This window comes from Bacillus sp. FSL K6-6540, assembly GCF_038007545.1.
The window spans coordinates 2,343,458-2,804,830 of sequence record NZ_JBBOXH010000001.1; the positions used below are offsets into that span (position 1 = coordinate 2,343,458).

The following is a 461,373-nucleotide window of genomic DNA, read 5'->3' on the forward strand; positions in this document are numbered from 1 at the left end:
CGCTGGGAGCAGGACAAGAAATGGAACCTGATTCTGGAACGCGAAGACGGGTCGGTCATTGCACCGGCGCTTTCCGTGGAGTCCCAGGGAGCGGAGCGGCAGACGATCCTTTTCCCGTTCTTTGATAACCGGGCCAACGGCACCTTCAAACGCCAAATTCCGGCGAAGAAAATTCAGCTGGCCGACGGAACCGAGCGTCTCGCCGCAACGGTATACGATCTGATGCTGAGCCAATATGGGATAGGGCAAGCGGAGAGCGGGCTTGCGGCTTCAGGGTATGAAGATGCCGAATTCGATTACACCCCGGCCTGGCAGGAGAACATTACCGGCGTGAAGGCTTCGGTCGTCGTTCAAATCGCCCGAGAATTCGCGCAGAATTCGCTGGATACCGGCGGCCGCTCCATGATCATCATGGGTGCGGGCATTAACCACTGGTTCAACAGCGACACGATCTATCGCTCCATTCTGAACCTGGTCATTCTGACGGCCTCCCAGGGCGTGAACGGCGGCGGCTGGGCACATTACGTGGGGCAGGAGAAATGCCGTCCGATCGAGGGCTGGTCCACGGTTGCCTTCGCCAAAGACTGGCAGGGACCGCCGCGGCAGCAAAATGCCACTTCGTTCTTCTATTTTGCGACCGACCAGTGGAAATACGAAGAAATGGGGGCCGATTCCCTGAAATCGCCGACGGGCGGGGAGATCCGGTACCGGCATCCGGCAGATTACAACGTTCTTGCCGCCAGGCTCGGCTGGCTTCCGTCCTATCCGCAGTTCAACAAGAACAGCCTGACGTTTGCGGAGGAAGCGGCGCTGCAGGGGAAAACGAGCAATGAAGACATCGTGAAGCACACGCTTGAACAAATCGTGTCAGGGGATACCAAATTTGCGGCCGAAGATCCGGGTGCGCCGGAAAACTTCCCGCGATCGCTGTTCGTATGGCGCTCGAACCTGATCTCAAGCTCGGCCAAAGGGCAGGAATACTTCATGAAGCATTTGCTTGGCGCTTCGGACAGCCTGCTCTCGACGCCGAACGAAGAGGATAAGCCGGAGGAAATGGTGTGGCGCGAGGACGTGGAAGGTAAGCTGGATCTGCTGGTCGCGCTCGATTTCCGGATGACCTCGACGCCGATGTATGCCGATGTGGTGCTTCCGGCAGCGACCTGGTACGAGAAAACCGATTTATCCTCCACCGACATGCACCCCTTCGTCCATCCGTTCAACCCGGCGGTGGATCCGCTCTGGGAATCGCGTTCGGACTGGGATATTTACAGAACGATCGCTGAAGTCTTCTCGGACATGGCCAAAACGCATCTGCCCGGCGTATACAAGGATCTTGTGACAAGCCCGCTGGCCCATGACTCGGCAAGCGAGATCGCCCAGCCGTACGGTGAGGTGAAGGATTGGCGCAAGGGCGAGATCGAAGCGGTTCCGGGCAAAACGATGCCGAACCTGACGGTGGTCGAACGCGATTATACGAAAATTTACGATAAATATGTGACGCTCGGGCCGAATCTGGCCACAGGCAAAGTCGGGGCGCACGGCGTCAGCTTCTCGGTCGCCGAGGAGTATGAAGAGCTGAAGCGCTTGAACGGAACTTATTATGACGACTCCATCAAAAATGGCCTGCCGAAGCTTCATACCGCAAGACATGCGGCGGATGCCATTCTGAATCTGTCTTCGGCTACGAATGGAAGAGTAGCGCAGCGGGCATGGGAATCGGCGGAGCAGGATACCGGCGTGCAGCTGAAGGATATTTCCGCGGACCGCGCGGCGGAGCGCATCACGTTCCAGAGCATCACGGCCCAGCCGCGGGAAGTCATTCCGACGCCGGTGTTCAGCGGCTCGAACAAAATGGGAAGAAGATACTCCCCGTTCACGACGAACATCGAGCGGCTCGTGCCGTTCCGCACGCTGACCGGCAGGCAGCATTTTTATATCGACCACGAAATCTTCCTGCAGTTCGGCGAAGCGCTGCCGGTGTATAAACCGACGCTTCCGCCGATGGTGTTCGGCCCGCGCGACAAGCAGATTACAGGGGGCAAGGATACGCTGGTGCTCCGCTATTTGACTCCGCACGGCAAATGGAACATTCACAGCACGTATCAGGATAACCTGCACATGCTGACGCTGTTCCGCGGCGGCCCGACGGTATGGATCAACAATGACGACGCGGCGGCAAACGACATCCAGGACAACGACTGGCTGGAAGTATACAACCGCAACGGGGTCGTCACCGCCCGCGCCGTCGTCAGCCACCGGATGCCGAAAGGCACGATGTACATGTATCACGCGCAGGACAAACACATCAACGTGCCGGGCTCGGAAATCACGAAGGATCGCGGTGGCAGCCACAACGCGCCGACGAGAATCCATGTGAAGCCGACCCAGATGGTCGGGGGCTACGCCCAGCTCAGCTATGGATTCAACTACTACGGACCGATCGGCAACCAGCGGGATGTGTACGTGGCTGTCCGCAAAATGAAAGAGGTGGATTGGCTTGAAGATTAAAGCGCAGGTCGCCATGGTCATGAATTTGGATAAATGCATCGGCTGCCATACGTGCAGCGTCACCTGCAAGAGCACCTGGACGAACCGGCCGGGCGCGGAATACATGTGGTTCAACAACGTGGAAACGAAGCCGGGCGTCGGCTACCCGATCCGCTGGGAAGACCAGGAGAAATACAAGGGAGGCTGGACGCTGAAAAAGGGCAAGCTGCAGCTGAAATCCGGCAGCAAGCTGTCCAAAATCGCGCTCGGCAAAATTTTCTACAATCCGGATATGCCGGAAATGAAAGATTACTATGAGCCCTGGACGTATAACTATGAACATCTGACGAATGCCGGGGAGAAGAAACATCAGCCGGTGGCCCGTCCGAAATCGGCCGTGACCGGCGAAACGATGAATCTGGAATGGGGCCCGAACTGGGAAGACGATCTGGCGGGCGCCCACGTGACCGGTCCGAAGGATCCGAATATCGAAAAGATCGAGGAAGAGATCAAATTCAACTTTGAGCAGGCGTTCATGATGTATTTGCCCCGCCTGTGTGAGCACTGCCTGAACCCGAGCTGCGTCGCCTCCTGCCCCTCCGGTGCCATGTATAAGCGGGACGAGGACGGCATCGTGCTGGTGGACCAGGAGGCCTGCCGCGGCTGGCGGTACTGCATGACCGGCTGTCCTTACAAAAAGGTGTACTTCAACTGGAAAACGAACAAGGCCGAGAAATGCACCTTCTGTTTCCCGAGAATCGAAGCAGGGCTGCCAACGGTATGCTCCGAAACCTGCACAGGACGTATCCGTTACTTGGGCGTGCTGCTCTATGACGCGGACCGCGTACAGGAAGCAGCCTCCACGCCGGATGAGAAGGATCTGTATCAGGCGCAGCTCGATCTGTTCCTGGATCCTAACGATCCTGGGGTCATCGAGCAGGCGCGCAAAGACGGCTTGTCGGAAGAATGGATCGAAGCTGCCCAAAACTCGCCGGTCTATAAGCTTGCGATCGAATACAAGCTGGCCTTCCCGCTTCATCCGGAGTACCGGACGCTGCCGATGGTATGGTACGTGCCGCCGCTCAGCCCGATCATGAACTATTTTGAAGGCAGGGATTCCATCGAGAATCCGGACATGATTTTCCCGGCGATCGAGGAGATGCGCACGCCGATCCAGTACCTCGCGAATCTGCTCACGGCAGGCGACACGGTCACGGTGAAGGAAGCCCTGCAAAGAATGGCGATGATGCGTTCTTATATGCGCGCACAATCGTCGGGGGCCGAGTTTGATGAGACGCGTCTGGCACGGGTCGGCCTGACTGCCCATCAAATGAAGCAGATGTACCGGCTGCTTGCCATCGCAAAATACGATGACCGGTTCGTTGTTCCGACTTCCCATAAAGAAAGCCATATGGATGTCTACCGTTCCCAGGGCTCTGAAGGATTCGGCGCAAGCTGCGGCGGCTGCGGTCCGGAAGGTCTGCAGGGCAAAACCGGCAAGGAGCTGTACGAAGAAAATTTCTATGGAGGGATCTGGCGTGATTAATCTCGGAAAGCTGCATGATTGTAAACATGTTTTCGGTTTTTTTGCTCAGCAGCTCACGTATCCGGAAAAGCTGGATTTCCATCCGTCCGTCATGGAGGAGCTGCTTGACCCCGCCGATCCGGCCTATGAATCCGTCAGAACGTATTGGACGATCATGCATGAATACAGCATGGAGGAGATTGAAGAGCTGTATGTCCAGACCTTCGACTTTCAGGCGAAATCCACATTGTATATGACCTATTACAAATTCGAGGACGGCCGGGAACGCGGGCAGATGCTCGCCAGGCTTAAGGAGACGTACGAGATGTTTGGCCTTGGCATCGAAGGCTCGGAATTGTCGGATTATCTTCCGCTGATGTGCGAGTTTTTGTACGCGGCGCCCTGGCAGGGCCGCGAGAAGGAAGCCGCGGAGAGCCTGAATTTGATGATGGCCGTCATGGAAGACGGCACCTATCATCTGCTGAAAGCCTTGGAGAAGTATAACAGCCCGTATGCTTATCTCGTTCAAGGGCTTCGCGACACGTTCAAGGCGTGTCTCAGTCAGGAGGCTGCCGCTCATGAACATGATTGATCAATTTTTGTGGGTCATTTTCCCCTATGTATGCATCGTTGTATTTATCGTCGGTCATATTTACCGTTATCGTACGGACCAGTTTAACTGGACGGCAAAATCCAGCGAGTTTATCGAGAAAAAACATCTCAAGCTGGGCAGCCTCATGTTCCATCTTGGCATCATTCCGGTTACCTTGGGACACGTGGCCGGACTGGCCATCCCCCAATCCTGGATGGAGTCGCTCGGCGTCAGCGACCATATGTACCATATCGGCGCGGTGTATATCGGAAGCGCGTTCGGCTTTTTAACGCTGGGAGGCATGATCTTGTTAACCGCCAGACGGTTTGCCATCCGAAATGTCCGAAAACTCAGCACCGCTTCCGATATGGTGGTCAATGTCCTCCTGCTGTTTATCGTCTTCATGGGGATGTACGGCACGCTGGTCACAAACGCGGTGCAGCCGGAATTCAATTATCGGGAAACGGTCTCGGTCTGGTTCCGCGGACTGTTTATGTTCCGACCGGAGGCTTCGCTGATGGAGGATGTGCCGCTGTCGTTCAAAATTCACATTCTTGCGGGATTTGGTATTTTCGGTTTGTGGCCGTTTACCCGTCTGGTCCATGTGTGGAGTGTTCCGTTGAATTATGTGGGCAGAAGATATATCCTGTATAGAAAGCACCGCAAATTTGAGTCGTAGGACGAGAGAAGGCTTCTTTAGCCTTCTTTTCTACGTCAGAGGAGTAATGGGGATGAAGAATCAGCCGATCTATGATTACCAACGTGAAATGGATAAGCTTCGGACCCGGTTTCATTTCGATTTCGTGTCCATGGCATTGGTGCAGCCGGCTGAAGACCGATTTGTATTGACTTGGCAATATGCCTCGGGAAACATCAACGAGAGGTACAAGCGCATCGTGCTGCATTCCGGCAAGGGCATCGCCGGCATGGTGTTTAAGACCGGGAAACCGATGCTGATCCCGAATGTGAATGCGGATATTGAATCAAGGGACTTGTATAATTATCCGATTATCGTTGCAGAGCAGCTGAAGAGCCTCGGTGCCATACCGCTGTGGGAAGGCACGCGCGTCATGGGGGTTTTGCTTGTGGGATATCGTAAGGAGAACATGCTGGATCACAAGGCCTTTGCGTCTTTTCAGGAAGGTATAGGGACGGAATTTGGCGCTTTTTATGCCAAGGAGGTATCACGGCCGTGATTCAAATGACGGATGAGCATCTGAGCGAATTGCTGAGAAACATGTATCAGAATAGCATGGAAGCCATTTTTTTTATGGACGAGGACGGCAGCGTGGTCGCGATGAATCCGGCTGCGGAGAATATCCTTGACATTGAAGTGATCGAGAGGATGCACTCCGGACTGGACGGGTCCTTCTGCCAGACCTGCGAAGGGTACACCGACGAACAGGATCTCATCTCCTGCTCCAAGTGCTATCTGGATTATCCGGATGGAGAATTCTCGTCGTTCCAAGTCTATCTGAAGACGCGGTCCGAAGGAATTGTTCCTTATGCGGCCAGTTACCATACCATCGATGAAGCCCGCGGCATCCGGGTGATGATGCTCCTCGATCTGACGAAGCAGCAGAAAACGCAGGAAATGCTGCAGCGGACGAATATGCTGAAATACGTCATCAAGGCACAGGAGGACGAGCGCAAGCGGATCTCGCGCGAGCTGCACGATAGCGTGGCTCAGGAGCTCTTAAGCTCGCTGGTCGACCTGCGCGTCGTTAAATATATGAATGTGGGCGAGGATGTGCTCAAGAAGCTGCACCAGACCGAGGCGTCTTTAACGAGGCTGCTGGATGATATCCGGCATTTGTCGGTCGAGCTCCGGCCCGCTTCCCTCGATGATTTGGGGCTGGAGGCTGCCTTCCGCTCCCATTTCAAATGGATCGGGAAGAATTACGGCATGCTGGTTGAATTCTCTGCCGAGTTAGCGGCGGCCCGCTATGGCAGCGAGATTGAAACGGTGGTGTACCGGGTTTGCCAGGAAGCGGTGTTAAATGCCTTGAAATATTCGGGAACGGACGAGGTTCATGTCCGATTATGCGAGGAGAACGGCTGCCTTCAGTTAACCGTCCGGGACGATGGCGTCGGGTTTAACATGATCATTGACGAAGCCAAGGGAACCGGACTCGGGCTGTACGGAATGCGCGAACGCGCAGAGCTCGTCGGTGGCCAGTTTACTTTGGTTTCCGCTCCCGGCGAGGGGACGACGGTTCAACTGAAGATCCCGCTTACGAGCAGCGGCAAGGCGGAGGTGAGGGGAACATGAAAATTGTGATCGCGGATGATCATGCCGTGGTCCGCAGCGGATTTTCCATGATTCTGAATTACCAAGAGGATATGGAGGTCGTCGCGACGGCGGCAGACGGCATCGAGGCATACGCCATGGTGGCCAAGCACCGGCCGAATGTGCTGTTGATGGATTTAAGCATGCCTCCCGGCGAGAGCGGATTGATTGCGACAGGCAAGATCAGCAGCGAATTTCCGGAAACGAAAATTTTGATCCTGACCATGTATGACGATGACGATTACCTGTTCCATGTTTTGAAGAACGGCGCTTCGGGTTACGTGCTCAAAAATGCGCCGGATGATGAATTGATTTCGGCCATCCGCATGGTCCATAAGGGAGGAACCTACATCCACCCCCAGATGGCCACGTCCCTGGTCCGGGAATTTATCAAGAAAGACAGCGAGAGCGCGGAGCAGGATCCGTTCAACAGTCTGTCCCAACGGGAGATTGAAATCCTGCCGCTGATCGCGAAGGGCTATGGCAACAAGGAAATCGCGGAAAAACTATTTGTATCGGTCAAAACGGTGGAAGCGCACAAGGCCAAAATCATGGAAAAGCTGAAATTGAAGAGCCGCCCGGAGTTAGTGGAATATGCGCTGAAGAAAAAACTGCTGGATTTTTAATTGTGACGCATAAGCAGGGTGATTGCGGTAAGGAATAGGGAAGTTCCCCGGAGAGATTCAGGGAACTTCCCTATTCGCATTGTGAATAGGTGCACGTACAATAGGAGCTGGGGATCAATATGCCATTCATTACGCTTTGGAAAAGGTGATGGGAATGATCAAAAAGCTGCAGCTTCCGCTGCAAACAATGAATCTGGTGCTTGGTTTTATGGTATGGGTCATCATCTCCGCGCTCCTGCCGTTCATAAGAGAAGATATCGCCATTCCGGCAGACCGGATCGCCATTCTGACGGCCATTCCGGTGGTCCTGGGCTCGGTTCTGCGGATACCGCTCGGCTATTACGCCAACGTGGTCGGAGCACGAATTGTTTTTATATCCAGCTTCATCCTGCTGCTGTTTCCGGTCTATTTTATCAGCGTGGCTTCATCCTTTACGCATCTGGTCATCGGCGGCTTGTTCCTTGGGATCGGTGGGGCCGTGTTCTCGGTGGGCGTGACCTCATTGCCGAAATACTATGCAAAAGAGAAGCTGGGACTGGTCAATGGGATCTACGGGATGGGCAACATCGGTACAGCCATTACGACGTTTGCGGCACCGGTCATCGCGACGGGGATCGGATGGTCCAAAACCGTCCAGCTGTATTTGATCCTGCTACTGATATTTGCATTATTCAATGTTTTTTTAGGCGACCGCAAAGAAATCAAGGTGAAAACACCGGTCATGGAACAGATCAAGGGTGTATATAAGAATGAAAAACTGTGGTTTTTCTCGCTTTTTTATTTCATTACCTTCGGTTCGTTCGTAGCCTTTACGGTGTACTTGCCGAACTTCCTGGTTTCTCATTTTGAGCTGGCCAAGGTGGATGCCGGGATGCGGACGGCCGGGTTCATCATGATTGCGACTTTTTTGCGTCCCGTCGGCGGCTGGCTTGCAGATCGATTTAAACCGCTGTTCTTATTAATGGGCGTATTCCTGGGGCTGACGGCTGCGGCTATCCTGTTGGCATTCTCCCCGTCCATCGGCTTGTATACGGCCGGCTGCTTAACCATAGCCGTTGGTGCGGGTCTCGGAAACGGGGTCATTTTCAAACTCGTGCCCCTTTATTTCAACAAGCAGGCCGGCATCGTGAATGGCATCGTGTCCATGATGGGCGGTCTTGGCGGTTTCTTTCCGCCGCTGATGCTTTCCTTTATCCATTCGGTTACGGGGCAGTATTCCATCGGCTTCATGGCTTTGTCGCAGGTTGCGCTTGCGAGCTTCGTCGTTGTGGTATGGATGTACTACCAGGACAAACTTGCCGTGCAATCCGAGGTGTTTAACTCCACCGGCCAAGGGATTCTGGTAACGGATCCAAGCGGAAGGATCAGTGCGGTCAATCCCGCATTCACGAAGTTAACGGGATACTCGGAGGAGGAAGTGCTCGGCAAAAATCCGAGCGTGCTGAAGTCCGGAAGGCAATCGCCGGCGTTTTACCGCGCGATGTGGTCTGAAATCATGGAACGCGGAAGCTGGCAGGGGGAGATTTGGAACCGCAGGAAAAACGGGGAGGAATATTTGGAGCTGTTGACCATTAATGCCGTAAGGGACGAATCCGGCGACATCATTCATTATGTGGGTACCTTTAGCGATATTACATACCATTCGTCCGGCAATGCTTCGAGCGGCTGACAAGAGATGAATCGTTGTCGGTGCGAGCTGATGGATGGAGAGGGAGAGAGGCATGAAAAAGACGAGGATTGTGATTCCGCGGGAGCATGGAGGCTGGGCCATGGTCTCTGTACCTTATTTCATCGGAATGGTGGCTGCCAAGCCGGCCCTTATGCACCTTCCGCTGTTTTTGGCGTGGTTGTTTCTATATATGGCGTCCTATCCGTTTCTGCAATCCTTAAAGACCCCGGCCAAACGCAAAATCTGGATATCCTGGGGGACCGTTTATGCCCTTGTTGCCGCTGTGTTTCTGGTTCCCGTACTTGTCTTCAAGCCGTCGATGCTCTGGTTTGCGCCGGTCCTCCTCGTGCTGATCATGGTTAATGTCTGGCATGTCCTCCGCAAAGCGGAGCGTGCGCTGCTGAACGATATTAGTGCGATCCTGCTGTTCTGTACCGGAGGCGCCGCTGCCTACATGCTGGGAGGAGGAGGTTTCGATCAGCCGCTAGCCGCCGTTGTTTCTCTGAATTTCCTATATTTCACGGGAACCGTATTCTTTGTCAAATCCGTATTTCGGGAGCGGAAAAACAGGCGCTGGACGGCATATGCCATCACGTATCATTCGGTGATGCTGATTCTGCCGATACTCTTCGGGCATCCGTGGCTGTGCCTGCCGTTCTTGTTTCCGTTTGTAAAGACACTGCGGTATGCCGGAAAAATAATGAAGCCGATGAAGGTCGGCATGATCGAAGTTGCGGGTTCCATCCAGTTTTTATTGCTGTCATGGATCTTGATGTAATCTGCTTTCGTTATCGTGATGAGTCGAAATATGCACGGCTGCCTTCGGTCGGCTTCCATGCGAATCGACTCTGTCATCCATTCTGTTATAATAAGGGAATGGATACAGAAGGGAAGAATGCAAATATGGCATATACAGCACAGCAGGTGGCCGAATGGATGGTGGAGGAAATCCGGTTTACGGGCAATTTGTATCAGACGGAAGCCATCCGTTATGTACGCGAGAACTTCGGGGAAGAATTTGTTTTCGTGAACGAGAATGGAAATGCTTCGCTGTCCAAGGACGTGAAGAAGGCTTTCCGCAAACTGCATGGCGGCCGGATTGCCTGGGATCGCGACGGATTCATGTGGGCCTGGACGTAATCCCGCTACAACCGAATAATTAAGAGACGGGAGAGGCCGGATCGGCAGGCCGCCTCCTTGTAATAATGAGAACAGCTGCCCTGGTAATCAGGGCAGCTGTTCTTCATCATGAATCAATGGATCCGATGGACCGTGAATTGTCCGGTTGAGGCGTGCAGCGTCTTCGCCGTTTGCTGGGGGTCCAGCTGGCGATGGCGTTCTACCGCATAGCGGAACTCGTAGAAGCCGCCGAGCGTAGCCTTGAAATTAGTCTCCCAGTAGTTCGTCAATATCCAGGCATACGTGGAAGGGCGGCTGTCCGCCGGCTGCATGGTGTGAAGCTGGCGCGGCCCGTGCTCCAGCGTTCCGAGCTGTACGAGCGGCGTGTCTGTCATGGACAGGGTCAGCGCTTCCCGGTCTTTAGCCGAGTGCCAGAATATTCCCTCCTGTACGCTGGTGTAATCGAGGCAGCTTCCAGGAATTTGATCCTTCCAAGGCCGGATATGGCATCCGGCTTTTTCGGCGTATAACTCGGCTTCGGTCCCCAGCGAGAACGGCAGGGCCACATAGACATTTTCCGGCAGCCAAACGCTGTCCTTGTGGAAGCGGACGGACACCTCGACACGAGGCTGGTTGGCAAACATCTTGATGTGGAGGGCATAGTAGCTGAGTCCCTTCACGTCGAACACCAGCTCGACCAGGGCAAACAGCGGTCCGTTGTCCAGCACGGTCGCCCGGGTTAAGCGCCCGGCATTCCGCTGGACGTTGGTGCCCTTCCGGTTGCGTCCCATGCGGCGGCGGGTCGCGCATATTTCGGATGGATTAAACTCATCCTGTGCCGGCGTTACCTCGTAGACAGGGGTGAATGCCCCGTGCTCGCGTTCGCCGTCCAGCAGGTCCGCCGAGCGCGTCTTATCGATCCACGACGTAATGCCGTTGTTCATTTCCCATTCGATCCGGAAGAAGTCGGATTCGAGCGAACTCTTGCCCGCCACGATCGGATAAGGAGTCAAGGGCTGGGTCCAAATGTCGGCGATGCCTTCGCACGCAATCGGTTCGGTATTCCGCGCGGTCGCCATATTCCCGGAAGCGGCGAGAACATCTGACGATTCGGGCGCATGAATAAACAATATCCGGGATTCTCCCGGTTCAAGCGCGAGCTCCGTAACGAGTGCCCCCGTATGTGTCAATTGGTACGGTAGAGGCTTCCCGGTCGTTTCGTCGATGAGCTCGAACCTTTTCTTCAGGATCACGTGTTCCCAGCCATCCAGCGGTATGGCAACCTGCAGCGTAGCTGCGGCCGGTTCCGTGTTGATCACCTCGTAGCGTAAGGAACGATGGGGGGCAAGCAGTGCGCCCTGACGGGCAACGAGCGTTTTATCCAGCGCCCGGTAAGCCAGCTTGCTGGCTTCCGCCGCATAGGCTTGCTTTCGCACCTCCAGCATCTGCACCTGCGGATGCCAAGGCTCATACACGGAGGAATGGTAGCCCCAGGTATGCTCGGCGTACATGGTCAGCGCCTGCGAGGCCTCCTCGATCTCGGCCAGGCTCGCCGCTGCATGGCCCGGATCGAGACGCTTGACTTTGCGAAGCGTGCGTTGGGCATCCCGGTAAATCTGGGTATGCATCGCCGTGGAGGCGACCCCATCGGTCCACCAGTCCGGCCAATCCCCGCGGTGCACCGGAAGCGCAGACAGATCCTCCTGCTTCAAGACGGCAAAAAATTCGGAGAGCGTGGCCATTTTAATGGTGATTTGGTCGCCGTATTGTTCATTCCATGCGCTTATCCACTCCGCAATGTCGGCATTCGGGGACGCATTGTCCGTGCCCAGGCCGGAGACCATGACGGGAACGAAGGAATACGGGTAGGACTCCTGCTCAAGATTCCATAAATACCGGTTAATCCGCAGGGCAGCAATGTCGTTGTGCCGCTCCTCGGGCTCCATCAGATTATGCTGAAGCTCATCCTTGATGATGTATTTGCCGAGTGCGTCAGGGCAGAACCCGAGCTCGTTGCCGAACATGTAATGCTCGCCGTTCCATACGAGCAGCCTGCCGCCGCTGTGGCTTTCCCACCAGAACGGGGTTTGTTTGCGGCCCAGCGGATACATGCCGTGGTGCGTATGGATGCAGGAAAACAGATGCTCGATGTTATTTTGCAGCAGGCTTTCCGCATAACCCCAGCTGTACCCGTTGATGTCGGCGGTCATGGCGCTGTCGATCCGATGTCCGAAAGTGTTTGCATACCTTTGCGCCTTGCCGTGATTGCGCAGAAGGAGGTCGAAGTCCGGAAGCTCCGTCATGTTGAGATAGGTTCCGGACAGTTCGATATCACCGCGGATTACCGCTTGCTGAAAAGCCTCCTTTTCTTCCGTTGTGGCCGATTCGAGGAATTTCTCAACCGCCCAGAATGTTTCGCAAGTCCAGCGGAACGATTTCCATTCCGGACGTTCTCCGCGGTGTGCGGCATTCGTAATGTCCAGAGCCTGGCGGATAAAATCGACATGGTACTGCTCGATCCGCTCCTGGCGCTCGGTGTAACCGATATCCGTGTGAGAATGATGGATGGCATAGATCGTCCAGGGACGGGCGGGTCTATGGCTTCCTTGGCGTGATATGTTCTTGTTCATATGATAGGACCTCCTAATGATAATATGGAGCGGATAGATCGTTCGCCGTATCGTCAAACAGCTTCTCAATGCCGTAAAACACAGCGGACGTACCGTCCTCGAGACAGTCGATTGGAACGCTGTGCGTACCCAAGGCCAGCTGCATATCCCTTTCCCATAAGGGCAAGCTGCCCGAGATCTGTCCGCCCAGCACCAAGCGATCCGGCCGGAATCCGGATAGATAGGGCCGCAGCATGCCTCCCAGATTGCTGCCGAATTCCCGGAATAAATCGCGGGCCTGCCCATTACCTCGCGTTGCCGCTTCGGCCAGATCGGCTACGTCGATTCCGTCCGTCAGGAGTCCCCGCTCCGAGGCCATCCTCAGAATGCCTCTTCTCCCGAAATAGCTGTCCACGATGTGGTCCTGGTAAGGCTCCGCATACAGCATGCCGCTGCCAGGGATACCGTCCTTGCCGGCTACGATCCGGCCATTCTCCACGAAGGCCGAACCGAGGCCCGTACCGAGCGTCAGGCATACGAGACGTTCCGCCCTGAACCGGATGGAGGCGCCCAGCCCGAACATGAAGGCGTCGTTCCCGAATCGGATATCGGCAGCGGTCAAACGATTCATCATGGCACCCGGAAAGGATGGTTTGAGGCTCTGGAACTTCGAACGGAGCAGATCCCGAACCGACAGTTTGTACAGCCCATCATATTTGCCGATGCCTTGAAGAAGGGCAACGCCTTTTGCGTAATCGAAGGGCCCCGGAAAGGCAAAGCCGATCCGGATCGAATCTCGATAGTCCACCGGCCGGAAGGCCGAGGCGTAAAAGCTTAACAAATCATGGCAGGCGCCGGCGAAGCTGGCGATCGCTTCCTCCGCCGTTCCTTGCGATGCCGAAGGCCGGATGAGGAACGAGCCAGGGACAAGCTGCCCGTTCACGAGCAGCGCCCCCTTCAAAGCGGTTCCACCGGCATCAAGCGTTATGGTGATGGGGGCAGGGGGAGACGGGCTTCCCGGATCGTCCCAATCAGGGCGGTTCATGAAAACTCTCCGCTTGCCGCTCTCCGGGAAGGCGGAAGCAGCGGGAGATTCCATTCCGGATTGACCCTGGCCGCAATCAAGGTGCATGGGGATCCGGACAGGTTCTCCAATCGGTATTCGCCTATACATGCCGGAACGATGTAGGATTCCGCATAGCCCCATTCAACGGCCCCACCCTCATCCGCAGCCGGTACAAGGCGGACGCGGTCGCCTTCCACGAGATTGTACATAACGAACTCTCCTTGGGTATCCGCTCTCCACGTATCCTGCAAATTCAGCCTGCTGACCTGGAACAGAAGATCTTCCCGTTGTCCCAGCAGTTCCTCCGTGCTGCCGCCTTGACGGCTTACGACGGATGGCCTAGCGATAAGCCCGTCCTCTACTGCCGGCGTATTCATGGCGTCATTGATATTGTGGCGCGCATGCTCAGGGTTCATCGGGCGTGGCTTGCCATCGGCGTCCAGCCGCAGATAATCATAAATCTTGAATGTAAACCACCAAGTGGTCGAGGAGATTTCCAGCACGAGATTATCCCTTCCGGAGCAGTGGACCGTACCCGGTGGAATAAGGTAGAGATCCCCTGTTTGCGAGTGGTACTCGTTAACGTAGTCGGAAAGCTCCAGCGGATCTTCCTGAAGATGGGCATTCTCGACGGCTTCAAGGAGCCGTCCGCCGGTGATCCCTTCCTTCAGTCCCAAATACACTTTGGCTCCCGGGACATTACGCATGATGTAGTACGACTCTTGCTGTGTCATATGTTCATTGAACTGCGCCTCTACATATTCCTGCAGCGGATGCACCTGAAGCGACAGCTCGCCGCCCTGCATCGTATCCAGATAGTCAAACCGGATCGGAAAATAATCGCCGAACAGCTCGAAATTACGCGTTCCCATAATTTCCTGTGGGGCTGCCTCCATCAACAAAGTGAATGGAACCTCGAAGGTGACATTCTGCACGCGCAGCAGCAGCGTGTTCTCGGGAGCGATGGGTTCAAAGCTCCAGGCGCAGTTCGGCCATTCTTCGGGCAGGCCGCATAATTCCTTAAGGTATTGCCCTCCCCATATCCCCGGGGCAAAAAACGGCTTGACCCGAAACGGCTGCCGGGCCGCTTGCTGCAGCACGCTTGCCAATTTCGCTGCAGGCAGCCAGACGGGAGCTTCCGAACGATTCAAGTCCATATAGTACGCTTGGTTGACCGAATGCTGGACATGATGGTCCAGCCAGTCCCGGCGGTAAGTCTCCCAGACGGGCCATTCGAGAAACAGGCAGTTCTTGTAGGTCTCAACCTTATCGCTCGAGATGCCGAGGCCGAAGCTGCCCATACGCTCGGCATGGCGCCGCTGCTGGTTTTCGCGGGAGTAATCGGCGTAGAAGCGAAGATCGGGGGTTCTGCCTTCCAGCAGCGAGGCACCCGGGCCGTGCAGCACGTGAATGCCGCACATCGCGTCAAATTGCAGCGCGCTTTTTTGCAAGGCAGCCTTTGCGTCCGGCTGAAAATATTGAGTGGGACGGACATCCGAGGCTTTATAGCCGAATGCCCGGTTATCGGTCAGATAAGGAGCCATCTCGGCCCGGAGCTCGGCTTCGGGTTTTACGTAATGGGACGTCGAATCGCTTAAGAAGGCGATGCTCTCTTGTTCGCAGGTTTGCTCAAGCTGGATCAGCAGTTTATCGAAATCGGCACCGTGCGTTCCGTCAAGCGTAATGTAGACGCCGCGCTTTTCGGGGGGATGAAGCTGCGATTTTTGTTTGTGGGTCGACATGATGAACGAGCACCAGGAGTCGATCCCCTGATTCATGAACAAGGGCTCGTGGCGAAAATCCACAGGATTGATCGGATATGATTGAAAGGCAGTTGCAGGTTTCATGGATTGGATATATCCTCCCTTCCGGAATGTCTGTTACGACTTCATTGTAGAAGGCAAGGGAGGATACGTCTTTATAAAAAGAGGAAGTGTTTTTGTACGATCAGGACATCGGCAGCCCTTAACGCTAAACCTCGGAGTCGTAGCGTCCTTCCGAAAACTGCGAGCGCCGGAAGCGGGCCGGGGTTACGCCAAGTTTGGACGTAAATACCCTGGTGAAGTAATGCACGGACTCGAATCCGCAGCAGACGGCAATCTCCTTGATCTGCCGATCCGTATGGAGGAGCATATGCTTTGCCTGCTGCACGCGCTGCTCCTGTACATAATGGACAAAGGATTGATGGCCGTATTTGCGAAACAGCCGGGTTAAATGACGGGTCGTGATGTGGAGATGGCCCGCCACGCGCTCCAGCGAGAGCGGTTCGTTGAGGTTGTCCTTGATAAACAGTTCGGCCTGATGAAACATGGAGGTTCCTTCATCGTTTGCTTCGGCACCGGAAGGCTCATGGTGGAAGCCCGGGCCATGGACGGTCAGAAAGGATACTATCAGTGATGCGGCCAAACTGTTCAGCATTTGCGGCGGGTGCTGTTTGCCGGAACCCGTATGAAACAGCGATAACAGCGAAAGCCACAATAATCCGGACGCCTGCCGGGCACCTTCTGTAACCACCGGATTGCCTTGTTTGGCCAGCAACCGGAACGCGGCCGCATAAAACTCGCCGGTTGCCGTTTCTTCCGGTTCAAAGGCGACATAGCATAAGGCCAAGCCATCCTTGCTTCTTATTTGATGCTGGACGCCCGGCCGTGAGAGAAACAGCGTGCCCGGATAGAGATGAAACTCTCTTTCGCCTTCGATATAGGTTCCGTTGCCTGTTAACACGTAACAAGCTTCAAAAAAAGAATGCTTGTGCTCCGTATTGTCGTAGTGGCGCGGCATGAACCCCCAGTAATGGATCCGGATGCTCAGCTCCTGTTGTTCAATACGGCTCAAGGTACGATTTAATATGGAATTGGCCCGCTTGAATAACGGGATGAAAGCATCGTCATCGATTTGCATGGGAGATGGTTCTCCTTCGTTCATAAGGCAATGTCATCTGCCTTTAATATAGGTTGGATGTATCTTGGATTGTCTCTCTATTATATATCACAAGATAAGATATAAAGAAAAAATGGGTATAGTGATGTAATGCATAGACAGCTACATAAGTTCTTCACAAGTCGCTGTTATGCTATGAATATTCAATATAAGAGAGGAGTTCGTCATATGTCAGCAAAAAAACGATTAAAGCCGCTTATTCTGGTTGCCTTTGCATCCCTCATCCTCGTGCTGGGCGCCTGCGGAAATACCGATGGCGCGAATCCGGATCAAGCGGAGAGCGTGGATACCACCGGCGGCATGGAAGGCATGGATCACGGCAGCATGAACCATTCCGGATCGGGCGAGGTTCCGGAAGGGTTGAAGACTGCGGACAATCCGGCCTATGCGGCCGGGACCCAAGCGATCATCGAATCCGACCACATGCCCGGGATGAAGGGGGCCCAAGCAACGATAGTCGGAGCTTACGATACGACAGTGTACACGATATCGTATACGCCGACGAACGGCGGGCCCGAAGTGAAGGATCATAAATGGGTCATTCATGAAGAGCTGAAGGATGCGGGCAAGGAGCCCCTGGAGCCGGGAGCGAAAGCCGTCGTGAATGCGGATCATATGGAGGGGATGAACGGTGCGACGGCCGTTATCGATTCCGCCGAGCAAACGACGGTCTATATGGTGGACTTCACGTCAACATCCGGAGAGGAAGTCAAGAACCACAAATGGGTCACGGAGAGTGAGTTATCTCCGGTCCAATAACGTTCATCGAATAAAACAATCGCTCCCTTGAGATCAAGAGAGCGATTGTTTTTTTATGCTCAAGGAGGGTGATTCAGCTTCCTTTGATCTGCTGCAAGGCGGCCGTCACTTCCGGATACCGGAACTTGAAGCCGTGGCGCTGAACTTTGGCCGGAAGGATCCGCTGGCCCTTTAACAGAATAAGCGACATTTCGCCCAGGATGGCTTGGAGCATGAATGCAGGCAGGGGCAGCCAATGCGGACGGCGATAGACCTTGGAGACGCTACGGCCAAATTCCTCGTTCGTGACCGCGTGCGGGGAAGCGGCGTTCACGGCTCCGGAAATGTCTTCGTGCCGGATGCAATAATCGATTAATTCCACGATGTCGTCGATATGGATCCAGGAGAGCCATTGCTTGCCGCTGCCGATGTTGCCGCCGACTCCTAATTTATACGGCAGCAGCATTTTGGGGAGGGCACCGCCTTGATCGCCCAGCACGACGCTGATGCGCAGCTTGATTAACCGGTCGACCGGGATGCAATCGGCTGCCTGCTCCCATTGCTGCACAACCTCGGACGGGAAATCCATGATCGTGGCCGGACTGTCCTCATCAAACGCTTCAAACTCGGATGTACCATATATGGCCATTGCCGATGCTTGAAGAATGACCGGAGGTTTGTGCTCCAGGCGCCGCATCAGGTCCGCTACGGCAGTTACGGTTCGTTGCCGGGACTGAAGAATTCTCGTCTTGCCTGCTTGCGTCCAGCGCTGGCTCAGGGAGGAGCCGGCAAGGTTAACGAGTGCGTCCAAGCCCTCGAACCGCTCCGGATGGGATTTCATCTCATCCCAGGTTAAGTAGGATAATGACCCGTTCTGCTGCACAGCGGGGATCTCCGGCTTTGACCTGGTGACGATGATCATGTCATGTCCGTCGCGCAGCCAGCGCTTGCACAATGCTTGGCCAATGAAGCCGGTACCCCCGCAGATGGCTATTCTCATGAGTGAACCTCCTTGTTAAGTTATCATCAACCCTGATAAAACATGGCTGGGAATCATTACCCGTCATACGCTGAAATGAGCCGAGAAGGGAATAACGATACGTTTCTTGTCAGAATCGTAAATCCAATATTATACAACCCATTATACAGGAAATGCGGCATGGCACCGCTATATGATATTTCAGTCAACGCTTCAGCTTCTGCCTGGTTAGGAGCGGAAAGAAACCGAAAAAACAGTTTGCCGCACCCCATGCCTTGGAGCCAGGGGTGAACAAACTGTTTTTTGCGCAGTGCAAACCGGTATCGATTTATCACGCAAACGCCTGCCTTACGATCGCCGCCGCCTGGTCCAGTTCTACTTTGGTGATGATGAGCGGAGGGGCGAAGCGGATAATGGCTTCATGGGTTTCTTTGCATAGCAGGCCGAGATCTTTCAGTTTCTCGCAATAGGATCTGGCCGGGACCTTGAGCTCCATGCCGATGAATAGACCTCTGCCGCGCACCTCCTGGATATCGGGATGCGGGATGGATCGAAGCAGCCGGAGAAAATATTCGCCGAGCTCCAGGGAGCGAACCTCCAGCCCTTCCTCAATGAACACGTCCATGGAGGCGATGGCCACCGCGCACCCGAGCGGATTTCCGCCGAAGGTGGAGCCGTGGGAACCCGGCTCGAATACATCCAGAATATCCGCGTCCGCCGCCACGGCGGAGACGGGAAAGACGCCGCCGCCCAGCGCTTTTCCAAGAATGTACATATCCGGCTCGACGTCCTCCCAGTCGCAGGCAAAGCGTTTGCCCGTCCTGCCGAAGCCGGTCTGGATTTCGTCCGCTAGCATGAGGACGCTGTGCTGCCTGCACAGCTCCAGTGCCCCGCTTAGGTATCCGTCAGGCGGAATGACGATGCCGGATTCGCCTTGGATCGGCTCCACGAGAAAAGCGGCCGTATTCGGCGAAATCGCCTGCTCCAGCGCCTCAAGGTCGCCATAGGGAATGACTTTGAATCCCGGCGTAAACGGACCGAAGTCCTCGCGGTATTCGCGGGACGAGGAGAAGGAGGTAACCGTGATCGTTCGGCCGTGGAAATTGCCCTCGCAGACGATGATTTCGGCCTGATCTGCCGGAATACCTTTCTTCCGGTAAGCATAGCGACGCGCTGCCTTAAGCGCGGTCTCAACCGCCTCGGCTCCCGTATTCATGGGAAGAATCATCCCTTTGCCGGTTAAAGCGGACAGCTTCTCGTAAAAATCGCCCAGCTGATCATGATGAAATGCGCGCGAGGTCAGGGTCACCCGATCCGCCTGTTCCTTTAAGGCCCGGATGATGCGGGGATGACAATGACCTGCGTTTAGCGCCGAGTAGGCGCTTAACATATCGATATACCGTTTGCCATCTGTATCCGTCACATGAATGCCTTCAGCTGAAGCGATGACGATGGGAAGAGGGTGGTAGTTTTTTGCGCCGTACCTTTCGGCTTTCTCGATATGAGGATTGGAAGGGGCCATGGCGTAACCTCCTTGGGAGTCTAAAGAAACCGCAACGCGGAAAATACACATGCCCGCGCAAGAGGCTTCTCATAATCAAGCATGATGCCATGACATTAAAATGTCATAAGATGCTTTCGCCCAGCATGGAGGCGATTAAACCGACAAGCAGCCGGGACGTCTTCTGTCCGCGGTCCAGCAGCGGGTTATTCTCCACGAATTCGGCTGACGTCAGAATACCGGATTCCGACAGCATCTCCATGGCCAGGTGCGCTTCCCGGTAGCTGAGCCCGCCTTGAACCGGCGTTCCTGTTCCCGGCGCGATCTTCGGGTCGACACTGTCGATATCAAAGGAGAGGTGAACGCCATCCGTTCCCGCTGACGATATGCGGATGGCTTCCTCCATGACCCGGAACATGCCCATGCGGTCGATATCCTGCATCGTGAAGCAGGCGATGCCTTCCCGGCGGATGAAGTCCCGCTCGCCCTGATCAAGTGAGCGCGCGCCGATGAGCACGACATGCTCCGGCTTAATGGTTGATTTAACGCCGCCGATCAAGGTTAGCCGCCGGTCGCCTTTTCCCAAGCTGACAGCCAGGGACATGCCATGGATATTGCCGGTCGGGGTAGTATCCGGCGTATTGAGATCGGAATGGGCATCGATCCAGATGACGCCCAAGTTGCGGTAATGCCGGGTAAGTCCGGCGAGCGTGCCGATTGCTATGCTATGGTCGCCGCCGAGCACAAGAGGGAAGGTGCCCGCTACTGCCAGGGCGGATACGCGCGCTGCCAGCTGCTCGTTCATCGTCACGACTTCTGTCAAATGTTTTAATCGGGGATGGTGCGCTTCATCCTTGCGCTCGGGGAGCGCAGCAAAATCATCGACCTGGTAGGTTACACCGAGCGCGTTAAGCTTGCGTTTCAGACCGGCTCCGAATATGGCGTCCGGTCCCTGTCCGGCGCCGCGGCGGGTAGCTCCCCGGTCGAAGGGCACCGGGATGATCGATACGGTGGACGGAAGATTGTTCATCACTTTGCTCACCTCCACTTTGTAACAGTGTATTCCGGAGCCGGGCTGAGTGACTTGGGCAAAGCCCTATACAAGCTGAGCAAATATGGAGGGTTTTGGGTTGAACGAGAAAAAGAAAAACACCCTTTATGCATGATTCATGGAATGACTGCAGAGAGCCCCATGAGACAGCATGAAGGGTGTTAATGATGTGCAATTCGAATTAGGTTTCATCGCATGCTTACGCGGCATGCACGACGTTTATTTTACCGTTTTATTATAGGTCTCGATCTTGGAGCTGATCTCCTGAGCAGCTTTATCCAATGCTTCCTGCGGTGTTTTCTGACCGTTCAGCACTTCCTCGATGGCCGTTTCCGTCAGCTGGCGGGCCTCAGGGAACACGCCCATGACAGCGCCCTGCGTTGCCAGGTTGGCGGTCGTTTGATGCAGTTGATCCACCGCGGTCTGGAATTGAGGATATTTCTCCAGGTTTTCTTTTACCAGGGACTCTTCGTAAGCTTTGGTTGTGACCGGGAAGTAACCCGTGTTGACATGCCAGTAGGCTTGGGTTTGCGGCTCGGCCAAATACTTCATGAATTCCCAGGCGGCCTGCTGCTCTTCTTCCGATTTGTTGTTCATCAGCCACAGGCTTGCACCGCCGATGATAACGCCGCCTTCGCCGCCGTCAGCCGGTTTGGGCAGGAATGCCGTGCCGACTTCGAATTTGCCTTCCGCTGCGCTGACGATACCGCGGAGCGAAGCCGTGGAGTCCAGCGTCATGGCGACTTGGCCGGCTGCAAAGGCTTTTTTGGTGTCATCCGTTTTACGTCCCAGGTTCAGCAGGACTTTATCGTCCAGCATTTGCTTCCACCATTCCAGCGTTTTCACGGCAGCGGCATTGTTGACATGCGAAGCGGTTGCCGGAGAAGTGCGGCCGTTGCCGTTGTTCAGCAGCTCAACGCCTTGGTTCGCAAGGAACTGCTCCATGAACCAGCCGTAAATTGCGAAGGATGCGCCGGTTTGGCCGCCTTTCGTTAGCGCTTTAGCCGCTTCCGCTACCTCTTCGTAGGTTTTTGGAGGATTTTCCGGATCCAGACCTGCCGCTTTAAAGGCATCTTTGTTGTAGTAAAGGATCGGGTTGGAGGAGTTGAACGGCATCGAATACAATTTGTTGTCGAATGTATAATAATTTTTGATATTCGGTTCCAAGGAGGAAATGTCGTATGCTTCAGCATCCATGAAGTCTTGAACCGGACGGATCGCCTTGGTGTCCATCATGAAACGGCTGCCGATTTCGTACACCTGAATCATGGTCGGTCCGCTGTTCGATCCCAATGAAGCCTTCAGCTTGTTCAAGCTTTCATCGTACGTGCCTTGAAACACGCCCTCTACCTGAATATCCTGGTGGGCTGCGTTAAAATCGGAAATCAGCTTGTCCGCAACGGTTCCGAGCTCACCGCTCATGGAATGCCACCAAACGACCTTAACAGGTTCCTTGGCCGGTTCGCTGCCGGCGGCAACGGTCGTTTCTCCGGCGGCTGGCGTATTGCTGCAAGCGGCGCTGATCAGCATGAAGCAGGAAAGCAGGAGCAGCGCGAAGGACCTTTTACCAAAACGTTTCATGATCGGTTAATCTCTCCCTTTTTGAAAATAGTTTTTGAAAATAGTTTTTGAAAATAAAGTATGGTTTGATCTATCAGAAATTGCGTGGGCCCGTTTTATATCGATAACCGGCACGCAAGGCTGATCCAATATGGTCTACTGGGTCGGCATCGTGTCCATTAGCCCTTCAAAGCACCTGCGGTGATGCCGCGTACAAGGGGTTTCAACCCGAGCGCAAGCAGCAGCAGGGAAGGCAGCAGCAGGAGGAGCACGCCGGAGAGTATCAGATTCCATGAGTTCATCTCTTCGAACTGCAGCATGCCGATCCCGATTTGGACGGTTCGCATCTCGACCCGGTTGGTTGTCAGAAGCGGCCACAGGTACATGTTCCAATTGTTCAGGAACGAGTACACGCCCAGCGTGGCGATTCCGGGGATGGATAACGGCAGCACCATGCTCAGGAAAATGCGGACATGTCCGCAGCCGTCCACGCGGGCCGCTTCAAACAGCTCCTTCGGCAGCTGCAGGAAGGTCTGCCTGAGCAGGAAGGTTCCGAAGGCCGTGGCCAGAAATGGAATGATGAGCCCTTGATAGGTGTCCAGCCAGTTCAGGCTTTTGACCGTCAAGTAATTCGGAATCATGATCACCTCCCACGGGATCATCATCGTCGCGAGAAAGAGGCTGAACAGCAGCGTTTTTCCCGGGAATCGCAGGAAGGCGAAAGCGTATGCTGCCAGACTCGCGGTCACGATCTGTCCGAGCATGATGGCAATGGAGACAACCAGGCTGTTTCCGATAAAGGTAAGGACAGGAATCGTATCGATCACCTTGGCGAAGTTGGACAGATTGACGGCTTCGGGAAGCAGAGGCGGCGGATAGACGGCCGATTCGGCCTCGCTCATCAGCGATGTCGACAAGGTATATAGGAACGGGAAAAGAACGACCAACGAACCGAGAAGCAGCGCGGTGTAGATGAAGCTTTTTGGCATGAGACGCATGTTCATTGGTAATGCACCTTCTTCTCGACGAATTTAAATTGAAAGACGGTCAGCAGCAGAATGATGGCAAACAGGATGAGGGCCTGCGCGCTGCCGATGCCGAAGCGAAAATTGACGAAGGCATCCTGGTAGATGTTGAATACCATGACGTTGGTGCTGTTCATCGGACCGCCTTTGGTGAGGATGTTGATTTGCCCGAATGCTTGGAAGGCACCGATAACCGATACGACAGACGTGAAGAATAACGTAGGGGAGATCAGCGGCATCGTAATCCGCAAGAACGTTCTCAGCGGACCGGAGCCGTCAATCTTGGTGCTGTCATAGATATCCTCGGACACGCCCTGCATGCCGCTCAGCATGAGGATGTAATTAAATCCAAGATTCATCCAGACGGTCATGATCGCGATGGAGATCATGGCCCATTTCGGATCGGTCAGCCATTGTATGGGCTGCGTGCCGAACAGCGACAGGAAATAATTCAGCACGCCCAATGTCGGATGATACAGAATCATCCAGATCATCGAGCCGGTGCCGACGGACACGGCCATCGGAAGCGAGAAGATAAAGCGGAATATTTTCATGCCCTTGAGTTTGTTGTGCGTCAGGGCAGCCAGCAGAATCGCAGCCGCCATGCCGGTCGGAACCGTCAGCAAGATGAACAGCAGGGTATTGCCAAAGCTTGTATAGAACATGTCGGAGACCAATATTTCCCTGAAGTTGTCGAATCCTACGAATTCCGCTACCCGGCCTTGCGGATCGGTCAGGAACAGGCTAAGATATACCGACTTGAGCAGCGGGTAGAATAAGAACAGACCGAATATGAGCAGCGAAGGCGCTAAACATGCATAAGCGAGCAGAATTTCTCTGCGCCTTGTTCTCTTGATCGAGACGGGTTTCGCCGCGGTTGATACCTCCGGCTCGTTGACGTTCGGCGATAGAGAGTGCCCCGGAGAAGGAAGCGTGAATTCTTTTTCCATCATCATGTTTTACCTCACTTTCCAGCTTGGCCTTACAGCATTGAGTATAGGAGCCGGATGTAAAATCCAGTAAGGGGTTTTGTAAGAATACCGTAATTTATTGCCGAACATGGCAGTTGCTGAAGGCGAGCTTGCCAGTGCCGGTACAAGAATATTCCATTCCCTAAAAGCTTGCACGTTGAAAAGAGATGTGATATCTTATACCTGTAACCGGTTACACATGAATGAGGTGATGACGGTATGGCAACGATCAAGGATGTGGCGAATCAGGCAGGCGTATCCGTAGCCACGGTTTCGCGGGTTTTAAATGGAAACGGTTACGTGCATGAGGACACCAGGTCCAAGGTGGAACAGAGCATTCGAGAGCTGAATTACACGCCGAATGAAGTGGCGCGTTCTTTATACAAGAGGAAATCCAAATTGATAGGACTTTTGCTTCCCGACATCATGAACCCTTATTTCCCGCAGCTTGCCCGCGGGGTAGAGGACGAGATGCAGGAGAATGATTATCGGCTGATATTCGGAAACAGCGACGAGAGCAAGAAGAAGGAAATGGAGTACATCCAAACCTTTGTCCAGAATAATGTGGTTGGCGTCATCTCATCGACCAACGATCCGGATGCCGACATGTATACGGGACTGAACATTCCCGTAGTGTTTCTGGACCGTACCTCGTCGGACCGCCCTTCCGTGTACGCGGATGGCCGTCAGGGAGGAAGAATAGCGGCCCAGGAAATCGTGCGGCGAGGGAGTAAAGCCATAACGGTAATTCAAGGTCCGGCGGATGTGCGGCCTGCTCAGGAACGTTTTGAAGGAGCCGTCGAGGTTCTGGAACAACAGGCGGCTGCGTATCAAGTGCTGAAGACGACATCGTTTTCTTTAACCGATGCCGAAGAATTCGCCCAGAAAGTGTTCAGCGAATATCCGGACACGGATGGCATAATCGCGAGTAACGATATTATGGCATCCGCCGTGGTGAAGGAAGCGTTTCGGCTGGGGAAAAGGGTGCCGGAAGACGTACAAATTATCGGATTTGACGATATTCTGCTCAGCAGGCTGCTGGCCCCGCCGCTGTCAACGATTCATCAGCCGGCGTACGAAATGGGCCGGGAAGCGGCCAGATTGCTTATCGGGCTTATCGAAGGGCAGCGCATAGAGAAAAGCAATATCGAATTCTCGGTAGAATTCATAGAGCGGCAGACAACGAGAAAGGTGGAATCGTGATGGCAAAAATCGTGGTAATCGGAAGCGCGTCGATGGACTTGGTGGTGACCTCCGCCAAGCGCCCCGGCGCGGGAGAGACAGTGCTAGGCGACAGCTTTAAGACGGTGCCAGGAGGGAAGGGAGCCAACCAGGCCGTCGCGGCGGCAAGGCTGGGTGCAGAGGTGACGATGGTTGGCTGCGTCGGTGATGATTCCTTCGGCGAAACGATTTTGAGCAATTTGCAGTCGAATGGTGTTATTACGGATTATGTGGAACCGGTTACAGGTATGGAAAGCGGCACGGCGCACATCATTTTGGCAGAGGGAGACAACAGCATCGTGGTGGTGAAGGCTGCCAATGATCGGATCACTCCGGAATACGTAGATCAGGCGGAAAAGGTAATCCAGGCGGCGGATATCGTGTTGATTCAGCAGGAGATTCCGGAAGAAACGGTGGTGCACGTGAGTGCGATATGCGCCAAGTATCAGGTGCCATTGATGCTGAACCCCGCTCCTGCCCGTCCGGTGCCGAGCGTCGTTATTGAACGGGCGGCATACATTACGCCAAACGAACATGAAGCCGCTATCCTGTTTCATGACGAGCCGCTCGGCGACGTGCTGCGCCGGTATCCGAATAAACTCATCGTAACGGAAGGGAAAAAGGGCGTTCGTTATTTTGACGGTATGCAAGAGATCGTGGTTCCGGGCTACAAGGTTGAAGCCGTAGATACGACGGGTGCCGGCGATACATTCAACGGCGCATTCGCCGTGGCGCTGGCCGAGGGCATGAGCCTGACCGACAGCCTCAGATTCGCGAACCGCGCCGCTTCCTTGTCGGTCATGAAGTTCGGAGCGCAGGGCGGAATGCCGTCGCGCCTCGAAGTGGAAGGGGGCCTTTGATCATGAAGAAGAACGGCATGCTGAACAGCCACATCGCGAAAGTGCTGGCGGATCTGGGGCACACCGATACCATCGTGGTAGGGGACGTTGGCCTTCCGATTCCTCCAGGCGTTCCGAAGATCGACCTGGCGCTTACGCTGGGGACGCCGAGCTTTATGGAGGTGGTGGAGGCGATCGCCGACGATATGGTCGTTGAAAAAATCGTCATTGCTGAAGAAATGAAGCGGGAGAATAAGGAAACACTGCATGATATACAGGCACATTTTCAGGATTGCGAGATCGAGGCTTGCTCTCACGAGCAGTTCAAGGAACGGACGAAAAACGCCAAGGCGGTTATCCGTACAGGCGAAGCCAAGCCCTATGCGAACTGCATTTTGCAGGCCGGCGTTCATTTCGGTTAAAGAGGAGGAAGCATCATGAACATTCAGATGACGAATATCCATAAATCCTTTGGCACGAACCGGGTGCTGGCGGGCGTGGACTTTGATCTCCGGGAAGGAGAGGTTCATGCCCTGATGGGAGAGAACGGCGCGGGCAAATCGACGCTGATGAATATTTTAACCGGCCTTCACAGCCGGGATGAAGGCAAGATCTTGATCGACGGTCAGGAAACCTATTTCGCGAACCCGAAGGAAGCCGAAGAGAGAGGCGTTGCCTTCATCCACCAGGAGCTTAATATCTGGCCGGAGATGACGGTTCTGGATAACTTGTTTATCGGCAAGGAGATGACATCCGGACTGGGATTCCTCAACATGAAACAAATGAAGGCGCTTGCGAAGGAACAGTTCGACAAATTGGCAGTGACGATACCGTTGACGCAGGAGGCGGGGGAATGCTCCGTCGGCCAGCAGCAGATGATTGAGATCGCCAAAGCGCTCATGACCAAAGCGAAAGTCATCATTATGGACGAGCCCACGGCGGCACTGACCGAAAGGGAAATCGAGAAGCTGTTCGGCGTCATCCGCTCGTTGAAAAAGCAGGGCGTATCCATCGTTTACATTTCCCACCGCATGGAGGAGATCTTCACGATCTGCGACCGGATCACGGTTATGAGGGATGGCAAATCCGTGGACACCAAGCCGATTCCCGAAACCAACTTTGACGAAGTCGTCAAAAAGATGGTCGGCCGGGAGCTGACCGAGCGATATCCCGCACGGCATCCGTCTCCGGGCGAACCGGTGCTGGAAGTTAAAAATATTACCGGCAAGGGCCGGTTCGAGAATGTGAGCTTCTCGGTCCGAGCCGGCGAGATCGTAGGCGTATCCGGTTTGATGGGCGCGGGGCGCACCGAGATGATGCGAGCGATCTTCGGGCTGGACCCGCTGGATAGCGGGGAAATCTGGGTGCGCGGCAAGAAGGTTCATATCAAGAAGCCGGATGATGCCGTGAAACACGGCATTGGATTCATAACGGAGGACCGCAAGGATGAAGGACTGGTGCTGGATTTCTCGGTCCGTGAAAATATGGCGCTGCCCAACCTGTTCAGCTTCTCTTCCAGAGGATTCATCTCCGGGAAGAAGGAGCAGGATTTCGTGGATACCTTGACGAAGCGGCTGCAGATCAAGACCCATTCATCCGAAACGCACGCCCGCAATCTGTCGGGGGGTAACCAGCAGAAGGTGGTTATCGCCAAATGGATCGGCATTGGGCCGAGCGTGCTCATCCTGGACGAGCCGACCCGGGGCGTGGACGTAGGGGCGAAGCGCGAAATTTACCAGCTGATGAATGAGCTGACCGAACGCGGCGTGGCGATTCTGATGGTCTCGTCGGAGCTGCCGGAGGTCCTCGGGATGAGCGACCGGATTCTCGTCGTTCACGAGGGCAGGATTTCCGGTGAACTGGACCGCGAACAAGCCACGCAGGAACACATCATGACTCTAGCTACAGGGGGACAGTAATATGACAACTATTAACGATGCCAAGGCGGGAAAAGGGTTCAAGGTCTCAGGTTTGACGCAAAAGCTCGGTCCGCTGCTCGGACTGATCATTCTGATCGTCATCGTTTCCGTCCTGAATCCAAGCTTCTTGGAACCGCTTAACATTCTGAACCTGCTGCGTCAGGTATCGATTAACGCACTGATTGCCTTTGGTATGACGTTTGTTATCCTGACGGGCGGCATTGACCTGTCGGTCGGTTCGATTCTCGCGCTATCCAGCGCATTTGTCGCCAATATGATGGTGGCCGGGTTTGACCCGATTCTCTCGATCATCATCGGCGTTGCGCTTGGCGGCGTGATGGGCATGATCAACGGTCTCATGATCACCAAGGGGAAAATGGCGCCGTTTATCGCCACCTTGGCTACCATGACGATATTCCGGGGACTTACGCTGGTTTATACGAACGGTAATCCGATTACCGGGCTTGGCGACAGCCTTGTATTCCAATTGTTCGGCCGCGGATACCTGCTGGGCATTCCCGTGCCGGCCATTACGATGATCATCACGTTTGCCGTGCTGTGGGTCATCCTGCATAAAACGTCGTTTGGCCGCAAAACGTATGCCATCGGCGGTAACGAAAAAGCATCGCTTGTATCCGGCATTAAGGTACCGCGCGTGAAGATTATGATCTACTCCTTGGCAGGGATGCTGTCCGCGCTGGCAGGCGCGATTCTGACCTCCCGTTTGAATTCCGCGCAGCCGACAGCGGGTACCTCCTATGAATTGGATGCCATCGCAGCCGTTGTTCTGGGCGGCACAAGCCTGACCGGCGGACGCGGCCGGATTGTCGGCACGCTGATCGGGGTGCTGATCATCGGCATTCTGAACAACGGGCTCAACCTGCTCGGCGTGAACTCATTCTATCAAATGGTTGTCAAAGGTGTCGTGATTGCGATTGCCGTACTGCTCGACCGTAGAAAATCGGCTTAAGGGGGAGAATGAACGATGAAAAAAACAACTTTGCTGCTCGTATCACTCATGCTGATCTTCATCACGGGCTGTTCCTTGGAGCCGCCGGAATGGGCGAAGCCCAAAACCGGCGGAGACGTCAAAGACATCAAGATCGGTCTTTCCATCTCCACCTTGAATAACCCGTTCTTCGTCTCCTTGAAGGATGGCGTCGTCGCCGAAGCGGCGAAGCAGGGAATGGAGGTCGTTGTCGTTGACGCGCAGAACGACTCTGCCAAGCAGAGCAATGACGTCGACGACCTGATTCAGCAGGGCGTCAATGCACTGCTGATTAACCCGACGGATTCGTCCGCGATCTCGACCGTGGTTCAAACGGCAAACAGTTTGGGCATACCGGTCATCACTTTGGACCGTTCGGCGGATCAAGGCGAGGTCGCTGCGCTGGTCGCCTCGGATAACGTGAAGGGCGGACAAATGGCGGCCGAATATATCGTGGAGCAGTTGGGCAAAGATACGAAGGTCATTGAACTCGAAGGCGTTCCGGGCGCTTCCGCGACCCGCGAACGGGGCAAGGGCTTCCATGATATCGCGGATGAGCAGCTGAACGTGGTCGCGAAGCAAGCGGCGGATTTTGACCGGACCAAAGGTCTTACCGTGACGGAAAATCTGCTGCAGGGCAATCCGGACGCCAAAGCGATATTTGCCCATAATGACGAAATGGCCCTGGGCGCAATCGAAGCGATCCAAAGCTCGGGCAAAGACATCATGGTCATCGGCTTTGACGGCAACGACGATGCGCTGAAGTCCATCGAAGCCGGCAATCTGACGGCAACGGTAGCCCAGCAGCCCGAACTGATCGGTCAGCTCGCCGTCGGCGCAGCCAAGGACGTGCTGCAGGGCAAAGAGGTGGAAGCGAATATCGCGGCACCGCTGAAGCTGGTCGTGAAGGAATAACTCGCGAAAACCAAGAAGCGTTACCCTGCGATAGAAGTAGGGTAACGCTTTTTTTTGCCATCCTGCTCATTCCATTCCGGGCTGCGATGTAACTCACAGCCTTGCGATGGCAGCAGGAATACAATATCGTAAAAGAGAACAGTTATTTCGCATATGATATTATAATGGTTGTGTATGCGTTTACTGCTTAGATGTAAAAAAGGAGCTATGTATCTATGACGACGGAAAAAAGAAAACAAGCGATCGTGATCGTGGGCTACGGCGGAATGGGCAGCTACCATGCCAAGCTGATTAAGGACAACGCGTTTCTTGAGGTGACCGGAACCTACGATATTCTGGAAGAGCGCCGGAAGGCGTCCCGGGAGGACGGGTATGCTGCCTACGAGAGCTACGAGCAGGTATTGAATGATGCCGCGGTTGACGTGGTGCTCATTGCCACGCCGAACGACGTGCATAAGGAGCTGGCCCTTCAGGCGTTTGACGCCGGGAAGCATGTCATCTGCGAGAAGCCGGTAACCTTGTCCGTAAGCGACTTTAAGGACATGGTCTCCGCTGCCGATGCGGCCGGTCGGGTGCTGATGGTTCACCAGAACCGCCGCTGGGACGAGGACTTCCTGACGATTAAGCAAATGTACAACGAAAAGACGATTGGCGATTTGTTCCGTATCGAATCCAGGGTGCACGGGGCGAACGGCATTCCGGGCGACTGGCGCCATCTGGAAGCCCACGGCGGCGGCATGCTGCTGGACTGGGGCGTGCATTTGCTGGACCAGATCCTGTTCATGGTGGACAGCCGGATGACCAGCCTGAGCAGCCGCTTGAGCTTTATTTTGGGCGATGAGGTGGATGACGGCTTTGAATCGGTCATCGAATTCGAGAACGGCGTATCGGTACTGATCGAAGTGGGAACGACGAATTTCATTACGCTTCCACGCTGGTACGTCAAAGGAACCGAGGGAACCGGCATTATTGAGGACTGGTCGTTAAACGGAAGAGTCGTTACCCGGAACCAGGATGCCGTGAAAGTGGAGCCGAAGCCGATTCAAGCCGGGGTAGGCTTGACCAAAACGATGGCCCCTCCTTCCGAAGAAGCTACCATTACGGGTGCCCTGCCGGAGCCATACCGTCAATCCAGCAGCTTCTTCGATAACTTTGCGGCCGTGACCCGGGGCGAGGCAGAACCGATCGTCAAGAACGAGGAAGTGCTGCGCGTCCTGAACCTGATCGAAGCGGTGTTTGAATCGGCCAGAACGGGCGAAACGCTGAAGGATTTCGACATTTACCCTGCGTGACCTGACGAAGGACAGCACTTATTGAAAGAATATCGTAAAAAAAGTACCGCGGCCGCCAATCGATTGTGCTTGAGGCTGCGGTACTTTTTATGTTGACGTCGTTGATTCGCCCATTCTTCATGGATTGCCAGTGCATGCTGCGGTTATTTTGCGTGATCCACCTTCCCGCTGCCTCCGCCTTGCAGCACCCGCCTGTAGTCGCTGGGCGCCCAGCCCGTATCCTGCTTGAACAGCTTCGAGAAGTAGGAATAGTTGGCGTATCCGACCTTCGCCGCAATCTGATACACGGACAACGGCGTCGATTCCAACAGATGTTTGGCCGCCCGGATGCGGGCCTGAATGATATAAGTGCCTAAAGATACGCCCGTTTCTTTCTTAAAGACGCGGGCCAAATAATCCGGGTTCAGAAAGACGATTTCCGCCAGGGTCGTTCGCGTCAGCTCCTCCCCGTAATGGCACCCGATATAATGCTTGATTTCCTCCACCACGGTATGGGAATGGCCGGCGTAAGCGTGATATTCGGCTGCCGTGCGGACGAGATACGCCATGTATTTTTCCATGTCTTCAATCGAGTTTAACGACTGCAGAAATAACTGATCATTGGTTTTGCCGGTATATAGCTTATGAGCCTGAATCTCTTTGCCCTTCAGGTAGGAGTATACGAGCTGCACCATATCCAAGCGGAATAAACGCAGTACCGAAGCGCTGTGGACGCCGCTCTTGGCCAAATTCTGCAGGTACCGGCGAGTTTCTTCGAGAAAGGCGGCCGGGTTGTTTTCGGCAAGCAGCGCCTCCCAGTCTTGGAGCGGGGGAGGGGTATACGCGGCTTCTTGCAGCGAATGCCGTTCCAGAAACATGATCTGGTTGCGCTTCTTGATCATGTCCTCGTTCATTTGCAGCAGGTCCCGTATGGATTTGTTGATCCCCTCCAAAGCCGCCGAAACCGATACGTTGCAGCACGCATCGCTCCGAAGGAACCGGTTGGCTTTCTCGATGAAGGACGTGCAGATGGATTCAATGACTGCGGTATCCGGAGGATGATTCCATTTCAGCATGACCATCCATTCGTAATCCCTATACTCCATGACGGTCTCGACCGTAAAGAGCGGATCCTGGAACAATTCGGACAGCACGTTGAGAAACGCGTAATCAAACAGGTCCTTGTCTTCTTTGCCCAAGCTTTGATCATACGGAAAGATCGTGATCAGCAGGGGGAGAAACAGATCCGACAACGCATAGGACAGATTCTGCTCCGCGATATACCCGGCGATGGCCGCCCGGTCCGACGAAGCTTTTTTTTCCTTGATCAGCTTGCTCCAGAAGTGCTCTTGCAGCTTTCTTTGGTTTTTCTTCCACAGCTGCCCGTCCTGTATCGCCTCCTGATCGCTTTGCTGTTCCTTAGCTTTGTACACGGCCTTGGAGATGATGAGGCTGAGCTTATCGAATTCAATCGGCTTCAGGAAATAGTCGAAGCTTTGCAGCTCAATCGCTTTCTGCGCATAGTTGAAATCGGCGTAATTGGTCAGGAAAATCGTCTGTATGCCGTATTGTTCCTCGCGTATCCAGGCGAGAAGCTCCAGTCCGCTGCCCTGCGGCATTTCGATGTCGCAAATGAGGATCTGAACGGAATGACTCTGCAGAATCTCCCTTGCCTGCGCCACGCTGTATGCGGTATGGACTTGTTCGATCAAGAGTGCCTTCCAATCAATCTTCTTCTCCAGCGCGGCCACGACAAAATAATCGTCATCAACCAGCAATACATTCATCGAATGTCTCCTCTCCTTTCCTGCAATGGCTGGGGCAGCGTTAGTGCGACGCTGGCACCGCCGCCTTCCGGGTTCGAAAATTCCACCTGCGCCCGATGATGGTAGAGCAGCTCCAGCCGCTGAAGGGTGTTCATGATCCCGATGTGTTTCCCTTCGCTTTGATCCAGCGGCCTGCCGTTTGCCAGCTTATCCAATACGTCTTCCGGAAAGCCGGGACCGGTATCGGAGATCCGGATGACCGCATAAGGCTTATCGTCCTCCACCCGCAAACTGACGGTCAGGCGAATTTGCAGCACCTGATCTCTGGATACGGCGTATTTCACCGCGTTTTCAATAAAGGTCTGGAGCACCAGGGGGGGAATCGTGAGGCCGGCAAGCTCTTGTTCATACCCGATATGATAAGAAAAGGCATCGCGGTAGCGGTGCTTCTGAATCTCCAGATAAATCCGGACGTGCTCGATTTCGTCCTCAAGCCGCACGAGGTTATCGCCGCTCTGAAAGATGTAACGAAAATATTTGGACGTGGACAGCGACATATATTCGATTTCCTTAAACATTTGCATTTGCGCCATGCTGTAGATGTTCGTCAGGCAATTCAGGAAAAAGTGGGGGTTGATCTGCAGCTTCATATAATCGAGCTGGATTCTTTGCTTCTCGAGCTCCTGCTCGTAAATATCGATTTTAAACTTCTTGATCTGTTCGATCAGGTGTTTGAATTGGGAGTTCACCTGCTCGAGCTCGATGATCTCGCTGCTCATGAAATCCAGATTTTCGCTATCCTCGTGGATGCGCCTTACGTTTTCCGAGAAATTCTGAATCGGCTTCAACACCTTCTTCTTGAAATACAGCATGACCACACTGAGCGTGCAAGTGAGCAGCACGAACAGCAGCATAATGAGCAGCTGGGCGATCATGATGGTCTCGAACACGCCGAACTGGATGACCAGCTGCACGTTGAAGGAGGCATTCGAGAATCCCTCCGTGACCGTAGTCCGCGGCTGTGACAGGCTGAACAAGGAAGCCTTGGCTCCTTCGAGCGGCTTGGCCCCCGCTTCGCCGGCACCTGGGCTCGTAAGGGCGGCTCCTTGGGCATCCACCAGAGAGACGAACCCGTCCTCGCCCAAATCCAGTTCCTGGAGCGGCCGGACCAGGTCATCTGCGGAGATGAGGCAGATCAAGTAACGGTTGTGATAGGGCACGATGTTGATGACGTAGTGCGTGTCCTGCACAAGGATCGGGTTCCAGTTCGAGTAGAACGTTTCGTATACGTTTTTGGAATCCGTGAGGGAGACGATCTGTTCCTTCAGTTCCTGGAACTCCGTATACGACAGGGACATGGGGGCATAGTTCTGGAAGAAATCCTGATCTTTTAAATAGAAGAAGAAGTTGTATTCTTGCCCATAGTTTTTTTGAAGCTCATTAAACCGTTTATGCACTCTTTCGCTCGACTTAATGTAATCCACGTAATCGGTGCCGGGGGTATCCATGATCTTGACGCTTTCGTCGTTCGCGAGCGTCCAGCCCATATAATGGTTGATATACGAGAAGTCATGATTGATCTGCCGGATGTACAGATTCGCCGTATCCTGCAAATAGCGGGTGGATTGCTGCTTCACGATGAAGATGGAGGCGAAGCTGATCACCAGATCCACCACCAGGGCAAAGATCGATATGAAGAGCATGATTTTCACATAGTGACGGATGGGATAAGGCTTGTTATTCAGTGCTTTAACCATAGGGATGCCGTGATTCCTTTCAGTTCGCTTATATTATGAAAGCGTTTTTATATCGGTAAGGATATTATAAATGGAAACGTCGAAAAAAACAGGAGCGAACGCTCGGGCATTTTCCATAAAGTCCGGATAACACATCGGAAAGTCCGAATACCGGCATGTTTGAGCGGAGGACGCGGGGACGGCGGCGAAATGGACAAGGCAAAGGTCCGGATAGCGCATCATGAGGTCCAAATCATGACGCCGGATCGCAGTATACTGAAATTGCTTACGTGACATACCGGATTCACGACGACGCGAACAGAAAGGGGAATCGATTTGAAAGCAGGCCAACTGAATAGAACCACACATCCAACCCTCGGGCGGATCAGAAAGAATTGGGGCCTGTATTTGCTGCTGCTGCCTGCGGTAGTGCTGGTTTTGTTGTTTTCTTACGTGCCGATGTACGGCATTTTGATCGCATTCAAGGACTACAGTCCCGCTCTCGGGATTATGGACAGCCCCTGGGCCGGCCTGAAGTATTTCGAGAAGTTTTTTAACTCCTATCAATTCTCGACCACCATAACGAATACGCTGGTCATCAGCTTATACAGCGTTGCGACGTTCCCGATTCCGATCATGCTGGCCTTGATGGTCAATCAAATGCGCCAGAATTGGTTCAAGCGCTTCTTCCAGACCGTAACCTACATGCCGCATTTTATATCGACGGTCGTGATGGTGGGACTCATGCTGATTCTGTTCTCGCCGGGCTCGGGATTGATCGGGAATATCTTCCGGCTCTTCGGTGCACAAGCGCCGAATCTGATGGGATCGGCCGGCTTGTTCAGCAGCGTGTACGTATGGTCGGATGTGTGGCAGCATACGGGCTGGGACAGCATTATCTATATTGCGGCGTTGTCTGCGGTGAGCCCCAGCTTGTACGAGGCGGCCACCATGGACGGGGCAAGCAGATGGCAAAAAATCCGGTTCATCGACATCCCGATGCTGATGCCAACGGTCGTAACGCTGCTTATTTTGCGGATCGGGAGCTTGCTTGGCGTCGGCTTCGAGAAGGTTTATCTCATGCAAAACAGTCTCAATATAACCTCCAGCGAGGTCATCTCCACGTATGTGTACAAAATCGGGATGCTGAGCAGCCAATACAGCTTCTCGTCGGCCATCAATTTGTTTAATACGGTCATCAATTTTGTTCTGCTGATTCTGGTCAACCAGATTTCGAAAAAATACAGCGAAAACAGTTTGTGGTAACGCAAGAGAGGAAGGGTTCTATGGGCGTAGTGGAAGTAAGAGAGAAGACGGGGGGGCGGCAGAGGAATACCCGATCTTCCGACAGGGTGCTGGAAATCGGCCTGTATGTATTCGCCGTCTTGATGCTGATCGTGCTGATTTATCCGCTGTACTTCATCATCATCGCTTCGTTCAGCGAGCCGGCAGCGGTCGCGAATGGACAGGTATGGCTGTGGCCTAAGGATTTTACGCTGGCAGGCTATCAAGAATTGCTGAAGCACTCTAATATATGGATTGGGTACCGGAATACGATTGTGTATACGATCGTGGGTACAGCCATCGGCCTGGTGGTTAACATATCCGCAGCTTACGCGCTGTCCCGCAAAGACCTCGTGGGCCGCAAGTATATATCGCTGCTCTTTATATTTACGATGTTCTTTAACGGCGGCTTGATTCCGACCTTCATGACGATCCGCGATTTCCAGCTGTACGATACGTTTCTTGTCATGGTGCTGCCGTTCTCGGTTGCCGCCTTCAACATCATCGTGGCGCGGACCTTTTTCCAGAGCAGCATCCCGGAGGATTTATGGGAGGCGGCACAGCTGGATGGCTGCGGAAATCTCCGATATTTCGTGACCATCGTGATTCCGCTTTCGAAAGCGGTCATCTCGGTCATCGCCTTATGGACGGCCGTGGGTCATTGGAATTCTTATTTCAACGCCCTGATCTATTTAAAAGATTCGAATCTGTACCCGCTGCAGCTCATACTGCGCAATATTCTGGTCACCAACCAGATGCAGTCCGCAATGGGTACCGGGGAAGCCGCGGCCATTGCGCTGCGTCTGGCCAATATTATGCGTTATGCGGTCATTATCGTCGCCACGGTGCCGATCATGTGCGTCTACCCGTTTGTGCAAAAGTATTTCAATCAGGGGGTGATGATCGGAGCCGTCAAGTCGTAACACCGCGATGGATTGATGAAAAATAAGTATTGGGGGAATGGTGGAATGGGAACAAACAATGCAAAGAGGAGACATCGCCTCAAGCTGGCTGCCGTCATCATATTGACCGCAATCCTGCTGTTGAACCTGGCGGGCTGCAGCGGCGGCAAGAAGGAGGACGCCAAGTCGGATGCCGAAGCCGCTTTTAACAAAGAAGGCCTGCCGATCGTGAATGAACCGATTACGCTGGACGTGCTGACCGTTCGCTGGGGCAACATGGGGGATACGTTCCTCCAGAACCAGTGGCTCAAGGATTTGGAGAAGGAGACCAACGTCAAAATCAATTGGCAGATCATGTCCTCCAATGATTGGGGCGAGCAAAAATCGATCATGCTGGCGAGCGGTACGCTGCCGGATATCATTTTCGGGGATATCGTATTCAGCGATTCCGATATCGTCAACAACCTGTCGTATTTCCGTCCGCTCGACGACTACATCGATCAATACATGCCGAACCTGAAGGCGGCGCTGGAAGAAACGCCCGAGATGAAAAAGATGAGCACCTTCCCGGACGGGAAAATCTATTCCTTGCCGGCGCGGCTGCCGTCAAGGCCGAAAGCATCGATCCAGCCGATCATCAACAAAGCCTGGCTGGATCAGCTCGGACTGGACGTTCCGGACAACACGGACGAATTGTATAACGTATTCAAAGCGTTCAAAGAAGGGGATCCGAACGGCAACGGCAAGGCCGACGAAATTCCGGTCAGCGGATCGGGGAACATCAGCATCGATTTGCTGAATCCGTTCGGCATCACCGACATCAACGGAAACAGCATGATGGTCATCGATAACGAGCCCGTGTTCTATCCGGTGACGGAGAACTACAAAGAAGCGATCAAGTGGGCCCATAAGCTGTACGCCGAAGGCCTCATAGACCAAGAGATCTTCACGCAGGACAGCACCATGTCCACGGCAAAACATCAGAACCCGGATGCGGCGCTGATCGGTTTCTCCAACCAATGGGTACCGGACGCGGTATTCGGAAAATGGAAGGATCAATACATCGCGATTCCATCCATTGCCGGTCCTGACGGAAAACGGTACCAGGGCGGCGAGCCTGAGGGCATGAGCCTGCGCAGAAACGAGTTTCTCATCACCACGTCGAACAAGCATCCGGAAATTTCGGCCCGCTGGGCGGATCAGTTCTACACCAATGAAGCAAGCATCCAGAACTTCTGGGGAGCCATCGGCACGGTGATTCAGAAGAACGACGACGGCACGTTTACGCTCATGAGTCCGCCGGAGGGAACGAGTGCGGATGCCTGGTACTGGGAGCAATCCGTAAGGGATTTCGGTCCCAAGTACGTAAGCCCGAGCTTCGAGAAAAACATCATATTGGATGAGACCACGGGCGATGGCTTGAAGCTGGTCATCGACAAGCTGGGCAGCGATTACGTGACGACGCCGTTCCCGAACGTCATGTACAGCGCCGAAGAATTCCAGGAGCTGCCTACGCTGACTACGGATATCGATGGCTTTGTCGGCACGACCCGCGCAAAATGGATATCCGAAGGCAATATCGATGCGGAATGGGACGCGTACGTCAAGAAGCTGAACGATATGGGACTGGAGCGGCTGGTACAGATCCGCAAGGAAGCCTATCAGCGGTATATCAGCGTCAAATAAGGATTGACGGCAAGCGTCATGAGCTGCCCCGCAGATCGAAATGCTGCGGGGCAGCGTGATTTTGACATGGGATGAAAAAGGATTGTGATCAGTATTCATGTATCAGACTTCAACGGAGAAGGCGGAATCATATTGGAGAAGCGAAGCGGTCCCCTTTGTCCCCGGATTTTTACCATATAACAAAGCGCAAAAAAATCTGGGGGCAACAGGGATCGTAAGTATGATCCGCATTCGAAGTGATGATTAAGCTTTTATTGAATCGACTTCTAGGGAACTCAGGAGGCAGCAATCATGGGAAACATCAAAGTCACGGTATGGAATGAATACCGGCATGAGAGACATAATGAACAGGTAGCCGGCATATATCCGAATGGGATTCATCGTGCGATAGCGGATCATCTCGAACAGGTGGAAGGTTTGGAAGTAGCCACCGCCGTACTGGATGAGCCGGATCACGGATTGACCGATGAGCGATTGGCGAACACGGATGTACTGCTGTGGTGGGGCCATCTGGCACATGACGAGGTCCGCGACGACATCGTCGAGAAGGTTCGGCAGCGGGTGCTGGACGGCATGGGATTGATCGTTCTGCATTCCGGTCACGGATCCAAAATCTTCTCCAGGCTCCTTGGCACGAACACCGGGATGCTGAAGTGGCGCGACGACGGCGAGATCGAGCGTTTATGGATCGTTGAACCGAGCCATCCGATTGCACGTGGACTGAGTGAATATATCGAGATTCCGCGGGAAGAAATGTATGGAGAGCGGTTCGAAATTCCGGCGCCGGATGAGCTTGTGTTCGTCTCCTGGTTTGAAGGCGGCGAAGTGTTTCGAAGCGGGTGTTGTTACAGGCGCGGCAGAGGGAAGCTGTTTTATTTCCGTCCGGGCCACGAAATGTTTCCGGTCTACCACCAGCCCGAAATTCTGCAGGTGATTACCAATGGCGTGTTCTGGGCCGCTCCAGTTGAAGGAGCTAAAACGGCTTACGGGCGGGTGGCGCCCATCGCTCCTGTCGCACAATCCTAATGAGAGACCTAATATGAGGAGTGTTCTAACGATGAATAAATTTCGAATCGGCTTAATCGGTTTGGGCGGGATGGCGCAGGAGCACATCCGCTGGATGAATGCAGAGAAAGTCTATCAGTTTGTGGCCGTGAGCGACGTCAACGGGGAAGCGGTGGCCAGAGTAGGCGATCAGCTGGGGATCGAGGACGGGAAACGCTATGCGGATTTCAAGGATTTAATTGATGATCCTGACGTCGATGCCGTCATTTCGGTCACGCCCAACAACGTGCACGCTGATATCATCAGCGCATGCTTGCAAGCCGGCAAGCCTTTTTTGGCGGAAAAACCATTCACGCGAGTCTTCGAAGAAGCCATCTCCTTGCTGGAGCTGTATGAGAAACAGCCCGTTCCCGCCATGATCGGATTTACGTACCGATATACGCCCGCTTTTCGTTATGCCAGGGAACTTATCCGTACGGGCAAGCTGGGTACTATCCGTCATTTCTCCATTCAGTATTTGCAGGGGTTTGGCGTGCCGAACCAGCAGGTTCCCTACATGTGGAGATACAACAAAGCCATCACGGGGACGGGAACGCTGGGAGATCTCGGTTCGCATATGATTGATATGGCCCGTTTTCTGTTTGGAGAGTTCGAAGAAATGACGGCCCAGCTACATACCATCATCCCGGAACGCCGGGACCCGGTGACGGGAGCCATGGCCAAGATCGAGGTCGATGATTTTGCCAGCTTCCAGGCCCGGATGGAGGGTGATATTATGGGCGTATTCCAGACGTCACGCAATGCATTCGGTTCAGGCAATCAGCATGAAGTGTCCATTTATGGCGACCACGGCACGGTCCACGCGAGCACATTGGATCCGGAGCGGGTGGTGTGGATTCGCGAAGAAGAGCCCGGGCAGCTCGCCAGAACGGCAATGGAAGTGCCGCAGCATTGCAAAGTCAAGCAGTATGCCGATTTTGCCGCGATATTGCGGGGAGCGCCTGCCGACGGAGTGCCCGGGTTTATGGACGGCTACCGGAATCAAGAAGTGCTGGATGCGGTCGTCAGGTCAAGCGAGACCAGAACGGTGGTTGAGCTGGGCAAATCCATCGGCCGACGGATTCAGAGTTTGTCATAACGTTTTGCCCATCCAAATATAGAGCGCCATCAAACTGAACAGAAACAGGCAGAAGTTAACGCCCACAAACAATCCGCGTTTAACGGGCGAGCGATGGAACTGAAAAGGGGTACGCAGTTCCCCCGTGCCTTCGATCAGGAACAGGATCAGCACCGTGTGAATGATCATATGGCCGATCACTTCTTTGTAACCGAATACAAGGCTTGTCATAATAAAAATGCCGGATACCAGCAGTGCCGTGAACCGGTTCATGATGCCTACGATGAATGCCCATGCCAGTCCGATTTCAACAAAAGCGCTAATCATGACAAAATGCTCAATGGTAAAACCGAAGGTAGGAAGTCCATAGCTGCCCATAACCGTGCAAGCGAGCTCGGGAATGGTCAGCTTTTCCATGGCAAGCCAAGCGAGGGACATGCCTGTGCATATATACAAGACCGGGGCTGCCGATCTTTTGATGGGAGTGCCGCACACAAACAGGTAATAAACAATGCCGAGATAAAGCAAATAATCGATGGAATGAAAAAGACCGTAGGATAAGGACGCCTGAATATAGAGCAGGAATAGGATGGCGCCGCTCACCGGCAAGGTGCGTTTATAGAGAAGGCACGCTGCGGCTGCGGACAGGCCGAGGATGATCCACATGGAATTGGTTCGGAATTCGGGGGCGAGGTAAGAGCCGCTCAGAAGCTGCAGCACAAGCCCGATGGCCAGCCCAATACGCAGAATCACCTCGGTGTGGGGCCCAAGCCTGTGCAGCCATCCGTGGATTCGCACGACGGGCCGCATCTTTCCCAAGGGATCGTGTAATGCGCATGTGAGCAACAAGATCAGCAATGTAAACGCTAACCAAAATAGGAACGTCAGCGTAACGATACGGGGAAAGGGCAGAGGGACCCATTCGAAATTGTCCGTGAACCATTTGACATGAATATAGATGTTGCTAATCTTGGAGAAATGCATTACCATTCAATAAGTTCCTCCCTTAACCAACTCTAGTCACCTAACCAAGATAATACATATTTAACTAAAAAAGTATATTGGTGGATGAATATATCCCTGATAATGATAATATTATCCCTTAGCGAGCATACCTGGGCAGCGTCTGATTTTACAGGCATAACAAACAAGCCGATCCTACCGGATCGGCTTGTTTGTTATGCAACTATTCAATATACAGCTAGCATTTTCAGGCTGATAAAGTTCAAGGGGGTTTATCTGATTTCATGAGGTCGGACTCCTTCATCAAACGGTTTGCTATAATGATGGGAGTAAACGGCTTAAGTAAGGGAAAAGGGTGAAGAAGATGAATGAAACGGAATACATAAGGGAAACACCCGCGAAGATCGGGAAAGGACAAGGAGCGGTGCTCATGCTGCAGGGCACGGCTTCGGATGTAGGCAAGAGCATCGTAACGACCGCGCTGTGCCGTATTTTTCTGCAGGATGGTTATCGCACGGCTCCATATAAGTCGCAAAATATGGCGCTTAACTCCTACGTGACGCTCGATGGCAAGGAGATCGGCAGAGCGCAGGGCGTGCAGGCCGAAGCCTGCGGCATAGCCGCAACAACGGACATGAATCCGATCCTGATCAAGCCGATTAAAGATATGCATTCCCAAATCGTGATCCACGGCGTGCCCGAAATGCAGATGAGCGCAATGGATTACCGGACGAAGTTTCTGCCGAAGGCCAAGGGGATCGTATTGGATGCGCTGGACCGGCTCCGGGAGAAGTACGATATCGTGGTCATGGAAGGCGCGGGAAGTCCGGCAGAGATCAATCTCAAGGATCGGGATATCGTGAACATGAATTTGGCAGGATGGGCGGATTCTCCGGTCATTTTGGTTGCGGATATCGACCGCGGTGGCGTGTTCGCCTCGATTGTAGGAACGCTCGAACTCCTGGAGCCCCATGAGGCGGCCAGGGTCAGAGGGTTTATCATCAACAAATTCCGCGGGGATTTGGCGCTGTTGAAGCCGGGACTGGACTGGCTTGAAGAACGGACAGGCATACCGGTGCTTGGCGTCCTTCCTTACATTCAGGACATGCGAATCGAGGCCGAGGATTCCGTAGTGCTGGATGAGCTTCAATATCAAAGACAGGAAAAACGCGACCTTGATATTGTCGTTATCCGGTATCCGCGCATTTCGAATTTTACGGATTTTGATGCGCTTCGCTGGGAGCGGGATGTCGTCGTTCGCTTCGTCCAATCGGTGGATGAGCTCGGCACGCCGGACGTCATCATTTTGCCCGGTACGAAGGATACGATCAGCGATTTGGGGTTCATTCGGGATCGGGGCCTGGCGGATGCGATATTAAGGTTGACGCAGACGCGGGATGTGCAGCTGGTTGGCATCTGCGGAGGATATCAAATGCTGGGCGAGCGGTTGTCGGATCCGCATGCGGTGGAAGGCAGCGCCCGGGAAGCGGCGGGACTTGGACTGCTGCCGATGCGGACGGCTTTTTCAAAGCAAAAAAAGACCGTTCGCGTAAGAGGGGAATTGTCACAGGAACATCCTCTGAAGCTCGTTTTATCGGATACGAAGGCTATTTCGGCAATAGGGGCCTACGAAATCCATATGGGCGTCACCGAAAGGAGCACGGAGCCTGGCGGATCAGAACACCGAACGTTGTTTTCGATTGAAGCAGATTCGGCGGATTCTTTGGAAGCCGGAGAAGATATTCAAGCACATCCTGAAGGTTTAGCCACCGCCGATGGACGCATCTGGGGGTGTTATCTGCACGGCTTGTTTGACAACGATGCCTTTCGCAGGTCCTGGCTGAACGGCATTCGGGTAAATAAGGGACTGGATGCCATTTGTGAAACGTTCCAAGCGGAAGAACGCAAACTCGCAGAATACGACCGTGTGGCGGACATCGTGCGGAATCATGTGGATATGGAGAAGATTTATGAAATCATCGGCTGTACGCACCGAAAGCCATAAGGAATAGATCCTTTAGTTTGGGCGATAGTGAAGAATAGGAGGATAACACCATGCGGCGGCATGGTGTTATTTGCGTGGAGAGCGCAAATGGATCAGGTGCTATTTTAGAAAAAAGTTGATTAATTATAGGATAGGGGGGTATACTAATTACAGAAACGGATGATAAGTCATCTTACAGCATATCCAATGAATGGAGTGATAGCGCATGTTGAATAAGAAGGGTACTGTGCTAACCTTAACGAGCATACTTGCAATTGGATTAATGACATCATGCGGTAATGCGAAGCAGGCCCCGGATACAGGCGGCCACGGCCACGGCGGGAACCATAATCAGGAAACCGTAAATCCGGAAGAGAACGGGCACAGTGGGCACGGAGGCGGGCATGAGACGGCCTCGAACAACTACCAGGCTGAATTTACATGGAATGAACCGGCAAGCGCAGGCACCGAAACAGAGTTAACGATACAGATTACGGACAACAACGGTGGACCCGTCCAGGAATTTGATGTCAATCATGAGAAGCTGCTGCATCTGATCATCGTGAATCGCGATTTGTCATTTTTCAACCATATCCATCCCGATTACAAGGAGAACGGCGAGTTTACCGTGAACACCACGTTTCCCGCCGGCGGCGAATATAAATTGATTGCGGATTTCGTGCCGAAGGGCGCTGGAGGGAGCACGCTCAGCGAATGGGTTCAGGTGGAGGGAGAAGAAGGAGAACCTTCGGCCATTGAGCCTGACTCCAGCCTGATCAAACAAGTCAACGGCAAGGAAATCGAACTGAGCCTGAACAATGCCTTATCGAATGAAGAGGTCGTGCTCACCTATCATATTCAGGATGCGCAGACGAAGCAGGGAATCAGCAATCTGGAGCCTTACCTAGGCGCGGTCGGTCATGTTGTCATTCTGTCCGCAGACGCCGAGAAGTACATCCATGTGCATCCTCTTGACGAATCGAGCACCGGTCCCAATGCGGAGTTTGCGACTACCTTTCCGCATAGCGGCATCTACAAAATCTGGGGACAATTTCAGCATCAAGGTGAAGTGATGACCGTGCCTTTTGTTGTTGAAATCAAATAATTTTTGTTTGAGGAGTGATCGACATAACAGAGCCATTGAAAATCTACACCATACCCACTTGCAGCGATTGCCATCATGCCAAGCGTTACTTCAAGGAGCAGCAGGTTCCGTACACGGAATATGATTGCACGCAGAATCCCGAATATCCGGAAGAAGTGAGACGTCTGACGGGAAAACAGATCGTGCCTACGATCGTTATCGGCGACAACGTATTTATCGGATTTGCCGATAACTTTCAGGAAATCAGGGAATTGATTAAATAAGCTAGGTTCATGGATATAAAAAAATGAAGCATGGATCGGTCCTCGCCGGATGATCCATGCTTCTTTTTTATGGAGGATAAAGAATCGCTTCGCATGAGTTACCAAAGTTCGACGCAGGTCAGGTCGTACGTCGTCGCCAGTTCCTGCCGATGCCGATAATAGCTCTCTTCTTCCTGTTAAGACGATGGACGCTTACGGATCAGCTCAATCACGCTGGCGAAGTCGTCCCCGCCATAACCTTCCTCTACCCGTCGTTTCATCAGTTCGAAGATCGGCGCGAATGTTTCGGCGCTGACGCCTTGTACCCTGCTGACCTCCCCGATGGTGTCATGAGCGGCTTGCATCGCCAGACTCGCATCCTTGGCGGAATAATCTCCGGTATCGATCTGATTTGCCATCTCCGGCATGGTGAAGATCATGGCTTGCAGAAACGGAATCAGCAGCGTTGTCGTGAAATCCGCTGCCTTCGTGCCCTCGGAGCCCGCAAGCGCCACGGCATGGATGAAGCCGCCGAACATGCCGTACATGCCGCTTAGCAGTGCCAGGTCATTCAGTGGAGCGAGAGCAGGATCGGAGCCTAAATAGTGACTAGTCCCTAAGCGTTCTAAGACCTGTTTATATGTTTCGTAAGCAGTTTGAGAACCGCTGTAGAGTATGACGGCATGAGGCGTGGCGATCAGGGAAGGCACGGCCATGATGCCGCCATCCAGATATTCGGCGCCCTGGGTTCTCATCCAGGTCCCCATCGTGCGGGCCTCTTCGGGAGTGCCGGTTGTCAGATTTACGACAACCTTGCCGGAAAGCTTCTCCCTCATGGGTTCAAGAATATGGCGGGCGGCATCATAATCAAGTACGCATACAATCAAGAGGGGACTGGCGGCGATGGCATCCGCGATGTCCGTAGTGCCGGAGGCACCCAAGCCTACAAGTTCAGCGGCTTTTTCAGGCGTGCGGTTCCAGACGGTGGTGACATATCCGTTGTTCACGAAGGTGCGGGCCAGTTTGGAGCCCATGGCGCCTAATCCGATTACGGTTACCGGACCAAGGATAGAGCCGTCCGCCTGCGCATCGTAAGGATGATTACCATTAGAAAATCTCTTTGGATTTGTATTCATCGGTATAACCCCTTTCTGGGTTTGGGATGATACCCATCCTAAAGTATGACACTAGTGATAATGTCAAGAGAGACGATGATCATGAAAATGGATGCTACACCTTATAAAACGTAAATAATCAGGCATTGCGCGTCTAGAATGTTCGTTTTCAAGAGTTTTTTAATGGTAATTCGAAGGTGTAAATAATCAGTAGCGATGTTATTATATGGATTGTGTCTTTTTGCAGCAAATTTTTCGTCCAAGCGCCGATAGCCCATCATAGATTTTTGAAACGATTCCCAATATAATGCGTAACAATACTCACTGCTTTAAATGGAAGGGGTTGTCATCATGGATTATGGAATGAACGTTATTTTGTTTGAAAAAAGACCGGACGGTGAGCTGGTGCAGATTGAAGAGCGGGCATGGACGATGAACATGGTCGCTGCGCTGGAGCACGTGAATTATATCGTTGCGGGCGGCAGGGAATATGAAACGATCGAAGGCAGATTAAACGTGGACACGGGCAAACTGGAGCTTCTGCTCGTTCCGATGCGGAACGATTAATTCTGTCCGAAAGGAGACATCATCTTGAGTAATGAAAAAGACAAAAAAGACCAGCCCGCTTCCAAATGGCTGACGCCGGAAGGCAAACCGATTCGAGTCTTGTCAAGCTCGCTCGGCATCGCCTTGTTGGCGAATGCGTTTCTGGTGTCGGGCGCGGCAGCGAAGGATCTCGCTTCGGAAGCGGTTACCTCATCCGAAGAGCCGCAGCTGGTATCCTGGTCGACGGAAGAAGTAAAGAAGTATTTTGACAAGAACGTGGACTGGAACATCCCGTTCCCTAGCGCAGAAGAATTCGAGGAAGAGCCGGCGGAAGGAGCATCCGCAGGATCAGGCGGGGGAACGACGGTAATCAATAACTATGGCGGCTACAATTCCGGTTTCGGCTGGGATGATCTGCTGCTCTACCACATGCTGTTCAACAACGGCTCCTACTATTCCTCCAGCGGATGGTACAACAATCATCGCGGATATTACGCGAATAACGGCAAGCCTTACAAACCCCGCACGTATTCGAGCGGTACGTTCCAGAACAAACCGGTGGTGAACTCCAATGTCCGTCCCAAGACCTCAACGTCCTCTTCGGGAACGATAACGCGCCGCTCCACATCGTCCAAGTCCGGCGGCATTGGCGGCAATTCCAGCGGCTTCAGCTCCTCGGGTTCGAAATCCAGCTCCAGATCCGGCGGTTTTGGCGGATGAGCCGCGAAAGCGTGTTTACCGTTTCGGGACTGCCTGACCCCAATCGGAATGGGCGGGTATCGGAGCTCGCAGAGCTTGGCTTTACCTGGGCGAATTTGGAAGGGGAAGCCTACTGGATAGATCAAATCGTCACCATACGTCAAGAGACCTATCGCGAGCTGGAAGAAGCCGCTGCGGTACTGTGGGCGACGCTAGACAAAACCGTACGTTACGTCCATCGCAACCATCATATTTACAGCTTGATCGGCATTCCGCCGGTTCTGTGGCAGATGCTGGACGAATGTCCGCTGCCGGAGGAAGCGGTGATCAGCCGGTATGCCAGATTTGACTTTGCAATTGCCCATGACGGCAGCATCAAGCTGCTGGAGCTGAATGCGGACACACCGACAGGGTATGTTGAGGCTTCCATTGCAACGCCGTGGATGTGCGCTCAGGCCGGCATCTATTCTCCCAATGAGCGGATGCAAGAGCTTGTGGCACAAGCGTGGGCGGCAGAGCGTCCGGATACGGCCGCATGCATTGCTTACGGCGAGCATCTGGAGGACTCCGGCACGATCGAAGCTTTGGTCCGGCACAGCGGGCTGGATATCAAGCTGGTGGATTGTCTGGATCTATGGGTGGACGAAGGCATGTTGAAGGACGGCGAAGGCCGGGAGATTCACCGGATGTTTGCTCTTTATCCGAAGGAATGGATGTCCGTCGATGATGGCGGGGATGCGCTTGCCTATGCCATCGAGACGGGGCGACTCCAGCTGTTCAACTCGCCGCACAGCATTCTGCTGCAGTCCAAAGGCTTGCTGGCCGCCATGTGGGGCATGTATGAGCTGGGCCTATTGTTCGATGAGCAAGAACGTGAAGCGATCGTTAAATATATGCTGCCAACATACAACAAACCGGTGTTCTCCGGCAATTTCGTATCGAAGTCGATGTTCGGCCGAGAGGGTGGTTCTGTCAAACTGTACGACCAGACAGGACAACTCGAGTTAGAGGATCAGGACGGATATGATACTAGCGTCATGTTTCCGACGGTCTATCAGAGGAGGGCCGAGCTGGCTCGCGTCGAGACGGCGGAAGGGGAATTTCATTTGCTGACGGGGTTGTTCGTCCTTAATGGTATGCCATGCGGTTTGCTGGGACGGGCGGGCGGTTTGATTACGGGCAATTCGAGCCATTTTATCGCAATGGGAGTGAAATAAATGCAGTTGAAACAAGAGAAAAGGCAGCAAAGCGGTGCTCCGAAGGGAAAGAGGAAACCTCCGGTCGTCCTGGCGGTGCTTATCTTATCCCTTTTGGTTTTAGCGCTGAGCGCATGCTCCGGCGGCAGCTCCACCGTGTTCCATACCGGATCGGAGGAAGTATCTTCAACCTCTAGCCGCGTGCCTTGGGACTATCGCATCATTGAAGGGACCGTCGGCGATTTGATTGGCGGCGACATGACCGTCCTGCCGGATAACGAGCTCCTGCCTAACGATAACAACTATGCTACAGGCGACAAAATTTGGACGCTGCAATTCATGGACGCCGAGCTGACCACGGATGCGAATCAGCGTAACGATATCCGGTTATCGTCCTGGCAGACCCTTAAGTCGTTCAAGGATAAAAAGACGGCGGAATCGGATTTGGCCAACCTGAAAGTGACCGTCAAAACCGACGTGAAGCTGGTTGGGGTATATAAAACAACGTACAAAAAAGACACCAGGCATTTTGCCGTCGTTGAGCTGCCGACGGGCAACCGGATCAAGCAGCCGATCGACGAGAAGCGTTATGCCGCAATGGAGAAGAAGGACACGGTCGATGTTGTATTGGAGGAAGTGCATGATTTCGCCGATTACGACTTGGCCTATGCAAAATTTCGGGGGTGGGCGGATTGACGGTCGTCATTAATATTGTTATAAGTGTGATCTGTATTATCGTGCTTCAATTGCTGGGCATGCTGATTTTCAGCTGGATGACCCGGTTTAACGACATGGAAGAGCTGAAGAAAGGCAATGTCGCGGTTGGTCTGGCATTCGGCGGCAAGTTTATGGCAACGGCCATTATTTTGGGCATATCGGCATATACGAATTCATCGATATGGCATATGATACTGTGGTTTGCCGTTGGATATGTATGCTTGATCGTTGCCTATTGGGTATTCGAGCTGGCGACGCCGGGTCTTCGAATTTCCGAGCACCTGCAAAAGGGCAACGTAGCGATCGGCATCCTGCTGGCGATGGTGTTCATCGGCACAGCCTTTGCGATCAGCAGCCTGATCATTTAGGCCGATTTGCACCCATGGGGAGAGGAGCAGGAGCGTGCACTTTTTTCTGAGATTATCTTTGAAAATGATGCGTCTGCGTAAAACAACGATCAGCGTGATCGTGGTGCTGTTTGTGGTGCTTTGCTCGACCCTGGCATTCCTGCTGGAGCCGGAAACGTTTCACCATTGGTTTAACGCCCTTTACTGGGTGCTTACCACGATGGCCACCGTAGGTTATGGCGATTATTATGCAGCTACCGTACCGGGCAAGATATTAACGATATTCATCTATATCTTCGGTATCGGGCTGCTCAGTTTAGTGATCGGTAAAGTGATCGAATCGTTTGGAAGCATGCAGCGGCAGAGAGGAGCGGGCAGGTTGAACTTTAAGGGCAGCGGCCATGTCATCATTATCAATTGGAGCAAAAAAGCGATGTCCGCGATCGACGAGATTCTGTCGTATTCGCCGCAGTCCGAGATCGTGGTCATCGACGATTCCAGCCGGCATCCCGTGGAGCATCTCGAACAGGTGCATTTTGTAAGCGGCGATCCTGCATCGGATGACGTGCTGATGAGAGCCAACATTCTGGAGGCCAAATCGGCCATTGTCTTCGCGGACGCCCGGATCGACGAATCGGCGCTGGTGGACGGCAAATCGCTCCTGATTGTCTCGAGCATCGAGCGGATAGCGCCGGACGTACATACCACGGTGGAGATCATGCAGGAGAAGCATGTGCAGAATTTCCGCCACAATCAAGTAAACGAGTTTGTCCTCTCGCACGATGCCGTTTCCCGATTGGCGGTGCGGGCAGCGCTGCAGGAAGGAAACTCGGATGTGCTGATGCAGCTGCTCAGCCGCCAGCACGGCGACGATATTTACGAAGTGGCATTAAACCCCGCATGGAAGACCTACGGGGATGCATTTCAGGATCTGCTGCGGCAAGGAGCGACGCTGATCTCCGATCGCAGTGACCTCAGCATCAACCGCAAGCTCGATTTGCCGATTCCGCGGGATGCGAGGCTGTATGTGGTTTCGGACGAAGCGACCATGAACCGGATTGCCGGTAAGCTTGCTTGAGGGGCTGCGAACATTTCATTAAAAGACCATGCTGTCTCACGTGAACGGGTGAGGCAGCATTTTTTATTGCGAAGCTGCCAATTACGAATTGACGTTTCGAATTCATATGCGTTAATCTGCTTGTTCCAGGTGGTCGGTGTAAATCGACTGCTTGACCTGCTGGATTCTCGGAAATGACACTTGGGTCAGCGGTCGGATGCCGAGGGTAACGGCAGCTGACTCCTCGTTTGAGGGTTGTCGGCAGCCAAAGTATGGGACATCCGTCGCGGATGAATGGATATATTCCAAAGTGAAAACGCCCCTGTTTAAACAGTGGGCGTTTTTTCATATGGGCTTCAGATCATGTCTCTTAGCATGTTCACGCTGCTCTTCTCCAGTGCCATGGGAAACAGCTTCACCTTGCCGGGAGCTAACGATCGAACCTCTTCAAATACGGCATCAGAGGCATACACCTGATCGGATTGCTCGATCCGCTGCAGCAGGTCTTCCCGATGATCCAGACCGGCCAGGCTGGCACGGACCCCATCGATACCGGCTTCTTGAACGCGGCCGGCCATCCACTGCGCACCTGCCTTCCCCAGGCAGACAAAACTGAGATGGCTGCCAGGTGTCAGCCTGGCAATATCAAGCAGGACCGACGTTTCCGCATTCGCGCCAATAACGAAAGCTTTTTTGTCGTATTTGCTGCACAGGGCTTTGACTTCGGAATCATGATTAAGCGTCGTGACAATGAGGCTCGAATAGTCGAAAGCTTCGAGCAGCGCTTGTTCTCCCGCCAACAAATCCTCCAGAAACACCGTTTTGACTTCCGCGCCCGTAATTTCCGCAATCGCTTTCTGATAGAAGGGAAAATCATGCCCTTTACATTCGATGAACAGAATTCGCCGCTCTGCGTTCAGGACAGGCTCCTGCAGCAGCGTATAGGCAAGGGATGCGGCAAAGAACTCGCTCGCCGGGATATGAAGGGAGCCCAGCTCCTCCGTCGTTCGCTCTGCGAGCTCATGCATCAGCTTTCTGCGATTTCGAAGCTCTTCTACCTGAGGGTTGTTCAGAACCTGCGTTCCTTTGCCTTTATGCATGGAGACGATCCCCTCGTCCTTCAGCTGATTGTACACCAGGTTTACGGTGTTGCGGTTCAGCCCGAGGTTGTCCGCGAGCGCGCCCGCCGGCGGCAGCATATCAAATGGTTCGATCTGTCCAATACCAATCAGCCACTTTAGCTGTTCCTTGACTTGCGTGCTGACATTCATGGGAGCGTGCGGGTCGACCCGAAGCATGAGCTTGTGCGCCATATCGAGACCTTCTTTCCTAGTCAACTAGTAATTTAACTTTACACAATAAACTGTAAATGTACAACAAAGGTATTGACATGTATAGTTTTAAATCGTTATTTTATATATAACTAAATAACTAGTTAATTATGAATATGGAGGATTTGTTATGAAGGATCAAGCTGATTCTTATTTGCAGAAAATGAAAGGGGGGGCTAGAAGTCCGTTGACCGTTCGTCCCATGAATCTCGCCGTTGGCTTTATCGGGGGTGCCGTTTCGATCGGCTTACTGGCCCTTCTCTCCGCGCTCGCAGGAAGTCCATGGATCATGGCGCCCTTTGGGGCGAGCTGCGTGCTGGCGTTTGCAGTATGGGATGCGCCGTTATCACAACCAAGAAACCTGGTCGGAGGGCATCTTATTTCCACGCTTACGGGACTTGTCGCGCTGGAGGTCCTGGGTGACGGAATATGGGCCATGGCGATCGGGGTGGGAGCCGCGATCAGCCTGATGGGAATGACCAAGACGACCCATCCTCCCGCCGGCGCAGACCCCTTGGTCGTTATTATGGCTGGCAGCGGCTGGTCATTCCTGTTCACGCCCGTGCTCGTCGGATCGGTCATGATCGTAGTGGTGGCTCTGCTTGTCAATAATGCGGTAAAGGAACGAAGATATCCGACTTTTTGGTGGTGAAGGCAGTTTTTTCTTTGATGAATAAGCGGTAATCATGGCAAGTTCTTCAATCTCATATCGTCAACAACAGACCCGGACCGACAATGGACCGGGTCTGATTTATGTTGTCGCACCGCAGATTTGAACATTAACCAAACTAATTTATATAACGCAATGAGGGGAAATCCAAACCGAAATCCCGAAAAATAGGCGATACTTACCACTTGATCCTGGTTATCAAATCTATAGAATATTACACAATCCCGGTACAGGACTCTATTCTCATTTTGGATAAAAGGTTAATATTGCCAAACCTTTACAGAATGCGGTTCTCAGCCGTTTTTTTATACGACTTTGGTATCAAATTTGTCATAACTATGGATAATGATGTAAAAATGACCGGAACTTTAGCAATTTTTTTGCGTTTAACATTACGATTCGCGAAAATTTTCTGAAAATATTCGTAAATCTCGCTGTATCTCACGGATGGGATGAAGTCGTTCGGTTCCAGCCTTGTCAGGGCAAACGCACATTGGTTTCACACAACTAACATCAGGCTGTGAAGTTGTCAACGAACAGGCAGGAAGGAGCAGCGATTTGATTTATCGGGGGAAAATTATGGAAGAAGTTTGTTTTACTTCTTTTTGACTACTATCGAGATCGGAAAAGTTGGTAAAGAAGGAATATGGTATCGGGAGCGCATCGGCTATAGAATGACGAGTATGGCTCAGTCGTCATATGTCGGTGCAGCAACAAGCATGTCAAAGAAAGGGCAGGTGAGCAACGAAGACGATGAGCAGGCGAAAATGGTGGGTTGTCGCAGCATTTTGCACTATAGTGCTTCTCTGCGGTGCCGCTGTAATCTTAGGATATCTACGGCCGTCATTAAAAACGTATGCGGATGCGGACGGCGTGAAAATGAAATTCAAAACAGAGGGAACCTCCTTTCTGGTATATGAGGATGAAGAGGTTTGGAAAGAGGTTTTTGCCAAGGGCGTGAACCTGGGCGCAACCGTACCCGGGCATTTTCCCGGCGAGCTGCCGGCCACCGAGGAAGATTATCTGCGCTGGTTCAAACAGATCGATGATATGGGAGCAAACGTCATTAGGGTCTACACGGTGCATAATCCGGTCTTTTATTCCGCGCTGGTGAAATACAACCGGGATAAAGGCGATGATCCCCTGTACTTCATGCAGGGCATCTGGTCGCCGGAGGAGCAGCTAATCGAGCGTCGGGATGCGTATGACGAAGAAATCGTCCAAACGTTTAAAGCGGAGATCTCGAAGGCTGTCGCTGCAGTTTACGGGGATATCAACGTTGAGCCCAAGCATGGGCAGTCGAGCGGCAAGTATAAGGTCAATGCGGGCAAGTACCTCATGGCCTGGCATGTGGGTACGGAATGGGACCCAGCCATGGTTGATAACACCAACAAGGTACATAAGGGTGTCCCTCAGTATAAGGGGTCCTATTTCTCGGGGACGAAGGACGCAAGTCCCTTCGAGAATTGGCTGGCATCTTTATTGGACTACACGGCTGCCGAGGAGCAGAAGTACGGGTGGCAGCATCCGATGACATTTACCAATTGGGTCACGACCGATGTGCTTGAGCATCCGGGGGAACCGCTGTTTGAAGAAGACCTGGTGTCCGTCGATGCAAGGCATGTCGAACCGGTGAACTGGGATGCGGGATATTTTGCGGCATACCATGTGTACCCGTACTATCCGGATTTTTTCCGGACGGACAAAACATTGCAGACCCTTCCCGACGGGGACGGTGGCTACAACACGTACAAAGCCTATTTGCGAAAATTGAAGGCAGAGTTCGAGGATATGCCGATCATGGTTACCGAGTACGGCGTGCCTTCCTCCATCGGTATTTCCCACCACGGTCCTGGAGGGAAGGATCAAGGAGGACATGACGAAGCGGAGCAAGGCGAAGTAAATGTCTCTCTGACCCAGGATATTTACGACGAAGGCTATTCCGGAGCGATCTTGTTCATGTGGCAGGACGAATGGTTCAAGAAAACATGGAACACGATGCCTTTTGAAATACCGGCAGACCGCCGGGCATTCTGGTTGAATGTGCTGACCAACGAAAAGATGTTCGGCGTTCTGGCGATGCAGCCGGGTAAAGCGGAACAAATTACGATCGACGGGGATTTGACCGACTGGGATAAGGTTCCTGAAGGGGAAGTCAAAACCTGGTCCGGTACGGCTCCGGGCGTAAAGAACATGAAATTGACGCATGACGAGGCTTATCTGTATATCGGCATGGAGCTGGACGAAGCATTTGATCCGAAACGTTCCAAGCTCTTCATCGGAGCGGACACCATCCCTGGCGGCGATATACCGAAGAAAGAGCTGGCAGGACGAACGCTCACCGGCGGGGCTTTGGAAACGTTGATTCAGGTAGGTCAAGAGGACGAATCCCAGGTAACCATAGCGCCATCTTACGATTTCCACAGCCGGCTGTACGGCAAGGAAGGCTATTGGATGCTGCCGGGAGAGGAAGCCAAGGGAACGAAGGACGATCCCGTCGTACCGGGCGGCTCGTTCCATTCCTGGAAGCTGGCCATCAGCCTGCTGATGAATCCGCCGGACACCCGATTCTCCCATCCGTTTGTGGATGAGACGGTGGGGACGCTGAAACGGGGAACCAGCGATCCGGAATCTCCGGATTTCAACTCCCTTACGGCATGGCAGTATCAAGACCGCTTCGTCGAGATGAGGATTCCGTGGATGCTGCTAGGATTCGGAGATCCGAGCTCCCTGCAGGTGCTGGACTACAGTCCGCTTCAAGACAAGCGCACGTTCAGCACGACCACGGCGGACGGTATCCGGCTGGTTCCATGGATCACGGAAAGATCCGAGAACACCGGCAAACCAGCTTCAGGATCGGGGCAGTCCATTAATCTGCAGGACATCGAGCCTTATACATGGGAGCTGTGGGAAGCAACCCAATACAGCGAACGCTTGAAGCAAAGCTATTACGATATGCAGGAAATATTCACGCGTCTCCCTGAAACGGGGCGGCAGCCAGATGCTAAATAAAAGGAGGAGCCATCGGAGATGTTTTCAAATTTAGAAATGGCATACGTCTTTGTCTATGTATGCCTCGGCCTGATTGCAGCCGGCATTATCCTGTTGTTCCAAATGAAGATCAAGCATAATGCCATACAAAGAGAAACGGAACGATTTACGGAAAAACACCATGATTACTTTGTGTATGTGCAGAGTCATCTGCATGATGATACCACGCTGGAGCTGCCGCCAGGCAAATTGACGTCGGCCGAACGCCGGGTCATCCAAGCCAAGTTTATGGAGTGGATCGAGCAATTCAAAGGCGACGCCAGAGAGAAGCTCCTGCGTTTGTGCCGGGACGCCGGGTTTGTGGAACAGGAAATTCGGGCATTATCCAGCATGAGGAAAGACCGCCGCATTGAAGCGGTCTACCGCCTCGGCGGGATGCGGGCGGAAGAGGCCGTTCCCCAGCTCCAGCAGCTGATGAACCGGACGAAATACGGTCCGATGACCATCATCATTGCGCGGGCAATTGCCAAGAGCGCGGTTTCGTCCCAGCAGATTCGGGAAATGTTGTCCAAGCTGCTGTCTTACGATAAAGCCATTCACCATATGGCTGCCGATATTTTGCTGGAGACCCGGCTGGATTCGGCCAGCCTCATGCGCAAGCTTCTGGACGATCCCGATCCAGGGCTAGTCAAGGTTTCGCTTGTTGCCATGTGGGGACAGGCCATTCCGGCCGTCGTGCCGGCACTCGACCGATTGGTCGGATCCGAGGAGAAGGACGTGCGTGCCGAGGCCGTCAAGCTGTATCTTGGCTCGAACCCGGCCCTGAAGGATGACACTATTGTGGCACTCATGAATGATCATGAGTGGGAAGTGCGGGCGGCAGCGGCGAAAGCGCTAGGACGGCTTCATGCCGCAGGCAGCATTCCGCTCCTGGCTTCAGCCCTGAAGGACGAGAATTGGCATGTGCGGAACAACAGCGCGGAGAGTCTTGCCATGTTGGGAGAACAAGGCTTCGAGACCTTGTGCCAAGCCGCGCTTACAGGAGAAGGTCCAGCCAGGGAAACGGCCCTGTACCGGATCGAACGGATCATGTCCAACGAAGGCGAATACGAGCAAGTGGAGCAAATGGTGGCATTTAATAAAAGAAAACTGGTGTACGATCGTTATTTCGGCGTTCAAACGAACAAACGGATCGGCACGGTTGCAGGAGTAGGAGGAGATTACACTGCTTAGAGATATCCTGCTCACTTACGGAATGGTGGCGATTTATTACGTCATGATCGTTAGCGCGCTTTATTTTGTAATTCTGATGTTTTCTTTCAGAAATATTAAGGATATTTTCAGACGCGCGACGTATTCGAAATACAATACGCTTTCGGGCTCGGAACTGGTACCATCGGTATCCTTGCTGGTCCCGGCCTATAACGAAGAGCTGACGATCGCGGAGAATGTCCGCTGCCTCATGACGCTGAACTATCCAACCTACGAGGTCATCGTCATCAATGACGGATCCTCCGACGAAACGCTGAAGGTGCTGATTGAGGAGTATGGTTTGACACTGCTGCCCAATCCGGAGATCCGCGGCAACATCAGCACGAACAAGGTGCGGGGCATTTATTATAATCCGCAATACCCGCAGCTATACCTCATCGACAAGGAGAACGGCGGTAAGGCGGATTCCTTGAACGCGGGCATCAACCTGTCCCGTTATCCGCTGATTTCTTCCATCGATGCGGATTCATTGCTGGAGAAGGATGCGCTGATCCGGATGGCCCGGATGTACATGGAGAATCCCGAGGAGACGGTGGCGATCGGCGGCGACGTCCGGATTGCCAATGGCTGCGTGATCGAGAACGGTGAGGTTAAGGACGTATCCTTGCCGCGCCGGATGTGGCCGATGTTTCAATCGATCGAATATTTGAAAGCTTTTCTGGGGGGCCGAATCGGGTGGAGCCATTTCAACGGGCTCATCATCGTCTCCGGGGCCTTCGGTTTGTTCCGGAAAGACTATGTCATTGCGGTTGGCGGCTATCGCGGCGGTTACCCCGGCGAAGATATGAACATCATTATCAAGCTGCACCGCTATATGCTGGAAAATAAAATCAAATACCGCGTTTCCTTTTGTCCGGAAGCGGTGTGCTGGACGCAGGCGCCGGACAGCTACAACATTTTGTCCAATCAGCGCAAGCGCTGGGGACGCGGAAACTTGAAGAACATGATCGAGAACCGGGATATGGTGTTCAATCCGAAATATAAAGTCATGGGCTTGTTGACAATGCCCTACAACGTTATTTTCGAAGCGCTAAACCCTTACTTCAGAATTACGGGCCTTCTGGCTCTGCTTGGATATGTTTTGCTGGATATGACAAATTGGCATGTGCTGGTCGTGTTCGGGCTCGTCAATTTTTTAAGCGGGTACCTGCTCAGTGTGGGAGCCCTCATCCTGGAGGAGATGGCCTTCCGCCGGTATACCAAATTGTCCGACCTGGTGAAAATGCTCCTCTTCTCGGCGCTCAAGTTTGTGGGTTACCATCAGCTTGGCGTGCTGTGGAGAGTACAGGGACATATTCAATATTTGCAAAACAACAATTCATGGGGCACCATGACCCGGCAGAGCTGGAAAGATAAGAACGAGGCGGCTTGACTTCAAGGCCCGGTTCAAATGCAGCATCAAAATATAAAGAGAGGTGGGACTTACTGTTATGTCTCAATCGGCAACATTGCAACGCGTGCAGGCCGTCGATTTTTACGGCCGCGTGGAGGAGGAAGTGAGAGAACATCCCAATGGAACAGCATTGCTGTTTCTGTACTGTGCTGGCAATCCGTCCGGGACGGAGGCTGAGCTGGCGGAGGTTCAAAGTTTTGTGGACCAGCTGACCGGCGTAAACGGCGAGGTTCTGCACGACGCCAATACCGGCGTATCGGCTGTTACCCTGCCTGGCTACACGCTGGATGCCGCCCATTATCAGGCACTGCTCCTGAAGCAGCATCTGCAGGGCCGTTTCGAGCAAGCGGACCCGCGTATTACGCTTGCAGCGCTTACGGAAGCGCCGCCTCGGCAGACGTTGAAGCAGATGGCGGAGACCGCCAGGCTCAGCACCTCTTCGGATATTCATATATTTACGCAGGAGGAAGCGGACAGCGGCCAAAACCGCATTCTCATTGTGGACCAAGATGCCACGGTGAGGGAATTTTTACAGATTCGCTTGGCCATGCAGGGTTACGAAACGCTGGAAGCGGTGGATGGTTTGGAGGCACTGGAGCTCATCCCGAAATGGGAGCCGGATCTTGTCCTGACCGAGCTGAATCTGCATGGCATCGACGGCCTGCCGTTCATTCATCATATCCAGCAGCTGGACGTGAAGGAGCCGCCGAAAATTGTCGTGTTAACCGAGAAGCGGGTAGAGCAAACCATCAGCCAATGTTTCCAAAACGGGGTCGATGACTACGTAACCAAACCGTTCTCGCCGGTGGAGCTGGATGCCCGCATCCGACGCTGCCTTCATTAAACACATGGTTATTAAAGCTTTTAGTTAGATGAGATTCAGGATTGATACGTGATTAGTTGAGCTGAAGAGGTTCTTTAATCGCAAGGAAAGAGTTCAACAAACAAGTCTGTCTTTTGGCCGACGAACAAAAGAAATAGACGAATAGACTATACATCCGATGGAGGTTGAATACTTGTGAATGAGGAATATGAAACTTTATTGAGTGCCATTGAAAATAAGAAAGCTGTACTGGGTGTTGTGGGACTAGGTTATGTAGGTTTGCCGCTGGCTGTGGAAATGGTGAAACAAGGATTTACGGTCATCGGCATCGATCTGGATTCCGACAAAATCGACCGCATTTACCGCGGCGAGTCCTACATTACGGACATCTCGTCCGAAGAGCTTGCGGCATGCATGGAGACCGGACGCTTTAAGCCGACAACGGATTACAGCATGATCGCCGTCATTGACGCGGTCAGCATCTGCGTGCCGACGCCGCTCAGCGAGAATCAGGACCCGGATACTTCCTACATTACAATGGTAGTCGATCAGCTCAAACGCTTCATGAAGCCTAATCTGTTAATTACGCTGGAGAGCACGACGTATCCGGGAACCACGGAGGAACTGATTCAACAACCGATCGAGAAGCTCGGTTACAAGGTCGGCCAGAACTTCTATCTGTGCTTCTCGCCGGAGCGCGTCGATCCGTCCAACAGCCGCTTTAATACGCGGAACACGCCGAAGGTGATCGGCGGCACGACGGATGCCTGCCTGAAGCTGGGCGAAGCGCTGTACAAGCAGTACGTGGAGACGGTTGTACCTGTCAGCAATCCGAAAGTTGCGGAAATGTCCAAGCTGCTGGAGAATACGTTCCGCAGCGTGAACATCGCCTTCGTCAACGAGATGGCGATGATGTGCGACCGTATGGGCATCGATGTATGGGAAGTGATCAATGCTGCGGCCACCAAGCCGTTCGGTTTCATGCCGTTCTATCCGGGGCCAGGCATCGGCGGCCACTGCATCCCGCTGGATCCCATGTACTTATCGTGGAAGGCCAAGGGCTTCCGCTTTTACAGCAAATTCATTGAGCTGGCACAATCCACCAATGACAACATGCCTTACTACGTGATCAACAAAACGGCGACGATTCTGAATGAATATGCCAAATCGATCAAACGCTCCAATATCCTGTTGTTAGGCATGGCCTACAAACCGGACATCAGCGATTTGCGCGAATCCCCGGGCCTCGAAGTTTACGAACAGTTCAAGGAGAACGGCGCTTATGTGGATTACTACGATCCGTATGCCAACAGTTTCGTGGATAAGCAAGGCGAAACGATTCGCAGCGTGGAGTATGATCTCGCGAAATTCAGCCGGTACGATTGCATCGTCCTCATTACGAACCACAGCAATCTGGATTATCATTCGATCGCTTCGGCCGGCGTGCCGATCTTGGACACGCGGAATGCATTTAAAGCGTATGCCGAGCCTCATATTTACAAGATCGGCCATTCCGTTCAGCATGTGCCTGAGCCGGGCGAGGCTGTCTTGATCTGATGAAATGGACGAGAAGACGGAGGCATATCGATGCAAAAGCGAAGTGGATCATCTTGGCTGCCGGCATCTGTCTTTTGCTGCTGATCCTTTTTCTTCTTCCGTCAGGCAAGGTGAATCAAAACAAGGCTACCTGGCTGTGGGATGCAAGTCTGATCCGAAGCGAAACGGAGGAGATTGTAGCCTTTAGCGGCAGGGAAGGCATTACAACGATCTTTTTGCAAATTCAACAAGAGGTTACGGACGAGGAGTACCGCCATTTCGTGGCTGCAGCACATCGGCAGGGCATCAGCGTCCATGCTTTGAACGGCCATCCCGACTGGGCTTATGAGGAAGGCCGGCAAAAAGGGATGGACCTGCTGGCCTGGCTGGAAGAGTACAACCAGGCTTCCGCCCCCGAGGAGAAATTCGAGGGCGTGCAGTTCGATGTGGAGCCTTACGTGCTTCGCAGGTGGGATCGCGAACAGGAACGGGTGGTGGAAGAATGGAGCGCCAACACGGAAGTCTGGGTCCAGGAGGCCAAGCGTCAGGGTCTCCCGTTCAGTGCCGCGGTTCCGTTCTGGCTTGATTCGATACCTGGACCGAGCCGAGCGGATACCGATTCGTTCAGCCGCTGGATGATCCAAAATACGGATGCGATTGCCGTTATGGCATACCGCGACAGCGGGGAGCAGATGTATGAATTGTCCAAGGAGGAGCTGGAGCAGGCCGACGAACTCGGCAAATCCGTGTGGATCGGCATGGAGCTCGGGGATACGGACGAAGGCGAGCATTTGACCTTTTATTCCAAGAGCGAGCAGGAGATGGAGGACGAAGCCCTGCGCGCCGCCAAGCTTGGCAGCGACCATTCCTCCTTCGCGGGATTGGCCGTCCATCACTATCAGGCCTGGGTCCACAAACGAACCGCGATGGGCGGGGAAGAGCAGTGATATTGCCATAATGGCCTGTCGCCTCTGCTCCGTGTTACAAGGAAACAACTTCATATCATTCACTCATTCAACGTACCTCCGAAGGTCTCCAAGAGACTTTCGGGGGTATTTTTTTGTCCAAGGAAGGGAAGGGAAATCGGGTCTGCGCGGTATTGTCTAGAAATTGTAGAGAACCGAATTCTATAATGGGTATCATTGAGCGGCAGGCAGAGGAACATGCTTTGAAACAAAGGGCAAATATTGACATAAGATGGACGACGATTTCTAAGCTCTTATATCGCTGATTTTTGAAAAAGGTGGATTTTTATGAATTTTTTCAAAAAAGCATAGCAATTACGTCAGGTTGGTGTTAAATTCTAATGGTTTGTTCAGGAGGGGCTCCACAATAAGCCCTGTTTGAAATGTTAAAGGAGTATTCAAATGAAGAGAGTTTCTAGTAGTAACCGAGTGTTTTGCATGCTTACCCGAATGACCGCTTTGCTGGCGATCCTGGCGTTGATGGGCGGCTGCGGTTTTTTTGGCGGTAAAGCAGCCTCCAGCGATGAAGCGGGAGGTCCGATAGCGCCTGCTCAAAAGGTGGAGCGGTATACAGGGGAGAAGAGCAGGGAAATTCCGTACGTGTATACGGCCAGGAAGGAATTGGCGCTTACCTTTAACGGCATGGGGGATAAAGCCACCATGACGGCACTGATCGATGAACTCGAAACGTACGGAATCAAGGCGACCTTCTTTCTTCCGGGCATCCGAGTGGCGGAGGAGCCGGACATTGCGGGCGCGATCTTGGCCGGAGGCCATGAAATCGAGAACAATACGCTCAATCAGCTGGATATGAACAAGCTGGATTACGATCAGATCTATAAGGAGATCAAGCTGGCAAACGACGTTATTGAACGGGAGACCGGCGCCCAGCCCCGCTATGTCCGGACGCGTTCGGGCGATTACCCGGAAGATGTGCCGCTGGCGGCAGCGCATCTTGGAATGAAGGCGGTTGTCAGCTATAACATCAATCCGAAGGACCGCGATATGCAGAGTGCCGAAGCCATCGGAGAATACGTGGCGAGGTTCGTCTCCAGAGGCGGCATCATCTCCATGAACACTGACGTCAATCCGGAAGTGGTCTCTTCCATAAAATACATTGCCAAGGCCGTGGACGATATCGGATATCGGCTGGTTACGCTGGATGAGCTGGTGCAGAACGGGGGCGAGCGAAAGCCGCTTGAGCAAATTCCGGGATATGACGCTGCCCGCATCAATCCGGATTATCAACGGGCGAAGTATGAGCTGGTTTATCAAGTCGATACCGACAAAAAAGAAGTCGCCCTGACGTTTGACGATTTCGGAAGCGATAAAACGGTGACCCGCATACTCGATATTTTGGCCGAGCATGATGTCAAAGCGACCTTCTTCCTGAGGGCCAAAGGCGTGGAAAGCAATCCGAATTTGGCGCGGGCAATGGTGGAAGGCGGGCATGACGTGGCCAACCATTCCTACAGCCATCCCGTCGTTACATCGCTGACGCCCGAAGAGCTTCAGCAGGATGTCGTCAAGGCGCATCAGGTCATTACCGAAGCCATCCAGCAGCAGCCTGTCATGTTGTTTCGTCCGCCGACCGGCGTGGTCGACGATAAACGGGCCAAAGCGTTGGCGGCAGTCGGTTACCCGGTGATTGCCATGTACGACGTGACGACGCTGGATTGGGATATTTCCAATAGTGCCGACGATATTGTGAACGGGGTTATGACCAAGACGCAGCCGGGAAGCGTCATCTTGCTGCATATGCTGGATGACATTCATACCATTGAGGCGCTGCCGCGCGTGCTGGAAGGCCTCAAGGATAAAGGATACACGTTTGTAAAAATGGCGGACATGATGCAGTTGCAGGAGCAGGCCGCAATGGAGATGGAGTAAAATGGAATTATATGAAAACATGCTGGACCGCGTGAATAAATTGGCGGTCGTCGGACTGGGTTATGTCGGCCTGCCGCTGGCGGTCGCGTTCTCGAAAAGGCTGGATGTCATCGGCTTTGATCTGAGCGAGGCGAAGGTGTCTCAGTATCGCAGCGGATTCGATGCTACCGGTGAGATCGGAGATGACTTGCTTGCGGGCTGTGCGGCCGATTTCACCTCGGATCCGGACAAGCTGAAGGAGGCTCGCTGCTTTATCGTGGCCGTTCCGACACCCGTAAAAAGCGGCAATGTACCGGACCTGAAATTCGTGCGGAATGCCAGCCGTTTGGTCGGCCGCGCCTTGACGCGGGGAGCGGTGGTTGTCTATGAATCAACGGTCTATCCGGGCGTTACGGAGGAAGTCTGCATTCCGATTCTTGAAGAGGAGTCGGGCCTGCGCCTGGGCGAGGATTTCAAGGTGGGGTACTCCCCGGAACGGATTAACCCCGGAGACCAGGTCCACCGGCTGGAGACCATCGTGAAAATCGTGTCCGGCAATGATCCGGAGGCGCTGGAGACGGTTGCCAGACTGTATGAGCTGATTATCGAGGCAGGCGTTCACCGGGCGGAAACCATCCGGGTGGCGGAAGCGGCAAAGGTCATTGAGAATGCCCAGCGCGATATCAACATTGCCTTTATGAACGAGCTTTCCATGCTGTTCAACCAGATGGACATCGATACGAATGCGGTGCTGCGCGCAGCAGAAACGAAATGGAATTTCCTCCCGTTCCGCCCTGGTCTCGTCGGCGGGCATTGCATCGGAATCGACCCGTATTATCTGACGTATAAGGCCGAGGATACGGGGTATCATTCCAAGATTATTTTGGCAGGACGGCATATCAATGACGGAATGGGAAAATACGTTGCCCAGCACGTCATTAAACTTGCGATTCGCCAAGGGATAGATCTGATGAAGGCGAAGGTGGCCGTCATGGGCCTTTCGTTCAAGGAGGACTGCCGGGATATCCGCAATTCCAAGGTCATCGATATTATTCGGGAGCTGCAGGATTACGGGATCCGGCCAATGGTGGCGGACCCGCACGTAGACCCGAAGCAGGCTTACGAGGAATACGGCATCGAGCTGTCGGACATGAGCGAGCTGAACGGAATCCAGATTGCGGTTGTGGCGGTCGCTCACCGGGAGTTCAAGCAGCTCGGGATCGCGGCATTCAAGGACATGTTCAGTTCCGAACAGGCGAAGCTTCTGATCGACGTGAAGGGAGCTTACTCAAAAACCGAATGCGAAGCCCATGGCTTTCATTATTGGAGTTTGTAAGATAACGATGGGAGAAGGCAATGAGGATTATTAAAAGAAAGCAACCGAAGAGCACCAAGGAAGTTCTGACGCTTCCACGCACGGACAGGCGCACTCTTTCCTATGTGCCCGATCCGGAGCAGATCCGGATGAAAGCGGATCGAAGAGGCAACCGGGCGCAGAAGACCGGGGATGATTTGTCCAGCTCTGAATATTTAAACAAGCTGCGGATGCTCAGCTTGCGTTACGAGGCGGATTTTGAAGTTTTGCTTGTCCCGAACGGGAAAAAGAAAAAAGCCGGGATCAAGGGCGTGGCTGCCGACATTTCGGCCACGGGCCTTCTGCTCAGGCTGCCGGACGACGCTTCAAGCCTCGAAGTCGGCGACAAAGTGAAAGCGAGATTCCGCATCCCCCCGGGGGCTATGCCCGAGGGCTTCGAATCGGCCGTCAGGATCGATGCAACCGTTGTCCGCAGGGCCTTGAATTCGACGGAAGCCGGCGAAGAGCATCTGCTTGCCTTGGAGTTCGAGAAACCGCTCACGGATTATTTTCAGCGCAAACGGTGGGGTTATTCCGTATATTCCGCCAGCGCAATGCTGTTCATGGCGGTGCTCTTCATCATGCTGATGCGGGCGGAGAGCATCATTTATTTCAAATACAGCATGGTGCTGTATTTGTACAGCCTGATCGCGGCCCTGTTTCTGCTAACGCGCTACCTGTTCGGAGCGCTGTACCGCGATGTGCCGATCAATCCGGATTATACGCCGGGAGTATCGATTATCATCCCCTGCTTCAATGAAGCGGAATGGATCAAGCGCACGATACTCAGCTGCATGAATCAGGACTACCCCGTAGACAAGCTGGAGGTCATAGTGGTAGACGACCGATCGACGGACCAGTCGGTACAGCAGATCCAGGATATGATCGAGTTGATTCATTCCGAGGCGGAGCGTTACGCTACCCGGGAGCGCTTGTCCTATATGGTGCTGCCCGAGAATGCGGGCAAACGGGCCGCTCTGGTCAAAGGCGTCGAGATGGCCAAGCATGATCTGGTGGTCTTCGTGGATTCGGACAGCTTCCTGGATCCGACGGCGATTCGCCACCTCGTCCAGCCCTTTCAGGATCCCAAGATGGGCGGCGTTGCCGGACGGACGGACGTCGAGAACAAATATACCAATAACATGACGAAGCTGCAGACCGTCCGTTATTATATCGCCTTTCGGATCATGAAAGCGGCAGAGTCCTGGTTTGACAGCGTGACCTGCCTGTCGGGTCCCTTATCCTGCTATCGGAAAGAGCTGATCGTGCAGCATGCGGACGCTTGGCTGAACCAGAAGTTTCTGGGCAGGCCCGCCACCTTCGGAGACGACCGGAGCATGACGAACTTTATTTTGAAAACGCATCGTACCGCTTACCAGGATTCTGCCATTTGCTCGACGATCGTGCCTTCGCAGATGAAGGTGTTTCTGAAGCAGCAGATGCGGTGGAAGCGCTCCTGGCTGCGCGAATCGCTGCGGGCCGGAAGTTTCATATGGCGAAAAGAGCCGTTTATGGCGTTGTTTTTTTACATAGGCCTGATCGTGCCGATTGCCGCGCCTGTCGTGGTTGCCTACAACCTCATGTACGTGCCGATCGTTCACGGCATTTTCCCGGGGACCTTCCTGATGGGATTACTGCTGATGGCGCTGCTGATGAGCCTGGCCCACCTGCTGTTCCGGAAGAGCAGACTTTGGGTGTTCGGCTTCGTATTCTGCCTCTTCTATGAATTCGTCCTGTTATGGCAGATGCCGGTGGCTTGGTTTACCTTCTGGAAATCGACGTGGGGGACCCGGGAAACGCCGCAGGATATCGAAGCCAGGGAGAAGAAGGAAGCCCGCAAGCGCAAAGGCAAAAAATTCGGATTACCGTTCTGATCGTGTCAAAGCGGTTGAAGTGAGGATTGAAGTGAGGATTGAAGTGAGGATGACATATGGCTAAAAAACAAAAAACAGCCCTCAATGTTCGGCGAAAAAATCGCAGGAAAATCATCAAAGTAACGGCACAGGCCATTGTATTGGCCGTTGCAGCCGTCCTATTGGCCAATGCGATTTTCGATTTTCGAACATATAAGGAGCCGGACAGATCCGCCTGGCGTCAGGATCAGGGCTTTATTGCCCTGTCCTATTTCGGGGTCGGCCGCACCGGGACGTCCAAGCTCGTATCCAAGGCCCAGCTGGATGCGCAGCTGAAGGCCTTATACGAACAGGGCTATACGACGATTTCGCAGCAGGATATCATCGATTATTACAGCCATGGCAAGAAGCTGCCCGACAAGGCGCTGTACCTGTCCTTTGAAGACGGGCGGAATGATTCCGCGCTGTTCGCGCAGCCGCTGCTTGAAAAATATAATTATAAGGCTACCTTTCTGTCCTATGCCAATAAAATGGGCAACAGCGAACGGAAATTTCTGCAGCCGAAGGACATGCTGAAGATGACCCGCACCGGTTATTGGGAGCTTGGGACTAACGGCAACCGGCTGACCTATATCAATATTTTCGATGATGAGGGCCGTTATGTCGGCGTTAAAGACGAGAGTGAGCTGACTGTCAAATCCAACGTGGAATATTACAACCACTATTTGATGGATTTCATCCGCGACGAGAACATGATTCCGCTCGAGAACCGCGCCGAGATGGAAGAGCGGATCCGGGCCGACTATGCGGCAATGGACAAGGTTTACACGGAATCGCTCGGTTACGTTCCGCTCACGTATATGATCATGCATGCCAATGCGCTCGGCGGAGGAATGAATCAGCTTGTGGCGAATGCCAATTCGGATCAGATTCAGAAGCTGTTCGGGATGAATTTCAACCGGGAAGGCGTGACCTTCAATTCGAAGGATAGCGATCTGTATAATCTGACCCGGGTCCAGCCCGCGCCGTATTGGTCTACCAATCACCTGTTAATGAAGCTGCGTAAGGACCAAGGGCAGCCTATGCAGTTTGTACGGGGCGACACGGAGCAGGCTGACAAGTGGGAGCTGCTTGGCGGAGCGGCAGAATTTACGGATAACCGGATGGTGGTCACATCGCCCCCGTCCCAGGCAGGAAGCGTGTATTTTAAGGGCAGCGGGGAGCAAGACGTCACCGTCTCGGCCAAAGCGCTCGGCAATGTGGTAGGACGGCAGTCGGTTTATGTCCGTTACGACCGAACGAAGGGTTCGTATCTCAGGCTTCTGCTGGAGAACAACCACGTGGTGGTGGAACAGAAGATAGCGGGCCAAGCTCCCGAGGAGCTGTTCACGTACGCCTTGCCGAAGGTGGCATGGGGCGAAGAGGATCTGCAATTCGATAAGGCTTCGGTCTATACAAAGGAGCAGACGCTGTCCGGAGACCGGGATGATGAGAATGAGTACCCTGTCAACATACTCGGAAATCGGTGGCTGGAGATTTCGGTGAAAGGCGATGCCCTGTCCGTGAGCGTTGATCGGCAGGTGCTTCTGGACCGGCAGCCTGTGGATGCATCGATCGGCGCAGGAGGCGTGGCGCTTGAATCGGAGTATCATGAGCAGAACGAAAAGGATGATATTTACGACGCCGTCTTTGAAGATGTCACGATTGTGTCGGAGCCACCGGGTGCCGAACGTAAGCTGCTGTTTACGAACAAGCCGTCCGGACTTGCCGGTGTCCTGACCGGCGTACAGCGAAGCATGAATCGCGCGGTCGACTGGGCTGTCGAGACTTTCTAAAAATTGGGCGTAGGACGTGAACAACGAATGAAGAATCGCAGGAAGAAATGGGCGGCAGCTGCGGGGGTTGCGGTATTATGTGCTGCCGTCTCCTTCTGGTGGTTGGAGGATCAAAAGAAGGAGCCATCGATGCTGCCCCAGCCGCTGCAGGCACAAGTCAAGCTGTCTGCCTGGATTACGGATTGGCAGTGGGAGACGGGCATGACAGATTGGAAGCAGCTCGGTGATGGGCTTGAAGAAATCAAGCTGTTTGCAGCCTATTTCAATCATAAAGACGAGCTTTACTTGACGTCGGATTTTCGGGAGGCGCTGCCTGCGTTCCTGGAGGCGTCCAAGGAAGGGGAGCCGGCTCGCGGCGTCCTGACGATCGTCAACGATCGTTTCCATCCCGATGGAACGGCCAAACAGAAGGATCCGGAGCTGATATCCCGGCTCGTCGCTACTCCCGAAAGCCGCAGCCAACATATCAGGCGGATTCTGGACATGGCATCCCAGCACGGCTTTGACGGCGTGGAATTGGATTACGAGAAGGTCCGCAAGGAGGATGGGGCAAACCTCTCCGCGCTGTACGAGGAGCTGTATGAGCGTCTCCGGGCGGAAGGCCTCTCGCTTCGAATCGTGCTGGAGCCGGGCGTATCCTTGTCATCGCTTAAGCTGCCGGAGGGGCCTGATTATGTCCTGATGGCATACAACCTGTACGGGGGGCATAGCGGACCCGGACCGAAGGCGGATTATGCCATGATCAAGGAGCTGGGGGGCAAGCTGCGGCAGCTGCCGGGAGACCATGCCATCGCGCTGTCGGTTGGCGGGTTTGACTGGGCGGAGAATGGCAAGGCGGTCTCTTTAACGGAGAAGCGTGCGGTAGAGCTGGCGCGTGCCAGCCCGGACGAACCGAAGCGGGATCCGGACAGCGGGGCCCTATACTTCGAGTACACGGACGACCAAGGCATCGGGCATACCGTATGGTATGCGGACGGAACGACCCTTGCCGGATGGATGGATGCGGCGGGGGAGGCGGGCATTTCGAAGATTGCGATCTGGCGGCTCGGCGAAATGGATGCAAATACGCTGCAGAAGTTGAGCGAAATTCGACAGCAATCCCATCATGAATGATTTCGCATAACCCAAAAGGACACCCCGCGGCTTCAATAAGAAGCCGCTCGGGGTGTCCTTTCACGTATGGGAACATTCGGGAGGCAGAGCGCTCGTCATTCTGTCCGTCCCCGCCGGAGGGGGAATCAATGAATGAGCTTCGAAGCTTTCGCTTTGCGGATCAGCCCGCTGCTGGCCCGGTTGATCGGCTTCTTGAGCGCGATCCCGATCACAAGCGCGATCGCCGCGAAGACCAGCATGAGCAGCATATCGCGGATGACGATATCCCACAGGATGCCGCCGACGGCTTCCCGCATCATGCTGATGGCATAGGTGAACGGCAAATACGGATGCAATGCCTGGAAGAACGGCGGGGTCATCTGGATCGGAAAGGTCCCGCCAGCGCCTGCCAGCTGCAGCACGAGCAGAACGATCGCCATCGCTTTTCCGACATTGCCGAACACGGACACCAGCGTGTAGACGATCAGCATGAAAACGCAGCTGATCAGCAGCGCAAACAGAATGAACCAGCCGGGGTTCACCACATAGGCTCCCAGCAAATAAATATCGCCCAGGGTAACGAACAGCGCCTGGAACAGGGCAATGGTCAGAAAGGTGAGATAGCGTCCGAAGTAAACCTCGATGCTGCGGAAGCTTCTCTCCTCATCATGTACGTCAACGGAGAGCAGGGAAACGAGCAGCAGTGCGCCTACCCACAAGGACAAGGTCGTGAAGAAGGGCGACATCGCGGAGCCGTAGTTCGGGATGGGGTACAGGCGATTCTCTTCCAGCGTAACCGGCTCGGCAAAAAACTGGCTCTCGAGCTCGAAATTGTTTTGGAGAAGATCGATGATCTCTTGAATATCCCCTTCCGCTTCCATCTCGCGCAGCCGGTTGGCCAGCTGCGTAATCCGAAGCTCCGCTTCCGGCAGACGATTTTGGGCGAGCTGCACTTCTTGGCCTCCCACTTTGAGCCCTTTCCGGGCATCTTGAAGCAAACGCTGGATGTCGGGGACGCTGGCAAGCGCCTGGGTCAATTCCTGCTGAACGCGCTTCGCCGTACCTGCGCCCTTGGTGAAGGCCTTGCTTATCGCCGGGCCGATTTCGCTGTCGTACCGGCTTAGCAGCGCGTCGGTCAGCCCGTTAATGTCATCGGTCAGCTTCTTCAGCTTGTCGATGGAATCCGCAGGTGCTTCCTCCCCCCGTTCCACGGCTTGGGCAATGCTTTGGAGCACGGCTTGAGCCGAGGTCCATCGTGCGGCAATGTCCTCGAGCTTAGCGGCCGCGGAAGCCGCCGCCGGGGAGATCGAGCCCAGCCGCTTGAACAATTGCCCCAGCCGGGCCGCGGCTTGCGCTGCAGTCTCAGCGCGCTCCTTCGCAGCGTTCAGGCGGCTGGCCAGCTCCTTCGGGTCGATGCCTTTTTGCCCTAGTGCGTCCAGCACTTGCGAAAGCGCTCCGGTGGCTGCACCCAGCACCTCCAAGTCCTGCCGCAGCGCAGGCTCCAGCGATTTCGAGGCCCCTGCGGCCTGATTCGCGAACTCCGCCAGCGCACCGGCCATTTCCTTGCCGTCCGTGGCAATCCCTTCAAGGCGGGGCAGAGCCGCATCGGCTTGCTCAACCAACCGGTTGGCCAGCTTGATATCCTGCTGGGCCGTGCTCACCGCCTCGTTGAGCTCGGGAAAGCTTTTTTCGAGCCGGAACAGCAAGCTTCGTACTTTGTTGATCGCAGGGAGCTGGTTCTCGATCTCGATCCCGAGCGTGTTGAAAATCTCGAAGATGGTGCCATTGGCGGTTTTGATGAAATTTTTGCTGACTTCCTCCACGACGGCAGATGCCCCCTGGGCCGTCACCTTGGGCGAAATGGCGTTGATTTTCTCGTTCGTGTAATAGAGGATCTGAGCCTTGACGGGCTCATTGGTCAGTACGGTGCCGATCCTGGCGGAGAAGTTCTCCGGAATGACGATAGCGGCATAATCGGTGCCGCGCCGCACCCCCTGTATCGCATTCTCGCTGTCCTCCGTAAACCGCCACCCCAGCTTCTCATTGTGATGCAGGGACTCCACGATTTCTTTGCCCAGGTTAATGGGCTGGTCGCGAAGGGTGGTGCCTTTATCCAGGTTGGCAACGGCAATGGATACACCTGAGGTTTGGCCGTAGGGATCCCAGGAAGCTTCGATGTTAAACCAGGCATATAGAGAAGGAAGGAGGGCAAGACCCCCGATGATAACGGCTGCAGCCCAATTGCGGACGATTCTACGGATATCGGCAGAATATATATGGAAAATATTCTTCATGAGCGCTCCTGTCTTGTACATAGTTGGAGCTAGTATGCCGCCAAATCCGTGCCAAGATACGAAACGAGCCGCTCCTTTATCTCTTCCTTGAGAGAGGGCCGATCGCAGAGCAGGCTGCCTTCATACCCGCGGCACAGATAATGCACCTGCAGCCCTTCCTCGGGGGTACGGCCCTGGCTTTGAATCCGGATGCCGCGCCGCTTCATCTGCTGTTGAATGGACCAGGCGCGTGCCGAAATCCCTTTTTGGATATGCTGCAGATTTAAAATATAGATTTCGGCCATTTTGAGCTTGAGGGTCTTGAGGATTCCAATATCCCGTTCGAGAACAGACTGAAGCAGGTCATGCAGCAGATAATCTTTGATCAGGGCTTCGTCTTCGACCGAAGGCGGAGGAGGAGTGGAAGGTTTCATCATAAGAGACACATCCCCGGACATGAAAAAAATATAAGAACACACGTTCTATTATATACATGGTATGCCATCCTTATTCGGCCTGCAACCATTAATTTCTGGCATTTGTGATCACCCCGGTGGATTCATGGCGGCATATCGTTTACACTCCTGATAACTGCATTTTTTCTGGAGGAGATTAACCATGATACTGCATAAAGGCGAAATATTGTTCCGGCAAGGGGATAGCGGGGATCATTTATATCACATTCGGAGCGGATTGTTTAAGGTGACCCGTCTGCATGCCAACGGCAATATGGTGCTTTTCAATATTTTATATCCCGGCGAAACGGTACCCCATCACTCGCTGATCAGCCCGAAGGAAACGCATGGAACCGCGATCGCGCTGATTCAGAGCGAAGTGGAGGTAATATCGGCTGAAGCTTGGTATGGACAGCTGGAGGAGGATCCGCGAAAACCGCTCGAGGTTGCCAGATTGCTGCAGGAAAAGGTGAGGTTCATGCAGATGAGGCTGGATCACTTAACCGTGGGCGGGCCGGCGGAGCGGCTGGAGCTGCTGATTCAATGGCTGGATGAGTATTCCCAAGGGATACATTTGACCGAATATTTGACTCAGGAAGAGATCGGACAACTGATCGGGGTAAGGAGAGAAACGGTAAACCGGCTGCTGCGGGAGCACGGCAAGCACGTTTAGCCCATATCCCTTTGCCGACGCCTGAACTAGCTTTATACACCGGTTTATAAAACCCTGTACGAGCATGCGCCGGACAAAGCAATGAGTCGATGCACCCTTCGCGGCTGATCGATGCCGCCGGAAGGCACCAAACCCAAAAAGATGCCCCTTTTGCAGAAGAGGGGCATCTTTTTGGGTTTTGAGATACGGTTAACCTAATATTAACTTTCCAGCGTACCGGCCGGACCAAAGAATTCATAGTGGATCCGGTCAGCAGGTACCTCCATCGCTTTCAAATGGCCGTTCACGGCACGCATGAACGGAACCGGCCCGCAGAAATAGAAGTCGGCTTTCGGATCGACCGTTTTGCGAAGGAACTCCAGATCGATGTAGCCTGTTTGGTGGCAAGTGTCTTCCGTTTCCGGCTGTTCATAAATGACGTACGTGCTTAGCTGCGGATGCTTCGAGGCGAGCTCATCGATATGCAGCTTCATTGCATGCTGACTGCCGCATTTGGCCGCATGGATAAAGGTTACTTTCCGTTCAGGCTGATTCAGCAGCACGTATTCCAGCATGGCCACCATCGGAGTCAAACCGACGCCGCCGCTGATCAAGGCAAGCGGAAGATCGGAGTCCGTATCCAGCGTAAAGGTACCGGCCGGAGCCGTGACCTCGAGAACGGTCCCGACCTCTGCATGACGGTGCAGCCAGTTGGAGACGATGCCGGCAGGCTTTCCATCCAGCTCGTCTTCTCGTTTCACTGTAATTCTGTAGTAAGGATGTCCGGGTGCGGACGAGAGGCTGTAATGACGATTATGATAATAGGCTTCGCCCTCAGGTTTTACCCGAAGCGTGATGTATTGGCCGGGCAGATAATCGGAAATTCCCCCGCCATCCTGCGGTACCAAATAAAAGGAAGTAATGACGGAGCTTTCCTCCACCTTCCGGTCAATGACGAAATTACGGTATCCGCTCCAGCCGCCGGCTTTGTTTGCGGCTTCCTGGTACATATCCGCCTCGATGCCGATAAAGACATCGGCAATGACGCCATAAGCTTCGGCCCAAGCCTCGATAATTTCGGGCGTTGCGGCATCGCCAAGCACATCCTTCATGGCGCCGAGCAGCGTTTCGCCGACGATCGGATAGTGCTCCGGCAAAATGTTTAATGCCCGGTGCTTGTGTCCGATTTGTTTAACAACCGGGACGATGGCTTCAAGACGGTCGATATGGGCCGCGGCTGCGTATACGGCATTGGCCAGGGCAAAGGGCTGTTTCCCTTCTCTTTGATTCGCATGGTTGAATATGTTAAGAAGTTCCGGGTGATGATGAAACAATTTTTGGTAAAATGCGCTTGTGATTGCCGTGCCGTGGGTTTCCAGAACCGGCACGGTCGATTTAACGACCTCGATCGTACGTTGGCTTAACATGCAGACTCCCCCTTGATTCATATGATACTTAGTCGAGTTGGTGTTCCCTTTAAGTATAGACAGGCGATGGAGCGGCTCTTGTGATTTAGATCACATCGGATTCAGCGAATATGTGAACAACATTTTTACGCGAAGGAGGTTCTTAAAGCTGGATTTTTTACATATTCCATATAGAGATTCCAATTCATTCTAGCCAGCTGTTTAGCTTGTATGCCAACTGTGTTATAATAATGTTAGCACTCTAACTAAAACGAGAAAGGATCAGGATACCATGTGTCCCCGAAGGACGAATCCCCAAAGGACGATTTGGAAACGTTATGATCTCTCATACACATAGCTTCCTTTGTAGAGCGAAGTCGGACGTCTGAAGACAAGGACGGTCTCTACGAAAGGATGGGAACTATGGTTCGAAGGATGAACTCCTCCAGGTTGCCTCAAGGTAGAGATTGGCCTATGTCTGACCAATCTACTACGACAAGAGGGATCCTGTATGAGGAAAAGACAAAACACATTTATCACCATGTCGGCGATGTTGTTCGGAACGTTTTTAATGGCTTTTACGTATTATCACATTAATTTTCACAATCATTTGACCGAAGGCGGCTTTGTCGGCCTTGCGCTGCTTGGCAAATATGCGCTTGATATTCCGCCAGCATTGAGTATGGTCCTTATGGACATACCGGTACTGCTGATTGCCTTGTTCATCAAGGGCCGGAAATTCATATTCAATACCGTTGTTGCGGCGAGCATGTTTACCTTGTTCTACGCATTGATCGAGCGCTATTCCACGCTGGTTATCGATCTGAATCATAACTTGCTGGCAGCCGCGCTGCTGTCCGGATTATTGACGGGCTTTGGAGCCGGCATCGTGCTCCGCTATGGCGGTGCGACAGGCGGTGACGACGTAATCTCCGTGCTGTTCAGCGAGTGGAGCGGGCTTAAGGTAGGGACGGTGTTTTTCCTGATGGATGCCGTAGTACTGCTATTATCGCTATTCTATATGCCATTGGTTGAAACCTTATATACTATATTAGCCGTATCGATTGCCGGGCAAGTGATCACCATCACAGTGACGTACGGTACCGAGAAAGCGGAAAAGAAACCGGTTCGGAAGGCGGTCCGTGCCCCAAGCACTCCGGTTACTCCGAAAACAGCGCAGCATACCGTTAGCGGCCGTTCGTAAAGCGGTCCCAATAAGAGAAGCTCACCCGCATGTAGGGTGAGCTTCTTTCATGTGCTTTATATCGATTACTTCTCGTCCTTGGGGTGGTTCTCGTCCCACTCCTGTGCCTTGGCGGTGGCGATGGCGATGGCACGTCCCTCATCGTAGTTCTCCTCCAGCAAGGCATTGGCAATTTCCACGGCTTTATTCCTCACCCGGGGCTCCAGATTTTTCATGGATGGCGGATAATCATTTTTGCTCCAAGGCATGGTACGATCCCTCCAATTCAACTGTTCACTGCATGTACTGTATATTACCCCGTGCAACCAAATTGAATAAACGGGTTCAACCGCATAAAAAATGCATTACCCCTGAGGGGCAATGCATTTGGAAAATTGGATTTATTCGAACAGCTGCAAATACTCGCCGTAGCCTTCCCTCTGCATTTCTTCCTTCGGCACAAACCGGAGCGCAGCGGAATTGATGCAGTAACGGAGCCCATTCGGTCCAGGCCCGTCGTCGAACACATGGCCGAGGTGAGAGTCGCCTTTTTTGCTTCGTACCTCGGTGCGGACCATCATGTGGGTAAGATCCATTTTTTCCTTGATGTTGTATTCGCGAATCGGACGGGTGAAGCTCGGCCATCCGCAGCCGGCGTCGTATTTGTCCGTAGAACTGAAGAGCGGCTCGCCGGACACAATATCGACGTAAATGCCTTCCCCATGATGGTCCCAATACTCATTGTGGAACGGGGGTTCGGTAGCGTTGTTCTGCGTCACTTCATATTGGATCGGCGTCAGGCGCTGCTTAAGCTCGGCGGTATCCACAGGCTCCGACCAGTGCTGCTCAATGAAATCCTCCCGTCCGGAGCCTTTGCGATAGCGTTTGTAATGGCTCGGATTTTTCTTGTGGTAATCCTGATGGTATTCCTCGGCTTCATAGAAGGTGCTCGCCGGGATGATCGGCGTCACGATCGGTCCGTCGAAACGTCCGCTGGCTGCCACGGCCAGCTTGGATTGCTCCGCAAGCTCGCGCTGCTCCTCCGTATGGTAAAAAATAGCGGTGCGGTAGGATGTCCCGCGGTCATGGAATTGTCCGCCCTCATCCGTAGGATCGATTTGCTGCCAGAAAAGCTCGAGCAGCTTCTCATATGGGAAGATTTCCGGGTTATAGGTGATTTGAACGGCCTCATAATGGCCTGTGGTATCGGAGCATACCTCTTCATAGGTTGGATTTTCCTTGTGGCCGCCAGTATAACCGGAAACGACCTTCAGAATGCCCGGCAGCTCGTCAAAAGGAGAGACCATACACCAGAAGCAGCCTCCCGCAAAGGTAGCCAATTCACTTGGGGTTGAACGATTATTCATATATTATCCCTCCATCGTTTTATAACAATATAAAATGTAAGTCTTATTGTTATTATAATCATTTTGGTCAAGGAAACCAAAATATTGCTCCGATTATGTCGTTCTCCCCTTATACCACCGGAAAGCGGCCATGAACAAAGCGGTTAGCAGCATAAGTCCTGCCGCAACAGCCGCGAAGATGACCGGATGATCGGCCAATCCGCTGCCAAGCCAGGCGTACAGGAGGATGGCTGGAATTTTGCCGATGGCGGAGGCGGCGGTGTACGTCCAGAATGGGATGGAGGCGACGCCGGCATATAGATTGACGGCCATTTGGGGTATCACGGGCAGCAGGCGGGCGAGCAGGATCGACTGAAAGGGGCGCCGTTCGACCGCGGTCGTAAACCTATGTATAGCCGTGTATTTCCCAAGCAGCCGTCTGCCGGACTCCTGGTATAAAGACCGCACAGCCGCATACAGGATGACGGCTGCGATCGTCGTTCCGAACCACGATATGGCTGCCGCCCAGACAGTGCCGTATGCATACCCGAGAATAGCGATGACCACTTTGTAGGGGGCAACGGGAAATAAGGCAAGCAGGGCTGCCAGCAGGATCATGAGGAAGAGCGGGGGATCGCTCTCCAACCACTCCGTGATATCATGCCTGTATGAAAAAGCAAGTGCCAGTACTGCCGCATATAGGATGGGGATGATCCATCTCTTCATGTAGAATCCTCACTTTGCATCGTTGACCTGAATAGCACCATGATAGCAAAAAAACAGGCATGCTGCCCGTCTTTCGAAGACTCTCGCAATCGATACTATGGAAAAATTTGAATATACAAGCGATTTTTCGTATGTTATAATATGTCCAACCGAATAGTTCCCAAAGGGGAGTAGCTTCATAAGAAAACCTCGGTCGTGGCCTTATCAAGGATGAACAACCGCGACTTCAACGGTAGGTTTTCTTGCGGTATAGAATTTCATGGGCTCTGCCGATGACTTATAAATTCTATATCGTAAGTAAAGTCGTCATTACGGGACTAACCATCCCCGGCTTTATTGGCAACGATGAGTTGTTTAGCGAGACCTTTGCCTGATTGTTTCATGATGAGGTGGAGGTCTATTTTTGCGCCCAAAAAACGCTGTAGACCCTACCGATGAAGGGAACAGCGTTTTTTTTTGGGTGAGGACGTCGGTAGGTGAAAGCCTAATCAGAACATGAAGAAAGGGTGGGGAATCATGGATTTGCTGTCGATGGAATTTTGGACCGCGCTGCTGTCGATTGTCCTCATTGACCTCGTGCTGGCAGGCGATAATGCTATCGTTATCGGTCTTGCCGCTCGCAATGTCCAGAAAGAGGACCAGAAGAAGGTCATCCTGTGGGGAACCGTCGGTGCGATCATCATACGGATCGTAGCCACGCTGCTCGTTGTCCAGCTCTTGATGATCCCCGGCTTGCGCTTGATCGGCGGCATCGCGCTGCTGTGGATTGCCTACAAGCTGCTGGTCGATGAGAAGCAGCATGAAATTTCCGCGGGCAACCAAATGTGGGCGGCTATCCGTACGATCATCATCGCGGACGCCATGATGGGACTGGATAACGTTCTTGCCGTAGCAGGCGCTGCGGGTGAAAGCTTCATGCTGGTTATTGTCGGACTTGCGATTTCCGTTCCGATCATGGTGTGGGGCAGTACCATTATCCTGAAGCTGACGGATCGCTTCCCGATAATCATCACGATCGGAGCTGCGGTGTTAGCCTGGACCGCATCGAAGATGGTGGTGGAAGAGCCGATGATTCACGGCTGGTTCGCAAATGGCGTCGTGAAGTACGGGTTTGAGGTTATCGTCATTGCCATCGTCATCGGCATCGGAACCTGGATGAAGAAGAAGAATGAGCACAAAGCGAAGAGCAACCCGGTACAGGTAAAGATGGTCGACTAGTTTAAGACTTTGTCTGAACGGGAACCAAGCGGTATAATGTCTTCATGAACGAACAGAGCCCATAAAACCCTGTTCGCATGAGGAGGAGTAATGCATGGAATCTGCGGGGAAGTCCGTAGAAGAACGGATAGCGGAATCGTACCGTCAGGATGAGGATATGATGATCCTCGTATTTGCCCAGTGGTGTGTGAATCACGGTCTGGATCCGGCTGAGCTGTACCGTAAAGCCTATCCGGATCAGCCGGACAATGAGCGGTTGACGCGCGTGCTTGAACTGACGGTGCCCAAAGAAGAGGCTGGGGAAATACCGGATCAGACCCTGCTTGGCGTCCTGTCGATGTTCGGTAATGAAGACTTGGCTATCGTTGTTGCCGAGGCAGCGGCCACCCTTGGTCCTGACAAGAAGTAACGGAATCATGGAATATCTTACATCCGATTCAAAGAAGGAGCGGGTCGATCAAGGAAAAACCTTGGTCGGCCCGCTTTTTTACCGTGGAAGTATGACCATTAATTGGAGGTTCGGCTGGACATGCGGAATTGCTTAGGCGAAACGCCGAATCGGGAACGGAAAACGCGGTGAAAATAAGTATAGTTCGCAAAGCCGGAGGTTTCGGCGACATCCTCCAGGGAGAGGGGGCTGAAAACGATCCGTTCCTTTGCCATGCTCAGTCGCACGTCCATGGTGTACTGCATGATGGTGGTGCCGAACGCTTCCTTGAACAGATGGACTGCCCGGGAAACGCTGATGCCGACATGGCCGGCGACATCCTCCAGCTTGAACATGGAGGAGGCATTCTCCTCAATGTAGTTCTTCATGCGGTAGGCGAGATACGTCTTGGGGGTTGTTGACGGCTGCTCCGATAACAGGCGGTCCACCTCTAGGCACAGAATCCGCACGGTATAATCCGAAATCTCGGGATAAGGATCCGATACGCGCCGCTGCTCGAGCAGAATTTGCCGAAACAGACTCAGGTAACGCTCCTCCAGCGGCACCCTGATTTTGGTCGGGCGTTTCTTGGAATTCCACCACGCGTCCGCCCAAAGCCCTTTGAAAAAAATATGATAATCGCCGCTTTCGATGGTCAATTCACCCAATGCGTTGTATTCGTCATCGATTCGAAGTTCATAAGGCTGTCCGGGCGTGAAGATCAACAGATCCCCTGCCTCGACGAGCGACAGCTTGCCGTCGATTTTGGCGCGGCATTTGCCGTCGGTCTGCCAACGCATCAAATAGGTGTCGAAACCGTCCGCCAGGGACATCTTGAAAGGTTTGCGATGAAATGAGAAATCCGCTGCTACGACTTGGTTGGAAAGATTTGAATCCATTGCTAAAGTCCCCTTTGAAGAATAAGAAAATAATGACCAGATTGTTCATGTTTTAATCATATTCTTCATTTTAAACGAAAGCATAAAAGAATACCATTGTACTAGTCCGAGCACATCTATTGGTTCAAGGAGTGACATCGATGAAAAAAATGAGAGCAGGTATAATTGGCTGCGGAACCATCAGCGGCGTATACTTCACGAACTTGAAAAACAGCCCTTGGGTTGAAATCGTGGCATGTGCCGATCTCATTCCGGACAACGCCAAAGCGAAAGCGGAAGAGTTCAACATCCCGAACGTATACACGGTTGAGGAGATGCTCGCACAGACAGATATTGAATTTATTATTAATTTGACCATTCCGGCCAGCCATGCCAATGTCGATATCGCCTCCCTGGAGGCAGGAAAGCATGTCTACAGTGAAAAACCGCTGGCCATAACCCTTGACGAAGCCCGCCGCGTTCTGAATATCGCGGATCAGAAGGGGCTCCGCGTCGGCTGCGCACCGGATACGTTCCTAGGCTCCGGCGTACAGACGGCCAAAGCGGCCATTGAATCCGGGCTGATCGGCAGACCTGTTGCCGCAACGGCGTTTATGATGGGGGCCGGACCGGAAGCATGGCATCCCAATCCCGAATTTTTTTACGCGTCGGGCGGAGGTCCGATGATGGACATGGGACCTTATTATGTGTCGGCCCTGGTAGAGCTGCTGGGTCCCGCAAGCCGGATCAGCGCATCCACAGGCATCCAGATCCCGGACCGTTCCGTCGGCTCCGGCCCGCTTCAAGGAAAGCCGATCACGGTTCAGACGCCGACGCATTTGGCAGGGACGCTGGATTTTGAGAACGGTGCCATTGCAACCATGATTACCAGTTTCGATATCTTTGGCGGGTCCAATCTGCCCTGGATCGAAATCTACGGCACGCAGGGCAGCCTGAGTCTCGGCGATCCGAACTACTTCAACGGGGAAGTAAAGCTGCGCAAGCACGGCTCCGAGGAATGGGAATTGCTTGAGCCCGCCTTCGAATGCGGGAAGAACGAGCGGGGTCTGGGCATCCATGATATGATCCAATCGATTCATGAGCAGAAGGACCACCGCGTAAGCGGGCGCTTGGCTTATCACGTGCTGGAGATCATGCAGTCCTTTCAGCAGTCTTCGCTGGAGGGCAGGCATATCGTTCTGCAAAGCACGTACCGTTATGGCAAACTTCCGGCACCTCAGCAGGCCGAATCGGCAGAATAGGGAACTGGAAGCCTGGTCCATATTCTTGTAAACTGATTATGAACAACAGGCAATCTAGCTTCTGACGGATCTGGCAGGATGATGAGCTCTTGCCCGGCGATCCGCATGAAAGCGTTGCACTAATATTGGGACAGCTCCAATAAGATCAACAGTATGGGGAGGAAATGGACATGTCGAACACGTTGAAAATCGGAATTATCGGCTGCGGGGGAATCGCCAACGGCAAGCATATGCCGAGCTTGAAGAAGCAGGCGCAGGCTGAATTGGTCGCTTTTTGCGACATCGTGGAAGAGCGTGCGCAGAAGGCAGCAGCCGAATATGGGGTTGAAGGCGCAAAAGTGTACACGGATTTCAGGGAATTGCTGAAAGACGGCAGCATTGACGTCATCCATGTATGTACGCCGAACGATTCGCACTCTGAAATCACGGTAGCATCCCTGGAAGCCGGCAAGCACGTGATGTGCGAGAAGCCGATGGCAAAAACGGTTTCCGAAGCACAGGCCATGCTGGACGCCGCAAAGCGCACAGGCAAAAAACTGACCATCGGTTATAACAACCGTTTCCGGGACGACAGCATGTATTTGAAGGGGATCTGCGAGGAAGGCGAGCTGGGCGAGATCTACTACGGTAAAGCCTTGGCCATCCGCCGCCGTGCCGTTCCGACCTGGGGCGTATTCCTTGACGAGGAGAAGCAAGGCGGAGGTCCGTTGATCGATATCGGAACCCATGCGCTGGATTTGACCTTGTGGCTGATGGACAATTACAAGCCGAAAAGCGTGCTGGGATCCACGTTCCATAAATTGGGGCAGCGCGAGAATGCGGCGAATGCGTTCGGTCCGTGGGATCCGAAGGAATTCACGGTAGAGGATTCGGCATTCGGATTTATTACGATGGAGAACGGCGCTACGATCGTTCTGGAATCCAGCTGGGCGCTTAACGTCCTGGAGATCGGCGAAGCGAAAGCCGTTCTGGCGGGAACCGAAGGCGGAGCCGACATGAAAGACGGCTTGCGCATCAACGGCGAGAAAATGAGCAGACTGTATGAAACCAAAGTGGATCTGAACGCCGGCGGCGTAGCTTTCTATTCGGGCTCCAAGGAAAACGACTCGGACCGTGAAGCAAGAATGTGGCTTGAAGCGATTATAGAGGATAAGGATCCGGTCGTTAAGCCGGAGCAGGCGTTTGTGGTGACGCAAATCCTGGAAGCGATCTATGAATCGGCGAAGACGGGTAAAGCGGTTTATTTCGACAACTAAATCTTGCAATCAATATGATGACTAAGCTAAACCAGGAGGTTATACAATGAAATTAGGCGTATTTATGGTATTGCTGAGTGGACGTAAACTGGAGGATGCTTTGGACTACGTGGCATCCAAGGGCCTTAAAGCAGTTGAAATCGGAACAGGCGGTTATCCCGGAAATGCACATTGCAACCCGGTCGAGCTGCTTGAGAATGAAACCGCGCTGAAAAACTTCAAAAACGCGGTGGAATCCCGCGGGCTGATCATTAGCGCACTGAGCTGCCACGGCAATCCGCTTCATCCGCAAAAGGCAATCGCAAAAGAATTCCATGACACATACGTAAAAACGGTGGAGCTTGCCGAAAAGCTTGAAGTACCTGTTGTCAACACATTCTCCGGCTGCCCGGGCGACCACGAGGATGCCAAATACCCGAACTGGCCGGTAGCGCCTTGGCCTAACGACTATCAAGAGATCCTGACTTGGCAGTGGGACAACAAGGTCATTCCTTATTGGACCGAGTGGGGTAAATTTGCGGCAGACCGCAATGTCAAAATCGGTTTGGAACTGCACGGCGGCTTCTCCGTTCACACGCCGGGCACGCTGCTCCGTTTGCGCGAAGCCGCAGGCGAAGTGATCGGTGCCAACCTGGATCCGAGCCACATGTGGTGGCAAGGGATTGATCCTGTTCAAGCGATTCAAATTTTGGGCCGCGAAGGAGCGATCCACCACTTCCACGCGAAGGATACAAGCATTGATCCGATTAACGTGAACAAACACGGTCTCACGGATATGCAGTCGTATGCGAACATGCTGGATCGCGCTTGGCAGTTCCGCAGCGTAGGTTACGGACACGATGTGAAGGAATGGGCGGATATGATGAGTGCTCTTCGCCTGGTTGGATATGACTATGTCGTGAGCATTGAACATGAAGACGGACTGATGTCCGTTGAAGAAGGCTTCTCCAAAGCGGTGCAAAACCTTCAGCAAGTGCTGATCGAAGAGCCGCTCGGAGAAATGTGGTGGGTCTAACAGCGTAGAGAATAACGAATAAGCAATTAGGGGGAACAGCAACATGCTTAACGTAACCATATGGAATGAATTCGTGCACGAGAAAATCCATGATGAGGTTCGGAGCGTTTATCCGACGGGCATTCATACAGCTTTGGCGGAGGGTCTGCAAAATCCGGATTTCATCATTAGAACGGCGACGCTCGACCAGCCGGAGCATGGATTGACGGACGATGTACTGGATTCAACCGATGTGCTGTTGTGGTGGGGGCATATGGCTCATGACCAGGTTAGTGACGAAATTGTAAGCAAGGTCGTAAAACGCGTGCAGGATGGTATGGGACTGATCGTTCTCCATTCCGGACATTTTTCCAAACCGTTCAAAGCTTTGATGGGCACGAGCTGCGATTTGAAGTGGCGCGAAGCAGGAGAACAGGAAATTATTTGGAGCGTGAATCCGACGCATCCGATTGCGGCGGGAATTACGGGACCGATCATCATCGAGCACGAGGAAATGTACGGGGAGTTCTTTGACATTCCGGCCCCTGATGAGCTGGTATTCGTCAGCAATTTCGAGGGCGGGGAAGTGTTCCGCAGCGGATGCACATTCAAACGCGGGCATGGGAACATTTTTTACTTCCGTCCAGGGCATGAGACCTATCCAACCTACTACAACCCCGAAGTGCTGAAAGTGATCTCCAATGCGATTAACTGGGCTCATTCTACGGCAGGCAAGCAAACGTTCGGCAACAGTCAGCCGGTTCGCGCGCTTCCCGTTTTAGTCTAAGCTATAAACAGCGCATTATCTTAATCATCAACGAACGAGCCGTTCAAGGTACAGTCCTTGTTCGGCTCGTTTTTTTGGTATGTTGGAGCTGCTTTTTCGAAATGTTTTTTGCCGGCTGGGGATAGAATATACGTGAATATGGGGTATTGTATGATATAGGAGAGGGGGGCTGTACACATGAACGAAGTACAAAGCGCACCTGTAGATCCCGCAACCATCGCCATATGCCGGGCGAGGCTCGTCCATCAACCCGTTGAGGGCTTCCTGCTCGGAAGGGGAGTCCGCTTTGCGAAAATCATGTTCATCGGGGAAGCGCCCGGGGCTCATGAAGTTTTGGAAGGCAAACCTTTTGTAGGGCAGGCCGGACAAGAGATGAACGCGTACCTGGAACATCTGAAACTGACGAGGGACCAGGTATATATTACCAGTTCCATGCGAAGCAGGCCCTACAAGGATAAAGTGCTCGTGAGGCCTTCGGGCGAGAATGTCATCAGCCGATCGAATCGCACGCCGACCAAGGCGGAAATTTTGGCGCATGCGCCTTTGCTTGATGAAGAGATCCGATGGGTGTGCCCGGACATCCTGGCACCAATGGGAAATACCGCGCTGCACCGGTTAATCGGAAGCCATGAAACGGTGACGTCGCTGCACGGCAAGCTGATGGAGGGACCGGTTCAGCAAGCGGCAGATCCGGAAAATCCCGGAGCAGGCTATGTGTTTTCACCGGAGACCTATAAGATATTCCCTCTGTTCCATCCAGCGGCGGTGCTGTATAATAGGAAATTATCCACTTTGATTGAGGACGATTTGGATATTTTGGCTCGGATATTAGGGGGATAAGCGCTGATTTTCTGGGAAAAAGGGGCTAGGAGGTTTTCAGCTTCTCGAAAATATGCTAAAATGAAACATACTTACAATTCGTAAGTTTTCTAGATTTCTGGGTAAGCTTATGAGTTTCTATAAACAAGGTGACTTCGTAAAGAGGTGAAGGGATATGGAAGTTACAAATGTTACGATGTGTCCCCGTTTCGAATCGGCCTTTTCTTTTCTGGGCAAACGGTGGAACGGCTTGATTATTCAAACGCTGATGAGCGGACCTAAGCGCTTTAAGGATATTTCGAATTTGATTCCGTCCATGAGCGATAAAATGCTCTCCGAGCGGATGAAGGATTTGGAATGCGAAGGCATACTGATTCGTCATGTCTATCCGGAAACTCCGGTACGTATTGAATATGAACTGACTGAAAAAGGCAAAGCACTGCGTCCGGTGATGGAGCAAATTTCATCCTGGGCAGAACAATGGATCGACAGATGAGTCATCTTAAGACTCCCGTTGACGATTAAACCCTGGCATGAGATATCCTCATTTCAGGGTTTTTTTTCTAACCAGAATGGCTGATTTTTCGTTTCGTCCTGCAAAAATATCCGGACATGCACCAAGCTGACGCACCTTCTATATGATGTAATAATCCAGGCGGCATATCAAGGAGGCGAGCCCATGATCAAGCGAACGAATATCTCCCGGTTCCATTATGGACAAGAGGACATCTCAGAGCTTGAAAACGCTTCATTACAAGTGCTTCATATATTTGAGAAAACCAAGCGGGTGCTGAGCCAATATGTACCGGAATCACTGTGGTCGGCCGTGTGTGGAACAAGCCCAGACGCTGTAGCATCCGTTAGCCAAGACGGCACCGCTCGGGTCGACATGTTCCAGAAATGGGTCAAGGCTCCCGGCGGATGGAAGTTCATTGGTTATGAAACCGAAACATTGAATTCGTCTTCCGAGCAGAATAAGGGACGGATGGGAAGATTCCTGCATATGATCATCTGGTCGCTCTACGAGAAAATCGTGATGCTGCATCCCTTCCTTGGCAGCGAAGCGTTCTTCGACGGGGAGGAGCTGGACGTGATCGCCCATTATTTTGTGCCTACGTATATTAGTGCCGTGCCTTTGGTGCAGCAAGGAAAAGCCTATAAGACCATTCAGGCAGGCATCGTACTGTACCAGGAGCATATCGAGGCGCCTGCCGTCATCATGCAGTCGGAAGGAGGCCTTTTGGAGGGGAACTGGATGACCGGGGTGAACCTGGATGCGGGGGGATTTGCCGGAATTCGTCCCTATTTAAAAGTGCCCGGCGGCGAACGAGCCTATATGGAAGCCGAAATCATATAGCAGGCCGTCTTTTTAGGATAACCTTGTTCCAATCGGACAGGGTTATTTGGTATTTTTATTTAAATTTTAAAGATCAATGTGAAATAAATCACAAAAATATATGCCTTTACACGATATAATTTACTTGTAAGCAGTGAAATACACGAGCACCAGATCACGTGTTGGGGAGGAATCAAACGATGTCCAATATAAAGAGAGAAAAGTTGGTTGTCATTGGCAACGGTATCGCAGGCATAAGCACGGTCGAGCAAATCATTAAATTGGGTGGGAAATTTGACATCACCGTCATTGGACAGGAGCCTCACCCGAACTACAATCGCATTATGCTGTCCTATGTGCTGGAAGGCAGTAAAACCTTGGACGACATCGTATTGAATGACTGGAAATGGTACGAGGACAATCAGATCAACCTGCATACGGGTGTGACCGTCACCGCCATCGACGGGGAGCGCAAGGTTGTAACGGCCGATAACGGATTGACGGTTCATTATGACAAAGTGATTATAGCTACAGGTTCGAAGCCTTTTATATTGCCTGTACCGGGCAGTGACAAAGAGGGAGTTATCGGATTTCGAAACATCGCCGACTGCACACAGATGCTTCAAGCCGCCAAGGCATACAAGAAAGCGGCCGTCATCGGAGGAGGGTTGCTGGGTCTGGAAGCCGCGAAGGGATTGGTCAGCCTGGGCATGGAGGTGACGGTGGTTCATCTCATGCAGGATTTGATGGAGAGCCAGCTGGATTCCATGGCATCGGGGATGCTGCAAAGGGAGCTGGAGCGGCAGGGCATCCGGTTCTTATTAGGCAAACAAACCACGGAAATCATGGGCGATGAGAGAGTCACGGGGCTGCGGTTCAAAGATGGAGATGAGCTTGAAGCGGAACTCGTGGTCATGGCCGTGGGTATCAGAGCGAACGTTGCTGCAGCCCAAGCGAGCGGTATCGAAGTGAACCGGGGAATCGTAGTCAACGATTATCTTCAGACCTCCTGGCCGGACGTGTATGCGGTCGGCGAATGCTGCGAGCATCGGGGGGCATGCTACGGCCTGGTTGCGCCGTTGTTCGAGCAGGGACAGGTTCTTGCCAAGCATCTCTGCGGCGTGGACGGCCAGCCTTACGAGGGCAGCATCGTATCGACGAAACTGAAAATCAGCGGCGTTGATGTATTCTCCGCAGGAGAATTCATGGAGCAGGCTGAGCACTCGGTGATCGTGGCGAAGGACGATTGGCGCAAGACTTATAAGAAAATCCTGCTGCGCGACAATATCATCGTCGGCGCGATATTGTTTGGGGATGTCAGCGATTCGGCCAGCCTTCAATCCATGATACGCAAAAAGACGGCCATGACCGAGGAGATCTATCATTCGATCATGGGGACCGAATGTGCAGGGAAAGGAAGCGGCAAGGCCTTCTCGCTGGATAAGATGCCCGACGATGAAATCGTCTGCGGCTGCAACGGCGTAACCAAAAAGGCCATTGTGGATGCCGTGACGCTTCAAGGCCTCACGACGGTGGACGAAATCAAAGCTTGCACGGGAGCGACCCGTTCTTGCGGAGGCTGCAAGCCAGTCGTGGAGCAAATCCTTCAGAGCGTACTGGGCGATGGCTTTAAGACGGCAGGCAAACAAGGCATATGTCCGTGCACCACGCTCGACCGGGACGAAATCGTCGCCGAAATCAGCGCCAAGGGGCTGACTACGACGAAGGAAGTCATGCATGTTCTGAACTTCAGCAACCCTGAGGGCTGCTCGAAATGCCGTCCCGCCATCCATTATTATCTGGCTATGCTGAATCCGGTGACCCATCAGGAGGAGAGGGAGTCCCGCTTCGTCAACGAGCGGATGAACGCCAACATTCAGAAAGACGGCACTTACACGGTAGTGCCAAGAATGTACGGCGGCGTTACCACGCCGGAGGATTTGAAGAAAATTGCGGACGTATCGCTTAAATACAATGTTAAGGTCGTTAAGGTAACCGGCGGACAGCGACTGGATCTGATCGGCGTGAAGAAGGAAGATCTGCCAAGCGTATGGGAAGAGCTGGATATGCCGTCCGGTTATGCTTATGCCAAATCGCTGCGGACCGTCAAGACCTGCGTAGGCTCCCAATTCTGCCGCTTCGGCACGCAGGATTCGATGGGCATGGGTGCATTCCTCGAGGAGAAATTCGAGCGGCTGGATTTTCCGGCGAAGTTTAAAATGGCGGTCAACGGATGTCCGCGAAATTGTGCCGAATCGTGCACGAAGGACATCGGGATCGTCGGCAATGACGGCGGATGGGAGATATTCGTCGGAGGCAACGGCGGAACGAAGGCACGCCTGGCCGATTCGTTCTGTAAAGTGAAGACGGACGAGGAATTGATCGAGATCTGCGGCGCCTTGATGCAGTACTACCGTGAAACCGGCAAGTACCTCGAGAGAACGTCGGAATGGGTAGAGCGTCTGGGACTGGAACAAATCCGTGCGGCGGTCCTTGATGATGCTAAACAGCGTAAGGAGCTGGTGGAAAGAATTGAGCTGGCCCTGCAGCAAGTGGAAGATCCGTGGAAGAAAGTGCTGAACGACGATAAGCTGCGCAATACGCTGTTCCAGGACGCAAGACCGGTCGGCAGCAAGTAATCGAGGGGGAGAACGGTTCCCCCCTTGGCTGCCGGATTACAGAGAGCTTATTGCTTGGATGGGAATCGAACAAGAGAAGTGGAGGCTGCGCATTATGGAAACCGGAACTTATATCACGGTAGGGAATGAACATGAATTTCTGTCGCAACTCGGAAGGGTGGTCCAAATCGGTGACCGGGAGATTGCCGTCTTCCGGACCTCGGATCATCAATGGTTTGCTTTGGAGAATAAAAGCCCGCATCCCAAAGGAGGTCCGTTAGCCGAAGCCATCGTATCCGGGCATTACATTTACGATCCGTTATACGATTGGAAGATCGAGCTTTCGACAGGGCTTGTGCAGGCTCCGGATAAGGGCCAAGTTCGGATATATCCGGTTCGCGCCGTGGACGGAAAGGTTGAGGTAGGTGTATAAGGCCGTAATAAGCAGCTTCAATTTCAGACGAAACCAAGAGGTGGTAACCCATGTTTAACAATGATGTGGAAGCCGTCGTCAATGCCGCGGTCGCGAAAAAAGAGCAGATGAACAACAACTTGCTGCGCTACATGGTATCGGCCATGCTGGCCGGCGCTTATGTCGGCATTGGGATCGTATTGATCTTTAAGCTGGGCGCGCCGCTGGCAGCCGCCGGTTCGCCTTTCCAGTCCCTCGTCATGGGAGCTGCATTCGGGATTGCGCTCACGTTGGTTGTGTTTGCCGGTTCAGAGCTGTTCACCGGAAATCATATGTTTTTTACGATAAGCACGTTATCGAAACGAACGACGATGGGGGACACGCTGAAAAACTGGGGACTTGTGTTTATCGGCAATTTGGCGGGAGCGATCCTGCTCAGCTATCTGGTTTATGCTTCCGGCCTGTTCAAAGGGCTGCCGCCCGATCATCTCATCTTCACGGCAGCAGCCAAGAAAATGAACGATCCGTTCATGGAGCTGTTTTTTAGAGGCATATTATGTAACTGGCTTGTATGTCTGGCCCTGTGGATGGGGATTCGGGCCAAAGGAGAAACCACGAAACTGATTTTAATATGGTGGTGCCTGTTTGCCTTCATTGCGACAGGGTATGAGCATAGCGTAGCGAACATGTCGCTTCTGACGCTGGCGACGATTTTGCCGGGACATCCCGAGACGGTATCCATCAGCGGCTGGATCAGCAACATGGTGCCGGTCACGCTGGGGAATATCATTGGCGGCGGGTTGTTTGTAGGCATGGCTTACTGGTTTATCTCTTCGGGAAAGGGGAGCAAGCAAAAGTAGGCTATGATTGGGGTGTAACGGAGGAATTCCATCCTCCTAGTTCATTGTCAGATGAAGTCCAACCTGATGAATAAACAAAGAAACCGTTCTTGGTTAATGGTCTGTCATTCGTCCATTTGCCAAGCAACGGTTTCTTTTTTTGTATACAAATAGGAGGGCGATAGCATAAATAAGCTGTCCTCCTCAGTCATTGAACTGAAAGGACAGCCGTGAGAATCTTGCCTTCCAAATCGTTTACCGATGTTCCACCAGGTCAATCGCACCAAGCACCATATGAGCCAGTCCGAAGCCTAGAATACCGGTTGCAGCAAATTTATACCTGCTGCAAAGCAGAGCGGCACCCGAAGCAGAAACCACGGTTCCAAGAACAGCAGGAATCAAACCTTCACGCATGCTGAGCACTCCCTTTGATTTGGTTTGGAAAGACAAGGTTTATTGTAAGCAGATGCCCATATATTATGCACCAAAGGGGCTTTAGGCGGATCAAATCCGGCAGATTTCGTTCGGACACAGCTCGCAGTGGCATATTTCCTGCAGCATCGGCAGATCTTTGATAACAATCATGCCGCCGGCATATTCGATGGCGTCCTTTTTGCGAAGGTCGCTCAGCATCCGGTTCACGCTTTCGCGGGTGGCCCCGATCATGTTCGAAAGATCGGTGTGGGTGATCTTTTTGTTGATGAGAATGGTGCCATCCTCTTGATGCTGCCCGTAGGTATTGCCCAGACGAATCAGCGTCGACGTTAATGCGCCGGGCTTGCCGTACATCATGAGATCGCGGAATTTGGTCTGCGTGATGCGGTGGTGTATACCCATCCACTTCATGAAATCAATCGCGAAGTCGCAATGCTGGCAGATCAGCAGCTCCAGATCCTTGTGCTCGATGACCCCGACTACGCTGTCCTCAAGCACCTCTGCCGAAAAACTGTGGTTGTTGCTGAAGAATGGATCGGCTTGCCCGACCATGTCTCCAGGATGGTACATATATAGAATAAGCTCTTTGCCTTCATCCGTCGATTTGGTCAATTTAATTCTTCCTTGTTTAACGAAGTACAGCTTGTCGGCGAAGTCGCCTTCCCAGAACAAATGCGATCCTTCAGGGAGTACCCTTTCCTTCATGGTGACCAGCAGACGGTTGCGGTTTTGTTCCGAGAAGCACTGCGTGTTCCCTAAGTTTTCGATTTCCATTACATGGTCTACAGTTTTCATGGTGGTATCCCCTAACATCCTAAAATTTGATCTGTTTAATCTTTAAATACATTATAACGTGAAAACATTCACTTGTGGGGCGGAACAAGAGGGAAATCATGGCGAATTTTCAAACATTGTGATCTCTTTCACTTGAAAGAGGGAAAAGACAGGTATAAATCACACAGAAAAGATAAATTTTAATATTGTGAAATATTTCACATGATTTAAGAAGCGTCTGTGTTACGATCGAAGCGTAGACAGAAAGAACATGAACCATGGGAGGATGAGAGATATGGCTGTGAGCAAAGGAACAACGGTTGAAGTGAAGGGACAAACGGCAGCAGAGTACATTCAAGGTCTGATCGACAAGGCGAATCGGGCAAAAGAAAAGTTTATGAAACTCGATCAGGAGCAAGTCGACGGAATTGTGCAGGCCATGGCCATGGCCGGGCTTGAGAAGCACATGCAGCTGGCGAAAATGGCGGTTGAAGAAACGGGCCGCGGCGTGTATGAAGACAAAATCATCAAAAACCTGTTTGCCACGGAGTATATCCACAACAGCATCAAGTACGACAAAACGGTAGGTATCATCGAAGACAATGCCTATGACAGCTTCCAAAAAATTGCGGAGCCGATCGGGATCATCATGGGGATCACACCGGTAACCAATCCGACCTCGACCACCATATTCAAGGCGCTGATCTCCATCAAAACAAGAAACCCGATCATCTTCGGTTTCCATCCATCCGCGCAGGCATGCAGCAGGGAGGCCGCGCTCATCCTGCGGGACGCCGCCGTGAAACAAGGCGCTCCGGCCGACTGCATCCAGTGGATCGAGGCTCCTTCCATGGATAAAACCAATACACTCATGAACCATCCGGACGTCGCCTGCATTCTGGCTACGGGCGGATCGGCGATGGTCAAAGCAGCATACAGCTGCGGCAAGCCAGCCCTCGGCGTAGGTCCCGGCAACGTGCCGTGCTTCATCGAGAAGAGCGCGGACCTCGATCAAGCGGTGAACGACTTGATCCTATCCAAGACGTTTGATAACGGCATGATCTGCGCATCCGAGCAAGCGGTCATTATCGAGGAGCCGATCTATCATAACGTGAAGAAAAAAATGATCGCCAGCGGCTGTTATTTCGTGAACAAGGAAGAGCTGGCGAAGCTGACTGCGCATGCCATGGTAGCGGATAAATGCGCCGTTAATCCTACCATCGTCGGACAGCCGGCAGCCAAGATTGCCGAGGCTTGCGGCTTTGAGGTGCCGGAAAGCACCAAGATCCTGGTCGCCGAGCTGGAGGGAGTCGGTCCTGCTTATCCGTTGTCCGCCGAGAAGCTGAGCCCGGTGCTGGCCTGTTATAAAGTGAAAGACGCGGAAGAGGGCATCACGCGCGCCGAAGAGATGGTTGCTTTTGGCGGCATGGGCCACTCGTCGGTCATCCACTCGCACAACGAGGACGTCATCCTGAAATTCTCGGATCGCATGAAGACCTGCCGCATCCTGGTCAACCAGCCTTCCTCGCAAGGCGGCATCGGGGATATCTACAACACGAACCTGCCATCGCTGACGCTCGGCTGCGGTTCGTATGGCCGGAATTCCACGTCGTCGAACGTGACGGCCGTCAATCTCATCAACGTGAAAAGGGTGAACCGCAGAACCGTGAATATGCAGTGGTTTAAAGTGCCGGACAAAATTTACTTTGAAAAAGGCTCGACGCAGTATCTCGCCAAAATGCCTGACATCACCCGCGTCGCGATCGTAACCGACCCCATGATGGTGAAGCTGGGATATGTGGAGCGGGTAGAGCATTACCTGCGTCAGCGCAGACTGCCGGTAGCCATCGAGGTGTTCTCGGAAGTCGAGCCGGATCCTTCGACAACGACCGTTGAACGGGGTACGGAGATGCTGGAACGGTTCCAGCCGGACTGCATCATCGCCCTTGGCGGCGGATCGCCTATGGATGCCGCAAAAGCGATGTGGCTGTTCTATGAATATCCGGATACGGACTTCAACAACCTGAAGCAAAAATTCATGGATATCCGCAAACGGGTCTATAAATATCCGAAGCTCGGACGGAAGGCGAAATTCGTAGCCATTCCGACAACGTCGGGAACGGGCTCGGAAGTAACTTCGTTTGCCGTCATCACGGACAAAGTGCAGGGAAATACCAAATACCCGCTGGCAGACTATGAGCTGACGCCGGACGTGGCGATCATCGATCCGGAATTCGTGTACACCTTGCCTAAAACGGCGGTGGCCGATACCGGCATGGACGTCCTGACGCATGCGATTGAAGCCTACGTATCGGTGATGGCTAGCGATTACACGGATGGGCTTGCCATTAAAGCCATCCAGCTGGTGTTCCAGTATCTTGAGCAATCGGCGCTGACCGGCGACAAACTCGCCCGCGAGAAAATGCATAATGCTTCGACGCTTGCAGGCATGGCCTTTGCGAACGCGTTCCTTGGCATCAATCACAGTCTTGCGCATAAATGGGGGGGACAGTACCATACGGCGCATGGACGGACCAATGCCATACTGATGCCGCACGTCATTCGCTACAATGCCAAGAAGCCAACGAAATTCGCGGCATGGCCGAAGTACACCCACTTTGTGGCCGATGAAAGATATGCCGAGATCGCACGGATTCTTGGACTGCCGGCAAGAACGACGGAGGAGGGCGTAAACAGCCTGATCGCCGCCATCCGCGAGCTGAACAGCAAACTCGGCATCGAGGAATCGTTCCAGCAGCTGGGCATCGATCCACAGGACTTCGAGAGAAACGTCGAGCATTTGGCGGACCGGGCTTTCGAAGATCAGTGCACGACCAGCAATCCGAAGCTGCCGCTGGTGACGGAGCTGGCAGAAGTATACCGCAACGCCTTCTATGGACGTTTCTAAACAGGAAAGGGCAGAAGGTAGATCCTAAATTCCATTATAAATGGTGGTAGAAGCCAGGGGAGCCCGGAATCAGAGTGATAAAAATCACGGATTACCATAACTTTGTGATTTTTATCACAGATGCTGCGGATCAACAGGACTACAATAAAGGTGTAGCAGAAAGCTGAATCTCAGATCTTTGATATAGAAGCTTGAAGGCACATGGCGGGACAGAGATGCCATTGATCGTGAAAATAATCACATTTAAGATCTGAGATAGATCAATGTGTGGCCCCGCCAGTCCCTGCAAGCTGCAGCATAATCTAGGAGGGATTCAATATGTCGGTGATTGAAAAAGAAGTTGGCTGGAAAGGTTTTAAATCAGGTAAATGGACCAAGCGCATTGACGTTAACGATTTTATTGCAGAGAATATTACCCCTTATTATGGCTCTGATGATTTCTTGGCGGGACCTACGGACAACACCAAGGCACTGTGGGATATCGTATCGGATTTAACCAAGAAGGAACGGGATAACGGCGGGGTTTTGGACGTGGATGTCCATACGCCTTCCACCATCACCTCCCACCAGCCTGGCTACTTGGATAAAGATAAAGAACAGGTCGTCGGCGTGCAGACCGATGAGCCGTTCAAACGCTCGATTCAGCCTTTCGGGGGTATCCGGATGATGATTGATGCGTGCAACGCATACGGCTTCGAAATGCCGCAGGCGGTTGTGGATATCTTCAACGGCATCCGCAAAACGCATAACCAGGGCGTATTCGATGCCTATACTCTGGAGATGAGAGCAGCGCGCAAAGCCGGGATTATTACGGGTCTTCCGGATGCATACGGCCGCGGCCGCATCATCGGCGACTATCGCAGAGTATCGTTATACGGCGTGGACGCGCTGATCCAGGACAAACTGAGAGAACTTGGCGAGCTTGAAGTGGACGCTATGGACGAGCCGGTGATCCGTCTGCGGGAAGAGCTGTCCGAACAAATGCGCGCCCTCAAGGAACTGAAAGAAATGGCCGGCATGCACGGCTTTGACATTTCCAAACCTGCGAATACGGCGAAGGAAGCATTCCAATGGCTGTATTTCGGTTATTTGGCCGCGATCAAGGAGCAAAACGGCGCTGCCATGTCGCTTGGCCGGGTATCTTCTTTCCTCGATATTTATATCCAGCGGGATTTGGCTGAAGGCATCCTGACGGAAGAGAAAGCCCAGGAGCTGGTAGACCATTTTGTCATGAAGCTGCGGATCGTGAAGTTCCTGCGCACGCCGGATTACAACGAGCTGTTCAGCGGCGATCCGACATGGGTGACCGAATCCATCGGCGGCATGTCGTTGAACGGTGAAACGAGAGTAACCAAGAACAGCTTCCGTTTCCTGCACACCTTGTACAATCTGGGACCTGCGCCGGAACCGAACTTGACGGTGCTGTGGTCGGAGAAGCTTCCGGAGGCCTTCAAAAAATACTGTTCGAAGGTATCGATCGAAACGAGCTCGATCCAATATGAGAATGACGATCTCATGCGTCCGATCTATGGGGATGATTACGGCATCGCCTGCTGCGTATCCGCCATGCGCATCGGGAAGCAGATGCAGTTCTTCGGAGCCAGAGCGAACCTGGCCAAAGCGCTGCTGTATGCAATCAACGGCGGGAAGGATGAGAAATCCGGCGCCCAGGTCGGACCGGAATATCCGGCGATCACCGCTGAGGTTCTGAGTTATGACGAGGTCATGAAGCGCTTCAAGCCGATGATGGAATGGCTCGCGAAACTCTACATGAATACCCTCAACGTGATTCACTACATGCATGACAAATACAGCTACGAGCGGATTGAAATGGCGCTTCACGACCGCGATATCCTGCGTACGATGGCATGCGGCATAGCGGGCTTGTCCGTAGCAGCGGATTCGCTGAGCGCGATTAAATATGCGAAGGTGAAGCCGGTACGCAATGAGCAAGGGATTGCGGTGGATTTTGAAATCGAAGGCGATTTCCCGTGCTACGGCAACAACGACGACCGCGTGGACGGCATCGCCGTTGAACTGGTCGAGGCCTTCATGAGCATGATCCGCAAGCACAAAGCCTACCGCGATGCCATGCCGACCCAATCGGTGCTCACGATTACGTCGAACGTGGTATACGGCAAGAAGACAGGAACCACGCCGGATGGACGCAAAGCAGGCGAGCCGTTTGCGCCGGGCGCAAACCCGATGCACGGACGCGATAAGAAGGGAGCCCTCGCTTCGCTGACTTCCGTGGCCAAGCTGCCTTATGAGGACAGTCTGGACGGCATCTCGAATACGTTCTCGATCGTGCCGAAAGCCCTGGGCAAAGAAAGCGACATTCGGGTAAACAATCTGGTTGCCATGCTGGACGGCTACTTTGGCAGCAAGGCCCATCATTTGAACGTGAACGTGTTTGACCGTGAGCAGCTGATCGATGCGATGGAGCATCCGGAGAATTATCCGCAGTTAACCATCCGGGTATCCGGCTATGCGGTCAACTTCGTCAAACTGACGCGCGAACAGCAGCTCGATGTCATTAACCGTACCTTCCACGGATCGATGTAAGGATGGAAGACAACCATAGCGGATACAGAAAGGATGACGCACCATGCTAAAAGGTCATGTACACTCCATAGAAACGTTCGGAACGGTGGACGGTCCGGGTATCCGCTTTGTGCTCTTCATGCAGGGCTGCCTTCTGAAGTGTCAATACTGCCACAACCCGGATACCTGGGGACTTCATGAAGGACATGAAATGACGGTGGATGACGTGCTGCGAGAGATAGAGCCCTATCTGAGCTACTACCGGTCATCGGGTGGAGGACTCACCGTTTCGGGCGGTGAGCCGACGCTGCAGTATCCTTTTGTCACGGAGCTGTTCAAGGAAGTGAAGCGCCGCTGGAATTTGCATACGACCCTGGACAGCAACGGGTATAACGAGCCGGATAAAATATCGGAATTGCTGGAGCATACCGACTTGGTCCTCCTTGATCTGAAGCATATCAACGATGAGAAGCACATCAAGCTGACAGGCAAGTCCAATGAAAGGACGCTGAAGACCGCCCGCTGGCTGTCCGACCATGGTCGGAACATGTGGATCCGGCACGTCTACGTGCCGGGCATCCATGACAGCGAGGACGATTTGGTGGGGCTCGGTCAATTCATCCGCACGCTGCGCGGCGTGGAGAAGTTCGAGATCCTGCCATACCATCAGATGGGCGTGTACAAATGGAAGGAGCTCGGCATGGCCTATCCGTTGGAAGGCGTACCTTCACCGTCCGAGGAAGAAGTCGCACGCGCCTACCGGTTGATTGGCGAAATTCCCGAGAAATAGCCGTCGGTTTTGAACTCATTTTAGTTGTATAATATTAAACACAATATGTAATCATTAATAACAATAACCTTTCCTCTTTATGGAAGGGTTATTGTTTTTTGTAGAGGATATTATCCCTTGGATAGAAAAATATCGACCTATCGTAAAGTGGAATCGCTTTCTATAATGAAGATGTAAGGAAAGCGCCTATCAATATACAAACACTTCGGGAGGGTCAAAGACAATGAAGAAAAAGGGTCTGGCATTATTCATGTCGCTTTTGTTCGTCTCATCCACGCTTTTGTCTGCATGCGGCGGCGGTGACAAGGCGGCAGAAAAGCCGTCGGGCGGCTCGGAAGGAACGGTGAGCAATGAGCCGTTTGAAATCACCATTCGCCATACGCAAGTAGGCGAATCCAAGAAGTTCCGTCTCGCATTGCTGAACGATGTGGTCAGCAAAACCGAAGAAGCGGTGCCCGGGCTTAAAATCAAGCTGGACGCTGTAGACTCTGAAGTGAATCGTAAAGAGAAGCTGAGAGGCGAGATGGCTGCCGGCAAGCCGCCGGAAGTATTCGACGTATTCGGAAGCCCCGATGCAGGCGTATATTCCAAAGAAGGCTTGATGCTCGATTTGACCCCGATCCTGGATGAGCTCGGCATAAAGGACAAATTTACGACACTGGACCCGTTCACGCATGACGGCAAGATCTATGGATTGCCGATCGGCGGTTCCATCGAAGGTATTTTCTATAACAAGGATTACTTCGCCCAGAAAGGTCTGAGCGTACCCAAAACGTTGGCGGAACTTGAGCAGATCGCCGAAGCCATCAAGGCCGACGGCAAAATTCCGTTCGCGCAATCTTCCAAGGATGCATGGATTCCGCTCATGACCACGAATAACCTGTGGAGTTATTATGCAGGAGCGGAGGTAACTTACGGCTTCAAGACCGGGGAAACCAAATGGACCGATCCGAAAGTCGTGGAAGGCGTGAAGAAACATCAGGAATGGGTGGAGAAAGGGTACTTCAAAAAAGGCGAGCTCGGCTTTGAATACGCGGACATGAGAAATCAAATCATCACCGGGGAAGCCGTCATGATGATGGACGGATCGTGGGCGAACTCCGTATTTAGAGATCCGGCGCAAGCGGGCGACATGGTCGGCAAGATCGGATATTTCAATTTGCCTCCGGTGAATGAGGGCGACCCTGTCATCGTCATGCAGGACGCTAACAACGGATATGGCTTCTCGGCGGCGGTAGCAGAGGATCCTCGCAAGCTTCAAGCGGTTAAAGAATTCATCAAAAATATGTGGACGGATGAAATGCAGCTGCGCGGGCTTAAGGAAGACGGAGTACTGCCGGCGATGAAGATGGATCTGGAAACGATGAATTCCACGTCGGATGATCCGCTGATGCAGGACATTTTCAAAGGCGTCAGCGAAATCAACAAATCCTTCCCTGCTTTCGATGCGCTTGTTCAAGCCGACGTAAACACGGCGCTGAGCATGGGAATCCAGCAGGTGATCGGCGGCGAGCTCGATGCCGAGAAGATGCTGGAGAATGTTCAAGCAGCACAGGAAGCGGCTAATGCTTCAGAGGAATAACTAAAATTCCAGACGAAAGGGCACCACCCGCTAAAGGCATATGGGGGTGCCCTTTCGCCTAAACAACATCAGACATCAATACGGAGGTTACCATGAACAGAGCGCTGAGAAACCCTCTGATTTACATCGTTTTTGTGCTGCCGGCATTCTTGCTGTTTCTGGCTTTTTTCATATATCCCATCTTCACTGCGTTTGACAACAGCTTTACGAGCTGGAACGGCATCTCCAAAGACGTGAAGTACATCGGGCTCGATAACTATGTGACCGCCCTGAATGACGATGCCTTCTGGAAGGCGGTCCGAAACAATGTATATTTCATACTTTTTTCCTGCTTGATCCAGGTTCCGATCATCGTGGTTTTCTCCCTGCTTATCGCCAACGTCAAACGTTTGAAGGGGCTGTATAAAACAGCGGTTTTCGCACCTTCCATCATGTCGACGGCTGTCATCGGCATTTTGTGGGGATTCATCTACAATCCGGACTTTGGCCTGATGAATGAGATGTTGGGATTGGTTGGCATCGAGCCGATCTACTGGCTGTCGGATCGCAAATGGGCCATGATCGCCATCTTGATTACGAACGCTTGGCAATGGACCGGCTTTTACATTGTGATGGTGCTTGCCGCAATTCTGTCCATTCCCAAGGAGCTTGACGAGGCTGCGGCGATTGACGGAGCGACAGGCGTCCAAAGGGCTACCAAAATCACGCTTCCATTAATAATGCCAATTATCTCCGTTGTGATCATGCTTTCGATTGCGGGAGCCATGAAAGCCGCGGACATTATCCTGGTTATGACCAAGGGCGGGCCGGCCGGCTCCACCGACGTTATGGCAACATATATGATTCGATACGCGATTACGAGTTTCAAGCATGGCTTCGGCAATTCGATCGCCGTGTTGATTTTCCTTTTCACGATTATCGTAACGGTGCTCTACCAGGTGCTGATCGCCAGACGCAACGAAAGGATTGAATACTGATGAGGGCACTAAAGAAACTGATTCCGCACATTTTCCTGATGGCTTATTTGCTCGTCATTCTGTATCCGTTCCTGTTCGTCCTGTTCTCATCCGTGAAGGTGGATAACCAGTCCATTGCAACGAACCCGTTTGGATTGCCAAGCACGTTGGTGTTTGATAACTACGTGAACGCTTGGGTGAGCGCCAAGATCAGCACGTATTTCTGGAACAGCTTATACATCGGCGTTCTGTCGGCCTGCTTATCGATCCTGTTTGCGGCAATGCTGGCTTTTGCCGTGACGCGGATGAGATACAACCGGATCAGCGCGATCATCTTTCAATGTATTTTGATCGGGATGCTGATCCCGAATAACTCTCTCTTGCTGCCGATTTATGGCATCATGAGGCAGCTGGATATTCTGAATACGCATATGGCCCTGATTCTGCCCTATGTTGCCAATGCCATCCCGTTTTCCGTGATTATTCTGGCCGCCTTCATGCGGTCGCTGCCCGGTGAAATCGAGGAAGCCGCGGTCATAGACGGATTGAGGTCCGGAGGCTTGTTTGCTAGAATTATCTTACCTCTGACCGTTCCGGCTATCGTTACCGTGTTTATCATCAATTTCCTGGGTAACTGGAACGAATTCTTGCTTGCTAACTACTTCCTATCGAATGATGAACTGAGAACGCTGCCTGTCGGAATGGTCGGTTTCAGGGACGCTTACAATATGAACTACGCCCAGATGTCGGCGGGGATCGTATTCAGCGTGCTGCCGGTCCTTATCATCTATGCCGTTCTGCAAGAGAAAATCATTGAAGGCGTCACCGCAGGAAGCGTCAAGGGGTAATACGAGGAGCAGGAGCATGCGTATGAATTTGCGGAACAAACTATTCACGGCCTTTTTAGGGCTCATTATTATTCCGTTATTTGTGCTGGGCCTATTTACATTCTTTATTACCTACAACTCGATTGAGGAAAAGTACAGCCAGCAAGCCGAATATTCGCTAAAAGCGATCAGCTACAGCATTTTGAACGTGTTCAAGGAGATGGAGTACGTCACGGATAACGGGATTGCCACCTCCGTCTTCGCAATGGCGCTGAATGCCAAGGATCCCGATGCGCAGAACCTGATTAAGGAATCCAATGCAGACCAGCTGAAATTGAACGACAGGCAGCGAAGCTTTCGCAATCTCCTCTATAATCACCCTGCCATCAGTTATGCGTTTCTATATCATTTCAACAAAGAATCAGCACCCATTCCGATATTCAGCAAAGAGGATTTCAGGACGCTGCCTTATGAGCAGTTTAAGAACAGTCCCTTATATGAAGAGGTTGTGAAGCTGAACGGGATTCCCAAATGGCTGGCTCCGCACGAATTTCCGGAACTGACGGGGGCGGATCCGGTGTTTACCCAGATCAGGCTGATAAAAGACGTCACGACGCTCCGCAAGCTGGGAATTCTCGTCGTCCAGATCAAGAGATGGGAGTTCGAGGAGATTTTCCGCAATCTGACGCTCCCTAACAACCTGCAGAACACCTCCTTCATGCTGGTCAACAATGAAGGCTTCATTCTGTTTGACCCGCAGAACGGCATGGATGGTCAAAATATCAGTCAATACATGAAGCGTGACGTTGAGTTTAAGCAAGGCTATCAAAGCTTCAAAGCCAAGTTTAACGGCAAAGAAAATATCGTTTCCATTTATCATCTGAACGATTATGGCTGGAATATCGTCTCGGTGACCGATTGGAACTCGCTGTCGCAAGAGGTAACTTCCTTTGCCAAATGGTTTTTTGTCATCATGGGGATCTGTCTGGTTACCGCGATTGTGTTCAACCGCCTGTTCATGAACCGGATTACCGGCACGATTGCCGTCATCGTGCGGTTTATGCGCCGCGTGGAGGATGGGGATTTGAATGCCAGAGTGGAAGAGAAGGGCGAGGATGAGCTTCTGCTGCTGTCGAAAGGGTTCAACAATTTGATGAACCGGATCAACAATCTGTTCGCGCAGATCAAGAAGGAGCAAAGGCAGAAGACCGATGCGGAAATGCGCGTGCTGCAAGCACAGATCAAGCCGCACTTCCTGTTTAACACGTTGGAGTCGATCAATGTCCTTGCGGTCCAGAATGAAGGGCGCAAGGTCAGCGAGATGGTGTACCGGCTTGCCAGCATTTTGCGGATCAGCATACAGGACAAGGAAGAAATTACGCTGGATGAAGAAATCAAGCATCTTCAAAGTTATCTTGAAATCCAAAAGTTTCGGTTCGAGGATCTGTTCGAATACGAAATCGACGTGCCGAAAGAGCTTATGCACAGCCGCATCCTGAAGCTGACGCTGCAGCCCCTGGTGGAGAACAGCATCCAGCATGGCTTCGAGGGAATTTCCTATACGGGATGGATACGCATCTCTGCCTGGAAGGAGCTCGGCAATGTCGTGATCCGGGTGGAGGACAACGGACTCGGCATGACGTCTGAGCAGTTGTCCATGTTTGAGTATATGGTGTCCGAGGATGGCGTACCCGATCAGACGACGCTGCAGAATCTGAAAGTAAACCAGGAACGGCGGGGACTTGGACTGCGAAGCGTGGCCGATCGGCTTAGAATTCAGTACGGCCCTTATTATGGGCTGTTCATATGCTCCAGCCGCCCCGGCGGCACCGTTATACAATGCGTCATACCCAATTATGACAGGGGGGAAGGGCAGCATGCTGAAGGCATTATTGGTTGATGATGAGGCTCCCATCCTGAACAATCTCAGCAAGGTTCTGCCTTGGGAAGAGATGGGCATGAAGGTGGTCGGACTTGCCCGCAGCGGGATGGAAGCCCTTGAAGTAGCGGATCAGTATAACCCGGATTTGATTCTGTGCGATATCCGGATGCCCGTCATGGACGGGCTGACCTTCATTACGAAGATCCGGGAGAAAGGAAGCCGGGCAGAAATCTTTTTGCTGACGGGTTATCAGGAATTTGAATACGCCCGTGAAGCGATCAAGCTGGGGGTTAAGGATTATATCAGCAAGCCGATTCATTACGGGGAGCTTGAGATGAAGATTCGGGAGATCGGGGAGGAAATCCGCAAGAAGAGGGCGAAAGAAAAGTATTACAATACCGTTTCGCTGATCGACGAGGCTCCGAACCCCGAAGCCGTAAAGAAAACGCCCGAACAATTGGTATCGTCTGCCCTAGAGTACATCAACACCCACATGGGACAGGACTTGGGGATCGAGGAGCTTTCGGAGCATCTGGGCATCAGCTCCAGTTATTTCTGCTTGCTGTTCAAGAATCATGTCGGTCTTACCTTCGTGGAGTATTTGACGAGACAGCGGATGGAGGCGGCCAAATTCCTGTTAGTGAACAGCGACAAGAACATTGCACAGATCGGTTCCTTTGTCGGTTATCATGAGAGGCGGTATTTTACCAAGGTATTTCAAAAGGCTACCGGCATGACGCCATCCGAATTCCGGGAAATGTCCGGGGAGCCGAGTCTCTGAGTCTTTGATGGGACGAAAGCAGGCAGATAATCATCAGGTCTTCTACTTCCGACTTGCGGCGTCCTCTAAATTGATAGAAAGTAGGTTTGGAATCAATGAAATGGACGGCAGCAGATTTAACGCTAGAGCAAAAGGTAGGACAAATGTTTATATGCGGCTTCAACGCATTGACGCCGAATGAGCATGCCAACATACTGATCGAACAATTTCAGGTGGGGGGCATCTGCTATTTCCGCCGGAATGTGAAGACGCTGCCTCAGCTTGCCGAGCTGTCGGCATCCCTGCAGCAGCTCGCTTCGGGCAGCCAACCGTTTCCGCTTCTGATCTCGATTGATCAGGAGGGCGGCATGGTCGCACGAATCGATCATGAAGGCATCAGCCGCATTCCGGGCAATATGGCGCTTGGAGCAGCGGGCAGCGCAGAGGATGCCTACAGGGTGGCGCAAATCGGGGCGCGCGAATTGCGTTCGCTCGGCGTGAACATGAACTTCGCGCCTTGCCTCGACGTCAACAACAATCCGCGCAACCCGGTTATCGGCGTGCGCTCCTTCGGCGAAGATCCCCATGCCGTTGCCGAGCTCGGGACTGCGGCGATTAAGGGTTATCAGGAAGAAGGGGTGTCCGCTACAGCCAAGCACTTCCCGGGGCATGGCGACACCAGCGTCGATTCCCACCTGGGGCGGGCATCCGTACCGCATGATTTGGAACGGCTCCGCAGCGTTGAACTGTTCCCTTTCGCACAAGCGATCAAGGACGGCGTCGATGCCATCATGACGGCTCACGTCAGTTTCCCGGCCATTGAGCCGAGTGATCTGCCTGCAACGCTTTCTCATGCTGTATTAACGGGGCTGCTGAGGGAGGAAATGGGCTTCGAAGGTTTGATCGTGACGGATTGCCTCGAGATGCATGCGATCTCCAAGGAGCACGGCATTCCGGAAGGTGCGATCCGCGCGATCGAAGCAGGTGCGGACTGCGTGCTGGTCAGCCATACGCTGTCGGAGCAGACGGCAGCGATTACGGCGGTCATCGAGGCCGTCCGCGGCGGGAGACTCCCGGTAGAGCTGATCGACAAAGCCGTTGATCGGATTTTGGCGCTCAAACAACGTAATGCGAAACTCGCTGAAGAGCTTCCCGTCCACCCGATTGGCGAGGTTGCCGAAGAGACCAAACAGCTGCTCGCTCAAATCGCAGGCAGGGGAATCACGCTGGTAAAAGACGAAGGGCAGCTGCCTCTTAAGCCAGAGCAGGCGGTTGCCGTAATCTGGCCGGAGCTGCTTCAGGCGACCCAGGTCGACGAAGCATGGAGCAAGAGCTACACGCTAGGGGATGCCCTGAGAAGTTACGGCGTGCAGGCAGACGATCTGCGCGTCGGGACGGATATGTCCGACGAAGAGGTAGAGCAGGCCGTTAAAGCGGCGGAAGGATATAAGCAGATCGTGGTGGCTACGTACACCTCCGAGAGCCGTCTTCCACAAGGTCAGCAGAAGCTTGTAAGCAGGCTGAGCGAGCTTGAGGATGTAACGCTCGTTATCGTCGCAACCCGCAATCCGTACGATATCAATGATCTTCCGCCAGTTCCCGCGTATTTGTGCAGCTACGAGAATACGCCTTACTACATGAATGCCGCCGCGGGTGTATTGGTTGGCAAAGTTAGGCCTGAGGGTAAGCTTCCGGTAGGGATCAGCAAGACCTATCCTCTCGGCTGGACCGGTAATCAGGACTATGTCAATAATTAAATAATGGTTGCTCAAACCGGAGTCTTCCTGCCTAGGAATGCTCCGGTTTTCCTATTTTCCAGCCATTTCTGAGCAACTTTTCGGGAAAGTCGGCGTCTAATAGTATGTCCAATAGAGGCAGACAGACTATACTGAGAGTTTTAAAGGAGTAGAGAATGAATTTCAAACGAATCTCGATGATTACAGTCCTTGCCGCGGCCCAAGTATCCATGGCATTTCCCGTGGCAGCTGAATCACCGGATGTTACAGCTCCGGCGCTAAACGGGCAACCAGCGCTGCAGTCCCCGGTGGAAGGACAAGGCCAGGCAAACAGAGAACAACAGACGGACTTGCAGCAAGCGGAGGAAACGCCGGCAACGCCAACAGAAACACCTTCCGATTCAATCGAAGGCACGACCAGCGATCCGAATGCCACACCTTCTGAACCCAATGAACAGCAGGAGGACTCGGCAAGCGATCCTTCCGATAATGAAGTATCTGAGAACGAAGAGGGAAGCCCGGCCGAAAGCAAGCCCGAAGTCGGCATTACCAATGCAGCTGCTAACGAACTGGTGCTGCTGATGAACAGCAATGTGATGTACCATAACGGCAAGCAGTACAAAGCGGGACAGCCGATGGCCGTGAAGCAAGGGGTATCCTATGTCGCCATACGCGCCATGGTGGAGCGGGCAGGACTTAAGCTGTCTTACGATAATAAGACGAAGGAAACCATTATCCTTAAGGATGGCAATGAGCTCCGATTCACGACAGGAAGCAGCAATTATAAAGTCAACGGACAGGTGCGTCCGATGAAAGGCCCTGCCTACCAGAGCAACAACGTATTTATGGTACCGCTGACCGCGATAACGCAAGCGCTTGATATTCCATACACGGTGAACCAGCCGGAGAAGAAGGTGATTCTCGATCTGTCCGGAATGGGCAGCGGCAGCAACAGCGGCGAACAGCCGGGAGGCAGCAGCGGCGGCGGATCCGGCAGCGAGGTTCCGAACATACCGAACCTCGGTCCGAATGACCTGATCCTGATGATGAACAGCAACAAGATGTATCAGAACGGAAAAGCGTATACCGCCGGACAGCCTATGGCAGTCAAGAATGGCGTATCCTATGTCGCGATTCGATCCCTCGTCGACCGTGTCGGCCTGAAGCTGACCTATGACGGAAAGACAAAGGAAACGATTATTATCCGAGGTAACGATGAACTGCGCTTTAAGACGAACAGCAGCGTATACACGGTGAACGGCGTTCGAAAATCGATGAAGGGACCGGCTTACCAGTCCAATAATACGTTTATGGTGCCGTTGACCAGCATCACGCAAGCGCTGGACATCACCTACCGGGTCGACCAGCCGAACAAGCGGATCATCCTGAGCCTGAGCTCCAAGCCGGTGGCATCCTTTACGGTGCAGCCTGGTGAAATCTTTGCCGGACAAACCAAGGTAACGTACAAGACGAATGCCTATTCGCCGACAGGCCTGGCTATCGTAGACGAGCATTGGGAAGGCCGGGAAGATGTGTTTGACGAGCCTGGCGTGCATACGGTTTCCTATTCGGTACAGGACGCCAGCGGGGAGTGGAGCGATCCGTATATTTTGAGCATTCATGTATCCGCACCGAATACGCCGCCTGTGGCCATGTTCGACACGGATAAACAGCAATACAAGATCGGCGAGAAAATTACGTACATTAACATGAGTTATGACAGCGATCCCGGCGATGAAATTACGTTTAAGTGGGAAAACAACGATCAGGCTTTCTTTACGGCAGGGCCGCATAAAGTGCTGTTGATCGTGACCGATAAGCATGGGGCGACCAGCTCATACGAGAAAATCATCAACGTAACAAGCGAAGTGTTGTATACGCGCGATCAATTCAATCAATTATTTACGGGCATCGGCGACAAATACACGTTTGACGGATCGGCCGTGCCGACATGGAATCTGATGCCGATTACGAGAAGCTCCGAGCCGTACCTGTTGATTCGCAGCAACTCTCCGGAAACCGTCTATCAGGAAGGTATCGTATATCGCGAGATCGGCAATGCCAGCACGCGCTTCATGATTCACCACTTGAATGCAACCGGGAAGAACATGAAGATGTATGTCGTAGCGACCAACATCAACACGATGACGGCGCGTCTGACCACCGAGTATACCGGTTTGGGCGGTCCGATCAACATTCCGACTGCTACGGGGAAAGCGGCTGTGCAGCGCTATCTCGAGTCCATGCAGTCAGCGGATGCATTCAAGACGATTTCGCTCGCCCCTGGCGAAAGCCGGATCATCCTGCAAGATTTGAGCGCGCAAACCATGAAGAATCAGCAGGTGCTGTCCATGTTTGCCGACCTGTATTCGGATTCGCCGATTCGATATGATGTCATCATGATCGATGAAGCCAAGGATCCGATCCAGAAACTGCCATACCTGAAGCTTCACCCGAGCGATGGCGTTCATAACCGGGGAACCTACCCGGACTCGACGCGAATCATTGAATCCTATGATTTGGTAGGCAACACGCCAACGCGTCTTGCGCTTGGTGATAAGACAAACGATCCGAACCTGGAAGGGTATGACGGCATTAACGGTTCATATCAATCCAACGCCGGCAACTTCGGCGTTCTGTACAAAATCAAGCTGCACCGCGTAGCACCCAATACGCTGATCACGCTGAATCCGCGCGGAGGCAAATACATGGGCGCGATGATGGTGAACGGAAACATCATTCAGACGCCGAACACAAGCGGTGGCGCGGTATCTGCGCCGAATGAAGCCGCCGTTCTCTATCGTACGGGAAATTACGAGCAGACGGTGGAAATTCTGTTTACGGCAGCACCGGGAAGCAGCCTGCCGATCAACATACTGCTCCAGCCTCTGCCGCAAGTGAAGAACTAATCCTATTTATTCATAAACAACAAGCGGACAGCCCATCAGCCGAAACACGGCCCGGGCTGTCCTTTTTGTTGGTTTTTGCCGAGGGAGGGGGCAGGTTTATGCCGTCTGTTAGCCTTTCAAGCTCCTGGCTGCTTGTCAGGCGGTTTGCCTGTTCACAACCGCTTTCATTGACGCTGTCATTTTTTTCAGGCATTATAAGGAGAGAGTATCTTCAAGTAGAGGAGGTTATTGCGTATGCTTACGACGGAACAGATCATCGACGCCATGTCGGAACATGGGCTGCGCATTACCGATCAGCGCAAGACGCTTGCCAAATTGTTTGGGGAACATCCTGGATATTTGACGGCCAAGGATGTATACGAATATATGGGCCGGAAGTACAGCGGTTTGAGCTTTGATACGGTATACCGGAATCTTCGGGTATTGTACGAGCTTGGTGTATTGGAGCAAGTCGTGTTCGAGGAAGGCGTCAAGTTCCGGGGACGCTGCAGCGAAGAACACCATCATCATCACATGATCTGCCTGCAGTGCCAGAAGACATATCCGATTACCTTCTGCCCGATGCAGCTGACCGATGCACCGGACGATTTCCAGGTGGTCCAGCATAAATTCGAAGTGTTCGGATACTGCCGGGACTGCGGCAAGGACAATAACGATAAGGAAACTTCGCAGGCCGGTGGAGGAAATCGGGACAGCCGGGCATGAGCACGGCGCGCAGGGTAGTGAAGGTGCCGATACACTTCTATCGGAAATTCATTTCTCCTCTGAAACCGGCGACTTGCCGCTTCTATCCAACCTGCTCGGCATATGCCCTGGAAGCGATTGAGGTGCATGGTGCGCTGAAGGGCTCCTGGCTGGCTGCTAAGCGGATCGCGAGATGTCATCCCTTTCATCCTGGAGGCATCGATTTGGTCCCGCCGCGCAAGGATAAGATGTCGTCTTCATGGACAGAGGAATAGCGATTTTTTTGGGGTATCATATGGATGATAATCGAAAGCATGCCGCCCGCAGCCAGGGGGATGCCTTGGATCGATGCACACCTTGACACGCTGCGGCTCGTTTGATTAAAATGTAAGAAATTATAGGTATATCCGAGGAAGAGATAAGTACGAAAAGCTTGCCTTGAACAGAGAGCCGGAGGAGCTGGAAACCGGTCTTGGCGAATTTCGGAAAATGGTCTTGGAGGATCCGTTTTTGAGCGCTGCAGCCAGTGGCTGCCGTAAAGAAGCGGCGTGAGCCAGCGTTAATGGACGCCGTATGACGGCAGATGAGCCTGTTGCCCGCAAGGGTACGGGGAATTTGGGTGGTAACACGTGAGAATAACTCTCGTCCCATAGGGGCGGGGGTTTTTTGCTGTTTACTGCTGGTTTTCCTAAGGAATCGCTTGATGCGACAATCAATTTCACGGTAAAGGAAGGTTACAATGGCAGACAAAAAGACGTTTTATATTACGACGCCGATCTATTATCCGAGCGACAAGCTGCATATCGGACATGCTTACACAACGGTGGCCGGCGACGCCATGGCCCGCTACAAACGGCTTCGCGGATACGATGTCCGTTATTTGACGGGGACCGATGAGCACGGGCAGAAGATCGAACGCAAAGCGGCAGAGGCCGGTAAAACCCCGCAGCAGTTCGTTGACGACATCGTGGCAGGCATCAAGGATCTGTGGAAAAAGCTGGACATATCGAACGAAGACTTCATTCGTACCACGGAGAAGCGCCACACCACGGTGGTGCAGGATGTATTTGAACGTCTGCTGAAGCAGGACGACATCTACAAGGGCGAATACGAAGGGTGGTACTGTACGCCTTGCGAGTCGTTCTTCCTGGAACGTCAGCTGGTCAACGGCAATTGTCCGGACTGCGGACGGCCGGTGGAGCTCGTGAAGGAGGAGAGCTACTTCTTCCGCATGAGCAAGTATGTGGACCGCCTGCTTCAGTATTACGAGGAGAATCCGGATTTCATTCAGCCGGTATCCCGCAAGAACGAGATGATCAACAACTTCATTAAACCGGGTCTTGAGGATCTGGCTGTGTCCCGTACAACCTATGAGTGGGGGGTTAAGGTCAAGAGCGATCCGAAACATGTCATCTACGTGTGGATTGATGCACTCCTGAACTACATCACGGCACTCGGTTACGGTACGGAGGACACCAGCCTGTATGACAAATACTGGCCGGCGGACGTTCACCTAATGAGCAAGGAAATCGTGCGTTTCCATACGATCTATTGGCCGATCATCTTGATGGCGCTCGATGTGCCGCTTCCGAAAAAAGTGTTTGCCCACGGCTGGCTGCTCATGAAGGACGGCAAAATGTCCAAATCCAAAGGGAATGTGGTCGACCCGGTCACGATGATCGACCGGTATGGTCTCGACGCGCTTCGTTATTACTTGCTGCGCGAAGTTCCGTTCGGGGCGGACGGCACGTTTACGCCGGAAAGCTTCGTAGAGCGGGTGAACTCCGACCTCGCCAATGATTTGGGCAACCTGCTGAACCGCACCGTGGCCATGGTCGATAAATACTTCGGCGGGGAGGTTCCGGCTTTCTCGGCAGGCGTAACGCCTTTTGATGCCGCAATCGAGGAAGCGGCCAAGTCCGTTTATGACAAAGTCGAAACTGCCATGGAGAATATGGAGTTCTCGGTTGCGCTGACGGCGATCAGCCAGTTTGTCAGCCGCAGCAACAAATACATCGATGAGACCCAGCCGTGGACGCTGGCCAAAGACGAGAGCAAACGGCATGAACTTGCTTCCGTCATGAGCCATTTGGTCGAGACGCTGCGGATTGCATCGATCCTGCTGCAGCCGTTCCTGACCCGCACGCCGAAGAAAATGTGGGAACAGCTCGGCTTGGCGGAAGGGGAATTGACAACTTGGGAAAGCGGACGCCAGCTCGGAGCGATACCGGCTGGAACGAAGCTTCAAAAGGGCGAGCCGATCTTCCCTCGCCTGGATGCGGAGCTGGAAGTGGCCTACATCGCTGAAGCGATGACTGGCGGCAAGAAGGCAGCCGAGGAAGAGCCTACGGGTTCGGCGGCAGCTTCGTCCGCCGATAGCGGAGCGGAGACTGTGGAGCTCAAAGAGGAAATCGGCATCGAGGATTTCGCCAAGGTTGAGCTGCGCGTAGCAAAGGTCATCGCCGCCGAGCCGGTCAAGAAAGCGGACAAGCTGCTGAAGCTGCAGCTGGATCTCGGGTTTGAGCAGCGGCAGGTGGTGTCCGGCATTGCGAAGTTCTATACGCCGGAGGAATTGGTGGGACGCAAAGTGATTTGCGTGACGAACCTGAAGCCGGTGAAGCTTAGAGGCGAAATGTCGCAAGGCATGATTTTGGCCGCTTCCTACGGGGATCAGCTCACGCTGGCAACCGTGCCGGAGGGCATGCCAAACGGCGCCATCGTGAAATAAATGACGCTTGCGTTGAATTAAGTTGGATCAGACGGTGTACCCTGTTAAGGGTACGCCGTTATTTTTTTCCTCTAATACGGGGGACATGAGTTCTATATGAAAAACTAATAGTAAATTTTACGATTTGGTTGACAATCACGTCGAACTGCTCTTATAATCTTTTTAGTAAAGTTTACGATTAGTTGAGCGGAGCGAATGTGGGGGAGATGAACATGAACAAGAGAAAGAGCAAGAACAAACTGAACGGCTGGACCTGGAGCGTAACTTCGATGTTGCTGGCGATGCTCATCCTGTCGGGCTGCGGAAGCAAATCCGGCGGAAGCATTGTAGAAGGCAAGGTTAACGTCATTACGACCTTCTATCCAATATATGAATTTACGAAGGAAATCGGCGGAGACGAGGTCAATGTCGTGAATCTTCTGCCAACGGGCGTGGAACCTCATGATTGGACGCCGCGGAGCCAGGATATCGTCAATACATCCAAGGCTGAGCTGTTTCTTTATAATGGTGCAGGGCTGGAAGGCTGGGCGCCTGGATTCTTAAAGGGTCTCGATAAAGATACGCAAGTGAAACCAGTCATCGTTTCCCAAGGGATCCAACTGATCGACGCCGTGGGGGATGATGGCCACGGGCATGGTGAAGCAGCCCATGAAGAGGAACACGACCACAGTCATGAAGAAGGCGCTGAAGCGCACGACCACAGCCATGAGGAAGGCACCGAAGAAGATCATGCTGGCCATGATCACGAGGAAGAGGCAGCCGAGACGAACACGGATACTCATCATACGGATCCGCATACTTGGGTAAGCCCGAAATCCGCACTGGTCATGGCAGAAAATATCAAGAACAGCCTGGTCGAGGTCGATCCGGAACATAAGGACGGCTATGAACAGCGCTATGAAGCGTTAAAAGAGAAGCTGGTCAAACTGGATAACGACTTTGCGAGCGAGCTGTCCAAACTGCCGAAAAAAGATATCGTCGTATCCCACCAGGCATTCGGTTATCTATGCCGGGACTACGGTTTGACGCAGCATGCGATTATGGGACTGTCGCCAGACGCCGAGCCGAGAGCGCAGGATATCGTGAACCTGACTAAGACGGTGAAAGAGAAGGAAGTGAAATATATTTTCTTCGAAGAACTCGTATCGGATAAACTGGCGAAAACGCTGGCCAATGAAGCGGGCGTGGAAACCTTGGTGCTGAATCCGGTGGAGGGGCTGACCAAGGAGCAGGCTAGCAGCGGCGAGAATTATTTCACGCTGATGGAGAAAAATTTGCAAAATCTAACGAAGGCTTTACAATAAGGAAGAAGGGGGATCATATCCCCCTCTTCTTTCGTGTTATGAACGTATACGGACTCGTATATTTATTATAGAGAGACTACAGAGAGAAAGGCGGCCTGTTTATGGAGCCGGCAGCGCAGGATTGCCACCAACCTATCGTACAAATCAAGGATGTATCCTTTCATTACCGGGATCAACAGGTGATCAAGGATCTTAATTTCACCATAAAAGAGCGGGACTTCGTTGGCATCGTCGGATCTAATGGCGCGGGAAAAACCACCCTGCTCCGCATGATCGTCGGCTTGCTTCCCGCCGTGGAAGGGACCATTGAACTGTTCGGCCAGCCGATCCGTAAATTCCAGGACTGGGAGCGAATAGGTTATGTTCCGCAAAAAAATGCGTTCAACCCGCTGTTCCCTGCCACCGTGCGCGAAGTCGTCATGTCCGGTCTATATAATCGAAAAAAAATGTTTCGCCGTTTGAGCCGCCTGGACCATCAGAAATGCGAAGACGCGCTGGAAGTGATGCGCATTCAGGATATTGCCGATAAGCGGATCGGCGCCCTGTCCGGAGGCCAGCAGCAGCGCGTATTCCTTGCTCGCGCGCTGATCAATCGTCCGGATCTGCTTATACTGGACGAGCCGACAATCGGCATTGATGCGGAGACCCAGGCCGGATTCTTTGAATTGATCACCCATATGCATGCCCATCACCATATGACGTTCCTGATGGTCACCCATGATTTGGACATGGTCAAAGACTACCTGGGCGAATCGCCGGTATCGCAGAACGGGAAGATTCAGTTTTTCGTCCGGCATTCCCATGAAATCGAAAACTGCGCGGAAGTGGACTTGCAGCATTCGCTCGTATAATCATAGAAACAAACTTATGGATGCAGGAGAAGGAGACGTTGTCATTGCTTGATATTTTGCTTAGCGATTTTTTCCAGCGGGCGCTGATCGGTGGGGTTCTGATCGGGATTACGGCCCCGCTTATCGGAATATTCCTCGTGCTGCGCAGGCTGTCGATGATCGGCGATACGTTGTCGCACGTCACGATAGCGGGCGTGGCCCTCGGATTTTTGATCGAAGTCTACCCGCTTGCCGCAGGATTGGTATTTGCGGTCCTGGCCTCTTTTGCGATTGAGAAGCTGAGAAAGGCCTACAAAAGTTATGCCGAGCTGTCAATCGCCATTATTATGTCGGGCGGCGTTGCGCTGGCCTCGCTGTTTTTCACGCTGGGAATGGGCTATAATACGGATGTCATGAGTTATTTGTTCGGAAGCATCTATACGCTGGATTCCACGGATATTTATATGGTAGGCGGCGTAACCGTCGTTGTCATTGCGGTGGTGGTTATGTTCTTCAAGGAATTTTTCCTGCTCAGCTTCGAGGAGGATGCGGCCAGCGTCAGCGGCCTGCCCGTCAAATGGATGAACATGATCATTACGGTGCTGACGGCGCTTGTCGTAAGCACCGCCATCAAGATTGTGGGCGCGCTTCTGGTCTCCGCATTGCTGACCATTCCGGTAGCGATCAGTTTATTGCTGGCGAGAAGCTTCCGAAGCTCCATCGTATTATCGGTGATCATCTCCGAAATTGCCGTTATCGGGGGACTGATGCTTGCCGGCGTATTTAATTTGGCACCCGGCGCCACCATCGTGCTGCTGCTGATCAGCCTGCTCATCATTACGCTTGTCGGCAAAAAGGGCTTTACGACATAAGGGGGTTCTAAAATCAAATGGCTGATATTAATATCGGCATCGCGTTTGCGGCCGGTTTCGCTTCATTTATATCTCCATGCTGCCTGCCGCTGTACCCGTCCTATTTATCCATTATTACAGGCATGTCGGTCAATGACTTAAAGAACGAACAGAACCGCAAGGAGGTCCGTTTCCGGACCATGACGCACACACTCGCGTTCATCCTTGGGTTTTCTGCTGTTTATTACACTCTCGGTTGGGGGGCAGGCCTGTTCGGGGAGTTCTTCACGGAATACCAGGATCTGATTCGCCAGTTATCCGCGCTGCTGATCATCGTGATGGGACTTATGCTTATCGGCATTTTCCAGCCTAAATTTCTCATGAAGGACCGGAAATTCAATTTTAAATCTAAACCGACCGGATACATAGGAACATTTCTATTTGGTATCGGCTTCGCCGCAGGCTGGTCGCCTTGCGTAGGACCGATTTTGACGGCGATCATCGCGCTTGCAGCTTCCGATCCGGGAACGTGGTTCCCGCTGATCACTTCATATTCGCTCGGGTTTGCGGTACCGTTTTTCATCCTGGCCTTTTTCATCGGCTCCACCCGCTGGATTCTTAAATATTCAAGCACGCTGATGAAGGTCGGCGGCGTTTTGATGATTCTGATGGGGGTTCTGCTCTTCACGGATCAAATGTACAAAATCACGATTTGGCTGCAAGGCATTACGCCGGAATGGCTTAAATTCTAATGATGTTGGGTAAGGCTGGTTCAATTCATAGGTCCATATTGACATAGGCCCATATTAACATGAGGATTGGACCAGGACTTGCCAACGGGTCTCAAAAACATGTATCATTACTAATGCAGGTAAAACAGTTTTATGGCACGGGTTATGTAATTATAGAAAAGAGGGAATAAGATGCCGACACCTAGCATGGAGGATTATTTGGAGCGCATCTACAAGTTGATCGACGAAAAAGGATATGCGCGCGTTTCGGATATTGCCGAAGGCTTGGAGGTTCACCCCTCATCCGTCACGAAAATGATTCAAAAGCTGGACAAAGACGAATATTTGATCTATGAAAAATATCGTGGTTTGGTTCTGACCAGCAAAGGCAAAAAAATGGGCAAGCGGCTCATGGAACGTCATCATTTGCTTGAGGAATTCCTTGAGATGATCGGTGTACAGGATGAAAACATTTACAGGGACGTTGAAGGAATCGAGCATCACTTGAGCTGGGATTCCATTACGAGAATTGAGACGCTTGTGGAATATTTCAAGCGTGATGAGAATCGACTTCAGGATTTGCGTGACGTTCATAACGAATTAGTCAACGAATCGTAATGTGGCATCTGTCCGCTTGTGACAGATGCTTTTTTAAACTGAACCGTCATATTTACATGGTTATAGTAATAGGTTAGATTACCTGCAAATTTCATATTTTCGGAGGATTAATAGAAATGAAGCTTCGTAGATGGTTGTTGGTGCTGATCATGCTGTTATTGTGTCTCCCGTCGGTGGTCCCAACCGCGCAAGCGAAGGCGGCTCGTATCAGCATTCAGCTGGACGGTGTAAACCTGAACAGTGACGTATCTCCTTACATATTGCCGAAGGTTAACGTAACCATGGTTCCTACGCGGATCATCAGTGAAGGACTTGGCGCTTCGGTCGCTTGGAATCAGAAGTCGAAGACGGTAACCATCGGAAAGGACGGTTCGAGCCTGCAATTGACATCCGGCAAAAAAACCGCCCTCGTGAATGGATCATCGGTAGCACTGGATGCTTCCGTTGAAATCAAGAACGGCCGGGTCATGGTTCCGCTGCGTTTCATCAGCGAGAATCTGGGCGTTCAAGTGGAGTGGAATCAGGCGGCACAGCGCATCTCGCTGTCCACGGGCTCGGTCGTCGTTCCTCCGCCGGTATCAACCGGGGATGAAGTCAGAGGGGCCTGGATATCCACCGTGTTCAATCTGGACTGGCCGAAAACGAAGACCAGCGCGGAACAGCAGCAAGCCTCTTACATCGCCTTGCTGGATTCGCTCCAGGATGTCGGCATCAATACCGTGTACGTGCAGGTACGTCCGGCCGGTGATGCATTGTATCCTTCCACCATGGTACCGTGGTCGAAAGTGTTGACGGGCATTCAAGGTGCCGATCCGGGTTACGACCCGGTTGCTTTCATGGTAGAGGAAACGCACAAACGGAATATGGAATTTCACGCTTGGTTTAATCCATTCCGGGCGAACACCGATATTTTGACGGCATCGCTCCATCCGTCCCATGTTGCGCTAAGCCATCCGGATTGGATCGTGAATACGGGCAAGCAGCTGTACATCAACCCTGGGATTCCAGAAGCCAGGCAGCATATCATCGATACGATCATGGAGGTCGTTAACGGATACGATATTGACGGCATCCATCTGGACGACTACTTCTATCCGTCCAATACGGTCTTTAACGATGACGCGGCATACCGCGAGTTCAATAATGGGGCCTACGCCAATCTGGCGGATTGGCGCCGCGGAAATATCAATGCCTTTGTCCAATCGCTCGGAGAGAGCATTCATCGCGTGAAACCGGACGTCGAATACGGAATCAGCCCTTTCGGCGTATGGCGTAACCAGTCCGTGGATAAGACGGGATCGGATACGAAGGCCGGTGTAACGGCGTATGACAGCATGTATGCCGATGTGCGGACCTGGATCCAGAACGGCTGGATCGATTACGTTGCACCGCAGATCTACTGGAGCATGAGTAATCCGGCAGCCGACTATGATAAGCTGGTGGACTGGTGGGCAAGCGAAGTACAAGGAACCGGCGTAGATCTTCTGATCGGTCATGCCCCCTACAAGCTGGGAACCAGCGAAATCGGCTGGCAGAGCGCATCGGAAATCATCAATCAATTGAAGTACAATCAGAACCATGCCGAAGTGAAAGGCAGCATTTTCTTTAGAGCAGAGAATATTTTAAGCAATCCGTTAGGCATTAAAGATCAATTGCAATCATATTATAGATAATCTGCACGTCCTATAGGTATGAAACATCCCCCGCGCTCATACATAGTCATTAGACCATGTGAGGCGGGGGATTTTTATATGCAGATCAATGCGGTTTTTGAAGGCGGGGGGGTCAAGGGCATCTCGCTTGCCGGGGCTGTCAAGGCGGCGGAGAATGCCGGCATGGTATTCAGCCGCGTTGCCGGAACGTCCTCGGGCTCCATCGTGGCATCCGTGCTGGCAGCAGGTTACCGTGCCGACGAAATCAAGCGCATTATCGAGGAAACGCCCTTTCATTCGTTTCTCCAGCGGGCACCCATTTTTAATACAAAGTTCATCGGTCCTGCCTTGCGGGTCTTGATTAAGAAAGGGCTCTATTCCGGAGAAGCCCTGGAGAATTGGATAAGGGAAATCCTGCTGGCCAAAGGGATATTTACCTTCTCGGACATCCCGGCAGGCAAGCTTTACATCGTGGCATCGGACATCACCAATGGCAGGCTGCTGGTGCTTCCGGATGATCTCCGCCAATACGGGATCAATCCTGCCACCTTTCCGGTAGCCAAGGCTGTGCGCATGAGCTGCAGCATCCCCTATTTTTTTGATCCCGTCATCCTGCGTTTGTTGGGCAGGGCCGCAAAAGGCAAATCGTTCGGGGAACAATTTGTTTATATTGTGGATGGGGGACTGCTCAGCAACTTCCCCTTATGGCTCTTTGATCGCGAATCGAAGGGTGGGCCTAAGCCCCTGCCGGTTCTGGGCTTTCAGATGGTCGGGAAGAACAGCAACCTGCCTCATCTGATCGAAGGCCCGATCGGCATGTTAACCGCCATGTTCGAGACGATGCTCTCTGCACACGATGAACGTTATATCGAGCAGCAAAACCGAAATCGCACGATCAAAATTCCGACGCTCGGCATCGGCACCACCCATTTTAATCTGACCAAAGAGGAAAGCGAGAATTTATACAATTCCGGTCTGACGGCCGGCACGATGTTTTTCACCCGCTGGAATGCCGAACATTAAAAAAACCGTCCACCCGGCATATGCATGCGCGGGCGGGCGGTTTTTCCGGTTAATGGTATTTAGGAACATCATCGGATGGGTCGGATTTTCCTTTGTGCCCATCGATCACTTGAAACGGATACTGTTTACGTTTAGCCGTTGGGTTGCTTTTGCGTACGGTGCTGTTCTTAGCCGCCGCCAGTTTCGCGGCCGTCCGCTTGGAAGGCTTCACCTTGGGACGTTTGTTAAAACGGCGTGGCGGGAACTTGTAAAGCACATACACGACAGCAACAATAATTAGAGGAATCAATATTCTCATTCTTGATCCAGGGTCTAACAGGAATACCAGTAGCCCTATGGCGGCCAACGTAATCGCCGTCCAAAAAATGATCGCATGCCTTCTCATGGATTATCACCCTTTCGCGGGATCCAGCACACTTCCTGTCACAGATTGGTGAACTGTAACATTCTCGTATTGAGCATCTAACTCACGCATTCTGTTAAAGGATGCGATGGATACTTCAACTTGATCATCAGTAGGTTCCTTCGTCGTCAGAAGCTGCAGCCACAGACCGGGATATCCGAGGAAACGGAGTACCGGCAGGTCCCGCATGGCATTGGTCAATTTCAGGAATTCAAAGGAAACGCCAAGCACGACCGGAAGAAGCGCAATTCTTTGAATGACCCGCTGCGTCATGGTATCCCATGGCACCACCGAGTAGACAACAACGCCGAGCACAATGGTCAGCATCATAAAGCTGCTGCCGCAGCGATAATGCAGCCGCGTATATTTCTGAACGTTCTTCACCGTCAACTCTTCGCCGGCTTCGAATGCGCTGATGACTTTGTGTTCGGCGCCGTGGTACTGAAAGAGCCTTTTTATGACCGGTGTTTGGGAGATTGCCCATAAATACACGAGAAGCAGTATTAATTTAATAACGCCTTCAATCAGGTTATGCACGATATAGTGATCAAATGTATCGCCAAAAAAGAAATCCTCTACAAAAACAGGAACGAGTGTAAACAGCAGCTTGCCGAAAACAAAGGAAAGCACGCTGACGGCGGCCACACCGATAATCATGCTTAAACTCCAGCCGGAGTCTTCTTTCTCTTTCTGCTTCTCGCGTTCTTCGGGCTCCAGCGTATCGTCAGCATAAGCATCGGCAGAGTAATTCAAATGTTTGGAGCCTTTGATAGTAGAATCTATGAGACTGACGATGCCGCGAAGAAGCGGGATCTTCCGCAGCTTCCGAACCCATGCCTTGTCTTCGCGAGGCACCTCGAGAAACTTGATTTCATTATTTTTACGCCGCACGGCCGTCACATTCACATGCTTGCCGCCGAACATAACGCCTTCGATTACAGCTTGGCCTCCATAGCTGATCGGGGTTGACTTATCGGACAACCAGTTCACCCTCCCTGACATGTTATTCGTTCTATGAACTATTGTATCGAATTTTGAAAGTAATTTCTAGTTGGATTAGGGCAGGGGAAGCGGTGCATACTACTTTCAGAGATGAAATGGAGAAACAGCGGGGCTTTTCGATAACCGAAGAAGAGGAGAATCAATCCATGCATGAACATCAATTTCGTAAGCAGAACCAGATAACCAATCCGTTTACGTTTGCCCTGGAGCTAGGCTATTATGCCGGCCTGATCTGGGGAGGCGTGCTTTGGATCTTTTACTGGTTGAGATTCACGAAGGTCGTGCCCGGTTTTTTGCTGGAGCCATTCTTCAAACATGAATTCCTCAAGACCACAGCCGGGCAAATCGCCGGGTGGCTGTCCTTCATTGCCTTTTCCGTCATCGCCTCCCTCATTTATGTTGCCCTGTTCAGGAAGCTGAAGGGCCCATGGCCCGGGATTGCTTACGGAATCGTGTGGTGGGCGGTGCTGTTTGTTGCGCTCAATCCCTGGCTTCGGCTGACGGACCCAGTGAAGAAGCTGTCCTGGGATACAAACATTTCGGAGGTTTGTATTTTTATATTATGGGGCCTCTTTATCGGTTATACGATTGCGCAGGAATTCACCGACGAGAAACTACGTGAACCGAAGAAGCTGACGGGTTAGCCAAGAAAAACTTCTCAACCCGATGCCGCCTATGGTAAAATAGCTTTTGGTTATTTGACGAAAAGGTGGGAAGCCCTATGAAATCCATATGGGTGATAAACGGACCGAACTTAAACCTGCTCGGCTTCCGGGAACCGGGCATTTATGGTTCGCTCAGCCTGCAGGCGATCGAAGATAATTTGCGTAAACAGGCGGATCTCGCCGGTATCGGTATTACCTTCTTTCAGTCTAATCATGAGGGTGCTATCATTGACCGTATTCATGAAGCGATCGGACAGGCTGACGGCATACTCCTTAATCCGGGAGCACTGACTCACTACAGCTACGCTGTGCGTGATGCCATCAGTTCTGCGCGCATTCCGACAGTGGAGGTTCATCTCTCGAACATTCACGCCAGAGAGGAATTTCGTCATACCTCCGTCATAGCGCCTGTGGCTGTCGGACAAATCGCGGGTTTTGGCGCGGCGAGTTACACATTGGGCTTGTCGGCTCTACTGCAAGTCCTGGTCAAGCAAGAAGGGTAGCTCCTATTTCGGGATAAGGGTGAGAGGAGAGTGGTTAGAATGAGTAACAAACGAGTGGTTAAATTGCGCGAACAGCTTCAAGCCAAAGGTTTGACGGCTATGCTGGTTGCAAGCCCGATCAACCGCAGATATTTAACGGGCTTTACCGGTTCTGCCGGATATGTGCTGATCACACGCGATGAGGCCTATCTCTTGACGGATTTCCGCTATATGACGCAAGCACCGCAGCAAGCCGTCGGTTTTAAAGTGGTCGAGCACGGGCCGAAGGTGCTGGAGACGGTCAAGGATCTGTTGTCTTCCGAAAGCATCACATCGCTCGGATTCGAACAGGACCATGTTACATACGGCGTGTTTTCCGCATATTCGGAACAGCTCGCGCCCATCAGCCTGGTGCCGGTTTCGGGCCTTGTAGAAGATTTGCGTATATTCAAGGATGCCGAAGAGTTGAGCATTATGCAGCGGGCAGCGGATTTGGCGGATCAGACGTTCAGCCATGTCCTGACGATTCTGGCTGCCGGCAAAACGGAACGGGAAATCGATCTCGAGATGGAAATGTTCATGCGCAAGCATGGCGCAACCGCGTCTTCCTTCGACACGATCGTTGCTTCCGGCGAGCGTTCGGCGCTTCCTCACGGCGTAGCCAGCGAGCGGGTCATTCAAGGGAACGAATTCGTTACGTTTGATTTCGGCGCGCTGCTGGACGGGTACTGCTCCGATCTCACGAGAACCGTGGCGCTCGGCAGTCCTGATCCGAAGCTGAAGGAGATCTATGATATCGTGCTCGAAGCGCAGCTTCACGCACTGGATCATATTAAACCAGGCATGACGGGACGCGAAGCAGACGCTTTGGCTCGGGATATTATTTCGCGTTACGGATACGGGGAATATTTCGGCCACAGCACGGGTCATGGTTTGGGCATGGAAGTTCATGAATCGCCGCGACTGTCCAAGCTGAGCAATGACGTGCTGCAGCCCGGCATGGTCGTAACGGTGGAGCCGGGCATTTACCTGCCAGGACTTGGCGGTGTCCGCATCGAAGATGATATCGTCATCACGGAAACGGGCATTCGCATACTGACAAGCTCGTCCAAAGATTACACCATACTGTAATAATGGTTCAAAAATCGTCTTTTTGAGCTTGTGCTTTAAGAAAAATGTGTACTATATTAAATAGACCGCATCCTTAGGAGGGAATCTTAGTGATTTCAGTTAACGATTTTAAAACAGGTTTGACCGTAGAAGTTGATGGCGATATTTTCACCGTATTGGATTTTCAGCATGTTAAGCCGGGTAAAGGCGCAGCTTTCGTACGTTCCAAATTGAAAAACCTTCGCAACGGCAACACCGTTGAGAAGACGTTCCGTGCAGGCGAAACGATCGGCCGTGCCATTATCGACAACCGTGGCGTTCAGTATCTCTATGCCAGCGGTCAAGAGCATGTTTTCATGGACAACGAAACTTACGACCAGTTCAGCTTGACCAGCGAGCAGCTGGAGTGGGAACTTAACTTCCTGAAAGAGAACATGAACGTTAACATTATCAGCTACCAAGGCGAAATCCTCGGGATCAACCTGCCTAACAGCGTCGAGCTGAAGGTTGTTGAAACCGAGCCTGGCATCAAAGGCAACACGGCTACCGGCGCTACGAAGAACGCCAAAGTGGAAACCGGCCTGAATGTACAAGTACCGCTGTTCATTAACGAAGACGATGTGCTTCTGATCGATACACGCGAAGGTAAATACATTTCCCGTGCATAACATGCATTAAGCGGGACCCTTCAACGATGGACGGGGTGCCAATATCTTCTAAACCAACGCGACTCCTGTACGAATGTACGGGAGTTTTTTGCGATAAGCGGGCTCGGCGTCCTAAGTCTGTTTTCTTTTTGCCTTGAAAAGCCTTGACGGGGTGACTCACTTTCGTATTATACTGTTTTAAAGTGAGAAACCACCTGAGCACTGTTACATACCGATATTAGTGGGGAGTGAAAGAAGCATTGTCACTGTACGTCATGAAATTCGGAGGCAGCTCTGTAGGGGATACAGAACGCATGAAGCGCGTTGCCAGAAGAATTGTAGAGAAACAAGATGAAGGTCATCAATGTGTGGTCGTGGTGTCTGCCATGGGGGATACGACGGACGATTTGATTGACCAGGCAAAGCTGTTAAACGAGAATCCACCGGCACGGGAAATGGATATGCTGATGACCACGGGGGAGCAGATATCCATCTCGCTGCTATCCATGGCGATTCACGGTCTTGGACGCAAGGCAGTGTCCTTGACCGGCTGGCAGGCGGGATTCCGCACGGAAGCCGTCCATGGTAAAGCCCGCATTACAGATATAAAGCCTGAGCGCGTGCACAAAGCGCTTGGCGAAGGAAATGTCGTCATTGTCGCGGGATTCCAGGGCATGTCCGAAGACGGAGAGATTACAACGCTTGGACGCGGGGGCTCAGATACCACCGCGGTAGCTCTTGCGGCTGCCATTCAAGCGGATGTATGCGAAATATATACGGATGTGGACGGGATATACTCCACGGATCCGCGGGTAGTCAAATGCGCGCGGAAACTGAAGGAGATTTCCTATGACGAGATGCTCGAGCTTGCCAATCTTGGCGCGGCTGTTCTTCACCCGCGTGCGGTCGAGTATGCGAAGCATAATCAAGTCAAGCTTGTCGTCAGATCCAGCTTTAATCATAACGAGGGTACGGTTGTTAAGGAGGAAACAAGCATGGAACAAGGTGTGGTTGTCAGCGGAATTGCATTCGACAAGAATGTAGCGAGAATCAGTATTCTGGGCGTAGCCGATACGCCGGGCGTTCTGGCCCAAGTGTTCGGAGAGCTTGCAAAAGAATCGATTGACGTTGATATCATCGTGCAGAGCGGCGTTCAGAACGGCGAAGCGGACTTTTCCTTTACGGTGTCCCTGGCGGATCGGGAGCGTGCGTTGTCCGTGATCGAACACATTCGCGGCAAGCTGCCGTATCGCGACGTTACCTCGGAAGACCATCTTGTGAAAGTATCGATTGTCGGCGCGGGCATGGTCAGCCATCCCGGCGTGGCGGCACAAATGTTTGACGTGATCTCCCGGCAGGGGGTCAGCATTAAAATGGTCAGCACGTCCGAGATCAAAGTATCCTGCGTCATCGAGGGAAGCAATCTCGAAGGGGTCGTGCAGGCGCTTCATACCGCGTACGGACTGGATACGGATCAGCAGGCTTCCGTAGGCGGACCGCAGGTTCGCCGATAACAGGATTCAACCGTCATCATCGATATTAATAGAGTTAATCCCGGTCATTTATGACCGGGATTTTTTGTGCTGTCCGAAAGATTCGAAGTTCCTTTCTATGAAATTGAAAAAATAGAGATAAAACGAGAGGGCCCCGCATATTTTTAATCATCACACATGTGAAGAAGGTAGAAGGAAGAGGGAGGATATATCGCATGCTGGACAAGTTTGTCGCAAGTATGGCAACGCTTCGGATTTTCTCGGGCAGCCTTGAGATCGTCGCGGCCATCATCATGCTGCGCCTGAACCAAGTCGATAAAGCGCTTGCCGTGAATTCGGCATTGGCGTTTACGGGTCCGCTCATTTTGATTTTGACCACAACCATCGGTCTGGTGGGAATGGCAGATAAATTGTCATGGGGGAAGATCGGCTGGATATTGTGCGGCGTCTCCTGTCTCTTATACGGGGTTTTAAAAAAATGATAGATTCGCTGCATATTTTTCAGGTACAAGCATACACATGGGATATGAAGTTCTCTTATTAGAAGATGATCACAAAGGACAACCTGGGGGAAATTGATATGACATTGAATTGGTTAGACCTGTTTCCCGAAACCGTAAAACGCATGCTGCTGAACCTATCGAAAGAGCTTCTCGAACATGTGGAGGAGGTACGGATCCGGGAAGAGCGTCCGCTGGAGATCAATTCGGCGGGCAAGCATCATTTCCTGGACAGGCGAGGCGGACTCACCTTGCGGCCTGAAGAAGCATATAAGCCGACGCGTGAGGATACCCATAGGCTGCTGGACCTTATCAGCAATCATTCCCTCTACACCATGGAAGAAGAGCTGCGAAAGGGGTTTATCACCATACCAGGGGGCCATCGGGTCGGGCTTACGGGCCGGACGGTGCTGAGCGGCGGCAGGGTGGAGCACATTCGGGATATCAGCGGATTTAATGTCCGGATTGCCAAGGAAATACAGGGAGCGGCGGACGACATCCTTCCTCATCTGCTTGACCGGAAACGGAAAAGGGTGATGCACTCGCTGATCTTATCTCCGCCCCAGCAAGGCAAAACGACGCTGCTCAGAGACCTCGCTAGACAGATCAGCTACGGCAAGTGGGGAAACTCATCCGTGCATTGGCCGGGAATGAAGGTGGGCATCATCGACGAGCGTTCCGAGATCGCTGGTTGTTTGCGCGGCGTACCCGGATTCGATGTCGGCCCTCGCACGGACGTAATGGATGGCTGTCCGAAAGCCGAAGGGATGATGATGATGATCCGTTCGATGTCTCCGGACGTACTCATTGTGGACGAGATCGGCCGGCCGGAGGATGCGGAAGCGGTGATTGAGGCTTTGCATGCCGGCATCAGCGTGATTGCAACGGCGCATGGCTCATCCGTTCAGGACATGCGGGGCCGGCCCGCCCTCTCGGGACTTCTGGAGAACCGGATGTTTGAAATGTATGCGGTTCTTAGCCGAGCGGGCGACCACCGATCATACAAGCTGTATGACGGAGGCCAGCGAACGCTTCAGACGGCTATCAGCGGCCAGCCGGGAGGTGATGCCTATGCTTAAACTGGTCGGGGCCGTGCTCGTGCTGGGTGCAGGAACCTTAGCCGGATTCTACCAAGCCCAGCAATTCGCAGCAAGACCCAGACAGCTGCGAGAACTTATTCTCGCGCTTCAAAGGCTGGAGACGGAAATCAGCTACGGCTTTACGCCGCTGCCCGACGCGCTGGAGCGAATCGGCGTTTCCCTTCGTGAACCGCTCAAATCTTTGTTGGCCTCCGCAGCGCTTTACATGAGACCCGATTACGGGTTATCCGCACAAGACAGCATCCGCAAGGCGCTTGGCGAATATTGGAGACGAACATCGATGAAAAGTGCCGAGCGTGAGGTGTTGGAACAGCTAAGCGGCGTACTTGGCACCAGTGACAGACAGGACCAGATCAAACATATCGCTCTGGCCGTGGGACAGCTCAAGCATGAAGAAGCAGCGGCAAGGGATGACCAGGTCAAATATGAAAAAATGAGCAAAAGTCTGGGACTGCTCATTGGAGCATTGATCGTCATATTGATCTTTTAGCGAGGTGCCAAGGGAAATGAACATTGAAGTGAACGCGATCTTCCAGATTGCCGGTATTGGCATCATCATTGCCATGATTCATACCGTCCTGAAACAGATGGGGAAAGAGGATATGGCGCATTGGGTGACCCTCATCGGGTTCGTGGTTGTATTGTTTATGGTCGTAAGGCTGCTAGACGATTTGCTGAAGGAAATCAAAAGTATTTTTCTATTCCAGTAGGTGGACATTTATGGAAATTATCCAGGTGGTAGGACTCGGCATCATCGCTACCGTGCTGATCTTGATTGTCAAGGAACAGAAACCGCTCTTTGCCTTTCTTCTCGCCGTGGCGACATCGCTCCTCATCTTCCTGTTCCTGATCGGAAAGATCGGTAATGTCATATCCATGCTGGAAGATCTGGCCGAGAATTCCGGCGTTCAGATCATCTATCTGAAGACGGTTCTGAAAATCATCGGAATCGCCTATATCGCGGAGATGGGGGCACAGATCGTTCGAGATGCCGGACAGGAATCGATCGCATCCAAAATAGAACTGGCGGGAAAAGTGCTCATATTGGTGCTCGCTGTACCGATTATCGGGATCATTATCGAGACGGTCCTGAAGCTCCTCCCGGCTTGAAAAAAGGTGGGGGGACATGGTGACAGGAGCAACACTTCGAAGAGGCTTGGCCGTGTTTTGCCTACTGATCCCGATGCTGTTGCTGTCCGGATGGTTCTGCGGGACGATCGATGCGACTGCAGCCGCCAATCCGGCCGATGAGTGGGTCGAGCAGCAGACGCAGCAGCTGCCAACGGATCAGGTCGAGAAATACTGGGATCGGCTCATGAAGGATTACGGCGGGTTTTTCCCGGATGGCAAGACGCCCTCCCTGATGGATATGCTGCTGCCGGGCGGCGACGGGCTGAGCTTCAAAGGGGTTATGTCCGGTATCGGAAAATATCTGTGGCACGAGGTGCTCTATAACGGCAAGCTGCTGGCGACCATCGTCATGCTGAGCATTATGAGCTTGATTCTAGAGAACCTGCAGACGGCCTTCGAAAAAAGCACCGTGAGCCGGGTAGCCTATACGATCTGTTACATGGTTGTCCTGGTCATCGCGGTCAACAGCTTCAGCATCGCGATCGGATATGCGCGGGACGCCATCACCCAAATGATCGATTTCATGATGGCCATGCTTCCTTTGCTCTTTGCGCTGATGGCCTCGATGGGCAATGTCGTCACCGTCTCGGTAGCCCATCCGCTGGTCATATTCATGGTACATACGGTAGGCACGCTGATCAGCACGATTGTGTTTCCGCTTCTGTTCTTCTCGGCACTGCTGCATCTGGTTAGTTCCTTATCCGAAAAGTACAAGCTGACCCAGCTTGGGAATCTGCTGCGAGGGATCTCGATGGGCGTCCTGGGTGTGCTGCTTACCGTGTTCCTGGGAGTTATCTCCGTTCAAGGGCTGACCAGCTCGGTTACGGACGGCGTAACCATCCGGGCAGCCAAATACGTAACCGGCAATTTCGTTCCGGTAGTCGGCAAGATGTTCGCAGATGCGACGGATACCGTAATCTCGGCTTCGCTGCTAGTTAAGAACTCCATCGGGCTGGCGGGAGTCATCATTATTTTGTTCCTTTGCGCATTTCCTGCGATCAAGATCTTGACGCTTGCCTTGATATATAACGTCGCGGCGGCCGTCATGCAGCCGCTCGGCGATACCCCGATCGGCACCTGCCTCCAAACGATCGGTAAGACGATGCTGTACGTTTTCGCGGCCTTGGCCGCGGTGAGCTTGATGTTCTTTCTCGCCATAACGATACTGCTCACGGCTGCCAACATCACCGTCATGATGAGGTGAGGCAGATGATACGCGGCGCCAAAGCTTAGGAGGTATGACGAATGGACTGGCTTGGAGATTGGCTGAAAAGCGTTATCATGGTGGTTCTCTTTGCGGCCTTCGTTGATTTGATCCTGCCCGGGAAGGCGCTTGAACGCTACGCCAGGCTAGTCCTGAGCTTGTTGATACTGCTCACGCTGCTCAGTCCCATCATTACATTAATTGCGGATCCCCCGGAGAACCAGCTGGCGATGGAACTGGAGCGGCAGGAGAAGGGGCTGCCGGAGGAAATTCAGCTGGAGCATATCATGGCCCAGGCCGAAAAGCTCAAGGATACGCAGCAGAGTCAAAGCCTGCAATGGGCTGGCAACGAATTAGCCAAGGTGATGAAAGAAGAGATCGCGGCTGAAACGGGGGAAGCCGTTCAAGAGGTCAAGGTGGTGCTGGCCGCGGTTGCCGGGCAGGGCAAGGAATATGCCGGCGCTGCGATACGCTCCGTTGACGTAAGGCTGGCTGGGGATGAGCCGGCGGATGCAGAAGTAGGGGAAGACGATAGACGTCCCATCGGCGTAACGCCAGTGGATCCCGTTCAGGTGAACGTGGATTCCATGGCAGAGGAGAAGGATGGGAAGGCGGCAGTAAAAGAAAACGCAGAGGCTGTCAGCAAAGCCGAGGAAGCCAGAGCAGAACCGGTTCGGAACTACATTAGCCGCCGGTGGGATTTGGAGCCGGAACTGATCACGATCTATGCACCGGGGCAGGATCAGGATAACAAGCTGTAGCGGAGGTGAGGATGATGGGAAATTGGTTGAAGCGGTTGGAGCAGTGGCTTGGCGGAGGAGCCGGCGGTGCTAGGAAGATGCAGACCTTCAGGTGGCTGATCATTCTTGGCCTGATCGGCGTCGCGATCATGCTGTTCAACTCCTTCGTCAATGTCAAGAAGCTGGATCATGAGAATATCGGCCGCGAACCGCCGCCGGACACCGCCGCGGTCTCAACAACCCAGGGGGCTGCGAGCAGCAGCAGCGGCGGTGAATTCGAAAGCATCGAGCAGGATTTCGAAATGCGCACCAAGACCATGCTGGAACAGATCGTTGGCGTCGGGTCCGTGGATGTCATGGTGACCGTGGAGTCTACGGAAGAACTGGTGGTGCAGCGAAATATGAAGGATACGCAGGAACTCACGGAAGAAACCGATGCCAGCGGAGGGAAACGCCATGTCACGAGTTACCAGCGCGACGGCCAGATCGTCACCTATGACTCTTCGGGCGAAGAGACGCCGATCGTCACCAAGAAGATCAAACCTCAGGTCCGCGGCGTGCTCGTCGTAGCCAAGGGGGCCGAGAATGAAGTCGTAAAGAGCTTGATCGTGGATGCGATCCAGCGGGGTCTGAACGTTCCATCTTATCGTATATCCGTTGTCCCTCGCAAACAGGAATAAACGAAGTCCTGCGGATGATCCGATCATTCGTGCCACAGGTTTTCAATTAAAGGAGGAAAAGTTCAAATGAATAACAAAAGACAAACCATATGGTTAGTATCCATGCTTAGTTTAATGGTCATCCTGTCCGCTTACTACTTGTTCACGGACGATTCGGGAACGAAAGCGCCGCCGGTTGCCGAGAGCACGCAGGTAGACGGTCAGAAGCCCGGCGCAGGACAGGAAGCCAATGGAACCGCAGGCGACGAGCTGGTTGTGAACGAAGTTCTCGAAGAAGGCACGGACGGAGATTCCGGAGCCAACGAGCAAGGGACTGGAACGACGGATACGGGCGTAACCGGCACGGAGGATCCTGCAGAGGCAACGCAAGGTGAGCAGGATGACCAAGGGAAAGCGGCCGGAGAAGCGGATAAGCCGCAAGAACCGGAAGTGAAGGAATCCACGGATGGAGCCGATAAATCCAAAGACGCCAGCAGCACCGGCAAGGACGAAGCAGAGACTTCCAAGGACACCAGCAGCACGAGCGGCGAAAAATCGGATAAAGAAGTGCTGGAGGAAGTGGCAGCCAACGCAACGTCTGCAATCGCACAGCTGGATTCCTATAAACTGGACCGCGCACAAAAAAATAATAAATTATACGATGAATTAATGACAAAAATCGACAACCATGAAAATAAACCGGAGGAAACAGCACAAGCTACCCAGCAGCTGAAAGCGGCGGAAGCGAAAGAGGAAGTCATTCTCAGCATCGAGGAAACCCTGCAGCAGCAATTCGGCAACGCCGTAGTAAAGGAAGAGAGCGAGAAATATAATGTGGTCGTTCTGAGCGAGAAACTCGATGCCAAAGGCGCGGCGGACATCGTCAGTCTTGTGATGAAGGAATTGAAGGTTTCGCCGGATAAAGTAACCGTCCAATATGTTGCGCCATAAGCTTGTCAGCAGATTTCAACATAAACCACGGATATACGATAAACCCGAAAGAGTCTAAGGATTGCCTTGGGCTCTTTCTATTTCGCTCGATTGTGATATAATACTCTAAGCTATTGACTGACTGTCCTAAGCAAGGGCTTCCAAGAAAGTGAAGGAGTGAACGTCGATCATGTTTAAATTAAACGAAATTAAGGAACTTATTAAGCTGGTGGATCAAACTTCCGTGCATGAACTGGAGATTGAGAGCGAAGGTACACGCTTATCCATTAAGAAACCCAATGCAGCCGAGGTCGTTAACAACTATCAGGCCGCGCCGCAAGCGTACATACCGGCTCAGCAAGTGATGGCACCGCAGATCGTACAGCCGAATACGGGGAATCAAGCACCTGCAGCGGCACCTCAGCAGGATTCAGCGGAGGATAGCAACAGCTCATTACATAAAATCGTATCACCGATGGTAGGAACCTTCTACCGTTCCCCATCGCCTGAGGCTGGGCCGTTTGTAAGCCCGGGGGACAAGGTGACGGAGAAATCGACGGTCTGCATCATCGAGGCCATGAAGCTGATGAATGAACTGGAAGCAGAGATCAAGGGCGAAATCGTTGAGGTTCTCGCGCAGAACGGTCAGCTTGTAGAATTCGGGCAGCCTCTGTTCCTGGTGAAGCCGGAGTAATATGGAGGGACTCGCCAAGAACGAGAGTCGTATGAGTCCGAAGGAGGTTACTGCATGACATTTCAAAAAGTGCTTATCGCGAACCGCGGAGAGATAGCCGTCCGTATCATCCGGGCTTGCCGGGAGCTTGGCATCGCAACCGTTGCCGTATACTCGGAGCCGGACCGGGAATCTCTGCATGTTCGCTTGGCGGACGAGGCCTATTGCATCGGCCCTACATTATCGAAAGACAGCTATTTGAATTTCACGAATATCATGAGCGTGGCAACGCTGACCGAGTGTGACGCGATTCACCCCGGTTACGGCTTTTTGGCCGAGAACGCGGATTTCGCGGAGATCTGTGAATCCTGCAACATTACCTTTATCGGCCCTTCCGCCGACGCGATCAACCGCATGGGCGACAAGGCGGTGGCGAAGCAAACGATGAAGGATGCGGGGGTTCCGGTTATTCCCGGGTCCGACGGATTGGTCGAGGATCTGGACGAGGCCGTCATGCTCGCACGCGACATCGGTTATCCGGTCATTATCAAAGCGACCGCAGGCGGCGGAGGTAAGGGGATTCGAATCGCCGAGGATGAGGAATCGCTGATCAAACAGATTACAAACGCGCAGCAGGAAGCCCAGAAGGCTTTCGGCAATGCTGGCGTGTATCTTGAAAAATATCTCACCGGCATGAAGCACGTGGAGATTCAGATTATCGCCGATAAACACGGCAACGCCGTGCATCTCGGGGAGCGTGACTGTTCCGTGCAGCGCCGGAGACAGAAGCTGGTTGAAGAAGCTCCTTGTCCGGTGCTAAGTGAAGAGGTACGCAGCCGAATGGGTGAAGCCGCCGTTCGCGCGGCAAAAGCGGTAAACTACTCCGGTGCCGGCACGCTTGAATTTTTGCTGGGCCAGGACGGACAGTTCTACTTCATGGAGATGAACACGCGGATTCAGGTGGAGCATCCGGTAACGGAGATGGTAACCGGCGTGGACCTGATTCAGGAAATGATCTCCGTAGCTGAAGGCAACACGCTTTCCTTCAGTCAAGAGGATGTCGTCATTAACGGATGGTCTATCGAGTGCCGGATCAATGCCGAGAATCCGGACAAGGGCTTCATGCCTGCACCGGGAACCATTCAATTCTATTTGCCTCCGGGCGGTCCTGGCGTGCGGGTGGACAGCGCGGCATATCCCGGGTACACGATTTCGCCTTATTACGATTCGATGATTGCCAAGCTCATTGTATGGGCGCCGACCCGCGATGAAGCGATCGCGAAGATGAAACGCGCTTTGGCTGAATTCGAGATTGAAGGGATCTATTCGACCATCCCGTTCCATCAGAAACTGCTGAAGCATCCTACCTTCTTGAAGGGCGACTTCGATATTAAGTTTTTGGAAGAAAATGAGATTTAAAACCTTTGGCCAAGTTTGTCATAAACTTGGCCAAATGGTATAGTATGAGTAATAAGAGCGCATGCGTTATGCAGTTCGGGTGCATCCGCTAACTTATTCTGAAAGGTGTGTTGAGACAATGGCGGAAACTTTGCCTACAGAATTTGAACGTACAGATATCGGTGAGATTCAGATTGCACCGGAAGTAATTGAAGTCATCGCCGGACTCGCTACGGTCGAGGTACGCGGTGTTGCGGGGATGAGCGGAGGCTTTGCAGGCGGCATTGCGGAGCTGCTCGGACGCAAGAATTTATCCAAGGGCGTTAAAGTTGAAGTCGGACAACGGGAAGCTGCCGTTGACGTATCCGTCATCGTGGAATATGGCCATCGACTTCCGGAAGTTGCCGGGGAAATCCAGCGCAACGTGAAACGTTCGATTGAGAATATGACAGGGCTTACGGTGATTGAAGTCAATGTACATATTCATGACGTCCATTTCATGAAATCCGTGGAGAAGACGGAAGAATTGGATTTGGCTCAACGCGTCAAATAGAATAGTTTCAGGCTAGCCCTGGGCAGCGATGTCGAGGGTTTAATCTAATTTAAGGAGGCTGTGCTGAATCGTGGCCAAAATCATGGACAGACTTTTGCTGTTTATCTACAGCTTAAGTATCGGTGTTATATCCGTAGTTGCCATCCTCCTGTTGAGTGGCGCTGTTCCTTACGAATTAACGAATGTTCAGGAACAACGCCTTTTCTGGGCTGGAATTATCGTAGCTGCGGTTTTGTTTTTACTGAGCATCCGTTTTTTCTACATCTCCGTCAGGCGCGATCGCTCGAACCTGAACTCCATCGATCAGCGAACGGAATTCGGCGATATCCAAATCTCCGTGGAGACGATCGAGAATCTCTGCTTGAAGGCGGCTTCGCGCGTCCGCGGAGTGAAGGATCTGAAATCGCGGATCAAGGTATCCCAGTCGGGTCTTGATATTGCGATTCGCGCCGTGGTTGATGGCGAGGAATCCATTCCTACGCTGACTACCGAAGTGCAGAAGCAGGTGCACGACTTTGTTGAAGATACAACAGGAATACCCGTATCATCCGTATCCGTATATATTGCTAACGTGGTTCAGGCACCAAGCTTCAAGAGCCGCGTGGAATAGAGGTGAGCTTCCCAAATGCCTTGGAAAGAAATATGGGAGAGTCACAGAGGAAGAATTGCCGGGGTGGCCGGCGGGCTTGTGTGCGGACTGATTTATTTATTATCCGGTTTTTGGGATATGCTGTTCTTTGCATTAGTGGTATTTATCGGCTATATATTTGGCAAGCGCAAGGATCTGAACCAGGGCTCCATCTTCCACTTTCAGGAATGGGGACGCTGGCTTTCCGAGCGCTGGCGGCCGTTTAAATGAACCCTGTGATATGCTTTCTCCGGAAAAAATGCTGAGGACAGGTGTAGTGCGCCTTTTTTGCGGAGAGAGATATTCACAGGTTTTTTTTTTGGCGTTTAATTGTTGTCAAGTCTTGACGGCAAATGGATCATACTAATTAGAAAAATGGATTCGGCAGGGTCCACAGGAGGAACATAATGAAAAGACGTGTAGCTAGAGAGATTGTCGTTCAGAGCCTTTACCAGATGGAGATGAACGAAGTCGACAGCATGGAAGCCGTGTCGATGCTGCTCTCCGAAGCGGCCGAAGAGAATGAGACCGAGCGGGTCATTGGCGATGAGGTTCAAATGAAGGAATATGTGCTGCAGCTGGTCAACGGAACATGGGAATCCAAGGATTCGATTGATGAACTCCTCGCTCATTATTTGAAAGGCTGGCAGGTAAGCCGTCTTTCCCGCGTGGATCGTCAAATCCTGCGACTGGCCGTGTACGAGCTGACTTATCGCGATGACGTGCCCGGGAAAGTGGCGGTTAACGAAGCGATCGAACTGTCCAAGCATTTCGGAACCGAGGAATCGGGCAAGTTCGTCAACGGCGTACTGGGCCGGATGATTCAAGAGCTGGATCAAGTCAAGGTGAAGCTGCGTCAGTCCTAAACCTGCACGCATGTTCATGCCCAGCTTGAAACGTAATGATTCAATCATAATGGAGGAGAGATCAGGATGACAGAAGCAACGATTATTAGCGGAAAACAGATTTCGGAAGAAATTCGCAAGGGGATTGCGTTAGAAGTAGAACAATTGTCCAAGCAGAATGTACGTCCTGGTTTGGCTGTTGTACTTGTAGGAGATGATCCGGCTTCGCATGTCTACGTTCGCAACAAGGAGAAAGCGTGCCACGATCTGGGCTTTTATTCCGAGGTGCATCGTCTGCCCGCGGATTCCAGCCAGAACGAAGTGCTCGCGCTTGTGGACAAGCTCAATGCCCAGGAATCCATCCATGGGATCCTGGTCCAGCTACCTTTGCCTAAACACATCGAGGAAAAGGCCGTCATCGATGCGATTGCGGTGGAGAAGGACGTGGATGGTTTCCACCCGGTTAATGTGGGTAACCTCGTAATAGGCGATGACAGTCTCCTGCCATGCACGCCGGCCGGCGTGATTGAAATGATCAAGCGGACAGGCATTGAGATTGCAGGCAAACATGCGGTCGTGATCGGGAGATCCAATATCGTCGGAAAACCGGTATCTCTTCTTCTTCAGCGCGAGAACGCGACCGTTACGATGTGCCACTCCAAAACGGGGAATATGGCGGAAATCGCGCGTCAAGCGGACATCCTGGTCGTGGCGATCGGCCGAGCGAACATGATTGATGCCAGCTACGTGAAACCCGGTGCCGTCGTTATCGATGTCGGCATGAACCGCCTGGAGAACGGAAAGCTTGCCGGGGACGTTGACTTTGAGAGCGTGAAGGCAGTGTCCGGCCCGATTACTCCGGTTCCCGGAGGTGTGGGACCGATGACCATCACGATGCTCATGCAGAATACACTGATAGCCGCCAAAAGGCTGAATGGGCTGGCCTGACATGAAGACGGTCGATCCAGGACGAGTATTATCCGTTAAGGATTTAAACCGATATATTCGCATGAAGATGGAAGGCGACTCCAGGCTATCCGACGTATGGATCCGTGGCGAGATATCGAATTTTACCCATCATTCCAGCGGACATATGTATTTTACCTTAAAGGATGAAGGCAGCCGGATCCGTGCGATCATGTTTGCGACTCATAACCAGAGGCTGCCTTTTATCCCCAAGGAAGGGTCGCGAGTCATAGCGCGGGGCAATGTGTCGGTTTATGAACGGGATGGTCAGTACCAATTCTATGCCGTCCAAATGCAGCCGGACGGCATCGGCAGCTTGTACCTCGCTTATGAACAGCTGAAGTCGAAGCTGGAGGAAGAGGGCTTGTTTGCTGCCGATCGCAAGCGGCCGCTGCCGCGCTATCCCAAGACGATCGGCGTGATCACGTCGCCAACGGGGGCTGCCGTGCGGGATATCATGATTACGATCCGGAGGCGCTATCCTCAGGCGAATGCCATTTTGTATCCGGTGCTGGTTCAAGGCAAAGGGGCTGCCCCTTCGATCGTCAAGGCCATTCGGACGATGAACGACATGGCAGAGGCTGATGTGCTAATCGTTGGGCGCGGAGGCGGATCACTGGAAGAACTCTGGGCGTTTAATGAAGAGATCGTTGCAAGGGCCATTTATCAATCCCATATTCCAATCGTTTCAGCCGTCGGGCATGAAACGGATTTTACGATCGCCGATTTTGTCGCGGATCTTCGAGCCGCCACGCCAACGGCCGCAGCGGAACTTGCGGTTCCGAGCAGCGCAGAACTGAGAGGGCAGCTTGACCAAAGACAGCGCCAGCTGAATCAGGGGCTACAGCAGCGCCTTCAGCGGAGCCGGGAACGTTTGATATCGCTTCAGCGATCCCCGGTCCTGGTACATCCCCGTCGGTATATGCTTCAGCATGCCGAACGGCTGGACATGCTGTCCCAGCGGCTGCAGGGCCACCTGAAATCCAGGCTTTCCCTGGTCCGCCAGCATCAAAAATCGCTGCACCAGGGCCTGATCCGATATAATCCGCGGACTCAAGCGGAGTTCGCCGCCAAAAGGAAAGAGCAGGCCAACCGGCAGTTAATGAATGCGATGCAGTCGATCATGAAGTCCAAGATGTCGCAGCTGCAAACCGAGATGCGACATCTCGATGCGCTCAGCCCGTTGAAGATCATGTCGAGAGGATACAGTCTCGTGTATGACGAGAAAGAGCAAAAGCTTGTCAAATCGATAGAAGACGTGCAATTAGGTGATTTGGTGAACGTAAGGGTCAACGATGGACAGCTGCAATGTCAAGTGTGGGGAATGAAGGAGGATGAAGAGATTGGCGAATGAAACACTGGAGATCAGCTTCGAAGAAGCGATGGCTCAGCTGGAGACGATCGTTGAGCAGCTGGAAGACGGAGATGTGCCGCTTGAAAAAGCCATCGATTTATTTCAACAAGGCATGAAACTGTCGCAGATGTGCAGCAAAAAGCTGGAGCAGGTCGAGCAGAAAATCGAAATGATCGTGGAAGAAGGCGGAGAATTGAAGCGGAAGCCATTCGGCGGGACGCTGGATGAGACAGGTGAACTGGGTGAATAACAGACTTACGATCCATCAATATATGAATGAAATTTGTGACAGGCTGGACAGCGAGTTCACGAATCTTTTTCCGTCAGGCTGGAAAGTTCCTGAAACCCTTTCGCGGTCCATGTCGTATTCTTTAATGGCAGGCGGCAAGCGAATGCGTCCGCTGCTTGTCATTGCGGCATGCGAGGCGGGCGGCGGCAGCCGTGAAGCAGCCGTTCCGGTTGCCTGCGCGGTGGAAATGGTCCATACATATTCCCTTATCCACGATGATCTGCCGGCGATGGACGATGATGATTACCGCCGCGGCAAGCCGACGAATCATAAGGTGTTTGGCGAGGCCAGCGCCATTTTGGCGGGGGATGCCTTGCTCACGCATGCTTTTTACAGCGTCATCCAGGCTGCCAGAAAGCATGGGGTTCCAGCAGAGCGCGTGCTGTCGATCGTGGAGGATCTTGCGGAGTATGCAGGTCCGCGGGGGATGGTAGGCGGTCAGGTTGCCGACATGGAGGGGGAGCAAGGGATCACGACGTTAGAGCAGCTTGAGTATATTCACCTGCACAAGACCAGTGATCTAATCATGTTCTCGCTGATGGCGGGCGGACATGTTGCCGGGTGCTCCGACTCCCAGATCGAATCCTTGCGTACCTTCGGGCATCATATCGGCCTTGCTTTTCAGATTCAAGATGATATCCTGGATCTCGTCGGGGATGAGTCCAAGCTCGGGAAGCCGGTACAAAGCGATGTGAAGCAGGAAAAGGTGACTTATCCGTACTTCATCGGTTTGGACGCATCGAGGCATGAAGTCGAGCGACTGACAGCAGAAGCCAAGCGGGTCATTTCCGAAGGGAACTTCGCCGACCCTACAAGGCTGCTGGAGATCGCGGATTTCTTGATGGCCCGGGACCACTGAGCGCGCGCTACATGCAAACGGTTTTTTTGTGATATAATGTCTGTTAATGGCTGAATTACTATCGGCTTAGTAACGTAAACTTAATCAAGGAAAGCGGGGAGATTCTTCGTGCTTCTTCCAAATATCAAACAACCAGAACAACTTAAAAATCTATCGGTGGACGAACTCGAGGATTTAGCGGGACAAATCCGTCATTTTCTAATCGAAAAGCTGTCCGTTACCGGTGGCCATCTTGCACCGAATCTGGGAGTGGTTGAACTCACGCTGGCCTTGCACTATTGCTTTGACAGCCCTCGTGACAAGATGATTTTCGATGTGGGCCATCAAGCCTATGTACACAAGATCTTGACCGGACGGATGGATAAATTCGATACGCTCCGCAAATACAAAGGCTTGTGCGGCTTCGTCAAGCGGTCCGAGAGCGAGCATGATGTCTGGGAAGCCGGTCACAGCAGCACCTCGCTGTCTGCCGCAATGGGCATGGCCATGGCCCGGGATCTGAAAGGCGAAGACAATCGGGTTATCGCCATGATCGGAGACGGAGCCCTTACAGGCGGCATGGCGTTTGAAGCGCTAAACCATATCGGCCACGAGCAGAAGAAGCTCATGGTCATCCTGAATGACAATGAAATGTCGATCGCACCGAATGTCGGTGCTATGCATAACTACTTAAGCAAGATTCGTTCGGACCGTTTTTATCTTCGTGCCAAAGACGAAGTGGAGATGGTCTTGAAGAAAATCCCTGCCATCGGCGGCAAACTCGCGAAGACGGCAGAGAAGATGAAGGACAGCCTTAAATATATGATGGTTCCGGGTGTTTTATTCGAGGAACTTGGTTTTACGTATCTCGGGCCTGTGGACGGACATGATCTGAACAAACTGATCGATACATTGAAGCAGGCGGACAATGTGGATGGTCCCGTGCTGATCCATGCCGTAACAACCAAGGGCAAGGGATATCGTCCAGCCGAATCGGATTCGCATAAATGGCACGGAATCACCCCTTATAAGATTGAATCCGGCCAAGTGCTTAAGGCAGTAGGCAATCCGATGTACACGGAAGTGTTCGGACAGACTTTGGTCGAGCTGGGGGAACAGGATAAACGCATCGTCGCCGTTACGCCGGCGATGCCGGGCGGCTCGGGCCTGATCCCGTTCAGCAAGAAATTTCCGGACCGCATGATCGATGTCGGGATTGCCGAGCAGCACGCGGCAACGCTGTGCGCGGCTCTGGCCATGGAAGGCATGAAACCCGTGTTCGCGGTCTATTCCACGTTCATGCAGCGTGCGTACGACCAAATCGTGCATGATATTTGCCGCCATAACGCCAACGTGATGTTTGCGATTGACCGTGCCGGCTTTGTGGGTGCAGACGGCGAAACGCATCAAGGGGTATACGATGTGGCCTTCATGCGTCATATCCCGAATATCGTCATCATGATGCCAAAAGACGAGAATGAGCTTCGTCACATGATGAAGACGGCGCTTGATTATAATGAAGGACCGATTGCTTACCGTTACCCTCGGAACAATGTGCGCGGCGTTCCGATGGACACTGAGCTGGTGCCCATTCCAATCGGAACCTGGGAAGTCGTCCGTCCCGGCGAAGGGTATGCCATCCTGGCTTCTGGTCCGATGGTTCAGCTGGCCGAAGAAGCAGCGGAGCAGCTCAAGCGGGAAGGCATTGCGGTAGAAGTCGTGAATGCCCGTTTCCTTAAACCGCTTGACGGAGATATGCTGGCGAATTTGGCGAAGACGGGAACGTCGATGCTGGTTCTGGAGGAAACCTCGCAAGCAGGCAGTTTGGGGAGCGCGGTTCTGGAATATTTTGCAGAGCAGGGAATCCATGATGCGGTCGTATCCTTGATGGGGATCGAAGACCGGTTCATCGAGCATGGAAGCATTCCGCAGCAGCGGGAGGAAGTAGGTCTCACGCTGGAAGGGGTTTGCCAGGAAATCCGGAGCCTGAAGAATGCCCGGACCGCCGTACTCGGCAAAAGAAGTTTTATGTCTTAGTAACGATCGGGAGTATAATATGGATTCATCTCAGAAGGAACGAATTGATGTCCTGCTCGTGGAGCAGGGTTATTATGAGAGTCGCGAAAAAGCAAAAGCCGCGATTATGGCGGGTCTGGTCTATGCCGGAACCGAACGGATCGAGAAACCCGGCATGAAAATTCCGAGGACGTCCGAATTGAAGGTCAAGGGCTCGATTCATCCTTATGTCAGCCGAGGTGGACTAAAGCTGGAGAAAGCGATTCGTACGTTCGGCCTCGACATGAAGGGACGCACGATGCTGGATATCGGATCATCGACAGGCGGTTTTACGGATTGCGCGCTTCAGCATGGGGCTAGTTATGTGTACGCGATCGACGTTGGTTATAACCAGCTGGATTGGTCGCTGCGTAACGATGAACGCGTATGCGTCATGGAGCGAACGAATTTTCGCTATATGACGCCGGATGACCTGAACGGTCCTCTGCCTGATTTTGCGAGCATCGATGTTTCGTTTATATCGCTTCGCATTATACTGCCGCCTCTCAAGTTGCTGCTGGGTAAACCGGGAGATGTAGCCGCCCTGATCAAACCTCAATTTGAGGCGGGGCGGGAGAAGGTCGGTAAATCCGGGGTGGTTCGGGATCCGAAGGTCCATAAGGACGTTTTAACGCAGGTGCTGACTTTTGCGGACGGCCTTGGATTCAAGCTGAAAAACCTTACGTTCTCTCCGATAACGGGAGGGGAAGGAAATATTGAATTCCTGGCCCACTGGCGATTAGAGCCGGAGGCATCTGAAAGCTCGGAAGAACCGACTCAGGAAGATGGACAAACTTCTGTCCCATTGAGTCAATGGATTGACACCGTCGTCACGCAAGCGGCTCATACATTCACAGGAAACTCATCGAAATGATGGGTTTCTTTTGCTGAAAAAGAGGAATTTATGTTCTCATCCGCGAATACAAAATTCGAGGTGAGAGGATGAATGAGCGTTATGATTGGTTATTAATGATATTGCTTGGTGTCGTCATTGCCTTGCTTATCGGCTATAGGCTGAATCGTTGGCTGATGTCACCATCACCGGACCGGCTGCCGGGCATCCCGATCAATGAGCACATTCCAGATCACCCAGTCATTGGGATGCTTGAACAAGAAGGATATGATGTGGTTGGGGGTAAAGTAAAAATAAACTTGTCGTTTGAAACGGGACATAAGCCCATCTTAAGTCGGTTGTTTATAGATTACGTTGCATCCGACGACAGCGGCGAACTGTACATGGTGAAGCTGGCGCGGGAACGAATGCCGGTGGATTGGACAGGCTCCGGCATTCGCGATCGGTTGATGCCGTTTTTGCTGCTGTATCCCGAGTGTGCGGGCCTCCTCTACATCGACGTGAATGAGGGGACTATTAACCGTTTAAGCATGGATTGGACGGACGAAGAATGGATTGGTCATGATGAATACAACAGTTAATACTCAGGAGGCTCTTTATGAAGGGACAACGCCATATTAAAATCAGGGATATCATTACCCACCAGGATATTGAAACGCAGGATGAGCTTGTGGACGCATTGCGCGCGGAAGGCTTTCAGGTTACTCAGGCTACGATATCACGGGATATCAAAGAATTGCTGCTCATAAAAGTGCCTACAGATGACGGGCGATATAAATACTCCATGCCGACAGATCAGCGGTACAACCCTGTTCAGAAGCTCAAAAGAGCGCTCGTCGACAATTTTGTTTACATTGACCGAACCGGCAATCTTGTGGTCATGAAATGCTTGCCCGGAACAGCCAACTCGGTTGCCGTGCTGCTCGATAACATGGAATGGTCACAGATCATGGGGACCATCTGCGGGGATGACACGATCTTGCTGATTTGCCGTACGGAAGCAGACGGCGAACATGTGGTGTCCCAAATCAAAAATTTCATTTCCTGATCAGGTGTAGAGACATATCGATCATTTTTTTAGCAGTAGCGGAGGTGGTAAACATGTTAAACACGCTATCCATTCGGAACTTGGCTGTTGTAGAAAGCGTGGATGTGCACTTTTATCCCGGATTTCACGTACTGACAGGGGAAACCGGGGCCGGTAAGTCCATCATCATTGATGCGCTGGGTTTAATTGCCGGCGGCCGCGGCTCGGCTGAGCTGATTCGGTACGGGTGCGACAAAGCGGAGATCGAGGCGCTGTTTGAGCTGCCTGCGGAGCATCCGGTATGGAGTACGCTCAAGAAGCTGGGGGTTGAAGCGGATCCGGAAGAGCACTTGCTAATTCGAAGAGAGCTGACGTCTCAAGGTAAAAGCACGTCGCGTATTAACGGACAGCTGCTGAACCTCAGCATGCTGCGTGAAGTCGGGGAAAAGCTGATTAATATCCATGGACAGCATGAGCATCAAAGCCTGCTGCGTTCAGAGCAGCATATGAGCCTGCTGGACACTTACGGAGATAAGACCATAGGGCCTGCCAAGCGCAAATACCAGGAGCTGTACGGCGAATTCAGCAAAGTGGAGAAAGAGCTTAAGGACCTGCAGGAAACCAGCCAGAAAGCATATCAAATGCTGGATATGTACCGTTTCCAGCTCGAGGAAATCGCGGCTGCCGGGCTGAAAACCGGCGAAGACGAGGCATTGTCCGAAGAAAGAACCAAACTCTCCCACAGCGAGAAGATGATGGATTCCGTAGCGGGAGCCTATGACCTGTTGTACGGATCATCGGGCCTTGAGTCCGTCAGCAGGGCTTTGTCCAGACTTGAGGATGTATCCGGATACGATGAGAAGGGATTAAAGCCGCTTGTCGAGCAGCTTCAATCCGCTTATTATCAGCTTGAGGATGCGGTCTTCCAGTTAAGGGATTATCGTGACGGCATCGAATTCAATCCCGAACGGCTCAATGAAATTGAGCTCCGTCTAGATATGATCTCCGGTTTGCGCCGAAAATATGGGGATAATGTGGAGCAAATTCTGGAATACTACGTGAGAATTCAGCAGGAAACCGATATGCTGGAGAATAAGGACGAATTTATTCAAGCGTTGGAACATCGCCGTGACGAGTTGTTAAGCGTGCTGCTCGTAAGCGCGAAAGAGCTGAGTCATGCCCGCAAGCAATGCGCGCAAGACTTGGCTAGGCAAGTCGAGGGGGAACTGAAGGATCTTCAAATGGAACGCACCTCGCTGGAAGTCCGCCTGGAATTGCAGCTGGATCCGAACGGCTACGAGTATGAAGGCCAAAAAGTCCGGTTGACGAGACAAGGCATGGATACGGCGGAATTTCTCATCTCCGCGAATCCGGGCGAGCCACTCCGTCCGCTTGCCAAAATTGCTTCGGGTGGGGAAATGTCCAGAATTATGCTGGCGATGAAGAGTATATTTGCCCGTCATGATCAAATACCGGTCTTAATCTTTGATGAAGTCGACACGGGTGTCAGCGGAAGGGCTGCCCAATCGATTGCTGAGAAGCTGTTTTTGCTGGCCAAAACCTGTCAGGTATTCTCCATTACGCATTTGCCGCAGGTGGCTTGCATGGCGGATCATCAATATTTAATCGAGAAGAAGCTTGAAGCCTCCAGAACGATGACGCAAGTAGAAAACCTGAATGAAGAAGGGCGTGTAAAAGAGCTTGCCCGGATGCTTGGCGGAGTCGAAATTACCGAAAAGACGCTTCATCATGCCCAAGAAATGCTCAATCTGGCGGCAGCGCAAAAGGCTTCCAGAAAGGCTTTGGGTCAATGATTGACAGTTATAAAACCATAAGGGCAGGGTAACTTAAAGGTACGCAATTGGCGACCACCTTTTCGTCAAGCGAAAGAAGAAAAAGGGAGCGTGACAGCCATTGAAGCCCAACCTCAGGAGAAAACTGCTCGGTTTCGTTCTTGCTTTCCTTCTTTGTTTCATTGGAACTGCTGATCCTGTCCAATCTTTTGCCTCATTGCCCGATGAACTGAGATTGATTACCGGTCAGCAGTCCCGACTTGATGTTGCCATGCCTGTGCAAGCCCTCGCTTCAGTTGATCGACCGGATGTCCTGCAGCTAAACGGCTCCCGGGAATCGAAACTTCAAGTATCGTTGAAACAGCCGCTGCAGCTCAATCCCCAGCAAAGCGGAAACGCAGAAGTGACCCTGAAATTATTCGGTACAATTCCTCTGAAGACTGTCCATGTCAAAGTGATGCCGGAACTTAAAGTCATACCGGGAGGTCAAACCATAGGCGTCAAAGTGAAATCCTCCGGTATACTGGTGGTTGGACATCATCTGGTACGGGTTCAAAACGGGGCCAAAGTGTCTCCCGGCGAAGCTGCCGGCCTAAAGCTTGGCGACCTGCTTACAACGATGGATGGAAAGCCGCTTAACGATGTCACGAAGGTTGCCGAGATCGTCGAGAAGGCCGGTAAAGCGAATCGGCCGCTGGACATATCCTTTAAACGGGACGGCAAGGTAATGAAAACAAAGCTGAGTCCCGCTTATGACCAAGAGGATCAAAGCTGGCGCCTTGGCCTGTATATCCGTGATTCCGCAGCAGGCGTAGGGACGCTTACCTTTTATGCGCCTCACCAGAAGGTCTACGGAGCGCTCGGTCATGTCATCACCGACATGAATACTCAGACCCCCATTGATGTTGGAAGCGGCCAGATCGTTCAATCCAACGTCACCTCGATTAGCCGTAGCGAAGAAGGCGAGCCCGGAGAGAAAAGGGCAACCTTCACAAAAGACGGCAAGATTTTAGGCAATGTCGAACGCAATACCCATTTCGGCATTTTCGGTAAAATGAATCAGCTTCCGGATCACGGACTGTATCAGGAGCCGATTCCCGTTGCTTTTTCCCATGAGGTGAAGGAAGGTCCCGCTGAAATATTAACCGTCGTTGAAGGCCAGGAAGTCGAACGCTTTACGGTGGAGATCGTTCACGTCTCCAAACAGGACGCTCCAGCGACCAAAGGAATGGTGCTGCGCATTACCGATCCAAGACTGCTTAAGAAAACCGGCGGGATCGTGCAGGGCATGAGCGGCAGTCCCATCGTTCAGGACGGTAAGCTGATTGGAGCGGTAACCCATGTGTTTGTAAACGACCCTAAGTCGGGATATGGGTGCTTTATCGAGTGGATGCTTCAAGATTCCGGCGTACTACAATCTACAGAATCAACACCTCAAAATCTTAAGGCAGGTTAATGCCTTGAGATTTTTTGTCGTAAAAGAACGAAATAGAGATTAATTTGAAACAAAATATTTAATTATAAATCAACTTCAAAAAAAAATAAAGAAAAATAATTTTCGACAGAAGGAATTTAAATAAGCATGTCGAAAACTTTATAAACAGAAAAATGTTCTAAAATAACAACTGATCTGATAAAGGAGGAGCACGAATTGCAAAAGATTGAGGTATTATTGGCAGACGACAACCGTGAATTTACAAACCTGCTCGGCGAATACATTTCGGATCAACAAGATATGGTGGTATCCGGAATCGCTTATAATGGCGAAGAAGTACTGAGCATGATTGAGGAATCCGGAAAAGTACCGGACGTACTGATCCTTGATATTATTATGCCTCATTTGGACGGGCTTGGGGTGCTCGAGCGTTTACGCGACATGAATCTGTCTCCGCAGCCGAAAGTCATTATGCTCACGGCGTTCGGCCAAGAGAATATTACGCAGCGCGCGGTGCAGTTGGGTGCTTCCTATTATATTTTAAAGCCGTTTGACATGGAGGTGCTCGCCAGCCGCATTCGACAGCTTGTGGGTTCGCCGAGCAGCATTTCCTCCGGCACTCCGTTTACAAGCATGAAATCCAATGTGGTTCCTATGGGCAAGGGCAAGAACTTGGACGCGAATATCACTTCCATTATCCATGAAATCGGCGTTCCGGCTCATATCAAGGGATATCAATATTTGCGCGAAGCCATTACCATGGTGTACAACAATATCGAAATTCTTGGCGCGATTACCAAAACGCTGTATCCGGCCATCGCTGAGAAGTTCAAAACAACGCCATCCCGAGTGGAGCGGGCGATCCGGCATGCCATTGAAGTGGCTTGGACGCGCGGTAACATCGATTCCATCAGCCACTTGTTCGGCTACACCATTAACATCAGCAAATCCAAGCCGACCAACAGCGAGTTCATTGCCATGGTGGCAGACAAGCTTCGGATCGAGCATAAGGTCTCTTGAAAGGGTAAGGACTAAGAGGAAGGGATTTAGGGACATGGACGATGCACACCTAAATGTCTACTTGAGCGATTTATTGAAATCACTCCTTTATTGGTTGCGGCTATCGTAACCTGTGAAGGAGTGATTTTATGTTTCAGGACGGAATTCATCAGCACAAACAACCAGCTGGATCAGCAGCTGGTTTGTTTTGTTTTACTAAGGTTACATCACCACCCGGTAATCTCCTTCCGGTGCTGCGTACCATCGATTTCCTCACAGATAATACATTTTGAACTGGATATCCTGGGCATGGTTTCCGAATTTCTTGCCGAATAACGTAGCGCCTCCAACATGCTTCGCGTCTTCCTTGACTTCGATACGAAAGGTCCAGCGATCACATGCCGAATTCAGGTCGTCCACGGAGACGGTTGAGAGAGGATCGCCATCGATATACGTGCCGTGGCTGGTAATCCGAATCGTTTTCAGCAGACCGTATTGGTTGATGTTGTGCGGCCACCATTCAGGCGTATATTTCCCCCGCGTATCCGCAAAATCCCCTGGGCTCGTCCACGTGCCGAGCTCCATTCCGTTCAAGGAAAACGTAATGTCCGATGGCCACACATCATTGGAAAAAGGAAACTCGGACGATATCTCCAAACTGATTTCGAATTGCTGCAGCTTCTCATCCTTTTGCAGAAAGTTGGCGATGTTGTATTGGATGAACCCCTCGGTAAACCACAGGATTTCCGCATCCACGCGCTTGGGATCCATAAAGTACTTGGGTTCGTCAACCCGTCCGATGAACTCCTTCTCGGTAGCAAGGCCGCACGTAGGCTTCAGGTCATAGTCGGTGTAATGCCCGATCGGCACCGAGGCTTCATAAGAAGCAAAGGAATGGAAGATCTTTTTGGGGAAGTTGATTTCAATGTGATCCACCTTCAGGATCGAAATTTTCTGCTGCCCCGATTTTCCCGGCACCTTCTCTGTCCGGATAATGCCGGCATCTTCAAGTTTTTTAATATGCTTTGTCACGATCGGACTGCTGATTTGAAGCTCCTGCGCCAAATCTTTGATGTTCATTTTGTTTTTGGAGAGCAGCTGAATAATCTTGATGCGAACTTCGCTGGCCAAAGCCTCGTAAACCACAAGCGATGACTTGTCTATTTCCAATTGCATATGACCACTTCTTTCAACAAGTTTTTCAATTATTAACTAATATGCATCATAACACAATCATTATTAACCTGTACATAAATCTTAGCAATTAAACACACGTTTTTTCAACAATATAATTAACCAAAAAGTTAATCAAGTATAAAAATTATAACTAAGATTTATGTATAAGTTATTGACACCGCTTTCAGTGCGAGTGTATACTGAACCAAAGTTAATCGTTTTCATGATTCTGGCCGGTGAATGATTAACCAAATGATTAGTAATAGGAGGAGAGTTTGTTGAAGAAAAAAATGGGGGTTTCACTGATACTTGCATTGTTAGCGGTAGCGGTACTGGGAGGTTGCGGTAACAGCGACAAGAACACCATTACCTTCTGGACGCCATTGACGGGTGATGACGGGGCTTACATGGATCAGCTCGTTAAGGATTACAATGCCACCAATCCCGAGTATAAAGTGAAGCATGTCATCACTTCGGACATGTATACGAAGATATCCACCGTTCTTAATTCCGGCAAAGGCGTTCCCGATCTTTCCATCATCCACGCGGACCGCGTTCCAAGCTTCGTTAAGCAGGGTGTGTTGGAGCCGATGACGGCGGTCATGCAAGCGCAGCCGGAATTGAAAGAGGACAATTATCTGCCGCAGGCCTGGGCAACCGGAAACGTGGAAGGCACCCAATATACGGTACCGCTTGATATCCACAGCAACGCGATGTACTACAACAAAAATCTGCTCAAGAAATACAATGTTGAAAGTTTCCTGGATGACGATGTCGTGACCATCGATGAAATGTTGTCGCTGCAAGGCAAGCTGGATGAAGGCGATTACGTGGTCAATGACGCGCTGTTGGGCTGGGTTGTGTTGGCTCAAATACAGAATCTGGGCGGAGACATCCAGCAAGACGGCAAACCTGCAGTCAATACGGAAGCCATGAAGCAGGCATTTACGGAGATTAAGAAAATAGCCGATGCGGGTTTAATGACACCATTTGGCGAAGACGGCTACCTGATGTTCCAAGCTGGAAACGTTTTATTCTCGACAGACGGCACATGGAGCTCGACGGCCCATGCCACGGTTGACGGCCTGGACTTTGGCGTAACCAACATTTATTCGACGAGTGCGGATACATATACAAACCGAGCATCCTCCCACCTGTTCTCCATGCTGAAGAACGAGAAGAGAACGGATGAAAAAGAGCAGGCCATCGGCCAGTTCCTGGAGTTCATTCGCCAACACTCGATCGAGTGGGCAAAAGCGGGTCAGATCGTAGCGAGTAAACAAGTCATTGAGAGTCCGGACTACAACAACTATATTCAATCATTCTTCACGTCCAATGAAAAAGAAATTGAATCCTTGTACATTTACACTTACGAGTACTATCCATATGTTGCCGAGGCTGTAGATACATATGCAGCGGATATTGTGCGGGGCAACGTCGATATCGACGAAACCCTGGCGACGATGCAGAAGTTCGTAGAGGATAAAATCGCAGAAGGCAACAGTGCCGCAAAGTAAATGAAGGCAGAGCCGATTGAAAAAAAGAAAAGCGTCCAAACCTCATGACGCTTTTCTTTTCCAAAGGAGAAATGAAAGGGTATGAAAAAGAAGTCGCTGACACCTTATTTCTTTGTAGGTCCTCATCTGATTCTATTCATCGTGTTTATTCTATTACCGACCCTATACGGGATCTATGCTTCGTTTACGCAATGGAATCTGATCAATGACCCGGTATGGGTTGGCCTGGCCAACTATAAAACGATTCTGTTTGATGCGGAGTCCACCTTCTATACCCAATTTATGAACGGATTAAAAAATACGTTGATCTTCGTAGTTTTGAGCGTACCGATATTAATCGTTATCCCGTTAATGATCGCGGTGTCGCTCGAACACAAAAAAGTGAAAATGAAAAACGTCATTCAATCCATTCTCTATATTCCCGGATTAATTTCGATCTCCGCAGCGGCACTGATCTGGTCATTGATTTTTAACAAGCAGCTTGGGATCACGAACAACGTCTTCGGCTCCGAAACGGTCTGGGCAGCCAACCAGCCTTATGCCTGGCTGATCATTATTGTCATTACGGTTTGGGGCGGAGTCGGTGGAAACATGATCATCTACCGGGCTTCCATCAGCGGAGTATCCAAGGATTTGTACGAGTCGGCCGAGATGGACGGAGCGGGGCCCGTCCGCAGATTTTCGAGCATTACGCTGCCCTCCATTCGTTTCCCGCTGATTTATACCTTTGTCATGACGACCGCCGGAGCTTTCAACGTATTCGGTCAGCCATTAATGATGACGGACGGAGGACCCAGACAGAGCACGACGGTATTGATGATGTATATTCGCCAGCTGGCCTTCGGCCACGGGGAATCCATTGCCGGCATGGCATCCGCGATGGCGGTGCTGCTCGGACTGGTCATTCTGGTCATTTCAGCCCTTCAATATTATGTGATGAACCGAAACGCGTCCTAGCGGCATGTTCTGCCTGCAAACGACGGAAACGATAAAAGGTAGGTGTACTGTGCAATGTCGAACCCGGTAGTACATGAAGCGAACGCGGATACTAAGCTTGCCCGCTCCGGTCCGAAGAAGGCTTCAACCAACATTAGCGTGTCCAAATATATGGCTTATACATTTCTCATCCTGTTGTGCGTGATATGGGCGATTCCGGTCATTTTTGGCATAACCACATCGTTCCGGTCCCAGGCGGAGGTCGTATCCAGCGGTTTCAGTCTGCTGCCCGACAACTGGATATTCGATAATTATGTCACGATCCTGCAAAATACGTCGACGGCCCCGATCCTGCGCTGGTTGATGAACTCCGTCTTTATCGCAACGATGCATACGCTGCTGGTGATCGTGGTCATTTCCATCACCGGCTACGGGTACTCCCGCATGAACTTTAAAGGAAGGGACACCTTGTTCTTTACTTTGCTGGGGATTTCCTTCTTTCCCGGAGTCGTGAACCTGATTCCGTCCTACAAAATCATAGATGCGCTGGGGTGGGTAAACACCTCATGGGCGATGATTATTCCAGGTTTGGCAGGCATGGGGAACATTTTCTTGGTCAGACAATTCATGATGGGCGTTCCCAAGGATCTGGACGAATCGGCACGCGTGGACGGCGCGGGTGACTTTAGAATCTATTATTCTATCATTTTGCCGCTGATGAAGCCTGTGTTGATTGTATGCGGCCTGTTTTCATTCACGGGTTCCTGGAATGATTTCCTCTGGCCGGTCATCGTGTATACCGACGTGGAGAAGATGCCGGTTACGGCAGGATTGCTGCTGCTGCAGGACATCTACGGCAATTATCGCATGATCGGACAATTGATGGGTTCCGCGATCCTGGCCATCATTCCGACGCTGCTGTTGTTCCTGTTTGCCCAGAAATATTTTGTGCAGTCGATCAACTTAAACGCGGGTATCAAAGGATAGTTTTTTGAAGAACGGAAATGAAGAGCAAGTAAACCGAAAGCTAACGAAGTCAAACTACAAGGTATAGGAGTCGTCACCATGACTGAATTATATATAAAAAATCCCCTGATCGAGCAGAGGGCAGATCCCTGGATTTATAAACATAGCGATGGTTTTTATTACTTTACCGGTTCCGTGCCGGAATATGACCGGATCGAGCTTAGACGCTCGGAAACGATCCAAGGGCTTGCGGATGCGGAAGGCCTAACGGTTTGGCGCAAGCATGATTCGGGTTTGATGAGCGCCAATATATGGGCGCCCGAGCTTCATCACATTGAGGGCAAATGGTACGTGTATTACGCAGCGGCCCATACGTCCGAAACGAGGGACGGGTTGTTTGATCACCGCATGTTCGTGCTGGAGAACGCTTCGGCGAACCCGCTGGAAGGGGAATGGGTGGAGAAGGGACAAGTGATCACGAAGTGGGAGTCTTTTGCACTGGACGCAACCACGTTTGAGCATAAGGGAAGGCGGTATTATGTATGGGCCCAGAAAGATCCAGCCATTCCGGGCAACTCGAATCTCTATATCTCCTTGATGGAAAATCCCTGGACCCTGACAGGGGAACAGGTTTGCATATCGGTTCCCGAATATGATTGGGAGAAGATCGGCTATCTGGTGAATGAAGGAGCCGCCGTCCTGAAGCGAAACGGCCGTATATTCATGACCTATTCGGCAAGCGCCACGGACCATAACTATGCGATGGGCCTGCTGACGGCCGATGAGGACAGCGATTTGCTGGATCCGGGCTCCTGGGTGAAATCACCCTTGCCCGTATTTACGACATCGGAAGCCAATGGCCAATACGGGCCGGGACACAACAGCTTCACGGTCTCCGAGGATGGCCTGCTAGACATCCTGGTCTACCATGCCCGTAGTTACAAGGAGATCGTGGGTGATCCGCTATATGATCCGAACCGCCATGCGCGCGTACAGATCATAAGATGGAATGAAGACGGTACGCCGAATTTCGGTGTGCCGAGAGCGGATCATGCAATGATATCCAAGTCATGACCTTGAAACCGACCCAGCTTAAATGCTGGGTCGGTTTTTTAAATTCCGAGGCAGGCGGCTGCATAATATTAAATAGGAGAAAAGAAGGAGTCTGCGATACGGATGGAGAAAAAAGGACAGGAAACCTGTTTGGATGGTTAAGGGTGTAGTAAGAATCGTTTTTATTAACGATATACTTATTTCCTGGTAGGGAGGAATTATAAATGGCAAAGATATTAGTATTGGGCGGAACCCGCTTTTTTGGCAAAAGGCTGGTTAACCGGCTGGTGGCTAACGGCGATGCCGTTACGATTTTGACGCGCGGACAACACCAGGATCCATTCGGGGGGGCCGTTTCGCGGCTTGCCGCGGATCGGAAAGATCCGGAGAGCTTAAAGCAGGCAGTGGGGAGCCAGGATTTTGATATCGTATATGATAATATATGTTATACGCCGGAAGAAGCGGGACAAGCAGCGGATTTATTTGCCGGACGTGTAGGACAATATGTGCTGACCTCCACGTTGTCGGTATATGATTTTGCGGATCATCCGGTGAGGGAAGAAGACTTTGATCCTTACAGATACCCGGTCATGATGAATGAAAGCAGGGACTACAGCTACAAGGAAGGCAAGCGCCAGGCGGAGGCGGTTTTGTTCGGTCGCCATAACCTCAATGTAACCGCCGTCCGGCTGCCGATTGTGCTTGGACCGGATGATTACACGCGAAGGCTGCTTTTCCATATTGAACATGCTGCGAGCGGGGAAGCCATTGGTTTGCCGGATCCCGACGCGCAAATCTCGTTTGTGCATGCCGAGGAAGCGGCAGAATTTCTGGAGTGGGCAGGCCAAGTCCAATTGGAAGGCCCGGTTAATGCATGTTCGAGCGGCACGATTTCGGTACGGGAAATGATGGGCTTGATCCAGCAGGAAATCGGAAGGACGGTTCCGCTCCAGTCATCGGCGGCACCGGATCACATGTCTCCGTTCGGCATTCCGGGAGATTGGACGATGGATCATGCCAAAGCGGCAGCCGCAGGCTTTAAATTTTGGGATCTGCACGACTGGATGCCAAAATTGATTGCCGAATTGTCCGCCGATTTGAAGGTTCGTTAATGATACGGGCGTAGGAAGCATGGGGTTGAAGACGGAGAATAGGGAATTGCCCTGAAAGGAAGATCAGCATGAGCGACAAGATGGAAGCATGGAAAGAGCGTATACAGGAGGCGGAATCCAAGGGAGGTTTACCTCCGGATGCCCTGACGTTAATCCATGCGATGTATGAAGAAATCGAAGCTTTAACGAGACAGAATGTCAATCTGCGGAGAACCGCCCTAAAAGCAGCCTCCAAAGAAAATAGAATGTCGAGTAAATTGAAGGATGCCCTCATGGAATAACGACTTGGGCCAAAACAAACAAACACCGGGGAGCGCTCCCCGGTGTTTGTTTTGTATGGGTGAATCAGCTTTTGGACGGGGTTCCTGATTTCGGTGCCGGGCGCTTCTTTTTGAATCTCGGACCGACGTAATTCCGTTTGCGGTCGCGGAACAGGATCCAGCCGCCCAGGAAACCGATGCCGATGACGAACAGGGCCAGTCCGCCAAGAAAAGAAAGCCAACCGAAAGCGGGGTTCGCCACGTTGTCGTCCCCATGCACGGCAATATATAGAAAAACCGCATCCTTCATCATCAAGAAACCCTTCATTGCCATAAAACCCGGAATAACCAAAATCAAGATGGCAATAAAGCGGGAAATTAACATTTTCATAGAAGATTCCTTCCTGCGACTGATGTATTAAACTACCGTTTATCATACCTTTTTCATAAGGGGATGTCTATTTCGATTATGGATGACGATTTTGTAATCCGAAAAAAAGAGAGTACAATGAAAGTGTATAACTGGACTTATGATGGAGGTGCCGTTTGTGGCTATAACATGTGATGTAGCAATTCTTGGCGGAGGTACCGGTGGATATGTTGCAGCCATCCGTGCAGCCCAGCTCGGTAAAAATGTGGTTATTATCGAACAGGACAAATTGGGAGGGACCTGCTTGCACCGCGGGTGCATTCCGAGCAAAGCTTTGCTTCGAAGCGCCGAGCTTTATGCGGAAATGAAGGATAGCGAGAGCTATGGAATCGAAACGGACGGAGTCCGGCTATCGTTTAACAAAGTGCAGAAACGGAAGGACGGCATTGTGGAGAAGCTGCACCAGGGCGTCCAATATTTGATGCGAAAAAATAAAATCACCGTCGTGCAGGGCAAAGGGAGAGTTATCGGCCCGTCTATTTTCTCTCCGCGCAGCGGGGCCGTAGCGGTTGAGCTTCCGGATGGCGAGATGGAAACCGTGGTTCCCACCCACCTGATCATTGCGACCGGATCGCGTCCGCGTCACTTACCGGGATTAGAGCCTGACGGCATACATATATTGACTAGCGACCATGCGCTTCAGCTGGATGAGCTTCCCTCATCCATCATTATCGTGGGGGGCGGCGTAATCGGCGTGGAATGGGCCTCGATGCTGAATGATTTCGGAGTTCAGGTCACGATTGTGGAAGCTTCATCCCATTTGCTGCCTACGGAGGATGAGGAGATCGGACGCGAGCTGTCGAAGATGCTCAGCGCCAGGGGCGTAGAGGTTATCACGAACATAAAGCTATTAACCGACAGCTGTGAGATCCGGAATCAAAGCGTGTCCATCGCGATCGAGCATAAGGATGACACAAGAACTTTGTCAGCGGACAAGCTGCTGCTCTCTGTCGGAAGAGTTGGCAATACCGAGAATATCGGACTTGAGAATACCGATGTTCGCGTGGAGAACGGCTTCATTGCCGTGAACGGGAATATGCAGACAACGGAGCCCCATATTTACGCGATCGGCGATTGCATCGGGGGTCTTCAGCTTGCGCATGCGGCCAGCCATGAAGGGATTGCTGCCGTGAACCATCTGGCAGGCGAGAAGACGGAGGCCTTCCTTAGCGAATGGATCCCGCGCTGTATTTACACCCGTCATGAGGTAGCCAGCGTCGGGCTGACGGAGAAGCAGGCGAAAGAACGCGGACATGAGATCAAGATCGGCAGATTCCCGTTTTCGGCGATCGGCAAATCTTTGATCCACGGAACAAAGGAAGGGTTCGTAAAAGTCATTGCCGATCAGAAGACGCAGGATATTCTGGGAGTGCATATGATGGGTCCGCATGTAACCGAGCTCATTGGCGAAGCGGCTCTTGCACAAGTGCTGGATGCGACCCCATGGGAAGTCGGCACGGCGGTCCACGCCCATCCGTCATTATCCGAAATCATCGGCGAAGCGATGCTTGCCGTGGATGGACGAGCGATCGGTTTGTAGGAATGAGGATATTCTTTTGTGGAATCCCTCATTTCTTTTTGCCGAGAAAGGGATTATAATATCATTAAGCCAAGTCTTAGTACCAGGTTTTAATACTTGATCTAATATGCCTCAAACTCAGGTTGCGAGGCGGATCAAGCCTGAAGTCATGGCTCACATAAAGGAGGGATCTCCATGAAAGAACATGAAACGGTTACGGCAAACAACAATAGGCATGAGCAGCTTGGACTGACCGACGGACAAGTGCTGGACATGTACAAATATATGGTTCTGGCGCGAAAATTCGATGAGCGCAATCTGCTGCTGCAGCGTGCGGGCAAAATTAATTTTCACGTTTCCGGAATCGGGCAGGAGGCATGTCAGGTTGCTGCTGCCTTTGCCCTCGACCGGGAGAAAGATTATTTTTTACCTTACTACCGCGACTACGGATTCGTATTGGCGGTTGGCATGACGCCTCGGGAATTAATGCTGTCGGCTTTTGCCAAGGCCGAGGATCCGAACAGCGGCGGACGGCAGATGCCAGGCCACTTCGGCAGTAAACGCCTGCGGATCGTGACCGGCTCCAGCCCTGTAACGACCCAGGTTCCGCATGCCGTAGGCATCGCGCTTGCCGCGAAGATGCAGAAGAAGGAGTTTGTATCGTTTGTTACGTTTGGCGAAGGCTCGAGCAATCAGGGCGATTTCCATGAAGGCTGCAATTTTGCCGGCGTTCACAAGCTCCCCGTCATTATCATGTGCGAGAATAACCAATACGCCATTTCGGTTCCGCTTCATAAACAGATTAGCGGAAAGGTCAGCGACCGCGCGCTCGGGTACGGTTTTCCGGGTGTTCGAGTGGACGGCAACGACGCTCTGGAAGTTTACGCGGCCGTGAAGGAAGCGCGGGAACGCGCGATCCGAGGGGAAGGACCCACGTTGATCGAATCCATGATGTACCGTTTGTCTCCGCATTCCACATCGGATAACGATTTGGCGTACCGGACCAAAGAAGAGGTTGAAGAGAACTGGAAGAAAGACGGCGTTGCCCGTTTTAAGAACTATTTGATCGACTGCGGGCTCTGGGACGAAGCACGCGATCAGGATCTGATCGCGCAGTTAAACCTGGAGATCAAAGAAGCGACGGAATCTGCAGACTTGGCTCCGTTTCCGAAGCCTGAAGATACGCTTCTTCACGTATATGCCGATGCTGAAGGAGGCGCGTAAGAGATGGCGGTAATGGAATATATCGATGCAATACGCCTGGCCATGAAGGAAGAGATGGAGCGTGACGAGTCCGTATTCGTGTTAGGCGAGGACGTGGGCGTCAAAGGCGGCGTGTTTACTACCACCAAGGGCTTGATGGATCAATTCGGCGAAATGAGGGTGCTCGATACCCCGCTCGCGGAATCCGCGATTGCCGGCGTGGCTATTGGTGCAGCCATGTACGGCATGAAGCCGATTGCCGAGATGCAATATTCGGACTTCATGTTCCCGGCAACCAACCAGATTATTAGCGAAGCGGCGAAAATCCGCTATCGTTCCAATAACGATTGGAGCTGCCCCGTCGTGATCCGCGCGCCGATCGGCGGCGGCATATTCGGAGGTTTGTATCATTCCCAGTGCCCGGAATCGGTGTTCTTCGGAACGCCAGGATTGAAAATCGTTGCGCCTTACTCGGCCTATGATGCAAAAGGGCTGCTGAAAGCGGCGATCCGCGACCCGGATCCGGTTCTGTTCTTCGAGAACAAGAAATGCTATAAGCTGATTACCGGCGATGTGCCGGACGACGATTACGTTGTCCCGATCGGCAAAGCGAACCTGCTGCGCGAAGGCTCGGATATTACGGTGATCAGCTACAGCCTGCCGCTGCATTTCGCCATGCAGGCTGCCGAAGAGCTTGAGAAGGAAGAAGGCATCAGCGCGCATGTGCTGGACCTGCGTACCATACAGCCGCTGGACCGGGACGCGATCATCGCCGCAGCCCGGGCAACGGGGAAAGTGCTGATCGTTCACGAGGATAACAAGACCGGCGGCGTTGGCGGGGAAGTATCCGCGATCATAGCGGAGCACTGCTTGTACGATTTGGATGCTCCGATCATGCGCCTATGCGGTCCGGACGTGCCGGCTATGCCTATCAGTCCGCCGATGGAGAAATTCTTTATGCTTAACAAGGACAAAGTCAAAGAATCCATGCGTCAATTGGCGCTTTATTAAGAACAGGGAGTTGTGAGCATGTCCGAAAATCAGAAATTGACCGATGTTACGATGCCTCAGCTGGCAGAATCCCTTGTTTCGGCGACCATTGCCAAGTGGCTGAAGAAGCCCGGGGATTCCATTGAGCAATACGAACCGATCTGTGAAGTGATCACAGATAAAGTCAATGCCGAGATTCCATCCACCCTGGACGGCGTCATGGGCGATATTCTTGCCCAAGAAGGCCAAACCGTCAATGTTGGCGATATTATTTGCCGGATCGCGGTCGCTTCCGGAGAAGGGATAGCACCTTCGCCCCAGCCGGCAGCAGCAGCTTCAGCGAGTCCGCAGCAGGGAGCAGGCAGCGAGGAAGGCTCGATGCGTTTCCGTTACTCGCCTGCCGTACAGACGCTGGCCGCGGAACATGGGATCGATCTTTCGAAGGTCCAGGGATCTGGCATGGGCGGAAGAATAACCCGTAAGGACGTATTGGCTTATATCGAAAAAGGGGGAGCAGCCCAAGGCCAAGGCCAAGGCGCTCCTGCCGGAGCGCCGTCTTTCCCTAGCGCGCAAGCGCAAAGCGAAGCAGTGCAGCCGAGCGGGACTTCGCCGTTTCAAGGGCTCCAGCATCAGACGCCTGCGGAACCGTCGCCTCCTCTGGGCACAGCCATTCCGGATGTGCGCCATTCGGGGCTGCATTTGACGGAATCGCCGAAAATTCCGACCATTGAAGTGGAGGGCATGGAAGGCGGAAGATCCGAATACTTCATTGATGTAACGCCGATGCGGAATGCCATTGCCCGAAACATGCGTCAAAGCGTTACGGAAATACCGCATGCCTGGACGATGATCGAAGTCGACGTGACCAACATCGTGCTGCTGCGCAATCAATTGAAGGATGAGTTCAAGCGCAAGGAAGGGGTTAATTTAACCTACCTGGCCTTTTTGCTGAAAGCCGTAGTGAACGCCATTAAAGATTATCCGATCATGAATTCGTTCTGGGCCGTGGATAAAATCGTGGTGAAGCGCGATATCAATCTGTCCTTGGCCGTCGGTACGGAGGATTCCGTGCTGACGCCGGTCATCCACCGTGCCGATCAGAAGAATATCGCGGGCCTTGCGAGAGAGATCGAGGATCTAGCGCGCAAGACACGTGAAGGCAAGCTGAAGCTGGACGACATGCAGGGCGGTACCTTTACGGTTAACAATACGGGGTCCTTCGGCTCGATTCTGTCCTATCCGATCATCAATTATCCGCAGGCTGCGATTCTGACATTTGAATCCATCGTGAAAAAGCCGGTGGTTATCAATGACATGATCGCGGTTCGTTCCATGGCAAACCTGTGTTTGTCCCTGGATCATCGGATTTTGGACGGGGTGATCTGCGGGCGATTCCTCCAGCGTGTCAAAGACAATCTGGAAGGCTACACCCTGGATACGAAGCTCTATTAATCAACGTCTGCTAGCATGATCTGCGGACTGATTCCTCGGAAGAGGTTCGCAGACGTTATTCATTTCAAGTCAATCGAAGGGGGATCCATCGGTTGGCTTTGAACCCTATGAAAGAAGGCGTTAGCACATGAACAAACCGTTAGATGTATCGTATACGCCGATTGTCGATTACGGCATGGCTTGGGAGCTTCAAAAAAACCATGTTTCCGCCATCGATCAGGGAGAGCGTCACGAGAGTCTGATGCTCCTCCAACATCCTCCGACCTATACGATGGGGTCGCAGCGGCATCCGGAGCACCTGCTGCTAAGCAAAGAGGAATTGGAGAAACAGGGTATCGGCCTGTTTGAAATCGATCGCGGCGGAGATATTACATATCATGGTCCCGGACAGCTTGTCGGGTATCCGCTGTTGCTGCTGGATGGCGGCAAGAATTTGAACCTCCACGGGTTTCTGCGCGACGTGGAGCAGGTCATCATCGATTACTTGGCATCATACGACATCGAAGCAGGCCGAAAACCCGAGTACACCGGTGTATGGGTAGGGGATTCGAAGATCTGCGCCATCGGCGTGAAATTCAACAAATGCCGCCGGCATCGCGGGTTTGTGACAAGCCATGGCTTTGCGTTTAACATCAAATCCGGGATCGCGGATGCGGGATTCTCGGGCATTATTCCATGCGGCATACAGGAATTCGGCGTAACTTCACTGGAGGATTGCACGGGGCGGAAGTTCGAGGTAGAGGAAGTAGCCCGGGAGATCGTGCCTTTCTTCACCCGGGTATTTCCATATGAGGCTCACTGGCTGTCATAACTTCGCTGCCTAGGGTAGCGTTACGGGCGTTAGCGAAGGAACAAAGGCTCCAGGATAACCAGAAGCGTTGAACCGACCATGGCAATCAGCATGAGATAGATTACAATTCGAAACCACTTTTTACGTTGCATTGTGTAACTCCTTTGGAATAAGTTTAATAATGAACATACATGGAGCAGCATCATTTAGTTGAGATATGGATATACAGACATTGTATCGTATCTGCGAAAGAGAGGGAAGTCCAGTGATCTCAGAAGAGCGTATCATTCAAGAGTTTATGGAACTGGTTCAAGTGGATAGCGAAACCAAACATGAAGAAGAGATCTCGAAAGTTCTCCAACAGAAATTTTCCGGTCTCGGCTTCGAAATCATAGAAGACGATGCCAAGGAAAAGACGGGGCACGGAGCAGGCAATCTGATTATTACCTGGAAAGCGGACGAGGCGGCCCAGCATGCGCCTAAGCTGCTTTTTACCTGCCATATGGATACCGTAACACCCGGGAAAGGCATCAAACCGACTCTGGGCGATGACGGTTGGATCCGGAGCGACGGAACGACCATCCTCGGGGCGGACGACAAAGCCGGCATCGCCGCTTTGCTTGAAGGCATTCGGGTCATTCAGGAAAATAACATTCCGCACGGGCAAGTCCAGTTTGTCATTACGGTAGGAGAGGAATCGGGGCTGGTCGGAGCGCGGGCGCTGAATCCCGATGTTTTGGATGCGGATATCGGCTTTGCGCTGGATTCCAACGGGGAGCTGGGTTCGATCGCAGTTGCCGCCCCGACCCAGGCGAAAATCAAAATGATTATCAAAGGCAAGTCTGCCCATGCCGGCGTAAATCCGGAGGACGGCATCAGTGCCATTCAAGTCGCGTCCAAAGCCATTGCCAAAATGAAGCTCGGACGCATCGATAAGGAGACCACGGCTAACATCGGCAAATTCCAGGGCGGAGGCGCTACGAATATCGTGTGCGACTTTGTTCAGATCGATGCCGAAGCACGCAGCATCGTTCAGGAAAAGGTCGATAAGCAAGTGAACGATATGCGTGAAGCGCTCGAAACCACGGTTCGTGAATACAATGCCAATTGCGAGTTCATTAGCGAGATCGTTTATCCGGCCTTCAGCTTCAATGAGCATGACGAGGTCGTCCAGCTTGCGCAGCGAGCCATCGGCGGATTGGGTTTGCCGACCCGTACGTTCCGGTCCGGCGGCGGCAGTGACGCCAATGTTTTTAACGGCCTCGGCATTCCAACCGTCAATCTGGCGATTGGATATCAAGACATTCATACCACGCAGGAGCGCATTCAAGCTTCTGATTTGGTGAAGGCGGCGCAGATTGTGGTTGGAATTATCCAGGAAACGGCCAAAGCGTAGTCGATGATGATGAAATAAAGCCCGCTGCGGATGCTGGATGTCCGCAGCGGGCTTTTTAAATGCAACTAATTCAGGAAAGACATCGTCGGGGAGGTCTCTACCCTTTTTTGGGCAGGCGTCCAGGTGGTGTGCCAGTTCGTACTCTCGACAACATGCAATGCGGCATTAATGTTGTCGAGGTATAGCTCGATTTCCTTCCTTGCCGCTGCAGAGGAATAACTCTCCTCAAGACGGGCGGAAAGGGAAATCAACGCGGACTGCAAATAACAAGCGGCTTCGCCGAAGCGAGCCTCCGTATGCCCGGGAGAAGCGAGCCTTAGCTGCTCGAGCATGGATGCGGCCTCGTCATATTTACCCAGGTCATACAAATGTTCAGCCGCTATGAAACATACCTTCTTGCTGTAGCTGTCTTGGTCCTGGAGAGGTAACGCTTCCAATTGATGCAACCTGGAAATTGCTTGTCCCCTGTAGCCTTCATCATAAAGAAAACAGATAAGAGCATAATAAGCACGTTCGCCGCTATCGGCAAGCAGATGTTCCGCGATGGAGATCATGTTGAGCGATATGGCAGTGCGAGCTAATTGTAAAGCCTCCGACATGACGATGAATCGGTCAGGCAGCGAATGCTGAAGGCTCCACTCGCAGAGCTGCCGGATTCGGGTCAGCTGAGCCATTTCGGATCCTTGCGGACGCGGCAGTTCCCGCGGCTGACGGGTGGAATCCCGAAGGTAGCTGTCAATGAACTGCATGGCTTCTGCGGTTTGACCCGCCATGATGAGGCAAGTCACGTACATGATACAGGTATCGGAATATAAACTTCCCTGCTCAGCAAAGCAGCGGGAGGCAAACGGATAAGCCCCGATGTAATATAAAGACCTGCCAACCATGATATGGGATGCCGGAAAGCCGCTTGTTTCGTCCAAGAGCCGTTCGCATATGGCTTGGTCCGGGGTTCCTTGCAGAAGCAGGAGTGCGGCCCATTGATTCAGCGCCTCTTGGGCGTGGGCACCGGAATGAAGCACGACGGTTCTGAAGGCCTCCTCGGCTTTGCCGTAGGAACGCATTCGCATGCTTAATAGCCCGTACTCAAGCCAGCTTAAATCGACTTCCTTCCATCCCGAGCTCGTTGTATCGGTTGTTGCGGATTGTGCAGCATCCTTGAAGCTCTTCAAAGCCTTCTCAAGATACCCCCGTTTTTTGTACCATTTTCCGCGCTCATATTCAGTTGAAGGTGGATTTGTAATCGGATCGGTTTCAATAATAGGTAGTTGTCGCATGTCGAAGCCTCCCAATGATATAAACACCCTTATAGGTGAAAAGGTCATGGTCCGTATTCGAAAAAAATAGAAAAAAGTCGAAAAACAGGTCTACAGAACTAATTTCCCGATCTATTTTCATAAATATTTTTAGAAGATTTAGAAATAATATCCACAATCATCGTTTCGGAGCCCCATTGCTGCTGCCATTGCTTCAGCATAATCCGAATCTGCCAGGCCTGTCCTACCAAATGTATCGAATGGTCACCTTTGTAGCTTTTCATGGGCGGCTTCCTTCTTTCTTGGAAATTTTGATATAATACACCTTATGCACTAGCATGGTCCGCCATGCCGTTTTTAAACAAAGGAGGTCATTTTGTGAGCGATATCGGCAGTAAGACCCGTGAAGCATCGGATAAATTGCTGGAAGAAACCACCTTGTCCACCCAATCTATTTTTGAAGGGAAAATCATATCGCTGCAGGTCGATACGGTGACACTGCCCGATGGGCAGACGGCAACCCGTGAGGTTGTCAGGCATCCCGGCGCCGTAGCGGTGCTTGCGTTAAAAGACGATAAAATGCTGGCCGTCAATCAATTTCGTCAGCCTCTTGGGCGCTGTGAGGTTGAAATCCCTGCCGGCAAGCTGGAGCGGGGGGAAGATCCGCTTGAAGCGGCCAAACGTGAACTGCAGGAGGAAACCGGTTATACGTGCGGCTCGATCCGAAAACTGCATTCCTTCTATACATCTCCGGGGTTTGCCGATGAGATCATTCACTTGTACCTGGCAGAGGATCTGGTCGGAGGCGACATGAACCCCGATGAGGACGAGTTCATAGAGATGATGGAAATCTCGCTGGATGAGGCGTACACCCTCATCCAAGAGGATAGAATCAGCGATGCCAAAACCATTCTCGCCGTCTATGCTTGGAATATGTACAGCTTGACGGGCAAGATCTGATATGCAGCATCCTGATGAGAACGTCTCGGCCGGGAAGCTTCAGTCCTATTACTGCGACATGCATATTCATATCGGTCGCACAAGCAGCGGACAAGCTGTGAAAATAAGCGCAAGCAACAACCTGACCTTTGAAAATATAGCCGTCGAAGCTTCGGAGCGGAAAGGCATTCAGATGATCGGCATCATCGATTGCCATTCTCCTTCGGTGCAAGAAGACATTCTGCAGTGTTTGGACAGCGGCGTCATGCAGGAGATCGACGGGGGCGGAATTGCGTACCGGGATACGGTAATTTTGCTTGGCAGCGAGATTGAAATACGTGAAAGCGGCCGAGGCGCGGCCCATGTGCTGGCTTATTTTCCCGACCTGGGCACGATGCAGGAGTTCACCGGCTGGATGGCCGGATATATGAAAAACGTCCAGCTGAGTTCCCAGCGCATCTATGTCAGTCCGCTGGAGCTGCAGCAAGAGATTACGGCACGCGGCGGGCTGCTGATACCCGCTCATGTCTTTACGCCTCATAAGGGGCTTTACGGCAGCATGGCTGACCGTATGAGCGAGGTGTTCGATCTGAACGGGATCGCGGGCATCGAACTTGGGCTCAGCGCCGATTCCTCGATGGCAGGACGGATTAGCGAGCTGGATGCCTATTCCTTTTTGACCAATTCGGATGCGCATTCCCTCGGGAAAATCGGCAGGGAATACAACCGGATCGACATGGCCAAGCCTTCATTCGCAGAATTTCGCCAGGCGCTTCAGGCTAGCAACCGGAGAAGAATCAGTGCGAACTATGGGCTGAATCCCAGACTGGGAAAATACCATCGTACCTATTGCGTGGGATGCGACAGCATTCTGGATGAAGGGAGCGACGTTCATGATTTGGTCCGCTGCCCGTACTGCGGCAGTACCAAGCTGGTCCAAGGCGTGTTTGACCGAATTCTGAACATCGCTGACCGCACGGAGCCTGTGGTGCCGGAGAGTCGGCCGGCGTATCACTACCAGGTTCCGCTAGAGTTCATCCCGGGTCTAGGGAAGTCCTCCATGTCGAAGCTGCTTGACGCCTTCGGCACCGAAATGAATATCCTTCATCAGGCTACGGAAGCGGAGCTGGCGGCCGTTGCCGGCGAGGGACTCGCGGCAAGCATCGTGATGGCCCGGAATGGGACGCTGCCCTTATCGGCTGGCGGCGGAGGCTCTTACGGGAAGGTGCTCCGGTAAATCGGGTCAACTCTTTCAACCAAGCAGGTCATACAAGGCTGACGATTGTCATAGAGTAGAGTAGAGACACAGAAAGGAGACTCTATTCTATGCAATCATTCCGCCAAGCCTTTAAGGATCAGACGATGCTCTATGTGTTTGTAGGCGTCTTGTTTTTAGTGGGCGTGCTGTTCGGAGCGTTGATGGTCAATGCACTTTCATTGGAGCAACAGCAGGAAATGGCCCGCTATTTAAACCACTTTTTTGTTAACGTGCAGGACGGTGGAGAATCCATGAGTCAGTCTTCTTACTGGAGCATCGCAGCCCTACATCTGAAATGGATCGGATTGATATGGATTCTGGGATTGTCCGTCATCGGGCTTCCGGGAATATTGATATTGGATTTTCTAAAAGGGGTTCTCATTGGGTTTACGGTCGGTTATCTGGTGGGGCAGTATTCATGGAAAGGTCTGCTGTTCGCCTTGGTCTCGATTGCGCCGCAAAATTTGCTTATCATACCGGTGCTCATGATGTGCAGCGTAGCCGCAATTACCTTCTCGCTCTACATCATCAGGGACCGATTTATCATGAATCGCGGAGGCAGCATGATGAAGCCCTTTGCTTCGTATGCCATGCTGACATTTTTCATGGTCATGCTGACGCTCGGGGTCGCTTCCTTTGAAACCTGGGTAACCCCCGCCATGATGCGCTGGGTTACGCCCATGTTGCTATAATCCGCGAATTTTTCCATAAAGCAAAACCGTTTGACTTTGTTTGTCAAATCCCCCTATAATGAAGGAAGTGAACAATAACGTGCAGTGATTTCCAAGGGGGAGGGAAACGATGGAAGCGCGGATCGACAAAATTAAGCAGCAGCTACAATCCCAAGGATACAAATTAACGCCCCAACGGGAAGCCACGGTAAGCGTATTGTTGGAAAATGAAGACGACCACCTTAGCGCAGAGGATGTATTTATGCTCGTGAAAGAGAAGGCTCCGGAGATCGGTCTGGCAACCGTGTACCGTACCCTAGAGCTGCTCAGTGAGCTTCATGTTGTAGAGAAGATAAATTTTGGCGATGGTGTCGCCCGTTACGACTTGCGGACGGATACTTCGAAGCATCACCATCATCATTTGATATGTACTCAATGTGGAAGCATGGATGAAATACGCGAGGATTGGCTCGGTCCGTTGGAAGAGCGGTTAGAGCGAGAATTCAACTTTACCGTTCATGACCATCGGCTTGATTTCCATGGCATATGCTACCGTTGCAAAGAGAAGGGCAAGAATGACCAGGACAAATCCTAATTTTATATCTTTCAACAAACCGCAGTGATGATCATCACGGCAGCCCTCTACGGCGGTAAGCCGGGAGGGCTTTTTAGATAATTAACTATATTAGGCGGTTCATGCACGCTTATCGTATCGTTCACTTTTAAGCACAAATTATACTTTTACATCATCCAAGTACGTCGATTAGACGTTTTTTTTATTCTTCAGAATAACCGCCGGACCCAATGGCTGATCGGAGATAAGAGGGATGCGGTCATAATCCTGCAGCTTGTATCATAGGCTTTACGTGAAATGATACCTGCAATACCCGCTTTCAATTGAGCGATCGATGCCATGTGAAAGAGAGGCGCTGCCAGTGATTATATCTATTCGAAAAATAGGCTCACTGATCCGTTTTATTTCGATGTTTGCCGTGTTGACCATGTTTTTTTACTTCGTGCTGGGATGGGTAGGCGATTGGCTAACACCAGTGGATCCTTACCGTGCGCCTTCGGGACAAGCGGTAAAGGCTTTTCAGCCGGAGAGCACCATGGACTCCCGTTATTCGCCGGCCGAGCGTCTCCGATTGTATTACTGGTACGGAGAGTGATCGTGCTTGCAAAGGGCCGCGGGAATAGGAGCAAAAGATCATGAAACCATATCTGGACGAATATGTACAATACCTGGAGGACGAGAAGGGACTGTCCCGAAGCACGATAGCATCGTATCGGGCCGACCTTCAAGGATTCCTTGCATTTGCAGCTGAAAGGGAGGTCACCCATCCGCGAGAGGTGAATCGAACGCTGCTCGGGCTGTATGTGGGAAGATTGAGGCAGCAGGGGAAGGCGGCATCGAGCCTGCTTCGATGCACGGCTTCCCTGCGTTCCTTTTTTCAGTATTTGGTGCGTCAAGCCGTTATTGTACAGGATCCGACTCAGCTGCTGGATAATCCGAAGCCGGAACGGAAGCCGCCGAAGTCGCTAACCGTGGAGCAGGTGGACAAGCTGCTGTCGGCTCCCGATTCCGGTACCCCGCAGGGCGCCAGGGACAAAGCGATGCTTGAGCTGCTGTACGCTTCGGGCATCAAGGTCTCGGAATTGGTGAATCTGTCCATCCATGACATCCATTTGGAGATGCGCTTTTTACGCTGCGCGGTTTCCGGTGGGAAGGAGCGTATTCTGCCGATCACCCCGATTGCAGCCGAGAGCGTTGCATTTTATGTGCGAGATATGCGGGACAAGCTGATGCGGGATGCCGGGGAAGACGCGTTATTCCTGAATTCGCTGGGAACGCGCTTGACACGGCAGGGTTTTTGGAAAATTATTAAAAAGTATGGCAAGCTTGCCGATATTGACGAGGACATCACGCCGCATACCCTTCGGCATTCGTTTGCCATGCATTTGCTGGGGAACGGCGCGGACTTGCGTTCGGTTCAGGAGATGCTGGGACACTCGGCATTGTCCACAACCGGGATGTATCAATCTGCCAAGAAAAGCATGAAGGAAGTATACGATCATTATCACCCGAGATCATAGGGCGGAACTACCGGCACTAGGATCTACAATTTATCATCAGAATAGGAGCGGTATGAATATGAGTTCAGTCCATCAGCAAAGCATTAAGGAAGCAGCAGCATACATACGAGGGCAGAATGGCGTCCAGCCCGAGGTCGGCCTGATATTGGGTTCGGGGCTCGGCGTGTTGGCGGAATTGATTGAGAATCCGGTTTCGATCGCTTACACGGACATTCCTCATTTTCCCGTATCGACGGTGGAAGGACATGAAGGCGAACTGCTGCTGGGCACGATCCACGACCGGCCTGTCGTCCTGATGAAGGGCCGTTTCCACATGTACGAAGGCTACGGCCCGGAAGTGACGGCTTTTCCGGTACGCGTCATGAAGGAGCTTGGCGTAAAGAGCCTGCTTGTTACCAATGCGGCCGGAGGCATCAACACGTCCTTCGAGCCGGGCGACCTCATGCTGATCTCCGATCATCTGAACATGACAGGAACCAACCCGTTAATCGGGCCTAACGATCCGGCGCTTGGCGTGCGCTTTCCGGACATGTCTCAGGCTTACAGCCGTCAACTTCGCCAATTGGCAAAAGAAGTCGCCGTGGGTCAGGGCATCGTGCTGAGAGAAGGGGTTTACGCAGGTTTGCTGGGACCGACTTATGAAACGCCGGCCGAGATTGTCATGCTGCGCACGCTCGGTGCGGACGCGGTAGGCATGTCCACCGTGTCCGAGGTCATTGTAGCAAGGCATGCGGGGCTCGAGGTGCTGGGCATCTCCTGCATCAGCAACATGGCTGCGGGCATACTGGATCAGCCGCTATCCCATGACGAAGTTATGGAAACAGCGGAGAAGGTCCGTGAGAAATTCCTGGCGCTCGTTATGGCCATCATTCCCAAAATGTAATGGTTGTTAGCATGAGGCTGGGCTTTTCGCAGATTTACATCTGCAAGAAGCCCAGCCTCTTTGTTATGTCCTTTTAGATGAATGGCAACAATTTTCCGTAAAATACTGGAATAATTTGTTTTCAACCTGACGACAATGAATAGCAGACCCGCGTACAGCGGGATGCCATTACGAATGTCAGGAGGGGACGGAAGTGAAAAAAGCGTTAATCGCTGGATTTCTGGTTCTAGCCGTGGGATTATCCAGTGCAGCTGTACCAAGTTATGCGGAAGAAAATAGCAAACCCGGCGGAGGATCATCTCAAGAGGAGCTGGCGCCAAGTGCCCGTTCCGCTATATTGCTGGATGCGGATACCGGAACCATTATTTACGAGAAAAACAGCCATGATAAGCTGCCTCCGGCCAGCATCACCAAGGTAATGACGATGCTGCTTACGATGGAAGCCATCGATGAAGGACAATTGAAGTGGACCGATAAGGTGCGCACCAGCGAATATGCGGCATCCATGGGCGGATCCCAGATTTTTCTTGAGCCCGGCGAGGAAATGACCGTGGACGAGATGCTCAAAGGCATTGCCATGGCATCGGGCAATGATGCTTCCGTTGCGATGGCGGAGAAGATTGCCGGCTCGGAAGAAGGCTTCGTGAAAATGATGAACGAGAAAGCGGCGGAGCTCGGAATGAAAGATACGCATTTCGTGAACTGCAACGGACTTCCTGCAGAGAATCATTATACATCGGCCCATGACATAGCGGTCATGAGCAGGGAATTGCTGAAATACGACCAGATCACCAAATATACCGGCGCTTATCAGGATTACTTGCGCAAAGATTCGGAGAAACCGTTCTGGCTGGTCAATACGAACAAGCTGGTGCGGTTCTACACGGGCGCGGACGGATTGAAAACCGGGTATACGTCCGAAGCCAAGTTCTGTTTATCGGCAACGGCCAAACGGGACGGGCTGCGCGCCGTAGCGGTTGTCATGGGGGCTCCGGACACCAAGACGCGGAACAATGAAGTGTCGCGCATGTTTGATTATGCCTTTTCCCAATACACGATGCACTCCATCTATAAGCCTGGCGAAGTGCTCGGTATCGTAAAGGTGCAAAAGGGCAACGTGCCCGAGATCTCGATTCAAGCGGAAAAAGACTACAGCGTGCTTGTCAAGAAAGGCGTAAAGAATCCGGACATCCGTCATGAGATTCAGTTGGATCCGAACCTGAAGGCACCGGTAGCCGCCGGACAAGTCATCGGCAAGCTGTCTGTCTATCAGGGGGAACAGCTCGTGAAGGAGTTCGAGCTGACGTCGCCTGTTAAGGTGGAAAAGGCCGGATTCTGGAAGCTGTTCAAACGGACAACCGGCAAGTTGTTTCATGTAGATTAATGGGAGTTTTCTTCTAGTTTTGTCGTGATGCAGGAATGTCTTTTTCGAATGTAGAAATCCTTGTTCATGTCAGGGAGGAGAGTGAACAAACATGAATCTGCATGTTGATATGGAGCATCACAGGCATGTTCTGATCGTCCGTCTGTCCGGCGAGCTGGATCATCATACGGCCGATCATGTCCGGATGCAGCTGGATGAAGCCATTCAGAGACGTCAAACAGAGCACTTGGTGCTGAGCTTAAAAGACTTGGATTTTATGGACAGCTCAGGGCTGGGAGTCATTCTGGGACGCTATAAATTCATCAAGCAAAAGGGCGGAAAGATGGCGGTGTGCGATGTCAAGCCGCAGGTTTACCGCTTGCTTGACATGTCGGGGCTGTTCAAAATCATGCCGATATACGAGAACGAGGGCACGGCACTCTCGGGTCTGGAGGTAGTGTCATGAGTGAAGGAAGAGCACAGCATAATTTTATGTCGCTGCAGTTTGCCGCTAAGTCGGAAAACGAATCCTTTGCCCGTGTCGCCGTGGCTGCATTCATCTCCCAGATGGATCCCAACATGGATGAGCTGAATGATCTGAAAACGGTGGTTTCCGAGGCCGTCACGAACAGCATCATCCATGGTTACGATAGCGACCCGGAAGGGGTCGTCAAGATTGAAGCCTCGATAGACGGGGATATGATCACGCTGCGCATCGAAGATTCCGGCCACGGGATCGAAGATCTGGAGATGGCGAAGCAGCCGCTGTATACCTCGAAGCCGGAGCTGGAACGATCCGGCATGGGATTCACCATCATGGAAAATTTCATGGACGAATTTGAAGTGGTCAGCGAACCAGGCAACGGTACGTCGATCAAAATGAAAAAGAGGATCGAATCTAAGAAAGCTTTATATAATTAGGGGTTGGACAAATGGATGCCGATGTGAAGAAAACTTCGCAGACTTATTTGGACGACGCGGAGGTCAAACGACTCATTGCACTTAGCCAAAGCGGGGATAATGTCGCCCGGGACACGCTCGTCAACTGTAATATTCGTCTTGTCTGGTCTGTCGTTCAACGGTTTATGAACCGGGGGTATGAGCCGGATGATCTGTTTCAGATCGGCTGTATCGGTCTCCTCAAATCCGTGGACAAGTTCGATCTCAGTTATGACGTAAAGTTCTCTACCTATGCCGTACCGATGATTATCGGTGAAATTCAGCGTTTCTTAAGGGACGACGGGACTCTGAAGGTCAGCCGTTCGCTTAAGGAGATGGCCAACAAAGTCAGGAAGAAGCGGGACGAGCTGTCCAAGCAGCTCGATCGTCTTCCCACGGTGAAAGAGGTTGCCGAAGAGCTGGGGGTAACGCCCGAGGAAGTGGTGTTTGCCCAGGAGGCGAACAAACCGCCAACCTCGATTCATGAGACCGTATTTGAAAATGACGGGGATCCCATCACGCTAATGGATCAGATTGCCGATGATTCGCAGGAACGATGGTTTGACAAGCTGGCCTTGAACGAAGCGATAGGGGGCTTGACCGAACGGGAGCGGCTCATTGTATATCTAAGGTACTATCGGGATCAGACGCAGTCGGAAGTTGCCACCCGGCTGGGCATATCCCAGGTGCAGGTATCGCGGCTCGAGAAAAAAATATTGCAGAGCATTCGAAACGAGATCGCGCAGTAGCGGGATCTATACCGTATCCTAAAGCCTGCACAAAGAAAGCGCCGTCCTTCTGGGACGGCGCTTTCTTGCGGAAATAAGACCGTAACCACTTCAGCGTCTTCCCCCTTTATCTCACTTGACGAACTTTCCCTAAAGGGGGCCTGTCTTCTAAGTGAGATGTCGATGGTTGATTAGCTTGTTTTTTTTGTATAACGATCCTGGCCGATCCGGCGATTAAAGAAAGTATGGTAAATCCGAGTAGAAACGATGGCAATTTCCCATACTAACGGTAATTTAGCAGTAAAGGAGTGTTTCGGATGAAGGTTAATCCCACTCCGACGGTGTTTCTGCAGCTGCGGAGCCGAATACGGCTGCCGAGAGACCAGACCGTCAAACTAGGTGATGTCGCCTTCATAGTCTGTGAGCCCGAATGGGAGAAACGGCTCAGAGCCCTGCCGTTGACTCAGCCGAAGGATATCGACGGCAACCGTCTTGTCATGGATCTGATTCAAATCATTCCGAAGATACAAGGGTTGATTCCGGGCGCCCATATTGAACCGATGGGTAACCATCATACCCTGGTGGAGCTTGTCGGTCCGGACAGCAAACGATCCAGACTGTGGTTCCCGCTTATTTGGCTGCTCTTGTTTTTCGGTTCTGCGCTCACCATCATGAACTTTCATGCAGACGTCAACATGCTTGAGGTCCAGATCCGGATTGTCGAAATGGTGACGGGAAAACGAGATGAGCATCCCTATTTGTTCCAGATCGCTTACTCTCTGGGGCTCGGATTCGGCATGACGGTGTTCTTCAATCATTTGTTCAAGAAAAAATGGAATGAAGAACCGACCCCGCTGGAGGTGGAAATGTACCTCTATCAGGAAAATCTGGATCAGTTCGTGGTTGCCGAAGAATACCGAAAAATGAATGCCAGTGCCGATACGACGGGGGAAAAACCATGATGTTGTCCATTCTGCAAGGGGTATTTACCTGTGTTCTCGGCGTTGCCGGAGGCATCGCCGTCGGCGGCGGCGTGATTGCGCTCATCATTGTGCTGGACATCATACCGAGATTGTCCCAGTTGACGGCGACTTACAGCCGGGTGCATTGGTACGAAGGAGCATTGATAACGGGATCCTTCATTGGCACGGTGGCCGATTTCTGGAGATGGTCCGTTCCTTTGGGACCGGTCGTGAGTACCGTAATCGGACTGATGTGCGGAATATTTATCGGCATGCTGGCAGCCGCACTGACGGAAGTATTGAATGTCCTGCCGATTCTGGCCAAGCGGCTCCGGCTGAAGGGGTATTTGTTTGGTCTTCTGATGGCGATGGTGGCAGGCAAGGTAGCGGGTTCCCTGTTCGACTGGTTTGTTTACAGCAAGTGACAGTTATGGCTAGGAGGTAGGTTATGGACGAGAAAACAACGCATGGCGGCGAACTGGAGGCCGGGATTCCGATCATTCCTCCATCGGAGATCAAAGCGCTGGAGGAAGAAGCGCTGAAGGAAAAGAGGGAGGCGGAAACCTCCGACAGCACCAAGGAATCCGTCATTTATTGGCAGCAAACGGACGATGTTCCCGCGAAGCTGAGCGTACTAAAAGAAACGCTTAAGGAAGTGATCGGCCTTGGTGTTTCGTTTGACGTGGTATTCCGCGAGATGAACTTTGCCGGCAGAAATGCGGGGCTTCTCTTTCTAAACGGGTTCACCAACGATGTCGTGGTGACGGAAATTTTGACAAGACTGACGTACCTGACGCCAGACGACGTTAACAACCATGCGCTTTCCGAAATCATGAACCGCTATATTCCCCATGTTCAGGTGGAGCGGGATACCAGGCTCAGCAAGGTGATTGACGAGGTCCTGTCAGGCCTATGCGCGCTGTTCATCGAGGATGCGCATTCCGCCATCATCCTGGACACCCGGAAATATCCCGTACGGGGACTCGAAGAGCCGGCTGTCGAACGCGTTGTTCGAGGCGCCAGGGACGGGTTTACGGAGACGCTGGTGACAAACGTTAACCTCGTGCGGAGACGGGTTCGTGATCCGGGACTGCATGTGGAGATCATCAAAGTGGGAAGGCGTACGAGAACGGACGTCAGTTTGGTCTTCATCGATGACGTAGCCGACCGTACCCAGGTAGAAGCCATCCGGAAGAAAATCCAGGAAATCGATTTGGAGGGGCTCCCTCTAGGCGACAAGCAGCTGGAGGAAGCGATTGTAAACAAGGGCTGGCACCCCTATCCGCTGGTCCGTTATTCGGAGCGGCCGGACGTGGTATCTTCCCACCTGCTGGAAGGCCGGATCGTCATTATGGTGGATACATCGCCGAGTGTGATGATCATGCCGACCACCTTCCTGGATCTCTGCCAGCATGCGGAAGAGAACCGGCAGACCCCGTTTATGGGGACTTATCTTCGCTGGATACGATTTATAGGCATTTTTGCTTCCATGTTCCTGCTCCCGTTGTGGATGCTGCTGGTTGTCCATCCTGAATTGAAGCCGCCGGGACTCGATATCATCGGTCCGCAGGAGAATGCGAAAATTCCCATTATTCTGCAGTTTCTGATCGTGGAATTCGGGGTGGATTTGCTCCGTTTGGCCGCGGTTCATACACCGACGCCGCTCGCATCGGCAATGGGCTTGATCGCTGCGATTTTGATCGGCGATATTGCCGTTAAAACCGGATTGTTTGTCAACGAGGTTGTCTTGTATATGGCGGTTGCCTCCATCGGGATGTATGCGACTCCGAGTTACGAGCTGGGACTTGCCAATCGGATGGTCAGGCTGATCCTGCTGCTGGCCACAGCCTTGTTTGGGGTGAAGGGCTTTGTCATCGGCACAACGCTCCTGATTCTGCTCCTGACGACCCACCGTTCCTATAACTCGTCTTATTTATGGCCGTTTATACCATTTAGTGCAAAAGCGATGGGCGAAATTTTATTCCGCAAACCGCTGCTTCTGTCAAGAAGACGCCCGGCTCTCAACAAAACGCGTGACAACACGAAAATGGGCCCGGAAATGAATCCGAGGGGCGAGCACTAACAATAACACAAATGTTGTGTTGAAAAATCCATTTTGATTACCTTCCGTTGTCTGCTATACTGTGAACAATTATTCGATTACCCTATTTTTGAAACAATGGATCGGAGGAATTGTAAGCATGTTTTTACACGGTACAAGCAAGATTAACGATCAGGGGCATTTGGAAATCGGCGGGTGTGACACATCCGATTTGAAAGCTCAATATGGAACACCACTATATATCGTAGACGAGCAGTCGGTTCGCAACCGCTGCCGGGAATACATCGAGGCCTTTAAGGCTTCCGGTTTGAAGTTCCAAGTCGCGTATGCAAGCAAAGCGTTCTGCGTTATGGCCATGTGCCGATTGGCCGACGAGGAAGGCATGTCGCTCGACGTTGTTTCCGACGGAGAGCTGTACACGGCGCTTCAGGCCGGATTCCCGGCGGATCGGATTCATTTCCACGGAAATAATAAGACGCCGGAAGAGATCGAGATGGCGCTGGATGCCGAAATCGGCTGTTTCGTTGTCGATAACGTGATCGAACTGCATATGCTGCAGGCCATCGCTGCCGAGAAGAACCGCAAGGTCAACATTTTGCTTCGCGTGACACCGGGCGTCGAGGCGCATACGCATGAATATATCTCGACCGGACAAACCGATTCGAAGTTCGGCTTTGATATCGGCAACGGCTCTGCGTACGAAGCGGTGCAGCTTGCGGAAGCACAGGCGAATATTCATCTCATGGGCATCCATTCCCACATCGGTTCCCAGATTTTTGAGGTGGAAGGCTTCCAGATGGCTGTTCAGCGCGTAGCTGAATTTGCAGCTTCCGTAAAAGAAGGCCTGGGCGTCGTGTTCAAGGTCGTGAACCTGGGCGGCGGATTCGGTATCCGCTACGTGGATGGAGATACGCCGCTTCAAGTATCCCAGTATGTAAAAGCGATTACGGATGCGGTAAAGAACCATTTTGCGGGCCTTGGTTCCGAGCTTCCTGAAATTTGGGTGGAACCGGGTCGGAGCATCGTCGGTGACGCAGGTACCACGCTCTACACGGTGGGAACCAGCAAGGATATTCCCGGGGTGCGCAAATATGTTGCCGTCGACGGCGGCATGACGGACAATCCGCGTCCGGCGCTCTACGAATCGAAATACGAAGCGCTGCTTGCAAACCGGGCTAAAGAAGAGCCGGAAGAAACGGTATCCATTGCCGGCAAGTGCTGCGAGAGCGGAGACATGCTGATTTGGGACCTGGAGCTTCCGAAGGTTGAAACGGGCGATCTGCTGGCGGTGTCCTGCACGGGCGCATACAACTATTCCATGGCCAGCAACTACAACCGGATCCGCAAACCTGCGGTCGTATTCGTGAAGGATGGGCAAAGCAATCTGGTCGTTCGCCGCGAATCGCTTGCCGATATCATCAGCAACGATGTCGTGCCGGCGGATGTAATAAAAGAAACCGTTACGAGTTTATAAGACGTCAATGTTTCTGGATAGGAAGGGCCCGCCAAAGCCTCCGGCTGCGGTCAGGGCTCTTCGTCCTGCCTTCCGTCGAATATGGTCGCGAGGACGGGGACAAGATCGTTTTGCTTCGAGGCTCAATTCATAGTAAACTATAACTTGCATTGTAAAAAAATCGATAAAAGCGTTTGAGATAACGGAAGGAGATACACACATATGGCAAAAAAAGCGAAGATCACCTTGGAAAACGGCAAAGAGGTTGTGCTCGACCTGTTCGAGAACGATGCACCGAACACGGTAGCTAATTTTGAGAAATTGGCCAACTCCGGCTTCTATAACGGTCTGGTATTTCACCGCGTAATTCCTGGATTCGTCGCTCAAGGCGGATGTCCGCAGGGAACGGGGACCGGCGGACCGGGTTATACGATTAATTGCGAGATCAATCCTAACAAGCACGAGCGCGGAAGCTTGGCCATGGCGCATGCCGGCCGAAACACCGGCGGAAGTCAGTTCTACGTGTGCTACGAGCCGCAGCCTCATTTGGACGGACAACATACCGTATTTGGCAAAGTCGTTGAAGGCATGGAGTATGTGGATGCATTCAAAGGCCGCGACAAAATGGAAAAAGTAGAAGTGTACGAAGCATAATAAATTCAGCATCATGCAAAAACAGGCTCACCCTCAGAGGTGAGCCTGTTTTTTATGGCCGCCGCAAAGGGCGGATTACGCAGGGGCTGGGAACAATCGGCTGAGTTCTTCGGGGACGGGCCGGCTTTTACGTGAGTTTACATCCATCGCCACGCTGGTAACGATGGCATCCGCGCAAAGCTCATGCTGTTCGTTGTATATCCGCTGGGCCATGACGTAACTCGTGCGGCCCATGGATTCGGGTTCCGTCACGACGGTCAGCCGTTCGCCTTGGCCGCACTCCTTGCGGTAATTGATATTAATATTGACGGTGACGGTCTGGACCCCGAGCCGTTTCAGCACATCATACCGCAGATCTCCCGCTTCGTACCATTCCTCCCGGCCCCACTCCAGGTATTCGAGGTATTTTGCATTGTTTACATGTCCGTTGACGTCGATCTCCGTGGGACGGACGATAATGTCCAGCGAAGTTTTCATCGTGGCTCGCTCCTTTTCAACTGCTACTTATCTCCTTGCTACCCTACTTAACTGTTCTCCTTTCGGGAAGCATTCTCCTTCAAAAGTCCATGCTAATGACAGCATTAAAGTTATACGCTTTAAAAAAGTTAGTTGTTTTATCTTGCAATTTTCAAAAGGGGGTGATAAGATTCTTCATAAGATCAAACAATTTCATAGGTTTTATCCTTCGGGGCAGGGTGAAATTCCCTACCGGCGGTGATGAACGCAGTTATTGAGCTTATCGAAGCAGAGTGCTGCGTCTTAGTCCGTGACCCGGATATGAATGTGACGTTACACATCGTATGCGGTGGACCTGGTGCAAATCCGGGACCGACAGTATAGTCTGGATGGGAGAAGGAGTGAGAGGCACATAAGCAGCACATGTTATTGTGTCTTTGCGCACAGCGTGACATGCGTTATGTGCAGGTTTTCACATGCAATTCAAAGCTGTGACGGCGTTTTTTTGGTGTCGCCTGTTACGGATTTGGGTCGCTTGTCATACGCGAAATCTGCATTCATGACGGTTATTTATCGTGTCAATGATTAACTTCCATCAAGCCCTGTTAAGGATTCTTCGGAATCTTTGGCCGGGCTTTTTTGTATGAACGTTGGGAAAGGGGCATGTTTAGCATGGATATCGTCAACGATGAATTCTATATGTCACTTGCGCTGGATCTGGCTGAACGTGCGCAGGGCCAAACCGGGATCAACCCGGTAGTCGGCTGCGTCGTAGTTAAGGATGGCGCTCTCGCCGGGGTGGGCACGCATCTGGAGCGGGGAACGCCGCATGCCGAGGTTCATGCCCTGAATATGGCCGGGCCGAAAGCGGCAGGCAGTACCGTGTACGTGACATTGGAGCCCTGCAGTCACTACGGCGCTACGCCGCCTTGCAGCGAGAGGCTTATCGCCGAGGGCGTTCGGCGGGTGGTTGTGGCCTGCGAGGACCCGAATCCCCTCGTGGCGGGCAGAGGGATTCAGATGCTGCGCGCAGCGGGAATCGAGGTTGAAACGGGTATCCTTAAAGATCGCGCTCTTCGCCTGAACGAAGCCTTTATTAAATTCATTACGACGGGCCGGCCCTTCGTGACGTTAAAGACGGCGAGCACGCTGGACGGCAAGATCGCTTCGAAAACCGGGGACAGCAAGTGGATCTCCAATGAAAAATCCCGGGAGCTTGTGCATACGCTGCGCCATCGCCATCAAGGCATCATGGTCGGCGTGTCTACGGTTATCGCGGATAACCCGAGCCTGACGACCCGGCTTGGCGTTGAGGGGCTTCACCCGGTCAGGATCATCGTGGATTCGAGCCTGAGGATACCGCTCGACAGCCATGTCGTGTCAGACGGATTGGCGCCAACCTGGATCTTGACGACGGAGCAGGCGGATGGCACGAAGCGGTCCGAGTTGGAAGAGCTTGGTGCTCAGGTCATCCCCTGCGGGCCTGGACCGCGGGTGGATCTGAAGGGAGCGCTGCTGCAGATGGGACAAAAGGGGATCGCCTCGATTTTGCTGGAAGGCGGCGGTACGCTTAATGGCTCGATGCTGGAGCAGAAGCTGGTGGACCGGCTCATCCAGTTTATCGCTCCCAAAATCATCGGCGGGTATGATGCGCCGGGAAATTACATGTTCAGCGGTTATGAACAGATGAACCAAGCGATTTCGCTGACAGGACTTGAGACCGAAAGACTGGGCGACAATATCTACGTCACCGGCATTCCGGTCTGGAAATAAGGAGCGAGAAAGGAGGGAAGCCTGTGTTTACTGGATTGGTCGAGGAGATCGGCGAGATGCGGCGTATCGGGCGCCAAGGGGAGGCCATGCTGCTGAGCATTTCCGCTAACCGGATTATGGACGATCTGAAGTTGGGCGACAGCGTATCCGTAAATGGCGTCTGCTTGACGGCTACAGCGATCGACAAGGGCGTATTTACGGTTGACGTTATGCCGGAAACCTATAGAAACACGAATCTCAAGGAGCTGCAGCCGGGCGGGAAGGTTAATTTGGAACGGGCGATGGCAGCCGGAGGGAGATTCGGAGGCCATATCGTTCAGGGACACGTGGATGGCATCGGCGTCATTCGGAGCGTAAAGGCCGATCAGAATGCAGTGGTATACGAGATTTCGCCCGCGAAAGGGGACGTATTCAAATATATCATTCCGAAAGGCTCGGTCACGCTGGATGGAATCAGCTTGACCGTTGTCAAAACGACGGATTCCTCCTTTACGGTGTCCATCATTCCCCATACGCTGGCGGAGACGGTGCTCGCTTATAAAAAAGCGGGCGACACGATTAATATCGAATGCGACATTTTAGGGAAATATGTAGATCACCTGCTGCATTACGGTTCGGAAGGCGCAGGAAGCAGAAGCGGCACGAAATCGGGGATCAGCAGGGATTACCTGGCCGAGCATGGCTTTGCCTAAGCCGTTTCTTGCATATAGAGATATCTCCATGAGAAGAAGGAGGAATAGGGATGGATGAGCGCTTTTCATTTCATACGATCGAAGAGGCGTTATCAGATTTGAAGGAAGGCAAGGTCGTCATCGTTGTTGACGACGAGGACCGCGAGAATGAAGGCGATTTTATCGCATTAGCGGATAAAGCTACCCCCGAGGTCATCAATTTCATGATCACCGAAGGCCGCGGGCTGGTCTGTTTGCCAATGACGCAGACTAGGGCTCGGGAACTCGATCTCAAACCGATGGTGACGCAAAACACGGACTATCATGGAACGGCCTTTACGGTCTCCATTGACCATAAGGACACCACGACGGGCATATCCGCCTATGAACGTTCCATAACCGTCAACGGCATCTTGGATCCAAATGCATCGGCCGCCGATTTTCGAAGACCGGGCCATATGTTTCCGCTGATTGCCAAAGACGGTGGCGTTCTTCGCCGGGCAGGACATACGGAGGCGGCTGTCGATCTAGCCCGCCTGAGCGGCTCCTATCCGGCAGGCGTCATCTGCGAGGTGATCAAGGAAGACGGCACGATGGCAAGGCTTCCAGACCTGGTGGAGATCGCGAAAAAGCATGATCTGAAGCTGATCAGCATCAAGGATCTGATCCATTACCGCAACGAAAAAGAAAAGCTCGTACAGCGCGAGGTGGCCGTGCGGATGCCCACCGACTACGGCGTGTTTCAGGCCGTAGCCTATACCAATGACGTGGACAACAAAGAGCATGTCGCATTGGTAAAAGGGGAGATCGACCCGAGCGAGCCGGTTCTCGTCCGCGTGCATTCCGAGTGCCTGACAGGGGATGTGTTCCACTCCCATCGCTGCGATTGCGGTCCGCAATTTGAGGCGGCCCTCCGCCAGATCGATGAAGCAGGCAGAGGCGTGCTTCTCTATATGCGCCAGGAGGGACGGGGCATCGGCTTGATCAACAAGCTGAAAGCCTATAAGCTGCAGGAAGAAGGGCTCGATACCGTCGATGCGAACCTGAAGCTAGGCTTTGCGGCGGATCTGCGCGATTACGGCATCGGAGCCCAGATCCTGAAGGATTTGGGCGTAAGGAAGATCCGCCTGCTGACAAACAATCCGCGTAAAATCAAGGGTCTCGAAGGTTACGGCCTGGAGGTCGTGGAGCGGGTCCCCATTCAAATGCCGGAGAACGAGGATAATACGGGCTACCTGCACACCAAGCAAGCGAAGCTCGGTCATATGCTGAAGTTCAATGATATCGAACAAAACGAGAGTGCTAACTAATCACCAACAATAAAAGGTCAATCATGGAGTAGGTTTGCCTCACGGAATAACCCAGCGAAGAGGGCGGAATGCTGCTGGAGAAAATCCTGATTTCTTCCCTGAGAAATTAGATCATGAAATCAGGAGTTAACAGCGATCGGAAGCAGCAGCCGTCAGCGCAGCGGTCAATCACCTCGATGTCATTCCAAATCCATGTTTGACCTTATATAAACTCCAACCCGAAAGGAAGTCATCCAACATGGCAACAATATTTGAAGGTCATTTAGTATCCGAAGGTTTGAAATACGGCATCGTGGTAGGTCGTTTCAACGAATTCATCACCAGCAAGCTGCTTGGCGGCGCACTGGACGCCTTGAAGCGTCACGGCGCACAGGACAACGAAATCGACGTCGCTTGGGTGCCGGGGGCGTTTGAAATTCCGCTCATCGCCCAAAAGATGGCAGAAAGCGGCAAATACGATGCGATCATCACCTTGGGAACCGTCATTCGCGGCTCCACCACGCACTATGATTATGTGTGCAACGAAGTGGCCAAGGGGGTGTCCGCCATTAACCTGAAGACCGGCGTACCAACGATTTTCGGCGTCGTCACGACGGAGAACATTGAACAAGCCGTCGAACGCGCGGGAACGAAGGCAGGCAATAAAGGCTGGGATTCCGCCATGGCGGCCATTGAAATGGCGAACTTGACGAAAAGCCTAAAATAGTGCTTATTTAATGTAGTGCTCTTTTTATAGAGCACTGCATTTTATTTTTGGCGGGAGGATTCACCGTGACCGTATTATACAAGCTGGAAACGTTTGAAGGACCGCTCGATCTGCTGCTGCACTTGATTGATAAAGCGGAAATCGACATCCAGGATATTCCCGTCAGCGAGATTACCGAACAATACATGGCCTATTTGCACAACATGCAGGAGCTGGAACTGGAAATTACGAGCGAATTTCTGGTGATGGCTGCAACGCTGCTGTCTATAAAGAGCAAGCTATTGCTTCCGAAGCCTCCGGTTATCGAAATGGACGAGTTCGATTTTTTTGAAGAGGATGACATGGATCCGAGAGCGGAACTCATCGCGAAGCTGATCGAATACCGCAAGTACAAAGGAATCGCCCGTCATCTGCATGAGAAGGAATGGGAACGCAGCATGATTTACTCCAAGGAAGCGGAGGACCTGACTCCTTACATGCCGGAAGTGGAAGAGAACCCGGTTCAGGGATTACATATCTCGGATTTAATCGCAGCTTTTCAAAAAGCGTTAAGCAAAGCCGTCAAACGGACATCGTATGCCCGCATCCAGCGGGATGAAATATCGGTTAAGGACCGGATCCGGCAGGTGATGGACGCTCTGGAGCAGGTCGGGCCGGGAGGCCGGATTCTGTTCTCCAAGCTGCTGCACGAGGAGATGGAGCGCCATGAAATCGTGGTGACCTTTCTGGCTATCTTGGAGCTGATGAAGATGAAGCAAATCCTGTGCTACCAAGAGAAATTGTTTGAAGATATCGTCATGGAGTGGAGAGGGGAAGAACGCATTGATGGATTATCCGAAGCTGAAATCGATTATTGAGGGGCTTCTGTTCTTGGCGGGAGAAGAGGGCTTGTCGGTAAAGCAAATTGCTGAAATCACCGAGCAATCGGATGGCCTCGTTGGCGAAGCGCTGGAGGATATGAAGGAAGAATGGGAGCGATATGAACGGGGAATTCAGATCGTGCAGATTGCAGGGAGCTACAAAATCGCGACGCTGGCCGAGCACGCCCCGTATTTCGAACGTCTGGCGTATTCGCCTTCACGCTCCTCATTGTCGCAAGCCGCGCTCGAGACGCTTTCCATCGTGGCCTATCGGCAGCCGATTACGCGGGTGGAGATTGAAGACATTCGCGGCGTCAAGTCCGAAAGAGCCATCCATACGCTGGTAAGCAAAGGGTTGATTGAAGAAGTCGGACGCGCGGAGGCGATTGGCAGACCGATTCTGTATGGAACGACCAAATCGTTTCTGGATTATTTCGGACTTGCGAACATCAAGGATCTGCCGGAGCCGTCGCAATTCGAGGATAACGATTCATTGGAAGAGGAAACGCAGCTGTTATTCGACAAGCTTGACGGACAACAGCTTACGTTTGATGATGTGGAGGAAAGCTAGCCACAATATATTGTATAATGCTTCATTTGAGAAATGGGTCCTGAGCGTGGATAATCCGCGTCCGGGACCTTTTTTTGTCGTTCCGGCATATGAAAGCAGAGGATCGGAGCAGTTTCGCATCATTTGGAGACCCTTTTGCCATACTAAGCCAAGCGGATTACATTTTACTAAGTTCGTTTTGGGGGTTACTTCGTGAGGATATGGATCTTTCTTGCGGTCGGTCTGGTCGTTCTCTTTATCGTATTGCTGATCGTTGTGCTAAGCTCGAAGGTCACGATAAAGCTGGATGTGGTTCTAAGAAAAAATGAATATAAAGTATTGGCGGAAATGAAAATGCTTTTTGGATGGATCACGCGCAAATACGAAGTTCCCTTTCATTTGGCCAACGGTGGCATTGAGTATAAAAAAGAGACCGTTCCCGTGGACGAGGGGACTGAGCTCGGTTCTAAAGAAAACAAAGAAACTTCAAGACGAACCATACGATACAGGGACTATGTGCGGGTCTTGCTGACTACGAAGGGATTTAAAAAGTGGGCAAGGCAAACGATGGCGGCCGTTCATCTCATGGATGTGCACTGGTCAACCCGGATTGCCTTGGAGCATGCGGCCGATACCGCGGTTGCAACCGGATTGCTTCATGCTGTTAAGCATACCATTATGGGTTGGATGTCGTACCGGCTGATTATGGATGAGCTGCCGGAAATCCAGGTGGTACCGGTCTTTAACGGTCCGCCGCAAATTTCCACAGAGCTTTGCTGCATAGCGAAAATCTCCTGCGGAAAAGCTATGTATGCTGGACTGGTACTTATAGTTCGCGTGTTAAAGGTGAAAGGAGGAGTTAGATCATGGCAGAACACCCTATTCAAGGCTTGATGCAAACGGCTATGGAGAACATCAAGGGAATGGTGGACGTGAATACGATCGTAGGCGACCCCGTGAATACACCTGACGGCAGCGTCATTTTGCCAATCAGTAAGGTGGCGTTTGGTTTTGCAGCGGGCGGGAGCGACTACAACGTTGAAGCAGGCGGCACACACCATAATACCGCTAACGGGACGCATACCGACCATAATGCCCTTCCTTTTGGCGGCGGCAGCGGCGGCGGCGTGTCCATTCGGCCGATAGCTTTCCTGGTCGTGGGTAAAGAAGGCGTGCACATCGTTCCGCTGGACAACCAGACACATCTGTTTGAACGGATTATCGATGCGACCCCGTATTTACTCGATCAAATCCAGTCGATGTTTCAATCGGGAAGCAATGCCGCAGGCAGCACGACGCCTCCGCCGGCATACTGATTGAAGCAGGCAGATCCCTTTCGTTCATGACGGAAGGGATTTTTGCTGCAATGAAATGGACATACCTTCAGCGAGGACGACATATACTTGTACAAGATTTCTGAACACCGGAGGATAAAATGATGAAAATGAAATGGACGAACCGCAAGTCTATGTTATCCATGTTGATCGCCATATGCTGCTTGCTGGTTACGGCTGTCCCTGTACATGCAGATCACGAGCAAGGCCCGTCCAATCATGCACAGGCAGCTGCGCTGATTGACGTGACGTCCGGGAGAATGCTGTACAGCAAGAACGGGGACGAGCGTTTAAGAATCGCCAGCTTGACCAAGATTATGACCGCCATCGTGGCCATTGAACACGGCAAGCTGGATGATCGCGTCAAAGTCTCCAAGAATGCTTTTGCCAAAGAGGGCTCCTCGATCTTCCTGAAGCTTGGCGAGGAGATGACCCTTGAGAATCTGCTGTACGGCTTGATGCTGCGCTCCGGCAACGATGCCGCCACGGCCATTGCGGAGCATGTCGGCGGTACGGAAGAAGGCTTTGTGTTATTGATGAACGAGAAGGCCGCCTCGCTCGGCATGACGAATTCGCATTTTATGAATCCGCATGGACTGGATCACGACGAACATTACTCGTCAGCGCATGACGTAGCCAAACTGACGGCATATGCCCTCAAGAATCCGGTCTTTAGCGAGATCGTCAAAACCCCTACCAAGAAAGCGCCCAACCCGAATGAAGCATGGGACTACAAATGGGACAACAAAAACAAAATGCTGCGCTTCTACGAAGGGGCGGACGGCGTCAAAACGGGTTACACCAAAAAAGCATTCCGCTGCCTGGTGAGCTCCGCTACTCGTAACGGTCAGCAAATCGCAGCGGTAACGCTGAATGACGGCAACGATTGGAACGACCATTCCAACATGCTGGATTATGGCTTTGCTCATTTTCCACTGAAAAAGGTCACGGAAAAGGGACAGAAAATCCAGGGCTATCCGCTCGTCACGGGCAGTTCCTTCACTTATGCGTTCGCGCATGATGAGGAAGCGCGCCTGGTGAAGAGACTGGTCCTGCATAAAGCAAGCACGCCCGACTTGTCTTTTGGGCTGCGGGGGCATATTGAGCTGCTGCTCGATAATGTCAGCATCGGCAAGGTTCCGGTCTACGCGGAAGGAAGCAAACTTCCTGAAGCCCCTGAGGCCTTGCAAAAGTCCAGGAGCGCTCTGGGACCCGTCGGTTCCTTGTCGCTTTGGCAGTCTGCAGGAGAAGTGCTCCGGCATCTGTTCAGGGGCGCACATAACTAGCCTTCGCTAAAGAATCGTGTATTCTCATAACAGCGGGGCAGCAAAACGGGGGCGAAGAGATGATCAATTTGATTTGGATGGGGATGATTGTGATCGGGTTTTGTTTTGCGGCCGTCAACGGGAACATCGACAGCGTCACGAAAGCCGCATTCGACGGAGCCCAAACGGGCGTAACCGTCTCCTTCGGTCTTATCAGCATACTGGTATTCTGGCTTGGCATGATGCGGCTCGCAGAGGACGCGGGTCTGCTGAAAAAAGTGGCCAGGCTGCTGGGGCCGGTTGTCCGCTTCCTGTTCCCGGATGTACCGAAAAATCATCCCGCAATGGGATACATATTGTCCAATATGAGCGCCAATTTGTTCGGTCTGGGCAATGCGGCGACCCCGATGGGAATCAAAGCGATGCAGGAGCTTCAGAAATTGAATCCGGATAAGGAAACGGCATCTCCGGCGATGTGCACGCTCCTGGCGTTAAACACGGCCAGCATTACGTTGATACCGACAACGCTGATCGCGATCCGGCTTAATTATGAATCTGCCAATCCTTCGGAAATCGTCGGAACCACGCTATTGGCCACTGCGATTGCGACGGCCGCGGCAATTATCGCCGACCGATGGTATCGCAGACGAACGATGCGCCGCCAGAAGCCGCCCGGAATCGGTACAGGCCTGAACCCGGACGTGAAGGGGTGATGAGTCTTGCTGTCTTGGATTAATATCGTTTCCGCCTGGTCAATACCCATTATTATCGCATTTATTCCTCTTTATGCTTATACGCGCAAAGTGCCCGTATACGAATCGTTTGTGGACGGAGCCAAGGACGGCTTCTCCACGGCGATCGGAATCATTCCGCATTTGGTCGGCATGATGGTAGCCATAAGCGTATTCCGATCTTCCGGCGCCCTGGAGTTTTTTGTCGGTTGGACGGGCCCTTTTCTGCAATCGCTCGGCGTACCGAGCGAGATACTGCCTTTGGGAATATTACGGCCGCTGACAGGTACGGGCTCCCTCGCTTACACAACGGAGCTGATCCGCGCATACGGACCGGATTCGATGATCGGCCGAATCGCTTCGACCATACAGGGAAGCACGGACACAACCTTGTACGTGTTGACCGTCTATTTTGGCGCGGTGGGTATCCGCAATGGCCGCTATGCGTTGAAGGTCGGACTGTTCTCCGATTTGGTCGGGTTTATTGCGGCGATTGCCGTCTGCTTGCTGGTGTTCGGTTAATTGATTTCATCGACGACTGTCAGAAAGCCAAAAGCAAGGCATATAGTAAGAAGGTGCGTTTTTTCAATGTAACAGGACGTATGCCTATACCCTTGATTCCGCCATGTCATATACTGCTGCAATCACAATTTGTAGTAGGGGTGATGGAATGGAAATCGAGGGTTTTGTTATTCATCATACCGTGTGCGCGCAGGAACCGCGGAACTGGGATTTTAAGATCCATTCGGACGGCTCCGTGTCCGCTTCTTCCGTGCTGGTCCAACCGGGACAGATCCACATCTGTCTGGAAGGCGACTTCAATGCCAGCTACGAGTCGATGACGCTGGACCAGAAAACGCAGCTGTTTACCGCCAGCAAAATCATTTTGGAGCTGTCCAGACTCCATGATATTTCCCCGCTGTACTTATTTCCCCACTCCGACTCCTGCCCAGGGGCACATTTTCCATGGAACGCGCTTGTGATTTATCCTGTCGATGGTTATCATTAGGAATGAGGTGACCTAACGAACATGGAGAGATTACAGAAAATTATGGCACAGGCCGGAGTCGCTTCCCGCCGAAAGTGCGAGGAATTGATTCTTGAAGGCAAGGTGCAGGTAAACGGGGAGACCGTTACCGAGCTCGGCACGAAGGCCGATCCAGCCCAGGATATCATTACGGTTTCAGGCAAACCGATTAAGAATGAGAAAAAGGTATATGTCATGCTGAATAAGCCGAAGGGAGTCATTACAAGCGCTTCCGATCCCGAAGGCCGTAAAATTGTATCGGATTATCTCAAAGGCATTAAAGAGCGGGTATACCCGATTGGACGTTTGGACTACGATACGGAGGGGCTTTTGCTCCTGACCAACGACGGGGAGTTTGCCAATCTGCTCAGCCACCCCAAATACCATGTGCCCAAGACTTATTTGGCTACCGTGAAAGGGGTGCCCCACGGCACCGAGCTGGACAAGCTTCGTCAAGGGATTATGCTGGAAGACGGCATGACGTCTCCCGCGGAAGTGGAATATAAGGACGTGGATCCGGACAATAAACAATCCGTTATTTCGATCACGATTCATGAAGGCCGCAACCGTCAAGTGAGAAGGATGTTCGAAGCGATTTCCCATCCGGTATTGAGATTGAAGCGGATATCTTACGGAGATCTGCTGCTGCAAAATTTAAAGCGGGGCTTGTACCGCCATTTGACGGCGGACGAAATCAACCAGCTCCTGCAGATGGCGAAAGCCGCAAAGCCGGGCGGGAAACCGAAGAAAAAACGTTAAACCCGACACATAATATTCAAAATGGCGAGCGGCGTTTATGACAAATTTCGTTATAATTGTTCATAGGATGTTCACACCCGTAGTATGCGATATGATGAATGTCATAGAAAGGAAGCTGCTGCTTTATGGGCAAATCTAAGAAAAGCGTACAGATTGTTATTCTGCTTGCCATCATCCTGATCGGAGTGTACGCCGTTGCAACCGTTGTATTCGGCTCTGATGAGGTTCCCAAAGTAGGGCAAAAGGCAGCGGATTTCGAACTTCTAGGCATGGATGGCAACGTACATACCATGAGTGAATACGAAGGCAAGGCCAGGGTTATTAATTTCTGGGGCACCTACTGTCCGCCGTGCGTGCGGGAAATGCCGGCACTTCAAGCCCAGTGGGAAAAATGGAGCAGCCAGGGCGTTGAGATTATCGGAATCAATGTGGGCGAGAACAAAATGACGGTAGAGAATTTTGTTGCTCAAACCGGCGTGAAATTCCCCATCCTGATGGATCCCAAGCGGAACGCTGTTGCCAGCTTCGGGGTTGGGCCGATGCCAACCACCTTTTTTGTTACGGCCTCCGGCAAGATTGACCATATTCGCATAGGCGAACTGGATTTGAACACCCTTGACAAACAAATTGAACAGTTGGTGAATGCGAAATGAGTCAAGGTTCCAAGCCTTTGATCCAGAATACGAAGTGTGATTGCGGACACCAGAATCCAACGGGGACGGTCCTCTGCGAGGCTTGCGGCAAGCCGCTGACCGAGGAAGCGGAGGCCCAGCCGATTCTGGAAATGCGGTATGACGGCGTTGCCCGTCGATCGCAGAAAGAAAATCCCGGTATTATCGATCGGGTATGGAATTTCTTCTCTTCGGTAAAAGTAGCAATATATCTCATATTGCTAACCTTGATCGGCTCCTCGCTGGGGACTATCTTTCCGCAGGAGAGCACATTCCTTAACATTGACCCCTCTGTCTACTACAAAGAGGAGTACGGACAGCTGGGGCATATTTATTACTTGCTCGGGCTGTCACATACATATACGTCTTGGTGGTTCGTTCTGCTGCTCGTCATGATCGGCGCATCGCTTGTCATTTGCAGTCTTGACCGTGTCCTGCCGCTCTACAAAGCGCTCAGCAGACAACGGATTCCGAAGCATATGTCCTTCCTTACCCGCCAGAAGGTGGTATACCAAGGACAAGTCCAAGAGGACGGGGCCGACTGGGTTGAGCGGATTAAGCCGATCATTAAGAAAAAGGGCTATCGCGTTCGAACGGACGGCGGGACGCTTCTGGCAGAGAAGCAGCGGTTCAGCCGCTGGGGCCCCTATGTTCTTCATATCGGCCTGATTATCTTCCTTCTCGCTGTTTTGGGACGGAACCTGCCGGGACTGCATATGGACGAGCATATGGCCTTTCCTCAGGATGAGCCGGTGCACATCAAGAACACCAGCTACTATTTATTGAACGACGGCTTTAAGGTTGAATTCTATACCGAAGACGATATGCCTGAAGAATTCAAAGGCAAGAACAAAGTGCTGCCGAAGGAATTCCAAACCCAGGCCATCCTGTATATGTGCGAGGCCAATTGCGACGATCTCGATAAAGAGCCTCAGCTCTTGGAATTGACGCGCCATAACATCGAGGTGAACCATCCGCTCAATTACAAAGGGTTAAAGGCTTATCAATTCGATTATGATCTGACCCCGATTCTCCGTACGGTTTCGCCGGTGCTGATTGACAGCAAGAGCGGTAAGGAATACGGCAAAATCACGCTGTCCATCAACGATCCCCAAAGAGAGTATCAGGCAGGGGAATATACGTTAACGCTTACACAGTCCTTCACCGATTTTGGGCTGGGCGATAACGGCAAGCCGGTCAACCTGTCACCTAACCCGAATGCGCCTGCATTCTTATTTCTGATTAAGGGACCTGATCTGCCGAAGGAAGGCGTTCAGTACTTCTACTTCCCTAAACAGATCGATAAGGAACGTTTCAATCAGGAAGCGATCAATGCGCAGCTGGCGGGTGGCGAGGCACTCGTAAAACTGGATGTGCTCAGCATGGACGATGTGGACTTTTCGGAATCGACGACTTATCTGAATATTCGTGTGGATAAAGCCATGCCGTTCATTTGGGTTGGTTGTTTCATCGGTATGATCGGCCTGGTCATGGGCTTTTATTTCACCCATCGCCGGATCTGGCTGCGTATTGATAACGGAACGCTGACGCTGGGCGCGCATACGAACAAGAACTGGTTTGGACTTCGCAAGGAGATCTCCGGAATCCTCAAGCAAATGAATATCGAAGTCGATGAAAAGTCATTGGAGAATAACAGGGGGACTAAGCATGAATCTAATTGATTTCAGCGGCGACGCATTTATCGTTGCCTTTACCTTATACTGCGTGGCATTTATCATGTACGCACTTGCCGTCATGGGACGCCGGTTCCGCAAACGCGACCCGGAAGCCCATTTGGCGAAGTGGGGCAAGATCGCATTTGTTACGACAACGATCGGTTTGATCGGACACTTGCTGTACTTCTTTACTAGATGGGCGGGCTCGGGGCATGTGCCGGTCAGCAATATGTATGAGTTCATGTCCTTCTTGTCGATGGCAATCATGATTGCCTTCCTCGTACTTTATTTTATCTACAAAAAATCGCTGCTCGGATTGTTTGCACTGCCGCTGGCAATCCTGATCATGGCCTATGCCGCCGTGTTCCCGCAGCAGGTGCAGCCGCTCATTCCTTCGCTTCAGTCCTATTGGCTGGGTATCCACGTTACATTGGCGGCACTGGGGGATGCGTTTTTTGCGGTCGGCTTTATTGCCGGCTTGATGCATCTGCTCCGGACCGTTAACTTTGGCGGAACGGACAAGGGCTCGCGCAGGGAACAGCGCTGGCTTGAGCTCGTCATGTTTGCCATCGTGGTGCTGCTCGGATTTATTTTGTCGGTGTACAGCTTCCGTGCAGGCGGTTATCAGGCGGAGTTTAACCAGACATTGGTTGACCCGAAGACAGAAAATAGTACAATAGTAAAAGTGGAATATAACATGCCTCCGCTAATCGCGCCTTACCAGAGCGAGGCCGAGAGCATGCAGTCTTTCTTGGGCATGAAATCCCCGCTCATGGAAGCTCCGTCCTGGATGCACGGCGTGAATGCAGGACGTAAGCTGAATACGGTGGTATGGTCGCTGGTCACCGGGTTGATCCTTTACGGATTGCTCCGCCTGATCCTGCGCAAACCGCTGGCTAAATTCATTCAGCCCGCACTCAATCGACTGGATCCGGATGATCTGGACGAAATCAGTTATCGAGCCATCGCGATCGGCTTCCCTGTATTTACGCTTGGCGGTCTCATCTTCGCCATGATTTGGGCAGAGATTGCATGGGGCCGGTTCTGGGGCTGGGATCCGAAGGAAGTATGGGCGCTTATTACTTGGTTGTTCTACAGCGTGTACCTTCATCTCCGGCTATCGCGCGGCTGGCAGGGTAAATATTCGTCCTGGCTGTCCGTTATCGGCTTTATCGTGGTCATGTTCACGCTGGTCGGCGTCAACTTGATTATCGCGGGTCTGCATTCCTATGCAGGCACCGACTAATGGCAATTGAATAGATGTGAATTAACAATCAGAAGGGCCCTTTCTTAATCAAGAGGGCCACTTCTGATTTTCCCTATAAAAACGAAGGAGTTGGCTGCCAATGTCTGAGCACGGAAATCGCATTCTTGTTGTTGATGATGAGGAACGGATTCGCCGTTTGTTGAAAATGTATCTGGAGAAGGAAGGATATGAAATCGAGGAGGCGGAGGATGGGGAGACCGCTCTTCGCAAAGCAAGCTCGGAGGATTACGGGCTCGTTATTCTGGATGTCATGCTGCCCGGCATGGACGGCGTTGAAGTATGCACTCGCCTTCGTCAGGTAAAGTCTACGCCGATCCTGATGCTGACCGCCAAAGGCGAGGAGATTAACCGGGTCCAGGGATTCGAGGTGGGCGCCGACGATTATGTGGTGAAACCGTTCAGTCCTCGCGAGGTGATCTATCGCGTTAAAGCCATATTGCGCCGTTCGTCCGCCACGGCTTATCTGAGCAAGGAACCGAATCCAAGCAACAGCATCGTATTCCCTCACTTGATCATTGAACACGATGCCCACCGCGTGACGGCCGGCGGGCATGAAATCAGCCTGACGCCGAAGGAGTACGAACTTCTGCACTATTTGGCCTCATCCCCGGACAAAGTGTTCTCGCGGGAAGAGCTGCTGAAGGATGTTTGGAATTACGAGTTTTTTGGCGATCTTCGCACGGTCGATACCCATGTGAAGCGTCTGCGCGAAAAATTGAATAAGGTATCCGCGGAGTCCGCAGCGATGATTACGACCGTATGGGGAGTAGGCTACAAGCTGGAGGTACCGAAGTAACGTGAGTTTTTGGAGATCACTTGTCGGCAAGCTGTGGATTACGATAACCTGTTTGGTCGCGTGCGTACTGCTGACGCTCGGTTTATTCTTGCTCCCTTATATCGATACCACCTTCGCGAATTCGGATGCCATTAAGCGTTTATTTACTTATGTGGCCATTATCGGCTTTTCGATGACCACCTTTTTCGGGTTGTTCCTGCTGACGAAAATTACGCAGCCCATGCAGCAGCTCATTGAGGCAGCCAACGATATCCGTAAAGGGAAATACGGCACGCGGTTGAACCTTGTGACCAGTGATGAGATCGGCGAGCTGGCCAATACGTTTAACCATATGGCAGCGGAGCTGGAAACGAACATCCGCAATTTGAACCACGAGAAGGAGCACCTGTCCAGCGTGCTGAGAAGCATGAGCGACGCCGTGATTACGTTTGACAATCACGGCCAGGTCATCCTGGTGAACCCGCCGGGATTGGAAATCATGAAGACCTGGAAAGGGCTGCAGTGGGACGATGAGCTTCAGGGCGGAGGCTGGGCGGCCGATGTCATGCCAAAACCGCTCAGCGAGTTATATTACGCCACCGTCAACGAAGGCAAGGACCAAAGCGCCGATCTGCATGTGAAGCAGGGAATCTGGTCAGCCCATATGGCCCCCTTGTATTCGGATGACGTGATCCGCGGAGCCGTCGTGGTGTTAAGGGACATAACCGAACAGGTTACATTAGAAAAAATGCGGACGGACTTCATTGCCAACGTGTCGCACGAAATACGGACGCCGCTGTCCATGATGCAGGGTTACAGCGAAGCGCTCCTGGACGGCATGGCAGCTTCACCCGAAGAGAGCAGGGAGCTTATACAGGTCATTCATGAGGAATCCCTGCGGATGGGGCGTCTGGTGAAGGATCTGCTTGATTTGACGCGCATGGAGGCAGGGCATGCCGAGTTATCCCTGCGGGAGATGGATGCAGGCGAATTGTGCGAGCGGGTATTCCGTAAATTTGCGGTTCGTGCCAAAGAGCGGGATATCGATCTTCAGCTGAACAAGCTCCATTCGAATCTTCAGCTCGAAGCGGCGGATGAAGACAAGCTTGAACAGGTGCTGACCAATTTGCTGGATAACGCTTTCCGTCATACGCCTTCAGGCAAGAAAATTCAAATTACGGCAGACCGGATCGCCTTATCGAACACGGAGGCGCTCCAGGTGAAGGTTTGCGACCAGGGTGTCGGCATTCCGCCGGAAGACCTGCCTTTTGTATTCGAACGATTCTACAAGGCCGATAAGGCGCGTGTGCGGGGGGAGACGGTGGGAACCGGCATTGGCCTTGCCATCGTGAAAAATATCGTGACCGCGCACCACGGAACGATCAACGCGACAAGCGAAGTGGGGAAAGGCACCGTGTTTACGATGACGATCCCGACAAAAGCGGCAGAATCCTAGGGAATGCCCGCGCAAAAGACAAAACACGCTCGCAAGGAGCGTGTTTTTTTGTTGAAATAAAGGAGTTAATCTTGTTCTACGTGGAACAATGATTAACCCCTTGGATTAAAGCTTAGCCTAGCGCGATTTGCTGCGCCGTGTTGAGTTCCGACAAGCCGGTAAGCTTGATCAGAACGTCCTTAGGAACGTCTTTATCCACCGTCAGCAGCATGATGGCCTCGCCGCCGATCACTTTACGTCCCACTTGCATGGAGGCGATGTTGACATCGTTCTCGCCGAGCAGGGTTCCGACACGACCGATAATGCCCGGTTTGTCGTTATGGGAGATCAGAATCAGGTGACCTTCCGGAGAGATATCGACCGGGAATTTATCCAGACGGACAATTCGTTCGCCGTAACCCAGCAGGAGTGTACCTGCGACAATTCGCTCCAAACCGTTTTGCGTTTTAAGCGTAACGGTAACGAGGTTGGTGAAGTCTTTGGTTTTTGGTGTCTGGGACACAACGACGTGCAGGTCACGGCTCTTCGCCAAATGCATGGAGTTGACAATATTCACTTCGCTTCCGAGGTGACGCTCCAGCACACCCTTCACGATGTATCGGGTCAGGGCCTGCGTATCGACTTCAGCCAGCTCGCCTGCATAGTCGACGTGAATCTCCTTTACCGCGTGTGCGGTGATCTGGGCCGCTACACTGCCCAATTTCTCGCCGAGCGAGAAGTAAGGCTGCAGCTTGTTCATGACGCTTGCGGCTACAAGCGGGAAGTTGACCGCATTCTTAAACGGCTCGTTGCGCAGGATATGCAGCACTTGCTCGGAAACGTCGATCGCAACGTTCTCCTGGGCTTCAACAGTGGATGCACCCAGATGCGGAGTGACGATAACCTTCGGATGGTTCAGGAACGGATGATCGCTTTCAGGCGGCTCATGTTCGAATACGTCAAATGCGGCTCCGGCTACAATGCCTTCATCGATGGCTTCCACGAGCGCGCGCTCGTCAATGATGCCGCCACGGGCACAGTTCACGATGCGCATGCCGCGTTTCATGACCTCGAATTGCGGTCTGGCGATCATGTGGCGCGTCTCCGGCGTAAGCGGAGTATGAACCGTGATGAAGTCTGCGTTCCGGATAATGTTATCCACGGAGGAAAGCTTCACGCCCAGTTTATCCGCACGTTCTTCCGTCAGGAACGGATCGAAGGCCAGAATGTTCATGCCGAAAGCCTTTGCGCGTTTAGCCACCTCGCTGCCGATCCGTCCCATGCCCATAACGCCCAGCGTTTTGTTGCGGAGCTCTACGCCGAGGAAGGATTTGCGATCCCAGGTTCCGCCTACCGTTTTGGCATAAGCTTGAGGGATGTGGCGGGCGAGGGCAATCATCATAGCAAACGTATGCTCTGCCGTCGTAATCGTGTTGCCGTCAGGTGCATTGATAACAACGATCCCGCGCTTTGTTGCCGCTTCAAGATCAATGTTGTCCACGCCTACGCCGGCACGGCCAACCACCTTGAGATTAGTTCCTGCATTCATGATGCGTTCTGTAACGCGCGTCTGACTCCGAACGAGGAGTCCGTCGTATTCACCGATAATGGCAGTGAGCTCGTCTTCGCTAAGCCCGGTTTTTTTGTCTACCTGCACATCGGCGGCGTCCATTAACTGCTGGATCCCCAAATCGCTGATCGGATCCGATACCAATACTTTAAACATGGTTTCTCTTCCTCCTTAAAATCCACTATAAAATGCGGTACTGCAATATTGAATAAGGATTACGCTTAGCGCGCGCTCCGTTATACACCAGAGATTCCGATAAAGCTGCAAGAGGTCTATACAGGTTTGACGCGGTGTCGTGGCAAAGAGACAGGAACATAAAAAACTCTCAATCCGCATACTACCTCCGTAGTAAGGGACGAGAGTTATTCGTGGTGCCACCCTTATTCGCTGCCAAGATGCGGCAGCCTCAAGCGGTCTGTTCAGACCATGATTGGTAACGGATATCATCCGATTTGCGCCTACTCCAAGTTTCAGCGAAATATCTCAGGAACGCTCAAGAATACTTTACGCCACCGATTTGCACCAACCATCGGCTCTCTGAGGACGTTACGGTTTCTCTTTTCCGTCATCGGTTTTCACAGATTAATTTTTTCATAATGTATCATGGCTCTAACATTGTGTCAATAGGTGTTTATTCTGGCCATCCGCCTAGATGTAGGGGAAGAAACGAGGGATAGCCTTGAATGTCATGCCGTTAATTTGCTATGATGCATATGCCCGCCTATGATTAAATTATACTTATATTACTGTGGTTGTACACGAAGATATCTTAAAAATCAAGATGAAAGACAGGCCCATCTTCTATGAAAAAATTTAAAATACGCGTTAAAAGAATCGAAGCCCACCAGCTGAACGATCGGCTGCTGCTCATCAATCTGTATCTTACGCAAGCGTTGACGCTTATCGTCGGTTTGATCTGGATTTTGTTTCAGAACCGGAATCCGTTCGGATTATTTGTTTTTCCGAAGGAAATCGAGTTTGTTTATTGGGGTCTCGGACTTGCCGCAGCGATGCTGGCAGTGGACTTTGTATTGTCCCGGTTTGTGTCGGAGGATAGCATGGACGACGGCGGGATCAATGAAATGCTGTTCAGGAAAAGGCCGGTTTGGCATATATTCGTTATCGCCCTGATCGTGTCCATCTGCGAGGAATTATTGTTTCGCGGAGCGATACAGCATGCGTTCGGACCGTATTGGACAAGCATCTTGTTCGCGCTGATCCATGTCCGATATTTAAAGCATTGGCTGCCGACTGGATGGGTTTTCTTGAGCAGTTACGGTCTGGGCTACGTCTATATACAAACGGGTACCATTTGGGCGCCAATTCTGTGCCATTTTCTGATAGATTTCATATCGGGAATGTTGATACGGTTTCGGAGGAAAGAGGAACATGAACGAGCTTAGCAGAATGCAACGGCATCAAGGCCGAAATAAAGGCCGGAAGAACAAGTCATCGGCTCAATCCGAAAAAAGAGCGGCGGAAAAGCCGCTGCAAGCAGAAGGGAATCGGAGTCGATCTAAATCCCAAGCGCCCGCAAGCACTGCGGTACCGAAGACGCGGGGCGGCAGCGCGGCGAATGGATTAAGCCGGTCCAGATCGACAAGGTCAAACCAGAATCCGATAGAGGAAGAGGTTTCGGCGCCTAAACGAACGAATACATATTCCTCCTATCGCGTAAGAATGAGCAAGTGGTTTGTGAACTCATTAATTGTCATCTTCATATTGTTAATGGTAGGTCTTCTGTGGTGGGGACTTATCGGAGCGCCTCCATTAAGGGGATTGTTAAAGGAGATATTATGAGTGTGTTGATGTGGATAGCGGGTGCTGCGGCACTCGGTGTAGGCGCAATCGGCTGGATGAGGGCTGAAGCCCGGGGCTATCGCCAGCGTGAAGAGGAAGTGGTATCCGAGCGTATTCCGCGGTCGTTTGACGGGTTTCGGATGCTGTTCATCACCGACATACATCGCAGACAACTGTCTGAAGAGAAGCTATTATCCAATATATCATCGGTGGATTGCGTGCTCCTGGGCGGAGATATTACCGAAAAAGGGGTGCCCTTTGAGCGGTTGAGGCATAACATGTCGGTTCTGGCCCGCCTCGCTCCCGTGTATGCCGTACTGGGAAATCACGACCTGTATGCAGGCAAGGACGCCGTTCGCAAGGTATTGCGGGAGAGCGGGGTCATTCTGCTGAATGACAAGACCGTCACGTTGAAGCGGGATGGCGAGTGTCTTGTCCTTAGCGGAGTTAGGCAGCCGGCTAGCAGGAAACATCCGTATACGAAATTCCGGGGAAATGCAGCGGAAGACCAGTATCACATCATTCTGGTGCACGATCCGATATGGCTCAAAGGCAAGGAAGAAACGCACGGGGATCTCCTGCTGGCAGGCCATACCCATGGAGGACAGATTGTGCTGCCGATTGCCGGAGCGGTTCGTCTGGAGCGCTTTTACAAGAAGTTTAAATCCGGATGGTATACGCTGCCGAGGAAGGCAAGCGAGTCTGTCCACTCCTCCAGGCTGCTGATCAGCCGGGGGTTCGGCACTTCCCATATTCCGCTGCGCCTCCAATGTCCGGCGGAATATCATGTGATTACATTACGTAAAAAACCTTAATTCGATCGTCGGATGTTTGACGGCAGAATTAAGGTTTTTCCGGTTCTTCGGGTTATCTTATTTTAGGCTCGATCCATTGCGGATCCACGAATCCATACCCTTTGGCCTCGAGCTTGGTCAGCAAAGTGTCCAGGGCCTCGACAGTCCACGGAAGCTCATGCATCAGAATATTGCTGCCGGGATGAAGCTGCTCGAGCACGTTGCTCACAACGGCATCGGGTTTGTTTTTGTTTTTGCTTTCCCAATCCAGGGAACCGTTGGACCAAGTCATAAACAGCAGGTCATGCTCCAGTGCGACTTCCTTGACGGTATCTCCGCCGGAGCCGAACGGAGGCCGGAAAAACTTCGGTTCCGATCCCGTCGCTTCCTTAACGATCTTCTGGACGTCCCCGATCTGTTTCTCGACCTTCTGTTTGCTTTCATTTTTGAGGTCGATATGATCCCAGGAATGATTGCCGATGATTTGACCGCGGTCATGGATCAGCTTCAGCAGTTCGGGATGCTCCTTCGCGCGGTATCCATTCACGAAGAAAATGGCTTTGGCTTCATGCTTGTCGAGCGTATCGATCATGAGGTTGATCATTTTTTCATCCTTGGGACCGTCGTCAAATGTAAGCAGCACCACCTTTTCGGGTACGGATTCATCGTTTGGTACGATTCGGTACACCTTATTCATGTGGTATTTCGGCTCGGACGGAGCCTCGGCTTCCGGATCCTTGACGGCCTCTTCGGACAGGTCCGGGGAATCCGGGGATTTGCTCGAGCTCGTGCTGGACGGGTCTTCAGGCTTGTCCTGTTCGGCCGAAGGATCGGTGTTTTCTTTCGGAGGGGACACCTGCCCGGTGGATTCGTTTTGCTGCGTCGTCTGGGTATTACCGCCTTCCATAGCCGTGCCTTGCTTCTGAGCGGCGCCGTTGCTGCCGCATGCACTGAGCATCAGGCAGCAGGCCAACAGAAGGACTGTTCGTGTTCTAACCATGATTCCATCTCACTTTCCTGTATTTATGTAGCATGAGTTCCTGGCGGTGCGAGAACAATAAACTCGAGTTTATCATAGAAGGAGGTATCATTTGTGAAGACTTCGTCATTTCTATATGGTGTCATTATCGGTGCCGTGGCATCCCGGATGATTTCCCGGAAAAACGGCATGTTCTTCTCCTCGATGATGAAAGACGCGAATCTTGGCCGGTTTGCGAATACCGCGATGAGTAAAATTCAAGGCAACAAGAGCCAGTTTAGCGGCTCGAGCCGAGAAAGCGTGTCTCCCAGTTCAGGCCGACATGATTCCACTCATTCCAATGGAACTGCAGGGGTACAGGCATCGACTCATTCGAAGGCTGCCAACCTGAAGCAGGTCAAGGATTTCATCCGAAACAACCCTGATGTGAAGACCGAAGTCGAACAGATTTTGAAAGAGACCCACACCGTCATACCGGGTTTGTAAACGGCATCAACCTTTTTGAATCATTCTCGGGGAACGGCCTCACGAATCCCTGTGAATGATTCTTTTTTCTTCAGCTACATATTTACGTGCATTTGTGGGTATTAAATGATAAAATCAATTATATAAAACCATTTTTATCACGTCATAATCCAGACATCATAATTTGTTATAAACTTTTGTTTACGTAAGGAGGATCCTGTCATGAAAATAGAGCGTTTGAGTCAAGATAAGATACGGATTTTCCTCACGTTTGACGATCTGAGTGAGCGTGGGATCCAGAAGGAAGAGATGTGGCAGGAAATACCGAAAGTTTATGACCTGTTTACGGAGATGATGGATCAGGCATACAGTGAACTCGGATTTGATGCCACCGGACCTCTTGCCGTTGAGGTGTTTGCACTGCCTGCCCAGGGCATGGTGGTTATTGTGACGAGAGGGAAATACGATCATCATTTCGGCGGCTTGTCCGAAGAAGATATGCCGGACGAGATTTATGAAATGGAAGTAACGCTGGATCAAAGTGATACCATCGTCTATGTTTTTCAGGATTTTGAAGTGCTCATTGAAGCATCGCATATGTTGAAGGACCTTGTAGGCGGAGCGGGCAAGCTCTATCACTATATGGATAAATGGTTTTTGTACTTCGAGCCCGAGGAATTGGATAGCGAGAAGCTGCCGGCTATAATTGCAATGCTGGCCGAGTTCGGCGAATCCTCTTCGGTGACGGAGGCTGTGCTGGAGGAATACGGGAAGAAAGTGATGCCTCAGCAGGCGGTTGAGGTTATCTGTACACACTTCCAGCGTCAGCATTAATCAATGTGGGCGTGCGTGCCGGACTTCAGGCCCGCAACTAACGGAAGGGGAATTTCAGTGCTGGTGTTCTCGATCATTGCGTCAGCTTTGGCGCCGGGACTCGCATTGCTCACGTATTTTTACCTGAAGGACAGGTATGATCAAGAACCCCTGCACATGGTGATCAAAGTGTTCATGCTAGGGGTTCTGATCGTTTTCCCGGTCATGATTTTGCAGCGGGGAATGATACTATGGCTTGGCGACAATCCGGTAGTCAACTCACTGTTCGTTTCGGCGGGCGTTGAGGAATTTTTAAAATGGTTCGTGATGTATCATATTATTTTTAACCATACGGAATTTGACGAGCCTTATGACGGCATACTATATGCAGTGGCGATATCGCTGGGATTTGCTACGGTAGAGAATTTACTTTACGCTTGGTACAGCCAGGCAGCCTTCGGCCCGATGTTCATGAGGGCGCTGCTGCCCGTTTCGGGACACGCAATGTTTGGCGTTATCATGGGATACTACATGGGACATGCGAGGTTCACGGAAGGGAAACGAAGAAGATTCTTCCTAGTGCTGTCCATGGTTCTGCCTTGGATGTGGCATGGTCTTTATGACCTGATTCTGAATTTGCTGACCCACACATGGGTATGGTTTATCGTTCCGCTAATGGTTCTGCTGTGGTATGGCGGCATGGGCAAAATCTCCAGAGCGAACAACCGCTCTCCTTTCCGCTTCATTAAACGGGAGGAAGAGGTTAATACGTAACAAATCAGGGCACACTTCATTCTATAGACCTTGGCTGACAGCCAGGGAATCATAGAAAGGGAGGTGCCTTTTTTGCGTGTAAAAGTGAAAATTCTTTGCAAGGATTGCGGTGAGCGATTCGTATTGCGCGGAAAGAAGGAGCAGGGCCGGATCGAAACCGGATTTAAGCAGTGCCTGTGCAACAACCGGGATCACTTCGATATTGAGGAAGATTTCTAATTGATGAAGGAATGATCCAGGGATGCATAAGACTTCTTTCTTCTAGTCAAACTAACGGCAGTGAGTAGAAGAAAGGAGACTATCGCATCATGTACAAACGATTAAGCGCTATTCTGTTTCCTGTAGCCACCATATTATTGATCGGGGCTCTGGTTTGGGGATATCAAGAAAATAAAGAAAAGAACGCCATATTGATTAACGCCGAGAACCAGTACCAACGGGCTTTCCATGATTTGTCGTACAATATGGACAGGATTCATGCCGAGCTCGGCAATACGCTTGCGGTCAGCTCGACCTCCCAAGGGATGCACCGGAAGGGGCTGATGAATGTATGGCGCCTGACCAGCGAGGCCCAGAACGAAATCAGCCAACTGCCGCTAACGCTGCTTCCTTTCAACAAAACCGAAGAGTTCCTGTCCCGGATATCGAATTTTGCCTACAAGACGGGCGTGCGCGATTTAACGAAGGAGCCGCTTAGCGAAAATGAAGTCAAAACGTTGAAATCGTTATACGCCAACTCCGGCGAAATCACGAAGGATTTGCAGCATGTGCAGAACAAGGTCATCGCTAACAGTCTGCGCTGGATGGACGTAGAAACGGCCTTGGCTACGAATAAAGTCGAAGATAACTCGATTATTGACGGATTCAAAACGGTGGATAAAAAAGTAGAGGCTTACCCTGAGCTTGATTGGGGACCGTCGGTAAGCAGCATTTACGACAGACGTTCCGTGAAGCAGCTGGCAGGCATGCCGGTCTCGGAGGAGGATGTGAAGCGCAAAGCGTTGAAATTCTCCGACACGGGCAATCAAGCCAACGTACAAGTGACGAAGAACGGTAGCGGCACCGAGTGGGTATCCTACACGGCCAAAGTCAAACACCCGAAGGGCCATATGCTCAGCATGGATTTCACCGAAAAAGGCGGCCAGCTGATCTCCTACACGGATGAACGGAATGTCGGAGCGAAGAGAGCATCCGTTCAGGATGCCATCGACAAAGCCCAGCAATTTCTGACGAAAAAAGGCTATTCCGACATGACGGTCGTATCGGCCGACCAATACGATAACCTGGCCAACTTCTCTTTTGTGCGCGAAGAGGACGGCGTGCTGATTTATCCTGAGAAAATCACCGTGCGCTCGGCGATGGATAACGGTGAGGTCATCGGATTTCAGGCGAGCGACTTTGTTTACGAGCACCAGGTGAAGCGCGATATCCCGCAGCCGAAGCTCAGCCTCGCCGAAGCGGAGAAGGTTCTGAACCCTGAATTCAAGGTGCTCTACCACCGCAAGGCCTTAATCAAAAACGACCGTTCCGAAGATGTGCTGTGTTATGAGTTCGGCGGACGCATCAACGGCTCGCAGTACCGGATTTACATTAATGCGGATACGGGCCTGGAAGAAACGGTCGAGGTCGTTAAGGATGCGCAGGCAGGAATTAAATAGCCGTTTCTTGATGTCATATAAGCCGGTTCAGGGATTTCCTGAATCGGCTTTTTTGCTTGCGGAGAACTGCTGCAAAGCAGCCAGTATAGTGTCTAAGGAATACATCTGTATCCCGGGGAATGACATGAATCGACCGGATTCGAAGATTTTATCCCATGGTCCCGCTCATCCCGTGATATAATGGAAAATAATGATTATGATGAATTAGTGGGTGAGCGCATTGTATCCAAAGATCAACGACGTCCTCTATATCCAGTTGGATACGGGGGATGAGAAGGAAGCCAGCATTGTATACAAATCCCGCATTTCCGACATGGATGACGAATCGATGTATATGGAGGTTCCGCTTCAGGAAGGAACGGGGAGGCTGAAGAAGCTGTATATTGGGGACGAGCTTTCCGCTTATTTTTTGACGGAGGGCGGAGTCAAGAACTTCTTCAATTCCTATGTCCTGAGTCACCATGAAGACGTTATACGCCTGGTTCGCATCAAAAAGCCGGAGCCGGATCAGATCACGAAGGTGCAGAGAAGGAGCTTTCTGAGGGTACAAGCCGAGCTCGAGTTAGCGGTGATGGCCAAAGACGGCACGCGGTTGTTGACCAAAACCGATGATGTCGGCGGAGGAGGGGTATCCTTTTACCTGGAACCCGACAAATCGTTTGCGGAAGGGAGCTTGTTAAGCTGCTGGATCCTTATTCCGTTCAAGAACGGATCGGTGGAGCATGTCCCTTTTGAAGGCGAAGTTGTCAGGGTCAAGCAGCTGCCAGGCAATCGAAGCATCGTCATGCTGAAGTTTAATCAGATCGTAGATATGGAGCGTCAGAAGCTGATTCGTTATTGCTTTGAGCGCCAGTTTGATTTTCGCAACCGTTGATGCATAAAATGGACAAGCCGGTGGCACACTAGCGGAAAATTTTGTGTCGGAAGGAACGTGTGCTTATGTCCCAGGCATCTAACGATCAAAATCAGCTGCGGCGAAAAACTAGGCAGGATCCCATGCCGGGCGATAAAGGACAAGCTCTTCATGACCGATACGGTCAAGTGCTGCTTAAGCTGCTGATAGGGCTCGCATTCGCTTTGGTGATCGTCCAGCTGCTATTGCATTATGAACCAAGCCGGCCCTACCTTTCGCCGATTCAGCAGATGGAGGGCGTTCCCGTTAATGAGCCAAATGTAAACGATTGGATGGGAGAAAACACCCCTTCTCTTTTGCATCGCTCTAGCTAGTGTGGTATAATTTTCACGTCGCAGGCGGGCGCCTGCTTTTTTCTTGAAATATGAGATCGTGCCTTGTTTATCTCGGACTTTCTTGTATATTTTCACTAGAGGAACGGTGATCCCGTCCCTGATCGGATGGTAAGCCCTTTCGATTTCGAGGTATATGTTTGAGGAGGAATGCCCCGTTGGTTATGCAGGGGACAGGTTATCGCGACAGAATTAATATTGCCATCGACGGTCCGGCAGGCGCGGGCAAAAGCACGGTAGCGCGTATGGTAGCCAGCAGGCTGCAGTACATCTACGTGGATACCGGCGCCATGTACAGGGCAGTCACCTGGTTCATGCTGAACCAAGGGATTTCTCCGGAAAATCCCGAAAAAGTGCTTCAACATGCACAAAACATGGTGATTGAATTAAAACCGCATGAAAATGGTCAAATGGTTTGGCTGAACGGGGAAGACGTCACGCCATATATTCGTTCACATCAGGTTAGTGCAGTGGTATCCCAATATGCACGAATCGAAGGTTTGCGAATAAAGCTTGTCCGTTTACAGCAGCAAATGGCACTGGATAAGGGCGTTGTCATGGATGGACGCGACATCGGCACGACGGTTTTGCCGGATGCTGAGGTGAAGATTTTCATGACGGCCAGTGTCAAGGAACGTGCGCTCCGCCGCTTCCATGAGTTAAGTGATGAAGGCATAACGCTGGAACAATTGGAAAGAGATATCGCAGAACGCGACAGGCTGGACCAGGAACGTGAAGTGTCCCCGCTCCGATGCGCAGAGGATGCCATCATACTGGATACGACGCATATGGATATCCATCAGGTTGTCGAAGCGATTCTTTCATATTGCGAAACTTAATGGGGATGGGGAGAAATAGGCATGATTTACGTTTTTTGCAGAGCGGTGGTCCGCGGTTTGTTCGCTATTCTCTACAGATTCGAATCTGTCGGCGTACATAACATACCTTCGGAAGGCGGCGTGCTAATCTGCAGCAATCACATTAGCGTACGAGATCCGATTTCTGTCGGCATTCACGTCAAGCGCCAGGTGAAGTTCATGGCCAAAGCCGAGCTGTTCAACATTCCGGTGTTCGGATGGCTGGTTCGTCAGCTTGGGGCCTTTCCGGTTAAGCGCGGCGGCGTAAGTAAAGATTCCATCAAAACAGCTCTTACGATCTTGCGTTCGGGCGAGATTATGGGAATCTTCCCTGAAGGCACGCGCAATTCGGATGCAACCGCGGCGAAACGTGGCGCGGCAAGCTTCGCTCTCCGCAGTGGGGCAACGGTCGTACCGGCTGCCATCATTGGAGACTACAAGCCGTTCCGAAAGGTAAAAATCATCTACGGCGCACCCGTGGATCTGTCCCGGTTCGAAGGTGACAAGTCACCGGAGGCACTGGATGGGGCAACCGAATTGATCATGGCCAAGATTCACGAAATGCAGGCCAGCGGCAAACCAACCGAGAACTGATTTATTCGCTCCATGCATAAAAAGCATGGGAAGGTTGGAAAGATACTACAGCAATTATGTTTTGAACTTCGCGAATGCGAGTTTAAATAAATGGGGTTTGAATTGAGGAGGTTATTTGACATGTCGGAAGAAACAAGAAATCAAGAGGCTGCTGAAAACCAAGAGCAGCTGGACCAAATCGTATCCTTGAAAAAAGGGGACACCGTGAAAGGGACGATCGTCAAACTGGAGGACAACCAAGCTTACGTAAGCATTGGATATAAATATGACGGCGTAATTCCTGTTCGCGAACTGTCTTCTGTACAGCTTGATAATGCATCGGATGCGGTTCAGGTTGGCCAAGAGGTAGAGTGCAAGGTCGTTAGCATCAACGACGACAAGGAAAGTCTGGTTCTTTCCAAGCGCGCGATCGACACCGAGAATTCTTGGGATGAGCTTGAGAAGCATTTTGCGGATCAGGACGTATTCGAAGTAACGGTGGCCGACGTGGTTAAAGGCGGACTCGTAGCCGATGTCGGCGCACGCGGCTTTATTCCTGCTTCCATGGTCGAGCGTCATTTCGTTGAAGACTTCAGCGATTACAAAGGCCGCACGCTTCGCGTAAAAGTGAAAGAGCTGGACCGCGAGAACAACAAAGTGATTCTTTCCCAGAAGGACGTTCTGGAAGAAGAGTTCGAAGCGAACAAACAAAAAGTGATGTCCGAGCTTCAAGACGGACAAGTGCTGGAAGGCACCGTGCAACGCCTCACGCAATTCGGCGCATTCGTTGACGTTGGCGGCGTGGACGGTTTGGTTCACGTATCCGAGATCGCTTGGAGCCATGTTGACAAGCCATCCGATGTATTGTCCGAAGGCGATCAAGTGCGCGTGAAAGTGCTGAAAGTGGATCCTGAAAAAGGCAAAATCAGCCTCAGCATCAAAGCGGCTGCTCCGGGTCCTTGGGAAACAGCTGGCGAGCAATTCAACACGGGCGACATCGTAACGGGCGTCGTAAAACGTCTGGTTACTTTCGGAGCTTTCGTTGAATTGGCACCGGGCGTAGAAGGTTTGGTTCATATCTCCCAAATCTCCCACAAGCATATCGGTACTCCGCAAGAAGTACTGAAGGAAGGCCAAGAAGTTCAGGTTAAAGTACTTGACATCAACACTTCCGAGCAGCGTATCAGCCTGAGCATCAAAGAAACCGAAGAAGCGCCAGCTCAAGCTCCGCGAGCTGAAAAACCGTCCAAAGGTCCTAAAATCGACCTGAAAGACAACCCGAACGTTTCTTTGAACAACCAAGGCATGAGCGTTACGCTTGGCGAGCGTTTCGGCGATAAGCTGAGCAAATTCAAGTAAGCCCGGGAACAGTTTTGTTCGGTCTATTGACCTATCATAACGAAGTCGGCGAACCCAGAAATCTGGGTTCGCCATTTGTTTTTTTAGGGGACGAACGTTTACGGATGTTGTAACATGGGGTAGAGCATAATAGAAATGCAGATGAAAGGTTAGCCAATTGTAACGTTTTTTGCTATGATGATAATCGTAAGAATTGACAGGAGGAGTGACTATGGCAAGACCCGTAGTGGCTATCGTCGGAAGGCCTAACGTCGGTAAATCCACCATATTTAACCGATTGATCGGCGACAGATTAGCCATCGTTGAAGATAAACCGGGGATTACCCGTGACCGGATTTACGGCAGTGCCGAATGGAACGGTAAAGCGTTCAGTGTCATCGATACAGGCGGTATCGAAATCGACGGCGATGACATGATTTTGAAATCCATACGCATGCAAGCCGAGCTTGCGATTGAAGAAGCGGATGTCATCGTATTTATGTGCGATGCGAAGACGGGGGTTACCCAATCGGACGAGGAAGTTGCACAGATTCTGTTCCGTTCCGGTAAACCTGTCATACTCAGCGTAAACAAAGTGGATAATTTGAAGCGCGCTGATGATATCTATGAGTTCTATTCCCTCGGATTTGGCGATCCTGTCGGGATATCAGGCAGCCACGGCACAGGGATCGGCGATCTCTTGGACGTTGTCGTCGAGAACCTGCCGGAACTGGAAGACGACGAATATGACGAGGATGTTATTCGTGTCGCCTTGATCGGCAGACCGAATGTGGGCAAATCTTCTCTCGTCAATGCCATTCTGGGAGAAGAGCGCGTCATTGTCAGTGACGTTGCGGGCACGACCCGCGATGCGATCGATACGCCATTCGAGAAAGACGGGCAGCGGTACGTCCTCATCGATACGGCGGGCATGCGCAAACGCGGAAAAGTGTATGAAACCACCGAGAAATACAGCGTCATGCGGGCCATGCGGGCCATCGAGCGGGCGGATGTCGTTCTCGTGCTCATCAACGGGGAAGAAGGCATTATCGAGCAGGACAAGCATATCGCCGGTTATGCCTATGAGGCCGGTAAAGCGTCTTTATTTGTCGTCAACAAATGGGATATGGTCGAAAAAGACGACAAGACGATGCAGCAGTTCGAGAAAAAGATCCGGGACCATTTCCTGTTCATGACCTATGCGCCGGTTGTATTCTTGTCGGCCAAGACGAAGCAGCGGCTACAGAAGCTGCTCCCTGTCGTTAAACATGTGGCCGATCAGCATTCCCTTCGCGTGCAGACGCATTTGCTAAACGATGTCATATCCGATGCGATTGCGATCAACCCGCCTCCAACGGATAAGGGAAGAAGATTGCGCATTAACTATTCAACACAGGTGGCGGTCAAGCCGCCGACCATGGTCGTATTCGTCAACGATCCGGAATTGATGCACTTCTCATATGAGCGTTACCTTGAGAACAAGATTCGGGCCGCTTTTGACTTTGAAGGTACACCCATCAGGATATTTACTCGAAGAAAGTCTGATGAGAGTTAGGGGAGAATAGCTTGATTCTGGAGATCGTAGCGATTGTAGTTTGTTATTTACTTGGTTCGGTAAGCTTTAGCGTACTGCTTGCCAAAATCCTGAAAGGGATCGACATTCGTCAGCATGGCAGCGGGAACGCCGGGGCAACCAATACCCTTCGCGTCCTGGGAAAAGGACCTGCCATTCTGGTATTGGCTTTGGATGTAATTAAGGGCATCGCTGCGGTTTGGATCGGACGATGGCTCGGGGGAGACAATGCGTGGCTGCCGGGATTATGCGGCATTGCCGCCATCATCGGTCATAATTGGCCTCTTTACTTCCGCTTTCGAGGCGGCAAAGGAATTGCAACCGCCATTGGGGTGCTTGCTACGCTCTGCTTCATTCCAGCGCTTATAGCAGGCGTTATCGCCATTCTATCCATTGTTTTTACCCGTTATGTATCTTTGGGTTCCCTTATTTTTGTAGTGCTTACCCCTGTTTTCCTCTTGATCGCGGATTATTCCTGGCCGATCTTTTGGACAAGCTTGATCATATGCGTATTCGCCTTCTGGCGTCATCGCTCGAACATCGTGAAGCTTGTACAGGGACGTGAAAACAAGCTTGGTTCCGGAAAAGGAAAGGACAAAGGAGGGAAGCGCGTTGTCTGACAAAGTCGCTGTTCTGGTGGCAGGCAGTTGGGGAACCGCTTTGGCAAGTGTTCTCGCTTCGAATGATCTGGATGTTGTCGTCTGGACGAGAACGGAGGAACAGACCCGTGAAATTAACGAACTGCATACCAACAACCGTTATTTGCCCGGTGTGGAGTTATCTTCGAACATTCGCGCCACGACCGATATGGAAGAGGCGGTCTCTTCGGCTGCTGCTGTGGTTATCGTTGCACCGTCGTCCGCTATGCGGGAGGTTTCGGGCCAGCTAAAGCAGTATTGGAGCGAAGATATGCTGGTGATTCACGCAACCAAAGGATTCGAGATTGAATCCCTGAAGCGGATGTCAACCGTCATATCCGAAGAGCTGGGCTGCGAGGAAGGTCGCGTAGTCGTACTATCAGGACCCAGCCATGCGGAGGAAGTGGTGAGACGCTGCCCTACAACGGTCGTTGTGGCATCCTTGGACGCCAAGGCCGCCGCCGCCGCCCAGGATCTGTTTATGAACACGTATTTCAGAGTGTACACGAACCGGGATATGATCGGCGTGGAATTGGCCGGAGCGCTGAAGAATATTATCGCTTTGGGCGCCGGCATGTCCGACGGATTGGGCTTCGGCGACAACGCCAAGGCGGCGCTTATTACGAGGGGATTGGCAGAAATTTTGCGAATCGGCATGGAGATGGGCGCGAATCCGCTGACGTTTGCCGGGCTTGCCGGGATCGGCGACCTCGTGGTTACCGCTACGAGCCAGCACAGCCGGAACTGGCGTGCAGGATCGATGCTTGGGCAGGGCAAGAAGCTTGATGAGGTTCTCGCATCCATGGGGATGGTGGTGGAAGGAATACGCACGACCAAAGCCGCGCATGCCATTTCCGAGAAATACGGGGTGCAGATGCCGATTGCCGACCAGCTGTACCATGTGTTGTTTAAAGACCGGAATCCCCGCGTGGCCGTGGAAGCCTTAATGGGCCGGGACCCCAAGACCGAGATGGAAATGATGCCGCTCGAGACTTGGGAGCAATGGCACACCTAGCTTATTCACCATTCCGAGGATTGACTCATATATTGATGTGAGGATGTCGGAGGAGGGGTGGAAATGAGCAAAAGCTTTCACAAGGATGTACTGAATGCGATTAACAAGAAAAGCGGTAAGAAAATTTCTTCAGGGGCTGTCAATAAGCTGGCTAGCACGGTTAAGCCGTCTACTATGCAAAATGAAGCCCAGCTCCGCCAGCTGATCAAGCAGGTATCTGCTATGGCGAACATACCTGTCAGCGAGGACACGATTCAGGAAATTGTCGGAGCGGTGAAGAAGAGCGGCATGAATCCGAGCAATATGGAAGCCTTGATGAAAATGATGATGAACAAATAAGATATGCTGATCATGAACAAAAGACGCATCCTTTGCGGGAATGCGGCTTTTGTTCTTTTTTTCGCCATACTCAGGGTGAGGCACTATCATTTTCGTGATATAATAGGTTGAATAATTTGAAGAGAGATTGGAGAGTTTCGTGACATGGATCCGATGCAAAAGATGTGGCTGTCCCTTGTCGCATTATTGATTATGGCGCTGTCCGTCATCGTGGTTACGCTTGCGCGAAGCAAGACCAAAGGTTTTCTGCGCGGCACGCTATCATTTGTGGCCTTTATGATGATGATTTTCGGTTTTATTATCGGACTGGCTTCCATCATTTAATATGGGAAGCCGCTTCCGGGATGATACGGTAAAGGGGTGCAGCATGACGCTGAATGATCTGCCGGAATTGGAGAAGGCGTTAGCTACCGCCATTCACAAACTGAATCAGGCGCCTGTCGCTTGGCTGCTGGGTGGAAGCTGCTGCTTGCTCCTTCAGGGCGTAGAATTAGGCAAGCCGCCGAGGGATATCGATATTTACGCCGATGCAGGGGGGATTCAGCCGCTGCATGAGACGCTGGCCCTTCTGGCAGTAGACGCTCCCCGGCTGGATCAGGAAGGGATATATTCTTCCATTCTGAGCCACTATGAATTAGAGAAAGTCCCGATTGAACTTGTAGGCGGATTTGAAGTGAATTCGGAGGGTTCCTCCTATCGCGTTGAAATCGATCAATTGCTCTATCCTGCAGCGCCAGCGCGTCACATACGGGACGTCACGGTACGGCTGATGCCGTTATCCCATGAACTGGTGTTTAATGTGCTTCGAGACAGACCGGATCGTTACGATGCCATTGCGGAGACGATGTTGAGGGATATGAACCAATATTTGCCGCTGCTTCAGCGGTTGTTAAGCCGAAATCGGTTGAGCGAGGAACATCGGATGGTATTGAAGCGATTAATCGGACTACAGCCATAGCATGGTAATCGAACCGGCAGCATGGAAGAGCGGGTACATAAGAAAAGGAGCGGTTTACCGTTGGAGTACGAGGTATTATTTCTGCCGGATCAGAAGAAGGTCAAGGTTCGTCCGAACACGAATGTGCTGGATGCCTCGCGTCGTGCCGGTGTACGCATTCCGACCCGTTGCGGAGGCAAAGCAGGCTGTCTGATGTGCAAGATCCTGGTACCGGATGAGGAACGCGGACATTGCTCTGCTCCTGAGACCAAGGAAATCAGGAAGCTGGGAACGTCGATGATGGAACAAGGCTACCGGTTATCCTGCCAGACGAGGATTACGAGCCATTTGAAGGTGATAATCCCCGAGGATCCCCTTAAAGCCGCGATACGCAAGCAGCTGGAGGCAGCGAGGAACCGGGAGTCCGATGACTTTATTTAAAACGAAGGATGATGTTAGTTGAGTATGAACACTTGGATGACCCAAGCGGCTGGCCGTACGAAGCGGATGTCTGCCGTCTTAGTCCTGGTGCTGTTTCCAATGTTGCTGACAGGTTGTCTATATCCTGACGAGAAGCTGCAGGAGAACAAGGTTTCCTATAGGGAAAGTGTCAAACGGATTCAGTCGGCCGTGGACGATTTTTATCAAGAGCAAGGAATTCTGCCGATCATTACGGCAGGCGCGGAAATTCCGAAGTATGAGAAATACCGGGTCGATTTGGATCAGCTGAAGGGCCGAGGATATATCGATCAAATTCCGGATACGGCTTTCGAGAAAGGCGGCAGCGGTTATTTCCTCATTATTAATGAGGAAACCGAACCGACCGTGAAAGTTATGGACTTAACAACGGCTCAGAAGGTGAATGACGTTCAGCGAGCCGTGAATCTGTACAAAATGGCGAATGACAACGCCCTTCCGGCAGGGGAAGCCCTCTACCCGGGTTATACGGCGGTGGATTTGTCGAAAACCGAGGCCAAATCCCTTAAGTTAATGAGTGTATACTCGGGCCAGGAAATGCCTTTTATGATGGATGAAGAGGGCACGGTGTACGCCGATTATGCCTTTGATATTATGCAGGCTATCCAGAAAAACGGCTCCGAGCCCAAAGAAGGAGAGGATTTACGGGTGTTTCTGGAGAAAGAATCCTATTATGTACCCGTTAAATCCGTACCCTATGCATGGAAGGACGGGCAGCCTGTGGCTCAGCCCCTATCCTAAACCCGTACCCGCCGATATCGGCGGGTATTTTTTTAGTCCCGCCTGGTTGCCGGTTTCTGCCTGAAGAATGAGGTACGGCAGCCATAAGGCGGGTCTACTTTTTTATCCTCGAGTCTCTTCTTGGATCGTTTTTTCGAATAGGGCTGAATCTCTTTGGAATATCTAGTAAAGCCTGCGCATATTCATAATCTGAAAGAGTAGTGCGGGCAAGAGCCGGTTGCCCACATCATGAGGCACTAGAAAGCGTCTGAAAGGCGTGACAGCGCGAAGACAGACCGTGCCCCGAGTGGTGGTTTTTCTTACGGTATTCGATTGCGTGTCTGGCAGTTGCAGGCATATTCGATATCTTAAAAAAAACTGGACGGACTTTAAGGGGCAACCGTCATATTTTTGAACCCGGTACATATGATGTTACTAGTCCAAATGCATGTACGAGTTACGCCGCTTTGCCGTTTCCATCCAAACTCATGGAATACCGGCGGCGGGATGCTGGCGACATTGTAAAGGCTGCTCATCTGTTGCAATGGCTTTGGCTATGAGTGGAACACGAAGCGGATGCTCTTAAAGCATTTTTCCTTCGGAGTAATTTGAGGAGGGGATCTCTTTTGGAAAAAGTGGACATTTTTAAGGACATTGCCGAACGGACCGGAGGGGACATTTACTTAGGTGTTGTCGGTGCCGTCCGTACGGGAAAATCAACGTTCATCAAGCGGTTTATGGAGACGGTTGTTCTCCCGAACATTACGAACGAGGCGGATCGAGTAAGAGCTGTCGATGAGCTGCCTCAAAGTGCTGCAGGGAAAACGATCATGACGACCGAGCCGAAATTCGTGCCGAACAACGCGGTACAAATCAAGGTTACGGATGGCCTTGAGGTCAACGTAAGATTGGTCGATTGTGTTGGTTATGCCGTTGAAGGCGCCAAGGGTTACGAGGACGAGAATGGCCCGAGAATGATCTCGACGCCATGGTTCGAAGAGCCGATTCCGTTCCAGGAAGCGGCCGAAATCGGAACCCGCAAAGTCATTCAGGAGCACTCCACGCTTGGCGTCGTTGTCACGACGGACGGAAGCATTGCGGAGATCCCGCGAAGCTCTTATGTTGAGGCCGAGGAGCGCGTCATCGAGGAACTGAAGGAAGTCGGCAAGCCGTTTGTTGTTGTCATTAACTCGACGCGTCCCCGCAGCGAAGAAGCCCTTCAGCTGCGCAATGAGCTGGCAGAGAAATACGATATTCCGGTCATGACGCTGAGTGCGGCTACCATGACCGATGATGACGTGACCGGTGTGCTTCGTGAGGTATTGTATGAGTTCCCGGTGCATGAAGTGAATGTCAATCTGCCTAGCTGGGTTATGGTGCTTAACGAGAACCACTGGCTCCGCAGCAACTATGAAAACTCGGTGAGAGATACCGTGAAAGATATCCGCCGTCTGCGTGACGTGGATCGTGTGGTTAGCCAGTTCATGGAATATGATTTCATCAACCACGCCGGACTCAGTGGCATGAATATGGGTCAGGGCGTTGCCGAGATCGACCTCTTCGCGCCTGACGAACTGTATGACCGGATCTTGATGGAGGTCGTGGGTGTCGAGATCCGAGGCAAGGATCATCTGCTGCAGCTGATGCAGGAGTTCTCCCATGCCAAACGGGAATACGACCGCTTCGCCGAAGCGCTTGAGATGGTCAAAACGACGGGGTACGGCATCGCCGCTCCTTCCCTGGCCGAGATGGCGCTTGATGAGCCTGAGCTCATCCGTCAAGGCACCCGCTTCGGGGTAAGATTGAAAGCGACCGCGCCATCCATTCATATGATTCGGGTGGACGTGGAATCCGAGTTCTCGCCGATCATCGGCACGGAGAAGCAGAGCGAGGAGCTTGTGCGCTACCTGATGCAGGACTTCGAGAACGATCCGATCAAAATTTGGGAATCCGACATATTCGGACGCTCGCTGCACTCGATCGTCCGTGAAGGAATCCAAGGAAAAATCGCGATGATGCCAGACAATGCCAGATACAAATTGCAGGAAACCTTGGGTCGCATCATTAACGAAGGCTCCGGCGGTTTGATCGCAATCATTCTTTAAGTGGGCGCCGAAAAGGAGTTGAAAATGCAGTCGCTAACGGGTCAAAAGTCCCGATTAGCGGCTGTTTTTCATGTTTTCTTTGGCCCAGCAAAGCAAAACGCTTGAAATTATGAGATGGCTGTATTACTATAAATTTGTTCCGCGTCATGCATTCTAAACGCGAGATAGGGGTAAAATACCCGATTGCACGTATAATTTGCGGTAAAACGGAAACAGTGAATAGCAAGTGGAGCACATTCCTTGTTAGGGAGGTGAAAGAATGAATAAATCGGATCTGATTACACAAGTAGCTGAATCTACTGAGCTTTCCAAGAAAGATGCAACTAAAGCGGTTGATGCCGTTTTCGATGCAATCTCCGAAGCATTGCAAAGTGGAGACAAGGTACAACTAGTCGGTTTTGGCAACTTCGAGGTTCGCGAGCGTTCCGCACGGAAAGGCCGCAACCCGCAAACAGGTGAAGAAATCGAAATCCCTGCGAGCAAAATTCCTGCATTTAAACCTGGTAAAGCGCTCAAAGACGGAATCAAATAAAGATTTCTACATATTACCTAAGAGCACAGGTCGTGAATTCGTTCACGGCCTTTTCTTTTAGGCTTACGGCGAGGAGGCCTGGAAAATGGAGAACGTTCAGAACGGCGATTATTTTATTGTCAAAGCGCTGGACCATGGCGTGCAGGTAATCGGTCTTACCCGCGGTCAGGATACCCGCTTTCATCATACCGAGAAGCTGGACAAAGGCGAAGTCATCATCGCCCAGTTCACGGATCATACGTCCGCGGTGAAAATACGCGGCAAAGCCGAGATCATGACCAAGCACGGGAAGATCGAATCCGGCATCTGAGGAAAATCAACATATAGAAAAAGCCCCGCCATTTTGGTGGGGCTTTTTTTGTATTCCGAGTTTATTCGCGCGGGATGTGTGTTAACAAATTGTTAAAGGCACTTGCCGCTTTATCGAACAATGGATATACTAGCGGGAATGGAATGAATAAAAATGCGAAAGGATGATTGCAGAAATCATGGCGAAACAATACAGAGACGGACAGTATATTGTGGTCCCTGAAAATCCGGTATCCATGTTTTTGTTCAACAGTACGCGCTCGGCGTGGATATGGCTGCTGGTTAGGCTCTATCTCGGTTACGCGTGGTTAACGTCGGGCTTGAAAAAGCTGACGGCCGAAGCCTGGACGGGAAGCGAAGCCGGAGCGGCCATTAAGGGCTTTGTCGGCGGCGCGCTGGCAAAGGCGGAAGAAGGAAAGGACGTCACCGGATGGTATGCTTCTTTCCTAGAGGGGTTTGTGCTTCCCAATGCCAAGCTGTTTGCCTATATGGTGGCCTTCGGCGAGGTACTGGTAGGACTCGGGCTGATTTTGGGTCTGCTGACCGGTATTGCCGCGTTTTTCGGCGGGTTAATGAATGCCAGCTTTTTATTCGCGGGCACGGTAAGCTCCAATCCGTTGTTGTTTATATTGGCGACATGGCTGGTGCTGGCCTGGAAAGTCGCGGGCTGGTACGGCTTGGACCGCTGGGCCCTGCCGCTGCTGGGTACGCCTTGGAGCCGCAAGCGCAAGGATAAGGATATTCCGGAACAAGTTTGATCCTGCCCAAAAGTAACATTCGTCACTTTCATCACGCGTTTGTCAAGTACAATTCGAACAGACCGCGGCCATGAAATCCTTTAATCTGAAATCAGATCAATATGGATAAAGGATGATGGTCATGGGAATCCGTGCTTTTTTGAAACTGGTGGAAATTCAGACGAAGGTTGCCAGCATGATCCCGTTCCTGTTCGGAACCTTGTATGCGCTGTTTCGTTTTCAGCAGTTCAATGGGTATCATTTTGCCCTGATGCTCGCATCATTGCTGTCGTTTGATATGGCAACAACGGCGATCAATAATTATTACGATTACAAAAAAGCGATTAAAAAGAACGGCTTCGGTTACGAGCAGCATAATGCCATCGTACGTTATAACCTGAAAGAGCCGGCGGTTGTGTCCGTCATCGCTCTGCTGCTGCTGACGGCCGTCGGATCCGGCATAGCGCTGTTCCTGTCCACGGGCTGGTTAATTCTGCTGCTTGGCGGAATGTCCTTCGCCGTAGGGATATTATATTCGTTCGGACCGATTCCGATTTCGCGGATGCCGCTAGGCGAGCTGTTCTCCGGATTGTTCATGGGGTTTGTCATCATCTTCATCTCGGCTTGGATCCATGCAGAAGGCAGTCATCTGGCGGTTATGGATATTCAAGGGAGCGTCCTCTCCCTTCAGGTGAACCTGCCCGAGGTGCTGCTGCTGCTGGTCGTATCATTGCCGGCCATTCTCGGGATTGCCAACATCATGTTGGCCAATAACATCTGCGACATGGATGAGGATTTGGAGAACAGACGGTATACGCTCCCGGTATATATCGGCTTCAAGCATTCGCTTAGACTTTTCCGGGTTCTGTACTGCCTTGCTTATCTGGACTTGGCAGCTCTTCTTCTGATGAAGGTGCACCCTGTGCTGGTTCTGCTGGTGTTCGTCACCATTGTCCCGGTATATAAAAAAGGAGCCGCATTTACCGCACATCCATCCAAAGAGAAAACCTTCGTGATCGCGGTGCAAAATTTCGTGGTCATGAATTTGGCCAGGATCGCGGCACTGGCTGTGGCCGTGACATTAACCTCGCTTTCGTTTTTCTAACCGAATCCCGTTCGTTTTACCAGAAGCAGGCATAGCCTGCTTTTTTTCTTTATACAATGAGGTATGGACTTCAGAGGAGCGGAAGAAACTAGGAACAGAGGAGGTTTCGGTCATGAAGCATTGGCAATCCGTACAAGCGGTACTCTTGCCTGCGGCGATTGCATTCATCCTGCTTGGCCTGTTGATGGGGCTCCAATCGCAAGCTCGTTATAAGGTCGGCGCTGTACCCGCGGCGGTGCCTTATCACAGCCGCGAATTAAGCGATGCCGGCTTAGTGGATTCCCTGATGAGTCTACCTCTGAATCTGCAGATAAGCCGGGCGGACTATGAAGAAGGCGCTTTGACGCTGGATATCAAATTGAGCGATGCCACGGAGACGGCCTCCGAGGTTTATGAGGACATCGCCAGCATTATGTCCTATTCGTTCGATGGCACGGATAATGTGAGGCAGCTGTATCTCAGGGTGGTTGCCATCGATCGCTGGGGAGGAAAACGGTATATGCTGCTGGCCTCGAATATGAACAGGGAGGCATGGGATTCACGCTATGCGGAAGTCCTAACCCAGCTGGAGAACGAGGATGTGCCGCCTTCCGTCGCTGCTGCGCTGAACCTGACCTTTACGAATCTTTGGCCAAAGCAGTTCAGCGGCCCTGGAAAGGGGTAAAATAGTAGATGACAGGGCATGTACGTGCCCTGAACATGTGTTATAATAGATTGGATTGTGGGCTCAATTGGACAAAAGAACATCAAGTGCACGGAGGCTGAGAATGAAACCGTATCGCGTACCAGAACTGGCAGAGAAATATATAAACTATGATATGATTCAGAACCACACGGAACTTCCGGGTTTTCCGGATGCCCGTGTTCATTTGTTATACATATTTTTAATGGATTCGGGACGGAATATTGCCGGACACGAAGAATTATACGCGCTGGTTACCTCACTGGTTCAGGTGGGACTCGATACGCATGAAAGCATCGACGTTACGGAAGGCAATCAAGGAGAGGCAATGATGCGCTCCCGGCAGCTGAAAGTGCTCGCAGGGGATTACTTCAGCAGCCGTTTTTATCAGCTCCTGGCCCTGAAGGGCGAAATTGCCGTCATCTCGCTTCTGAGCAAAGCGGTTAGCGAAGTGAACGTGATGAAGATGAGATTATACGGCAAAATGAAAAAAAACCTGCTGCCTTCTGAAGAATATCTACAGCTAACGGTACAGCTGAATATGCAGCTGTTTCTTTCTTTTACTCCGCTGCTTGAGGTGTCCGTGCAAGAAACATGGGAGAAGCTGCTCAAGGAAATTACGGAATGTGAAACGCTTGTACAGGAGATGGAACGCTGTGCGACGCCTGACATCGGCAGATGCGGCTACGCGTACTGGCATCTGATCGAGTCGGGAAGCGACGAGGAACGGAAAATGCTGGTGGGCAGAAAAACGGATATGAAGGATTGGCGGAAGCTGATTCTGAAGCATAAGGCTTCGGAGAAGCTGCTGGACAAGCTCCGGGAATCCGTCAGCGCCGTACAGCAGCTGCTGGGAGGCCGCGTGGGCGAGAGCCCGTACGCCGGTGTACTGGACCCGTTTCTGAAACGGCTCAGCACATATCGGTCCGTCGTAAGTGAAGGGTAGGGGGATGCAGTGGATAATCAAACAACCAAGTTAGACGCAATCAAGCATGACGGCAAAAATCCGAAAGAGCAGTACGTCCATTCCGTCTTCGAAAGCATATCGGGCAAATACGACCTGATGAACGACATTCTCAGCTTTCGAAGACATAAAGCTTGGCGCAAGTATACGATGAAAAAGATGAACATGCGCCATGGCGATACGGCCATCGACCTATGCTGCGGAACTTGCGACTGGACGATTAGCATGGCCCAGGCAAGTGAATCCGGACACATAGTCGGACTCGACTTCAGTGAGGGGATGCTGAACGTCGGCCGGGAGAAGGTTGCCAAGCATGGACTCGAACCACAGATCGAGCTGGTTCAGGGAAACGCCATGAGCCTGCCGTTCGAAGATAACCAATTCGATTACGCGACGATCGGTTTCGGTCTTCGCAATGTGCCGGATTACATGCAGGTTCTGCGTGAGATGAAACGCGTGGTTAAGCCCGGCGGAATGGTGGTATGTCTCGAACTGTCCAAGCCGACTTGGCAGCCGTTCAAAGGCATTTATTATTTTTATTTCCAACAAGTGCTGCCTCGGATGGGGAAACTGGTAGCCAAGCGTTATGAGCAGTATAAATGGCTGCCCGAATCGCTGGCTTTGTTTCCGGGACGAGAGGAGTTAGCCGAAGCTTTCCGTCAGACCGGACTTCAACAGGTTCAGGCCTTTCCCTTGACTGGTGGCATAGCAGCCTTACATATTGGGATCAAGGAGAATCTGGATGTTTAAGAAAATAGGAACTTATCTTGAAATGATTAAAGTGGAGCATACGCTGTTTGCTCTGCCTTTCGCTTTTATGGGGGCGATTCTAGGATCGGCCGTCGTGTTTGACCGATTACCGTCTTGGGGAGATATCGGCTGGATCTTTCTTGCCATGTTCGGTGCGCGAAGCGCAGCTTTCGGACTCAACCGGCTAACCGACCAACATATCGATGCCAAGAACCCCCGTACGGCTAATCGCGCCATTCCGGCAGGCCTGCTTAAGCCGCTGGAGGTCATCATATTTATTATTCTGTCTTTCGCCGTGTTTTTCTGGGCTACTTACATGCTGGACCCGTTTGCTTTCCGTTTGCTGCCTATCGCTATTTTCATGCTTATCATTTATTCCTTTACCAAACGGTTCACATGGCTTTGCCATCTGGTGCTCGGTCTTACAACGGCGCTTGCCCCGCTGGGCGGATGGGTTGCGGTAACCGGTCAAATCGACTGGAAGGCGATGGTGTTTTATATCGCGCTTGCGTTTTGGACGGGCGGATTTGATATCGTTTATGCATGCCAAGACGAGAAGTTTGATGCAAAAGAAAGGCTGTACTCGATTCCTTCCCGGTTCGGCCTGCACAAAGCGCTCTGGTTCGCTCGCGGGTTCCACGTCGTTACGGCTGTCGGTTTTATCGTTCTTTTCTTTGTAACGCCGGTGGGCTGGTGGTATTTGGCGGGCATGGTGATCGCTTGCGGAATTTTGTTCTATCAGCACTACATCTTGTCGCCAAATGATATGAGCCGCCTGCAAACCGCGTTCTTTACCATGAACAGTACGCTGAGCATCATTCTGTTCGTATTCACTCTCATTGATTTGGTGGTGCGTTATATCTGATGAAATCCATGCGCAGAAAGAGCTGGGTTGTCGGCATTACGGGGGCCAGCGGCAGCATATACGGGGTTCGTCTAACGGAGACCCTGCTCTCGCTGGGCTACGATGTGCAATTGATTATCTCTAATGCGGGCTGGCGCGTGCTGAAGGAGGAAATGGGCTTTCAGGCGGGCAACCGCGAGGAAGTGCTGGCCGAGAAATTCGGCGGTTTCGAGGGGAACGTGATATACCATCCGATCTCCGACATCGGAGCTACGATTGCCAGCGGCTCTTACCTGGTGGAAGGCATGATTATCATGCCATGCTCGATGGGCACGTTATCCTCAGTGGCGCACGGATCTTCCGATAACCTGATGGGCCGCGCCGCCGACGTCATGATGAAGGAGGGCCGTCCTCTGGTGCTTGTCCCGAGAGAAACGCCGCTGCATGCCATTCACCTGGAGAACATGCTGACGCTGGCCAAGCTTGGGGTCAAAATCATTCCGGCGATGCCAGCCTTCTATCATGGACCGAAAACGATTGATGATATCGTCCATTTTTTGGTCGGCAAGGTATTGGACAGCTTACGCATCGAACATGAATTGTACACCAGATGGGGTGACTAGCAACAACAATGGTTCAGGCATTAACCTGTGCTGCGATTTGATGAACGACAACAGGAAGGGTTACGCTTATATTTCAAGTTCGCATCAGAGCTTGGCCTGCTGAAATCGCAAGGTAGCGCCGGAGTTATGGAATGAGAATCTAAGCATACGGGTGAAGAGATGAAACGATTTGACATATTCGGAACATTAAAAAAAGATATGGACGTTATCGAGAGGGAGCTCTACCTCAGCGTCGAAGGCGACAGTCCCGAGCTGACAGAGACTTCCCTGCATCTGCTTAGAGCAGGCGGCAAGCGCCTCCGTCCCGTTTTTGTCCTGATGGGCGGCAAATTCGGCGACTATGACATTGATAAGCTGAAGCATGTGGCCGTGCCGCTGGAGCTGATCCACAGCGCTTCCCTCGTTCATGACGACGTGATTGACGATGCGGACACGCGGCGCGGCAAACCCACGGTGAAGGCCAAGTGGGACAACCGGATCGCCATGTATACCGGCGATTATATTTATGGCAAGGCGCTCCAGTTGACGACTCACCTGAAACAGCCTGAAATTCATCAGATTCTGGCCAAGGCCATGGTTGAGATGTCCATTGGCGAAATGGAGCAGATACGTGATTTCTTTAATACCGAACAGGACGTCAGAAGATATCTTCTCCGCATTCGCCGCAAGACGTCGCTCCTGATTGCCGTCAGCTGCCAGCTCGGCGCGTTGGCTGCGGATGCGGACCGGAAGGTGGCCAACAGCCTGTATCGATTCGGATATAATGTCGGCATGGCATTTCAGATTCAGGACGATCTCCTGGATCTGTGCGGGACGGAGAAGCAGATTGGCAAGCCCCCGGGGAGCGATATGAGACAGGGAAACATTACGCTGCCCGTCATTTTCGCTCTCGAGGACAGCCAGCGGAGAGAGCCGCTGCTGCAGGAGTTGGAACGGATTCATGCACTAAATGGCCAGTGCGATGTATCGGGCGCCGTAAAGCTTGTAACCTCAAGCGAAGGCATATCGAGATCCGAGGCGCTGGCTGATCGGTATATAGGTAAAGCATTGGCTGCTTTGGATACGCTGCCTGACATCAAGACCAAAAAACAGCTTAAAGATATTGCAAATTTTATTACAAAGCGGTCATATTAGCCTTACCCATGAGGTTGCTTTCTGTTAAAATACGGGTACAAACATGTAACATCACCTGAGCATGGAATGAAGGTTCGATTGTTCAATTACCTAGGATGAGGGGAAGCGTGATGAGGCCTATGGAACGTACTTTTTTAATGATTAAACCCGATGGTGTGCAGCGTGGGCTGATCGGCCGAATCGTCGGCCGTTTGGAGGATAAAGGATTCAAGCTGGTTGCGGGCAAGTTTATGCAGATTTCGGACGAGCTGGCCAAGCGCCATTATGCGGAACATGAAGGCAAGGATTTTTTCGATAACCTGGTAGGGTTCATCACGTCCGGACCGGTGTTTGCGATGGTTTGGGAAGGTGACGACATCATCGCTTTGTCTCGCCAAGTCATCGGCAAAACGAATGTGAAGGATGCGCTGCCAGGTACGATACGCGGGGATTTTTCAGCTCATACGCCGCATAATCTGATTCACGGATCGGATTCGCCTGAAAGCGCGCAGCGCGAGATCGCCAATTTTTTTGATGATCGGGAATTGGTTGAGTACAACAAGACGCTGTCCCCTTGGCTGTAAGCGAAGCGGGAAGCGGAATAATCTGATTAACAGGATGATACGATGACGGAACATGAACCAGTACTGGAGGATCCCGATTATATCGGCTTTGTTCGCAGCATCGAGCGAAGCACCGGGATCAACCTGGCCGATTACAAGGAAGCGCAGATGAAGCGAAGGCTGACGACGCTGCGCATGAAGAAGGGGTTTGAAACCTTTTCGGCCTTTTACGATGCGATGATGAAGGACAAGCCGCTCTTTCATGAGTTTTTGGATCGGATGACAATTAACGTCTCGGAGTTTTGGCGCAACCCGAACCGGTGGGAAGTGCTCCGGGACAAAATATTGCCGGAGCTGGCCAAGCAGAATCCTGGGGTGTTGAAGGTTTGGAGCGCTGCCTGCTCGACCGGCGAAGAGCCCTATACGCTTGCCATGATCCTGGCGGAACAAAACATGCTGGGCCGGGCGCGCATCATGGCGACCGATATTGATGACGGTGCGTTACATAAAGCGAAGGAAGGCCTGTATGTCGAGAGGTCACTCAAGGACGTCCCTTCCGGAGTAGCCGCCCGCTATTTTAAGGAAGAGGGCTCGCTGTATCGATTCAGCGAGAACTTGAAGAAGGAGGTCTCCTTCCACAAGCAGAATCTGCTCACGGACCGGTTCGAAGCCGGGCATGATCTGATTGTCTGCCGGAACGTGATGATTTATTTCACGGAAGGGGCCAAGCACAAGCTGTATCAGAAATTTGCCGCGAGCCTGAAGCCGGGCGGGTTTCTGTTTGTGGGCAGCACGGAACAGATCTTTAATCCGGGGCAGTACGGCCTGGAAAGCAACGAGACCTTTTTCTACCGTAAAATTCAATAGAGACGGCAGTCTTAACGCATAAAGCGCTTTTCAATCCGCAGGATGAGAGGCGCTTTTGCTCGTTTGTCGACATTCTTGTCAAAGCGTTAGACCTATACTATAATGAGCAGAAGATGTTCGCGGAGTTTAGCGGTTTAACGCTTAAAAGCCTAAAGGGGGAAAAGCATCATGAGCTTACGGTTTTTAACCGCTGGGGAGACGCACGGGCCTCAGCTGACAACTATAATCGAAGGGCTTCCAAGCAACTTAGAGCTTGATTTCGACGCACTGAACTTTCAGCTCCATCGTAGACAGAAAGGGTACGGCCGGGGACGCCGCATGCAGATCGAGAAGGATACCGCGCAAATCCTTGGCGGTGTGCGCCACGGCTATACAACCGGTGCGCCGCTCGCGCTGGTCGTCCAGAATAACGATTGGAAGCATTGGCAGAACATTATGAACGTAGAGCCGATTGAGGGCAATGACGAGGCGAAGAGACGGGTGCATCGTCCAAGACCGGGTCATGCCGACCTGAACGGCGGATTGAAGTACAACCTGAAGGATCTGCGTAACGTGCTGGAACGATCCAGTGCCCGTGAAACCACGGTCCGCGTTGCCGTTGGCGCTATCGCCAGACAATTCCTGGCGCAGTTTGGCGTCAAAGTGGCTGGCCAGGTCATCCGGATCGGCGAAATCGAGGCTCCCCCGCACAATCTTTCGATCGATGAGCTGATCGAGCGTACGGAAGCTTCTTCGGTTCGCGTGGTGGACGAAGAGACCGAGAAGAAGATGGAAGCCTACATAGACGAGATTAAAAAAGAAGGCGACTCCATCGGCGGCATTGTGGAATGCATCATCGAAGGATTGCCCGTCGGATTGGGCAGCCATGTCCAATATGACCGCAAGCTGGATGGACGCATCGCGCAGGGCGTGATGTCGATTAACGCCTTTAAGGGCGTTGAGGTAGGCATCGGATTCGAAGCAGGCGAGCTGCGCGGCTCCCAAGTGCATGACGAGATTATGTACAGCGAGGAGCGCGGATACCACCGTGCGACCAACCGCCTGGGCGGATTCGAGGGCGGGATGACAAACGGCATGCCGATCGTCGTGCGCGGCGTCATGAAGCCGATTCCGACGCTGTACAAGCCGCTTCAAAGCGTGGATATCGACACGAAGGAAGCCTTTACGGCTCAGGTTGAACGCTCGGATGCCTGTGCGGTTCCGGCAGCCAGCGTCGTGATGGAGCACGTTGTGACCTGGGAGGTAGCTAAGGCGTTCCTTGAGAAGTTCGGCGGCGATTCGATGGAGGAAATCCATGCGAATTACCAAAACTACCTGAAACAGCTGGAGAACTACTGATATGAGGACATTACATGTGGAACTGGGAGAGCGTTCCTATCCGATTTATATCGGTGCGGGGATACTGAATACCCTCGGCGAGCTGAGCGCGAAGCATGGCATAACCCGCAAGAGCCCGCATCTGATCGTAACGGATGATCAAGTGGCGCCTCACTATTTGGCGCAAGTGGAGGAGCAGCTGAAATCGGAAGGGTACACGGTCATATCCCATATTGTCCCTTCCGGCGAGTCCTCCAAATCGTTACAGGTCTATGAAGAGGTTATGACCACGGCCATCAACGGCAAGCTGGACCGCAGCTCGGCTGTCTTCGCGCTGGGCGGAGGCGTTGTGGGCGATTTGGCCGGATTCGTCGCGGCGACATACATGCGCGGCGTGACGTTTGTTCAGATCCCGACCACGATCCTTGCCCATGACAGCAGCGTAGGCGGCAAAGTGGCGGTGAACCATCCTCTGGCCAAAAATATGATCGGCGCTTTTCATCAGCCCGTCATGGTGGTTTATGACGTGAATACGCTGATGTCGCTGCCGGTGCGCGAGGTGTCTTCAGGCCTTGCGGAAATGGTGAAGCATGGCTTGATCCTGGACCGGGATTTTGCCTATTGGTGCCGGGAGAGCGGCTCGAAGCTGCTAAGCCTGGAGCCGGAAGCTTTGATCTACGGCCTGGAGCGCGGCTGCGCGATCAAGGCGGACGTGGTATCCCAGGATGAGCGGGAAGGCGGCTTGCGCGCCATTCTTAATCTGGGGCATACCATTGGCCATGCCATCGAAGCCGTTGGCGGCTACGGCCGATTCTTGCACGGTGAGGCGATAGCAATCGGCATGGCGGGATCGGCCCGACTTGCTGAGAAGCTTGGCAGATCTTCGGATCTGCACAAAGAGACGGTAAGCATGCTGAAGGCCGTGAACCTGCCGGTAACCTTGCCGGATGACGTCTCGGTCGATCGCATCATGGATGCCATGCAGCATGATAAGAAGTTCGCCGAGGGGCAAATGGTATTTATCGTACCGGAATCCATCGGTTCCGTCAGCATCGTTAAGGATGTACCGGTAGAAGCTGTTCGATCCGTGGTCGAACAGTTGAAGGGAGAGGGATAGTTCATGATGAATCGGGGAATCCGGGGGGCGACAACCGTCACCCGCAACGATGAGCAGGAGATCGTACAGGAGACGCTGCGTCTGCTGGAAGAGATGGTGAGACGCAACGAGCTACAGCCTGAATATATCAGCAACATATGGATTACAATGACGCAGGATTTGGACGCAACGTTCCCGGCCAAGGCGATACGCCAGCTGGAGGGCTGGGATCTCGTCCCTTTGATGTGTTCGGTTGAAATCCCCGTTCAGGGCAGTTTGCCGCGCTGCATCCGGTTTATGGTGCAGGTCAATACGGACAAAAGCCAGAGCGAGATCAAGCATGTGTATTTGAACGAAGCCAAGCGGCTGCGTCCGGATTTATCGGGCTCCAACGCTTGATATTGAAAATTAGGGTTGCGGTAACACGGCATTATCCTGTATAGTGATATCAGAATAGCTGAGTAGAGTTAGGTTTTACAGATGAGTTGAGTTGAGAAGAGCTGAGGCATTTTAGGGAGTAACATCATCGGGTTTTAGGATACACTTGATTTCATGATGAATCTTACGGCATGTTCGTACGGCCGGTTACAGGTCTATTTCTTGTATCCGTTCCATGGAACGTCAGCGCTGTAGGTTGTCAATGAACGGGTTGAATGTCCTTTGACCGCGCTCTTTTTTCATAGACTTATTCTGAACGTTAACCTCTACTTCGGTAGAGGTTTTTTTGTTGTTTACATTCATTAAGGAGGGATTGACATGGCGAATCCATCAATGGAGCAAGTGGTGGCAATGGCAGGTGAATACAACCTGATTCCGGTAGCGATCAGACTGTTAGCCGATATGGAAACCCCGATTCGCATTTTTCAGCGCTATGCGGAGCGGAAACGGGCATTTTTACTAGAGAGCGTTGAGGGCGGCGTACAGTGGGCACGGTATTCGTTCATCGGAACAGACCCCTTCTTAATGATCACGGGTAAAAAAGGCAAGATCGAGATTGAAAAGAACGGGGAACGTTCCTTGCTGGAAGGCAAGCCCGTCGAGGAGCTTAAAGCGCTGCTGCGTACGTACCGCAGCCCGCAGCTGAAGGAGATGCCTCCTTTTACCGGAGGGGCCATCGGATTTTTTGGATATGATCTGCTTCAATATTACGAGAAGCTGCCTGCACACGCGATGGATGATCTCGGGATGGATGATATCCGGTTCATGTTTTGCGATCAAGTCATTGTCTTCGACCACGTGAAGCAGCAGATCATGCTGGTCGGCAACGTGCACGTGAAACCTGGAGATTCGGACGACACCATCCGTCAGACCTATATGGATGTATGCCGTACCCTGGAAGCGGCGGCCGAACAGCTGCAGGATCAGGGGCCGCGGGAGAACGTGAACTCCAGAGGCATCCCGGCCGATGTCGACATGGGCGATATTAAATCCAACATGACCAAAGAGAAGTATCTCTCCAATGTGGAGCAAGCGAAGGAATATATTCGTGCAGGCGACATTTTTCAAGTTGTGTTGTCCCAGCGCTTCCATATCGAAACCGAAGTATCGCCGCTTCACGTCTACCGGGTGCTGAGGACGCTGAATCCTTCGCCGTACATGTATTATCTCAAAATGGACGACGACATTATCGTGGGAACGTCTCCTGAAGCCTTGGTGAAGGTGGATGGACGAAGGCTGGAAACAAGACCGATCGCGGGCACAAGGCCGAGGGGCAGCAACGAAGCCGAAGACCAGGCGCTGGCGGATGATCTGCTGCAGGACGAGAAGGAACGCGCGGAGCATTTGATGCTGGTGGATCTCGGCCGCAACGATCTGGGCCGCGTATCGGAGTTCGGCACGGTGAAATGCGATACGTTCATGGAGATTGAAAAATACTCCCACGTGATGCATATGGTATCCAGCGTATCCGGCCAGCTGAGCGAGAATAAAGATTTCTTTGATGCTTTTCTGTCCTGTCTGCCTGCAGGAACGGTATCCGGAGCTCCGAAGCTGCGGGCAATGGAGATCATTGCCGAATTTGAGCGGGAAGCAAGAGGCGCATATGCGGGCGCCATCGGTTATCTTGGCTTTGGAGGCAATATGGATTCCTGCATTACGATCCGTACGATCATTTTTCGCCAGGGCAAAGCTTATGTTCAGGCAGGGGCCGGTATCGTATGGGACTCGGTTCCCGAGAAGGAGTATGAGGAAACCGTTAATAAAGCCAAAGGGATGCTGAAGGCGATCCGCGTCGCGGAAGCGATGTTTCCGTCCAGCACGGGGGCCAACGACCTAATCAATCAGGATTATCTGTATCAATATACACCTTAACATGAAGGAGGAGATCGTAATGAACGTGATGGAGACGATGCAATCCAGCCTTTCAAAGCTGATCGGCGGTCAGGATCTGAGCCGGGATGAAGCCCGCGGGGTGATGCAGACGATAATGGAAGGCCATGCGACCCATTCTCAAATCGGCGCGCTGCTGACGGCCTTAAGAATGAAGGGAGAAACCGTAGAAGAGATAACCGGTTTTGCCGAAGCCATGAGAGGAGCGGGCGGACGCGTCGTTACCGAGCGGAACCAGCTGCTCGATACGTGCGGCACCGGAGGATCCGGCATTCACAAGTTTAACATTTCTACTGTATCCGCTATTATCTCCTCCTCGGTTTCGGTCAGAGTGGCCAAACACGGCAACCGTTCGGCATCGGGCCGGGCGGGCAGCGCCGATGTGCTGGAAGCGCTTGGCGTCAATATCCACTTGACCGCAGAACAAGCCACAGCCTGCCTGAACGATATCGGCATCTGCTTCCTGTTCGCCCAAATTTATCATCCGTCGATGAAATATGCGGCTGCTCCTCGCAAAGAGCTCGGGGTCCGGACCGTATTTAACATGCTGGGGCCATTGACGAACCCGGCGGGCGCGGACCGGCAGATGCTCGGGATATACGATATGAACAAAACGGAAACCATTGCGCAGGTCCTCAAAGAGCTCGGTTTGAAGCGGGCCATGGTAGTGACCAGCCACGATGGGCTGGATGAAATCAGCGTCTCGGCGCCTACCCGGGTATCGGAGCTCCGGGGCGGAGAAGTCCGCACTTATGATATCCACCCCCATGATTTGGGTCTGTCGGTTCATCCGATGAACGATATCCTGGGCGGCGATGCACAAGAGAATGCGGCCATCATCGGCTCGGTACTGCGTGGAGAACGCAGTGCTTATCGGGACATCGTGCTTGCCAATGCCGGTGCCTGCATCTATGTGTCGGGACTTGCGGATAGTTTGGCCGAAGGCGTGCAGCGTGCTGCGGGAGCGATTGATTCCGGGCTGGCGCAGTCCAAGTTGGAGCAGCTGATCTCAAGAACGGGGGAAATGAGTTATGTATCTTGATCGAATCGTAGAAACGAAACGCAACGAGGTTGCACAGCTGCGAGAAACGTTCAGCATCTCGGAAGCAGAGAGGCAAATAGCGGATTTGCCTCCGACTCTCGGGTTTGAGAAGGCGTTGTCCATGGGACGCAAACGCAGCATGGGGTTAATCGCCGAGGTCAAAAAGGCTTCGCCCTCCAAAGGGTTGATTCGTCCCGACTTTGACCCGGTTATGATCGCCAAGGCTTACGAAGCAGCCGATGCCGATTGTCTGTCCGTGCTGACGGATAAGGACTACTTTCAGGGAAGTGGAGAATATTTGCAAGCGGTAAGGGCGGCCGTCAACATCCCGCTGCTGCGCAAAGATTTCATTATCGACGAGACTCAGATTTACGAAGCGCGCCTGCTGGGTGCGGATGCCGTTCTCTTGATTGCGAGCATCCTTGCGCCGCAGCGTATCGCGGAGTTCATTGACGTTGCAGGCTCAATCGGATTGGATTGCCTGATTGAGGTTCACGATGGGCAAGAGCTGGAATCGGTTCTCGGACTGGGAACGGCACGGCTGATCGGGATTAACAACCGTAATCTTCGCACCTTTGAAACCTCATTGCAGACAACGGCAGATATCGCGGCGCAGGTTCCGCAGGAAGTGACGCTGATCAGCGAAAGCGGAATATCGAGCCCGGCCGACATTTCCTATTTGCATTATGTGGGAGCACACGGCGTTCTGGTCGGGGAACATTTCATGCGCCAGCAGGACGTGTTCCGCGCTGTGAACGATCTGATGGGACCGCTGCCGATAGCTGCAGACATGGAATAAAGGGGACATTCGATGATGAGTACGGCGCTAAAAATATGTGGACTTCAAAGCGTTGAAGTGCTAAAATCTATGATAAACTTACCTGTGGATTATATCGGATTCGTATTTGCCAAGAGCCGGCGGCGGGTAACGCCGCAGCAGGCTGCGCAGTTGGTGCAAGTATTGCGGGAATGGGAGCATGACAAGATTCCCGCTGCTGTCGGCGTCTTGGTTAACCCTGATTTGAGCGAGCTCGCAGAGCTTCTTCAAGAAACGGCGCTTGACGTCGTGCAGCTGCATGGTCAGGAATCGCCGCAATTTTGCCGGGAAGTGAAGGAGCGCTTCCCGGTTTCCGTTTTTAAGGCGGTATCGATTGAAAGTGACCGTCCGGAAGCAGAACGTCTGTCGGCACTGGATTCGTATGCGGGCTGCATCGACGGACTGCTGATCGACACCTATGATCCGGTGTACGGCGGAGGGTCGGGCAAGACGTTTGCCTGGGATCTGATCCCGGCGTACCAGCAATGGGCTGAACGGCAAGGGATTCCCTTGTTTGTAGCCGGCGGGCTCGATCCGGATAATGTTGCTCTTTTGATCGGCCAGTACGCTCCGTACGGGGTGGATGTATCCAGCGGCGTAGAGAGCGAGCCTGGCGTGAAGGATATAAACAAAGTGACCGCATTTGTAGAAAGGGTGAAGGGGAAATGACACAGCTTCCTGACCGTAATGGACGTTTCGGGGTGTTTGGAGGCCGGTTCGTGCCGGAAACACTGATGAACGCTTTAATAGAGCTTGAGCAAGAATATAATCGTTTTTCGGAGGATCCTGCTTTTAAAGAGGAGATCGCCTATTTGCTGAAACAGTATTCCGGAAGGGAAACGCCGCTTTATTACGCGGAGCGGCTCAGCCAACATCTCGGCAAGGCTAAAATTTACCTGAAGCGCGAGGATTTGAACCATACTGGCGCGCACAAAATCAACAATGCCATTGCACAAGGCGTGTTAGCCAAGCGCATGGGCAAAGGCAAGGTCATTGCCGAAACGGGCGCCGGACAGCATGGCGTAGCGACCGCGACCGTAGCCGCTCTGCTGGGTCTTGAATGCAAGGTATTTATGGGCGAAGAAGATACCAAGCGGCAGCAGTTGAACGTATTCCGCATGAAAATGCTCGGTGCCGAAGTAATTCCGGTGACGTCGGGAAGCCGAACGCTGAAAGATGCCGGCAATGAGGCGCTTCGCTATTGGGTCAGCAACGTCGAGGATACCTTTTATGTGCTGGGTTCCGCTGTAGGGCCGCATCCGTATCCGATGATGGTGCGGAACTTCCAGCGCATTATCGGTGACGAGACCCGGAGGCAGATGCTGGAGACGGAAGGAAGGCTTCCAAACGTCATTCTTGCGCCGATCGGGGGCGGTAGCAATGCGATCGGCATGTTCTATCCGTTCCTTGAAGACAAGGAAGTCGGATTGATCGGCGTCGAAGCGGCAGGCAAGGGAGTGGATACCGATTTTCATGCGGCTACCATGTCCAAGGGGACACAAGGTGTATTCCAAGGCTCGATGAGTTATTTGCTGCAGGACGAGTACGGACAAGTACAGGAGGCGCATTCCATTTCAGCCGGCCTTGATTATCCCGGCGTTGGTCCGGAGCATTCCTATTTAAAAGACATTGAACGCGTGCAGTACGTACCGATAACCGACCAAGAGGCGCTCGATGCCCTGCAGCTGCTATGCCGCACGGAAGGCATTATTCCTGCCCTGGAATCCGCGCACGCCGTAGCGCAAGCCGTAAAGATGGCATCCACGTGGACCGAGAACGATATCATCGTGATTAATTTATCCGGACGCGGCGACAAGGACGTGGAGTCCATCATGGCTTACACGGGAGGGAAAACCGAATGAACCGAATCGATCAGACCTTTGCGTCGTTGAAGGAACAAAACAAGACAGCCATGATCCCTTATCTCACCGTCGGAGATCCGGATGTGAAGTCGACGCTGGATATCATCCATGAGCTTGAAATCGCGGGAGCCGACATTATTGAACTCGGCGTTCCCTACTCGGATCCCCTTGCCGACGGACCGGTCATCCAGCGAGCTTCCGAGCGCGCGCTGAAGAGCAAGGTGACCATTCGCACTTGCATGGAAACCGCGCGCCTGGCAAGAGAGCGGGGCAGCAAGCTGCCGTTCATCCTGTTCACGTATTACAATCCGGTACTGCAAACCGGACTGGACGTTTTCTTCGAGGAAGTGGTAAGGCACGACATCAGCGGCTTGATCATTCCCGATCTTCCGGTGGAGGAATCCGAGGAGGTTCGGAAACGCGCCCACGCGGCTGGCGTTCATCTGATACCGCTGGTGGCCCCTACCTCCCATGAGCGGATTGCGAGCATCGCTTCGGAAGCGACCGGCTTTGTGTACTGCGTATCCTCGCTTGGCGTGACGGGCGAGCGCACCGATTTTTACTCGGGGGTGGAGTCTTTTCTTGAGACGGTAAGGCAGTACAGCAGCGTGCCGATCGCGATCGGCTTTGGCATTTCATCCAGTGAGCAGGTGGCCAGATTTTCCAAAATCTGCGACGGCGTCGTTGTCGGCAGCGCGATTGTGCGTCAGATTGAATCGACCATTCCTCTGTTGGAGAAGGAAGAGACAAGACAGCAGGGGCTTTTGCAAATCAGGGAGTTTGTGGCACAATTAAAAGGATAGTGTTGTCCATAGCAGTTATGAAAGGTGAGGCGAATATCGTATGAAACCGAAAGCGCAAATTGTTAATCTTCCCGTATATCAGCCCGGGAAACCGATCGAAGAAGTCAAAAAGGAATTAGGGCTTGATGTTGTCATTAAACTGGCCTCCAACGAGAATCCGTACGGCTGCTCGCCGCGCGCAACCGAAGCGATTACCGCCGAACTGGGAACGCTCAGCCTGTATCCGGACGGAAGTGCGGCCGATTTGACGGCTGAGCTTGCTGGCCAGCTGGGAATTGAACGCAATCAGATTATTTTCGGCTGCGGATCCGATGAAATCATCGCCCTCATTATCCGGGCATTCCTGCAACCAGGAGATGAAACCATCATGGCGGATCAGACCTTCTCGGTGTATAAAACGAACGCGGATATCGAAGGTGCGACATGCATCGAGGTGCCGCTGGTGGACGGTAAGCACGATCTGCCGGGCATGGCCAAAGCCGTTTCGGACAAAACCAAAATCGTGTGGGTGTGCAATCCGAATAATCCGACCGGAACCATCGTTTCCGAAAGCGAGCTGGTTTCTTTCCTGGATGAAGTCCCGGCCCACGTAATGGTTGTGCTTGATGAAGCTTATTATGAATATGTAACGGACGCTTCGTACCCGGACAGCATCAAGTTAATGGAGCGTTATCCGAATCTGGTCATCCTGCGTACCTTCTCCAAAATATACGGCTTGGCCGCCCTCCGGATCGGCTACGGCATCGGGCAGCAGGAAGTCATTTCCTTGATCAATCGGGTACGTGAGCCGTTTAATACGGGACGCCTGGCTCAAGTAGCGGCGAAGGCAGCCCTGAAAGATCAGGAGTTCGTAGCGAAATGCCGTCAAATGAATGCCGATGGGATCCATTACGTGCAAGGGGAATTTGATCGTCTTGGACTATCTTATTTTCCTGCGAACGGTAACTTCATTATGGTGGATGTGAAGAGGCCAGGCACCGAAGTGTTTAAGTCGCTGCTTAGCAAAGGCATTATCGTACGGCCTGGATTTGAACTGTACCCGAACTATATTCGCGTAACCGTAGGCTCCGAAGAACAGAATAAGGCTTTTATCGGCGCTTTGGAACAAGTGCTGAGCGAAGTGAATGCGCCAGCCTGATCGAATGACACAACAATAATCGCAGCTTGAAACGAGTGAGAGAGAACATGACAATGCAAATTTCCATATTCGGCGTCGGCTTGATCGGCGGTTCGTTAGCTTTAAACTTCAAAGGAAAACCTGGCATAACCGTTACCGGTTATGCCCACACCCAAGAATATGCCGACCAGGTCATTGCTAAAGGCGTCGTTGATAAGGTTACGCTTTCGGTAGAAGAAGCTGCCCAAAACGCGGACGTCATTTTTTTATGCGTTCCCGTAGGCAGTCTTGAGATGTACATGAAACGTTTAAGCGAAATGCAGCTGAAACCGGGATGCATTATTACGGATGTTGGCAGCACCAAAGCAAGCATTGCCGAATGCGCGTCCCAGCTTGCCCTTAAGGATGCGTATTTCATCGGCGGTCATCCGATGGCGGGCTCGGAGCGATCCGGTGTTGGAGCGGCCTCCACCGTATTGTTCGAGAATGCCTATTACGTGCTTACTCCGCCGGACGATGTCCCTCAGGATAAGCTGAACGTGCTTGTAGAGCTTTTGTCTCACACGCGTGCCCATATTGTGAAGGTAGAGCCGAGACTTCACGATGAGATCGTTGGAGCGATCAGCCATCTGCCTCATGTGATTGCAGTGGCGTTAGTCAATCAGATCAGCTCCTATAATGACGATAATCCGTTGTACCGCACCTTGGCCGCAGGGGGCTTTCGGGATATAACCCGCATCGCTTCCAGCGACCCGGTCGTATGGCGGGACATTCTATTAAACAATCGCAGGGTCATGCTGACGCTGCTGCAAGACTGGAATGAAGGGATCCGGCGATTCATGGATATGCTGGAGTCGAAGGACGGTGCTGCGATCGAAGAGGCTTTCCGCATGGCAGGGGAATTCCGCAGCGTACTGCCAGAACGGCGCAAGGGCATGATCGTGTCCCAATTTGATCTGTATTTGGACGTGCCTGACCATCCGGGCATCATCGGCCGCATTGCGACGGAGCTCGGGACGAACAGCATCAACCTCAGCAACATGCAGATTATCGAGAGTCGGGAAGATGTGCCGGGCGTGATGAGGCTTTCCTTCCGCAATGAAATCGAACAGGAGCGGGCTAAAGAGCTGTTGTTATCGCAAGGACACTCGGTGTATCAGTAATTTTCCGGTTGTTTTTAAACAACCGGAAATAAATGCGTTTTCAGTGTTGACAAAATGAAAACGTATACATATAATAAAAGTACAGTATGGTTTCTCTCCACTCCTATCCAAAATATTGCACTTTGTGCAACCGCCTTCAATGATGAAGGCGGATTTTTTTTGCCAATTTTCCTATCCGTGGAAAACCTTCTGCCACAAACCTGAACTTTTCTCCAATATGTGCTATAATGCTAGAGATGCTAGTGTAGAAGATTTGGGGAAATTGCCAAATACATAGAATAGTCAGACAACATGAGGCGTAACTATATATGGTTTGACGGTACTTTTGCACAAATCCTTGATTTTCCTCATGAAGGTGGAAATGACAAGGAATGGGCACCGGTGGGTGAAGGAGGAACGAAAAATCATATGACGGATTCCCAACTAATCCAAGAAATTAAGCAAGGCAATACCGAACTTTATTCCGAATTAATGAGGCGTTATCAGAGAAAAATATTGGCATTTGTCTATCATATGTTAAAAAGCTCGCACATGGAGCTAATGGCTGAAGATTTATGCTCGGAAACGTTCTACAAGGCTTTCCGGAGCCTGCATTCCTTCCGGGAAGTGGATGCATCCTTCTCGACTTGGCTCTACACCATTGCGCGCAACACCGTGCTGAGCGAACTTCGCAAGCATCGCAGCGGCACATTGCCCCTGGAGGAGAGCGGGGTCGTGCCAGTGGCGCCGCTGGAGGTCGCCCCGGAGCAGGCGATCCTGCGCAGTGAACGAGTACATATGGTAAGGGAAGCGATTAACAATTTACCGGAGAAACAGAGATCTGCGCTGATTCTTCGGGAGTATGATCAACTGGATTATCAGGAAATCGCAGATATTTTAGGTCAAAGCGTCAGTTCGGTTAAGTCACTGTTGTTCCGGGCCCGCGGCAGCGTCAAAATTCAGCTCGAACCCTATTTTTATGAGCCGGTTTTTGAGGATCTGAGAGGGATGAAGAACAGATGACTTGCAATGAAGCCCAAGAGCTGATGGAAACGGTCTGGGATTTACCGGACAACGATCTGCGGCGACAACGGCTGATTGCACATGTTCAAACCTGTAGCTCATGTGCAGCGGAGTACGAAATGTGGGTGGAAAGCCAGAACATGGTTCATGCCCTGGAGCATGAGATTCCCGACATGGACGCTGAACAGATCAACCGCAACGTGATGGACCGCATTTATCGCGATTTTCCCTGGCTGGTGGAGGAAACGTCCAAGAGCCGGGCGGTAAGCCGAGTGTTCCGGAAGCGGCTGACGCTGATGATTGCCGGTTTTCTGGCCTTGTTCGTTTGCAGCTTTGTTTATTTTGCAGCGACGGGCAATCAACCGGATCCGGTTCCGGAAGCCGTAACGACAGGGATTATCCCTACAGGCGTAGCGGATACGGCCCAAGGCTTGAATACCAAGGACGATTACAACATTCCAAAAACCAACAGCGGCATTATTGATCCTTTTGTGGTTGATATGAGTCCCACTCAGCCAGAATACTGGATGATACTTTCCCTTTTGGGAATCGGATGCGCTTTGTTTTTCCTAAAAAGACTAAATCGGGTCAGAAGATAAAATATGGATAGGATGGAGGAGAGGCGGCATGCAGATCGGCTTGGTTCGCCATGGATTAACGGATTGGAACGCTCTAGGCAAAATCCAAGGCCAAACGGACATACCACTGAATGAGGAAGGCCGTCGTCAAGCGCGTTTGCTTGGGGAAAGGCTTCTGCAGGAGCCTTTCCGGTGGGACTTCGCGATCAGCAGCGGGCTCTCCCGCGCTGAAGAAACCGCGAAAATCATTTCGTCCATGCTGAACATTCCCTTGGCGCCGCCGGATAACCGCTTGCGTGAGCGCAAGTACGGTCAGGTGGAGGGCTTGACAGCGGAAGAGCGTGAAACCCGGTTCGGTGCCGATTGGCACATGTTGGATCTGGGCCAGGAAACGGATCTGGAGCTTCAGTCCAGAGGGCTTGTCTTTCTCGATGATATGTGGCATAAACATCCGGAAGCCAATATTCTTGTTGTCAGTCATGGTGGTTTTTTAGCACAGTTATACAAGCTGGTGTGCCGTGGCGCCCTGAGCGAACGGATCGGCAATCTGTCGCTCACCGTCCTGGAGAGAAAAGAGGATGACTGGTCTCCCTTGCTGTTTAACTGTACCAAGCATCTGTTGACGAACCAATCGTAAATATGAGCGTGTATTATGTAGAAGGAGCCTTCCGTCGGGAAGGCTCCTTCTTTATGTTGGATAGGTTGACGTTTACACTTCGGCGATTAAAATAAACCGGTGCTGCTGGACCTCGAAGTAGCCATTGGTCCGGATCATCCGGTGAATATGATGTAAAGGCTCGATATAGCGCTCCACCGTAAAATTCGGGATCTGCCAGGGAATCGCTATCAAATAATAAACCAGTGCGCCGATGTCGTAAAATCGCTGCGGTAAAAAGTCCTCGCGGCTGAAGGTAATTTTGAACCCGTGATCCTGCAGCTCTTGGGTCGCTATGGCCAGGTTCCAATGAGCGAACTCTTCATTCAGCGGAACGCCAAGCAATTCGTTAATCCCATAACAATCGGTTCCGCCGGATTGCTGGGTTACAAACACCCCGCGATCGTTCAATATTCTTCTTACTTCCGCTGCCGAATAGGATTCATGCTGATTGATGATCAGGTCAAAATAACGATCCTTTAAAGGAAGCGAGGAATCTTCTTCAAAGTAGACAACGTTTACGCCCAGCGGCTCGAGTCTTTGCTTTGCAATCTGAACGTTCGGTTTGTACCCTTCGGTGGCATAAACGGTTTTGGGGAGCGGCTGCAGGGAGGATAAGAATTCTCCTCCTCCCGTACCCATGTCCAGCATCGTAGCGGCATTTCGCATCAAAGGGAGCACCACGCTGCCCAAAGACCAGGGGAGAGCGTGGGACTGCATGCGGCCGGAAGCGGTAATACGCGAAAAATCCCATCCCGAAAAATGGTGATCCATGTTTTGAATGAAGTTCAAAAATTCAGCATCTTTTATCATCTCTGCATAACCTCCAAGTCATTTATCATGAATAAGTTTCTTCATATAAAACGCTCTTAAGGGAGGTCCGCGGATTCGGTTCGCACCAAGTTATATTTCGTGTTCCGGCGTTCTTATCATGATGATCCTCCTGTATGGATGGAATCAGCCCGTCTTAAAAAAGCTGAGCTTCATTTTGTATTCGTTATAAAAACATCAAGTGCGGTTTCCTGTAACCGTTTGTATGTATTCTATCATTTAATAAGAGAGCATAGTCATTTCTATATAGAAATAATCAAAAAATATTTCATCACACCGACGAGAATCAGGTATCAAAAGTTCGAAACCTTCCCATAATGGTTGTAAAACGGCGAGGCGATGGAAGATGAATCTAGCGGATATGCTCACATATGCCGATATTGGACAGCTTAGCAATATAGCGAATCACTATGATTGTGACGCTAAGCGGAATTCGAAGCACGAATTGATCCAGAGCATCCTGTCCAAGCTCGGGCGAAGAGAGTTTTTCGAGGAGCAGGTCAGCAGCTTGTCACCGAGCGATTTGCGTTTTCTGAACAATCTGGTCTTTGACACTCGAACAGGCTACAGCCTGGAAGAACTGACGGCCGCCATCCGTCATACGGCGGATTTGGAGGAGAAAGAAGATAAAGCCTCTTCAAACAAGAAGGCAGCTGCCGCCAAAACGGAAAGTCCGCGGGAGGCGGTCGCGCGTTATCGCCGAAGCGGCTGGCTGTTTAACGGTTTTACCCATTCCACCAAGTATTTGTTTCAAGTGCCCTCGGATTTGAAGGAGCGGTTCCGCGATGTGCTGCGGGAGCGGCTTCATCAAAATCTGGAGCGATTGCCGCATGATCCGGAAGCATACCGGGATGAGCAGGGACTAGCCGCGGAAGATCTCAAGCTGATTCTTAAATATGTAGGCGGGCACGATATCGAGCTGAACCAGGAAGGATTCATGTACAGGCGAAATCAGCAGCAGCTCATGAGTACGCTGCATATTTCGGAGCCGTTGATTACCAAAGGAGCGTGGCGGTTCGGGTATGGTCGTTCCTGCATTGAATATCCCGACCGATTTGCGCTGCTGTACGATTATGCCTACGCCAAAAAATGGATCAGGGAAAACCACGCCCGGTTGATCCTGAGTGAAACCGGAGCCTCGTTTCTTGAGGAAGGAAATCAAGTTAGCGTGATACAGATATTCCGCTTTTGGTTAAGACTGTATAAAGGCGCAATTCCCAATATATCTTCTCTTGTTTACTGGATAAGTCAATGCGCAAGAGATTGGGTCACGGCAGCCTCGCTTTACGAATCGCTGGGCTGGCTAATCCGTCCTTTCTATTATGATAGTCCGCAAAACATCTTGGAGCAGCGGATTATCCGCATGCTGATGCATTTGGGGATGCTCAGAATAGGGGAGAGCCAGAGCATGGGAACATCATACAAAATGACCGCGCTTGGATTGAAGGCAGCGGAAGCCGGCATACATATCAGCGATTCGAATGATGATCTGATCCTCTAGCATGGTTGTTTGGACAAGTTCGCAGCAGCCGTAAATATGTTGGAAGTTAAGCAATTAAAGGGAAAGAATATAAGCTATACGCAAATTTAGTTTGGAGGTGCATCCTAATGGATAAGATGAAGGTTACTTACGAGGTTATGTTAGGTCTGGCGGCCGAAATGGTGTGGGACGAGGCATTGCGCAAGCATCGGAGCGAAGAGCTGTACAAGGAAATCGACGAAGCGCTGGCTTCCGGCGACGAAGTGGCTTTCCGAACCCTGACGGATGAACTGAGGACTTTGAATTGAAGAAATGCTTTATCGCATTTCTTCTTTTTTTTGCCTAACCTGCCCTTTCACTCGTATAATGAAGACAAAATCATGATGAGTGAGCAGAAAGGAATGTATCTTGCATGAAATTTAGTGAAGTGGACGAGCAGACGTGGCCGGAGCTGAAACCTTATTTTGATACCTGCCTGATTCCGTTTACCGGACTTTCGGGTACGGAAACGCCATGGGAAGCGACAGCCGCGCTGGAAAGGCTCCGGGATTTTATGGATATGGCAGAAATTCCGTTTAAGGGAAGATTGGTTACATATCCTGCCGTACAATATGGAAATACTGAAGATATGAAGCTTCTAAATGAAGTTTGTCACAATGTCAAATCCATCGGCTTTAAGTACGTGGTGGTCATGACAGCCGATTCCGAGCTATCTATAGAGGATGTGCCCGAAAGTACGCTTGTCCTGTCGCGGCGCAGGCTGGAAGGCAGTGACTCGATCCCTATGCCTGCCATCGTATCCGGACAGATCAGCGAAATGTGGCAGCAGGAAAGCCGTGTTGAATTGTGACAAAAAACCAACAATTTATGAAAGGGCTATTGGAAGCGAACCCAAATTTGGGATTCAAATTCTTGACGGTCTTGGGTGCCTAAGATATTATTAGTATGTCCTAGTAAGTCGTGTGATTTTAATCATTGATGACACTTAAGAACGGTTGACAAAGGGGGTTGAACACAGAATGAGCAGCAACCACAATGACGAGCATGAAGAATCGCACAATCCACCCCGACAGAAAGAGATGTCCCGCAGACAATTTCTTACATACACGTTGGGCGGTGCCACAGCTTATATGGCTGCTGGAGTAGTTTTGCCAATGCTCCGCTTTGCCGTTGATCCGATTCTTCAAAATAAGGAAGAAGGGTCTTTTGTAAAAGTCGCGGAAGAGAGCAAAATTACCAACGATCCACAGGAATTCCATTTCGAGCTCAAACAGCAGGACGGCTGGTACAACAGTACAGCTACTTTGACGGCGTGGATTCGTAAGAACGATCAAGGTGAAATTGTAGCGCTTTCACCGATTTGTAAGCATTTGGGATGCCTTGTTGGATGGAATAACAACAAGAATTTCCCGGATGAATACCACTGCCCTTGCCACGGTGCGCGTTATACACCGGACGGTAAGAACCTGGCAGTCGCGCCGAAGCCGCTTGACCAGTACGAGACGAAAATCGAGAACGGCTGGATTTACCTCGGCGCCATCGTGCCAAATACCGTAGTTAAATAGGAGGCGTAGATTCAGATGTTGAAGAATGTCTACAACTGGATTGATGAACGTCTCGATATCACGCCGATTTGGAGAGACGTTGCAGACCACGAGGTACCGGAACACGTAAACCCGGCGCATCATTTCTCCGCGTTTGTGTACTGTTTCGGCGGCTTGACGTTTTTTATCACAGTCATCCAGATTCTGTCGGGAATGTTCCTGACGATGTATTACGTACCGGATATCATAAACGCTTACAACAGTGTCGAGTACCTGCAAACACAGGTTGCCTTCGGACAGATTGTCCGCGGCATGCACCACTGGGGCGCAAGCTTGGTAATCGTTATGATGTTCCTGCATACGATGCGCGTGTTCTTCACCGGCTCTTACAAAGCGCCGCGTGAAATGAACTGGGTCGTTGGTATGCTCATTTTCTTTGTTATGCTCGGCCTTGGTTTGACAGGCTACCTGCTGCCATGGGATAACAAAGCTTACTTCGCTACAAAAGTTACACTGGAGATTGCGAACTCCGTACCTTGGCTTGGACCTATCATTAAAGAATTGCTGCAAGGCGGTACGATCGTAGGTGCCGAAACGCTGACGCGTTTCTTCGCTATTCACGTATTCTTCCTTCCGGCTGTCCTTCTTGCCTTATTGGTAGGACACTTTATCATGATCCGCAGACAAGGTATTTCCGGTCCACTATAAGAAGAAGGGAGGCGCATATTTATGGCACATGGTCATAAATCTGATGAAAAAGTAGTTTATGTCGGCGATTCGCGTGTGAAAAAAGGCAGCGGTTGGGTTACGCCGCCGGATTACACCGCATATCCCGGCAAATCAGAAGCGTTCATTCCTAACTTCTTGTTGAAGGAATGGATGGTTGGTGTAGTTGTATTGGTCGGTTTCCTTGTACTGACCATCTCGGAACCGGCACCGCTTGGTTATCCGGCGGATCCGGGGGCTTCGGTCATTCCGATGCCGGACTGGTACTTCCTGTTCCTGTATGAATATTTGAAGCTTCCGTACGCATCCGGTGATTATGTGGTACTCGGCACGATTGGCGTTTCCGGCGTGGCCTTCGGCTCATTGCTCCTGGTTCCGTTCCTGGATACAGGGAAAGAGCGGAGGTTCTACAAGAGACCTATCACTTCGGCGCTTATGATTCTGTCGTTGTTTGCCGTCATCTATCTGACCAATGCTGCATGGACGCATTATCAGCATGAACTGGAAGCTACAGGCCAGAAGCCGGAGCATATTCAGCGGGAAGAAGAAGCTCACGAGAAGCGTGCAGCTGGTCTGCCAACAACCAGCGGCAAGCAGCCTGAAGACAGCATCGTAGCGATTGTGGATAAGGATAATCCTGCAATGGAGACCTTTAAAACGGCTACTTGTATCTCCTGTCATGCTGCAGATTTGAAAGGGGCATCCGGACCGTCGCTGCGCGGCGTCGGTGACACCCATACAAAAGAAGAGATTGTGGCTATCATCGAAAATGGCCAAGGCAGCATGCCGCCTATGAAAGACATAGCTCTGGGAGCTGGTGTAACTGAAGAACAACTCGACCAGCTGGCGGATTGGCTCGCAAGCCAAAAAGCAGAAGCGGCTGCAGAGTAGCATGCATTAAAGAACCTGACCGTATTACGGTCAGGTTCTTTTTTAAATACGTACATAGATGAAATATGTCCCTGGTTTGGGTATAATCGGCATTAGTCTAAAGAATACAGGAACAGGATTGGAGGACCGAGTTTGTCAATTTCGTTTTTATGGAGCCGGGAATTTCTAAGCAAGCGATCGATTCTCTGGCTGCTGCTCGTATGCAACGTACTTGGAACGATCTATGGATACATATGGTACGGCGCTCAAATGGCCGATACGGTGGAACATGGCTACATATGGCAGGTCGTATTCGTGCCGGACAGCCCGACGGCCAGTTTGTTCTTCAGTTTGGCGCTTTTGCTGCTTCTCTACCCGCCTCGGAGCCTCGGCGGCGCGATGTTTCAGCAATTCATAGAGGCACTTGCAGTCGTCACATCCGTGAAGTATGGCATATGGGCGGTCGTTATGATATTTGCCGGACAAGCCCAAGGAGATGTGCTGGCATGGCAGGATTGGATGCTTGTCACTTCGCACACGGCGATGGCAGTAGAAGCCTTGCTGTTCGTCCGATTGTTTCATTACCGCTGGACAGCCCTAACCGGGGCCATTGCCTGGACGCTGCTGAACGACACCGTCGATTATACATATGGCGTGTTTCCGTGGCTGCCCGGTCCGTTATATGATGACCTGCCAGCCGTCCAGCTGTTCACTTATCTATTGACGCTCTTCAGCGGTTTCGCCGGCTGGATCTTCATGAAATACGGGAATCCCAAGCAACGCTAGCCGTTTCGCCGGCACGGTTCTATGAGCATCCCTTCTGCCATACATATACGGTAGGAGGGATGTCCCATGTTACGAATCTTTCCGAAGCTCCTTCTGTGCCTGTCCGCACTGCTTCTGCTGGTTACCGCAGGCTGGGGTAATCCCATATGGGCCAGCCCGGCGGCAAACGGACAGTCGGAGTCTTCGCCCGCTGCATCCATTCAGGCCAAAGCGCTGAACAAGGAAGTGGAGCAGTTATACCGCCATGTGGAGGAAGGCAATGTACAAGCCGTGTTAGAGGATATTCGCCGGGTATCCGGGCTGTTTGAGGCTTCCTCATTTCAAGGATTGACCGGCGTCGAGGGGATCCACGCGTTGGCTGAGAGCATTCTGGAGATGAAAGAAGCTACGGCACGGGCGACGCAGGAGCCCCAGCACTGGATGTTGTCCGCCGGCAAGCTCCGAATGGCAGCGGATAGCCTGATCCATGCCAGGGATGCGTTATGGCATCAATATTACAAGGTCATACGCGAAGACCTGAGAGTCATGGGACAGTATGCGGAGCAGCACGATCAGGCTGGCATGAGACGAGCCTACGACAGCCTGAGCGAGCATTATGAGCTCATCCGTCCTTCCGTTGTCATTCAGCGCAAGCCCGAGGATGTCAACATGATGGAATCCTGGATTTCCTATGCAGGGGGGCTGGTGGCATCCGGAGACGCGGCGCAAGTGGAGAAAGTGGTCCCGCAGGGCGAGGAAATGATGAATATGTTATTCGGCAAGAAAAAAGACGAGCCTGCGCTTGCTCCGCTGGGAGAGGTTAAAGAGCCATGGACTTGGCAGCTGGTCATTGCCGCTTTTATTTTGGCGGCATTAACGTTTGCAGGGTACCGCAAATACCGCGGCCAGCTGTACAGCGCAAAACCGATGTTCCCCCGAAAGTAGTCGAATATCCATCATGGTCCGAATAGCCCGGTGTAAACCGGGCTATTCCTCTTTAAAACCTTCCCCGTGCACGTCATTGACATCATTAATGATAATAAACGCCCGAGGGTCCAAGGATTTGGCGATTCCCGTAAGGCGGCGAATTTCCTGCCTCGATACGACGCAGTATACCATATGCTTGGCTTGCATGGAGTAGGCGCCGATAGCCGGGATCAGCGTGACCCCACGATCCATTTCCGTGGATATGCGATTTGCGATATCAGGCGCCCGGTCACTGATGATGGTGAAGGCTTTGGCGGCATAAGCCCCTTCCTGTATGAAATCGATCACCTTGGAAGCGATGAATACGGCGACCAGGGTATACAATATGCGCTCTAGCGGGATAAAGAATAAGGATAGACCGATAATCAAAATATCGAGGGATAAAATGATCTGGCCCATGCTGAAGCCGAATTTCCGGTTGATGATTCTGGCGATGATGTCGGAGCCGCCAGTCGTCCCGCCGAACCGGAAAACGATGCCGAGCCCGGCCCCCAATGTCACCCCCGCATAAAGCGCAGCCAGAATATAATCATGCTCGGTGTGAAAAGGCACGACATACCCGCGGTCGATCAGTAATTCGAACAGCCACAGAAACAGGGTTAAGGAGGCGATGCCGAGACCTGTATAGACGGACTGGCGTTTGCCGAGTATTTTCATTCCGACCAGGAAAAGCGGGATATTCAATGCCATGGTTGAAATGGACGGCGATATGTTAAAGGCGTAATTTAGCAGTACGGTAATGCCGGTGACCCCACCCTCCATGAGTTCATTCGGAATGATGAAATACAGCAGTCCGAATGCGTATATGGCGGAACCGGCGATGATCGGAATGATCGTTTGCAGCTGATGGAGCAACTTGGACGTTTTCATAAGAACCCTCGCATTTCCAATAGTGGATATTTCCGATTGTCTGCAGATTGCTTCACACCTGTCTAGTATGCGCCGATATGGTTTCAGCAATAAAAAATTATTTGTTTTCAAATCCGCTTTACGATAACATAGGTTTAAAACCAATCGCTCGTATGAGAGAAGACTGCCCCAGCTTGAAGGTTACAAGCTGAGGCTGACTGTGCAGTGAAGGGAGTTAAGAGTCTTGGAAAAATCAATGGCTGAAATGCAGCAGGAAGTCGATCGATACATATCACAATTCAAGGAAGGTTATTTCAGTCCTTTATCCATGATGGCCCGAATGTCGGAAGAGGTGGGGGAACTCGCCCGAGAGGTTAATCATCAGTTCGGGGAGAAGCCGAAAAAAGCGGATGAAGCGGAAAATTCCATCGAAATGGAGCTTGGAGATATATTGTTTATTACGATCTGTTTTGCCAATTCCCTCGGCATCGATCTCGCGGAAGCGCATGATAAAGTGATGCATAAATTTTCTACGCGCGATGCCGATCGTTGGACGAAAATAAACACCGATTAGGCAGCTGCTACATATGCTGTACCAAACCCGCTGTGGGGAGGGACAGCCCGTGAAACCTGAAAGTTATATACAAAAAGCATATCGATGCATACTTCAAAATGATTTCGAAGAAGCGTTGCGTTGGTTTGAGCAAGCGATCATCGCGAATCCGGGAGATGCCGAAGTGCATTATCGGTGCTCCATTACCTACGGCAGAAGCAACAAGCTGGAGATGGCGATTACGCATGCGGAGGAAGCCGTCAGGCTGCAGCCGGACAAACCGGAATATGCTCTTCATTTACAGCATATCAAGGCTGCGGAGCTGGTGCAGCGAGCAAGAAAAATGGTGGAAAACCGCAAGGATGTGACCAAGGCTGAATTGTATCAAGCCGTGGGACATCTGAAATCCGCCGTAGCCATGGACCCTTTGTATGCTCAGGCTTATGTATGGCTTGCTCTTGTTTACAGTGAACTCGATGAGCATGCGCTCGCCATTACCACGCTTAAAGAGGTGATTTCGTTGTACCCGCAGGAGAGCGGGCTGCAGCATATTATGGAGGAACTCAAACAGCGCTTGAAATCATATATGCAGGATACAGCATCGGATGGAAAGTGAGGAAATGTAACATGGCAAACAAATGGACAGTTGCGGTCGTCGGTGCCGGCGGCCGTATGGGTAAAGAAGTAGTGAAGCTTGTATTGGGCGACGAGGAACTGGAACTGGTTGCTGCCGTCGGCTTGTCGGATGCGGGTGCCGATGCAGGAACGCTGGTAGGTCTGCCTGCTTGCGGCATTACGGTGACATCGGATCTGGAGATGGCGCTTGTCGAATCCAAACCGGACGTCATGGTTGATTTTACGGCGCCTCAATTTGCATACAGCAATACGGCGTTGGCGATCAAGCACGGCGTTCGCCCGATCATGGGCACGACCGGCTTCACGCCGGAACAAATCGAAGAGCTGGACAAGCAATGTACGGAACAGAACATTGGCGGTTTGATCGCGCCGAACTTTTCCATCGGAGCCATTCTGATGATGAAATTTGCAGCCCAGGCGGCCAAATATTTGCCTCACGTTGAAATTATCGAAACCCATGGCGACCAGAAGCTGGATGCTCCGTCCGGAACATCGATCAAAACAGCGGAAATGATTGCGGCGAACCGCGAGGAGATTCGTCAAGGCAATCCGAAGGAAGAGGAAGTCATTGAAGGTGCAAGGGGCGGATATTACAACGGCTTCCGAATTCACAGCGTTCGTCTGCCGGGCGTTTTTGCCCAGCAGGAGGTCATTTTTGGCGGTTACGGTCAAAGCCTGAAGATCCGCCATGATTCGTATGAACGTGCAGCTTATATGCCGGGCGTGAAAATGGCTATAGAGAAGGTAATGGGCTACACCGGATTGGTGTATGGATTTGATCATTTTATTGACTAACATAGGGGAGAAATTACTATGAATATTGCATTTATCGCGCATGACCGCAAAAAAGAGGAAATGGTCAATTTCGTTATCGCTTATGAAAATGTATTCGAAGATCATAAATTATACTCGACTGGAACGACGGGAACCCGGATTATGGAGCAAACCAAACTCAGCATTCACCGTTTTGCCTCGGGACCCCTGGGCGGCGATCAGCAGATCGGAGCTCTTGTGGCGGATAATGAGATGGACCTGATTATTTTTCTTCGGGATCCGTTGATGGCACAGCCTCATGAACCGGACATCAATGCACTCCTCCGTTTGTGCGACGTGCAGGGAATACCGCTTGCTACCAATGTGGCGACGGCTGAGATTCTCGTCAAGGCGCTGGACCGCGGCGATTTTGCATGGCGCGAACTCGTTCATAAATATAAACCGGGTGTGGATAGCTGATGAACACCAAACTGGACATATTAATCTTCGGAGCACATGCAGACGATGCCGAGATCGGAATGGCAGGAACGATTGCAAAGCATACGGCAGCTGGGCTGTCGGTCGGGATCTGCGATCTCACGCAGGCAGAAATGTCGTCGAACGGCACCGTCGATCTTCGCAAGCAGGAGGCAGAGCAAGCTGCCGGTATTTTGGATCTCAAGGTCCGAACGAATCTGGGGCTGCCGGATCGCGGTTTGTTCGTGACGCCGGAGCATATTGAAAGGGTCACGGCCGAGATTCGCAAGTTTTCTCCTTCTATTGTATTTGCTCCCTACTGGGAGGATCGCCATCCGGACCATGTTGCGTGCAGCCGGTTGGTTGAGGAAGCGGTATTCAATGCCAAGCTTCGCCGATACATGCCCGAGCAGCCGCCGGTTAAGGTGGACGAGCTTTATTTTTATTTCATAAACGATATCGGAAGAACGGATTTGGTCGTTGACGTTACGGAGCATTACGGCGTTAAGGAGCAGGCCTTGTCTTGTTACCGTTCCCAGTTCGAGAAGGCTGAAGAAGATGCAGTCTCAACCCCGTTGACCGAGGGGTACATCGAGCGTGTGCGGGCCAGGGATTCACTGCTTGGAGCGCGCAGGCTTATTCCTTATGCAGAGGGCTTTGCTTGTAAAAGTCCGTATGTTGTTCATCTATTCGGCCCCAAGCAGGCATAATATATAGAGGCGTACATAAAGGAGGCCTGACATGAATCAGCAACCATTAAAAATCGGCATTACCTGTTACCCATCGCTCGGCGGGTCAGGAGTCGTGGCGACCGAGCTGGGCAAACTCCTCGCGGAGCAAGGCCACCAGGTTCATTTTATCGCTCACAGCATTCCGTTCCGTTTAGGAACTTTCCATAAAAATATTTTTTATCATGAAGTTGAAGTAAACGACTATTATGTGTTTCGTTATCCCCCATATGACCTGTCGCTGGCGACCAAAATGGCTCAGGTGGCAAAAATGCAGCAGCTTGACGTGCTTCATGTGCACTATGCCGTGCCGCATGCCGTATGTGCCTTCTTGGCCAAGCAGATGGTCGGAGATCAGCTGAAAGTCGTTACGACGCTCCACGGAACCGATATTACGGTGCTGGCGCAGGACGAGTCGCTGAAGGATTTGATCAGGCTTGCCATTAATGAAAGTGATGCCGTTACCGCCGTTTCACAGGATCTTATTCGTGAGACGCGGGAGCTGCTGGATATAAGCCGCGACATCGACCTTACCTATAATTTCGTGGATCCGCGGGTGTATTATCCGCGGGATTCGAGATCGCTGCGTAATGATTATGCCGATCCGAACGAAAAAATCATGATGCATATTTCCAACTTCCGTCCCGTGAAACGGGTAGGCGACGTATTGGAAATATTCGCCCAGGTGCAGGAGCAGGTACCCGCGAAACTGCTGTTAGTCGGGGAAGGGCCAGAGCTTCCGAAGATTCAATGCCGGATCAATGAGCTGGGGCTTGGCAGCAAGGTGCATTTTCTCGGCAAACAAGACGAGATTGCCCATGTGATCTCGATGGCGGACGTGCTTCTGCTCCCATCCGAGAAAGAAAGCTTTGGCCTGGTCGCCCTGGAAGCAATGGCGTGCGGAGTGCCAACGGTCGGATCCACGGCAGGCGGCATTCCCGAGCTGGTTACCCATGGGGAAACCGGGTATCTGGCTCCAATCGGAGACACGCATTCGATGGCTCAGCACGTGCTTGAAATATGTAAGGATGAAGCCCTTAGCGAACGGCTGCGCAAGGCATGCCTGCAGCGTTCCAAAACGATGTTCTGCAATGAATTGATACGGGGCAAGTACGAGGAAATCTATTACCGAGTATTGGGACGGGAGGTTAGCGAGCTGAAGCCGGTTTGCGGCTAAGCTCGACCCTCTCGTTGTTTTTCGGATAAAAGGAACGGGAAACTATGGCAGATATGTATAATTCGATTCGATGGCGCAACGCGGACCCCGACATGGCCGAGCGGAGTGCGGATGTGATCCGCACTCTGCTTCGGCATGGACATGAAGCGTATTGGGTCGGAGGCTGTGTCCGTGATGAATACATGGGGCGCAGGGTCAGCGACATGGATATTACCACCTCCGCCTTGCCGGAAGTCACCTGTTCCGTCTTCCCCAAAGTAATTCCAACAGGAATCAAGCACGGAACCGTGACGGTGCTGATGGAAGGCCAGTCTTTTGAAGTGACGACATATCGGGTGGAGAGCGGTTATGAGGACCATCGTCATCCGACGGAGGTCGCTTTCGTCGGGGAAGTGAAGGAAGATTTGAGGCGGCGCGACTTCACCATGAACGCAATGGCCAGAGGAATTGACGGTTCCTGGGTTGACCCGTTCGGCGGACGAGAGGATATTGACCGAAAGGTGATTCGCTGCGTGGGCGAAGCCCGTCTTCGTTTTCGCGAAGACGCCCTGCGCATGGTGCGCTGCATCCGTTTTGCCTCCGTGTTCGGTTTCTCCATCGCACTCCGTACATGGAGAGGGATCCTCTCGGAGAGAGACACCTTAGGCTGGATTGCGATGGAACGCATCCGCAGCGAATTCGAGAAAATTCTGGCTGGGCCGTCCCCGCTGCGCGGATTGGAGATGTTTGTCCGGAGCGGACTGCATTCCCGGATGAAAGCGCCCTTTCCCTATACCACGCATGATAGGAAGACGATCGAAGCCATGGAGCGGATTGAACCGGACCATGCGACGATCCGTTGGTCCTTGCTCCTGCTCGCATGCGGCACTACAGCTCAGCAAGCAGAGGAGCTGCTGCGGTCATGGACTTTCTCCAATAAGCAGCGGGAATCCATCGTGAAAATGCTCTCGCTGCATGAATCCTATCTGCAGCAACCGAATGCGGGCGATGCCGAAAGCAGCAGGCTTAAGTGGATCAGCCTAGTCCTTGCCTACGGTGTCGAGGCAGCCCAAGGATGGCTGGAAATGCAAACGGCTTTGCATCACGCGGGAGCGTCTTCTGCTCCGCTGACCTTCATCCGGCAGCTTGACGTGTGGCTGCAGGATCTCCGGATCCGCAGCTTGAAGGATTTGGCCATCACCGGCAGCGAATTGCTTGAGACGCTGGGCAGACGCGGAGGCCCGTGGCTTGGGGAACTTCTCGGGCTGCTGCTGGGGAAAGCGGCGGCAGGTTTGATTAACAACGATAAGGAATCGTTGATTGAAGAAGCAAAGCGGGTGGTAATTCATAATGAAGGATCATGATCAAGACAACGCACTTCTGAAAATGTTCCAGGAGAATGCCGGTCAGTTTCTGTCCGGGGAAGAGATTAGCCGAAAATTGTCCATCAGCCGGACGGCCGTATGGAAGCAGATCAATAAGCTTCGGAATGCAGGGTATGATTTCGAGGCCGTTCCGCGGCTTGGCTACCGCATGTTGGACGAGCCGGACCGACTGAGCGGGGATCAACTGACAGCGGGCATGACCAGTCGGTACTTCGGCAAATCGATCAAGCTGCTGGACAAAACGACGTCAACTCAGGAGGATGCCCGGCAGTTGGCGGAAGAAGGGGCAGCCGAAGGCACGCTTGTCATCTCGGAAGAGCAGACGGGCGGCCGGGGCAGAATGGGAAGGAAATTTCATTCCCCGAGAGGCAAAGGCATATGGATGAGCCTGGTGCTCAGGCCGAAGCAGCCGCTGCATCTAACCCAGCAGCTTACCTTATTGACAGGCGTGGCGGTATGCCGCGCCATCGCTAAATCCGCCGGCGTGCAAACCGACATCAAATGGCCGAACGATATTCTGTATCAGGGCAAAAAGGTTTGCGGCATTCTGCTGGAGTCTGCAACCGAAGATGAAAGAGTACGTTACTGCATTGCTGGCATCGGAATCAGCGCGAATCTGAAAGAAGCGGATTTTCCGGAGGAATTGCGGAACGTTGCGACGTCGATTCGGATCGCCGGCGGGAAAACCGTCAACCGGACATCGCTGATCCAGTCCATCATGTCGGAGATGGAGGTTTTATACGAATTGTACAACGAGCAGGGCTTCGAGCCCGTAGCCTCGCTCTGGGAAGCTTTATCCGGAACGGTGGGCCGCGAGGTTCAAGTACAGACGGCCCGTGACCGTTTTAGCGGGATTGCGACGGGACTCAACCAGGACGGCGCTCTGCTGGTCCGCAACCAGCATGGTGAACTCGTTCCCGTGTATTCGGGCGATATTCTTTTTAATACCAGGTAAATGAAACATGGTGAAATCGGAGCTGGAATTTGATATACTACAACTATAGAGGCGGTATCGCCATGAGCGAATTGCACTCTGCAGCAAGTGGGAATTATGATTTAGAACACCTTCATAACTGTTATGCCGGTTACGTTGGATTCTGCTCTGAGCCGAAAGGACCGAGACAGAAGGGACGATCGCGAGTGACTCTTTTTTGCCTTTCGGACTTTTTAGCAAGTACGTGCTAAAAGGTTTTTTTTATTGTGTCTAACTACATCACACAGGGAGGCTGTGTCACAATGGCAGGCAAACAACCACTGAACATCGTGAAACTGAAGAACATGAAGAAGAAGGGCGTACCGATCACGATGCTGACCGCGTACGATTATCCTTCCGCCAAGCTGGCGGAAGAAGCGGATATTGATATGATACTGGTGGGAGATTCCCTCGGCAACGTCGTGCTGGGTTATAACTCCACGATTCCCGTTACGCTGGACGACATGGTGTACCATACGCGCGCTGTCGCTCGCGGAGCCGAGGATACGTTCATCGTAGCGGATATGCCGTTCATGACTTATCATGGAGGCATCGATGAAAGCTTGCGCGGCGTGCGGCGATTGATGCAGGAAGGTCATGCGCATGCCGTGAAAATGGAGGGCGGCGAAGAAATCGCCGATACCGTAAAACGGATCGTACAATCCGGGGTCCCGGTGCTGGGCCATATCGGGCTGACGCCTCAGTCGGTAAACCAGATCGGCGGCTACCGGATTCAAGGCAAGGATGCCCAAGATGCGCAGCGGCTCATGAACGATGCCAAGGCGCTTGAAGCGGCCGGCGCATTTGCTATCGTGTTGGAGCTGGTTACGGAAGAAGCGGCTGCTGACATATCCAAAGCGCTGAGCATCCCGACCATTGGCATCGGCGCCGGTCGTTATTGTGACGGCCAGGTGCTGGTATTCCATGATATATTGAAATACGCGTCCCCTTATCGGGACAAACGCTTCGTGAAAACTTACGCCGATGTCGGTTCCGTTATCCGCGAGGGTATCACGCAGTATGTGAAGGAAGTGAAGGACCGCGCATTCCCGGCCGAGGAGCATGTGTTCAAGACGGAGAACAATGCCGGTTCCGAAACGACAACGGCATTATATGGAAGCCAAAAGGAAAAGGTGGGCACGACATCATGAAAGTGATTCGCAGCATTGCGGATTTAAGATCTGAGCTTCGGGACCGGCTGGGGTCCGGCAGAGGCCCGGTAGGCCTCGTGCCTACGATGGGATATTTGCACGAAGGACACGCCAGCCTGATGCGGAAGGCGCGGGAAATGTCAGGCACGGTGGTCATCAGTATCTTTGTCAATCCGATTCAGTTCGGACCGGGCGAGGATTATGAAACTTATCCTCGGGATGAAGCGCGTGACCTGGCGTTGGCGGAATCCGAAGGGGTGGACGTGGTATTCATTCCTGCGGTAGAGGAAATGTACCCTCAGCCGACCAAAACCAAAATTGCCGTAGCGGAAATTACGTCATTGTTGTGCGGGGCCTCCCGTCCCGGGCATTTTGACGGTGTCACCACGGTTGTGAATAAATTGTTCAATATCGTAAAGCCTGATTTTGCCTTCTTCGGGATGAAGGATGCGCAGCAGGTGGCCGTCATAGAACAAATGGTACGGGATTTGAATATGGATGTGACCATCGTGCCATGTCCGATCATTCGCGAATCCGACGGCCTTGCCCTAAGCTCGCGCAACGTGTATCTGAAGCCGGAAGAGCGGGAACAGGCGCTTGTGCTGTCGGGCTCGCTGCGGACGGCTCAGGAGGCAATCCGGCAGGGACAAGCGACGACGGCAGGAGAGATCCGCGCTCATCTTCGGGATTATATATCCCGCTCTCCGCTCGCTGATATCGATTACGCGGAATTGCTCACCTTCCCGGAGCTTGCGCCCGTGGAAGATTCATACCGCATTGTGGATGAAGACAGAACCGTCATCATGGCGCTGGCCGTGCGTTTTGGCCGCACCCGTCTCATTGACAATGCATTACTTCAACCAAAAGTAGGGGGATCCCATGTTTAGAACGATGATGAAATCCAAAATCCACCGCGCAACGGTGACGGAAGCCAATCTGAACTATGTGGGCAGCATTACCATTGATGAGGATCTAATGGAGGCTGCAGACCTTCTGGAGAATGAAAAAGTTCAAATCGTGAACAATAACAACGGCGCCCGTCTGGAAACGTACGTGATCAAAGGCGAGCGCGGCAGCGGCGTCATTTGCTTGAACGGAGCAGCCGCACGTCTTGTACAGCCCGGCGACAACGTCATTATCATTTCTTATGCCATGATGTCCAAAGAGGAATACGACCATCACACCCCGACGGTCGTGATCGTCGACGAATCGAATAAGCCGGTTACGACGGAGTATCGCGAAGTTCACGCCGCCATTCTCTGAAGAACCAAAATGTGTCGGGACCTTAAAGGGATGAAAAGACCGTCTTCTACAGAAAATGAGTTCAGGTCGACGCACTGATCTCATTTTTCCGCTAAGGGTGGGATGCAGCTATGTTTCAACATGTATTCGCCGAAATGAACAACATGTTAGATGAAATTGTGAAGCATTACCCTTCTGCTCAAGGTCCCCAAAAACAGGCGCTGGTACAAAACTGGAACATGCTCAAAAGCATGAGCGAGGGCATTATCGAGGAGTGGCTGCATTTTGAAGAAAAAATGGCCATCTTCCGCGAGAGTGCAGCGTCACCTCCGGTTTTTCCGCCGACCGAAGCGCCTGAATTGCAGCTGGATGCGTTCGTTCGCGGTCAAGGTTACTACAAGCTGTTGATGTTCCAGCCGGCCATACAGCAGTTTGAGGCAGCCGCCGCGGTATTTCCGGACAGCCTTCTGATCAAGTTGTACATTGCCATGTCCCATCTGTATTTGGGGCAAACCGCCCAAGCATCCGACGTACTGATCTCCATCCTGCCCCTGGCTGACAACAGAAAGCTTCGGGCGATGATCTACAATGCGCTTGGATGCATCGAGGTGTTGAATGGCCAACAAGCAAAGGCCGAGGAACATTTTGCACTGGCGATTCATAGCGATCCGACGCTTCCCGACCCCATGATCAACCTGGAGGTCTGCAAGCAGAATCGCGGTGAGCTCCAGTACGGCAGCCAATTGATCTCTTTGCTGTAGAAATCAAGCCACAACAAGAAGCGATGCCAGAGCTCACCCTTGAGACTTTGGCATCGCTTTTTGCGTACGGGAGCGGTACAGAAAGCCAGGGGATTTTTTACCCGGAATGTTCAAAACCCGCAACTTCTGGTATGCTGTTAATTAGTCTGGAGGAAAGGGATTTTATCGAAATGAAATTTGCCGTATTGGATTTTGAAACCACGGGCAACCAGTCTGCAGATGAAATCATTCAGGTTGGACTGGCCATCATCGAAGAGGATCGAAGCATATCCCGCGTATACGGCACCTATGTCAATCCCGGGATTCCGATCCCTCCTTTTATTACCGGTTTGACCGGCATTTCCGACAGTGATGTAGCGGATGCTCCGTCATTGGAAGAAATGATGATGGAGCTTGTGCCCATGCTCGACGATGTCGTATTGGTTGGACATAACGTCGCTTTTGATTTTAACTTTTTGCAAAACGCGCTCGATCGCTGCGGCTATTTACCGTTCAGCGGCCGTATTCTAGATACGATGCACTTCTTAAAAATATGCTTTCCCTCGCTCCCGTCCTACCAGCTCGGGATGGTGTCCTCTCATTTCGGCCTGGAGCATGACCGTCCGCACCAGGCGGACAGCGATGCGCTTGCCACAGCCTATGCGCTGCTGAAATGTTTGGAGGAGATCGACGAGCTTCCGCTGCTCACCATTCAGCGTTTAAGCGACCTGTTTGCCGACGAGGACAGCGACTTGGCCTGGTTCTTTGACGGCATTCGTTCCGACAGGGAGCACCGAGCCGTACAAGCGGGGGACACCCATACGTACTACCGCCAGTTTGCCTTGGCGGTGGATGATTGGAACGATATAGCACCTGTCAGAGATGAGACGGAGCCCAATCCTTTGGCCGATGTAAGCTTCGAGCAATACATGAACGAAGTCCGTGAACGCCTGAAGGAAACGCTGCCTCATTACGAGAGCAGGGATGCCCAGGACATGATGTTCCAGGAAGTGATGCAGGCGCTGGATGACAATAAACATCTATTGATCGAAGCGGGCACGGGAACCGGCAAATCCCTTGGATATTTGCTGCCGTCGATCTATCAAAGCGTGAAGCAGGAACAGAAGGTTATGGTGAGCACGCATACGATCAACCTTCAAGAACAGCTGCGTGACCGGGATATTCCCCTGCTCACCCAGGTTGTTCCTTTTCCTTTTAAGGCGGCCATTTTCAAGGGCAGGGGACATTATTTGTGTTTGAGAAAATTTGAACATAAAATAAATAGAAGAGATTTTCATTCCCCGAAGGAAGACGTAATCACGGCGGCCCAGATGCTGGTCTGGCTGACCCAGACGGAGAACGGGGATGATGAAGAGCTAAACCTTGGCGGACGCGGAGGGGATTTCTGGGAGACCATCTCCAGCGATTCGGATTCTTGCCTCGGACGCGCCTGTCCTTGGTTCCGCAAATGCTACTATCACAGGGCCAAGCATGAAGCAGGCATCGCGGATGTCGTCATTACGAACCATTCGAAGCTGTTCACCGACGTGAAGGCGAATCATCAGCTGCTGCCAAGCTATGAGCGCCTCGTCATCGACGAAGCGCATCATCTTGAGGATGTCGCCGGCAAGCATCTTGGCTTGCAGATGAAGTATTTTTCGGTGGTCCATACCTTGACCCGTTTGTACAAAGACAGCCGAAGCGGGCAGCTCCCGGCTCTGCGCCAGCTGCTGCAAGCTTCGCCGCACGAGAAGGCAGTCGAATGGTCTTCCGTCATCGACCGTTTGTATCCGGACCTGATTACCGTAAAAGAGAATTGGGATCGGCTCAGCGATCAATTGTTCGGACTGCTTCCGGAACGCGGAGACGCTTCTCCGGGAGATGCCGGCCAATTCTCGCTCCGCCTGTCCCCGCTGAAGAAGCCGAAGGATTGGGATTCGATGGCCGAACTGGAGCATCAAATTCATCTGACGCTGGGCGATGTCGTGCGCAAGGGCGATAAGCTGATCGCCGAAATGAAGGAAGATTTGGATGACTACAGCGCGGACAGCCTGTTAACCGACCTATCGGGCCTATTTAAGGACCTGGCCGCGCATCGCGAAGACCTGCGCTCCTTCATGGCCCTGAACGATGAGGGCACGGTATACTGGATGGAGGCGAACGGCAATTTCCGCAGCAAATCGCTGCAGTTGTATGCCGTGCCCGTCGACGTGAGCGCTCATTTGAAGGAATTGTTTTTTGACAAGAAACAAAGCGTGATTCTGACATCGGCGACCTTGTCGGTGGACAAATCGTTTCAGTTCATGATCGAGAACCTGGGCCTTCAGGAAGCGGCTGAAGCGGGGAACCTGAACACGGTTCAGCTCCCGTCCCCGTTTAATTACAGGGAACAAGCCCTTCTTGTCGTGCCGCGTGATTTTCCGAGCGTGAAGGGATCGGTCGGGGATGCACTCTTTGTGAATACGCTCGTGAAGTCTTTGGCCGATACGGCCGTCGCTACGCATGGCCGCATGCTCGTCCTGTTCACTTCGTACCGGATGCTGCGCCAGGTGCACGAGCCGCTGAAAGAAGCGCTGGCATCAAGCGACATCACGGTATTGGGACAAGGTATGGACGGGACCAGCCGTACCAAGTTAATCCGAAGATTTCAGGACAGCAGCGCTTCCGTGCTGCTGGGCACCAGCTCCTTCTGGGAAGGGGTAGACATTCCGGGTGAGGCGCTGACTTGTCTTGCCATCGTCCGGCTGCCGTTCCAGCCGCCGAATCACCCCTTGGTCGAAGCCAAGAGCGAACTGCTGCAGCAGCAGAAGAAGAATCCCTTCATGAAGCTTTCGGTTCCGCAAGCGGTCATTCGTTTCAAACAGGGGTTTGGGCGTCTGGTGCGAACAGCACAAGATAAAGGGATCGTGATCGTGTACGATACCCGGGTCATTGAATCCTATTACGGGAAGTATTTCTTATATTCCTTGCCGGGGCCGAAGATGGAGCACATGCCGACAGAGGGGATCGTTCCCCGAATTTCGGAATGGCTGCAGGAAGAGGCAAGCGCGGGAAACCAAGCGGAATAAAGTGAAACCAAGCACGATCAACAAAAAAAGATGTGGTTATTAACCTATTATTAGGGGGAGCATGCATGAAATCGGAAAAAATTTCGGAAGCCGTGGTCCGCAGATTACCTGTATACTTGCGCTATTTGAATGAGCTTCAGAAGAGGGAGGTTTCCACGGTTTCCTCCCAGGAATTGGGACAGAAGCTGGACCTCAATCCTGCTCAAATTCGTAAGGACCTGGCGTATTTCGGTGATTTTGGACGGAAAGGGATCGGATATGATGTTTCTTATCTGATCGAGAAGATTCGCCAGATTCTGAAGCTGGACCAGAAGATCAATGTCGCATTGGTCGGGGCCGGTAATCTTGGACATGCATTATCGAATTACAATGCATTCCTGAAGGATAATATGAAGATTGTGGCGATTTTCGATTCGTATTCTCCCAAAGTTGGTATGAAAATTAACAATTTGGTCGTACAGCCGATGGAAGAGCTGGAGAAGACGGTTCATGAGCACGGCATTCGAATCGGGATTATTACCGTTCCGGATTTCGAAGCGCAGAACGTAGCGAATCAGCTTATCGCCTCAGGGATCGAGGCGATTCTGAACTTTGCGCCAACCATCCTGAAAGCCCCAGCCCATATCCGGATTCATACGGCTGATTTTACAACGGATTTGCAAAGTTTGGCCTATTATTTGGATAACGGCAAGGAGGATGCAGCACATGACAACAACGAAGTGGATGGTTAAGAACGGAACGTTTGCAGTACTGGAGGAAGACCGATCCGTGCTGCGCGGATATATGGTGGTCGAGAACGACCGGATCACGTACCTGGGCGAAGAGGAGCCCGTCGTGGAAGAGGGAACAGAGATTATCGACGGAACCCATCTGTTCTTCCTGCCTGGATTGGTGAACACGCATGGACATGCCGCCATGTCGCTTCTCCGTGGTTATGGGGACGATCTGGCGCTGCAGGTATGGCTTCAGGAAAAAATGTGGCCGATGGAAGCCAAATTCACGTCAGACGACGTATATTGGGGCACATCGCTCTCCGTGCTGGAGATGATCAAGGGCGGAACCACGACGTTTGTGGATATGTATGACCATATGGATCAGGTCGCGAAGGTTGTCCAGGACTCGGGAATGCGCGGCGTCCTGACGCGCGGCGTAATCGGTTTATGCCCGCCCGAGGTACAGCAGCAGAAGCTGGATGAGGCGGTGGCATTCGCGAAGGATTGGCATGGCAAGGCTGACGGCAGAATTACGACGATGATCTCGCCGCACGCGCCTTATACCTGCCCGCCGGATTTCATCGAAAAATTCGTTCAGGCATCCCATGACTTGAACCTGCCTTTGCATACCCATATGTCCGAAACGGAAACGGAAGTGGCTCAGAATGTTAAGGACTACGGGCTTCGCCCCGTTGCCCATTTGGAGAAGCTGGGAATGTTCTCCCGTCCTACGCTCCTTGCGCATGCCGTTCATCTGACCGATGAAGAAATCGAAGTCTTGGCCAAGCATCAAGTAGCCGTATCGCATAATCCCGGAAGCAATTTGAAGCTTGCCAGCGGAGTCGCCCGCGTACCTGCGCTGCTCAAAGCCGGCGTAACGGTGTCGCTCGGAACCGACGGACCTGCTAGCAACAATAACCTGGATATGTTCGAAGAGATGCGGCTGGCTGCCCTGATCCATAAAGGAGTAAGCGGGGATCCGACGGCCATTCCGGCCTCCGAAGCGCTTCGAATGGGTACGGAGTACGGAGCCAAGTCCGCTTTCCTTGAGGATATCGGTACGCTCGAGGTAGGGATGAAAGCCGATATGATCGCATTGAATACGGATCAGGCGCATTTCCTTCCGCGGACCGACTATATTTCTCACGCGATCTACTCTGCCAGCGCGAAGGATGTAGAGCATGTATGGGTTGACGGCAAGCAGGTGGTGAAGAATGGCGCGAGCCTTACTCTCGACGAGGAACGCATCCGCCGGGAAGCGCAGCGTGCATTTGAGCGTCTTACAACCCTCTAGGGAATAATCAAGGGGAGCGAGGAAGACGGATTTGAAGAAAAAAACGAAGTGGATACTGCTGAGCGTGTCCGGCGTCCTGCTACTATTGCTTGGCCTACAGCTCTATTATTCCTATGTTATGAAAGATACGTGGAATGAAGAAAGAATGGCGATCCTTGCAGCGAAACAGCATGGCCAATTGGTCTCGTCCGACAAGACCTATAAATCGGTATGGGGCGAGGACAATAACTATTGGGTGGTCAGCGGGAAAGATAAGGACAATCAAGACCGCATGGTCTGGGTGAAGTTTACGGACGATAACGTTCCTGTTGAAGGGGCAGATGCCGTTCAGTCCGTGTTATTGAATACGGGCATGTCAGAGGCCGTGATGCGGGACCAGATCCGTAACGAAATGCCGGGTGCGGTCATCAAGCGATTGCTGCCGGGAATGTATGAAGGCGAGTATGCCTGGCAGCTGCAATATGAAAACAATGGTCAGCGCGGTTACAGATTCTATCGTTTTCAAGACGGAAACGCCATCGGAAATGATATTATTCTTCCTAATCAATAAGAAAACAAATGAAAAGGCGTCCCCTTAAAGGGATGCCTCTTTGGCATATAAATATGTAAGCGCATACAGAAATAAATTGGTAAAACTGTTCTAAATATTTTCACAGACAAGCATGAAAAAGTATATAAGATGTGATATACTCGTACTTGTACGAATTGAGCAGATCAATTACATGCGTCACTATATATCGTTGTTATATGTATTATTGTGCTGCAATTGCTATACAAAATTTCATATCGAAATTGAAGGAGGAACTACATGAAACTGCGCATTGTACCTATCATGCTGACTGTCGTGATCTCAGCATCGGTCCTCTTTGGCGGTTGGTTTCTGTATCGGCAGATGGCTTTGCAGAATCCGCTCGCAACTGTTGTGTCACAATACGATGGCGTGAAAAGTTCTCATATAGATATTAAACAGGATACCGTGACTTTGAATCTTGATTTGGCTCCGGATGCGAATTTACAAGGTTTGGTTCAGCATATTAAGCAGGAAGGCAAGTCCGTGATCGGCAAGCGGGAATTGAGAATCCAGGTAGAGGATCATTCCTCCGAAGCATTGGATCAATGGTGGGAGCAAGCGATGCTGTCGGTTGCCGAAGCGATGGACAATAAGCAGTATACCGATATTCAATCATCGCTCGAGCAGTTGGCTGCCCAGTCGCCGAATTTGAAAGCAAAAGCAACGATCGATGACACCAATGTCTATGTCAGCTTGTCGGACGGCAAGTCTGGTAAATTTATAATCTTGCCGCGTCAACCTGGCAAAATGGAGGTGTGGAATCATGCCTAAATTAGCTAAAGAAATCATGTTAGGCTTCATTCCGGTTTTGTTGGTATTCCTTGTGTTTGTCGGCGTGAACATCGTGCCTCTCTTAATAGCTGCAGGACTCGTAGGCGGCTTGCTGTTTATAGCCAAGATGAAGGGCGGCATCGCGGTTGGTGCCGGAAATGAGCGAAAGCGGAAGAAGAGCGGGCCGGCCAAGCTGACGTTCGAGGAAATCGGCGGGCAGGATAACGCTAAGCAGGAGCTGCGGGAAGCATTGGATTTTCTGATTCGTCACGAAGACATCAAGAAATTCGGCATACGTCCATTGAAGGGGATTCTTCTCACAGGGCCTCCGGGAACAGGGAAGACCTTGATGGCCAAGGCCGCTGCCCATTATACCGATTCTATATTTGTCGCTGCTTCCGGCAGTGAATTCGTGGAGATGTATGTCGGCGTCGGTGCAGGGCGTATCCGGGATTTGTTCAAGGATGCCCGCAACCGCGCGGCCAAAGAAAACAAGCAAAATGCCATCATCTTCATCGATGAGATCGACGTCATCGGCGGTAAACGCGAAGGCGGCCAACAGCGAGAGTACGACCAGACGCTGAATCAGCTGCTGACCGAAATGGACGGCATCTATTCGCAGGACACGCCTCGCATTCTGGTGATCGCCGCAACGAACCGTAAAGAAATGCTGGACAGCGCGCTGCTGCGTCCAGGACGATTCGACCGCCATATTCAAGTGGATCTGCCTGATAAGAAGGGCCGGACGCATATCTTGAACCTGCATGCGGGCAATAAGCCGCTGCATCAAGATGTCGACCTGGAGAAAATAGCAGAGGAAGCCTACGGCTTCTCGGGTGCACAGCTGGAGAGCGTCATGAACGAAGCCGCCATCTATACGATGCGCGAGAACGAACAATTTATCCATCAGCGTCATCTGTCCATGGCGATTGACAAGGTCATGATGGGCGAGCGTTCCGATCGTGAATCGAATTTGGAGGAGAAAAAGCGTGTTGCCATCCACGAATTGGGACATGCTATCATGGCAGAGCTGGTGCGCCCAGGCAGCGTGAAGCAAGTCGCGCTCAGCCCGCGCGGCAAGGCGCTTGGTTATGTTCGCCATAATCCGCAGCAGGAACAGTATTTGTACACAAAAACCTTCCTGGAAGAGCAGATTATGATCGCTCTTGGCGGCGCGGCCGCCGAAGAGATCTATTACGGGGGCCGAAGCACGGGCTCCAGCAATGACTTCGAGCAATCGCTGAACATCGTGGAGACGATGATGAAGTCGGGTCTGACGTCGCTGGGTATCGTTAACATGAACATGGTTACTACCGAAGAGCTGATGAAAGAGAACAATGTGATATTGGAAGAGCTGATGAATCGCACCAAAACTCTTTTGGAGCAGAAACGGCCAATATTCGACAATTCTCTTGACATCCTGTTGAAGGAAGAAATTCTCTCGGGAGAACAATTTCGTTGTCAATTTCGTGAAAACGCGCTTTTACCAGCATAAATTGTTATGCTGGTTATTTTTTTTTACTTTTTTGTCGTGCTAAGATATTATTATACTTTGTGCTCTAAAATGTATTTTTCGACAAATGGGGTACAATTAAAGTATAGAGATAAGGAAAGGGTGGAGTAGAAACCATGTACTTCAAAAAAATCGGCGTTGTAGGCGGCGGGACCATGGGGCAGGGCATTGCGGAGATGCTGGCAGCCAAGGGCCTTGACGTACTGCTCGTAGAGAAAACTCCAGAGAAACTGGACTATTCATACCGAATGATCGAGACCAGTCTAGATAAACAACTGGAGAAATGGGGAATTACCCAGGCAGAGAAGAAACTGATCCTGAACCGGATTCAAAAAGTAACTCATTTTGCGGAGCTTAGCACCTGCGATATGGTAATTGAGACGATCATAGAGGACTTGGATGCAAAGAAAGAAGTATTTACACAGCTGGATCAAGTTTGTCCAAGCCACGTAATATTAGCAAGTAATACATCCACGCTTAGTTTGACGGAGCTCGCCAGCTCCACCAAATATCCTGAGCGTGTTATTGGCATGCACTTCATACATCCCGTTTCCAAGGTCGACCTCGTTGAAATCATTCGCGGCCTGAAGACTTCAGATCATACGTTTAACGAAACCAAACGCTTTGTAGAGGAAGTTTCGGATAAAAAGGGCATCATGGTCTATGAATCTCCAGGTTTCGTCACCACCCGCATGATCACGCTCATGATCAACGAAGCGATGCATCTCCTGCAAGAAGGCGTAGCCTCCGCGGAAGATATCGACGACGCCATGAGAATCGGATATAACTTCCAGCACGGACCGCTGGAGATGGCCGACCGTTTCGGCCTGGATTCCATTCTCGCCGCGCTGGAGCGCATGTTCCGCGAGTACGGCGAACTGAAATACCGTCCATCGATTGTCTTGAAGAAATTGGTTCGCGCAGGACAACTGGGCGTTAAAACCGGAGAAGGCTTTTTCAAGTACGACAAGGATGGTGACCGGGTATGAATATTCTCGTAATTAATGCAGGCAGTTCTTCGCTGAAGTATCAACTGTACGATATGACGGATGAATCCGTGCTGGCAAAAGGATTGGTTGAACGGATCGGCATGGATTCCTCGATTCTGACGCATAAGCCGACAGGAAAACAGGACGTAACCGAAGTCAGCGAAATTCTGGAGCATACTACCGCGATCCGCAAAGTGCTTGGCATGCTGACAAACGAGGAGCACGGCGTGATCGATTCCATCGAAAGCATTCAGGCCGTAGGGCATCGCGTGGTGCATGGCGGGGAATCTTTTAAAGAGTCCGCTCTCGTAGACAGTGACGCCAAAGCGGAAATCCGCCGCTTGTTCGATCTGGCTCCGCTTCACAATCCGGCCTCGATGATGGGGATCAAAGCCGCAGAAACCAATATGCCTGGCGTTCCGCAGGTCGTTGTGTTTGATACGGCGTTCCATCAGACCATGCCAGAGAAATCGTACCTGTACGCTATTCCGAGAGTACTTTATAATAAGTATAAAGTACGTCGTTACGGTGCGCACGGTACTTCCCATGCCTATGTCAGCCAGGCAGCGGCAGAATTCCTGAACCGTCCGCTGGAGGATCTGAAGATCATTACCTGCCATATCGGCAACGGGGCTTCCCTCACAGCGGTAAAAGGCGGCAAGTCCATCGATACCTCCATGGGCATGACGCCGCTGGAAGGGCTCATGATGGGTACGCGCAGCGGTGATTTGGATCCTGCGATCGTGCCGTTTGTCATGAACAAGGAAGAGCTGACCGTCAACGAAGTGAACTCCATGCTGAACAAGCACAGCGGCTTGCTGGCGATTTCCGGAATCAGCAGCGATATGCGCGAGATCACGGAAGGCATGGAAAAAGGCGATCCGAACTCCACATTAGCTTTTGAAATGTACGAGTATCGTGTCCGTAAATACATCGGTTCTTATGCTGCCGCCATGAATGGCGTGGATGTCATCGTATTTACGGCGGGCGTCGGCGAGAATTCGATCGTTCTTCGTCAAAGAGTGCTTGAGCAGCTTACCTATCTCGGAGTAGAATTGGATGAGGAGCTGAACAGCATTCGATCCGGCGAGCCGCGCCGTATTTCCGCGGCGAACTCGAAGGTTGAGGTACTCGTGATCCCTACCAATGAAGAATTGGTTATTGCTCGGGATACGCATCGTATCGTTCAAGCTTCCAACCGTTAAATAGTAGTGATATAAGGGAGAGATTTATGCATGGCCACCAAAAGTGTGATTCGTAACGTCAACCAGCATGTCGGCGAGACCGTCACGATCGGCGCCTGGATCAACAACAAGCGTTCCAGCGGGAAGATTCAATTCCTGCAGCTTCGCGACGGCTCCGGCTATATCCAGGGCGTTGTAGTGAAGAGCGAAGTATCCGAACAGGTATGGGAAGACGCGAAAAGCCTGACACAAGAAAGCTCTTTGTATGTGACGGGTGTTATACGTGAAGAGCCGCGGAGCCAATCGGGTTATGAGATGACGGTTACCGGCATTGAAATTATACATCTTACGGAAAACTATCCGATTACGCCTAAAGAGCACGGTGTCGATTATTTGATGGACCATCGTCATCTGTGGCTTCGTACGCAGAAACAACGTGCGATTATGGTGATCCGTGCAGAAATTATCCGTGCCGTTCAAGAGTACTTTGATACCAACGGATTTACGCTGGTGGATCCGCCGATTTTGACCCCGACTTCTGCGGAAGGCACAACCAATCTGTTTCACACGAAATATTTTGATGAGGATGCCTATTTGACCCAGAGCGGACAGCTGTACATGGAAGCTGCTGCCATGGCACTCGGCAAGGTATACTCCTTCGGGCCGACATTCCGCGCCGAGAAGTCCAAAACCCGCCGTCACCTCATCGAGTTCTGGATGATTGAGCCTGAGATGGCCTTCACGGACCATGAGGAGAGCCTTCAGGTGCAGGAGCAGTTCATCAGCCATGTGGTGCAATCCGTCGTTAAAAATTGCCGTCAGGAGCTTGAAACGATCGGTCGCGACATATCGAAGCTGGAGGCGATTCAAGCGCCGTTCCCGCGGATTACGTACGATGAGGCGATTGAATTCCTGCACACGCAGGATTTTGATATTCCTTGGGGCGAGGATTTCGGCGCGCCGCACGAAACGGCCATTGCCGAGAAGTATGACAAGCCGGTCTTCATTACCCATTATCCGGCGGGCATCAAGGCGTTCTACATGAAGCCGGATCCGAATCGTCCGGAGGTCGTGCTGTGCGCGGATATGATCGCGCCGGAAGGTTACGGCGAGATTATCGGAGGATCGCAGCGGATTGACGATCCACAGCTGCTCGAAGAGCGCTTCAAGGAGCATGACCTATCGATGGAAACTTATCAATGGTATATGGATTTGCGTAAATACGGCACCGTGCCTCATTCCGGATTCGGCTTAGGCCTTGAGCGTACCGTTGCGTGGATTTGCGGCTTGGATCATGTTCGTGAAACGATTCCGTTCCCACGGACCCTGTACCGGATGTACCCGTAAGCCGTGAGAGGTGAGTCCATGGATCACGGCAACGCGGATACCGGCATGAACGGTTGGACGGCCGGCGCCGCTGCCGGCATGAGCCAAGGGATGGCGATCATTCCTTATGCCCTGCTCCGGCATTACCGGTCACTTGGTTTAAGCGATCGCGAAGCGATGCTGGTCATCCATTTGATCGGGTATCAGCAGGTGGAGTTTAAGACGTTTCCTTCGCTGGAGGAGCTTGCGGAGGTAACGGGCTCTCCTGCCGCCTTCATCGCTGCAAGCCTGCAGCGCCTAATGAAGGTAGGACTGATCGGCATTGATGAATATGTCGACGAGGGCCAGGGAATTCATTATGAGCGGTACAATCTGAACGGATTGTATGAGAAGCTTGCTGCGTGCCTGGCCCAAGAGGGCAGGGACAAAAGCCCTGAAGCAGCCAAGTTTGCTTCGCCTCTGTTGAATGCCCGACCAGCTTCCGGCAAAACAGCTGCATCGGAGAAACCCGCTCCGGAGAAGGAAGAACGGAATCTGTTCACCATTTTCGAAAAGGAATTCGGACGTCCGCTATCGCCGATGGAGCTGGAGACAATCTCTGGCTGGGTCGACGCGGACCGCTACCCGGACGAGTTGATCCTGTTAGCGCTAAAAGAGGCGGTATTTGCGGGCAAACTGCATTTCCGCTACATTGACCGGATCCTGCTCGAATGGAGCCGCAACCGGGTGCGTACCGTACAGGATGCCAAAGCCTATACGCAGAAATTCAGAAATATCGGAAGATAGCTCAGAAGCACGTCCATAAAGGACGTGCTTTTTTTGTATGTGATGGATGGAAAAATTCCGTTTCCAAGCGATCTGACTCATGATGGAAAATGCGGTCTTATACGAATAAAACTTGCAAAATACAGAAACTAGCTGTCCCTTTTTTCCGCTGTCATGTGTTATAAATCATGAAGGCATCTTCAGTGGAAGATTTGCTGATGAGAGGGGGGAGTAACGAAAGTGAGCATTCAACCGACGAAGCCAGAGATGAAGGAATTGGACATCGAGGTAACCATAGAACGGGTGTTAAACGGGGATCGGCAAGCTTTTGTACATATCGTTGAAGCATTTCAACAGCAGATTTTCATGTATTGCTGGAGACTGCTGAACCAGCGGCAGGATGCGGAGGATGCCGTACAGGAAATCATGGTGAAGGCTTACCAGAAACTCGAGACGTATAAGCCAGAGACCTCATTTTCTGCTTGGCTGTATAAGATGGCTTATCACCATTGTCTGAATATGCTGCGAAGGAAACGGTACTTTCAGAATATTGCTCCTAAACTGAGGGCGGATAAGGAGCATGTCGAAAGCGCAGAGCAGGAAGCTCAGAATTATATCATCAGCGAGCAGATGGAACGCGCTCTTCGCAGGCTGTCTCCCGATGAGAGGAACTTGCTTATTCTCCGGATATTTGAAGAAAAGAGCTTTGAGGAAATCGGACAAATTCTAGATAAAACCAAGGAAACGGTCAAAAAACGCTACAGCCGACTGATCCAAAAATTAAAAAAGTGGATGCATAATCGAGAGGAGGAGCCGCTATGGAATTTCAACGAGATGACGTGGAAGAAAAGCTGAGGGTGCATCACACCAAAAGCCGTTATGTCATTGATGTCAGGGATGCGGTAATGGAACGGATTGCTTCCCTTCCTGCCAAAAAACGCAAGCCGAGTTTGTACCGAAGACCGCTCGTGATGGCCGCCTCACTGCTGCTGGTGACTTCGCTGTCCGTCACGGTTTATGCGGCAGCTGAACTGGTACAGATCCGCAGCAAAGAGGGAAAAGTGGTGCTGGAGACCAAACCGGAGCCCGAGGACTTTAAGGAATTACAAGCAAAGCAGGACCGATTGTATTCGCTCGATACCACTTCCCGAAGTTCAGCCTTTCGCTCGGCCCTTCCCGGCCAAGCCATCGCTTATTATATCCATAACCAAGAGATCAATGAGTTGAAGAGAGAGATTCATGGAAAGGAAACATTGCTCGAATTCCACGCAGGCTCGTTACATTTGGGAGATCTTGGCGTATTTCGAGAGGAAGCCGGCAAGCGCGGAATGCCTGACATCCATATTCCCTCCCGGATATTAAATGAGTATTCGTTTCATGAAGGAACCCTTACCTTTATCCCCGATCTTTCCGATTTGTTTCAGGAGGGAGAACCGACGAAAGCTTATTACGATATTCAAAATGAGTTGATTCGGAAGGCGGAAGAATCGACGGGAAGCAAAAGTGTTTTCGTTAAGGAGATAAAACCGCCCAGCGCGGGCTCGATTTCGCTATCCTACGTAAAAGGCAGCGACATGGAAACCTCGATCAGCGTAATAGCAACCAAGCGAAGCGCCATGAACTCCAAGCAGGAGATTCATTATGCCGATAAGGACCATGTCGAAAAGGTTCTGGCAGGTGGACACGAGATGATATACGTTCGATACGCAGACGCCTATTTTAATCAGGGCCTGGCTTGGGTGGATGAGGCTCAAGATCTTTATTACCATATCGCATTGAACAGCAAAGCGAAGCTAACAAAAGAGAACATGATAGAAATCGCAGAGCGCTTTATTAACTAACGACCGTTTCAGATCCTCATTAGCAGGAGAACCTTTCCGGATTAGCGAATGCATATAGTTGCAGCATCGGCCGGAGGGGGAGATGGAGATGAGATACAAGGCCATTATTTTTGATCTGGACAACACGTTGCTAGACTACAGTCAGAGCGAAAAGAAGTGCATGCAGCAGGCGCTGGAGTTATACCGTCTGCATGAGGATTTGACGTGGGATGAGTTCTGGGGGACATTCGGACCGATCAATTTTAATTACTGGATGAACCGAATTCAGCATAATCACGACATTAGGCAGGTGTTGGAGCACTCCTTCACGGACACGTTCCTTGGATTGAAGCGGGATTTTAACCAGTGTCGGGAGATTTCGGAAACATACTGGGGGTTATTTTGCAGTTCCCCCCATTTGGAACCGCATGCCGATCTTATACTGGAGCACCTGCACGGCAATTTTGCGCTCGGCGCGATCTCCAACGGCATTGGTGAAGCACAGCGCAAACGTCTTGCGGCAGGAGGCTTGTTTCATTATTTTGATTCCTTCATCATTTCGGATGAAGTAAAGTACTGGAAGCCGGATCCGCATATCTTTGAGCTTGCTTTGCAGGAATTAGCGGTTGACTCAAGCGAGGTGCTGTACATAGGGGATTCGCTTACGGATGATTATGAAGGAGCAGCGAATGCAGGAATTGACTTTTGTTATTATAATCGCCGGGGCGCCCCTTTAAGCGACCGTCATCGGCCTGCTTATACGATCAAGGATCTTATGGAGCTTAAGGATCTGACTTAGGAATCATGAAAGAAGGAGAATGATCGAATTGAAATACAAGCATATTCTATTTGATTTGGACGGAACCCTGACCGATCCGCGCGAAGGCATCACGAAAGCTGTGAGGCACGCACTCGGTCAGCAAGGGATTATCGTCAACGATCTTTCCGAGCTGGAATGTTTTATCGGTCCCCCGCTCCAGGAGACCTTCACCGAAAAGTACCATTTCAACGAGGCCGAGGCTTGGGAAGCAATTCTCAGCTATCGTGAATATTTCAAGGACACCGGCCTGTATGAAAATGAAGTATATGTCGGCATTCGCGATGTATTGGATTTACTGTTATCGCAAGGGCGACAGTTGTATGTCGCTACCTCCAAGCCTGCGGTTTTTGCGGAAACGATACTTGAGCATTTCCAGCTGTCCGCTTATTTTACCATGGTGTGCGGAAGCGAACTGGACGGCACCCGGTCCGCCAAAACCGAAATCATTCAGCATGTTCTGGATACCTGCCGTATTGATGCTTCGGAAGCCGTCATGATCGGAGATCGGATGCATGATTTAATAGGAGCACGGAATTGCGGGATACACAGCATGGCTGCAGGTTACGGCTATGGTTCGGAGGAAGAGCTGACGGTATGCCAGCCGACCTATTTCTTCAAAACGGTGGAGGAGATGCTCCGGTCGTTTGCAAGCTTAGCGGTTTAAGGATCTCCTGCCGATGAGACGGAGGCTTCGATTTTTCGCCTAACATCGGTTATAATGGTCATAACCAGTCGGAATGTCATAATTTGTGAAGGGAGGGGCATGATCATGATCATGATGGGAAGATTGACGATGAGCTCTATGCAAAGTCTATATGATGAACAACGGCGGTTGTTTGCATGGAGCGATGAGAAAGTTACCGCCTGATTACCTCGCGTAGAGAGGGCCGTTTATCTATTGGACTTTGCATCCTTAAAACCTTTATTTTAATTTTAAGGAGCAGAGCTACCATGAAATATATAAACGCGGATATTATACTTCCCGAGGAATTGCTGAAGGAAGTACAAAAATATGTACAGGGCGGGATGGTATACATCCCGAAACCCGAAGGATTGCGCAAGAAATGGGGAGAAAACTCGGGCAGCCGGGTGTATTTGAAAAAAAGAAACCTGGAAATCCGGCAGCTGTTTGCTTCAGGCGCCACGATTGACCAGCTTTCTTCTCAGTATTGTTTATCCTGCGATTCCATCAAAAAAATCGTGTATACCAAAAACAAGTAAATGCAAGTCACATTGGAACTGATTCTGATGTGGCTTTTTTCTTGTGTTTAAAAGTCATTTTAAACTAATCGTTATATACGAAATGCAGCCGCTGAGCAATTATAATCATTCAAGAACGTTCAAATCCATAGAGCAGAGGTGAGTTCATGAATGAGTTTTTTCAATTTGAAACAGAAGAACAAAGATGTGCGCTGCTCGAAAGAGCCAAAAGGGTTGCGGTATCGGCACTTCAGCAATATAACCTGAGATGGGTTGAGATTGAATTTATCGGTATTTCGGACACGATTACATATCAAGTTAGGACGAACATAGATGAAACCTGCTTGTTAAGAATTCATTCGGATCGGCGGTGCAGCAATGAAATCGACCTGGAGCTTCAATTTCTGGATGCCCTTATTACCGCAGGTATCAAAGTGCCGACAGGTATAACCACTCCAAGTGGGTTAAGATGGTTGACAATCGATACAGATCATGGATTCAGAGCACCTCTTGTTACCGTCATGAAATGGGTGGATGGTGTGCATGCGCATGAAAGACTTACAGAAGACCAGGCTTATCAGGTAGGTGTCTTGATTGCCCAACTGCATGAAGCGGCACTTGGCTTCGAAAGACCTTCTGATTGCCGGGGGCCGGTATGGGGGATAAACACTTATAGAGAAGCGCTCGCCAAGTTGGAACGATATGCGGGGACTTTTTTGTCGGAAGCCTCATTTATACTATACCAACTCGCAGCTGAAAAGGTTATATCCCAGCTTGATCATATGAACGCTGACGATTTCAACTACGGTCTCATTCATGCCGATTTGCATTTGGGGAATCTGGTATTTGAAGGGGGATTTCCTCATCCGATTGATTTCGGTAGATGTGGCTATGGTTATTTTCTTTACGATTTGGCAGCGGTAATGTTGTCACTCGTTCCGAACCAACGTTTAAAAGTGCTTCAAGGATATGAAAGCGTGCGGAAGTTGGGCTCGAATTATATTCAGTCTCTGGAATGCTTTTTCATCATGATCATGATGGAGAATTATAGTCACCATGCCTCCAATCCAAGAGAGACAGAAAGTCTGAAGAGTGAGCAAATCTATGCGCTAGCCTATATCCATGAATATTTGCGCGGACGCCCGTTTCTGCTGAATGTGGTAGAGCCCATAGAAATAGACGATGCACCAATCTCTAGTTGATCCAGTCATGATAGAAGGGTATCATGTTATCATCATACGCGTTACAGAATGGGAGAGAAAAGCTTGCAAGTAACGAACCACCCAGGTGAATTTAATACCTGCTTGATCATCATGATCGCCACCATCGTATGGGTTCAATGGTCATCATTCCTTCTATCCGTGGCGTGGGGAATCGGACTGATCCTGATAATATATACTATGTTCAAGCTTAGAAGCGTACGCAAGATATCGATTCAGATAAATGACACGGCCATCGTGGCGCTTATCATGGCGATAGGTTATATGCTCTATCATTCTTCTGGTGAAATCATTAAAAATGGATTAGCGGGGCACGATGCCTGGGCGATCATCCTATCGAGGTTAAGTCTGATATTATTTGTATTACCCTTTGCACTGGCGGCCATTTTAACGAAGGAAAAACCGTTATACCTTGCCACAGGTTCATGGGGAAAAACGATTCATTTTCCATGGATATTCAAGGACCCGCTCAAGGATCCGATCTGGCGTTTCATGCTTATTTTCCTGGTTAACGTCTGTGCCATATTTTCATTTTTTATTGACTGGGGACAGCCGCAATTTCTCGATCTTATCGGTTATGCACTATCATTTGCGCTGATCAATGCCGTCCTTGAGGAGCTGTTGTGGCGGGGATACATACTTAGTCATTTTGTAAGTGGGTTTGGGGAGCTGAAAGGGCTTGTCATCGCCGGAGCTACCTTTGGTTTATACCATTACCACCTAGGTTTTTCATGGCCCGTTTGCCTGTTGTTTTCCATCTTTGGTATCATGATGGGGGGCGTAGCCATTCGTTCGAAAGGATTGGCTCCCGTCATGGTCATGCATTTTGTGATGAACGTTCTATTCGTCCTTAGCGGTATGATTCTGCAACCTTCCTAAGGGCGTCGATAGACGTTCTTTTTTTGTTTTGGCCGGTACGGGCAAACTAGGGGGCAAGTGTGTTTGTCCTTGTTTTTAGATTGATCCAAAATTTTTTTGAAAAAGTGCAGGGGCAGCTCATAAAGCTGACGTCTATGTATTTGGGAAGGAGGGGAGAGTTATTGATGCAGAAACGTTAATCGCGCGCATCCTGCAAGGTGAGCAAGAAGCCTTTCGGGAACTGGTGAACCAATACAGCCAGCACGTGTTCCATACGGCATATTCGGTCCTGCGGGATGCCAAGGAAGCGGAGGATGCGTCGCAGGAAGTGTTCATACAAGTATACAAAGCTCTCCCCCAGTACAGATCTGAAGGTTTTAAGACCTGGATTACCCGCATCGCCTTGAACAAAGCGATTGACATGAAGAGGAAGCTTTCCCGTAAACCGCCGGAGCAGCTGCCCGGCGAACATGCAGAAGTGCTGGATAAACTCCCTTCCCGGGACGAGGATGTGGTTTCTCTGCTCATACATAAGGAGAGAAGAGAGGAACTTCGAGAGAAAATTGAAGCATTGCCGGACAATCACCGCGTCATTATTACGGCTTTTTATTTGGAAGAGAAAAACTACGAACAAATCGCAGCCGAGCTGAATGTCACGGTCAAGACGGTTGAGTCGAAATTATACCGGGCCAGACAATGGATTCGGAAATCGTGGAAGGAGGAGGAGTGGAAATGAACGCCAAGGATCACGAGCTCAAGCTGCTGACCGAACGTTATGTTAGAGGGGAAGGCTCGCCCGAAGAACGAACTTCTTATGAAGAGCTCATGCTATCGGATGACGGCGTGCTGGAGATCTATATGCAGGTTCTGTCGGAGCTTGATGCCGAACTTCCCGGTATGGCAGATCCTGAAGCATTTGCCGAGCAGGTGGTGGAACATGAACAGATTAAGCCTTACACCCCGAAAGCACCGCTGCGGATTCAGGAGCGGCCCAAGCGCTGGTACGAACGCGCCATCGTCCATTATGCCATAGCGGCGTCCATTACGATGCTGTTCCTCTTCACCGGGGCATTCGACCGGCTGCTTCCCAGTGAGATTAGCGGTCAGGTCCCTTTATCCGATACGCCTTCCTATAGTGAGCAATGGGTGGAAAAAACAACGGGCTGGCTGGACCGGCTATTATCCAGATAAGAAAAATGAAAGGAAGATGCTTAGTGCAACCGCAACGAAGTAAAGGTTTTGCCTTTATACTCAATATCCTTCCGGGTCTCGGCCATTATTACTGGGGGAGGAAGGGACGGGCGCTGTTATATCCGCTGCTGTTCTTCGGAAGCCTGTTTGGCGGGATTTTGCTTGGAATCATGTCGGCTTCCGACGCATTATTTGCGCTGGGACTTCTCGGTGCTTTAATGATCTGGGGGATCAGCATGCTCGATCTGCTCATTGCGTTGATCCGTTATACCCCCGTCACGATTATTCATGATGAATTCGGGCGGCCGATGGAGATTCGCCAAGACAAGAGCGATGAGTCCGAGCGCTTTTATACCATCCTGCTGTCCTTCATTCCCGGCCTTGGCCATTTTCAACTGGGCTTGATGCAGCGTGGGCTGTCATTCTTGATCGCCTTTTTCGGACTTGGAACGATTCTGGTGTTCCTGACGGGGTTGACTCATGAATCGGTGTTCCTGCTGTTTTTGGGCATGCTGCCGATCATATGGCTTTATTGCATGTTTGACGTGGTACAGCTGGTTCACCGCAAGCAAGCCGGGGACCTGCTCATAGACCGCACGCTGTTTGATGAGCTGGAGAGCGGCCGGGAGAGCGGACGCCGCAGCAAAGTGTTTGCCACCTTGCTATCGGCGTTTCCCGGAGCGGGTCAAATGTATTTGGGTTTGCAAAAACGCGGACTGCAACTCATGGTTCTATTTCTTGGCAGCATCTATGTACTGGATGTGCTTAAACTCTCGGTATTTCTGTTTTTGATCCCGTTGATCTGGTTTTATGCCTTTTTCGATGGTTTGCAGCAAGTCAGCCGCTACGGCCGGGAGCCGCTCCGGGATCGGCCGATCATCTCGGGCCTTGGGAATCAGCAGCGCTGGCTCGGGCTTGGCCTGCTCATTCTTGGCATCTATTTCGTATTTACGAGCGTTGTGATGCCTTATATTGAAACGCTGTTTCCGGATTTGCACCTGGATTACCGGATTCGAACCTACATGAAAACCGTGATCGTAGCGGTGCTTCTCATCGGAGGAGGAATCAAGCTGATGACAGGCTCGAAGAAGGATTCACGGAGTGGAATTCGTCCATTTTATGATTCCGACAACGATTAAATAATCCGATCATCACCTGGAAGATTTCCAACCGATGATCAAGCGTGCGCAAATCAACCAGTAATGATGAACGAGACATGGGGGGAGATATTGTGGCCAAGAATCTGTATTATTTGTTGTATATTGCTCTGTTTGTTGGGACTTGCTTGTTTGTCGTCAATGCCTACTCTTCGCCGGATCCGGTACCGTCGCCTTCGATCTCTTTATCGGAGCAGGATCAGAATCGGCTATGATTCACCTAGCGTTTAGCGTTCCAAAGAAAAAACCTGTAAAACGATTGTGATCGTTTTACAGGTTTTTTAGCTTTCGTTCAACGAGAATATAAATCAGGATAAAAACGATGACGGTCGAAATCACGGTCGTCATGAAGTGGCCGGTAAGCCTGGCGATCAGCAGCAGGATGACTCCGAAAATCATCAGCAGCAAGCTGACGTAGGCATTGGCAACTTTAAAATTCCGTTCATTTTTGAGTGAAGACGTCGTTTTGTAAGCATAAAAACTTGTGGAGCTTTTAGGCGGAATCAAAAAGAGGACCAACCCGTACAAAATAAACACGACGCCGATGGCTAAGCTTTCAAGCACCCTACACACTCCTCTGGAAGGATAAGCCGGATGCACCCCGAACCGAAGCGGTCGGATTTCAGGGTGCCAGGACCTGTCACGCGGGATATCCGGCTGATTAAGCTCAATCCCCGCAAGGCTAAAATTACTTGGAACCGGCTGCATTCATAAGCAAACGGCGGTAGGAGTATTCGAATATAAACTCAAAAGCCTCCAGATGTTTTTTGGCTTCGAACGCATTTTTGCCCCAGGCATAGATGCCGTGGTTACGCAGCAAAATGCCGGGTACCGCCGGATCGAGCGCGTCGGGAACGAGCTCTGCAATCCGCGGAATGTCCGCATAGTTCGGCAGGATCGGAATGCGGATCGCCGCGTCCTCTTCCCAAATGTTAAAGGCTTTGATCAGCTCGATTCCTTGGGCAGGCACGTAACCTTGTTCACCATACCAATCGCTGATCAGGTTGTTGTCGATGGTGTGCACATGGAAAATGGCGCCGCAGCCGGTTTTCCGGTAGATTTCACAGTGGATTAAAGTTTCCGCGCTGGGCTTTAAGCCGGTTGCTTCGCAAGGGACACCGTTCTGGTCCACAAAGAGATAATCCTCCGGCGTATGTACGGATTTGTCTTTTCCGCTGGCCGTGACGGCAAAATAAAACTGCTCCGGATGGAATTCGCCAACACGGACGGAAAGATTGCCGCTGGTGCCCGGGAACCAGTTTCTGGATGCAAACAGTTCCTTGATTCCTCTAAGTTCCTGCAGCGCAGCCTGCTTCTGTTCGAGCTGGATATCTGAAAATGCCACTTACAGCACCTCCTGCGTAAACTTGTCTTTCATGTCGTTCTGGATATCGGTAAATGTCTCGAATGGTACATGAAACACGCCAAGCTTCTTGCACTGCTCGGTAAGCGTGGAGCGGGAATAGACCAAGTCGGCCTGCTTGGCGCCTTCAAAATCGGTAAGGCTGTCACCGATGAGAATCCGGTAATATCGGTCGGCTGGAAAACGGTCCATCACCGTAACCTTGCACATGCCGCAGTCGTTATGGCAGGATTCCTTGCAAGGATGCGGCCAGGTAATCTCAATGCGATCCCCTTCGAAATCGGCACCGTTGCAGAAGATATGGTCCGCCGGTATGCCAAAGGGCTTCAGCAGAGGATCGACAAAGAAATCGATGCCGCCGCTTGTGACATAGAACTCGATCTGCTCGGATTTCAAATAGTCAAGGAACGCTGCGAAGCCTTCCCGGATCCCGGCATGGCTCAGCACATACTCGGTAATTTCTTCTTTCATAGAGGAAGGGAAGAGGGCGAACATGCGGCCAACGCCTTCCCGAATTGAAATGGTGCGGTCAACCGTATCCTGCATGATCGGCTCGAAGCCTTCCGGTTTGAAGTGTTTCATGATGGCAACGATGTTATCGTTGTTCGTGATAGTTCCGTCGAAATCGCAAAAAATAATCGGCTGTTTTGCTCCTGATGTCATGCTTCTCCTCCCCAGATGTCCAGTGCGGCTTTCAGTTCTTCGTGCTCTTCGGCATAGTGGGCAAGCGGCACGGATTTCATCGTTGCCTCAATCGCCTGTACAAAGGCTTTGCCGCCCGCTTCGGTTCCCATCGGATGACCGTGGATCCCGCCGCCTGCGTTAACGACCACATCGGTGCCGAAATCCCGGATGATGCGCGGAACGAGTCCCGGATGAATTCCCGCGGACGGTACCGGCATGCTTCGCTTCACGCCAAGTTTAGCGCTATGCAGCTCGTCGCGAATGGCGAGATTCTCTTCCCTCGGCATCGTGACGGAGCCGTAAGGAGAAGGGAAGAGCACCAGATCGGCTCCGGCGATCCGCATCAGCTGGCCGAGCAGCACAGGTGCCGCAATCCCATAGTGCGGAGAAGGATAGATGGCGCCGGCAAGCGCTGGGTGAGCCGCGATGGGTACCGTAATCTCCGGATCGCTGCTCAGCTCGTGCAGGACGTCATACCCGTAGGACAGCACATTGAAGAGCAGGGCATTGGCGCCTGCATCGATCGCTCGCAATGCTTGCTCGCGCAGCTGCGATGTACGGCCGGTCAAATTGGCCGCGTACAGCAGTTTTTTGCCCGTCTGCTGTTCGACGTCCGCAGCGGCCTGAATGCACATGCTGACCCGTTTTTCAATCGGGGTGAGGTCGTTCTCGAACAGGATTTCGTCATCCTTGATCAGATCCACGCCGCCGAGCGCCTGGCGGATAAATTGGGCTCTAAGCTCGTCCGCATTCAGTCCGATCACCGATTTGAAGATGCTCATGAGCAGCGGGCGGTCATGGACGCCGAGAAGGCCTCTGATTCCGTCAATGCCATGCTTCGGTCCGGGAAATGCACTCAGGAAGTCAGGAGACAGATCCAGGGACGTCAGTTTGATGCGCCCGTCCATGGAAATTTTGCCGAACACGGTCACCAACAGGGCAGGAATATCCCGGCTAAAATTGATGTCCGGATAAGCGATGCTGACATCCGCATAACGGCTGCCCGGCTCCCAGCCCTCGTGAACCTGAATGTCAACGACCTCGCCAAGATGTTTCTGCATGGCTTCGCGTTTGGCCTGCGGCAGCTCGGTCCAGCTGCCAACCGTCATGCCAACGGCGATGGAGGTCGCTTTCTTACGGAAATCCGCCTGGTCGTCATAAATTCGGTACGTTGCAATACAGCGGCTCATGAGATCTGCTCCTTCAGCATCGCGCCCATTTCTTTGGAGCGCTCAGCGCAGCGGTTTACGGCGGCAATGACCGTTTCGAAGAAATCGCCTTTGTCGAGCGTTTCCAGGGCAGCTTGCGTCGATCCGTTCGGCGATGTAATCTTCGCGCGCAGCGACGATGGCTGTTCCCCGGTCTGCTGGACCATGCGGGCGGCACCCAGAATCGTTTGAAGCGTCAGCTCGCGGCTTTGCTCCGGCGTCAGGCCGCCGCGGATTCCCGCTGCGGTCATGGCCTCCATCATGTAATAGAAGTAAGCCGGGCCGCTGCCGGATATCCCGGTCAGGATGTCCATCTTCTCTTCTTCGATGACCGTTACGTGGCCGACTGCCTCGAACAAAGTCAGCACGAGCTGACGCTGTTCTTCGCTGATTTCCTTCGAGAACGCAATGCCCGTGGAACCAAGCCCGATCGAAGCGGATGTATTCGGCATCGTTCTTGCAATGGGCTGCTGGTTTCCTAGCAGCGTCTGCGTCGTATAAATCGAAAGTCCGGCGATCACGGAGATGATCAATTGGTCGCTGGAGAGCTTGGGTCCCAGTTCTTTCAGCGCTTTGGCGGCATCCTTCGGTTTCATGGCCAGCACGATCACCGGCGAGGTTTTCAAAATTTCGATTTTGGCGGCCTCATCGTTGTTGATCTGGACGCCGTACCGTTCGCTCAGTTCCAGAAGGCGCTGGGCGTTGCTACGGTTCAGCATCGTAATATTCTCGGGAAGCACGACAGAACGGCTCACTAATCCTCGTACGATCGCTTCGGCCATCGAGCCTGCGCCGTAGAAGGTGATTGCTTTATCTATTAAAGGTCGGTTCTGCGGGGATTGGCACATCGTTTTGTTCCTCCTTCATGGCTTGGGATGAATGATTTATTCGCGTATTTGACCACTACCGATAATAACATATTTGGAGGAAGTAAGCGCGGGTAACCCCATAGGTCCCCGGGCATGCAGCTTCTGGGTGCTGATCCCGATTTCGGCGCCGAAGCCGAATTCAAAGCCGTCGGTAAAGCGGGTCGAAGCGTTATGATAGACAGCCGCTGCGTCTACTTCCTGCAGGAAACGCTCCGCATGATCCTCGTTCTCCGTTACGATGCATTCGGAATGCTTCGTGCCATATACCGAAATGTGCTCGATGGCCTCATCCAGGCGGTCCACGATTTTAATGTTCAAAATATAGTCGTTATACTCTGTCGAGTAATCCTCGGACGTTGCGACGGCAGCCCAAGGGATATATTCCAGGGTTCGCTGGCATCCGCGCAGCTCGACATTACGCACACGGAAAGCTTCGGCCAGCGAAGTCAGGTGCGATTTGGCATACTCCGCATGAACGAGCAGGGTTTCCATGGAATTGCAGACCGAAGGGCGCTGCACCTTGGCATTGATGCTGATGGCAGCGGCCATGTCCGGCTGTGCCGATGCGTCCAGGTACGTATGGCAAATGCCCGCCCCGGTTTCGATGACCGGCACGGTGGCATTCATCACGACGTTCTGGATCAGGGAGCTGCCGCCGCGCGGGATGATGACATCCAGCAGTCCGTTCAGTTTCAGCATTTCATCCACGGAGGAGCGGTTCGGGTCCTCGATAAGCTGAAGCGCTTCTTTAGGTAGCGCAGTGCGTTCCATAGCTTCGTGAAGCACTTCGATGATTTTGCGGTTGGAGGAGAGGGCGGATGATCCGCCCCGCAGGACGACCGCATTGCCCGTCTTCAAGCACAGCCCGGTGGCATCGACCGTCACATTGGGACGTGCTTCATATATGATGCCGATCACGCCCAGGGGAACGCGTTTCTTCACGATGTTCAGTCCGTTCGGACGATCGATCGTTTCCAAGGTGTCACCGATCGGGTCCGGTAGCTCCACGATTTGGCGCAACCCTTCGGCAATGCCCTCGATTCTGGCTTCGTTCAGTGCCAGCCGATCCAGCAGGGAAGCAGAGGTGCCAAGCTCCTTCCCGCGCCGAAGATCCTCTGCGTTGGCTTCCATGATATCTGCCGTCCGTTGGATCAGGGCGTCGGCCATGATCAGCAGCGCCTGATTTTTCTCCTCCGTGCTCAGTCTGCCAAGACGAAATGCAGCCTGCTTGGCGAGCTGAGCTTTATTGCGTACCTCACTCATGATGATTCCTCCTTCGTATAGGTGATAAAAAGATTTAACTTCGGGATGCGATACGGACTATTTTAACGTAATCCATTCATCGCGGTGAATAACCTCGAGCCGATGGATCTCGCCGATAATACCGATGACTTGGCTGCTCGGCAATCCGAGCACGGCCTGCAGCTGGTCCTCGTCGTAATTGACGATGCCTCTGCCGAGCCTTACGTTGTCCATATTGACGACTTCCACCACATCGCCTGCATGGAAACTGCCTTCGATCCGTTTAACGCCAACGGGAAGGAGGCTGTGACCTCCGTGGATCAGCGCCTTCTCGGCACCGGGATCGACTACGATCCGACCCAGCGGCGAGGACATAAAGCCGAGCCATTGCTTTTTCACAGGCAGGGCCGACAGGTGAGTGGCAAAATACGTACCTTTGCCGCTGTGCTCCAATGCTTTCACCAGATCGCCGGGCTCGTTGGCTTTACCGATGAATACGGGAACGCCGCCGCGGGTGGCGATTTTGGCGGCATCGATTTTCGAGCGCATGCCGCCGGTTCCGACGCTGGAGCCGGCCCCTCCCGCCATGCTGTAAATTTCATCGGTAATGTCATGAATTTCCTCGTATTTTATGGCATCCGGCGACTTGCGCGGATCGGCCGTGTATAAGCCGTCCGTATCGGTCAGGATGATTAATTGCTGAGCGCGGACCAGGTTGGCGACTAGTGCGGATAACGTATCGTTATCGCCGAATTTCAGCTCGTCAATCGAAACCGTGTCGTTCTCGTTAATGATGGGGATGACGCCTTGCTTCAAAAGCTCCGTAATCGTCATGCTGGCGTTGTTCATGCGTTTGCGGTTCGCAAAGTCCATTCTCGTCAACAGAATCTGGGCCGCTTTCAGTTGATGGGAGGCCAGCGCATTCTGGTAAGCCCGCATGAGCAGCGCTTGGCCCAATGCAGCGGATGCTTGCTTCTCATGGAGCAGCTTGGGCCTCGTCTCGTACCCGATCTCCCTAAACCCTGCTGCGACGGCTCCGGAGGTCACGAGGAGAACTTCATGGCTGGCCTCGCGGAGCCCGGCAAGTTCCCCGGCAAAAAACGCGACCGAATCCAGATTAAGTCCGCCTTCGTCTGTCGTTAGGGAGCTGCTTCCAATCTTTACGACGATGCGCGAGAGCATCGTGATCACTTCCTTGTATTTATGATGGTAGGAATGGCTGTTACGAATCCATTTCCCTGAAAACAAAAAAACTTTCGTCCTGTATGAGAAAGGACGAAAGTTGGACTTCCGCGGTACCACCTTTATTGATGAGCGCAGCTCATCCGGCTTTGGCCCTGTAACAGAAGGCGCTGTCCTGGCAAGCCAGGCCGCTCGGGGGTAGGATTCGGAAAGGGGTCACGGCAAATTCTTTCAGCCCATGGAATTTGCTCTCTGATCATCGTGCCGCATGCTTTCGTACTGGTCCCGTCTTTGCGTTTGGGAACTGCATTCGATTGTTATTGCAAGAATAGCACATCGTTTTTGATTTTTCAAAAGGAATTAGGTTAGCCGAACAGGTTCAGCTTGCCAATCCGGTAGGCGGCTTCCCGCATTCGTTCCTCGCTGCTTAACAGGCCGACGCGGACATACCCCTCGCCGTGATCCCCAAAGCCTACGCCAGGCGCGACGGCCACCTTGGCCTCCTCCAGCAGCAAGTCGGCAAAGGATACCGAGGTGTATCCCTTCGGCACGGGCAGCCAGCTAAAGAAGGAGCCGGCCGGTTTCGGGGCCTGCCACCCGATTTCGGACAGGGCGCCGAAGAAGGCATCCCTTCTCGACTGGTAGCGCGACACCAGTTGGTCGACGCAGTCCTGCGACGAGGTGAGAGCCGCAGCAGCAGCCGCTTGGATGCCGCCGAACAGGCTGACATAGATATGGTCCTGCAGCATATTGATCAGCGAGATGATGTTTCGGTTCCCCAGGGCGAAGCCGACACGCCATCCTGCCATATTGTAGGTTTTGGAGAGGGTGTAGAATTCCACGCCCACCTCCTTGGCGCCTTCCGCTTGCAGGAAGCTGACCGGACGGTCTCCGTCAAAACCGATCGCCCCATATGCAAAGTCACTGGCTACCACAATCCCGTGTTCGGCGGCGAATGCCACCGTATCCTCGTAGAAGGATAAAGGAGCGACGGCGGATGTCGGGTTGTTCGGGTAATTCAGGAACATCAGCTTCGCTTTTTCCCGGTCTGCAGGCGATATAGCGCCATAGTCGGGAAGGAAGCGGTTATCTGCGGTTAACGGCATGAACTTCATTTGCGCGCGGGCGAGAGCAACGCCTGACCAGTAATCCGGGTAACCCGGGTCCGGGACAAGACAGACATCCCCGGGATTCAGGAGGATTTGCGGCAGCTGCACCAGCCCGGTTTTTCCCCCGAACAGAATGGCGACTTCCGTTTCCGGATCCAGATCGACGTTATAGTCCTCCTTGTATCGATGCGCGATGGCTTCCTTCAGAAAGGAAAAGCCGGTAAAAGGCGAATATTTGTGAAACTGCGGATTGTCGGCCGCCTCCTTCAGGCTCGATACGATATGAGGCGGCGTGGGCTGATCGGGATTTCCCTGCCCGAGATTGATTACATCATACCCTTGAGACACTTGGCGGTTTACCTTGGAGACCAGGGTCGCGAAAAATTGCGTAGGCAGCTGGGCCATGATCTCGGCCGGCTCTATGTGGAAAACGTCTGGCTTTTTGTTCATTGCAGGTTCATCACTCCGTTATCTGATTACACTCTAAATACGTCTATAATGGAAAACAATTAGGATTAATTTAACACGATTTATCAGGGGTGTATAGAGGGAAATGGGGCTAGGGTGTTGCAGCAGCGGCGCTGGAGAGGCTATGATGATGACATATAAGAGAAGGTTGAACCCTGGAAGAAGAACCGGCCTATGCGTTTCATGATCGCATGGAGGCCGCCCTTGGATTCAACTCAAACAACGGGAGGCTGCAAGATGACTGGAGAAGCAAAGGCTCAGCTTCATATCGCACTTATTCAAGGTGACATTGAAATAGGCAACGTCCAGGCCAACATGGATAACATGCTCGGCATGATGGAGAAGGCGGCAGCTGCGAACCATAAGCCGGACGTGATCGTGCTGCCGGAGATGTGGAACACCGGATATGCGCTGGACCGGATCCAAGAGCTCGCCGACCCTATGGGGCAAGAAACCTCTTCGATGCTGAGCGAGTTTGCTCGAAAACACCGCATCCAAGTCGTGGGCGGTTCCGTAGCCGAACGGATCGATGACCGGATTTATAACAGCATGTACGTCTTTAACCGGAACGGGGAGCAGATCGCCAAATATTCCAAAATCCATTTGTTCCGCCTGATGGACGAAGAGAAGTTCCTGCAAGCCGGACAGCAGACCGTAACCTTTGATCTGGAAGAAATGAAGGCGGGCGCGTCGATCTGTTACGATATCCGGTTTCCGGAATTGTCCCGCACCCTCGCGCTCGGCGGCGCTCAAGTGCTGTTCGTGCCTGCGGAATGGCCCCATCCGAGGCTGCATCATTGGAGAACGCTGCTCATCGCCAGGGCGATCGAGAACCAAATGTATGTCGTTGCCTGCAATCGCGTAGGAACCAGCGGCGGAACGGACTTTTTCGGTCATTCCATGATCATTGACCCATGGGGCGAGATCATCGCCGAAGGGGATGAGCGGGAAACGATCGTGACAGGCACGCTGGATTGCAAGCTCACGGATGAAGTGAGAGGACGCATACCGGTTTTTGAGGACCGTCGGCCTCATTTGTATGTCCAATAGAACATGTAAGATCCAAACCTCCAAATATGAAGTTTCATCTGGGCAGCGGCGGGTATACTATGGGTAATCCGTCTGAGAGGAGGCTTTGAATCATGGCAGAGAACAACCAATTCGACAGCCGAAACAATGAACAGGAACAAGAACAGAAAGAGCAGTTCCGCAATTTTGTTGAGAGCGTAGCCGGAGGCGGGAACGGGAAAAACGAATCGATTCAGGATCAGTCCCGTACCGCGGACGAACAGAACCGAATGATCGACCAGCATAATTTGCGCAAATAGGGTTCGGTTTATGATGATCATGGGTAATCTTTTGGCTTTCAGGTAAAAAAGAAAAAGAGGCACAGCCGTTTGTCGTTCGACGATGGCTGTGCCTCTTTGCTCTTCACTCATTTGCGTTTATTTATCCTGAACGCCTTCTACCACAAGCTTGTCCATGACCTGCTTGAACGTGTCGATGAACGCATCCGCCGCTTTGGACAAATACCGGCCGTTTCGGTAAGCGACGACCAGCGTGCGGCTCGGCACCGGATCCGCGAGCGGCAGATATACCGGAATAAACTCGCTGCGTTTCGCACGGGCAATGAACCGGGGAACCAGCGTGATCCCCATCCCGGTAGCGACCAGAGACTGGAGGGTCTCGATGTTGCTGCTCTCGAATACAACGTTCGGCTCGAAGCCGGCCTCCCGGCATATATCGAAGGTAAGCTTCCGGAAGCCCTGACCCTTCTTGAGCACGACAAACGCTTCGTTCCGGATTTCGTCGATCGTAATGGGGCGTACGGGATCGGAGGCCGCCCGCAGCGCAAGCGGGTGCTGGGGAGGAACCGCCAAATCGATCATTTCCTCGCCGATCGGAATCCAGGACAAGGACGGCTCCGCCAGGGGCAGCGCAAGCAGGCTGAGATCCGCCTTGCCGCTCGCCGTCAGCTTCTCCAAATTCATGGAGGAGTCCTCCAAAAGGGTGATTTCGATATCCGGATATCCTTTTTTGAAAGCAGGCAAAACTCGGGGCAGCAGATGAGAGCCGGTTATCGGCATGCTGCCCACGACGACTTTCCCCTTGCGCAGCTGGGAGATGTCCGACATCTCCTGTTTCAGCTGCTCGACGGCGTCCATGATCTTCTGCGCATGCTCGACAAAGCTGGCACCGGCATGGGTAAGCTCGACGTTGCTCGTATTGCGCTGGAACAGCAGCACCCCGAGCTCTTTCTCCAGCTTGGAAAGCTGCTGGCTCAGGGAAGGCTGGGCGATATGAAGCTTCTCCGCGGCGCGCGAAAAGTTTTTGTCCGCCGCGATTTGCAGCGTATATTGCAGTTGTCTCAGTTCCATGTAAGCATCACTCCGTTATAGCTGAATCCTATTACATCTATAGATATTATATCTTGGAACAATGAAGAAGGAAATGATATATTACTATCAACGTAAAGATGATGCGTTGTAGGCCTTCCCAATAGGGATAAGGGACTCAAGCAATTATCTTCTCATGGACGTAAAGAACAATGGGGTGATTATGATGAGTAAGAAGACAATGTTCGAAAAAATTTGGGATAACCACGTGATTCATCAGGAAGAAGGCAAGCCGGGTATTTTGTATATCGACCTGCATTTGGTTCACGAGGTGACTTCCCCTCAAGCCTTCGAAGGTCTGCGTCTCAGCGGCCGCAAAGTGCGCCGCCCGGAACTTACCTTCGCCACGATGGATCACAACGTACCGACGAAAGACCGTTTTAACATCACGGATCCGATTTCGAAGCAGCAAATCGACACCCTGACCAAGAACTGTCAGGATTTTGGTGTTACCCTGTACGATCTGGACACGATTGACCAAGGCGTAGTGCACGTTATGGGCCCTGAGCTTGGCTTGACGCATCCCGGCAAAACGATTGTGTGCGGCGACAGCCACACATCCACTCACGGCGCATTCGGTGCGCTGGCGTTCGGTATCGGTACGAGCGAGGTTGAGCACGTCCTGGCAACCCAATGTTTGCAGCAGGCTAAAGCGAAAACCATGGAAGTTCGTTTTGTTGGCCGCCGCAATCCGGGCGTAACGGCGAAGGACATGATCCTTGGCGTCATTGCGAAGTACGGAACCGATTTTGCAACAGGCTATGTTATCGAATATACGGGCGAAGCCATCCGCGAGTTGTCGATGGAAGAGCGTATGACGGTGTGCAACATGTCCATTGAAGGCGGAGCCAGAGCGGGCATGATCGCTCCGGATGAAACGACGTTTGAATATTTGCGCGGACGTCAATATGTTCCGCAGGGCGAAGCTTTTGATGCCGCTGTAGCAGCTTGGAAAGAGCTTGTGACAGACGAAGGCGCCGAGTTCGACGTGGTGGTTGAATTCGACGTGGAAACGCTGATCCCTCAAGTAACCTGGGGAACGAGCCCGGGAATGGGTACCGACATTTCCTCGACGGTTCCTAACCCTGCAGACTTCAAGACCGAGAACGAGCGCAAGGCAGCGGAGAAGGCGCTGGAATACATGGCGCTTGTGCCAGGGACTCCGATGTCCGAGATTCCGATCGACTATGTCTTCATCGGTTCTTGCACGAATGGACGCATCGAGGATTTGCGGGCAGCAGCAGCTGTAGCGAAGGGACATAAAGTGTCCAGCAATGTGACCGCCATCGTCGTTCCGGGATCGGGCCGAGTGAAGATTCAGGCCGAAAAAGAAGGGCTCGACAAAATTTTCGTCGAGGCAGGTTTCGAATGGCGCGAAGCAGGCTGCAGTATGTGCCTTGCGATGAATCCGGATGTACTGAAGCCTGGACAGCGCTGCGCTTCCACATCCAACCGGAACTTCGAAGGTCGCCAGGGCCGCGGGGGCAGAACGCATCTCGTATCGCCGGCAATGGCAGCGGCAGCTGCGGTTAAAGGACGCTTCGTGGATGTACGTGATTGGAACTTTGCAGCCGAAGAAGTTGTGAGCTAAGAAGGACGGAGGAGAAGTTTATGCAAGCATTTACGAAATTAAACGGTATTGTCGCACCTGTCGACCGGGTGAATGTAGATACGGACGCAATTATTCCTAAACAGTTTTTGAAACGGATTGAACGCACGGGATTTGGACAGTTTCTGTTTTACGAGTGGCGGTTTGATGAAGAGGGAGGCAATATCGACAGCTTCTCGCTGAACCAGCCCCGCTACCAGGGTTCGACCATCCTGATCTCGCGTGCCAACTTTGGCTGCGGATCTTCCCGCGAGCATGCGCCTTGGGCGATTCTCGACTACGGGTTCCGCGTGGTCATCGCTCCATCGTTTGCTGATATTTTCTACAACAACTGCTTCAAGAACGGAATTCTGCCGATCAAATTGTCGGAGGAGCAGGTCGAAGAGCTGTTCCAGCGGACGGAATCGAACGAAGGCTATAAACTGAACGTGGATCTGGAGAACAAAACGATTACCGATGATCAGGGATTGCACATCGACTTTGACCTCGACGAGCACCGTCGTCAATTCCTGCTTCAAGGATTGGACGATATCGGTTTGACGCTGCAGCATGAAAGTGCAATCGATGCTTACGAGAAAAAACATGGGGAGCGCTTGTTCGCCTAATTTCGCAATCAGGCTTCAAAAGGTTACAAGATTATTAAACTTCCATTTCCTGTGTAGGAAATGGAGGTTTTTTTTGGTATTATGGAATTAATATGCAGCGGCAGCCACGATGGATCAACGTTTGATGTCAGTATTTGTCCGGAAGCATGCATACGGGAATACTGATTTACATAGTTTAAGTTTTTTTGCTAGATTTGCTTTTCAAATTCAATCATGGGATGATCGAGGTGGATTCATGAAGAAGTTAGGGTTTGTAATGGTGTTGATAGTCTTCTTGCTGGCGTTTCCGAAGAGCGGCCAGGCCAGTTCTTCAAGTGCGACCATATTTCTTGACGGGGAACCATTGAATTTGTCTTCGGGCGTCCAGGTAGCCAACATGAAGGGCAATGTGATGATTCCGATACGCGTGGTATCCGAGAATCTCGGTTTCAAGGTAGGCTGGGAGAAGGCCAGCCAAACCGTAACGGTTGAAAATAGTGAGAAGACGGTCCGCATGGTGGTCGGCAGCCAGCAGGCAGAGCTGAACGGGGCCCAGGTAGATTTGAATTTGGCGCCTGTCTTGAACGGGCCTACCACGCTTGTGCCTCTCCGGTTTGTGAGCGAGCAGATGGGGCTTGACGTGAAATGGGACAACCAATCGAAGGCTGTGTACCTTTCAAGCGGCGCGTTACCTACCACCGGAGCCGAGATTGATCCAGGTGAAGGAAGCAATCCGGGCAGTCAGACGCCTCCGCCTGCGGAATCTGGAAATAAGGGTTCATTGACGGGGCTCAGCTTTAGCGATAACCGTCTCATGATTGCAACGGAAGGCGCCGTGACGCCGAAAGTGTTCAGCATGACGGGGCCTGACCGGATTGTTATCGATCTTCCGGACACCGTGTACTCTGCTTCCTTCCTGAGCGGACATGCCGTGAACGCGCAGAATGGCGGCAATATGGAAGCTGCGGATTATTCCGACGTTACGAATATTAGATATGCCGTGTTCAGCGACAACCCGCCAACCGTGCGTATCGTATTGGATTTGACTGGACCTAAGAATTATGCGGTGACCCAGGAATCGGGCATCATCATCGTTGATCTGAACGCAGAGGGCGAAATTCTCGTACCGCCGGTGCCGCCGGTTACCGGGAATGGCAAGAAAACGGTAGTCATTGATCCCGGTCACGGCGGTATCAAGCCGGGGTCGATCAGCCTTACGGGAAAAACGGAGAAATCATTTAATTTGGATATTTCCCTTAAGGTTGAAGCACTGCTCAAAAAAGAAAAGAATATCAATGTAGTGATGACTCGCAGCGACGATTCACATCTTGAGCTCAGCGATCGCGTGAAAATCGCAAATAATTTAAAAGCAGATATTTTCGTGTCCATTCATGGAAACAGCAACGCGTCCAGCAGTCCCAGCGGTACGGAAACGTATTATACGAGAGATTCCAGCAAGTCATTGGCGGATGTGATCCATAAACATCTTGCAAAAGCGACAGGTCTCAAAGATCGGGGAGTTAAATACGGTAGCCTTCATGTTACGAGGGAAACGACGATGCCGGCTGTCCTGCTCGAGATTGGCTTTTTGAGCAACAAGGGTGACGAAGCCCAGTTGTTTAAAGACGATTTCCAAAATCGTGTTGCACAAGGTATTGTAGAGGGTATTAAAGAATATCTTAAAGTACAATAATGTGTACAAGATTTGATGTAACTTAGAGGGGGACACAAGCCATGAACAAAAAATATTGGATGACCGGATTGCTGGCGCTTCTGCTTGCATTTAGTGCCGGTTGCGGACAAAAGCCGACTGCGGCCCCCGCCGAGACGGGTCCGGATACTGAAGCTGGACAAGTACAGACGCCGCAGGACGAACCGGGCAATGACAAGGCGGCGGATGATCAGAAGCAGGGCGAAGCCGAAGCAACTACCGTGAACGCGAGCGAAGGAACAAGCACGCCGCCGGAGAAAACATCCGCTGGAAGTACAGGTACGCCAGTCGATACGAAGGACGTGAACGCTGCGGAGGATCAAGCGAAGAAAGCGAATATTAAACTCTATTATACGGACCCGGAGATCATGGATTTGAAAGAAGCCAGCAAAGAGATCACGTACTCGGGCGAAGAGGATAAATATAAGAAAGCTTTTGAAGGTCTTCAAAAGAGCGGAGATGCCGAACTGAATCCATTATGGTCGGATAAAATCACGCTCAAGTCACTTAAGTTCGACAACGGAGCATTGACGCTGGATATCACCAAGCCGGCAGAGGCGAATCTTGGAGCTGGAGGGGAAATGTTTGCGATTGATGCCTTGCAAAAAACGTTCTTCCAGTTCGATGAAGTGAAGTCCTTGGAATTGCTTGTAGACGGTAATCAGATTGAGAGTTTAATGGGGCATGTTGAGCTGGAGCATCCTATGACTCGAAAATAGAACAAAGGAACTAATTCTGAATTTCATATGAAGGACTAAACGCCTATTTCGCTTGTCGAAATAGGTGTTTTTTTGGTAAATAGGGAACAATTTCGCAACTTTCAGTGAGTCTAAGCGTCTATAGGTTGTCAGGTAATGTCGGACAGGCCGAGTGCAGAAACGCCAATCTATGGCAAAATAATAGGATGGTAGGGGTGAAGGATGAAGAAGTTCGGTTTTTTAATGTTTCTCGTTGTCATCATGATTGCGTTTCCTAAAATGGCGGATGCGAGTTCGTACAGCGCAAGGATTTACCTGGATGGTCAACAAATCAATCTGTCATCTGGCGTGAAGGTGGAGAACAACAACGGTACCGTCATGGTCCCGATCCGTGTCATTTCCGAAAATCTCGGTTTTAACGTGAATTGGAACAAGGCAGCGAAGACGGTAACGGTTGAAGACGCCTGGCAGAAAGTGACGATGGTGATTGGAAGTCAGTATGCCGACATAAACGGCCAGCGTGTTCTAATGACGAAGGCGCCTGTTCTTCGAGGCGGAACGACCCTCGTTCCGATTCGCTTTGTAAGTGAGCAAATGGGCCTTCAAGTAAGATGGGATAACACGCAGAAGGCAGTCTATCTTACCTCGTCTTACGATGGCAGTAACCCTGGCGAAGAACCCGGCGTCGCTACGTCGACCGTGGACGGCCTCAGCTTCAGCGAAAACAGGCTGATGGTCGCCGTTACGGGCAATGCGAAGCCAAAGGTATCGAAGCTCAGCAGTCCGGACCGTATCGTCATTGATATGGCGAACACGAATTTCTCCGAGACTTTCAGCAGCAACGCCGATTTCGATGACGTGGCGAAGAGCGGCCAGATGACGGTGTCGGGTTACCCGGACGTCAAAGCCGTCCGTTACTCCCTGTATAACAGCAACCCGATGACCGTGCGGATCGTCATTGATCTGAACTATGCCAAGAACTACACCGTATCAGGCCTTGAGAACGGATCGGGCCTGTTCATTGTGGATCTGAACACGACCTCTAACCCTTCGCCGGAACCCGGTACGGGCGGAAAGAAACTCGTGGTCATTGATGCGGGTCATGGAGATCATGATCCGGGAGCGATCGGGGTAACGAAGAAGAGGGAGAAGGATTTCAACCTCGCGATGGCGCTGAAAGTTGAGAAGTTGTTGGCCAAAGAAAAAAATATCGAAGTCGTTTTGACTCGCAGTAACGATACTTTCCTCGAGCTGAAGGATCGCGCGAAGATTGCGAATGATCTGAAGGCTGATGTTTTCATATCGATACATGCTAATAGCGGCCCATCCACTGCAAGCGGAACCGAAACGTATTATTACAATGAATCTGACAAAGCGCTGGCGAATGCCCTTCATAAAGAAATCGTGAAGGCCATGGGTTTAAAAGACCGCGGAGTGAGATACGGCAACTTCCATGTTATTCGCGAGACCAAGATGCCTGGCGCCCTGCTGGAAGTCGGGTTCCTGAGCAACAAGACCGATGAGAGCAAGCTGTTTGATCCGGCAACGCAGGATCGGGTAGCCGAGGCAATTGTCAGAGGCATCAAAAATTATTTGAAGGTTGATTAACGATACGACAGTGATCGTGATTGCAGGAGGTGGCTATTTTGAATAAAAAAATTTGGGCAGTCGGACTTTTGGCAGCCGTTATGCTGATTGGTGCCGGTTGCGGACAGAAACCCGGAGCAGCACCGGACGATACGCCGGAGCAAGTGACACCTGCACCTGATGATCAGACAGGACAGAGCAATGGGGGAACATCGAACGGTTCGGGGGGCACGTCAACAGGGAACGGCGGCAATGAAGCGACAGCGCCGGAAGCCAAAACGGAGAGCATTAAAGCTTACTATACGGACCCGGATTTGATGGAGCTGGTTGAAGGCTCGGCAGAGATCTCGTATAAGGAAGATCAGGAAAAATACGAAGCCGCATATCAAGCATTACAAAAGAGCGATAAGGCCGACATGGTTCCCCTATGGGAGAAAATCGAGCTGAATTCGTTGAAATTCGAGAACGGCGCTCTGACGCTCGACGTGACGGTCCCTGACGAAGCCAACTTGGGTGCAGGCGGCGAGTCGTTTGCCGTCGATGCCATCAAGAAAACGTTCTTCCAGTTTGACGAAGTAAAATCACTTCAAATTCTGGTCGATGGTCAGCAGACCGAATCGTTAATGGGGCATGTCGATTTAGAAAATCCAATGACTCGGTAATGATGGTTGAAGGAGATCACGATCTGCTGTCGAATATTAGTATATGATGAAGCAGTAGTAATTGAGAGGGGAAAGAAAATGGTACTTAGACACAGCAAACATGTTCATTCCAAAAAAGTGGTCTCCGCCGTCATGGCCGGACTTATAGCATTCGGAGGCGGAGCTTCGATCGTCTCGGCAGATGAAGAAGCAGCAAATGCGACAACGGCAAATGCACCCCAAACGGCCGTTAACGTATTCAGCGACGTGAATGCCGGTTATTGGGGAGAAAAGTACATTTATCAATTAGCAGCACAGGGGATCGTGACCGGGAATAACGGAAAGTTTCGTCCGAACGATCCTGTAACGCAGCAGGAAGCTGTGACGATGGCGATCCGGTTCTTAAGCATGCAGGATCAATTAAGCAGCGGCGCTGCGACATTACCGACAAATGTTAAAGTGAACGATTATTTTACGAAGTATGTTGAACTGGCTTTTCAGCAAAACCTGCTCGACAAGCAAAAAGAATCCGGATACACGGACGAGAAAGTCATCTGGGGCGCGCAGAAAGCATCCCGGGAATGGATTACCGAAGTGCTTGTCCGTTCCATTGGACGTACCGCGGAGGCCAATGCCGCCAAAAATAAAGCGACAGGCTTTGCGGACAACGCCAAGATATCCCCGGATCGTTTGGGATACGTTAATGTGGCGGTTGAGCTGGGCCTTGCCAAAGGCGTGAACGGTAACAAATTCGATCCGCAAGGGGCGGTTACCCGTGCCCAGCTTGCAACGTTCTTCAGCCGGGCTCAAGCGTACATTACCACGAATTACGAGAATCAGTACAAAGGCTCCATCGCTTCGATTGAGAACGGCAAGCTGGAGCTGTATGCCGACGGCAAGCTGAACTCATTCAAGCTGGATTCTTCCACGGCTTATTTTGCGTCCGATTCGGAGAAAAGATTGCAGTTTTCGGACATCAATCCATACACGCAAGCGGTGGTCGTCGCGAATAACGGAACCGCTGCTTACGTGGAAATTACGGATCCAGCCCAGCAGGTGGAGCGGTTTGACAGCACCTATGCCCGTTTGTCTCCGAACAACGTAATTTGGCTTGATACAGGCAGTACATTTGAAGAGCTGAGTTACGAGCCAAGCACGGTTTTCCTGGACCAGAACGGTATCCAAATCGATCCGAAGACGCTTGCTGCAGGCAGCTTGCTTACCATTGAGCGCGAAACCTACAGCCCGCAGAAAAAAATCGTGTCGATCCGCGTGAAGAGCGGCTTGGTGAACAAGACGGGAGCGGGCGTCGTCCAAAACGTGGACACGGCGAACAAAAGAGTAACCCTTAAGGACAGCACCGGTTATGAGGACACGTACACGTGGGACGATGCTACCGTCATTCGCTATCAGAATCAAATTCTGTCACCGGCGGAGCTGAAGAATGGTTATGCCGTGAATTTCACGGTAAAAAACAGCATTCTTCAATCGGTGGAGGTCACGCAAAGCGTCGACCGTACGATACAGGCGATGCTGTATTCTGTTGAAGAGAATGGAAAAACCATCACGTATAAGCGCAGCGGAAGCACGCAGCTCGAAACGAAGTTTCTGGCAGAGAAGCCGGAAATTATTATGAGTGGCGTGGCGAAGCCCGTTTTGTCCGATTTGCTCGCTGACGCCGTATCCGGCGATCAAGTGACGCTGACCATCAATGGCGAGGAAAAAATCACGAAGATCGAAGTAACGGGCCGTCAAATGGAACAGCTGGATGCCGTCACCATCGTCAATTACGATGCGAAGACGCACTGGCTGACCGTCAAGGATGCTAACAATCAGCCTCGCGTCATCATCCTGGACGATAAGACGAAGCTGGAATCGAGCAACGGAACAACGCTGGATAAAGTGGAGCCGCTGCTCGGAGCAGGACGCAAGGTCAGCGTATCGCTCATTGGCACGCGTGCGCTTTCACTGGAAGTGGTTTATAAAGTTGAAGGTAAAATCAGCAGCATTAACACAGCCAAGAAAGTGATATCGATTGTGGCCGCCAACGGAAAAGTGGAGGAAATTCCATACAACAGCACGCTGCTTGTAGAAATCTTCGGCAAATCGAACGCTTCCCTGGCGGACGTGCGTGTCGGCGACGAGGTTTCGGCGCAGCTGTCGACCAACCAGGATTACTTGCAGAGCCTGAAACTTAAGACATCCGCGCAGTTCGAGGTCGTATTCACCGAACCGGCTAAAAACCGCATTCGAGTGAAAGCGAATGGCGCTACAAGCGACATTTACACGGACAAAGCAACATTGACCGGCGATAGCGGACAAGCGATCCTGCTTGCAGACCTGCGTCCCGGAACTCTCGTTAATATTACGCTTCAAGGCTTAACGGCTGTTTCGGTTGCCGAAGTCAAATTGACGCTTGGCGAAGTCACCAGCTTGGATGCTTCGGGCAATGTATTGACCGTGAAGGATCATTCGGGCAACAGCCAGACCCTAGGCGTAAGCGGCGGCGTCAAGGTCGTCAAGAATGGTACGACGGCTTCGAACTTAAGCACGTTGACGCAGGGAGATCGCGTAGAGATTCGAAAAGACATTCAAGGCGTAACGATCATCCAAGTCCTGGAGAAGATCGAGCGTGCGTTCTGGCAGGCGAACAACACCGAAATTCAAGTGAAACGCAAATCGATTAACGATAATTACCGATTTACGTTATCCGATAAAGTATTTGTTCATCAAGGTGACACGACTTTGTCCGTGCAATCCCTTAAGGAAAATGATAATATTGTACTGTACTTAAACAACGGTGTCGTTGTTGAGATTGTAAAACAGTAAATTATCGACCTGGGATTGCTCGAGAAACACCGTCTTGATGCGGGGATTTCCGCATCAAGATTTTTTTTTGCGGGAGGGAAATCATATGAATGCGGCAACGGTGCGGCATATTTTGGACACGATGGAGAGCATGTTTCCGGATGCACATTGCGAACTGAATCACAGCAATGCGTTTGAGCTGACCATCGCCGTGCTGCTGTCCGCCCAGTGCACGGATGAAACGGTAAATAAAGTAACAAAGGATCTGTTTCAGAAATACAAAACGCCTTTGGATTACGTATCGGTACCGATCGAGGAACTTGAGCAGGATATCAGACGGATCGGGTTATACCGGAACAAGGCCAAACATATTCAGAACTTGTGCAGGATTCTGATCGAACAGTATGGCGGGGAAGTACCGGAGGCTCATGACGAGCTGGTCAAATTGCCCGGGGTTGGACGCAAGACGGCCAATGTCGTCGTTTCCAACGCCTTTGGCGTGCCTGCCATTGCGGTGGATACGCATGTGGAGCGGGTATCCAAACGGCTTGGACTGGCTGCTTGGAAAGATTCCGTGCTGGAAGTGGAGAAAAAGCTGATGAAGCGGGTGCCGCGTGAAGAATGGACGATGACGCATCATCGGATCATTTTTTTCGGAAGGTACCACTGTAAAGCTCAAAATCCGCAATGCCCGGTATGCCCGCTGCTGGATGTTTGCCGCGAAGGAAAGAAACGTATGAAAACCTTAGCAGTCAGGAAGAATAAGGAACAACCGTAACACCAGCAAGAAACAGACAAAAAAAGAAACAGTTCATCTGATTCGGGAGAACACCGAACTTTGACAGCCGGCGAATGGGCATCATTGCAAGCAAGCCAGCGCGCTTGCCTTTGTCTCCGGATTTCTATTTCGGCCGCATGGGCGAATGGAAATCTGGAAACAACTGTGACCGAATAGAAATGCCGGATATTCGCAAGGTGAAAAAGGAATGCACCCCGGATCAGCAGGAGCTAAATTTAAAAGAGGATGGGATTACACATGAAATGCATCTCTGTTTACACCGACAATTTTGAATTGTTCTCGGATATTTTTGAACATGTGGTGGAGAGCCAGAACCAACTGAGCGAGAATGAAGAGCAGGAAGTGGAAGGCGTGACGTTCAGCCACTCCGGGGATGCTCCCGAGCATTATTTGGAGCGTATGTCTCAGAAGCCGGAAGTGGTCGTGATGCGCGATAAGTCTCGCGGTTTAACCATTTTGCAGCACGGAAACGTGTTCGAAATTTTGATTCCGGCAGAAGAGAACACCGTCGTATCTTAAGTTCTTCAAATTTGATGTTTTAAAAAATGAGATGTTGAACCCATGGCAGGCAAGGAAGCGATTCTTCCTTGGCCTGCCATTTTGCATAGAACGGGACAAACGGCGGTCATGAAATGATTCCTTTACGGCGCAAGCGGTGATAAAATAAAATGATGTGAACAGATGGTGTCAGAGATGGAGAGATCAATGGACAGGAGCGAGAAATGACATTGAAGTTGATGACTGATGAAATCGGATACAGCATGACGGAATTAAATAGAGTCCGGGACCGTTTTTTGGACTGGAACGACGAGTCTTCCTCCGCATTGACCGAGGATTTGATACGCAAGGGTACTGGCGGCGAGCTCACGCTTGCCTTCTGCGGTCATTTTTCAGCTGGGAAGTCAAGCATGATCAATGCGCTTTGCGGCAAAAAGGTGCTGCCCTCGGGTCCGGTACCGACGAGTGCCAATGTGGTCACGATTCGAAGCGGCGAGCCCCGGGCATTGATTCACCGGACTGTCGCGGACCATGGGGAGCCTATCAAGGTAACGATCGACGAACTTGCGGAATACTGCAAGGAGGGCCGGGAGTATTCCGCGATTGAAGTGTGGGATGACGTGCCGCTGCTTGGCGCGGACGGAGTATTAATGGATACCCCCGGCGTCGACTCGACCGACGACGGGCATCGGCTAGCGACCCATTCCGCTCTGCATATGGCGGATATCGTGTTTTACGTCATGGATTACAATCATGTGCAATCGGAGAGTAATCTGATGTTTGCCAAGAGCCTGTCGGATTGGGGGAAGCCGCTATATTTGATCGTGAATCAGATCGACAAGCATCGTGATGACGAGCTGACGCTGTCTTCTTACCTGAACGACGTCAAGAAGGCATTCGCCCAGTGGAAGATCACGTACAAAGGGTTGTTATGCACCTCGCTAAAAGTGCAGGACCATCCCTATAATCAATGGGAGACGCTGAAGTCATTGATCGGCGAACTGATATCCCGGAAGGAGCCGCTGCTGCGCCATAGCGTTTCCTGCTCCATTCGTCATGCTGCGGATCAGCATGTGGAAGCCTATACCCGCAGTCATCAGGAGGAGAAGGAACGGCTGCTGGAGGAAATGGGAGGCGAGGAGGCCGCAGCGGCGCTTCAAGCGCGCTTGCAGGAGCTGGAAGAACAAAAAAGAACCGTAGCGGGGCTGCCGGAATCGGTTCGCGCAGAACTCCGGAAGGAAGCCGATAAGCTGCTGGCCAATGCCAATCTAACGCCGGCGGATGTTCGGGATTTAAGCCTATCTTTCCTGGAGAGCCGGAAATCCGGCTTTAAGGTCGGGTTCCTCTTCTCGGGCGGCAAGACGGAGGAAGAGCGCCGTCGCCGTCTGGAGGCCTTCCATCATCGTTTGGAGGAGCAGACCTCTTCGCAGGTCGACTGGCATCTGCGTTCGCTGTTCCGCAATAGCGTCGAGCAGCATGCGGAATGGAATGCCGAATGGGAACGTTTGATGGACGCCGAACTTCCGGGCGTGCGGGAGGATATGATTACGCGAACCGTGAATCCCGAAGCCACGGTGTCGGGCGAATATGTATTGAACTATAACCGGGAGCTGGCCGAGGAAATCAAGGGCAGCTACCGCATGGCCGTGTTGGTGCTTGCCGACCGGCTGAAGGCGGCATTGACGGACGCTGCGGCCGTCCGTCTGCAGGAGCTGGAGCGCCAGGGCGCCGAGCTCCTGGCGCAATCCGCGGCTTCCGCCAGCTACGCAGCCCTGCAGCAGGCGGAAGCCGCCCGCGCGGCCGAGCTGGCCGAGCTGCTCCCGCCGCGCACCTCCCTCACCCCCGGCCTCCTGCCGGAGGTGAGGGAGCCGGAGGGGCAGCCTGCGCATGCGGCTGCCCAGGGCGGCGCCCCGGCGGCGCAGCCGGGGCAAGGGCGCACGGCGCCCCGGGCCGCCGCTGCGCAGGCGGCACCGCAGCGGCGCCAGCGGCTTGAGGCCGCGGCAGCCGAGCTGCGCGCAGCGGCGGCGCTGCTGGCGCCGCACCCCGCGCTGGCGTCGGCCGCGCGGGATCTGACCGCCCGCGCGGATGCGCTTGCGGGCGGCTCGTTCACCCTGGCGCTGTTCGGAGCGTTCAGCGCCGGAAAGTCCTCCTTCGCCAATGCACTGCTTGGCGAGTCGGTCCTGCCGGTATCGCCGCATCCGACAACGGCGGCGGTGAACCGCATATTGGCACCGGCCGAAGGAAGATCACATGGTACCGCAGATGTGCGTATGAAGAGCCGCGATATGTGGTGGGACGATTTGAAGTATTCCTTCGGCGTGCTGGGTCTCCAAGAACCGAGTCCGGCCAATTGGCGGAGCGTGGCTGAAGGTTTGAATCCGGCCGGAATTCACCCGGCAGGCCTGCCGCATTACGGGTTCCTAAAGGCCGCCGCCTCCGGTTGGGATGAGATGGAGTCCAGGCTCGGCACCACGGAAACGGTAGAATTGGCCGAATATCGGGGATACGTGGCGGACGAAACCAAATCCTGCTTTGTCGACGGGATCGATCTGTATTACAGCTGTCCGATGACGGAGCAAGGGATCGTGCTGGTGGATACGCCGGGAGCGGATTCCCTGCATGCCCGGCACACCGGCGTCACCTTCAACTATATTAAAAATGCGGATGCGATTGTTTACGTAACGTATTACAACCATGCGTTCTCCAAAGCGGACCGGCAATTCCTGTCCCAGCTGGGCCGGGTCAAAGACAGCTTTGCCTTGGATAAAATGTTCTTTATCGTCAATGCGGCTGATCTAGCTCAGTCCGAAGACGAGCTGAATGAAGTGGTGAAGCATGTGCGCACCAATCTTACAGCCAGCGGCGTAGGCAGCCCGCATATCTTCCCCGTCTCCAGTCTGGCTGCGCTGGACAATAAGCGGCAAGGGGACGAGGAGAAATTGCAGGCATCGGGATTCCCTGTTTTCGAAGAAGCGCTGGGCCGATTTGCGGTGGAAGAGCTGCCAAGGCTGTCCCAGCGTGCCGGTTATGATGAGATCGCTTCTGTGAGGGACCGTATCCGGGGGTGGGCTGAAATGGCCGCTCAGGATGAGACCACGCGCAAGCGGAAAATCGGGGAGCTGGAAGAGGTGCAAAACCAAGCCATGGCCCGCCTTAACGCTTTGGCGGAGCAGGAAATGGCCCGCGACATCGGTCAAGAAAGCAGCGAGCTGCTGTTTCACGTGCGGCAGCGGCTGGATTATGCCATGAACCGTTTCTTCCAGGAGTCGTTTAATCCTTCCGTGCTTCGGGAGGATGCAGGGCATTTGAAATCGGCATTTGCGGCTTGCGGACGTGATTTGATGCGAACGATGTCCGTAGAGCTGGATCAGGAACTATGGGCCACCACGCTTCGTTTGGAGACGGCCGGCCGCAAATTAACCGAAGCCGCGGCATTTAAGGCCGCAGCCGATATCAACGGCATGGCCGAGGGTCTGTCACTGGCCATACGCCGGGATCCGGACTGGGCACCGCCGGAGCTGGACGAAACGGAGCTGCAAATCCAAGGGGATTGGTTAACCTTCTGGTCGACCTTTAAGAATCCCAAACATTTCTTTGAGGGCGGCGGAAGTTCCAAGCTGCGCGAAGCGGCTGAGCCGAAAGTGAAGGAAGCCGTGGCGGGTGTGGTCGGCCTGCGGGAAGAGCAGCTGACGGACCACTATGTTCGAATAAGCGAACGTTCACTGCAGCATCATGTATCCGCATTGGAGGAACAACTGAAGGAATCCATGGCTGCCATACTGGGTTCGCTGCAGGACGGCCAGTCTCCGTTGATGTGGCGTCAGCTGGCGGATGATTTGGAAGCCATGATGAAGTCAGCGCAGTAAAGACGGAACATTCCCGTCTAGCATGAAGCAAGAGTTGCAATAGAATAGCAGCATGGTGCGAATTTCCGGTAAGGCTCATTCCCTTTTACCGGATGAATGAACGCCAATCACATGTTGAACCATCGAAAGACGTCCCATATGCCATCCGTGGCGGGGCGTCTTTCGTCCTATTATTATCGATGGACCGCTCTCCTGATGAAAGCGGCATAGGACGATATGGCATATTTTTATCCGCTGCAGCGAACGCGAATAGGATGAAACCAGCTTAGGATATTACCCTTTTTCAAGCATGTTCAAAAAAGTCGAAAATAGCGGATAAATCCTAACGGTTGAAGGGACTGACAATGTGATTATATCCCCTAGTAATGATGAGAATTCCCGATGATTTCATCATGAAACAATGATAAGTTATACTATTTGCCCCCTTTAGGTCCTTTTGGCTCATTTATGACGGTTTTCTCTCTTTGCCGCGGGTTCGGGTCGATGATAAACTTCATAAATGCTACATAACCTGAACGTAAAAAATCCAAAGGAGGATAAACATGAATGTTCTCAGGCAACTGCAGGGCTTCTTTTGGGAGAAACGAAGTTATCTTTTTCTTTCCATTCTGTGTCTGGCGATTGCAACCGCTTTAGGTCTTGTCTATCCGCAGCTGTTAAAAGTGCTGATTGACGATGCAATCAAGCTGGAGAATTACGGCATCGTACCGCAGCTGGCACTCACCGTGCTGGGCGTGGTCATCCTTAAAGCTTTCATGCAGTTTTTGCATGGATTCTTTGGAGGGAGGCTGGGGAATTACCTGGCTTACTCGTTGCGAAACGCCTGCTATGAAAAGTTGCAATTTCTATCGTTCCGCTATTACGACACGGCTCGGACAGGGGATTTGATGTCGCGGCTGACGGGGGATTTGGAAGCAATCCGGATGTTTATCGGCTTCGGTTTTGCCCAACTCCTCAACCTCGTACTGATGGTGACTTTCGGTTCCATCATGATGTTCACCATCAGCTGGAAATTGACGCTGGTTACTTTGGTAGCGATGCCATTTCTGGTGTTCGCAGCTCTCAAATTCGAGTCCAAGATCCATCCGGCGTTCCAGGAGATGCGCCTGGCGCTCAGCTCGCTGACTACCGCGGTTCAGGAGAATATTACGGGTGTTCGTACCGTTAAATCCTTTGCTCGCGAGCCTCACGAAGTGGAGAAATTCTCCGAACGGAATGAGCGTTACAAAACCAATCAGATATTCGCCTCTTCCCTGTGGGCCCGTTATTTCCCGATGATGGAGCTCTTTGCGAATGTCAGCGTCGTCATTTTGCTTGCCGTCGGGGGCGCCATGGTTATCCAAGGTTCCATGACGGTAGGGGAGCTGGCAGCATTCTTCACCTTAATTTGGTACATAATCGGACCTCTTTGGGGGATCGGGTTCCACATTAACAACTATACGCAGTCGAAGGCTTCGGGTGAACGGGTGCTGGAGCTGTTGAATCAGCCCATTGATGTCGAAGACCGTGAGCGTGCGGTAGATTTGGTGCCAAGCCAGGTGAAGGGTCATGTCGTGTTCGACAATGTCACCTTTGCTTACGGCAACAAGATGGCTGCTGTCAAAGATATCAATCTGGATGCTCGTCCCGGCTCCGTGATCGGTTTGCTGGGGGGAACAGGTTCAGGAAAGTCAACCATTATCCAGCTCTTGATGCATGCTTATAACGTGAATCAGGGCAGCATCAAATTAGACGGCGTGAACATCAACGATATTAAGGTCCGGAGTCTGCGCAGCCAGATTGCAACGGTCTTCCAAGAGACTTTCCTGTTCTCGTCCAGCATCCGCAACAATATTTCTTACGGGATGAAGGACGTCAGCATGGATGAAATCATTCGGGTAGCCAAGCTGGCCAAGGCACATGACTTCATTATGGAAATGAAGGATGGCTACGATACCATTGTCGGTGAACGGGGGATGGGTCTTTCCGGCGGACAGAAGCAGCGGATCGCGATTGCCCGTGCCCTTCTGAAGGACCCGAAAATCCTGATCCTGGATGATGCCACCAGCGCAGTGGACATGGAAACAGAGCATGAAATCCAATCCGGTTTCCAGGAAGTCATGAACGGCAGAACGACCTTTATTATCGCTCACCGTATTTCTTCCTTGCGTCATGCGGATGAAATTCTCGTTCTGGATGAAGGTAGAGTCGTGCAGCGCGGCAAGCATAACGATTTGATTGCGGTGCCGGGACCTTACCAGGATGTGTACAAAATACAATATGCGGACCTGATTGCGAAGCAAGCTCAAGCAGGAGGTACGCCAGGGCAGGTGCAAGCATGAACGCCAATGTAAATACTGAACCGCATCAGAAGCAAAAGATTCCGAGGCCGCGGAAGCCTTCGGAAGAAACCAATGAACGTTTTGTATACAAGGACGACGATGCGATCGAGAAGCCGTTTAACTGGACGCAGCTGACGCGTCTGATCTCGTATATGAAACCATATGCCAAACAGATTCTCCCGTTGATCGGGCTCATGATGATTATCGGCACGATTACGAAGCTTGCCATTCCATTCCTGACGAGTTTGGCTATTGACCAGGCCATTGACCCGAAGGAAGGAAATCCGAGCCTGACCCTGCTGTATCAGATTACGATCGCCGTTCTGGCGATGTATATCATTCAATGGGTTGCCGGGATATTCCGGATCAAGTTTACGAATATCATTGGTCAGCGGGTTATCTATGACCTTCGAGCAGATTTGTTCCAGCATATACAGCGCCTATCCTTTAATTTCTTTGACAAGCGTCCGGCGGGATCCGTGCTGGTTCGCGTTACGAATGATGTCAACTCCCTGCAGGATTTGTTTACGAACGGGGTTGTCAATCTGATCATCGACTGCGTACAGCTGGTCGGCATCGTTGTCATCCTGCTGTTGATTAACTGGAAGCTTGGCCTGGCCGTGATCGTGACGGTACCGATCATGTTCTTTATCTCTACAAAACTCCGTGTGCGCATCCGGCGTGCATGGCAGGAAGTACGGATCCGGAACTCGCGGATAAACTCCCACTTGAACGAATCCATTCAGGGAATCCGCGTTACCCAAGCTTATACGCAAGAAGAAGAAAATATGAAATTTTTTGATAACATGAACCTGGACAGCAAAAAGTCCTGGGATAGGGCGTCGGCCATGAACCAAGGGTTTGGGCCTCTTATCGAGATTACCGGGGGGTTCGGTTCCCTGATCTTGTTCTGGCTTGGTGCCGTATTGATTCAGCAAGGCGAGCTCACGATCGGTCTGTTGATTGCCTTTACCCAATATGTCGGGAACTTCTGGGAGCCGATCAATCGGCTCGGCCAAATGTATAACCAGCTGCTTGTCGCGATGGCATCGTCCGAACGTATCTTTGAATTCATAGACGAGAAGCCGAGCATCGATGATCAGCCTGGCGCGAAGAAATTGCCGACCATTAAAGGGGACATCAAGCTGGAGAATGTGGTGTTTGAATACGAAAAAGGACGCCAGGCTCTAAAAGGCATCAATCTGGACGTGAAGGCAGGCCAGTCGATTGCGTTGGTCGGTCATACCGGATCAGGCAAAAGTACCATCATTAATTTGCTCAGCCGCTTTTATGATATTACGGACGGTAAGCTAACCATCGACGGGTACGATATTCAAACGGTGACGGTAGAAAGCCTCCGGAATCAGATCGGCATCGTGCTGCAGGATACCTTTATATTCTCGGGTACGATTCGGGATAATATCCGCTTTGGCCGTCTGGATGCGACCAATGAGGAGATTGAAGACGTGGCCAAGGCTGTGGGCGCCCATGAGTTTATAGTCCAGATGCCGGGCGGCTACGATACCGAGGTCGAGGAACGCGGTAACATGCTGTCCATGGGGCAGCGGCAGCTGCTATCCTTTGCGAGGGCGCTCCTTGCCGACCCGCGGATTTTGATTCTGGATGAAGCAACGGCAAGTATCGATACCGAGACGGAATTAAAAATCCAGAGTGCCCTTAAAGTGCTGCTTCAGGGACGTACCTCCTTCATCGTGGCGCACCGATTATCAACGATCCGCCATGCCGATCATATCGTCGTGCTGGATCACGGGAAGATCATCGAAGAAGGAAATCACGACCAGCTTATGCAGAAGCAGGGGACATATCATGGGCTGATTGAAGCACAATACCGATTTTTGTAAAAACGGCTTAACAAAGGTTTAACAAAACGGACACAAATGTAAAAAAAATGTCGCTTGATACTTGCAATCTTCTTCATAAACTTACAAAATAGAAGTAGAGTTTACTCAGAATTCATAGAAGAAGGGAAGCATGAGGGTATAATGAGCATCGAAAGCGTAATTTCTGCGCCTGCACTGCTGATTCGAAACTTTGAGAAGAATGATTTGGAAGCTGTCACGTCCTTGATGCGAGAACTGAATTATCCGACCACGCTCAACGTCATGCGTGAACGGATGGAGTCCATGAACGACAACCCGTTATACGGCAACCTGGTTGCCGAGGTTGATGGAGACGTCGTCGGCATGATCATGCTTCGTCAAGTCAAATCCTTCACTATGACCGAACCGGTCACTCAAATTACTTCGGTTATTGTAACCTCAAGCTACCGCGGCCAAGGAATTGGCAAACGACTGATTCGCGGTGCAGAGACATGGGGAAGACAGCATGGTAGCCACCTCTTGTTTCTCACAAGCGGCAACCGGGAAGAACTTGCTCCCGCACATGCATTTTATGAACATATTGGATTTGAAAAGGCTGGTTACCAGTTCAGCAAAAAGCTGTAGCCTGGGCCTTTTCATTAACCCACCCCGTTTTCGGGGTGGGTTTTTTCTTGTTATGACCTAGATTCTATGGAAGTTTAGAAGATTTTACCCGATTATCAAAAATACAAGGAATTCATTCGACCAGGACCGGTATTGGTTTCTGGGGCCCTGAGCATAAAGTAGGAATTCAAGGACTCCTTTCCAACAATTGTAGGATTGCCGAAGGTATCAAATGTGTTACAATGTGTTCGTACCTGATTACAAAAATGTAACCAATGCCTGACCGCCCCACACCCATCAAGTTCAACATCTTAGAACGGCGGTCAAGCAAACTCTACAACTATGAGCATAGGAGATGAGTATTCATGAACAACCATTGGATAAAGAAAATCGCAGGCGGCAGCATCGCGGCTGTATTGGCTGTTGGCATCATGCTGCCGACAACGGCTTCGGCTGCACCTGCTGATAGCAATAATTATGTAAACTGGCAACAGAAGATCCAGAAATTCCTGGAGAGCCAAGGCTTGGAGTCGCAGTTTAAATGGGTGGTCGTCCAACAACCGCAAACGGAAAAGCCTCAGGCGGACAAGCCTGCAGAGACGCCTCAAACAAGCAAGCCTGAGACCAGCAAACCGGAAGCAAGCAAACCGGAAGCAAGCAAACCGGAAGCAAGCAAACCAGAAGCAAGCAAACCTGTGAGCAAGCCATCTACGACTCCGTCCCAGCCTTCCGAATCTGCGGGCACAACGGAGCAATCGAATTTTGCTTCCGAAGTTGTCAACTTGGTGAACCAAGAGCGTTCGAAAGCTGGCCTGAAGCCGCTCACGGTACATGCCAAGCTGACAACGGTAGCACTGGACAAAGCGAAGGACATGAGCAATAACAATTATTTCAGCCACACTTCGCCAACGCACGGCTCTCCATTCGACATGATGAAGGCTTACGGCATTTCTTACGGCTATGCCGGCGAGAATATCGCTAAAGGGCAGCGCACGCCGCAGGAAGTCATGAACTCTTGGATGAACAGCCAAGGTCACCGCGAAAATATCCTGTCTCCTAATTTCACCATGATCGGTGTGGGATATTACAACGGATACTGGGTTCAGGAATTCATCAGCCAATAAGCACGGATCTTGTTTTACATGATAAGGCTGCCCCGGGCGCGCAGAAAACTGCGTCCGGGGCAGCCTTCTTTGCGTGTTTTGATTTGCAAATTTTTTATAGAAGTCTTAAGGTAATGTACATGAGGATTTTTGTAGGGGGAATGTCATGAAGTCATCTGCATGGATATGGCGTATCACGGCCTCCGTGTCGATTATCGTAACGATTGTGCTTATATTCGGTTTCGTGTATGCGTTTAAGGATATTAATGATCCTCAAGGTCAGCCCTTGCTCACCGGCGGCGAATCCGCCGCGCCAGGCCAAGAGACTGCGCCGCCGAAGCCGGAACGGGCTCCGTCGGAAGCGGTGCTGCCAAATGATCTGAAAGTGACGGCGATCGGAGACTCGCTTGCCAAGGGAACGGGGGACAGTACCGGGGGCGGTTTTGTCCGCCGAAGCGTCGAACAATTGAACGGCGATGGACGAACGGCCAGCCTGCTGGCCAATCTGGCGATAAACGGAATGACCACCGAGGGACTTCTCCCTAAGCTGGACGACAAGGGAATACAGTATGCCTTGAAGGAAGCCAACGTCATTATGCTGTCTATCGGGGGCAATGATATCTTTCAAGGAAGCGGGCTGATGGAGGGGGCGGCGGATGCCGGCGAGCTGGAGCTCGATCCAGCCATGCTGATGGGCGCATTGCCGCAGGCCTCCGAACGCTTGCAGACAATTCTTGAGAAGATTCGGGATATTAATCCGAATGCCCGAATTGTTTATATCGGCTTGTATCATCCCTTTTCCGATTTGGAAGAATTGCTGATACCCGGCAATGTCGTGGTCTCAGCATGGAATCATGCGGTCATGGAGCTCGTAAACCGGGATCCCAATATGACGCTTGTCCCTACATTCGATTTGTTTCAGCATAAGCTCGGCGAGTATCTGTCCACGGACCATTTCCATCCGAACGGGGCAGGATATCAGGCCATCGCGGATCGAATTGTAGAAGGTATGCTGTAACATGAAGAGGATGTCAGGTGGGAGATGGAAATCGATGAATGAACAAGCGCAGGAAATCGTACTATCCGTCCAGCATGTAAAAAAGAAAATCGGTCGAAAATGGATTATACATGATGTGTCGTTCGATGTGCGCGCGGGCGAAATATTCGGGTTCCTGGGGCCGAACGGGGCAGGAAAAACAACCACGATCCGAATGCTTGTGGATTTGATCAAGCCGTCATCCGGCAGGATCGAGGTCTGCGGTTACGATGTGAACCGCCAGCAGGAGCAGGCGCTGCGCTATATTGGATCCATCGTGGAGAATCCGGAGATGTATTCGTATTTGACCGGCTGGGAAAATCTCGAGCATTTTGCGAGAATGCAGCCCGGTATTAACGATCAGCGGATACAGGAAGTTGTGGATACGGTCAGGCTTGATCGAAGAATCCATGACAAGGTCAGCACTTATTCACTTGGCATGCGGCAGCGTTTGGGGATCGCCCAGGCCTTGCTCGGCAGGCCGAAGCTGCTTATTCTGGACGAGCCGACGAACGGTCTTGACCCGAAGGGAATCAAAGAAATGCGGCAGTTCATCCATCAGTTGGCCGAGGAGGGCTTGGCTGTATTTGTTTCCAGCCATCTGCTGAGCGAAATCCAGCTGTTATGCGATCGGGTAGCCATCATCAGCAGCGGAAGGGTGCTTGCGGTAGGCGAGGTCGATGAATTGATTGCCGGCAGCAGCGATCATGTCATCTGGGATCTGAATCCCGCCGTGCAGGGTAAACGAATTCTGCAGAAGCTGGATTATTGCGAGATCGTGGACCGCCCGGAGGATGTGCTTGACGATAATGTACTGGCAGGCATGTCACCGGATGCCGTTGTGACCCGAATGCATGCTGCACATGCATCAAGGGCTGTGGAAAGGCTGGTTGGCGCCGGCGTGCAGGTCCGGGAGGTTCATCGGATCAATCCTACGCTGGAGCAGCTGTTCCTGCAGATGACGGAGGGTGAGAGCATTGAGTAATCTGTTGCCCCTGATCAAGAACGAATGCATCAAAATTATCAAGCGTAAGCGGTTTTATGTGGTTCTTCTGGTTCTCCTCGTCCTAGTGCCCATGTTTACATACGCCCAGATGAAGTCCGCAGAACGGAGCCGGGAGAAGTTCAACAGCGACTGGCGGCTTGAGCTTCAGCAGCGGATCACGGATAATGAGAATTCGCTTAGCAGTGACCGGGTGCCGGATGAATGGAAACGATATCGGCAAATCTTTATTCAGCAGATGCAGTATTATTTGCAGCATGATGTGAATCCTAATCAACCAAACGGGGTAACGTTCACGCGGGAATTTCTGAACAATGCGATATCCTTGTTTATCCCGCTGCTCATCATGGCCATTGCTTCGGATATCGTTTCCGGAGAGCGGACGACCGGCACCATTAAGATGCTCCTGACAAGGCCGGTAAAGCGCTGGAAAGTGCTGCTGAGCAAACTGGTAGCCTTGATCATGTTCACGTCGCTCATTGTCGTTTCCACCTTTGTCATCGCTTACCTGATCTCGGGTCTCGCTTTCGGCTACAAGGGGTTTGACATCCCGGTATTCACGGGTTTCCAAATTGTCGGGTCAGACGTGGATATGTCCGGCGTTCATGCGGTGCCCCAATGGAAGTATTTGTTGATGCAGGGCGGTTTGGTCTGGTTTGTCGGCGTATGCGTCGGCATGCTGGCTTTTATGGTATCCGTCCTGGTTCGAAGCACGGCGGCCAGCATCGTCATTATGATGGCGGCATTGATCGCCGGAAATATTCTGACGAATATGGCGTCGGCATGGAGCAGCGCCAAATATTTGTTCATGGTAAACCTGAATTTGACCAGTTATTTGGCGGGCAATTTGCCGCCGATCGAGGGCATGACCTTGAATTTTTCCCTTGCCGTATTAGCCATTTGGGCGATTTGTGCGGTTATTGTTGCATTCAGTGTCTTTACGAGAAGGGATATCTTGAATTAAAATGGACAAAGCATGAAACATTTGTTTGCATTTTTTAGAGAACCGCGTTCTTCTAAAATATTGAAATGTAGAAATAGAAAACACGAGATACGTGAAATTGAAGGAGGAGCATGAATGGTCGAACAGATCGATATGTTTGCAGAGTCATCAAAGAACGGCGGTACTAACCGTTCAGGATACGATGCTGACGACATTCAAGTGCTCGAAGGCCTTGTTGCGGTACGCAAACGGCCAGGCATGTACATAGGGAGCACAAGCTCGTCGGGTCTGCATCATCTGGTATGGGAAATTGTGGACAACGCCGTAGACGAGCATTTGGCCAAGTACTGCTCGAGAATTGAAATTACTTTGCATAAAGACGGATCCGCGACGGTATACGATAACGGACGCGGTATTCCGACCGGGATGCACAAGACCGGCATTCCCACGCCGCAGGTGGTATTCACCATTTTGCATGCCGGCGGCAAATTCGGCGGTTCCGGATACAAGAAGTCCGGCGGCCTTCACGGCGTTGGCGCATCCGTAACCAATGCGTTGTCCGAGTGGCTGGAAGTGGAGATTTACCGCGAAGGTAAAATTCACCGCCAACGCTTCGAGTATTGGCAGGACAAAAAAGGAAAAGAGCATGTCGGAGAACCGGTAACCGGTCTTGAGGTTCTGGGCAATACGAACAAAACAGGGACGAAAATCACGTTTAAACCGGACGCGCGCGTGTTTACCTCGGGAACGCATTTGAACTACGACACGCTTGCAGAGCGCTTACAGGAGATTGCCTTCCTGAATTCAGGACTCCGAATAGTCTTGAAAGACGAGCGGAGCGGGAATGGGGAAGAATTTTTTTATGAAGGCGGCGCAAGCCAGTTCGTCCAATTTTTGAATGAAGGCAAGGACGTGCTGCACGATGTGATCCATTTTTATGCCGAGAAGGATGACATCGAAGTCGAAATCGCCCTTCAATATAATGCAGGATATACCGAAACGCTGGCCTCGTTTGTTAACTCCATCCCGACGCGCGGGGGCGGTACGCATGAGACGGGCTTCAAGACGGCGTATACGCGCGTCATGAACGATTATGCACGGAAGAACAATCTTCTCAAGGAAAAGGACAAGAATCTGGAGGGGAATGACCTTCGGGAAGGCATGATGACCGTAATCAGCGTCAAGATGGCTGAGGTCGAATTCGTGGGTCAGACGAAGGACCAGCTGGGAAGCGCCTCTGCGCGGAGCGCGGTGGACAGCATCGTTACCGAGAAGATGCAAATTTTCCTAGAGGAAAATCCGCAGGTCGCCCAAACGCTGCTGAAGAAGGCCATTCAAGCCTCCAAAGCGCGCGAAGCGGCCCGGAAGGCAAGGGATGAGATGCGCAGCGGCAAGAAGCGCAGCGAGAGTTCCAATCTCGGCGGCAAGCTGACACCGGCTCAGTCCAAGGATTTTTCGCGAACCGAATTGTTCATTGTCGAAGGGGACTCCGCTGGCGGCTCGGCAAAGCAGGGGCGGGATTCTAAGATCCAGGCGATCCTGCCGCTTAAAGGGAAGCCGATGAACCCGGAAAAATCCAAGCTGGCCGACATCCTGAAGAATGATGAATACCGTGCGATCGTATCCGCGATCGGCGCGGGGATCGGTACGGAATTTACAGCCGGGGACAGCAATTATTCGAAAATCATCATCATGACCGATGCGGATACGGATGGAGCCCACATTCAGGTGCTGCTGCTTACGTTCTTCTACAGGTACATGAAACCTCTGATCGATGAAGGCCGCGTGTATCTTGCGCAGCCTCCACTGTATAAAATCGCCAGCAAATCCGGCAAGCTGGAAACCGTGCGGTATGCCTGGACGGATGAGCAGCTGGCTAATTATTTGAAGGAATTCAAAAATTTTGAGCTGCAGCGCTATAAGGGACTGGGCGAGATGAACCCGGAGCAGTTATGGGAAACGACGATGAACCCGGAAACACGCACCTTGCTGCAGGTTCAAATCGAAGATGCCGCCAAAGCGGAGCGGCGCGTGTCTACGCTGATGGGAGATAAGGTAGATCCCCGCAAGCGGTGGATCGTTGAAAATGTCAACTTCGCGGAGTTTGAGGAATAGAAGGTGAATGAATGAGTTTATCGGAGCAATTTTTGCCGGCATTTCTGGAAGAGGTTGTAGGTGACCGATTTGGCCGGTATTCCAAGTATATAATTCAGGACCGGGCGATCCCGGACGTTCGTGACGGCCTGAAGCCCGTTCAGCGTCGGATTCTGTACGCCATGTACGATTCGGGTAACACACCGGATAAACCATACCGCAAATCGGCGAAAACCGTCGGGGATGTCATGGGTAACTACCATCCGCACGGGGACTCATCGATTTATGAAGGCATGGTTCGGATGGCCCAGCCATGGAAAATGGGACATGTGCTTGTGGACGGTCACGGAAACTGGGGTTCCCAGGACGATGATCCGGCAGCAGCGATGCGTTATACCGAGGCCAGGCTGTCGCCGATTGCCATGGAGCTGCTGCGCGATATCGAGAAGCGAACCGTGCTGTTCAAGGACAATTTTGATAACACGGCGAAGGAGCCGGTTGTGCTGCCTTCGCGGTACCCGAATCTGCTTGTGAACGGAGCTAGCGGGATTTCCGCGGGCTTCGCCACCGAAATCCCGCCTCACAATCTGCGGGAAGTAATCGATGCGTGCATCGCCGTCATGCAGAAGCCGGAGATCGAGCTGGACGAGATCATGACGTTCATAAAAGGCCCGGACTTCCCGACCGGCGGTATCATCATGGGCGGCGAAGGCATTTTGGATGCCTATCGGACAGGCAAAGGCCGGGTCTATCTGCGATCCAAGACGGACATTGAATCGCTTCGTGGTGGTAAACAGCAGATCGTCATCACGGAAATTCCTTATCAGGTTGTTAAGTCGAGACTGGTTACGGCAATGGAAAACATTCGTCTTGAGAAAAAAGTCGAAGGCATCGCCGAGGTTCGGGACGAGAGCGGACGGGAAGGGCTTCGCATCGTCGTGGAGCTGAAGAAGGATGCCGACGCGAACGGGATTCTGGCTTATTTGTTCAAGAAAACAGACCTGCAGATTACGTACAATTTCAATATGGTTGCCATCGTGAATAAAACCCCTCAGCAGCTGGGGCTTAAAGCGATGCTGTCGGCCTATATCGACCATCAGCGTGAAGTCGTCACCCACCGGACGCAGTTCGAGCTGGAGAAAGCCGAGGATCGGGCTCATGTATTGGAAGGCCTCGTCAAGGCGCTCAACATACTGGACGAAGTGATTGCGGCTATTAAGGCTTCCAAGAATCGCCAGGATGCCCAGAACAATCTGCAATGGATGTTCGGTTTCACGGAGAGACAAGCTGACTCGATTCTGACGCTGCAATTATACCGTCTTACCAACCTTGAAATTCATTCCCTGCAAAAAGAGCTGGACGAGCTGACAAAGAAAATCGAGGGCTTGCGTGCGATTCTCGACAGCGATAAGAAGCTGATTGGCGTCATTCGCAAAGAGCTGATCGAAATTCGGGAGAAGTACGGCATCGACCGGCGTTCGGTTATCCAGGAAGAAGTGGAAGAGATCAAGGTGAACCTTGAAGTGCTTGTTAACGCCGAGGATGTGCTCGTAACCTTGTCGAATGAAGGCTATATCAAGCGTACCAGCATGTTATCCTTCACCCGCAGCGGAGGTGAGCTGGAAAGCTCAGGCGTCAAGGAAGGGGATTACATCACGCGCTTGTTTGAAGTCAATACCCTGGAGAATCTGCTGATCTTCACGAGCCGCGGGCAATATTTCTTATTGCCGGTGCATCAGGTTCCGGAGTACAAGTGGAAAGATGCCGGTACGGCCATTGTTAACGTGATCCAGGTACCGAAAGAGGACCATATCGTATCGGTCATCCCGGTTTCGAACTTTGACGAAGCGGGCAAATCGCTTGTCTTCGTGAGCCGCAAAGGGCAAGTGAAGCGGACAGATCTCAAGGAGTACGTAACCAAACGGTCTGGCGCGGTTGCGGCTGCGAAGGTAGCTGCGGAAGACAGCATCATCCAGGTCGTTATGAGTGACAGCAATAAGGATATCGTGCTGATCTCGAAAGAAGGGATGAGCATCCGCTTCAATGAACAGGAAGTCAATGCCATGGGACGCGTTTCCGGTGGGGTTCGGGGAATCCAGCTTCGAGACGGGGACGAGGTCGTTGCGGCATTATGGGTGGAGAACGATGAAGGCGAAATTTTGACCATCACGGATCTTGGATACGGCAAACGAAGCTTGCTGTTGGATTATCCGGCCCAAAGCCGCGGCGGAAAAGGCATGGCCACGTTTGAGTTCAAGGAAGGCAAGCGGGTGAAGCCTAACGGCAGCGCCATTGTCGGCGCGTTCTATTGTCGCGAGCCGCTGCAGATTAACGCTTATAGCGAAGACGGGCAAGCTTTCCCGATTCACACGGAGAAAGTTCCGATTATGGAGCGTAAATCGATTGGTAAACTACTGGCCGATGTCGGCAAGAACGGGCAGATTGTCGATTTGGTCAGTCTCCCGCATGCAGAGTTAGGCAAAGAAGGTTAGGCAAGAGCGAGCCTTTCCTTTAATTCGGATATGGATTGAATAGAGATGAATGGACGAAAGCACCTTCGATGAACGGTTGTCGGGGTGCTTTTGTTGTATTTAGCGTTGGATGACGCATGTTTAAATTTATACTATTTGACATATGTCTGGCGCTGTCGAAGTAAGGTGAATGTTGAGAAACGCCGTCACACAAGGCATGACGGGTTTTGTCGCTTGATTGGAAATTATATTTTTTAACGAAAAAAGAAGGATATTGGCTGGCATCCAGCGAAAAGTTAATCCTATAAACTATTATGAAAATCATGACGCTGGCTCAAACGGAAGTTCATTCATCAGAGTACAGTTCCGCAAACTCAGATAGTATTTCGATGTTTGATCATGACAGACATAACGGAAGGGACGGGATAAACATGCATACTGCCGAATTCGCCAAGGTGTGGTCCAAGCTGGCCAAGGATTATAAACTCCATATGGAAGCCGGATTGGCCCCGACATTGACGGAGTCGCAACTCATGGTGCTGGAAGTGCTCGCTGAGCAGAAGCGGATGAAACCTTCCGATTTCATTCCTTACCTGGCTACAAGTCCGGCTGCCGTAACGATGCTATTGGACCGGATGGAGAAGAACGAATTGATCCAACGGGAACGGGACGCAAATGACAGACGGATCGTCTGGGTGACGATATCCTATAAAGGACGCGAGGAATATACGCGAGGATTACAGGTTAGGGAGGAGTACCTTTCCCGGATTCTGAACCGCATATCCTCGCATAATCAACAGCTGCTTGTCTATCTATTGGGAAAGATCAGCACGGCTCCTCAGGAGGTTCTGGTCGAGGCGTAGGCATTATTGACCCAGCACCCTACATGGAATGCACAGAAGCCCCCGTGTCTGGCTGCCTGCGGCAGCTCCGACTTTGGGGGCGGTTTCATTGTTTTGCTAATATTGCTTTCTAGTCACGTGGTCACTAACGAACCTTGGCATAATTTGATGAAGTTAAGACTTAAGCAGCCATAAAGCCGGCACGTTAGCGGGTTCCCATCCAGGCAGGGACGTATGGGCTTGGCGGCACTCATAGGTTTTGCCTCCATACGTGACCAAAGCTCCCTGCTGGTATGAAGTATTCGGAGCCCAGGCCGGAGTTTCCGGTACAGAGCCGTCCGCCGTGGTGACTTGCAGCTCATTGCTGGCTGGGGATACGTTGCCTGCCGCATCGCGTGCTTTTACGGTAAAGCTATAGGTCGTGTTTGGCGATAATCCGCCAACTGTATAGGATAGCGTGCTGCCGGACACCGTCGTAACCAGCGTGGTGCCCCGATATACCTCATAGCCGCTTACTCCGACGTTATCCGTGGAAGCGTTCCAGGCTAATGATACGCTTGTGGACGTCGATCCCGCAGATCGTAAATTGGCAGGAGCCGTCGGAGCTTGGGTGTCCGGAACGGGATTTGATGTGCTGGCGGTTAGCGGGCTGCTCGCCTGTGATACGTTGCCTGCTCCGTCACGGGCTTTTACCGTAAAGGTATAGGAGGTGCCTGCTTGCAGGCCGGTAACGGTGTGGCTCAGGGTGGATCCGGATACCGTTGCCACTAGATTGGAGCCTCGATAGATTTCATAGCCTGTGACTCCTACGTTATCCGTAGAGGCGTTCCAGGCGAGCGAAATGCTGCTGCTTGTAACCCCTGTGGTTCTCAGATTCGCCGGCACGGTCGGTGCCTGCGTGTCCTGATTGCCGCTGCCGTTATTCAGGTTCACGTCGATCACGTTATAGAAGGCATTGCCCGTATCGGCGATTTCCCATACGGCGAGGATGAGATAGTAGCCGGTGCGGTCGGTAGGTACGTTACAAGTATGGGTTACGGTGTTCGGCGGTTGTTTGCCGCCGTCATTGAAGGAGCAGAACAATTCGAGATCTGCGCGTGCGAGGGGTTTGCTGGAATCCCAGCCTTTTTTCGTAATATAATATTTCCAATCGGATGTAGCATGGGCTGCGGTCAGCACCCACTTAAACGTGTTCGGCCCGCCGTTCATGTTTACCTTGCTCCAGCGGGTTGGCGTCTGTTCATACAGTTCGGTAAAGATTCCGGCACCGGTGATTTGGCCGTCCGCCGGTCCGCCGATCGGAAAGTTCCCTTTCCCTTCCAGGGAATGCGGTTCATAGATGATTCTGCCGCAGTTGACGTTCTCGCCAAGCTTGCACTTATAACCACGACTGGCCGGTGATTCGATATAACCATGAGCGGAAACGCTGCTTGCCGTAATGATCATAATGGTGAAAAACAACAGTGTGCTTCCTAAAAAAATCCACAGCGGTTTCAAATGCAAGCGGTGATTTGTTTGACACTGAACCTGATCCATAACAAATACCTCCTTGAATATTGAATTTGAAATTCAGCGGACTCCTGTTGCTGATCAAACCTCCTTATGCTGCGGGTTTACTTGCTCTGCACAAAACAGGAACGAACCGGCTATCGACTCCATTCATGAATAATCCTTGATCATCCTCCTCCTCGGCAACCGTGATCTATATAAACCCCAAGATGAGGTTCATACCATGATTGTACAAATCAACTAAAAAATGTTAATCTATTCTGGTTACTATTCTTTGCCATTCTTTGTTAAAAGTAAAGGGATAATATATTATGATAGAGGGATAAAATATTACAATATTTGTAATTAGTTACATAGTCATAGCATTAGGCGTAGACATACAAAAAAACGAAATCCAATGATGGATTTCGTTTTTTAAAAATTCATTGATAGGTTCGTCATGTCGATCCCAGCTGGTCCATATTGAAGATACTCCAGGGATAAACGGAAGGCGGCATGGAACGAATGGAGATGTCCTCTTTGGTAACAGGGTGAGGGAATCCGACCAATACGGACCATAAGGCAATCTGTTGGCCGGCCTTGTTCACCTTGCTTCCATACTTCTGATCGCCGAACAGCGGATGACCCGCATGGCTGAGCTGTACGCGTATTTGGTGTGGTCTACCCGTGTGCAGTTCGATCCGGACAAGACTTACGCCTTCCGCTGCTTGGAGCACCGTATAATCCAGAATGGCTTCCTTGGCTCCGTCCGTCCCTTTGGAGGTAACGTGGACGGTGTTGGTTTTAGCATCCTTGTACAGCATGTTCACGAGCCGGCCTGAAGTTTTCGCTGGAACACCGTGAACGACCGCTACGTACTGCTTACGGAAGCTGCGGCTCCGGACGGCCTCCGATAATCGGGATGCGGCTTTGGACGTCTTGGCGAATACCATCGCTCCGCCCACGGGACGGTCAAGGCGGTGCACCAATCCCAAAAAAACGTTCCCCGGCTTGTTATAACGCTCCTTGATGTCCTGTTTCAGAATGGTCAGCATGTCGGGATCGCCGGTAGCATCCTCCTGCGAGGGGATGTTGACCGGCTTGGTTACGCCCAACACATGATTATCTTCGAATAGAATCGGCACGGCCGGATACGATGCTGGTCCCCGTCTGCTCATCGAATCAGGACTCCCATCGGCCCAGGATGCCGCATGGCAGGTTCATGCCGGAGCGGGTGATCGGCAATCCGATTTCGCCTGCGCTGATCAGTCCGCCGTACTTCGGCTTCATGGTCATGGTGAGCATGTTGTTCAGAACGGTCGGGGAGATGCCGGTCGTGTAGGAGTTAATCAGCATGAACAGCGGGTTATCCGATACGATGCTCATGCAGCTTTCGAGAAATGGATACAGGCTTTGTTCCAGCTTCCACGTTTCTCCGCTTGGCCCGCGCCCATAAGAGGGAGGATCCATAATAATCGCATCGTATTTGTTTCCCCGACGCTGTTCCCGCTGAACGAATTTAAACACGTCATCCGTAATATAACGGATAGGGCGGTCAGCCAGGCCGGACAATGCCGCGTTTTCCTTGGCCCATTGAACCATCCCCTTCGCAGCATCCACGTGGACGACCTGAGCACCGGCAGAGGCCGCAGCGACGGTAGCTCCACCCGTATAGGCGAACAGGTTCAGTACGCTGATCGGACGACCGGCGGAAGCGATTTTGTCCATCATCCAGCGCCAGTTCGCAGCCTGCTCCGGGAACAAGCCGGTATGTTTAAAATTGGTCGGTCGGATATGAAATTTCAATTGGTCGTACGAGATGGTCCATCGATCCGGCAGCTGCTTTTTCATGTCCCATTGCCCGCCGCCGGACGAACTGCGGTGATAGTGCCCGTGTACATTTCGCCATTGTCCGTCTTCACGTTCAATCGGCCAAATGATCTGCGGATCCGGACGCCTTAGAATGACATCGCCCCAGCGCTCCAGCTTCTCACCGCCACCGGTGTCGATGACCTCGTAATCTTGCCAACCTTGAGCTACATACATGTTGAAAACCATCCTTCAAATAGTCATTTAGACTTTATTGTACAACATATTGAAAGCTGAATGCCACCAAGTATTCCCCGCCTTAACCCAACCACTCGGATGATAAGGGTCTATGAATTTCGGTTTACCCCAAATTTTCGAATGCGGAATGAAAACGGAATTCGCCATGAAGGTTATGAAGTGCGCCTTGCTGAAGCTCGGCGACCATGAACACCTCATCGGAAACGGCGAATTGGGATATATCGATTCCATGGTTTCTGGCCTGGACAAAACCGTAGCGTGGATAATACGACGGATGCCCGAACAGAAACACAAGCGGATAGCCATGCGAGAGACACCGCCGTTTCCCCTCTTCAATCAGTTGCCCGCCGATCCCCTGGCGTTGATACTTCGGAAGCACAGCCAGCGGTCCTAGCGCAGCTACCCGATGGGTATGACCGCCGTCAAGAAGGCTCCCCCGGCTAAACATAATATGCCCCTTGATGATCCCGTTCTCTTCGGCAACCATGGACAATTCCCTTTCGAAAGCTCCGTCTTCCCGCAATCGTTGTACCAGGATCGCTTCTTCCTGACCGGAAAAAGCCTGGATGAGCAGTTCGTTGACCTGCTCATAATCATTCTTGGTTTCGGTACGTATGTTCATCGTTATCTCTCCTTCAACATATGGTTCATGTTTCTTCATTTCGTTATCCGTACAATCGTTCCAAATTATCTATTCAGGAATCGTTACTCCGGCTTCGTTTCAATTTGCAATCCTTCAACATGCTTGCGCTTCATCAAATTGCGCTTCTTCCGGTTCTCTTTGCTTTCAAAGACGATATCCAGATCATAATCCTCCGGGTAGAGATCCTTAGCCGCAATATAGGGCTTCAACCGTTTATGGTTGATTTTCAATCGCTCCTGTTGAATCATGACACCGATATGACCTCTAGCGTCCATGGTTTCATAAACGGTGCCGCTTCGTTTCAAATATGGCACATAGACCCGATCTCCAAGCTGATAAAGGGAAGAGGCGGGGGCTTCGTCTTCTTTATTCTTGTCGTCTACGGGTTGATCCGGACCCTCGATAGGGAAGGAATCGTATTCACCCGGGGTTGGTTCTCCGGCCCGATCTTCGGTGCCCGAGCTATCCTCGTGACTGTAGGCCGCAATACCTCTTGTCGTCCCCGCCTCCGTGATTTCCCGTGATCTGGCAATGATCGCTTCCGGAATCCCCAGCTTAGCAGCGATGACAAAAGCATAACTGTGACCGGCTTCACCAATCCGCAGGTGGTAGAGCGGCTCGAGGGTGTCGGCATCAAATTCCATGCGGGCATTCTCAAAGCCTGCCGTGCGATCGGCAAAATTTTTGATTTCGGTGAAATGGGTAGTGACCACGACCGTTGCTTGACGTTGAAACAGCTCTTCCAAAATGGCGATGGACAACCCGACGCCTTCACCCGGGTCCGTTCCGGAAGCCATTTCATCGAGCAACACCAGCGTGGACCTGCCGGCCGTCTGCAAAATGTCGCGGATGTTGCGGATATGGGCCGAGAATGTGCTCAGGGCATGCTCCAAACTCTGCCCGTCCCCGATATCGACGGACACCTCGTCAAAGACGGCACAATGGCTGCCTTCCGCTACGGGAACCAGCAAACCGGACTGAACCATAATGGTGATCAGCCCAACCGTCTTCAGCGCTGAAGTTTTGCCGCCGGTATTTGGACCCGTTATGATTAAGGTTTTATATCGTTTCCCGATGGTGAAGTCCAGCGGTACCATGGAGGAGCCGATTAAAGGGTGAACCGCGGATTTGAGATGGATGAATCCCTCCTGGTTCAGATCCACATTGCGCCCTCCAATGGAAATCGCGTATTTGCCCCTGGCTATGATGTAGTCGTAGATTCCGACGGTATCGGCGTTGGTTCTCAGTTCGTATTGATACTGCTCGACGAGTGCCGTCAAATCGCTCAGCACTTTGGTTTCTTCCCGGACCTCATCGGCTTGCAGGTGGTTCAGTTCCATCTGAAGCCCCTGCATATCGGCAGGTTCGATAAATACCGTCTGCCCGCTGGCCGATTCATCCAGAATCGAGCCGCTCACGGCTTTTCGGTGCTCCTTCTTAATGGGCAGCACGTAACGTCCTCCGCGTTTGCTGACGACGTGCTCTTGCATGATCCCTTTGTAACGGCTCATCAGGCTGTCGAGCTTACGCTTGATCCGTTCCTCGGTTACGATGATTTTTTTGCGGATTTTCGCCAGGTCTTTGCTGGCGCCATCCACAACGCGGCCGGCATGAATGCTGCGTTCGATTTCGGACAGGAGCGGGCGCAGCTCATGCATGGAAGAGGCGTAGGAACTGATCGTCGGAGCAATGCTGCTCTTGGCGGCCATATATTGAATGAGCTGACGGCAGCTTCTGAGATACTGGACCAAATGGCCGAAATCGCGCTCGGACAGGACATATCCGGTGCCGAGCAAATCCAGGATCAACTCAACGCCCTCCAGTGAGGAAATAGGCACGCTAGCCCCGCTTTGCAGCAGGGTTTTGGCTTCCTCCGTTTCATTGAGCTTATTACGGATGGCCTTCATCTGGGTGAGGGGGGTCATCTTCTGAATGTGCGAAATGCCCAGATAGGATACGGCAAAGCGTTCGAGTTCGGTGCGTATTTTCTCATACTCCAATTTGTTTAATGCCAATGGCTTCATGGGTTACATTCTCCTTTAGACTAAAATGGTTGAAGGTAATACAACGCAAAAAAGGCGGAAAGCGAACTACTCAGGTTCGCTTTCCGCCCAAAGACCGTTATTCCGATGGATATGGCGTGGGACAGCTCCAAATAACCCCGCTGAGTAGAGAGGGGAGACCCAAAAAATCCGTGCTGAACTCAGCACGGATGACCATATCATATCGAAATAAACCCTAAAGGGGCTTCAATTGATATCCGCAGTTCTTAACTAATTCAACGGACGAAATGAGAATCCATCAAAAAATAAACATATCCCTAATCAGGAAATGCCCGGAATTTTACATTTCGATCCATATGAAATTGGGTTAGTTAAGAACGACCACCGACATCAAAATCTCTCCTTTAGATAAGAGTATGGATTAACTATATCCATAAACAAGGTCGGAAGTCAAGGCTTAAATGAGGAGGCGTTTCCCGTATAAAACTGTGATAAGATGGAAGGGTGAAGCTGCTGCTAATCCTTAAGCCGTGCAGCAGCCAGTGATCGCTTAAGACAGGAGAGGAGCTGTATCCATGGGGAAATTGCTGACACGAAGTGAGGTTCCAATCGAGGCTACCTGGAATCTGGATGATTTGTTTGTCTCGCAAGAAGAATTTGAAGCGGGTCTCAAAGCGCTTGAATCGCAAGCTGCTCAATTGACGCGGTTTAAGGGCAGGCTAGGCGATGGTGCATCTGTACTTCTCGAATGCTTGAATGAACAGGAAGCGTTGATGGAGAGCATCGGCCGAGTCGGGGCATATGCCAGACTGCGTCAGTCGGAAGACGGAACCAACCCGTCCAACCTGGCGAATTCGGCCAAAACGGGCGATGTGTTGTCCCGCATCCAGTCCTCCTTAACATTTATTGAATCGGAGCTGCTGGATCTCCAGGACGGAACCATCGAGCATTACATAACGAAGGAAGAAGGGCTGGCGCCTTATGCCCGAAGCTTGACGCTGCTGCTGGAGTCCAAGCCTCACCGCTTGAGTCCTGAGACGGAGAGCGTGCTTGCATCGCTGGGCGAGGTGCTCGGTTCCCCTTACCGCATCTATTTGCGCAGCAAGCTGTCGGATATGACCTTTGATGACATTCAAGTGAATGATGAAACCAAGCCGGTCTCGTTCCGTCTGTATGAGAATTCCTACGAAATGTCCGAGGATACGGAGCTTCGGCGCGAAGCCTATGCGTCTTTTACGAAGTCGCTGCAGGGGGCGCGTCACACTTTTGCCGAGGCGTATGCCACGGAAGTGAAGAAGCAGGTGGTGCTGTCCCGGCTTCGCGGGTTTGACTCCGTTACGGACATGCTGCTCAAGCCTCAGCAAGTGACAATGGATATGTACACTCATATCCACGATACGATTCTGAAGGAGCTTGCTCCGCATATGCGCAGGCTGATGAAGCTGAAGAAACGCGAGCTTGGTTTGGATCAGATGCTGTTCTGCGATTTGAAAGCGCCGATGGATCCGGATTTCAATCCAAGCGTAACCTATGAAGAAGCTTGTGCCACCATTTCCAGCGCCTTGTCGATTCTTGGTCCCGAATACGGCGAGATCGTTGAATCCGCGTTCTCCAAGCGCTGGGTGGACTATGCCGATAATATCGGCAAATCTACCGGAGCGTTCTGTTCATCGGTTTACGGAGTGCATTCCTATATCCTGATGGCATGGGCGGACAATATGCGCAATGCCTTCACGTTAGCACACGAGGTAGGGCATGCGGGCCATTTGATGCTCGCTGCTCGCTATCAACGCATCACCAATGCCCGTCCGTCCATGTATTTTATCGAAGCGCCGTCAACGATGAACGAGCTTCTCTTGGCGGATCACTTGCTAAGTCAATCCGAGGATAAGCGGATGCGGCGCTGGATCATTCTCCAACTGCTGAGCACCTATTACCACAATTACGTGACGCACCTTCTGGAAGCGGAAATGCAGAGAAGGGTATACCGCCATGCGATGGCCGATGAACCGATTACGGCAGACAAGCTGTCCGAGCTTAAGGGCGCAGTGCTTTCCGATTTCTGGGGAGACGCCGTGGAACTGGACGAAGGCGCGAAGCTTACTTGGATGCGGCAACCCCATTACTATATGGGACTATACCCTTACACCTATGCGGCAGGCTTGACCGCTTCAACAGCTGCGGCGCAGCTGATCCGCGAGGAGGGCCAACCGGCCGTGGAGCGATGGCTTCAAGTGCTCAAGGCCGGCGGCAGCAAGAGCCCGCTGGAATTGATGGCCATGGCGGGCGTCGATATGTCCACGTCGGAGCCGATCTCCAAAGCGGTGGCTTATGTAGGCAAACTGGTAGACGAACTGGAATCCCTGTACCAATAGAACGAAACCGATCACTCGGTACGTAAAACGAGAAAAAAGGTGGTCCACAGCATAAGAAGCCGTGGATCACCTTTTTTTGACGCAGATAGATTGAGAACGAAAAGTGACCGAATGTTACGGGTTTGTGTGAACATCCTGCAGCGTATGGGTCGGAATCGTAAAATAAAAGGAAGAACCGACATTTTCACGGCTCTCGACGCCAATCACGCCGCCCATCAGCTCAACCAGCTTTTTACTGATCGCAAGCCCTAATCCGGTACCGCCGTATTTTCGGTTCAAGGATGGATGCAGCTGCGAGAAGGAAGTGAACAGCTGATGCTGGAGCTCAGGCGCTATGCCGATTCCCGTATCCTTTACTTGAAAAGCAAGCGTGAACTCTTGGGTGCCCGTCCTGCGAAGTCCTTCCACGTTCAACGTTATGCTGCCTTCATGCGTGAACTTGATGGCATTGCTGATGAGATTCACAAGCACCTGCCGCAGCCGCAGGGCATCGCCGATAATCACGTCGGGGACATTGGCGCTGTTGATGTTGAACGATAAGGACAACCCTTTTTCCTTGGCTTTCGCCGAGAATAAATCAACGACGACTTCGAGCAAGGAGCGCAAATCAATCGGTTCATGATTAAGGGTCATATTGCCGGTCTCGATTTTACTGAAATCGAGGATCTCGTTCAGGATGTGCAGCAGCGAGCCGCTGCTCTCCATGAGAATATGGATGTAATTCTGTTGGTCTTCGTCTAGCTCTGTCGTGCTTAACAGCTCGATCATCCCGATAATGCCGTTCATCGGCGTCCGGAGCTCGTGGCTCATCATGGTGAGAAACTCCGTCTTTGCTTGATCAGCCCGTTCGGCGTTCTCCTTGGCGCGGATGATCTCTTTCTCGTCCGTAATATCGCGGAATACCATGACGGCGCCTTTGCGCTCTCCTTGATCCCAAATCGGATTAACCTGATAATCGGCTAAAAAGCTGGTACCGTCTCCTCGCCAGAGTACGATTTCGGCTCTGGACAGCGGTATGCCTTGTTTGACTGCTTGAACGAGAGGAGAATCTTCCCCGCGATAGAAAGTACCGTCATGGCGAATTTCCTTGATGATCTGGTCGCACGGTCTTCCAATGGTCGTTGCAGGTTCGTAATCAAGCATGGCTGCCCCGGCCGGATTGATGAAAGCGACTTGACCGTGAATGTCCAGACCGATGATGCCCTCCGATACCGTATTCAGCAACAGGGTGAGCTCCCGGCTGAGCTTCTTGATCTCTTCCATCGTCCGAATGCGTTCGGTGATGTCCCGGGTAATGCCATAAACGCCGACGACTTCGTCATCCACGAAAATCGGAATGTTGATGGTATTGATTTCGATGGGACGTCCATCCTTATGAATGATGGTCAGATCATAGCTTTGGGGTATGCCTTCCTTCGCTTGATTAAAATGAAACAGCGTGCGAGCCTTGTCTTTTTCTGCTACAATCGGCCCGAAATACATCCCGATAAGCTCGTCTAGCGTATATCCCGTCAATTCCTGGAGATTCTGGTTGGCCGTTATATAATCACCGTCCAAATTCATAGAGTATACGGCCGATGGATTGTACTCGAACAGGGAACGGTAGCGCTGCTCGCTTTCCTTCAGCTTAAATTCCATTAATTTTCGTTCGGAAATGTCGCGGGCAATCGAAATAATTTCATTCTTCTGACCACCCTGCGTGCTGATATATTTGCAATTGACCTCAAACCAGATGTGCCTGCCATCCTTATGTATATAGCGGAAGGTGATCGGTGTGAGCATTTTGCCTTCCAGGCAATTCTCTAAATAGTCCTGTAGCGGCGCAATATCCTCAGCGTATACGTAGTCAAAAGTACTGGTGCCGACCATCTCTTCGGGGCGATACCCGAGCAGGGCGTAGCAGGAAGGGGAGCAGTAAAGAAACGTAAAGCAGTCAATGGTGCTTCGCGATATGAAATCGAGCGAATTTTCGGTGATGAGCTTGTACTTATTCTCATTCTCCAGCGACTGCTGTTCGATCATCACCTGTTCGGTAATATCCTGTGCCATGCCGACCATCTCCATAGGTCTTCCTTCGTTCGTAACGGTGACCTCCCACTGGGCTCTGATGGTTCGGAGTTGTCCGTCTTTAAGCTGGATCCGGTATATGATTTCGTCTGCTCTACCCTGTACGGCCGTGCGCACAACCTGTTCCAGCCGTTCGCGATCCTCCGGAATGACCAGGGACATCAGCGTGTCATGATTCGGCTCGATGGCATTGATCTGATACCCGTAAATTCGCCTCATTTCATCGCTGTAGGTAAGCGTATGCGTGATCAAGTCCCAGCGCCAGGAACCGATCTTGGCAATCCGCTGCGCATGGGCCAGCGTATCCTCATCCGTTTTACGTTTGGTTATGTTTCGTCCTATGGCCAGTACCTTGTCAATTTCACCTTGAGCACCCCGAATGAGCTGAAACGACGTTTCAAACCATAAATAATGTCCTTCCTTATGGCGAATGCGTCGAACGAAACTATCATTCTCCGAAAATAGTTTGCCTGGTTCCTTCATTTGCTCGGAGTCGACTTGATGGTAGTATTTACCGCGGTGTTGGCCCATCATTTCCTCTTGGGTGTACCCCAGTATGTCAGTGGCAGAAGGTGAGATATATTCGATAATGCCGTCGGCGCTGCTGATGGATATGAGGTCTTGTCCGCTTTTTGAAATCAGTGCCAGCAGCTCGTCATTCTTGATGATCGGCGGCAAAGTCGTCCCCTCCTGCACGGTCCCGGGTTCCAGGCAGCACATGATCCACGGTGTCCTGTCTCGTGAGGGGGGCTCCAGCAGGGAGATACTCATGGCGACATGCACTTGGCGCCCGTCCTGGCGAATAAAATATGATTCTCTTGAGAGAGTGGACGTTGGGTCATATATCAATGATTGCAATATTTGTTGAAAAGATAGGTTGGATAGAACTTGGATTTCGGAAGGTTTGAGCTGAAGCAGGTCAGAACGCTTGGATTCCGTTATTTCGCAGAATCGGTCGTTCACCATCGCAACAGGCTCGTCAACCGCAGAAATCAGGATCGCCCCAAAAGGCAATTTGTCAAACATCTGTTCCCAGACCCAATTCTCCGCTGTTTGCATCATGTTAATAATTGCCTCCCTAAGCTAAGCTATACCATTTGATCATAGAGGATAGGATCGCTCTATCGCAATAGAAAATACCAAAGTTAAATATTGACTGGAAATCCGGGCACGCGAAAGCCAACCGATAAGGGGAGCATTCTTATGGCTGGCCAAGTTCAAGCTAACAAATGCTTCATTTTTGATTGCATGTTTGCCAAGGTTGTTTAACAGCATATTTACTTGTGCAGAAGTGCGCGATCGTCGAGGTTTTTATCAAAATAATGCCCGGCATAGGAGCAAGCGGGGATGATTTTCAAGTTTTCTTCCCTGGCGTATCCGATCACTTTTCGTACGAGCTCATCGGCAATGCCTTGACCCCGTAGCCCTGGAGAAATATAGGTATGATCGATGCTGATCACTCCGTTTCCTTGTGGGGAGTAGGAAATTTCGGCTACTTTTTTGCCGTTGTCCTCAATATAAAAGCTGCTTGGCCCCGTTTGTATATTTCGTTTGTCCATGATGTCTAACCTCCTTCATCTGGTTGTACTATACCCGTATCGGCGGTGCATTAAACGGATTGCGGATAGGCGAACACCCTTGAGAGGGCAATTGCATACAATGCGGGTAGAAGAGAGTGAAGGAGGAGCAACATGAACCAATATTCAACTCAACCGCAAATGCTGTTTCAATGCGATCACCAGTTGGTACATTCCATGAAGAAACATAGAGAAAGCGCCCATTCGGCCATGAAAAACGTGGTGAATCGCAAGGTAAGGGTGCATACGATGGATGATGAAGCCGTTGAAGGTATCGTCATAAATGTCGATGCAAAGAATGTGTACATTCTTGTAGAACAAGGCAACAGAGGTTTCTACCCGGGATACCCTCCATTTGTGCCATACGGCCCCAATCCTAATGTCGTATTGCCTTTAGCATTGTTCAATCTATTGGCAGTCAGCTTGTTGTGGTAGCCAACGAAGAACCTGCGGTCCGCAGGTTCTTTTTTTTATGAAAAATTTTAAAAAATAATATTTACATACATGCTGTATGTATGTTAAATTGGGATCATTCCATTTACAAGGAGATGTTTTCCATATGAAACTTCAAGGATTTTATCCCGTCATCATGACAGAACAGATTGCCGAAAGCGCAGACTTTTACACACGGTTGTTTGGTTTTGAGGTTGTTTTTGAAGCGGATTGGTATGTAAGCTTGAAGAAGGGAATCGAGGGACCCATCGCTTACGAGCTGGCGATCCTGTCCAAAGATCACCCGACGGTTCCCTCTGCTTATCAGCAGCGTGTACAGGGGCTGATACTCAATTTTGAGGTGGAGGATGTGGATGCCGAGTACGAAAGGCTGGTCATCCATGAAAAGCTGCCGCTTCATCTGGACATTCGTGATGAGGAATTCGGCCAGCGGCATTTTATTATCAGTGACCCGAATGGGGTGCTGATCGATATGATTAAGATCATTCCACCTTCCCAAGCCTTTATGGAGCAGTATAATGAAGAGGTGTGGTCCACGAAGGATGACGGCACCGGCGAATGAGTACATCCTTTCGCGCAGAAGGATTACTTCGGTAAGAGAGCTTGCGGATTTTCTGTCAGATCGAGGTAAGCCGCATGTACCGGAGCTTCCTCGGGGGCATTTATTAAAAGCCGCAAGCCGCTGACTTTTACATCCGGAATCATCTGATTATACGGTCCATGGATCCGTCAGCATTCGCTAAGCTCCATGGCGAAGGGTGTAAGACCAGGAAGTGCTGGGGCTTCCGTCGTCCTTGAGAACAGCATCCGAATGATGCATAGGAGAGAATAACGCAATCATGAGAAGAACCAAAAGCGAAGCGAACGAAACCATACAGCTGCTGCTAAAGGTGGCCAGGGCACAATTTGCGGAAAAAGGCTATGCCCATGCGGCTTTAGAAGAAATTGCCGACGAAGCTCATGTTACCCGCGGCGCGCTGTATCATCATTTTAAGAATAAACAAGGGCTGTTTCTCGCCGTACTCGAATTAGTGCAGACGGAAATTGGGCAGCGCGTGGAGGCGGAAGCCGACCGTTACGTGGATCCTTGGGATCAGCTGCTGTTTGGATGTCGGGCCTTTATTGCGACCGTGGTCGAACCGCAGAATAAGCGCATTATGCTTGTTGACGGCCCGAGTGTCGCAGGCTGGGAGTCATGGCGCGAGATGGACGAGCAGAATTCGATGAGCCACCTGAGGGAACAGTTGGCCTTGATGCAGCATCAGGGAATGATGAAGGCCGCTCCGGTTGATGCCTTGACGCATGCCCTGTCCGGAGCCTTAAACGAATGCTCGTTGTTGGTGGCACAAATGCCGGAAACGGATAAGGGCATCGAGGAAACCATGCATGTGATTGCCGGCATGCTGCAGGGATTCAGGGTTTAAAGGGTTTAAAGCATATGATAAGGTTCACCCCTAATATGGGCCGGATATCCAGCAAATCTTACAATTTGCATGAATGTTGTAAGCTGGAGAGGTACATCCAAAATCCATGAAATGGAAAGGGGTTAATATGAATCCATTGAAATCGCTGCAAGCATTTTTGGAAGCACGGCAGGACAACCCGATCGAAGCCATCGGAAGCTATATTTCCGAACATATTGAACAGAACTGGGAAAAGGTGCTTACCGATAACCGGGAAAAACTGCGAAGGGCATACAACGAGGGTGGGGATATGGCGTACGGGACGTATTTAAACCTGTTATTCTTGCCGGTACACAGGCAGCTCAAGGAAATAGGAATACGTCCTGCACCGAAATTCCCGGGCGACTTCGACATTTCAAGGGAATGGGGAAGCGAGGAAGGAACCGACCAGCAGCGCTGGATGTGGAGCACCGTTTTGTCGCCGGAGGAAGAGCCGCTAGGTACCATCGTCACGATCGTATATCACGACCATACCCAGTTTCGGGTCCCAAGGCAGCCGCGTATTCTAGCCTTGCATGAGACAGGCAAGGAAGACGTCGTTGCGGTCCTTTCACTGAAGTCGGATGACTTTAGCGAGGCGCTCGAATTTACGGCAGAATATGAACAATATCTGCGGAGTTTGCAGGAGTAGGGGGGCCCGGGAACCACGGATTCATCTACCTGATTTCAGATTGGGCCTCCATGCCTGAGTTGATGACGTTAAATTGAAAATAAAACGCCTTGAGCCGGATGACGTTATCCTGGCTCAAGGCGTCTTTATTGTTAGGAATCAAGATCGTTGATCAATCGTCAGGTCTAACCAGTCTAATTCTTCCTTAGTCAGCCGGATGTTCGAACCCTCGTCGCAGGATTTCAATTCCTCGGCCGATTGCGCGCCGATCAGCGCGCAGGTAGGGAAGGGCTGGTTCAGTACGTAAGCGAGCGCGATCTGTATGGCTGTCACATTTTTCGAAGCGGCCAGCTGTTTGGCACGCTCTAACCGCTCCCAGTTCGCATCGCTGTAAAATACCCGCACAAGATCCGCGTTGTCCCGAATCTCCGGAGTGAATCGCCCGGTGAAGAATCCTCGCGCTTGGGAAGACCAGGAGAGCAGCGGAAACTGCTCAGCTTCATGCCAGGCCATCGTCTCCGCATCGGCTGAGACGCAGCCTTTCCAGAAGGGTTCGTTCGGCTTAGCCAGGCTGAGGTTCGGGCTGCTGAAGGAAAAGCCGACCAAGCCGTTTGTGTCGGCATAGGCATTGGCATCCCGAATGCGTTCCCAGGTCCAATTGGATACCCCGATGGCGCCTACACTGCCGTCAGCAATATATTCGTTCAGAGCCTCGATGACTTCCCCCGCCGGAACCTCAGGATCGTCACGGTGCAATGCGTACAGATCGATGAAATCCGTCTGGAGTCTTTCAAAGCTCGTCGTGATGTCGTTTTTGATGTCTTTTTTGCTGACGCGAGGGCCGTTTTGGTCATGATGGGCACCCTTTGTCAGAATGACGAGCTGATCCCGGTTCCCCCTTTCCTGCATGTATCTGCCGATGACTTCTTCGCTCTGACCGCCGCAGTATATATGTGCGGTATCAACGGAATTGCCGCCGATCGCAAGGTAAGCATCCATATTGGCGGCAGCTTTCTCGTACGAATCATGATAGAAATAGTCCGTTCCTTTCATGAGCGCAGAGACGGGTTTGTTTAATCCCTTGATTGATATATATTTCATGTTCATCTCCTCCTTGAGTGAATTACAGCACGATTCTCGTACGTTCGTGGGCAGATTGCAGGCAGGCATCGATGACTCTCATGTTGCGAACCGCATCCTCCGTCGAGTAGCGGAGAGGCTTGTCGTACAAAACGGCTTCCGCTATCCGGTCACCTTGTTCGCTGTATGCGTTTGCATGAGGAACCTCGATTTCTTTGCGTCCATCGCCGGTCGTTAAGAAGAAGTTTGCTCCGTTCTCAGGCAGGCTGTAGGCGTATGGGACTTCAATCAGGCCATCCGTGCCAACAATTTCAAGGGGATTCCGATAAGCCGCCCACATGCCGCAATCAAAGGTCAGGGCAACGTTGCCGTCAAATTCGATCAAGCCGGAGGCCATCATGTCGACATGATCATGCTCAGGCGAGAAGAAGGCTTGAACGGTAACCGCTTCCGGTTCTTTATCCAGCAGGATGCGCGCGGCATTGATCGGATAACAGCCGACATCATAAATCGAACCGCCGCCCCAATCTTTGCGAAACCGGACATTTCCATGATTGGCCGAGCTGTTAAAAGTAAACGCGCTGCGAATGCCCCGAATTTCCCCAATGGCACCGGAGTCGATCATTTCCTTCAGCAAGTCGTATCGCGGATGATAGCGGTACATAAAGGCTTCGGCGAGAATCACGCCCGCTGTCGCGGCCGCGTCAGCCATTTCGGCCGCCTCTGCTTCCGTCAGCGCCAGCGGTTTTTCGCACAGTATATGTTTGCCGGCTTCCGCTGCACGGATGCTCCATTCTTTATGTAGATGGTTAGGTAGCGGGATATAGACAGCATCTATGGAAGAATCCTCAAGCAAGGACTCATAACTGCCGTATGCAGTCGGAATCTTCAGTTCCTCGGCGGTTTGCTCTGCTTTTGCCTGGTCGCGGCTGGCAATGGCAACGACTTCATTGAGACGGGATTGCTGCAGACCGGGTATGACCGAACGTTTGGCAATGCTGGCGCATCCAAGTATCCCCCAACGAAGTTTTTGAGTCATGTTCATCAGCTCCTATACAACTTATTAAGATTATATTGCGATTATAAAAGACAAGAAATAAAATTGATATAATATTATTTTGTAGTGTAATAAAACAATATTGTCATTATAGGAGGATGGAGATGAAACGACAAAGCCATCTGCTGACCCTTCCGCAAATGCCGTTCTTCTGTCTGCCGGAATCGGTAGGGATCTACCGGGATGAGCCGGATCACACGGTGACACGGGCAGCCGGTTCTTTAAACAATTTCAATATTCACTATGTTGCTACCGGAAAAGGGCATGTTGAAATCGACAATGTCGTTCATACGCTCGGCCCAGGGGAAGCCGTGCTGTATTTTCCCATGCAAGCTCAGCATTATTACAGCAGCGAGGACGATCCTTGGGATGTCCGCTGGTTCCATTTTTATGGCAGCGGCCTGCAGAATTATTTCATCGAGCGCGGATTTCATAAAAGCCAGCTTTGGAGCATTCGGCAGCCGGCGGTCTTTGAAGAAGCGCATGAAGCGCTCTTGAATGAGGCGGAAACCCATCGCATGCTGAAGCCTGCGCAATTGTCCACCTTGACGTATTCCTTGTTAGCCGTATTCGTCGAACAGGCGTCCTCCTTATCGGATAATAAATCCAACAATTCGGCGAACCGAATTCACGAGCTGCTGCCCATCATGCAGCAGGAAGCTGCGCAGCCGTTTATTTTGGAAGAGTGGGCGGCTAGGTTAGGCGTATCCACGTACTATTTTTGTAAATTATTCCGCAACGTCATGGAGATGACGCCGATGGATTTTGTGACGCGCTGCCGTCTTCAGATGGCTAAGCAATGGCTGCTCGATCATAAAGATAAAACGATCGGACAAATTGCAGTGGAAGCGGGTTACCCGAGCGTCAGTTACTTTAACAAGCGATTTATGGAGCACGAAGGCATGACGCCGTCTTCCTATCGTCGCTTGTATGGGGTATAGTTATATGGATTACGTCGTCAGGTCAGGTAAGAACTCGACTTAGGTCCAGGTCCTAATCACACCTATAGTCGGTTATGGAAACGGCTTGCCTCAACTACAATGAAGTTAACGAAGGATTTGACGAAATCCGGATTCTATGAATAGTTCATCAATGTATGTGGGGGAAAGCCAAATGTCCGATAACAAAAATATATATGTTCTACTGACTGATACGGGAACGATGTTTACGAAATTGATCAAACGAATCACTGCTGCGCCTTATAATCATGCCTCGCTGGCGCTCGACGAGAACTTGAATGAAGTGTTCAGCTTCGGACGAAAGTGCGCCAACAATCCTTGGGTCGGAGGATTCGTGGAGGAGGATGTGTATGAAGGAACTTTTCGCCACTTCCCCGGAACGCGTTGCGCTCTGCTTCGTCTCGAAGTCACCCCTCAGCAATATGAGGCGGCAAGACGCGTGATCCGGCATTACCAGGATGAAGAGGAAGCCTATGGCTATAATCTCATCGGCATGTTCGGCGTGCTGATGAGACTCGATATTACGAGGGAACGATCCTATTTCTGTTCGCAATTCGTCGCCGAAGCGATGAAGCAAAGCAGAATCCATTTATGGGATCGGCCTTCCTCGGCAGTAACGCCGAATGATTTCTTTCAGCATCCGGCGTTCGAGGTTATCTATGAAGGGATGTTATATGATTATCCGCTGCTCGATCAATCCAGATTGGCCGGATGCCAATACCCTCTCCAAACGGTTGCTCGATGAGTTATAAAATGCGAATCATTATGTTAAACATCGCCCCCTTCTACCTATGGTGGAAGGGGGTTCTTATATCATCGCATTGCCGAAATGTCTCTATATGCTAGGATGGACTCGGTAAAACGTTACCTTAATTGTGCATTAGCGCGCGAGATGACGGACTCGATTTTTTGTTCGTAAGTATGGATGCTTTTCTTTTTGGCCAGGATCTGCCCTGAGAGCGTCAGCAGCCTGGACAGGGCATCGCTGGTTCTGGCGGATTCATTGGCCTTTACGGCGGCTTTGAAATTTTTCCACTCGGTTGTCATTAGTTTATTTGGCGTAGTCATAGCGCTTTTATCGCCTTTGATCTTGCTTTTGTACGGATCGATTTCGGACAGGATGGAACGGACTTTAGCCGCTTTGGAAGTTCTCTCTTTCTTGGCCGCCGTAAGCGCCGCCTGCTTGTTACGTATATCCTCACGTCCCAAGGCAACCAGGATCTTCATGCCGCCGGCCTGCGACTGCAACATTTTGGATAGCGATTTGTCCTTCAGTTTTTTGGCTGCGGCGATTTGTTTATTGAGCGCGGAATAGGTATCAAACAGCGGCTGGTATTTGGATTTAGCTGCTTGGAGCTGATCCTCCAGCCTGCGGATTTTGTCCTTGTCGATTTCGCTGATTCGTTTGCGAGTTTCCGAAGCTTTGGCTTCATTGGCATAACGAAGGGAAGAAATTCGATCGTCCCAATCCATGACCTGTTTCCGTTCCGATTTAAAATCATCGTACTGCTTCTTCAGTTTCGAACGAACGGTTCCGCCGGCCCGGTCTGCCGTGGCATTCAATTGAGCTTGAACCGAATCGGTGAACTCAATGGCTGCAGCATTCGCGAAAGGAATGGGGGTAAGGGTGAGCAGCAGTACCATCGCAAGGATAGAAAACCATAATCTTCTAAACATCATAATCGCTCCTTCTCTTATTATCATTCCAGCCCAGAAGATCAAGCTGGGGAACCTCCGCCAACGACAAAAAGCACCCGTTAGAAAGGCGTAATAAACGCCAGACTTACGGGTGCTTCCTTCGTAAGGGTTATTGATTGCTTTTTTTGTAAATATACGGGAAAATACTGGTTTTGTCAAACGTTTATTCCCCTGTAATGAGCGAAAACCCACCAAGAAGGGTCTTCCACGCATCCGAATTTCCCTCCCAGGTCGCCCCCTTCGGGATTTGCTTGATAAGCACCCGATCCGAGAACGAGGGAAGATTTACGACTTGTTCACGGTTGCCAAGCAGGACAAATAACAGGGTTACGTTCGGGTTGGCATATGTTTCGCAAATAACCCGGTCTATCGTTTCGGCATCCTTTATTTGCGGGATGATGCGCACGAGAAGCGTCTTCCGATCCGAATTCAAGCAGCGGTTAAAACGCTCGATTCTTCGATCCAGCCGTTCGCGGAAAGCAGGGTAGTCATATAGCGGCTGCTCTTTCGGGTCGTTCCGGAAGTCGTGGAAGGATAAACAAGAGGATTGTTTGTCCCGTACATAATAACAGTTGACGGATTTGCCGTAGATGTCCAGGTTTTCCCGGAGCATGAATTCGCTGAATCGATGATGGATGACTTTGCAAAATTCGCGGGTTGAAGCGAAGTTGAACCAGTCCCATGGACCTGCCGTGCGACGCAGGTTGTTTCTTCTAAGCTGAGCGGCAACCTGACAGTTGTGCCCCAGACTGAAAACGCAATCGAACTCCATTTGGGTTGTCATGCTACCAGACCTCCTCCAATCTATCATTTGATATCATATGCAGCTTGATAGAGTTGGTATGGAGTAGTGACCAAGGGAAGGCTTGGGGACCGCCAAATCAGCATTGATGTAAGCCGAGGAGCGGAACACCGCACCCAAAAAACGAAGCGAAAGATGGATGCGCCTCGTTTTTTTCATATATTCATATTTTCCGTTTGCATGAAAGAGTCCCCCGGTTTCAAACTCAAGAGTTCAAGCTGTATTTGGAATGCAGCTGCCAAATCAACTCCCTGCGGCTGTTGACGCCGGTTTTAAGAAAGATGGACTTCAGATGATCCTGTACCGTGTACGGGGATATAAACAGGGCCTGAGCCATCTCTTTGGTGGAAAAGCCTCGCAGAATTCCGCTGATGACTTCGTTCTCTCGCTCCGTCAAGCCCAGTGAATCCGAGATTAACGGCAGCATATCCATTGTATGGGCAGACTCAAAGGTTACGGCTAGCTTTGCAGCAGAATCTGGACCGTTCAGACGACATGCCCGAATGGTGGCAAAGGTGTCGTCTCGAAGCCGAACGTGAGTACATGCGGTCGAAGTCAAGCTCGCAGTTCCGCCGTCTTCAGCCAAAGCCCGGAAACAGACAGCGCGTAGAGGGCGGGGGAGCGATTCAGCCTCCAATCCCTCTGCGTCCTGCAGGGATGACAGCCAGTACTGAGCCGCATGGTTGTACGAAAGAATATCAAGCATTTCGGACAGCAGCAACAAACCGGTTTCAGTCCATGGACTCGTCCGATTTTCAGTCGATCGCGGAAAGCTTCGATCACGGAGCGCGGCAGCCATAAATGGGACGAGGGAGGAGAGGAGCTGCCGTTCCACTTCCTTAAAAAACGGTTGGTCACTCCGGCGGAACAGCGTCAGAAATCCCCAACACATACCGCCGGCCACCAGAGCGGCTCGCATCTCATCATGAAAACCTGCCGGCTGCAGCACGTTCAGATAACGGGGGCTTCTGCTCAGTTCCCCGTTCGCAGCTCCGCTTAATGTGGCTACCGTATCCCCGGATTTCGCCAATACATGATAGTGATTGTAGTCGATGTGCAAATATTCGTATTCGAAGAGGCGATCATGAATCGCCTCGATGTTATCATCCGTCACGGCGCCCGTCGAGAGCAAGGTGCGCGGATCTACCGTTGTAAAGCAAGCCGAGTCGAAGGGAATCCAGCCGCGCAGCTGTCGGATCAGTCCGGTTCGGAAGGCGCGCGAGGTGGATCTAGCTGCGCCAAGCGCCGTTATTTTATCGATTAAGCCGTTAAGCTTTGTGTCCATATGCAGTCACCCGTTTCATTCGTCTGGAAAACCCCACATTTCTGGGATAGGTTTATGGCTTCCCATCCTTATAATTGAGAATGATTCTTATTATGTCATGTTTGCGAAACGAATGAAAGAACGCGCAGATTTGCACCGTGAAGAAAAAGGGGGGGCCTGAGCATGGACGAAATGAAGACTGAGCTTATTCCGCTCGATTGGAAGCAAGCTCATGCCGGACGTTACCTGGAGACGATTGCCCGGAAATGCGGGGTAACGGCATCCCGGAGGAAGAATGGGAGCGTTTTTCGCAGTCAATGGGGGACGGCTCCCATCCCATCTCGAATACGTTTTGCGGGACCTGCTCCATGCAGCCGGTTTTCAGGAAGTTACCCGCTATTTCGGCGCTTTTCTGGTCGAGGGATGGTTTGCAATCAAGGCTTGGCTTAGCCTTCTATAATTGTCGCCGCCTTAAGATCCCAGAGACTTATCCAGTTCGAGCCGGCTCTACTATGTACATCGAATTTTATAAAGTTTGGAGATGAAGCATCATGAAGGAACGGATCGTGGTTGTAGGCGGATACGGACATGTCGGGAGTATGATATGCAGGGAGCTCGGAGAGAAATATCCAGGGTTTGTGTACGCTGCAGGCAGAAGTTTGGAAAGAGCGGAACGTTTCAGCCGTGAGACAGGCGGGAACGTGCTGCCGATGCGATTGGATTTGGATCAGCCGGTCATGGAGAGTGAATGGGAACGGATAAAACTTGTGGTTATGTGTCTTGATCAGACGGACGACGCTTGGGTAGCGGCTTGCCTCCGGAGCGGGACGCATTATGTGGATATATCGGCAAATGCAGAATTTCTGAGTCAAGTGGCGAAGTGGCGGGACGCAGCGGAGGAATACCGATCGACCGCGGTTCTGAGTGTTGGCCTGGCCCCTGGATTAACGAATCTCATGGTTAGCTTGGCGGGTCAAAGTTTGGATGTGACGGAGTCGGTTGATATTTCCATCATGCTTGGTTTAGGGGACCGGCACGGCAAGGCCGCCGTGGAGTGGACCGTGGACAATCTTCTGTCTACCTTTCAGGTGATGGAGAACCATCGCTTTCGGACGGTTGCGAGTTTCTCCGATGGAAGGTCGGTTCATTTTGGCAGCAAAATAGGACGTAAAAAGGTGTATCGATTTCCTTTTTCGGATCAATCCACACTGCCGCACACCATGGGTGTATCCGCCGTGTCCACACGGTTGGGCTTTGATTCTACCCTCCTAACTTCGATCTTGGCAGGATGCCGTGCTTCCGGACTGCATCGCCTGCTGAAAGTCAAATGGATACGGAATGCTGCGGTTCAGGCCATAATGAATTTAAAAATGGGATCGGATGCGGTCGCTCTGAGGGTTGATGCATATGGCCAGCTCCATGGCAAAGTCAGCAAGGTGGAATGCTTGCTGGTCGGGCGGGATCAGTCCCGGTTGACGGCCAAGGTGGCGATCACAGTTGCGGAGGCTGTGTATAACGGGGATCTGCCGTCCGGGGTATTCCATATTGAACAATTATATGAGTTAGCGGACATGAAGGAATGGATTGAAAAGGAGATTAGCGTGGAGGTAAGAAGGGATGGGGTGAGGGACGAGGATTCATTTGATGGACAAATTGAGTCATAAGAGGCTTCTTCGAAAGCACCGATGGAAAGGAAAACCTCTTCTCCCCTTACCGCTCCATCATTTAAAGGGTTATCACCTGCAGGCTCGCATGAAGCTCCGTTTATCAGCGGTTTACGGTCATTTCCTGTGCCTTGCATTCGTTGACAGAACCAGGGTCTGGTGATATCCTCCAATCAAAGACGGGGTTTATCCGGGATCAATGAATCCATCCGTATCGGTCCCCTGGGCGAGGGAGTGAGCTCTCCCAAGTGACGGTTACGGCAGCCATTTCTAAATACCGTAAGCCTGAAGCTCTTCGCATGAAGAGTTTTTTCTTTTTATATTACAACGAAAAGAATGTGATGACAGATGTTGGTTCGATTACGAACCCGAATGAACGGTTTGCTTCAACATCATTTATCCGGGGAGTCGATGGACTACCGGCAGATTTTTGCTTTATTTTTTCCGATATTGATCGACCAGGCATTCATCATCGGGTTGAACCTGGTCAACACGGCCATGATCAGCTCGTCGGGCGTATCGGCGGTCAGCGCCGTGAACATGGTGGACTCCCTGAACATCTTCTTGATTAATGTGTTTGTGGCAGTGGCAACCGGGGGCACCGTCGTTGTTGCGCAGTACAAGGGAAGCGGCAACGCGATGATGGTATCCCGGGCATCCGCCGCCACGGTAACTTCGGTAGCGATGATTGCTTTAGCGATCGCGCTGCTGATCATCGGGCTTCACCAGCCGGTGCTGAATCTGTTGTTCGGCTCAGCGTCGCCCGAAGTGCTGGAGAGTGCGCGGATTTATCTGATCGGAAGCAGCACTTCCTTTCTCGGGATTGCGATTGTGCAGGCGGTCTGCGGCGCGCTGAGGGGTATCGGCAAGACCCGAGCATCACTGGCGTTGTCGCTGATCATGAATCTGCTCTACGTTCTGCTGAACATCGTGTTCATCACGCTGCTGAATATGGGCGTTATGGGCATGACGCTGGCCATCAACATCGCCCGTTTTGCCGGGGCGGCCTGCGCGCTTTATTATCTGTTTAAAGTAGACGCAACGCTGCATATCCGCCTGCGGGACCTGTTTCATTTTCCGATATCGATGCTCCGCAAAATTATGTTTATCGGGCTTCCGTTCGCAGCCGAGCAGATGTTCTTTAACGGAGGAAAGCTGTTAACCCAAGTGTTTATCGTCAGCCTGGGCACGTACGCCATTGCAACAAACGCGATCGGGTCATCGCTTGCGGCAGTCTTCCAAATTCCAGCCAGCGCGTTGTCCTTAACGATTGTGACCGTCGTTGGTCAATGCATCGGCCGCGGTAATATAGCGGATGCCCGGAAGTTCATCAAATCTTTTTTGTGGCTTGGCGCTATCTCGCTGGCCTTGATGGGTTTGATTTTGATGCCGCTCTACCGCCCGCTGGTCGGGTTGTTCAACCCGCCTCCGGAAATCGTGAACGATCTGTTTGTGGTGCTGTTGATAAATACGCTTGTACAGGTTCCGCTATGGTCGATAAGCTTTATTCTGCCTTCGGCGCTGCGTGCGGCAGGCGACTCGCGTTTTACGTCGATCACTTCGATGCTGACCATGTGGCTATTCCGGGTGATTCTCGGTTATATTATGGGGATCGTTCTGGGCTGGAGCATTCTTGGCGTATGGCTGGCCATGAACTGCGAATGGGGCGTGCGGGGAGCGATCTTCCTATGGCGCTTCCGCGGCAAGAAATGGTATGCGCATAAACTGATTTAGCCATGATCTATTTCAAATAAAGAAAAAAAGCCCCGCATTGGCGGGGCTTTTTTTGTGTTGTTTTGAATGGCAATCGTTGTGTCCATCGATTCAAGGCATTTTCAGTTGGGACCGATTAGGACGGTTTATACGCGGACGAGTACGTTTTCCAGCCGCCGTCCAGATTCTTTACCCGGAAACCGTGCTCTGTCAAAATACGCGCCGCCAAGTATCCGCGCAGTCCAACCTGGCAAGTCACGTACAGCGTTTCATTCTCCGGCAGTTCCTTCAGTCGGCTGCGCAGATCGTTAAGCGGAATGTTGATGGAACCTTGGATATATCCTGTTAACCTCTCCTTAGGCTCGCGGACGTCGATCAGGGTTGCACCTTTTCCAACCAGATCGTCGATTTCATGCCATTGGACCGTTTCAACCAAGCCCTCCAAGATGTTGGCGGCAACATATCCGGCATAGTTAACCGGGTCTTTGGCGGAGGAATAAGGGGGCGCGTAGGAAAGCTCCAGCTCCGTCAAGTCCCATACATTGAGATTTCCCTTGATTGCTGTAGCAATGACATCGATTCGCTTGTCCACGCCATCTGCTCCAATCGCTTGCGCCCCATAGATTTGACCTGTTTCCGGATGGAATAACAGCTTCAAGGAAATGGGATACGCCCTGGGGTAGTACCCGGCATGCGACGAGGGGTGAATATGAATGGCGTGATAAGGTAGGTTCATCTGCTTCAGGCGCTTTTCGTTAACACCTGTCGCAGCAACCGTTAGATCAAAAACCTTGGCAATCGACGAACCGAGCGTGCCTTTGTAACGATTGTTTTTACCATAGATATGATCCGCAACCAAGCGTCCCTGCCGATTGGCAGGACCGGCGAGCGGGATAAAGGCCCGGGTCTGAAGGACATAATCCTTTACCTCAATCGCATCGCCGATGGCATAAATGCTCGGGTCGGCGGTCTGCATATATTCGTTAACTTGAATTCCGCCGCGATCATTGACGGGAAGGCCGGCAGCTGACGCCAGCATGCTCTCTGGCCGAACGCCTATCGAAAGCAAGGTCATCTCGGTTGATATCCGTTTGCCGCTGGAAAGCTCGATTTGTTGGCCGCCGTCATGAAACGCTTCTACGCCATCCTCTAGAATCAGACGAACTCCTTTTTCCTTAAGGTGCGACTGGACAATCGCGGCCATTTCGTAATCGAGCGGAGCCATCACCTGGTTGGCCATTTCGATGACGGTCACCTGAACGCCGCGATCCGCCAGATTCTCGGCCATTTCCAGCCCGATAAACCCGCCCCCGACAATAACGGCTTCTTTCGGCTGGGCTTCATCCACGTGCCGCTTGATCTTGTCCGTATCGGGAATGTTGCGCAACGTGAATACGTTACGAGCTTCGGACAAGCCGGGAATATCCGGCACCACGGGCTTCGCACCGGGTGACAGGATCAGATAATCATAGCTCTCGGTGTAGGTTTCGCCGGTAGCAAGATTTTTAATCGCAACCATTTTTTTATCACGCAGAATGGACGTAACTTCGCTAAGATTGCGAATATCCAGCTCGTAGCGGCGGCTAAGGCCGGGTACGGTCTGCACCATAAGCTTATTGCGGTCGGTTATAGTTTCTCCTATATAGTAGGGCAGACCGCAGTTGGCAAACGAAATATATTCCCCGCGTTCCACTAAAACAATGGCAGAGCTCTCATCCAATCTCCGCAATCTGGCTGCTGCCGAGGCGCCACCTGCTACACCGCCGACAATGACGATTTTTTTGCCCATCGAATATTCCTCCCTGATTTGGTGTAAATTACGAATGGATTATATATACCCTATGGGGTATAATAGCATAACACAGCACAAATAGGTGTGACAAATATCAGAAATGTCTGTTAAGCGGCAAGTTAGAGCTCATCTCAATGAAGCTGCGGCAGCCGAAATTTGACAAAATACCCACGGGGGTATATATTAAGGGCATGCAACCTATATACTTTAAATCATGCATCCTAATAAAAGTACACAGACAGGAGGGGGATCCAGATGGATTACAATGATCAGATGAAGAATCGGGTGAAACGCATTGAAGGTCAGCTGCGCGGCATCCTCAAAATGATGGATGAGAACCAGGATTGCAAGGAAGTGATCACCCAGCTGTCTGCGACACGGACGGCGATCGATCGGACGATCGGCGTTATCGTCAGCTCAAATCTTGTGGAATGCGTACAGCAGGCCGCAGAGACCGGGCAGGATACGGAGAAGCTTGTGGTTGAAGCGGTAAATCTGCTTGTTAAGAGCAGATAATGGGGAAGTGTCCTTCATTTCAATATCAGGATCCACCAAAATGATTGACAGGACCTTCGACATCGTTTAATATACCCCAAGGGGTATTATTTGTACCATATACTCATTCATTTTAAGGAGGAATCATGATGAACTCGGATAAACTATTGGACGTTAAAGGCTTGGCCTGTCCCATGCCGATCGTGAAAACAAAGAAACAGATGAAAGAAATGGAACAAGGTCAAGTGCTTGAGATTCATGCAACGGATCAAGGCGCGAAGAGCGATTTGACGGCTTGGGCCAAATCGACGGGCAACGAGATGCTGGAACATCAAGAGGATGGCGGCGTGCTGAAGTTTTGGATTAGGAAGGGATAATTTTTTTTGAGTGCTTTAATACCCGTAGGGGTATAGGAGCTTTGCTATTGGATCTATTCATAAACGCATTACAGGGGGAGATCATGACGTGACGGAAACAAAAAAGACAACGATCGTATTATTCAGCGGCGATTATGACAAAGCGATGGCAGCCTATATTATCGCCAACGGTGCGGCCGCATACGACCATGAGGTGACGATATTCCACACATTCTGGGGGCTTAACGCATTGCGGAAGGATGAGGATGTCCTGCTGCCCAAGAAAAAAAGCTTCATCGAGAAGATGTTCGGAAAAATGATGCCGCGCGGATCCAACCACATGGGACTTTCCAAAATGAATTTTGCCGGGATGGGTCCCAAAATGATCAAGGACGTAATCAAGAAACACAACGCCGTTCCGCTTCCGCAATTGATCGAGATGGCACAGGAGCAGGACGTGAAGCTGGTTGCATGCACGATGACGATGGATCTGCTTGGGCTGCAGCAAGAAGAACTGCTGGACGGCATCGAGTATGCGGGCGTTGCGGCATATTTGGGCGACGCTCAGGATGGCAACGTTAACTTGTTCATTTAAGGAAAACAGCGGCGAAGGTTGCTGTTATAAAGAGAGGGAATAATAATGGATATTCTCAATGTATTGTTCATTGCACTTATCATTCTGTTTGTCGTTTGGAGAATTCTCCCGGCCAAAGGAGTCAGGCAAATTACCGCGGCTCAGCTAAACCATGAGCTGAAGGATGCCAATACGAACAAGCAGTTCATCGATGTCCGGACGCCGGGAGAATTCAAGGGAAATCACATTCGGGGTTTCCGCAATATTCCGCTGGATCAGCTCTTGTTGAGCAGCGAGTCGCTCTCCAAAGAAAGGGAAGTGGTATTGATCTGCCAAAGCGGTATGCGAAGCAACAAAGCGAGCAAAACATTAAAGAAATCAGGCTTTGAGAAGGTAACGAATGTGAAAGGCGGCATGAATGCCTGGTCGTAAACTTAAAAGTAAAAGGAGTGCTGATCAATTATGAGAGAAATTTCTCCAAAAGATCTAGAGCGGATGTTGAGTGACGGGACAGCCGTGAATATCATTGATGTGCGAGAAGCGGAAGAAGTCGCGGAAGGGAAAATTCCGGGAGCCGTCAACATTCCCCTCGGTCTGATTGAATTCCGCAAGCAGGATCTTGATCGGTCGAAAGAATATGTCATGGTATGCCGTTCCGGCGGCCGCAGCGGTCGTGCAGCTGAATATTTGGAAGGCCAAGGCTATCACGTAGTCAATATGACGGGCGGCATGCTCGCATGGGAGGGCAAAACAGAGTAATCGTGTCTGTTTGAAAAGAATGGGTGTGTTAGTCACCCCTTTTTTTGAAATGAAACATACCCCTATGGGTATATAGGGTATACAAACAAAACAATGGAGGTTGTATGTGATATGGCAGCAATTGAATCGAATATGAAGCTGGACGCTAAGGGGCTGGCATGCCCGATGCCCATCGTCCGCACGAAAAAAGCGATGAAGGATCTTGAAGCCGGTTATGTGCTGGAGGTAGAGGCAACCGACAAAGGTTCCAAGGCCGACATGCAGGCATGGGCGGAAAGCACGGGCCATCAATATCTCGGTACGATTGAAGAGGGGGATGTGCTGAAGCACTACCTTCGCAAATCGTCAGGGGAAGAAACGGCAGAACGAAGCTATCCACATGTAGCGTCTAATGATCAGCTGGAGGAGAAACTTGCGTCCGGAGCGCCAATCATCGTCCTGGATGTGAGGGAAGCGGCGGAGTTTGCTTTCAGGCATATTCGCAATGCCGTATCGATTCCGCTTGGCGAACTGGATGAACGCATGGTCGAGCTGAACAAAGAGGATGAGATCTATGTCATCTGCCGTACCGGGACGCGGAGTGACCTCGCTGCGCAAAAGCTCTCAGCTAAAGGCTATGCAAGCATTATAAACGTGGTGCCGGGCATGTGCGGCTGGAGAGGAGAAACGTTGGGCTTGAATGATGGCGCAGATGCTTAAGATGGCTGTCCAATAAGCATGCTTAGCACTTCGTATTTACAATGGGCAGCCGGAAGGAATGTGCAATTTATCAGATCCAATGACTGAATTTAAGAGGAGGAAGAGCACCATGACAATAAGAGAAATGAAAGTGCAAGAAGTGGCCATGAAGGTGATTCGCAAAGAGAGCCTGTTTCTATTGGACGTGCGGAACCCTTCGGATTTTGAAGATTGGAAGATTGAGGGCGAAGGAGTTCGGCATTTGAATATCCCTTATTTTGATTTGATTGACGGCGTGGAAGAAATATTGGATCAAATCCCGATGGATCAAGAAGTGCTGGTTGTATGCGCCAAGGAAGGCTCGTCGGTGATGGTGGCCGAGATGCTGGCCGAGCACGGACGGAATGTCGCTTACTTAAAAGGGGGGATGAAAGCCTGGAGCGAACATCTAGTCCCGCTGAAAATCGGCAGCTTGGCGGATGGCGGCACGCTATATCAGTTTGTTCGTATCGGCAAAGGCTGTTTGTCTTATATGGCGGTATCGAACGGCGAAGCGGCATTGTTTGACGCTACCCGCATGACGGAGGTATATCTTGAATTTGCCGAAAGCGTGGATGCCCAAATCAAGCATGTGTTCGATACCCATCTCCATGCAGACCATATTTCCGGCGGTCGAATGATTGCAGAGCAGACAGGAGCCGTATACTGGCTTCCGCCAGAGGATGCCAGCGAGGTCGTGATTAAATACGAGCCGTTGAAGAACGGCGATCAAGTGGTGATTGGCGGGAGCACCATCCGCATCGATGCGCTCCATTCTCCAGGTCATACCATCGGGTCCACTTCGTTTGTCATAGATGACCGCTACCTGCTGACAGGCGATATTCTGTTTATCGATTCCATCGGCCGTCCGGACCTGGCGGGACTGGCAGACGATTGGGTCGGCGATTTGCGGGAGACGCTCTATGCCCGCTACCCCCATCTATCGGATGATCTGACCGTGCTGCCGGCCCATTTCATGATCATGGACGAATTGAACGAGGACGGGACGATTGCGAAGAAATTGGGAGAGCTGTATCGGGAAAACCATGGCCTCAACATCGCCGACGAGACGGAATTCCGAACATTGGTAACGCAGAATCTGCCGCCGCAGCCTAACAGCTATCAGGAAATCCGTCAAACCAACATGGGGAAAATGAACCCTGACACCGAGCAGCAGCGTGAGATGGAGATTGGGCCGAACCGCTGCGCCGTTCGTTAATTTGGACCATGACAATCGGATGTTAAGAGGCAGGATTATTCATAATTATGAGTCATAGCAAGGGTCGATAACAAGATCGGCCATGGATATAAACGTATGAAACAAGATATAAAGAGATCCGAGGGAACCTGAAGGTTCCCTTTTCTAAAGAGAAATAAGGGGGCAGCACGATGGAACTAAGTATATCCTTCATCATTACGATATTTTTTATCGGATTCATTGGCTCTTATATATCAGGGATGGTTGGCATCGGCGGATCGATTATCAAATACCCGATGCTGCTGTATATCCCGCCGTTATTCGGCCTTGCGGCTTTCACCGCGCATGAAGTATCGGGCATAAGCGCCGTACAGGTATTTTTTGCCACGATCGGGGGCGTGTGGGCATACCGCAAGGGCGGATATCTGAACAAAATGCTCATTATCTATATGGGTTCGGCCATATTGCTGGGCAGCTTCATCGGCGGTTTCGGCTCCAAGATGATGAGCGAAGGCGGCATCAATCTCATCTACGGCATATTGGCGCTGATTGCGGCCGTGATGATGTTCATCCCGAACAAAGGGGTGGACGATATCCCCCTGGATCAGGTCAAGTTCAACAAATGGCTGGCCGCTGCACTGGCTCTTGTGGTCGGAATCGGAGCCGGTATCGTCGGAGCGGCCGGCGCGTTCCTGCTCGTTCCGATCATGCTGGTTGTATTGAAAATACCGACGCGGATGACCATTGCCACCTCGCTTGCGATCACCTTCATCTCATCCATCGGTTCGACGGTTGGCAAGCTGACGACGGGGCAAGTGGATTATATCCCGGCCCTTATTATGGTTGTTGCCAGCTTGATCGCTTCTCCACTTGGAGCTGCCGCAGGCAAGAAAATGAACACGAAGTTCCTGCAGATCATTCTGGCCGTTTTGATCCTGGCTACAGCCATCAAAATTTGGCTGGACATTCTATGATGGTTCTATCGTTTAAGTAAGAGGATATGCTGCAGAGGATGAAACAGGCATGGTAATATGGTGATATGCCCAATGTTATCCAAGTAACTGATGATCAATAGGGGGGATCCAATGATGAATCCATGGAATGAACGGTTTCAGGGCGAAGACTATGTCTTTGGAACCGAGCCCAATGTATTTATAGCCGACATGCATAAGAGGTTGGCATTAACGGGTAATGCGCTTGCGATCGCGGAGGGCGAAGGACGAAATGCGGTGTTTCTGGCTCGCGAAGGCATGAACGTTACCGTGTGGGATTATGCGGAGTCCGGCCTGAACAAAGCCAATAAGCTGGCCGAAGCCAGTGGCGTTGAGATTCACACCGAGCTTGTGGACCTTGGGGAAGCGCAGTGGACGAAGGAGCAATGGGATGAGATCATTTGCGTGTTCGGACATTTTCCCAAAGAATTGAGAACAAGGACGTTGGAAGGCGTGAAAACCGCGGTGAAGCAGGGAGGATATTTTCTCACCGAAGTGTATTCCCCGTACCAGATTCCCTATCGCAGCGGGGGACCGCAAGATCCACAGTTTTTATACGCGCCCGGGGATTTCCTCGAAGCTTTTGCGGATTGGCGAATTGTCCATTTTTTCATGGGTGAGGTCGTTCGGCAGGAAGGACAGGGGCATCAGGGCTTGTCCCATGTCATTCAGTTTGCGGGGCAAAAGCCGTCAATCAAATAAATATTTGCGAATAAGCATTAGGTGAACAGCTTGGATACATCGGACCGGTCGCCCTGTTGCACATAGTCGGAGGGTGACAGACCGGTGTATTTTTTAAACATGCGATAAAAATAGGACGTGTCATAATAACCCAGATAGTGGGCGATATGAGCGATTGTCATGTCGGAATGAAGCAGTAGGCCGCACGCTTCCAGCACGCGCAGCTGGTGCATGTACCGAATCGGGGAATGACCGTACACCTCCTTGAAGAGGGCGGTGGCATAATTCGGGGAACGATGGATTAACTTTGCGAGTTTATCGATTTCGATCGGTTCGCGGTAATGGTCCAACAGATACGATTTGATGGTGTCCGCATAGTTTCTTTTGCTTGGCGGTAGCTCGGTCTTCTCAAGTTCCCGGGCCAACATGCCGAGCAGCTCCTGCATGATGCCCTGACAGATCATGGAGCGGTAGCTTTTACCGCCGCGGATCTCCTCGAATAATCGCTCGCAGCGGCGGTAGGCATACTGAATATGCGTTAGGTTGAATTTAAGGCATTGACTCCCATCCAGAAACGGAATGCCTGTGGGTACATGAGGATCCATCGTAAAGAGAATGGTATATTTCCGATGGGGGATGCCATTCCAGTTGCCGCCGCTCCGTCTCGTCAATTGCGGGATAAAGAGCACGTCTTCTTCTTCAGCAATGATCTCCTCCCCGTTGATTTCATACCTCACTTTGCCTTCTCTTACCACAACAAGCACGTTGTATTGTATCGTCTCAAGTTGAGTCCGCCAGTTCGGGATATGGTCATCAAAATTCACGCTCATCAACTGGATCAAAGTCAAGCACCTCTCAGTGATTTTATACCTATAGCCTAGCATATTTTTGCTTTACTTGAGTAGGTGTTCATTGGTGTTTTCAAGTCTCCTGACTAAACTTGGAGTAGAATCGTACAACAAATTAACGAAATGTACATCGACTCAACACGAAGCATTGGCCTATAATTTCTGTCAAAAGCAGTCATTCTGTAAACGCTGACAGGTAAGGATATGAGAAAAGGGATGAGGAAGGAAGCGATGCGTGTATGAGAGTATTATTGCTGGATTTGGACTCGACCAGACCGGATCATTTAGGGTGCTACGGATACCATCGGAATACGTCGCCCAACATTGACCGGATAGCGGCGGAAGGCGTACGCTTCGACAATTACTATACCTCCGACGCTCCATGTTTTCCATCAAGAACCGCGCTGATGACCGGCAAGTTCGGCATTCATAACGGGGTCGTGGGCCATGGAGGCTCGGCAGCGGACGTCCGGCATGAAGGCATTACGCGGGATTTCCGCGACAAGCTGGCTTCGGAGAGTTTTCCCGCCATTTTTCGCCGTGCCGGCATGAAAACCGCGTTGATCAGTCCGTTCGGAGAGCGGCATTCCGCCTGGACCTTCTATGCGGGCTTCAATGAAATGTATAATACAGGCAAAGGCGGCTTGGAGTCGGCTGAGGAAGTGTCTCCGGTCGTGCTGGACTGGCTGGATCGCAACGCCGATGAAGATAACTGGATGCTCTATGTGAACTTCTGGGATCCGCATACGCCGTATCGTGCACCTCAGTCGCTGGGCAATCCGTTCGAGCATGATCCTCTTCCGGAGTGGTTATCCGAAGACGTGCTTCAGGAGCATCAGAAGAAGGTCGGCCCGCATGGTGTAAACGAAATTAACATGTATAATAGTGATGTATCCCCCAATTACCCGCGTCATCCCGGAGAGATTCGGACGATGGAGGATTTGCGGACGATGGTGGACGGCTATGATTGCGGCATCCGGCATATGGACGAGCATATCGGGGCCATCTTCGAGCTGTTGGAATCCAAGGGTGTTATGGATGACTTGATCGTAATCATAACGGCGGATCATGGCGAGAACATGGGGGAGCTTGGGATTTATGGCGAACATGCCACAGCGGATCAGGGAACCTGCCGCATTCCGATGATTATCCGAGGGCCCGGCATCATGCAAGGGATATCGGATCGCAATCTGCACTATCATCTGGATCTACTGCCTACGATGGCGGAATATATGAACGTGGCACCGGCAAGAAGCTGGGATGGAATCAGTTATGCCGAGACCCTGCGAAGCGGACGCGAGAGCGGCAGGGAGTATCTGGTTGTATCCCAATGTGCACACGTCTGCCAGCGAAGCGTGCGGTTTGGAGATTGGCTGTACATTCGCACCTATCATGACGGTTTTCATCTGTTCGACAAAGAAATGCTGTTCCATATCACCGAGGACGTTTATGAACAGCACAACCAGGCGTCTCAAAGACCGGATCTTTGCCGGGAGGCCGTCTACCTGCTGAATGAGTGGCATGATCAAATGATGTCGACAATGCCGTTTGACGTGGATCCATTGTGGACGGTCATGAAAGAGGGGGGACCTTACCACGCCAAAGGTCATTTGCCCCGGTATATCGAGCGTTTGAAGAACACGGGCCGGGGAGAAGCGGTGCCGGAGCTGATGCGCCGCCATCCTCGGGAGTTCGTGTAATCGCAATAGCAAGGTGAAGCAGGATAACCGCTTTGAAAGCGGTTATCCTGTTCTCCGTATCAAGGATAGGAGGAACAGATAACATGGGAGAACCACATTCCTGCTGCGCAGGATCCAGAGTGCAGTCGACGGGATCCGGCCAGAAGGCTCTTATTGGCACTATGGGAGACGAAAAGTATGATGAACAGTCTCATCCTGATCTTCATACCGATATGATCAAGCTGCCTGGAGGGACGTTTACGATGGGCACGAATTCGAATGAAGGTTTCCCTCGTGACGGCGAAGGGCCGGCTCGCAGCGTAACCGTCTCCGGATTTGAGATCTCGCCCCATGCCGTAACGAATGGGGAATATCAACGGTTTGTGGAAGCCACCGGTTATGTGACGGAAGCGGAACGGTTCGGCTGGTCGTTTGTATTTGAACTGCTGGCTTCGGAGGAAACGAAGGCAGCAGTAGCCCAGGTGCCGCAAGAGGTGCCTTGGTGGCTGGTGGTCGAAGGGGCTTACTGGGCAGCACCCGAGGGGGCGGATTCCAGCATCGAAGACCGGATGGACCATCCGGTGGTACATATATCCTGGAACGATGCCGAGGCTTACTGTCAATGGGCGGGCGTGCGGCTTCCGACGGAAGCGGAATGGGAATATGCGGCGCGCGGCGGATTGGAGGGCAAGACCTATCCATGGGGAGATCTGCTGAAACAGGACGGAGAGCATCAATGCAACATATGGCAGGGCAAATTTCCGGTCAAAAATAACGCCAGCGACGGGTACATCGGAACCGCGCCGGTGATTGCTTACAAACCGAACGGATACGGACTGTACAACATGTCCGGCAACGTATGGGAATGGTGCGGCGATTGGTTCAGCCCGTCGTATCATCAACAGACCACGGCCATCAATCCGTTCTATGGGGAGCCTACCGGCAGAAGGTCGATGCGCGGGGGCTCGTACCTGTGCCACAGATCCTACTGCAACCGGTATCGAGTCGCGGCGCGGAGCGGGAATACACCCGACAGCTCGACGGGCAACTGCGGTTTCCGGGTGGTGAGGGATGGTGGATCATGATTCAGCAGCTTCTGCAATCGTATTGGCCCGAGTGGTACGGAGATACGGTGAAAGGCCCTACGGGCTGGAACAATACGACCCTTTTTATTCATAACCCGCATCGGCGTTCGGTCATGCGCATTTACAATACCCATCGTGACAAGGCAAGGATCGAATTCGAGTTTGCGGTTTTGGACTCGCTCCAGCGGGCACCCCTTAGCTTTAAGGTCCCAACGCCTGTTCCATCAACGTCTGGCGATAAGAAGGTTCTGGTTCAGGACGGAAGTGATCGATACGCTTGCCTATTCGCATACATTGAAGGAGCGCGACCGGATGAAGAGAGCATTCAAGCGACTTATTCCTTCGGGGAAAAAACGGGAGAACTGGTAAGTGCACTTGCGGCTTGTTCGATTGGAATGGAGCCGGTGTATCCGCCCTATTACGAGCTGCTTCAATCGTATCCTTCATGCAGCCGGACGTTCATTCAGGATTTCTGCAAGCGACCGCCCGTCGAGTTCCAGGAACAAGGAAACGCGCTGCAAATTCTTCAAGAAGCGTACACCGAGATATCCGGCAGGCTGGAATCCCTGAAAAATCTGCCGCAGCAGCTGGTCCACGGGGACCTGAACTTTTCGAACCTGCTCGTAGATTCGGAACAATCGGGCAAGGTCATCGCTTTGCTCGACTTCGAGTTTTGCACAAAGGATGTCAGGGCGATGGAACCTGCGGTCGTTATTTCGGGATTTTTGGGAATGGCGGAAGAGAAGGACGCTATCCGGCAGTTCTGCGAAGGCTTTGCCAGCCGCGTACGGCTGACCGAAGAGGAGATTGCTGCCATACCGGTACTGCTGCGCTTGCGTTTGGTTGACGTTTTCTTGCATTTTTTGAGCCGCTATCGGGAAGGGACCGATGAGTCCCATGTGCTGAAGGAGCAGATCGATATGCTGGCAGCCGGATTGAAGCGGCTGGAGCAAAGTCAGGCATGGATGGAAGACGTGTTAACACGGTATATGATGTAAACCAAAAACCCCGATCTCTTCAAGAGACCGGGGTTTTTCTTAATGTGACGAACCGTTATTCAAGAAAATTAAAATGAATTGATTCAACCGTTACTTTTTCAGCAGATTAATATGATCCAGGTCCGTGCTGCTGTTGAAGATAAACTCCAACTTATATTCTCCACGATGGTAAGTCAGCTTGGTTTGCTTCGTTATTCCGTTCTTGAATGTGGTGGTGGCATCCGGAGCAAACCAATTCTTCTTCAGCATTTTCATGGTGATGCCGCCGATGTTCGTCTGTCGTTCCACATTGGTGCCAAAATAACGCATTTCGCGAATCTTATTCAGCTTGTAGGAGAAGGCGTAGCCCGGATTCCCCATGTTGGCCCCGTATACGTCGAAGGCATCGGCATCCTTGCCTGGCACGGAAGGCTCGCCAATGGCCTTGTACACGTCCTGCTTCGTGCTTTTACCGATCGTTAAGCCGCTGACCGCACCGGGGAATTGTCCCTTCAATGCAGGTTTATAAAAGCTGTTGAGCGTCTTGAGCGCGTGCTCGGCAGCATAATCCTCGGCGTTTGCCGCCGTGGCGGCTTCAGCCTGCTGCAGTGGCAAAACAGCATGATTTGCTCCGAATGCACTAAGGCCGACGACGCCCGCCATAGTCAAAGTGACGATTGCTTTTTTAGCTGGTTGCTTCAAGTTCATGTTGCATCCTCTCCTTTGTAACAACTACTTACCACATGCGCTGCGTATCAAACAAGTGATCCTGACTTATCTTCCCATGATAGTTGATGCTTAAGGGCAATGGGTTACGATTCTATGAAGATGACATTGCAGATTTGATACCTGAAATAAGAAGCCTTGCTTGACTAATGGTTTGAACGATGAATCGGGTACGCCAGTCGGCCGAACATTGATGAATCCGTCCATGACCTGAGCGTTATTCGGAAAATGGGGTAATAGTACAGAGGTGATATGAATTTTTGGAAAAATCGTGTAATCTATATAGAACCGACTTTTTCAGGAGGAATTATGGAAACCGAATCCTTACTCAAGGTGGAGCAGCTTGCTCTCAAAAAACACAAAATTTTTAAACAAAGCCAGCTGCGCTACATCGCCCGCTCCATGCTCGCCAGCATGTTTATCGGCTTTGGCGTCATTGTCGCTTTTAAGACGGGCAACTTTTTTTATCTGGAGCATTCCCCGCTGACTTATCCGATGGCTGCCCTTACGTTTGGCGCGGCGATTATCCTGATCGCGTACGGGGGAGGGGATTTGTTTACAGGGAATACGTTTTATTACACGTATGCCGCTCTCCGCAAGAAATTAAAGTGGCTGGAAGTAGTCAAGCTGTGGATCTTCAGTTATGCAGGAAACATCCTGGGGGCCTGCACGTTTGCGCTGTTGATTTTCTTAACGGGATTATTCACCGATTCTTCCGTGAACGGATTTCTGCTCAATGTGGTGGAACACAAAATGACCACCCCGACGATACAGCTGTTTTTTAGAGCGATTCTGTGCAACTGGCTCGTATGCCTTGCCTTTTTCATCCCCATGTCCCTGAAGGGCGACGGAGCCAAAATGTTTGCCATGATGCTGTTTGTTTTCTGCTTTTTTATCTCCGGATACGAGCACAGCGTTGCGAACATGTGCACCTTTGCCATTGCGCTCGTGCTGAATCATCCGGGCACGATTTCGTTTGATGGCGTATTGCATAATCTGATTCCGGTAACGTTCGGCAATTTGATCGGTGGCGTTCTGTTGATGGGCTTTATGTATTATTTTGTGAACAAGCCTTTTCTGGATGCGAAGGAATCCTCTGGTGAATAAGGTTTGGAAGCGCGCAAGCTTAGCTCCGCTAGCCTTGTAACAATGAATACACCCGCGTATCGTGTGCCGTACCGTTCTGATAGATATACTGGCGCAGGGTTCCTTCCGCTTCGAAACCGAGCTTGGCCAGCAGTGCGTGGGAAGCCTGGTTCTCAATAAAAACGACGGCACCGATGCGGGTTAGGCCAAGCTCCTGAAATCCATATGCCAGGATGGCGGAGGCCGCTTCGCTGGCATACCCTTGCCTCCAGAAGTCGGGATGAAGCTCATATCCGATTTCTGCTCTTCTATGCCGTGGGGACCATGCGTTATATCCGATCGTCCCGATCAGGCCGTGGGCTTCTTTCCTTTCGATGCCCCATCGAATCCCACGCTGTTCTGCGTAGTTGTTCGCGAACAGCTCAATGAATCGGCGAGCTTGCTCGGGGCTGGTCAACGTGTCTTGACCGTAATAGCGGGTCACCTGCTCATGCGAGAAGCAGCTGTAGATCGCCTCGGCATCCTGAAGACGGATTTCACGCAGCCTTAATCGTTGAGTCTCTAATTCTGGAAACATGATCTCTCTCCCTGGATAAACAGTATTGGCTAATATGGATTAGATTTCATTATATAAGATGTATTGATAAAGAGAAGAGGATTGCACGGAATTCGCGTTGTTTCCATCAAAAAATAAAGGGCTGGTCGCAAAGTCAAATGGACGTTGGACCAGCCCTTTACAATTTTATCCCTTCACTTCCTGTTACAGGCTCACCCGCGGTTCTAAGCTTTTAACGCAGCGAAATGCGGCTTAAGCTGCCGCCGTTCGCAAACAAACGCTGGATGCTGCGTTCAACCTCCGCGTCCGGTATCAACGGAGGGGCTTGGTGCGGTTTCGTGCGGGCATCGATAATGACCGTGTCGCAGCCCCAATGCTTGTGCTCATAGCGGCTGTTCACGCCGTGAATGTCATGGGAAGGATTGCTGCGCGTAAAGGTTGCCCAGAGAAAATTGTTGAGTGTTGCGCTCATGAATTCACTGTCATCGCACAGAATGATCATCGGGCAGGAAGGAAGCGAACCTCGTTCCCGGATGGCATCGCTAAGGCTCGACATTTCCTGCGCCACATCGGAATAACTCGTAAAAGGGGCTCCCTGGATGGCGACGATGCCGGGCATGATCCATTTTGCGGGCGCATACCCGGGAAGATCCGTTAACGCCTCAGGCACCGCTTGGCACAAATCCCTTTTTTTATCCCCGACCGCCGCAAATACAACCTTGCTGCCGGTGTTGAGTCCGGTTCCGGAATAATCGAGCGTATCGATCGTGGTATTGGTCTGAAAATGGATGTCCCGTTGCAGATCGATGCGTTCCAATATATAGGTCAAGAAGTCCTCGATGCGATGCGTGCTTAAAGGCTGCTTCTCTTCAGCTGCAATGAATAAATACTTGGCCAAGCTTAATTGGCCCGTGCCCAGTATCCGGTTGGAGATGGTGAGAAGCTCAGCCGGCTGCTTTACTTGTTGATATGGGGTATACCGCTCGCTGCCGATGGCAAAGAGCAAGGGGTGTACCCCGGCAGCATCAACCGCATGGACTTCCTTGACCCCCGGAATTTCTTGCCGGATCGCCCCGCCGGTCAGCTCATGAATCAGCTCCCCGAAGGACGTATCTTCCTGCGGCGGTCTCCCGACGACCGTAAACGGATAGATGGCCTGCTGCTTGGCATAGACTTTATGCACTCGCATGACGGGAAATGGATGGACCAGGCTGTAATAACCCAGATGATCGCCAAAAGGTCCCTCGGGCTTGGTTTCGCCGGGATGGATCTCCCCCGTAATAACAAAATCCGCATCGTGGCTGATGCAGTAACCATCCACATAGCTGTACCGGAAATGTCGTCCCGACAGCAGTCCGGCAAAGGTAAGCTCGCTCATGCCTTCCGGCAGAGGCATAACCGCAGAAATCGTATGGGCAGGGGGCCCCCCGATAAAACAGCTCACTTTCAGCGGCTGACCCAGCTTATTCGCCTTCGCTTGATGGATGCCGATGCCCCGGTGGATTTGGTAATGGATGCCGACTTCCTTGTTCATTTCATATTCATTGCCTGTGAGCTGAACCCGGTACATGCCCAGATTGGAATTCATGACGCCGGGCTTCTCCGGGTCTTCGGAATACACTTGGGGCAGCGTGACGAAAGCGCCGCCGTCGTCCTTCCAGTGCTTAATTAGCGGCAGATCGGAAATTTGGATTTCCAGAAATCCGGGTGGCAGGGCACCTGTTTTTTTGATTGGCAGTGCAGATTTAGCTGCCAGTCCCGTTCCGATATATTTAAAAGGATTTTTGAGCGCCTTCATCGGATCGTTGCGCAGCGCGATAACGTCTTGCGTTGATTCGAAGGTTTCCCGAAAAATGAATTTGCTGCGCTCGATCGTGCCGAACAGGTTGGATACCGCGCGGAACCTTGAACCTTTTACATTCTCAAACAGGAGCGCCGGGCCGCCTGCCTCATAAACCTTCATATGTATGGCCGCCATTTCCAAATGAGGATCGACCTCTTCCTGTATACGAACCAAATGCCCATGTCTCTCCAAATCAACGATGCATTCTTCCAGATTATGATATTTCATTACATAGCTCCAATCGAAGATAGTGAACTTATTCTACTATTATCGACAATCTCGGAGCACAGGTCAATGACACCTAATATAGATGGGACGAATCGTATCTTCAAAGAACCATATCAGAGAGCTTTTTCTGATAGAACATGCAATACACGGCTAGGGCGTTGATTTTTTCTTCATGCCTCAAAACAAATCCCCATCTTTGATACAAATTTACATTCCCTTTATTTTCAGTATCGAGCGCGATTCCATGTGATTTGTTATCCGCATGAACCACTTGGAGCAGGTGCAGCAGCATTGCTGTTCCAATTCCCCTGCCTTGGACCTCCGGATTCACTCCGATCATAACGAGATAATGGTGCGGAGCAGAAGGTGCAGCCGATCTCGTAATTCTCATATAGGAGTTCAGGAACCCTAATGTTTTGACTGGGAGTTGGAATAACAACGGTAAGAGTCTCCCAATCAGCCCAAAAGCGCCCTTCAAACGCTTAAGCTTGCTTAAGCCGGGTTTCTCTACAATGTAGGTACCAAGCAAGATTTCGTTTTCAAAAAAGCCCCATACTTCTTCATTCAGCAGAAAGCTTTTGTCAAACATGAAGGAGATAAATGCGGCCGCCCTGCTTCTTGATTTACGATCAAGCCCCGGATCGCCAAATGCATGCAGAAACAAAGGATCCCGGGCAAATGCCCGGCTCATTATGGATGAAAATAAGTGTTTATCCGATTTGGCCAGCTTGGAAACTCTGCATGAAGTATTCATGCTTTCTCTACAGCTCCCCCATAATGATCGATAGCAAAGCTGTACAATACTTTCAGCATAAACAGGGTGCCGGCCATTAACATGTAGGGCTGGATGCTGGACAGCAAAAACGTACCCCCTATGCCGATCGACAGGAGCAAACCTCCTATAAAATGCTGCGATGATTTCCCGATCAGCGCATTCACGATCACGGCTCCAGTGATGGTATATGCCCATATTCCCACCGCATACGCCATGTCGGTATCCAGCAATACGGCTACCAGGAGAATATGAACGTGAATGGCGATGAACACGATCCGCTGTTTTTTACGGGCTGCATAGAAATTACTGGTCGAGCGAGTGAAGTTGGCGATACAGCCGCAGAAAATATCGAAAATAAACAATAAAGCAAGGATACCGCGCCATAAAGGCAAAGAATGCAGGATATCCGGAAAAACAAGGCTTGCCGCTGTGGTCAGACATCCGCCGAACGCCAAGATGACGAGAATCGTGCCAACGGATTGCTGCTCACCGAATACCTCATGCAGAATCGAAGGAATCCTTATTACTTTCATCACATACCGACCTCATTTCGTCGTAATTTAGTTTAAAATTATGTAGTGAATAAATCGTTTTACTACAAAAAGATTATAACTTCGAATAGGTGGTTGTCAATTGATTTATAGTGAAAACATTGAACTACTCTAAAACTTGATATATACTTCACTTGAGGTGGAGAACGCATGAACGGGTATGAGCGCAGAAAGCATAAAAAAATGGAACAGGTCTTCGATGCTGCTTTCCAGCTGTTTTCAAGGCACGGTTACCAAAAGGTTAGCGTTAACGAAATCGCACAACAGGCAGGCGTGTCACCTGCGACGATATATAACTATTTTGGAACCAAAGATCAGCTCTATCTGGAAATGATCATGTATTGGACGGACAAGCAGTTGGAGGTGTATGAGCGCATTCTGGATTCCGCGCGCTCTTTTGCCGAGAAGACCCGAGAAATCATGCTGTTGGAGGCTAAGAATCTGACCTTTTTATCGGAAGAGTTCCGGAATTTCCAAACCTCCGAGGAACGTGGCATTAGTCAGACCATCCAACGGTACAGTGAGGAGAAGGTGAAAGATTTTTTCATGAAGTTTGTCGCGCTGGGGAAACAAGAAGGTTATATTCATAAGGACCAAACCGAAGAGGTTACGATGCAGTACTTCTCGATGTTCATGAATGAGCTAGGGCGGCGCTGGGATTCGGGGAACCGGGAATATGTCAACGGGAGCATGGAGACCTTGATGGAGCTTTTCTTTTACGGTTTAGCCGGGCAAAAACAAGAAGGCAGTTGATACGGTTTTAACCATAATCAGCTGTTACGGGAGTGCTCTAAACGGGGGATGTCTTGAAAGGTGTAATGGTAGGGGAATGAAAATTCGCTTAAGCGGTTGAATAACTCTGAGAAGGAATTTATTCGGCGCTGGATCGATTACTAGAAAGGACTGTACATGAACGAATTATTAACGAAAGCGCAAATCGTTGATCTGGTGACAAGACTGTATAATGGGGAAGGCAGCGAGGAAGAGGCAGGGGAATGGATAAATCTGCTGCAAAGGAATGTGCCTCACCCTGACATCAGCAATCTGATTTTTTGGCCGGAAGAAGATCTTACACCTGAGGAAATCGTTGAAAAGGCATTGAATTATAAGCCAATAGTACTGTGAGCGATATAGAAACTGGAGATAAAGACAGACCACCACCAAAGTATTTGATATACCTCCGTTATATCCATCATGAAGGTAAAGAAATATGGCGTTAAATTGTAGGAAGCACAATTTACGGGGTGATCGCGACGCGATTGAGAATCATCTGCTTGTCGGCACATATGGCGGAATGCTGCACCTGATTAACCTGGCAAGCGGCATCCGGGATGAATACAGTATAGGCACAGCCCAAATTTGCGAAACAGAACGCTGGATATTCTGGAAGAACCGAGATCCCTTGCGTTGATAAAACCATTAACCATCCCGCGTTGTTTACCTGGCTCCTGAGGGGGATAGATGTCCACTATGCTTACAAAACTAGAAATAATCGATCAAATCCTTCATCTGCTTCATAAGACCTCCATATATGATCCTGAATACGAGAGCGTGGCCACGCTACCTTTTGAAGAGTGGTATATCGGTGATTTGAGTCCGGTTGTGCGGGTCGGAGAGCAGGATTGCGAGCTCGCTATGTATGAAAGAGGCGTGAAAATGCTCAGCAAGAGGACCAAGGATACCGTTGAAGTGGTCTTCTGGATCCTGGAGGATACCATTCATACCATAGCCCATCTCAAGCTTCTGCAAAAATACAAGGTGGATAACGTAACCACCCATTTGAAGTATACCAAGGATGAGATCCAAGAAATGAAGGACATGATCAATGAATCCTTTCTTCAGATCGGAGGACAGTATGAGGAATGGCATAAGGCAGGCAAGCGGAAAGAGCTTGAGTCGTCTAATCCGGGCAGAAACGCAGGTAAATGCACTGAGCGAAGCTAATCATTATGGCGTGCGTATAACTCGCATGATGAATAGGAGAGGGGCCCGAAATGGTTGAAGTGCTTTTCTTGGACGGATATTTTCTGAGGTGTACGAACTGATCTTCATGTTGGTAATTCAAAAAGCAGCCCCTCGCACAATGGCGAAGGGCTGCTTTTTTTAATTCATAGTCTTATTGCTGAACAATGGCGATAATTTCATCTTCCAGCTCAAGTCTTACCTGCTCGCTGTATGCGCGGATATTGTACTCGGAATGAAGGTAGCGGAGAATGGCCTCGATGAGGTTGGCCTCGATCAAATACTGCGTTCTTCCGTTGACCCATACTTCGGCCGTATATCCCGTATCTTCGTCCCAGCTAAGCTCAAGCGATACGTCCGTTGGTTTGACGCCTCTGCGTTCCGCTTGGTGAAGGCAGACCGCATTGACGATTTCGTCCATGCTTAAAACCATGGATTAGTACCGGTTATTGTGATTGTTGTTGTCGCGAGGCTCGTTTTGTTTACGACGATTCTTCACGGCACGTACAACAGCCATAACGATCATAATCAAAGCCCAAATTGCGATCAGGTTAATGAGCAATCCCATGATTTCGCCCATGAAGCCCATGCCGGCGAACATGCTGCCGAAGAGCAAGCCAGCCAGACCGCCGATCATAAGTCCTTTCATCAAGCTGCCGCCGCTAAAAAATCCTGGTTTTTTCGTGTTAGCCGCTGCCCCTGTATTGGAACGGTTGTTTGTTTGTTGCACATTATTGGTATCATTCTTTTTCGGAGTGCTGTTGTATGACTTGGTTCCGGATTTGAAACCTCCGCCACCTCTTCTGGCATCTGCGGAATCAGGCGTCAGCGCTACAAAGAACAGTGTAATCGCTACTAGAATCGTCAATACTTTTTTCATCGTGTTCTGTCGAACCTCCCAGTTAATTTAGAGTATAAAGTGTAATACGGACGAGTCACGATAAGGTTTCAAAATTTGTGCGGCCATGGTTTGAGGCTGTAGCGCGCTGCTGCTGTCTCAGTAATTCCAGTACCCAATCGCACCATTTCAGCTCGGTTTCAGCCATCATCAGTCCTTTGGTAGCGAGCACATAATTGCTGAATGCCTTGCTTCCGATCTCGCGGGTGTCCTCCGGAATCCCCGCTAAAATCTGCTCATAGTAACGCTTTTTCTCCAGATACCCGATTCTGCGGTCCTCGAAAATATCGACGGCGATGCCGATCTCCGTCAACCACAGGCAAAAGGTTCGAAGAGAAAGCTCATCCTTGGTGACTGCAGGCGCAATCGGTTGGTACATCCATTCACGCAGCTTCTGCATGCCTTTTTCTGTAATCGCATAAATTTTTTTGTCCGGTTTATCGCTTTGCTGAACCCAGTGCGAGGACAACAGCTGTTTCTCCTCCATGCTGGACAGCAGTGGATAGATTTGACTGTGTTTGGCTTGCCAAAAAGGCTGTATGCGAAGCATCAAATCGTATCCTGATGATTCTCTTCTTGCTAGTAATCCTAACAAGCCGTATGACAACGTATTCATGGACATAACTCCCTTTGAAACGCATATCGTGGACGCCAAGGCAGGAATGATAATCCGCCTATCGGTCCGGTTGATAAAAAGTGTACACTGAAACTGTATGGTTTGACAACCGGGGGAGGGGGCTTTCTCTCTGCTTTTGGCAAAATTGTGACTAAAAAAGCACAAACGCGTACGCGTTTGTGCTTCCATTTGACTTTGGTTGCTTTATTCGTTCTCATATCCTTCCACGACGAGATCAAGCGCACCGGTGTTGGGGTCGATGACCATGCCATGGACGGGCACGTTTGGGGGAAGGAGCGGGTGGTTTTTAATCAGGCTGACCGTATTTTTCACGCCGTCCGTAATGTTATCGAAACCGCGAAGCCATTTGGATAACCGGATGCCGGAGTTTTCCAGCGTGGACAGCACTTCATCGGAAATGCCGCGGTCTCTCATGTGCTGGATCATATCCTCTGCGTTCAGGGATGCCATGCCGCATTCATAGTGGCCCACAACGATGACTTCTTCCGCGTGAAGCTCGTACAGCGCAACCATGACGCTCCGCATCACGCTCCCGAAAGGCTGGGAAATGATTGCGCCGGCGTTTTTGATGATTTTGACATCGCCATTCTTGAAATTCATCGCTTTTGGCAGAAGTTCGACCAAGCGCGTGTCCATACAGGTGATAATCACGAGTTTCTTCTCAGGAAAACGCCCTGTCAGATAGGATTCGTATTCTTTATTCTCTACAAAGCTGCGATTGTGTTCCAGTATGCTGTTAAGGTGTTTTTCCATCGATTTTTTCTCTCCTTTTGTGTATCTATTATTCGTTTAGAATGCTGCTGCTTACGCTCTGGTATCCACTACCTGGATATTGGTGCCATAATGCTGTCCGCTGCTGTCCAGACGGAAGGCGTAGGCGGCCGGATCGGCATCGAGTTTCATCTTCTCTTCAAAAAAAACAGCTTGCTTGCGGTTCACGATAAACGTTACCGGGCTGTCCGTTTCGACAGCAAGATCATCCGGCGTCGGCTCATCTACAATACGCAGGCCTGGGACGCCGTTGACGGCACATCCGCATCCCTCCGTGTCATAGATCAGCCTGATTGCGCCCGGTTTGTCCCCGAGTTTGTCCTTCAGCTTCAGCTCGGCCTGCGGGGTGAGTTGAATATTCACGGCATCCTGACACTCCTTTATATGTAGATTGTTATTTATTCTTTCTGGAAGTTGATTATATACCTTGTAAAAAGTATCATCAATAGAGTAAACAAGAATCCTATCATAAAAAAAGAAGGTGTGCCGGTATGGCAGTACAACATTTCCAGCAATGGGAACAATTTGAACGATTGGTTCGCAAAATCATGAGTTACTACGAAGCTATTGGCCTACTTCATTGGGATTTACGGACAGGCGCTCCGCGCAAAGGAACCGAGATCCGCTCGGAAACGATCGGGGTTCTCTCCACAGAGGCATTTAAACTGCAAATATCAGAAGAGATGGGAGAGCTGTTGTCTTTCTTTGCCAAACCGGAACAGGTTGAGCAGTTGGATGATCGCAAACGCCGCATGATTGAAGAGGTGCGCAAGGTATACGACCAGAGCAAGTCCATCCCGCCTGAGCGCTTCCAGGAATATTCCATTCTCGCCGCCCAATCGGAGACGAAGTGGGAGGAAGCGAAAAAGAACAGCGATTTTGAAGGCTTCGAACCTTACTTAACGAAGATCGTTGCGTTCAAGCAAGAGTTTATTGATTATTGGGGCGTGAAAAACACCAGATACGATACGCTCCTTGATATGTATGAGCCGGATTTAACGGTGGAAAAGGTGGATGCCATCTTTGACCGCTTGAAAGCGCGTTTGGTACCGCTGGTGCATGCGATCCAGGAATCGCCTTTCAAGCCGAAAGCAGACTTCTTGAAGCAGCTGTTTCCGAAAGAACAGCAGGAGAAATTCAGCTTGTTCCTGCTGGAGCAGATGGGCTACGACTTTGAAGCGGGACGCTTGGACGAGAGCGTGCATCCATTTGCCACGGGCTTGAACCCGGGAGACGTGCGCATTACGACCATGTATCTGCCGGACGATGTGCTGAGCGCGGTATTCAGTTCCCTGCACGAGGGAGGCCATGCCCTTTACGAGCAGAATATCGACAAGGAGCTCGCGGGGACACCGCTCTCCGGCGGTACCTCCATGGGCATCCATGAATCCCAATCCCGTCTGTGGGAAAATATGATCGGCCGCAGCCGTCCGTTTTGGCGCCGTTATTTCGCGGATTTGCAGCAGCACTTCCCGGAACAGTTGAAGGACGTGGACGTAGAGGACTTCTACCTGGCCGCGAACAAGGTGGAGAACTCCCTGATTCGCATCGAAGCGGATGAGCTTACGTATAACCTGCATATCATCATCCGTTATGAGATCGAGAAGAAACTCTTTAACGAAGGTTTGGCGGTGAAGGATCTTCCGGAGACCTGGAACGCGAAGTATAAAGAATACCTCGGGATTATGCCGCCGAACGATGGGATGGGCGTGCTTCAGGACGTTCACTGGTCCGGCGGGGATTTCGGGTATTTCGCCTCGTACTCCCTTGGCAATATGTATGCGGCCCAGATGCTGCACACCATGCGCGAAGAGCTGCCGAATCTGGACCAGCTCATCGAAGCCGGGAACCTGGCTCCGATCAAGGAGTGGCTGACGGACAAGGTATACAAATACGGAAAGAGCGAGAAGCCGTCCGAGATCATCGAACGCGTCACCGGTGAAGAACTGAATCCGGATTATCTGGCCGATTATCTCGAAGAGAAATATAAAGAGATCTACAAACTGTCATAATCACGAGAAGCGCAGCCCGAGAGGCTGCGCTTTTTTTATTCGGAAGAGTTTTGAAACCGGGTCCTTTTTATTCGTTCCCTGCGTAAGTGGAGCCAATCCAAATTTGCCGGCCTGCTCTAACCAGGCGTTTAACCTTTGGGCTGACGCTTGCATATGCTGAAAAGAAACATTGGGTCTATGGGAATGGAGGGTTATCGAATGAAGCGTCAAAAATGGTGGGGGCTGGCTTTATCCTTGCTTCTGGTCTGCGGAGTTGCGCTTGCCGGGTGCGGGGGCGGCGGATCGGCCACGAAGGTCAAGATCGGCGAAGTGACGCGTTCGATCTTCTATGCGCCGCAGTATGTCGCATTGGAGAAAGGATTTTTCAAGGAAGAGGGGCTGGATGTCGAGCTGCAGACGACCCCGGGCGGAGACAAAACGATGACGGCTCTGCTGTCCGGAGCCATCGACGTGGCGCTTGTCGGCTCGGAAACTTCGATTTACGTGTACCAACAGGGGTCTGAAGACCCGGTCATCAATTTCGGGCAGGTGACGCAGACGGACGGCACGTTTCTGATGGCCAGGGATGGATCGGGTGATTTTGACTGGAACAGCCTGAAGGGCAAAGTATTCCTCGGTCAGCGTAAGGGCGGAATGCCGCAGATGGCAGGCGAGTTTACGCTCCGTAACAAAGGAATCGATCCGCATGCGGACCTGGAGCTGATTCAGAACATCGATTTTGCGAACATCGCATCGGCATATGCTTCCGGTACGGGTGAGTTTGTCCAGCTCTTTGAGCCGCAGGCCTCCATATTTGAAAAAGAAGGCCGTGGCAAGGTGGTGGCTTCCTTTGGCGTAGAAAGCGGGCATCTGCCGTACACCGTGTTTATGACAAAGCAAAGCTATATCGACAAAAACGATGCCACGGTGCAGAAGTTTACGAACGCCCTGTACAAGGCACAGCAATGGGTGGATGCGAGCAGCCCCGAAGATATCGCGGATGCGATCCTGCCTTATTTTAAAGACAGCGACCGCGATATCGTGGTGTCCTCGGTCAAGCGCTACAAAGAGCAGGGCAGTTATGCCAGCGATCCGATCGTGGATGAGGCGGAGTGGAACAATCTGCTGGACGTGATGGAGCAAGCCGGGGAACTGAAGGAACGGGTAGCGCCGGATGCCATCGTCAACAACAGCTTTGCCGAAAAAGCCAAGCAAGCTAAATAATCACGTACTCCTGATCCATAGAACGAAAGGAGAGAGCACCATGGTACCGGTAGTTGAATTGAATGATATCGCTCATGTATATGTCACCGATCGGGAAGCCTCTCTGGCTGTGGAAGGAATTCATTTGAAGGTGGAGCCGGGGGAGTTCATCAGTCTGGTAGGGCCTAGCGGATGCGGGAAAACGACCATCTTGTCCGTCATTGCCGGCCTGCTTGCCCCCTCCAAAGGGGCTGCTTACGTAAACGGCAAACCGGTAAACGGACCGTCGCCGGAAGTCGGGTACATGCTGCAGCAGGACTATTTATTTCCTTGGCGCACCATCATGGATAACGCCTTGATCGGATTGGAATTGACGGAGAGGCTGAATCCGCAAAGCCGAAGCGTCGTAGGGAATCTGCTCAGGGAGATGGGGCTCGGGGAGAGCGGTAATCTGTATCCGGCGCAGCTGTCGGGCGGGATGAGGCAGCGGGTAGCGCTCGTCAGGACCTTAGCTACGGATCCGGGACTGCTGCTGCTGGATGAACCTTTCTCCGCGCTGGACTACCAGACGAAGCTGCAGCTTGAGGATTTGATCGTGGAAACCTTGAAGGAGCGGGGAAAGACGGCCATCCTGGTCACTCATGATTTATCCGAAGCGATTGCGATGAGCGACCGGGTCATTCTCTTGAACCGTAATCCCGGGCGGGTTCATCGTTTGTTTGATATTCCCGACAACATCCGCCGGGCGCAGCCGTTTTTTGCTCGCAAGGAGCCGGGGTTCAATGAATTGTTTCATGAAATCTGGGGCGAAATGCAAACGATCGGGAAGGAGTAAAGCCTATGACATCAAGGGATGAGCCGTCAGCTTCTTCTTCGAAGGGCTGGCTCCAGAATATCTATGCAAAGCACATGAAGCGAAAGAAAAGCATGCAAAACCGGGTACTGACCGTCCAGCTCAGCCTGCTGCTGCTGTTCTTTATCTGGTGGGAAGCGGCGGGCAGATTCAAATGGATCGACGTGCTGCTGTTCAGCTACCCCACCAAAATCTTCGCGAACATATGGGATAACATGATCAGCGGCGAGTTATGGGGACACCTGGGGGTCACGGTAGGGGAGACGGTTGTCGGATTCCTGCTCGGCACGCTCGTTGGCACGCTGATGGCCGTATTGATCTGGTGGTCCCCGTTTCTCAATAAAGTGCTGGATCCTTATATGGTCGTGTTCAACAGCATGCCGAAAGTGGCGCTGGGTCCCATATTCATCGTGATGTTCGGCGCCGGCTTTACCGCCATTGTCGTCACTACGCTATCCATTACGGTCATTGTGACCACGCTCGTCGTATACAATAGCTTTAACGAGGTGGATTCCAATCTGATCAAGGTCGTCCGCACGTTCGGCGGAACCAAGCGCCAGGTATTTCAACGGGTCATCTTGCCGGCTTCCTATCCCGCGATCGTATCGACCCTCAAGGTTAACGTGGGCATGGCATGGGTCGGCGTCATCGTCGGCGAATTTTTGGTTGCCAAATCGGGTCTCGGTTACTTGATTATGTACGGTTTTCAGGTATTCAACTTCACGCTCGTGTTATCGAGTCTGCTCATCATTGCCGTTGTTGCAACGGCCATGTATCAAATCGTGGTATATATAGAAAGGAAATTGTTGACCCATCGCTAAGCAGGCATCACCTGCGGCGTCAGGCATGGTTGTTAACGGCATAAAAATAAGCTAGGATGAAGATACCTTATATATGCGTATATGCGGCTAACATGATAAAGAAGCAGATATAGCCATCAACAACTCGCCTGGAGGCTCTTCATCACATGGGATTTCGTGTCATCAAAACAGCAGCGGCCAGCCTGCTTGCCATTTTAATTACAGATGCTTTGAACATACCGGGGGCTACGTCCGCCGGTCTTCTTGCTATACTCGGCGTTGACGTTACGCGCAAACGGAGCGTGCGCTCCATATCGTCCCGATTTTTTGCGTCATTGCTGGGACTTATACTGGCGTGCATTTTATTTTATTTTCTCGGTTTTCATTACTGGGTGCTGGCCTTGTACATATTGCTTGCATTTCCCGCGATATCGAGGGCTAATTTCAAGGAAGGCATCGTGACCAGCTCGGTTGTGGTGTTTCGGGTGTTTCAGGGGGAAGAGATCGGACTCGGCATATTGCTCACGCAAATCGAACTCTTGATTATCGGCCTCGGGTCGGCTATGCTCGTGAACCTGGTTTATATGCCGAACAGCGAGGGGGCGATGATGGAGATCCGCCGCAAGGTGGACGGGCTTTTCTCCGTCATTTTCCATCATTTCTCGCTGACGCTTCGAAACCCCGAACATATATGGGACGGAAAAGAGCTGATCGAGGCCAATCGGCAGATCGAAAAAGGGATAGAGGAAGCAAAGCGGGCTTCGGAGAACCAGATGATTCATCCGGACGGCTCCTGGAACATCTATTTTTATATGCGTAAGGAACAGATGGAGAATATCCAGAGCATGATGCATCAGATCTCCCAGGTGTACGAGCGGCTTCCGCACGGCGTGCTGACGGCTGAAATTTTCGATCAGTTAAGCCAGGATGTGGTTGCCGAAGGCTATACGGGGAAGTCCGAAGGTCTGCTGATTGAGCTGGAGGACAGGTTCAAGGAGATGGAGCTCCCGACGACCCGCGAGGAATTCGAGGTCCGCTCTGCGATATTGCAGCTCTGCCACGAGCTGGAATACTATTTGAATATCTCGAAAAAGTATAAAGCGCCCACGGCGAAAAAACCGCAGAAGCGCGCGGATTCGGCCGTATAGCTTAGCGATTTTCAAAAATAAATCTGATATTTTTAGCATCATATGAATTTATTTGGACCACTTCATTCAACATTCGCCCATGTCTTGCATACACATGTATGGAATGATTGTATGGAGGAGGTTCGAAGATGTCATTGAGTCATAAACACCAATGTAGAGAAATCATCACGAAGGCGATCTGCGGCAAGGGTCGTAAGTTCTCTACCGTAACACATACCGTGACTCCGCCTAATAATCCGACCAGTATTTTGGGGGCTTGGATTATAAACCATCAGTACGAGGCGGTTGCCGCCGGAGACGGAATTGAAGTTATTGGTACTTACGATGTAAACATCTGGTATTCCTATGACAAAAATTCGCAGACCGATGTGGCGAAAGAAACGGTATCGTATGTAGAACGCGTGCCTCTTTCCTATCTGGATCCGAAGCATCGTGCATCCACGGTGGAGGTTTCGGCTGAAGCGACGCAGGAGCCGAGCTGCGTCGAGGCCAGCGTATCCTCGAATGGCACGAGCGTCATTCTGCGGGTAGAGAGAGAGTATGCGGTGGAACTGGTAGCCGAAACGAAGGTCGTTGTCAAAGTATGCAGCTACCCTCACGGCGACTACGAAGACAAAGAATTCGACTACGTCCTGGGAGACGACGTCGATGATTACGAAGATTACGAAGGTCTGGAGGATGAACTGTAAGTTAACCCTCCTGCAGGAATGATTATAATCTTAGCATATGCAGCGAGGGCAGCTTTGCGGAGGGCGGATGCCCTCTTTTTTATTTTTATTTGCAGGGGGAATGGGGATGGTTAGAATGATCGTACAACCGGCGGCCGAAAAAAAATATGTGTCGCTGCAGGGATCTGCTTTGCACTTGGCGCAAGCACGGTTGATCCGATCCGGGATTCCGTGTCGCTTGAATTCGGGTTCAGTCGAGGAGAAACGTTACGCCGCCAGGTACGCGGTGCATGTCGACGGGCTGGCTGCAGCCAAGATCCGCCAACATCAAATGGGCGGCAGCGAAGCGGTGTTCATGCCCGATCCCGAGAGCGGAAGATATGAAGATGGCCTGCATCGAAGATTGGAGAAAGCGGCCCTGCGGTCGCTGTACACGCTGGGCGTCGATGAAGGGGAGGTCATCATTACGGCCCGCCCCGGTCGAAGATACGTAGTGGAGGATGTCCGCATGCCAGCTGACCGCAGCAAAGCCGTAATGAGTGCCAAGGGTCAGGGGTCACGGCGGACGGAAGGGTACCCTGCTAACAACGAAGAAGGCGATTCTTCTCTTGTTTCATCGTTACTCATGGGCATGGATCCGGAGTTTGTGCTGATGAAGGATAACGGAGACATCGTGTTTGCATCCGAATTTATGGAACGCGGCGGGTCGGTCGGAAGCGATGCCGTTCGTTTACGGGGCGAGGTGATTTACCCTATAGCCGAGCTCAGGCCGTCGCCCAAGGCGAATCCGAAGGAATTGCTGCTTGAAATGCAAAAAGCTCTGCGCGAAGCTCATCTCCTGATTCAGGATCGTTCACTGGCATGGAAGGCAGGCGCCCTGCCTTATGGCGATTTTCCGCTGGGAGGCCATATTCACTTCAGCGGCGTGCCGCTGTCCCTTTCTCTTCTTCAGACCTTGGATAATTATGTGGCTCTGCCGCTGGCGCTTCTCGAAGACCCCAACGGGCGTCTGCGGAGGCCCCGTTACGGTTTTCTTGGGGATTTCCGCAGGCAGCCTTACGGCGGGTTTGAATACCGTACGCTGCCCAGCTTTCTCGTCTCGCCGCTCGTGGCGAAGGTGTCGCTGGGCGTGGCTTACCTGGCTGCCCGCTACAGCGATCGCCTGCCGGGGAGGCCATTAAACACCGAACGGTATCACCGTGCCTATTACGAAGGCGATAAATCCGTGCTCAAAGAGTGTGTTGCAGGCTGGCACAGGGATCTGTCGGCACTGCCGGAGTACCCGGATTATGCCCGTGAAATCGAACGGGCTGTAGCGCACATGGAGACGGGGCGAACCTGGGATGAGAGCAGGGATATCCGGCCGCTGTGGAATATTCCAACCAAGCCGTGATGCCTTACGGTCAATTTCTGTTATAATGGAGGTCAAGCTAGAAAGGTAATGGAGGTACGTCATGGCTAAATATACGCCGATGATTGAACAATATTTGAAAGTCAAAGAACAAGCGCGCGATGCGTTTCTTTTTTTCCGCTTGGGCGATTTTTACGAAATGTTTTTCGATGACGCGATCCTTGCGTCAAAGGAATTGGAGATTACGCTGACCGGCCGCGAAGGCGGCGGTGCAGAGAAAATACCGATGTGCGGGGTTCCTTATCATTCCGCAGAAGGTTATATCCAACGGTTGATTGAAAAGGGGTACAAAGTCGCCATCTGCGAACAGATGGAGGATGCTTCGATCACCAAAGGCATGGTGCGGCGGGAAATCGTCAGGGTCGTCACGCCGGGGACCATCATGGACGGCAAGGTCGTTCACGACAAATCGAACAATTACATGGTGTGCGTAACGGAAGCGGGCGGCTTGATGTCCTTATCCGCATGCGATTTGTCCACCGGCGAGCTCTACGTGACGTCGGTGCCTTCATCGGAGGAATGGCTGAGGGACGAGATTGGCATTTATGAGCCTTCCGAAATTATCGGGGATGCATCGCTGCTGTCGATTATCTCATCGCAGGCGCTGCCGGGCAGCCGAAATATCGTATATACGGCCTGGGATCGAAGAGAAGACGCATTGGTTCGGACCCAATTCGGAGAAGCGGCATGGGCCCGCCTCGAAGAGGAGAGAAGAGCCTGCGTATCCCTGCTCATCTCGTATTTAAGCGAGACGCAGAAACGGTCGCTGGGGCAGCTGACTCAAATCGCTTCCTACGAGCCGGGACAATACATGGTTCTGGATCCGTTCACCAGGCGGAATCTGGAGCTGGTCGAGACGGTTCGTGAACGCTCGAAGAAAGGCTCGCTCCTATGGCTTCTGGATCGTACGGAAACCTCCATGGGAGCCAGACTCCTGCGGCGGAGAATCGATAAACCGCTGCTGTCCCGAAGCCGGATCGAGGAGCGGCTGGAGGCCGTCGAGCATTTGTATAACCAGTACATACTGCGCGAAGATTTGCGGATGGCGCTGAAAGAGATTTACGATTTGGAGCGGCTGGTCGGCCGGATCGCGTTCGGCAGCGCGAACGGACGCGATTTGAATGCGCTCAAGCTGTCATTGCGGCAAATTCCTTCCCTGAAGGAGCTGTGTGCCCAGTCGCCTTCCGAAACGCTGCGGCGCGTGGCAGCGGATACCGATGTTTGCGACGATCTGTGCGAACTGATCGAGAATGCGATTGTGGATGAGCCGCCGGTGTCTGTGCGCGACGGAGGAATCATCAAGCCGGGGTACCACGAACGGCTGGATGAGTTTCGGGAAGCGAGCACCAGCGGCAAACGCTGGATCGCCGAGCTGGAGGCCAAGGAACGTGCCGCTACCGGGATCAAGTCTTTGAAGATCGGTTATAACAAGGTGTTCGGTTATTATATCGAGGTCACCAAATCCAATCTGTCATCCCTGCCGGAAGGCCGCTATGAGCGCAAGCAGACGCTGGCCAACGCGGAGCGTTACGTCACGCCCGAACTGAAGGAGAAAGAAGGACTGATCCTGGAAGCCCAGGAGAAAATGGTGGATCTGGAGTATGCGCTCTTTACCGAGCTGAGGGATAAGCTGAATACCCAGGTGAGCCGGCTGCAGAAACTCGCCGAACGCATCGCCGAGATTGACGTCTATCAGTCGCTGGCTGCCGTCAGCGCGGAGTACCGGTTCGTCAAGCCGGAGCTGAGCGAGGGCTATGATTATATCGTTGAAGGCGGCCGTCATCCGGTGGTGGAAGCCGTCATGAAGGATTCGTCGTTTATCGCGAACGGAACGGATTTACGCAAGGACGGATCTTCGATCCTGCTCATAACGGGTCCGAATATGGCCGGCAAAAGCACGTACATGCGCCAGGTGGCTCTATTATCCATTTTGGCGCAGATGGGCTGCTTTGTCCCGGCGGAGCGCGCGGTTATCCCGCTGGTCGACCGGATCTTTACTCGCATCGGCGCCGCCGACGACCTGATCGGCGGTCAGAGCACCTTCATGGTGGAAATGGCGGATATCCAGGTGATGACGGAAAAAGCGACGCCACGCAGCCTGATCATCATTGATGAGCTTGGGCGCGGTACGTCCACGAGTGAAGGCATGGCCATTGCGCAAGCCGTGATTGAATACGTGCATGATCATATCGGCTGCAAGGCATTGGTATCGACCCATTTCCATGAGCTGGCTCACCTTCAGGAGAGCCTTGGCGGGCTTAAGAATTATTCCATGGCGGTTCAGGAAAGCGGCGACAAGGTGCATTTTCTCCGCAAGCTGATCCCTGGCGCGGCGGACAGCAGCTACGGCATTTATTGTGCCAGACTGGCAGGTTTGCCCGGCAGTATCATTGATCGCGCTTATGGACTGCTGCAGGGCCTGGAGATGGCTTCCCTGGCCGCAGTGACATCGGAGCAAGGGATCGCGGTCCATCGGAAGGAGCCAGCGTCCGATTCCTCTTCGGATGTGAGACGCAGCGGACCGGAAGCTTTGCACGAATTCCGTGAAGAGACGATGCCCTATGCCGGCAGCCTGAACGGAGCAGACCCGAAAGGCGGCGTGGTGCAGCTCTCCATTTTCGGCGAGGAGGAAGTGCCTGAATCCCGGAACGCCAAGATGGGCAAGGATCAGCACTCTTCTCCGCAAGAAGCTGTTCACGATCCTGCTGTTAAGAGCATCATAGATGCCGTCAAAGGTGCCGACGTCATGAACATGACGCCGCTTCAGGCGATGCAGTTCCTGAATGACCTGAAGCTTCAAGCGAAGGATATGTGATGTCTGCATGGGAATGAAAAGGAACGGAGGTAGGAACAATGGGGATTATTCGGATTTTGGACGAGCATATTGCAAACCAGATTGCTGCCGGCGAGGTGGTGGAACGGCCTGCCTCCGTTGTCAAGGAGCTGGTCGAGAACGCCATTGATGCCGGGAGCACCAAGATCGACGTCTCGGTCGAAGAGGGCGGACTGGACAGCATTCGCGTGACGGATAACGGCGCGGGCATTGATCCGGAGGATTGCGAGACGGCTTTTTATCGCCATGCGACAAGCAAAATTGCCGAGGGCCGCGATCTGTTTCAGATCACCAGCCTTGGTTTCCGGGGGGAAGCCCTGCCGTCCATAGCAGCCGTATCGAAGGTGCGCCTGGTTACGTCCAATGCCCAGGATGGCCGCGGACGGAAGATCGAAATCGAAGGCGGCCATCTGCGCGTGAACGAAGAGACGGCCGCACCCAGAGGAACGGATTTCCTCGTGAAGGAATTGTTTTACAATACGCCGGCAAGGCTGAAATATATGAAAACGATCCAGACCGAATTAGGGCATATATCCGATTATATGTACCGTTTGGCGCTTTCCCGGCCGGATATCGCTTTTACGCTCCGGCATAACGGGAACTCGCTGCTGCAGACGCTGGGCAACGGCGATGCCCTTCAGGTCATAGCGGCCGTATACGGCACCCAATCGGCCAAAGCCATGCTGCCGTTCGCAGCCGAGAATATGGACTATACGTTAAGCGGGTATATCAGCCGTCCGGACTATACCCGGGCCAACCGGAACGGCATGTCGCTCATCATAAACGGGCGGTATATCCGGAACTACGGGTTAATGCAGGCGATATTGAGAGGTTATCATACGCTGCTGCCGATCAACCGGTTTCCGCTCGTCGTCATTCAGCTGTCCATGCATCCTTCGTTGATCGATGTGAATGTGCATCCTTCCAAGTTGGAGGTGCGGTTCAGCAAAGAGCAGGAGCTGTTCGCTTTCGTGGAGGAAGAGGTCCGCAAGGTGCTGCAGCAGGAAATCCTCATTCCGCGTCCGGCCAAACAGAATATCGGCAAAAGCGACAATGCGTATATCCAGGAACAGCTGTCATTTCCACAGTCACAAGGGGATGTCGGAGCGGCCCGCGGCGGGCAGGATCGGGATCTTGAGATCCCAGGCAGCGACGAGCGATCCGCGGGAGGAAACACGCCGCTTCCAACGTGGCCTGATAAGCAGACCCTTGCAACGTCTCCAAACGGTATCAAGCGTTCTTACGGGGACGGAACAGCAGAAACAGCCGCAGCTTCGCAGATGCGTGAGACGGCCGCTTCGTCTTCGTATCGGAGCGATTATCGCAATGAGGCCAGGGGAGGTGCGGGAATCCCTGCCGTGACGAAGGAGTGGCTGCAGGCCGTTTCAGGGCCGGCTCCCGAAATTCCGCCTTTTCCGGAGCTAACGCTTATCGGCCAGCATCACGGCACCTATCTCATTGCACAGAATGATACCGGTCTGTATCTGATCGATCAGCATGCCGCGCATGAGCGGATTAACTACGAGTATTACTACGAGCAGTTCGGCAACCCGGTGGACGCATCTCAGGAGCTGCTCCTGCCGATTACGCTGGAATTCACGCCCTCGGAATCGGAGAAGGTAAAGGATCGGCTGCATTGGTTCGAGAAGGTCGGCGTTTACATGGAGTTTTTTGGCGGCCATACCTTCCTGGTCCGTTCGCACCCCTTCTGGTTCCCTAAGGGCGAAGAGAAGGCCATCATCGAAGAGATGGCCGAATGGGTGCTGAATGAGCGTAATATCGATATAGCCAAGCTGAGAGAAACCTCATCGATCATGTGTTCGTGCAAGGCTTCCATCAAAGCCAACCAGAAGCTTACGGAGCAGGAGGCGATGACGTTGATCCAGCGTTTGGGCGCCTGCCGGCAGCCTTACACCTGTCCGCACGGACGACCGATCGTTGTTTCGTTCTCGGCATACGATTTGGAGAAAATGTTTAAACGCGTCATGTAACAGCAAGGAGGACCTTCATGATCATTACAACTGGAGAAGCGGAAGCGCCGGACATCGTCGAGCGCGCCAAACGTTTAGCCCAGGAAACCGGCTGCCGTTACGTCCAGCGCGGCGGCCATTCATTGCGAAAATTAGCCCGCAGGTTCGGGGACGACGACGTACTGGTGGTACTGAACGGACATGTGCGTTTGAGCGGACCTGGCGGCTCTGTCATGGAATTTCACCCGAGCATGGGCTTTGTCCGATTGAAGCGGGTGCTGAACGGAAAACCCGATCCCATGCTGGAGGCATCGGGGATGGAGGAAGGGGACTCCGTGCTGGATTGCACGGCGGGCCTTGGAGCCGACTCCCTGGTATTCTCGGGTAAGGGAGGGGCGAACAGCCGGATCACCGCCCTGGAAAGCTCGCTGCCTTTGTTTGCGCTGCTGAAAGAGGGGCTACGGACCTATGAAAGCCATCTGGAAGCCAGCGATCAGGCGATGCGGCGAATCGAGGTCAGGCATAGCCATCATCTGGATTATTTGAAATCGCTGCCGGACCAAAGCGTCGACATTGTCTATTTTGACCCGATGTTCCGCGAACCGATCACCGACTCGGCTTCCATCAACCCGTTAAGGCATTATGCTAACGGCGAGCCTTTGGATGCGGAAAGCGTGAGGGAAGCGATCAGGGTCGCGCGCAAAACCGTCGTCATGAAGGAAGCGCGGTCCAGCGGAGAATTCGAGCGGCTCGGCTTTGCACTGCCTGAACGGGGAAAATCCAAAATAACGTACGGAGTGATTTCCATTGACAGATGAAACCAAACCGAAGCTGCTGGTTCTCATCGGACCGACAGCGGTAGGCAAAACCAAAATGAGCATTGAAATTGCGAAGGAATTCGGATGTGAGATTATATCCGGCGATTCGATGCAGGTTTACAGGGGCATGGATATTGGCACGGCCAAAATTTCCGAGGAGGAAATGGAAGGCGTCCCCCACCATCTCATTGACATTCACGAACCTGATCACCCGTACTCGGTAGCCGAATTTCAAGAGCAATGCCAGCGGCTGATCGCCGAGATCACGGAACGGGGGAAGCTTCCGTTCATCGTTGGCGGAACCGGGCTTTACGTAGAGTCGGTATGCTACGGTTATCAGTTCAGCGAGACCGGAGCGGATGAAGTTTTTCGGGAGGAGCAGTTCCGCTACGCCAATGAATATGGAGCAGAGGCTCTCCATCAGAAATTGGCAGAAGTAGATCCTGAAACTGCCGAGCGGCTTCACCCTAACGACCTACGCCGGGTCGTTCGTGCTTTGGAAGTATTTCATGTGACCGGCGTCCCACTTTCGGCCCAGCTGGCGCCTCAAACCAAGCAGTCTCCCTATGACTTATGCTTGGTCGGTTTGACAATGGACAGGCAAATGCTATATAACCGTATTGAAGAGCGAATTGACCTTATGCTGAGCCAAGGACTTGTCGATGAGGTGGCGGCGCTCATGGACAAAGGATTCGCTCCGGGGCTTGTATCCATGCAAGGGCTGGGTTACAAGGAAATCGTGTCGTACCTTAAAGGGGAGTTCAGCTACGAGGAGGCCGTCGTGCTGCTTAAGCGCGATACGCGCCGTTTCGCTAAGCGGCAGCTATCTTGGTTTCGCCACATGAAGGACATCGAGTGGGTAGACGTCACCGACTCGGGAAATTTTTCTGCTAACTATCAAAAAATCCGTGCTATAATAGCAGGAAAGTTTCACTGAAATCTTGAATATATTTTCAAAACAATCTAATTGAACCATTGGGGGTACGGCTAATGAACAAGTCCATTAACATCCAAGACACGTTCTTGAACCAACTGCGCAAAGAGAACATTCCGGCCACGGTATACCTTACAAACGGCTTTCAGATCCGTGGAACGATCAAAGCTTTTGACAATTTTACCATCGTGATTGACAGCGACGGCCGTCAGCAAATGGTGTACAAGCATGCTATCTCCACGTTCATGCCGCAGCGTAATGTGTCCCTGATGCAGGATAACAACAGCGAACAATAGATTTTAGAATGGATTCATAGAGAGCAAAATCATACCGCTTTTGATTAATTTGAAACTTTTTGGTTTATAATTCGTTTAGCTTATAAGGAGTGCAGAGAGCAACCTGAGAAGGTTGTTCTTTTCTTTCCGAGGCACGACTCGAGAGTCAGAAGGTTTGATCCCGCAAGGGAGCAAGGAGGGGGACAAATGGCTGGAAAAGATAATCAGATGTCTCGGTTGAATAAAAACAAAGACAACTCGAAGACATCCAAAACCACGAAACCGAATGCGAAGAAGAAAAAGGGCAAGGGAAAGCGAATTGCATGGGCGCTGTTTTTCACGGCCGTCATTGCGATCTTCTGCGCGCTTGCAGGTTATTTGTTCATCCTGATCAGCGGAGAAAAGCTGCTGGAACAGAATCAGGATAAATTGACCGCTTACGGTACTTCCAAAGTTTATGACCGCAACGGAACGCTGATGGGCGAGTTGTCCCTGCAGAAGAGCGATCCCGTGAAGTACGAGGATATTCCGGAGAAATTGATACAAGCATTCATTGCAACTGAAGATAAACGGTTCATGGAGCATAACGGCGTGGACATGTGGTCGATCGGCCGTGCAGCCGTCAAGGATATCATGGCCCGGTCCATGGTGGAAGGCGGAAGCACGATCACGCAGCAGCTGGCGAAGAATATATTCCTGACCCGGGACAAAACTTTCTTCCGTAAGGCGACTGAAATGTCGATCGCGCTGGCGCTTGAGCGTCAGCACAGCAAACAAGAAATTATCGAGATGTATTTGAACCGGATTAACTTCGGTGGACCTTATTACGGCATCAAAGCCGCATCCGAGCGTTATTTCGGCAAGTCGGATCTGAAAGAGCTGGATTTATGGGAAATGGCGACGCTTGCGGCAATGCCGAAAGGGCCGTCCCGCTATAATCCGCTCAAGAATCCCGACCTTTCCAAAGAGCGGCGCGCGGTCGTCCTGACCCTGATGGAACAACAGGGATATATCACGGCCGAAGAGGCAGCGGAAGCCAAGAAGGTGGACTATGCCTATACGCCGCCTGAAAGACAACAGAAGTATACGGCGTTTATCGATTACGTCATGGAAGAGGCCGAAGAGAAGTGGGGCCTTACCGAGGATGACGTTAACATTGGCGGTTATCAGATTTATACCACGATGGACGTGAATGCCCAAACGGCCATGGAAGAGGAATTCAATAATCCGGCCAACTTCGAAGAAAGTCCGGATGACGTGCAAGTTGAAGGCTCCATGGTCATCATTAACCAAGAGACCGGCGGGATCGTCGCCATGGTCGGCGGTCGGGAGTATACGCGCGGCGGGTTCAGCCGGGCTACCGACAGCCGTCGTCAGCCGGGCTCCGCTTTGAAGCCGATTGTATCCTACGCACCGGCGCTCGAATCCGGCAAATTTACGAAGGATTCGAGACTCAGCAACAAGAAGCAGTGTTTCGGCAGCAATTACTGTCCGAATAACCTGCACGGTTACTCGGAGACGATCGGCATGCCGGAAGCGATTCAGCGTTCCGAGAACATCCCGGCCGTATGGCTGTTGAACGAAATCGGCGTGAAAACCGGATTTGATTTCGCGCAAAGCCTCGGCATCAAGATGTCCGAAGGGGATGCGAACCTATCCTTGGCCCTCGGCGGCATGGATACCGGTACGAACACCTTTGAGATGGCTCAAGCTTTCAGCGCTTTTGCCAATGGCGGAGAATTCAAAGAGGCTTTTGCGATCAAACAAATTAAAGACAACAAAGGCAAGGTTGTGCATGAGAACAAAGGCAGCAAAGGGAAGCGCGTGATGAGCGAGACGACGGCTTCGCAAATGACGGACATGATGCGACGCGTCGTAGAGGACGGAACGGGTAAGAATGCCCGGATCAGCCGTCCGGTAGCCGGTAAGACGGGAACCACGCAGAGCGGCTACAAGGGCGTCAGCTCGAACCGCGACGTATGGTTTGTCGGCTATACGCCGGAATTAACGGCAGCTGTATGGATGGGTTACGATAATCCTGACCGCCAGCATCTGCTGAAGCGAAGCAGCTCGATCTCTGCTTCCTTATGGGGCAAAGTGATGGAGAAGGCGGTTCAAGGCTATGAAGCGAAGAATTTCCCGAATGTAGAGCCGGTACAGCCGCCTGTAGAAGAACCGGCATTAAGCGCAGTCAGCGGTTTGACGGGCTCTTATAACGGGGAGACCCAGACCGTATCACTGAGCTGGAATCCGGTTCAAGGCAATGTTCAGTACCGCATATACCGTAAGGAAACGTCCGAGTCCGAGTACACGCGGATCCTCGATTCTTTGGGTGGAACCTCCATTGAGGATATGAGTGCGATGGAAGGATTGACATACGATTATTACGTAACGGCCTTCGATCCATCAACCGGCGATGAATCGGAACCTTCGAACATTTTGCAGATCGTGGCTGTTTCCGAGGAATTGCCGCCTGAGGATCTGGAACCCGATCCGGGAGACACTCAAGAACCGCCACCGGTGGATAATGGTGAGAACGGGGAAGGAAACGAGATGCCGGGTAATGAGAATGGGAACGGCAACGGGAATGGTAACGGTAACGGCAACGGCAACGGTTCGGGCGAACCGGGCAATGGCAATGGCGAAGGCCATGGGAATGGAAACGGAAACGGAACGACTCCGCCTGACAATGGAAACGGAGCTGGGAATGGTCAGGATGGCCAAAATCCCGGCGACGGAACGGATGGCTCAGGAGATGGAACGAGCACCGGTGACGGTGGCACGGGAGGAACCGACACGGATAGCGGCAATATCCCTACGGTTCCGGGAACGATCGTGGATCCGTCGGATCCGGCGAACGCGCCTGACCAGTCCCAGGACAGCCCATAATAAATTCAGAAGCCTCCGCATGTTTGCGGAGGCTTCTTTGTTTTGAGTGTGTTACCCAAATGTGGTAAGCTGGGAATACGAATGGGGAGGAAAAGTTCCATGAAACGTAAATTCGGAGATCGGGCGAATTGGCGCCGTATCACGCGCCGGCACTTCACTTCCCGGTATGTGGAATGTGAGCAATTTACAGGGTATCTCACGTTATATACCATCTATGGCCTGAAAGAACCGTTGTGGAAGACGTATGGCCGTCATACTTACCGAATCGCGGACAAAGGCTATTCATGGCTGCAGTATTATCCCAAGGACAGCCATTACATCGTTACGGCCATGTTTGACGACAAGCGGAATATTGTTCAATGGTATATCGATATTTGCAAGAAACAGGGTGTAACCGATCAGGGCGTTCCATGGTTTGACGATCTATACCTGGACGTTGTGGTCGTCAAGAATGGCGAAGTGTTCTTGCTGGATGAAGATGAGCTTGAGGATGCCCTGCGCCGGAATGATATTACCCGGGATGATTACAGGCTTGCCAAGGTGACTGCACGAAACCTGCTTCGGGCCATCGACGCACATGAATTTCCTTACTTTATGATGTCACTGAAGCATCGCGACCAGTTATTTCATAACGGAGAGTTCAGGAGGAAGAAATAATGCGTCAGGAAATACATAAAGGCCTGCCGACCGCAGGCACAAGAAAGAGAGCGTGGTATCGGCGAGGGATCTATACCCTGCTCTCGCTCGTCGTTCTCGGAGTTTTATGGTCAGGTTATGCGTATTGGAAAATCGAAAGCGCCGTCAGCAGACCGGCGGAGAAAGCGGACGTCGGCATCATTTTGGGCGCCTCCATGTGGGGGGATCAACCTAGTCCCGGCCTTCGCGAACGCCTTGAGCATGCGCTGGTTGAGTATAATGCCGGTCGATTTGATACCTTCATTGTTACAGGCGGTCTGGATAAACCCGAGTACAATTATACCGAAGCCGAGGGGATGAGAAACTTCCTGGTCGAGGCAGGGGTGCCCGAAGAACGAATCTTCCTTGAGAACGAAGCTACGAGCACTTACGAGAATTTGTTATACAGCCAAGCGATCATGGAGGAGCACGGGTGGAACACCGCTATCATTGTAACCCATGATTACCATGGGACGAGGGCCATGGAGGTCGCAACAGCCCTTGACTACGATCAACCCTCGATGTCGCTGACGGAATCTACCGTTCTGCCCATGGCCAAGCACAAGTCCCGGGAAGTGCTGGCTTATACGAAATGGACGGCCGATCGGCTGTTGATCGCCATGGGTGTCCTATGAGGACGAAACTTCTAATAAGCAGGCTGTAAATAGAATACATTGGAATAGATAGTCAGCCCTTTGGATAAAGAGGTGAGGAGCAATGAACGGGCGTGTAACGGCCGCAAACGGCCGATCTGAAGGACGGCCATCCCGGCAGATAAATGTCGTGCTCCGCAGCGCGGAACCCCCACTCATCAGCAGTGCGGTTCCGGAACGCGAACCGGCCCCTTCGCCGAACCCTGTTTCCCAGCACAGTCTATTCCAGGAAATACAAAAAGAGCTGGATCAGCTGGTAGGTCTCGAACAGATCAAAGACCTGGTGTTTGAAATCTATGCTCTGCTTCAAGTAGCCCAGATGCGTTCGGAAGCAGGCTTATTAAGCGGCGGTCATGTATACCATATGATTTTCAAAGGAAATCCCGGTACGGGCAAAACGACGGTCGCCCGCATCGTGGCGAAGCTGTTTCAGAAGATGGGCGTGCTGAATAAGGGTCATCTGGTCGAAGTGGAGCGGGCGGACCTCGTAGGCGAATATATCGGCCACACGGCACAAAAGACCAGGGAACTGGTCAAGAAGGCGTTGGGTGGCATTTTGTTCATCGACGAGGCCTACAGCCTCGCGCGCGGAGGCGAGAAGGATTTTGGCAAGGAAGCGATCGATACGCTTGTCAAAGCCATGGAGGATCATAAAAACCAGTTCATTCTTATTCTGGCGGGTTACAGCGATGAGATTGATTTTTTTATGGATACGAATCCTGGTTTGCATTCCCGTTTTCCGATCCAGATGGACTTCCCGGATTACAATCTGGATCAATTGATCCAGATTTCGGAGCTGATGGCGAAGGAGAGAGACTACATCTTGATGCCGCAATCGCTGAACAAGCTGAAGGACCACCTGCAGCTTGAGAAGGAACATGGGCTGCACGCCTTCAGCAACGCGCGTTATGTACGGAATGTCATCGAAAAATCGATAAGGAATCAATCGGTTCGGCTGTTGAATCAATACGTAACGGGCAACCCGGGCAAGCTGGAGCTTATGACCCTGCGGCCGGAGGACTTTAAGTTAAACGGAAAATTACAATGATTTTAAGCTTGTCTTCGAACATAATGAAGGGGTAACGCTGCTTTCTTTGGATCATAATGTTTATTGCAGGCAGCAGCGGTTAGTTAAATTAGTAGACGTATCGTTAGAAGGAGTTGGCTATATGACAAATATAACGCATGATACCCGGACAGAGATCGAAGATAAGGCCGTTCTGGTCAGTTTGGTAACGGACGCGGTTAAACGCACCGGGATTAATCCGGAACACTCGCTGCAGGAGCTGGTTCAGCTGGCCGAAACCGCTGGAGTAGAGGTACTGGATGTCATTACGCAAAATCGGGAAGTGCCGGATTCCAAGTGGTTCATCGGCAAAGGGAAAGTCGAAGAGCTGCGCATGGCGATTGATGGATTAGGCGCAACCACGGCCATATTCGACCAGGAATTATCCGGGGCGCAGGTTCGAAATCTGGAAGAATCGCTTGATGTCAAGATTATCGACCGGACTCAATTGATTCTGGATATTTTCGCGCAGCGGGCGAAAACGCGTGAGGGAATTATCCAGGTGGAGCTGGCCCAGCTTACGTACCTGCTCCCGAGGTTGTCGGGACATGGCAAAAATCTGTCCAGGCTCGGAGCGGGAATCGGAACGCGCGGACCGGGGGAGAGCAAGCTCGAAACCGACCGCAGGCATATTCGCGACAGAATCAGCGATCTGAAGCGGCAGCTGGATGAAGTCACCCGGCATCGGACGCTCCATCGGGAACGCCGGAAGAAGAGCGGGGCCGTGCAGGTTGCGCTTGTCGGTTACACCAATGCCGGCAAATCGACTTTGTTGAATCGATTAACGGCCGCAGACGTTTATATCGAAAATCAATTGTTTGCGACGCTGGATCCCACTTCGCGCGTGCTGGAGCTGCCAAGCGGCAAAGAAGTCGTGCTTACGGATACCGTAGGATTCATACAGAATCTTCCCCATGATCTGGTGGCTGCGTTCCGTGCGACGCTGGAAGAAGCCAACGAAGCCGATCTGATCCTTCATGTCGTGGATGCTTCTTCACCTATGCGGGATGAACAGATGGCGGTGGTACAGTCCATTCTTCAGGATTTGGGAGCCTCAGATAAACCTCAAATCGTCCTGTTTAACAAAAAGGATGCATGTGAGCCGGGCCAGCTGGAAATGCTGCCGACGGGTGAGGGGCAATTAAAGATCAGCGCGTACGTTGATCAGGATTTGGAATCGGTGCGCGAAGCGATTCAGGACCGGCTCTCCGGAGGCAACGTCACGTTCCGGATTCCGGCCGACCGCGGCGATTTGAACTCGGTAGTATACCGGGTCGGAGACGTGTTAGAGCAGTCTTTTGACGAGAATGATATCCTCTATGAGGTCCGGATCAATAAAGCGGATTATGAAAAGATGGGTTATTTACTTCATGATTACGTTCAGAATGGATCTTAAGCATAGGTAGTAAATGCGCATAAGCCCCTGTTCAGGGGCTTATATTGCGTGTTCCGGGCGGTTTTGAAACGTTGATGAGTTCTATGTAACAAAAATATGTGTTAAGATGTGAGACATCATGTGTATAAGAGGAGAGAGCAGTTCGTCATGGCAAGATTTTCGCAAGATATACTTGAATTGAGCAGTGAGATTGAGTCCAAAATCAGTCGGCGTATACGGGAGATTGACACCATTGTTGATTTTAATCAGTGGAAGGTCATTGATGCTTTCCAGAAGTTTCAGGTGAGTGATTTCCATTTTGCGGGTTCCACCGGCTATGCCTATAATGATCGTGGCCGTGAAGTGCTGGATGAAGTTTACGCTGACGTCTTCAGAGCCGAATCGGCCCTGGTCCGGCCCCATTTTGCTTCGGGTACCCATACGATCTCGACGGCTTTGTTTGGTGTATTACGACCGGGAGATGAGCTGCTTTATATTACAGGGCGTCCCTACGACACGCTGCATAAAGTCATTGGCGAGCCCGGGGACGGCACCGGATCGCTGCGCGATTTCGGTATCGGCTATCGTGAGGTGGCCCTGACAGAACAAGGGGACATTGATTGGGAGCAGGTCGAGAGTGCTATCGCGCCTTCGACGAAAGTTATCGGTATCCAGCGTTCCCGGGGATATGATTGGCGGTCTTCGTTTACCGTTGCCCAAATTGGCGAGATGGTAAGCCGTATACGGTCCATTCGCGAGGATGTAATCGTGTTTGTGGATAACTGCTACGGTGAGTTTACGGAGCGTCTGGAACCGACGGAGGTCGGCGTTGATCTGATGGCGGGTTCCCTAATCAAAAATCCTGGCGGCGGCATTGCCGAAACCGGCGGCTACATATGCGGCAAAGCAGCCTATGTCGAGCAGGCGGCGTATCGGCTGACTGCACCCGGAATCGGACGTGAAGTCGGGGCTATGCTGGGAACAACCCGAGGAATCTATCAGGGCTTATTCCTGGCACCTTCCACCGTCGGGCAAGCCATCAAGGGAAGCGTCTATGCTGCTGCGATGTTTGAAGCCGTGGGATTTACGACCAAGCCGGGCTGGCAGGATGAGCGTACCGATTTGATCCAGGCGGTATCTTTTAGCGGAGCGGAACATCTGATCGCTTTTGTACAAGGGATTCAACAGGCCGCTGCCGTGGACAGCCATGTGGTTCCCGAACCTTGGGATATGCCGGGATATGAGCATCCGGTGATCATGGCGGCAGGCACGTTCATTCAGGGAGGAAGCCTGGAATTGTCCGCGGATGCGCCTATCCGTTCACCCTATATCGGCTACATGCAGGGTGGTTTGACTTATTCTCATGTTAAATATGGGGTACTTATGGCACTCCAAAGCATGAAAGATCGTAAACTATTGTAAGTTATCCTCACATGCGGTTGACGTGGCTGATCAGGAAATGTACAATAGGATCAGAATAACCACTTGGAAGGTTGATGAGATATGGGTGATGAGATTCGGAGGAATATGGCGTTATTTCCGATAGGCATTGTTATGAAGCTTACGGATCTATCTGCCAGACAAATTCGCTATTATGAGCAGCATAATTTAATTGTCCCAGCCCGTACGTCGGGCAACCAACGCCTGTTTTCCTTCAATGATGTGGAGCGACTGCTAGAGATTAAGGCTTTGATTGAAAAAGGCGTGAACATTGCCGGCATTAAGCAAGTCATGAACCCGGTCACGAAAGAGTCTGAAGAGGCTACCGTCATTACGCCGGATACGGAGAACAGACGCCGTGAGATGTCGGAGTCGCAGCTGCGCCGTTTGCTGAAGCAGGAATTGATTACCGCTAAAAGACCGGGTCAGGTTTCATTGATTCAAGGGGAATTATCCCGGTTTTTTAATAAATAAGGATTGCCATGCTATCATTCTTCATGGAGTCTAGTTTTTTTATTTAAAAAGGAGAGGATAAAGTGAGTTATACGAGAGAGGACATTCTACGCATCGCCAAAGAAGAAAATGTTCGATTTATCCGCTTGCAATTTACAGATTTGCTGGGAACGATCAAAAACGTTGAAATTCCGGTAAGCCAGCTGCCTAAAGCGCTTGATAATAAAATGATGTTTGACGGTTCTTCCATCGAAGGGTATGTGCGTATCGAGGAATCCGATATGTACCTGTACCCGGATCTGGATACCTTCATGATCTTCCCTTGGGTATCCGAGGATCGCGTCGCGCGTCTGATCTGTGATGTTTACATGCCGGACGGCACCCCATTTGCGGGAGATCCGCGCGGTATTCTGAAGAGAGCACTGAAGGAAGCCGAAGAGATGGGCTTCACTTCCATGAATGTCGGTCCGGAGCCGGAATTCTTCCTGTTCAAAACCGACGAAAAAGGCAATCCGACCATGGAGCTGAATGACCAGGGCGGATACTTTGACCTGGCGCCTACGGATCTCGGCGAGAACTGCCGCCGTGACATCGTGCTGACGCTGGAAGAGATGGGCTTCGAAATCGAAGCTTCTCACCATGAGGTTGCGCCTGGCCAGCACGAAATCGACTTCAAGTACGCAGATGCGATCAAAGCGGCTGACCAGATTCAAACCTTTAAATTGGTTGTTAAGACGATCGCTCGTCAGCATGGTCTGATTGCAACGTTTATGCCAAAACCGCTATTCGGCGTAAACGGCTCCGGCATGCACTGCAACCAATCGCTCTTCAAAGGCGGCGAGAACGCGTTCGTTGATGAGAGCGACGAGCTTGGCCTGAGCGTAACGGCTCGGAACTATATGGCGGGTATTCTTAAGCATGCACGCGCGTTTGCTGCGATCACGAACCCGACGGTGAACTCGTACAAGCGTCTCGTGCCTGGTTACGAAGCACCTTGCTACGTGGCATGGTCTGCAAGTAACCGCAGCCCGATGATTCGTATTCCAGCATCCCGCGGTCTGAGCACGCGCATCGAAGTGCGTAACCCGGATCCGGCTGCGAATCCGTATCTGGCTCTGGCTGTCATGCTGAAAGCTGGCTTGGACGGCGTTAAGCGTGAGCTGTCGCTTCCGGCACCGATCGACCGCAACATCTACGTGATGACGGAAGAAGAGCGCATCGAGGAAGGCATCCCAAGCTTGCCAGCAAACCTGAAAGAAGCGCTCAACGAATTGATCCGCAGCGAAGTCATTTCCGATGCACTCGGTGACCATGCGCTGGCTCACTTCTACGAGCTGAAAGAGATCGAATGGGATATGTACAGAACGCAAGTTCACCAATGGGAACGCGATCAGTACATTACAATGTATTAATAGAGGAATCCCCGCTGCCAAGTGGCAGCGGGGATTTTTTTTGTCTAAACCGTAAGTACGTTTTTAGCTTACGTGTTTGAACAACTCAGGTATTATAACTTTTAGTCGCTAAGGTCTTTAAGACGACACTCCATTGTTTTTATGTGATTGAATTCATCCATGAAGTCACTTACAATATTACTTGAATTTGAATTCCAATATATAGGAGGTTCAGGTGATGAAAAAGAAATATATTCTCTTACTCTCAGTGGCAACGATGTTAGGAGGAATGACAATAGGGGTAGGAGCTGCTCCTGCACTAGAAAAAATAAGTGCAAATTTAAACTGGGGAATTAAATATGAGGTTAATGGTGAAGATTGGGTTCCAAAAGATCAATCAGGAAAAAAACTTGCAACAATTACATACAACAACTCAAATTATATCCCTGTAAAAGCGATCTCCGAGGCACTTGGCTCTGTCGTTGAATATGATAGCAAGAATCAAAAAATTATTATCGGAGAAAAACCAGATACAACAATTATAACCAAAGAAGGAATCAAGATTAATAGTACTTCCCTCACCACAAGTGATAAGCAGTACACCGAACATAATGGAAAAGATTACGGTTCCGGTATCGTAATGAGAGAAATTAATAATTCTGAAAAAACGATCATTCTTGAACCAAAAGGAAAATATAAAGTACTAGATCTTTCATTGTTACCGATTAATATCCGTAATGATATCTCAGTAACGATATATAATGGCAAGACAAAGATAAAAGAACTTATGCTGTCGCCTAAAGATATTGGACAGCATATCGTTATTGATATTGAAGATGCAAATCAAATTGAAGTAAATGTGAAATTTCAGAAAGATATAACAGGGGATGACACTATATTCCTGACAGGTACATATAAATAATTCTTTTACAGAATCAGTTCAGTCACGCACTAATATTAGTCCATAAAGAATCTTCCCTTACCTACGGGAGATTCTTTTTTATTTTACGAAAAAAGGAACCTTTGCTCGCTTCCATGACTCTAATTAGATGAGGTGAATCGGTTGGAGCTCGAATACTTAAAGCAGATGACGGTCATGGACAGCCAGACGCTGGATAAAATCATGAATGAATATGGAAACGATGTGTGGAATTATGCGTATTTTTTGACCAAACAGCATGCCTTGGCAGACGATATTGCACAAGAAGCCTTTATTAAGGCCTATTACGGCATACATACCTTTCGCGGTCAGGCGACGCTGAAAACGTGGCTGCTAACGATCACGCGACATACGGCGTTCCGGTACAAACAGGCTTTTTTCTTTCGGAAAGTCATCCTTAAAGACAAGCTTATCGTCAGTTCATCAAGCCAGTCAGCGGAAGCGGAATATTTGGACGAGCAGTATACGGATGAAATATGGGCAATAATTATGACTTTGCCGAGCAAGCTTAGGGAAGTATTGGTCCTGGACCTATACTATGAAATGCCGATGCATGAGATTGCGGAGCTGCTTCATATTGCGACAGGCACCGTAAAATCAAGATTGCATCGGGCCAGGAAAAGAGTGCAAAACCTAATGAAGGAGAAGAACGATGAATGAGGATAAACCAGGCTGGTACAACCGGGCGAAAAAAGCTCCCTTTACAGATGAAAAGTTCACTTCCGAAATGAAAAAAAACGTGCATAGGTCCGTGATTTTCACCGACAGCAAACCTAAACGTCGAAAGTACTTACAAGTTGGATTAGCTGGCGGGTTCATGCTTCTGATTATTTTATTTGCCTTTCAATTGCCTTATGGCAGGGACGAACAACAGAGAGCAGGGACTATGCCCCCTACTAAGGAGGAGACAATCCGGGCACAAGGCGTAACGGATGAAGGACGGTTAAACGTTATTGCAGTTGGACAGGAAAAAATAACGACATTGGGTGCACCGAGCTGCTTCGGTATCGAAACGGATCGGTCGTTTACCGGAAACTACAGCGTGCAGTATAGTACTAACCAAGTTACAAATGAAGTCACTACGCTGGAGGGGCTTACATTTATTCAACCGACATCTGCTCCAGTTGATATGATTCGCTTGCCGTTTCAAGATGCCGATGTATTTATACTGGCACCGCAATATAGGGACTGTCATGGCATACAAATCTATGCGTTCGCCGTAGAGCATGAAACGGGTAATGCCGTGCAGCTTCGATTTCAGGATGAGTCCTTGGTATCCTACTTTTCGTATTATAGACCAGGTACGGCTCCCGAGGTGAAGGAGAATAAGCTTGTTCTGCAGTCTACGGAGGGACCGGGAGGCGAAGGTTCGCCGGATTATGTTTCTGAAAGAATGTATCAATTAGATCTTAGGCAAAATGCGTTGGTTCTAGTGTTGCGTAAGACCGGAACGTTCTAGTGCATGTCCTAAAAAAGAGGTTACCATCCAAATAAGGAAGGTAACCTCTTATTCATAATTCTATGGAATTAGTGTACGTCCCTGAAGAGACCGATCACTTTCCCGAGAATCGTAACATGGTTCAAGCGCAGCGGCTCATAGGTAGGATTCTCCGGCTGCAATCGTACATGATCCTTCTCCTTATAGAAGGTCTTCACGGTTGCTTCATCTTCTTCTGTCATTGCAACGACAATGTCACCATTGTCCGCGGTTTGCTGCTGGCGAACGATGACGTAGTCACCGCTGTGAATACCGGCTTCAATCATACTGTCGCCGACTACGGACAACATGAACACTTTATCGTCGCCCACGTAATGCTGAGGGAGCGGGAAATAGTCTTCAATGTTCTCCATGGCCGTAATCGGCACGCCTGCTGTGACTTTCCCGACGACAGGCACTCTGGCTATGGTGTGCGTAAACAGATTCGCGCTCTCGGATTCTTCTTGGCCAAGCAGCTCGATCGCTCTTGGTTTCGTAGGGTCACGGCGGATCAGGCCTTTCTTCTCCAAACGGTCCAGATGACCATGGACCGTAGAACTGGAAGCTAGTCCGACAGCCTCGCCGATTTCCCGGACAGAAGGCGGGTAACCCTTGCTACGAACTTCGTTGCGGATAAACTCTAAGATCGCCAGCTGGCGGCTGGATATTTTCGACATGCCGTATCAACCCCATTTAGTAACGTTTGGGAAAATTATAACATAGAACTACCGTTCGTACAAACATAAGTTCTAAAATAAAATAGAACAAATGTTCTTTTGGGTATTGAATCAAACAAGTGTTCGTGTTAAGATGAATCCATAAGAGAACACTTGTTTGGGAGATGATGATTCCATGTTGAAATACAGTACATACCGCAGCATTTATGAGAACGTTCCGGTGGTAACAGAACAATCATCGAAGAATTGGGGCATTTACTTGAAATCGAAGATAGCTTCGATCCCTTTGAATAAACTGTTGTTCACCCTGCTAATTGTGGCCATCTTTTGGACAGGTGCATATTCCGTTTTTGCCGGTGGGACAGAGAAGCCGACTGGAGAGAAGCAGGTGATCGTTCAATATGGCGATAGCTTGTGGCGAATTGCTTCCCTTCACAAACCTGCGGATATGGATACACGCGTATATCTGGATAGCATACGAAGAATGAACGGATTGAAGGGTCCGGACATACAGGCTGGGGAAGTGCTGTCATTGCCGGTTTGGTGATTTGACGTTGCTTCAACCAATAGGCATTCATACTCCATATAATCACCACATACGGCTGGTTACTTCCTGTTTAATGACACATCATATTCTGCTTGTCAGATTGAATCATTTACGCGTAATAGCGCGTTTACAATAGATAACTATAGATTTCCTCCCCATAGACGGTATTCGTTTATGCGCATCATATATTCCTATTTGTTCTGAGAAGAGTTTGCAAGGGCTCAGTTGCCTTGACAAGCTCTTTTTCACATGTTTAAGTTATACATGATATCGAAATTGGAGGAGAAGTCATGGACATCGATACTTTGGTAGAACGCATCAATGTATTAGCAAGAAAGAAGAAGAATGAAGGGCTGACCGAGGAGGAGCTCAAAGAACGGGCCGAGCTTCGGGAAATATACCTTAACAATATTCGCAGTAACTTTAGACAACAGCTGGAATCGATTGAATGGGTTGATGAAAACGAACAAAAAGGCGGCCCGCGATTAAAGCACTAGTCGATAACCGTTCAAGGATATATATTTAGAGGATCCGTGAACAGATCGAAGGATAGCATAATACTACTTGGGGTACCGGCCATTCGGATAATCGATTACGGTTACCCCAAGTTTATATGGTTTATAAACATTTTGATTATGAGTTCAGGGGGAACCAAATGTCACGTTCATGGGAAAGAAAAGTCAGCAAAAATATGTCGCAACTTAACAAACAGCGCAAAAAGCAGGGATTGACCTCGTATCAAGGGTCTGCGATTAATGATAAGCATGACGTGTTTAAGGGACGTAAGTATGTACTTCCGTTAGTGCTTGTTGCATTGGCCGGTTTGTATGCGCTTCTCGGAACGGCAACTTCACAGGCAGCCGGCGGAAGCAATGATGTATTGAATTGGGTTGGCGTCAGCTTGTATATCCTGTTGGCGCTCATGATATTTCTCCGCAAGCCTTATTTGAAGATTGAACGGGCCTCCGTGTCGACCATGAAGTTCAACCGGGAACGCCGTCTGGCCGTATCGGATATCGAGAAGATCAAATTGGCTTCGGGTTCCGTCGTGATCCAAGGCAAGGGAAAAGCAGGCAACTGGGTGTTCTCACGAATGATGAATCTTTACGATACCAAAGCCATGGGCGAAAGATTGGAAGAGTTTGCAAAGACTCATCAAATTCCAGTGGAGCACAACTAACCCGATAGAGTAGATCACAATGTATATGAGGAGTGGGAGAGAAATGCCGATTGCTGCGGTTTTGTTTGATTTGGACGATACGTTGTTGTGGGATGAACGCAGTGTAGAAGAAGCGTTTGAAGTGACATGCCAAGCCGGAGCGGCGGAGACCGGCGTTGATGCCGGCGCGCTTTTGGCCGCGGTGCGTGAAGAAGCAAGAGCATTGTATGAATCCTATGATACTTTTGCTTTTACCAAAATGATCGGGATCAATCCGTTTGAAGGCTTGTGGGCTAATTTTACGGCTGGATCCCAGCCCGAATTCCGAAAGCTGCAAGAATTGGCTCCCGTATACCGCAAGGAATCCTGGCGTCGCGGACTTCATCGCCTTGGCGTTGATAATGAAGCGTTGGCGGAGACGTTGGCAGCGCAATTTGCTGCGGAACGCAGAACAAGACCTTACGTATATGAAGAAACCTTTGAAGTGCTGAAGGAATTACAGGGTAACGTGAAGCTGCTGCTTCTAACGAACGGAAGTCCGGATTTGCAGCAGGAGAAGCTTGATGGCGTTCCGGAACTGGTCCCTTATTTTGACCACATTATTATCTCGGGTGATTTCGGCAAAGGCAAGCCGGATGTTTCCATATTCAAGCATGCACTTGATCTGTTAGGCGTCGAGGCGGATCAGGCCGTGATGGTGGGAGATAAGCTGACCACAGATATTAAAGGCGGGAATGCCGCAGGACTGCATACGGTTTGGATCAATCGGGTAGACCGGCCTCATGATCCGGCCATTCAGCCGAAGTTTGAGATCAAACATTTATCCGAGCTGCATGCTATTGTGGCGTCCTTATAAATGACGTGATCAAGAGTTCACGACTATTCTACAAGATCTATTAGCGAGATATATTAGCGTACATAGGAACAGTCCTGCCAGCATCTGATGCGATTCGGGGCTGTTTTTTTGTTGGTTGCCATGTTTGAAAGGAAAGAGGCTGTTGGCAGTGACAAACGTCACACAATTGTAAGCTGCATGAGATAGAAGTTAAAGAATAATGCGATATAATGAATTAGGAAAATGACGCTGTTTGGAATGGACCATTACGTGAATAAATCATACATAGCATGAATTCGTAAAAGAGGTGGTTGGATGACCAGGAAAAAGATGGCCTTTATTGCAGCCATGGTGTTGATGGCGGTTGCGCTTGCCGCATGCAATGACAGCAAGGCGGCGCCCAGTGATGATGTGATGGCGGAGCCGATTATCGTAGAGCTCTCTCTGACGCCAGAGAGCATTAAGGCAGGCGAGAAAGTGTTGATCGAAGCGAAGGTAACACAAGCAGGCAGCCCGGTCGAAGATGCAAACGACGTGGAATTCGAAGTGACGCTGGAAGGCGGAGGCGTTCAGGCAAAGGTTCCGGTTAAGCATGATCAAGGCGGGGTCTACAAAATGGAGAAAACCTTCGAGGAAGCAGGAACCTATCGCATCGTTTCCCATGTCACGGCTAGAGGGCAGCACTCCATGCCGCTGAAGGAATTGACGGTAACCGAGTAATACACAATACACAGCCAATAAACAAGGCAGCGCATCCATCCGTTGGGCGGATCATGCGCTGCCTTATTCCATTTTCCTATTCAGTCAACCGCTTAAGGCTTATTGAAATTGGGGATCTTCTACCGGAGTAGCTACCCAGCCGTTCTCTTCAATAAAGAGACGAACCGCGATGATCTGCTTGTTCTCCATCAGCGTGAAGAAATGAGGCGTGTTTTCCGGTACGGAGATAACGTCGCCCGGCTCAAGCTCTACGTTAAAGTAACCGACATCGTCGGAGCCTTTAATAATGAAGATCCCTTTGCCGCCAACGATCGCACGGATTTCGTCTTCCGAGTGGGTGTGAACTTCTTCGAATTTTTTAAGCAGGTCCTCTATATTGGGCGTGGACTCGGAAAGCGTGATGACATCCCAGATTTTGTAGCCGCGTCTTGCAGCCAGGTCGCGAATTTCTTCGTCAAAAATGTCCAAAATGCGCTGCTTATCTTCATCACTCAGCTTGAAATTTTCTTGAAGATCTGCCGGGAGTTTATCCATATTCCAATGCTCATAAACAACCTCTTGGTTATTCAGGAATTCCCGAACATTTTCTTCCCCAGTAATGCGTTCGTTCGTGTTGCGAATCACGATTTCTGCCATAGCTTTAACCCTCTTTCTCCCGTTGGATTAATATGTATTATAGCCCCCCTCACAGCATTTGTCATCTGCAAATGTTGATTTGTACCGATAGCTGCGCAATATTTCGACTTTTCTATTGAAAAGTATTCTGATACACTAAGATTTAACGTTTTCGGGGGAGGTTTATGAGTTGAACAAGCCTAGCTTACAAGAAGTGCTTAAAGAACGAATATTAATTCTTGACGGTGCCATGGGCACGATGATCCAGCAAGAGGACCTCTCGGCTGAAGATTTTGGCGGCCCGGAGCTGGATGGCTGCAATGAAATGCTGGTCATTCATCGGCCCGACGTCATTCAAAAAATACATGAACAATATCTTGAAGCAGGTGCCGACCTGATTGAAACCAATACATTTGGCGCAACCTCCGTTGTGCTTGCTGAATACGATATACCTGAACTTGCCCGGGAAATCAACCTGAAAGCGGCTCATCTGGCCCGCGCTGCAGTTGAGAAATATTCCACGCCGGACAGCCCGCGATATGTCGTGGGAGCGATGGGTCCGACAACCAAGACGCTGTCGGTTACCGGCGGCGTGACCTTCGCCGAATTGATCGAGAGTTACGAGGAGCAAGCCGTGGCCTTGATTGAAGGCGGCGTGGATGCCCTGTTGCTCGAGACGTCGCAGGATACGCTAAACGTGAAAGCGGGGAGCATTGGGATTCGACAAGCGTTTGATAAGACAGGCGTCACCCTTCCCATCATGATATCCGGCACAATCGAACCGATGGGAACAACGCTTGCGGGACAGAACATCGAGGCGTTTTACATTTCTTTGGAACACTTGAATCCGGTATCCATCGGCCTGAACTGTGCAACGGGTCCGGAGTTCATGCGCGACCATATCCGTTCCTTGTCCGAAATGTCGAGAAGCGCGATCAGCTGTTATCCGAATGCGGGTCTGCCTGACGAGAATGGTCAATACCATGAATCTCCTGAATCGCTTGCCCAAAAGATGGGGGCTTTTGCTGAAAAAGGTTGGCTTAACATCGCTGGAGGATGCTGCGGTACGACACCTGACCACATCCGGGCTTTAAAACAAACGATGGATGGCTTCACCCCACGTCCGCTTGAGGGTGGGCACTTGCCGGCATTGTCCGGCATCGAGCCGGTATATATCGAGCAGGAAAACCGCCCGTATATGGTGGGCGAGAGAACAAATGTTCTGGGTTCGCGCAAATTTAAGCGTTTGATCGTGGAAGGAAAATATGAGGAAGCCTCCGAGATCGCTCGTGCTCAAGTCAAGAATGGCGCCCATGTCATTGATGTATGCGTACAGGATCCGGATCGCGAAGAAGCCGAGGATATGATCCAATTCCTGGAGCTGGTGGTGAAAAAGGTGAAGGTGCCGCTGATGATCGATACAACCGATCCGGCGGTCATTGACTTGGCCCTGCAATATTCGCAAGGGAAAGCGATCATTAACTCCATTAACCTTGAAGACGGCGAGGAGAAATTTGAGCATGTGACTCCGTTGGTGCACAAATACGGCGCAGCGGTCGTCGTAGGGACCATCGATGAGAGCGGCCAAGCGATCCATCGCGACGACAAGCTCAAGGTGGCGCAGCGGTCTTATGATCTCTTGGTGAACAAATACGGCATTTCGCCTGAGGATATTATTTTCGACACGCTTGTGTTCCCTGTAGGTACGGGTGACGAGCAGTACATCGGATCAGCCAAGGAAACGATTGAGGGCATTCGCATGATAAAAGAAGCCATGCCCAAAGTGCATACGATCCTCGGCATCAGCAACGTTTCCTTCGGATTGCCGGAAGCGGGCCGTGAAGTGCTGAACTCCGTGTATCTGTACGAATGCACGAAGGCCGGATTGGACTACGCAATCGTGAACACGGAAAAGCTCGAGCGTTATGCCTCCATTCCGGAGGAAGAGCGGCGTCTGGCGGAGGATCTGATTTATCGAACCAATGATGAGACGCTGGCGGCATTCGTCGCCGCGTTCCGGGATAAAAAGGTAGAGAAGAAGGTAAAGGTATCCAATCTGACGCTGGAAGAAAGACTTGCCTCTTATGTGGTGGAAGGCTCCAAGGAAGGCCTGATTCCTGATTTGGATGAAGCCTTGACCAAATACGGCGCGCTGGAGATCATTAATGGCCCGCTAATGGCAGGGATGACCGAGGTTGGCCGCTTGTTTAACAACAACGAGCTCATTGTGGCGGAGGTGCTGCAAAGCGCCGAAGTGATGAAAGCCTCCGTGGCGTATTTGGAATCCTTTATGGAGAAAAACGAGTCGTCGGTCAAAGGGAAAATCATGCTGGCCACCGTGAAGGGCGACGTCCATGATATCGGAAAAAACCTGGTGGAGATCATCTTGTCCAACAATGGTTACCAAATCATTAATTTGGGTATAAAAGTACCACCGGAGCAAATTATCGAGGCTTACCGGCGGGAGCAGCCTGACGCCATCGGGTTATCCGGTTTGTTGGTCAAATCGGCACAGCAGATGGTATCCACCGCCCAGGACTTGAAAAACGCGGGCATTAGCGTTCCGATCATGGTTGGCGGGGCCGCGTTGACGCGGAAGTTCACGAAGACGCGCATTCGCCCCGAATATGACGGAATGGTGCTCTACGCGAAAGACGCGATGGACGGGCTTGCATTGGCCAACCAGCTGAGCGATCCGGTGCTGCGGACCCAAATGGCGGAAGAGATTAAGGCGGAGCAGGAAGCGGATGCAGCGGCGCCACAAGTTGTAAAAGTAATGCCGAAGCTGTCTGAAGGACTCCGATCCAAGATATCGACCGAAGCCCCGGTGTATATACCGCCGGATATGGAGCGGCATGTGCTCCGGAATTATCCGATTTCGCACATCCTGCCTTATATCAACATGCAAATGCTGTTGGGACATCATTTAGGCCTTAAAGGATCCGTGGAACAACTGCTCAAAGCCAATGATCCGAAGGCGGTATCGCTTAAGGAAACCGTTGACGGCATTCTGGAAGAGGCAGTTCAATCGGGAATCATACAGGCACATGCCATGTACCGTTTCTTCCCGGCGCAGTCGCGAGGAAATGATATCATCATATACGATCCAAAGGATGCATCAAAAATATTGCATACCTTTACGTTTCCAAGGCAGCAGGTGGAGCCGCATCTGTGCTTGGCGGACTTCCTGAAATCCGTAGACAGCGGGGTGATGGATTACGTCGGGTTCCTGGTCGTTACGGCAGGGCACGGCGTCGGGAAATTGTCCGGGGAATGGAAGGATAAAGGCGACTATCTCCGTTCCCATGCACTTCAATCGGTTGCCCTGGAAACGGCTGAAGGGCTGGCAGAGCGAATTCACCATATGATGCGGGATACGTGGGGATACCCCGATCCGGCAGACATGACGATGAAACAGCGCCTGGGAGCGAGATACCAAGGCATTCGCGTATCCTTCGGATATCCGGCATGCCCGGATCTGGAGGATCAGGAGCCTTTATTCAAATTGATGCAGCCAGAAGATATCGGCGTTCATCTTACCGAGGGTTTCATGATGGAACCGGAGGCGTCGGTATCCGCGATGGTGTTCAGCCATCCGGAGGCTCATTATTTTAACGTGGATAAAGCTTAACATTTGAATACCGGTACAGCCGGTTTGAAATCCTCCGAATGTTTCGGGGGATTTCTCCGGTTTACAACCGAAAGGGGAGAAGAGGGATGGAACTCTATTTTCTAGGAACAAATGCGGGGGTTCCGACGCTGCAGCGTAACGTGACCTCGATTGCACTGCGAATGCTGGAAGAACGAAGAAGTCTGTGGCTGTTTGATTGTGGAGAAGGCACGCAGCATCAAATATTAAAGTCCCCGCTCAAGCTGTCCAAGCTTGAAAAGGTATTCATTACCCATATGCATGGTGATCATGTATTCGGTTTGCCAGGTTTGCTATCCAGCCGAGGTGCCCAAGGGGTAACATCACCCCTGACGATATATGGTCCCCCAGGCATCAAAGTCTTCATTGAAACTACGCTGAGCATCAGCCAATCGCGCGTCCCTTATACGATGGAGGTCATCGAGCACACCGGTGGCGTGTTGTTTGAGGACGATAATTTCCTCGTGGAATCGGCCAAGCTGGATCACAGGGCCGAGAGTTACGGCTACCGTGTCGTGGAGAAGGATCTCCCCGGCAGTCTGGACCTGAAACGGTTGGCGGACTATGGACTCAAGCCAGGGCCGCTCTATGGCAAGCTGAAAAGAGGGGAAAGCGTGGAACTCGGCGACGGCCGATGGATTCATGCCTCGGATGTGCTCCTGACACCGAAAAAAGGGAGGGTGGTCACGATTCTCGGGGATACGCGGCCATGCGCAGGCGTGGAGGCTTTGGCCAAGGACGCGGATCTCCTGGTCCATGAGGCCACATTCATGGAGGATCTGTCGGAGCTCGCGCACGAATACTATCACAGTACCGCCAAACAGGCGGCGGAAGCGGCTAAACGGGCTGGGGTAAAAGCGCTGTTCTTGACCCACTTCAGCTCTCGGTATAAGGATATCGATCATTTACAGCCGCTGCTAAACGAAGCGAGGGAGATATTTGCGAATACGCGATTGGCGGAGGATTTCGGGTTGTATCCTATCCAGCGTTCCTAGGCATGCACAGCGGTGAATTACGTGGAAATATCGGGTGGTCGGGGGCATTATTTTCCGGGAAAGCGCAGGATGCGACAAAGCGGTTCATAAACGCTAAGACTTGGACAGTCTTCGATTTCTTTCGACGCGTCGACCGTCAGAATGAAGCGATCGGCATGAACCTTGCAACCGGTAATGGGCTTCTTTACAATAATACTATCGGTATTTCTAAGTTCATTATAGTAAAGGACAGTTGAATGCCTGCAGCCATACATATATTTATGATGATTAACCCTTACGACACGGCCTTGAATGGTCACCTTTTCATCAGATGAATCATTTATGCCGTGAAGGAAAGAAATAAAGAAGGTGCATTTATTCATGGAAAAACCAAAAGGATTGCTGATTGACCTGGACGGAACGCTGTACCATGGCCGGAATCGAATCGAGGGGGCTGACCTGCTGATCGAGCGGTTGAAAGAAATGCAGATTCCGTTCCTGTATGTAACGAACAATTCTTCGCGCACGCCGGAGCAGGTGGCGGCTCACCTGATGGAGATGGGGATTCCTGCCTTGCCGGAGGAAGTATGCACATCCTCCTTCGCTGCAGCTAAATATATCGCTGAGGAGTCGCCCGGTGCCAAGGTGGCGATGCTCGGCGAAGAGGGACTTCGCGAAGCGCTGTTGTCCGCTGGCCTTACCATCGTGGAGCAGTCCCCTGAATACGTCATTCAAGGAATCGACCGCTCGTTTGATTACGATAAGTTGACCCGTGCCGTTCGCTGGATTCAGGAGGGAGCTGTGTCGATCTTGACCAATCCGGATCTGCAGCTGCCATCCGATACCGGCCTGATGCCTGGTGCTGGCTCGCTTGGGGCTTCGATCGAGGCCGCTTCGGGAGTTAAGCCGACGGTTATCGGTAAGCCGTCCTCGATCTTGATGAAGTATGCCTCGGATCGCTTGGGTTTGGCTCCGGAAGAAACTTATGTAATCGGAGATAATATTCGTACGGATATTGCCGCTGGCGTGCATGCCGGCTGCAAGACGGTCCTCGTCATGACCGGAATCACGACCGATCGCAATATGGAAGCGCATATGGAAGCCGCCGGCGTCACGCCAGACTATATATGCCGGGATTTGAACGAAGTGATCAGCCTGCTGTGTTCATGATAAGCAAAAGTATTATACATAAACTTGTGTGTTGACGAAAGGGAAGATGAATCATGCCGGAACTGCCGGAAATGGAGAATTACCGAAGATTGTTATCTCAGAGCATTCTGAATGTGCCGATCACCGATGTGGTCGTGAACCGTGAAAAATCCTTGAATGTGACGATTGACGAGTTTACTTCGGCCCTGAAGGGAAGCAAGGTCATTTTTGTGGAGCGGAGAGGCAAACACCTCATATTCCATTTGCATAACGGAGGCAGACTCCTGCTGCATCTGATGCTGGGGGGCATTTTGTATCTGGGACGCAGGGATGATGAGGAGCGCCCTTCCCGTTCGACTCAGGTCGAGATCACTTTCGGTGACCAGGTGCTGTATTTTATCGGCCTTCGCCTGGGTTATCTGCATTTTCTAACAGCGAGGGAAACCGAGAACGCCCTAAAAGACCTTGGTCCTGAGCTTCTGGATCGGCGAATGACCAAAGCGCGTTTCGTCGAACTGATTGGAAAACGGCGGGGCGCCTTAAAAACGACGTTGGTCAATCAACAAGTCGTCGCCGGCATCGGCAACTGTTATGCGGACGAGATCGCTTTTGATGCCCGAATCCACCCGCTATCCAAAATTCAGGATTTGCCGGAGGAGTCACTTGAGCAGCTGTACGACAGCACCGTCAAAGTGATGCACGAGGCGACGGACGGCGGAGGATACATGGAAATGCCCTTTCAGGAAGGGGATGTGCTGACAGGTGCTTATAACGACGAATGCAAAGTGTACGATCGTGAAGGAGAACCCTGCGTTCGCTGCGGTACGCCGATCGTGAAGGCGGAGCACGCCTCGCGCAAAGTTTTCTTTTGCCCGAATTGCCAGCATGAAGTCTAAAGTCCGGATTGGAAGTCATGTCAGCACACGGGGCGGATTTCTTGCGGCAGCCCAGCATGCAGCCGGGATCGGTTCACTGGCGTATCAGTATTTTCCGAAAAATCCGCGCAGCCTTCACTTGAAGACGCCGGATGTCCGCAATGCTGCGGCTTGCGCGAAGTTTTGTCAGGAGCAGGGGCTCGTCTCGATCGCGCACACGCCTTATCCAACGAATATGGCGGTTGGTTTGACCCGGGGAGAAGAATTTTATCGGTTGACCGTGGATTCCCTTAAGAATGATCTTATGATTGCCGAGGCTTGCGGGTCGCTGGGCATCGTTGTACATTTTGGGCATCTCAAGAGCCAGAACGTGCTTGAAGGGTACCAGAACATTATTCGCTGCATGAATGATGTGCTGGCTTCCTGGGCGGGCAGGGCCAAGCTACTGATCGAGAATCAGGCGGGAGACCATGGAGCTATGGGAATGACGCTTGAAGAGTGCGTTAAGGTTAGACAGCTTGCCGATTATCCGGAAAAAATAGGCTTTTGTCTGGATACCTGCCACTTGTTTGCCGCCGGAGGCTGGGACTTATCGAATACGGATGAGCTCCTTGCCAGAGGCAAGGAGCTAGCCTATTGGGAATCGGCGGTAGCCGTTCATTTAAACGATTCGAAATATGGAGCCGGCTCAAGAAAAGATCGCCATGCCCGCATCGGGCAAGGCATGATAGGAACAGAAGCATTGAAGCGCCTGGTTCTGGCACCGGAACTTGCGGGTAAGGCTTTTGTCCTGGAAAGTGAAAAAGGAGCTGACGGCACGCATCGGGAAGACATTGCCAAGGTGCTGTCCTGGTCCTGATAGGGAGAGGGTAGGATGATTCATCTTTATTTAGACGACTGGCGCCCCAATCCGAAAGGATTCGCGCTGGCTCGAAACGGGGAAGAATGTTTGCTGATGCTCCGTGAATGCGAAGTGGACGTTCTGTCGCTTGATTTTGAACTCGGGCATGGCCAAATGAACGGCGGCGACGTCGTTGCGGCCATGATTGCCGAGAATCTACAGGCTAATGAAATATATTTGCACACCTCAAGCCCGTCGGGCAGAAGAAAAATGTATGAGCTGCTGTATGAGCACATGCCAAAAAGCGTCAAGGTCCACAATGGACCGATGCCCGAATCCGTGCTGCGGGAAGTCGCCCAAGGTTCAAGATGATTGAGGTTACGCAGCGCGAACTGTTGGAGAGGCTGGAATGGCAGGAGCGTCTGATGAAGCGTGACGCGAAGGCGGATCCTGTCATCGTTTTTTTGCATACGCCATTATGCGGTACTTGCGCGGCAGCGCGTAAGATGCTGGATGTCGTGGAGTTTGTGGTGCCCGATGTACAGATGCTGGCAGCGGACGTGAATTTCCTTCCGGGCATCGTGGAACGGTATCAAATTCGAAGCGTTCCGGCGCTGCTCGCGATCCCATCAAGCCCTGGCGCAAACGCTGAAGTGCTTTACCGGATGGGCTCCGTGCAGGATATCGTCAGTTTTGTAAGGAGCGTGAAGCCATGATTTCTTTGCAGCACCTGTCGCTCATTCGTAGGAACCGCCACATTTTGAATGATGTCAGCATTGAAATGAAGCCGGGTGAAAATTGGGTGATCCTGGGCAGGAACGGATCCGGCAAAACGACGCTGCTGGAAATGATGACGGGATATATGTTCCCTTCCAGTGGACGCGTAGAAGTGCTGGGCCATGTATACGGCCAATGTGACGTTCGGGAGGTTCGTAAATCCATCGGTTATATCAGCCAATCGCTGCTGGAGAAATTGACGCTGAGCGACCCGGTGTGGGAGGTTGTGGCAACAGGGGCGTATGCCTTTTTACGCTTTTATCAGGACATTCCGGAAGAGGCCAGAAGTTTAGCCTACAGCCTGCTGAACGAAATGGATTTCGGCCGCTTGGCGGAGCTGCCTCTCGGGACCTTGTCTCAAGGGGAACGGAAAAAAGTGATGCTGGCACGCTCCCTCATGTCCAATCCGAAGATTCTGATTATGGATGAACCGTGTGCCGGTTTGGATTTGTATGAACGGGAGAAGATGCTGCATGAGATTGACCGGCTGAGGCAGCGTAATATTACGGTCGTGTACGTCACGCATCATGTCGAGGAGATTGTCCCTTTATTTACTCATGTGGCGCTTATTAAAGACGGGCGGTTGACGGCCGCGGGACGCAAAGATGAAGTATTAAACCATGAACTTATCAAACAAACTTATGATATCGACGCTCAGCTGGAATGGGATGGCGGACGTCCCTGGATCAAAGTTATTTCTGGAGGTTAATCCGTTTGGACGAATTAAACGTAATGCAGGAACATGAGGAACAGAATCAGAACCATCGGGATTTTCACAGTAAATGGGTATGCACAGCAAATCATGGTTTCGCTCCGTATGCCCAGGAAGAGCTGCGCCGGATGTTTGGCAGCCTAAAAAGCACCATGATGATGCCAGGCGAGGTGTTTTTGATGACACTCGGCAGCTCCGAAGCTGAGGCTAAGCGGCTGATTACGTCAAAGCCGCCTATTTTCCTGCGGCATCTCTTTCCGGTACAATGGGAAATCGCGGCCGAATCCGTAGACGCAGCGCTGCAATTGACAGCAGATCATGTGCTGAAGCGGGAGGAGATTAGCCAAAGCCGCGCATCCATCCAAATCCGCAAGACGGAGAACAGCTCATGGACTGAGAGCCCCGCAGCCCTTCGGGACGATTTGCAGCTTCGCTTGGCACCGCTTGAGCTGGAATACACGGTCCAGGCACCCGAATGGATCATTTCACTATTCGCTGCTGACAATGTCTGGTATGCCGGTGTGTCGCGTCCGGAGGACAATCTGTCGGATTGGAACGGAGGCGCGGTCCGTTTTCAGCGGGAAGAGGGTCAAATCTCAAGAGCCAAATTTAAGCTGCTTGAAGCCGAGAAGCAGTTCGGGATACCCTTCGATACGTTCCGCAAGGCTGTCGATATCGGAGCAGCGCCTGGAGGCTGGACATCCTTTTTATTGGAACGCGGCTTGCAGGTTACGGCGGTAGATCCGGCGAAAATGCACCCCTCCCTGGATGGGCATAAAAACCTGCGTGTCATCCATAAAAATGCTGCGGACGTAACGTTTAGAGAGCATGAATTCGATCTGCTGGTATGCGATATGAGCTGGAGCCCCAAACTGATGGCCCGAATGGTGACCGGGCTGCTGCACAGCCTTGAAACGGGCGGCACGGCCGTCGTTACGGTTAAGCTGCTGACCAAGAAGCCAATGGCATTGGTGAAGGAGATCATGTCGGTATTTGAAGCGTCCAGAATGCAGATTCAGGGAGCGAAGCAGTTGTTCCATAATCGGGACGAGATTACGCTTTATATGATTAAGTATTAAAAAAGCCTTTACAAGTTCAAGTGTTTTGTTCTATAATGATTCCAAAATTAACCAACGGCAACTAAAGGGAAAGCATCCCGCTATGATCACGTTTCAGTGATAGAGCGGAGTGCTTTCCTTTTTTTGTTGTGCTTGTAAGTCAGAGGAGAGGGCATTGAGATGAATCAGCCTTGCAAATTGGTGCATGGGGATGTATTGGGTGAGCGTTACGTCATTGACCGCGTCATCGGCGAAGGGGGCATGAGCTGTGTATATCTGGCCGAAGATCTGAAGCTGCCTGGGAAGCAATGGGCGGTGAAGGAGACTTTGTCTGAACCGGGTATGCAGCGCACCGTTCAGGATGAGGCACAGCTTCTGATTAAACTGAGCCATCCGCGTCTGCCGCGCATCGTCGATTTTTTTCGTGATGAGGACAACGGCTATACCTATTTGGTTATGGATTACATTCAAGGCATGACATTGGAAAAATATTTCCGGGGTTACCGTGGGAACGTGAATCCGGACTTCATCATGGAGCTGACAGAGCAGCTGCTGGACGTCCTGGAGTATCTTCACCTTCACGAGCCCCAAGTCATATTCAGGGATTTAAAGCCTTCGAACATCATGCTGACCGATCAGCTGGAAGTCCGACTCATCGATTTCGGAATCGCGAGAAGCTACAAGTATGATAGCGGCGAGGATACGGTCAAGCTCGGCACGGTCGGATTTGCGGCACCGGAGCAATACGGAGGCAGGCAAAGCGATGCCAGATCGGATTTGTACGGATTGGGGGCGCTTCTGCTTTATCTCTCGACCGGCGGCAAATTCAGCGAATGGATCACGGGAGTGGAGCGCCATATTCGCGGCGATTTGCCAAGAGAGTTAGTGCCGGTTATCCGAAAGCTGCTTCAATATGCTCCGGAGCATCGATATCAATCGACAGCTGAAGTTCGGTCCGCGCTGAAGCGGCAGCATTCGATTTCCGCGAATCTATCTGCGGTCCAAACCAGCACGGTGCCCGGGACGCTTGTTGCGGCCGTACTAGGTGCATCATCCGGCGTAGGAACCACGCATAGCTGCATCGCCTTCGGACATTTCCTTGCTTCAAGGTACGGAAAGGTAGCCGTCGTTGAAATGAGCGCCAAATCCACCTCGTTCAGCCGCATACAGGAAATAGCGGAGGGCGGAAGGCTCGGCTCTATCCGCAAATTCGAGATTAACGGGATCCACTTTTGGCGCCAAACAGCGAGGACGGAAGTGATTTCGCTGCTCGGGGGCAGTTACGATGCGGTTGTATTGGATTTGGGGGCGTACAGGGACAGCGAAAGGCTGGAGGAATTCCTGCGGGCCGATCTGCCGATTGTTATCGGGTCGGGAGCGGAGTGGAGGCGGCATGATGTGGCAACGCTGGCCCGAATGCTGTCCAGGCACCCGCAGCCGGGCCGGATCTATGCCCTGCCCCTTGCCGGAGAAGAAACGATTCAGGAGATGAGGAAAACGCTAGGCACGAATAAGGTTTATGCCTTACCCCTGCAATTGGACCCTTTCGAAATACCTGACAGCAGTCGGCAGGCGTTCGCCCGGCTCTTTCAGGACTACTTGCCGCAGGCTGAACGGAAGCGAAGATTCAGGTTTTTAAAGAATTGACCGCATTTGAACTGAAGGAGATGAAGCCATGCCGATTATCAGGAGGCGAAGCCGCAAACTGATATTTGCCGGACTTGCCGGCGCAGCCGTAACTGGGGCTGTATGTGCCGGCGCCATGTTGTATTATGTGCACGGCTCTAAAGAACAGCGGCACGTGGAGCGCACCCAATACGAGCAGCGAATCGCGGAGCTTGAAGAGACCCAGCTGCAGCAGCTCAATTCGATGCAGGCGGCATGGGTCCCGGTAAGAGATATTCCGCCTGGTCATTTCATTGAGGCCAAGGACATCAAGGAAGTGCGTTTGCCGTATGACGGCACGTCCGGCAATCTCTTCTCGGGCAGGGAAGAGATCGCGGGGAAGGGCGCCAAGATCGAGCTGCTTCAGGGAATGCCGATTACCGGCGCGATGCTCTTTGAAGAGGAGCCGACTCGGCCCGATCTCCGTCACCGGGAGATGAAATCCGTATATCTGCCAAGCGACTTGCGCAAGGGGGATGTCATTGATGTTAGAGTCCAGTTTCCAACCGGACAGGATTACATCGTTTTATCCAAAAAGAAGATTGACAGGCTCCAAAATCCGGCATTTTGGACAACGTTAAGCGAGCAGGAAATCTTATTGCTCTCCAGCGCATTGGTTGACGCTTATCTGCATGATGCTACGCTCTATGCGCTTACCTATGTAGAACCCGAGCTGCAAGAGAGAGCGATTCCGAACTATCCGCCGAACGCGGAGGTGACGAAGCTGATTGCAAGCAACCCGAATATCGTGAAGAAAGCCGAGAAGCAATTGGAGCTTACGCTCCGAAACACGCTGGAAGATGATTTAAGCAAACTCCAGCCGAGTCAGCAGGCGCAAGTGTCCGACATGCCTCCTAATTCCGCCTATGCTGGCGGAGCCAGGAGTCCGGATTCTTGGAGCCCGGCATCCCATATAAATCCCCCTGCAAAATCCGCTACCGGAACGAGTTCCGATGGCATTCTCCCGGACGATGACGTGAATACGGAGGTTACGCTTCGGGAAGAGAAGGCTTCGGAGGCCGAGCAGATTTTGGGGTCAACCGGGAGGATAGATTCCCAGAACGGCAGTGATAAGACACCGCCAGAGGCTGATTTCATATTTTCGAGTCAGTAGAAATGACAACGTGAGCCCCGGAGAACAGTTGGTAAGCGAAGGAGTGTAACCAAAGTGAAGAGGTGGATATTTTCGGGCATCTGTGACAAGAGCGATATGCTCCTATACATGTGCAAAATACTAGCCAATGGAGACAGCAGGGTGCTGCTCGTCGATGGCGCGATAGATGCGAAGTACAGACATTGCATTAGCGTAATGCATCCACAGCTGCCGGTCATGGAGTTTGCCGGTTTCGACGTGGCAACAGGATTTGGGAGTTATACGTCACTGATGGATTATCTGGAAGAAATGAATGAGAAGAAATATGACTATATTGTGATGGACGTGGAGAAGCCGCAATTTATGGACAAGGATCAGTGGGATACGGCGGATGCCCATGTTTGGGTCAGCGGATTCGAAGTAACGGGATTGCGAAAGAGCGCGGCCTTGCTGGATGAACTAAGAGCCGCAAGAACAGATGACCCGCTGCCGCCTTTCCATCGCGTATACGTACAGGTTATCGAAGACCTGGCGGACGGGTCCTATATTGAAGGCTTTATGGAGGATAGCCGGATTCAATGGCTGGGCCCCCCTGTGAAGATGCCTTGGGATGAGTTGTTTTTTGCGCTGAAAATAAAAAATGAACATGCAGGTAGACTGGGCATCAAGCCATTGTCACGACAGTATAAGCGGTCGCTTACCGAACTGATTCGGATCCTGACGGAGATGGAGCAGCGGCATATCCGCCGGGCGTTTAGGCAAGCGGGAAGGAGGCATGCATGAGTCTGATTGCTGTATGGAGCCCATTAAAAAGCGGGAGCGGCAGCACGCTGTTGGCCGCATGTTTACCGATCGTATTGGCGTTTGAATACCAGGTCAAAGTGCTGCTTGCCCATGGTGGACAAGCAGGAGAACGAGTGGAACAGGCCTTTGCGCTGAAGGAGGAAGCGTTCGATTATATGGCGGCGTTTCAGGATACCGGATTGGATGCCCTCGAACGGCTCAATGCAAGCGGGAGGCTGAATCCGGATAATGTCCGCAATTATGCTCTGCCGCTGCTGTCTGATCGGCTAGATCTTTTGTGCGGACCGAAGCCGACGTCGGCCAATGATTTCAGTGCTTCTAGACATGCGGAAGGCGTGAATCGAACTGAACTGATGGTCAAGGTCTTGGCGTCCTCCAAACGAAGTTATGACGTTACCGTAGCGGATGCCGGCAATGGTGTTCCTCGAGCTGCGGATCGTGCAATACTTCAAGCGGCAGACTTGATCATCGTTGGATTGAATCAGAATTTGCATGTCCTGAAGAGAGAGCTTGAGAAGGAAAGACTTCCTCCGGAGCTGAAGGAAAAAGACTGCTTGTACATGATCGGCAAATATGACCGGGAGAGCAGCTGCACACTGCAAAATATGAAGCGCCGCTTTGGAATCAAAACGATGGCGGTTGGCGTTCCGTATTGCTCCCGCATGACGGATGCATGGAATATGAGTTCGATTATTCCCTACATGCAGCGCAACCGTGGGGGCGCGGACCTCAAAGGTTTGAATTCACTGTATAATGCCGTCCGTCAACTGGCTGAAGCGTCGGCTGAACAGCTCGGACTTCCGACCGGCCGTTCGAAAGCGGGGGGCCTGCATGCTTTTGGGTAACGCCTTGAACACGATGTGGATCATCATCCTGGTTTTGTTAGTCATGCTGTTTATCTATCTGCGTTATATGGATACCCGTAAACCGGCGGCTGCTATTACGCGGGGCTCGGATCCTTATTCGATCGAAGCCATGACGGCATTTGTTAAGGAAAGCCTGCATCAGCTGACGCACAGCCAATTGTCTGATTTAGGGCTGCACGAAGAAGCGTATCGCCGCAGGCTGAACAAGCGGAGCGAGTTGCGAAGCGCGCTCAAGGGCTGCGTATCCGGTGATGCGATGGACAAGGCGTACGTTAAGGATTTTTTAAAGCAGCTGCTTGTCAAGGATTTGGGATTGAACGAGTCCAACATTGATGCAGCCATTCCGTTTGAAAGCCTAACCGAATTAACGGCCCAGGATCAATTCGAGATTCTCTTGTACCTGTACCAGCAGCGGCACGGGGAGGATGCTTTATCCGTACTTCTGGAGACATACGATCTTGCGCGGCCTCGCGTCATTCCCGGTTACGGGGAGGGCAGCGTTTATGCGGTTACCGCGGAAGACATTGCTTATATTTATGAGTCAGAGCAGCGTGCGCTTCTGTTTCAGGAGAAGCTGGATATCGTCGTTCAGCGCATTTATCAGCAGTACAAAGGATTTTCCGTCGTGGATGAAATCAGGGATCAGCGGATTGACGGGATCAGTGGGGGAGTCAGCGGCGTTCCCGTCGACCGCGACAGCGGACAGAATACCTTTTACGGACCGGATGATTTTTTGGGGCTAGGTCTTTCGAATGCCGAATTGCCTGCATCAGGCTGTGAGAGCGTTTGGATTTTTTACCGGGGTGTTTCGCTTCATCTTGCTTTTTTATCGTTTGGTTCGATGCTGGAGCTTAAGCGGGTATGTCAAAACATATACAAATATAATCATCCGGGACAGCTGTCGGAAGCCAGCGGTTACAAAGTGAATGAGATGAAGGATGGCTCCAGGGTTGTTGTGGTAAGGCCACCGTTTGCCGAATCCTGGGCATTTTTTGTACGCAAGTTCGATTTGCCCAAGGCTACGCTTGATCAATTGATTACGGGGAGCGGCTCCGAGCTGGTGATCGGTTTATTGAAATATTTGATGAGAGGCAGCCGGATTACGGCGATTACCGGTGCTCAAGGATCAGGAAAAACCACGCTGCTGATGGCAATGGTTGGCCATATCTATGCCTCCTATACTCTCCGGGTTCAGGAGATGGCCTTCGAGCTTCACTTAAGGAAAATCTACAGCCGCAGGAACATTCTCAGCTTCAGGGAAACGGAGCATATCAGCGGACAGGCAGGGCTGGATCTGCAGAAGAAAACGGACGGTACGGTCAATATCCTTGGTGAGGTCGCCAGCGACGAGGTTGCGTCATGGATGATACAGATGTCTCAAGTAGCAAGTCTGTTTACCGTATTTACCCATCATGCCAAGACATTCAGGGATTTGGTTCAATCCCTGCGCAACTCCCTGCTCAAGAGCGGCGCGTTCAGGCAAGAGCACATTGCCGAGCAGCAGGTGGTCAGCGTGATCAACTTTGACATTCATATGAGAAGAGACGCTTTCGGTAACCGTTACATAGAGCGAATTACAGAGTGCATTCCGGTGGATAAGGGGGCTCTGCCGCAATTCGAAGCTTCTACGGAAAATAATTGGAAGAGCAGCATGGAGGAGTATTTTCATTTAAGTGCAGAGCATATGCGGAGACTGAACGAGGACCGCTGCTATGTGTCCCGCAATGTGATTGAATACCGGGACGGTGCATATATTGCTTGCGCCAAACTATCCGAAATCAGCATACGCGAAATGACCGAGCAGATGCATCCGGAGGATGCGGAGGAATTCAGAATATTTCTGGACTCGGGCTGGGGGGAACAACGTGGCCTCTAAAGACGTGTTAATCCTGATATTCATTACATCCCTGACGCTGTTCTCGATTACGTTCGGTTTGGTGTCGTGGATGTCCAGAAGACGAGGAAACCGTGGGAATTTTGCCGGAAGGTTCGATGCGGGTGAAGGAAAACCGGTTCGCGGTATATACCGCCAATGGTTCCAATTGGCTTATATGTATGGAGTGAAACTCCCGCTCGTCCAATCGTATATCAAACGGATCAGGCAGAGAATCGCGATCATCCATCCTTACGATGAAATTTCGCTTCGGTATGAGACGGTGAAGCTTGCCTGCGCGATTACAGGGATTATCGGGTTAACTGCCCTGCTGCTGATATGGAGTCATCCGGACCTGGGATTTATCGTGATAGTCATCCTTGCCGCCGTGGTTATTAACAATATGCTTGTTGAGATGTTCATTAACCGGCTGGAGCGCAAGCTGCTTGTTCAATCGGTTGAATTGTTCTCCCTCGTCCGTCATCAGTATCAGCAGCATGGAATGGTCGAGGAGGCTTTGTATGAAGGGGCAGAGACTTCGGGACATGAAATCTCCATACATGCCCATCGGATCTATAATGCCCTCGTATCCCAAGATCCTAATGATGAGCTGGAGCGATATTATGAGGTAGCGCCTAACCGGTATTTAAAGGCGTTTGCGGGCATTTCCCATCTAGTGATGGAGTTTGGCGATCATGCGAGAAAACAAGGCTCTATTTATCTTCTTGGGCTCAGCGGATTGACCAAGGAAATCCAATTGGAAATATTGCGAAGAGACAAGCTTGATTACTTGATGAAGGGTTTGAATGCAATTGCGCTGGCCCCGGTTTTTTTTACCAAACCGATCGAACGGTGGGCGAGAAGCAGTTTTCCGTCAATGGATGAGTTTTACATGAGCAAGCTCGGATTTGTGACCAAGATATCCATTTACGTCATTATCCTGATTTCTTACATCCTGCTCCAGAAGCTCCAGCAAAATCGGGAAACCGATTACCGGGCAGTAACACGCAAAGTGACGTGGGAAGAAAGAATGTACCGAATTCCTATTATTCGCTGGCTTGTAGGGATCATGACCCCGATCCCAGGCACGATGAAATATGACAGCCGGGTTCGGCTGCTGAAGGAGAGCAATGCGAAAATCAAATTCGAGTGGCTGTATATCAGAAGGGTAACGTTTTTTTTCCTCGGTTTCTTTTTAGCGCTGTCGCTGGCCGTTGGACTGCATGTACAGTCTAGGCATCATTTGTTATATGTCCCCGTTCCATTAAATCATTCTCTGTTCGGACAGATGAATGATGTTGAGCGCTTGCAGGCAGAGGAGACTGCCCGGCGGGATCGGGTGATCATGGAGCAGCTGCAAATGTCAACGAAAGCAACGCATGACCAGATCCAACAGGCCGTAAGAGATACAGATTCTGTTGGTTTGACCAAGGAACAAATTGAGATTGCAGCCGATCGAATCATGACCAAGCTGAAGCGGTATGATAGCGAGTATTTGAAATGGTGGGAGCTGTTGCTCTCCTTCATGGCAGGTATTGCAGGTTATGGGGCGCCACTGTGGCTGCTGTATTTTCACCGGAAAGTGCGAAACATGGAAATGCGGCATGAAGTATATCAATTTCAGACGGTCATATCGATCCTGCGCGGTATGGAGCGAATCACGGTTGAAGTTATATTGGAATGGCTTAACCGGTTCGCCGTTATTTTCAAGGTTCCCATTCAAAAAAGCCTGCTTCACTATGAACATGGCGCGCAGTTGGCTTTACTGGAGCTGAAGGAAGACGTCTGGTTACCCGAATTTCAACGGTTGGTGGACAAGCTGATCCTTGCGGTGGATAAAGTTCCGATCAAGGACGTATTCGACGATCTCGACGGGGAGATGATATTCAGCTTCGAGCAGCGCAAGCAGGAATATGAAGCGATGATCGACACGAAAGCCGCATGGGCGCGGATGATCGGTTTTACTCCGATGTATGCGCTGATCTTTATGTATCTTGTCATTCCGCTGATCGGCATGAGTTTCTCCCAAATGGAAACGTATTATGAGCAAATTCAACGACTTTGAAGTAATACAAGGCCTGAGCACTACTGAAACGATAATCACTAGGTTCATATAAAAATCAATAAGGGAAATGAGGGAGATTTCAATGAATAACGCATCATCCGCATTAAAGGTTGCAGCAGGCATATTTTTGACCATTGCCCTGATTACGATCGTTGTCATTTTGTTTATTTCGGCCCAGGAGGCAACCAAAACCGCCCAGAACAATTTTTCGGATATACAGACGGAGCTGTCCCAGGCAGCCTTTACCGTGTATGACGGAACGACGATCAGCGGTTCTCAAGTTACGAATGCACTGCGCAAATATAAGGACAAGGATCAGTTCGGCGTTTTCATTGCAACAGGTAAAAATAAAGCAGGGCAATGGTACGGCAACGTACTGGAGTCGGACGGATCGATTCTGAATCCGGATTCCAGGCAAGGGAATATCAACCTCGTCATGGATGAGAAAAGCCCGGAGTACGTCAACCCAAGCGGGAAGTTTAGGGCGACCATCGTGAAAGACAATTCCAACGTGATCCGGGGAATTAAATTCGATCAATAGTTATGAATAGAAAGGTGACTAATCTTGCGAGATGCAACAATAAGCATGCTAGAATTGGCTGCGGGGGTGGCGTTGTTTCTCGGCGCATCCTTGTATGCTTTCCATATTCAGGCAATGGTTGGTAGCGGGATAACAGCCGCGGACCGAATGACTCAAGAGCAGCATGCCGGAGTGACAACCGTAAAGATGACTAACGAGAACGGGAAGCTGACCTATGTAGGAAGCGAAGTCTTGTTTACGCTGCGAGAATTAGAGGCAGGCGACTTTACCGTTGATGTGGATGGAACGGTGTTCCATTCAGGCAGTCATCCGGAGGAGCTGGATGTTTCGATCATCGACTTGAACGCACGGTATCATGCGGAGTACATTCGGGGAGCGGATGGGGAAATAGAACGGATCCAGTTTGTAAAAGCGAGGTAACAACCATGTCAAATTCGGTTTCGAAATGGTTTGCGGCATTTCTGGCGCTCCTTCTGTTATATTTGGTTCCCGCTGGCGAGATGGCAAGAAGACAGGATGATCTGTCACGACTCATCGTTTATCAATCCGTTACCAAATTCGTAGACAGTGTTCGCACTAAGGGATATATTACCCCGACCATGTACAATGACTTCCTTCAAGAGTTGGCGGCGACAGGGAACATTTACAATGTCGAGATGGAGCATCATCACAAGAAATACCACCCGGAATATGCCGATCATTCGGATCCCGGATCATTCTTGAACCGTTATTCCGTCGTATATGATGCTTATTATCAGGATGATCTGATGGGGTATCTGTTCCCGGACTCGAATCTGGATAAAAGCGATGATAGCCGCCGCTACCGTCTAACTGCCGGCGATCACTTTCAGGTTAGCGTCACCAGCTTGAATCGCACACCCGGATTGGTGATATTCGATGCGTTGACAGGATCCAATTCAGAAGGAACAGCAGCTATCGCATTCCCATACGGAGGATTGGTTCTGAATGAAGATTACTGATCTTGCCATCGTGTTTACTGCCGTGTTCTTCCCCATGTTTCTCATCCTAGGCATGCGCGCCGAGAGCCTGGAGGATGTCCGGTTTGCCGAGATGAAATATACGGGTGCTCTGCGCACGGCCGTTCAAGACGGCGGGATGAAACTGAACGATAACGAGACGCAGTCCAAGGAGTCGGCTTATGATTCCGTGAAGTATATGCGTGCGGATAAAGAACAAGCGCTGGAGTCATTTTCCCGGACATTGTATATCAACATGGGGATCGGAGATGACAAGGCTGCACAAGCTGCCTTATGGTGGTATATTCCTGCCATCGTTGTGCTGGACTATGACGGGTATTATTTGTTTGTATCACAGCCCTATGTTGACGATGACGGCGAGGAGCTTATGGAGCATCGATGGACTCCCAAAATTCCTTATGCCTGGAATGACGGCAGCGGCAACAGCATTCAGTTTACGCTGGATTCTTACGTTCAGGTATATGAATCCAATTCCTCTATCTGGCATTCTGGATTTCGGGAGGATCTCATTGGCAGAACAGGCGTGGCTTTGTTGGATCATGAGGATGTGTTTGAACAAGTCCGGCGGATCACCATCGTGAATACGGTTCAAGAGCGTCTTGCCTATTACATACAGCGCCACAATCAAGTTGCGCTGCGGAACGGAATCTCTTATACGTTCACGCTGCCTTTGATTTCCCAGGAAGAGTGGGTAAATACGATTGACGATATCGGTATGATGGCTTTCATTCAAGGCATTCCCATGGGCGAACAATATTACAATAACTACGCGCTTGGAGGCGGCCGACTCGTTAAAGCTCCGACCTATTTCGGCGCGGTGGATGACAGGGGGCTCCCCTATTATTATCGGGATACCTGCTCATTCAACGATCGGGTGGAGGAGGTGTTTCCGAGTGCCAAGGAAGCAGCGGCAGCCGGTTATCATGAGAAAAGCTGTTATAATCCCGGTGTCCCGTGATCCCCGAAAATCGTAGTTTCGGCCAGACTCGATGATGTGTTACAATAAACTCTTGACTGTGTACAATTCGCTAAATTAACATGAAATAAGTTCATTTTATACAGACAGGAGTTACTATAGCCATGAGTTTATTGACCGTAGAGAACGTATCGCATAATTTCGGGGATCGTACTCTATTCAAGAATGTATCTTTTCGTTTGCTGGCCGGAGAACATGTCGGTCTTGTCGGAGCAAACGGCGTAGGCAAATCAACGCTAATGAATATTTTGACGGGTCAGCTGCTTAAAGACAGCGGCAAGGTAGAGTGGACGCCGAAAATCCGTTACGGATACTTGGATCAGCATACCAAGCTGACACCGGGCAAAACGGTGCGCGATGTACTGAAGGATGCCTTTCTGCCCCTGCTGGAGCTGGAAAAAGAAATGATGGAAATCACCAATAAGATGAGTGATGCGACTCCTGAAGAGCTGGAACTTCTGCTCGAACAGATGGGCGAGATTCAGGAGCAGCTGGACATCGGGGATTTCTACATGCTGGACGTAAAGGTTGAAGAAATGGCGAACGGTCTAGGGTTGTCCGTGATTGGCCTGGATCGCGATGTGGCGACATTAAGCGGTGGGCAGCGCACCAAGGTGCTGCTGGCGAAACTTCTGCTTGAGAAGCCTAACGTTCTTCTATTGGACGAGCCTACCAACTATCTGGATGTTGAGCACATTGAATGGCTGACTCAATATTTGAAGCAGTACCCTTATGCGTTCATTTTGATTTCCCATGATACGGAATTTATGAACCAGGTGGTCGACGTCATCTATCATTTGGAATTTGCGAAATTAACGCGTTATACAGCGAACTACGAGAAGTTTCTGGAAATGGCCGATATCAACAAGAATCAGCATATCGATGCCTACGAGAAGCAGCAAGAGTTCATTAAGAAACAGGAAGACTTCATTCAGCGGAACAAGGCCCGCTACTCCACGTCCGGCCGAGCAAAGAGCCGGGAGAAGCAGCTGGATCGCATGGAACGGATTGACCGTCCTGAGGAAGCGGCTAAACCCGTGTTTAACTTCAAGGAAGCCCGCGCCAGCGGTAAAACGGTATTTGAGGGCATTGATTTTGAGATCGGCTACGATCGGCCATTGCTTCCCAAAATGAGCATCATGATCGAACGCGGAGAGAAGATTGCCATTGTCGGATGTAATGGCGTGGGTAAATCAACGCTGCTCAAGACCATCTTAGGGAAAATCCCGGCCTTCTCGGGCAAGACATATCAAGGGGACTTTCTCGTGCCCGCTTATTTCGAGCAGGAAGTACGTCCGGGGAATATCACGCCGATTGATGACGTGTGGAACGAATTCTCACATTTGAACCAGCACGAGGTTCGTGCGGCCCTTGCTCGCTGCGGACTCAAAAACGAGCATATTACCCGTCCGATGAAGGCGCTTAGCGGTGGCGAACAGGCAAAAGTTCGTCTGTGTAAACTTCTGATGCGCGAGAGCAACTGGATTCTGTTTGACGAACCGACAAACCATCTTGACGTTGTGGCCAAGGAGGAACTAAAACGTGCCTTGAAGGAATACAAAGGCACCATCTTGTTGGTTTCCCACGAACCTGAATTTTATGAAGATTGGGTAACGAAGATCTGGAACGTCGAAGATTGGTCCAACCAGAACGCTTGACCCAATTGACGGATCACAATCCAGCGCACAAGTTGGATGATGAACCTGAATCTAAACGAGTTTAATCGTTTCTCCTTAAGGATGACCGGCAGCACGCTGCTGGTCATCCTTTTTGGCGTTACTCGATCCTCTGCGGCTCTCAGTCCTGCTATGGATGAATCCTTTTTTATGATATGCTATAAGCAACTTGACATGAACGGAGGAGATGTTGATGGAAGACATGGATTTGACCATCGGGGCATCAATATATGAAGGGAATACACTTCCATAGCCCCATTAACCGTGTTATTCCCTTCCGAAGGGGAGACGAGTTCATGAATTCGGAAAATCCAACAGGACAGGGAGAGAGCCTTATTCTCTCCGCCGAGAAGTCGGTTGTACGACGAGGTCAGGTTGTGTATCGACCATGCGGGGAATGGACCCCGTCCGTACACTCCTTATTAAGGCATTTGAAGCAAGCAGGGTTTACGTCCCTGCCCGATATTATTGACTCGGGTCGGAATGAGGAAGGTCAAGAGACGTTAAGTTATGTAGAGGGCGAATTTGTTCATCCCGGACCTTGGAGCGATGAAGCCATCGTCGCTGTAGGACGATTATTACGTCAGCTTCATGACGCTTCCGCTACATTCTCGCCGGGTCCCCAGGGAGTATGGAAACCGTGGTTTCTACGTGAACTAGGCGATGCCGGGGTTGTATATAGCCATGGTGATATTGCGCCTTGGAATATGGTTACCCGCGATGGGATGCCTTACGCTTTAATTGACTGGGAATTCGCGGGACCTGTACATCCGCTTGTTGAGTTAGCCCGGGTTTGCTGGCTCTTTCCGCAGCTGCACGATGATGATGTTGCCGAAAGAGTCGGCTTGCCGGATGCTAATGCCCGTGCAAGGCAGCTCCGTTTATTGGTTGACGCTTATGGCGTCGAACCTTCTCTTCGAACGGACTTGTTGGATATGATCGTAGAGGTGGTCGTGCGGGAAACGGCTGAAGAAGCCATTGAGCAGCAGGTATCGCCGGAAACGGAAGGTCTGTTGTGGGGGATCGCCTGGAGAGCTCGGAGCGCTGCCTGGATACTGCGTCATCGTGGTATCCTTGAAAAGGCGCTGAATACCCGATTGTATTAAGGCGAAATTCGTTAAACCGCCCATCCTCTTTACGGGATGGGTATTTTTGATCATGAATAGCTTTTAGTCTGATTTTATGAAAGTCAAACTCATTAGCATGTTCGGAGAAATGGATCGGGAGGAAACATACATGTCTGGATTACACGATAACAGGGGGAAGGCAATCCTCGAGGGGTACCAAATGAACACTGCTTTGGAGTCCTCGGAGGGCAAGGAGGCTGCTAAAGCGGAAAGAGAGGATCGGTATTCCAGGCAAGAGCGGTTCACGCCATTGGGAAAGGAAGGACAGCTTCGCCTCCGGAACAGCCGCGTGCTCGTTCTAGGCGCAGGGGCGCTGGGAAGCGCCGTGTCGGAGACCTTGGTTCGCGCAGGCGTCGGACACGTGACCATCGTGGACCGGGATTACGTGGAATGGAGCAATTTGCAGCGTCAGCAGCTGTTTACCGAGCAAGATGCCATCAACCGGCTGCCAAAGGCCGTAGCTGCTGCCAAGCGGTTATCCGAGATCAACTCGGACGTCAGCGTGGAAGGTGTCGTTATGGATGTACGAGCGCACGAATTGTCGGTGCTGTGCCAAGGCGTTGACTTGATGATGGACGCTACCGATAATTTTGGAACCCGGCTGATCTTGAACGACATCGGTTTCAAGCATGGAATTCCGTGGATTTACGGGGGATGTGTCGGGAGCTCCGGGATGAGTTATACGTTTTTACCGGGAGAAACCCCATGTTTGAACTGTTTGGTTGGAATGATTCCTTTAGGCGGCGACACTTGCGACATTAACGGCATTCTCCCCCAAGCGGTACAGATGGTCGCTGCCCATCAAACGATGGAAGCGCTGAAGCTATTATCCGGAAACCGCCAAGCCTTGAGGAAAAAGATGCTGTCTTTTGATTTATGGCGTAACGAACAGTTGGAATTTGGAGTAGACCGTGCAAAAAAATCGGACTGCTCCACATGCGGCGAGGAACCGACATACCCTTATCTGTCGGCTGAGCATGCCGATAAAAGCGAAGTGCTGTGCGGCAGGGACACCGTGCAGATCCGGCCGGGCAGACCCATGCAGCTTCAACTGGAGGAGATGGCGGATCGATTGAACAGCCTGCCTCAAGGAAAAGCTACCGTTACCCCATATATGATCATTTTTCAGGCAAGTCCGCACCGTTTGGTTATATTTCAAGACGGCAGAACCCTGGTGCATGGCACATCGGATATCGCCAAGGCTAGATCGCTATATAATCAATACGTTGGCGGTTAAATAAGAAGGAGCAAAGCTAACGTGCTTCATCCCACATCGTAAACGACAAAGGAGTGAGCCTCACAGGCCCACTCCTTTTATCGTTTAATCCCCAATCGCTTCATTCAAAATTAAATGGAAACCGTTCTGGATGAAATAGAGATCAGGGTGAGCGATATTTTGCATGGTCAGATTGTTGAATGTTGCGGACCCGTTGCCCGTGTACGTGTAGATCGCCGCACCCGGATGCGGACTCGAGAATCTCGAGGACGTTACTCCGTCAAGTCCCGTACCGTCTATACGGATATGGTTAAACACGATGTTCTCAAACCCGCCGCCATAACCGAACTGTACCGCACTGCGCTGGGTGTTCAGAATATCGATGTTGGTAAACGTAACATTGCGGATCGGATCATTCGATGCTTCAAGGTCGATGGCCCCGCGCTCCCCGTTGTACAAGTCTTTACTGGTACCACTGCCAATGATGGTGGTATCGGAGAACAGAATGCCGGTATTGTTCTGGAAATGATATCCCGGGAATACCGTGTTCATTCGGATGCCGGAACCGCCAACGGTGTCTACAATCAAATTGTGAGTGGCCTTGTGACCGCTTCCCCCAAAGAAAGCGATGGCCGCCGCGCGCCAGTTATTTTCGATGGTGTTATAGGAGAAGGTGTTGTTAACACCCGCTGGTGCACCGTTCACGTTACTCGTCCAGACAGCGAGTCCATCGTCGCCGTTATTTCGAATGCTGCTGTTGCGCACCGTCGAATGGCTGGTCCCCTGCGCAAAATTAACCCCATCCGCTAAGTTGTTACGGATCCGGCTGTTTTCTATGATCAGCCCTTCCGCGATCTTGGCCGGCGTATGGGCATAATCGCCAACCCAGAATCCGCATTCGAAATGCTCCACCCACACATTGTGAATCTTGGAGTTGGTGCCGAAATTGTCCATGAATCCTTTGTAAATGGCATTCTGATTATATCGGGACCGCAGATTCGAGTTGAGATAGATATGGCTGAAATCCAGCTGGCCCGCGATTCGAAGCGAGATCCCGCCGGAAGCCGCATTCGGGTTGGTAAAGTGGATGTTGGTGTGCCAGATGCCTGCCCCCATAATCTTCATGTCATCGATCAGATTGCCGACCGAGCCGATCTTCCACATATTGCCCAAATGGAACGTCCCCTCAGGAATATATAGGGTTTTGCCTGATGAGGCCGCTGCCTGCACGGCAGCCTCAAATGCCGTTAGGTCATCTTGGCCGTCGTTGGGGATCGCACCGAAATCCGTGACGGAGACCGAGTTGGCAGGACGGGCGATAGCGGCAGGTACCGGCTCGATTTCGATGAAATCGACGCCGTATTCCAGGTTATCCGCATTAGACTTCTGAATACGGATTTTGTCTCCAGGCTGAAGCGGCGTATCCAGTTTCCAGTGTACTTCATCGAAACGGAATAGAGGACGTCCTCCTCCAGGCGCATCTGCCGGATGATCGCTGGAAAAATACTGCCAGCTGTAGTAGGACGTTAATGGAACCGTCTTCTTCTTCGAGCCGTTTACGTAGACGTCGAGCGAGCCGTCTAATCCCATGCCGTCCAATGAGTCCGGCATCGTATATCGCATGGTAATGCCGGCGCCCCCTTCGCCTTCTCGAACCGTCCATTCGAGGTTGGATCCGCTTGAAGGGAGAGCAACATAACGTTGTCCGGATGCTTCCGATGCCGTGAGCGCTTGATCGAACGTGGGCGCTGACTTTAGCAATGCGCCGCCGCCGCGTATGGCGTCATCGGTATCATAGCGGGTATACGGCATGCTGGCACCGCGTGATGAGTACACGGTTAGGTTGGCATGACTGACATTGTTCTCCCGTTTAACCGGTACTTCGTTAGCATCGGGTGCCACGGAGGTTGTTAATGTATAGCTGCCGTTTGCAGCGGTCCATGTGCCGGGAATTTGGACGGTGGCGGATGCGCCTGCGGCAAGGGCACCATGGTAGCTACCGTTAAAGGTCTGGATCGTTGAGCCGGCCGGATTCTTCAGTGCAACGGTAATCGCATGCGAGCCGCTAGCCGTGGCTTTGTTGCCTTGGTTCTTAAGCTTGACGGTAAAGGCTACGGCATTGCCGGCCATAGGCGTGGTTGGCGTCCACTGTATCGTTCCTACCAAATCGGAGCTTTCCACGCTGCCAATAACCAAAGGGGACGAATGGGAATAGCTGTTGTTCCCATCGTTCAGCTCGATGATGTTGTCATCCTCGTCGACCTTGGCGCTGAGGGCATACGATGCAGCCGCTGGGGCTCCGGTTTGCAGGGATACCGTGGCGGAAGCTCCTGCTGCAAGCGGCCCTACCGGCGAGGAGCCTGCTTTTGCGTCATTCAGGTAAAAATTGACCGTCGTAGCGCCGGCTTCCGCGCTTCCAATGTTTTTAACCGTGGCATGCAGTGTGATATCATCGTTTTCGCTCGGAGAAGACGGCGTCCAGGACATATCCGTAATGGTAAGGTCCGGGTTCTCGCCGGCGGTGCCATACACTTCAATTTCCGCAATCTGTCCCGCAGGAGCGCCGGAATTCGATGTTATGTTCAATTGCAGACGTTTAACCGTTGCATTTACCGGAATCGTTACGAAATTGCCGGAAGCGGGGGCGAACGTATAGGACTGAGCCGACACCAGATTACTAAAGGTCGTTGTAGTTTGGTCATGCCCAAGGACTTGTATGGTTTGCGTGCGGGCGCTCCATTCCGTTGACGGATTCAGTTTCAGTACGATGGAGGCAATATCATGGTTTGATTCCAGATCCAGGGTCAGCGTACTGGGGTTGCTGCCGCCTTCCCAGTAAGTTTGGACGTTGTTGTCGTTAGCATGGGTCGCTACATACGTGAAAGTGCTTGAGGAGGCGGTGATCGGTTTGCCGCTCGCGACATTGTTTCCCGTTGGAGGCGTCGGCGGGGAGACCGATGGTCCATAAATTTCAAATTCAGACAGCTGCGCAGCCGGCCATGTCGTATTGTTGATTACACTTAAACGAACATATCTCGTGCTCGTTTCGTCAAAACTCACGGTCACCGAGTTTCCTTCGGCAGGGTCGAATGCATAGTCGGCCGGACCCGTGATATTTGTGAATGTCGTGCCGTTCAAGCTGCCTTGTACGCTCAGCGTTTGAGTCCGCGGCTCCCAGCTGGCAGGAAGTTTTAGGACGAATTCGTTGATGCTGGTGGCGGTACCGAGATCAACTTGTATCCATTGCGGGAACGCATGGTTGGTGCTTTCCCAGTACGAATTTGGATTGCCATCGTTTACGTTGGACGGCCCGTAGGTTTGGGATTGGCCGCTAGCCGTCACGTTTTTACCGATGGATAGGTTTATTCCGCCTGCTGCAGAAGCCTTAGCGGGAGGCCCGGCAGCCGTGAATACAATGGATACCAGCATGACTACGACTAGAGGCCATCCCACGAGTTTGTTGCGCATATTATTTTTCCTCCTTCATCATGGTTGATGAGTTATACCGGGTAAAGATATCCCCCTTTCCTGATCTTATATCCATTATAAAAATAACGTCTCGACCGAAATAAGATGCAATTCTACGGAAATCGTATGCGATCCCAGCATCTTTTGGATCAGGCTTGAATTTTTGTAAGAAAATGCGTTCTGGTTGTTCTTCATCCATTGCAGGAGTGAAAGCAGGATGAAACAGACATACTTACATTATTAAGCGATGAAAGCGGGGGAGAACCCGTGGACAAAGTCATTTTGATCGCGGCAGACAATCAAGCTCGGATCCAGACGATAACGGAGATACTAGAACAAGCGGGTTATAAGGTTACAGACGCTGCGAATTATTCGGAAGTGGTTGCCGCTCTGCAGCGCGCAGGCGCAGACCTGCTGCTCATCGACAGCAGACTGCCGGGTATGAACCAATTCAATCTCGTGGAGCGACTGACGGGCAGAGGGGAACAGCTCCCGATCATTGTCATCGGAAGCGACGGTTCTAACGAAGCGATTCATGCTTTGGAGGCTGGAGCGCATGACTACATCCCAAATGACAGGGATGAGAGGGAGTTGCTGGCGCGAATTGCCAATTTGCTGAGGCTTTTTCAGACAGGACGCGCGGAACAGGAGGAGATCATCCGAATCGGAGATCTGGTGATCGATCCTTTGAGCCGCAATGTAACTCGGGAAGAGGAGCCCGTGGAACTGACTCATCGCGAATACGATTTGCTGTTGTTTTTGGCTCGAAGGCAGGGGCAGGTATGCACGCGTGAGGATATTTTAAAACAGGTATGGGATTATGATTTTCATACGGGTACCAACGTGGTCGATGTCTACATTCTCCATTTGAGAGAGAAGATCGATAGAGGGCGCAAGCAAAAACTGCTTCGTACGATACGGGGGGCCGGTTATAAGCTTTTGTCCCAGGAAGAAATCGATGCAAGCAAAAAAGACCGCCTTCCCTGAGCGGAAAGACGGTCTTCGATATGATAAGTGGAAAATAAGACTACAGTACGCGACGAGCTTTCAGGTAAGTCTTGCTCCAGTTGCCGGACAGGCTGGAGATCGTTACGCCAGGCTTGCCGTAAGTGTGCAAGATTTTGTTGTTGCCCATATAAACGGCAACGTGTGTTACGTTTCTGCCATTCGCACGGCTTCCGCTCGAGAAGAATACCAGATCGCCGGCTCTCAAGTTCGATTTCGAAACGGCCTTGCCGACCTTGGATTGGGCAGCGGACGTACGCGGCAGGTTCACGCCGTATTTTTTAAAGATATGTTTCATGAAGGAAGAGCAATCAAACACTCTTGTCGTGGATGTGGATGCTCCGAATTTATAAGGTGTTCCCATATATTGTTTACCGAAGTTAACGACTCGAGTTCCTGTGCTTACGGATGCTGCTTCTACAGGTGCCGGCGGTGCAACAGTTAGTACTGCGCCTACGCCCAAAGTTGCGCTCAAGCTAATGACTACGGCCTTCTTAATCCAATTCTGTCGATTCATGTTGTATGACCTCCAAGCAGTTATTGTTTTTTGCGATGAACCGAGTATATCAGATTTGAAACCGGCCATAATCTGGATAATCGTCGGAAGCCCTTGGGCCGTATGAAATGAAAGCGAATTATTAAAATATCATTAAAAGTAACAAAAAATTAAGAATTGCGGCTGATTCACGAGTTCTAAACAAGAAAAAACCCTTGATACACAAGGGTTTTTCAAAAGAATTACGAGGTTTAATATTTTGCGATCAAAGATGACAAAATAGTAATGATTAGCGATCCTTGCTTTGAATAATGAGCAGCAGACCGCCTTCGATCCGAACCGTTCCTTTCTCCTCGGCCAGCCTGTTGCTGACCCCGAGCGACTGCCCCAATCGCAATGTGGCATCTTGGAGCGGATACTGAAAACCTTCGAGATAAATGCCGGTAACTTCCGTGGTGAGCGGCAGAAGGGAGACATATGTAAACCCTTTGTTCTCGACAAGACAGCTGGAGCCCGTCAGGGTAATAAAATTGTTTTCATCTAATATAGAACACGGGATATGATGCTGAAGGCCGCGTATGAGCATGTGGATATTGGCCAGCGTATGATCCAGGCGCGTGCCCGTAGCCCCCAGAATCATGATGGATTCAGGCGAGCGTTCCATAGCCAGCTCGAAGGCAAGCTCGGTATCGGTCAAATTTTTATCGATCGGGTCACAATCGATGACCTTTCCGCTCATGGAGTGGACACGATCCATCTGCTCGGGCGGAATGGAATCGAAATCTCCGACGGACAGATCGGGTTTGATTCCATGTTCAATCAAGAAGAGAGCGCCGCGATCGGCTCCTATAATGAAATCCCCTTCTTGGACCTCATTCAGGAATCCCGTTGACAACTCCCCACCTGTGAAGATCAGGACGCGAGTGTGTTTCATTATATATTCCTCCTTTTTCGAGAGAATTGTCATTGAATTCTAGTATAGTGCAGTTTTCATGCTTGCACAATTTTAATAGGCGCGGCTACAATGTAGTATGTAAATTGACGGGGGAGCGGGGGAACTGAATTTTGGACATGCATGTGTTTGACGTATTCAGCATCATTGGCACCATTGCGTTTGCCATGTCCGGAGCTTTTGTGGCAATGGAAGAGGAATACGATATTTTGGGGGTTGTGGTGCTTGGATTGGTCACGGCCTTCGGCGGGGGTATTATAAGAAACGTCCTGATCGGCGTGCCGGTTACCACCCTGTGGGGTCAGGGAGATTTAATCATGCTGGCGATGATTTCGGTTTTCGTGGCGTTTGTGCTGCCGCTCGGCTTGATTCAGCATTGGAAGAAAACGGAGGCCTTGTTTGATGCGATCGGGTTATCCGCCTTCGCGATTCAAGGAGCATTATATGCTACGCAAATGAATCATCCATTGAGCGCGGTCATCGTGGCGGCTGTGCTGACTGGCAGCGGCGGAGGAATGGTCCGTGATTTGCTGGCCGGGCGGAAGCCGCTCGTGCTGCGCGACGAGATTTACGCGGTCTGGGCCATGGCAGCAGGTGTCGCTATCGGCTTAGGGGTCGCCACCAAGACCTGGCAGTTGTTGACCTTATTTGTTATAGTCATCGTTTTCAGGATGCTGTCCGTTCTATATAAATGGAGATTGCCCAGAAGGTCGCTGCACGCAGCCCAGTCTTCGGCAGCCAGCGGAAAAGAAGTCAGATCCGGTTAAAATAAGGTATGGAACAGATTAAATAAAAAATTTCTCGATTGCGATTCATCATAGCGTGGAGGTGGAAGGACCATGGTATCCGTTTTGTTTGTATGTTTGGGCAATATCTGCCGCTCGCCCATGGCGGAAGCGGTGCTGCGGCATAAAATTGTACAGCGCGGGCTGCAGGATCAAATAAGCGTGGATTCGGCCGGCACCGGGGATTGGCATATCGGCAGCATTCCCCATGAAGGCACGAGAAAGCTGCTCGACAGCTGGCGAATCAGTTATGAAGGAATGGTCGCGCGCAAGGTAGTCAGCGAGGACCTTGAACGTTTCGATTACGTTATCGGCATGGATGATTCGAATGTAGCGAATATCCGCAAGTTAGCGGGAGGCGATCAGGCTGAGATTCTGAAGTTCATGGATTTGCTGCCGAACGAAAAATTGCGCGAGGTGCCCGATCCGTATTTCACCGGAAACTTTGACGAAGTGTACCGGCTGATTGATGCGGGGTGTGACATCTTACTGGACAAAATCATGGAAGAAAAGCTATAATCGATTCGAACAAGCGGTGAATCAGCCGCTTTTTTGACGAACATCATTGAAAGCGATACCAAGAAGAACGGGCTGCTGAACATAAAAGATGAACAATGCACATTCCATAAAAAATGCGCGGTTGTTCATCTTTTTTTGGAGTGGGGCAGAAGCTGAGGGCGATTACGACCGAGCTTTGCCTCACAGGTATTCTTTTTGCCAACGGATTTCAATCGTAACGCGTGGAGTCCCGAGTGGGACAGTTAAACCATTTTGCAGTAACAGGTCATTTATATAGCCCATGGATTTTGCCGATTCAAACATTTAACCAAGGAAGTACATAAGGGCAGCAGGGAGCTCTTTTTGCCAAAATCCCCAGAGGTGACGACCTTCTTTTTCAAGATATGATACGGTAGCACCCCGTTCTTCCAGCAAAGCCTTTGTTGAGCGATTTAATTCGACGAAGTTATAGACACCTGTATCGGTTGCGTAGTTGTCTTCTTGCAAGCCTACAATCATGTAAATGTTGAGCCAGGACAAATCACGCTCTTCCTGAATCATGTTCTGGGTCTTCTCATAGTAGGCCCCGGACAAGCTGATGATTCTTGTGAAAAGATGCGGATAACGCAAAGCCAAATGCACGGAGACGCTTCCCCCGAGGGAGTCGCCGGCAAGCACTCTTTCCGCAGGCTCTTTGCGCACGGGATATTTTTGCTCCACGAAGGGAATAATCTCTTCGGCGAAGCAGGACAAGTAAGCATCGAAGCGGTTGCCGAACGGGGCATACTCCTCGGTTCGTACCTTGGTGTTCACTTCCACGCCCACAATGATGAACGGCTCCACGCCTTCTTCGAGAATGAGCTGGTTGGCCCAGGTCGCGATGCGGCCGAAGTTGAAAAATTCCTCTCCGTCCTGACAGTAAACGACGGGATAGCTGAGGATTTCATTGTATCCGGGAGGAAGATAGATGCGCAGCGTTCGAGTCTCCTGCAAAAACTTGCTGTCAATCACTTCTTTTACGATGGTTCGCTTCAATAAACGTTCATTCGTCATCATTCGTCACCTTTTTCGGGTTAGTTTTTGAAATGCGGTAAACAATAAGTTAAAATTACCCTGACATGTTGAAGTTGTCTGCTGTTCTATGATGTTTGTCATACTGTTATAGTATTATTCGTCAACTGTTATACATACAAACGTGAAAGAATATGAAATTTTATCCCGTATTTCTTTGACGAATGGAGTGAAACAGGTGTATAATAATTCTATAACAGCGGAACTTGATATTCAAATATTTATTGAGGTGAAAAAAATGACCAAGGTTCCTTATGAAGTATATACCGAGGAAGTAGGTACTCTATCTGTACTTTCCCCGGATGGCAAAATCGTAAACAAAGATCTTCTGCCTGAATTGTCGGACGATCAACTGAAAGAAATTATGTACCGTATGGTATTTACCCGTACTTGGGACGACCGCGCCGTAAACCTCGGCCGTCAAGGACGTCTCGGTTTCTACGCTCCTGTATCTGGTCAAGAAGCTACGATGGTAGGCAGTGAGTTCGCGCTTGAGAAAGACGACTTTATCTGCCCGGGCTACCGCGATATGCCGCAAATCGTATGGCATGGACTTCCGCTTTACCAAGCATTCCTTTATTCCCGCGGACATCAGCATGGCGGACAAATTCCCGAAGGCGTTAACGTATTGATGCCTCAGATCATCATCGGCGCGCAAATCCTGCATGCCATGGGTATCGCTATGGGCTACAAATTGAAGAAGCAAAAACAAGTGGTTATTACCTATACCGGTGACGGCGGCTCTTCCGAGGGCGACTTCTACGAAGGCCTGAACTATGCAGGCGTGTACAAACTGCCGGTCATCTTCTTCGTGCAAAACAACGGCTATGCAATCACGACTCCGTTCTCCAAGCAGACAGCAGCATTGTCTATCGCGCACAAAGCTGTTGCAGCCGGCATCAAAGGCGTTAAAGTTGACGGCATGGACGTTCTCGCGGTGATCAAAGCGGTTCAGGATGCTGCAGAGCGCGGCCGCAACGGTGAAGGCGCAACGCTGATCGAAGCCGTGACATACCGTTTCCGTCCGCATTCCTTGTCTGACGACGCTACGAAATATCGTACGAAGGAAGAAGAGGGCGAGTGGAACGAGAAGGATCCGATCGCGCGTCTTGCGAAGTACCTGGAAGCCAAAGGCCTCTGGACAGAAGAAGATACAGCTCGCGTGAAAGAAGAAGCGAAAGCGAAAGTCAACGAGCAAATCAAAAAAGCAGAACAAACGGAAAAAATGACGGTACCTGGTTTGATCGACAGCATGTTCGAGCAAACGCCGAAGCATTTGGAAGAACAGAAAGCCGATTTCCAATAAGAGTGACGGGCCGATGATTGTCAAAGGTTGATCCTGGATGATCATCCGGTTTGTCATGGGCGCATCAGGTCTTGTTTTTAAATAACGTTTAACATCGATATATAGCCTTATAAGGCATCACACTGGAAGAACAGTGAACTGTATTTCTTAAGGAGGAAATGAAGCAATGGCACAAATGAACATGAAAGAAGCGATTCGCGACGCCATGCGCGTTGAATTGAGCCGTGACCCTAACGTTGTCATCTTCGGTGAAGACGTAGGTAATGTCGGCGGTGTTTTCCGGGTAACGGAAGGCCTTCAAAAAGAATTCGGGGAAGAGCGCGTATTCGATACGCCGCTGGCAGAGTCCGCTATCGGCGGTTTGGCGGTAGGTCTCGGCATCCAAGGCTTCCGTCCGATCGCTGAAATTCAATTCGTTGGATTTATCTTTGAGGCGCTCGACCAAATCGTCGTTCAAGCAGCGCGCATGCGTTACCGTTCCGGCGGACGCTACAACTCCCCGATCGTGTTCCGTACACCATTCGGCGGCGGGGTTAAAGCGGCTGAGCTGCATACCGACGCACTCGAAGGTTTGATCACACAAACCCCGGGTATTAAAGTTGTAGTACCTTCCAATCCTTATGATGCAAAAGGACTCATGATCGCAGCGATTCGCGACAATGACCCTGTATTCTTCATGGAGCACTTGAACCTGTACCATGCGTTCCGCGCTGAAGTTCCAGAAGGTGATTACACCGTTGAGCTTGGCAAGGCTAACGTGGTTCGCGAAGGAGCGGACGTTACGATCATCGCTTACGGCCTGATGGTTCATACTGCTACGAAAGCGGCAGACGAGCTTGAAAAGAACGGAATCAAAGCCGAGATCATCGACCTGCGCACCATTTCTCCAATCGACATCGATACCGTGCTGGCTTCGGTTAAGAAAACCAACCGCGCCATCGTGGTTCAAGAAGCGCAGAAATCTGCCGGCGTAGCCGCAGAAGTGATCGCTCAAATCAACGAGAAAGCGATTCTCCACCTGGAAGCACCGGTGCTTCGCGTTACGCCGCCAGACACCGTGTATCCATTCGCTCAAATCGAGGACACTTGGTTGCCTACTCCGGCGCGTATCGTTGATGCCGTAAATAAAGTATTGAATTTCTAATAGCAGCAATTTCTAGGGAGGTTTTTCAGTTGGCAAAATTCGAATATCGTTTTCCAGAGCTGGGCGAAGGTTTGCATGAAGGTGAAATCATCAAAATGCATATCAAGCCGGGCGACAAAGTAACAGACGACGACATCATCATGGAAGTACAGAACGACAAGGCGGTCGTAGAAGTTCCTTGTCCCGTGAACGGTACGGTTCAAGAAGTTTTTGCCAAGGACGGTCAAGTATGCCGTGTCGGTGAAGTGGTTGCAATCATCGATGCTGAAGGCGACATTCCTGAGCAAGAGGCTCCTGCCGAAGAGCAGTCCGCTCAAGAAGCCGACGCAGCGAAAGGCAGCGCAGATACGACTTCTTCCCCGGCTCAAGATGCTCCGGCTGACGCTAAACAAGGCGGAAACGGCGAAGCAGCGACGCCTGCAGCACCTAACCGTGAAGTTCTGGCTACGCCAAGCGTGCGCAAATTCGCTCGCGAGCAGGGCGTTGACATCGCACAAGTTCAAGGCTCCGGCAACAACGGAAAAGTGACCCGCGAAGATGTAGAAGCCTTCAAGAACGGTGGCGGCCAAGCAGCAGCAGCTCCGGCTCAAGAAGCTGTTTCCGAGACGAAAGCGGCTCCTGCAGCAGCATCCGCAGCGGTGGACACTCGCGCAGAAGAAGAGCGCGTGCCATTCAAAGGTATCCGCAAAGCGATCTCGAATGCTATGGTTAAATCGGCTTACACGGCTCCTCACGTTACGATCATGGACGAAGTGGACGTAACCGAGCTGGTAGCGTTCCGTACCCGCATGAAACCGATCGCTGAGAAGAAGGGCACGAAAGTTACGTATCTGCCATTCATCGTTAAAGCACTTGTTGCGGCAAGCCGTCAATTCCCTGCTTTGAACGCGATGATCGACGAAGAAGCGAACGAAATCGTGTACAAAAAGTACTACAACATCGGTATCGCCACAGATACAGATAACGGTCTGATCGTACCGGTTATCAAAGATGCGGATCGTAAGAGCATCTGGATGATCGCTGACAGCATCCGTGATCTGGCTGCACGCGGCCGTGAGGGCAAACTGGCTCCTAACGAAATGAAGGGCAGCACGATTTCCATCACGAACATCGGTTCCGCAGGCGGCATGTTCTTTACACCAATCATCAACTTCCCAGAGGTTGCTATCCTCGGTACCGGCCGCATCAGCGAAAAAGCGGTTGTGAAGAACGGCGAGATTGTAGCAGCACCTGTTATGGCATTGTCCTTGAGCTTTGACCACCGTATCATCGACGGCGCAACGGCTCAAAACTTTATGAACTATATTAAACAACTGCTCGCTAACCCTGAGCTGCTTGTTATGGAGGTGTAACTAATGGTAGTTGGAGATGCTTCTTTAGATATTGATACTCTAGTCATTGGTGCTGGTCCTGGTGGTTACGTGGCGGCGATTCGTGCCGCCCAACTGGGTCAAAAGGTTCTGATCGTTGATAAATCGGAACTCGGCGGCGTTTGCTTGAACCGTGGTTGTATTCCTTCCAAGGCTTTGATCGCTGCAGCTCATCAGTTCGAATCCGCGAAGCATGCCGATGCATTCGGTATTTCCGTGGAGAACGTAACCGTTGATTTCGCGAAAACACAGGAATTCAAAAACGGCGTTGTCAAAAAAATGACCGGCGGCGTAGCCGGTTTGCTGAAAGGCAACAAAGTGGAAGTTTTCAACGGCGAGTGCATGTTCATCAACGAAAACGAAGCGCGCGTATTCAATGATCATGAATCTCCGCGTTACCGCTTCAAGAACTGCATCATTGCTACAGGTTCCCGTCCAATCGAACTGAAGCCATTCCCGTTTGGCGGACGCATCTTGTCTTCCACCGAAGCATTGAACCTGCCTGAAGTACCGAAGAGCATGATTGTCATCGGCGGCGGCTACATCGGTGCCGAGCTGGGTCAAATGTACTCCAAATTCGGTTCCAAAGTAACGATCATCGAAGGTCTGGACAGCGTTCTGGCTGGCTTTGACAAAGACATGACAAGCCTCGTTACCAAGAACATGAAGAAAACCGGTATCGAAATTATCACAGGTGCTAAAGCTGAAAGTGCTGAGCAGAACGATAAAGAAGTTACCGTGAAATACTCCGTGAATGGCGAAACCAAAGAAGTAACAGCTGATTACCTGCTGGTTACGGTTGGGCGTCGTCCGAACACGGACGGAGAGCTTGGTCTGGACCTGATCGGCCTCGATATGGATGAGCGCGGATTCGTGAAAGTCGACCATCAAGGACGCACTAGCATTCCTCATATCTTCGCGATCGGGGATATCGTGTCCGGCCTGGCGCTTGCACATAAAGCTTCCTACGAAGGTAAAGTGGCTGCTGAAGCGATCTCCGGAATGCCGTCCGTCGTGGATTACAAATGTATCCCGGCCGTTGTGTTTACGGATCCTGAATGCTCCAGCGTAGGTTACACCGAAGCTCAAGCGAAGGAAAAAGGCCATAAAGTAAAAGCTGGCAAATTCCCTTACGCAGGCAACGGACGTTCCGTATCCTTGAACCATCCGGAAGGCTTCGTGAAAATCGTGGCCGAAGAGGGAACAGGGCTTATTCTCGGAGCGCAAATCGTGGGTCTGGAAGCTTCCAACCTGATTGCCGAGCTCGGCCTTGCTATTGAAATGGGCGCTACGCTTGAAGATGTAGCTTTGACCATCCATGCGCATCCGACGCTGGGAGAGATCGTTATGGAAGCGGCGGAATTGGTAATGGGTCATCCGATCCACATCATTGCCCGTTAATCCGTAGACGTATTTTCGAGTCATTATATATTCAGCCAGGAGGCAGAGAACGCGCAGGCGGTTTCTGCCTCCTGTTTTTTTATGTAGATATGCCAGCGGATATCCGCACTCCCCGGGCAGGGTTATTTTAAGCATCCCAATCATTCCGTGAACATGGTAGACTGAGGATATGAGATTTTAGTGAGGTGACTATGAGATGAAACAATATTTGGAGCTGCTGCAGGATATACTGGATCATGGCGTAGAGAAGGGAGACCGGACGGGTACGGGAACGTTGTCCGTATTCGGAAGACAGCTGCGTTTTGACCTATCCCAAGGGTTTCCGCTAATGACAACCAAGCGGATTCACCTGAAATCGGTCGTACATGAGCTTCTGTGGTTCTTGAGCGGCGAAACGAATATCCGGTACCTAAAAGAGAACGGCGTGCGGATATGGGACGAATGGGCGGATGAAAACGGGGATTTGGGTCCTGTCTACGGCTCGCAGTGGCGGGCATGGGAAACGCCGGATGGACGCCATATCGATCAGATCGCCAATGTCATCGATTCGATTAAGAATAATCCCGATTCCAGACGCCATATCGTCAGTGCCTGGAACGTGGCGGAGATTGATAACATGAAGCTGCCTCCGTGCCATTTTGTATTCCAATTCTACGTGGCGGGCGGGAAGCTTTCCTGTATGCTTACCATGCGCTCGGTGGACAGCTTCCTCGGGCTGCCGTTCAACATTGCCAGTTATGCGCTGCTAACCCATATGGTTGCCCAGCAGTGCGACCTGGAGCCGGGTGAATTCATCTGGTCGGGCGGCGATGTCCATATTTATTCCAACCATATGGAGCAGGTTAGAACGCAGCTTGAACGCGAGCCATATGCGCTGCCGAAGCTGGTGATCAAGCGCAAGCCGGACAGCATTTTTGATTATACGTTCGAGGATTTTGAATTTGAGGGTTATCAATACCATCCGACCATTAAGGCGACGGTTGCCGTATAAGTTTAAATTGGGTTATGGAGGCTCCATGCGGTGACATCCATAAGATCAATGGAAGGAGAGACGGTGTAATGATATCGATGATATGGGCAATGGGCAAGGATCAGGTAATCGGGCTGAACGGCACGATGCCGTGGCGCTTGCCGCGGGATATGGCCTTCTTCAAGGAGAAAACCCTTCATAAAACGATCCTGATGGGGCGCAAAACTTGGGATTCCTTTGGCGGCAAGCCGCTGCCTCACCGAAAGAACATCGTGCTGACGAGAGATGAGAGCTTTACGTTGACGGAGGACCAGGGCACCGTAATCCATGACATCGAGAACGCGCTTCCCTATTCGAAGAATGAGGAACTGATGGTGATTGGCGGATCGCAGATTTATGAATTGATGCTGCCGAAAGCGGATCGTCTGTACTGCACGTTCATTGACGAGAGTTTTGAAGGGGATACGTACTTTCCCGAAGTGAACTGGGAAGAATGGAAGATCGTCGAAGAAGTTCCCGGCATCACGGATGAAAAAAATCCGTATGCCTACCGTTTCGTTACGTTTGAACGGAAATAAACAGCTTGATGGCACGATTCGGAGGGATAGACTTACTGCCTTCCGTCCATGTTGACAATGCTTTCATAGTAGGATAATACAAATGATCATGCATATAGTCCATTTAACAGGCGAAAAGCGAAATGCTACTATATTTCTAATGTTTATGCAAATGGCTGCTTAAATAGCCGCGAGTAGTGGGGATTCATGCTTTGATAAAAATTTTTTTAGCATAAATAGAAAAAATAAATCAGGCTGAAACCTGTTTCTTGGCTCATCTGACGATAGATGTCGGATGATTTATGATATGATAAATTGTACATGGTAATCAGCATGGATAGAACGGATGGGGGTAAAGCAGTATGTCTACACCAACAGGATTTATGGAATATCAGCGCCAGCTTCCGGCAGACCGGAGCCCGGCTGAACGAGTTAAAGACTGGGAAGAGTTTCATAAACATTTAGAAGAAGATGAGCTCCAGACCCAGGGAGCACGCTGCATGGACTGCGGTACGCCATACTGCCATACAGGAATCGATATGGTCGGCGGCACATCGGGCTGCCCGATCCACAACCTGATCCCGGAATGGAACAATCTTGTATATCGGGGCTTGTGGAGAGAAGCTCTGGAGCGTCTCCACAAAACGAACAATTTCCCTGAGTTTACCGGACGCGTATGTCCAGCGCCTTGCGAGGGTTCTTGTACCGTCGGCTTGATCGGGGAGCCGGTTACGATCAAATCCATCGAGCAGGCGATTATCGACAAAGGCTTTGAAGAAGGCTGGGTCGTTCCGGAGCCGCCCGAGAAGCGCACGGGAAGACGCGTAGCCGTTGTCGGTTCCGGTCCGGCAGGACTGGCGGCAGCAGCACAGCTGAACAAAGCGGGCCATTCCGTGACTGTCTACGAGCGTGCAGACCGCATTGGCGGCTTGTTGACCTACGGGATACCGTCCATGAAGCTGGACAAGGGCATCGTGCAGCGCCGTGTCGATCTGCTCGCGGCGGAAGGCGTCGAATTTGTCGTGAACACCGAGATCGGCAAGGATATTCCCGCCAAGCAGCTGATGGAAGACTATGATGCCGTCGTACTCTGCGGCGGTGCAACAAAGCCGCGCGAATTCAACATTGAGGGCAGTGATCTCAAGGGCATCCATTACGCGATGGATTACCTGAACGGAACGATCAAGAGCCTGCTGGATTCCGGTCTTGAAGACGGCAACTATTTGTCGGCAAAAGACAAGGACGTTATCGTCATCGGCGGCGGCGACACCGGCTCCGACTGCGTGGCCACAGCGCTGCGTCACGGCTGCAGCAGCGTTACCCAGTTCGGTACGCATAAACAGGCTCCGCTGCAGCGCGATCCGATTGCGAACCCTTGGCCGCAATTTCCGAACGTGTATACACTGGATTACGCCCACGAGGAAGCCAAAGCGCTGTTTGGCAACGATCCGCGGGAATTCTCCATCATGACCACGAAATTCGTCGGGGATGATGAAGGGAACCTGAAAGAGCTTCATACCGTTCAAATTGAGCGCATTGTAGATGAAACCGGCCGTAAAGTGTATCAGCCGATTCCGGGCACGGAAAAAGCGTTTCCGGCACAAATGGCGTTCATCGCGATCGGTTTTGACGGACCGGAGCAGACGCTGGTAGAACAGCTTGGACTTGAAACGGACCGTCGTTCCAATGTTAAAGCGCCGTATGGCAAATATACGACGAATGTGGATAAAGTATTTGCAGCCGGCGACATGCGCCGCGGACAAAGCCTTGTGGTGTGGGCGATCAATGAAGGCCGCGAGGTGGCACGCGAGGTAGACAAATATCTGATGGGCGCGACCGTACTGGTTTAATCCTTCTCCTAAATATGCTATCATGAATATAGTAGTTAAAGGGACTTCGCGAGAGCGAAGTCCTTTTTGGAGTTAGCCTCCGCGCCAGGCTGCTCATCGGGGAGGAGAATGTCATTTGAAAACGTTGGTCATTGCCGAAAAGCCGGATATGGGACGGAATATCGCTGCGGTCATCGAGCCGCGGGCCAAGAACAACCGTACATATCTTGAAGGTGAGCAATACATCATAACTTGGGCTATCGGACATCTGGTTGGGCTGGCGGAGCCGGATGCATATGATCCGAAGTACAAACGCTGGAATTTACGGGACCTGCCTATCATTCCGGAGCAATTCAAAATCATCCCGAATCCGAAAACCAAGGATCAGCTGAAGGTCATTGGAGAGGTAGCCAAGCGCTGCAGCCATATCGTGAATGCCTGTGATGCGGGACGAGAAGGACAATATATTTTCGCACTAATCCAACAACAATTAAAACTGAAACAGCCTGTAAAAAGACTATGGATCTCGGATTTAACGCCGGAAAGCATTGGCCGCGGCTTTGCGGAGCTCAAGGACGGCGTTGAATTCGAGAATTTAACGCAAGCTGCGCGCGCACGCAGCGAAGCCGATTGGTTGATCGGCATGAATGCGTCGCGCGCCTTTACGACCCGCCATCAGACGTTATTGTCGGTTGGCCGGGTGCAGACGCCGGTGCTGGCACTGATCTATGACCGGCAGAAGGAGATCGAGGCCTTCGAATCGCAAACGTTCTACGACGTGAAAGCTTTGTTCAAGCAGGATCAGCTGGAGTACACGGGAACCTGGCAGGGAGAGCGGCTGACCTCGCAGGAGAAAGCAGAGACGATTGCAGCCAAGGTCAATGGAAAGAATGGCACCATCACCAAATATGAAGTGAAGGAAACGAAGGAATATCCGTTCAAATTGTATGATTTGACCCTGCTTCAGCGTGAAGCCAATGCCAAGTACGGTTACTCTGCCAAAAAAACGCTGGACCTTGCGCAAGCGTTATATGAACGCCACAAGGTGATTTCCTATCCGCGTACCAACTCTAACTATGTGAATGAACAGAATATCGAAGGCATGCACAAGGCCCTTCATATGCTCAAATCGACCTCGTATGCATCAATGGCCGCAGGAGCGGATCCCAGCCGGGTGCACGTCAACAACAAAGCGGTATGCAATCCGCAGCGGGTTGAGGATCACCATGCCATACTGCCGACATTAAAGCGGCCGGGCACGCTCAGCAAGGAAGAGCAGCATATTTACGATCTGGTCATCACCCGGTTTCTGTCGCATTTTTATCCTCCGGCCATGTACAAGCAGCATACAGTGCTCACCGAGGTCGAGGGGGAAACATTCAAGACGGGAATCAAGGAGCTTTTGTCGCTTGGATGGAAGGTGTTGATTCAGGATACGGAGAAGAAGAAATCCAAATCTTCCAAGAAGGGGAAAGAGGACGAGGAAGAGGAGAACCAGGAATGGAACGACCGTTCCTTTGACCTTACTCCCGACAAGCCGGTGCAATGCAAAAAATCCGAAGTGAAGGAAAAGGCTACCCAGCCGCCAAAAAGTTATACGGAAGGCACGCTGCTGAAGGCCATGGAAAGCGCCGGTAAGTCCATTGAGGATGAAGCGCTTCGGGATGCGATGAAGGATAGCGGTCTTGGAACGCCGGCAACCCGGGCAGCCACCATCGAGCGTTTGAAAAAGGTCGGATATATTACGATGCAGGGTAAAAAAATCACCGTAACGCAAAAAGGAAGAACGGCGGTGGAGCTGATCCGCCATGCCGGCGTCGAATTGCTGGCTTCGCCCGAGATGACAGGCCAATGGGAGCGGCGCCTCCACCAGATCTCCAAAGGCGAAGCTTCTGCTGACGTATTCATGCAAAACGTGCAGAAGTTCACCGTTTCGATCATAAACAAGGTATCCTCGCAGCGTCCGGCGCCTTCGTCGCTTTTCGGCGGAGATGAGGACAAGTCCAAAGGAAGAGGGAAGCGAAGCGCGTCTAAAGCGGCCCCAGCCTCGAAAGCGAAGGATGAGCGCACGAGCAAGCCCACTCCGAAATCAGCGCCTGCAGCTTCAAATGAAGCGCCGTCCGTACGATCTCCCTTGGGGCGCTGCCCAAGACCCGGATGTGACGGGCATATTATTGAAGGACGCAAAGGTTACGGCTGCGCGAATTTCAAAACCGGCTGCAGCTATGTCATCTGGAAGGAATTTGCCGGAAAACAAATTTCTCATGCGATGCTGAAATCCTTGCTGCTTCAGGGAAAGACCCAAGTGTTATCCTTTAAGAACGAGGACGGCAGCACGTATAAGGGCAGGCTTGTCCTTGCTGCGGGCGGTAACGGGCAGTTGGCCGTTCAGGCCGTGGACTCCAGTGCGTCCGTAAAATCGTAACACGTCGAGGGTTACGCCAAAATAACGAGCCGATCCGGGATATTACTCCAGGATCGGCTCGTTGTCCGTTCGATTAAGTTAAATGCTCTTCAATGACTTCCGGCACTTCAGTCAACGCCGAAACGGTATAGAGCACATTATGCGGCTCTTGCTTCAGCTCGACCAGATTATACTGCCACTCGCGCTGCTGCTTGATGTAGATGCTGTTAATGCCTGCCGTCAATGCCGGAACGACATCCGTGCGGAGCGAGTTGCCGATCATCCACGTATTAGAGCGGACGAACGACCCCATGCCGAGAATCTCCTCAAGCGCCGTGATGTTTTTATGCTGGCGGATATAAATCCGGTCTTTAAAATAGTCCGCCAGCTTCATCTGTTCGATTTTTCGCTTCTGTATTCTCGTTTCGCCCCCGGTATAGAGGTGAAGGCAGTGGCCATCCTCTCGAAGCTTCTCCAGCGTTTCGACCATGCCGGGGTAGGCTTCAATCTCCTGCTCGTATACGCTGAGCCCCAACTGGTAGAGAAGCTCCTCTTCCTTAGGCGAGGTATCTCTCCCGTGAATTCGGCCGAAAAAATGGTATGTATCGATTAGGGACTGGGGGAAGTTCGCGCTCGCGAATCCCAGCTTGTCGATGCCGGCTACGTCGATTTCCATTTGCTTGGCTCGGACTTCTTGGGTGGTTACTCCATAAGGCTGAAACCATTCGGTCATCCATTCGAAATAATCGCCGAGAATCAGGTCGAAATACTTGTTGCAATGTATTAATGTATCATCCATGTCGAAGATAATATGCTGAGATGTTTTACTCATGGTACGCTCCTTCATACTAGGAAAGTCGAATGTAAGTCTCCAGGAACATTTGCAGCTCGGCCGCACCATCCGGCCGCAGGCTGAATCTTTCGTTATTTTCGGATTTCAGATGGGAGCGCAGCAGGCCTGCCGCCCTCAAGATCATCAGGTGGTGCATCAATTGCTCATAGGGCTGTCCCAATTCGGACGCCATTTCGGACACGGCCTTCGGCTCATCCGCAATATATCTCAGCAGACGCAGACGTTCCGGATCCGCGAGAGCCTCGGTCATGCGCAGGAGAACGACAGGCGGCTCATCCTCGTCTTCTTCCGGTATATCAATAGGGTACTGCAGCAGGAGTACATTATCATAGAAGCAATAGGTATTGATCGGACGAAAATGCGTACCCGGGAACAAGACCACGTTTTCTTGCGGAACGTTATCCAGAATGACTCCGCTGGAAGCATATTCGATCAGATTTTCGTCGTCCATTTTCGGAAGCAGCATTCGTTTCTCTTCGGCATCTTCCTCCAGAAGATGGTACAGCTCAGGCTCCACTTCGGAAAAGTAGTGCTCATACCAGAGCTTCATCAACGGTGTGTAGTTTTCTCGAATTCTGGACGTTTCATCCCGCGTGAGGGACGGCAAGTGAGGCTGAAGCAGGCCATGAAGCTCTTCCACCGGGGAAGATTCGATCCAGCCCAGAAAATCAGGGATCTCCCGATGCTCTCCTCGAAGCATGATCAGGGCGTATAAGACATCGTAATCCGCGAGCGGCCATGAGCGGGCTCCACTGAACTGGACACGTACATGCTGCGGCAAACGCTCATCCATCTCCGTTATCAGCTGTTTTCCAATATCCAGGTTATCGGTCCATTTCCTTGTTGCATATATCATGAAGCTGCCCAGCAGCTCATAAACCATGGATACATCGATACTAACTTTATATTTCATGAACGGATACCCTCCCAATTGATGGCATTGTTATTATTATGGCTTGTATCGATTGGGCTTGTCCACTATAATGTTCATTTGGCTGTTTAAATTCATCGTTTTTTCATATTAGAGGAGGACTATATTTCAGTGACAGAAGCTGTTACCCCCCGTCAAGGGAGAACTCATTATTTTATTTTAATTGCCGTCGTGGTTGCGGCTGGTTTAAGCCAGGGACTGCTATTGCCGGTGCTGGCTATTTTTTTGGAACGGATGGGCATCTCATCCTCCATGAACGGATTGAACGCGGCTGCTTTATATGTAGGCTCATTTGCCATGACGCTGGTTGCGGAACGGCTTCTCGGCTGGGTCGGTTTCAAAAGACTGATCGTATCGGGTCTCGTGCTGGTGATGCTGTCGCTGGTCGCTTTTCCGTTGATTCCGAGCGTAGCCGTCTGGTTTGTGCTGCGGGTGCTTGTGGGCATCGGCGACAGCGCGCTGCATTATGCCGCCCAGCTGTGGGTGCTGATGATGTCAACCGTGAAGAATCGGGGGCGGAGCATTTCCTTTTACGGTATGTCCTACGGTCTGGGATTTAGTATAGGGCCGCTCGGCATTCCTCTTCTGAAATACGGCGAGGCGGTACCGTTTCTGATTCTGGCTGTGCTGTTCTTGTTCATTCTGCTGGTCGTTCTGTTCAAACTTCCGAATTTGAAGCCGGAAAAAAGCGAGCAAGGAGAGCAGCAGCCGGCCGGCCGTTATCTCAAAAGCTATCGGCTGGCCTGGTTTGCCTTGATTCCCGCATTTTTGTACGGATACATGGAAGCGGGGATTAACAGCAATTTCCCGGTCTATGGGTTAAGAAGCGGATTTACTTTAGGCGAAATTTCGACATTGCTGCCCTTTGTCGGCATCGGCGGACTCCTGCTGCAGCTTCCCCTCGGCATCTGGAGCGATAAATTCGGACGCAAGCGGGTGCTGACGATCGCGGGGATCGTGGGAGGCTGCAGTTTCCTGCTGATTCCGGTAGCCGGAACGAATTTCTGGGCAACCTTACTATTACTGACGATGGCCGGCGGGTTGGTCGGTTCTTTCTTCTCCCTCGGTCTGGCTTATGCCGCGGACATCCTTCCCAGGGTGCTGCTGCCGGCGGCCAACGTCGTGGCTTCCTTCCATTTCAATGCCGGCAGTATCGCAGGACCGAATGCGGGTGGCGCTATCATGGAAACCGGGTGGAACGGGGGAATCTTCGTTTTGCTCGGCGGCTTGTATATTGTGTTTGCGTGCACGGGTTTATGGTTCAAAGGCAACAGCGTTTCACCCGACAAATAGAAACATGCGTTCTCATGGCAATTGCTTTCGCTTTCTTCTAAACTAGAGAGTAGGAATATGCACTTGACGGGAGAGACGATAACATGATTAAAGTGGATCGGCTGAAGAAAACGATGGGTCCTGAACGTACACCGGTGTTAAAGGATATCACATTTCAGATGGAACACGGGGAAATGATCGGTCTGATCGGTGCGAGCGGAAGCGGAAAAAGTTTGCTGATGAGCTGTCTGTCGATGCAGCAAAAATGGGACGGCGGCAAGCTGACGATTGACGGCGAAGATATGATGAATCCCGCCGGAAAACGAAGAATTCGACGGGAATGGGCTTATCTCGAGCAGAATCCTTCCCTAAACGTAAATCGAACGGCGCTTAAGAATGTATTGATCGGGCAATCCAGCCAAACGCCGCTGTGGCGGATGGTTACCGGGATGGTCCGGTCTGATGATTATATGGGAGCCATGGATACGATCGAGCACCTGGGTTTGCTGGACAAGGCAAAACGCAAGGCCGGCGAGCTGAGCGGCGGCGAGAAGCAGCGAATTGCCATTGCCCGGGCGCTCGTTCACGGCGCTAAGGTGATTTTGGCGGACGAGCCTGTCACGGGACTCGATCCGGCCTCTGCCGAGCATGTTTTGAAGACGCTAAAAACCTTGTGCGAGGAAGAGCGTCTGACGGTATTTACCGTCATCCCGCTGGAGCTTGCGGAGAAATACTGCACCCGAATCATGGGGCTGTCGGGCGGCCAGCTGGTAGTGGATGTGACCGGAAGACGTTTAACCCATGGCGAGAAGTCAAGACTGTAATTATCAATCACTTGACGCAAGGCGAAAGCATAGAAATGAGTTGATACTTATTGAAATATAGAGTGATGCAAGCCCTCTTGGCCGGCTTGTTACTATTTATCATAAGCGGCTGTACCTTTATCCAGGATCCGGTGTCTTTAATGAAGCGACCGGATCTGCCGACGGACAAAGCGACGCTGAACGGCGCCATCCAGTCCGCGCTCCAGAAGATCAAACTGGACAACGGCGCTATCATTCGGCCGCGAAGCGACGTCGACAGCAGTTCGATCCGAATTCATGACCTGGACAACGACGGCGTTATGGAAGCCGTCGTCTTCTATCAGACGCCGGATGAAGAGGTGAAAATCCACGGCATGATCATGCAGCAGCAGGGTGATACCTGGGTGAAGAGCCTCGATTTCGACGGAGAAGGGACGGTTTTGGAGTCATTTGATTTCGTTGATTTTACGAATGACGGCAAGGTTGACATCGTAGCCGGTTTCTCCCGCGGAGAAGAGAATCTTCAGAACCTGCTGGCCGTGTATTCATTCTCCGGGGATTCGCTCGAAAAAATCCCGGCCTTGCCGTATACGCACTTCAATATCGGAGACATGAACGGCGACAAGGTCAAGGATATTACGGTAGTATACCTCCAGCAGAAAGAGCTCTCGTATATCAGCACCTATCAATACGACAAATTCGAGGATGCTTTCGTTGAGCTGAACAAGCTGGATTTGGGACCAAATATCGAAAGTTATTACAATGTTGTCGCAGGTAAAGTGGCCAAAAACAAAGAAGGTATCATCTTGGATGCTTCGGTCGTGTCCAACTCTTCCTATTCCAAGCTCATTATCATGGAGGACAACAAGTTTATTGACGTGCTCCAGGATGAACTGCTTACTTACAAGGAACTGCCGGTTGAGAGCGAGGACGTGAACGATGACGGTATTTTAGAGTTTGGTGTGCTTACAAGGCCAATCGGCTGGGAAGATCGGCTGATCCTGGACGAAATCCCGTTCTTCACCACGTACTTCCAGTGGGACGGAGAGGTGCGGGAGAGCAACGAAGTAGAAGGGCTTCAATTCGTGCTCCAAAGATACTACGATATGAATAATCGCTTCTATCTGGATTTTCCGCCGGATATGTACAATAAAATTACCATTACGCCGGAATCCAACAAAAATGCTTATCTGAACTTTGTCATGACCGACACGGGAGAGTCCGTCGCGGAAATCAAGTTTTTCTCCACGGCCCAGTGGGGGAAAGCCGAATCCGATTGGGAGATCTTGGTGAAGGAGAAAAACCGCGTCATCGCTTATCGAAGCCATGGCGATCTGAAATTGAGTAAAAAAGATAAAAAGCCAAGCAGCAACAATGTGGCTCCTATCGAAAGAAAGGGGAACTAGACCTTGAGTAAAGTGCTCATATTAGAAGATGAAGAATCCATTCGCAGTTTTATCGTAATTAATCTGAAACGGAACGGCTTTGAGGTGCTGGAGACCGAGAACGGCAATGAGGCCCTTCGCTTGCTGCAAACGACGCCAGACATCGATATCGCCTTGCTCGACGTCATGGTTCCTGGTATCGACGGCTTTGAAGTATGCCGCAGAATCCGGGAAACGAACGAGCGGATCGGCATTATTTTCCTGACGGCAAAAGTTCAGGAGCAGGACAAAGTGTATGCCCTATCCGTCGGAGCGGATGACCACGTAAGCAAACCGTTCAGCCCGACGGAACTGATCGCCCGGCTGCAATCCCTTCTGCGCAGGGTGAACGTTCAGCGTGCGGGTGCCGCCAAGGTATCCTTCCAATCGGGTCCGTTCACGCTGGATCTGATTTCCAAGCAATTCAAGAAGAACGGGCAGCCGGTGGAGCTGACGCCTACGGAGTTCTCGCTGGTCCAGTTCTTCCTGGAAAAAGAAAACACGCCGCTTAGCCGTGATGTGCTGCTTGATCACGTATGGGGCAAAGAATATATGGGCGATCCCAAAATCGTGGACGTGAACATTCGGAGACTGCGCCAAAAAATCGAAGGCAATCCTTCCGAGCCGGAATACCTCCAGACGGTATGGGGACACGGCTATAAATGGAAGGGTCAGGGACAATGATCATCAAAAAAGGCATTCGGCGGCAAATCGTGCTGCACTACTTCCTGGTAGTGTTCATCGCCTTGCTGCTGATTGAGGTTATTTTTCTTATCGCTTTACGATCGTATTATTACGATACGGTGTACAACCATATGGTGAACCATATCCGTACCGCCAATGATTTCTATCAGCCCTTTCGACTGACCTCGTCGGACAACGTCAATCAGCTGAGCGAAATGGTTCGCCATTTTGAACTGTATAATACGGAGCTTCAAATTTTGAACCCGGCTGGGCAAGTACTCTCAACTTCGACCGGCTTCGAAATAGAGCAGACCATCAAGACCAGCGATGTTACCCAAGCGCTTGCAGGCAATACGAGCCGTTGGATCGGCAAACAGCAAGGCACGGGCCAGATCGTGATGGCGGTGTCCCAGTCCGTTTCGAACGGTTTTGAAAATACGTATATTCTCCGTTACGTGACTTCGCTGGAATACGTAAACGACAAGCTGATGAAAATGACGCTGTTTGCCGTCAGCATCGGGGCGGCCGTTCTGGCGATCGTGCTTGCTTTCAGCATTGGGCTGGCCAATTCCATCGTAAAGCCGCTCAACAACATTACCACGGTGTCCGCTCAGATGGCCAAAGGCAAGTTCAACGTACGGATCAAGGGCGACTACAAATACGAGCTTGGCGAGCTTTCGTCGACCTTGAACTACATGGCGCAGGAGATTGTGCGAAGCAATCAGGTGAAGGATGACTTTATCTCCTCGATCTCGCATGAGCTGCGAACGCCGCTCACAAGCATCAAGGGCTGGAGCGAAACGCTTGACTCCGGCGGCTACGACCCGGAAGAAACGAAAATCGGAATGCAGATCATCTCCAAGGAAACCGACCGGTTGATCGGCCTTGTCGAAGAGCTTCTGGATTTCTCCAAGCTCCAGCAGAATGAGATGAAGCTGGTGAAGGGCATCGTGAATTTACGGGAGCTGCTGCAAGAGATCATGCTCAATCTGTGGACGAAAGCCGAGAAGAAGGGCGTTCAGATCAAACTGGAGTCCGACGAGAAGCCGATTATCTATGGGGATGTCAACCGCTTGAAGCAGGTATTCCTGAATATCGTGGACAACGCGGTTAAATTCTCGCATGAGAACGGGGTAATCAACCTGTCCTTCGCGATGGAAGAGAAGTTTGTTATCGTTACCGTACAAGATCACGGGATCGGCATCTCGGACGAGCATCTTCGGCGGGTAAAGGATCGGTTCTTCCAGGTGAATCCACTTAACGGGGGAACGGGACTGGGATTAGCGATCACGCAGCAGCTCGTTGAGCTTCACGGGGGCACGATGGAAATGGAAAGCGAGCTCGGGCACGGAACAGCCGTGATCGTCAAGCTGCCGCTGCCTGAGGGGAAAATACCGATGGCCGGCGGGTTGGAGAACGGTGAGGATGACGCAGCCGGGCCGATGGCCTAAGCTTTGCCGGTAATCCGGCAAAGCTTTTCTCAATAATACAGAATTTATAAGTATACGGGAAATCGTAAGCAATACTGTATTCGCATAGATAAGTTTTGTCCCCACAAAGTATATGGTATATGTCTCGGAGTACAGGCTCCACTTTGTGTGGCTATGTTATAAAGGGGGAGTACAGGGGTGGAATCCGCAGCAATGTTTTCAACGGAGCAGGGGCGGTTTGAACTACGACGGGCAGAAGCCGCGCACGCAGGAGAGATGCTGGTGCTTCTAACGGAGGCGGCCGAGGTGATGGAACAGCAAGGGCGCAAGCAGTGGAGCCCCTCGCTTTTTTCCCTGGAGCTAATGGAACAGTACCTGGCAGAGCGTGAAGTATTCATCCTGTGGCATGAAGACAAGGCGGCCGGCATGTTTACGCTGCAGTACGGGGACCCTGACTACTGGGGAAAGCGGGACGATCCGTCCTACGGTTACTTGCATCGTCTGACCGTACGCTTCGCTTATCGGGGGCTGGAGCTTGGGAACAAAATGATTTCCTTTGCGGAATCGTATTTGGTTTCCAAAGGGAAACGGGGCTTCCGATTGGATTGCGTATCCCATTTGCCAACGCTGAATCGATTTTACCAGCGTCAAGGATTTCAATTCGTGGCCGAGCAGGATATGGGCGGTCGCATCGTGAATTTATATGAAAAGACTTTTGTTTCTTGATCTTAAAGTTTCAAAACCTCCGTCGCATGCGCTTAGACAAAGTCAGCAGGGCACGATACATGAGAAAAAGCGATCCGTTACGGATCGCTTTTTGTGTAATACGCCTGAAGAAATTCTCAGAGCTCTATTCTGTTCATGACATTCGTTCAGGATGAAGAGACATTTGCACGCAAGCGTCCTTTTTCGTATACATCCTGAAGGAGCCGGGCCGGCTGGGTACGAACCGTTGGTTTCGGAAGCACCGTCTCGTACGGTCCTACGACCACGACATTGCCGGGAGCCCCTTTCACAACGGCTCCGTCCTTGATCACTGCACCTTCCCCGATGATGGCGTGCTCGATATGGACGCCTTTGCCGATTTTGGCATTCGGCATGACCACGCTATCCTTCACGATGGAGTATTTGCCGATTTCTGATCCGCAGAAGATGACGGAACTTTTGGCTTTTCCTTCGAAGCTGCATTGGTCATGAATCAGGCAGTCCGTATGCTCCACATTTCGGGTCCGTGCTGCCGACAGCTTGGTTTTCCAAGCGCGCGTATACATAGGCCAGTCGGCTCTCTCAAGGACGAGCTCATTTTGGCTAAGCACATCCATATGGGCTTCCCAGAGGCTTTCTACGGTGCCGACATCGCGCCAGTAGCCCTGGAAGCGGAATGCTAGCAGCGACTCTTCTCCGGACAGCATCTTAGGGATGACATCCTTTCCGAAATCATGGCTGGAGTTCGGGTCAGACGCATCTTCGATCAGGTGCTGCTTCAGATAGTCCCAACGGAACAAATAAATGCCCATGGAGGCAAGATTGCTTTGCGGTTCTGCCGGTTTTTCGGCAAATTCAATGATATTGAGATTATCGTCAACGCTCATGACGCCAAATCGGCTGGCGTCTTCCCATGGTACTTCCATCACGGAAATCGTGGCAGGAGCTCCTTGCTTCATATGGGCTTCAAGCATTTCCCGGTAATCCATCTGGTAAATGTGGTCCCCGGACAAGATGAGCACATGCTCTGGATTTTGATCATCGATGTATTGAATGTTTTTATAAATGGCATCTGCCGTTCCCAAGTACCCGTCTTGGTGTGTGCTGTTGGATGGAAGAAGGGCAATGCCTTCACGTCCTGTATGTGTTAATCCCCAGGGTTCGCCTTCGCCGATATGTTCGTGTAATGATTCTGCCTCATATTGCGTAAGCACTCCAACCGTATCGATTCCGGAGTTTACACAATTGCTGAGAGGAAAATCGATTATACGATAATGTCCGCCAAACGGAACGGCGGGTTTTGCCAGCCTGGACGTAAGGGGAGCCAATCGTTTACCTTCTCCACCCGCCAGAAGCATAGCAATACAGTCTTTTTTCTTCATCACGTTTCCCTCCCAATGTATTTTCACGTTGTACATTACATAAACGACATTCCCGGGGTTTGAAACGATTATATTGAAAAAGTAATTTGAAAATTACAAAATTATTTTTCAGGGACATTTTTTATTTTCAACCTGGTTAGAATGGGGTAATAGCATTAATAATATTGGATTTTTAAGAAAAAGCAGGTGACGACGATTGAACCAAGCAGTTAGGGAAGGAAACATGACTCCGGAACAAGTGTATTTATTTCATGAAGGAACCTGGTTTCACAGTTACCAATGTATGGGTGCACACCTTGCCACAGAAGAAGGAGAAGAGGGCGTGCGTTTTACGGTGTGGGCTCCGAATGCCAGGCAGGTAGGACTTGCCGGAGACTGGAACGGCTGGGATGGTTCCCAAGACCCGTTATATAGGATGCCCGATTCGGGAATTTGGAGTCGGTTTTTCCCTGGGATGGAGACTGGAACTTTTTACAAATATCAGATCACGGGGCCCTTCGGAGAAACATTCCTAAAGGCCGATCCTTATGCATTTCATGCCGAAGTACGACCTGCGACGGCATCGGTGGTGACCGACCTCTCAGGATATCGCTGGAATGATGCCGCATGGAGAAGGAAGAACAAATCCCCATATGCCAAGCCGGTGAACATTTATGAAATGCACTTCGGAACCTGGCGGCAAAAAGAGGACGGTTCGTTCTTTACATATCGGGAATTGGCCGATCAGCTGATTCCTTATTTGCAGGAAATGAGTTATACCCACGTAGAATTTATGCCCTTGGCGGAGCATCCCTACGATCTTTCGTGGGGCTATCAGGGTACCGGATTTTATGCGCTGACGAGCAGATACGGAACTCCCCATGATTTCATGTACCTCGTCGACCAGCTGCACCAAGCCGGCATCGGCGTGCTGCTCGACTGGGTGCCCGCACATTTTGCCAAGGATGCCCACGGGCTTCGGCAGTTTGACGGGGCGCCTCTTTATGAGTATGCAGACCCCCAAAAAGCCGAGAAACCTGGCTGGGGAACATTGTCTTTCGATTATGCCAAGCCGGAGGTAATTTCATTCCTCATCTCCAATGCCTTATTTTGGATGGATATGTATCATATTGATGGTCTTCGCGTTGATGCCGTGACGAGCATGATCCGTCTTGATTTTGAGAAGCGTGAGGGTCAGTACAGCCTTAACGAGCACGGAGGCTTGGAAAATCTTGAGGCGATATCCTTTCTCCAGGAATTGAATAAAGCCGTGTTTCGATATTACCCGAATGCCTTGATGATGGCCGAGGAGTCGAGCGCATGGGCGGGGGTTACGGCACCTGTGCATGAAGGGGGTCTTGGCTTCAATTACAAATGGAATATGGGCTGGATGAACGACACGCTGTCTTATATTGAACAAGAGTTCGATCAGCGGCCTACCCATCATAATTTACTGACATTTCCCATTTGTTATGCCTATTCGGAGAATTTTACATTGCCGCTTTCACACGATGAAGTCGTCCATGGAAAGAAATCGCTGCTTAATAAAATGCCGGGAAGCTATGAACAAAAGTTTGCGGGACTGCGGATTTTGCTTGGATACCAGATCACCCAGCCCGGGAAGAATCTGCTGTTCATGGGGGGAGAGTTCGGCCAGTTTATCGAATGGAAGGATCAGGAGCAGCTCGACTGGCTGCTGCTGGACTATGAAAGCCACCGCAAGCAGTTGGCATATACGGCAGCTCTAAACCGCATGTACGTGGATGAAAAGGCGCTATGGGAGCAGGATCACCGATGGGAAGGCTTCGAATGGCTCAGCGCCGATGATCATGAGCAGAGTGTCGTATCCTATATGAGAATGGGCACCAAGCCCGGCGATACGCTGATCATCGTCATTAATTTTCAGCCAAAGGCATATGACCAATATCGGGTCGGTTTGCCGAGAGCGGGGCAATATGTGGAAATTTTGAATTCCGATCATGCCGATTACGGCGGCTCCGGACTGCTGAACGACGGTGAGATGAAAGCGGAGAAGAAGACCTGGCATGGCCAAACCCACAGCCTGGAGATCAAGCTGCCTCCATTAGGCATGGTTGTTTTAAAGAAAAAGCCGCCTCGATCGAGGAAATCGCAAGATCGATCGGACGCGTCGCTGAAGGCGGCAGCGGCAAGAGAGAAAACAGAACAAAAAACGAAACGGAGCAAAAGGGGGAAGCAGGATTGAAATTGTTATTTGCAGCTTCGGAATGCGGACCATACATCAAGACAGGCGGACTGGCGGATGTGATCGCTGCTTTGCCTAAATCCCTTCGCGGCATGGGCGAGGATATTCGAGTCGTGCTGCCGAAATATCGCGGCATTCCGGAAGAATACAGAGAGCGAATGGAGCATGTGGGAGAAACCCGGGTGCGGGTAGGCTGGCGCGAGCAATATTGCGGCATCGAGTCCCTGGTGGAAGACGGCGTAACGATCTATTTCGTGGATAACGAGTACTATTTTGACCGAGACGGCATTTATGGTTACATGGACGATGGCGAACGCTTCTCTTTCTTCAACCGTGCCGTGCTTGAGGTTCTGCCGGTAATCGGATTCCAGCCGGATGTGCTTCACTGTCACGACTGGCATACCGCCATGATTCCGCTGCTTCTTGAAGACGTCTATCGTCATGATCCCTTCTATGCGGGGATTCGAACCGTGTTCACGATCCATAATCTGTTGTATCAGGGCGTATACCCGTACGAGGTGTTGGTTGATCTGCTCGGCATTCACAGCCGGCATTTCACGGCCGAAGGCGTGGAGTATTACGGAAACGTGAATTTCATGAAAGCGGGCATCGTTTACGCAGATCACGTAACGACGGTCAGCCCAACCTATGCCACGGAAATCCAGACAGGTTATTACGGATACGGACTTGACGGACTTCTGTCGGCCCAGGGCTCGAGATTGAGCGGGATTGTGAACGGCATTGATACCAAAAGCTACAATCCGGCGACAGATCCGCATCTCGCCATGAAGTTCCGGAGCGGACTGAACAAAAAAACGCAGAACAAAATCGCCTTACAAGAAGAGCTGAATCTTCCCGTGGCGCCGCATATTCCGTTGATGTCGATGGTAACGCGATTGGTCGATTCGAAAGGACTCGATTTGGTTATCCGCATTCTGGATGAGCTGCTCTACTATGACGAGATTCAGTTCGTTGTCCTGGGAACGGGAGATCCTTCCTATGAGCATTGGTTCAGGGAAGCGGCAAATCGCTATCCCACCAAAATGTCGGCCCAGATCCGGTTCAATGAGCCGTTATCGCGGCGTTTTTATGCCGGCAGCGACCTGTTCCTGATGCCTTCCAAATTCGAACCGTGCGGCATCAGCCAGCTGATCGCCATGCGGTACGGCAGCGTACCCATTGTCCGAGAAACGGGCGGACTGAACGATACGGTTCAGGCATACAACGAGTATACGGGCGAAGGGAACGGCTTCTCCTTCAAGGATTACAATGCGCATGACATGATGAACACCATCCGTCGCGCGACCTCCATATATCGCATGCCCGAGCACTGGCGTAAAGTGAGCAAGAACGCTCTGGGCGGGGATTACAGTTGGAACGTTTCGGCGAAGGAATATCAGGAAATCTATCAACAGATCACCAGCCGATAATAACTATGGCTTTCATGACACAGGGGTGCCCGGATAGCGAAGGAATAACAAGCTATCCGGCACCCCTGTGCTGTCTGAATATGATCGAAGCTAATGTTTCAATTCCCGGCATAAAATGCGATACGCGTACGGTTCCAAATCGATATGCATCGTACCGTTTACCGGCTTTACAGGCTCTTGGGTTTCGGCATCGATCCAATCGGTCGTGACGATGGGATGCGATAGGGTACGCTTCGAGTCGCTGTTGTTGATCCAGACGATAAAATGCATGGTTTCGTCGGCACGTTCGTACACGATGCAAGGATCATGAAGATTCGCCTGCAGGAAGCGGAAGCGACCTTGCCTGAGGGCTTTATGCTCTTTCCGCAGCGCGATCATGCCTTGATAAAATGCATACAGCTCCTGGTTTCGCTTGTTGGGATCCCATTCCATGCATTTGCGGCAATCCGGGTCTCCATCCCCGGTCAAGCCGATTTCATCCCCGTAAAAGATGCACGGCGTGCCCATGAAGGTGAACAGGAATACGACGGTGAGTTTCATGCGCCGGATATCTTCTCCCACGCGGGTAAGCAGCCTGGGCGTATCGTGGCTGCAAAGCAGGTTGAAGACCACTTCGTTGGTCTGCTGCGGATAACGCATCAGGATCGAGCCGATGCGGTTGGCGAAGGTGAGCCCGTCCATGTTGCCGTTGAAAAACTCCAGCACCTTATCGGCAAAAGGGTAATTCATCACGGAATCAAATTGGTCGCCTTGCAGCCAGATCAACGAGTCTGACCAAACCTCGCCCACGATGTATGCCTCGGGGTTGGCCTTCTTGACAACCTGCCTGAAATCCCGCCAGAAATGATGGTCGATTTCATTCGCGACATCCAGACGCCAGCCGTCAAGCTTGATCTCCTTAATCCAATACTCGGCGACGCCCAGCAAGTACGCCTTGACTTCGGGATTGGCGGTATTGAATTTCGGCATGTTTCCGAAGAAGCCGAAGGTGTCGTATGTCGGTATGCCGTCCTTGATCTCGCAAGGAAACCGGTTCACATGAAACCACCCGGCATATTTGGACTTCTCGCCATGCTTCAGGACGTCCTGAAAGGGCGGGAACTCCTCGCTGCAGTGATTGAATACCGCATCCAAAATCACTCGAATGCCTTTTGCGTGGCAGGTATCCACTACCTTTTTCAACAGATCGTTATCGCCAAAGTGCGGATCCACCTGCTTATAATCTACCGTGTCGTATTTATGATTGGAGGGGGAGAGGAAGAGGGGGGTAAAATATATGGCGTTAATGCCCAGGTCAACCAGATCATCCAGATGATCCAGCACGCCCTGTAGGTCACCGCCGAAGAAATTGTCCACCTCCGGCTTGCCGCCCCAGGCTTCGGTTCCATCAGGACTGATGGCCGGGTTCCCGTTGGCAAAGCGTTCCGTCATGATTTGGTAGAATACGGCTTCTTTGGCCCATTCCGGTACTTTGAATACATCGACTTCATGTATGTACGGAAATTCAAAGTAGCCTGCCGGCGGATAGGGGTAATCCCATCCGATTCCGCTGTCGACCATATACACCGTTTCATCTCCCGCATGAATCCGGAATCCGTATGACAACCTTTTGTATTTGGGCCTGACTCCGCATTCCCAGTAATCAAACATGTCGTCAGAGGCGGCCTTTTCCATGGTGATCTCGAAGTACGTACGGTCCCAATCATATTTGTCGCCCGTCATGGCAACAACTGAATCAATGTCGTTCTTCTTGGTTCGAATCCGAAGATGAATGGTGTGTGTATCGTAAGCATAAGCCCATTTATCTCTAGGAACATGATACAGCGCTTCTAACAGCATGGTTACACCTCCTATATGAGTAAAGCTATAGCTAATTAATAACCAGCTGCTGGCTTGCCTGAATCATGCGGTGAATGAGACAGGCGGCTTGCAATGTAGATGGACCGAAATCATGCGCTTCTATAAGATGGGAAGGCAGCCGATAGATTATGCATCCGTCCGTTCCCTTCCAATATTCCATATCTTTAATTCCTATTTTGGATAATTCTAAAGTCCCGTGTTTACATTTTAATGTAGGGAGAGGAGAAGCTTGCGGATAGGATGAAATCTAAACATTAAATTCCATTTATTTTAGGAATAGAATGGATTCAAACCCGCTTGATTATTTTAATAATTAGTTATATTCCACAAACTGAATCATGTGTGACATGATCACTTTAAGGGTATGATGATTTGACCGTTGTATTAAAATAGTGGAATGACATACTACAAGTTGATTTTGCCTGTAAGTTACAAATTGAAAACCCATCAATTTTCATTGCATATTCATGCATCCTGTTTTATAATGACTCAGTTGCTTTTTTTCTAAAGGTTTAATCTATTTGTAACAGTTAGGGGAGAAATGAGACATATGAAACGTAAATTTACAGCGTGGATGACCCTGTTCATGGTGGTCGTGCTGTCTTTCGGCAGCCTCGTCCATGCGGAAGGCGAGAAGAAAACGGTAATTCTCGGAACCAGTGCCGACTATGCGCCATATGAGTTCCATAAAACGATAGATGGCGTGGATACCATCGTCGGATTTGATATCGATATCGCGAAGGAAATCGCCAAGGATCTTGGCGCAGAGCTCATTATCAAGGATACGTCCTTTGATGCGCTCTTGCCAGAGCTGACGAGCGGCCGCGTGGATTTCGTCATATCGGGCATGAATCCGACGGAAGACCGCCGAAAAAGCATTGATTTCTCGGAACCTTATTACGCTGCGGAACAATCGGTCGTAGTCCGCAAGGAAGACGCCTTGAAATTCAACACGCTTGAAAGCCTGGAAGGAGCCCGGATCGGGGTTCAGAAAAGCTCCATTCAGGAATCCATCGCAAAAACGATACCGAATGCCAATGTAGTATCGCTCGATAAAATCCCGGATTTGCTGCTGCAGCTGGAATCCGAGCGCGTGGACGTCGTCCTTGCGGAGTATCCGATCGCAAAGACCAACATGAATGAAGCGACCATGGCCATCACGGATGCCAAGCCGACGGCGGAGAACGACGCATATGCCATCGGGGTCCGCAAAGGAAACGAGGAGCTGCTTGGCAGCATTAATGCTACGCTCGAGCGCTTAAAAGAAAATAACCAGATCCAGAAATTTGTCGACGATGCCAGCGATCTGGCTGCAGGACGAACAGCAGAGAACTTGAATACCTTTGAATTTTTCTGGAAATATCGCGACTATTATGCCAAAGGCATTCAATTTACGTTGCTTATTTCGGCCCTCGGCGTATTTTTCGGATTCATTCTCGGATTGATTATCGCGTTAATGCGGATGTCCGGCGTAAAAATCCTTAAGTTCTTGGCTACCGCATATATTGAAATCATCCGCGGCACGCCGATGCTGGTCCAGCTGTTTATTATCCATTACAGCTTGGCGGCGTTTGATATTAAATTCTCACCGATCCAGTCGGGTATTTTGACGCTCTCCATCAACAGCGCTGCCTATTTGGCAGAAATATTCCGCGCAGGCATTCAGGGCGTGGACCGGGGACAACTGGAGGCCGCACGCTCGCTCGGGATGACCAAGGGCAAAGCCATGCGTCATATCATTTTGCCGCAGGCGCTGAAAGGGGTACTCCCTGCGATCGGTAACGAATTCGTTGTCATTATCAAGGAATCGTCCATCGTATCGTTCATCGGGGTATTCGATATTATGTACCAAGCCCAGATTTTGCGCGGTTCAACCTTTGCCCCGCTGAATCCGCTGCTTGTGGCGGCCATGATCTACTTTATACTGACATTCGTTCTTTCGAAGCTTCTGGGTGTCTGGGAAAGGAAGTTGAGTGCAAGTGATAACCGTTAAGGATCTTCATAAATCGTTTGGCAAGCTGGAAATACTGAAGGGCATCAATATCGAGATTGCAAAAGGAGAAGTGGTGGTTGTCATCGGACCGAGCGGCTCCGGTAAAAGCACCTTCTTGCGCTGTCTCAATCTGCTGGAAGTGCCGACCAGCGGCGAAATTTCATTCGAGGGTGAGCTGATCACCGCCAAGAACCACAATATCAATGCCACCCGCGAGAAAATGGGCATGGTGTTTCAGCAGTTTAACCTGTTTCCGCACAAAAAGGTCATCGATAACATTACGCTCGCCCCTATCCAAGTTAAAGGGGTTTCGGCGAAGGAAGCCGAGGCTACAGCAGACGAGCTGCTGAAATCGGTTGGACTGCAGGACAAAAAGGAGTCTTATCCTTCCCAGCTGTCCGGCGGACAGAAGCAGAGAATTGCCATTGCGCGAGCACTCGCCATGCAGCCCCATGTCATGCTGTTTGACGAGCCGACCTCCGCACTCGATCCCGAGATGGTGGGCGAGGTTCTGGAAGTGATGAAGAAGCTTGCCGAAGGCGGAATGACGATGGTCATCGTGACCCATGAGATGGGCTTCGCCCGCGAAGTGGGAGATCGGATCCTGTTCATGGACGGCGGCAAAATCGTGGAGGAAGGCACGCCGGACCAACTGTTCGGCAATCCGACCCATCCCCGTACGCAAGAGTTTTTGAGCAAGGTATTGTAACTTTTTCATCCGGAATGTAACAAATTAAAAACAGCGCCTAGCCTGGTGTTTCAGGCAGCGGCGCTGTTTTTCTTTGTGTGTTGGTAACAATTGCTTGCGGTATAGGTTACAAAATTGTGATATATTCATGTTCGTTGACATACTACATCCGATTTACCAAGCTACATATAAGGGAGGCATCTCTAGATGTTACGACAAATGAAATCCTGGACAAGAAATCGTGGACTTAACAAAAATAATAAGATCGCTGGAAGAACAGCAAAATGGTTTACCGTTACAGCCGTGGCACTCGGACTGACTTTTGCCGGAGGCGGGCTGCAAGCACATGCAAGCTCCGTGCATGTTGCCAAGAACGGCGATACGTTCTATTTCTTGTCCAAACAGTACGGCGTTAATATGGACAAGCTGATGAAAGCTAACCCAACAATAAAGGCAACGAATATTTACCAGGGGCTCAAAATCAACATACCAGGGACGGTATCGATGAACTCGGCGGCATCCGCGGCGCCGATCGCTCCAGGAAACTCCGGTTTCACGCCAAGCTTGAATGTTATCCCGCAGAATAACGTAGTCGAAGCATGGGGCAAGACGTTTAATTACAGCAAAACTTTGTCCGTTAAAGCTACAGCGTATTCCTCTGCTGCAAGCGAGAATGGCGGTTGGGGCGCGGTTGACTATTTCGGGAATTCCCTTAAGCTTGGCACCATCGCCGTTGATCCCAAGGTAATTCCGCTCGGTACCAAGGTGCTTGTAACAGGACATGAGCATCCAGGATTGCCTAAAAAGGCATTTGTAGCAGAAGCACGTGATATCGGCGGAGCCATAAAAGGGAATAAGATTGATATCTTCATCCCAGGCTCCCAATCATCCGTAAATCAATTCGGCATCCAGGATATCAAATTGTTCATAATCGATTAATTCATATATCATGATGAATCGTAAAGACGGCTTCACTGGTCAACTTCCAGTCAGCCGTCTTTTTGGCGTTCATGCAGGCTCTATCGCGATTCCGGCACGTTTAACATATCCGGAAGCGTCACGAAGCTGTACCCTTTGTTTCGCAGTTCCGTTATGATATCCGGGAGCGCATCGATGGTACCGGTAAGATCGGATCCCACGCCGCCGCCGGCATGCTGGAGAACGATCGATCCCGGGCCGACCGCAGTCATAATATTACTCTTGACCTCTTCCTTCTGCAGTCCTTTCCAATCGAGGGAATCGACATTCCAATTCACGACCTTGTACCCGTTTTTGCGCGCCCATTGGAGCTGCTCTTCATTAATATCGCCATAAGGCGGTCGGATCAGCCGCGGGTCGACTCCGGTCAGCGACTTCAAAATCGTGTTGGTACGCTCAATTTGGCTTTTGAATTTCTCCAGGCTCAGCTTGTTCAGTTGGGCGTGATTGTAAGAGTGATTGCCAATGGCATGTCCTTCTTCATGGATACGTTTCATGAGCTCAGGGTGTTTCTTGGCACGGTCTCCTACTGCAAAAAAGGTGGCCTTCACCTGCTGTTCCTTCAGCACATCGAGTACTTTACCGGTAAATCGGGGATCCGGTACATCATCAAAGGTAAGCGCCACCTGTTTGACCCGTGGTCCGCTTGCGCGAAACGTGTCCGGGTATTTCCTCAGCAATTGGCTTAAAGACGGCGCGTCGTCTGATGGTTTGCTCTGATTTCGCTTCGAATGATCCATGACTTGGCCGGACTCCGACATGACGGAAGCATCCTGAGGTGGTTGTGACAGATTATGTAAACCGGACGCGTTTGCCGGGATGCCCGGCACAACGAAAAAGAATGAAAGGATCCACAGCAGGCAGATTCCTGCGCGGCATCTTTTGAACATCACGATCGGCCCCTTTAGCTTTTTAGTATGGTATGCCCAGTTGGACAAACAATTATCCTCAATATGGGAATTCGACGGTTTTTAGTTTTCCCTCGGAAAGGTGTATAATAACCCCTAACAGATTTTATTACATCTTAATCATTTGGATGTGGAAGGAGATAATCGCTTGGCTGACTTGTTTACACCCTACAATTTCAAGAATTTGACCCTCAAGAACCGCATTGTTATGCCACCGATGTGTCAATATTCCGTAAAGGCCGGGGACGGGATTCCGAATGATTGGCATTTTGTGCATTACGTCAGCCGTGCCGTGGGAGGCACTGGCTTAATTATTGTGGAAATGACAGGCGTTCACCCGGACGGACGCATAACGAATCAGGATACCGGGATCTGGGACGACAATCAAATTCCTGCCTATCGCCGCATTGTCGATGCCGTGCATTCTTATGGAACCAAGATTGGTATCCAGCTCGGCCATGCCGGCCGAAAGGCGCAGGATGCCGAGCCGTCGGTAGCCCCGTCGGCAATCCCGTTCAGTTCCCATTACAAAATGCCGAAGGCACTCTCCACTGCCGAAGTGGAAGATCTCATACAGGCCTTCAGGGAAGGAGCTCGCCGGGCTGTTGAAGCCGGATTCGACACTGTTGAGATTCATGGCGCGCATGGTTACCTGATCCATCAGTTTCATTCGCCGCTGACGAATCAACGCAGTGACGAATATGGCCAAGACCTCCCCCTGTTCGGTGAACGGGTTGTCCAGGCCGTTAAGGAAGTGCTGCCCGAAGGCATGCCGATCATCATGAGGGTGTCTGCAAAAGAATATGTGGACGGCGGTTATGATGTGGAGTACTGTGCGGAAATCTGCAAACGATACCGGGATGCCGGGGGCGATATTTTTCATATCTCCTCCGGAGGAGAAGGGGTCGTCGGTTCCAATGGCGGTCCGGAAGCAAAGCCGGGTTATCAGGTCGATCTGGCTGCGGAGTTCAAACAACTGCTGAAGGTCCCCGTGATTGCGGTAGGGCTGCTTGATGATTACAATGTCGCCCAAGAGGTGGTTTTGTCGGGCAAGGCGGATATGGTGGCGATTGGAAGGGGCATGCTGCGGGATCCGTACTGGGCGGTTCATGCTGCCAAAGCGCTTGATGAAGAACAGAAAGTTCCGAAGCAGTATGAACGTGGATATTAAAAATCAGTGCGTGTTCAAAATTCAGATTTCAGCACCGATAAGGTGATCCCAAGATGACTTTTAACAACCACTAAAAAAATTTTGAAACCGTTTGGGATCATGCAACGTAAACATTTAACATATACCAGTATTTTAAAGCGAAAGCGAGAGGAAGAGAACGATGTCCATATTTAAAAGATTGCGTGACTTGACCATGTCCAATATTAACGCCATTATCGACAAGGCTGAAGACCCGATCAAGATGACGGACCAGTACATCCGCGATATGACCGAAGACCTTGAGGATGCCGAGAAGGCGGTAGCTGCCCAAATCGCCATCGAGAAACGCTTCAAAGCCCTTTATGAAGAGCAAGCTGCTCTCGTGGAAAAACGCACGCAGCAGGCTCATACGGCAGCGCAGGCGCAAAACGTTGAACTTGCCCGTCGTGCGCTGGAAGAGAAGAAGGCAGCTGAAGCCAAGCGCGACGAGTACAAAGCAAGCTACGATCAGAACAAGCTGGCAGCCGACAACCTGCGCGGCAAGCTGGAGGAAATGCGCAAGCAGCTTACAGCGATGAAGAACAAGCGCGAGACGCTGGTTGCCCGTTATAATGCGGCTAAAGCGCAAACCGAGATCAACAAAGCAATGAACGGTTTCGGGTCTGACACGGCTTCGGCTGGGTTGAAGCGGATGGAAGAAAAGATGCTGGCCATGGAAGCGCGTGCCGAAGCAAGCAACGAAATGTCGACGCGCGAGAAATCCCTCGATGAAGAGTTCGAGAACCTCGGCAAGGACAAAGCCGTTGAGGATGAGCTTGCAGCCTTGATGAAGCAATACGAGAACAAGTAATCCGGGTCTGGTGGTCTGACAGGTAAATAGTATCGATGGCGAGGGAGACGCAGCAGGGCTGAATACTACTGTGCTTCTCCTTCGCTTTTGTTTGATACCGGATATATACGGGACTACCCCTTTAAGGTTGTCTATCTTCATTTGAAGCAGTCTGATCAGGGCAAGTTGATATGTATGTTGAATGTGTGGAGGCTTAGAGATGGATTTTGATATGATCTTGCGTGTATTGCTTTGGACGGCTGTCGGCGGGCTGCTGTTGTTTGTATTGATGTTCGTGGATTCCCTGTTCACGAAATATAACGATCTTGAAGAAGTGAAAGCGGGTAACATGGCGGTAACCACAAGGCTGATCCTCAAGCTGGTCGC

Annotated in this window: 449 protein-coding genes, 1 riboswitch and 1 other annotated feature (2 of these 451 only partly in view); of the genes, 368 read left to right on the plus strand and 81 right to left on the minus strand. The window is 51.6% G+C overall.

Going from position 1 to position 461,373, the window contains the following annotated elements; genetic code table 11:
- From MHH82_RS10325 to MHH82_RS10370, 10 genes are all read left to right on the plus strand, one after another.
- On the plus strand, positions 1-2,508 hold the 3' portion of the coding sequence (locus MHH82_RS10325; RefSeq protein ID WP_340965521.1) for a nitrate reductase subunit alpha. 1,167 nt of this gene lie to the left of the window's left edge; the window shows 2,508 of its 3,675 coding nt (coding positions 1,168-3,675); the start codon falls outside the window, past its left edge; its stop codon occupies positions 2,506-2,508.
- A complete protein-coding gene (gene narH, locus MHH82_RS10330) occupies positions 2,498-4,033 on the plus strand; it encodes a nitrate reductase subunit beta (protein ID WP_015734358.1) in 1,536 nt (511 codons plus the stop codon). Before MHH82_RS10325 ends, narH begins: the two co-directional genes overlap by 11 nt.
- Entirely contained in the window at positions 4,026-4,604 is a 579-nt protein-coding gene (narJ, locus tag MHH82_RS10335) for a nitrate reductase molybdenum cofactor assembly chaperone (RefSeq protein WP_036665858.1), read from the plus strand. Before narH ends, narJ begins: the two co-directional genes overlap by 8 nt.
- On the plus strand, positions 4,591-5,283 hold the full coding sequence (gene narI, locus MHH82_RS10340; protein WP_015734360.1) for a respiratory nitrate reductase subunit gamma: 693 nt from the start codon (positions 4,591-4,593) through the stop codon (positions 5,281-5,283). Before narJ ends, narI begins: the two co-directional genes overlap by 14 nt.
- A 52-nt stretch (positions 5,284-5,335) precedes the next feature.
- Positions 5,336-5,800, plus strand: a complete 465-nt coding sequence (locus tag MHH82_RS10345) for a GAF domain-containing protein (protein ID WP_015734361.1) — start codon at positions 5,336-5,338, stop codon at positions 5,798-5,800.
- Complete coding sequence (locus MHH82_RS10350; RefSeq protein ID WP_081746365.1) at positions 5,797-6,876, plus strand: sensor histidine kinase; 1,080 nt, start codon at positions 5,797-5,799, stop codon at positions 6,874-6,876. The genes MHH82_RS10345 and MHH82_RS10350 overlap by 4 nt, the downstream gene beginning before the upstream one ends.
- A complete protein-coding gene (locus MHH82_RS10355; RefSeq protein WP_036665854.1) occupies positions 6,873-7,520 on the plus strand; it encodes a response regulator transcription factor in 648 nt (215 codons plus the stop codon). Before MHH82_RS10350 ends, MHH82_RS10355 begins: the two co-directional genes overlap by 4 nt.
- Positions 7,521-7,674: 154 nt before the next feature.
- Positions 7,675-9,189 carry a nitrate/nitrite transporter gene (locus tag MHH82_RS10360; RefSeq protein WP_340965529.1) on the plus strand — a complete coding sequence of 505 codons (1,515 nt, stop codon included), beginning with the start codon at positions 7,675-7,677 and terminating at the stop codon, positions 9,187-9,189.
- A 52-nt stretch (positions 9,190-9,241) separates the two neighbouring features.
- The gene (locus MHH82_RS10365; RefSeq protein ID WP_340965531.1) at positions 9,242-9,967 is read left to right on the plus strand and encodes a YwiC-like family protein; all 726 of its coding nucleotides are present in this window, start codon (positions 9,242-9,244) and stop codon (positions 9,965-9,967) included.
- Between the two features lie 125 nt (positions 9,968-10,092).
- A complete protein-coding gene (locus MHH82_RS10370) occupies positions 10,093-10,329 on the plus strand; it encodes a DUF6953 family protein (RefSeq protein ID WP_009592569.1) in 237 nt (78 codons plus the stop codon).
- Positions 10,330-10,442: 113 nt separating this feature from the next.
- Here MHH82_RS10370 and MHH82_RS10375 read toward each other — a convergent pair whose 3' ends face one another.
- The 4 genes from MHH82_RS10375 to MHH82_RS10390 form a co-directional block, all read right to left on the minus strand.
- Complete coding sequence (locus MHH82_RS10375) at positions 10,443-12,938, minus strand: glycoside hydrolase family 38 N-terminal domain-containing protein (RefSeq protein ID WP_340965533.1); 2,496 nt, start codon at positions 12,936-12,938, stop codon at positions 10,443-10,445.
- 13 nt (positions 12,939-12,951) lie between these two features.
- The gene (locus MHH82_RS10380) at positions 12,952-13,962 is read right to left on the minus strand and encodes an ROK family protein (protein ID WP_145035434.1); all 1,011 of its coding nucleotides are present in this window, start codon (positions 13,960-13,962) and stop codon (positions 12,952-12,954) included.
- A complete protein-coding gene (locus MHH82_RS10385) occupies positions 13,959-15,830 on the minus strand; it encodes a class I mannose-6-phosphate isomerase (RefSeq protein WP_145035436.1) in 1,872 nt (623 codons plus the stop codon). The genes MHH82_RS10380 and MHH82_RS10385 overlap by 4 nt, the downstream gene beginning before the upstream one ends.
- A 124-nt stretch (positions 15,831-15,954) precedes the next feature.
- The gene (locus tag MHH82_RS10390; RefSeq protein WP_036665836.1) at positions 15,955-16,884 is read right to left on the minus strand and encodes an AraC family transcriptional regulator; all 930 of its coding nucleotides are present in this window, start codon (positions 16,882-16,884) and stop codon (positions 15,955-15,957) included.
- A 207-nt stretch (positions 16,885-17,091) separates the two neighbouring features.
- Here MHH82_RS10390 and MHH82_RS10395 point away from each other — a divergent pair, with 207 nt between their 5' ends.
- Positions 17,092-17,682 (plus strand): YdhK family protein, encoded by a 591-nt coding sequence (locus MHH82_RS10395; protein WP_015734370.1) that lies wholly within the window; start codon positions 17,092-17,094, stop codon positions 17,680-17,682.
- A gap of 73 nt (positions 17,683-17,755) precedes the next feature.
- Here the strand turns inward: MHH82_RS10395 and MHH82_RS10400 are convergent, their stop codons facing one another.
- The 6 genes from MHH82_RS10400 to MHH82_RS10425 all read right to left on the minus strand — a co-directional run bounded on the left by MHH82_RS10400 (position 17,756) and on the right by MHH82_RS10425 (position 24,733).
- Entirely contained in the window at positions 17,756-18,661 is a 906-nt protein-coding gene (locus tag MHH82_RS10400; RefSeq protein ID WP_340965537.1) for a TIGR01777 family oxidoreductase, read from the minus strand.
- 310 nt (positions 18,662-18,971) lie between these two features.
- Positions 18,972-20,162 (minus strand): ornithine--oxo-acid transaminase, encoded by a 1,191-nt coding sequence (locus tag MHH82_RS10405; protein WP_340965538.1) that lies wholly within the window; start codon positions 20,160-20,162, stop codon positions 18,972-18,974.
- A 103-nt stretch (positions 20,163-20,265) separates the two neighbouring features.
- Positions 20,266-21,171 (minus strand): arginase, encoded by a 906-nt coding sequence (gene rocF, locus MHH82_RS10410; protein WP_340969899.1) that lies wholly within the window; start codon positions 21,169-21,171, stop codon positions 20,266-20,268.
- Positions 21,172-21,411: 240 nt separating this feature from the next.
- Positions 21,412-22,773 (minus strand): ABC transporter substrate-binding protein, encoded by a 1,362-nt coding sequence (locus MHH82_RS10415; protein ID WP_015734374.1) that lies wholly within the window; start codon positions 22,771-22,773, stop codon positions 21,412-21,414.
- A gap of 158 nt (positions 22,774-22,931) precedes the next feature.
- The gene (locus MHH82_RS10420; RefSeq protein WP_340965541.1) at positions 22,932-23,756 is read right to left on the minus strand and encodes a carbohydrate ABC transporter permease; all 825 of its coding nucleotides are present in this window, start codon (positions 23,754-23,756) and stop codon (positions 22,932-22,934) included.
- Positions 23,753-24,733, minus strand: coding sequence for a carbohydrate ABC transporter permease (locus MHH82_RS10425; RefSeq protein ID WP_340965542.1), 981 nt, complete (start codon positions 24,731-24,733; stop codon positions 23,753-23,755). Before MHH82_RS10425 ends, MHH82_RS10420 begins: the two co-directional genes overlap by 4 nt.
- 234 nt (positions 24,734-24,967) lie before the next feature.
- On the opposite strand from MHH82_RS10425, the gene MHH82_RS10430 reads away from it, so the two are divergent.
- The 7 genes from MHH82_RS10430 to MHH82_RS10460 all read left to right on the plus strand — a co-directional run bounded on the left by MHH82_RS10430 (position 24,968) and on the right by MHH82_RS10460 (position 31,922).
- The gene (locus tag MHH82_RS10430) at positions 24,968-25,951 is read left to right on the plus strand and encodes a LacI family DNA-binding transcriptional regulator (protein ID WP_251493806.1); all 984 of its coding nucleotides are present in this window, start codon (positions 24,968-24,970) and stop codon (positions 25,949-25,951) included.
- Positions 25,951-26,829, plus strand: coding sequence for a ribokinase (rbsK, locus tag MHH82_RS10435; protein ID WP_340965544.1), 879 nt, complete (start codon positions 25,951-25,953; stop codon positions 26,827-26,829). Before MHH82_RS10430 ends, rbsK begins: the two co-directional genes overlap by 1 nt.
- Before the next feature lie 2 nt (positions 26,830-26,831).
- Positions 26,832-27,230 carry a D-ribose pyranase gene (gene rbsD / locus MHH82_RS10440; RefSeq protein ID WP_145035447.1) on the plus strand — a complete coding sequence of 133 codons (399 nt, stop codon included), beginning with the start codon at positions 26,832-26,834 and terminating at the stop codon, positions 27,228-27,230.
- A 15-nt stretch (positions 27,231-27,245) separates the two neighbouring features.
- Complete coding sequence (locus MHH82_RS10445; protein WP_145035449.1) at positions 27,246-28,727, plus strand: sugar ABC transporter ATP-binding protein; 1,482 nt, start codon at positions 27,246-27,248, stop codon at positions 28,725-28,727.
- A gap of 1 nt (position 28,728) precedes the next feature.
- Positions 28,729-29,697 carry a ribose ABC transporter permease RbsC gene (rbsC, locus tag MHH82_RS10450; RefSeq protein WP_015734380.1) on the plus strand — a complete coding sequence of 323 codons (969 nt, stop codon included), beginning with the start codon at positions 28,729-28,731 and terminating at the stop codon, positions 29,695-29,697.
- Between the two features lie 15 nt (positions 29,698-29,712).
- Entirely contained in the window at positions 29,713-30,630 is a 918-nt protein-coding gene (gene rbsB, locus MHH82_RS10455) for a ribose ABC transporter substrate-binding protein RbsB (RefSeq protein WP_009592597.1), read from the plus strand.
- A 215-nt stretch (positions 30,631-30,845) separates the two neighbouring features.
- Entirely contained in the window at positions 30,846-31,922 is a 1,077-nt protein-coding gene (locus MHH82_RS10460) for a Gfo/Idh/MocA family protein (protein WP_340965550.1), read from the plus strand.
- Positions 31,923-32,065: 143 nt separating this feature from the next.
- Here the strand turns inward: MHH82_RS10460 and MHH82_RS10465 are convergent, their stop codons facing one another.
- The gene (locus MHH82_RS10465; RefSeq protein WP_340965551.1) at positions 32,066-33,688 is read right to left on the minus strand and encodes a response regulator; all 1,623 of its coding nucleotides are present in this window, start codon (positions 33,686-33,688) and stop codon (positions 32,066-32,068) included.
- Positions 33,685-35,424 carry a sensor histidine kinase gene (locus MHH82_RS10470; RefSeq protein WP_340965553.1) on the minus strand — a complete coding sequence of 580 codons (1,740 nt, stop codon included), beginning with the start codon at positions 35,422-35,424 and terminating at the stop codon, positions 33,685-33,687. The genes MHH82_RS10465 and MHH82_RS10470 overlap by 4 nt, the downstream gene beginning before the upstream one ends.
- A gap of 315 nt (positions 35,425-35,739) precedes the next feature.
- Between MHH82_RS10470 and MHH82_RS10475 the strand changes: the two genes are divergently transcribed.
- From MHH82_RS10475 to MHH82_RS10495, 5 genes are all read left to right on the plus strand, one after another.
- Complete coding sequence (locus MHH82_RS10475) at positions 35,740-36,669, plus strand: ABC transporter permease (protein ID WP_009592560.1); 930 nt, start codon at positions 35,740-35,742, stop codon at positions 36,667-36,669.
- A 20-nt stretch (positions 36,670-36,689) separates the two neighbouring features.
- On the plus strand, positions 36,690-37,610 hold the full coding sequence (locus MHH82_RS10480; RefSeq protein ID WP_340965554.1) for a carbohydrate ABC transporter permease: 921 nt from the start codon (positions 36,690-36,692) through the stop codon (positions 37,608-37,610).
- Positions 37,611-37,655: 45 nt separating this feature from the next.
- Positions 37,656-39,275 (plus strand): extracellular solute-binding protein, encoded by a 1,620-nt coding sequence (locus MHH82_RS10485; RefSeq protein WP_340965556.1) that lies wholly within the window; start codon positions 37,656-37,658, stop codon positions 39,273-39,275.
- Positions 39,276-39,566: 291 nt separating this feature from the next.
- Complete coding sequence (locus MHH82_RS10490; protein ID WP_015734387.1) at positions 39,567-40,301, plus strand: ThuA domain-containing protein; 735 nt, start codon at positions 39,567-39,569, stop codon at positions 40,299-40,301.
- Between the two features lie 31 nt (positions 40,302-40,332).
- The gene (locus tag MHH82_RS10495) at positions 40,333-41,418 is read left to right on the plus strand and encodes a Gfo/Idh/MocA family protein (protein WP_340965560.1); all 1,086 of its coding nucleotides are present in this window, start codon (positions 40,333-40,335) and stop codon (positions 41,416-41,418) included.
- Here the strand turns inward: MHH82_RS10495 and MHH82_RS10500 are convergent.
- Entirely contained in the window at positions 41,413-42,387 is a 975-nt protein-coding gene (locus MHH82_RS10500) for a hypothetical protein (protein ID WP_015734389.1), read from the minus strand. The genes MHH82_RS10495 and MHH82_RS10500 overlap by 6 nt on opposite strands.
- A gap of 337 nt (positions 42,388-42,724) precedes the next feature.
- On the opposite strand from MHH82_RS10500, the gene MHH82_RS10505 reads away from it, so the two are divergent.
- From MHH82_RS10505 to MHH82_RS10515, 3 genes are all read left to right on the plus strand, one after another.
- The gene (locus MHH82_RS10505; protein WP_251493839.1) at positions 42,725-44,365 is read left to right on the plus strand and encodes a cobyric acid synthase; all 1,641 of its coding nucleotides are present in this window, start codon (positions 42,725-42,727) and stop codon (positions 44,363-44,365) included.
- A gap of 205 nt (positions 44,366-44,570) precedes the next feature.
- On the plus strand, positions 44,571-45,449 hold the full coding sequence (locus MHH82_RS10510) for a hypothetical protein (protein ID WP_251493842.1): 879 nt from the start codon (positions 44,571-44,573) through the stop codon (positions 45,447-45,449).
- Between the two features lie 14 nt (positions 45,450-45,463).
- The gene (locus tag MHH82_RS10515; RefSeq protein ID WP_015734392.1) at positions 45,464-45,712 is read left to right on the plus strand and encodes a glutaredoxin family protein; all 249 of its coding nucleotides are present in this window, start codon (positions 45,464-45,466) and stop codon (positions 45,710-45,712) included.
- A 176-nt stretch (positions 45,713-45,888) separates the two neighbouring features.
- Here the strand turns inward: MHH82_RS10515 and MHH82_RS10520 are convergent, their stop codons facing one another.
- On the minus strand, positions 45,889-46,827 hold the full coding sequence (locus tag MHH82_RS10520; RefSeq protein WP_036665786.1) for an NAD(P)-dependent oxidoreductase: 939 nt from the start codon (positions 46,825-46,827) through the stop codon (positions 45,889-45,891).
- Positions 46,828-47,157: 330 nt separating this feature from the next.
- On the opposite strand from MHH82_RS10520, the gene MHH82_RS10525 reads away from it, so the two are divergent.
- Genes MHH82_RS10525 through MHH82_RS10550 form a run of 6 tightly spaced genes read left to right on the plus strand, consistent with a single transcriptional unit; the run spans position 47,158 to position 51,389 of the window.
- The gene (locus MHH82_RS10525; protein WP_015734394.1) at positions 47,158-47,373 is read left to right on the plus strand and encodes a hypothetical protein; all 216 of its coding nucleotides are present in this window, start codon (positions 47,158-47,160) and stop codon (positions 47,371-47,373) included.
- Between the two features lie 24 nt (positions 47,374-47,397).
- The gene (locus MHH82_RS10530) at positions 47,398-48,072 is read left to right on the plus strand and encodes a hypothetical protein (RefSeq protein WP_009592614.1); all 675 of its coding nucleotides are present in this window, start codon (positions 47,398-47,400) and stop codon (positions 48,070-48,072) included.
- A complete protein-coding gene (locus tag MHH82_RS10535) occupies positions 48,069-49,268 on the plus strand; it encodes a glutathionylspermidine synthase family protein (RefSeq protein ID WP_340965565.1) in 1,200 nt (399 codons plus the stop codon). Before MHH82_RS10530 ends, MHH82_RS10535 begins: the two co-directional genes overlap by 4 nt.
- The gene (locus tag MHH82_RS10540; protein ID WP_036665783.1) at positions 49,269-49,943 is read left to right on the plus strand and encodes a hypothetical protein; all 675 of its coding nucleotides are present in this window, start codon (positions 49,269-49,271) and stop codon (positions 49,941-49,943) included.
- A complete protein-coding gene (locus tag MHH82_RS10545) occupies positions 49,940-50,332 on the plus strand; it encodes a DUF350 domain-containing protein (protein WP_009592598.1) in 393 nt (130 codons plus the stop codon). The genes MHH82_RS10540 and MHH82_RS10545 overlap by 4 nt, the downstream gene beginning before the upstream one ends.
- Before the next feature lie 34 nt (positions 50,333-50,366).
- Positions 50,367-51,389, plus strand: a complete 1,023-nt coding sequence (locus MHH82_RS10550; RefSeq protein ID WP_015734398.1) for a potassium channel family protein — start codon at positions 50,367-50,369, stop codon at positions 51,387-51,389.
- Positions 51,390-51,724: 335 nt separating this feature from the next.
- Here MHH82_RS10550 and MHH82_RS10555 read toward each other — a convergent pair whose 3' ends face one another.
- The gene (locus tag MHH82_RS10555) at positions 51,725-52,681 is read right to left on the minus strand and encodes a GntR family transcriptional regulator (protein WP_251493852.1); all 957 of its coding nucleotides are present in this window, start codon (positions 52,679-52,681) and stop codon (positions 51,725-51,727) included.
- A gap of 148 nt (positions 52,682-52,829) precedes the next feature.
- Between MHH82_RS10555 and MHH82_RS10560 the strand changes: the two genes are divergently transcribed.
- From MHH82_RS10560 to MHH82_RS10615, 12 genes are all read left to right on the plus strand, one after another.
- The gene (locus MHH82_RS10560) at positions 52,830-53,351 is read left to right on the plus strand and encodes an HPP family protein (RefSeq protein ID WP_340965569.1); all 522 of its coding nucleotides are present in this window, start codon (positions 52,830-52,832) and stop codon (positions 53,349-53,351) included.
- A 771-nt stretch (positions 53,352-54,122) separates the two neighbouring features.
- Positions 54,123-56,381, plus strand: coding sequence for a hypothetical protein (locus tag MHH82_RS10565; protein WP_015734401.1), 2,259 nt, complete (start codon positions 54,123-54,125; stop codon positions 56,379-56,381).
- Between the two features lie 18 nt (positions 56,382-56,399).
- Entirely contained in the window at positions 56,400-57,593 is a 1,194-nt protein-coding gene (locus MHH82_RS10570) for a HEAT repeat domain-containing protein (RefSeq protein WP_015734402.1), read from the plus strand.
- A 43-nt stretch (positions 57,594-57,636) separates the two neighbouring features.
- A complete protein-coding gene (locus MHH82_RS10575; RefSeq protein WP_176502381.1) occupies positions 57,637-59,004 on the plus strand; it encodes a glycosyltransferase family 2 protein in 1,368 nt (455 codons plus the stop codon).
- A gap of 58 nt (positions 59,005-59,062) precedes the next feature.
- Complete coding sequence (locus MHH82_RS10580; protein ID WP_145035476.1) at positions 59,063-59,869, plus strand: response regulator transcription factor; 807 nt, start codon at positions 59,063-59,065, stop codon at positions 59,867-59,869.
- A 174-nt stretch (positions 59,870-60,043) separates the two neighbouring features.
- Positions 60,044-61,405, plus strand: coding sequence for a nucleotide sugar dehydrogenase (locus MHH82_RS10585; RefSeq protein ID WP_015734405.1), 1,362 nt, complete (start codon positions 60,044-60,046; stop codon positions 61,403-61,405).
- Positions 61,405-62,331 (plus strand): hypothetical protein, encoded by a 927-nt coding sequence (locus tag MHH82_RS10590; protein WP_145035478.1) that lies wholly within the window; start codon positions 61,405-61,407, stop codon positions 62,329-62,331. The genes MHH82_RS10585 and MHH82_RS10590 overlap by 1 nt, the downstream gene beginning before the upstream one ends.
- 420 nt (positions 62,332-62,751) lie before the next feature.
- A complete protein-coding gene (locus MHH82_RS10595; RefSeq protein WP_340965577.1) occupies positions 62,752-64,239 on the plus strand; it encodes a polysaccharide deacetylase family protein in 1,488 nt (495 codons plus the stop codon).
- A gap of 1 nt (position 64,240) precedes the next feature.
- Entirely contained in the window at positions 64,241-65,554 is a 1,314-nt protein-coding gene (locus tag MHH82_RS10600; protein ID WP_340965579.1) for a nucleotide sugar dehydrogenase, read from the plus strand.
- 20 nt (positions 65,555-65,574) lie between these two features.
- A complete protein-coding gene (locus MHH82_RS10605) occupies positions 65,575-67,446 on the plus strand; it encodes a glycosyltransferase (RefSeq protein ID WP_340965581.1) in 1,872 nt (623 codons plus the stop codon).
- 56 nt (positions 67,447-67,502) lie between these two features.
- Positions 67,503-69,260, plus strand: coding sequence for a polysaccharide deacetylase (locus MHH82_RS10610; protein ID WP_340965583.1), 1,758 nt, complete (start codon positions 67,503-67,505; stop codon positions 69,258-69,260).
- A gap of 27 nt (positions 69,261-69,287) precedes the next feature.
- Positions 69,288-70,373 (plus strand): glycosyl hydrolase family 18 protein, encoded by a 1,086-nt coding sequence (locus MHH82_RS10615; protein WP_340965584.1) that lies wholly within the window; start codon positions 69,288-69,290, stop codon positions 70,371-70,373.
- 125 nt (positions 70,374-70,498) lie between these two features.
- Here the strand turns inward: MHH82_RS10615 and MHH82_RS10620 are convergent, their stop codons facing one another.
- The gene (locus tag MHH82_RS10620) at positions 70,499-72,646 is read right to left on the minus strand and encodes a YhgE/Pip domain-containing protein (protein WP_340965585.1); all 2,148 of its coding nucleotides are present in this window, start codon (positions 72,644-72,646) and stop codon (positions 70,499-70,501) included.
- Positions 72,647-72,675: 29 nt separating this feature from the next.
- Positions 72,676-73,062, minus strand: coding sequence for a hypothetical protein (locus MHH82_RS10625; RefSeq protein WP_015734413.1), 387 nt, complete (start codon positions 73,060-73,062; stop codon positions 72,676-72,678).
- Between the two features lie 181 nt (positions 73,063-73,243).
- Here MHH82_RS10625 and MHH82_RS10630 point away from each other — a divergent pair, with 181 nt between their 5' ends.
- Complete coding sequence (locus tag MHH82_RS10630; RefSeq protein WP_015734414.1) at positions 73,244-73,753, plus strand: Crp/Fnr family transcriptional regulator; 510 nt, start codon at positions 73,244-73,246, stop codon at positions 73,751-73,753.
- A gap of 200 nt (positions 73,754-73,953) precedes the next feature.
- On the opposite strand, the gene hmpA is transcribed toward MHH82_RS10630, so the two are convergent.
- Positions 73,954-75,159: an NO-inducible flavohemoprotein gene (gene hmpA, locus MHH82_RS10635; RefSeq protein WP_340965589.1), complete on the minus strand. Its 1,206-nt coding sequence runs from the start codon at positions 75,157-75,159 to the stop codon at positions 73,954-73,956.
- 490 nt (positions 75,160-75,649) lie between these two features.
- On the opposite strand from hmpA, the gene MHH82_RS10640 reads away from it, so the two are divergent.
- Entirely contained in the window at positions 75,650-76,342 is a 693-nt protein-coding gene (locus MHH82_RS10640) for a YitT family protein (RefSeq protein ID WP_009592920.1), read from the plus strand.
- A gap of 65 nt (positions 76,343-76,407) precedes the next feature.
- Here the strand turns inward: MHH82_RS10640 and MHH82_RS10645 are convergent, their stop codons facing one another.
- The 3 genes from MHH82_RS10645 to MHH82_RS10655 form a co-directional block, all read right to left on the minus strand.
- On the minus strand, positions 76,408-76,590 hold the full coding sequence (locus tag MHH82_RS10645; RefSeq protein WP_015734417.1) for a hypothetical protein: 183 nt from the start codon (positions 76,588-76,590) through the stop codon (positions 76,408-76,410).
- 132 nt (positions 76,591-76,722) lie between these two features.
- Positions 76,723-77,688 (minus strand): peptide-methionine (S)-S-oxide reductase MsrA, encoded by a 966-nt coding sequence (msrA, locus tag MHH82_RS10650; RefSeq protein ID WP_340965590.1) that lies wholly within the window; start codon positions 77,686-77,688, stop codon positions 76,723-76,725.
- Between the two features lie 93 nt (positions 77,689-77,781).
- Entirely contained in the window at positions 77,782-78,393 is a 612-nt protein-coding gene (locus MHH82_RS10655; protein WP_340965591.1) for a TVP38/TMEM64 family protein, read from the minus strand.
- Positions 78,394-78,909: 516 nt separating this feature from the next.
- Here MHH82_RS10655 and MHH82_RS10660 point away from each other — a divergent pair.
- Complete coding sequence (locus tag MHH82_RS10660; protein ID WP_015734420.1) at positions 78,910-79,611, plus strand: TerC family protein; 702 nt, start codon at positions 78,910-78,912, stop codon at positions 79,609-79,611.
- A 94-nt stretch (positions 79,612-79,705) separates the two neighbouring features.
- Positions 79,706-80,020 (plus strand): hypothetical protein, encoded by a 315-nt coding sequence (locus MHH82_RS10665; RefSeq protein ID WP_009592829.1) that lies wholly within the window; start codon positions 79,706-79,708, stop codon positions 80,018-80,020.
- A 98-nt stretch (positions 80,021-80,118) separates the two neighbouring features.
- Here the strand turns inward: MHH82_RS10665 and MHH82_RS10670 are convergent, their stop codons facing one another.
- On the minus strand, positions 80,119-80,937 hold the full coding sequence (locus MHH82_RS10670) for an AraC family transcriptional regulator (protein WP_340965594.1): 819 nt from the start codon (positions 80,935-80,937) through the stop codon (positions 80,119-80,121).
- 140 nt (positions 80,938-81,077) lie between these two features.
- On the opposite strand from MHH82_RS10670, the gene MHH82_RS10675 reads away from it, so the two are divergent.
- The 10 genes from MHH82_RS10675 (at position 81,078) to MHH82_RS10720 (ending at position 91,260) form a co-directional block, all read left to right on the plus strand.
- Complete coding sequence (locus MHH82_RS10675; RefSeq protein ID WP_009592824.1) at positions 81,078-82,178, plus strand: Gfo/Idh/MocA family protein; 1,101 nt, start codon at positions 81,078-81,080, stop codon at positions 82,176-82,178.
- Positions 82,179-82,348: 170 nt separating this feature from the next.
- Entirely contained in the window at positions 82,349-83,434 is a 1,086-nt protein-coding gene (locus tag MHH82_RS10680) for a Gfo/Idh/MocA family protein (RefSeq protein WP_015734422.1), read from the plus strand.
- A 46-nt stretch (positions 83,435-83,480) separates the two neighbouring features.
- Positions 83,481-84,449 (plus strand): sugar phosphate isomerase/epimerase family protein, encoded by a 969-nt coding sequence (locus MHH82_RS10685; RefSeq protein WP_009592834.1) that lies wholly within the window; start codon positions 83,481-83,483, stop codon positions 84,447-84,449.
- 43 nt (positions 84,450-84,492) lie between these two features.
- The gene (locus MHH82_RS10690; protein ID WP_009592827.1) at positions 84,493-85,215 is read left to right on the plus strand and encodes a ThuA domain-containing protein; all 723 of its coding nucleotides are present in this window, start codon (positions 84,493-84,495) and stop codon (positions 85,213-85,215) included.
- Between the two features lie 177 nt (positions 85,216-85,392).
- A complete protein-coding gene (locus MHH82_RS10695) occupies positions 85,393-86,055 on the plus strand; it encodes a uracil-DNA glycosylase (RefSeq protein WP_340965598.1) in 663 nt (220 codons plus the stop codon).
- A gap of 154 nt (positions 86,056-86,209) precedes the next feature.
- On the plus strand, positions 86,210-86,530 hold the full coding sequence (locus MHH82_RS10700; protein WP_015734425.1) for a winged helix-turn-helix transcriptional regulator: 321 nt from the start codon (positions 86,210-86,212) through the stop codon (positions 86,528-86,530).
- Positions 86,531-86,713: 183 nt separating this feature from the next.
- Positions 86,714-87,391: a hypothetical protein gene (locus MHH82_RS10705; protein ID WP_009592828.1), complete on the plus strand. Its 678-nt coding sequence runs from the start codon at positions 86,714-86,716 to the stop codon at positions 87,389-87,391.
- Positions 87,392-87,570: 179 nt separating this feature from the next.
- Positions 87,571-90,009 carry a nitrite reductase large subunit NirB gene (gene nirB / locus MHH82_RS10710; RefSeq protein WP_340965601.1) on the plus strand — a complete coding sequence of 813 codons (2,439 nt, stop codon included), beginning with the start codon at positions 87,571-87,573 and terminating at the stop codon, positions 90,007-90,009.
- Positions 90,010-90,103: 94 nt separating this feature from the next.
- Positions 90,104-90,421 carry a nitrite reductase small subunit NirD gene (gene nirD, locus MHH82_RS10715; RefSeq protein WP_009595012.1) on the plus strand — a complete coding sequence of 106 codons (318 nt, stop codon included), beginning with the start codon at positions 90,104-90,106 and terminating at the stop codon, positions 90,419-90,421.
- Positions 90,422-90,471: 50 nt separating this feature from the next.
- Positions 90,472-91,260 carry a formate/nitrite transporter family protein gene (locus MHH82_RS10720; RefSeq protein WP_340965603.1) on the plus strand — a complete coding sequence of 263 codons (789 nt, stop codon included), beginning with the start codon at positions 90,472-90,474 and terminating at the stop codon, positions 91,258-91,260.
- Positions 91,261-91,494: 234 nt separating this feature from the next.
- Here the strand turns inward: MHH82_RS10720 and MHH82_RS10725 are convergent, their stop codons facing one another.
- Together MHH82_RS10725 and MHH82_RS10730 are read right to left on the minus strand one after the other, a co-directional pair.
- Positions 91,495-91,653, minus strand: a complete 159-nt coding sequence (locus tag MHH82_RS10725) for a hypothetical protein (RefSeq protein ID WP_009595014.1) — start codon at positions 91,651-91,653, stop codon at positions 91,495-91,497.
- A 90-nt stretch (positions 91,654-91,743) separates the two neighbouring features.
- Positions 91,744-92,469, minus strand: a complete 726-nt coding sequence (locus tag MHH82_RS10730; protein WP_009595016.1) for a Crp/Fnr family transcriptional regulator — start codon at positions 92,467-92,469, stop codon at positions 91,744-91,746.
- Positions 92,470-92,743: 274 nt separating this feature from the next.
- On the opposite strand from MHH82_RS10730, the gene adhE reads away from it, so the two are divergent.
- The 20 genes from adhE (at position 92,744) to MHH82_RS10830 (ending at position 119,763) form a co-directional block, all read left to right on the plus strand.
- Positions 92,744-95,356, plus strand: coding sequence for a bifunctional acetaldehyde-CoA/alcohol dehydrogenase (gene adhE / locus MHH82_RS10735; RefSeq protein ID WP_340965606.1), 2,613 nt, complete (start codon positions 92,744-92,746; stop codon positions 95,354-95,356).
- Between the two features lie 318 nt (positions 95,357-95,674).
- Positions 95,675-97,921: a formate C-acetyltransferase gene (pflB, locus tag MHH82_RS10740; protein WP_340965608.1), complete on the plus strand. Its 2,247-nt coding sequence runs from the start codon at positions 95,675-95,677 to the stop codon at positions 97,919-97,921.
- A gap of 43 nt (positions 97,922-97,964) precedes the next feature.
- Positions 97,965-98,690 (plus strand): pyruvate formate-lyase-activating protein, encoded by a 726-nt coding sequence (gene pflA, locus MHH82_RS10745; RefSeq protein WP_145035502.1) that lies wholly within the window; start codon positions 97,965-97,967, stop codon positions 98,688-98,690.
- A 223-nt stretch (positions 98,691-98,913) separates the two neighbouring features.
- Positions 98,914-100,272, plus strand: coding sequence for an ABC transporter substrate-binding protein (locus tag MHH82_RS10750; RefSeq protein ID WP_015734431.1), 1,359 nt, complete (start codon positions 98,914-98,916; stop codon positions 100,270-100,272).
- Between the two features lie 92 nt (positions 100,273-100,364).
- Positions 100,365-101,249, plus strand: coding sequence for a carbohydrate ABC transporter permease (locus MHH82_RS10755; protein WP_015734432.1), 885 nt, complete (start codon positions 100,365-100,367; stop codon positions 101,247-101,249).
- Positions 101,249-102,076, plus strand: a complete 828-nt coding sequence (locus MHH82_RS10760) for a carbohydrate ABC transporter permease (RefSeq protein ID WP_015734433.1) — start codon at positions 101,249-101,251, stop codon at positions 102,074-102,076. Before MHH82_RS10755 ends, MHH82_RS10760 begins: the two co-directional genes overlap by 1 nt.
- A 22-nt stretch (positions 102,077-102,098) precedes the next feature.
- Entirely contained in the window at positions 102,099-103,955 is a 1,857-nt protein-coding gene (locus MHH82_RS10765) for a cache domain-containing sensor histidine kinase (protein ID WP_036665759.1), read from the plus strand.
- Positions 103,933-104,718: a response regulator transcription factor gene (locus MHH82_RS10770; RefSeq protein WP_015734435.1), complete on the plus strand. Its 786-nt coding sequence runs from the start codon at positions 103,933-103,935 to the stop codon at positions 104,716-104,718. Before MHH82_RS10765 ends, MHH82_RS10770 begins: the two co-directional genes overlap by 23 nt.
- 95 nt (positions 104,719-104,813) lie before the next feature.
- A complete protein-coding gene (locus MHH82_RS10775) occupies positions 104,814-106,454 on the plus strand; it encodes a glycoside hydrolase family 3 protein (protein ID WP_036665757.1) in 1,641 nt (546 codons plus the stop codon).
- A gap of 155 nt (positions 106,455-106,609) precedes the next feature.
- Entirely contained in the window at positions 106,610-109,342 is a 2,733-nt protein-coding gene (locus tag MHH82_RS10780; RefSeq protein ID WP_015734437.1) for a copper amine oxidase N-terminal domain-containing protein, read from the plus strand.
- 234 nt (positions 109,343-109,576) lie between these two features.
- Positions 109,577-110,047 carry a Fur family transcriptional regulator gene (locus MHH82_RS10785; protein ID WP_009595022.1) on the plus strand — a complete coding sequence of 157 codons (471 nt, stop codon included), beginning with the start codon at positions 109,577-109,579 and terminating at the stop codon, positions 110,045-110,047.
- Entirely contained in the window at positions 110,044-110,301 is a 258-nt protein-coding gene (gene yidD, locus MHH82_RS10790; RefSeq protein WP_015734438.1) for a membrane protein insertion efficiency factor YidD, read from the plus strand. Before MHH82_RS10785 ends, yidD begins: the two co-directional genes overlap by 4 nt.
- Before the next feature lie 464 nt (positions 110,302-110,765).
- Positions 110,766-112,754: a methionine--tRNA ligase gene (gene metG / locus MHH82_RS10795; protein WP_340965616.1), complete on the plus strand. Its 1,989-nt coding sequence runs from the start codon at positions 110,766-110,768 to the stop codon at positions 112,752-112,754.
- 212 nt (positions 112,755-112,966) lie between these two features.
- Entirely contained in the window at positions 112,967-114,058 is a 1,092-nt protein-coding gene (locus MHH82_RS10800; RefSeq protein ID WP_251493880.1) for a metal ABC transporter solute-binding protein, Zn/Mn family, read from the plus strand.
- A gap of 101 nt (positions 114,059-114,159) precedes the next feature.
- Positions 114,160-114,909, plus strand: a complete 750-nt coding sequence (locus MHH82_RS10805) for a metal ABC transporter ATP-binding protein (RefSeq protein ID WP_340965618.1) — start codon at positions 114,160-114,162, stop codon at positions 114,907-114,909.
- Between the two features lie 20 nt (positions 114,910-114,929).
- The gene (locus MHH82_RS10810; RefSeq protein WP_175495141.1) at positions 114,930-115,760 is read left to right on the plus strand and encodes a metal ABC transporter permease; all 831 of its coding nucleotides are present in this window, start codon (positions 114,930-114,932) and stop codon (positions 115,758-115,760) included.
- Between the two features lie 17 nt (positions 115,761-115,777).
- Positions 115,778-116,491 carry a cytochrome c biogenesis CcdA family protein gene (locus MHH82_RS10815; protein ID WP_009591263.1) on the plus strand — a complete coding sequence of 238 codons (714 nt, stop codon included), beginning with the start codon at positions 115,778-115,780 and terminating at the stop codon, positions 116,489-116,491.
- A 171-nt stretch (positions 116,492-116,662) separates the two neighbouring features.
- Positions 116,663-117,088 (plus strand): transcriptional regulator MntR, encoded by a 426-nt coding sequence (mntR, locus tag MHH82_RS10820; protein WP_009591262.1) that lies wholly within the window; start codon positions 116,663-116,665, stop codon positions 117,086-117,088.
- Between the two features lie 116 nt (positions 117,089-117,204).
- Positions 117,205-118,761, plus strand: a complete 1,557-nt coding sequence (locus MHH82_RS10825; RefSeq protein WP_036665749.1) for a family 10 glycosylhydrolase — start codon at positions 117,205-117,207, stop codon at positions 118,759-118,761.
- Positions 118,762-118,839: 78 nt separating this feature from the next.
- Entirely contained in the window at positions 118,840-119,763 is a 924-nt protein-coding gene (locus tag MHH82_RS10830) for a patatin-like phospholipase family protein (RefSeq protein ID WP_015734444.1), read from the plus strand.
- Positions 119,764-119,812: 49 nt separating this feature from the next.
- Here the strand turns inward: MHH82_RS10830 and MHH82_RS10835 are convergent, their stop codons facing one another.
- Both MHH82_RS10835 and MHH82_RS10840 read right to left on the minus strand, forming a co-directional pair.
- On the minus strand, positions 119,813-120,148 hold the full coding sequence (locus MHH82_RS10835; protein WP_009591231.1) for a hypothetical protein: 336 nt from the start codon (positions 120,146-120,148) through the stop codon (positions 119,813-119,815).
- Positions 120,149-120,154: 6 nt separating this feature from the next.
- Positions 120,155-121,147 carry a DUF1385 domain-containing protein gene (locus tag MHH82_RS10840; RefSeq protein WP_009591233.1) on the minus strand — a complete coding sequence of 331 codons (993 nt, stop codon included), beginning with the start codon at positions 121,145-121,147 and terminating at the stop codon, positions 120,155-120,157.
- Between the two features lie 167 nt (positions 121,148-121,314).
- On the opposite strand from MHH82_RS10840, the gene MHH82_RS10845 reads away from it, so the two are divergent.
- From MHH82_RS10845 to spo0A, 31 genes are all read left to right on the plus strand, one after another.
- A complete protein-coding gene (locus tag MHH82_RS10845; protein WP_009591249.1) occupies positions 121,315-121,812 on the plus strand; it encodes a YqhR family membrane protein in 498 nt (165 codons plus the stop codon).
- Between the two features lie 77 nt (positions 121,813-121,889).
- The gene (gene aroQ, locus MHH82_RS10850; RefSeq protein ID WP_145035510.1) at positions 121,890-122,336 is read left to right on the plus strand and encodes a type II 3-dehydroquinate dehydratase; all 447 of its coding nucleotides are present in this window, start codon (positions 121,890-121,892) and stop codon (positions 122,334-122,336) included.
- 39 nt (positions 122,337-122,375) lie between these two features.
- Positions 122,376-123,446, plus strand: a complete 1,071-nt coding sequence (locus MHH82_RS10855) for a M24 family metallopeptidase (protein WP_340965625.1) — start codon at positions 122,376-122,378, stop codon at positions 123,444-123,446.
- Positions 123,447-123,535: 89 nt separating this feature from the next.
- Complete coding sequence (gene efp, locus MHH82_RS10860; RefSeq protein ID WP_015734446.1) at positions 123,536-124,093, plus strand: elongation factor P; 558 nt, start codon at positions 123,536-123,538, stop codon at positions 124,091-124,093.
- Positions 124,094-124,332: 239 nt separating this feature from the next.
- A complete protein-coding gene (locus MHH82_RS10865) occupies positions 124,333-125,586 on the plus strand; it encodes an aspartate kinase (protein ID WP_015734447.1) in 1,254 nt (417 codons plus the stop codon).
- Between the two features lie 194 nt (positions 125,587-125,780).
- On the plus strand, positions 125,781-126,047 hold the full coding sequence (locus tag MHH82_RS10870) for a YqhV family protein (protein WP_015734448.1): 267 nt from the start codon (positions 125,781-125,783) through the stop codon (positions 126,045-126,047).
- A 98-nt stretch (positions 126,048-126,145) separates the two neighbouring features.
- Positions 126,146-127,144 (plus strand): stage III sporulation protein AA, encoded by a 999-nt coding sequence (spoIIIAA, locus tag MHH82_RS10875; protein ID WP_036665743.1) that lies wholly within the window; start codon positions 126,146-126,148, stop codon positions 127,142-127,144.
- Positions 127,137-127,655, plus strand: a complete 519-nt coding sequence (gene spoIIIAB, locus MHH82_RS10880; RefSeq protein ID WP_015734450.1) for a stage III sporulation protein SpoIIIAB — start codon at positions 127,137-127,139, stop codon at positions 127,653-127,655. Before spoIIIAA ends, spoIIIAB begins: the two co-directional genes overlap by 8 nt.
- A 16-nt stretch (positions 127,656-127,671) precedes the next feature.
- A complete protein-coding gene (gene spoIIIAC / locus MHH82_RS10885; protein WP_007129715.1) occupies positions 127,672-127,875 on the plus strand; it encodes a stage III sporulation protein AC in 204 nt (67 codons plus the stop codon).
- Between the two features lie 10 nt (positions 127,876-127,885).
- Positions 127,886-128,275 carry a stage III sporulation protein AD gene (gene spoIIIAD / locus MHH82_RS10890; protein WP_009591272.1) on the plus strand — a complete coding sequence of 130 codons (390 nt, stop codon included), beginning with the start codon at positions 127,886-127,888 and terminating at the stop codon, positions 128,273-128,275.
- A 16-nt stretch (positions 128,276-128,291) separates the two neighbouring features.
- The gene (gene spoIIIAE, locus MHH82_RS10895) at positions 128,292-129,500 is read left to right on the plus strand and encodes a stage III sporulation protein AE (RefSeq protein WP_340965630.1); all 1,209 of its coding nucleotides are present in this window, start codon (positions 128,292-128,294) and stop codon (positions 129,498-129,500) included.
- 41 nt (positions 129,501-129,541) lie between these two features.
- On the plus strand, positions 129,542-130,261 hold the full coding sequence (gene spoIIIAF, locus MHH82_RS10900) for a stage III sporulation protein AF (RefSeq protein ID WP_340965632.1): 720 nt from the start codon (positions 129,542-129,544) through the stop codon (positions 130,259-130,261).
- A gap of 14 nt (positions 130,262-130,275) precedes the next feature.
- Positions 130,276-130,920 (plus strand): stage III sporulation protein AG, encoded by a 645-nt coding sequence (spoIIIAG, locus tag MHH82_RS10905; RefSeq protein ID WP_340969903.1) that lies wholly within the window; start codon positions 130,276-130,278, stop codon positions 130,918-130,920.
- A 66-nt stretch (positions 130,921-130,986) separates the two neighbouring features.
- Positions 130,987-131,850, plus strand: a complete 864-nt coding sequence (locus MHH82_RS10910) for a SpoIIIAH-like family protein (protein ID WP_096773232.1) — start codon at positions 130,987-130,989, stop codon at positions 131,848-131,850.
- Positions 131,851-132,019: 169 nt separating this feature from the next.
- Positions 132,020-132,523: an acetyl-CoA carboxylase biotin carboxyl carrier protein gene (gene accB, locus MHH82_RS10915; RefSeq protein ID WP_009591273.1), complete on the plus strand. Its 504-nt coding sequence runs from the start codon at positions 132,020-132,022 to the stop codon at positions 132,521-132,523.
- Between the two features lie 54 nt (positions 132,524-132,577).
- Positions 132,578-133,921: an acetyl-CoA carboxylase biotin carboxylase subunit gene (gene accC / locus MHH82_RS10920; protein WP_015734455.1), complete on the plus strand. Its 1,344-nt coding sequence runs from the start codon at positions 132,578-132,580 to the stop codon at positions 133,919-133,921.
- 118 nt (positions 133,922-134,039) lie between these two features.
- Entirely contained in the window at positions 134,040-134,453 is a 414-nt protein-coding gene (locus tag MHH82_RS10925) for an Asp23/Gls24 family envelope stress response protein (protein ID WP_009591235.1), read from the plus strand.
- Positions 134,454-134,523: 70 nt separating this feature from the next.
- Positions 134,524-135,063, plus strand: coding sequence for an alkaline shock response membrane anchor protein AmaP (gene amaP / locus MHH82_RS10930; RefSeq protein WP_009591270.1), 540 nt, complete (start codon positions 134,524-134,526; stop codon positions 135,061-135,063).
- Between the two features lie 15 nt (positions 135,064-135,078).
- Positions 135,079-135,312, plus strand: coding sequence for a DUF2273 domain-containing protein (locus MHH82_RS10935; RefSeq protein ID WP_009591264.1), 234 nt, complete (start codon positions 135,079-135,081; stop codon positions 135,310-135,312).
- Positions 135,313-135,488: 176 nt separating this feature from the next.
- Positions 135,489-135,947, plus strand: coding sequence for a transcription antitermination factor NusB (gene nusB / locus MHH82_RS10940; RefSeq protein ID WP_009591251.1), 459 nt, complete (start codon positions 135,489-135,491; stop codon positions 135,945-135,947).
- A gap of 66 nt (positions 135,948-136,013) precedes the next feature.
- Entirely contained in the window at positions 136,014-136,874 is an 861-nt protein-coding gene (gene folD, locus MHH82_RS10945; RefSeq protein ID WP_015734456.1) for a bifunctional methylenetetrahydrofolate dehydrogenase/methenyltetrahydrofolate cyclohydrolase FolD, read from the plus strand.
- 1 nt (position 136,875) lies between these two features.
- Entirely contained in the window at positions 136,876-138,246 is a 1,371-nt protein-coding gene (gene xseA / locus MHH82_RS10950; protein ID WP_340965639.1) for an exodeoxyribonuclease VII large subunit, read from the plus strand.
- Positions 138,236-138,496, plus strand: coding sequence for an exodeoxyribonuclease VII small subunit (gene xseB / locus MHH82_RS10955; RefSeq protein WP_009591232.1), 261 nt, complete (start codon positions 138,236-138,238; stop codon positions 138,494-138,496). The genes xseA and xseB overlap by 11 nt, the downstream gene beginning before the upstream one ends.
- A 22-nt stretch (positions 138,497-138,518) precedes the next feature.
- On the plus strand, positions 138,519-139,394 hold the full coding sequence (locus MHH82_RS10960; protein WP_397359008.1) for a polyprenyl synthetase family protein: 876 nt from the start codon (positions 138,519-138,521) through the stop codon (positions 139,392-139,394).
- A gap of 108 nt (positions 139,395-139,502) precedes the next feature.
- Positions 139,503-141,410: a 1-deoxy-D-xylulose-5-phosphate synthase gene (gene dxs, locus MHH82_RS10965; protein ID WP_015734459.1), complete on the plus strand. Its 1,908-nt coding sequence runs from the start codon at positions 139,503-139,505 to the stop codon at positions 141,408-141,410.
- 19 nt (positions 141,411-141,429) lie between these two features.
- Complete coding sequence (locus MHH82_RS10970) at positions 141,430-142,302, plus strand: TlyA family RNA methyltransferase (RefSeq protein ID WP_340965642.1); 873 nt, start codon at positions 141,430-141,432, stop codon at positions 142,300-142,302.
- Positions 142,303-142,370: 68 nt separating this feature from the next.
- The gene (locus tag MHH82_RS10975; protein ID WP_015734461.1) at positions 142,371-142,862 is read left to right on the plus strand and encodes a hypothetical protein; all 492 of its coding nucleotides are present in this window, start codon (positions 142,371-142,373) and stop codon (positions 142,860-142,862) included.
- Between the two features lie 17 nt (positions 142,863-142,879).
- Positions 142,880-143,329, plus strand: coding sequence for a transcriptional regulator AhrC/ArgR (ahrC, locus tag MHH82_RS10980; RefSeq protein WP_015734462.1), 450 nt, complete (start codon positions 142,880-142,882; stop codon positions 143,327-143,329).
- A gap of 53 nt (positions 143,330-143,382) precedes the next feature.
- Positions 143,383-145,122, plus strand: a complete 1,740-nt coding sequence (recN, locus tag MHH82_RS10985) for a DNA repair protein RecN (protein WP_340965644.1) — start codon at positions 143,383-143,385, stop codon at positions 145,120-145,122.
- 100 nt (positions 145,123-145,222) lie between these two features.
- Positions 145,223-146,557 carry a SpoIVB peptidase gene (gene spoIVB / locus MHH82_RS10990; RefSeq protein ID WP_015734464.1) on the plus strand — a complete coding sequence of 445 codons (1,335 nt, stop codon included), beginning with the start codon at positions 145,223-145,225 and terminating at the stop codon, positions 146,555-146,557.
- Positions 146,558-146,752: 195 nt separating this feature from the next.
- On the plus strand, positions 146,753-147,556 hold the full coding sequence (spo0A, locus tag MHH82_RS10995; protein ID WP_009591253.1) for a sporulation transcription factor Spo0A: 804 nt from the start codon (positions 146,753-146,755) through the stop codon (positions 147,554-147,556).
- Between the two features lie 252 nt (positions 147,557-147,808).
- On the opposite strand, the gene MHH82_RS11000 is transcribed toward spo0A, so the two are convergent.
- The gene (locus MHH82_RS11000) at positions 147,809-148,711 is read right to left on the minus strand and encodes an ArsR/SmtB family transcription factor (protein WP_015734465.1); all 903 of its coding nucleotides are present in this window, start codon (positions 148,709-148,711) and stop codon (positions 147,809-147,811) included.
- A 275-nt stretch (positions 148,712-148,986) separates the two neighbouring features.
- Between MHH82_RS11000 and MHH82_RS11005 the strand changes: the two genes are divergently transcribed.
- The 6 genes from MHH82_RS11005 to MHH82_RS11030 all read left to right on the plus strand — a co-directional run bounded on the left by MHH82_RS11005 (position 148,987) and on the right by MHH82_RS11030 (position 154,576).
- Positions 148,987-150,228, plus strand: a complete 1,242-nt coding sequence (locus MHH82_RS11005; protein ID WP_036665732.1) for an extracellular solute-binding protein — start codon at positions 148,987-148,989, stop codon at positions 150,226-150,228.
- Positions 150,229-150,309: 81 nt separating this feature from the next.
- The gene (locus tag MHH82_RS11010; RefSeq protein WP_009591261.1) at positions 150,310-151,185 is read left to right on the plus strand and encodes a carbohydrate ABC transporter permease; all 876 of its coding nucleotides are present in this window, start codon (positions 150,310-150,312) and stop codon (positions 151,183-151,185) included.
- Positions 151,186-151,239: 54 nt separating this feature from the next.
- Positions 151,240-152,151 (plus strand): carbohydrate ABC transporter permease, encoded by a 912-nt coding sequence (locus tag MHH82_RS11015; protein ID WP_213577715.1) that lies wholly within the window; start codon positions 151,240-151,242, stop codon positions 152,149-152,151.
- A gap of 78 nt (positions 152,152-152,229) precedes the next feature.
- A complete protein-coding gene (locus MHH82_RS11020) occupies positions 152,230-153,204 on the plus strand; it encodes a glycoside hydrolase family 43 protein (RefSeq protein WP_251493889.1) in 975 nt (324 codons plus the stop codon).
- A 203-nt stretch (positions 153,205-153,407) separates the two neighbouring features.
- On the plus strand, positions 153,408-154,295 hold the full coding sequence (locus tag MHH82_RS11025; RefSeq protein ID WP_251493891.1) for an NAD-dependent epimerase/dehydratase family protein: 888 nt from the start codon (positions 153,408-153,410) through the stop codon (positions 154,293-154,295).
- Positions 154,296-154,363: 68 nt separating this feature from the next.
- Positions 154,364-154,576 carry a hypothetical protein gene (locus MHH82_RS11030; protein WP_015734470.1) on the plus strand — a complete coding sequence of 71 codons (213 nt, stop codon included), beginning with the start codon at positions 154,364-154,366 and terminating at the stop codon, positions 154,574-154,576.
- A gap of 64 nt (positions 154,577-154,640) precedes the next feature.
- Here MHH82_RS11030 and MHH82_RS11035 read toward each other — a convergent pair whose 3' ends face one another.
- Positions 154,641-154,946: a DUF2627 domain-containing protein gene (locus tag MHH82_RS11035; protein WP_015734471.1), complete on the minus strand. Its 306-nt coding sequence runs from the start codon at positions 154,944-154,946 to the stop codon at positions 154,641-154,643.
- A gap of 157 nt (positions 154,947-155,103) precedes the next feature.
- On the opposite strand from MHH82_RS11035, the gene lpdA (MHH82_RS11040) reads away from it, so the two are divergent.
- The 5 genes from lpdA (MHH82_RS11040) (at position 155,104) to lipB (ending at position 160,960) form a co-directional block, all read left to right on the plus strand.
- Complete coding sequence (gene lpdA / locus MHH82_RS11040; protein ID WP_145035520.1) at positions 155,104-156,525, plus strand: dihydrolipoyl dehydrogenase; 1,422 nt, start codon at positions 155,104-155,106, stop codon at positions 156,523-156,525.
- Between the two features lie 174 nt (positions 156,526-156,699).
- Positions 156,700-157,728: a thiamine pyrophosphate-dependent dehydrogenase E1 component subunit alpha gene (locus MHH82_RS11045; protein ID WP_036665725.1), complete on the plus strand. Its 1,029-nt coding sequence runs from the start codon at positions 156,700-156,702 to the stop codon at positions 157,726-157,728.
- A gap of 3 nt (positions 157,729-157,731) precedes the next feature.
- Positions 157,732-158,718: an alpha-ketoacid dehydrogenase subunit beta gene (locus tag MHH82_RS11050; protein WP_015734474.1), complete on the plus strand. Its 987-nt coding sequence runs from the start codon at positions 157,732-157,734 to the stop codon at positions 158,716-158,718.
- 18 nt (positions 158,719-158,736) lie between these two features.
- Positions 158,737-160,149 (plus strand): dihydrolipoamide acetyltransferase family protein, encoded by a 1,413-nt coding sequence (locus MHH82_RS11055; RefSeq protein ID WP_015734475.1) that lies wholly within the window; start codon positions 158,737-158,739, stop codon positions 160,147-160,149.
- Positions 160,150-160,276: 127 nt separating this feature from the next.
- Positions 160,277-160,960 carry a lipoyl(octanoyl) transferase LipB gene (lipB, locus tag MHH82_RS11060; protein WP_145035524.1) on the plus strand — a complete coding sequence of 228 codons (684 nt, stop codon included), beginning with the start codon at positions 160,277-160,279 and terminating at the stop codon, positions 160,958-160,960.
- A 29-nt stretch (positions 160,961-160,989) separates the two neighbouring features.
- On the opposite strand, the gene prli42 is transcribed toward lipB, so the two are convergent.
- Positions 160,990-161,091 (minus strand): stressosome-associated protein Prli42, encoded by a 102-nt coding sequence (gene prli42 / locus MHH82_RS11065; protein WP_015734477.1) that lies wholly within the window; start codon positions 161,089-161,091, stop codon positions 160,990-160,992.
- A 113-nt stretch (positions 161,092-161,204) separates the two neighbouring features.
- Here prli42 and MHH82_RS11070 point away from each other — a divergent pair, with 113 nt between their 5' ends.
- Positions 161,205-162,335, plus strand: a complete 1,131-nt coding sequence (locus tag MHH82_RS11070) for a tripeptidase T (RefSeq protein WP_340965652.1) — start codon at positions 161,205-161,207, stop codon at positions 162,333-162,335.
- A gap of 65 nt (positions 162,336-162,400) precedes the next feature.
- Here MHH82_RS11070 and MHH82_RS11075 read toward each other — a convergent pair whose 3' ends face one another.
- Complete coding sequence (locus MHH82_RS11075; protein ID WP_015734479.1) at positions 162,401-163,612, minus strand: tetratricopeptide repeat protein; 1,212 nt, start codon at positions 163,610-163,612, stop codon at positions 162,401-162,403.
- Positions 163,613-163,710: 98 nt separating this feature from the next.
- Positions 163,711-163,875 carry a Z-ring formation inhibitor MciZ gene (mciZ, locus tag MHH82_RS11080; protein WP_015734480.1) on the minus strand — a complete coding sequence of 55 codons (165 nt, stop codon included), beginning with the start codon at positions 163,873-163,875 and terminating at the stop codon, positions 163,711-163,713.
- 94 nt (positions 163,876-163,969) lie between these two features.
- On the opposite strand from mciZ, the gene MHH82_RS11085 reads away from it, so the two are divergent.
- From MHH82_RS11085 to MHH82_RS11160, 16 genes are all read left to right on the plus strand, one after another.
- A complete protein-coding gene (locus tag MHH82_RS11085) occupies positions 163,970-164,551 on the plus strand; it encodes an NUDIX hydrolase (protein ID WP_340965655.1) in 582 nt (193 codons plus the stop codon).
- Between the two features lies 1 nt (position 164,552).
- Positions 164,553-165,767, plus strand: a complete 1,215-nt coding sequence (locus tag MHH82_RS11090) for an endonuclease Q family protein (protein ID WP_015734481.1) — start codon at positions 164,553-164,555, stop codon at positions 165,765-165,767.
- A gap of 89 nt (positions 165,768-165,856) precedes the next feature.
- Positions 165,857-166,480 carry a stage II sporulation protein M gene (gene spoIIM / locus MHH82_RS11095; protein WP_009595126.1) on the plus strand — a complete coding sequence of 208 codons (624 nt, stop codon included), beginning with the start codon at positions 165,857-165,859 and terminating at the stop codon, positions 166,478-166,480.
- 109 nt (positions 166,481-166,589) lie between these two features.
- Complete coding sequence (fur, locus tag MHH82_RS11100; protein ID WP_006209405.1) at positions 166,590-167,054, plus strand: ferric iron uptake transcriptional regulator; 465 nt, start codon at positions 166,590-166,592, stop codon at positions 167,052-167,054.
- 340 nt (positions 167,055-167,394) lie between these two features.
- Entirely contained in the window at positions 167,395-167,628 is a 234-nt protein-coding gene (locus tag MHH82_RS11105) for a YqzK family protein (protein ID WP_009595237.1), read from the plus strand.
- Positions 167,629-167,668: 40 nt separating this feature from the next.
- Positions 167,669-168,553, plus strand: coding sequence for a site-specific tyrosine recombinase (locus MHH82_RS11110; RefSeq protein ID WP_145035528.1), 885 nt, complete (start codon positions 167,669-167,671; stop codon positions 168,551-168,553).
- Between the two features lie 58 nt (positions 168,554-168,611).
- Entirely contained in the window at positions 168,612-169,436 is an 825-nt protein-coding gene (locus MHH82_RS11115; protein ID WP_015734483.1) for a purine-nucleoside phosphorylase, read from the plus strand.
- A 193-nt stretch (positions 169,437-169,629) separates the two neighbouring features.
- Positions 169,630-170,820 carry a D-alanyl-D-alanine carboxypeptidase family protein gene (locus tag MHH82_RS11120; RefSeq protein WP_015734484.1) on the plus strand — a complete coding sequence of 397 codons (1,191 nt, stop codon included), beginning with the start codon at positions 169,630-169,632 and terminating at the stop codon, positions 170,818-170,820.
- 91 nt (positions 170,821-170,911) lie between these two features.
- On the plus strand, positions 170,912-171,265 hold the full coding sequence (spoIIAA, locus tag MHH82_RS11125) for an anti-sigma F factor antagonist (RefSeq protein ID WP_009595152.1): 354 nt from the start codon (positions 170,912-170,914) through the stop codon (positions 171,263-171,265).
- Positions 171,262-171,720, plus strand: a complete 459-nt coding sequence (gene spoIIAB / locus MHH82_RS11130) for an anti-sigma F factor (protein ID WP_015734485.1) — start codon at positions 171,262-171,264, stop codon at positions 171,718-171,720. Before spoIIAA ends, spoIIAB begins: the two co-directional genes overlap by 4 nt.
- 11 nt (positions 171,721-171,731) lie before the next feature.
- Entirely contained in the window at positions 171,732-172,487 is a 756-nt protein-coding gene (gene sigF, locus MHH82_RS11135; RefSeq protein WP_009595135.1) for an RNA polymerase sporulation sigma factor SigF, read from the plus strand.
- A gap of 296 nt (positions 172,488-172,783) precedes the next feature.
- A complete protein-coding gene (locus MHH82_RS11140; RefSeq protein WP_015734486.1) occupies positions 172,784-173,428 on the plus strand; it encodes a stage V sporulation protein AA in 645 nt (214 codons plus the stop codon).
- Positions 173,425-173,853 carry a stage V sporulation protein AB gene (locus MHH82_RS11145; RefSeq protein WP_096773254.1) on the plus strand — a complete coding sequence of 143 codons (429 nt, stop codon included), beginning with the start codon at positions 173,425-173,427 and terminating at the stop codon, positions 173,851-173,853. The genes MHH82_RS11140 and MHH82_RS11145 overlap by 4 nt, the downstream gene beginning before the upstream one ends.
- A 23-nt stretch (positions 173,854-173,876) precedes the next feature.
- Entirely contained in the window at positions 173,877-175,511 is a 1,635-nt protein-coding gene (locus MHH82_RS11150; protein ID WP_015734488.1) for a spore germination protein, read from the plus strand.
- Between the two features lie 118 nt (positions 175,512-175,629).
- On the plus strand, positions 175,630-176,964 hold the full coding sequence (gene lysA / locus MHH82_RS11155) for a diaminopimelate decarboxylase (protein WP_340965664.1): 1,335 nt from the start codon (positions 175,630-175,632) through the stop codon (positions 176,962-176,964).
- Between the two features lie 201 nt (positions 176,965-177,165).
- Positions 177,166-177,597: a peptidylprolyl isomerase gene (locus MHH82_RS11160; protein WP_009595227.1), complete on the plus strand. Its 432-nt coding sequence runs from the start codon at positions 177,166-177,168 to the stop codon at positions 177,595-177,597.
- A 75-nt stretch (positions 177,598-177,672) separates the two neighbouring features.
- Here MHH82_RS11160 and MHH82_RS11165 read toward each other — a convergent pair whose 3' ends face one another.
- Positions 177,673-178,074 carry an acyl-CoA thioesterase gene (locus tag MHH82_RS11165; RefSeq protein WP_015734490.1) on the minus strand — a complete coding sequence of 134 codons (402 nt, stop codon included), beginning with the start codon at positions 178,072-178,074 and terminating at the stop codon, positions 177,673-177,675.
- A gap of 200 nt (positions 178,075-178,274) precedes the next feature.
- Positions 178,275-178,458, plus strand: a riboswitch (FMN riboswitch).
- A 267-nt stretch (positions 178,459-178,725) separates the two neighbouring features.
- Here MHH82_RS11165 and ribD point away from each other — a divergent pair.
- From ribD to MHH82_RS11255, 18 genes are all read left to right on the plus strand, one after another.
- Complete coding sequence (ribD, locus tag MHH82_RS11170) at positions 178,726-179,826, plus strand: bifunctional diaminohydroxyphosphoribosylaminopyrimidine deaminase/5-amino-6-(5-phosphoribosylamino)uracil reductase RibD (protein WP_251493910.1); 1,101 nt, start codon at positions 178,726-178,728, stop codon at positions 179,824-179,826.
- A 23-nt stretch (positions 179,827-179,849) separates the two neighbouring features.
- The gene (gene ribE, locus MHH82_RS11175) at positions 179,850-180,518 is read left to right on the plus strand and encodes a riboflavin synthase (RefSeq protein ID WP_340965669.1); all 669 of its coding nucleotides are present in this window, start codon (positions 179,850-179,852) and stop codon (positions 180,516-180,518) included.
- 50 nt (positions 180,519-180,568) lie between these two features.
- Positions 180,569-181,807: a bifunctional 3,4-dihydroxy-2-butanone-4-phosphate synthase/GTP cyclohydrolase II gene (locus MHH82_RS11180; RefSeq protein ID WP_251493918.1), complete on the plus strand. Its 1,239-nt coding sequence runs from the start codon at positions 180,569-180,571 to the stop codon at positions 181,805-181,807.
- A gap of 238 nt (positions 181,808-182,045) precedes the next feature.
- The gene (ribH, locus tag MHH82_RS11185; protein ID WP_009595158.1) at positions 182,046-182,513 is read left to right on the plus strand and encodes a 6,7-dimethyl-8-ribityllumazine synthase; all 468 of its coding nucleotides are present in this window, start codon (positions 182,046-182,048) and stop codon (positions 182,511-182,513) included.
- 65 nt (positions 182,514-182,578) lie between these two features.
- Positions 182,579-183,370: a segregation and condensation protein A gene (locus tag MHH82_RS11190; protein ID WP_015734494.1), complete on the plus strand. Its 792-nt coding sequence runs from the start codon at positions 182,579-182,581 to the stop codon at positions 183,368-183,370.
- Entirely contained in the window at positions 183,339-183,944 is a 606-nt protein-coding gene (gene scpB / locus MHH82_RS11195) for an SMC-Scp complex subunit ScpB (protein ID WP_015734495.1), read from the plus strand. Before MHH82_RS11190 ends, scpB begins: the two co-directional genes overlap by 32 nt.
- A 192-nt stretch (positions 183,945-184,136) precedes the next feature.
- A complete protein-coding gene (locus tag MHH82_RS11200; RefSeq protein WP_015734496.1) occupies positions 184,137-184,817 on the plus strand; it encodes a DUF2953 domain-containing protein in 681 nt (226 codons plus the stop codon).
- On the plus strand, positions 184,790-185,239 hold the full coding sequence (ytfJ, locus tag MHH82_RS11205) for a GerW family sporulation protein (RefSeq protein ID WP_009595256.1): 450 nt from the start codon (positions 184,790-184,792) through the stop codon (positions 185,237-185,239). Before MHH82_RS11200 ends, ytfJ begins: the two co-directional genes overlap by 28 nt.
- A 119-nt stretch (positions 185,240-185,358) precedes the next feature.
- On the plus strand, positions 185,359-186,543 hold the full coding sequence (locus tag MHH82_RS11210; RefSeq protein ID WP_015734497.1) for a D-alanyl-D-alanine carboxypeptidase family protein: 1,185 nt from the start codon (positions 185,359-185,361) through the stop codon (positions 186,541-186,543).
- Between the two features lie 59 nt (positions 186,544-186,602).
- Positions 186,603-187,235, plus strand: coding sequence for a nucleoside recognition domain-containing protein (locus tag MHH82_RS11215; protein WP_009595212.1), 633 nt, complete (start codon positions 186,603-186,605; stop codon positions 187,233-187,235).
- A gap of 6 nt (positions 187,236-187,241) precedes the next feature.
- On the plus strand, positions 187,242-187,775 hold the full coding sequence (locus MHH82_RS11220) for a spore maturation protein (protein WP_015734499.1): 534 nt from the start codon (positions 187,242-187,244) through the stop codon (positions 187,773-187,775).
- Positions 187,776-187,923: 148 nt separating this feature from the next.
- Complete coding sequence (locus MHH82_RS11225; RefSeq protein WP_340965678.1) at positions 187,924-188,262, plus strand: N-acetylmuramoyl-L-alanine amidase; 339 nt, start codon at positions 187,924-187,926, stop codon at positions 188,260-188,262.
- Positions 188,263-188,283: 21 nt separating this feature from the next.
- The gene (locus tag MHH82_RS11230) at positions 188,284-189,039 is read left to right on the plus strand and encodes a pseudouridine synthase (protein WP_009595165.1); all 756 of its coding nucleotides are present in this window, start codon (positions 188,284-188,286) and stop codon (positions 189,037-189,039) included.
- A gap of 125 nt (positions 189,040-189,164) precedes the next feature.
- Positions 189,165-189,692, plus strand: a complete 528-nt coding sequence (locus MHH82_RS11235; RefSeq protein WP_009595122.1) for a redoxin domain-containing protein — start codon at positions 189,165-189,167, stop codon at positions 189,690-189,692.
- Positions 189,689-191,392 carry a cytochrome c biogenesis protein ResB gene (locus MHH82_RS11240; RefSeq protein ID WP_340965682.1) on the plus strand — a complete coding sequence of 568 codons (1,704 nt, stop codon included), beginning with the start codon at positions 189,689-189,691 and terminating at the stop codon, positions 191,390-191,392. The genes MHH82_RS11235 and MHH82_RS11240 overlap by 4 nt, the downstream gene beginning before the upstream one ends.
- On the plus strand, positions 191,379-192,632 hold the full coding sequence (ccsB, locus tag MHH82_RS11245) for a c-type cytochrome biogenesis protein CcsB (protein WP_340965684.1): 1,254 nt from the start codon (positions 191,379-191,381) through the stop codon (positions 192,630-192,632). Before MHH82_RS11240 ends, ccsB begins: the two co-directional genes overlap by 14 nt.
- A gap of 100 nt (positions 192,633-192,732) precedes the next feature.
- Positions 192,733-193,449, plus strand: a complete 717-nt coding sequence (locus MHH82_RS11250) for a response regulator transcription factor (protein WP_009595176.1) — start codon at positions 192,733-192,735, stop codon at positions 193,447-193,449.
- Between the two features lies 1 nt (position 193,450).
- On the plus strand, positions 193,451-194,884 hold the full coding sequence (locus MHH82_RS11255; RefSeq protein WP_015734503.1) for an ATP-binding protein: 1,434 nt from the start codon (positions 193,451-193,453) through the stop codon (positions 194,882-194,884).
- A 112-nt stretch (positions 194,885-194,996) separates the two neighbouring features.
- Here MHH82_RS11255 and serA read toward each other — a convergent pair whose 3' ends face one another.
- Positions 194,997-196,589 carry a phosphoglycerate dehydrogenase gene (serA, locus tag MHH82_RS11260; protein ID WP_015734504.1) on the minus strand — a complete coding sequence of 531 codons (1,593 nt, stop codon included), beginning with the start codon at positions 196,587-196,589 and terminating at the stop codon, positions 194,997-194,999.
- A 192-nt stretch (positions 196,590-196,781) separates the two neighbouring features.
- Positions 196,782-197,011, minus strand: a binding site (T-box leader).
- A gap of 225 nt (positions 197,012-197,236) precedes the next feature.
- Between serA and MHH82_RS11265 the strand changes: the two genes are divergently transcribed.
- The 3 genes from MHH82_RS11265 to MHH82_RS11275 are packed head-to-tail and all read left to right on the plus strand — an operon-like array spanning position 197,237 to position 199,048.
- Complete coding sequence (locus tag MHH82_RS11265) at positions 197,237-197,836, plus strand: CPBP family intramembrane glutamic endopeptidase (RefSeq protein ID WP_015734505.1); 600 nt, start codon at positions 197,237-197,239, stop codon at positions 197,834-197,836.
- Positions 197,823-198,233, plus strand: coding sequence for a hypothetical protein (locus MHH82_RS11270; protein WP_340965687.1), 411 nt, complete (start codon positions 197,823-197,825; stop codon positions 198,231-198,233). Before MHH82_RS11265 ends, MHH82_RS11270 begins: the two co-directional genes overlap by 14 nt.
- Positions 198,230-199,048 carry a metallophosphoesterase gene (locus MHH82_RS11275; protein ID WP_340965689.1) on the plus strand — a complete coding sequence of 273 codons (819 nt, stop codon included), beginning with the start codon at positions 198,230-198,232 and terminating at the stop codon, positions 199,046-199,048. Before MHH82_RS11270 ends, MHH82_RS11275 begins: the two co-directional genes overlap by 4 nt.
- 52 nt (positions 199,049-199,100) lie before the next feature.
- On the opposite strand, the gene MHH82_RS11280 is transcribed toward MHH82_RS11275, so the two are convergent.
- Positions 199,101-200,027, minus strand: a complete 927-nt coding sequence (locus MHH82_RS11280) for a polysaccharide deacetylase family protein (RefSeq protein ID WP_340965691.1) — start codon at positions 200,025-200,027, stop codon at positions 199,101-199,103.
- Positions 200,028-200,120: 93 nt separating this feature from the next.
- Here MHH82_RS11280 and MHH82_RS11285 point away from each other — a divergent pair, with 93 nt between their 5' ends.
- The 45 genes from MHH82_RS11285 to MHH82_RS11505 all read left to right on the plus strand — a co-directional run bounded on the left by MHH82_RS11285 (position 200,121) and on the right by MHH82_RS11505 (position 238,384).
- Positions 200,121-200,492, plus strand: coding sequence for a hypothetical protein (locus tag MHH82_RS11285; RefSeq protein WP_015734509.1), 372 nt, complete (start codon positions 200,121-200,123; stop codon positions 200,490-200,492).
- Between the two features lie 201 nt (positions 200,493-200,693).
- A complete protein-coding gene (locus MHH82_RS11290) occupies positions 200,694-201,305 on the plus strand; it encodes a genetic competence negative regulator (protein ID WP_015734510.1) in 612 nt (203 codons plus the stop codon).
- A gap of 57 nt (positions 201,306-201,362) precedes the next feature.
- A complete protein-coding gene (gene prsW, locus MHH82_RS11295; RefSeq protein ID WP_009595146.1) occupies positions 201,363-202,058 on the plus strand; it encodes a glutamic-type intramembrane protease PrsW in 696 nt (231 codons plus the stop codon).
- A 72-nt stretch (positions 202,059-202,130) separates the two neighbouring features.
- Entirely contained in the window at positions 202,131-202,277 is a 147-nt protein-coding gene (locus MHH82_RS11300) for a hypothetical protein (RefSeq protein WP_009595221.1), read from the plus strand.
- 89 nt (positions 202,278-202,366) lie between these two features.
- Positions 202,367-203,716: a germination protein YpeB gene (gene ypeB, locus MHH82_RS11305; RefSeq protein ID WP_015734512.1), complete on the plus strand. Its 1,350-nt coding sequence runs from the start codon at positions 202,367-202,369 to the stop codon at positions 203,714-203,716.
- Positions 203,717-203,927: 211 nt separating this feature from the next.
- A complete protein-coding gene (locus tag MHH82_RS11310) occupies positions 203,928-204,590 on the plus strand; it encodes a flagellar brake protein (protein WP_015734514.1) in 663 nt (220 codons plus the stop codon).
- 65 nt (positions 204,591-204,655) lie between these two features.
- Complete coding sequence (locus MHH82_RS11315) at positions 204,656-204,943, plus strand: DUF5359 family protein (protein WP_036665709.1); 288 nt, start codon at positions 204,656-204,658, stop codon at positions 204,941-204,943.
- Between the two features lie 182 nt (positions 204,944-205,125).
- Positions 205,126-205,800 carry a (d)CMP kinase gene (cmk, locus tag MHH82_RS11320; protein ID WP_251498699.1) on the plus strand — a complete coding sequence of 225 codons (675 nt, stop codon included), beginning with the start codon at positions 205,126-205,128 and terminating at the stop codon, positions 205,798-205,800.
- Positions 205,801-205,821: 21 nt separating this feature from the next.
- The gene (locus MHH82_RS11325; protein WP_145035542.1) at positions 205,822-206,412 is read left to right on the plus strand and encodes a lysophospholipid acyltransferase family protein; all 591 of its coding nucleotides are present in this window, start codon (positions 205,822-205,824) and stop codon (positions 206,410-206,412) included.
- 120 nt (positions 206,413-206,532) lie between these two features.
- The gene (gene rpsA / locus MHH82_RS11330) at positions 206,533-207,750 is read left to right on the plus strand and encodes a 30S ribosomal protein S1 (protein WP_015734518.1); all 1,218 of its coding nucleotides are present in this window, start codon (positions 206,533-206,535) and stop codon (positions 207,748-207,750) included.
- 211 nt (positions 207,751-207,961) lie between these two features.
- The gene (gene der / locus MHH82_RS11335) at positions 207,962-209,284 is read left to right on the plus strand and encodes a ribosome biogenesis GTPase Der (RefSeq protein ID WP_009595099.1); all 1,323 of its coding nucleotides are present in this window, start codon (positions 207,962-207,964) and stop codon (positions 209,282-209,284) included.
- Positions 209,285-209,295: 11 nt separating this feature from the next.
- Positions 209,296-209,922: a glycerol-3-phosphate 1-O-acyltransferase PlsY gene (gene plsY / locus MHH82_RS11340; protein ID WP_015734519.1), complete on the plus strand. Its 627-nt coding sequence runs from the start codon at positions 209,296-209,298 to the stop codon at positions 209,920-209,922.
- Entirely contained in the window at positions 209,915-210,955 is a 1,041-nt protein-coding gene (locus MHH82_RS11345) for an NAD(P)H-dependent glycerol-3-phosphate dehydrogenase (protein WP_015734520.1), read from the plus strand. The genes plsY and MHH82_RS11345 overlap by 8 nt, the downstream gene beginning before the upstream one ends.
- 63 nt (positions 210,956-211,018) lie before the next feature.
- Positions 211,019-211,294, plus strand: coding sequence for a stage VI sporulation protein F (locus MHH82_RS11350; RefSeq protein ID WP_009595189.1), 276 nt, complete (start codon positions 211,019-211,021; stop codon positions 211,292-211,294).
- Positions 211,295-211,438: 144 nt separating this feature from the next.
- Positions 211,439-211,618, plus strand: coding sequence for a DUF2768 family protein (locus MHH82_RS11355; protein WP_006209457.1), 180 nt, complete (start codon positions 211,439-211,441; stop codon positions 211,616-211,618).
- Positions 211,619-211,661: 43 nt separating this feature from the next.
- On the plus strand, positions 211,662-212,252 hold the full coding sequence (locus tag MHH82_RS11360) for a hypothetical protein (protein ID WP_251493930.1): 591 nt from the start codon (positions 211,662-211,664) through the stop codon (positions 212,250-212,252).
- Between the two features lie 60 nt (positions 212,253-212,312).
- Positions 212,313-212,672, plus strand: coding sequence for a 2Fe-2S iron-sulfur cluster-binding protein (locus tag MHH82_RS11365; RefSeq protein ID WP_009595225.1), 360 nt, complete (start codon positions 212,313-212,315; stop codon positions 212,670-212,672).
- A gap of 24 nt (positions 212,673-212,696) precedes the next feature.
- The gene (locus MHH82_RS11370; protein WP_096773276.1) at positions 212,697-213,449 is read left to right on the plus strand and encodes a hypothetical protein; all 753 of its coding nucleotides are present in this window, start codon (positions 212,697-212,699) and stop codon (positions 213,447-213,449) included.
- Positions 213,450-214,054: 605 nt separating this feature from the next.
- Positions 214,055-215,533: a stage IV sporulation protein A gene (gene spoIVA, locus MHH82_RS11375; protein WP_009595160.1), complete on the plus strand. Its 1,479-nt coding sequence runs from the start codon at positions 214,055-214,057 to the stop codon at positions 215,531-215,533.
- 259 nt (positions 215,534-215,792) lie between these two features.
- Positions 215,793-216,065 (plus strand): HU family DNA-binding protein, encoded by a 273-nt coding sequence (locus MHH82_RS11380; protein ID WP_006209463.1) that lies wholly within the window; start codon positions 215,793-215,795, stop codon positions 216,063-216,065.
- A gap of 85 nt (positions 216,066-216,150) precedes the next feature.
- A complete protein-coding gene (gene mtrB, locus MHH82_RS11385) occupies positions 216,151-216,375 on the plus strand; it encodes a trp RNA-binding attenuation protein MtrB (RefSeq protein WP_009595134.1) in 225 nt (74 codons plus the stop codon).
- A 178-nt stretch (positions 216,376-216,553) separates the two neighbouring features.
- On the plus strand, positions 216,554-217,132 hold the full coding sequence (locus MHH82_RS11390; protein ID WP_096773277.1) for a DoxX family membrane protein: 579 nt from the start codon (positions 216,554-216,556) through the stop codon (positions 217,130-217,132).
- Positions 217,133-217,253: 121 nt separating this feature from the next.
- Positions 217,254-218,216 (plus strand): prenyltransferase, encoded by a 963-nt coding sequence (locus MHH82_RS11395; RefSeq protein WP_145035546.1) that lies wholly within the window; start codon positions 217,254-217,256, stop codon positions 218,214-218,216.
- Positions 218,217-218,328: 112 nt separating this feature from the next.
- On the plus strand, positions 218,329-218,880 hold the full coding sequence (locus MHH82_RS11400; RefSeq protein WP_015734526.1) for a hypothetical protein: 552 nt from the start codon (positions 218,329-218,331) through the stop codon (positions 218,878-218,880).
- Between the two features lie 103 nt (positions 218,881-218,983).
- Positions 218,984-219,844 carry a heptaprenyl diphosphate synthase component 1 gene (locus MHH82_RS11405; RefSeq protein ID WP_015734527.1) on the plus strand — a complete coding sequence of 287 codons (861 nt, stop codon included), beginning with the start codon at positions 218,984-218,986 and terminating at the stop codon, positions 219,842-219,844.
- Between the two features lie 9 nt (positions 219,845-219,853).
- Complete coding sequence (locus tag MHH82_RS11410) at positions 219,854-220,612, plus strand: demethylmenaquinone methyltransferase (protein WP_009595260.1); 759 nt, start codon at positions 219,854-219,856, stop codon at positions 220,610-220,612.
- Complete coding sequence (locus tag MHH82_RS11415) at positions 220,605-221,477, plus strand: UbiA-like polyprenyltransferase (protein ID WP_009595147.1); 873 nt, start codon at positions 220,605-220,607, stop codon at positions 221,475-221,477. Before MHH82_RS11410 ends, MHH82_RS11415 begins: the two co-directional genes overlap by 8 nt.
- Positions 221,477-222,079 carry a UbiX family flavin prenyltransferase gene (locus tag MHH82_RS11420; RefSeq protein WP_015734528.1) on the plus strand — a complete coding sequence of 201 codons (603 nt, stop codon included), beginning with the start codon at positions 221,477-221,479 and terminating at the stop codon, positions 222,077-222,079. Before MHH82_RS11415 ends, MHH82_RS11420 begins: the two co-directional genes overlap by 1 nt.
- A gap of 159 nt (positions 222,080-222,238) precedes the next feature.
- The gene (locus tag MHH82_RS11425; protein ID WP_015734529.1) at positions 222,239-223,213 is read left to right on the plus strand and encodes a polyprenyl synthetase family protein; all 975 of its coding nucleotides are present in this window, start codon (positions 222,239-222,241) and stop codon (positions 223,211-223,213) included.
- A 119-nt stretch (positions 223,214-223,332) separates the two neighbouring features.
- The gene (ndk, locus tag MHH82_RS11430; protein ID WP_009595207.1) at positions 223,333-223,776 is read left to right on the plus strand and encodes a nucleoside-diphosphate kinase; all 444 of its coding nucleotides are present in this window, start codon (positions 223,333-223,335) and stop codon (positions 223,774-223,776) included.
- Positions 223,777-223,818: 42 nt separating this feature from the next.
- On the plus strand, positions 223,819-224,622 hold the full coding sequence (locus tag MHH82_RS11435; protein ID WP_015734531.1) for a CheR family methyltransferase: 804 nt from the start codon (positions 223,819-223,821) through the stop codon (positions 224,620-224,622).
- 168 nt (positions 224,623-224,790) lie between these two features.
- Positions 224,791-225,960 (plus strand): chorismate synthase, encoded by a 1,170-nt coding sequence (gene aroC, locus MHH82_RS11440; RefSeq protein WP_015734532.1) that lies wholly within the window; start codon positions 224,791-224,793, stop codon positions 225,958-225,960.
- Position 225,961: 1 nt separating this feature from the next.
- Positions 225,962-227,056, plus strand: a complete 1,095-nt coding sequence (aroB, locus tag MHH82_RS11445; RefSeq protein ID WP_251493932.1) for a 3-dehydroquinate synthase — start codon at positions 225,962-225,964, stop codon at positions 227,054-227,056.
- A gap of 3 nt (positions 227,057-227,059) precedes the next feature.
- Positions 227,060-227,434, plus strand: coding sequence for a chorismate mutase (gene aroH, locus MHH82_RS11450; RefSeq protein WP_009595253.1), 375 nt, complete (start codon positions 227,060-227,062; stop codon positions 227,432-227,434).
- 357 nt (positions 227,435-227,791) lie between these two features.
- Complete coding sequence (gene trpE, locus MHH82_RS11455; protein ID WP_251493936.1) at positions 227,792-229,345, plus strand: anthranilate synthase component I; 1,554 nt, start codon at positions 227,792-227,794, stop codon at positions 229,343-229,345.
- 19 nt (positions 229,346-229,364) lie between these two features.
- Complete coding sequence (trpD, locus tag MHH82_RS11460) at positions 229,365-230,405, plus strand: anthranilate phosphoribosyltransferase (RefSeq protein WP_015734535.1); 1,041 nt, start codon at positions 229,365-229,367, stop codon at positions 230,403-230,405.
- Entirely contained in the window at positions 230,395-231,204 is an 810-nt protein-coding gene (trpC, locus tag MHH82_RS11465; protein ID WP_036665632.1) for an indole-3-glycerol phosphate synthase TrpC, read from the plus strand. Before trpD ends, trpC begins: the two co-directional genes overlap by 11 nt.
- A 12-nt stretch (positions 231,205-231,216) precedes the next feature.
- On the plus strand, positions 231,217-231,891 hold the full coding sequence (locus tag MHH82_RS11470) for a phosphoribosylanthranilate isomerase (RefSeq protein ID WP_340965707.1): 675 nt from the start codon (positions 231,217-231,219) through the stop codon (positions 231,889-231,891).
- Positions 231,888-233,084 carry a tryptophan synthase subunit beta gene (trpB, locus tag MHH82_RS11475; protein ID WP_340965709.1) on the plus strand — a complete coding sequence of 399 codons (1,197 nt, stop codon included), beginning with the start codon at positions 231,888-231,890 and terminating at the stop codon, positions 233,082-233,084. The genes MHH82_RS11470 and trpB overlap by 4 nt, the downstream gene beginning before the upstream one ends.
- The gene (trpA, locus tag MHH82_RS11480; RefSeq protein WP_340965711.1) at positions 233,081-233,887 is read left to right on the plus strand and encodes a tryptophan synthase subunit alpha; all 807 of its coding nucleotides are present in this window, start codon (positions 233,081-233,083) and stop codon (positions 233,885-233,887) included. Before trpB ends, trpA begins: the two co-directional genes overlap by 4 nt.
- A gap of 40 nt (positions 233,888-233,927) precedes the next feature.
- Positions 233,928-235,025, plus strand: coding sequence for a histidinol-phosphate transaminase (hisC, locus tag MHH82_RS11485; protein WP_036665626.1), 1,098 nt, complete (start codon positions 233,928-233,930; stop codon positions 235,023-235,025).
- A gap of 53 nt (positions 235,026-235,078) precedes the next feature.
- Positions 235,079-236,167: a prephenate dehydrogenase gene (locus tag MHH82_RS11490; RefSeq protein ID WP_186326437.1), complete on the plus strand. Its 1,089-nt coding sequence runs from the start codon at positions 235,079-235,081 to the stop codon at positions 236,165-236,167.
- Positions 236,168-236,575: 408 nt separating this feature from the next.
- Entirely contained in the window at positions 236,576-237,169 is a 594-nt protein-coding gene (locus MHH82_RS11495; protein WP_015734542.1) for an RNA polymerase sigma factor, read from the plus strand.
- Positions 237,166-237,768 carry an anti-sigma factor family protein gene (locus tag MHH82_RS11500; protein WP_036665620.1) on the plus strand — a complete coding sequence of 201 codons (603 nt, stop codon included), beginning with the start codon at positions 237,166-237,168 and terminating at the stop codon, positions 237,766-237,768. Before MHH82_RS11495 ends, MHH82_RS11500 begins: the two co-directional genes overlap by 4 nt.
- Before the next feature lie 28 nt (positions 237,769-237,796).
- Positions 237,797-238,384, plus strand: a complete 588-nt coding sequence (locus MHH82_RS11505) for a histidine phosphatase family protein (RefSeq protein WP_015734544.1) — start codon at positions 237,797-237,799, stop codon at positions 238,382-238,384.
- A gap of 72 nt (positions 238,385-238,456) precedes the next feature.
- Here the strand turns inward: MHH82_RS11505 and MHH82_RS11510 are convergent, their stop codons facing one another.
- Positions 238,457-239,215, minus strand: a complete 759-nt coding sequence (locus MHH82_RS11510) for a class I SAM-dependent methyltransferase (protein ID WP_015734545.1) — start codon at positions 239,213-239,215, stop codon at positions 238,457-238,459.
- 364 nt (positions 239,216-239,579) lie between these two features.
- On the opposite strand from MHH82_RS11510, the gene MHH82_RS11515 reads away from it, so the two are divergent.
- From MHH82_RS11515 to MHH82_RS11550, 8 genes are all read left to right on the plus strand, one after another.
- On the plus strand, positions 239,580-240,734 hold the full coding sequence (locus MHH82_RS11515) for a hypothetical protein (RefSeq protein WP_036665616.1): 1,155 nt from the start codon (positions 239,580-239,582) through the stop codon (positions 240,732-240,734).
- Between the two features lie 107 nt (positions 240,735-240,841).
- Positions 240,842-241,021, plus strand: a complete 180-nt coding sequence (locus MHH82_RS11520; RefSeq protein WP_009595190.1) for an IDEAL domain-containing protein — start codon at positions 240,842-240,844, stop codon at positions 241,019-241,021.
- Positions 241,022-241,125: 104 nt separating this feature from the next.
- Complete coding sequence (locus tag MHH82_RS11525) at positions 241,126-241,563, plus strand: DUF2487 family protein (RefSeq protein ID WP_015734547.1); 438 nt, start codon at positions 241,126-241,128, stop codon at positions 241,561-241,563.
- 169 nt (positions 241,564-241,732) lie between these two features.
- Positions 241,733-242,278: a ubiquinol-cytochrome c reductase iron-sulfur subunit gene (locus tag MHH82_RS11530; RefSeq protein WP_015734548.1), complete on the plus strand. Its 546-nt coding sequence runs from the start codon at positions 241,733-241,735 to the stop codon at positions 242,276-242,278.
- A gap of 15 nt (positions 242,279-242,293) precedes the next feature.
- Positions 242,294-242,965 carry a menaquinol-cytochrome c reductase cytochrome b subunit gene (qcrB, locus tag MHH82_RS11535; protein ID WP_006209500.1) on the plus strand — a complete coding sequence of 224 codons (672 nt, stop codon included), beginning with the start codon at positions 242,294-242,296 and terminating at the stop codon, positions 242,963-242,965.
- Positions 242,966-242,986: 21 nt separating this feature from the next.
- The gene (locus tag MHH82_RS11540) at positions 242,987-243,874 is read left to right on the plus strand and encodes a menaquinol-cytochrome c reductase cytochrome b/c subunit (protein WP_015734549.1); all 888 of its coding nucleotides are present in this window, start codon (positions 242,987-242,989) and stop codon (positions 243,872-243,874) included.
- A gap of 132 nt (positions 243,875-244,006) precedes the next feature.
- Positions 244,007-244,639, plus strand: a complete 633-nt coding sequence (locus MHH82_RS11545; RefSeq protein WP_340965720.1) for a DUF1405 domain-containing protein — start codon at positions 244,007-244,009, stop codon at positions 244,637-244,639.
- A gap of 66 nt (positions 244,640-244,705) precedes the next feature.
- Positions 244,706-245,563, plus strand: a complete 858-nt coding sequence (locus tag MHH82_RS11550) for a sporulation protein YpjB (RefSeq protein WP_340965722.1) — start codon at positions 244,706-244,708, stop codon at positions 245,561-245,563.
- A 42-nt stretch (positions 245,564-245,605) separates the two neighbouring features.
- Here the strand turns inward: MHH82_RS11550 and MHH82_RS11555 are convergent, their stop codons facing one another.
- Positions 245,606-246,475 carry a YitT family protein gene (locus MHH82_RS11555; RefSeq protein ID WP_015734552.1) on the minus strand — a complete coding sequence of 290 codons (870 nt, stop codon included), beginning with the start codon at positions 246,473-246,475 and terminating at the stop codon, positions 245,606-245,608.
- A 223-nt stretch (positions 246,476-246,698) separates the two neighbouring features.
- Here MHH82_RS11555 and MHH82_RS11560 point away from each other — a divergent pair, with 223 nt between their 5' ends.
- The 33 genes from MHH82_RS11560 (at position 246,699) to MHH82_RS11720 (ending at position 276,923) form a co-directional block, all read left to right on the plus strand.
- Entirely contained in the window at positions 246,699-247,028 is a 330-nt protein-coding gene (locus tag MHH82_RS11560) for a nucleotide pyrophosphohydrolase (RefSeq protein WP_340965725.1), read from the plus strand.
- Positions 247,029-247,077: 49 nt separating this feature from the next.
- Positions 247,078-247,623 carry a tetratricopeptide repeat protein gene (locus MHH82_RS11565; protein ID WP_009595137.1) on the plus strand — a complete coding sequence of 182 codons (546 nt, stop codon included), beginning with the start codon at positions 247,078-247,080 and terminating at the stop codon, positions 247,621-247,623.
- An 11-nt stretch (positions 247,624-247,634) separates the two neighbouring features.
- Positions 247,635-248,438, plus strand: a complete 804-nt coding sequence (gene dapB, locus MHH82_RS11570; protein ID WP_009595251.1) for a 4-hydroxy-tetrahydrodipicolinate reductase — start codon at positions 247,635-247,637, stop codon at positions 248,436-248,438.
- A gap of 18 nt (positions 248,439-248,456) precedes the next feature.
- Entirely contained in the window at positions 248,457-248,876 is a 420-nt protein-coding gene (gene mgsA / locus MHH82_RS11575; RefSeq protein ID WP_015734554.1) for a methylglyoxal synthase, read from the plus strand.
- On the plus strand, positions 248,876-249,583 hold the full coding sequence (gene bshB1, locus MHH82_RS11580) for a bacillithiol biosynthesis deacetylase BshB1 (RefSeq protein WP_036665612.1): 708 nt from the start codon (positions 248,876-248,878) through the stop codon (positions 249,581-249,583). Before mgsA ends, bshB1 begins: the two co-directional genes overlap by 1 nt.
- A 31-nt stretch (positions 249,584-249,614) precedes the next feature.
- Positions 249,615-250,778 carry an N-acetyl-alpha-D-glucosaminyl L-malate synthase BshA gene (bshA, locus tag MHH82_RS11585; protein ID WP_015734556.1) on the plus strand — a complete coding sequence of 388 codons (1,164 nt, stop codon included), beginning with the start codon at positions 249,615-249,617 and terminating at the stop codon, positions 250,776-250,778.
- A gap of 44 nt (positions 250,779-250,822) precedes the next feature.
- Positions 250,823-252,121: a CCA tRNA nucleotidyltransferase gene (locus MHH82_RS11590; RefSeq protein WP_340965728.1), complete on the plus strand. Its 1,299-nt coding sequence runs from the start codon at positions 250,823-250,825 to the stop codon at positions 252,119-252,121.
- Complete coding sequence (locus MHH82_RS11595; protein ID WP_015734558.1) at positions 252,108-253,097, plus strand: biotin--[acetyl-CoA-carboxylase] ligase; 990 nt, start codon at positions 252,108-252,110, stop codon at positions 253,095-253,097. The genes MHH82_RS11590 and MHH82_RS11595 overlap by 14 nt, the downstream gene beginning before the upstream one ends.
- Positions 253,098-253,378: 281 nt before the next feature.
- The gene (gene panB, locus MHH82_RS11600; protein WP_015734559.1) at positions 253,379-254,266 is read left to right on the plus strand and encodes a 3-methyl-2-oxobutanoate hydroxymethyltransferase; all 888 of its coding nucleotides are present in this window, start codon (positions 253,379-253,381) and stop codon (positions 254,264-254,266) included.
- Positions 254,263-255,153 (plus strand): pantoate--beta-alanine ligase, encoded by an 891-nt coding sequence (gene panC / locus MHH82_RS11605; RefSeq protein WP_340965731.1) that lies wholly within the window; start codon positions 254,263-254,265, stop codon positions 255,151-255,153. The genes panB and panC overlap by 4 nt, the downstream gene beginning before the upstream one ends.
- Positions 255,146-255,529 carry an aspartate 1-decarboxylase gene (gene panD / locus MHH82_RS11610; RefSeq protein ID WP_015734561.1) on the plus strand — a complete coding sequence of 128 codons (384 nt, stop codon included), beginning with the start codon at positions 255,146-255,148 and terminating at the stop codon, positions 255,527-255,529. Before panC ends, panD begins: the two co-directional genes overlap by 8 nt.
- A 110-nt stretch (positions 255,530-255,639) precedes the next feature.
- Positions 255,640-256,269, plus strand: a complete 630-nt coding sequence (locus MHH82_RS11615; protein WP_009595155.1) for a hypothetical protein — start codon at positions 255,640-255,642, stop codon at positions 256,267-256,269.
- Between the two features lie 170 nt (positions 256,270-256,439).
- Positions 256,440-259,316 (plus strand): ATP-dependent DNA helicase DinG, encoded by a 2,877-nt coding sequence (dinG, locus tag MHH82_RS11620; RefSeq protein ID WP_340965734.1) that lies wholly within the window; start codon positions 256,440-256,442, stop codon positions 259,314-259,316.
- 65 nt (positions 259,317-259,381) lie between these two features.
- Positions 259,382-260,047, plus strand: a complete 666-nt coding sequence (locus tag MHH82_RS11625; RefSeq protein WP_009595150.1) for a redox-sensing transcriptional repressor Rex — start codon at positions 259,382-259,384, stop codon at positions 260,045-260,047.
- The gene (locus MHH82_RS11630; protein ID WP_009595105.1) at positions 260,022-261,323 is read left to right on the plus strand and encodes an amidohydrolase; all 1,302 of its coding nucleotides are present in this window, start codon (positions 260,022-260,024) and stop codon (positions 261,321-261,323) included. The genes MHH82_RS11625 and MHH82_RS11630 overlap by 26 nt, the downstream gene beginning before the upstream one ends.
- Positions 261,324-261,354: 31 nt before the next feature.
- Positions 261,355-261,873, plus strand: coding sequence for a cell wall elongation regulator TseB-like domain-containing protein (locus MHH82_RS11635; protein WP_009595138.1), 519 nt, complete (start codon positions 261,355-261,357; stop codon positions 261,871-261,873).
- A gap of 258 nt (positions 261,874-262,131) precedes the next feature.
- Entirely contained in the window at positions 262,132-262,665 is a 534-nt protein-coding gene (locus MHH82_RS11640) for a hypothetical protein (RefSeq protein ID WP_009595224.1), read from the plus strand.
- Positions 262,658-264,160, plus strand: coding sequence for an AAA family ATPase (locus MHH82_RS11645; RefSeq protein WP_015734565.1), 1,503 nt, complete (start codon positions 262,658-262,660; stop codon positions 264,158-264,160). Before MHH82_RS11640 ends, MHH82_RS11645 begins: the two co-directional genes overlap by 8 nt.
- A 134-nt stretch (positions 264,161-264,294) precedes the next feature.
- Positions 264,295-265,167, plus strand: a complete 873-nt coding sequence (locus MHH82_RS11650) for a 3-hydroxyacyl-CoA dehydrogenase family protein (protein ID WP_036665598.1) — start codon at positions 264,295-264,297, stop codon at positions 265,165-265,167.
- Positions 265,164-266,372: an acetate/propionate family kinase gene (locus tag MHH82_RS11655; protein WP_015734567.1), complete on the plus strand. Its 1,209-nt coding sequence runs from the start codon at positions 265,164-265,166 to the stop codon at positions 266,370-266,372. Before MHH82_RS11650 ends, MHH82_RS11655 begins: the two co-directional genes overlap by 4 nt.
- Positions 266,373-266,402: 30 nt before the next feature.
- Positions 266,403-267,698, plus strand: coding sequence for an asparagine--tRNA ligase (gene asnS, locus MHH82_RS11660; RefSeq protein WP_009595170.1), 1,296 nt, complete (start codon positions 266,403-266,405; stop codon positions 267,696-267,698).
- An 18-nt stretch (positions 267,699-267,716) separates the two neighbouring features.
- A complete protein-coding gene (locus tag MHH82_RS11665) occupies positions 267,717-268,463 on the plus strand; it encodes a DnaD domain-containing protein (RefSeq protein WP_340965741.1) in 747 nt (248 codons plus the stop codon).
- Positions 268,464-268,682: 219 nt separating this feature from the next.
- Positions 268,683-269,297, plus strand: a complete 615-nt coding sequence (locus MHH82_RS11670; RefSeq protein ID WP_145035572.1) for an RNA polymerase sigma factor — start codon at positions 268,683-268,685, stop codon at positions 269,295-269,297.
- Positions 269,261-270,283 (plus strand): DUF4367 domain-containing protein, encoded by a 1,023-nt coding sequence (locus MHH82_RS11675; RefSeq protein WP_145035574.1) that lies wholly within the window; start codon positions 269,261-269,263, stop codon positions 270,281-270,283. Before MHH82_RS11670 ends, MHH82_RS11675 begins: the two co-directional genes overlap by 37 nt.
- Before the next feature lie 88 nt (positions 270,284-270,371).
- Positions 270,372-271,061, plus strand: a complete 690-nt coding sequence (locus tag MHH82_RS11680; protein WP_340965745.1) for an HAD family hydrolase — start codon at positions 270,372-270,374, stop codon at positions 271,059-271,061.
- A gap of 19 nt (positions 271,062-271,080) precedes the next feature.
- Positions 271,081-271,746, plus strand: coding sequence for an HAD family hydrolase (locus MHH82_RS11685; RefSeq protein WP_200868628.1), 666 nt, complete (start codon positions 271,081-271,083; stop codon positions 271,744-271,746).
- Between the two features lie 287 nt (positions 271,747-272,033).
- Positions 272,034-272,303, plus strand: coding sequence for a CD3324 family protein (locus MHH82_RS11690; RefSeq protein ID WP_009595112.1), 270 nt, complete (start codon positions 272,034-272,036; stop codon positions 272,301-272,303).
- Between the two features lie 146 nt (positions 272,304-272,449).
- A complete protein-coding gene (locus tag MHH82_RS11695) occupies positions 272,450-273,484 on the plus strand; it encodes a phosphotransferase enzyme family protein (protein WP_340965750.1) in 1,035 nt (344 codons plus the stop codon).
- Between the two features lie 63 nt (positions 273,485-273,547).
- The gene (locus MHH82_RS11700; RefSeq protein ID WP_340965752.1) at positions 273,548-274,381 is read left to right on the plus strand and encodes a CPBP family intramembrane glutamic endopeptidase; all 834 of its coding nucleotides are present in this window, start codon (positions 273,548-273,550) and stop codon (positions 274,379-274,381) included.
- 223 nt (positions 274,382-274,604) lie between these two features.
- Positions 274,605-275,096, plus strand: coding sequence for an RNA polymerase sigma factor (locus tag MHH82_RS11705; RefSeq protein ID WP_015734576.1), 492 nt, complete (start codon positions 274,605-274,607; stop codon positions 275,094-275,096).
- Entirely contained in the window at positions 275,093-275,551 is a 459-nt protein-coding gene (locus tag MHH82_RS11710) for a hypothetical protein (RefSeq protein WP_015734577.1), read from the plus strand. Before MHH82_RS11705 ends, MHH82_RS11710 begins: the two co-directional genes overlap by 4 nt.
- A 23-nt stretch (positions 275,552-275,574) precedes the next feature.
- On the plus strand, positions 275,575-276,690 hold the full coding sequence (locus MHH82_RS11715; RefSeq protein WP_015734578.1) for a hypothetical protein: 1,116 nt from the start codon (positions 275,575-275,577) through the stop codon (positions 276,688-276,690).
- 92 nt (positions 276,691-276,782) lie between these two features.
- The gene (locus MHH82_RS11720) at positions 276,783-276,923 is read left to right on the plus strand and encodes a hypothetical protein (protein ID WP_009595238.1); all 141 of its coding nucleotides are present in this window, start codon (positions 276,783-276,785) and stop codon (positions 276,921-276,923) included.
- Positions 276,924-276,978: 55 nt separating this feature from the next.
- Here MHH82_RS11720 and MHH82_RS11725 read toward each other — a convergent pair whose 3' ends face one another.
- From MHH82_RS11725 to MHH82_RS11760, 8 genes are all read right to left on the minus strand, one after another.
- Positions 276,979-277,272, minus strand: coding sequence for an SdpI family protein (locus tag MHH82_RS11725; RefSeq protein ID WP_015734579.1), 294 nt, complete (start codon positions 277,270-277,272; stop codon positions 276,979-276,981).
- Positions 277,273-277,396: 124 nt separating this feature from the next.
- On the minus strand, positions 277,397-278,053 hold the full coding sequence (locus tag MHH82_RS11730) for a methylthioribulose 1-phosphate dehydratase (protein ID WP_015734580.1): 657 nt from the start codon (positions 278,051-278,053) through the stop codon (positions 277,397-277,399).
- On the minus strand, positions 278,054-278,734 hold the full coding sequence (locus tag MHH82_RS11735; RefSeq protein WP_015734581.1) for a 2-hydroxy-3-keto-5-methylthiopentenyl-1-phosphate phosphatase: 681 nt from the start codon (positions 278,732-278,734) through the stop codon (positions 278,054-278,056).
- Positions 278,731-279,945: a 2,3-diketo-5-methylthiopentyl-1-phosphate enolase gene (locus MHH82_RS11740; RefSeq protein ID WP_009595157.1), complete on the minus strand. Its 1,215-nt coding sequence runs from the start codon at positions 279,943-279,945 to the stop codon at positions 278,731-278,733. Before MHH82_RS11740 ends, MHH82_RS11735 begins: the two co-directional genes overlap by 4 nt.
- Positions 279,942-280,811 (minus strand): pyrroline-5-carboxylate reductase, encoded by an 870-nt coding sequence (proC, locus tag MHH82_RS11745; protein WP_015734583.1) that lies wholly within the window; start codon positions 280,809-280,811, stop codon positions 279,942-279,944. The genes MHH82_RS11740 and proC overlap by 4 nt, the downstream gene beginning before the upstream one ends.
- A gap of 36 nt (positions 280,812-280,847) precedes the next feature.
- Entirely contained in the window at positions 280,848-282,095 is a 1,248-nt protein-coding gene (locus tag MHH82_RS11750; RefSeq protein ID WP_340965757.1) for a glutamate-5-semialdehyde dehydrogenase, read from the minus strand.
- 57 nt (positions 282,096-282,152) lie between these two features.
- Entirely contained in the window at positions 282,153-283,256 is a 1,104-nt protein-coding gene (gene proB, locus MHH82_RS11755) for a glutamate 5-kinase (RefSeq protein WP_340969909.1), read from the minus strand.
- Positions 283,257-283,621: 365 nt separating this feature from the next.
- Positions 283,622-284,815 (minus strand): pyridoxal phosphate-dependent aminotransferase, encoded by a 1,194-nt coding sequence (locus MHH82_RS11760; protein ID WP_251493974.1) that lies wholly within the window; start codon positions 284,813-284,815, stop codon positions 283,622-283,624.
- A 255-nt stretch (positions 284,816-285,070) separates the two neighbouring features.
- On the opposite strand from MHH82_RS11760, the gene MHH82_RS11765 reads away from it, so the two are divergent.
- On the plus strand, positions 285,071-285,883 hold the full coding sequence (locus tag MHH82_RS11765; RefSeq protein ID WP_340965759.1) for a carbon-nitrogen family hydrolase: 813 nt from the start codon (positions 285,071-285,073) through the stop codon (positions 285,881-285,883).
- A gap of 92 nt (positions 285,884-285,975) precedes the next feature.
- A complete protein-coding gene (locus MHH82_RS11770) occupies positions 285,976-286,161 on the plus strand; it encodes a hypothetical protein (RefSeq protein ID WP_009595149.1) in 186 nt (61 codons plus the stop codon).
- Positions 286,162-286,278: 117 nt separating this feature from the next.
- Here MHH82_RS11770 and MHH82_RS11775 read toward each other — a convergent pair whose 3' ends face one another.
- Positions 286,279-287,211: a LysR family transcriptional regulator gene (locus MHH82_RS11775; protein WP_015734588.1), complete on the minus strand. Its 933-nt coding sequence runs from the start codon at positions 287,209-287,211 to the stop codon at positions 286,279-286,281.
- A 184-nt stretch (positions 287,212-287,395) separates the two neighbouring features.
- Between MHH82_RS11775 and leuC the strand changes: the two genes are divergently transcribed.
- The 20 genes from leuC to MHH82_RS11875 all read left to right on the plus strand — a co-directional run bounded on the left by leuC (position 287,396) and on the right by MHH82_RS11875 (position 316,308).
- On the plus strand, positions 287,396-288,820 hold the full coding sequence (gene leuC, locus MHH82_RS11780; RefSeq protein ID WP_036665580.1) for a 3-isopropylmalate dehydratase large subunit: 1,425 nt from the start codon (positions 287,396-287,398) through the stop codon (positions 288,818-288,820).
- 20 nt (positions 288,821-288,840) lie between these two features.
- A complete protein-coding gene (leuD, locus tag MHH82_RS11785) occupies positions 288,841-289,443 on the plus strand; it encodes a 3-isopropylmalate dehydratase small subunit (RefSeq protein ID WP_015734590.1) in 603 nt (200 codons plus the stop codon).
- 235 nt (positions 289,444-289,678) lie between these two features.
- A complete protein-coding gene (locus tag MHH82_RS11790; protein ID WP_145035590.1) occupies positions 289,679-291,115 on the plus strand; it encodes an N-acetylmuramoyl-L-alanine amidase family protein in 1,437 nt (478 codons plus the stop codon).
- 41 nt (positions 291,116-291,156) lie between these two features.
- On the plus strand, positions 291,157-291,852 hold the full coding sequence (locus tag MHH82_RS11795) for a GerMN domain-containing protein (RefSeq protein ID WP_015734592.1): 696 nt from the start codon (positions 291,157-291,159) through the stop codon (positions 291,850-291,852).
- Positions 291,853-292,053: 201 nt separating this feature from the next.
- A complete protein-coding gene (locus MHH82_RS11800; RefSeq protein WP_015734593.1) occupies positions 292,054-293,439 on the plus strand; it encodes an N-acetylmuramoyl-L-alanine amidase family protein in 1,386 nt (461 codons plus the stop codon).
- Positions 293,440-293,477: 38 nt separating this feature from the next.
- Entirely contained in the window at positions 293,478-294,080 is a 603-nt protein-coding gene (locus MHH82_RS11805) for a GerMN domain-containing protein (protein WP_015734594.1), read from the plus strand.
- A 78-nt stretch (positions 294,081-294,158) separates the two neighbouring features.
- The gene (locus tag MHH82_RS11810) at positions 294,159-296,888 is read left to right on the plus strand and encodes an S-layer homology domain-containing protein (protein ID WP_340965765.1); all 2,730 of its coding nucleotides are present in this window, start codon (positions 294,159-294,161) and stop codon (positions 296,886-296,888) included.
- A gap of 85 nt (positions 296,889-296,973) precedes the next feature.
- Positions 296,974-297,645, plus strand: a complete 672-nt coding sequence (gene nth, locus MHH82_RS11815) for an endonuclease III (protein ID WP_009595169.1) — start codon at positions 296,974-296,976, stop codon at positions 297,643-297,645.
- A 258-nt stretch (positions 297,646-297,903) separates the two neighbouring features.
- On the plus strand, positions 297,904-298,185 hold the full coding sequence (locus tag MHH82_RS11820) for a hypothetical protein (protein ID WP_015734596.1): 282 nt from the start codon (positions 297,904-297,906) through the stop codon (positions 298,183-298,185).
- Between the two features lie 203 nt (positions 298,186-298,388).
- Complete coding sequence (locus MHH82_RS11825; RefSeq protein WP_340965768.1) at positions 298,389-302,030, plus strand: dynamin family protein; 3,642 nt, start codon at positions 298,389-298,391, stop codon at positions 302,028-302,030.
- Between the two features lie 542 nt (positions 302,031-302,572).
- Positions 302,573-304,351 (plus strand): ABC transporter ATP-binding protein, encoded by a 1,779-nt coding sequence (locus MHH82_RS11830; protein ID WP_015734598.1) that lies wholly within the window; start codon positions 302,573-302,575, stop codon positions 304,349-304,351.
- Entirely contained in the window at positions 304,348-306,213 is a 1,866-nt protein-coding gene (locus tag MHH82_RS11835) for an ABC transporter ATP-binding protein (RefSeq protein WP_015734599.1), read from the plus strand. The genes MHH82_RS11830 and MHH82_RS11835 overlap by 4 nt, the downstream gene beginning before the upstream one ends.
- Positions 306,214-306,354: 141 nt before the next feature.
- On the plus strand, positions 306,355-306,816 hold the full coding sequence (locus tag MHH82_RS11840) for a GNAT family N-acetyltransferase (RefSeq protein WP_009591358.1): 462 nt from the start codon (positions 306,355-306,357) through the stop codon (positions 306,814-306,816).
- Between the two features lie 344 nt (positions 306,817-307,160).
- Positions 307,161-307,919 (plus strand): CAP domain-containing protein, encoded by a 759-nt coding sequence (locus tag MHH82_RS11845; protein WP_192572443.1) that lies wholly within the window; start codon positions 307,161-307,163, stop codon positions 307,917-307,919.
- A gap of 145 nt (positions 307,920-308,064) precedes the next feature.
- Entirely contained in the window at positions 308,065-308,916 is an 852-nt protein-coding gene (locus tag MHH82_RS11850; RefSeq protein WP_015734601.1) for a GDSL-type esterase/lipase family protein, read from the plus strand.
- A gap of 34 nt (positions 308,917-308,950) precedes the next feature.
- Positions 308,951-309,919 carry an ABC transporter ATP-binding protein gene (locus tag MHH82_RS11855; RefSeq protein WP_015734602.1) on the plus strand — a complete coding sequence of 323 codons (969 nt, stop codon included), beginning with the start codon at positions 308,951-308,953 and terminating at the stop codon, positions 309,917-309,919.
- Positions 309,912-310,901 carry an ABC transporter permease gene (locus tag MHH82_RS11860; protein ID WP_015734603.1) on the plus strand — a complete coding sequence of 330 codons (990 nt, stop codon included), beginning with the start codon at positions 309,912-309,914 and terminating at the stop codon, positions 310,899-310,901. Before MHH82_RS11855 ends, MHH82_RS11860 begins: the two co-directional genes overlap by 8 nt.
- Before the next feature lie 114 nt (positions 310,902-311,015).
- Positions 311,016-312,995 (plus strand): DNA topoisomerase IV subunit B, encoded by a 1,980-nt coding sequence (parE, locus tag MHH82_RS11865; protein ID WP_009591364.1) that lies wholly within the window; start codon positions 311,016-311,018, stop codon positions 312,993-312,995.
- An 11-nt stretch (positions 312,996-313,006) separates the two neighbouring features.
- Positions 313,007-315,466: a DNA gyrase subunit A gene (gene gyrA, locus MHH82_RS11870; RefSeq protein WP_036665571.1), complete on the plus strand. Its 2,460-nt coding sequence runs from the start codon at positions 313,007-313,009 to the stop codon at positions 315,464-315,466.
- 410 nt (positions 315,467-315,876) lie between these two features.
- A complete protein-coding gene (locus tag MHH82_RS11875; RefSeq protein WP_015734605.1) occupies positions 315,877-316,308 on the plus strand; it encodes a MarR family transcriptional regulator in 432 nt (143 codons plus the stop codon).
- Positions 316,309-316,461: 153 nt separating this feature from the next.
- Here MHH82_RS11875 and MHH82_RS11880 read toward each other — a convergent pair whose 3' ends face one another.
- The 5 genes from MHH82_RS11880 to MHH82_RS11900 form a co-directional block, all read right to left on the minus strand.
- Positions 316,462-317,823 carry a lytic polysaccharide monooxygenase gene (locus tag MHH82_RS11880; protein WP_015734606.1) on the minus strand — a complete coding sequence of 454 codons (1,362 nt, stop codon included), beginning with the start codon at positions 317,821-317,823 and terminating at the stop codon, positions 316,462-316,464.
- Positions 317,824-318,233: 410 nt separating this feature from the next.
- The gene (locus MHH82_RS11885; protein ID WP_340965774.1) at positions 318,234-318,953 is read right to left on the minus strand and encodes an RluA family pseudouridine synthase; all 720 of its coding nucleotides are present in this window, start codon (positions 318,951-318,953) and stop codon (positions 318,234-318,236) included.
- Between the two features lie 4 nt (positions 318,954-318,957).
- Positions 318,958-319,821 carry a class I SAM-dependent methyltransferase gene (locus MHH82_RS11890; protein ID WP_015734608.1) on the minus strand — a complete coding sequence of 288 codons (864 nt, stop codon included), beginning with the start codon at positions 319,819-319,821 and terminating at the stop codon, positions 318,958-318,960.
- A gap of 124 nt (positions 319,822-319,945) precedes the next feature.
- Complete coding sequence (locus MHH82_RS11895) at positions 319,946-320,464, minus strand: GNAT family N-acetyltransferase (RefSeq protein ID WP_340965776.1); 519 nt, start codon at positions 320,462-320,464, stop codon at positions 319,946-319,948.
- Positions 320,465-320,547: 83 nt separating this feature from the next.
- On the minus strand, positions 320,548-322,509 hold the full coding sequence (locus MHH82_RS11900) for an endonuclease MutS2 (protein ID WP_340965778.1): 1,962 nt from the start codon (positions 322,507-322,509) through the stop codon (positions 320,548-320,550).
- Positions 322,510-323,063: 554 nt separating this feature from the next.
- On the opposite strand from MHH82_RS11900, the gene pepF reads away from it, so the two are divergent.
- A complete protein-coding gene (gene pepF / locus MHH82_RS11905) occupies positions 323,064-324,863 on the plus strand; it encodes an oligoendopeptidase F (protein ID WP_036665565.1) in 1,800 nt (599 codons plus the stop codon).
- A gap of 114 nt (positions 324,864-324,977) precedes the next feature.
- Here pepF and MHH82_RS11910 read toward each other — a convergent pair whose 3' ends face one another.
- On the minus strand, positions 324,978-327,992 hold the full coding sequence (locus MHH82_RS11910; RefSeq protein WP_340965780.1) for a PAS domain-containing protein: 3,015 nt from the start codon (positions 327,990-327,992) through the stop codon (positions 324,978-324,980).
- 215 nt (positions 327,993-328,207) lie between these two features.
- Positions 328,208-328,489, minus strand: coding sequence for a GNAT family N-acetyltransferase (locus MHH82_RS11915; protein ID WP_015734613.1), 282 nt, complete (start codon positions 328,487-328,489; stop codon positions 328,208-328,210).
- Between the two features lie 132 nt (positions 328,490-328,621).
- On the opposite strand from MHH82_RS11915, the gene MHH82_RS11920 reads away from it, so the two are divergent.
- From MHH82_RS11920 to MHH82_RS11935, 4 genes are all read left to right on the plus strand, one after another.
- Positions 328,622-328,942, plus strand: a complete 321-nt coding sequence (locus tag MHH82_RS11920) for a hypothetical protein (protein ID WP_015734614.1) — start codon at positions 328,622-328,624, stop codon at positions 328,940-328,942.
- A gap of 124 nt (positions 328,943-329,066) precedes the next feature.
- Positions 329,067-329,522: a VOC family protein gene (locus MHH82_RS11925; protein WP_340965783.1), complete on the plus strand. Its 456-nt coding sequence runs from the start codon at positions 329,067-329,069 to the stop codon at positions 329,520-329,522.
- Between the two features lie 277 nt (positions 329,523-329,799).
- Positions 329,800-330,384, plus strand: coding sequence for a TetR/AcrR family transcriptional regulator (locus MHH82_RS11930; RefSeq protein WP_036665559.1), 585 nt, complete (start codon positions 329,800-329,802; stop codon positions 330,382-330,384).
- Positions 330,385-330,511: 127 nt separating this feature from the next.
- Entirely contained in the window at positions 330,512-331,054 is a 543-nt protein-coding gene (locus tag MHH82_RS11935) for a DUF6022 family protein (protein ID WP_036665689.1), read from the plus strand.
- A gap of 138 nt (positions 331,055-331,192) precedes the next feature.
- On the opposite strand, the gene MHH82_RS11940 is transcribed toward MHH82_RS11935, so the two are convergent.
- Positions 331,193-332,134: an aldo/keto reductase gene (locus MHH82_RS11940; protein WP_340965787.1), complete on the minus strand. Its 942-nt coding sequence runs from the start codon at positions 332,132-332,134 to the stop codon at positions 331,193-331,195.
- 22 nt (positions 332,135-332,156) lie between these two features.
- On the minus strand, positions 332,157-333,152 hold the full coding sequence (locus tag MHH82_RS11945; protein ID WP_036665556.1) for a Gfo/Idh/MocA family protein: 996 nt from the start codon (positions 333,150-333,152) through the stop codon (positions 332,157-332,159).
- Between the two features lie 122 nt (positions 333,153-333,274).
- On the opposite strand from MHH82_RS11945, the gene MHH82_RS11950 reads away from it, so the two are divergent.
- Both MHH82_RS11950 and MHH82_RS11955 read left to right on the plus strand, forming a co-directional pair.
- Positions 333,275-334,111 (plus strand): helix-turn-helix transcriptional regulator, encoded by an 837-nt coding sequence (locus MHH82_RS11950; RefSeq protein ID WP_015734620.1) that lies wholly within the window; start codon positions 333,275-333,277, stop codon positions 334,109-334,111.
- A 172-nt stretch (positions 334,112-334,283) separates the two neighbouring features.
- Positions 334,284-334,874: a hypothetical protein gene (locus MHH82_RS11955; protein ID WP_015734621.1), complete on the plus strand. Its 591-nt coding sequence runs from the start codon at positions 334,284-334,286 to the stop codon at positions 334,872-334,874.
- Positions 334,875-334,993: 119 nt separating this feature from the next.
- Here MHH82_RS11955 and MHH82_RS11960 read toward each other — a convergent pair whose 3' ends face one another.
- From MHH82_RS11960 to MHH82_RS11970, 3 genes are all read right to left on the minus strand, one after another.
- A complete protein-coding gene (locus MHH82_RS11960) occupies positions 334,994-335,809 on the minus strand; it encodes a hypothetical protein (RefSeq protein ID WP_340965790.1) in 816 nt (271 codons plus the stop codon).
- 181 nt (positions 335,810-335,990) lie between these two features.
- Positions 335,991-336,611, minus strand: a complete 621-nt coding sequence (locus MHH82_RS11965; RefSeq protein ID WP_251494009.1) for a DUF1796 family putative cysteine peptidase — start codon at positions 336,609-336,611, stop codon at positions 335,991-335,993.
- Positions 336,612-336,834: 223 nt separating this feature from the next.
- Positions 336,835-337,914 carry a helix-turn-helix transcriptional regulator gene (locus tag MHH82_RS11970; protein ID WP_251494012.1) on the minus strand — a complete coding sequence of 360 codons (1,080 nt, stop codon included), beginning with the start codon at positions 337,912-337,914 and terminating at the stop codon, positions 336,835-336,837.
- 274 nt (positions 337,915-338,188) lie between these two features.
- On the opposite strand from MHH82_RS11970, the gene MHH82_RS11975 reads away from it, so the two are divergent.
- The 3 genes from MHH82_RS11975 (at position 338,189) to MHH82_RS11985 (ending at position 341,291) form a co-directional block, all read left to right on the plus strand.
- Positions 338,189-338,353, plus strand: coding sequence for a hypothetical protein (locus MHH82_RS11975; RefSeq protein WP_251494016.1), 165 nt, complete (start codon positions 338,189-338,191; stop codon positions 338,351-338,353).
- A gap of 91 nt (positions 338,354-338,444) precedes the next feature.
- On the plus strand, positions 338,445-339,557 hold the full coding sequence (locus MHH82_RS11980; RefSeq protein WP_340965796.1) for a saccharopine dehydrogenase family protein: 1,113 nt from the start codon (positions 338,445-338,447) through the stop codon (positions 339,555-339,557).
- Positions 339,558-339,905: 348 nt separating this feature from the next.
- Positions 339,906-341,291 carry an MATE family efflux transporter gene (locus MHH82_RS11985; RefSeq protein ID WP_340965798.1) on the plus strand — a complete coding sequence of 462 codons (1,386 nt, stop codon included), beginning with the start codon at positions 339,906-339,908 and terminating at the stop codon, positions 341,289-341,291.
- Between the two features lie 115 nt (positions 341,292-341,406).
- Here the strand turns inward: MHH82_RS11985 and MHH82_RS11990 are convergent, their stop codons facing one another.
- Positions 341,407-343,059, minus strand: a complete 1,653-nt coding sequence (locus MHH82_RS11990) for an FAD-dependent oxidoreductase (RefSeq protein WP_036665544.1) — start codon at positions 343,057-343,059, stop codon at positions 341,407-341,409.
- Between the two features lie 258 nt (positions 343,060-343,317).
- Here MHH82_RS11990 and MHH82_RS11995 point away from each other — a divergent pair, with 258 nt between their 5' ends.
- The 9 genes from MHH82_RS11995 (at position 343,318) to MHH82_RS12035 (ending at position 348,855) form a co-directional block, all read left to right on the plus strand.
- A complete protein-coding gene (locus tag MHH82_RS11995; protein ID WP_015734626.1) occupies positions 343,318-343,578 on the plus strand; it encodes a metal-sensitive transcriptional regulator in 261 nt (86 codons plus the stop codon).
- Between the two features lie 128 nt (positions 343,579-343,706).
- Positions 343,707-343,934, plus strand: a complete 228-nt coding sequence (locus MHH82_RS12000) for a sulfurtransferase TusA family protein (protein WP_251498702.1) — start codon at positions 343,707-343,709, stop codon at positions 343,932-343,934.
- 88 nt (positions 343,935-344,022) lie between these two features.
- Positions 344,023-344,508 carry a DsrE/DsrF/DrsH-like family protein gene (locus MHH82_RS12005; RefSeq protein ID WP_015734628.1) on the plus strand — a complete coding sequence of 162 codons (486 nt, stop codon included), beginning with the start codon at positions 344,023-344,025 and terminating at the stop codon, positions 344,506-344,508.
- A 45-nt stretch (positions 344,509-344,553) separates the two neighbouring features.
- On the plus strand, positions 344,554-344,919 hold the full coding sequence (locus tag MHH82_RS12010) for a rhodanese-like domain-containing protein (protein WP_251494024.1): 366 nt from the start codon (positions 344,554-344,556) through the stop codon (positions 344,917-344,919).
- A 30-nt stretch (positions 344,920-344,949) separates the two neighbouring features.
- On the plus strand, positions 344,950-345,246 hold the full coding sequence (locus MHH82_RS12015) for a rhodanese-like domain-containing protein (RefSeq protein ID WP_340965803.1): 297 nt from the start codon (positions 344,950-344,952) through the stop codon (positions 345,244-345,246).
- Between the two features lie 111 nt (positions 345,247-345,357).
- Entirely contained in the window at positions 345,358-345,945 is a 588-nt protein-coding gene (locus MHH82_RS12020; protein ID WP_340965805.1) for a sulfurtransferase TusA family protein, read from the plus strand.
- Between the two features lie 109 nt (positions 345,946-346,054).
- A complete protein-coding gene (locus MHH82_RS12025) occupies positions 346,055-347,182 on the plus strand; it encodes an MBL fold metallo-hydrolase (RefSeq protein ID WP_340965807.1) in 1,128 nt (375 codons plus the stop codon).
- Positions 347,183-347,352: 170 nt separating this feature from the next.
- Positions 347,353-348,135 carry a sulfite exporter TauE/SafE family protein gene (locus MHH82_RS12030; RefSeq protein ID WP_251494030.1) on the plus strand — a complete coding sequence of 261 codons (783 nt, stop codon included), beginning with the start codon at positions 347,353-347,355 and terminating at the stop codon, positions 348,133-348,135.
- Positions 348,136-348,249: 114 nt separating this feature from the next.
- Positions 348,250-348,855, plus strand: coding sequence for a class I SAM-dependent methyltransferase (locus MHH82_RS12035; protein ID WP_251498705.1), 606 nt, complete (start codon positions 348,250-348,252; stop codon positions 348,853-348,855).
- 17 nt (positions 348,856-348,872) lie between these two features.
- Here MHH82_RS12035 and MHH82_RS12040 read toward each other — a convergent pair whose 3' ends face one another.
- Positions 348,873-349,676 (minus strand): AraC family transcriptional regulator, encoded by an 804-nt coding sequence (locus tag MHH82_RS12040; protein WP_036665529.1) that lies wholly within the window; start codon positions 349,674-349,676, stop codon positions 348,873-348,875.
- A gap of 245 nt (positions 349,677-349,921) precedes the next feature.
- Between MHH82_RS12040 and MHH82_RS12045 the strand changes: the two genes are divergently transcribed.
- The 3 genes from MHH82_RS12045 to MHH82_RS12055 all read left to right on the plus strand — a co-directional run bounded on the left by MHH82_RS12045 (position 349,922) and on the right by MHH82_RS12055 (position 353,444).
- Positions 349,922-351,382: a sulfatase family protein gene (locus MHH82_RS12045; protein ID WP_340965810.1), complete on the plus strand. Its 1,461-nt coding sequence runs from the start codon at positions 349,922-349,924 to the stop codon at positions 351,380-351,382.
- Positions 351,383-351,465: 83 nt separating this feature from the next.
- Positions 351,466-352,446 (plus strand): formylglycine-generating enzyme family protein, encoded by a 981-nt coding sequence (locus MHH82_RS12050; RefSeq protein ID WP_445661962.1) that lies wholly within the window; start codon positions 351,466-351,468, stop codon positions 352,444-352,446.
- Positions 352,443-353,444: a phosphotransferase enzyme family protein gene (locus MHH82_RS12055; RefSeq protein ID WP_251494036.1), complete on the plus strand. Its 1,002-nt coding sequence runs from the start codon at positions 352,443-352,445 to the stop codon at positions 353,442-353,444. The genes MHH82_RS12050 and MHH82_RS12055 overlap by 4 nt, the downstream gene beginning before the upstream one ends.
- A gap of 90 nt (positions 353,445-353,534) precedes the next feature.
- On the opposite strand, the gene MHH82_RS12060 is transcribed toward MHH82_RS12055, so the two are convergent.
- Positions 353,535-354,131: a YjgB family protein gene (locus tag MHH82_RS12060; protein WP_251494038.1), complete on the minus strand. Its 597-nt coding sequence runs from the start codon at positions 354,129-354,131 to the stop codon at positions 353,535-353,537.
- 327 nt (positions 354,132-354,458) lie between these two features.
- On the opposite strand from MHH82_RS12060, the gene MHH82_RS12065 reads away from it, so the two are divergent.
- Complete coding sequence (locus MHH82_RS12065; RefSeq protein WP_145035645.1) at positions 354,459-355,256, plus strand: formate/nitrite transporter family protein; 798 nt, start codon at positions 354,459-354,461, stop codon at positions 355,254-355,256.
- 28 nt (positions 355,257-355,284) lie between these two features.
- Here the strand turns inward: MHH82_RS12065 and MHH82_RS12070 are convergent, their stop codons facing one another.
- From MHH82_RS12070 to MHH82_RS12085, 4 genes are all read right to left on the minus strand, one after another.
- Positions 355,285-355,812 (minus strand): GNAT family N-acetyltransferase, encoded by a 528-nt coding sequence (locus tag MHH82_RS12070; RefSeq protein ID WP_015734640.1) that lies wholly within the window; start codon positions 355,810-355,812, stop codon positions 355,285-355,287.
- 211 nt (positions 355,813-356,023) lie between these two features.
- Positions 356,024-357,862 (minus strand): UbiD family decarboxylase, encoded by a 1,839-nt coding sequence (locus MHH82_RS12075; protein ID WP_251494041.1) that lies wholly within the window; start codon positions 357,860-357,862, stop codon positions 356,024-356,026.
- Between the two features lie 100 nt (positions 357,863-357,962).
- Entirely contained in the window at positions 357,963-358,616 is a 654-nt protein-coding gene (locus MHH82_RS12080; RefSeq protein WP_251494044.1) for a GNAT family N-acetyltransferase, read from the minus strand.
- Positions 358,613-359,170: a hypothetical protein gene (locus tag MHH82_RS12085; RefSeq protein WP_340965816.1), complete on the minus strand. Its 558-nt coding sequence runs from the start codon at positions 359,168-359,170 to the stop codon at positions 358,613-358,615. The genes MHH82_RS12080 and MHH82_RS12085 overlap by 4 nt, the downstream gene beginning before the upstream one ends.
- Positions 359,171-359,338: 168 nt before the next feature.
- Between MHH82_RS12085 and MHH82_RS12090 the strand changes: the two genes are divergently transcribed.
- The 4 genes from MHH82_RS12090 (at position 359,339) to MHH82_RS12105 (ending at position 361,132) form a co-directional block, all read left to right on the plus strand.
- Positions 359,339-359,941 (plus strand): TetR/AcrR family transcriptional regulator, encoded by a 603-nt coding sequence (locus MHH82_RS12090; protein WP_015734643.1) that lies wholly within the window; start codon positions 359,339-359,341, stop codon positions 359,939-359,941.
- A 156-nt stretch (positions 359,942-360,097) separates the two neighbouring features.
- Positions 360,098-360,313: a bacteriocin immunity protein gene (locus MHH82_RS12095; protein WP_009591395.1), complete on the plus strand. Its 216-nt coding sequence runs from the start codon at positions 360,098-360,100 to the stop codon at positions 360,311-360,313.
- An 85-nt stretch (positions 360,314-360,398) separates the two neighbouring features.
- Positions 360,399-360,599, plus strand: a complete 201-nt coding sequence (locus MHH82_RS12100; protein WP_041621971.1) for a hypothetical protein — start codon at positions 360,399-360,401, stop codon at positions 360,597-360,599.
- A 59-nt stretch (positions 360,600-360,658) separates the two neighbouring features.
- Complete coding sequence (locus tag MHH82_RS12105) at positions 360,659-361,132, plus strand: immunity 63 family protein (protein WP_340965820.1); 474 nt, start codon at positions 360,659-360,661, stop codon at positions 361,130-361,132.
- A 172-nt stretch (positions 361,133-361,304) separates the two neighbouring features.
- Here MHH82_RS12105 and MHH82_RS12110 read toward each other — a convergent pair whose 3' ends face one another.
- The 5 genes from MHH82_RS12110 to MHH82_RS12130 all read right to left on the minus strand — a co-directional run bounded on the left by MHH82_RS12110 (position 361,305) and on the right by MHH82_RS12130 (position 363,819).
- A complete protein-coding gene (locus tag MHH82_RS12110; RefSeq protein WP_009591356.1) occupies positions 361,305-361,583 on the minus strand; it encodes a YxcD family protein in 279 nt (92 codons plus the stop codon).
- 3 nt (positions 361,584-361,586) lie between these two features.
- Positions 361,587-362,030: a membrane protein gene (locus MHH82_RS12115; protein WP_015734645.1), complete on the minus strand. Its 444-nt coding sequence runs from the start codon at positions 362,028-362,030 to the stop codon at positions 361,587-361,589.
- Positions 362,031-362,085: 55 nt separating this feature from the next.
- Positions 362,086-362,664: a PadR family transcriptional regulator gene (locus MHH82_RS12120; protein WP_015734646.1), complete on the minus strand. Its 579-nt coding sequence runs from the start codon at positions 362,662-362,664 to the stop codon at positions 362,086-362,088.
- Between the two features lie 204 nt (positions 362,665-362,868).
- Positions 362,869-363,438 (minus strand): beta-class carbonic anhydrase, encoded by a 570-nt coding sequence (locus tag MHH82_RS12125; protein ID WP_009591389.1) that lies wholly within the window; start codon positions 363,436-363,438, stop codon positions 362,869-362,871.
- A gap of 51 nt (positions 363,439-363,489) precedes the next feature.
- Entirely contained in the window at positions 363,490-363,819 is a 330-nt protein-coding gene (locus MHH82_RS12130; RefSeq protein ID WP_015734647.1) for an iron-sulfur cluster biosynthesis family protein, read from the minus strand.
- A 128-nt stretch (positions 363,820-363,947) separates the two neighbouring features.
- On the opposite strand from MHH82_RS12130, the gene MHH82_RS12135 reads away from it, so the two are divergent.
- The 23 genes from MHH82_RS12135 (at position 363,948) to MHH82_RS12245 (ending at position 390,701) form a co-directional block, all read left to right on the plus strand.
- On the plus strand, positions 363,948-365,468 hold the full coding sequence (locus MHH82_RS12135) for a carboxypeptidase M32 (RefSeq protein ID WP_251494053.1): 1,521 nt from the start codon (positions 363,948-363,950) through the stop codon (positions 365,466-365,468).
- Between the two features lie 198 nt (positions 365,469-365,666).
- Entirely contained in the window at positions 365,667-366,671 is a 1,005-nt protein-coding gene (locus MHH82_RS12140) for an ABC transporter substrate-binding protein (RefSeq protein WP_036665493.1), read from the plus strand.
- A gap of 40 nt (positions 366,672-366,711) precedes the next feature.
- Complete coding sequence (locus tag MHH82_RS12145; RefSeq protein WP_015734650.1) at positions 366,712-367,485, plus strand: ABC transporter ATP-binding protein; 774 nt, start codon at positions 366,712-366,714, stop codon at positions 367,483-367,485.
- A 5-nt stretch (positions 367,486-367,490) separates the two neighbouring features.
- Positions 367,491-368,324, plus strand: a complete 834-nt coding sequence (locus MHH82_RS12150) for an ABC transporter permease (protein ID WP_036665489.1) — start codon at positions 367,491-367,493, stop codon at positions 368,322-368,324.
- 146 nt (positions 368,325-368,470) lie between these two features.
- The gene (locus MHH82_RS12155) at positions 368,471-369,451 is read left to right on the plus strand and encodes an aromatic acid exporter family protein (RefSeq protein ID WP_015734652.1); all 981 of its coding nucleotides are present in this window, start codon (positions 368,471-368,473) and stop codon (positions 369,449-369,451) included.
- A gap of 128 nt (positions 369,452-369,579) precedes the next feature.
- The gene (locus MHH82_RS12160; RefSeq protein WP_015734653.1) at positions 369,580-370,140 is read left to right on the plus strand and encodes an outer spore coat protein CotE; all 561 of its coding nucleotides are present in this window, start codon (positions 369,580-369,582) and stop codon (positions 370,138-370,140) included.
- 106 nt (positions 370,141-370,246) lie between these two features.
- A complete protein-coding gene (locus tag MHH82_RS12165; RefSeq protein WP_251494059.1) occupies positions 370,247-371,512 on the plus strand; it encodes a putative amidoligase domain-containing protein in 1,266 nt (421 codons plus the stop codon).
- Between the two features lie 61 nt (positions 371,513-371,573).
- Positions 371,574-374,345 (plus strand): DNA mismatch repair protein MutS, encoded by a 2,772-nt coding sequence (gene mutS / locus MHH82_RS12170; RefSeq protein WP_340965826.1) that lies wholly within the window; start codon positions 371,574-371,576, stop codon positions 374,343-374,345.
- A gap of 38 nt (positions 374,346-374,383) precedes the next feature.
- Positions 374,384-376,354: a DNA mismatch repair endonuclease MutL gene (mutL, locus tag MHH82_RS12175; protein ID WP_340965828.1), complete on the plus strand. Its 1,971-nt coding sequence runs from the start codon at positions 374,384-374,386 to the stop codon at positions 376,352-376,354.
- A 17-nt stretch (positions 376,355-376,371) separates the two neighbouring features.
- Positions 376,372-377,151 (plus strand): class I SAM-dependent methyltransferase, encoded by a 780-nt coding sequence (locus tag MHH82_RS12180; protein ID WP_015734657.1) that lies wholly within the window; start codon positions 376,372-376,374, stop codon positions 377,149-377,151.
- A complete protein-coding gene (gene miaA / locus MHH82_RS12185) occupies positions 377,141-378,088 on the plus strand; it encodes a tRNA (adenosine(37)-N6)-dimethylallyltransferase MiaA (RefSeq protein WP_015734658.1) in 948 nt (315 codons plus the stop codon). Before MHH82_RS12180 ends, miaA begins: the two co-directional genes overlap by 11 nt.
- A 53-nt stretch (positions 378,089-378,141) precedes the next feature.
- The gene (hfq, locus tag MHH82_RS12190; RefSeq protein ID WP_009590863.1) at positions 378,142-378,381 is read left to right on the plus strand and encodes an RNA chaperone Hfq; all 240 of its coding nucleotides are present in this window, start codon (positions 378,142-378,144) and stop codon (positions 378,379-378,381) included.
- A gap of 186 nt (positions 378,382-378,567) precedes the next feature.
- Positions 378,568-381,249: a PBP1A family penicillin-binding protein gene (locus MHH82_RS12195; protein WP_340965832.1), complete on the plus strand. Its 2,682-nt coding sequence runs from the start codon at positions 378,568-378,570 to the stop codon at positions 381,247-381,249.
- 99 nt (positions 381,250-381,348) lie between these two features.
- The gene (locus MHH82_RS12200) at positions 381,349-381,906 is read left to right on the plus strand and encodes a DUF402 domain-containing protein (protein WP_015734660.1); all 558 of its coding nucleotides are present in this window, start codon (positions 381,349-381,351) and stop codon (positions 381,904-381,906) included.
- A complete protein-coding gene (locus MHH82_RS12205; protein ID WP_015734661.1) occupies positions 381,906-382,559 on the plus strand; it encodes a YdcF family protein in 654 nt (217 codons plus the stop codon). The genes MHH82_RS12200 and MHH82_RS12205 overlap by 1 nt, the downstream gene beginning before the upstream one ends.
- Before the next feature lie 82 nt (positions 382,560-382,641).
- The gene (locus MHH82_RS12210) at positions 382,642-383,625 is read left to right on the plus strand and encodes an AAA family ATPase (RefSeq protein WP_015734662.1); all 984 of its coding nucleotides are present in this window, start codon (positions 382,642-382,644) and stop codon (positions 383,623-383,625) included.
- A gap of 121 nt (positions 383,626-383,746) precedes the next feature.
- Positions 383,747-385,039 (plus strand): GTPase HflX, encoded by a 1,293-nt coding sequence (gene hflX / locus MHH82_RS12215; protein WP_015734663.1) that lies wholly within the window; start codon positions 383,747-383,749, stop codon positions 385,037-385,039.
- A gap of 147 nt (positions 385,040-385,186) precedes the next feature.
- On the plus strand, positions 385,187-386,440 hold the full coding sequence (locus MHH82_RS12220; protein WP_036665473.1) for a methionine gamma-lyase family protein: 1,254 nt from the start codon (positions 385,187-385,189) through the stop codon (positions 386,438-386,440).
- An 81-nt stretch (positions 386,441-386,521) separates the two neighbouring features.
- Positions 386,522-386,932, plus strand: coding sequence for a MerR family transcriptional regulator (locus MHH82_RS12225; RefSeq protein ID WP_006209652.1), 411 nt, complete (start codon positions 386,522-386,524; stop codon positions 386,930-386,932).
- Between the two features lie 62 nt (positions 386,933-386,994).
- Positions 386,995-388,323, plus strand: coding sequence for a type I glutamate--ammonia ligase (gene glnA / locus MHH82_RS12230; RefSeq protein WP_015734665.1), 1,329 nt, complete (start codon positions 386,995-386,997; stop codon positions 388,321-388,323).
- Between the two features lie 217 nt (positions 388,324-388,540).
- Positions 388,541-389,224: a stalk domain-containing protein gene (locus MHH82_RS12235; RefSeq protein ID WP_340965841.1), complete on the plus strand. Its 684-nt coding sequence runs from the start codon at positions 388,541-388,543 to the stop codon at positions 389,222-389,224.
- A gap of 141 nt (positions 389,225-389,365) precedes the next feature.
- The gene (locus MHH82_RS12240; RefSeq protein ID WP_251494592.1) at positions 389,366-389,902 is read left to right on the plus strand and encodes an RNA polymerase sigma factor; all 537 of its coding nucleotides are present in this window, start codon (positions 389,366-389,368) and stop codon (positions 389,900-389,902) included.
- Entirely contained in the window at positions 389,895-390,701 is an 807-nt protein-coding gene (locus MHH82_RS12245; RefSeq protein WP_251494595.1) for a hypothetical protein, read from the plus strand. Before MHH82_RS12240 ends, MHH82_RS12245 begins: the two co-directional genes overlap by 8 nt.
- 68 nt (positions 390,702-390,769) lie before the next feature.
- Here MHH82_RS12245 and lexA read toward each other — a convergent pair whose 3' ends face one another.
- Positions 390,770-391,396 carry a transcriptional repressor LexA gene (gene lexA, locus MHH82_RS12250; RefSeq protein WP_009596010.1) on the minus strand — a complete coding sequence of 209 codons (627 nt, stop codon included), beginning with the start codon at positions 391,394-391,396 and terminating at the stop codon, positions 390,770-390,772.
- 175 nt (positions 391,397-391,571) lie between these two features.
- On the opposite strand from lexA, the gene MHH82_RS12255 reads away from it, so the two are divergent.
- The 5 genes from MHH82_RS12255 (at position 391,572) to MHH82_RS12275 (ending at position 394,657) form a co-directional block, all read left to right on the plus strand.
- Positions 391,572-391,943 (plus strand): LysM peptidoglycan-binding domain-containing protein, encoded by a 372-nt coding sequence (locus MHH82_RS12255; protein WP_015734669.1) that lies wholly within the window; start codon positions 391,572-391,574, stop codon positions 391,941-391,943.
- 290 nt (positions 391,944-392,233) lie between these two features.
- Positions 392,234-392,440, plus strand: a complete 207-nt coding sequence (locus MHH82_RS12260; protein WP_015734670.1) for a DUF896 domain-containing protein — start codon at positions 392,234-392,236, stop codon at positions 392,438-392,440.
- A 158-nt stretch (positions 392,441-392,598) separates the two neighbouring features.
- Entirely contained in the window at positions 392,599-393,123 is a 525-nt protein-coding gene (locus MHH82_RS12265) for a hypothetical protein (protein ID WP_009596012.1), read from the plus strand.
- Between the two features lie 43 nt (positions 393,124-393,166).
- On the plus strand, positions 393,167-393,958 hold the full coding sequence (locus tag MHH82_RS12270) for an HAD family hydrolase (protein ID WP_015734671.1): 792 nt from the start codon (positions 393,167-393,169) through the stop codon (positions 393,956-393,958).
- A 294-nt stretch (positions 393,959-394,252) separates the two neighbouring features.
- The gene (locus tag MHH82_RS12275; RefSeq protein ID WP_015734672.1) at positions 394,253-394,657 is read left to right on the plus strand and encodes a FixH family protein; all 405 of its coding nucleotides are present in this window, start codon (positions 394,253-394,255) and stop codon (positions 394,655-394,657) included.
- Positions 394,658-394,756: 99 nt separating this feature from the next.
- Here the strand turns inward: MHH82_RS12275 and MHH82_RS12280 are convergent, their stop codons facing one another.
- The gene (locus MHH82_RS12280) at positions 394,757-395,293 is read right to left on the minus strand and encodes a cupin domain-containing protein (protein ID WP_015734673.1); all 537 of its coding nucleotides are present in this window, start codon (positions 395,291-395,293) and stop codon (positions 394,757-394,759) included.
- A 169-nt stretch (positions 395,294-395,462) separates the two neighbouring features.
- On the opposite strand from MHH82_RS12280, the gene metH reads away from it, so the two are divergent.
- The 22 genes from metH to MHH82_RS12390 all read left to right on the plus strand — a co-directional run bounded on the left by metH (position 395,463) and on the right by MHH82_RS12390 (position 420,228).
- Positions 395,463-398,903, plus strand: coding sequence for a methionine synthase (gene metH / locus MHH82_RS12285; protein ID WP_340965849.1), 3,441 nt, complete (start codon positions 395,463-395,465; stop codon positions 398,901-398,903).
- Between the two features lie 86 nt (positions 398,904-398,989).
- The gene (gene rnz / locus MHH82_RS12290) at positions 398,990-399,916 is read left to right on the plus strand and encodes a ribonuclease Z (RefSeq protein ID WP_145035684.1); all 927 of its coding nucleotides are present in this window, start codon (positions 398,990-398,992) and stop codon (positions 399,914-399,916) included.
- A 360-nt stretch (positions 399,917-400,276) separates the two neighbouring features.
- On the plus strand, positions 400,277-401,065 hold the full coding sequence (locus MHH82_RS12295; RefSeq protein WP_340965852.1) for a TIGR01457 family HAD-type hydrolase: 789 nt from the start codon (positions 400,277-400,279) through the stop codon (positions 401,063-401,065).
- 53 nt (positions 401,066-401,118) lie between these two features.
- Positions 401,119-401,940, plus strand: a complete 822-nt coding sequence (locus tag MHH82_RS12300; protein ID WP_015734677.1) for an Fpg/Nei family DNA glycosylase — start codon at positions 401,119-401,121, stop codon at positions 401,938-401,940.
- Positions 401,930-402,778 (plus strand): deoxyribonuclease IV, encoded by an 849-nt coding sequence (locus MHH82_RS12305; protein ID WP_096773381.1) that lies wholly within the window; start codon positions 401,930-401,932, stop codon positions 402,776-402,778. Before MHH82_RS12300 ends, MHH82_RS12305 begins: the two co-directional genes overlap by 11 nt.
- A gap of 15 nt (positions 402,779-402,793) precedes the next feature.
- Entirely contained in the window at positions 402,794-403,132 is a 339-nt protein-coding gene (locus MHH82_RS12310; RefSeq protein WP_015734679.1) for a cyclic-phosphate processing receiver domain-containing protein, read from the plus strand.
- The gene (locus MHH82_RS12315) at positions 403,129-403,476 is read left to right on the plus strand and encodes a thioredoxin family protein (RefSeq protein ID WP_015734680.1); all 348 of its coding nucleotides are present in this window, start codon (positions 403,129-403,131) and stop codon (positions 403,474-403,476) included. The genes MHH82_RS12310 and MHH82_RS12315 overlap by 4 nt, the downstream gene beginning before the upstream one ends.
- The gene (locus tag MHH82_RS12320) at positions 403,473-404,246 is read left to right on the plus strand and encodes an ABC transporter ATP-binding protein (protein ID WP_340965854.1); all 774 of its coding nucleotides are present in this window, start codon (positions 403,473-403,475) and stop codon (positions 404,244-404,246) included. Before MHH82_RS12315 ends, MHH82_RS12320 begins: the two co-directional genes overlap by 4 nt.
- 5 nt (positions 404,247-404,251) lie before the next feature.
- Complete coding sequence (locus MHH82_RS12325; RefSeq protein ID WP_015734682.1) at positions 404,252-405,328, plus strand: SAM-dependent methyltransferase; 1,077 nt, start codon at positions 404,252-404,254, stop codon at positions 405,326-405,328.
- Between the two features lie 159 nt (positions 405,329-405,487).
- Positions 405,488-406,954, plus strand: a complete 1,467-nt coding sequence (locus tag MHH82_RS12330; RefSeq protein WP_015734683.1) for a serine/threonine protein kinase — start codon at positions 405,488-405,490, stop codon at positions 406,952-406,954.
- 28 nt (positions 406,955-406,982) lie between these two features.
- Positions 406,983-408,086 carry an SAF domain-containing protein gene (locus MHH82_RS12335; protein WP_340965858.1) on the plus strand — a complete coding sequence of 368 codons (1,104 nt, stop codon included), beginning with the start codon at positions 406,983-406,985 and terminating at the stop codon, positions 408,084-408,086.
- Between the two features lie 54 nt (positions 408,087-408,140).
- Positions 408,141-408,848 (plus strand): hypothetical protein, encoded by a 708-nt coding sequence (locus tag MHH82_RS12340; protein WP_015734685.1) that lies wholly within the window; start codon positions 408,141-408,143, stop codon positions 408,846-408,848.
- Positions 408,845-409,714 (plus strand): hypothetical protein, encoded by an 870-nt coding sequence (locus tag MHH82_RS12345; RefSeq protein WP_340965861.1) that lies wholly within the window; start codon positions 408,845-408,847, stop codon positions 409,712-409,714. Before MHH82_RS12340 ends, MHH82_RS12345 begins: the two co-directional genes overlap by 4 nt.
- Complete coding sequence (locus MHH82_RS12350) at positions 409,701-411,611, plus strand: ATPase, T2SS/T4P/T4SS family (protein ID WP_340965862.1); 1,911 nt, start codon at positions 409,701-409,703, stop codon at positions 411,609-411,611. The genes MHH82_RS12345 and MHH82_RS12350 overlap by 14 nt, the downstream gene beginning before the upstream one ends.
- Positions 411,601-413,673, plus strand: coding sequence for a hypothetical protein (locus tag MHH82_RS12355; RefSeq protein ID WP_340965863.1), 2,073 nt, complete (start codon positions 411,601-411,603; stop codon positions 413,671-413,673). The genes MHH82_RS12350 and MHH82_RS12355 overlap by 11 nt, the downstream gene beginning before the upstream one ends.
- An 82-nt stretch (positions 413,674-413,755) precedes the next feature.
- On the plus strand, positions 413,756-414,214 hold the full coding sequence (locus MHH82_RS12360) for a hypothetical protein (protein WP_009596009.1): 459 nt from the start codon (positions 413,756-413,758) through the stop codon (positions 414,212-414,214).
- Between the two features lie 24 nt (positions 414,215-414,238).
- Positions 414,239-414,634 (plus strand): hypothetical protein, encoded by a 396-nt coding sequence (locus MHH82_RS12365; RefSeq protein ID WP_235201886.1) that lies wholly within the window; start codon positions 414,239-414,241, stop codon positions 414,632-414,634.
- 5 nt (positions 414,635-414,639) lie between these two features.
- Entirely contained in the window at positions 414,640-415,194 is a 555-nt protein-coding gene (locus MHH82_RS12370) for a hypothetical protein (protein ID WP_015734690.1), read from the plus strand.
- Entirely contained in the window at positions 415,181-416,170 is a 990-nt protein-coding gene (locus tag MHH82_RS12375; RefSeq protein WP_015734691.1) for a hypothetical protein, read from the plus strand. Before MHH82_RS12370 ends, MHH82_RS12375 begins: the two co-directional genes overlap by 14 nt.
- Before the next feature lie 122 nt (positions 416,171-416,292).
- Complete coding sequence (locus MHH82_RS12380) at positions 416,293-417,846, plus strand: ABC-F family ATP-binding cassette domain-containing protein (protein ID WP_036665385.1); 1,554 nt, start codon at positions 416,293-416,295, stop codon at positions 417,844-417,846.
- Between the two features lie 314 nt (positions 417,847-418,160).
- Positions 418,161-418,970, plus strand: coding sequence for an aminoglycoside phosphotransferase family protein (locus tag MHH82_RS12385; RefSeq protein ID WP_145035699.1), 810 nt, complete (start codon positions 418,161-418,163; stop codon positions 418,968-418,970).
- 181 nt (positions 418,971-419,151) lie between these two features.
- Entirely contained in the window at positions 419,152-420,228 is a 1,077-nt protein-coding gene (locus tag MHH82_RS12390; protein ID WP_340969918.1) for a ThiF family adenylyltransferase, read from the plus strand.
- Between the two features lie 84 nt (positions 420,229-420,312).
- Here MHH82_RS12390 and MHH82_RS12395 read toward each other — a convergent pair whose 3' ends face one another.
- Positions 420,313-423,675: a CARDB domain-containing protein gene (locus tag MHH82_RS12395; RefSeq protein WP_340965872.1), complete on the minus strand. Its 3,363-nt coding sequence runs from the start codon at positions 423,673-423,675 to the stop codon at positions 420,313-420,315.
- Positions 423,676-423,942: 267 nt separating this feature from the next.
- Here MHH82_RS12395 and MHH82_RS12400 point away from each other — a divergent pair, with 267 nt between their 5' ends.
- A complete protein-coding gene (locus tag MHH82_RS12400; RefSeq protein ID WP_340965874.1) occupies positions 423,943-424,662 on the plus strand; it encodes a response regulator transcription factor in 720 nt (239 codons plus the stop codon).
- A gap of 40 nt (positions 424,663-424,702) precedes the next feature.
- On the opposite strand, the gene MHH82_RS12405 is transcribed toward MHH82_RS12400, so the two are convergent.
- Together MHH82_RS12405 and MHH82_RS12410 are read right to left on the minus strand one after the other, a co-directional pair.
- Complete coding sequence (locus MHH82_RS12405; protein WP_009596005.1) at positions 424,703-425,197, minus strand: C40 family peptidase; 495 nt, start codon at positions 425,195-425,197, stop codon at positions 424,703-424,705.
- 268 nt (positions 425,198-425,465) lie between these two features.
- Positions 425,466-426,110, minus strand: coding sequence for a thiamine diphosphokinase (locus MHH82_RS12410; RefSeq protein WP_009595987.1), 645 nt, complete (start codon positions 426,108-426,110; stop codon positions 425,466-425,468).
- Positions 426,111-426,247: 137 nt separating this feature from the next.
- Between MHH82_RS12410 and MHH82_RS12415 the strand changes: the two genes are divergently transcribed.
- Together MHH82_RS12415 and MHH82_RS12420 are read left to right on the plus strand one after the other, a co-directional pair.
- Positions 426,248-426,895, plus strand: coding sequence for a trimeric intracellular cation channel family protein (locus tag MHH82_RS12415; RefSeq protein ID WP_009595985.1), 648 nt, complete (start codon positions 426,248-426,250; stop codon positions 426,893-426,895).
- Between the two features lie 72 nt (positions 426,896-426,967).
- Positions 426,968-427,432: a low molecular weight protein-tyrosine-phosphatase gene (locus MHH82_RS12420; protein WP_015734697.1), complete on the plus strand. Its 465-nt coding sequence runs from the start codon at positions 426,968-426,970 to the stop codon at positions 427,430-427,432.
- Positions 427,433-427,735: 303 nt separating this feature from the next.
- Here the strand turns inward: MHH82_RS12420 and MHH82_RS12425 are convergent, their stop codons facing one another.
- Entirely contained in the window at positions 427,736-428,464 is a 729-nt protein-coding gene (locus MHH82_RS12425) for an alpha/beta hydrolase (protein WP_036665370.1), read from the minus strand.
- A 256-nt stretch (positions 428,465-428,720) separates the two neighbouring features.
- On the opposite strand from MHH82_RS12425, the gene pdhA reads away from it, so the two are divergent.
- The 8 genes from pdhA to MHH82_RS12465 all read left to right on the plus strand — a co-directional run bounded on the left by pdhA (position 428,721) and on the right by MHH82_RS12465 (position 439,484).
- Positions 428,721-429,788: a pyruvate dehydrogenase (acetyl-transferring) E1 component subunit alpha gene (pdhA, locus tag MHH82_RS12430; protein ID WP_036665657.1), complete on the plus strand. Its 1,068-nt coding sequence runs from the start codon at positions 428,721-428,723 to the stop codon at positions 429,786-429,788.
- A gap of 166 nt (positions 429,789-429,954) precedes the next feature.
- A complete protein-coding gene (locus tag MHH82_RS12435; protein ID WP_015734699.1) occupies positions 429,955-430,932 on the plus strand; it encodes an alpha-ketoacid dehydrogenase subunit beta in 978 nt (325 codons plus the stop codon).
- A gap of 29 nt (positions 430,933-430,961) precedes the next feature.
- Positions 430,962-432,284 carry a dihydrolipoamide acetyltransferase family protein gene (locus tag MHH82_RS12440; RefSeq protein ID WP_015734700.1) on the plus strand — a complete coding sequence of 441 codons (1,323 nt, stop codon included), beginning with the start codon at positions 430,962-430,964 and terminating at the stop codon, positions 432,282-432,284.
- Between the two features lie 3 nt (positions 432,285-432,287).
- Positions 432,288-433,703, plus strand: coding sequence for a dihydrolipoyl dehydrogenase (gene lpdA / locus MHH82_RS12445; RefSeq protein ID WP_009589200.1), 1,416 nt, complete (start codon positions 432,288-432,290; stop codon positions 433,701-433,703).
- Between the two features lie 196 nt (positions 433,704-433,899).
- A complete protein-coding gene (thyA, locus tag MHH82_RS12450) occupies positions 433,900-434,694 on the plus strand; it encodes a thymidylate synthase (protein WP_090911613.1) in 795 nt (264 codons plus the stop codon).
- A gap of 68 nt (positions 434,695-434,762) precedes the next feature.
- A complete protein-coding gene (locus tag MHH82_RS12455; protein ID WP_340965880.1) occupies positions 434,763-435,251 on the plus strand; it encodes a dihydrofolate reductase in 489 nt (162 codons plus the stop codon).
- 341 nt (positions 435,252-435,592) lie between these two features.
- Positions 435,593-437,080: a glutamate synthase subunit beta gene (locus MHH82_RS12460; RefSeq protein ID WP_015734702.1), complete on the plus strand. Its 1,488-nt coding sequence runs from the start codon at positions 435,593-435,595 to the stop codon at positions 437,078-437,080.
- 115 nt (positions 437,081-437,195) lie between these two features.
- The gene (locus MHH82_RS12465; protein ID WP_145035704.1) at positions 437,196-439,484 is read left to right on the plus strand and encodes a type IA DNA topoisomerase; all 2,289 of its coding nucleotides are present in this window, start codon (positions 437,196-437,198) and stop codon (positions 439,482-439,484) included.
- Between the two features lie 73 nt (positions 439,485-439,557).
- On the opposite strand, the gene MHH82_RS12470 is transcribed toward MHH82_RS12465, so the two are convergent.
- Positions 439,558-440,295, minus strand: a complete 738-nt coding sequence (locus MHH82_RS12470) for an HAD family hydrolase (protein WP_015734704.1) — start codon at positions 440,293-440,295, stop codon at positions 439,558-439,560.
- Positions 440,296-440,311: 16 nt separating this feature from the next.
- On the minus strand, positions 440,312-441,229 hold the full coding sequence (locus MHH82_RS12475; protein ID WP_340965883.1) for an ArsR/SmtB family transcription factor: 918 nt from the start codon (positions 441,227-441,229) through the stop codon (positions 440,312-440,314).
- 129 nt (positions 441,230-441,358) lie between these two features.
- Here MHH82_RS12475 and MHH82_RS12480 point away from each other — a divergent pair, with 129 nt between their 5' ends.
- The 6 genes from MHH82_RS12480 (at position 441,359) to MHH82_RS12505 (ending at position 447,586) form a co-directional block, all read left to right on the plus strand.
- Positions 441,359-442,540: an MFS transporter gene (locus MHH82_RS12480; RefSeq protein WP_015734706.1), complete on the plus strand. Its 1,182-nt coding sequence runs from the start codon at positions 441,359-441,361 to the stop codon at positions 442,538-442,540.
- Between the two features lie 83 nt (positions 442,541-442,623).
- Entirely contained in the window at positions 442,624-443,343 is a 720-nt protein-coding gene (locus tag MHH82_RS12485; RefSeq protein ID WP_009589188.1) for a phosphonate ABC transporter ATP-binding protein, read from the plus strand.
- A 50-nt stretch (positions 443,344-443,393) separates the two neighbouring features.
- On the plus strand, positions 443,394-444,728 hold the full coding sequence (locus tag MHH82_RS12490; RefSeq protein ID WP_340965886.1) for a hypothetical protein: 1,335 nt from the start codon (positions 443,394-443,396) through the stop codon (positions 444,726-444,728).
- 3 nt (positions 444,729-444,731) lie between these two features.
- Positions 444,732-445,430, plus strand: coding sequence for a response regulator transcription factor (locus MHH82_RS12495; protein ID WP_009589197.1), 699 nt, complete (start codon positions 444,732-444,734; stop codon positions 445,428-445,430).
- Positions 445,427-446,881 carry a sensor histidine kinase gene (locus MHH82_RS12500; RefSeq protein WP_015734708.1) on the plus strand — a complete coding sequence of 485 codons (1,455 nt, stop codon included), beginning with the start codon at positions 445,427-445,429 and terminating at the stop codon, positions 446,879-446,881. The genes MHH82_RS12495 and MHH82_RS12500 overlap by 4 nt, the downstream gene beginning before the upstream one ends.
- A 177-nt stretch (positions 446,882-447,058) precedes the next feature.
- On the plus strand, positions 447,059-447,586 hold the full coding sequence (locus MHH82_RS12505) for a GNAT family N-acetyltransferase (protein WP_145035708.1): 528 nt from the start codon (positions 447,059-447,061) through the stop codon (positions 447,584-447,586).
- Between the two features lie 146 nt (positions 447,587-447,732).
- Here MHH82_RS12505 and MHH82_RS12510 read toward each other — a convergent pair whose 3' ends face one another.
- The gene (locus MHH82_RS12510) at positions 447,733-448,947 is read right to left on the minus strand and encodes a glucose-1-phosphate adenylyltransferase (protein ID WP_015734710.1); all 1,215 of its coding nucleotides are present in this window, start codon (positions 448,945-448,947) and stop codon (positions 447,733-447,735) included.
- 223 nt (positions 448,948-449,170) lie between these two features.
- Here MHH82_RS12510 and glgB point away from each other — a divergent pair, with 223 nt between their 5' ends.
- Positions 449,171-451,150 (plus strand): 1,4-alpha-glucan branching protein GlgB, encoded by a 1,980-nt coding sequence (gene glgB / locus MHH82_RS12515; RefSeq protein WP_340969926.1) that lies wholly within the window; start codon positions 449,171-449,173, stop codon positions 451,148-451,150.
- The gene (gene glgA / locus MHH82_RS12520) at positions 451,147-452,580 is read left to right on the plus strand and encodes a glycogen synthase GlgA (protein ID WP_340965893.1); all 1,434 of its coding nucleotides are present in this window, start codon (positions 451,147-451,149) and stop codon (positions 452,578-452,580) included. The genes glgB and glgA overlap by 4 nt, the downstream gene beginning before the upstream one ends.
- A 90-nt stretch (positions 452,581-452,670) precedes the next feature.
- Here glgA and MHH82_RS12525 read toward each other — a convergent pair whose 3' ends face one another.
- On the minus strand, positions 452,671-454,419 hold the full coding sequence (locus tag MHH82_RS12525) for an alpha-glycosidase (protein ID WP_340965895.1): 1,749 nt from the start codon (positions 454,417-454,419) through the stop codon (positions 452,671-452,673).
- A gap of 31 nt (positions 454,420-454,450) precedes the next feature.
- Entirely contained in the window at positions 454,451-454,600 is a 150-nt protein-coding gene (locus MHH82_RS12530) for a hypothetical protein (RefSeq protein WP_340965897.1), read from the minus strand.
- A 390-nt stretch (positions 454,601-454,990) separates the two neighbouring features.
- On the opposite strand from MHH82_RS12530, the gene MHH82_RS12535 reads away from it, so the two are divergent.
- The 3 genes from MHH82_RS12535 to MHH82_RS12545 all read left to right on the plus strand — a co-directional run bounded on the left by MHH82_RS12535 (position 454,991) and on the right by MHH82_RS12545 (position 458,060).
- Positions 454,991-456,433: an ABC transporter substrate-binding protein/permease gene (locus tag MHH82_RS12535; protein WP_036665363.1), complete on the plus strand. Its 1,443-nt coding sequence runs from the start codon at positions 454,991-454,993 to the stop codon at positions 456,431-456,433.
- A complete protein-coding gene (locus MHH82_RS12540; RefSeq protein WP_192572328.1) occupies positions 456,420-457,142 on the plus strand; it encodes an amino acid ABC transporter ATP-binding protein in 723 nt (240 codons plus the stop codon). Before MHH82_RS12535 ends, MHH82_RS12540 begins: the two co-directional genes overlap by 14 nt.
- A gap of 186 nt (positions 457,143-457,328) precedes the next feature.
- On the plus strand, positions 457,329-458,060 hold the full coding sequence (locus MHH82_RS12545; protein ID WP_015734716.1) for a 3D domain-containing protein: 732 nt from the start codon (positions 457,329-457,331) through the stop codon (positions 458,058-458,060).
- A gap of 80 nt (positions 458,061-458,140) precedes the next feature.
- Here MHH82_RS12545 and MHH82_RS12550 read toward each other — a convergent pair whose 3' ends face one another.
- Entirely contained in the window at positions 458,141-458,989 is an 849-nt protein-coding gene (locus tag MHH82_RS12550; protein WP_041621974.1) for a polysaccharide deacetylase family protein, read from the minus strand.
- 166 nt (positions 458,990-459,155) lie between these two features.
- Here MHH82_RS12550 and MHH82_RS12555 point away from each other — a divergent pair, with 166 nt between their 5' ends.
- The 3 genes from MHH82_RS12555 to MHH82_RS12565 all read left to right on the plus strand — a co-directional run.
- Positions 459,156-460,178, plus strand: coding sequence for an NADH:flavin oxidoreductase/NADH oxidase (locus MHH82_RS12555; RefSeq protein ID WP_340965901.1), 1,023 nt, complete (start codon positions 459,156-459,158; stop codon positions 460,176-460,178).
- A gap of 160 nt (positions 460,179-460,338) precedes the next feature.
- Positions 460,339-461,007 (plus strand): PspA/IM30 family protein, encoded by a 669-nt coding sequence (locus MHH82_RS12560; RefSeq protein ID WP_009589445.1) that lies wholly within the window; start codon positions 460,339-460,341, stop codon positions 461,005-461,007.
- A 199-nt stretch (positions 461,008-461,206) separates the two neighbouring features.
- Positions 461,207-461,373 carry the start of a DUF350 domain-containing protein gene (locus MHH82_RS12565; protein ID WP_009589371.1) on the plus strand. Its footprint extends 238 nt past the window's final position, so 167 of the gene's 405 nt are visible here — the first part of the coding sequence; the start codon lies at positions 461,207-461,209; its stop codon lies beyond the right edge, outside the window.

What these genes read in the sequence shown, in the direction of transcription:
- narI (WP_015734360.1), top strand. Translation starts at nt 4,591, where the DNA reads ATGAACATGATTGATCAATTTTTGTGGGTCATTTTCCCCTATGTATGC.
- MHH82_RS10345 (WP_015734361.1), top strand. Translation starts at nt 5,336, where the DNA reads ATGAAGAATCAGCCGATCTATGATTACCAACGTGAAATGGATAAGCTT.
- MHH82_RS10355 (WP_036665854.1), top strand. Translation starts at nt 6,873, where the DNA reads ATGAAAATTGTGATCGCGGATGATCATGCCGTGGTCCGCAGCGGATTT.
- MHH82_RS10360 (WP_340965529.1), top strand. Translation starts at nt 7,675, where the DNA reads ATGATCAAAAAGCTGCAGCTTCCGCTGCAAACAATGAATCTGGTGCTT.
- MHH82_RS10365 (WP_340965531.1), top strand. Translation starts at nt 9,242, where the DNA reads ATGAAAAAGACGAGGATTGTGATTCCGCGGGAGCATGGAGGCTGGGCC.
- MHH82_RS10370 (WP_009592569.1), top strand. Translation starts at nt 10,093, where the DNA reads ATGGCATATACAGCACAGCAGGTGGCCGAATGGATGGTGGAGGAAATC.
- MHH82_RS10375 (WP_340965533.1), bottom strand. Translation starts at nt 12,938, where the DNA reads ATGAACAAGAACATATCACGCCAAGGAAGCCATAGACCCGCCCGTCCC.
- MHH82_RS10380 (WP_145035434.1), bottom strand. Translation starts at nt 13,962, where the DNA reads ATGAACCGCCCTGATTGGGACGATCCGGGAAGCCCGTCTCCCCCTGCC.
- MHH82_RS10385 (WP_145035436.1), bottom strand. Translation starts at nt 15,830, where the DNA reads ATGAAACCTGCAACTGCCTTTCAATCATATCCGATCAATCCTGTGGAT.
- MHH82_RS10390 (WP_036665836.1), bottom strand. Translation starts at nt 16,884, where the DNA reads ATGCAAATCGATGACGATGCTTTCATCCCGTTATTCAAGCGGGCCAAT.
- MHH82_RS10395 (WP_015734370.1), top strand. Translation starts at nt 17,092, where the DNA reads ATGTCAGCAAAAAAACGATTAAAGCCGCTTATTCTGGTTGCCTTTGCA.
- MHH82_RS10400 (WP_340965537.1), bottom strand. Translation starts at nt 18,661, where the DNA reads ATGAGAATAGCCATCTGCGGGGGTACCGGCTTCATTGGCCAAGCATTG.
- MHH82_RS10405 (WP_340965538.1), bottom strand. Translation starts at nt 20,162, where the DNA reads ATGGCCCCTTCCAATCCTCATATCGAGAAAGCCGAAAGGTACGGCGCA.
- rocF (WP_340969899.1), bottom strand. Translation starts at nt 21,171, where the DNA reads ATGAACAATCTTCCGTCCACCGTATCGATCATCCCGGTGCCCTTCGAC.
- MHH82_RS10415 (WP_015734374.1), bottom strand. Translation starts at nt 22,773, where the DNA reads ATGAAACGTTTTGGTAAAAGGTCCTTCGCGCTGCTCCTGCTTTCCTGC.
- MHH82_RS10420 (WP_340965541.1), bottom strand. Translation starts at nt 23,756, where the DNA reads ATGAACATGCGTCTCATGCCAAAAAGCTTCATCTACACCGCGCTGCTT.
- MHH82_RS10425 (WP_340965542.1), bottom strand. Translation starts at nt 24,733, where the DNA reads ATGATGATGGAAAAAGAATTCACGCTTCCTTCTCCGGGGCACTCTCTA.
- MHH82_RS10430 (WP_251493806.1), top strand. Translation starts at nt 24,968, where the DNA reads ATGGCAACGATCAAGGATGTGGCGAATCAGGCAGGCGTATCCGTAGCC.
- rbsK (WP_340965544.1), top strand. Translation starts at nt 25,951, where the DNA reads ATGGCAAAAATCGTGGTAATCGGAAGCGCGTCGATGGACTTGGTGGTG.
- rbsD (WP_145035447.1), top strand. Translation starts at nt 26,832, where the DNA reads ATGAAGAAGAACGGCATGCTGAACAGCCACATCGCGAAAGTGCTGGCG.
- MHH82_RS10445 (WP_145035449.1), top strand. Translation starts at nt 27,246, where the DNA reads ATGAACATTCAGATGACGAATATCCATAAATCCTTTGGCACGAACCGG.
- rbsC (WP_015734380.1), top strand. Translation starts at nt 28,729, where the DNA reads ATGACAACTATTAACGATGCCAAGGCGGGAAAAGGGTTCAAGGTCTCA.
- rbsB (WP_009592597.1), top strand. Translation starts at nt 29,713, where the DNA reads ATGAAAAAAACAACTTTGCTGCTCGTATCACTCATGCTGATCTTCATC.
- MHH82_RS10460 (WP_340965550.1), top strand. Translation starts at nt 30,846, where the DNA reads ATGACGACGGAAAAAAGAAAACAAGCGATCGTGATCGTGGGCTACGGC.
- MHH82_RS10465 (WP_340965551.1), bottom strand. Translation starts at nt 33,688, where the DNA reads ATGAATGTATTGCTGGTTGATGACGATTATTTTGTCGTGGCCGCGCTG.
- MHH82_RS10470 (WP_340965553.1), bottom strand. Translation starts at nt 35,424, where the DNA reads ATGGTTAAAGCACTGAATAACAAGCCTTATCCCATCCGTCACTATGTG.
- MHH82_RS10480 (WP_340965554.1), top strand. Translation starts at nt 36,690, where the DNA reads ATGGGCGTAGTGGAAGTAAGAGAGAAGACGGGGGGGCGGCAGAGGAAT.
- MHH82_RS10485 (WP_340965556.1), top strand. Translation starts at nt 37,656, where the DNA reads ATGGGAACAAACAATGCAAAGAGGAGACATCGCCTCAAGCTGGCTGCC.
- MHH82_RS10490 (WP_015734387.1), top strand. Translation starts at nt 39,567, where the DNA reads ATGGGAAACATCAAAGTCACGGTATGGAATGAATACCGGCATGAGAGA.
- MHH82_RS10495 (WP_340965560.1), top strand. Translation starts at nt 40,333, where the DNA reads ATGAATAAATTTCGAATCGGCTTAATCGGTTTGGGCGGGATGGCGCAG.
- MHH82_RS10500 (WP_015734389.1), bottom strand. Translation starts at nt 42,387, where the DNA reads ATGGTAATGCATTTCTCCAAGATTAGCAACATCTATATTCATGTCAAA.
- MHH82_RS10505 (WP_251493839.1), top strand. Translation starts at nt 42,725, where the DNA reads ATGAATGAAACGGAATACATAAGGGAAACACCCGCGAAGATCGGGAAA.
- MHH82_RS10510 (WP_251493842.1), top strand. Translation starts at nt 44,571, where the DNA reads ATGTTGAATAAGAAGGGTACTGTGCTAACCTTAACGAGCATACTTGCA.
- MHH82_RS10520 (WP_036665786.1), bottom strand. Translation starts at nt 46,827, where the DNA reads ATGAATACAAATCCAAAGAGATTTTCTAATGGTAATCATCCTTACGAT.
- MHH82_RS10525 (WP_015734394.1), top strand. Translation starts at nt 47,158, where the DNA reads ATGGATTATGGAATGAACGTTATTTTGTTTGAAAAAAGACCGGACGGT.
- MHH82_RS10535 (WP_340965565.1), top strand. Translation starts at nt 48,069, where the DNA reads ATGAGCCGCGAAAGCGTGTTTACCGTTTCGGGACTGCCTGACCCCAAT.
- MHH82_RS10540 (WP_036665783.1), top strand. Translation starts at nt 49,269, where the DNA reads ATGCAGTTGAAACAAGAGAAAAGGCAGCAAAGCGGTGCTCCGAAGGGA.
- MHH82_RS10555 (WP_251493852.1), bottom strand. Translation starts at nt 52,681, where the DNA reads ATGGCGCACAAGCTCATGCTTCGGGTCGACCCGCACGCTCCCATGAAT.
- MHH82_RS10560 (WP_340965569.1), top strand. Translation starts at nt 52,830, where the DNA reads ATGAAGGATCAAGCTGATTCTTATTTGCAGAAAATGAAAGGGGGGGCT.
- MHH82_RS10565 (WP_015734401.1), top strand. Translation starts at nt 54,123, where the DNA reads ATGAGCAGGCGAAAATGGTGGGTTGTCGCAGCATTTTGCACTATAGTG.
- MHH82_RS10570 (WP_015734402.1), top strand. Translation starts at nt 56,400, where the DNA reads ATGTTTTCAAATTTAGAAATGGCATACGTCTTTGTCTATGTATGCCTC.
- MHH82_RS10575 (WP_176502381.1), top strand. Translation starts at nt 57,637, where the DNA reads ATGATCGTTAGCGCGCTTTATTTTGTAATTCTGATGTTTTCTTTCAGA.
- MHH82_RS10580 (WP_145035476.1), top strand. Translation starts at nt 59,063, where the DNA reads ATGTCTCAATCGGCAACATTGCAACGCGTGCAGGCCGTCGATTTTTAC.
- MHH82_RS10590 (WP_145035478.1), top strand. Translation starts at nt 61,405, where the DNA reads ATGAAATGGACGAGAAGACGGAGGCATATCGATGCAAAAGCGAAGTGG.
- MHH82_RS10595 (WP_340965577.1), top strand. Translation starts at nt 62,752, where the DNA reads ATGAAGAGAGTTTCTAGTAGTAACCGAGTGTTTTGCATGCTTACCCGA.
- MHH82_RS10600 (WP_340965579.1), top strand. Translation starts at nt 64,241, where the DNA reads ATGGAATTATATGAAAACATGCTGGACCGCGTGAATAAATTGGCGGTC.
- MHH82_RS10605 (WP_340965581.1), top strand. Translation starts at nt 65,575, where the DNA reads ATGAGGATTATTAAAAGAAAGCAACCGAAGAGCACCAAGGAAGTTCTG.
- MHH82_RS10610 (WP_340965583.1), top strand. Translation starts at nt 67,503, where the DNA reads ATGGCTAAAAAACAAAAAACAGCCCTCAATGTTCGGCGAAAAAATCGC.
- MHH82_RS10615 (WP_340965584.1), top strand. Translation starts at nt 69,288, where the DNA reads ATGAAGAATCGCAGGAAGAAATGGGCGGCAGCTGCGGGGGTTGCGGTA.
- MHH82_RS10620 (WP_340965585.1), bottom strand. Translation starts at nt 72,646, where the DNA reads ATGAAGAATATTTTCCATATATATTCTGCCGATATCCGTAGAATCGTC.
- MHH82_RS10625 (WP_015734413.1), bottom strand. Translation starts at nt 73,062, where the DNA reads ATGATGAAACCTTCCACTCCTCCTCCGCCTTCGGTCGAAGACGAAGCC.
- MHH82_RS10630 (WP_015734414.1), top strand. Translation starts at nt 73,244, where the DNA reads ATGATACTGCATAAAGGCGAAATATTGTTCCGGCAAGGGGATAGCGGG.
- hmpA (WP_340965589.1), bottom strand. Translation starts at nt 75,159, where the DNA reads ATGTTAAGCCAACGTACGATCGAGGTCGTTAAATCGACCGTGCCGGTT.
- MHH82_RS10640 (WP_009592920.1), top strand. Translation starts at nt 75,650, where the DNA reads ATGAGGAAAAGACAAAACACATTTATCACCATGTCGGCGATGTTGTTC.
- MHH82_RS10645 (WP_015734417.1), bottom strand. Translation starts at nt 76,590, where the DNA reads ATGCCTTGGAGCAAAAATGATTATCCGCCATCCATGAAAAATCTGGAG.
- msrA (WP_340965590.1), bottom strand. Translation starts at nt 77,688, where the DNA reads ATGAATAATCGTTCAACCCCAAGTGAATTGGCTACCTTTGCGGGAGGC.
- MHH82_RS10655 (WP_340965591.1), bottom strand. Translation starts at nt 78,393, where the DNA reads ATGAAGAGATGGATCATCCCCATCCTATATGCGGCAGTACTGGCACTT.
- MHH82_RS10660 (WP_015734420.1), top strand. Translation starts at nt 78,910, where the DNA reads ATGGATTTGCTGTCGATGGAATTTTGGACCGCGCTGCTGTCGATTGTC.
- MHH82_RS10665 (WP_009592829.1), top strand. Translation starts at nt 79,706, where the DNA reads ATGGAATCTGCGGGGAAGTCCGTAGAAGAACGGATAGCGGAATCGTAC.
- MHH82_RS10670 (WP_340965594.1), bottom strand. Translation starts at nt 80,937, where the DNA reads ATGGATTCAAATCTTTCCAACCAAGTCGTAGCAGCGGATTTCTCATTT.
- MHH82_RS10675 (WP_009592824.1), top strand. Translation starts at nt 81,078, where the DNA reads ATGAAAAAAATGAGAGCAGGTATAATTGGCTGCGGAACCATCAGCGGC.
- MHH82_RS10680 (WP_015734422.1), top strand. Translation starts at nt 82,349, where the DNA reads ATGTCGAACACGTTGAAAATCGGAATTATCGGCTGCGGGGGAATCGCC.
- MHH82_RS10685 (WP_009592834.1), top strand. Translation starts at nt 83,481, where the DNA reads ATGAAATTAGGCGTATTTATGGTATTGCTGAGTGGACGTAAACTGGAG.
- MHH82_RS10690 (WP_009592827.1), top strand. Translation starts at nt 84,493, where the DNA reads ATGCTTAACGTAACCATATGGAATGAATTCGTGCACGAGAAAATCCAT.
- MHH82_RS10695 (WP_340965598.1), top strand. Translation starts at nt 85,393, where the DNA reads ATGAACGAAGTACAAAGCGCACCTGTAGATCCCGCAACCATCGCCATA.
- MHH82_RS10700 (WP_015734425.1), top strand. Translation starts at nt 86,210, where the DNA reads ATGGAAGTTACAAATGTTACGATGTGTCCCCGTTTCGAATCGGCCTTT.
- MHH82_RS10705 (WP_009592828.1), top strand. Translation starts at nt 86,714, where the DNA reads ATGATCAAGCGAACGAATATCTCCCGGTTCCATTATGGACAAGAGGAC.
- nirB (WP_340965601.1), top strand. Translation starts at nt 87,571, where the DNA reads ATGTCCAATATAAAGAGAGAAAAGTTGGTTGTCATTGGCAACGGTATC.
- nirD (WP_009595012.1), top strand. Translation starts at nt 90,104, where the DNA reads ATGGAAACCGGAACTTATATCACGGTAGGGAATGAACATGAATTTCTG.
- MHH82_RS10720 (WP_340965603.1), top strand. Translation starts at nt 90,472, where the DNA reads ATGTTTAACAATGATGTGGAAGCCGTCGTCAATGCCGCGGTCGCGAAA.
- MHH82_RS10725 (WP_009595014.1), bottom strand. Translation starts at nt 91,653, where the DNA reads ATGCGTGAAGGTTTGATTCCTGCTGTTCTTGGAACCGTGGTTTCTGCT.
- MHH82_RS10730 (WP_009595016.1), bottom strand. Translation starts at nt 92,469, where the DNA reads ATGAAAACTGTAGACCATGTAATGGAAATCGAAAACTTAGGGAACACG.
- adhE (WP_340965606.1), top strand. Translation starts at nt 92,744, where the DNA reads ATGGCTGTGAGCAAAGGAACAACGGTTGAAGTGAAGGGACAAACGGCA.
- pflB (WP_340965608.1), top strand. Translation starts at nt 95,675, where the DNA reads ATGTCGGTGATTGAAAAAGAAGTTGGCTGGAAAGGTTTTAAATCAGGT.
- pflA (WP_145035502.1), top strand. Translation starts at nt 97,965, where the DNA reads ATGCTAAAAGGTCATGTACACTCCATAGAAACGTTCGGAACGGTGGAC.
- MHH82_RS10750 (WP_015734431.1), top strand. Translation starts at nt 98,914, where the DNA reads ATGAAGAAAAAGGGTCTGGCATTATTCATGTCGCTTTTGTTCGTCTCA.
- MHH82_RS10755 (WP_015734432.1), top strand. Translation starts at nt 100,365, where the DNA reads ATGAACAGAGCGCTGAGAAACCCTCTGATTTACATCGTTTTTGTGCTG.
- MHH82_RS10760 (WP_015734433.1), top strand. Translation starts at nt 101,249, where the DNA reads ATGAGGGCACTAAAGAAACTGATTCCGCACATTTTCCTGATGGCTTAT.
- MHH82_RS10765 (WP_036665759.1), top strand. Translation starts at nt 102,099, where the DNA reads ATGAATTTGCGGAACAAACTATTCACGGCCTTTTTAGGGCTCATTATT.
- MHH82_RS10770 (WP_015734435.1), top strand. Translation starts at nt 103,933, where the DNA reads ATGCTGAAGGCATTATTGGTTGATGATGAGGCTCCCATCCTGAACAAT.
- MHH82_RS10775 (WP_036665757.1), top strand. Translation starts at nt 104,814, where the DNA reads ATGAAATGGACGGCAGCAGATTTAACGCTAGAGCAAAAGGTAGGACAA.
- MHH82_RS10780 (WP_015734437.1), top strand. Translation starts at nt 106,610, where the DNA reads ATGAATTTCAAACGAATCTCGATGATTACAGTCCTTGCCGCGGCCCAA.
- MHH82_RS10785 (WP_009595022.1), top strand. Translation starts at nt 109,577, where the DNA reads ATGCTTACGACGGAACAGATCATCGACGCCATGTCGGAACATGGGCTG.
- yidD (WP_015734438.1), top strand. Translation starts at nt 110,044, where the DNA reads ATGAGCACGGCGCGCAGGGTAGTGAAGGTGCCGATACACTTCTATCGG.
- metG (WP_340965616.1), top strand. Translation starts at nt 110,766, where the DNA reads ATGGCAGACAAAAAGACGTTTTATATTACGACGCCGATCTATTATCCG.
- MHH82_RS10800 (WP_251493880.1), top strand. Translation starts at nt 112,967, where the DNA reads ATGAACAAGAGAAAGAGCAAGAACAAACTGAACGGCTGGACCTGGAGC.
- MHH82_RS10805 (WP_340965618.1), top strand. Translation starts at nt 114,160, where the DNA reads ATGGAGCCGGCAGCGCAGGATTGCCACCAACCTATCGTACAAATCAAG.
- MHH82_RS10810 (WP_175495141.1), top strand. Translation starts at nt 114,930, where the DNA reads ATGCAGGAGAAGGAGACGTTGTCATTGCTTGATATTTTGCTTAGCGAT.
- MHH82_RS10815 (WP_009591263.1), top strand. Translation starts at nt 115,778, where the DNA reads ATGGCTGATATTAATATCGGCATCGCGTTTGCGGCCGGTTTCGCTTCA.
- mntR (WP_009591262.1), top strand. Translation starts at nt 116,663, where the DNA reads ATGCCGACACCTAGCATGGAGGATTATTTGGAGCGCATCTACAAGTTG.
- MHH82_RS10825 (WP_036665749.1), top strand. Translation starts at nt 117,205, where the DNA reads ATGAAGCTTCGTAGATGGTTGTTGGTGCTGATCATGCTGTTATTGTGT.
- MHH82_RS10830 (WP_015734444.1), top strand. Translation starts at nt 118,840, where the DNA reads ATGCAGATCAATGCGGTTTTTGAAGGCGGGGGGGTCAAGGGCATCTCG.
- MHH82_RS10835 (WP_009591231.1), bottom strand. Translation starts at nt 120,148, where the DNA reads ATGAGAAGGCATGCGATCATTTTTTGGACGGCGATTACGTTGGCCGCC.
- MHH82_RS10845 (WP_009591249.1), top strand. Translation starts at nt 121,315, where the DNA reads ATGCATGAACATCAATTTCGTAAGCAGAACCAGATAACCAATCCGTTT.
- aroQ (WP_145035510.1), top strand. Translation starts at nt 121,890, where the DNA reads ATGAAATCCATATGGGTGATAAACGGACCGAACTTAAACCTGCTCGGC.
- MHH82_RS10855 (WP_340965625.1), top strand. Translation starts at nt 122,376, where the DNA reads ATGAGTAACAAACGAGTGGTTAAATTGCGCGAACAGCTTCAAGCCAAA.
- MHH82_RS10870 (WP_015734448.1), top strand. Translation starts at nt 125,781, where the DNA reads ATGCTGGACAAGTTTGTCGCAAGTATGGCAACGCTTCGGATTTTCTCG.
- spoIIIAA (WP_036665743.1), top strand. Translation starts at nt 126,146, where the DNA reads ATGACATTGAATTGGTTAGACCTGTTTCCCGAAACCGTAAAACGCATG.
- spoIIIAB (WP_015734450.1), top strand. Translation starts at nt 127,137, where the DNA reads ATGCTTAAACTGGTCGGGGCCGTGCTCGTGCTGGGTGCAGGAACCTTA.
- spoIIIAC (WP_007129715.1), top strand. Translation starts at nt 127,672, where the DNA reads ATGAACATTGAAGTGAACGCGATCTTCCAGATTGCCGGTATTGGCATC.
- spoIIIAD (WP_009591272.1), top strand. Translation starts at nt 127,886, where the DNA reads ATGGAAATTATCCAGGTGGTAGGACTCGGCATCATCGCTACCGTGCTG.
- spoIIIAE (WP_340965630.1), top strand. Translation starts at nt 128,292, where the DNA reads ATGGTGACAGGAGCAACACTTCGAAGAGGCTTGGCCGTGTTTTGCCTA.
- spoIIIAF (WP_340965632.1), top strand. Translation starts at nt 129,542, where the DNA reads ATGGACTGGCTTGGAGATTGGCTGAAAAGCGTTATCATGGTGGTTCTC.
- spoIIIAG (WP_340969903.1), top strand. Translation starts at nt 130,276, where the DNA reads ATGGGAAATTGGTTGAAGCGGTTGGAGCAGTGGCTTGGCGGAGGAGCC.
- MHH82_RS10910 (WP_096773232.1), top strand. Translation starts at nt 130,987, where the DNA reads ATGAATAACAAAAGACAAACCATATGGTTAGTATCCATGCTTAGTTTA.
- accB (WP_009591273.1), top strand. Translation starts at nt 132,020, where the DNA reads ATGTTTAAATTAAACGAAATTAAGGAACTTATTAAGCTGGTGGATCAA.
- accC (WP_015734455.1), top strand. Translation starts at nt 132,578, where the DNA reads ATGACATTTCAAAAAGTGCTTATCGCGAACCGCGGAGAGATAGCCGTC.
- MHH82_RS10925 (WP_009591235.1), top strand. Translation starts at nt 134,040, where the DNA reads ATGGCGGAAACTTTGCCTACAGAATTTGAACGTACAGATATCGGTGAG.
- MHH82_RS10935 (WP_009591264.1), top strand. Translation starts at nt 135,079, where the DNA reads ATGCCTTGGAAAGAAATATGGGAGAGTCACAGAGGAAGAATTGCCGGG.
- nusB (WP_009591251.1), top strand. Translation starts at nt 135,489, where the DNA reads ATGAAAAGACGTGTAGCTAGAGAGATTGTCGTTCAGAGCCTTTACCAG.
- folD (WP_015734456.1), top strand. Translation starts at nt 136,014, where the DNA reads ATGACAGAAGCAACGATTATTAGCGGAAAACAGATTTCGGAAGAAATT.
- xseA (WP_340965639.1), top strand. Translation starts at nt 136,876, where the DNA reads ATGAAGACGGTCGATCCAGGACGAGTATTATCCGTTAAGGATTTAAAC.
- MHH82_RS10960 (WP_397359008.1), top strand. Translation starts at nt 138,519, where the DNA reads ATGAATGAAATTTGTGACAGGCTGGACAGCGAGTTCACGAATCTTTTT.
- MHH82_RS10970 (WP_340965642.1), top strand. Translation starts at nt 141,430, where the DNA reads ATGGATTCATCTCAGAAGGAACGAATTGATGTCCTGCTCGTGGAGCAG.
- MHH82_RS10975 (WP_015734461.1), top strand. Translation starts at nt 142,371, where the DNA reads ATGAATGAGCGTTATGATTGGTTATTAATGATATTGCTTGGTGTCGTC.
- ahrC (WP_015734462.1), top strand. Translation starts at nt 142,880, where the DNA reads ATGAAGGGACAACGCCATATTAAAATCAGGGATATCATTACCCACCAG.
- recN (WP_340965644.1), top strand. Translation starts at nt 143,383, where the DNA reads ATGTTAAACACGCTATCCATTCGGAACTTGGCTGTTGTAGAAAGCGTG.
- MHH82_RS11000 (WP_015734465.1), bottom strand. Translation starts at nt 148,711, where the DNA reads ATGCAATTGGAAATAGACAAGTCATCGCTTGTGGTTTACGAGGCTTTG.
- MHH82_RS11010 (WP_009591261.1), top strand. Translation starts at nt 150,310, where the DNA reads ATGAAAAAGAAGTCGCTGACACCTTATTTCTTTGTAGGTCCTCATCTG.
- MHH82_RS11015 (WP_213577715.1), top strand. Translation starts at nt 151,240, where the DNA reads ATGTCGAACCCGGTAGTACATGAAGCGAACGCGGATACTAAGCTTGCC.
- MHH82_RS11020 (WP_251493889.1), top strand. Translation starts at nt 152,230, where the DNA reads ATGACTGAATTATATATAAAAAATCCCCTGATCGAGCAGAGGGCAGAT.
- MHH82_RS11025 (WP_251493891.1), top strand. Translation starts at nt 153,408, where the DNA reads ATGGCAAAGATATTAGTATTGGGCGGAACCCGCTTTTTTGGCAAAAGG.
- MHH82_RS11030 (WP_015734470.1), top strand. Translation starts at nt 154,364, where the DNA reads ATGAGCGACAAGATGGAAGCATGGAAAGAGCGTATACAGGAGGCGGAA.
- MHH82_RS11035 (WP_015734471.1), bottom strand. Translation starts at nt 154,946, where the DNA reads ATGAAAATGTTAATTTCCCGCTTTATTGCCATCTTGATTTTGGTTATT.
- MHH82_RS11045 (WP_036665725.1), top strand. Translation starts at nt 156,700, where the DNA reads ATGAAAGAACATGAAACGGTTACGGCAAACAACAATAGGCATGAGCAG.
- MHH82_RS11050 (WP_015734474.1), top strand. Translation starts at nt 157,732, where the DNA reads ATGGCGGTAATGGAATATATCGATGCAATACGCCTGGCCATGAAGGAA.
- MHH82_RS11055 (WP_015734475.1), top strand. Translation starts at nt 158,737, where the DNA reads ATGTCCGAAAATCAGAAATTGACCGATGTTACGATGCCTCAGCTGGCA.
- lipB (WP_145035524.1), top strand. Translation starts at nt 160,277, where the DNA reads ATGAACAAACCGTTAGATGTATCGTATACGCCGATTGTCGATTACGGC.
- prli42 (WP_015734477.1), bottom strand. Translation starts at nt 161,091, where the DNA reads ATGCAACGTAAAAAGTGGTTTCGAATTGTAATCTATCTCATGCTGATT.
- MHH82_RS11075 (WP_015734479.1), bottom strand. Translation starts at nt 163,612, where the DNA reads ATGCGACAACTACCTATTATTGAAACCGATCCGATTACAAATCCACCT.
- mciZ (WP_015734480.1), bottom strand. Translation starts at nt 163,875, where the DNA reads ATGAAAAGCTACAAAGGTGACCATTCGATACATTTGGTAGGACAGGCC.
- MHH82_RS11090 (WP_015734481.1), top strand. Translation starts at nt 164,553, where the DNA reads ATGCAGCATCCTGATGAGAACGTCTCGGCCGGGAAGCTTCAGTCCTAT.
- spoIIM (WP_009595126.1), top strand. Translation starts at nt 165,857, where the DNA reads ATGCAATCATTCCGCCAAGCCTTTAAGGATCAGACGATGCTCTATGTG.
- fur (WP_006209405.1), top strand. Translation starts at nt 166,590, where the DNA reads ATGGAAGCGCGGATCGACAAAATTAAGCAGCAGCTACAATCCCAAGGA.
- MHH82_RS11110 (WP_145035528.1), top strand. Translation starts at nt 167,669, where the DNA reads ATGAAACCATATCTGGACGAATATGTACAATACCTGGAGGACGAGAAG.
- MHH82_RS11115 (WP_015734483.1), top strand. Translation starts at nt 168,612, where the DNA reads ATGAGTTCAGTCCATCAGCAAAGCATTAAGGAAGCAGCAGCATACATA.
- spoIIAA (WP_009595152.1), top strand. Translation starts at nt 170,912, where the DNA reads ATGAATCTGCATGTTGATATGGAGCATCACAGGCATGTTCTGATCGTC.
- spoIIAB (WP_015734485.1), top strand. Translation starts at nt 171,262, where the DNA reads ATGAGTGAAGGAAGAGCACAGCATAATTTTATGTCGCTGCAGTTTGCC.
- sigF (WP_009595135.1), top strand. Translation starts at nt 171,732, where the DNA reads ATGGATGCCGATGTGAAGAAAACTTCGCAGACTTATTTGGACGACGCG.
- MHH82_RS11140 (WP_015734486.1), top strand. Translation starts at nt 172,784, where the DNA reads ATGAAGGTTAATCCCACTCCGACGGTGTTTCTGCAGCTGCGGAGCCGA.
- MHH82_RS11145 (WP_096773254.1), top strand. Translation starts at nt 173,425, where the DNA reads ATGATGTTGTCCATTCTGCAAGGGGTATTTACCTGTGTTCTCGGCGTT.
- MHH82_RS11150 (WP_015734488.1), top strand. Translation starts at nt 173,877, where the DNA reads ATGGACGAGAAAACAACGCATGGCGGCGAACTGGAGGCCGGGATTCCG.
- lysA (WP_340965664.1), top strand. Translation starts at nt 175,630, where the DNA reads ATGTTTTTACACGGTACAAGCAAGATTAACGATCAGGGGCATTTGGAA.
- MHH82_RS11160 (WP_009595227.1), top strand. Translation starts at nt 177,166, where the DNA reads ATGGCAAAAAAAGCGAAGATCACCTTGGAAAACGGCAAAGAGGTTGTG.
- MHH82_RS11165 (WP_015734490.1), bottom strand. Translation starts at nt 178,074, where the DNA reads ATGAAAACTTCGCTGGACATTATCGTCCGTCCCACGGAGATCGACGTC.
- ribD (WP_251493910.1), top strand. Translation starts at nt 178,726, where the DNA reads ATGGATATCGTCAACGATGAATTCTATATGTCACTTGCGCTGGATCTG.
- MHH82_RS11180 (WP_251493918.1), top strand. Translation starts at nt 180,569, where the DNA reads ATGGATGAGCGCTTTTCATTTCATACGATCGAAGAGGCGTTATCAGAT.
- ribH (WP_009595158.1), top strand. Translation starts at nt 182,046, where the DNA reads ATGGCAACAATATTTGAAGGTCATTTAGTATCCGAAGGTTTGAAATAC.
- scpB (WP_015734495.1), top strand. Translation starts at nt 183,339, where the DNA reads ATGGATTATCCGAAGCTGAAATCGATTATTGAGGGGCTTCTGTTCTTG.
- ytfJ (WP_009595256.1), top strand. Translation starts at nt 184,790, where the DNA reads ATGGCAGAACACCCTATTCAAGGCTTGATGCAAACGGCTATGGAGAAC.
- MHH82_RS11210 (WP_015734497.1), top strand. Translation starts at nt 185,359, where the DNA reads ATGATGAAAATGAAATGGACGAACCGCAAGTCTATGTTATCCATGTTG.
- MHH82_RS11215 (WP_009595212.1), top strand. Translation starts at nt 186,603, where the DNA reads ATGATCAATTTGATTTGGATGGGGATGATTGTGATCGGGTTTTGTTTT.
- MHH82_RS11225 (WP_340965678.1), top strand. Translation starts at nt 187,924, where the DNA reads ATGGAAATCGAGGGTTTTGTTATTCATCATACCGTGTGCGCGCAGGAA.
- MHH82_RS11230 (WP_009595165.1), top strand. Translation starts at nt 188,284, where the DNA reads ATGGAGAGATTACAGAAAATTATGGCACAGGCCGGAGTCGCTTCCCGC.
- MHH82_RS11235 (WP_009595122.1), top strand. Translation starts at nt 189,165, where the DNA reads ATGGGCAAATCTAAGAAAAGCGTACAGATTGTTATTCTGCTTGCCATC.
- MHH82_RS11240 (WP_340965682.1), top strand. Translation starts at nt 189,689, where the DNA reads ATGAGTCAAGGTTCCAAGCCTTTGATCCAGAATACGAAGTGTGATTGC.
- ccsB (WP_340965684.1), top strand. Translation starts at nt 191,379, where the DNA reads ATGAATCTAATTGATTTCAGCGGCGACGCATTTATCGTTGCCTTTACC.
- MHH82_RS11250 (WP_009595176.1), top strand. Translation starts at nt 192,733, where the DNA reads ATGTCTGAGCACGGAAATCGCATTCTTGTTGTTGATGATGAGGAACGG.
- serA (WP_015734504.1), bottom strand. Translation starts at nt 196,589, where the DNA reads ATGTTTAAAGTATTGGTATCGGATCCGATCAGCGATTTGGGGATCCAG.
- MHH82_RS11265 (WP_015734505.1), top strand. Translation starts at nt 197,237, where the DNA reads ATGAAAAAATTTAAAATACGCGTTAAAAGAATCGAAGCCCACCAGCTG.
- MHH82_RS11270 (WP_340965687.1), top strand. Translation starts at nt 197,823, where the DNA reads ATGAACGAGCTTAGCAGAATGCAACGGCATCAAGGCCGAAATAAAGGC.
- MHH82_RS11275 (WP_340965689.1), top strand. Translation starts at nt 198,230, where the DNA reads ATGAGTGTGTTGATGTGGATAGCGGGTGCTGCGGCACTCGGTGTAGGC.
- MHH82_RS11280 (WP_340965691.1), bottom strand. Translation starts at nt 200,027, where the DNA reads ATGGTTAGAACACGAACAGTCCTTCTGTTGGCCTGCTGCCTGATGCTC.
- MHH82_RS11290 (WP_015734510.1), top strand. Translation starts at nt 200,694, where the DNA reads ATGAAAATAGAGCGTTTGAGTCAAGATAAGATACGGATTTTCCTCACG.
- ypeB (WP_015734512.1), top strand. Translation starts at nt 202,367, where the DNA reads ATGTACAAACGATTAAGCGCTATTCTGTTTCCTGTAGCCACCATATTA.
- MHH82_RS11315 (WP_036665709.1), top strand. Translation starts at nt 204,656, where the DNA reads ATGTCCCAGGCATCTAACGATCAAAATCAGCTGCGGCGAAAAACTAGG.
- cmk (WP_251498699.1), top strand. Translation starts at nt 205,126, where the DNA reads ATGCAGGGGACAGGTTATCGCGACAGAATTAATATTGCCATCGACGGT.
- MHH82_RS11325 (WP_145035542.1), top strand. Translation starts at nt 205,822, where the DNA reads ATGATTTACGTTTTTTGCAGAGCGGTGGTCCGCGGTTTGTTCGCTATT.
- rpsA (WP_015734518.1), top strand. Translation starts at nt 206,533, where the DNA reads ATGTCGGAAGAAACAAGAAATCAAGAGGCTGCTGAAAACCAAGAGCAG.
- der (WP_009595099.1), top strand. Translation starts at nt 207,962, where the DNA reads ATGGCAAGACCCGTAGTGGCTATCGTCGGAAGGCCTAACGTCGGTAAA.
- MHH82_RS11350 (WP_009595189.1), top strand. Translation starts at nt 211,019, where the DNA reads ATGAGCAAAAGCTTTCACAAGGATGTACTGAATGCGATTAACAAGAAA.
- MHH82_RS11355 (WP_006209457.1), top strand. Translation starts at nt 211,439, where the DNA reads ATGGATCCGATGCAAAAGATGTGGCTGTCCCTTGTCGCATTATTGATT.
- MHH82_RS11360 (WP_251493930.1), top strand. Translation starts at nt 211,662, where the DNA reads ATGACGCTGAATGATCTGCCGGAATTGGAGAAGGCGTTAGCTACCGCC.
- MHH82_RS11370 (WP_096773276.1), top strand. Translation starts at nt 212,697, where the DNA reads ATGAACACTTGGATGACCCAAGCGGCTGGCCGTACGAAGCGGATGTCT.
- MHH82_RS11380 (WP_006209463.1), top strand. Translation starts at nt 215,793, where the DNA reads ATGAATAAATCGGATCTGATTACACAAGTAGCTGAATCTACTGAGCTT.
- mtrB (WP_009595134.1), top strand. Translation starts at nt 216,151, where the DNA reads ATGGAGAACGTTCAGAACGGCGATTATTTTATTGTCAAAGCGCTGGAC.
- MHH82_RS11390 (WP_096773277.1), top strand. Translation starts at nt 216,554, where the DNA reads ATGGCGAAACAATACAGAGACGGACAGTATATTGTGGTCCCTGAAAAT.
- MHH82_RS11395 (WP_145035546.1), top strand. Translation starts at nt 217,254, where the DNA reads ATGGGAATCCGTGCTTTTTTGAAACTGGTGGAAATTCAGACGAAGGTT.
- MHH82_RS11400 (WP_015734526.1), top strand. Translation starts at nt 218,329, where the DNA reads ATGAAGCATTGGCAATCCGTACAAGCGGTACTCTTGCCTGCGGCGATT.
- MHH82_RS11405 (WP_015734527.1), top strand. Translation starts at nt 218,984, where the DNA reads ATGAAACCGTATCGCGTACCAGAACTGGCAGAGAAATATATAAACTAT.
- MHH82_RS11415 (WP_009595147.1), top strand. Translation starts at nt 220,605, where the DNA reads ATGTTTAAGAAAATAGGAACTTATCTTGAAATGATTAAAGTGGAGCAT.
- MHH82_RS11420 (WP_015734528.1), top strand. Translation starts at nt 221,477, where the DNA reads ATGAAATCCATGCGCAGAAAGAGCTGGGTTGTCGGCATTACGGGGGCC.
- MHH82_RS11425 (WP_015734529.1), top strand. Translation starts at nt 222,239, where the DNA reads ATGAAACGATTTGACATATTCGGAACATTAAAAAAAGATATGGACGTT.
- ndk (WP_009595207.1), top strand. Translation starts at nt 223,333, where the DNA reads ATGGAACGTACTTTTTTAATGATTAAACCCGATGGTGTGCAGCGTGGG.
- MHH82_RS11435 (WP_015734531.1), top strand. Translation starts at nt 223,819, where the DNA reads ATGACGGAACATGAACCAGTACTGGAGGATCCCGATTATATCGGCTTT.
- aroC (WP_015734532.1), top strand. Translation starts at nt 224,791, where the DNA reads ATGAGCTTACGGTTTTTAACCGCTGGGGAGACGCACGGGCCTCAGCTG.
- aroB (WP_251493932.1), top strand. Translation starts at nt 225,962, where the DNA reads ATGAGGACATTACATGTGGAACTGGGAGAGCGTTCCTATCCGATTTAT.
- aroH (WP_009595253.1), top strand. Translation starts at nt 227,060, where the DNA reads ATGATGAATCGGGGAATCCGGGGGGCGACAACCGTCACCCGCAACGAT.
- trpE (WP_251493936.1), top strand. Translation starts at nt 227,792, where the DNA reads ATGGCGAATCCATCAATGGAGCAAGTGGTGGCAATGGCAGGTGAATAC.
- trpD (WP_015734535.1), top strand. Translation starts at nt 229,365, where the DNA reads ATGAACGTGATGGAGACGATGCAATCCAGCCTTTCAAAGCTGATCGGC.
- trpC (WP_036665632.1), top strand. Translation starts at nt 230,395, where the DNA reads ATGTATCTTGATCGAATCGTAGAAACGAAACGCAACGAGGTTGCACAG.
- MHH82_RS11470 (WP_340965707.1), top strand. Translation starts at nt 231,217, where the DNA reads ATGATGAGTACGGCGCTAAAAATATGTGGACTTCAAAGCGTTGAAGTG.
- trpB (WP_340965709.1), top strand. Translation starts at nt 231,888, where the DNA reads ATGACACAGCTTCCTGACCGTAATGGACGTTTCGGGGTGTTTGGAGGC.
- trpA (WP_340965711.1), top strand. Translation starts at nt 233,081, where the DNA reads ATGAACCGAATCGATCAGACCTTTGCGTCGTTGAAGGAACAAAACAAG.
- hisC (WP_036665626.1), top strand. Translation starts at nt 233,928, where the DNA reads ATGAAACCGAAAGCGCAAATTGTTAATCTTCCCGTATATCAGCCCGGG.
- MHH82_RS11490 (WP_186326437.1), top strand. Translation starts at nt 235,079, where the DNA reads ATGCAAATTTCCATATTCGGCGTCGGCTTGATCGGCGGTTCGTTAGCT.
- MHH82_RS11495 (WP_015734542.1), top strand. Translation starts at nt 236,576, where the DNA reads ATGACGGATTCCCAACTAATCCAAGAAATTAAGCAAGGCAATACCGAA.
- MHH82_RS11500 (WP_036665620.1), top strand. Translation starts at nt 237,166, where the DNA reads ATGACTTGCAATGAAGCCCAAGAGCTGATGGAAACGGTCTGGGATTTA.
- MHH82_RS11505 (WP_015734544.1), top strand. Translation starts at nt 237,797, where the DNA reads ATGCAGATCGGCTTGGTTCGCCATGGATTAACGGATTGGAACGCTCTA.
- MHH82_RS11510 (WP_015734545.1), bottom strand. Translation starts at nt 239,215, where the DNA reads ATGATAAAAGATGCTGAATTTTTGAACTTCATTCAAAACATGGATCAC.
- MHH82_RS11515 (WP_036665616.1), top strand. Translation starts at nt 239,580, where the DNA reads ATGAATCTAGCGGATATGCTCACATATGCCGATATTGGACAGCTTAGC.
- MHH82_RS11520 (WP_009595190.1), top strand. Translation starts at nt 240,842, where the DNA reads ATGGATAAGATGAAGGTTACTTACGAGGTTATGTTAGGTCTGGCGGCC.
- MHH82_RS11525 (WP_015734547.1), top strand. Translation starts at nt 241,126, where the DNA reads ATGAAATTTAGTGAAGTGGACGAGCAGACGTGGCCGGAGCTGAAACCT.
- MHH82_RS11530 (WP_015734548.1), top strand. Translation starts at nt 241,733, where the DNA reads ATGAGCAGCAACCACAATGACGAGCATGAAGAATCGCACAATCCACCC.
- qcrB (WP_006209500.1), top strand. Translation starts at nt 242,294, where the DNA reads ATGTTGAAGAATGTCTACAACTGGATTGATGAACGTCTCGATATCACG.
- MHH82_RS11540 (WP_015734549.1), top strand. Translation starts at nt 242,987, where the DNA reads ATGGCACATGGTCATAAATCTGATGAAAAAGTAGTTTATGTCGGCGAT.
- MHH82_RS11550 (WP_340965722.1), top strand. Translation starts at nt 244,706, where the DNA reads ATGTTACGAATCTTTCCGAAGCTCCTTCTGTGCCTGTCCGCACTGCTT.
- MHH82_RS11555 (WP_015734552.1), bottom strand. Translation starts at nt 246,475, where the DNA reads ATGAAAACGTCCAAGTTGCTCCATCAGCTGCAAACGATCATTCCGATC.
- dapB (WP_009595251.1), top strand. Translation starts at nt 247,635, where the DNA reads ATGGCAAACAAATGGACAGTTGCGGTCGTCGGTGCCGGCGGCCGTATG.
- mgsA (WP_015734554.1), top strand. Translation starts at nt 248,457, where the DNA reads ATGAATATTGCATTTATCGCGCATGACCGCAAAAAAGAGGAAATGGTC.
- bshB1 (WP_036665612.1), top strand. Translation starts at nt 248,876, where the DNA reads ATGAACACCAAACTGGACATATTAATCTTCGGAGCACATGCAGACGAT.
- bshA (WP_015734556.1), top strand. Translation starts at nt 249,615, where the DNA reads ATGAATCAGCAACCATTAAAAATCGGCATTACCTGTTACCCATCGCTC.
- MHH82_RS11590 (WP_340965728.1), top strand. Translation starts at nt 250,823, where the DNA reads ATGGCAGATATGTATAATTCGATTCGATGGCGCAACGCGGACCCCGAC.
- MHH82_RS11595 (WP_015734558.1), top strand. Translation starts at nt 252,108, where the DNA reads ATGAAGGATCATGATCAAGACAACGCACTTCTGAAAATGTTCCAGGAG.
- panB (WP_015734559.1), top strand. Translation starts at nt 253,379, where the DNA reads ATGGCAGGCAAACAACCACTGAACATCGTGAAACTGAAGAACATGAAG.
- panC (WP_340965731.1), top strand. Translation starts at nt 254,263, where the DNA reads ATGAAAGTGATTCGCAGCATTGCGGATTTAAGATCTGAGCTTCGGGAC.
- panD (WP_015734561.1), top strand. Translation starts at nt 255,146, where the DNA reads ATGTTTAGAACGATGATGAAATCCAAAATCCACCGCGCAACGGTGACG.
- MHH82_RS11615 (WP_009595155.1), top strand. Translation starts at nt 255,640, where the DNA reads ATGTTTCAACATGTATTCGCCGAAATGAACAACATGTTAGATGAAATT.
- dinG (WP_340965734.1), top strand. Translation starts at nt 256,440, where the DNA reads ATGAAATTTGCCGTATTGGATTTTGAAACCACGGGCAACCAGTCTGCA.
- MHH82_RS11625 (WP_009595150.1), top strand. Translation starts at nt 259,382, where the DNA reads ATGAAATCGGAAAAAATTTCGGAAGCCGTGGTCCGCAGATTACCTGTA.
- MHH82_RS11630 (WP_009595105.1), top strand. Translation starts at nt 260,022, where the DNA reads ATGACAACAACGAAGTGGATGGTTAAGAACGGAACGTTTGCAGTACTG.
- MHH82_RS11640 (WP_009595224.1), top strand. Translation starts at nt 262,132, where the DNA reads ATGAAACTGCGCATTGTACCTATCATGCTGACTGTCGTGATCTCAGCA.
- MHH82_RS11645 (WP_015734565.1), top strand. Translation starts at nt 262,658, where the DNA reads ATGCCTAAATTAGCTAAAGAAATCATGTTAGGCTTCATTCCGGTTTTG.
- MHH82_RS11650 (WP_036665598.1), top strand. Translation starts at nt 264,295, where the DNA reads ATGTACTTCAAAAAAATCGGCGTTGTAGGCGGCGGGACCATGGGGCAG.
- MHH82_RS11655 (WP_015734567.1), top strand. Translation starts at nt 265,164, where the DNA reads ATGAATATTCTCGTAATTAATGCAGGCAGTTCTTCGCTGAAGTATCAA.
- asnS (WP_009595170.1), top strand. Translation starts at nt 266,403, where the DNA reads ATGGCCACCAAAAGTGTGATTCGTAACGTCAACCAGCATGTCGGCGAG.
- MHH82_RS11665 (WP_340965741.1), top strand. Translation starts at nt 267,717, where the DNA reads ATGGATCACGGCAACGCGGATACCGGCATGAACGGTTGGACGGCCGGC.
- MHH82_RS11675 (WP_145035574.1), top strand. Translation starts at nt 269,261, where the DNA reads ATGGAATTTCAACGAGATGACGTGGAAGAAAAGCTGAGGGTGCATCAC.
- MHH82_RS11680 (WP_340965745.1), top strand. Translation starts at nt 270,372, where the DNA reads ATGAGATACAAGGCCATTATTTTTGATCTGGACAACACGTTGCTAGAC.
- MHH82_RS11685 (WP_200868628.1), top strand. Translation starts at nt 271,081, where the DNA reads ATGATCGAATTGAAATACAAGCATATTCTATTTGATTTGGACGGAACC.
- MHH82_RS11690 (WP_009595112.1), top strand. Translation starts at nt 272,034, where the DNA reads ATGAAATATATAAACGCGGATATTATACTTCCCGAGGAATTGCTGAAG.
- MHH82_RS11695 (WP_340965750.1), top strand. Translation starts at nt 272,450, where the DNA reads ATGAATGAGTTTTTTCAATTTGAAACAGAAGAACAAAGATGTGCGCTG.
- MHH82_RS11710 (WP_015734577.1), top strand. Translation starts at nt 275,093, where the DNA reads ATGAACGCCAAGGATCACGAGCTCAAGCTGCTGACCGAACGTTATGTT.
- MHH82_RS11735 (WP_015734581.1), bottom strand. Translation starts at nt 278,734, where the DNA reads ATGACATCAGGAGCAAAACAGCCGATTATTTTTTGCGATTTCGACGGA.
- MHH82_RS11740 (WP_009595157.1), bottom strand. Translation starts at nt 279,945, where the DNA reads ATGAGCCGCTGTATTGCAACGTACCGAATTTATGACGACCAGGCGGAT.
- proC (WP_015734583.1), bottom strand. Translation starts at nt 280,811, where the DNA reads ATGTGCCAATCCCCGCAGAACCGACCTTTAATAGATAAAGCAATCACC.
- MHH82_RS11750 (WP_340965757.1), bottom strand. Translation starts at nt 282,095, where the DNA reads ATGAGTGAGGTACGCAATAAAGCTCAGCTCGCCAAGCAGGCTGCATTT.
- proB (WP_340969909.1), bottom strand. Translation starts at nt 283,256, where the DNA reads ATGCTCTCGCGCATCGTCGTAAAGATTGGAAGCAGCTCCCTAACGACA.
- MHH82_RS11760 (WP_251493974.1), bottom strand. Translation starts at nt 284,815, where the DNA reads ATGAACAAAAAGCCAGACGTTTTCCACATAGAGCCGGCCGAGATCATG.
- MHH82_RS11765 (WP_340965759.1), top strand. Translation starts at nt 285,071, where the DNA reads ATGACTGGAGAAGCAAAGGCTCAGCTTCATATCGCACTTATTCAAGGT.
- MHH82_RS11770 (WP_009595149.1), top strand. Translation starts at nt 285,976, where the DNA reads ATGGCAGAGAACAACCAATTCGACAGCCGAAACAATGAACAGGAACAA.
- MHH82_RS11775 (WP_015734588.1), bottom strand. Translation starts at nt 287,211, where the DNA reads ATGGAACTGAGACAACTGCAATATACGCTGCAAATCGCGGCGGACAAA.
- leuC (WP_036665580.1), top strand. Translation starts at nt 287,396, where the DNA reads ATGAGTAAGAAGACAATGTTCGAAAAAATTTGGGATAACCACGTGATT.
- leuD (WP_015734590.1), top strand. Translation starts at nt 288,841, where the DNA reads ATGCAAGCATTTACGAAATTAAACGGTATTGTCGCACCTGTCGACCGG.
- MHH82_RS11790 (WP_145035590.1), top strand. Translation starts at nt 289,679, where the DNA reads ATGAAGAAGTTAGGGTTTGTAATGGTGTTGATAGTCTTCTTGCTGGCG.
- MHH82_RS11795 (WP_015734592.1), top strand. Translation starts at nt 291,157, where the DNA reads ATGAACAAAAAATATTGGATGACCGGATTGCTGGCGCTTCTGCTTGCA.
- MHH82_RS11800 (WP_015734593.1), top strand. Translation starts at nt 292,054, where the DNA reads ATGAAGAAGTTCGGTTTTTTAATGTTTCTCGTTGTCATCATGATTGCG.
- MHH82_RS11810 (WP_340965765.1), top strand. Translation starts at nt 294,159, where the DNA reads ATGGTACTTAGACACAGCAAACATGTTCATTCCAAAAAAGTGGTCTCC.
- nth (WP_009595169.1), top strand. Translation starts at nt 296,974, where the DNA reads ATGAATGCGGCAACGGTGCGGCATATTTTGGACACGATGGAGAGCATG.
- MHH82_RS11820 (WP_015734596.1), top strand. Translation starts at nt 297,904, where the DNA reads ATGAAATGCATCTCTGTTTACACCGACAATTTTGAATTGTTCTCGGAT.
- MHH82_RS11825 (WP_340965768.1), top strand. Translation starts at nt 298,389, where the DNA reads ATGACATTGAAGTTGATGACTGATGAAATCGGATACAGCATGACGGAA.
- MHH82_RS11830 (WP_015734598.1), top strand. Translation starts at nt 302,573, where the DNA reads ATGAATGTTCTCAGGCAACTGCAGGGCTTCTTTTGGGAGAAACGAAGT.
- MHH82_RS11835 (WP_015734599.1), top strand. Translation starts at nt 304,348, where the DNA reads ATGAACGCCAATGTAAATACTGAACCGCATCAGAAGCAAAAGATTCCG.
- MHH82_RS11840 (WP_009591358.1), top strand. Translation starts at nt 306,355, where the DNA reads ATGAGCATCGAAAGCGTAATTTCTGCGCCTGCACTGCTGATTCGAAAC.
- MHH82_RS11845 (WP_192572443.1), top strand. Translation starts at nt 307,161, where the DNA reads ATGAACAACCATTGGATAAAGAAAATCGCAGGCGGCAGCATCGCGGCT.
- MHH82_RS11850 (WP_015734601.1), top strand. Translation starts at nt 308,065, where the DNA reads ATGAAGTCATCTGCATGGATATGGCGTATCACGGCCTCCGTGTCGATT.
- MHH82_RS11855 (WP_015734602.1), top strand. Translation starts at nt 308,951, where the DNA reads ATGAATGAACAAGCGCAGGAAATCGTACTATCCGTCCAGCATGTAAAA.
- parE (WP_009591364.1), top strand. Translation starts at nt 311,016, where the DNA reads ATGGTCGAACAGATCGATATGTTTGCAGAGTCATCAAAGAACGGCGGT.
- gyrA (WP_036665571.1), top strand. Translation starts at nt 313,007, where the DNA reads ATGAGTTTATCGGAGCAATTTTTGCCGGCATTTCTGGAAGAGGTTGTA.
- MHH82_RS11875 (WP_015734605.1), top strand. Translation starts at nt 315,877, where the DNA reads ATGCATACTGCCGAATTCGCCAAGGTGTGGTCCAAGCTGGCCAAGGAT.
- MHH82_RS11880 (WP_015734606.1), bottom strand. Translation starts at nt 317,823, where the DNA reads ATGGATCAGGTTCAGTGTCAAACAAATCACCGCTTGCATTTGAAACCG.
- MHH82_RS11885 (WP_340965774.1), bottom strand. Translation starts at nt 318,953, where the DNA reads ATGAGCAGACGGGGACCAGCATCGTATCCGGCCGTGCCGATTCTATTC.
- MHH82_RS11890 (WP_015734608.1), bottom strand. Translation starts at nt 319,821, where the DNA reads ATGTATGTAGCTCAAGGTTGGCAAGATTACGAGGTCATCGACACCGGT.
- MHH82_RS11895 (WP_340965776.1), bottom strand. Translation starts at nt 320,464, where the DNA reads ATGAACATACGTACCGAAACCAAGAATGATTATGAGCAGGTCAACGAA.
- MHH82_RS11900 (WP_340965778.1), bottom strand. Translation starts at nt 322,509, where the DNA reads ATGAAGCCATTGGCATTAAACAAATTGGAGTATGAGAAAATACGCACC.
- pepF (WP_036665565.1), top strand. Translation starts at nt 323,064, where the DNA reads ATGGGGAAATTGCTGACACGAAGTGAGGTTCCAATCGAGGCTACCTGG.
- MHH82_RS11910 (WP_340965780.1), bottom strand. Translation starts at nt 327,992, where the DNA reads ATGATGCAAACAGCGGAGAATTGGGTCTGGGAACAGATGTTTGACAAA.
- MHH82_RS11915 (WP_015734613.1), bottom strand. Translation starts at nt 328,489, where the DNA reads ATGGACAAACGAAATATACAAACGGGGCCAAGCAGCTTTTATATTGAG.
- MHH82_RS11920 (WP_015734614.1), top strand. Translation starts at nt 328,622, where the DNA reads ATGAACCAATATTCAACTCAACCGCAAATGCTGTTTCAATGCGATCAC.
- MHH82_RS11925 (WP_340965783.1), top strand. Translation starts at nt 329,067, where the DNA reads ATGAAACTTCAAGGATTTTATCCCGTCATCATGACAGAACAGATTGCC.
- MHH82_RS11930 (WP_036665559.1), top strand. Translation starts at nt 329,800, where the DNA reads ATGAGAAGAACCAAAAGCGAAGCGAACGAAACCATACAGCTGCTGCTA.
- MHH82_RS11935 (WP_036665689.1), top strand. Translation starts at nt 330,512, where the DNA reads ATGAATCCATTGAAATCGCTGCAAGCATTTTTGGAAGCACGGCAGGAC.
- MHH82_RS11940 (WP_340965787.1), bottom strand. Translation starts at nt 332,134, where the DNA reads ATGAAATATATATCAATCAAGGGATTAAACAAACCCGTCTCTGCGCTC.
- MHH82_RS11945 (WP_036665556.1), bottom strand. Translation starts at nt 333,152, where the DNA reads ATGACTCAAAAACTTCGTTGGGGGATACTTGGATGCGCCAGCATTGCC.
- MHH82_RS11950 (WP_015734620.1), top strand. Translation starts at nt 333,275, where the DNA reads ATGAAACGACAAAGCCATCTGCTGACCCTTCCGCAAATGCCGTTCTTC.
- MHH82_RS11955 (WP_015734621.1), top strand. Translation starts at nt 334,284, where the DNA reads ATGTCCGATAACAAAAATATATATGTTCTACTGACTGATACGGGAACG.
- MHH82_RS11960 (WP_340965790.1), bottom strand. Translation starts at nt 335,809, where the DNA reads ATGATGTTTAGAAGATTATGGTTTTCTATCCTTGCGATGGTACTGCTG.
- MHH82_RS11965 (WP_251494009.1), bottom strand. Translation starts at nt 336,611, where the DNA reads ATGACAACCCAAATGGAGTTCGATTGCGTTTTCAGTCTGGGGCACAAC.
- MHH82_RS11970 (WP_251494012.1), bottom strand. Translation starts at nt 337,914, where the DNA reads ATGGACACAAAGCTTAACGGCTTAATCGATAAAATAACGGCGCTTGGC.
- MHH82_RS11975 (WP_251494016.1), top strand. Translation starts at nt 338,189, where the DNA reads ATGGGAGCGTTTTTCGCAGTCAATGGGGGACGGCTCCCATCCCATCTC.
- MHH82_RS11980 (WP_340965796.1), top strand. Translation starts at nt 338,445, where the DNA reads ATGAAGGAACGGATCGTGGTTGTAGGCGGATACGGACATGTCGGGAGT.
- MHH82_RS11985 (WP_340965798.1), top strand. Translation starts at nt 339,906, where the DNA reads ATGTTGGTTCGATTACGAACCCGAATGAACGGTTTGCTTCAACATCAT.
- MHH82_RS11990 (WP_036665544.1), bottom strand. Translation starts at nt 343,059, where the DNA reads ATGGGCAAAAAAATCGTCATTGTCGGCGGTGTAGCAGGTGGCGCCTCG.
- MHH82_RS11995 (WP_015734626.1), top strand. Translation starts at nt 343,318, where the DNA reads ATGGATTACAATGATCAGATGAAGAATCGGGTGAAACGCATTGAAGGT.
- MHH82_RS12000 (WP_251498702.1), top strand. Translation starts at nt 343,707, where the DNA reads ATGAACTCGGATAAACTATTGGACGTTAAAGGCTTGGCCTGTCCCATG.
- MHH82_RS12010 (WP_251494024.1), top strand. Translation starts at nt 344,554, where the DNA reads ATGGATATTCTCAATGTATTGTTCATTGCACTTATCATTCTGTTTGTC.
- MHH82_RS12015 (WP_340965803.1), top strand. Translation starts at nt 344,950, where the DNA reads ATGAGAGAAATTTCTCCAAAAGATCTAGAGCGGATGTTGAGTGACGGG.
- MHH82_RS12020 (WP_340965805.1), top strand. Translation starts at nt 345,358, where the DNA reads ATGGCAGCAATTGAATCGAATATGAAGCTGGACGCTAAGGGGCTGGCA.
- MHH82_RS12025 (WP_340965807.1), top strand. Translation starts at nt 346,055, where the DNA reads ATGACAATAAGAGAAATGAAAGTGCAAGAAGTGGCCATGAAGGTGATT.
- MHH82_RS12030 (WP_251494030.1), top strand. Translation starts at nt 347,353, where the DNA reads ATGGAACTAAGTATATCCTTCATCATTACGATATTTTTTATCGGATTC.
- MHH82_RS12035 (WP_251498705.1), top strand. Translation starts at nt 348,250, where the DNA reads ATGAATCCATGGAATGAACGGTTTCAGGGCGAAGACTATGTCTTTGGA.
- MHH82_RS12045 (WP_340965810.1), top strand. Translation starts at nt 349,922, where the DNA reads ATGAGAGTATTATTGCTGGATTTGGACTCGACCAGACCGGATCATTTA.
- MHH82_RS12050 (WP_445661962.1), top strand. Translation starts at nt 351,466, where the DNA reads ATGGGAGAACCACATTCCTGCTGCGCAGGATCCAGAGTGCAGTCGACG.
- MHH82_RS12055 (WP_251494036.1), top strand. Translation starts at nt 352,443, where the DNA reads ATGATTCAGCAGCTTCTGCAATCGTATTGGCCCGAGTGGTACGGAGAT.
- MHH82_RS12060 (WP_251494038.1), bottom strand. Translation starts at nt 354,131, where the DNA reads ATGAACTTGAAGCAACCAGCTAAAAAAGCAATCGTCACTTTGACTATG.
- MHH82_RS12065 (WP_145035645.1), top strand. Translation starts at nt 354,459, where the DNA reads ATGGAAACCGAATCCTTACTCAAGGTGGAGCAGCTTGCTCTCAAAAAA.
- MHH82_RS12070 (WP_015734640.1), bottom strand. Translation starts at nt 355,812, where the DNA reads ATGTTTCCAGAATTAGAGACTCAACGATTAAGGCTGCGTGAAATCCGT.
- MHH82_RS12075 (WP_251494041.1), bottom strand. Translation starts at nt 357,862, where the DNA reads ATGAAATATCATAATCTGGAAGAATGCATCGTTGATTTGGAGAGACAT.
- MHH82_RS12080 (WP_251494044.1), bottom strand. Translation starts at nt 358,616, where the DNA reads ATGAATACTTCATGCAGAGTTTCCAAGCTGGCCAAATCGGATAAACAC.
- MHH82_RS12085 (WP_340965816.1), bottom strand. Translation starts at nt 359,170, where the DNA reads ATGAAAGTAATAAGGATTCCTTCGATTCTGCATGAGGTATTCGGTGAG.
- MHH82_RS12090 (WP_015734643.1), top strand. Translation starts at nt 359,339, where the DNA reads ATGAACGGGTATGAGCGCAGAAAGCATAAAAAAATGGAACAGGTCTTC.
- MHH82_RS12095 (WP_009591395.1), top strand. Translation starts at nt 360,098, where the DNA reads ATGAACGAATTATTAACGAAAGCGCAAATCGTTGATCTGGTGACAAGA.
- MHH82_RS12100 (WP_041621971.1), top strand. Translation starts at nt 360,399, where the DNA reads ATGGCGTTAAATTGTAGGAAGCACAATTTACGGGGTGATCGCGACGCG.
- MHH82_RS12105 (WP_340965820.1), top strand. Translation starts at nt 360,659, where the DNA reads ATGCTTACAAAACTAGAAATAATCGATCAAATCCTTCATCTGCTTCAT.
- MHH82_RS12110 (WP_009591356.1), bottom strand. Translation starts at nt 361,583, where the DNA reads ATGGTTTTAAGCATGGACGAAATCGTCAATGCGGTCTGCCTTCACCAA.
- MHH82_RS12115 (WP_015734645.1), bottom strand. Translation starts at nt 362,030, where the DNA reads ATGAAAAAAGTATTGACGATTCTAGTAGCGATTACACTGTTCTTTGTA.
- MHH82_RS12120 (WP_015734646.1), bottom strand. Translation starts at nt 362,664, where the DNA reads ATGAATACGTTGTCATACGGCTTGTTAGGATTACTAGCAAGAAGAGAA.
- MHH82_RS12125 (WP_009591389.1), bottom strand. Translation starts at nt 363,438, where the DNA reads ATGGAAAAACACCTTAACAGCATACTGGAACACAATCGCAGCTTTGTA.
- MHH82_RS12135 (WP_251494053.1), top strand. Translation starts at nt 363,948, where the DNA reads ATGGCAGTACAACATTTCCAGCAATGGGAACAATTTGAACGATTGGTT.
- MHH82_RS12140 (WP_036665493.1), top strand. Translation starts at nt 365,667, where the DNA reads ATGAAGCGTCAAAAATGGTGGGGGCTGGCTTTATCCTTGCTTCTGGTC.
- MHH82_RS12145 (WP_015734650.1), top strand. Translation starts at nt 366,712, where the DNA reads ATGGTACCGGTAGTTGAATTGAATGATATCGCTCATGTATATGTCACC.
- MHH82_RS12150 (WP_036665489.1), top strand. Translation starts at nt 367,491, where the DNA reads ATGACATCAAGGGATGAGCCGTCAGCTTCTTCTTCGAAGGGCTGGCTC.
- MHH82_RS12155 (WP_015734652.1), top strand. Translation starts at nt 368,471, where the DNA reads ATGGGATTTCGTGTCATCAAAACAGCAGCGGCCAGCCTGCTTGCCATT.
- MHH82_RS12160 (WP_015734653.1), top strand. Translation starts at nt 369,580, where the DNA reads ATGTCATTGAGTCATAAACACCAATGTAGAGAAATCATCACGAAGGCG.
- MHH82_RS12165 (WP_251494059.1), top strand. Translation starts at nt 370,247, where the DNA reads ATGGTTAGAATGATCGTACAACCGGCGGCCGAAAAAAAATATGTGTCG.
- mutS (WP_340965826.1), top strand. Translation starts at nt 371,574, where the DNA reads ATGGCTAAATATACGCCGATGATTGAACAATATTTGAAAGTCAAAGAA.
- mutL (WP_340965828.1), top strand. Translation starts at nt 374,384, where the DNA reads ATGGGGATTATTCGGATTTTGGACGAGCATATTGCAAACCAGATTGCT.
- MHH82_RS12180 (WP_015734657.1), top strand. Translation starts at nt 376,372, where the DNA reads ATGATCATTACAACTGGAGAAGCGGAAGCGCCGGACATCGTCGAGCGC.
- hfq (WP_009590863.1), top strand. Translation starts at nt 378,142, where the DNA reads ATGAACAAGTCCATTAACATCCAAGACACGTTCTTGAACCAACTGCGC.
- MHH82_RS12195 (WP_340965832.1), top strand. Translation starts at nt 378,568, where the DNA reads ATGGCTGGAAAAGATAATCAGATGTCTCGGTTGAATAAAAACAAAGAC.
- MHH82_RS12200 (WP_015734660.1), top strand. Translation starts at nt 381,349, where the DNA reads ATGAAACGTAAATTCGGAGATCGGGCGAATTGGCGCCGTATCACGCGC.
- MHH82_RS12205 (WP_015734661.1), top strand. Translation starts at nt 381,906, where the DNA reads ATGCGTCAGGAAATACATAAAGGCCTGCCGACCGCAGGCACAAGAAAG.
- MHH82_RS12210 (WP_015734662.1), top strand. Translation starts at nt 382,642, where the DNA reads ATGAACGGGCGTGTAACGGCCGCAAACGGCCGATCTGAAGGACGGCCA.
- hflX (WP_015734663.1), top strand. Translation starts at nt 383,747, where the DNA reads ATGACAAATATAACGCATGATACCCGGACAGAGATCGAAGATAAGGCC.
- MHH82_RS12220 (WP_036665473.1), top strand. Translation starts at nt 385,187, where the DNA reads ATGGCAAGATTTTCGCAAGATATACTTGAATTGAGCAGTGAGATTGAG.
- MHH82_RS12225 (WP_006209652.1), top strand. Translation starts at nt 386,522, where the DNA reads ATGGGTGATGAGATTCGGAGGAATATGGCGTTATTTCCGATAGGCATT.
- MHH82_RS12235 (WP_340965841.1), top strand. Translation starts at nt 388,541, where the DNA reads ATGAAAAAGAAATATATTCTCTTACTCTCAGTGGCAACGATGTTAGGA.
- MHH82_RS12245 (WP_251494595.1), top strand. Translation starts at nt 389,895, where the DNA reads ATGAATGAGGATAAACCAGGCTGGTACAACCGGGCGAAAAAAGCTCCC.
- lexA (WP_009596010.1), bottom strand. Translation starts at nt 391,396, where the DNA reads ATGTCGAAAATATCCAGCCGCCAGCTGGCGATCTTAGAGTTTATCCGC.
- MHH82_RS12255 (WP_015734669.1), top strand. Translation starts at nt 391,572, where the DNA reads ATGTTGAAATACAGTACATACCGCAGCATTTATGAGAACGTTCCGGTG.
- MHH82_RS12260 (WP_015734670.1), top strand. Translation starts at nt 392,234, where the DNA reads ATGGACATCGATACTTTGGTAGAACGCATCAATGTATTAGCAAGAAAG.
- MHH82_RS12265 (WP_009596012.1), top strand. Translation starts at nt 392,599, where the DNA reads ATGTCACGTTCATGGGAAAGAAAAGTCAGCAAAAATATGTCGCAACTT.
- MHH82_RS12270 (WP_015734671.1), top strand. Translation starts at nt 393,167, where the DNA reads ATGCCGATTGCTGCGGTTTTGTTTGATTTGGACGATACGTTGTTGTGG.
- MHH82_RS12275 (WP_015734672.1), top strand. Translation starts at nt 394,253, where the DNA reads ATGACCAGGAAAAAGATGGCCTTTATTGCAGCCATGGTGTTGATGGCG.
- MHH82_RS12280 (WP_015734673.1), bottom strand. Translation starts at nt 395,293, where the DNA reads ATGGCAGAAATCGTGATTCGCAACACGAACGAACGCATTACTGGGGAA.
- rnz (WP_145035684.1), top strand. Translation starts at nt 398,990, where the DNA reads ATGGAACTCTATTTTCTAGGAACAAATGCGGGGGTTCCGACGCTGCAG.
- MHH82_RS12295 (WP_340965852.1), top strand. Translation starts at nt 400,277, where the DNA reads ATGGAAAAACCAAAAGGATTGCTGATTGACCTGGACGGAACGCTGTAC.
- MHH82_RS12300 (WP_015734677.1), top strand. Translation starts at nt 401,119, where the DNA reads ATGCCGGAACTGCCGGAAATGGAGAATTACCGAAGATTGTTATCTCAG.
- MHH82_RS12305 (WP_096773381.1), top strand. Translation starts at nt 401,930, where the DNA reads ATGAAGTCTAAAGTCCGGATTGGAAGTCATGTCAGCACACGGGGCGGA.
- MHH82_RS12310 (WP_015734679.1), top strand. Translation starts at nt 402,794, where the DNA reads ATGATTCATCTTTATTTAGACGACTGGCGCCCCAATCCGAAAGGATTC.
- MHH82_RS12315 (WP_015734680.1), top strand. Translation starts at nt 403,129, where the DNA reads ATGATTGAGGTTACGCAGCGCGAACTGTTGGAGAGGCTGGAATGGCAG.
- MHH82_RS12320 (WP_340965854.1), top strand. Translation starts at nt 403,473, where the DNA reads ATGATTTCTTTGCAGCACCTGTCGCTCATTCGTAGGAACCGCCACATT.
- MHH82_RS12330 (WP_015734683.1), top strand. Translation starts at nt 405,488, where the DNA reads ATGAATCAGCCTTGCAAATTGGTGCATGGGGATGTATTGGGTGAGCGT.
- MHH82_RS12335 (WP_340965858.1), top strand. Translation starts at nt 406,983, where the DNA reads ATGCCGATTATCAGGAGGCGAAGCCGCAAACTGATATTTGCCGGACTT.
- MHH82_RS12345 (WP_340965861.1), top strand. Translation starts at nt 408,845, where the DNA reads ATGAGTCTGATTGCTGTATGGAGCCCATTAAAAAGCGGGAGCGGCAGC.
- MHH82_RS12350 (WP_340965862.1), top strand. Translation starts at nt 409,701, where the DNA reads ATGCTTTTGGGTAACGCCTTGAACACGATGTGGATCATCATCCTGGTT.
- MHH82_RS12360 (WP_009596009.1), top strand. Translation starts at nt 413,756, where the DNA reads ATGAATAACGCATCATCCGCATTAAAGGTTGCAGCAGGCATATTTTTG.
- MHH82_RS12370 (WP_015734690.1), top strand. Translation starts at nt 414,640, where the DNA reads ATGTCAAATTCGGTTTCGAAATGGTTTGCGGCATTTCTGGCGCTCCTT.
- MHH82_RS12375 (WP_015734691.1), top strand. Translation starts at nt 415,181, where the DNA reads ATGAAGATTACTGATCTTGCCATCGTGTTTACTGCCGTGTTCTTCCCC.
- MHH82_RS12380 (WP_036665385.1), top strand. Translation starts at nt 416,293, where the DNA reads ATGAGTTTATTGACCGTAGAGAACGTATCGCATAATTTCGGGGATCGT.
- MHH82_RS12385 (WP_145035699.1), top strand. Translation starts at nt 418,161, where the DNA reads ATGAATTCGGAAAATCCAACAGGACAGGGAGAGAGCCTTATTCTCTCC.
- MHH82_RS12390 (WP_340969918.1), top strand. Translation starts at nt 419,152, where the DNA reads ATGAACACTGCTTTGGAGTCCTCGGAGGGCAAGGAGGCTGCTAAAGCG.
- MHH82_RS12395 (WP_340965872.1), bottom strand. Translation starts at nt 423,675, where the DNA reads ATGCGCAACAAACTCGTGGGATGGCCTCTAGTCGTAGTCATGCTGGTA.
- MHH82_RS12405 (WP_009596005.1), bottom strand. Translation starts at nt 425,197, where the DNA reads ATGAATCGACAGAATTGGATTAAGAAGGCCGTAGTCATTAGCTTGAGC.
- MHH82_RS12410 (WP_009595987.1), bottom strand. Translation starts at nt 426,110, where the DNA reads ATGAAACACACTCGCGTCCTGATCTTCACAGGTGGGGAGTTGTCAACG.
- MHH82_RS12415 (WP_009595985.1), top strand. Translation starts at nt 426,248, where the DNA reads ATGCATGTGTTTGACGTATTCAGCATCATTGGCACCATTGCGTTTGCC.
- MHH82_RS12420 (WP_015734697.1), top strand. Translation starts at nt 426,968, where the DNA reads ATGGTATCCGTTTTGTTTGTATGTTTGGGCAATATCTGCCGCTCGCCC.
- MHH82_RS12425 (WP_036665370.1), bottom strand. Translation starts at nt 428,464, where the DNA reads ATGACGAATGAACGTTTATTGAAGCGAACCATCGTAAAAGAAGTGATT.
- pdhA (WP_036665657.1), top strand. Translation starts at nt 428,721, where the DNA reads ATGACCAAGGTTCCTTATGAAGTATATACCGAGGAAGTAGGTACTCTA.
- MHH82_RS12435 (WP_015734699.1), top strand. Translation starts at nt 429,955, where the DNA reads ATGGCACAAATGAACATGAAAGAAGCGATTCGCGACGCCATGCGCGTT.
- lpdA (WP_009589200.1), top strand. Translation starts at nt 432,288, where the DNA reads ATGGTAGTTGGAGATGCTTCTTTAGATATTGATACTCTAGTCATTGGT.
- thyA (WP_090911613.1), top strand. Translation starts at nt 433,900, where the DNA reads ATGAAACAATATTTGGAGCTGCTGCAGGATATACTGGATCATGGCGTA.
- MHH82_RS12455 (WP_340965880.1), top strand. Translation starts at nt 434,763, where the DNA reads ATGATATCGATGATATGGGCAATGGGCAAGGATCAGGTAATCGGGCTG.
- MHH82_RS12460 (WP_015734702.1), top strand. Translation starts at nt 435,593, where the DNA reads ATGTCTACACCAACAGGATTTATGGAATATCAGCGCCAGCTTCCGGCA.
- MHH82_RS12470 (WP_015734704.1), bottom strand. Translation starts at nt 440,295, where the DNA reads ATGAGTAAAACATCTCAGCATATTATCTTCGACATGGATGATACATTA.
- MHH82_RS12475 (WP_340965883.1), bottom strand. Translation starts at nt 441,229, where the DNA reads ATGAAATATAAAGTTAGTATCGATGTATCCATGGTTTATGAGCTGCTG.
- MHH82_RS12485 (WP_009589188.1), top strand. Translation starts at nt 442,624, where the DNA reads ATGATTAAAGTGGATCGGCTGAAGAAAACGATGGGTCCTGAACGTACA.
- MHH82_RS12500 (WP_015734708.1), top strand. Translation starts at nt 445,427, where the DNA reads ATGATCATCAAAAAAGGCATTCGGCGGCAAATCGTGCTGCACTACTTC.
- MHH82_RS12510 (WP_015734710.1), bottom strand. Translation starts at nt 448,947, where the DNA reads ATGAAGAAAAAAGACTGTATTGCTATGCTTCTGGCGGGTGGAGAAGGT.
- glgB (WP_340969926.1), top strand. Translation starts at nt 449,171, where the DNA reads ATGACTCCGGAACAAGTGTATTTATTTCATGAAGGAACCTGGTTTCAC.
- MHH82_RS12525 (WP_340965895.1), bottom strand. Translation starts at nt 454,419, where the DNA reads ATGCTGTTAGAAGCGCTGTATCATGTTCCTAGAGATAAATGGGCTTAT.
- MHH82_RS12530 (WP_340965897.1), bottom strand. Translation starts at nt 454,600, where the DNA reads ATGGAATATTGGAAGGGAACGGACGGATGCATAATCTATCGGCTGCCT.
- MHH82_RS12535 (WP_036665363.1), top strand. Translation starts at nt 454,991, where the DNA reads ATGAAACGTAAATTTACAGCGTGGATGACCCTGTTCATGGTGGTCGTG.
- MHH82_RS12545 (WP_015734716.1), top strand. Translation starts at nt 457,329, where the DNA reads ATGTTACGACAAATGAAATCCTGGACAAGAAATCGTGGACTTAACAAA.
- MHH82_RS12550 (WP_041621974.1), bottom strand. Translation starts at nt 458,989, where the DNA reads ATGTTCAAAAGATGCCGCGCAGGAATCTGCCTGCTGTGGATCCTTTCA.
- MHH82_RS12560 (WP_009589445.1), top strand. Translation starts at nt 460,339, where the DNA reads ATGTCCATATTTAAAAGATTGCGTGACTTGACCATGTCCAATATTAAC.